Genomic DNA, 453,042 nt, shown 5'->3' on the forward strand with positions numbered 1-453,042 from the left:
CAGTCTGGAAGTAGCGCTTAAGATCCACTTCGTCATAGACGATTTCCATCGCCCGGCCGCCCAGCACATAAGAAGGACGCACCACCAGCGGATAGCCAATCCCTGCGGCTTTCTCGACCGCCTGTTCCAGCGTCGCCACCGTGGCGTTAGCCGGCTGTTTCAGTTTCAGGCGATCCACCGCCTGCTGGAAACGCTCACGGTCTTCGGCGCGGTCAATGGCATCCGGGCTGGTACCAATCACCGGCACGCCAGCCGCTTCCAGCGCGCGCGCCAGCTTCAGCGGCGTCTGACCACCGTACTGCACGATAACGCCTTTTGGCTGCTCGATGCGCACGATCTCCAGCACGTCTTCCAGCGTTACCGGCTCGAAGTAGAGACGGTCTGAGGTGTCGTAATCGGTTGACACGGTTTCCGGGTTACAGTTGACCATAATGGTTTCGTAACCGTCTTCACGCAGCGCCAGCGCCGCATGCACGCAGCAGTAATCGAACTCAATGCCCTGGCCGATACGGTTTGGCCCGCCGCCCAGGATCATGATTTTGTCGCGATCCTGATTAGGATTGGCTTCGCACTCTTCTTCATAGGTGGAGTACATGTAGGCGGTGTCCGTGGCGAACTCTGCCGCACAGGTGTCCACGCGCTTGTAAACCGGATGCAGGTTGAACTGATGACGCAGCTTGCGGATTTCACTCTCCGCCACGCCCGCCAGCGTTGCCAGACGCACATCGGCAAAGCCTTTACGCTTCAGCGCACGCAGGAAATCCGCGCTCAGCGAGTTGACACCTTCGCGCGCCACCTGCTCTTCCAGGCGCACCAGTTCTTCAATCTGCACCAGGAACCAGCGGTCAACGTTGGTCAGGTTGAACACGCCGTCCACTGACATGCCGGCACGGAACGCATCAGCGATATACCAGATGCGGTCAGAGCCGGCATCTTTCAGCTCGCGGCGGATACGGGTCAGGGCTTCACCATCATCCAGATCCACTTTCGGGTCGAAGCCGCTGGCGCCCACTTCCAGACCGCGCAGCGCTTTCTGCATCGACTCCTGGAACGTGCGGCCAATCGCCATCACTTCACCGACTGATTTCATCTGCGTGGTCAGACGGTCATTGGCACCGGCAAACTTCTCGAAGTTGAAGCGGGGAATCTTGGTGACGACGTAGTCGATGGACGGCTCGAACGAGGCCGGCGTACGGCCACCGGTGATGTCGTTCATCAGTTCATCGAGGGTGAAGCCCACCGCCAGCTTGGCCGCGACTTTGGCAATCGGGAAGCCGGTCGCTTTCGAGGCCAGCGCTGAGGAGCGCGACACACGCGGGTTCATCTCAATGACGATCAGGCGGCCATCTTTCGGGTTCACCGAGAACTGGACGTTGGAACCGCCGGTTTCGACACCGATTTCACGCAGTACCGCCAGCGAGGCGTTACGCATGATTTGATACTCTTTATCGGTCAGCGTTTGGGCTGGCGCCACGGTGATGGAGTCACCGGTGTGAATCCCCATGGCGTCAAAGTTTTCGATCGAGCAGACGATGATGCAGTTGTCGTTTTTATCACGCACTACTTCCATCTCGTACTCTTTCCAGCCAATCAGCGACTCATCAATCAGCAGCTCATTGGTTGGCGACAGATCGAGGCCGCGCTCGCAAATCTCTTCAAACTCTTCGCGGTTGTAAGCGATACCGCCACCGGTGCCGCCCATGGTAAACGACGGACGAATGATGCACGGGAAACCGACCTCTTCCGCTACTGCCAGCGCTTCTTCCATGGTGTGCGCGATACCGGAACGTGCGGTATCCAGGCCGATGCTCTTCATCGCTACGTCGAAGCGGCGACGGTCTTCGGCTTTATCAATCGCATCGGCGGTGGCACCAATCATGGTCACGCCAAACTCAGCCAGCACACCCTGGCGCTCCAGCTCCAGCGCACAGTTCAGCGCGGTCTGGCCACCCATGGTCGGCAGCACCGCATCCGGGCGCTCTTTTTCAATGATTTTACGCACCACTTCCCAGTGGATGGGCTCGATGTAGGTCGCATCCGCCATTTCCGGGTCGGTCATGATGGTGGCCGGGTTAGAGTTCACCAGAATGACGCGGTATCCCTCTTCACGCAGCGCTTTACACGCCTGCGCACCTGAATAGTCGAATTCACATGCCTGGCCAATCACAATCGGGCCAGCGCCAAGGATCAGGATAGATTTTATGTCAGTACGTTTTGGCATCGTGGGCTCCTGATTACTTCGCGTTAGAACGGTAAGCTTCGATCAGTTCGATAAAGTGATCGAACAGCGGCGCCGCATCGTGCGGGCCTGGGCTGGCTTCCGGATGTCCCTGGAAGCTGAACGCCGGTTTGTCGGTGCGGTGAATGCCCTGTACGGTCTGGTCAAACAGGGAAACATGGGTCACACGCAGGTTAGCCGGCAGGTTGGTTTCATCGACGGCAAAACCGTGGTTCTGCGCGGTGATCATCACGGTGTTGTTATCGAGATCTTTCACCGGATGGTTGCCACCGTGATGGCCAAGCTTCATCTTCACGGTTTTCGCACCGCTGGCCAGTGCCAGCAGCTGATGGCCAAGACAGATACCAAACACCGGAATGTCGGTTTTCAGGAAAGCCTGAATCGCGCTGATGGCGTAGTCGCACGGCTCCGGGTCGCCAGGGCCATTTGACAGGAAAATCCCGTCCGGATTCAGCGCCAGCACCTCATCTGCCGGCGTTTGCGCCGGGACAACCGTCAGGCGGCAGCCGCGATCCACCAGCATGCGCAGAATGTTGCGCTTGGCGCCGTAGTCATAAGCCACCACGTGGAACGGCAGCGCGTCAGCGCTTTGCTGCTCGGGCAGGCCGCCTTTTAGCGCCCAGCTCCCCTGCTGCCACGCATAGGTTTCCGCCGTGGTCACTTCTTTCGCCAGGTCCATGCCTTTCAGGCCCGGGAACGCCTGGGCTTTCTGCAGCGCCAGCGCCGCATCCGGACTGTCGCCGGCGATGATGCAGCCGTTCAGCGCCCCTTTCTCACGCAGCAGGCGCGTCAGTTTGCGCGTATCGATATCGGCGATACCGACAATATTGTTGCGCTGCAGATAGGCTGACAGGCTCTCTTCGCTGCGGAAGTTGCTGGTAATCAGCGGCAGATCGCGGATGACGAGTCCCTGAGCATGGATTTGACTGGATTCTTCATCAGCGGCATTGGCACCAACGTTGCCGATATGAGGATAAGTGAGGGTGACGATCTGGCGGGAATAGGAAGGATCAGTGAGGATTTCTTGATAACCGGTCATTGACGTATTGAAAACGACCTCCCCCACTGCCGATCCCGTTGCCCCGATGGCCCGACCGTGGAATTGGGTTCCGTCTTCCAGAACCAAGAGCGCTGACTTAATCAAAACATCCTCCAGGGAATAAACAGTCACAATATCTGCATATTAATTCAAAATGATGCGCTGAATCAATGCAAAAACCGCCTGACCGCTCGATTTTTGGCAAATTGCGCGCATTCTAATGATCGACCTGGTGATTGTCTACCCTGAGCGGTTATTTTTTTGTATATTTCGGGCTACTGAATGTTAAAAGTGAAGCAAGGCGACAAAATAGTGAGAGATCTCCGATAAATAATCGGTTGCCTGACGCAATTAATGGCAAAACACCGTCTGACTGCGTAAATTTTTGACCAAATGGTCAAAAAAAGCCACTCAACATGAAAAAACGTGCAGATAAATCACAAAAATAACCATCATAAACAAAAATGACACTCAGCTTGCCATTTTACAGACAAAATAAAGGGCAATGAAAACATTGCCCTATTCAATCAATATCTTACCGATTGAAATAACCACATCACGATGGTTCACAACACTCACAACATCGATAAATCCAGCACATCACGCATATCATAAAGGCCGGATTTTTTATCTTTCAACCATGCGGCGGCTTTAACGGCCCCATTGGCGAAGGTCATGCGGCTGGAAGCCTTGTGCGTAATCTCTACGCGCTCGCCGATATCCGCAAACATCGCGGTGTGCTCACCGACAATATCGCCCGCGCGCACGGTGGCAAAGCCGATAGTTTGCGCCTTGCGCTCGCCGGTATGGCCTTCGCGCGCGTAAACCGCGTGCTCATCCAGCTTCCAGTGCATGGCGTCAGCAATCGCCTCTCCCATCGCCAGCGCCGTGCCTGATGGCGCATCCACTTTATGGCGGTGATGCGCTTCCACAATCTCGATATCCGCATAGTCGCCCATCACTTTTGCCGCCTGCTGTAACAGGTTAAGCACCAGATTGACGCCGACGCTGAAGTTCGCGGCAAACACGATGCCAATCTCTTCAGCCGCTTCACGGATGGCTGCCTTACCGGCTTCATCAAAACCGGTGGTGCCAATCACCATCGCTTTTTGATGCTGACGGCAGAACGCCAGATATTCCAGCGTGCCTTCCGGACGGGTGAAATCGATCAGCACATCGAAATCATTCACCACCTGCCGCAGATCGTCGGTCACCCGTACGCCGGTTTTGCCGATTCCCGCCAGTTCACCGGCATCCGCGCCCAGCAGCGAGGAACCGCTGCGCACCAGCGCCGCGCCTAACACCACGCCTTCCGCCTGCTGTGCGGCCTGAATCAGATTGCGTCCCATGCGACCCGGCGCACCAACAATAGCAATGCGGATTTCACTCATATTTATTCATTCCTGATACAAAACTATGCATGCAAAGCGTAAACAGGTTAACGGTCAGATAACAGTCACGCCACAATAATAACGGGATAATAAGAATTTTAGGCCAGCCGCGATAGATTATCAGTAAAAGCAATCCCGCCCGCTGGAAGTCACGGCTGAGGTGACAAAGGATAAAGAAAAGGCCGAACATTGTCGGCCTGTTTCTGTCAGCAAATTGAAGTGCTTACTGCACGTTGCGTACGTCGACGCGCAGCTCTTTCGGCACTTCAAACACGATATTCTCTTCACGGCCAATCAGCTCGATCGCCGCTTCGCCGCCCAGCTCACGCAGGCGCTGAATCACCTGCTGCACCAGAATATCCGGAGCCGAAGCGCCGGCGGTAACGCCGATACACTGCACGCCTTTGACCCACTCTTCCTGAATATCATCGGCAGAATCAATCAGCTTCGCCAGCTTGCCGGCACGCTGCGCCAGCTCCGCCAGACGATTCGAGTTGGAGGAGTTTTTCGAGCCCACCACCAGAACCACCTCGGCATCCTGCGCCAGCACGCGCACCGCTTCCTGGCGGTTGGTGGTGGCGTAGCAGATATCATCCTTACGCGGTCCGATGATTGCCGGGAAGCGCTGACGCAGCGCATCGATCACGTCCGAGGTATCATCCACCGACAGCGTAGTCTGCGTCATAAAGCACAGGTTGTTTTCATCTTTTACCTGCAGCTTAAACACATCCTCTGGCGACTCCACCAGATACATACCGCCGTTCGGGTTGCTGTACTGGCCCATGGTACCTTCCACTTCCGGATGGCCGGCGTGGCCGATGAGAATCGCTTCCACGCCTTTACGGCTGGCACGCGCCACTTCCATATGCACCTTGGTCACCAGCGGACAGGTGGCGTCAAACAGCATAGTGAGGCTGCGCGCTTTCGCTTCGGCCCGCACGGCCTGGGAAACGCCATGTGCCGAGAAAATCAGGATGGCGTTGTCCGGAACTTCACTGATCTCTTCAATGAAGATCGCACCGCGCTCGCGCAGACTGCTGACCACATAGCGGTTATGCACCACTTCATGACGCACGTAGATCGGCGCGCCATACATCTCCAGCGCCCGCTCGACAATGCTGATGGCGCGGTCGACGCCTGCACAGAAACCGCGTGGGTTAGCTAACAGGATTTGCATCGCTGGCCTCCAGCACCGGATCGATCTCCAGCACTTCAATCTCGAATTTAATGCGCTGACCCGCCAGCGGATGGTTGAAATCAACGGTAATCGAGTCACCGGAAATTTCACGAATCACGCCCGGCATTTCGCTGCCGCCCATGCCGCTGAACAGCATGATGGCACCGACTTCCGGCTCGCCCGCGTCGATGAAATCACGGCGCGAGAAGTACTGGATCAGATCCGGGCTGGCAGCGCCAAAGGCGTCTTCCGGCTCCAGCGTAAAGGCGTGCTGATCGCCCACTTTACGTCCGACCAGCTCCTGCTCCAGCGCCGCCGACAGGCTGCCATCTCCCAGACGGAACAGCGCAGGCTTGCCGTTGGCGCGCGTGGATTCAGCCGTCGAGCCATCCTCCAGCTTCAGTGTAAAATGCACCAGCAGCGCGCTGTCGCGCTGAACGATGTCTGTCATCTGTTACCCTTATTTATTCGTGACCTGTTTGCCTTTCGGGCTGAGAAAGCCCTCCAGCACCACCAGCGCCGCACCGATGCAGATACCGCAATCGGCAATGTTAAACGTGGCGAAGTGCCAGTCACCGACATAGAAGTCGATAAAGTCGACCACAAAGCCGTGCCAGGCACGATCAAACAGGTTACCCAGCGCCCCGCCGATAATCAGCGCGTAGGCAATGTTGGTTAATTTATTGCTGGCGCGATTGCGATACATCATCACCAGCAGCGACACCACAATGGCGATGGCGATACCGGCAAAGAACCAGCGCTGCCAGCCACCTTTGTCTGCCAGGAAGCTGAACGCCGCGCCGTAGTTGTGCGCGTAGAACAGGTTCAGGAACGGCATTAGCGGCTGGGTTTCATGCAGCATCATGTTGTTCATGACCCACTGCTTGCTGGCAAAATCGACCACGATCACCACCAGCACCAGCCATACCCAGCGCAGTCCGGTTGAGCACAGTTTACTCATCAGGCAAATTTCCGCACTTCACCGTTTCCGGCTACGTTGGTGTAGCAACGTCCACACACCGCAGCATGCTCCGGATTCTGGCCGACGTCAGTAGTGTAATGCCAGCAGCGCGGGCATTTCTCGCCTTCTGCTTTATGCAGCGCGATTTTCAGACCTTTTAACAGTTCGCTCTGCTGCGCTTCGTCGCTGGCCGTCACGTAATCCGCCACGGTCGCGCCCGAAGTCAGCAGCACGAAACGCAGCTCATCGCCCAGCGCCTGCAGCTTCGCCGCCAGTTCCGGATCGGCGTACAGCGTGACGGTGGCTTCGAGTGCGCCGCCGATGCGCTTGTCGCTGCGCGCCTGCTCGATCACCTTGTTCACTTCACCGCGCACTTTCAGCAGTTCTGCCCAGTAAGCATCATTCAGCGCTTCATCCTGCGCCAGACCAAACAGGCCCTGATACCACTCTTCGGTGAACACGTACTGTGGACGCTCGCCAGGCAGATAGCCCCAGATCTCATCCGCGGTGAACGACATGATCGGCGCCATCCAGCGCACCAGCGCTTCAGCGATATGCCACAGCGCGGTCTGGCAGCTGCGACGCGCCAGACTGTCGCCCTTCGCGGTGTACTGACGATCTTTGATCACGTCGAGGTAGAACGAGCCCATCTCGATGGAGCAGAAGTGCATCAGACGCTGCACCACTTCGTGGAAATCGTAGTTCTCGTACGACTGCACAATATCCTGCTGTGCCGCCAGCGCACGGCCTACGGCCCAGCGATCCACCACTACCATCTCTTCCGGGCTGACGCAGTCGGTCGCCGGGTTGAAGCCTGCAAGGTTGGCCAGCAGGAAGCGCGCAGTGTTACGGATACGGCGATAGCTGTCGGCGGCCCGTTTCAGGATTTCGTCGGATACTGCCATCTCACCGGAGTAGTCGGTTGAGGCCACCCACAGACGCAGAATATCCGCGCCCAGCTTGTCCATCACATCCTGCGGTGCCACGGTGTTGCCGATTGATTTCGACATTTTGCGGCCCTGACCGTCGACGGTGAAGCCGTGGGTCAGTACCTGACGGTAAGGCGCTTTGCCTTTCATCGCCGTGGAGATCATCAGCGACGACATGAACCAGCCGCGATGCTGATCCGATCCTTCCAGATACATATCCGGTGCGTGCCCGTCAAATTCCGGACGCGCATCCACCACCGAGAAGCTGGTCGATCCGGAGTCAAACCAGACGTCGAGAGTATCCGGCACTTTGACGTAGTGATCGGCGTCATCGCCCATCAGATCGCGCGGATCGAGATCCCACCACGCCTGAATACCGTCCTGCTCGACGCGCTGCGCCACTTTCTCCATCAGCTCCAGCGTATCCGGGTGCAGCTGCTCGCTCTCTTTATGGACGAACAGCGCCATCGGCACGCCCCAGGTGCGCTGACGCGAGATGCACCAGTCCGGACGGTTAGCGACCATCGCTTCGATACGCGCCTGGCCCCAGTCCGGGATCCACTGCACGCCTTTGATCTCTTTCAGCGACTGCGCACGCAGGCCTTTCTGATCCATACTGATAAACCACTGCGGCGTAGCCCGGAAGATGATCGGCGTTTTATGACGCCAGCAGTGCGGATAGCTGTGCAGCAGTTTTTCCACGTGCAGCAGCGCGCCTTTCTCCTGCAGCAGCGCAACGATCATGTCGTTGGCTTTAAATACGTTAACGCCATCCAGGGTTGGATAGGTGCCCGGCAGATACGCGCCGTCCGGCCCGACCGGGTTAGCGGTTTCGATGCCGTACTTCTGGCCGATCACATAGTCATCCGGACCGTGGCCTGGCGCGGTGTGCACCGCACCGGTACCGGCGTCCAGCGTGACGTGCTCGCCCAGCACCACTTTCGACTGGATCTGCTCAAGGAACGGATGCTGGAACAGCTGCAGCTCCAGCGCGGCGCCTTTGCACTCGCCCAGCACCTGCCACTCACTGATGCCTGCGCGTTTCAACACCGATTCCACCAGATCTTTCGCGAGGATCAGGCTGCGGCCGGCAATCTGCACCAGCTGGTAGTCGAATTCCGGATGCAGCGAGATGGCGCGGTTTGCCGGCATGGTCCACGGCGTGGTGGTCCAGATAACCAGTGAAACCGGGCCTTCTGACGTTGCAACGCCAAACTTCGCGCGTACCGCATCGGCATCCAGCGCGTTAAACATCACGTCGATAGAAGGTGAAGTTTTGTCGTAATACTCCACTTCCGCTTCCGCCAGCGCGGAACGGCAGTCCATGCACCAGTGCACCGGCTTGGCGCCTTTGTGCAGATGACCATTACCGATGATCTTGCCCAGCGCGCGAATGATGTTGGCTTCGGTCTGGAAATTCATGGTCAGATAAGGACGATCCCAGTCGCCGAGCACGCCAAGGCGGATGAAGTCCTTCTTCTGGCCTTTAACCTGCTCCGCCGCGTAGTTGCGGCAGGCTGCGCGGAATTCAGCTGCGCTGACTTTCTCGCCCGGCTTGCCAATCATCTGCTCAACTTTGTGCTCAATCGGTAAGCCGTGGCAGTCCCAGCCGGGAACATACGGCGAGTCAAAGCCCGCCATGCCTTTCGACTTAACGATAATATCTTTCAGAATCTTGTTAACTGAGTGACCAATATGAATGCTGCCGTTCGCATACGGAGGGCCATCATGCAGGATAAAGGTTTTTTTCCCTTTTTTGGCTGCGCGGATGATGCCGTACAGGTTGTCATCATACCAACGTTGCAGCATTCCCGGTTCGCGTTTGGCCAGATCGCCACGCATCGGGAACCCCGTTTCCGGCAAATTCAGGGTAGATTTATAGTCACTCATCAGATTCTCGGTTCCGTATTTCGGTCATTAAACCGGTGTTTTTAGCCCAAAAAATTGGCGGGCCGTCACCACATCTTTCGCAATTTGTTCTTTCAGCGCGTCCAGCGAAGCGAAACGCTGTTCGTCGCGAATCTTCTGCTTCAGCACCACCTCAATGTGGCGCCCATAAAGATTCATATGTGTGTCGAGCAGGTGAACTTCAAGCTGCTGACGCAGACCTTTTACCGTCGGGCGCGTACCAATGTTTGCCACGCCGGGAATCGGCTGCTCGCCCAGCCCCAGCACTTCTACCGCAAAGACACCTTTTACCGGCGTCACGGTGCGACGAAGCGGGAGATTGGCGGTCGGGAAACCAATGGTGCGTCCCAGTGCATCACCGTGCACTACGCGGCCAGAAATACTGAACGGATGACCGAGCAGCTGCTGCGCCTGAGCAAAATCGTCCTGCGCCAGCGCCTGACGTACCGCCGTACTGCTGATACGTTTGCCGCCATCACAATAGGTCTGGGTGCTGATGACCTCAAAGCCATACTCCGCACCGGCTTTCTGTAATAACAGGAAATCCCCCTGGCGACCAGCGCCAAAGCGGAAATCATCCCCCACTGCGAGGAATTTCACATTGAGCTTGTCGACCAGCAGTTCGCTGATAAAGCTTTGTGCTGAGTGTGCCGCAAAACGACGATCGAAGCGCACGCACACCACGGCGTCAACGCCCGCCAGTGCGAGGTATTTGAGCTTTTCACGCAGACGCGTCAGGCGCGCCGGCGCTTTGTCGCCGGCAAACAGCTCCAGCGGCTGTGGCTCAAACAGCATCACCACCACCGGCAGGTTGCGTTTACGTCCTTCGGCAATTAACTCCGCCATCAGCGCCTGGTGGCCGCGATGCACGCCGTCAAAATTACCAATGGTCAGGACGCAGCCGCGATGCTGCTCTTTCAGATTGTAAATACCGCGGATAAACTTCATGGCTGACTCAAACCGGTGGAAATCGGCGGATTATACCCTTGAATAGCGTTCAGGTTAACCCGTCTGCGTGCCTTTCCTGCGCCTGATTCAGCGTCAGGCGCCCGCTGGCTGGCGGCTCCGGCCCCATCACAACAATTTTGTTGCGAAATACTGTATTCAGCGCGGTGTTGCTGGTAGAATCTTGCGCCATCAATTACGTAAGCGGGTGTCGTGGTTAAAACGACGCTTTATTGCACAAATCCATTGACAAAAGAAGGCGCAAAAGGCATAGTCCTCGGCCTTTGATTTGTCCATATAGAACACATTTGGGAGTTGGACCTTGGCTAATATCAAATCAGCTAAGAAACGCGCCGTAACATCTGAGAAACGTCGCAAGCATAACGCGAGCAATCGTTCTATGATGCGTACTTTCATCAAGAAAGTATACGCGGCTATCGCAACCGGCGACAAAGCTGCTGCGCAGAACGCATTCAACGAAATGCAACCAATCGTGGACCGTCAGGCTGCTAAAGGTCTGATCCACAAAAACAAAGCTGCACGTCATAAAGCAAACCTGACTGCTCAGATCAACAAACTGGCTTAATCGCCGTCTGTTTATCGCTTTGTTAAAAGAACCGGCGCTTCGCCGGTTTTTTTATGCCTGCGATCCGTGGCTGAACAGCGCGCTGAAGTCGCGATGGCAAATGCTCTGCACCGCCGGATGCTGAATCATGCGCCCGGCAAAAATAACGTGATACTCCTCCATCACCGTCTCCAGCCTGCCGATCTCGCGCACGCTATCGTCACGATAGACATCATCCCCGTACAGCGTCGGTGCGACAAAGATCGCATTGTTCTGCGCGCCAAACGCCTTCATCAGCGCCGCATCATCAAATTCACCGAGAATATCAACCTGTAATCCCTGGCTGTGGATCCAGTTCAGCAGCTTGCGCCCCAGCATCGAGCGCCGGCCGGGCAACAGCAGGCGCCGCTGCTCCAGACAGTCCGGAAACGGCAGCTCAGGCAGTGGCGCATTACACCAGAAGCTAACCGGACATTCGCCGAGCTTGACCGAAAACAGCCCGGCCTGCTGGGTTGAATCTATCGGGCAGTCGGAGAGGATCATATCCAGCTTGTGCTGGCTGAGCTGCTCCAGCAGCATTTCATGCGTTGATTCAAAGCAGCGCAGCTGAATTTTCTCGCCGGCCATCACCACCGTTTCCAGCACCTTGCTCACCAGCTGTTTTGACAGCGCATCCGCCACGCCAACATCAAACAGCAGATGCGACTCCTTGCGGTAGTTAACGATATCGAGCATTTCCTGGCTGAGCATAAACATGCGATCGGCATAGCGGAACACCAGCTGCCCCAGCTCGGTGGGCACCAGGCCGCGCCCCTGACGGCGAAACAGCACGCCATCCAGCTGCTCTTCCAGCGCTTTGATCTGGCCGGTTACGGTCTGCGGCGTGAGGCACAGCACTTCAGCGGCGCGCACCACCGAACCGGTTTTGCACACCTGCCAGAAGTAGTAGAGATGATTAAAATTGAGCTGATTCATACCATAAAGGAGGCTTGCGCCTCTCCTTATTAGCGCAGTTTGATGCGCAGCAGCGTATAACCTATCACCGCCGACAGCAGTGAACCGCTAAGAATGCCCAGCTTCGAGAACGTCACCAGCTGTTCATGCGCGGCGTCAAACGCCAGCGAACTGATGAAGATCGACATGGTAAAGCCGATACCGCACAGCACGCCGATTGCCATAATGTCGCGAATGGTGGTGCTGCCTGGCAACGCCGCCAGCCGCAGCTTCACCGCCAGCCAGCAGAACAGCGTGATACCTAACGGTTTACCAATCAGCAGACCGAGGATAATACCAAGCGGCTCCGGCGACAGCACATCGCCAAAGGTAATGCCGCTGAGCGAGATGCCGGCATTGGCGAACGCGAACAGCGGCAGGATCAGCCAGTTCACCCACGGCATCAGGCCGTGCGCCAGGTGCTCAGCCGGTGAGTGTCCCTCTTTCTCCTCCAGCGGCACAAAGAAGCCCACCACCACGCCCGCCAGCGTGGCATGCACGCCGGACTTCAGTACCGCGGTCCACAGCACCACGCCCACCAGCATATACACCGCGATGTTGCGCACGCCGCAACGATTGAGGATCGCCAGCAGCACGATAGCGCCGCCCGCCACGCTCAGCGACAACACTGACAGATCGCTGGTATAGAACAGCGCAATAATCACGATGGCACCGAGGTCATCAATGATCGCCAGCGCCATCAGGAACACTTTCAGCGCCGCCGGTACCCGGCTGCCGAGCAGCGCCAGCACGCCGAGCGCAAAGGCGATATCGGTGGCCGTGGGAATTGCCCAGCCGTTGCGGGCAACCTCGTTATCATGATTGAACAGCAGGAAAATGAGCGCCGGCGCAACCATGCCGCCCAGCGCAGCAATCACCGGGAAGATCGCGCGATCGCGACTGGCCAGCTCGCCGCTGATCAGTTCGCGCTTCACTTCGAGGCCTATCAGCAGAAAGAACAGCGCCATCAGCGCATCGTTAATCCACAGCAGCAGGTTTTTGCTGATATCCAGCGCGCCGAAGCGAATCTGTACCGGCTCCGCCAGCAGGTTTTGATAGCCCTGCGCGGTGGCGGCATTATTGGCCAGCACCATCGCCGCCACCGCCGCCAGAATCAGCACCATGCCGTTGCTGGCGTCACTTTCGATAAAGCTTTTCAGCAAGCTTCGAATACTACGGGGTTTGTTCACAACTCCTCCTGAGCAGAGACATTTGGTGGAGAAGTTTAGCCGCTGTAACACCTCGTTAAAAGCAGCTTATGTCTCGTTTATTGCTCGGGATTTTCGAGTTATTCGCCAGGCCGGGCGTATTGCAGCGGAGGGAGAGGCTGAAAGCGGACGGACGCAATACGGCGCTGGTCACTAAGCCAGGCGCGCCATCAGGCCTGATGGTTGGTGCAGGTCAGCAGCGTCACGTCATCGCTATGCTGCTGGGGCAGCGCATTGTCGCCGGCAATCTCGTGCTGGGCGCAATGCGGCTGATGCGGATGCAGGCCGCCTGGCGGTGAGAAAGGCTCAGCCATCTGGGCACTTGCCAGCGCGGAAAACGCCACAAGCGCTGTAGAAAGTAACAACGGTAGAAGTCGCATAATTTTTTGTCTTTTCACTATAACGATCCGGAATGGACCAGGCATGCAGGTGATGATCCAGCCTGAGAGGTGGCAAACAGTGTTTTCCACGGTCAGTCAGGTTTCAGTGAAGGATTTTACGCCACTCAGACGCAGGAATTTATAAAATCGTGCGGTTTATCACAGTTTACCGCACGAAATATGCATTATCCGACCTTAACCGGAATGTAGAACGTGCCCTGCAGCAGATCTGGCGTGCTATAACGCAGGTCCAGCTTGATCAGATCTTTACCCGGACGTCTTGCCACGCCGAGCGCAGGCAGATGGTTGTAATACACCTCTGCGGTAAAGGCATTGATCTCTTCCGGCGCACCGTGCCAGTCGATCTCCGCATACAGTCCGCTTTCACCAGTCCAGTTCTGTACATTGCCGGTCAGCACGTCGGCATACTGGCTCTCCAGCGCCTGAAACAGGCTGATATGCTGCTGATCGCTGGAGTTAACCCCCGGGCTGAACTGGAAACCCAGCCAGCCGCGCTGCACGTGCTGGCCGGCGAAGGCGATGAAATCACGCGTATGCTGCGCCACCACGTGATTGTGATGATCAATGTATTCGCCGAAGCGGCACTCCCACTCAATCACTTCTCCGCACAGCTTCAGCTCCGGCTTCTCTGCCAGGCGCGCACTTACCCACTGCCGCTGGGTTGAGATGCGGCTGTGGAAGTCTTTCATCTGCATCTCAGGGATGCGGCGATAAGCGCCTGGCGTCATGGCGAAGTGGCTTTTAAACACCCGGGTAAAGTTTTGCTGATTATCAAAGCCAAACCGCACGGCGATATCAATAAGCGGCATGCTGGTCAGGCGCAGCGCCATGGCAGCGAGCGTCAGGCGACGTTTGCGCGTGTACGAGGCCAGCGTCTGGCCGGTCATCTCTTTGAACATGCGCTGCATGTGCCACTTGGAGTAACCGGATTTCAGGGTAATCAGATCGATGTTGAGCTCGTCGGTCAGATTGGCCTCGATCCAGTCCACCAGATCGTTGATGTACTGTTTTTTCAGATTCAGGCTGAGCATTTTTTTTAATTGAATGGGTTGGGAAAGGCGGTGCTTTTGCGTAATCCGTCACATAAATATAACAAAATCGTATGGATAACGTAAGGAAGAGTAAAGACAGCGAGACGGGAAAAGCATTAATTGCTTAGGTAACTAACCTTTTATCGTCTTAACGGCATCGCATCATTGAGCAGTGATTTGCCTGCGCATAGCGGTGCGCATTAATGCGCCCCCTGTAAATCGTATCCGCAGGGGCGCTATTAATGGCGACCAAATGCTGGTCAATCTGATGGGCCGACACATGATCGGTGCGCATCAATGCGCACCCTGTGAAAATCGTGCATCACCTTGTCAGGTCGCCATTGAGGGCGACCGATAATACCGGGCAGGCGTGCCTGCCCTCATCGACCACTCAGTGCGAACGCATGCCCGCTGCCGTCATCATCATACGAAACAGTGATGCCACCACGCCCAGTGCCAGCACGCTTGCGCCGTAGATGATTACTAACCACAGCACGCGCTTCCACCAGGGGGCTTTCGTTTCAGTGGGGTTGTTCATATTGCTGACCTCGGTTTGCATCTCAGTGGTATCCTTCGTCGGCTTTGATTTTTCCGCGGAACACGTAGTAACTCCAGAAGGTATAACCCAGAATCACCGGAATAATCAGTAAGCTACCGACCAGCATAAAGGCCTGACTCTGCGGCGGTGACGCGGCGTCCCAGATGGTGATCGACGGCGGTATAATGTGCGGCCACACGCTAATACCAAGGCCGGAGAAGCCGAGAAACACCAGCGCCAGCGTCAGCAGGAATGGCGAGTAGTGCGCCTCACGCTTAATGGCGCGCACGATGCCCCACGAACACAGCAGCACCAGCACCGGCACCGGCAGGAACCAGAACAGGTTAGGACGGCTGAACCAGCGGTGCGCAATCGCATCGTGGGTGAACGGCGTCCACAGGCTGATAATGCCGACAATCAGCAGCAGCGCGATCACCAGCGGCGTCGCCAGCGCGGACATCTTACGGTGCAGCTCATGCTCGGTTTTCATGATCAGCCAGGTACAGCCCAGTAGCGCATATGCCACCACCAGACCGACGCCGCAGAACAGCGGGAACGGCGCCAGCCAGTCCAGCGCCGAGCCGGCAAACTCGCGCCCTTTCACCGGGAAGCCGTCGATAATCGCACCGACCGCAACGCCCTGACTGAAGGTCGCCAGCAGTGAACCGGCGATAAATGATTTATCCCAGAAAGCGCGGTGTTCTTCCGTGGCCTTAAAGCGGAACTCAAACGCCACGCCACGGAAAATCAGGCCAATCAGCATCGCGGTGAGCGGAATGGCCAGCGCATCGGCAATCACCGAATAGGCCAGCGGGAACGCACCATACAGACCGGCACCGCCCAGCACCAGCCAGGTTTCGTTACCATCCCAGACCGGCGCAACGGTATTCACCATCATGTCGCGCTCAACTGCATCTTTATTGAACGGGAACAGGATACCGATGCCAAGATCGAAGCCATCCATCACGATATACATCAGGGTGGCGAACACGATAATGGCGAACCAGATAATGGAGAAATCGATCATTTATTTACCCTCCTGCGGTTCGTTCAGACTCTCATGGGCCGCAGAAAGCGGACGCGCAGGTGTTTTATCCTGCCCCGGACCACCGTGGCGCACATCTTTACCCTCGCCGGTCAGCGGACCTTTCTTGATCAGGCGCATCATGTAAACGTAGCCGACACCAAACACCGACGAATAGACGAGGATGAAGGCCAGCAGGCTGATGCTCATATGCAAATCACCATGCGCCGACACCGCATCAATGGTGCGCTGCACGCCGTACACCACCCATGGCTGACGACCAATTTCCGTGGTAAACCAGCCGGCAAGAATCGCGATCAGGCCGGACGGGCCCATCAGCAGGGCGAACCACAGGAACGGCCGGGAGTTATACAGCCGCTTTTTGTAACGCAGCCACAGGCTCAGCACGCCGAGGGTGATCATCAGCAGGCCCATCGCCACCATGACTCGGAACGACCAGAAAATCACCAGCGAATTCGGGCGGTCCTCTTTCGGGAAGCTTTTCAGCGCCGGGACCTGTTTGTCCAGGCTGTGGGTCAAAATCAGGCTGCCGAGGTACGGCACTTCCAGCGCATATTTGGTGCGCTCTTCATCCATATCCGGAATACCGAACAGAATCAGCGGCGTCGCTTCCCCCGGCGGGTTTTCCCAGTGGCCTTCAATCGCCGCAATTTTTGCTGGCTGATGCTCCAGGGTATTCAGGCCGTGCGCATCGCCGATCATCGCCTGAATCGGCGCCACGATCAGTGCCATCCACAGTGCCATCGAGAACATTTTGCGGATTGCCGGGTTATCGTTACCGCGCAGCAGATGCCACGCGCCAGACGCGCCAACAAAGAAGGCGCTGGCGAGGAAGGCCGCCACCGACATATGGAACAGGCGGTACGGGAACGACGGGTTGAAGACAATCTTAAACCAGTCCTGCGGCACCACGATGCCATTCTCTATGATGTAGCCCTGCGGGGTATGCATCCAGCTGTTGGACGCGAGGATCCAGAAGGTCGAGATGATAGTGCCGAGCGCAACCATGCAGGTGGCAAAGAAGTGCAGGCCCGGTCCAACACGGTTCCAGCCAAACAGCATCACGCCGAGGAAGCCCGCTTCAAGGAAGAAGGCGGTGAGCACTTCATACGTCAGCAGCGGACCGGTAATACTGCCGGCAAACTGCGAGAAGCCACTCCAGTTGGTACCAAACTGATACGCCATCACCAGCCCGGACACCACGCCCATACCGAAGTTAACGGCAAAGACTTTGGACCAGAAGTGGTAGAGATCGCGATAGGTCTCGTTACGGGTTTTCAGCCACATGCCTTCGAGCACCGCCAGGAAACTGGCGAGACCGATGGTGATGGCCGGGAAAATAATATGGAAGGAAACAGTAAAGGCGAACTGAATCCTGGCCAGGTGGAAGGCATCTAATCCAAACATTGCTTACCTCTTTGCCACAAGATTACACCGAATTTTTACTTATAATTAACAAGTTTGACGCACAAAATTATTATTTCGTGACGTCGGAAGAGATTCACGCCAATTGTAAGGCAAGCGGCGAGAACAAAAAGAAACAGTGGGAATGGCTAAAACTATAACAGTATTTTTTGATTTCGATCATTGTTTTCACCAGAAACTATTTGTTTAAAATCACTAAGTTAAGGTTAAAGCCCGTGATTTATTGTGACAATCTTGTTATTAAGCAGAGCGAGAGGAAAAGGCGGCAATCTGGTAACTGGCTAATTTAGCTGTTAATTACAGCGCAAAACAAAACGGCAGAGGATCGCACCGTTACGTTACGCTGTAAAATTTCCTTCACAGTCGCCAGAAAGAAAGTTTGTTAATTAAAAGATAATTTTTATAGACCAAAAAGAAATTAATTTGCTGCCTTTCGGTAACATTCTGTGAGCCATCGCGCATTAACCCGCTGGGGCATGGCATTTGCCAGCGGCGTCAGGCTGTGCTTTGTTAAAGCGGCACAGTCCGGTTAATCAGCGAAGGAGAGGTTATGACCCGTCTTACCGCCCAGGATTTTCCCCAGGAACTGCTTGAGCTTTATGACTACTATGCGCACGGTCGCATCAGCAAGCGCGAGTTTCTCTCGCTGGCCGCGAAGTTCACCATCGCCGGCATGACCGGAGCCACCCTGCTCAGCGCCATGAGCCCCAATTATGCGCTGGCAGAGCAGGTGTCGTTTACCGACCCTGATATCAACGCCGAATACATTCACTACCCGTCGCCCCAGGGACATGGCGAGGTACGCGCTTATCGGGTGCGCCCGACTCACGCCAGCGGCAAGGTGGGTGCCGTGGTGGTGGTACACGAGAATCGCGGCCTGAATCCTTACATTGAAGACGTGGCGAGACGGGTCGCCAAAGCGGGCTATGTCGCGCTGGCGCCGGATGGCTTAAGTTCGCTGGGCGGCTATCCGGGCAATGATGAAGAGGGCCGCGCGATGCAGGCCAAAGTCGACCCGGCCAAACTGATGAACGATTTCTTCGCGGCGGTCGATTTCCTGATGCAGCATCCCGAGGGGAACGGCAAGGTCGGCATCACCGGCTTCTGTTATGGCGGCGGCGTAGCAAATGCGGCGGCAGTGGCGTTTCCTGAGCTGGCCTGCGCCGTGCCGTTCTACGGCCGCCAGCCAAAAGCGGAAGATGTGGCGCGCATTCAGGCGCCGCTGCTGCTGCACTATGCCGCGCTGGATAAAGGCATCAACGAAGGCTGGCCAGCCTATGAAGCCGCTCTGCAAGCCAGCCACAAAACCTATGAGGCGTATATTTATCCCGGCGTGAATCACGGCTTTCACAACGACTCAACGCCACGCTATGACAAAGCTGCCGCCGAACTGGCATGGGGTCGCACACTCGGCTGGTTTGGGAAATATTTGCACGCCTGAGCCTGGCGCGCCGCGACGGCACTCACGCTGTCTGCGGCGCTTTAATGATGCGGTGGACATTGCTTTCCAGCCAGTCGGCGAGGCCGATGACCTGCCCTTCCACCTCATGGCCCAGCGCCGTCAGCCGGTACTCCACGTGCGGCGGCACCACTTCATAAGCGATACGCTCAATGAAGCCATCCTCTTCCATGTAGCGCAGCGTCTGCGCCAGCATGCGTTCACTGATGCCACCAATCCGGCGGCGCAGTTCGCTGAAGCGCAGCGTCTCAGCACGCAGCGCCAGTAACACCAGCACACTCCAGCGGCTGGTAATCCGTTTTAACACTTCACGTGACGGGCAGTTCACATTGAGCAATTCACCACGGGAAAATTTATCACTCAGGTTTTCAGCCATTTACATCACTCCGCTCAAACTAACAAATCTGTAAGTACTTACTAAAAGTTAGTTTATCTCGTAGGCTGTTTCCATACCAGTTCAACCTGAGGAAAAACACCATGATTGCGATTACCGGAGCCACTGGCCAACTGGGCCGTTTAGTGATTAATGCCTTGCTGAAGAAAGTACCGGCCAGCGAGATCATCGCGGTAGTACGTTCACCGGAAAAGGCGCAGGACCTGCAGGCGCTCGGCGTCGCGCTGCGTACCGCAGATTACAACCAGCCACAGACGCTGCAAGGCGCCTTTGCCGGCGTGCAGAAAGTGCTGCTGATCTCCTCCAGCGAAGTGGGCCAGCGCGAAGCCCAGCACCGGGCGGTGATTGATGCCGCCAAAGCGGCAGGCGTGTCATTTATCGCGTATACCAGTCTGCTGCATGCCGATACCTCGCCGCTGGGTCTGGGCGTCGAACACCGCGCCACCGAAGCGCTGCTGCAGGCTTCAGGCATCCCTTATGCCCTGCTGCGTAACGGCTGGTACAGCGAAAACTATGCGGCCAGCATCGCACCGGCGTTAGCGCATCATGCCTTTATCGGCGCGGCGGGCAACGGGCGCATCGCGTCGGCGGCGCGCGAGGATTATGCTGCCGCGGCGGCAGAGGTGATCAGCCGTGACGATCAGGCCGGCAAAGTGTACGAACTGGCCGGCGATGACAGCTATACGCTGGCAGAATTCAGTGCGGAGATCGCCCGCCAGTCCGGCGAACAGGTGGAGTACGTTAACCTGCCGCCTGCGGAATTCAGCGCGGCGCTGATCGGAGCCGGTTTACCCGCGCCGCTGGCCGAACTGCTGGCGGATTCAGACGCCGGTGCCGCTCAGGGTGCCCTGTTCGACGACAGCCACACGCTCAGCAAACTCATTGGCCGCCCGACCACACCGTTCGCCGCGGTAATTAAGGCCATGCTGGCAAAGTAAGGCGCTGATGGCGCCCTCACCCGCGGTGAAATCCGGGGTGAGGGCGACGAAAAGCCCTCTTTTCCCCGTCTCGTTTGCCATCAAATGATCAACCTCTTCCCGCTTTTTTGCCGTCATCACTGACGATTTTCTTATTTACAGATAATTCTGCTCATTTATTTAAAGCTTCATCTGAAACACTGCTTTCAATTCCTGAAATATAGGGCGTTGTATTCGCTGAAAAAAGCCTTAAATAGCCGATCAATCGACAAGATTTATTACGTTCATAGATATTTCGCATTGTTGTCTCATCGGGTCAGAGATCTATAATTTGTCCTTTGAGCAACCAGGCAATTTCAGGAGGCCGCTATTAATACTAACCACCAGCAACGTCAAGCTTTCGGAGAACACGAAGCCCATGCTGATCTGGGGTATCAATACGATCCTCACGAGTTTATCCGCGAAGGTATGCAGGATTCGGAGCCGGAACCCGAGCTGATCGAAGGCCTGCCTGCGCCTGATGCGCTGACGCCTGCCGATCGCTATCTGGAGCTGTTTGAGCACGTGCAGACGTCACGTATTTTTGCCGACAGTAAAACGTTTCCGGACTGCGCGCCTAAATTCGATCCTCTGGATATTCTAATCCGCTATCGCCGCCGCAAACGCTCGGCGGAGTTCGACCTGGAAAAATTTGTCCACGAGCATTTTTATTTACCGCAGGTCAATGAGAGTTTTTATGTTTCCAATCCGGATAAAACCCTGACGGAACATATTGACGATCTGTGGCCAGTGTTAACCAAAATGCCGCAGCAGCATTTACCGCATTCGTCGCTGCTGCCGCTGCCGAAGCCTTACGTGGTGCCCGGCGGACGTTTTGGTGAAACGTATTACTGGGACTCCTACTTCAGCATGCTGGGACTGGCCGAAGCGGGCCGCGACGATCTGCTGCGTCATATGGCGGATAACTTCGCCTGGCTGATTGATAACTACGGTCATGTGCCAAATGGCAACCGTACCTATTACCTCAGCCGCTCGCAGCCGCCGGTGTTCGCGCTGATGGTCGAGTTGTTTGAAGAGGACGGCATTCGCGGCGCGAAGCGCTACCTTGACCAGCTGATGAAAGAGTATCAGTTCTGGATGGACGGAGCCGGCGAGCTGATGCCGCATCAGGCCTATCGTCACGTGGTGCGTATGCCGGATGGTTCGCTGCTCAACCGCTACTGGGACGATCGCGACACGCCGCGCGATGAATCGTGGATGGAAGATGTGGAAACCGCCAGCAAATCGCGTCGTCCGGCCAGCGAGGTTTATCGCGATCTGCGCGCCGGTGCCGCTTCCGGCTGGGATTACTCTTCGCGCTGGTTGCGCGATCCACAGCGTCTGGCCAGCATTCGCACCACCCAGTTTATTCCGGTGGATCTGAATGCGTTTCTCTACAAGCTGGAGCTGATGATCTCAACGCTGGCGCACGCGAAGGGCGAAGAACTCACCGGCCTGGCGTGGCAGAAGAAGGCGGATGCGCGCAAGCAGGCGATTCATCGCTATCTGTGGGACAACACCGCTGGCGTGTACCGCGACTACGACTGGCGACGTGAACGCTTTGGTGCCTTTACCGCAGCGGCGGTGGTACCGCTGTTCCTGGGGCTGGCTTCACCGGAACAGGCGCATCTGCAGGCGGTGGCGCTGCGCCAGCTGCTGCTAACGCAGGGCGGCCTGGTGACCTCCATGGTGGAGAGCGGCGAGCAGTGGGATAAACCCAACGGCTGGGCACCACTGCAGTGGATGGCGGTGGTCGGACTGAATAACTACGGTGAAGAGACGCTGGCAACCGAGATTGCGGTTAACTGGCTGACCACGGTGAAGAACTTCTATTCGCTGCACCATAAGCTGGTAGAGAAGTACGATATCAGCGGCGATCGCGCCCGCCCGGGCGGCGGCGGTGAGTATCCGCTACAGGACGGCTTCGGCTGGACCAACGGCGTCACCCGTCGCCTGCTGGCGATGTACGGGCATTTGCTGGCGGACTGACGCGGAGTACTGCGGTCTGATGCGGGATGCTGCGGCCTGATGCCCTCACCCTGGCCCTCTCCCACCGGGAGAGGGAAACGCTGCCACATGTGATTAACGAATTAATTGTTCACTCGATCGGTTCCCTCTCCCGCAGGCGGGAGAGGGTTAGGGTGAGGGGGAAAAACGCACTTCCCCCCTTAATTCCCCTGCAAAAACGCCAGCAGATCCGCATTCAGCTGGTCCTGATGCGTCACCGCAAAACCGTGCGGGCCATTCTCATACACTTTCAGCTGCGAACCCGCAATCATCTCGTGCACCAGCTTGCCGGTGGCTTCAAACGGCACCACCTGGTCGTTACTGCCGTGGATCACCAGCGTCGGCACATCCACTTTGGCAATATCCGCACGGAAATCCGTCTCAGAGAACGCGGTCACACAATCCAGTGTACCTTTTAGCGACGCCAGCAGCGCAATGTTCAGCGTCTGCGTCAGTACCCCATCGGAAACCGTCTGGCCCGCATTGGTGCCGTAAAACGGCGTGGCGAACTCTTTGATAAACTGCGCACGATCCTTCAGCAAACCCGCTTTGATCCCGTCAAACACCGCTGATTCCACCCCTTCCGGGTGATCGTCGGTTTTACCAAAAATCGGGGTGACGGCGCCCAGCAGCACCAGTCCTTTCACTTTCGCGGTACCATAACGACCGATGTAGCGCGACACATCCCCGCCGCCCATCGAGAAGCCCACCAGCGTCACCTCATCCAGCTGCAGGTGCTCGATCAGGCCATGAATATCGTCGGCAAAAGTGTCGTAATCGTAGCCTTCCCACGGCTGATCGGAGCGACCAAAGCCGCGGCGGTCAAACGCGATGACGCGGTAGCCGCGCTCGGCAAGAAAGTTGAGCTGGCTGTCCCACATATCGGCATCCAGCGGCCAGCCGTGGCTGAACAGCACCGGCTGCCCCTTGCCCCAGTCTTTGAAGTACAGGTTTACGCCGTCTTTAGTCTTGAATGTGCTCATGTTTTTTCTCCGTTAGTCAGTGATGTTGTGTCTGGCAATCAAACTAGCGCGGGATGCTGGAAAAACCTAAAGCAGAGATTTTGACAACTTGTGCAAAGATTTTTGCTAAGCCCTGCCGTCAAAAATCCTTGTACAAGTTGGCCGATTTTTTCCGCTATCTCCTGACGGGCGAGCTTCGTATCGTGCTCTCATCGCACACTGACAGGAACAGCCTGATGAACCAGCCAAATCCACAAACAGCGCGCAGCGGCGCGTTTTCCCCTTTCGCCTACGGGCTTTTCGCCGTGATCTGGACCGCTTCGGTGCTCGGCAATACCGGTAGCTTTATCCGTGACGTCGCCAGCGCCTGGCTGATTACCGGACTGTCGGATAACCCAACCGCCGTCGCGCTGATGCAAACCGCCGCCACCCTGCCAGTGTTCCTGCTGGCGCTGCCGGCCGGCGTGCTGTCAGATATTGTTGACCGCCGCCGCCTGCTAATTGTGGTGCAGCTGCTGATGGCCAGCGTCAGCGGCACGCTACTGCTGCTGTCGCACAACCACTGGCTCACCGTTGAATGGCTGATCGGCCTGACCTTTGTCGGCGGCGTCGGCGCGGCGCTGTTCGGTCCGGCATGGCAGGCCATCGTGCCGGAGCTGGTACCCCGCCATGAGCTGAAAAATGCCGTGGCGCTCAACTCGCTGGGCATCAATATCGCCCGGGCGATTGGACCGGCTACCGGTGGCCTGCTGCTGGCAAGTTTAGGTGCTATGGCCGCTTACGGTGCCGATGTCGCCAGTTATTTTTTCGTCATCGCCGCGCTGCTGTGGTGGAAACGTCCGGCGAAGGCCGCTACCGCGCTGAATGAGCACTTCTTTGGCGCTTTCCGCGCCGGACTGCGCTATGTGAAAGCCAGCCGCGAACTGCACCGCGTGCTGTTGCGCGCCGCGCTGTATTTTGCCTTCGCCAGTGCCATCTGGGCGCTGCTGCCGCTGGTGGCGCGCACCATGCTGCACGGCAGCGCGGGCTTTTACGGCTTGCTGCTCGGGGCCGTCGGTGCCGGTGCTATTGCCGGCGCGCTGCTGCTGCCGCGCCTGCGTGCCCGGCTGAGCCATGATGGACTGATGCTGCTCTCCGCCGTGCTCAGCGCGCTGGTCATGGTAGCGCTGGCGCTCAGTCCGCCGCAGTGGCTGGCGCTGCTGCTGATGCTGGTACTGGGCACCGGCTGGATCATCGCACTGACGACCCTCAACGGCGTGGCGCAGGCGGTGCTGCCCGACTGGGTGCGCGGTCGCGGGCTGGCGGTCTATCTGATGGTGTTCAACGGCACGCTGGCGGGTGGCAGTCTGGCCTGGGGTCTGATCGCCCAGCACATGGGTCTGGCGCCAACGCTGATGCTGGCCGGTGCGGCGCTGCTCATCACGGCGCTGCTGGCAAAACGGCTGGCACTGCCGGCGGGCGAAGCGGATCTGCAGCCGGCGCAGCACTGGGCTGAACCGGTGGTGAGCGATGCGGTGGATATCCGCCGTGGCGCCGTACTGATCCAGATTCGCTACCGTGTTCCCCAGGCCGATCGCGCCGCTTTCCAGCACGCCATGCACAAACTGGCGCAGGCGCGACGCCGTGACGGTGCCTATGCGTGGGGATTAATGGAGCAGACCGACGATGCCGGAGCGCTGCTGGAGTGGTTTATGGTGGAGTCATGGCAGGAGCATTTACGTCAGCACCAGCGCGTCTCGCGCGCCGATGCTGAGTTACAGCAGGCGGTACTGCAGTACCATCAGGGTGATGAACCCCCGCAGGTCAGCCATCATATTGCGCTGTGATCAGGCTGGCGCGTAGATGTCACTCAGACCGGGTAGCGTCGGCAGGCGCTCGCGCCACCAGATAGCCGCGTTGCCGCAGGCGCTCTCATTCCACGCCAGATAGGCGATATCGCGCCGGCACTCGCTGTCCAGCTGGCGCGCCACCAGCGCACCGCTCGCCAGGTGCGGGCGCGCCAGGTAAAGCGGCAGATAACCACAGCCGAGCCCGGCGAGATGCGCCTGCAGTTTGGCCGGGAAATCATGCACGCTCAGCGTCTTCTGCTCATCCAGCACGCGTAAATCCATCCCGGCACCGTGGCGGGATGAATCATGCACCGTGACCGCGCGATACTGGCGAATCTGTTCACGCAGCAGCGGTTCGGGCTCCGCCGCCAGCGGATGGTCAGGAGCGACAGCGAACACATACTCCAGCCAGCCCAGCGGCTGGCAGACAATCTCTTTGCGCGTGGCGGGTTCCTGAACCGCGCCAAAGACAATGTCCGCTTCGCCATAGTGCAGCGCTTCCCAGCAGCCAGCCAGTACGTCCTGACGGAACTGCAGCTGGGTGTGCGGGTGCTGCTGATAAAATTCGTCAATCAGCGGTGTGAGGATGCTGAACGGCAGCGAAGCATCCACGCTGATGGTCAGCAGACTCTCCCAGCCGCTCTCCACGTAGCGCGCCTGCTGCTCCAGCTCGTTCACCGCACGCAGCAGCGTCCGCCCTTTTTCCAGCATCAGACGGCCGGTCGGCGTGAATGTGGCGCGATGGCCGGAGCGATCGAGCAGCGTGATTTTTAAATCGCTCTCCATCTTCTGCACGGTATAGCTTAACGCCGACGCGGTTTTGAACAGTCGCGCGGCCGCAGCGGCAAAGGTGCCATGACGATCGAGCGCATCCAGAATCAGCAGCGCCTCCAGATTTAAACGCATTCCCTACCCTCCGTAAAAAAAGTTGAACGACAACGTAAAAACAATCCGTTATCAATAACTGCTGTCATTTCGTATTTTTTTCCTCATCGGCGCAAGCATTTTTAACCGCGCATTAACACGGTGGCTGAGGGCCGCTACGCTTAATTTAACGGAGAGAACAGAATGACGACCGCATCCCTGATTTTTACCAACGGTAAGTTTCACACCGTCGACCGCGCAAACCCGCTGGCCACCGCCGTAGCCATCAAAGACGGCAAGTTCCTCGCCGTAGGTAGCGAAGCGGACGTCATGCGCTTTGCCGGCAGCGACACGCAAATCATCGACGCCAAAGGGCACACCGGCATTCCCGGCCTGAACGACTCCCACCAGCATCTGATTCGCGGTGGCCTCAACTACAACCTTGAGCTGCGCTGGGAAGGCGTGCCGTCGCTGGCCGATGCGCTGCGTATGCTGCGCGAACAGGCACTGCGTACGCCGTCACCGCAGTGGGTGCGCGTGGTCGGGGGCTGGAGCGAGTTCCAGTTTGCTGAGCGCCGCATGCCGACGCTGGACGAAATCAACGCCGCCGCGCCCGATACGCCGGTCTTCATTCTGCATCTGTATGACCGCGCGCTGCTCAATCGCGCCGCGCTGAAAGTGGTGGGCTATACCAAAGAGACCCCCAACCCGCCGGGCGGCGAAATCCAGCGCGACAGCAATGGCAATCCGACCGGCATGCTGATCGCCCGTCCTAATGCCATGCTGCTGTACGCCACGCTGGCGAAAGGGCCCAAACTGCCGCTGGAACAGCAGGTTAACTCGACGCGTCAGTTTATGCGTGAACTGAACCGCCTCGGTCTGACCAGCGCCATTGACGCCGGCGGCGGCTTCCAGAATTACCCGGACGATTACGACGTGATCGCCGAACTGCACGCGAAAAAGCAGCTGACGGTACGCATCGCCTATAACCTGTTCACCCAGCGTCCCGGCCACGAGCTGGAAGACTTTGAGAAGTGGACCGATATGCTGAAGCCGGGCCAGGGCACCAATTTCCTGCGCCACAACGGTGCCGGTGAAATGCTGGTGTTCTCGGCGGCGGACTTCGAAGATTTCCTCGAACCGCGCCCGGATCTGGCACCCGGCATGGAAGATGAGCTGGAGCGCGTGGTGCGCCACCTGGTGGAGCATCGCTGGCCATTCCGCCTGCACGCCACCTATAACGAATCGATCAGCCGCATGCTGGATGTGTTTGAGAAGGTGAATCGCGACATTCCGTTCAATGGCCTGCACTGGTTCTTTGACCATGCGGAAACCATCACTGAAGCCAATATTGAGCGGGTAAAAGCGCTCGGCGGCGGCCTGGCGGTGCAGCATCGCATGGCTTTCCAGGGAGAATACTTTGTCGATCGCTACGGTAAAGAGGCCGCGAAGCAGACGCCGCCAGTGGCGCGCATGCTGGAGGCCGGCGTGCCGGTCGGCCTCGGTACCGATGCCACCCGCGTTGCCAGCTATAACCCGTGGACCGCACTGTACTGGCTGGTTTCAGGCCGTACCGTCGGCGGGATGCAGCTGTACGATGACAACGCCCGCATCGACCGTGAAACCGCGCTGATGCTGTGGACCAAAGGCAGTGCCTGGTTCTCCAGCGAGCAGAGCGCCAAAGGTGAGATCAAAGTCGGCCAGCTGGCGGATCTGGTGCTGCTGTCGAAAGACTTCTTCAGCGTACCGGAAGAGGAGATCAAAGGCATTGAATCGGTGCTGACGCTGGTGGATGGCAATGTGGTGTATGCCGCTGGCAGCTTCACGCCGCTGGCACCGCCGCCGGTGCCGGTGTTGCCGGAGTGGTCGCCGGTGGTTACCGTGCCTGGCCACTACCGCAGCGCCCCGCCGCAGACCAGCGGCCGCGCCGCGCGGATGCCGCAGGTACACCAGTGCAGCGGCCCCTGTGGCGTGCACAGCCACGCCCATGATGTCGCGCGCCAGTCATCGGTGCCGGTGTCAGACAATAACGCGTTCTGGGGTGCGCTGGGCTGTTCCTGTTTTGCGTTTTAAGTGATCAAGGGGTGCGGGCACTGGCCCTCACCCCGCCGATATATTGCCTGCCAGGCCAAAGCCCTGCTTACCGTTTCTCTTAATCTGGTACATCGCGCCATCCGCCCGGGTCAGCGCGTCATCGAAGCTGTCGCGCCGGTGTACCGGGGCGATACCGATTGAGGCGCCAATCTGCGCATGACCATTGTCGACATCAAACGGCGTCAGCGCCGCATCCAGCACCGCCTGCGCCAGAATGCGCACCTTCGGGTAGTCAATCAAAAACGGCAGCAGCAGCACGAACTCATCGCCGCCAAGCCGCCCGACGATGGCCTCTGACGGCAGCAAATCGCGGATGCGCTGGCTGAGCTGAATCAGCACCTCGTCACCGCTGCGATGGCCGAGCGTGTCATTAACGTGCTTGAAGTTGTCGAGGTCGATAAACGCCACGCACAGCGGCCCGGCGCGTTGCAGCTGACGGAAATGCGCCTGCAGCGCGTGGCGGTTGGGCAACGCGGTTAACGGGTCGTGATGCGCCAGCAGGGAGAGCTGGGCTTCGTAATTCTTCTCTTTGGTCATGTCGATGTGGGTGCCGGTCACTTTGAGCGGATTCCCCTGCTCATCCCACTCGCTGACGCGGCCGCGATCCAGCACCCAGGTGATTTTGCCGTTCTTGCCGATCATACGGTGCAGCGCCTCGTAATAGGGCGCGCGTCCTTCAATATGATCGTAAAAGGCGCGCAGCACCTCATCGGCATCTTCCGGATGCAGGCACTCGCGCCAGGCATCAAAGCGCGCTTTGGTCTCTTTCGCCTGAAAGCCGAGCATCGCGCCCCAGCGCCGGTTAAAAATCACCAGCTTGCCGCTGGGAATATCCAGCTGCCACAGGCACAAGCCGGTGCCGTCCAGCGCCGCGTTCAGCTTATTACGCGCGTCGTGCGCCAGGCGCTTGAGGCGCGCATTGTGCTTTTTCAGGTTCTGAATCTGCTGGCGCAGCGCTTCTTCGGACATAGTTGATCGCTGGAGAGAAAATAAGGGCTATTTTGCCTGCACGATAGATTCTGTAAATAAAACAAATGAAAAGGCGATTAGCGTCGGAAAATTGCGCCGGGTTCAGCAGGAATGGCGAAGCAACGCGGTAATTTCAGCAAACAAAACTTACACTTACTAAAAATAGCAGCGCGCTTCGCTTCGGCGCGCCGGCGGGACCTGGCTTTCACCAGGAATTTTCTCTCCTGTTTTTAAGAAATTTCTTAAGCGCGATTTAAGTCCACTTGTATTAAGTCGCTGTTGAAGGATGCCTGACGCGAAACGTGCCGTCAGAGAAGAAGCGCAGTCATGGTGGCGGCGCGCGCAACCGGTCCAGCGAGTGAAATCATCCGTGAGTAAACGCATCCTCAGCCTCCTTCTGTTACTGGGCTTTTGCCTGTCTGCCTGGGGTGCAACCACGTTAAATTTCTCGCCGCGCTATGGTCTGGTAGCACCGGAAGTCACGCTGTCGCCGCAGAGCCAGCAGTGGCTGAAACAGCACTCTGTACTGCGCGTCGGCGTGTGGAACAATCCGCTGCCGCCCTATTCCGTGTCGTTTGAAGCCAATACCTACGAAGGACTCTCGGCCGATTATCTGGCCATTGTGGCGAAGGCGTTAAATCTGCCGGTGAAAATCAAGGTGTATAAAACCCGGCTGGAGCTGGTGGATGCGCTCAACGACGGTGAAGTCGATCTGATTCCTTACTACACGCTGGCCGCCAATCAGGATACGCATCTGGCGCTAAGCCTGCCGTATTCACTGGCGCGCAGCGTGTTAATCAGCAAACGTAACGCGACCTTCGACAGTGAGCTGAAAAATAGCCGCTATCGTCTGCTCTATTACGGTGATGCGGAACTCAAAGCACTGCTGCACAAGCGCTATCCGCGCGCCACGCTGGCGCCGGCCGCGCCGCCGCTGTGGGCCTACACCGACACCGCGTTCAGCGAAAACACCCTGTTCTGGAGCAACAGCGCCACTCAGCGCTTTCTTTCGCATCGCGGCCTGCAGAACGTGATTGAAGCGCACAGCACGCCGTACACCAACGATGTCGACGCGCGCTTTGCCAGCAACCACGCCAATCTGCCGCTGATCAACGCCATTAATGAAATCCTGAAAAACATTCCGCTGCGCAACGCGGTACAGATTGCCGAAGCCTGGAGCCTGGATTATCAGTCGGTGGTGAAAAATTATCCCCTCGATCTGAGCGAACAAGAGGCGGCGTGGCTGGCAGAGCACCGGGAAATCACCGTCAACTACGATCCCTCGCACACGCCGTTTACCTTCGTTGATAACCGGCAGCGCGTAGTCGGCCTGAGCGTGGACCTGCTGAAAATGATTTCCCAGCGCACCGGCATTCGCTTCCGCTATAACCCGATTCAGGGGTTGAGCAACATGCGCGATACGCTCAACCGCCAGCGCGATGCGATTATCGCCGTCAGCGATGCCACTGCGCAGCAGGACGACAAAATCCGCTACAGCCGTTCGTACATTTACTCGTCGTGGGTGGTCGTCACGCGCAAAGACAGTACCTGGAAAAGCTTTGATGAGATGGCGGGCAAGCGCATCGGCATCTATGAGCGCGCCTATTATCGCTACGATTTACGCGAACGCTGGCCGGGCATCAACTTTGTCGAAAATGGCGTGTCGATCGATTCACTCGGTCAGTTGCTGGATAAGCAGCTGGATGGCTTTATCGTGCCGTACGAGTCGTCGCTGTTCCTGCTCAATAACCATTTCAGTGACAGCTTTAAAGTGGCGTTTGTCGCGCCGCTGCCGATGTTCCGTATGGCGATGGCGGTCAATGGGCAGGATCAGGTGCTGCTGTCGATCCTTAACAAAGCGCTGTCCGATATTCCGCAGCCGACCATGCAGTCGCTGATGGAGCGCTGGATCAAATACACGCCCCCCGCCACCAGCACTTCGTGGCAAAGCTATCGCAGCTACATACTGCGCATCGTCGCTGTGGCCGGGCTGGGTCTGCTGTTTTTCCTGTGGCGCAACCATCTGCTGAAAGCCTCGCTGGCGAAACAGCGCGAGCACGAGCGTGAAATCAGCGAGCAGCTGGCGCATATCGAAGCGCTGATGGCCGACCTGCGCAAAGCCAACGAAGTCGCGGTGCGCGCCAGCGAAGCGAAAAGCACCTTCCTGTCGCACATGAGTCATGAAATCCGCACGCCGCTGGCGGCGCTGATTGGCCTGCTGGAAATCGAGCATCTCGGCCAGAGTAATGAACAGCAGCGGCAGAAGAACATTGATGTTGCCTGGGAGTCGTCGCGATCGCTGCTGTCGCTGGTGGGCGATATTCTCGACCTGGCAAAAATCGAGTCCGGTCATTTCAGTATTCAGCTGCAGCCAATGTCGCTCAGCGAAGTGGTGCATGACTGCGAAGCGCTGTTCCGCCAGGTGGCGCTGAATAAAGGCCTTGAGCTGAATATTGTGCTGGAGCTGACGCAGGATCAGGTGCTGTTTGACCCGGTAGCACTGAAGCAAATCCTCTCCAATCTGGTGAGCAACGCCATCAAGTTTACCTCGCAGGGCGCAGTGGAAGTGGCGCTGTATCAGGCGGATAGCGCGCTGCCGGAGTATGTGCTGGAGGTGAGCGACAGCGGAGTTGGCCTGTCAGAAGAGCAGCAGCAGGCGATCTTCGAACCGTTTATCCAGGTCGGTCAGGGCAGCAATCGCGCCAGCGGCACCGGTCTGGGCCTGAATATCTGCCGCCGGCTGGCGGTAATGCTCGGCACCGAGCTGCACGTCGAGAGCGAACCGGGTGACGGCAGCGTGTTTATGCTGCGCTTCCGCGCGGAAGCGGCGAGCATTGAACATGAGCAGCCCGCCCTGCCACAGCCGGTGGAGCCCGCTAAGCAGGCTGCACTGCGCATTCTGATTGTCGATGACAATGCCACTAACCGTCTGCTGCTGGCCCAGCAGCTGCGCTACGCCGGGCATCATGTGCTGGTGGCCGACAGCGGTGCAGCCGCGCTGGCGCTGTGGCGCGAGAATCAGCCCGATCGCGTGATTACCGACTGCAACATGCCGGAGATGGACGGCTTCGAATTCACCCGCCAGCTGCGCGCCGAAGAGAAACGTCTGGTGCGACGCGCGGTGCCGGTTTACGGCCTGACAGCCATGGCGGAGGAGCGCGTGGCGCAGCTGGCGCAGGACGCCGGCATGAACGGTTGTTTGTTTAAACCGCTGGAGCGCGCGCAGCTGCTGCAGGTGATCACCGGCGCGCCGATGAACCCGACGCGCGACGATACCCTGCTGACGCTGGAAAATCTGGCGGCGAATAATCCGCAGGCGTGGCGCGATCTGGTCACCACCGCGCGCCAGCAGAACAGCTACGATCTCGCCCAGCTGACGCAGGCGGTCGCCGCCCACAACTTTGCTTCGGCGCGTCACGCCGCGCATCAGCTACTCGGCAGTGCCCGAATGCTGCGCGCCGAGGCTTTACAACATCGCTGCCGCGCCGCCGAACAGGCAGCGGAGCATCAAGATAGTGCGCTATTACAGCAGCTGCTGCCGGAGGTCGCCGGGGCGGTGGCCGAGCTGGATGCGCTGTTCCTGCGTGCCCTGGAAACGCCCATTCCTGAAGAGGTGATTTAATGAAAGAGAGCGCAATCTGGCAGATTGCCGTGCTGGACGATCATCCGCTGATCGGTAAAGCCATGCAGTACCGTTTAGCGCAGGAGCCGCAGCTCGATCTGGCCGGGGCCTTTGCCCAGCGCCAGCAGCTGATGACCTTCCTGCAGCGCCAGCCGATCGATATCCTGGTGCTGGATTACATGCTGGGTGAAGACCAGCTCGATGGGCTGCAAATGGTAAAACAGCTGCGCCTGCACTACCCGCAGCTGAAGATTCTGGTGTCGTCCGCGGTGGAGAAGCCGGCAATTGTTCAGCTATTGCTGAAAGCCGGCGTGCAGGGATTTGTCGGCAAAAGCCACGATCAGGAGGTGCTAATCGACGCCATTCATCAGATCTGTCGCGGCAAGCGTTTCCTGACGCCGGACATGATGCTGGAGCTGGATAAATTCCAGGAGAGCGACCGTGAAATGCACGACTACCTGACGCCGCGCCAGGCGGGCGACGACATTACCCTGATGCTGCGCGAGCTGAGTCCGCGCGAGATCGAGGTGATTCGCTGCTATCTGGATGGGTTGAGCATTACGCAGATCGCCGGTAAATACGCGCGCAGCCGCAAAACCATCAGCGGTCAGAAGCAAACCGCGCTGCGCAAACTGGGGCTGCGTTCGGACCTGGAACTGTTCAAGTACAAGCAATACTTCAACCAGCTGGTGACGGCGCAGTGATAAGCCGCAGCGCGGATAAACCCGGTTCTGTGACGCGGATCAAGACTTAGTCGCTGCGTAATGCTGCCTCTTTGAATTCTAGTATGGTAGTTTAACGCTTATCATACAGACACGATGACGGTGGATGACATAATGCAGCTGACAATGCGGTGGTTTGGGCCGAAGGAAGACAAGGTTTCGCTGGAATATATTCGCCAGGTGCCGGGCGTACGCGGCGTGGTGGGCGCACTCTACGATGTGCCGGTGGGCGAAACCTGGCCGCAGGAGAAGATCCAGGCGCTGGTCGATCAGGTGCACGCAGCCGGACTGACGGTTGAAGTGATTGAGAGTGTTAATATTCACGACGACATCAAGATCGGCCTGCCGAGCCGCGATCGCTACATCGCCAATTATCAGCAAAGTATCCGCAACCTGGCGGCCGCCGGGGTAAAAGTGATCTGCTACAACTTCATGCCGGTGTTTGACTGGATGAAGACGGATATGCATTACGTGCTGCCGGATGGCTCCATCACCATGGCCTTCGAGAAGCAGGGCATTGATAAAAGCCTCGACGAGGTGGTGAAAGAGGTGCTGGGCAGCGCCAACGGCTTCGCGCTGCCGGGCTGGGAGCCGGAACGGCTGGCAAAAGTTCAGGAGCTGTTTGCCAAATATCAGGACGTTGATGACGCGAAGCTGCGGGAAAACCTCGCCTATTTCCTCAAAGCGGTGATCCCGGTGTGCGAAGAGGTGGGCGTGAAGATGGCGATCCACCCGGACGATCCGCCGTATTCGATCTTCGGTCTGCCGCGCGTGGTGAAGAACCGCGACGATCTCGACTGGATCTGTAACGTCGTCGATTCTGAAGCCAACGGCATCACGCTGTGCACCGGATCGATTGCCGAGGATCCGCAGAACGATGTCTATGCCATTCTGGCCGAATTCTCGCGCCGCAAGCGCATCCCGTTTGCCCACGTGCGCAACATCAAGATCATCCGCGATAAAGATTTCTACGAGTGCGCGCATCCGACGGAGTATGGCTCGCTGGATATGTATAAAGTGCTGCAGTCGATGTATGACAACGGCTTTGACGGCTATATCCGTTCGGATCACGGCCGCTTTATCTGGGGTGAAACCGGGCGCCCAGGCTACGGTTTGTACGACCGCGCGCTGGGCACCACTTATCTGCTGGGCCTGTGGGAAGCGCTGGGTAAACGTTAATGGGCTGCGATCTGGCCCTCATCCCTGTGGCTTTTTCAATAACGGTACCAGCAGCGCCGCGACGAAAAAGCCTGTCATGATCAGCCAGAACGCGTCGGAAAAAGCCTGGGTGCGCGCTTCACGCAGCGTCAGCGCCGCCAGCGACTGCAGCGCGGCCGTATGCGCGGCATCCGGGCTCAGGCCGCTGGTCATCAGCGCCTGAGCGCGCCCCTGCAGAAAATCACCCAGCGTCAGGCTGGCGCTGTTGAGATGATCCGCCAGCCGGCTAAAGTGCAGGTTGGTGCGGTCGTTGAGCACCGTACCGCACAGGGCAATACCAATCGCACCGCCAAGGTTGCGCATCAGATTAAACAGGCCAGACGCGAGCTTCAGGCGTGCCGGTGGCAAACTGCCCAGCGTCAGCGTCACCGTCGGTGCTACGGCAAACTGCTGCGCCATACCGCGAAACGCCTGCGGGAACAGCAACTCCTTCGCCCCCCAGTCATGGGTAATCGGCACGAAGAAATGCATCGACAGCGCAAAACAGAGCAGCCCCGCCGCCAGCAAAATACGCAGATCGACGCGGTTCGCCAGCCAGGCATACAGCGGGATCGACAGAATCTGAAACACCCCGGTGGAGAAGATCGCCAGTCCAGTCTCCAGTGCGCTGAAGCCGCGCACCTGGCTGAGAAACAGTGGCGTAAGGTAAATGGTGGCGAAGATCCCCACGCCCGCCATAAACGAGAAGTAGCAGCCGAGGCTAAAGTCGCGGTCCCTGAGCGCGCGTAAATCGACGATCGGTTTGGCATGCCGCAGCGTGCGGATCACAAACAACACGCCGGCCGCCAGCGCAATCCAGCCGGTGGTGGCAATGGTGTCATCATCAAACCAGCCCCAGCGCGGCCCCTCTTCCAGTGTATATTCCAGACAGCCGAGCGACAGCGCCAGCAGCACGATGCTGAGATAATCCGCGCCGCGCAGCAGTTCGCGGTTGGGCACGTCGATGTTCACCAGCAGCGGAACCGCAATGGTGATGTAAATACCGGGAATGATGTTGATAAAAAACAGCCAGTGCCAGCTGAAGTTATCGGTGATCCAGCCGCCAACGGTCGGGCCGAGCGTCGGCGCCAGCGATGCCAGCGCGCCGACGGTCGCGGCAGCAATCACCCGCTGCCGGCCCTGGAAAAAGGCGAAGGCGGTGGTGAACACCAGCGGGATCATTGAGCCGCCCGCCAGCCCCTGCAGCGCACGGAACGCGATCATGCTCTGAATGTTCCACGCCCAGCCGCACAGCAGGCTCATCAGCGTAAAGCCGCAGGCCGAAGCGGCGAACAGCCAGCGCGTAGACAGCACGCTGGCCAGCCAGCCGGAGAGCGGAATAATGATGATTTCGGCGATCAGATAGCTGGTCTGCACCCACACGGTTTCATCATCGCCCGCCGACAGGCCACCGCCAATGTCGCGCAGCGAAGCTGAGACAATCTGGATATCCAGCAGCGCGATAAACATGCCGATGCACAGGGTGGCAAAGGCGAAAACTTTCCGGCTGACCGGCATCTGCGCGGGCGCGATCGGCGCGGCGACCACGCGGCTCATTGCGCGCTGCACTCATCGACGGTAACAGTCACCGACAGTCCCGGACGCAACAGCCCGAGCGTGGCCGCATCGCCGTCCAGCGCAATGCGCACCGGCACGCGCTGGACAATTTTGGTGAAGTTACCGGTGGCGTTTTCCGCCGGCAGAATGCTAAAGCGCGAACCGGTCGCAGGCGACAGGCTGGCGACATGCCCGCTGAAGGTGCGGCCTGGCAGCACGTCCGCCACAATCGTTGCCACCTGGCCTGGCCGCATGTGCGCCAGCTGGCTCTCTTTAAAGTTGGCGTCAATCCACAGCCCCTGCGCCGGCACCAGCGACAGCAGCTGCGTGCCGCTGCTGACATACGAACCGGCCCAGGCGCGGCGATTGCCGATCACGCCATCAAACGGCGCGCGGATAGCGGTGTATTCCAGATTGAGCTGTGCCAGCGCCAGGTCGGCCTGCGCCTGTGCCAGCGCGGCGTGCGTCTGCTGCTCGCGCGCATCCAGCACCTGCAGCTGACGTTCGGCGACCGCGCGATCGGCACGGGTTTTGCCCTCCTGCGCCAGCGCCTGATGGTAATCGGCCTGCGCATGATCGCGAATCTGCTGCGACACCGCAGCGCTGCTCACCAGCGCGTCATAGCGGCGCTGGTCGGCGGTGGTTTTCTGCGTTACCGCCTGCGCCGCCAGCAGCGCAGCACGCGCGCCGTCGATGGTGGCCAGCTGGAGCTGGCGCGTGGCGGCGATATCCTGCAGCGCCGCCTGCTGCGCGGCGACTTCGCCCGCCGCACGGTCAACCGCTGCCCGATAGTCGCGGTTATCCAGTTGCACCAGCAGGTCGCCCTTTTTAACCGCCGCATTATCCTGCACCGCAAGCGTCTGGACATAGCCGGACACTTTGGCCGAAATCGCACTGATATCCGCGCCGACGTAGGCATCATCGGTCGCAGGCATAAAGCGCGCGCTGTGCCACCAGTAATAGCCATAGCCGGCCAGCGCCACGCCGCCGCAGGCCAGCATCAGCAGCAGTGCCGCTTTTTTCCGCGTCAGGCTCATGGTTCGTTCCCGGCCACCGTCTGCGGGGCGAATTTTTGCGCCGTATCGCCTGCGCGCTTTCTCGCCAGATATTGCTGGCGGTAGTGCATCATCGGGCTGGCCGCCGGGCCAGGCACCATCTGGTATTTGTCACTGGAGAGCGGCTGGCCGGTGGCGCTGTCGACCATTTGCGGCGTCACCGGGCGCTGGGTGGCGCTTTCAACCAGCTGCATCTGCCGCCCTTCCGGTGAAAAGTGGGTGCTGCCCCACTCGGCCAGCGCCAGTATTACCGTGCGAAAATCGCGGCCCGCCGCAGTGAGGTGGTACTCGTAGCGTGCCGGAGCGTCGCTGTAACACACCTTTTCCAGCAATCCATCCTCCACCAGCTCTTTTAGCCGGCGCGACAGAATATTGGGCGCCACGCCGCTGCTTTTCTGAAATTCATCAAAGCGGGTAAAGCCGGCCAGCGCATCGCGCATGATCAGCATGCTCCAGCCGTCGCCGACGCGTCCAAGACTGCGTGCGATAGGGCACGGCATATTACACAGAGGTTGGTTTTTCATGGGCCAGTTCCCGATGTGAAGTCGATGCGGGATACTGTGGCAGGGTAACTTTCATTTTGCAAGTTACTTGCAAAATGAAAGTAACAAACACATTGTCAGCGCGCGTTCCGGCGCAGCCTCACAGCCTGTCGATCAATTCCTGCCGGTGGTCATGCAGCAGACGCAGCATTTCACGCAACAGCGGATCTTGGTTGCCCTTCTGCCACGCAATACTCAGCGGCAAGCCTTTGATCTGCTCAGGTAACGTCAGCGCGATATAGCGGACGCTGTCGCTGTTCATGGTGCGATAAGAGGCTGGTACCACCGCCAGACCGAGGCCGGCGGACACCAGGCTGAGAATGGTTTGCTTCTCTTCGGCATATTGCGCGATATGTGGCGTCAGGCCGGCCTGCTTAAACAGGCTGATGGTGAGATCGTGGCTGTGCGGTCGGGTGCGGCGGTCGGGAATGATCATGGCTTCATGCTGAAAATCTGCCACCGTCACCTGCGCTTTATCCGCCAGCGGATGCGTCAGCGGCACTGCCAGCACGCAACTTTCGCGGGTAATAAAACGCAGCGCCAGTGACGCATCCATGCGCTGCGGCGCGCGGATAATAATCATATCCAGCCAGCCGGATTTTAATTTAGGAATCAGGTTAAGGGTTTTATCTTCGATAATATGGATATCGCTCAGCGGATGACGCGGCACAAATAAATTCAGCAGTGCAGGAACTAAACCGCGCGCGGCGCTATCGATAGCGCCAATGCGTAATGTCCGGCGTTCATCTTTTAATCCGCCTTTAAAACGCAGCGCCAGCGCATCAAACTGATCGATCAGTTTTCCCGCTTCGTCAAAAAACAGGGCTCCCTCGGCGGTTAATGAAACATTGCGCGTTGAGCGGTTTAACAGGCGCACGCCCAGATCCTCTTCCAGCAGGCGGATAAAGCGGGAAAGTGATGCAGGCATCATTTCCATACTTTGTGCCGCCCGACCGAAATGCAGTTCTTTACCCACCGCGACAAAACAACGCAATTGATTTATATCCACATTTCCCTCACCGCACGATTATTCAAATAGTTTATATAATCCACGCCTGATGATCGCGCAATACAAACCTGCATACTGCATTCGACAACCAGAAAATAATACTACCCTACACAATCTGGAGCACTTTAATATGAACTCTCACCTCGAAAAAAGGGTGATGCGTAAAGTGACGTTGCGCATTGTGCCCTTCATCATGCTGCTCTATTTCATCGCGTTTCTCGATCGCGTCAATATTGGTTTTGCCGCGTTAACCATGAATCAGGATTTAGGTTTCTCGCCCACGGTATTTGGTTTTGGCGCCGGGATCTTTTTCCTCGGCTATTTTCTGTTTGAAGTCCCGTCGAATTTAATTTTGCATAAAGTGGGCGCACGCATCTGGATCGCCCGCGTGATGATCAGCTGGGGATTGGTCTCCGGCTGCATGGCGCTGGTGCAGGGCACCACCAGCTTCTACGTCCTGCGCTTTCTGCTCGGCGTGGCGGAAGCCGGCTTCTTCCCGGGCATCATTCTCTACCTCAGCTACTGGTTCCCGGCGGCGAAGCGCGCGCAGGTTACCGCCATCTTCATGGCCGCCGCCCCGCTCTCTACCGCGCTCGGCTCGCCGGTCTCTGCGGCGCTGCTGGAGATGCACGGTCTGCTGGGCTACGCCGGCTGGCAGTGGATGTTCGTGTTAGAGGCAATTCCGGCGTTACTGCTGGGCATCGTGGTGCTGTTTTTCCTCACCGACCGTCCGGCGCAGGCTAAATGGCTGAACGCAGAGGAGCGGCGCTGGCTGCAGGAGACCATGCAGGCTGAAGAGCAGGCGCGGTCGACGCAGCACGGCCACAGCAGCGCCTGGCGCGGGCTGGCGGACAAGCGCGTACTGGCCCTGGCGCTGGTGTACTTCGGCACCTCGGCCGGGCTGTACACGCTGGGGATCTGGTCACCGCAAATTATTCGCAGCTTCGGCGCCTCCTCGCTGGAAATCGGCTTCCTCAATGCTTTCCCGGCGGTGATCGGCGTGATCGGCATGATCCTGTGGGCACGTCACTCCGATCGTCGCGGCGAGCGCAGCTGGCACGTCATTGGCGCCTGTTTACTGGCTGCCGCCGGGCTGATTTACGCCGGCAACGTCAGCACGCTGCTGGCGGTGATTATTGCGCTGACGCTGGTCACGGTCGGCATCAGCGCCTCCAAGCCGCCGCTGTGGAGCATGCCGACGCTGTTTCTCAGCGGGCCGGCCGCAGCCGCCGGCATCGCCACCATTAATTCCATCGGCAACCTCGGCGGTTTTGTCGGCCCGATGATGATTGGCGTGATCCGCCAGCAAACCGGCAGCTACACCTGGGGACTCTATTTCGTCGCCGCGCTGCTGGCGTTGTCCGCGCTCATCGTGCTGATTCTCGCCGCGCACACGCCAAAACCGCAAAGCGCCGATCTGCCTCATCCTCATACCCATTAATTGACTGGAGAACATGATGCGTAACTACAAAATTGCCGCGATTCCGGCAGACGGTATTGGCCCGGAAGTGATTTCGGCTGGCGTTGAGGTGCTGCAGGCGCTGACGCGGCACGATGAACAGCTGACGTTTGACGTGCAGACCTTTGACTGGGGCTCGGATTACTACAAACAGCACGGCGTGATGATGCCGGAAGATGGCCTGCAGACGCTGAAGCAGTTTGATGCCATCTACTTTGGCGCGGTGGGCGCGCCGGACGTGCCGGATCACATCACGCTGTGGGGGCTGCGCCTGCCGATTTGTCAGGGCTTCGATCAGTACGCCAACGTGCGGCCTACCAAAATTCTGCCGGGCGTGACCTCGCCGCTACGCAACCGTGGACCGGGCGATCTTGACTGGGTCATCGTGCGCGAGAACTCGGAAGGGGAATACTCCGGCAACGGTGGCCGTGCGCACCGCGGCCTGCCAGAAGAGGTGGGCACTGAAGTGGCAATTTTCACCCGCGTCGGGGTAACGCGCATCATGCGCTACGCCTTTAAACTGGCGCAGTCGCGGCCGCGCAAACTGCTGACGGTGGTGACCAAATCCAATGCCCAGCGGCACGGCATGGTGATGTGGGATGAAATTGCGGCGGAAGTGGCGCAGGAGTTTCCGGATGTGCAGTGGGACAAGATGCTGGTGGATGCCATGACGCACCGCATGACGCTGCACCCGCAATCGCTGGATACCATTGTCGCCACGAACCTGCATGCGGATATTCTCTCCGACCTTGCCGGCGCGCTGGCCGGCAGTCTCGGCGTCGCGCCAACCGCCAACATCGATCCGGAGCGGCGTTTTCCGTCGATGTTCGAACCGATTCACGGCTCGGCGTTCGATATCACCGGTAAAGGCATCGCTAACCCGATCGCCACCTTCTGGACGGCGGTGCAGATGCTGGAACATCTGGGCGAACGCAACGCGGCCGCGCTGATAATGCAGGGCATTGAGCACGTGTGCGCGGCGGGCATTCTGACGCCGGACGTCGGCGGCAGCGCCACCACCGCTGACGTGACGCGCGCGCTGGTGCAGTTTATTGAGGCCAAATCTCAGGTGGCAGCAACCGCCTGAGTCAAAAGCCGGGGTGTTACAGCGCCGCCGCCAGCCGGTCCAGCGCCAGCAGGATGCCATAGCGCCGCGCCGGTGCTGCATCCGGCAGCGGCAGCCAGTAGTTGGCCTGGCTGGCGAGATCCAGCGTCGCCGGGCACAGCGCCATCACTGGGGTCTGCTGGATGTGAGCGTGATGCACCGCGCTGAGCACGCTGCTGTTGATGGTGTCCGGCGCGAGGATCAGCAGCAGATCGTCCGGCTGCAAACGGCTGAGCGTCAGGCGCAGCAGGTTGTCGTCCTGGATCCACGCCAGCGCCAGCCCGGCCTCACTCAGCCGCTGCTGCACTTCCGCCACCAGCGGCGTGTGCTGGCCGGCGGCACCGATCAGCAACACGCTGCGTGCCTGACGCAGCGCCTGCGCCGCCTGCTGCCAGCGGCTGTCATCCAGCTGCTGCCACTGTTGGGTCAGCGCCTGATGCAGACTCACCAGCTGCGGCACCGCACCGTGGCTGGAAGTAGCCGGTTCGGCGCTGGCGCGTGCCAGCCGCATACGCAGATCGCGAATATCGTCGCAGCCGACCGAACGGGCAAAGCGGGTAATGGTCGCCGCACTGACTTCCGCCCGGCTGGCCAGTTGTTCAATGGTGGCCGAGGCCGCGAACGCGGCGTCACGCAGGATGGCGCGCGCCACCCGCTGCTCCTGCTGGCTGAGGGAAGCCTGCCGCTGACGAATCACCGTCATAAACGCACTTTCCTGCTGGCCGGCCTGGCGCACCTGGTGCAGAAAATCATCCAGATCGCGGTAGCCCGCCGAGGCAGCAAAGCGCTGGAGTACAGCCGGGCTGACACCCGCCTGCGCCGCCAGACTCTCCATGGTGGCCTGCGCGCTGGCGTGCAGGTTATCCAGAATAAATCGCGCCAGCTTTGATTCCTGCGCATCAAAACGCGCCGACTGCTGCTGCAGTTGCCAGACAATATCCATTAGCTCATCACATCCTCAGTAACGAACCCTCATGATGCATGAAAATATTTTTCATGGTGAGATTTTTTTCAGCTGAGCGCACTGAATTTTCCTGGGATTAAAGCACTCGCAACAGAAAATCATCGTGCCGATCACACCATTGAAAATTATTTTCATGATAGTTTAATGTTTAAGATATTGATAAGTAATAGTTTAAATAACTTTCATCACAAAATCATCTGGCTGCAGGGTATTTACAGTGCGACTGCGACAGGTCTTAAATGCCGGAGTCAATTCACAGGAGGATAAATTATGCGCATTGTTCTTTGCTGTGCCGCCGGCATGTCTACCAGCATGCTGGTGAATAAAATGCAGCACGCCGCACAAGCGCGCGGGCTGGCGATCAACATTCAGGCCGTCCCGGTGGCCGATTTCGAACGTATCCTGCCGGACGCAGACGTGGTGCTGCTCGGCCCGCAGGTGCAGTTTGAAGCTGCCCGCCTCACCGCCATCGCGGCCCCGCAGGGCAAGGCGGTCGCCGTTATCGACATGATGGATTACGGCATGATGCGCGGCGAACAGGTGCTGGATAAAGCGCTGGCGCTGCACGCTTCCTGATTCTTCGTTTCCCCCAATCTGACTGATAACACACGGCGTTGCGCTGTGGGAGATTCTGCATGCCTGAAGATGACGTAATGGTGGTTCCGGAAGAGGAGATCATGCTGCTGCTGGTGCAGGCCGGTGCTGCGCGCAGCGCCGCTCTCAGCGCCCTGCGGCTGGCGCGCGCCGGCCAGTTTGATGCGGCACAGCAGCAGCTGGCGGCGGCGCGGGAAAACGTGAGCAGCGCGCACCAGCAGCAGACGGCGCTAATTAGCCTGGACGAAGGCAGCGGCCGGCTGCCGGTTACCCTGATTCTGGTTCATGCCCAGGATCACCTGATGAACGCCATGCTGATACAGGATTTAGCGGGCGAAATCATTGAACTCTATCGCCGTACCACGGCAGGAGAAAACGATGCTTAAGATAGCAATCATTGGCGGCGGCAGCAGCTATTCGCCGGAGCTGGTGGAGGGAATCATCAACCGTTATGCGCAGCTGCCGGTAACCGAACTGGCGCTGGTGGATGTGGCGGCAGGACGCGAAAAGGTGCAGATCATCGCCGACCTCACGCGCCGCATGCTGCAAAAAAACGGGCTGGAGCAGGTTAAGGTCAGCGTGCACTTTGCGCTGGATGAGGCGATTCGCGGCGCGCGCTTTGTGCTGACACAGCTGCGCGTTGGCCAGCTGGCGGCACGCGCCGCCGATGAACGGCTGGGCCTGAAGTATGGCCGTCTCGGCCAGGAAACCACCGGTGTCGGCGGCTTCGCCAAAGCGCTGCGCACCATTCCGGTGATGCTGGAGATTGCGCGCAAAGTGGAACAGCTGTCACCCGACGCCTTCATCATCAACTTTACCAATCCGGCAGGCATCGTTACCGAAGCCGTGGCGCGCTACAGCAACGCGAAGATCATCGGCCTGTGTAACGTGCCGGTGAATATGCACCATATGATCGCCGGCATGTTACAGGCGCCGTTTGACGAGGTGGCGCTGCGCTTTGCCGGGCTGAATCATCTGGTGTGGGTGCATCAGGTGCTGTGCCGCGGCGAGGACGTGACCGCCGGGGTGATCGAACAGCTGTGCGAAGGCCAGTCGCTGACCATGAATAACATCAAAGAGATGCCGTGGTCGCCGGCGTTTCTGCGCGCGCTGCAGGCGATTCCCTGCCCTTATCACCGCTACTACTGGCAAACACCGCAGATGCTGGCCGAAGAGCAGGAGAAAGCGCAGCACGGCCAGGCCGGAACGCGCGCCGAACAAGTGATGAAGGTGGAGGCCGAGCTGTTCGCGCTGTATGCCGATCCGCAGCTGGCGCACAAGCCGGAGCAGCTGAGTTTTCGCGGCGGCGCATATTACTCCGAAGTGGCCGTTGAGCTCATCAGCGCCATCCATAACAATAGCGGGCAAAATCTGGTGGTGAACTGCCAGAACCGTGGGGCGATTTACGGTCTGCCGGACGACGCAGTGGTGGAAGTGAACTGTGTGGTCGATGCGCAGGGCGCGCACCCGCTGGTGTTTGGCGCGCTGCCACCGCTGATGCACGGGCTGACGCAGCAGATCAAAGCCTTCGAGCGATTAACCATCGACGCGGCGGTGCACGGCGATCGCGGTGCCGCGCTGCTGGCGCTGGTCGGCAACCCGCTGGTCGGCGATGTCGCCAGCGCCGAAGCGCTGCTGGACGAAGTGCTGACGCTGAATCAGCCGTGGCTGCCGCAGTTTGCGTGATATCCCTGTCGCAAACCGCACCCAGGCCGTCGCGGCGCGCTTCATCGCGCTATAAATTGCGCCGCGACGGCCGGGTGCAGGTATCCGCTGCCGCGCCGAAGTGACACGCATTGACCTGTTAATTTGTTGCGCCATTGTGCCCGAGGAGGCCCTATGTCCAACCGTAATATCATCGAACGTTATGTGCTGCCCGCCGCGCTCAAGGTGGCCGGGCAGAAGCATGTGCTGTCCGTGCGGGACGGCATCATTCTCAACATGCCGTTCATGCTGATCGGCAGCTTTTTTCTGATCTTCGCCTACCTGCCGATCCCGGCGTGGGGCCATCTGATGGCCGACCTGTTCGGCGACAGCTGGCGCAATAAACTGCTCTATCCGGTGCGTGCCACCTACGACATCATGGCGCTGATCTCCAGCTTCGGCATCGCTTACCGGCTGGCGGAGAAATACCGCACGCTCGACCCGCTAACCAGCGGCGCGATGGCACTGGTGGCGTTTGTGATGACCATTCCGCAGCAGACGCTGTTCGCCCCGGTTGAAGGCGCGCCCGCACAGCTGGTCACCGGCGTGCTGCCAATTTCGCTGATCGGCAGTCAGGGCCTGTTCGTGGCGATTGTGATTGCGCTGCTCTCCACCGAAATCTACCGCTTTGTGCACAGCCGTAACCTGGTGATTAAGATGCCGGAAGGCGTGCCGCCGGCGGTGGCGAAATCGTTTCTCGCGCTGGTTCCCGGCTTCTGCGTGCTGGCCGTGGTGCTGCTGCTGCGCCTGGCAGTTGAAGCCTCACCATTCCATGACATCAACAACCTGATTGCCACGGTGATTGGTTTGCCGATGCACCACGTCGGCGGCACGCTGCCGGGGATGATTTTCTCGGTGCTGCTGATTGGCATTCTGTGGACGCTCGGCCTGCACGGCGATGCCATCGTGCTGGTGTTTATTCAGCCGGTATGGCTGTCGAACATGAGTGAAAACCTCGAAGCCTTTCAGCATAACCAGCCGATTCCGCACATCTTTACCCAGCAGTTTTACGATTTATGGATTGCGCCTGGCGGCACCGGCGCGCTGCTTGGGCTGGTGATCTTTATGCTGATCCGCGCGCGCAGCCGCCAGATGAAACAGCTGGGGAAAATCGCCGCGCCGGCGGCGCTGTTCAACATCAGCGAGCCACTGGTGTTCGGTATTCCGCTGGTGATGAACCCCTACCTGTTCCTGCCGTTTATCCTGACGCCGGTGCTGCTGGTGATTGTTTCGTGGGCGGCAATGAGCAGCGGTCTGGTGGCGCCGCCAGCCGGCATCGCCCTGCCCTTCACCACGCCAATTTTCGTCAGCGGCTATCTCGCCACCGGCGGCCATATCTCCGGCGCGGTGTTGCAGGTGGTCAACCTGACGATTTCGCTGGTGGTCTACTATCCGTTTTTCCGCGTGTGGGATCGCCTGAAACTGCGCGAAGAGCAGCAGAACGAACAGCAGGCGCAGGCCGCCAGCGGCAGTGCCGTCGTGCCTTCCTGAACCACTCCCTCTGCCGGGTGCGCCCTGCTGCGCACCCGGCCGCATCCTTCCACTTTTTGCAATAATGACTTCGCAGATCTGGCTATTCTGCCAGCAATACGGCTGTGCGAACCTTAGGCCACGGCTCGGGATCACCCCGGCCACAACCTGAGGAACCGCATGATGAAACTGTACAATTTAGCGCTCTCCGGCCACGCTCACCGCGCACTGCTGGCGCTGTCACTGCTCGGCATAGCGCATGAAACGGTCGAAGTTGACCTGCCTGGCGGCGAACATAAAACCCCGGCGTTTCTCGCCATCAACCCGTTCGGTCAGGTGCCGGTGCTGGAAGACGATGGCGTTTACATCGCGGATTCCAATGCCATTCTGGTGTACCTGGCGAAGAAATTTAACCGCAGCGACTGGCTGCCGGAAGATGCGCTGGGCGCCGCCCAGGTGCAGCGCTGGCTGTCGGTGGCGGCCGGTGAACTGGCTTACGGTCCGGCGGCGGCGCGCCTGATTACCGTGTTTGGTGCCAAATTTAATGCTGAAGAGGTGCTGGCGCGCGCGCATCTGATTCTTTCCCGGCTGGAAAGCCATCTCAGCCAGCGTGAGTGGCTGGTGGGCGACCATCCCACCATTGCTGACATTGCTTTATATAGCTACCTGGCCGGTGCCCCGGAAGGCAATGTCGAGATGTCCGGTTACCCTGCGGTGAATCAGCTGCTGCGCCGGATTGAAGCGCTGCCCGGCTTTGTGCCTTTTCCGCAGACCGCCGCCGGCCTGCGCGCCTGACAGGAGCCAGCATCATGGGCGAGAAACTGATTACGCTGCCGGTATGGCATGACGGTGAAATTGCGCTGCAGCAGCAGGCGGGAGTGGCGGAACGTATGGCCGATGTCGGGCAGCGCGTGATCCGCGATTACATGCCCGATCAGCATCGTGACTTTTACGCGCAGCTGCCGTTTATCGTTGCCGGCAGCATTGATGCACAGGGTGATGCCTGGGCCACGCTGCTGGAAGGCCAGCCCGGTTTTATCTTCTCGCCCAACGCCACCACGCTGGATATCGCAGCCCGTCCTGACGCCAGCGATCCGGCCGCCGCCGGGATGACCGATGGCGCACCGGTGGGCCTGCTCGGCATCGAGCTGCACACGCGGCGGCGCAACCGCATGAACGGCGTGCTGACGGCGATTGGCGGCGGCCTGCGCGTGCAGGTTGACCAGAGCTTTGGCAACTGCCCGCGCTATATTCAGCTGCGCGACTTCCGCTTCGACCATGCGCCCGGCAGGGCTTATCAGGGCGAAGTTGAGACGCTCAGCGCGCTGGATGACGCCGCGCGCGCCGCCATCCGGCAGGCAGATACGTTTTATGTCACCACTTATGCCGACCAGGCGCGCCGGCAGGTGGACGTTTCGCATCGCGGCGGCAAAGCCGGTTTTGTGCGCATCGCTGCCGATGATGTACTGACCATTCCGGACTTCAACGGCAACCTGTTCTTTTCCACCCTCGGTAATATCGTGCTCAACGGCAAGGCCGGGCTGCTGTTTATCGACTACGCCAGCGGCGATGTATTGCAGATGAGCGGCGATGCCACGGTGATAACCGATTCCGCCGAAATCGCGGCCTTTCAGGGTGCCGAGCGGCTGTGGTGCTTTAGCGCGCGCCGCATCGTGCGCCGGCGCGCTGCCCTCGCCCTGCGCTGGACCGATCAACCAGACGGCGTATCGCCCGCCTCGCTAATGACCGGCGACTGGCCGTCCGCCAGCGAACGCCTGCAGGCGCAGCAGCTGGCGGCGCAGTGGCGACCATTCCGCATCACGCAGATCGTCGATGAGAGCGCGCAGATTCGCTCGTTTCATCTTATGCCGGATGATGGCGCTGGCGTGCTGCCGCATCTGGCAGGCCAGCATCTGCCGATCCGCCTGACGCTGCCGGGCAGCACTAAGCCACTGTTTCGGCAATATACGTTGTCAGTTGCGCCGTCGGATGGTTATTACCGCATCAGCGTGAAGCGTGAAGGCGCCGTGTCGCAGTATCTGCACGATGCCCTGCGCGTCGGCGATCGGCTGGAGGTGCGCGCACCGGCCGGTGATTTCACTATTGATGCACACGAAACGCGGCCAGCGGTGCTGCTGGCGGCGGGCGTCGGCATCACGCCGCTGCTGGCGATGCTGCGTCACCTGATTTATGAAGGCCGACGCAAACGCCGGATGCGTCCGGTGTATCTGCTGCAGTCGGCGCGTAACCTGGCCGAACGCCCGTTTGTGCGTGAGATCGATGCGCTGCTGGCAGCCAGCGAAGGCGCGTTGAAACTGGTGCGGGTGCTCAGCCAGCTGGGCGAAGCCGAAGCCGAAGCCGGCGTGGATTACGACGTTGCCGGACGCATCGATATGGCGCTGCTGTCGCAGGTGCTGCCGTTCAACGATTACGATTTCTATCTGTGCGGTCCGCCGTCATTTACTCAGGCGATGTATGACGGACTGCGCGGCCTGAATATTGCCGACGCGCGTATTCACGCCGAAGCGTTTGGTCCGTCGTCGCTGCAGCGTCAGCAGGAGAATGTGCCAGAGCCCGCCGCGCTGCCGCTGGTGGCGACCGAAGCGGTGCCGGTGGTGTTTACAGAGTCGCTGAAAGAAGCGCGCTGGACACCACAGTCCGGCACGCTGCTGGAGCTGGCCGAAGCGCGCGGCCTGAGCCCGGCCTACAGCTGTCGCGCCGGACATTGCGGCAGCTGTAAGACCAGACTGGTGCAAGGTGCGGTGACTTACCCTACCCGGCCAGGCATCACGCTGGCTAAGGATGAGGTGCTGATCTGCTGCGCAGTGCCGGCGCAGGTCGAAGACGGGGACACGGCGGTGCAGCTGGCGTTGTGAGGTGAGTGCCCGTCTATGCAATCGAACCAGCAGGCTGCAGGGCGGGCGGCATCTTACCCGCGCTCAGTTGGTCAGAATCGATTCGATTCCCTTTATCAACGCAGGGAAATAGGATTGATCAATAGCGATCCCGCCGGTCAGTTGCCAGCTATCATATATAGCGGGAGTCGCAGTGAAGTTGAAACCGATTAAATCACTTCCCTCGACAGCATTGAATTCGCAGGTGAACGCTTTCATTCTTGGTGCGAAATTTACCGGCTTAGGCCGTCCATTTTTATACAGGGATGCATAAAACTCCGATAACATTTCCTTCAGGCTTTCAAGGTCGAAAATCGTCAGTTCGCACTGACATTGCAGTTTTATACTGCAACCAGCAATTTCCAGCCAGCACATGATCAAATCCAGCCTGCGATCTTCAGGCTCCTCAATTCTTTCGATAAATGAGAAGCGAAATAACGTATCTTCATTTTTGATCTCAAACATTTCTGCCCCGCCACTCAGTCGATATGGAAGTGTGAAATTGTCCAGTCCCGTTCCCTGACCACAACATGTAACGTGTACTCTTTGTGGACATACCTGATTTTATCATGCTCCACGATCTTTTTCAGACGGGTCATTTTTATACGATATAAAAACATGCCGGGCATTTTTTGAGCATCAGGGCTTCGTGAACCATAGCGGATAGCTTTTTCCAGTATATTGACCGGAATATATCTGCCTGATTCGGTCATATGCGCGGCCGTGGTACGCGTAAATTTAAGATTTCGCACGGACAGGCCAACCTTCAGGCGACCCCGCAGCATATTCAGCGTTGCTTCGCTTAACACACTGCTTATGCTTTTACCTGCAGCGACATCCAGCACCGCCCGACCACTGCTTAACAGGCGAAAAACACCAAATGCAATCAGCGCAATATCTAGCGGATCAATGAGCGGGGTTTGCAACGGGGCTTCTTCAAGCGTGGTAAAACGCCCATCCGCATCATAAACCTGCCACAGTCCAGGAGCCTGCGCGACCGTGTAACCAATACACAGCCCTGTAGCATCATCCACAATTGGACGCGCACCATGTGGAGGCATGAACTGAGGTTTTACAGCATAATACTCATTATGAGGCAGGGGGTTCCTGAAGTTGAAAAAGTACCCCGGCTCATCGGGATCCAGCATCCGTATATCCATCACACCTTCTCCACTCTTCCATAAATCAAATTCCCACATACAAGAATCTCGAATTATTTAATTAAGTCAAGAGCCGAATTATACTTATAACTAATTTTTCTCAATGAATTAGCTTTGTAACTTATGCATGAGGCCGGTTTTTTAGTTCACTATTAGCCATATGCTACCTGTTCCCCTGGCAAGTTGCTGAACTCACTGTTGTCCTGTCTTTTAAGGGATTCACTAATAGTTTCTGGTAATTTTCAGGTTATTCGTTTTCTGAATGTCTGACTAACAAACACTTCCCGCGAGGTTAAAAAAAAGAGAAGTTGGTGGGCGATATTTTAAATGATCGCAACAGGTGGCGAGAATTATGGATGAATGAAGGCGAACATTAATCAATGCCAATAAAAAAAGGGTATCAGCGCTAACTGATACCCTTTCAGAAGGTTGGCTTAAAACCAAGCCGGTGCATTTACTCTGCACTGAATGTTGCTGGAACGCCACCTTCTTTCAGTCACCCGTCAGAAAATCTCTTTCTGACCAGTGCCTTATTGTTAGTGGTGCCCGGACGCGGAATCGAACCACGGACACGGGGATTTTCAATCCCCGTGTGTAAGTGTTAATTTTTTCCGCTTTGATTGTTGTGAAATTGCTTATCTCACCTGAATAAACTTCAGGTGTTATAAATGCATTTAAAATCAGATAATTACAAATCACTTGGTACTAGGCCGAAAGTGATTCCAGTTGTTTCAACTAAAGGTGGCGAGGGTAAATCAACCCAGGCCGCAAATCTCGGCGGTTTTCTCGCCGATGCGGGCATCAAAACCCTCATTATCGACGGGGATCACGCTCAACCAACTGCCAGCAGTATCTACCCCTTAGCATATGAAGCGCCTTGCGGTCTCTATGAGCTGCTCATGCAGACTGCAGACCTCTCACGGCCAGAAAACATAATTTCCCGCACCGAGATCGATAATCTGGATGTCATTGTCTCCAATGATCCCCGCAACCTTTTACCTACCTACATGCTCAATGTTGCTGACGGACGCGTGCGCCTGCGGAATGCGCTGGCAAATCCAGTATTCAGCCAGTATGACGTCATCCTGATAGATTCACAGGGTTCACGTTCGGTGATGTCGGAACTGATTATTCTTGCCGCTACCGGTGAAATGATCGGCATGGTAAAGCCCGTTCTGCCCGATGTCCGCGAATTCATGCGCGGCACAGTTGCTCTTATGGAAGAGCTCCTTCCTTATCTGGCCTTTGGTATCAAACTCCCGCAGATACGCATGCTGGTTAACTGTATGGATTATACGGTGCTGGCAAAAACCACCGTTGAGCATGCTGAAGCCATCATTTCAGGCGGGGATTACAGTCAGCATTCGGACAAAATAGTTATTGAGATGCTTCAGACCAGGATCTATGACCTGGATATCTATAAACATGGTCATGCAGCAGGGCAGCCAGTTCACAGGCTCGAGAAGAAAACCAGCCGTAAAAGTGATTCGGCCTTTGATTCCATGCACAACCTTGCATGCGAACTTTTCCCCGAATGGAAAGAGAAGTTTGACGAGCTTGCTGCAGAAGGGGAGCGTAAAGATGACCTCTAATCGCAGAAATATCCCCGGTCTGTTTTCTCTTGATGCTGAACAGTCTGTCATCGGTGGCCTGATGCTGGATAACGATCGCTGGGATGAAGTGGCAATCCGCCTCAGCGCCAATGATTTCTTCCATAAGGTTCATAAAGCCATCTTTCAGGAAATGACGCGTCTGGTGGCGGCCGGCAGGCCCATAGACCTCGTGACGCTGGCTGAAAGTATTGAAAGCCGTGGTAAAGATGCCCTTGACCAGCTCGGTGGCTTTGCCTACCTGGCAGAGCTCGCTAAGAATACGCCCAGCGCGGCAAACATCGTTGCGTACTGTGAAATAGTGGAAAAATACAGTCAGGGTCGTCAGTTAGCCGCAATTGGTACAGAAATCACTGAATCGGTAAAAAAACCGGGTGCTGATATTGAAAGGGTAATGGAAATTGCCGAGCAGAAAATCACCCGACTTGCCGAGCGAACTGAACCTGAACAGGCAGTCACTCTCATTGATGGTATGGAAAAGCTGCTGGTTGAGCTGGAGCGCCGATGCAATGTCCCTGACGGTATTACCGGTACGCCTACAGGTTTTGAAGACTTCGATGCCATGACCAGCGGTCTTCAGGCTGGCGACTTAGTGCTTATAGCGGCACGTCCATCGATGGGTAAAACGGCGTTGCTGATAAGTTTGCTGATTAATTCCTTGATGAAAAAAAAGGAGTCAAACGGGCAGTTTTACAGTCTTGAACAGCCAACAGAACAGATCCTGATGCGCATGGTTGCTTCACTGGGCAGCATAGACCTGACCCACCTCAAGAGTGGGTTGATGGATGATGAAGACTGGGCGCGCGCGTCAAACGCTTATGGGCTGTTAACAGGGGACCTCAAAGATCGCCTCATCATTGATGACACCGGTTCACTGACGCCCGCGATGCTTCGTATTCGCGCCAGACGCAACGCACGGCGCTATGGTCATCCATCGATTATCGGACTTGATTACCTGCAGCTGATGCGCTGCCCGGATCAGGAAAACCGCACGCAGGAAATTGCAGAAATATCGCGTTCCCTGAAAGCGCTGGCCAAAGAAATGGACTGCCCTGTTGTTGCGCTGTCACAACTTAACCGACAGCTTGAGAGCCGCGCAGATAAACGTCCGAATAATGGTGATCTTCGCGATTCCGGGGCTCTTGAACAGGACGCTGACGTCATCGTTTTTATCTACCGCGATGAGGTCTACCACGAAAACACGGATGATAAAGGCGTCGCTGAAATCATCATCAGCAAACAACGCCAGGGGCCTACAGGCACAATTCGCCTGCAATATGAAGGTCGTTTCACCCGATTTTCTGACCTGACGGCCAGCGCAGGGAGGACAGCAGCATGAGTAACGTTCGTAACCTGAACATCGGTGCTGCCATGCTGCAACGGGGTAAATCGCCTTCTCAGGTCACTGACCCAATGGATGCCGCTACATTGCCGGTCAGCGAAATGGCAATGGTACTGACACTGGACCAGCTGCGCCCGAATCCGGACAACCCCCGTAAAGGCCGCAATCCACGTTATGAAGAAATCAAAGCCTCCGTGCGTGCTCGCGGGCTGGATTCCATTCCTAAAGTGACCCGCGACCCTCAGGGGGAAGAAGTTTACATCTTCAGCGACGGCGGCAACACCCGATATCAGATTCTCTGTGAGTTATGGCAGGAAAGCGGCGATGAACGTTTCTATCGCATACACACTATTTTCAAGCCGTGGCCAGGCAGGCTTAAATGCCTGGTTGGTCACCTTGCAGAAAATGAAGTCAGGGGAGATCTGACTTACATCGAAAAAGCCTTTGGTGTGCATAAGGCCCGCGTGATTTACGAAGAGCAACTAGGGCGTGCTGTTACGCTGCGGGAACTTTCTGACCTGCTCGGACAGGAAGGTTACCCTATTGATTATTCGAGCGTGAGCCGGATGGAGGATACCCTCAATTATCTGTATCCCCATATGCCAAACCTCCTTGAAAGCGGGATGAGCCGTGGTCAGGTAACGCCGCTCCTGAGCCTCCGCTCTTCTGCCATGAAAGTTTGGAAATCATTTAGCGGTGACGTTAAACCTGCCGCTACTCTGGATGAAGTATTTGGCTCAACATGCAGGGTTTTTGACGAACCAGACAGCTATGCGCTTGATGTATTCAGAGATGAATTTATCGGCCAGTTGATTAAGGCTCTTCCGCATCCAAGCCTGAATTATGATCGCTGGCTGATTGAGCTTGACCCCCGCGAGCAGAAGCGCCGTGAGCAGTTTGGTGAGCCGCCACCGCTGCCGGCAATGACGCCTCCGCCGGAAAGAGCGGCAGGCCGGGAATCCACGGCATCTCAGGTCACTGTCCTGCCTCCGGATACCAGCTCCGAAACGCCGGTCACGGGGCTGCGCAGTGGCACCCTGACCACACCAGGTCGTCCCGAGCCGGCTCCGGAACTGCCCGCGGGCGCTGAACTGCCTGTGAACGCACTGGTAACCGCCGGCAGTGAACCGCGTCGCGAAGTACAGGATGATCTGTTCGGCGGACGACCAGTCATTACCGGCGAAACGGCTGGCTCGGACAGCATTTCTCTTCCTGATTTCAGCCCGGGCACGCTGATGTCCGCATTTGGCGAGGAGAGTGAGTCCCAGGCCGCGCCCGTCAGTTCGGTCGCCTTCGCTGCAACCGGGCTTGAGCCCGTCAGCGATATCTGGCACATCCCGGCACTCCAGGATGATATTGAGCATCTGCAGGATATGGCCTACCGGCTTGTCTTCGAGATTGCCGAGGCGATGGGCTGTGCGGACAACGTGCGGGAGGATAAACACCCTCAGTCAGCAGGCTTTGCCGTCTCCGAAACCGGCAGCGAATTTGTCCTCTTCCTGGCAGGCCTGTCCGGCGCGCTCCCCAACAGGCAGTTCAATATGTTCCTGTTCTGCCTGAATTTCTTCGGCTCTCAGTCACCATCTGACACGGCCGTATTCGACGATATTACGGTGGTAAAAACCCTGCGCCTTATCCGCGTTCTCCGCCGTCTGCGTGAGCTGCAGCGACAGTCTGCAAAAGGAGGGGAAAATGTCTGATGACCTGAACGATGAAATGGCGCAGGCCAGTACGGCTCTGTTCACCCAGCGCGGCATCGATGCAATCCGGGCGCAGGTGCACTCAGTGAAACCGTCAAAAGTGTTCTGCGAATGCTGCGGAGCGGACATGCCGGTCGCTCGCCAGCAGGCTGTGCCGGGCGTGGAGCTCTGTGCCGGCTGTCAGGATGTGAAAGAGAAACAGGACCGTCACCGTGCTGCCGGGAGCAGGGGGATGCGCTATGTCGGATAACGCAAAAGTCACAGCCCGTATCCGCCGCCTGATGGCGCTGGGCACGCGCAACAGTAACCCTCATGAAGCCGCCCGTGCGGTGGCACTGGCCCAGCGGCTTATGCAGCGTCATGGTATGACGCCAGACATGCTTTCTCTCAGTGGCATCACCGAGTCAGTCTGCCTGAGCCTGACCAGTAATGCAGATAAGGTGCCAGCCTGGCTGAGCTCTCTGGCAACAGTGGTCTGCATGGCCACAGGATGTCGCTGCTGGTTTGGCTGGCATGTTCATGTCAGTTCACAGGGAACCAGCAGCGTTCGCCGTTCACTTCACTTTTATGGCTTCAGCGAACGACCCGAGGTGGCGCTCTACATCTATACAGTTCTGCAGCGCCAGCTGCGCGTCGCGTCTGAAACGCACATGGAACAGTATCGTACCCGTCGGATGCTGCTGCGTACGCGCCGTCGTCGTGCAGACCAGTTCAGGGAGGGCTGGGTATCCGGCGTCTGGCAGGTACTGCGTTCATTTGCGCCCTCTGAGGAGGAAAATACCGTACTTCAGCGCTGGCTGACAAAGCGACATGCCGGAGACGCACTGGCCGACGTGACTGTTCGTGAGGCGGGAAGCTGTCGCGGTGACAGCGCGGCCCGGATGGCCGGTTTTCTCGCCGGCCGGGATGCCGACCTTCATCATGGCCTCGGTGGCGCACAGGCACCCCGGCAGATTTCAGCAGGGGGAGGCTCTCATGACTGATGTTCTTTTATGGTGTGCCTGCCTGTCGGGCTGGATCTTTGATGTTCTGCTTGTTGCTGATCAGACGTTATCAGGAGGTGGCCTGTGAGCCAGATTAATCTTTCCCAGGCCACCACGGCCATTCTCTCATCCCTTCTTATGGACATTAAGAATGGAAATATACGTCGCTGCGAGTCGCTTGGTATGTCAGTAGAGGAGATACGTGCACTGAGTCAGCTCAGCCTTGATGAACTGCACTACCTCAGCCAGTCGCACGTTTCCGTTCTTGATATCCGTCTGAACCACGAAAATTTCTGGCTGATGCTGAATCAGGCTCGGAATGAACTCAAGCGCATGCTGATGATCGATCGCGCGCTTGAACTGGGCGGCTCTATGGAGCTGATAGACAAATATTTCGGTCTTTCACCTGCGGAGGTCAGTGCCCGGCGCCGACTCATGGGTATTGAGTCGCGTCAGGGGCGTACTCAGGGCCTGACGGAGCCGCAGGATGCAGCGCTCTGGACCGAGTGGAAAGCCTCAGGCCTGACTTCACCAGATTCCCATCAGGCGCTGGAAGCGATGATGCTCACTGCCGAGCAACATGGCCTGTCTCTTACCGCCGTTTGGAGTCGGGTTTGTCAGTGGTGCCGCGAGGCAAACACGTCATTACGTCGGACCGAGTCAATCGCTCGCAAGGAGGCGTGATGGAACTGGAAGATTTTTCTCCTCGTCAGCAGGTTTCCCCGGCGGTACGCCGCCGGGCGCAAAAGTTATTTCATGCACTTTGCTGCGGCCAGAAAGTGTTCCGCCGGCTGACCATGAACGGATATCTCAAGATAGATGTAGGACCGTTCTGGCGCATCCTGAGCAAGGACGGTGGCCGGCAGTGGTGGCTGATGGATCATGAGACATACAACCGTGAAATACGCCGGTAAAGGATTGCCGCTGATGACCACACTGTGCCGGGTTTATCCCGGCACAGTGCTGTCTCAGGCAGAAGAGGAGAGCATAAAATGACCATTCCCGCCGACAGTATCGTGGCGCATACGCTTGGCAGAATGCAGCAGAATCTTGAGCGGCGCGCTGATAACGGCGATGTAAGCCAGGAGCGCAGCGGGCTGCTGTTTATGGGAAACGTGCACGATGCGTTCCCGCGCAGGCTGTTTCTTGATACGCGCCTGTCACCGCTGGATAAAACCGCCTGGGTGATGATCAGGCTTTATGCGCAGCAGAATGAGGGAGCCATCTTTCCGACCTATGACGAGCTGCAGGTTCAGCTGGCCTCCGCGCATTCCGAAAAAGCCTCACGCGATACGGTGAGCCGCGTTCTGCTGATGCTGCGCCTGACCGGCTGGCTCAGTCTGTGTAAGCGGGTGCGCGATGACCGTGGCCGTGTGAGGGGCAATATCTATGCGCAGCATGATGAGCCGCTGGGTTACCGTGACGCCGAAACCTTTGACCCGGGCTGGCTGACGCTTGTTGAAGAGAGCTGCCAGAATCGTAATAAAGCGGTCCGGATGACCGCGCTGGCCGTGGTGAATGACATTCTGCAGGACCCCGGGATGCGTCACCGTCACAGTCGCCTTGCCCTTATCGAAAGCCGCCTGAGCGCGCCGTCCACGCCTCAGCAGATGGTCCGCCATCGCCAGGCTGTGACCCGCAGTCCGGATTCCGGACTCAGTCAGAAAAGCGCAAAAAACCATTCAGATCCACTGAGTCCGGAAAACGGACTCAGTAACTCATTAATGGATAAAACACTGAGTCCGGAATCCGGACTCAGGCTGAAATCAAGCACTTACACCGGAGTCCGAAATCCGGACTGTAACGTACGTTCTTTCACACAGAGTGTGAATAAAAAAACGTACGTACCGGGTGGAGAGCATTTCCTGCCTGACGATTTTGTTAACGGGCTGAACAGCGAGGATCGGCAGATGCTCACCACCCAGATGGCCTCACTGCCGGAAGCGGTAGCAAAGGCGCTGGCTGACATGCTGCGCGAACAACTGCGACTTGGCAGGCTTAATAACCCTGTTGGCTGGTTGTTCACGATGCTGCGACGTGCCCGTTGCGGTGAGCTGAATTTGCAGGAAGCCGCAGTACATGGCAGTTCCGGCAGCAACAATCCCCGGACAACCAGCACGCGTACTGTACCCGCAGCCAGCCTGCCTGTTCAGCCTGCCAACCGCCCGTCGCAAGAGGAAGTCAGGGAAATGATTGCCGCCATTCGTAGAAACGTAAACAGCAAAACGTAATTACCGTACCCAAATCACTGAGCGCGCTCGAAGCGCCGCAACAAATAACAGGAGCCAATCATGACTAATCACATCATGACGATGCTGACTGATGAGCGTGGAGATTCTCTGATTGACTGGGCTAAAGGATACATCTATGCCGCAGAAATATATGTGGCTAGCAACCCCGCTGACCGTTCCGGCAAAGCATACCTGGAATTGTTGCAAATAGCCCTCGCGGCGCTGACAACAGCACCGGAGGCCAGCACTCAGCAATGAAAGCTGCAACGAGCGGCTGGAACAAATCGCTCAATGCAGCGATGTGGCAAAACTATTCGCCAATGGACGTGGTCAATGCAGGGTTGATTAAAAAGCGACCTTGTTGCGGGGCGCAACAAGGCTAAAAAATATACACTGCGCTGTAGTAGAACTTGTGAACGGTAAAAACCTGCAACAGGAACAGATAAAGTGAGTGAGTGGTTAAAAAATAACCTTGTTGCGGGGCGCAACAAGAACAAAAAACAACCAGATGTTAATTTCTTCATTGGCGTTATGAGTTTCACATTGTTGGTGAGGCATCTGATTCAGGATTATGCCAGCTCTTCTTAACTGAATGCAGGTGACGACAACGATGGCAGAGAAACACAAAAGGGCTGGTGCTCTCCAGTCAGAACTTCATATAGAGCTGCATACTAATTACGCTATCGGCCTATGGGAAGGTCGCAAAAGAGAAAAGCCTGAGGATGGTAAAAAAGGCAAACAACCTATTATGGGAATGCCTCAGTTCCTTCATCGCGCAACTCTGATTAACAGAGATTCATTAATGAATGACCCCTGGGCGGATGCAGCAATGCTGGAACTGGAAGAAAAAATCGAATACGCCAGTAATGAAATGAGCAAACTGATTGATGCGCTGGACAAACAAATGAGCTTTGTTCCTGCAGGTGTCACGATCAGTGATGCACAGGCCGCAGAAACTCTCGACCTGACGGTATTCAGCGGGACACCGCTGGGCTATCGCTGTGTTTTCCTGTTAATGGGTTTCGATCAGTTTGCCAAAAAAGTCCTGCAGGCGGCTCACTATGGTGTCATATCGCGTAAGCAGCGTTATGAACTTCTGGGTGATGGCAGCAGACTGTTACGTGAAATTTATGGATGTGTTCTGCGGTATCGTAAAAAAGGAGCAAACCGTCTTGATGCTGTTGAAAATAATGAAGTCTGGCAGAAGGCCTGTGAGGAAGCTGGAGAGCCCGATCGCGCTGTTTTGCTGGGGGTGAAGCGTTCTGCCTTTTCACCGCCGGTGAATGAAGCGAGCGTAAATTTGCTGCGCATGCGTTATCAGGCAGTCTGACTCACAGGAGGCTGGCTATGCGCCTTTATATCTGTGAAAAGCCCTCTCAGGGGCGCGACCTGGCAGAGGTTGTAGGGGCCACCCGTCGCGGCGATGGTTTTCTGTCAGGCAGTGGCGTCACCGTCACCTGGGCCGTAGGCCACCTGCTGGAAACCGCCCCGCCGGAGGCCTATGGTCAGCAGTATGGTAAGCCCTGGTCGCTCTCTGCGCTTCCCATCCTGCCGGCCCCATGGCAGGTCGTTGTTAAGAAGGAGACGCAGGATCAGTTTAAAGTCATTGAGCGGCTGCTGCGTCAGGTTGACGACGTGGTGATTGCCACTGATGCTGATCGTGAGGGTGAAGTCATCGCGCGCGAGCTGCTGGATTACTGCCGCTGGGAAGGCCCGGTGCAGCGGCTCTGGCTCTCCGCTCTGGATGAAATCAGCATCCGCGCAGCACTTAAGGACCTTCGCCCCGGGCTCGCCACGCTCGGGATGTATCACGCCGGTCTCGGGCGAGCCCGGGCCGACTGGCTGATAGGCATGAACCTCTCCCGTCTTTATACCCTGCGTGCAGCCGAGGCAGGCTTCGATGGCGTTGTCTCTGTAGGTCGTGTGCAGACGCCGACGCTGGCGCTGGTTGTTCGCCGGGACCGGGAAATCGCCTCTTTCGTGCCCAGGCCTTACTGGCAGGTTAAAGCGATTATTTCGGCCGGCGGCATCACCTTTCCGGCGCAGTGGGTGCCGGCGAAGGTGTATACCGACGAAGAAAAGCGCTGTGTTCACCAGGACATCGCGCAGCAGGTGGCTCAGCTCTGCCGTCAGACGGGGCACGCAGTGGTGACAGAATGTGACACTAAGCGCGAAAAATCCGCCGCGCCGCTGGCTTTTTCGCTAGGCACCCTGCAGCAGGCCTGTGGCAGGATGTGGGATATGTCACCCCAGCAGGTGCTTGATACCGCGCAGAGCCTGTATGAAAAGCACAAGGCCACCACTTACCCCCGCACCGACTGCGGTTACCTGCCAGAATCCATGCGGGAAGAGATTTCCGGTGTGCTTGATGCCATTGGCCGTACCGACCCGGAATGTGCACCGGTGCTGGCAGGCCTCGACAGGGAATTTGTCTCGCGCATCTGGAACGACAAAAAAATAACGGCACACCACGGCATTATCCCCACGCGCAATGCGTTTCAGTTGTCCGCGCTGTCGGAGGTGGAGCGTAACGTCTATCTGCTCATTCGCCGTAACTACCTGGCGCAGTTCCTGCCACTGCATGAGTCCGATATCACACGGCTGCAGTTCGACATTGGCGGGCAGCTGTTCCGCAGCTCCGGACGAACGGAGGTGATAAAGGGCTGGAAGGTCCTGTTTGAAAAAGATCAGGACAGTAATATTGATGAGGACGATGAAGCAGCTGCTACCCTGCCGCCGCTCAGCCGCAATGACCGCTGCGCGGTGACCGGTGCTGAGGTGGCGCAGCTGATGACCCGCCCGCCGGCACACTATACGTTTGCCACCCTGATTGGCGCCATGATGAATGCGGCCGCTTTTGTTACGGACGTTGCGCTGCGTAAAGTGCTTAAAGACAATGCGGGGCTCGGCACCGAAGCCACCCGCGCAGGCATCGTTGAGCAGCTGCTGAACCGGCGTTTTATTGTGCGCAAAGGCAGCAAAATCATGGCGACCGAACTGGGAACCGACGTGATCGATGCCCTGCCTCCCCAACTGACCGAGCCGGGCATGACCGCGCTCTGGGAGCAGGCGCTGGATGAAGTTGCCGCCGGCCGTATGTCGCTGGACGACTTTCTGCAGCGCCAGGCCGGCTGGACGCGCAACCTGGTCAGCCACGGGGCTCAGCAGCAGGTCCGTATCCGGGTTCCGCCCACGCCTGTCTGCCCGATGTGCGGAGGGAAAACCCGCCTGCGCAAAGGAGAGAAGGGGGAGTTCTGGAGCTGCCAGCGCTATCCCGGGTGCAAAGGCGTCATAAACATCAGCGGCAGCAAAAAGAAGCGTTCCCGGAAACCTAAGTCTGCTGAATCAAAGAAGAATTAATCCGTCGTCTCCGATTGCGGGCCGTCAGGGGCTTTGCTATTGTGGCACCGGCTCTGAAGCCGCACCCCGTGACTGCGGGTTTCGTCAGCATCTAATGCATGTGCTGACGGAATACAGTCTGACCGGCCCTGTCCACACCTGAACGGGAGCCGGTAAGGCACGAAAACTCCGTGAAACCCGTGCCGGGCCCTTTCAGCCTGCGGAGCGACTGCGAAAGCAGGTTAACCTCAGGTCGATGGTGCAGACCTCAGAAGGCGGTGCCGCAGGGTGCCGCTTTTTTAATTTTATGTGCTGATGATTTTTTGCATGCTGCGACGTTGACATCCGCGGCGTCTGAATGAATGATAAAGAGGCTAATCGTTGTCGTTCCGACAACTGCCAATGTTCCGGTGATTTGAGAGGAACGCCTTCGGGTAATCACGTGCCAATGCCATCACAACCTGAGAGATGGCGCTTTCGGGCGGTTTTAAACCTGTTAACCTCTGAGAACAGGAACTCTTTATGAGTTGAGGTCCATTTCACCAATTCAGCCAGTCGGCAATCCTTGCTGACATCCCTGCGGGAAACACTTCCCGTAAGGGACAGATGTTTCTCCGCAACCTGTTTAGTTTTTACTCCGGAGAAACCATCATGACTGCAACTACCAATACCCCTGCTTCAAACAGCTCTGCTTCTGCTAATCAGAAAAAAGAGTTTTTCAACCTCAACGTCAGCGGCATCGGATATCTCAATTCGATACGTCGTGTTCAGGGACCCAACGGCGAATTCACCTGCGCCGTTATTAATGCCCTGACCGGCCCTACTGATAATGCGTCCTATACCCGCTTCGATGTTACGGTCGCTGGCGCGGACACCACCAAACTCATTAATCGCTGTCAAAAAGCCGTTGATGAAGAAGAAAAAGTGCTGATTGGCTTCGTGCTAAGCGGACTCAAAGCCGATGTGTTTACCCTTCAGTCGGGTGATCATGCCGGTGAAAGCCGTCCTTCCCTGAAGGCCCGCCTGATCAAGGTGGAGTTCATCAAGAAAGGTCAGGACGTAGTCTATCAGGCACCCAATGCTTCCCAGACGCCAGAATCCGGCTCATCGGCTCAGAAAGAGTACGATCCGAATTCGTTCTAAGCGTTACGGACACACCACCGGAACATCCCGGTGGTCGTGTTTCTCACCCCACATTCCTGAGAGGAAAACATTATGTCCGCACGCGGCGTCAACAAAGTTATTCTGGTCGGTCATCTCGGTCAGGACCCTGAAGTTCGTTACATGCCAGATGGCAAAGCGGTGACCGGCTTAAGCCTGGCCACTTCTGAAACCTGGCGTGATAAACAGACCGGTGAAAACCGGGAAATTACCGAATGGCATCGCGTCGTGCTGTTTGGCAAGCTGGCTGAAGTTGCCGGTGAATACCTGCGTAAGGGTTCACAGGTGTATATCGAAGGTCAGTTACGCACCCGCAAATGGACGGATAACAGCGGCACCGATCGCTGGACAACCGAAGTCGTTGTGGGAATGAACGGAACGATGCAGATGGTGGGCGGAGGCCGTAACAATGGTACCAACACCAGTGGAAACAATGCGCAGTCAGGTCAGCAGAGTGCATGGGGCCAGCCTCAGCAACCTCAGCAGCCTCAGTCTGCGCCACAGAATCCGGCGAATGAGCCACCAATGGATTTTGACGATGACATACCGTTCCTCGGACACGGTTATGGCATATGCCGCAAAACCATTTACGCCATTTCTTAACGGAATCACAGAATTATACCCTCTTATGCGCCAGCTCAGTCTGGCGCTTTCTTTTCATCATCTACTGAATGGTTATGTATAGCAATTTGCTACCATTCGGGATACCATATGCGTATAGCAATTTGTTACCAACAGGAGGAGTTATGCAAACAACTTTCCGTAAATCCGTTCGTGATAAGCAAATCAATATCCGTGCCACGGATGAAGAGCGCGCAGTGATTGATTATGCTGCGAGTCTGGTGAATAAAAACCGTACTGATTTCATCATTGAAAGGGCTGTGCATGAGGCACAGAACATTATTCTGGATCAACGCGTGTTCATACTTGATGACGAACGTTATCAGGAGTTCATCAGGCAGCTCGAAGCCCCTGTACAAAATGTTGAAGGTCGTCAGCGACTGATGGATGTAAAACCTGAATGGAAATAAAAGTCACTGCGCCTGCTTTACTGACAGAGGGGCATGATCTTGAGCTGTTCGATAGCGGAAATGTGGTTCTTGATGACTGGCTTCGCCGGCGAGCATTGAAAAATCAGCATCTCAATGCCTCCCGTACCTTCGTCATCTGTCTTGAAGGAACCATGCGTGTAGTGGGTTATTATTCCATCGCGACCGGCTCGGTAAGTCATGTCGATTTGAGTCGTAGTCTCAGACAGAATATGCCCGATCCCGTACCGGTTGTTTTACTGGGCCGTCTTGCAGTCGATGTAACTACTCAGGGCAATAAATTCGGGAAATGGTTGTTGAATGATGCCGTGATACGCGTTTCAAACCTGGCGGATCAAGTCGGCATTAAGGCTATCATGGTACATGCAATTGACGAGCAGGCTAAAGCGTTCTACGACTACTTTGGCTTTGTGCAGTCACCGGTTGCCGCTAACACGTTATTCTACAAAATATGATGGTTTCATGTTGTTATCCAACAGCTGAACTCATGGACTTCAAATTACTTTCAACGCCGGTTCTCCGGCGTTTTCTTTTCTGATTAAAGTTAATGGCCAGGTCCGTTGATTAACCCGTACCGGCTCTGCAGTATTTTTCTTCAGTTTCAGGAAAGGGTTCCGCATTGCCCGCTTTTTCATCACCGCGAGAATAGCACTCCAGGCTAAGACTATTCATGGGGTGAATCCTGATGGCAGTACTTTCAAGTCGCGTAGCAACGGTAATCAGACTGGCTGAGGGCTGGGTTATGCTGGTCAGCTGCAATAACTCAGATTCTGATAATGTATGATTAAAAAATGGGCGTTATCATGAACAATGCTAAGTGCAGCGGATTAAAAAGAGCTGTTAACAGTGTCACAGATATTTTTTATTTCGGTACCGCTGAAGCCATTATTTTGTACCTGCTGATTTACATGCTGGCTGCGGGGGGCTCATACCTGATGCTGAAACCCCACGGTGGCTGGCCTGCAATCATTGCCGTCAACATCGGAGTTTATACGCTCAATCAAATCATCTCTCGCGTGTATAAAAACGATGAAGCTGGGATTTTGGTTGGGCTGGCTTATCTTCTGGTGACGTTGCTTCCGCTGTTTCATCTCTTTTTCTGGGTGAAATGTTAAACCGCTTTTTTTGACGACGACATACCGTTCCTCGGACACGGTTATGGCATGTGCCGGAAAGCCATTTACGATATTTCATTATGGATTCATGTAATTACGACCTGAATTGCGCCGGTTCATTCTGGCGATATTTACTTCTATATTGATGTTCATTAATCAGAAATGTCACTGGAGATCTACCATGAATACACGATACGAAGCTGATGTTGTTGCCTGGGCTCAGGAGCAGGCAGCTTTACTGCGTGCCGGTCGGTTCTCTGAGATTGATGTTGCTAATATCGCCGAGGAGATCGAGGACGTGGGCAAAAGCGAGAAACGGGAACTTGCAAGGCGTATGGCCGTTCTGCTGGCGCATCTTCTCATATGGAAGTTTCAGCCGGGCCGCCGCGGTTCCAGCTGGCAGCGAACCATCAAAGAACACAGAAAAGCACTGGCATTACACATCAAAGGCACACCCAGCCTGAAAACTGCGCTCTCTGATCGTGACTGGATAGCTGCTGTATGGGCCGATGCTGTATCTTCTGCAACTCAGGAAACACAACTTGACGTCTTTCCCGAGGACTGTATCTGGGATATGGGACAAATTCTGTCTCAGAAATTTTATCCTGTATGAGTTACCACCATGCCAGACAATAAAGCACCTGCGGGCGCTTTTTTTATACCATGCAACCTGAAACAGCGGGGAAATCGAGAACCCCTTCTGTCCGTAAAACTTGCTTTTATGGACAGAAGGGGTTGCCCCGGAGGGGATTATTTCTGTAAAGCCGTTATCGGTTTGCAAAACTTAATTCTTTAATCCGCAGACATAGTTTCGCATTGTCCGTTTTTCCTCCACCGCGAGAATAGCACTCCTGACTAAGACTATTCCTGGGGTGAATCCTGATGGCAGTACCTTCAAGACGCGCGGCAACGGGAGCCGGACTGCTTGCCTGCTCTGTCATGCTGGCCAGCTGCAGCAACCCGGCCTCTGACGCAGCGCCATTAATCAATGGCCGTTATCAGCAGCCTGCCCGCTTCGATGACATTTACCGAAATCGTTCCCCTGAAGTGGTGCGCTACGATCGTTACACGCTCGTCAGCACACGCCCAGATGATGCGCAGCGCGATCCGCTTAATCAGATAATCGATATCACTATGCCTGCTCAGCTGGTTAACTCAGTGGGAGAAGGATTTCGTTATCTCCTGCTGGAATCCGGCTATTCACTATGCTCAGCCACTTCTTCAGCATTTTCAGAACTGCTCAGCCGCCCCCTTCCTGCCGTGCAGCGCGATATCGGTCCCGTGAAACTGAGCGAAGCCCTGCAGGTGCTGGCCGGTCCAGCCTGGCGCCTGAAAGTGGATGAGGTGAACCGTGAAATCTGCTTTGAGCTGCGTGACCAGTTTCGTAGTTTTGCTCTCCCCCAGACGGTGCCGATCTCGCGCGCACCACAGGCTGTAAATGTTAATCGTCCGGTTGTGACGCAGCCTGTTCAGCCCCCGGTGGTGACAGGAAAAGGCAATACCGTCTCACGCAATCCTTTTACCGGTGACACCATCAGCGTCAATGCACCGGCCACCCCCCCGGAAACGTCGCTCAAACCGCAGAATCCTGCAGTTCCGTCTCCGGTGCTGACGGCGGCGAACCTGTCGGCACCACAGAAAACCCCTTCGTTGGCCCCGGTAAAAAGCAAACCGGTGTCTTCCCCTGCTGCGACTAACGCACCTGACCAAAGAACAGCGCTGTCGCAGAAACCCACTGTTGCCGCAGCGCGCCCGGTGGCCGCGCTGCAGACTACAGTGAACGGCACCTCACCGTCGGCACCGGTTCGCCCCGTTACAACGCTGCCGCCGGCCCCTCCCGTCAGCAGCCAGGCCTCATCTCCTTATGCGCCGGGTACGCCAGTTGCTGCGCTTCCCGTCGGGCAGACCTGGCGGGCGGAACCGGGTTCGACCCTGAAAGAGACGCTGACCAGCTGGGCTTCGAAAGCACAGTGCAGTAATGGCGGCAACTGGGTCGTTATCTGGCCCGTGACGCTTGATTACCGCATCGATGCGCCACTGGTTTTCCACGGCAACTTTGAGTCGGTCATGGTTCAGGTTTTTGACCTCTACCGCAAAGCCGAAAAACCCCTTTTCGCTGAAGCCAATCGTATTCAGTGCCTGATTTCCGTGAGCGATACGCCAGCGGGAGGAGGTCACTGAGATGGGGTTTGCGCTGCCCATACTCGTGTTCTGTCTGGTCATTTCGCTGATGGCGGGTGATGCGCAGCGCCATTCTGCTGAACACATCCGGCTTGCAATGCAGCAGACCCTGCCGTATCGGCTTGCCGGCGACATGCTTCGCACCGCTGACGCGGTAAATAACTGGCGCTACGGTAAAACGGTGGCTGATGGTCCGGTATCACTTGCTCAGACAGGTATTGTGCCGCTCCCGGACAATCGCATTAAGACCGTTATCCAGGGGGGGCGCCTCTGGATATGGGTGCCTGAAACTGCCGGTGTTTTTGCCGCGCTGCGTGCGAGGTCCATGACCTCGGCGCTGGCCCTGACCGTCAGCGGTGGCCGTCTGCGCATGGCGGATGGCACCGATATGAATCTCTCTCTGCCGTACGGCGTATCGGAGGGCAGCATTGTTTACCTTAACTAACAACACCAGGGGGCTGCGGATGCGCCGTTTACCTTTCTGCCTGACAGCGCTGGCCGCCGCGTTTGTGCTGTCATCATGTTCGCTGAGTGAAATCAGCAAAATGGATGAGGAGGCCACAGGTCAGGCTGAAACGGCACAGCGGGTGCTGCAGAGCCGCCAGGCTTTGTCTCAGCCTACCGTTGTCTGGTCTGATAAACCCTGGGTGAACCTGCAGCCGGTTGCACCGGTCGTGTCCACGCCGGATGAAAAAAAACTGCCTTCCTGTCAGATAACGATTAACCGGCCGGAAGGGATTTCACTGCCGGAGCTGGGTCAGCGCATCACCGCGCTGTGTGGCATCCGGGTGTCGATCACCCCCGATGCTTATGCAGCGCTTAGCAGTGTCACAACCGGAGGTGTGGTCACATCCCCGATGAGCGGTCCGTTACCTGCACCCGATGATAACGGTCGTGTGCCGCTTTCACAGATCGGCGCTTCTGCAGGGCAGGCCGCGCCTGTTCAGCAAAGCACCATGATCGCGCGTGGCCTTAAGTTCCAGGGCGACGTCCGCGATCTCCTTGATATTGAAGCCAGCGGATACGGCCTGTCCTGGCGAAGTGACAGCAGCGGCGTGTATTTCTATCTTCAGGATACCCGCACTTTTCAGCTGGTTATCTTGAATACAAAGGTTAACAGCAGCGCCTCGATTAATTCCGGTTCAGGCAATCAGCTGGGCAGCGGCGGCGGGACGACCGGCGGGACGACGGGCGATATCAGCTCTAATCAGAAAACTGATTACGGCATGAACAGCGACCTTTACGATGATATTCGTAAAACGGTTGAGCAGATGCTGACCCCGAAATCCGGGCGATTCTGGCTTTCGGCCGCCACCGGCACGCTGAGCGTGACCGATACGCCTGACGTGCTTAACCGCGTCGGTCGCTATATCGAATATCAGAACAAGGTCCTGAGCCGTCAGGTACAGCTCAATATTCAGATTGTCAGCGTCAGCCAGACACGCAACGAGCAGCTGGGCCTTGACTGGGGGCTGGTTTATAAATCCCTGCATAACTTTGGCGCCAGCCTGACAGGGTCAATGGCCAATGCCTCCACGTCAGCCGCCAGCGCCGGTATCTCTATCCTCGATACGGCCACAGGTAATGCGGCTAAATTCTCCGGATCAAGCCTGCTTATCAAAGCCCTTTCCGAGCAGGGTAATGTCAGCATGGCGCTGAACCAGACTGACCCTACCGCCAACCTGACGCCGGTGGCCTATCAGCTCTCGGGCCAGAAAGGCATCCTGTCCAGTTCCAGCACAACCGCAACGGCAAACGTGGGCGTCACCTCATCAATGACGACGTCGACCATTACCACCGGCCTGTTCATGACCATGCTGCCGTTCATTCAGGAAAACGGTGACGTGCAGCTGCAGTTCGCCTTCAGCTATACCAGCCCGCCGCAGATTGAGAAATTCGTCAGCGCTGACGGCAATACCCGTAACGATCTGCCCACAACGTCAACCGAAGCGCTGGCCCGCAAGGTCAATCTGCGCTCTGGTCAGACGCTGGTGCTGACCGGTTCGGAACAGCAGAACCTTTCTGCAGACAAACAGGGCACCCTTACGCCAAACAACTTCATTCTGGGCGGCGGCCAGACAGGCTCCCGCGGCCGCACGACGCTCGTCATCATGATCACCCCTGTTCTGCTGAGGTAAACCATGTCAGTACTGAAAAAAATGAGCCTCCGGGCCGGCATCCGTTTGACGCATCAGCGGCGGGACTGGATGGCAGGTCTGCACTGGGAGCCGCAGCGTAATGCGTTAAGTACCCGGTTTCGCAGTAAAGCGTCGCCTGATACGCATTATGCCGCTGCCGGAAGAGGAAATGCTTCTATGCGCGGTCTGGTTTCCCCGGGGCGCGTGCGCCGCAGCCAGCACGCGCTGGCCGTGGCATTCCTGCTGGCCGAGGGCGGAAATGCCTGGGGTATTTACCGCCTGAGTCACACTGAGGATTCTTGGGTCTTTTTCGCGGCTATCGGCGGGCAGTTATCAGTCATGGGCGACGTGACCGGCTCCCGCGCCATCATTGAACAGTCGGCGGCAAACTTCCTGCGTTTTAATGATGTTGATTCGCCGCGTTTACGCTGTGCAGCAATGGCAGACGACAACCTGCACGCCGGCACACTGACTGACAGGCTCAGCCGGGCGCAGATAAAACGCTGCCGGCTTCATAAGCGCGTGACCGCCCTGTCGGTCATTATCCCGGTAGCCGCAGTCACCCTCGCGGTGGCCTGTGGCGTTTACTGGTTCGATGCCGCATCAGAGAAGGCTGAACAGGCCGCTGCAATGGCAGCGTTTCGCGCCCGCATGGCATTGACGAAAGAAAAGCCGGCTGAACCCGCACGCGCACCGCACCCGTGGGCCTCACTGCCTCCAGTTACAGTGCTGCTAAGCAACTGCTGGCTCACGCGTGAGCCCGTATTCGCATCCGTTGCCGGCTGGCGCTTTACCGACGGGGAATGTGTCCCCGAGGGCCTGCGCCTGCGCTTTGTTGCCACTCCGGGTGCAACGGTCGAGGATTTCTCCCGCCGCGCCCGCGAGCTGTTCGGTCACTCAGCCGTCTTTAATCTTCAGGAAGGCGGTAAAAACGGTGATGTTTTCATTCCCTTTAACCATACCCCCCCGACCGGGTTCACTGACGAAGCACTGCCCGGTGCTGATGCTCAGCTTATGCGCTTTATATCCCATCTGCAGCGCCGCAACCTCGACGTCAGATTTACCGAGGTGAAGCCGCCGCCGGTCGCGCCGGGTGAGGAAAAAATTACTCCTGTACAGGACTGGCGGGAATTTAACTTTTCTGTCAGCTCACGTCTGCAGCCCGAGCGACTGCTGCAGGATTTTGATGCCACGGGGCTTCGCCTCAGCAGCCTTTCGATCACCATGAGCCCGCAGGGGCAGTTCGACTACACCATGAAGGGGAGCATCTATGCGCAGAATTAATCCCGCCCTGCCTGGGCTGCTTCTGTCCGCTTTGCTCTGCGGACCCGCGCCCGCGGCCGCTGCCGGCGATGTGCTGCCGCCGAATGTCACCCTCGGGGAGCTGGAAGCTGCGCAGGCCCGCAATCTGATTCTGGAGCAGAAAGTGCAGACGGCGCGGCTGGAGCAGCAGCTGCGGGAAAGTCAGTCCGGACTGGGTGCCGACCGGAATTATCTGACCACCGCCAGCCAGCCGGCCATGCCGGTTATGGCGCAGCCTGCCCCCTCTCAGCAGACTGCGTCTGCCGGCACGGAGAAGCGCGCCGGCAGCGTTCGACTGCAGGAAATTTACGGGCGGGGTAATCAGTTACGCGCGCGCATTGTCCTGCCTGACGGCGGGGTCACGGAGGTGGTAAAAGGCGATCAAATCCCGGGCACGGCTAAACGCGTCACTGAGGTAACGTCAACGCTTGTGCGCCTCAGCGACAATTCTGAACTCTCCTTCTGAGGCCACGATGACACCTGATAAAGAGATAATGGATTTTGTGTTCGCCGAGCTGCATGCCACCGGTGGCGTAACACTGTTAATCGACGGCAACCGCCGTAAAGAAGCGGCCATACAACGCTGGGTGATGGACGTCACCCGGACGCATCCCACGGCAAAAACCGAGTTTGTGACGCTGAGCGAGCTGAACCGCCGGCGTGAAGTGGCAGAGCAGCGCGGCCTGAGCCTGTCACAGAGCGTCAGCGAAGGCGATCTGGACAAGCTCGACATCAGCGTATCGCAGGATAAGGTCATCAGCTATATGAGGCTCGGTCACGAGTTCAATGCCTCTGATATTCATATTGAAATCAGCAGTGATCGCAGGATTTCCATCGTCCAGCTGCGTATTCACGGCGAGCTGGAGGTGGTGGATGAAGTGAAAGATGTGGAGGGGATGACGCTGGCCTCTACCTCATATCTTTCCATGTGCGACGTGCGCGAACAGTCATTTTTTGCCGGTCGCGAGCAGTCAGGGCGCATAGATGCAAAGTTTGCCCGCCGCGCCGGTCTTTATGGCGCGCGATACGAGCATCGTCCAACGCCCGACGGGTTGATAGTTGTCATGCGTCTTATTCCGGACGACGGTGACAACATACCGACGCTGCCGCAGCTGGGTTTTCTGCCGGAGCAGATAAAGCTCATTATGCAGATCCTTCGCCTTCCGGAAGGCATGGTTCTGCTCACCGGCCCAACCGGCTCGGGCAAAAGCGCCACGCTGCGCGTGTTCAGTGACATCTGGCTTGATCTGACGGGCGGTAAAAAGCGCCTGCTGACGCTGGAAAATCCGCCTGAGGGTCGGATTCCGGGTGCCATACAGACGGCCGTCATGCCTGCCGATAACTCGCCGGAGGCCATCAGCCGCGCCTGGACTAACGCCAATGCCTCCGCGCTGCGTCTCGATCCGGATGCCATTCTGAACGGCGAGATGCGTGACCTGCACTCCCTTATCGCCGGCATTTACGCCAGTGAAACCGGGCACGCGCTGTTCTCCACCCTGCACACGCAGAGCCCCATTGGCTCCCTGCGTCGTATGGAGCACTTCGGTATTGACCGCCACCTTCTGGCAGATGCCGCACTCATCACCGGCTTAATAGGCCAGCGTCTCGTGCCGCTGCTGTGCGAACACTGCCGGGTGCCGTGGGAGAAAAAAGCCCCTGAGCTGGACGCTGATACGCGGGAACGTCTTGAACGGTACTGCACTGTTGAGGGCTTCTGCGATACCAGCAAACTCTTTTTCCGCAATCACGAAGGCTGCCCCCACTGTCAGAAAACGGTGCCGCTGACCGGACGCATCATCAGCCGGGGTGTGACCGGGCGCACGGCCATTGCCGAAGTGATACGGACCGATGCCCGCCTGATGCAGCTCTGGCTGTCACACGGCCCGGCCGTTGCCCGTCAGTACTGGGTGAATCAGGGCGGTATTACCCGCCGCATGCACCTGATGAGATACCTGGCTGAGGGGCGTGTTGACCCGCTGGAAGGCGATCTTATCTGTCCGCTGGATGAAGATTCGGTGATGGAGTGCGAGGTACCCGATGGCATCCGCTGATCGCTTCACGCCTGACCGGCATATGTCGATAGCAGAAAACCTGCGCTACCGCCTGGTCAGGGCAACATTCACCGGCCAGTACCGCCAGCCGTTTTACGAGACCCTGCGCTTTCTGCTGGAAAACCGCAAACAGCTCAAAGAGGCCCTGACCATGATTGGCGAGGTGCACACCGACTTTGGCAGCCGCTGGCATCCTTACCACGAGCTGGTCCAGGACTGTCTTGAAGGGGTGAACGATAACCGCCCCGGTCGCGCGCTGCAGGACGTGCTGGCCGCCTGGGCACCTTACGAAGAGGCCGCACTTATCAGCGCCGGCATGGAAACCGGCAATATTCCCGGTGCCCTGATGCAGGCGGATAAACTCATTGTGGCCCGTCGTCGCATTCTCGGCCAGGTGGTATTCGCCTCAGTATTCCCGATCGTGCTGGTATTGCTGGGGACGGGGTTGCTGCTGGCCAACAACCTGGCGCTGGTCCCCACCCTGAGCAAAATGTCCGATCCGGCAGGCTGGACTGGCGCACTCGGATTTATGAATGGCGTTGCGCAGTGGAGCAGCCGCTGGGGACTGACTGCTGCCGGCGCGGTCGCGGTACTTGTGACGCTGGCGTTCTGGTCCCTGCCCCGATGGCGGGGGCGACTGCGTCGCTTCGCTGATTACCTTATGCCCTGGTCGGTTTACAAAGACCTGCAGGGGGCTGTGTTTCTGATGAATATCGGGGCGCTGCTGGGTGCTGGCGTGCAGGAGCTTAAGTCGCTGCAGATCCTTAACGGATTCGCTCCGCCCTGGCTGCAGGAGCGCATCGAGGGCGCAATAGACTGCATGAGCGAGGGCGATTCTCTGGGCCATGCAATGCGCAACAGCGGTTATGACTTCCCCAGCCGTGAGGCGGTGAACTACCTCTCTCTTCTCGATAAAGGTAACAGCGCAGCATCGCTGATCACCAACTATGCCGACCGCTGGCTGGAGCAGGCTCTGGCACGCGTTGCCCGCCGCGCGAACGTCACCAAGTTCTTTTCTCTCGTCCTGATTATGAGTTTCTTCTTACTCATACTGCTGATGGTGATGCAGATTCAGGATATGAACACCTTCAGCACACATTAAGGAAACATCATGTCATCAAAGGCATTCCCGCAACATCATCGCCAGCCCGATCGCGGCTGGGGCATTATGGAACATGGCGCCATTGCACTGGGCACCATCATTGTTATCTGTCTCGTCGGTGCATGGATCTGGAGCCTCTGGGGTAAAAAGTCTGTAGGCGTGGAGGTATCCAATCTCCAGTTTATCGTGACCAATGCTCAGCAGCTTAAGCAGACTCAGGGAGGGTACAACTTTACCAGCAGCACCACGATGACCGGCACCCTGATCCAGCAGGGTGGCGCGCCGAAAGCCGGCTGGACCATTCAGGGAACGGCAAGCTCCGGCACGGCGACGATGTGGAACAGCTATGGTGGTCAGGTCGTGATGGCACCGGTGGCAACCAACGGGTTCAACAACGGATTTTCTGTTACGACGCAGAAAGTACCGCAGGCAGACTGCATCTCAATTGCCACCCAGCTCGGTTCCGGCGGTGCATTCAGCGCAATCAGCATTAACAGCACGGATTTCAGCGACGGCGTTGTCAGCGCGGAAGCGGCAGGAAAGTCCTGCACGGCTGACAGCGGCATGACCGGGAATAACACGCTCGTCTTTACGCATAACGGCTGATGACATGCTGCGCCTGTCCACGGTTCTGTTCCTGATATTGCTTTGCCCCCGTGCGGGGGCGTTTTGCTTTGACGCAGCGGGAGCGAAGTACCATCTCGATCCGCTCCTGCTTAAAGCCATCGCTACGGGCGAGAGCAGCCTCCGGCCGGCAATAACGAATATTAACCGGGATAAAAAAACCGGGCGGGCGCTCAGCACGGACTATGGGCTGATGCAGATCAATTCCTCACATATTCCTGGGCTGATCGCGCAGGGGGTCATCAGCGGTCCACAGGATTTGCTGACGCGCCCCTGCCTTAATGTACAAATCGGCACCTGGATACTTGCCAGACATTTTCAGGTCTGTGGCTACAGCTGGAACTGTCTCGGCTCGTATAACGCCGGGTTCAGAAAAGACCGCCATGAAACGCGCGAATCCTATGCCAACCGCATATATGCCATTTATCGCCAGCTTTTACTAAAAGAACGGGGAATTAAACTGTGACGCTGCTGACGCTGAGCATGCCGTGGCCAATGCTTATCATCATTTTTCCGCTTGGCTTGTGCCTGTTCTGTTTTATGGCAAACCTGGTACGCCTCAGCTATCTGACCACCAATGATGAAAAAGAATGGCTGGCCATTTTTTTAAATCCCGCCCCCGCCGGCATTACCTGGCTTTTTGCGGCATCTGCAACCTGCATCGTACTGTCGCCGGCGCCGGCTCTGGAAAGGCTGATGGCGCTGTTGCTCAGCCTTTTTCTCTTCAGGATGACGCTCATCGATGCGCTCACCGGATTTCTGCCCCGTTATATGACGGTGAGCTGCCTGATTGCAGGTCTGGCTGCTGCTCTGTCAGCCCCCGGATTCTGGGGGCATGCATTCTCTGCCGCGACGGCGCTGGGGTTATTCGGGCTCTGGCGCTACGTGACTGGAAAAGTCTCTGCGCGCGAATGCCTGGGGCTTGGCGACGTCTGGCTGGCCGGCGCTGTTGCGGCCTGGCTCGGTGGTTGTGAGGGTCTTTATGCACTGCTCACAGGCGTCTTTTTATTTGTGCTCTGGCAGCTTCTGGTGCGCCGCGTCCAGCAGGGAGGACCTATGGGACCCTGGCTGTGCGCCGGCGCGATGCTGGTCGCGCTTATCAAACTTTATCATCCACTCATTACATGGTGATGCCTGTGAAATCGAATGAAAAAAACGACAGGGGCTGGGCGATCATCAGCACCGGTGCCGCACTGATTATTCTCTTACTCGTCAGCGTCTGGGGGTATTCGCTTATCAGTGACTGGATGGATAAGCGGACCTGGATGAACACCGCTGCGCAGGTTTCCCGTTTTACGCAGGCCGTCAAAAGCTATACGGGACGTTATTACGATACGCTGCTCTCCAGCGCCACGACAACGTCCCCTGTTATCGTGACGCCGGTCATGTTGAAAAACACCGGTTTTCTGGAGCAGGGTTTCAGTGAGAACACTATCGATGGCCAGGTATATCGCGCTGCGCTTGTCCGGAATGCAACTAACACGAACCAGCTGCAGGGGCTGATTTTTACACAGAACGGTTCCGCACTGCCCTTTCTGGCACTGCGACAGATATCAATGGATATTACCTCTGGCATGGGGGGCTATATCTGGACGTCAGGGATCGCGACCGGCGCGATGAGCAGCTGGAGCATGCCGCTCGCACAATTTGGCGTCAGCACCACGCAGGGCCATATCGCCGTTCTGCTGACCACGGATGAACTGGGTGCCGCGCAGGGTGAGAGCGATCGTCTGTATCGTTTTTCCGTTACCGGTAAGCCAGACCTGAACACGATGCATACCAGCATTGATATGGGGGGAAACAACCTGAACAATGCTGCTACGGTTAACGCTGTAAACGGTGCATTCACCAATAACGTTACTGTACGCGGCAACGTCACTGCTAACGGAACCGTGACAGGCCAGAACGTCACAGCAGGGGCCGGCGTATCAGCAGGCGCTAACGTCACTGCAGGCAATGCGATTACCGCGAATAACGATATCAGGTCTAATAATGGCTGGATGATTACGCGGGGTTCTAAGGGTTGGCTTAACGAGACGTATGGCGGTGGATTTTATATGTCGGATAATGACTGGGTTCGCGCAGTTAATAATAAAAACATCTATACCGGTGGTCAGGTTCGTGGCGGAAGCGTGCGGGCTGAGGGGGATATGTCTGCAGGAGGACTGCTACACCAGGATCAGGTCAACTCGCCAGGTGCAGGTTGCAGCATTATTGGCGCGATCAGTCATGATTCGAGCGGTGCCACACTCTCCTGTAAGGACTGGGTGTGGCAGAGCGGCTCTTCATCTCCCGTGCGCGTCTGTGCTAACCGCTGCGGCGGGCGCTGGCCGCTTGAAATTGGCCGCGTAAACCATGACGGCGACTGGTCTTCATGGAATACGCTTGGCGAGGGATGCGGTGGCTCGTATACCCAAAACTGGCTCGTGCCTGTTTTCTGCAGCATAAACTGACGGCCAGACTGGTGTGTGGCGTGTCAGTTAACATTCAGGGCGCAGTGCTTGACGCCTGAACGCGTTTTATAGATCCTGTTAATGCACCTATAACAACGAACCTCTAATGACATTTTGATGCCGCGCACCGGGACACTGGCCGCGGTTTTTTTTTACCGTCTGAAACAGAGACTTCTAGGCCCTGTTTAATTTACCGATGTATCCGCCGCCCGGAAATTTTCACAAACGACTAATGAGTTAATCATCGTTATTCGTCGCGCGTTTTTGCACCTTATGGCCGTTCTGCTGTGCAGCCATAAGGAATCCCAGTATGTCACTCAGTCATGCCTCGCCCGAGGAACTGCTCCCTGACGCTCCTGAGCATCAGGCCGGAGCGTCAGAGGTGCAGCCCGCCGCGGCGGATAAGCCCCGAATCCGGCTTCCGTTTAACCCCCGAAAAATCCTCAAAGGCGGCAGCATCGTTTTGCTTACGGTCAGTCTGACGGGTTCCCTGATCGCGCTGATTGTCATGGGGCGTCAGGTATCAGACCTGACTATACGCGTTAACACACTCGATGCGGCGTTTCGCAGCGGCCAGATTGGTCAGCTCGCCTCCAATGTCTCATCAATGGAAGCGCGCCTGAAAACACTTGAGCATCAGACAGCCGCCTTAGCCTCAATCCCTGCGGAACTGCAGTCGGCCGGTGATGAACAGGCCAGCCTGAAAAACGCAGTCAGTCAGCTGCAGGATGCCGGCAGCAGCAACGGCCAGGTGATTGCTCAGCTGCATACGCGCTTAAGTTCTCTTGAGCACGATGTTCAGCAGTCATCCTCCGCACTGAAAGAGCTCAACCGGCAGCTGGCGCAGAAAGCGGCTGAGCCTGAGAAGAGCCGGACTGCCACTGAAGCAGCGAAAACCCGCGCGGCGACACCTGCAAAAAAGATTAACCGGTCAGCCAGGCGCACGGTGACGCTGGCTGCACCGTTTGTGCTGACCGGCATTGAACGCCGTGGCGGGCAGACCTTCGCCGTTGTCATTCCGCGCGGTGCTTCACAGATATCCGCCATGCGCCTGCTTTCACCAGGTGATTCCCTGCTTGGCTGGACGCTGCGGTCAACAGAGGGAAGTCGCACCGCGCTCTTTACGGTTAACGGCAGCCAGCAACGGCTGCATGTTGAATGAACGGAGATAGATCAGTGATTAAAAAAAGCTTACCTGCCGTGCTGATTCTGATGTCATTTCTTTCAGATGCGGCAACGGTTCAGACGCCGTCAGGGCAGAGCAGCGTATCCCCGCTGCAGGAGTCCTCCTCGGGCACGCTGAGTTCACAGCAGCAGGCGCAGCAGTGGGGGCTTTCTGACAGTGACTGGAGCCGTTATCAGACGCTCATGCGGGGCGAGCGCGGCATTATGTCTCCCGGTCTCGATCCTCTTACTGCTCTGGGTGTAGAAACCAGCAACAGCGCTGAGCGTCGTCGCCTGGCCGAACTCTGGGTCAGGCATGAATACCAGCGAACTGAAAAAGAACTGGCCTTCCAGCGCGAAATCAATGCCGCCTGGCTCCGCCTGTATCCCGAGACGCTGGCCGTAAATATGGGCAGCAATGCTGCCGGGATAGCACACGATACGCAGGGACGACTTGCACTGTTTGTTAAAGAGAACTGCTCCCGCTGCGATGCGCGTCTTGCGGCTGTGCTTGCAGACGATCGCCCGGTTGATATTTATCTGGTCGGAGGAAACAGCGATGAGGCCATCCGCGCCTGGGCTATCCGGCATAACATTCCGGTGGAAAAGGTTCGCAGTCGCCAGATAACACTTAACCACGACGGCGGCCTGTGGCTGCGTTACGGACAGGGGCAGATGCCTGTGATTCTGCAGCAGGGGGAAAACGGATGGCAGCTCGCCGCGTTCTGATGGTTGTATCTGGTCTGCTGCTGGCATCGGCAGCGCACAGTGCGCCGACACTCCAGGTCATTCCGGATGCTTACCGGGAAATTGCTGCAGCCGAGCGGGTACCTGCTGAATCGCTGTACTCGCTCGCTATGGCTGAAAGTACTCGCAGTACCGCATGGGGAGCAAAGCCCTGGCCTTGGACGATCAACGTGGCAGGCAAGGGATATCACTATGATACCCGGGAGGAAGCCTTCACGGCGTTGCTCGGATTTATGCAGCGCTGGCCACTGAAAAATATCGATGTCGGGCTGGTACAGGTGAATCTGGGATGGAATGGCCATTTCTTTGCCACCTATCGTGATGCTTTTGACCCTTACACCAATCTTCGCGCTGCTGCCCGTATTCTGCGGGCCTGTTATGACACCCGTCCCGGAAGCTGGCTGCAGGCTGCAGGTTGCTACCATCACCCTGCGGGCGGGCGCCACGCCGCAACCTATATGGCGATAGTGCGCCGCAAGCTCAGCCAGATTGCGCCAGCCGATATGCCCGCCCACAGTGAGCAGCCTGTCATCCTTGCGCGTTCAACACTTACCTGGATTGAACCTCAATGAAAATTCAAATCCGTAATATCCTGCCTGTGACGCTCCTCCCTGTCATGCTGATGGCAACCTTCAGTGCGTTTGCAGCGCTCACCGTTGTCGGGGATCTTGGCGGTGAAAGTACCGCACCTTTCTTCGACGCAATTAACACGGCTCCTGTGGCCGATTCGGCCGAAACAGCGCTTCCTCCGCCCCCTGTGTCGCTTTCCATTTCAGATATGCTGCCCGTCAGCACACCAGAAATGTCACCTGGCACCGTGACTGCCAGACCAGTAAACCTGCCAGGGATGCCACCGGTATTTGTGCTGGGTGACGATCCCTCATCCCGTCGCTGGCTGCAGCAGAATGCCGCTGAGCTCATGCGTATGCAGGCAACCGGCATGATTATCAACGTGCAGGATGAAAGCAGCCTGAAATCGCTGCGTCAGATAGCCCCGGCGGTTGAAATGGTGCCTGTCAGCGGCGGAGATCTGGCCCGCCGGCTGGCGCTGACACATTATCCGGCGCTGATCACCGCAACAGGAATTTCACAGTGATGCCGGTAACCCTTATCCCGGAGCTGTTCAGCCAGCATCGCGGGCTGGTTGTCCTGTTAATCGCTTTTGCGACTTCACTGGCCCTTCTGATATCAGCGCGCCGTTCTGTCACCCAGCGCCGGCATCGCCGCTATCAGAAACAGGCTGCCCGGGCGCTGCTTCGCCTGTCCCGGCTGCGCGACGAGCCAGCGCGGATAAGCTGGCTTCGCAAGATGAATCCGTATGTGTTTGAAGAGATGTTGCTGACAGCGCTGTCACGGCAGGGGCTGCGTATACAGCGCAATGTCCGTTACAGCGGTGATGGGGGGGGGGGGCCGATGGGACCGTCTGGATCAATGGTCGCCGCTTTCTGATTCAGGCCAAGCGGTACAGTGCAACCATCAGTGCGGCACACGTTTCTGCATTCGGGTTGCTGACAGAGTGCGAACGCTGCTCTGGTCTGTTTATTCATACCGGGCGTACGGGTGAGGTGAGCCGGGATGCCTTACGACATTACAGCGGCATCACGCTCATCAGCGGCCAGCGGCTACTCTGGCTGCTGGCTGGCGATCGGCGCTGGATGGACTACCTGAACACCCAGTCACATTGTCAGGCCCCGCGACAACACTCCCCAGAAAAACACGCTTCTTCCACAACTGTTCATGATTAAGAGGGAGATAACAATGTCTGATTTTATGGCGAGTAAGAATGACAATCTGCTGCAAAGCTCGGCAGAGGTTGACCGCAAAATGAATGCTGCAGCAAAGCTTACCGGCTCTTCTGGCTGGCAGACCCGCAGGGAGTTTTCATGAGCGATCGTTATGTTATGGAGTCCCTGCTGCGCCCGGCGGTAGAGCTCTATTCCGCTACGGTTGCGGCCAGTGCGACCTGCATATGCCTGACCGCCCCCTGGGCGGTGGCACTCGCGCCTTCCGTAAGCTGGGTTACGGCTGCCGGCTTCGGCGTCATTGCCCTGAAGCGGACCCGTCAGGGCATGAAAATTTTGCGCTACCGGCAGAATATCCGCCGTCTCCCCCGTTACGTGCTGACCAGCGATCAGATCCCGGTCAGCCGGCGCCATCTTTTTCTGGGCAAAGGGTTCCAGTGGTCGGCACGTCATACCCAGCGACTGATGGAGGCGCGTCGTCCTGAATGCGAAATCTACGTGCAGCCCTCCGTGCTCTACCGCATGGCACGCGAAATGGAAAAAAGGATGGAATACAGCCTCCCCTGGCTGTGCCGGCTGACCCGTGCAGATATGGCGCTCAACCCTTTTCGACCATTGCCGCCGGTCGGCGGCAGCCCTATCTATCACGGCGTTGAGCCTGATGAGACGACGGTCACCTACGATCTCGGCGAACGCGTCGGACACATGCTCGTTATCGGTACCACCCGCGTGGGCAAGACCCGTCTGGCGGAGTTGCTCATCACCCAGGACATCCGACGTAAAAATGCCGCCGGCGATCATGAGGTGGTCATTGTGTTTGACCCCAAAGGGGACGCTGACCTGCTGCGTCGGATGTACGCGGAGTCGCACCGAGCGGGGCGTCAGGATAACTTCTGGGTGTTTCATCTTGGCTGGCCCGATATCAGCGCACGGTACAACGCCGTCGGACGCTTCAGCCGTATTTCAGAGGTGGCGTCACGCGTTGCCGGACAGCTCTCCGGTGAAGGTAATTCCGCCGCCTTCCGGGAGTTTGCCTGGCGCTTCGTCAATATCATCACGCGCGCGCTGGTCGCCCTCGGTCAGCGACCGGATTACGGCCTCATTCTCCGCTATGTCACTAATATCGGCGAGCTGTACGAAACCTACGTGGATAACCTGCTGAGTGAAAAAGCGCCGCAGCTGCTGAATACCGCAGAGGCCATGATGCAGAGCGGGATCATCGACAAGGACCTGCCGCGTCATCTTCAGGGCAGGCCTAACGGCGCGAAAATCTGGGTATCGGAGCAGGTGCTGGGCAGTCCGGAGGGGAAGAAGCTCTGGGACCCGGTGCTTGATGGTCTGCGCAGCGCAGTCCAGTACGATCGCACCTACTTCGATAAAATTGTGGCCTCCCTGTTGCCGCTGCTGGAGAAACTCACTACCGGTAAGACGGCTGCGCTTCTTGCGCCTGATTACACAGACCTTGACGATCCGCGCCCCATTCTCGACTGGCACAATATTATCAAGTCACGCGGCGTGGTGTATGTCGGCCTCGATGCGCTCTCTGATCCGGTGGTGGCCGCGGCCGTTGGCAACAGCATGTTTGCCGATCTGGTCTCTGAGGGCGGTCACATCTACAAGTTCGGTCTTGGCGATGAGGAGGAAGGTAAATCCGCAAAGGTGGCCATCAACCTGCACTGCGATGAGTTCAACGAGCTGATGGGGGATGAGTTCATTCCGCTCATCAACAAAGGGGGCGGCGCCGGCTTTCAGGTGACCGCGTACACCCAGACCCTGTCCGATATTGAGGCACGGATCGGCAGCACGGCTAAAGCGAATCAGGTGGTGGGGAACTTCAACACGCTGGTCATGCTCCGCGTGCGCGAGAAGAACACCGCCATGCTGCTCACCGATCAGCTCCCTGAAGTGGATGTTTACCAGAAAACGCTGACTTCCGGCGTCACGGATGTTTCCCGTCCCGGGGAAGGAACAGACTTTAACAGCAACGTTAATGACCAGGTGAGTCTGGTAAAAGTCCCGATGATAAGCCCTGCAGATATCATCAACCTGCCAAAGGGTCAGGCCTTTGCGTTACTTGAAGGGGGGCGGTTGTGGAAAATTCGCATGCCGCTGCCGGCAGATAATGACGATCCACATATGCCAGCCAGTCTGAAGCAACTGGCTGACAATATGGAAAAAAACTACCACACCGGTGAGACATGGTGGACGGGTGGTGACATGCCGTTGGCAGGAGGTCCGGATGTCCCAGCATGACGGTGACAGCGGACAGCGCAGCGCCCCTGCGCGCCAGCGGCAGTCAGGACCGATTGGGCTGCTTCTGTGGGATTTTCCTGTGGGCCTTATCGGCGTGCTGCTCGGATCACTGCTCGTCAGCCTGCTGATTGAATATGCCTGTATCGCGCTGATGTGGCCGGAGGAAGGCGCCTCTCACAGCTACCGGGTGATGGTGGCTGAAAGTCACTGGCTGTCGGAGGGGTATACACGAAGCCTGCTAATGGCTGCTCCTGTTGAGACAGTCAGCCGCTGGGTCCATGTTGCGTGGCAGTGGCTGTTCGTGGACAGCGGATTCAGCGGCTGGCTGCAGTCATTTAAATCCCTGAGTGAAAAAGGCAGCGGGCTCATTCCGGCGCTCAATGGGCTGGGTGCTTCACTGGTTAGCTGGCTGGGTGTGTACCTTCAGGCCACGGTCTGGGTCACGCTGATTTTCTTCATCCGGGTCATGATCCTTTTTCTCAGCCTGCCGTTGTTTGCGCTGGTTGTCATCATGGGCGTGGTGGACGGGCTGGTCAGGCGTGACTTACGGCGATACGGTGCCGGCTATGAATCAAGCTTTGTCTATCACCACGCCAAGCGCTTTATTAAACCCGCTCTGTATGGTCCCTGCATGCTCTACCTGGCATGGCCCACGGCGGTATGGCCAAATCTGTTGTTACTGCCTTCAGCACTGCTGGTTGGTGGCGTGCTGGCCGTAGTAACGGGGTCATTCAAGAAATACCTTTGAAGATAGAGCGCGTTATACCATTTTCGGGATGCTCCCCGGGGGCCCGCAGCTGGTGCGGGCTTTTTTTATGTTGTTTAAGTGGCATGAGAGATCGAAACTTGCCGGGGCACTGCAATTTTTTTGTCGGGTTCATGATTCTGATGCTGATTGTGGAAGGCATCTAACAAGGCATTTCAAGCCGGCAAGTAAATATTAATATATTCAGTGCGTTATAATAGGGCCCAGCAAGTAAACCCTCCGGGCTGAGCTGATGAAGTCATCATTCCTGAGGCGGTTAAGTACCAAAAGCGGAAGTTGAAGTGCCAGAGGCTCTCTTAAAAAGGATTGTCCGTTTTGCAGGGATACTTACACCAGCAACTAGACCCGAAACAATGCTTATGGCGGTTCGGCGGAGTCTGCCCGCTTTACCGGCTAGCGCAGTTGGACTGACTGTCCGGTCTGACGGGGATTAGGAGACGTTCTAAACCTAGCAGTGGCTGAAGTTTATGCGTATCAGCAGCAGGCATTTCCTAAAGCGTGCTACATTAATCTTTAGGAAAAATTCAAAGGTTATAATCCAGTCTGGAGGGCATAAAGATATGTCAGAAATCTTTATGATTAATAATAAGAGAGTCCCGCTTAAATCCCTGCAATACAACAGCAAAGCGAATCAGCTGGAAGTGATGCGCAACTGGTTTTATGAGCACTACGAAGACCCAGTTAATGCCTGCCCTTATAACTCTCGGGAAGGTGGATACGCCTATATTTATGGCGGTCCATACGACGCTGATGAGGAGCTTCAGGGGTACTTTGGCGGATTCGTTAAGGACGATTACATTCAGGAGTTAGTAGACGAACTCCAAGAGGATTGCTTCGAATGGTCAGGAAATTCAAATAACACCGACTGGTACGTTGATGATTTGTACAACGCGGTCACGTCATCCGAAGCCCCTTTCGCTAAATTCGTCGGAAATATTAAAGGCATAAAATCCCTAGCTAATGGAGAGTTTGAAGGTGAAAGGAAGGATCATCTTCTCAGTCTTCTGTACACCAATGTCATTACAACGCTGGAAACACTTTATGTTGAGTTGTTCATTAGCGCCATTAATGAAAATGATTCTTATATTGCTGAATTCATTGAAAAGGGAAAGTCAGAGTTCAAAGTAAGTAAAGAGATTGCCGCTTTACCTTTCAAAGGTGAACCTATTGAGAAAGTAAGAGATGAGCTTCTCAAAGCAGTAAAGGAACATTTGATCAGCGCAAGCTGGCATAACACAGATCGCGTTTTGAAGCGATTCAAAGCTACGTTTGATATTGACGTACAGAAGGACTGGCCAATCGATGTGATTGAAATAGCCACACTGAAGCGTAACCATTTGGTGCACCGGGGCGGTAAAGATAAAGACGGATACCCTGTAGTGATTACAGAACAGGATTTGGATGAGCTGCTAGGTCATACCATGTCGATTGGAGAAAAACTATACCATAGTCTGGAAATCGCGGTACTGACTAAAAGCGCTGGCGGGGAAACTGAATTATGAACGGACCTTGCTGATCGACCGGAACACACAGTTAGAAAAATAAGTCTGAAAGGATGAAAGCCGGCATTACCTGTGAGCGTCCTATCACCCTCCTTTCTGCTGCTAGTGAAAGTCGTCAGATCCAGTCTGTGCTAATACATGTAACGGATTTAGTTAGCCGTTCCCCTTACCAATGCGGCTACTACCCCGAAATTGACGGGCCGTATTAAGGCCCGACTCGCTAATGGTTATGCCCCGCCGTCGCGGGGCTTTTCTCCGCTGGTGCTTCATGTCCTTCAGGGGTAAATGAACTTACATCCCTGTTCTCGCTAACTACCTTTTCCCCAGGCACAGTTAAATCAATTGTTTTATAAAGTCCTTTTCGCAGACCTGTAACAGCGTCTCCATTAATTAACCCATATAAAGAAAATAGAAGGCCTATCGAAAATGCAGTGGCAAAAAGTTTGGGCACGCCAGAAAAAAGAAACTTAATCAGCGTCCAGCCCCATGCTTTAGATATTTCAAATAAACCTACCGGCTTTTTGATTTGCTTGCTGTATTGTTCCGCTCCGGAAATAAGTTTTTTTAAGGCGGCTTTTTCAGCATCCTTTGCTTTCCTTTCGAGAGCCACGATGCTTTTCTTTTTATCAGCTTCAAATTTAGCAAATTCTGCATCTGCACGCGCCTGTAGCCCGCTGTTTGCCGCTGTAACATAGCCGCCAACGATTTGTGACGCTTTTTCCCGGAATACATCCAGCTGCTTTGGCGAAGTGAGGCAATGATCGTGGTATTTGACTAACTCATCCTCAATTTCAGCTTCGCTTTTATTCTCCTTTCGAAGACTCTGCGCCTTTTCGTCTTTGAATCCTTTATAGATGGCATACGAAATTAGTTGCTCTATATTATTTGGATCTTTTACCAGCTCGGTAAATACCCATTTTTTGTTTTCTTGGGCCATGCTTCACCAAAAAAAAAGCCCCAGCAGGGGCATTTCAAAATATGAAAAATTATGACTTGATCGTTTTACGGACCGAGTTAAACGAATCTTGCAGATACTCGCGACTTTTGCTTTGAGATAAAGCACTGGAAGCAAGGACCTTACGGGCTTTGTCAACGAGGGAGTCTTCCCCTCTCACTACATAGCCTGATGAATCCTTAGAATTGCGTACATGAGTCTGTTTGCTCATGACTTTCCCAGACATTGACGCCTTAACAAAAGTGCTGCCAGTAGGGGCATTAGTTACTATTTTTTGCGCAGCGACATTCGCCACGGCAGTTGCTGAAATTTTGCGGATTTCTTCCGGGCTAAGAGCTGGCATGCGACGACTGCTCATTTTTTTCGCTCCTCTTATTGCTTTCGGTAAGTTTATCACGCGCTAAAAAATTTGCCTATTTTTAGTGCTGGGTACAACGATGAGCGTAATTCAGGTCCGATTAACCACTTTTTCGGACATTAGCCCTTATCCACTGTGACTTGCGCAGCCTTGATAGCCATATCGCCGACAGCCGAAATGAACGCACCACCCTGAGAGATAGCATACAACTCACCCGCCTCGTTAAACCCGATCGTCGTGCCGCAGCACAAGTGCGTGACCGCCTCCTCCACCGCACCCTACTGAAATTGTACATTTACGGACATCTCAACCGAATTCAGTCCTTCCGTAGAGCAGCTTACTGTAAAGGCGTGCACGTTGAGTAAATTAATCATCCCGGGCAGTTACACCTAAATTTTTGACAGCACATAAAGAATTTCCTGCTGTAAGCACCGCTGCTTTGCGTCACTCTCCCGACGACAAGAAAACCGGGAGAGCCTCATGCGTCACACTATAAACCTCATTGCCCTGCTGATAACCACACTTCCCGTCCTGCAGTGTCACGCCTCCGAGAAAGACGAGCTGGCGCTTGTCATGCGTCAGCTGGATCAGGTGCAGGCCGGGCTTGACCGGGCCCGTGTCGCGGCAAACCAGACTCAGGATGCCCGCTTTTATTTCGACTATCTGCAGGCGACACGCGATATCACCACCATGAAGCAGGGTATTTCAGCCTATCTGGAACCCTCCAGGGCACAACCCGCGTCCCGGCAGTCCGCTGTTACCGGCCAGTATCGTGCTGAGGAACCCGCATGGCGATGAACGGCGCGCAACTGAACGGGTGGAGCGCCGGCACCGGCAGCAGCCTAACGCCCGTACAACTTAACACCCTCATTCTGGGGTTGCTGGCCGTCGTCATTCTTCTGTTCTGCGCCTGGGCGCTGGTTCAGGCCTATCGCGGTATTGCCTCCAAATCCGTGACGTTTCGTCAGTTCAATGAACTTGCGGTAAGGCTAATCGTGCTTTACCTGGCAACGCTGTTTCTGTTTTTCCACTAAAAGGACACCTCAATGAAATCCACATTACTCAGGCTTTACCACTCTGCATTCGCACGCGCCGGGCTGTTGCTGACGGGTTTTATCAGTGGACAGGCGCTTGCTGATCTGCCGCCAATTGAGCAGCCCACGACCGGCGGTGGTGGCGGCACCTATAACACCTTTATGGGGTACGCCAAAATGGGTGGGCTGGCGCTCGGGCTGTTGATTAGCGTTGCGGCTTTCCTCGCGGTCGCCCATGCCGTCATTACCTCTTTCCACGACATCCGTAAGGGGAAAGGTTCCTGGACGGAGTTCCTGCTTTACGGGGTGGTTGGCATCATTCTCATCCTCGCCGTCATCTATCTGGCCACTAAAGCCTCTGACATTTTGTAAGGAGCCAGCATGGCCGTCATCGACTTCCTTCCTGATCGTCTGAACAATCCGCCCGTGGTGTGGAAAGGCTTCACGTCTGGCGAGTTTCTTCTGGCGGCCATCATTGGCCTCGTCGCCGGTATTCCCCTGGCGGTGCCGCTGGCGCTGGTGCCCTTTATCGGCTTGCTGGCTTTTCCCACCTGCATGCTGCTGATGCCACTCATTGTCATCTTCCTGGGTGGCGGCTGGATTGCTGGCTATAAACGTGGCAAGCCGGAAAATTACATCTGGCAGCGGCTGGAGGAAATTCGATGCCGTGCCCGCCTTTCCCGTTCACTGGTACTCGACAGCCGGGCGTGGGAGCTGAAGCGAACCCGGGCCATGCCGCAGAGAGGTGAGCGATGAGCCGGTTTCGTAACGGTATGACCGCGCGTGATAATCACATCATTTCTCTTCGCATCGCCTGTGTTCTGCTGTTCGCCGGCCTGCTGGTCACAGGGATTGGCTGGATGCGCGCGCCTTCCGAACTTACCATCCATAACCCACCGGACCTTCGATCGGGTAGTACGCGAAAATGGTGGGAGGTTCCGCCATCCACCGTATACAGCTTTGCGTTCTATATCTTTCAGCAGCTGAACTCATGGCCCAAAAATGGTGAGGTGGATTATCCGGCCAAAATTGCCCAGATGAGCCCTTACCTGACGCCGTCCTGCCAGGACTTTATGAATAAAGATGCAGAGATGCGTAAAAACAGTGATGAACTCCGGGACCGCGTGCGGGTGGTATATGAAATTCCCCGCCGTGGCTACAGCAGCCGCAGCGTCACCATTCTCGATCAGGACAACTGGATCGCACGGCTGGACTTGGTGGCAGACGAGTATTACCACACCGAGTCGGTCAAGCGAGCGCTGGTCCGGTATCCCCTGAAAGTGGTGCGCTGGGAAGGCGATCCAGAGCGCAATCCCTTTGGGCTGGCGCTGGATTGCTATGCGGCTACGCCTCAGCGGCTTGAAGCTGTCACCCTGCCTGAGCCGGAGAAAAAGTGATGGGAAAACGGATGAAAAAGTATTCACTCATTTTTCTCGTCAGCCTGTGTTTTCCCTGGGTGGCGAACGCCGTTGAGCTGATGAAATGGGAGCGTATCCCGCTGCAGGTCCCCCTGACGGTGGGCCAGGAGCGTATCGTTTTTGTGAATAAAAACGTACGCGTTGGCTTTCCGCCCTCGCTCAACAACAAGCTGCGTATACAGAGCAATAGCGGCGTGGTCTATCTCAATGCCAGCGAAGCGTTTCCGGTGACGCGACTTGAGCTGCAGAACAAAGAGAACGGGGAGATTATCCTGCTGGATGTCTCTGCAGCATCCGGTAAAACCACGCGTGAACCCGTGAAAATTGTTTATGACGGTGAAGTGGCCACCGTATCAGCCAGTGACAGGCAGTCCGTCAGCAGCGATGGGGACAGCACCGGGCGTCAGGCGAAGCAATCGGATGTGGATGCTCCTCAGCAGGATCGTAAGCCCGCTAAACTCAATGCCCCTCTGCCTGTCGTGCTGACCCGCTATGCGGCTCAGAACATGTATGGCCCGCTGCGTACGGTTGAGCCGGTGCCGGGTATCAGTCCGGTTTCACTGAAGCTGCCGTCCGCTGTTACCACACTGATGCCCTCAGAACCCGTCAGCGTTACACCAATGGCAGCATGGAGCCTGCAGGGCAGCAGCGTGGTTGCGCTGCAGGTCCGTAACCGTTCAGCCGGCAAAGTGATTCTCGATCCGCGCGCGCTGGAGGGGCAGTTTATTACGGCCACCTTCCAGCACCGCTGGCTCGGCCGTGCAGGTACGCCTGAGGATACAACGGTTCTTTATCTGGTTACGTCCGGGCGCCCGGAGGGGGCATTCATTGCCGAACCGCCGTCTCAGCAGCCTGCTGACAGCCGTAAGCGGAGAGTAAAATAATGAAAGCACCTGCCTCTAATCTCATCGTTAAAATTGCCGTGCCGGTGGTGCTGGCCGGTGCCATTGTCGTCGGCGTGAAATCCTGCTCAGGGGGCGGAAATCATCCGGCGATGACAGGCAACGCAGCCAGTTCTGCGCTGAAAGACCTGTCGCCGGAAGACCTCAAGGCCGCGGGGATCGAGGGTGACACGCCGCAGGACACGCTTCGCACGGTGGTGGGAAATTTCCGCAAAGTTCAGGACCGTCTCGATTCGCTCGCGGACGACAACAAAAAACTCACTGACGAAAATAAAGTCCTGAAAACCACCAACAGCAACGTGGACGCACAGATCAGCCAGGCGGTGAGCAATGCCCGCAATGAGGAAGCGCAGAAACGCCAGCAGCTCAGCGCTCAGGTCACGGATCTCAGCTCACAGGTCAAACGGCTGATGGATCAGCTGCAGAATGGCGGTGCCGGCACGGAATCCGGAAAAAGCAGCAGTCCTGGCAGTGATATTCCGATTGGGCTGGGCTACGACAGCGGACTGAATAGCGGCGCTTCCGGCGTATCGTCTTCTTCTGATGGCCTGCAGTGGGTTGAGCCCAGAGACGGGGTATCCGTTGATGCCAGCGGCCGGCCGGTGACCGACAGCAATAAAAACAACGCGACCGGTTTCTCCTTTGCCACTTCGTTTTCCGAAGCGGGTGAAGCAGGAAAACAGGCGGCAGGAAAAGCAACCGCAATGGTTCAGACTCAGCTTACGGATGCGCAGAAGGCGACCATTCCGGTATTTACGCTTCCGGAAAACTCCACGCTCGTAGGCAGTCAGGCGATGACCGCCTTACTGGGGCGTATTCCCATCGATGGTAAAGTCACTGATCCCTATCCTTTCAAGGTCATGATCGGCAGGGATAACCTGACGGCGAACGGCATCGAGCTTCCCGATGTTCAGGGGGCAATCGTGTCCGGTACCGCGACGGGGGACTGGACGCTGTCGTGCGTGCGCGGGTCAATTACCAGCATCACGTTTGTCTTTACCGACGGCACCGTCAGGACGCTGCCTTCTCCGGATGGCCAGAACAGTGGCGGCAATCAGAACAGCGGCAACGCGAACGGTAATAACAGCAGCATTGGCTGGCTGTCAGACGACAACGGCATTCCCTGCATTTCAGGCACACGTAAAAGCAACGCCTCAACCTATCTGCCGACCATCACCACACTTGCGGCCGCCGGTGCGGCGGGTGATGCCGTGGCGGAAAATCAGAATACCGGCCAGACCAACGCCTACGGTGGCGTGACTTCAACTCTCACGGGTGATGCCGGTCAGGCCGTGCTGGGCAAGGCGCTTTCCGGCGGCATGCGGGAAACGATCGACTGGGTGAAAGCCCGCTACGGACAAACATTTGATGCCATTTATGTACCGCCGGGTCAGAAGGTGGCGCTGCATATCACACGACAGCTGGCCATTGATTACGAAGAAAAAGGCCGCAAGGTTAAATATGACTTCAGCCTGGCCGGCAATGGCACAGGCATGGACTAACGGGGATTTCAATGCAAAACACCAACCTTGAGTATCGGGTGGGGTATACCCCACTCAGTGGACGCCTGTATGCCGGTTATGTCCGGAAAGATAATGGAAAGTGGGAGGGATCACCCCATGAGGTTACCGACTGGGCCATGTTTGCGGTTGGCCAGAAACTGGCCCGGGAAGAGACCGATATGCTGTTTCCCCTGCCTGACGGTCGGGTGATGCGTGTGTCTGCAGTCATTACAGACCCTGAAACAATGGAGGACGCGAATGCACGGCGCTAAACCCCGCCTGGTGTTGCCTCTGACACTGATGCTTTCATTATCCCTGGCCGGCTGCAGCACGTCCAAAGACGAGATGCTGCCGCCCGGAGACAGCAGCATGCTTGAGCTCTGGAATGATGGCGCCTCTGCGACACATGCAACCGGCGAAAGCCGCACGACACTGCGCCGTCCGGTTACGGACAGCGAACGCGTGATTTCTCAACAGACGCGCGAAAGCTACAGCCGCACGCAGGAAAATGAAATACAGCAGACGTTTCCGCGCCTGCCTAATCCCGACATGGTCATGTACGTGTTCCCGCACCTGGCCGACGGCAATACGCCGGTGCCCGGCTACAGCACCGTTTTCCCGTTTTACAGCCAGGTGCAGTATGCGCTGCCTGGTGAGCGCACGGAGGATCTGTAATGGCTTTTTCTCTTTTTCACCGTCGGGCCGACGCGCAGGCGCCGCATCAGTTTGGAGATGGCCCGTTTTCCATTAACGGGCATGAACCGCTGACGCGGGAGGGGCGGCTTACCCGCCGTGATGAAGCCAAGCTGTATGATACTGCGCCTTCCATTATCGACCACATCCCGTGGGGCGAGTATCTACCTGAGCACCAGTGCATTCTGCTTGATGATGGCGTGTCGGTCGGCGCCGTTTACGAAGTGATCCCGGTTGGGACCGAGGGACGACCTGACACACGGCTCGATGAAATTCGTGACGTGGTGGAAAACGCCCTGCAGGACAGCCTCCCGGAGCTGGATGCTCACCAGTGGGTGGTGCAGTTTTACTGCCAGGACGAGTCAGATCTGACCGTCTACATGGACGGAATCAGGGGGTATGTGAAGCCCACTGCTCAGGGAACGGCTTTTACGGAAGCCTGGCTGACAGAGCAGGAGCGGCATCTGCAGAACGTGGCCAGCGAAAAGGGTCTGTTTCTGGATGAGGCTGTCACCGGTGCGCCCTGGCGCGGCCAGATCAGGCGTACACGTATGGTGATTTACCGCTGGGTTGAATCACCGTATCGCGACCCGATGGCGCCCGAGGTGTTGCTCAAACAGGTTTGCGATCGTCTGACCTCTGCAATGAGTGGTGCGGGTATCCAGTGCCGGCGTCAGAACGGAGAGCAGATCCACAGCTGGCTGCTGCGCTGGTTCAATCCCGATCCGAAATGGGTTGATAAAGCGACACTTTATCGTTGTGCAAAACACACTGACGATGCGCCGGGTGATTTACCTCTGCTGAACGATTTCAGTGAAAGCCTGTGGTTTACTCGCCCGCGCAGCGACGGGGATAAAGGTGTATGGTGGTTTGATGATGTGGCGCATAAAGCTGTTCCCGTGGCGCGTCTGCGCAATGCGCCCTCAACAGGTCACCTGACGGGTGAGGTGAAACGCGGTGAACATATTAATGCCATTATGGACCTGCTGCCTGAGGGCACCGTGCTTGCCCTGACGCTGGTCATTCACCCTCAGGATAAGCTGGAAGAAAACTTTGCCCGCCTGAGCCGTGATTCAATGGGTGAAAACGTGGACTCCCTGCGCGCGCGCGAGGATGCCGCCACAGCCCGCACTTACCTGGGTAATAAACATAAACTGTATCGGGCTGCCATTACCCTGCTGATTAAAGCCCGGGACCTTCCATCGCTGGATAAGCGCTATCTTGATCTCAGCAGCAAGCTGCTCAACTGCGGCCTTGAGCCGGTTAACCCGGAGCATGATATCGGTCCGCTCAGCACCTATATGCGCGCATTACCCATGTGCTTTAATCCGGCACAGGACCGGCATAACTGGTATACGCGCCTGATGTTCGTGCAGCATTTTGCCTGCCTGGCACCGGTCTACGGTCGTGATACCGGCACCGGCAACCCGGGCTTCACCTTCTTTAACCGGGGCGGTGGCCCGCTCTCGGTCGATCCGCTTAACAAAAATGACCGCACGCAGAACGCGCATCTAATGCTGTTTGGGCCAACCGGTGCCGGCAAGTCCGCCACCGCGCTGGTCAAGCTTGCCCAGATGATGGCCATCTATCGCCCCCGTATTTTCCTGATAGAAGCAGGTAACAGCTTCGGCCTGTTTGGTGATTACTGCGCCTCCCTGGGCCTGAGCGTACATCGGGTCAGTATCAAGCCCGGTAAAGTTGTTTCTCTCGCACCTTTCGGTGACTCACATCTGCTGATGCAGGCAAAACCGGATGAACTGATCATCAGTGAAGACGCTCTTCCGGATATTGATGACGATGAAGATAAGGATGAAGAGCGTGACGTACTCGGTGAAATGGAAATTGCCGCCCGCCTGATGATCACTGGCGGAGAAGCTGCAGAAGAATCACGATTAACACGCGCAGACCGTGGCATGATCCGTGAGGCCATCATGATCGCCGCCCGCACGGCTTTTGAGGAAAGCCGGCAGATGTTGCCTGAAGACCTGATGTTTGCGTTGCAGAATATTGCCCGGGACAGCAGCCAGGGAGAAGATGGCCGGGAAAAGCGAACTGCGGCACGTCGTTCCCGTGCGGAAGAAATGTCCGAGGCGCTACGGATGTTCACTGAAGGCTTCGAAGGCGAACTCTTCAACCGTCCAGGCACACCGTGGCCAGAGGCGGATGTCACGATCGTTGATCTGGGTACGCTGGCCCGTGAGGGCTATGAGGCGCAGATGGCCGTTGCGGTCATTTCGCTGCTTAACTCAATCAATAATATCGCTGAGCGAGATCAGTACAGCGACAGGAATATTATTGTGCCCATCGATGAAGGACATATCGTAACGACGAACCCGCTGCTCGGGCCCTACGCGACAAAAATTGCCAAAATGTGGCGTAAGCTCGGCACCTGGCTCTGGATTTTCACCCAGAACCTCGAGGATTTCCCTGATACCGCAAAAAAAATGCTGAACATGGCGGAGTGGTGGATCTGTCTGGTAATGCCTCCGCAGGAGGTCGAGCAGATTGCCCGCTTCAAGACGCTGACAGCTGAACAACGGGAAATGCTGCTTTCAGCGACGAAGGTCCCCCGGAAATATACGGAAGGCGTCATTATTTCAGAGAAGGTGCAGGCGCTCTTTCGTGCGGTTCCCCCCAGTCTCTACCTGGCGCTGGGGATGACTGAAAAACCAGAGAAAGCCGAGAGACGACAAATCATGAACGAATTAAATTGCAGTGAGCTTGAGGCTGCGTTTCACGTTGCGCGCCAGCTTGATGAAAATCGCGGACTGAGTATCTGACAGGGGAACCCATGAAAAAACTGACTATGGCACCGCCAGTGGTCGTAGCGGACAAGGCGCTGATTGCGTCTGTCATTTTTACCGTGCCACCGCAGGGGACGGCATCAATTGGTCAGTCCGACAGTGTCTCACTGGAAATACTGCAGCGCCAGATCACAAGTCGGCTTGATAAGCCGGTTCTGATTTCAGTATTCCCTCACCGCGTTGGGCGCCGCAGCTGCGTGGCGGTACATCTGACGGATGCCGGCGGGAAAAAACTGGATATTCTCATCACGGTAACCGGTAACACGCTGTGGCCTGGTGAAGCTGAGTTCGAAAGCAGCCTGCGCTGGAATATCTGCGTGCCGGATGCCACCGATATGTTATGGGTGCTGAAGGAGATCGACAGAGTTACAGACGGCGAGGTGTTCAGTTAAATCGGCCCTGCCTGTTTGTCAGGCAGCGGTTTCAGGCTATCTGACAAACAGGCAGGCTGCGGGTGCGGGCGGCATAGAGCCCGCGTTTATTTTGACTCATTCGGGTTGAGCCTTTTCAAACTTACTTTATTGACTGCGTAATTACACCTGACTTGACTACCCATTTGCATTTTACTTGGCGACCGTTTGCAGATTACCTGACCATCGCCAACTAAAATTGGCGTATGGCTCACATCTTATGACGAAGCCCGAACTAAACGGCAGCAGTGTGCCAAAAGCGGAAGTAGCATATGAACTCGTATGTTAAAACCGACCGTATATGCTCCTGAAGTTTGGGATACAAGACTCTCAAACCGGCATGTCAGACCGTTGTCAGGTTACTGTCGGGTTATGATCGTGGGCGTGCAGGATTGTCTGAGCAACACTGTGCGCTGACCACTTTCCATTTGGAGACATAATATGAGTAATACAAACAAATTTAGATCGCGGCGTCTTGCGCGAGCATGGTCCCAGGAACAGCTTGCCGAACTGTCCGGACTGAGTGTGCGCACGGTGCAGCGTATTGAGAATGGCGATCAACCCAGCCTGGAAACACTGAGCGCCCTTGCAGCTGTATTTGAGGTGAGCGTTGCGGATCTTTCTGGCTCTGACGCGCATGGCGATAACGCGCTCGACCAGAGAATTGCCGAAGCGAAGAGCAACCTCGCAGAGGAAGGCCGTTTTTACCGGTCGGTTATTACCGCTGTCGTTGTTTGTGCGCTACTGCTTGTTCTTAACCACTTTACGGCCCCGGCCAGAGTATGGTCATTGTGGGTATCGGGGATCTGGTTTGCACTGCTGGTTATTCGTGGTATGAGAACGTTTGTTTTTCGCGGGCTGATTAGCCGCTGGCAACAGAAGCGGTTGCGGCAGATGCTGCGGCGATAAGCGCGATTCGCAACAGTAGTCTTATGTTAAATCGAGTGCTGTAGTGTGCTTGGTTGGTTGTTTATCAAAAATGACTAAGAGAGTCTATTTGGTAATAACAATCAGGGAGGCGGCTGTGAAGATAACGAAGATTGACCACATACACGTATACGTGGAGAACATCAAACTGGCAGAACGCTGGTACCAGGAGGTTCTTGGTTTTTCCCGCGATGACTCGCTGTATTTCTGGTTTGAGCAGGGAGGGCCGCTGGTTATCAGAAATCACGGCGCATCACTTTCCCTGTTTCCCAGGAAAAATCAGCATCCCGGCCATACGGTGGCTTTCGTTGTAGAAGCGGCTGAGTTTCTCAGTTTTGTGCCTGCTCTCAACGCAAAAAATATCCCGTTTACCGTATGCGATCACGATGTATCTTTATCCGTGTACTTTAACGATCTTAGCGATAACAAGATTGAGCTGACCAGCTACGAATACCTTCAGGCAAAGCAGCTACTGGAGAGCGTTGTATAGCTTTCTCCCTTGGCTGCAGTCGGAGCGCAAAACTTTTATGCTAAAAGAGAGTGTCAGGGCTGTTGTGCCTGAAACCTGACGGAGCAGAAATGAGAACGCAAAAGCGATGTATAGGATACGTGGCGATCGTGGTCGATGACTACGACCGCGCGATTGAATACTACACCGACAAGCTGGGTTTTACTCTGGTTGAGGATACGCCGCAGCCTGGCAAGCGCTGGGTTGTGGTGACGCCGCACCCGGAAAGCGACTGTAATATTCTCCTGGCCCGCGCTTCAAACGAGCGGCAGGAAGGCTTTATCGGCAACCAGTGTGGCGGACGGGTTTTCCTGTTCCTGCAGACCGATGACTTCTGGCGCGATTACAACGCCATGAAGGAGAAAGGCGTCCACTTCTGCCAGGAGCCGCGGGAGGAGGAGTACGGGATGGTGGTGGTGTTTGAGGACATCTACGGCAACCGATGGGATCTTTACCAGAACGCGCAGCCCTGAAAGCCCTGAGGCTGCGCACGTCCAGTGCGTGGCCGGGACTGTATGTCTGATATTTATTTGTCATCATTAAATGTCCACTCTTCGCTCATAGCGGACCATGCTCCGCGTCTGTCCGCTTTGTGCCAAAAGCGGAACTTGCTTACATCGTGCTATGTTAGTTTACGGAGTGCAGATCATCGTTCTGGTTAAGCGAATGATATCGGGTATAGTTTAAAAGTAAAATATAGCTAAATCAGTAAGATACGAAGATTATGAATGCTTAACATCGTATGATGTCTGTATAGAAGAAAAAGTTAGACATTTTTGGGTTATATGCAATACTCAGCCCGGATGAACAAAAAAATGTCTAAGTAGGCCGAGTTATGATCAAGTGGTATAGTTTTAAGAATTTCTATTCTTTTTTAGATAAAACAACTGTCGACCTAACACTGCATGCAAACTCAAGTGAATCTCACTATGAGGTAGAAATAGGAAATACTCGAATCAGTAAAGTCATTGCAATCCTAGGAGCAAATGGAGCAGGAAAGTCTAATTTATTGAAGCCACTGGCTTTTCTCCGTTGGTTTTGTGACCATTCTTTTACTAAACTTGAAAGCAAGCAAAGTCTACCTTTTTATGCTCACTTCAGTAATGAAGATGAACCATCAGAGCTAGAGGTTTGCTTTATTGATCAAGTTGGTAGCGGATATATAGAGTTCAAGTATTATGTTAAGCTTTCTAAGCATAAAGTATATCATGAAGAGTTAAAGTGGAAGACAAGTAGGCAGTTTTCATCGGTTTTTTATAGAATTTATGATGAAAAATTAGATAAGTACAAAGTAAAAAGCACGAAAAAGATTGATAAGGAATTATCTTTTCCTGAATTTGAGTTGATGACTGTTCCTGCAAACTCATCAGCATTGTCATATTTCAAGAGAAAAGAAAATAAATTTGCTGAATTAATAATTCATAATTTCAAAACAATAGATAACAATCTCACTATTCATGGAAAAAATAGTTTCGATTACTCAAGGGTAATAAATGCAACTGAATTCTATAAAGAAAATGATTATATATTCCAACTGGCATTGAAGTATCTAAGGAGAATGGATTTTGGTTTGAGTTCAATTGTTCTTAAGGAGGAAGATATTATAAACAAAACTACCGGAGAAAAGAGCAGCATTGTCAACCCTTATGGAGTTCATCAATGCAAAGAGAATGAGTATGAGATTCCATTCTATCTTGAGTCTACAGGTACACAAGCTTGCTTCGATATAATGTCAGACTTGGTATGTGCTTTTGAATGGGGTGGTGTTGCACTTATAGATGAGCTAGACAGTGATCTTCACCCATTAATGGTTAATGAGATTATCGACATGTTTGCAAACGAAAGTATTAATAAAAAGAATGCGCAGTTGATATTTAGCTGTCACTCTCCGGAGGTATTGAAGGCCTTAAAGAAGCATAATGTTTATGTTGTTGAGAAAGATGATGCAGTAAGTGATTGTTGGAGGCTCGACCAAGTTGAGGGCTTGAGGGCGCAGGACAATCTTTACAGCAAGTATATAACAGGTGCCATTGGTGGTGTGCCGGAAATTTCACTCTAGAGTTTATATGATGGCCCCCAAAAAAAGAAAGATATTTGCTAAAGAAACGCTTCTTGCTGTCGGCGAGGGGCATAGTGAAAAGGCTTTTTTACATCATATTAAAAGTCTTTATTGTAAGGGCAAAAAAATAACTATTATTACAGCAAATGGCAAAGGTCCTGCTAATGTAATAGATCAGGCTTTAGGGACTAACCGATGTACTCCCTTTGATGAGGTATTGGTCCTAATGGATTGCGATCTAGCTTGGCCCCCCAAAAAGGTCAAAGAATCCACCGAAAAGGGCTTTATTCTTATTGGTTCTACCCCTTGCTTGGAGGGATTGCTTTTAGATATCCTCCAAAAAAAGAAATGTAATTCTAATAAAGGATGCAAGGAACTACTCCAACCTCAACTTAATGGTTCTACTACTGAAAAAGACAGTTATGTAGAAAAGTTCAATAAAGCTGTTCTTGATGAAATGAGGAAAGTGATAAAAGAACTAGACTCGATAATATCCGTTATAGAAGGTTGATAAATGTGTAAGGTATTACCATTGACCTGCTTCCCGTTAATTCATACAGGATGCTGTTAGTAATGTCTGCTGATCGCTCATAGCGGACATTGGCCTGAGCGTCTGTCCGCTTTGTGCCAAGAGCGGACGTGGGTTTTTCTGATCATCTTATCGATGGACTGCAATATTTTTCGTTCATTCAAAGTGGTGGCTATAGGCCGAAAAAGAAAGAATCTTTGTCTGGATATTGGCTCGAATGTTATAGTAAAAGTTACAGGAACGACAGAAATTCACTGACGGTATAAAGTTAAGCCATGAAAAAATCCATTAAAACAATGTCAAATCGAAGCAATAGAAGATAATTTAGCAAATAAAGTAAAGCACGAGATATAACTAAATATTAGAGTGGAAAGATAACAACTTTCAATGTTAAAGCTAAGAGGCTGATATGAAAAAAAACACTGGAAAGGAGTATGAGGAATTTGTTGGTGCCATACAGCAAAGTTTGATTAATGCTGAAGGGATGTCACATTTAAAAAATATAAAAGTGGAAGTAAACAAAAAAATTGAAGATAGAAACGGGATTTTAAGGCAGTTTGATGTGTATTGGGAGTTTAATTTAGGTGGTTATGATTATAAGACTGTAATCGAATGCAAAGACTATGCATCTTCAGTGACCATAGATAAAATTGACGCATTTATTGGCAAGACACAAGACATACCAGGACTTAGGCTCATCTACGCTACGAAAACAGGCTACCAGAGCGGAGCACAAAGAAAAGCAGATCAGCATAAAGTAGATCTTCTTATTATACGAGAAGGAGTTGATGAGGACTGGACTGCACCTGATGGAACGCCACTAATAAAAATCATCAATTTGAACATCATCGCCATATCCCCTCCAAATATTACGTCTTTTTCTCCTTTTGTGGATGCTTCTTGGTTGGAATCTCAGCCGGAGCTTGATATTGAAAAAATAAATAATAAATTCAGTATGACGCTAAATAATGAAGTTTTTATATGTAACGAAGTGACTGGCGTTAGATTTTCACTGTATGACTTGGCTAACTCACTGACTGGTAAAATCCCTGACATGCAGTATGGGGAGGGAACATATAGTGAGGAGCTACATAATTCTTATTTAGAGTCTGACGATGGAGATCTGAGAGTTAAGCTTAGAGGATACAAATTGAGCTATGAGTACCGCAAGCCCGCAAAAGTTACATCAATAATTGATTACTCCAAAGAACTTCTAGGTATCGTTCAAAACTATTCATCAGGAGATAAGCAAATGGTCTTTAGGGATGGGCGTGTAAAGTGAACACACTTTAGGAAAAAAAAGCCTAAATAAGAGAATTGCCCTCCAACAGAGGGCTCTTTTTATCATTAGAAACTTCCGAAATGCTCTCCCCTTCTTGAAGCCTGTGTGGCCTGCCCCCTATAAAACAATACGTGACTTCTTAGCAAGTTCTCTATCAACTGTAAGGTAGCTGCTAACTTCCGTTCCTCGCTCTTAGCTGCCAGTTAATCTGGCCGGGTTTTGACTGCTTTTTTGTTTGAGATGACCAAGTGAAATGCAAATACGCGGTCAAGTAAAATGCAAACGGGTTGTCAAGTGAATGCAAAAAAACAATTGACAAAACAAACATGTTTTTGTATTTAAATACTTGCCTGGTGTGATCTATATACCCGTCCAATCATTCCTCTCACACCGGGTCAAAGCCTTATCCAAACGGATGAGGCTTTTGTTTTGTCGTTACGGCAGCTCCACTTTTCCTGCATCAATATCCATCACTGAAACGGCTCTGAATCTTATACAGACGCCGTGTTTCGCTTCTGCGACCATCAGGCGTGAGATTGGCCGCCATATCCAGACATCGCTCTCTGCGGCGGGCTATGGCCTCGCGTTCGGCATCTTCCGTAATCTGATCCATCACGGTCAGCCAGCGGCGTGCAGCGCGTCGCCATAAGCCCCTTCTTTCCAGTGATTCTGCTACAGTGTCTTTCAGTTCCATAGGCCTCCACCGGGGTCACTCTTGCCTCATCTGTGCCATCTATTCTTTCATAATGGTAATCACAGTTGTTTATTTCACCCAGAGCGCATTCACAGAAAATGGACTTCCGTCTACAAACAGGAGCCTGTTGATGCGCTATCCCTTTGAACTCGATCCGCAGATTATTCACCACATCATATACAGTCAGGCCGGTTCTGTCGGCAAGGCCGTCATTGAACTCATCATGAACAGCGTCGACGCCGGTGCCGGCGCGGTGATAATCGATATAACCCCGGAGGGCTTCTCCTGCCGGGATGATGGACGCGGTTTTACCTCATACGATGACGTAAAGCGCTATTTCGGGCGTTTCGGCACGCCACATCAGGAAGGTGATGCAACCTACGGGCGCTTTCGTCTGGGCCGGGGCCAGATCATGGCGCACGCCCGTACACTCTGGCGCTCGCAGCGCTGGCAGATGTCGGTTGATACGCGTGAAATGGGTTATCACTATGACCTGGAAGAAATTGCGGAGGCTGAGCCAGGCTGCCATATCACTGGTGAGTGGTATGAGCCGCTGACCAGTCAGGAGCGCATGTCATGCATTCAGGAAATCCGCGATTTGGTGCGCTATACGCCCGTCACGGTGCACCTCAACGGCACCATCATTACCCGCCAGCCGGCACTGGAGAAGTGGGATGCGGAGGACGATGAGGCCTGGTATCGGCTCCGGGAAGACGGTGCCGTGTCGGTTTACAATCAGGGCGTTCTGGTGCGTCATGATCCGGGTCACATCTGGGGTGTGGGTGGCCTTATCGTCAGTAAAAAACCCATCGCGCTTAACGTCTCGCGTACTGAAATCCTTCGCAAGACCTGCCCTGTCTGGAAAACAATTGCCGCCCGGTTTGGCCAGCTTGCCACCGCCTTCTCTGACAATCAGGGGAAACATCGTAAAACTGAAGCGCGTCGGGAGAAAACCGCCCGCGCTTTGCTTTCCGGAGAGGGCGACCTGCAGAAGCTGATGCACGATGAAGAGGTCATAACGCTCCTGCCCGGCAAACGTCACGTCACGCTTGAGCACTTCATCCGTAAGTGCCGCTATTACCCGGCGGCAACCGACAAAAACTGCTTCACCCTCGCGCGGTATGCTCGCGATGTTCCGCGCGGGGAAATCATTGCCCGGGCCGGTATCGCGCCAGTGTTGCATCCTGTCACGCTGCCCCGCTTCGGCTGTTACGAGCCGGAAGAGTTTATGGAATGTCTGAGCCGCGTACGCGCAAACCTGATGGCATACCGTGAACAGTTACCCCGGCACCGGCGATGGGGTTCCGGCTGGCAGTCTGAGCTGGTACTTATTGATTTCGACACCCTCAGCGCAAACTTTATCGACCGCACGCAGATGGTCAGCGAGAAACAGCTTGATAAGGAAACGCGACGGGCTTGGACAGCGCTGCGCTGGTGCCTTACCCAGTATGCTGCTGTCTGCTCGGGTGGCGAAGCGGGTTATCAGTCACGTTCTTACGGGGGGAAGCGCTTTCAAATTTTGCTGGGTGAGTCCACGTCGGCGGATGCCTGGACGGACGGAGAGACCTACATTGCCTTCAACATCGATATCGTCCGCCGGCTAAAATCCGATGCGCTGCAGACTGCCAGTCAGCTGTTCAGCCTGACGGAGCACGAGGTGGCACACCAGGGTGACAGCCTGGACTGTGGCCACGACGAGACTTTTTATCAGCGTTTCCATGATATCAGCACCCTGTGCGCACCCGTTCGCCAGCGTTACATGCACGTCTGGCTGATGAAATACACGACTAGCCTGGAGGCAGAGGGTAAACGCGCAACCGGAACAGCCTGGAAAGAGCGTTATCTGACTGAGCGTGCCAGCACCGGCCGGGAGAAAAAAGGACTCCCCGGCGTTATCAGTGATGCCGGAATTCGTGATGCTGTAAGTGCACAGCCGGACCCGGAAGATATGTCACGGCTTGATTTTCTTAACCAGCAACTGACGGGCGCCGGTGCAGCGGCGCCTGTAAGGTCCGACTGGGATAGCGCGGTGGCCGCCGGCATTGAGCAGGCCCGTAAGAATCAGGCAGAACGGTTACAGGAACAGCAGGCCACGGAGGACTGGTACGCTGCTGAGGATGATGTATCCGACATTCTGACCGATGAGCAACGGGCGGCTGAAGCCGAAGCTGAAGAGCAGATGTGGCTAGCGTCCTGTAAATTGCATTACCTGTCTATTTTACCCGGTGCAACGGAGGAAAACCTGAATGACAGGGTTGTCGCGTTTCTTGCTTATATGACCGTTTCAGAAGAGGAAGAACTGGCGGCCTGGGCCATGCGGGCCAGGGATAACAGTGACCAGTGGTATGCCAGAAATGCCCCGTCGTACAGTGAGGCTGATGAACTGTATGAACAGGACCTGGAGCAACCACCCGGAAAAAGCATCCCTGCTGACTGGCTGCCCTTTATGCAGGAAGGCGAAACGCGATGGAGCATAGAGCGGAATGCGGCGGCGGCCGGATTTATGCATGAGCTGGATTATCTGGAATGGCGGCGCGACAGCGACACCGGTGAGCCAGCCTGACGGTGCAGAATACCGGATTTGTCAACCGGCCGGAGGGTGCAAATTCTGCATCCTGTCAACCAGGACACCCGGTTAATAAATTATCAGCACCGGGCTCAGAGTTAATTACTGACCGGCCTTGTTATTGAACGCACCCTGAGCAGGTTACTCACTCAGGGAGTGTTCTCCATGAAATTTTCATTTTGCTGCCTCGCAGCACTGTTCCTAACCGCCGGCGCCCATGCCGGCACCGTCATTTATACCGACAGCGCCCACCCGGTAACGGGTAACCCCGGGCCTGACGTGACTGTCATTATGCTGGATGCGCCTGACCGGCTGCAGGCGGATCTCTTCGGCCCGCTGCCGGCAGACCCGGCGCAGGCTGAACAGCAGGCGCGGGCTGTCATCAGTTCGCCTGCGTTTAAGCAGCGTCAGCAGGACCTTGCCGGAACCTATGCTGGCCTCACGCACGCCTGGTCGCTGGGTCTTGAGAAATACCCCGCAGTGGTGTTTGACGATAAGTGGGTGGTCTACGGCACCACGGACGTCGGCGTGGCCACGCAGCAGCTGAACGCCCGGAAGGAGTCTGCACAGTGAAAATGTCTTTCTCCCGCCCGCGCCGGCTGGCACTCGCCACGTTAATGGCCTGCACCGGCACGATGGCCAGCGTCAATACCGCGAGTCTGCTCTCAAGCGCCGCCAGTCCTGACTGTATCAGCTGGCGCATCAGCGGTATCTGTTACTGGCTGTTCTGCACGCCTTTCGGCTGCTCCGTTAAAACCTCCGTGAAGGTCACCCATTTCATTCCGGAAGCCGTGGTTTCAGCCTACCTGAGCCCTGGAGCCAATCCCTGGACGGAGATGTCGGCCGTCAGCAGCCTGGCTGATGGCACCGAGAGTGCGCTCCTGGGAGGCGCTGCAGGTGTGGCGACCGGTGGCGGACGGCAGGAAATGAAGGCGCCCGGCGATCGTAAGCAGAACCTGCACTTTTACTACGGCGATGCGTATGGCCATCCAGCTACCAGACTCATCGGCGGAATGGTGCCGGGGTATTCCTGTGACAGTGCCGCCACGCCTTTTATGCCGTACTTCACAAGCAGCCTCGATGCGCTTGCCTGGCGCACCGGCGTACCGGAATCGCTCTACCCGGAGGCGTTAATCCCGGGACAGCGTGAGATTGGCAGCACGGCCAGCGGCAACATGTGGGGGAATGTCTACCCCCGCAGCGGCTTTGTCACTCAGACCGACAGCTACAAGTCGGCGGCCGTTGTGGTGCAGCGCGTGGCTGACATTATCACCCGCCAGGGACAGCTGCATGTCTACAGCCCACTCACCGGGCAGCGTTCGCCGGGCTACTGGCCACCCGACCCCGTTCAGGAAAATACCGGCACAAAAAATCACAAATGGCAGCGTCTCTCTCCCCAGCTCTCGCAGAGCTGCGCAGTGTTCCCCGACACCGGCGGGCAGATAGCTGAAAACGGCAACTATGCCTGGGCGCTGTGGCAGCCCTACAGCTGCTGCAAACGACGTGGCCAGACCTTCCTTTACAGCACCGATTTCTCCTGAGGACTAAGCAGATGAAACAGCAGTATTCTCAGCGGCTCTACCGCCCTCTGGCGGCATTAGCCTTCTCCGCCTTTCTCTCCCTGCCGGCACTGGCTGTGGACACGTCACTTTCGTCCGGCGGTGCGTCAGTGAGCGGCGCGATTAATGACGGACTTTTTTACTCTATTGGTGGCGGCTCAGTGATCTCACCGCCACCGAGCCGCAGCAATATGTCCCGGCTGGGGCTGAACGGTGGGTGGAGCAGTGACCTCATGTGCGGCAACTTTGACCTGAAAACGACCGTAGGCAATCAGCTCAACGGCATCACCAGCGGATTCAAGGACCTTATGGGCAACGTGATTCAGGGCGCGACCGGCGCGGTCATGAGCATGCCGGCAATGGCCATTCAGCGTGCTAATCCTGGACTGTATGAAATGCTCACCAACGGGGTGCTGCAGGCAGGGCTCAACTTCGATAAAGCGCAACTCAATTGCCAGAATATGTCGAAAAAGCTTGCTGACTATACTCTGGGCAGCAAGTGGCAGCAGGCTGCTGTATCCGAAGAATATAAGGATATTGTGGCGTCCAGCGGCGGAGACGCCGTCTCCAGCGACCAGCAGCTGCAGAAGGCCACCGGTGAAGAAGGCGTAACATGGGTTGGCGGTCAGAAGCGCGGAGGCAAAGGCCAGCAGGCCATTCAGCCGACCCGTGACCTGGCTAAAGCCGGTTATAACATGATGAACAGCCTGCCGGTGACCAGCAACAGCAGCGTGGGCTCCGCCAGCTGCAACGGCACGGTCTGCCAGCGCTGGAAAACCTCGGATGATGCGGCAGCGGCGGTGGTTAAGGTGCTTGGCGATCGTTCGATCCGGACCTGCAGAGAAACCAGCGAATGCACAAGCGGCGGGGCTGAAAACCAGCCCGGCAGTTCTGTCGCCGGCACGGGATTCTCGCCCGTGCTTGAAGATGCTACCAAAGCCAATCTGGAACAGCTGGGTAAACTGGTCGGCGGTGAACTGCAGCCAACGGCCGATAACCTGGCGGCGCTTAAAACCGGCAGCCTGGTTGTAACGCGCGGCGTTATTCAGTCACTACGCGATGACCCGGACAAGGTCGCGCTGGTTCAGCGCCTGGCCGGCGAGCTGGCGATGGCTGACACCGTGGAAACAGCACTGACCATGCGGCGCATGCTGACCACCGGAGAATCCGAGCCAAACGCCGCTGAGCAACCCGAGGCGCTTGCTGAAGGCGACCGCCGCATTGATGCGCTTGACCGCGAGCTCAGCGCCCTGCGTAACGAGATGGAGTTGCGCAAATCCATCAGCAACAACAGCCTGCTGACCACGCTGGCGCGTCAGGGAGAGCGTAACCAGGATAACCAGCTGCAGCAGAAAGCCGGCAATCAGGATCAGGGCTTCAGCCAGATGAACCAGACGCAGTCTTCCGGAGCAAACTGATATGACACTCTCCTCTGTTCGCGGCCGTGCGGGCCGCATATTACTCATGCTTCTCCCCTTACTGCTGGTAACCGTGGCCATGTTTGCGCTGGCTTCGGTCTTTATTGCGTATGACCCGGACGGCCAGCTGACACGCCGCTGGCTGCATGAGAGCCGGTGGGGGCTGTTTGCCTGGCGACTTGTGATGTATGCCGGCATCGCTGCAGCCTGGGGCCTGAAGATCCGCCCGCAGCTTCTGAAGCGGTGGCCGGAGGCTCGTGCCCGCCTGCCGCGCACCGAGCTGCTCGGGGTGCTGTTTATTCTGGCCACGGAGTGTGTGGCCTGGACCGGCACGGCATAAGGGGAAGATCATGACAGCAAACAGTTACCTGGAATATTTTCTGGTCCTCTTTGGCTGGGTGATGAACAATGCCATGTGGACCATTCTCAGCAGCACAGGGCTCTTCGCGCTGCCGCTGGTTTTTAAGGTCATGGGCGTGTGGCTCAAGGTGCGTGAGGAAGGTGCAGACGAAGGGAATAAAGGATTACTGGCGCTCCCGCGCATTGAGCATGCCATTTATGTTTCATTTGTGGTGATGCTTTTTTGCTGCATCCCGCTGCTGCCAGTAGATATCAGCACCATCAAATTCGACAGTTCCCGGGCAAAGCAGTGTGGCATCAGCGTACCCACGCCGCAGAACTCGGGCTACAGCGGTTTAGTCAATGACTTTGACGGTCGTACCGCCCAGGTGCCCATCTGGTGGTATCTGCTGCATATGATGTCTAAGGGCACCACCCAGGCCATGATTGCGTCCATTCCCTGCGGCACGCAACTGCGCCAGATGCGCTTTGATGTGCAGAACACGAAGCTGCGTGACCCGGTATTGCTGCAGGAGGTCCAGGACTTTGCAGATCAGTGTTATTCAAGGGCCTATTTCCGGCTCAAGAACAGCAACAGTCAGCTCAGCGATGCCACCATTAACTCGGTAGGCTGGATTGGCAGCGACTACTTCCTGAATACGTTGGGCTATTACGATTACTACACCGCCACCACCCCGAGGAGCCAGTGGCCCTATAACAGCTCCCGCGACAGCGGCTATCCGGACACCGGACAGGGCGGCTATCCCACCTGTAAAACGTGGTGGTCTGACGGCTCGTCCGGGTTGCGTAAACGGGTGCTGGCAAGCTTTGGAGACAACACGCGAAAGGAGATGCAGCGTTCATTTCCGGGGGCTCAGTGGGAGGAAGTTGCACTGCGATGGCTGGTCAGTCCCCGAAATGCAGGTCTGTCAGGTGACGGAACGACTTATGCTGTGGGTAGTGCTGATAACGTAACCGGCGTAGTAGGTAACATAACTCGTCTGACTTCGACAATAGGTGTTGGCCTTAAGCAGGCAGAAGCACTTCCTGGCTTCGATGCGCTAAAACAGGCACTTCCGATGATTCAGACGCTTCTGCAGATGATGATTATCACTGTGATACCGGTGCTGATGATGTTCAGTGCTTACGAGCCCAAAACAGTGGTTACCATATCATTTGCATTATTTGCACTGCAGTTCATCACCTTCTGGTGGGAGCTGGCCGGCTGGCTCGATGACCGTATGATCACCATCCTTTACGATAATATGGCACAACAGGGGCTCGCCAGCAGTTCTGTCCCATTTGCGAATTTCATCAGCTCAACTAACGACGGCTGGATCATGAATTTGGTACTGGGGATGATGTATGTAGTGTTTCCAGCTTTCTGGGTGGGAATGCTGGGATGGGCTGGTGCTCGAATAGGTTCGATGGCAAGTCATTTAAGCGATGCTGCTAAGATGCCAATGGATGCAGGATCGGAAGCAGGCAAGACAGCACAAAAAACGGCTATTAGCGGGGCTAAAGGGGCTTTAAAGTAGGCAATTTTAATCAATTGCGCACCTCAAAAGCGGTGGTAAGAATTACCCACCGCTTAATTAAAACCATCTTTGTGCCTGAAAAATCCTTCTTTTTCCCAACTATACTTCAATGAAGATTTGTATTCTTCTTGGTTTTTTTCTGAATTAGTCGCCACACTTTTTAGAATGGTTGTTCCACAATCGTGCGTTGCACTAGAGAGCGCGACAGGTTCTGGCGCTTTATGTTTCAGCTTTGCTTCATCATAAACGATGTTACGACGACGTTTACTCGCAAAACGAGCCAGTGTGGTGCTTAAGTCTTCAGCATCGAACCCATTTTTACCACTCATGATGATGGTTCCTCTGACTTTGTTAATCCTGGCAGTAGAGTTTAAAACAGCCTTTCAACAGCATGGTACCAGGTTACTAAATTTCAGTAGGGCTGGCAAATTTTTGAACATCAAGAGACTGATTCTATGGTTGACTATGACCGCTCAGTATAAAGTCAAAAAGGTTTGGCTCAACCTGTAGTGCGGCGTGAAGTTGACATGAAGGGGAGTATGCCTGTAGACCTCTCTTTGCCAAGACAGTCTTCTTACCGAACGTGAATATGTGAGATGCATCTGAAATAATGACATATTCACCTGTAAGCGGTGAAGTTTTCGCTTTTTCATCCTACCTGAGGTTATTTAGTTCTTCTTAATTTACAAGAAAACCAACTCCTCATTTGCGCAGGTTCTTTCATAATGTGGCGACACATCTGAAATAATAACCCTGTTAATTTGATTGCATTATTATGCCCTGCGTTTGATCAGGTAGGATATATAACCGTATCTGCTGGCGAGAGTGTGAGTACACGCCCATCATCTTCAAAGATTATAGGTCAAAAATTCCAAACTGATAAAAATGAGCGCATCGATTAAGAGCTTCATTAAATGACTTCAAACGATTCAGGGCAGCCTTACTATTTTTACCTGTGTTGCTGTCGGGACCTGCAATGGATGATATGTATTTGTCAAACACATCAGGAATGAATTTCATTTAATGCAATTTTATAAACATTAAGTGTTTTTTTTGCTTTCATTACACAAAAACACTTTTATTCTCCTTTGAGGAAATAACTTTGTTAGATGACGGACAAGGAATTACCCTTCTGTTATTTTTTTTATTAAAATACCGCACAAACTTCTGATTCTGATTCTGATTCTGATTCTGATTCTGATTAAAGTGATTTCACCAGTTACCTAGAGAAGAATTCCTTAAGGAAGGGATGTGCTACGATTACTATCAATTAACTTGAAAAGCCCTCAGCGCATCCTATTTCTGAGATTTCCTTCGGTCATACCAATCAGACGCATCATTTTTTACCGCAACGTTTTCATTCTGGCTGTGAATTACATGCAATTTCGAGGCATCTTTAAAGATTCATTCTATTGCAATTAATAAGCCGCATATAGGCATTGTCGTTTATATGTAATATAGTGCTAACCGGTGGTATCCTGAATATATTAATCATCTATATAAACATGAACATAACATGGTTCTATTCAGGAGGGAAAAGGCTACATATATATTCTGGTGACAGAAGTTACTTGAAAAAGGATCACGCTTCGATCTAACATCTCCCTCGTTGTACCGTTGCGTAAAGCAACATGCCAATGTCCCGCCAATCTGAGAGGGACGCCTTCGGGTGATTGCATGCCAAAACCGTTATGACCTGAGAGACGGTGCCTTCGGGCGGTAAACCCGTTAGCCTTTGAAAATGGGGATCGCCTTGACAGCGATAAAGGATATTCCTTCACAAACAAGCCGTCCCTGACAGCCTTCTTTCAGACTCATCTGTCTGTTTTCTTCGTTTCGTCTCGATTTTTTGACGACTGCATCCGTTGCAAACTTTGCGACGTGGGTATGACCATTTGGAACATTTGGGCATCTTCCACGGCAGCATTGAGAGCAGAGGAGCGCGGCGTCACTTGCGTTCGAGTGAAACGAGTACCAAGTGACGCGCGCAGCGCATAACTGGCAGCGCTGACGCACTGCCGTTTAAACAACTTCTTTACCAACTGACCAACACGTACTCAAAGGTTTTAAGCGCCTTAAAGACGTACTTCATTCACCGTTTGTTCATTTATCAATCAAACGTCTTAGCCGTGAAAACGGCCCGGGACTTCATTAAAAGAGGAGAAAATCGACACGATATCGATGGCGACACCAGTCAGCATACTGGTGTGTGGAAGCAGACTGATTCATTTCAGCCCGGTGCAAACCGCGAACAGGTCAGAGACCTGGGGAGCTTCGCAATAACTCAACATTTCGCCGCCCCGATGCACAGATATCTGTCGAGACGCAGGAAGCGCAACCACAAACCGTGCCGTCGGGGTGAAATTCATCGTCTGTAGCTGTGGCGCAGCCGGTGTCAGTGCTTTTCCGTTTACGCAGACGGAAAAGCACTGACACCTGTTTAAATGGAGGGGGATTATGGCAAAACTGAATAAAAATCTTAAAACGCTTGCCAGACAGGCGGGCGGAAGTTTTAAAACTGTTTCTGACCGAATGAAAATTGCTGACAGGTTTGCCGAGCGTTTATTAAGGCTTAATGTTCAAATCAGAGATATAAGGAACATTAAAACGTCGCATATCGAACTGTATATGAAAAGTCGCCTTTCAGAAGAAATTTCCAGGCGCACACTTCAAAATGAAATGGCGGCGATCCGCGCTTTACTGCGGGTTGCAGGAAAGACATTCATGGCTAATCCTTCTCATGAAAAACTGAGCAACCAGGCCCTGGGCATTTCGGAAACGAGCCGGGACGGAACGAAGGTTGCCATTCCCGATAATTATTTTCGGCAGGTATTAACGAGTGTAGAGCAAAAGGATGAGGGCATTGCCTGCGCAATGAGGCTATCCCGATTACTCGGTTTAAGAACGGAAGAAACAGTTCAGTCTGCTAAATCATTGCGTACCTGGCAAAAAGCGTTACTGAATGGGGACGAAAAAATACGCATTGTATTCGGTACAAAAGGAGGGCGCCCAAGAGATACCACGGTATTAGATCGTGATGCGACTCTGGCTGCAATCAATGCGTCTCTTAAACATCTGAGTGAAAATAATGGCAAGTTAATCGATAAACCATCATTACACACGGCTATTGAACGCTATCGCAATGTCGTCCGTGAATCAGGATTAACCGGCAAATATGCACCCCATAGTTTACGTTATGCGTACTCTGTTGATGTTATGAATCTCCATATGAAAAATGGTTTTACTAAAGAAGAGGCGCAGGCTCTTGCATCAATGGATCTGGGACATGGCGATGGCAGGGGACATTACGTGGCGCGTGTTTATAACAAGGTTGAGCTTCATGAATAAGCATGGTTTTATTTCTGGTAAAGTTTCGATTATTTGTCGTGTGCTTTTAGGATTTAAAGTAAACGTTTCACGCATTATCGACAGGGGACATTACGAGGTGGCCTGTCTACAGGAGGCTTATGCACATTATGGTGACAGGCTCACCCGTACTGATGCCTGTCTGTATTTCACTCAGGGCGCACTGATTGAAACTTTCAGGATTGTGCTGAGTGCAAAAATTAAAGCGGTAAGATCTTTGCGTTGATACTCTTGCCTGAGGTGCGGGAATTGTGTACGCTTATTTTGCTAACGTTGTCTCTGACAACTGCCAATGTTCCGGTGATTTGAGAGGAACGCCTTCGGGTAATCACATGCCAATGCCATCACAACCTGAGAGATGGCGCTTTCGGGCGGTACAAACCTGTTAACCTTTGAAAACAGGGACCCCTGCGGTTAAGGTCCTTTTTACTTCGCTTCACTCTCCTGAACACCTGATTTACTCATCCGGCATTTCTGGCCTGATTCTCACCCTGAGGGATACTTTCCCTTTGGGACGGTTCCCTTTTTTTATAAGGAATCGTACCCATGCATTACACCAAAATGATCAATCCGCTCACGTTACTGAATTGTGATTCATCCGCTTCTGCAAGAATCATGGTGGATTACGTTAAAACTCAGCTTAACGTACGTCTTGGTTACAAACTCATGGTTGACGCCGATCCTCAGGTTCCTGCTGACGGCCTTCCAGACTACCTGACTTTTCTCAGATATGTCGCACATACCGTTGGTTTTGCAACTGAGCATTGCTTCATAAGACACACCTTTGTCGAAGAAGCCGTGAACGAGCTGACGCTCCTGGGGGCAAATGTTCACAGTCGTCACTGGAATACGGCTTTTCACCAGGGCGTTACCCTGTCTCGCCAGGAAAAAGAGCTGGACGACGCTACAGAAGAAGCGCGCAAAATGTTTTATCAGAGCGCCGGTTTTTCTGACATCGCCTGACTGCCTTATCAAACGGACAGTCTTTCACCCTCACGGGACTTCTGTCCCCGTCAGGGACAGATTTCCCCGACGCTTCAGGGAATCCTCAATGAACGATTTAACTCTCACTTCAGATTTTTATCATCGTGCCAGCGAGCGTACCGCTCACAAAGTCGCACTGGCCAAAGCAGAGGGCGAGCTGCTGAGTATCGCAGCGCTTCGCCGTTTTGGCCTGAATACCGGGACAGATGACGACGGCTTTCCGTTTTACGTCTGGGAAATGGCTGCGGTCGCCAGGGACCTGGCTGAACTGCATGTCCGGAAGCTTATACCTGAATCATGGGAGGCATTCTTTAACGGCCTTTGCCGCATGGCAGAAGGTATTGATAAAGAGGCCTGGACATATTTCTACAAAAGCGCAGTCAAAGACGAAAAATGCTTTCTGGCTATGGAAAATAGCGAAGCAGATTTCTGAGGTGATGCACTTAACCCGTATGGGGATTTTCTCCATACGGAGACAAATCCTCTTATTTTTACTGAAGAGGATTTACCTGTGAATACACTGGCATTTAATACGTTATTACTCGTTAAACATAACAGCAGCGAATGGCACCGGATGTGGAGCAGGCTGGCAAAGCACAGATCTAACCGCGCCCTGCAGGACCCGGCTGTTGCTGATAATGACGGTGAAGTCTGGCAGTACATGGAGACAGTGGAAAAACGCGTTCTGTGGTTTGGAAAACGCTACATCCATCGTTTCCGTCATCGTTATCACCCAGCCTGCGGTTGCGCCATGACAGTTCACATTCCTGCCAGCCGAACCTTTAACCCGGACGATCCGGATAACGCTTTATATCATCACTTCGGTTAGTCATTAACCAGACGCCGGCGTCATTTATGACAAAGGCTTTAACCCATGCGGGGACAACCTCCCTGCATCTGCGGTGATGGTTTTCTCCGCATTCATTAAGGAGAAAACCATGAGCAGTATAATGCTGTTACTTATCACCCGCACATCGCGCGCCCTCAGCTGCCTTGCAGAGGCAATGCGTCAGCAGCAGGCTGAATGGTTCACCAACCGCAGCGGACACAGCAGTTTCCGCGCCGAGGTCGTTCAGTCTGAAGGAGGGTTTACCGCCATCATTTCACGCAGAACGGGCTACAGTTCGCGTGACTGGCAGTATCAGCAACTTGGCAGCGCAGGTAAGTTTGCCTCCGCACGTAAGGCTTTACGGGCGGGCCGGCAGATGGCGCAGCAAATGGCCGGATTGCGTTACCGTTTCGACTGAATCTGTTTTTACTGATTAACACTTCCCGGAGGGGCCTTCCCTCCCGGGGAGGTTTCCTCCTTCTTTTATACGGAGGAAATATGATCCGTTTTACTTCTGCTGAACTTCGTCCGCTTTTCACACAGAACCTGGGTATGCAGCGCCCGCTGATACTTGAAAAGAACCTGGGGATTTATCTTCGTGTACCTGATGACAATCATCCCGGAGAGTGGCTGAAAGCCTGGGCTGCAGGGTGTAATCCGTCGGAGGATGCAGACTGGTCAGAACTTGCTGACTCACTGATACCCGAACGGGAATTCTCCTTTCAGACCTTTATTGCGCAGAGCATGTTTGATGCTGTGCTGAATGACCAACATGATCTGCTCATCAAACCCGTTATTAGTAACCTGAACAATGCGCTGACGCTTCATGTGGAAACGCATCCACCGCTGAAGGTGTATGTACCGGTGAGCGAATATCGTGACCGGACCCGCTGGCTTTACGATCAGTCGCTGCGCCATTTTCATGCCTGTGTAGGTAATGCTGAACGTCTCAGCTGGCGTTCGCAGGCATTACATGTTCTCGACCAGGTCATTCGCCTTGATTCAAAGCGGGCGAAACCCGCCGATCGGGAGATGTTTGACAGTGCGGTCGCGAGCGTACGTGACCGTATTCGTTTGGTTATGGCCGACGGCTCCTTACGTTTTTACTGATTTTTCCACTCACCGGTGGCGCATCGTCCGCCACCGGCCGGGATGCGCCCCGTTTTCAAAGGATGCATCCCATGAAAAAGACAACAGCCCGATCCAAAGCGTCAGCAGTACAGACTACTGACCTGTATCAGCAGGTCACCGATAAAATCATTGTGGCGCTGGAAAATGGCGTGCCGCCCTGGCGGCGCCCGTGGCGTTCGGCTCAGAACGTGCACGGCAGCTGCCTGCCGGTCAATGCCGTAACCGGCCGTGCCTACAGCGGGGTTAACGTTCCCCTGCTCTGGATGGCCGCAGAAGAACACGGTTATACGTCCGATCGCTGGCTGACTTTCCTGCAGGCTAAAACTGCGGGAGGTCACGTCAGGAAGAATGAAACCAGCGCGCTGGCCATTATCTACAAACTGTTTGAGAAACAGGCCAGGGACAGCAGTGATAATCTGCTGTTCCGGGACGGAGAGCCGGTTATGGAGCAACTGACCATGCTGAAGCAACTGCAGCTGTTCAACGTTGAACAGTGTGAGGGCCTGCCTGAATTCGTTAGCGGTGAAGGTGTGGTTTCTGTTCCGGCAGAATCCCCGTCTGAACTCAGCGCGGTACAGCTGAATCAGGTACAGCAGATATTCAGCTCCACGGGAGTCGGGTGCGATCACCGCCGGCAGGACCGCGCTTATTACCGGCCGGGCGCTGACCGCATAGTCATGCCGACGGTATCGCAGTTCCGGACGGAGGCGGACTACTGGTCCACCCTGCTGCATGAACTGGTGCATGCCACCGGGCACGGCAGTCGCCTGAACCGGGAAGGCATTACCTCATCGTCACGGCAGTTTGGTGACCCGGTTTATGCGTTCGAAGAGCTGATAGCGGAAACCGGCAGCGCCTTTCTCTGTGCGGAGCTCGGTATTACCGGCGACGTGCAGCACGAAAGCTATCTTGCCGGCTGGCTGAGAGCACTTCGGGAAGACAAACGGGCAATTTTCCGTGCCTGCCGGTTCGCCCGTGAAGCCTCGGAATATTTACTTGCGCCCCTGAACCGTAATACGGAACAGGCGGCATAATCTGACCCGGCGGCTGCGGCCGCCATCATCCCCCTGAGGGCATCTTCCTCAGGAAGATGCCCTCTTTTCGTTTCAACCGACAAGAGGAGTTTCACAATGTTTTCATGGTGCCAGAACCGCCTGGAAATCACCGGTAAGTCAGTCTGCCTTGATGTTATGCAGCCCTGGATTGCCGGCACGGAAAAACCGCTATACCGCCATGCCGTCCGGCAGGCGATAAAACTGTTTCTCGCTGGCTGTGCCGGCATACTCAAGCCTATCAGGGCCATGGACTATGCGCCGTATCCGATGCTGACCGCTTCAGGTACGGGAGCGCAGACTTCACCTAACCAGGCATTCCAGCACTTTATCGAGCTGCTGGAGCAGGATGCGTGGCTGGACACGAAGACACTCTCCCGCATGGAGAAAATCACGCTGCAGTCCGGCATCGATGCGCTGAAATGGGAAGCCATTCCGTTTTCAGCCCGGCAGATAATGGCGCAGCTGATGGCCGTGCATTATGCCGACTGGTTTGGTGTAGCCGGTGCCGGTGGCCAGTTCGATCCGCAGGAGCGCTGGGAATGGCTCAGCAGTATGCCGGAGACAACCTGCCCCTGTGACATGCTGATGGTGATGCCGTCACGTCTTGCTACCGAACTCAACGGCGATACGGGTCTGTTCAGGGGGCTCAATACATCGTTAGAACTTTACATGCAGCTTTTTGGCATGGAGTTCCCGGCAGGCCATCAGGCCAGCTGGAGCCGTGATGATGTGGGTTCGCTCACGCTGCACTTTGCGTCTCCCTGGTATCCGCCGTCAGGTGAGATCATGGGAGAAATGTCACAGTTGTTTGACTGCGAGATCAGGCACTACTGGATTTCACCGGATGCCGGCACGTCAGGTTACAACTGCTTTGACCGGGGCGATCATGTTGACAGCGGTCCGTACCCGGCTGAGGAGCTACGCCAGTCTGCATCGGGTGATGGTGCCCGTATGTACCTGGTTACGCCTGAACCTGCTTTAGTGCCCGCTGTAACCACAGCGCACTACGGCAGTATCCGCGCATAGCGACAATCCAGAACCGGTAATCCGGCTCTGTCGTCCGGCCACAGCGAAACCTGTGGCCGTTTTTTCACCCCGAAGGGAACACCGTTTCCCTTCAGGAAGCGTGTTCCCTTTTCTGAGGAAGCACGCATGAAACAAGTCATTAATCACGAAAAAGCCTTTCTTAAACTCTTTAATCAGACCGCCCGTTATCACCGCCGGCATCAGGTGTTTGAGGATTTCATCAGCTGTAGCGTCATCGCACTGGAAAATCGCCTGCAGTTCTGTGAAAAGCGTGAACAGAAGTACCTGCGCATCGTGTCCCGTTATGAAAAACCTGACGTCAAAAATTTGGCGCAACTGTTTGCCCATGTGGTGAACGGGCTTGAAGAGGAGCTAGGTGATTTTCTGGGGCGGGTTTTTATGCAGCTCGAGATGGGTGATAAATACCGGGGACAGTTTTTTACCCCGTGGAGCATTGCCCGTATGATGGCTCAGCTTCAGCTTGGGAATATTGAAGAACAGCTGAAGGTTAAACCTTTCATTACCCTCTGGGAACCAGCCTGCGGTGCCGGTTGTATGGTGCTGGCGTACGCCAGCGTGATGATGGAGGCCGGTTATCCACCACACCGTCATCTGTGGTTTTCAGCAACGGACATCGATCCGCTGGCCGCAGGTATGGCTTACATTCAGCTCTCACTGTGCGGCGTAGCCGGAGAGGTCGTGATTGGAAATGCCCTGAGCGATGAGCGGCGAAGGGTTTTACGAACGCCGGTTCATTACTGGGAGCGCTGGCCGGAAAGGTTGCGGAATGTCACTAAAGGGCAAAAACAACTTTTTCACGTAGCTTAAAACTCAGCAGGCAGACCTGAATACAGGTCTGCTTTCTTTTGGAAATTTTATGCCCGCTTCTCCCTGAGAAGCCGATTGCGAACACCTTTATGCTCCTTTGTTTTTCGGTGCATATAAAGCATGACAGCTTCATCAGAAGTTAGCTTGCCAATGCTGTATCCGAAATAACAATCTTTCGCTACGTGTTCAGATTCGGCTAGCTGCTTTAATTTTTCAATCGGCGTCGTCATTTCTGCTCCTCCTTCTGATAAATCGGGTCAGTACCGCGCGGGAACTTCTGCGCTTCTTGCCGATAGAATTGCAGACGCTCCCGGAATATTCACGCATTTCTTCTGGCTGCTGCCGCTCCACTTCTGCAGGTATTACCGGCAGGTTCATGCGTTCTTTGTAGGCCGCGCCTGACGCAGCTAAATCCACGTTAACTCTGTCGCGTTCTTCCCGCGACCGGGCTGCAAGGTTATGAGACATGATGACTCCTCCGGATGACAGTATACCGCCTATGCTGAATAGCAGGAGGTAATTATGTGTGGACGGTTTGCGCAGTACAGCAGCAGGGATGAATACTTTGAGGCGCTTGGCGCCAGCCCTGAAGAATTAATCCGGGACCCGGAGCCTATCGGGCGGTACAACGTGGCGCCGGGCACAAAGGTCCTGTTACTCAGTGAACGCGATGGGGATCTGGCGTTCGATCCGGTCTACTGGGGCTATGGTCCCGAGTGGTGGGATAAGGCGCCGCTCATAAATGCCCGCAGTGAAACAGCTGCATCAGGGCGCATGTTTAAGCCGTTGTGGGTGCACGGGCGTGCCGTCGTGCCTGCAAACGGCTGGTTTGAGTGGCAAAAAAGTGGTGCCGGAAAACAACCCTACTTCATTCACCACCGTGACAGGCAGCCGCTGTTTTTTGCGGCCATCGGAAAGGCGCCCTTCAATCGGGAGCACGGGCGGGAAGGCTTCGTTATCGTCACCGCGGCCAGCAATCAGGGCATGGTAGACATACATGACCGCCGTCCACTTGTGCTGACTGCAGACGCGGTTCGGGAATGGCTGAGTCATGATACTTCTCCGGCGCGCGCTGCGGAGATCGCGCGGACCAGCGCTCTGCCTGAATCCGCCTTTTCGTGGCATCCGGGCGTACAGGCATCAGTCCGATGAGCATGCAGCATGATCTTATGCGTCAACGTGATTAAATATATTTAATTTATGACCAGGAATTTTGCCATCAAAATTCCTGTTTATTTAATACAAATATAATCAGATATTTTAAGCGGCTTTTCAGGGGTGATTTTTTTAAGCGAACATAACGAAAATAAATAACGCACCGTGAGAAAACAGAGCTATTATGACCGTGTTATTAAAATAATATGAAATCACAGTAGTTTTTCACCCGGGGGTTATATGGTTCACATTTATTTGCGCACACGTGAAGGCGTGATGAAGGCTTATGCTTTCAGGACGCCTGAACAGGCTTTAAGTATGATTGAGAAAATAAAGGACGATGATTTTCAGTGGTTTAATCTGGACTGGGAGGGCAGGAAATTCACCTGCCCGAAAAAGTTTATTAAAAGAATGACAAGCTGGTCTTATATTAAAATGATGCGGGGATTTCTGTAACCCACCTGCCGTTAACAATCTGGGAATAAATATAATCACGCAGGGATGCGTGTTTTCTTAATATCCGAATCGTTTCGGGCACTGAAAAAAACACTGAGCGGCAGACGTCACTTTCCCGCCGCGAGGTCAGCGCCCGGCCGTCCGGATATGACGGTAACGGCGCAATAAGAAAAAGACGCCCCTCAGCACATACATCGGGGACTTTACGGGTATGTGTGCCTCACCCGCCTGATGCCGGATGTCCGTGTCGCAGGTCTCACAGTGGCTGATAAAATAATAACGATCCTCCGTGGTCAGAGGTGCACAGCAGCGCCGGCAGCGTACGGAACCCATGGCGTTTGTTTCTCCGCTTAACCTGCTGTATCTCTGCAGTCGTTTAAGCAAAGACCGCCGCTGCCGTTAAGGCAACCGGGCGCGCGTGAATAAGATGATTCCTGGCAGCGCGGGTCGCGGTCACGGAAGGGCAGGGCTCAGTGGCAGCGTGCCGGCAGGGCGTCAGCCCAGTGTCGCAGGCTGGCGGCAGAAAAATTCAGGAGGCGTCCTTCCGGCAGTGCGCCGGCCAGCCGGACTCCTCGGCCTGCACGCCCGGACAGCATGTCCAGCATGGCGCCGGGCACCCGGGCGTAGAGAATGTTGCAGTGGCCACGCAGGGCCTCGCCGGCACACGTCCATCCGCCGCCGTCCTGTCCTGCGCTGTTTTGTATGTCATCGCCCGAAAGCCTGCCGTGCGGCGCCTCCAGCGAAATCAGAAGCGCTCCGTCGTCATCGCAGGTCGCGTGCAGAAACACGTTTTTATCCTCCGAAGCCGTGATGCAGGTGCCGGAGCCGGGCGTGCAGGCTGCCGGCTGCGCCCATAAGGGGGACGCCATGAGCACAAACAGCAGCAGCATCTTGTTCATAAACGGCCCGCCTGTCTGTATGAAATTTGTACGCCACCCGCCATCGGGCATGGTGCGCTCCCTGGCCGATGGTGTATGCACCCTGCCCACAGGGTTATCCACCGCACGGGTGCATAAGTTCGCCTGTACGCCGGCGGAGAAAAAAACCGCGCGGGTGCGCGGTCAGGACGTTCCGTAAATACCGGACAATACGCCACCGGTCGTCCGGACCTGAGTCAGGTGCGGAAGGGCGGAGACGCCAGCTCTCTTCGTTTGCTGTGCAGACGCGTTGTGTGTGCAGCGCAGGGAGTATATCCCTTTTATCTGTATGGTACCGGCCCGCCTTCATGAAATAAAACGTCCGGCACGATAAAAAAATGCCCGCAAGCCTTCACGGGCTAATCGTTGATTTATGCCGTGGTGAGACGGCACCGCTTTATTAAGCATTTTCCATGATATTTATCCACGAAAATTGTGTGAAAGCAGAGGATTATCAGATTAAGTTGCATTAAGAAGAATGAAATGCGCTAAGCTGGCGTGGGCCGGCCCCCGCAATCCTGTCGCGCGGCGCATAAAAGGCGCGCTGTTCTGCCATTTAACCCGGTCCGTGACCGTTACACTCTGATGACACCTCAACCGGGCCCCTGACGCCATGCCGCTGAAAAAACTCCGCCTCCGTACACTGCTCCTGTCGCTCTCCGTCGGCGGGGTGATCCTCACCTCCTGCCTGCTGCTCGGGGCGCTGCTGATTTTTCAGAAGGGCAACATCGAGGACAGCCTGCTGGAGAGCAACATCGCCTACGCGAGGAAGCTCGCCGACACCACCGATCGCTATCTCGGCACGGCGCAGCGCGAGCTAGCCTGGAGCGCCACGCAGATTAAGGGCCTCACCGACCCCGCGCTGCTGAGAGGGGAGACCGACCGCCTCCGGCTGCAGTCCGGCTTTTTTAACACGGTGGTGGTGGTAAACCGCGACGCCGTTATCGCCGCCACCTCCCCGGAAAGCCTGAGCCTGGTCGGCGTGAAGCTGCACTCCGATGCGAGCCGGCAGGCCATCGCCACGCAGAAGCCGTTTATCTCGGCCCCCTTTACCTCGGCCTCCGGTAATTACGTCGTGTTCCTGTCACAGCCGCTGTTTGCGCCGGACGGTGGCTATCTGGGCTACATCGGCGGCACCATTTACCTCAGGAAGCAGAGCATGCTGAGCGATATCCTGAGTCAGCATTTCTACGCCCGCGGCTCTACCGTCAGCATCGTCAGCAATGACGGCCTCATCGTGTTCAGCCACGACCCGTCTCTCGTGGGAACCAGAATGACGCTGAGTGCCGCCCTGATGAAGCGACTCGCCACGATGGACAGCGGACGATTCAGCATGGAGGCGGGCGGACAGGCGTTTCTGACGGGGTTCGCCAGCCTGCACAAAACGGACTGGAACATTTTTATCGCGGGCACTTCTGAAACGGTCCGGCATATTCTCGTGCGCACGGCGGAAAACGCGCTGTGGTTCCTGCTGGGGATCATCGTGCTCACGGCCGCCGTCGTTGCCCTGATGGCCGGGCGCATCGCTTACCCGCTTGAAAAGCTGGCCGGCATGGTGCGGGACGACGACAGCGAGGCGTCGCTGGCCTCGGTGCCCGCCTGGTATTATGAGGCCGATCGCCTTAAGGAGGCGGTACAGGATCACCGCCTGGCGGTCGCCGGCCGCATGGCTGCGCTCAGCGATGAGGCCATGACCGATCCGCTCACCGGAATCTGCAACCGCCGCGGCTTTACCCTCATGGCGGACAGGTTCAGCGATGACGCCGCGCAGTGCGTGATTGCCATCGACATTGACCACTTCAAAAAAATCAATGACTGGTACGGCCATGATGCAGGCGATGCGGTGCTGGTCAGCCTCGCCGGTCTGCTGCGGCAGGCGTGCCGGACGGGGGACGTCGTCAGCCGTTTTGGCGGTGAGGAGTTTATTCTTCTGCTGCCGCAGACCTCCGTGGAGGATGCGGCCCGCACAGCGGAGCGCATCCGCGACGTGGTCAGCACCACAACGTTCCCGTACGTCGGCGCCATGACGGTCTCTGCCGGGGTGGCCGCGCTGTCAGACTGTGGCAGCCGCGATGCGCTTCTGCGCCGCGCCGATGAGGCCCTTTATGAGGCCAAAGGCGCCGGACGTAACGTGGTCATCGTCGCCGGACCGGAGGGGTTCAGGCGCTACAGGACGCCAGCCTGAGGGCTGTGAACCCGCGGCGGCGGGTCAGCACTGCCCGCGCAGCTTCCAGCCCAGCCACTCGTCGAGCTCCCCTTCCGGCAGCGGCCGGGAGTAGAAGAAGCCCTGCGCCTGGTCGCAGCCGTACTGGGTGAGTGCGGTCACCGTTTCTGCATCCTCGACCCCCTCGGCGAGCACCGTATAGTCCAGCTCCTTCAGCATGGCGATGATGCTGCGCGCGATGATGCGCGAGGCGGTGTCTGACGAGATTTCGCTGATGAGCGTGCGGTCCAGCTTGATGACGTCCAGCGGCATGCGCCGCAGGTAGCTGATGTTGCTGTAGCCGGTGCCGAAGTCGTCCAGCGAGATGCCAAAGCCCCTGAGCTTCAGCATCTCCAGCCCCTGCATTGCCGCCGGGCTTTCAAGGATGCGCTCGGTCTCCAGGCACTCAATGCCCAGCAGCGAAGTGGGCAGCTTTGCCTTCAGCATCTTTGCCTCCAGCGCGTCGGCAAAGCCCTCGCGGGAAAAATCCCTGCTGCTGATATTGATGGTTACCGGGAGCTGGATGCAGCTGTTGCGCAGGCGGGCAAGGCGCGCGATAGTGCGGTCGGTCACCCAGGTCGTCAGCGCGCTGAGCAGTTCGGTCTGCTCTGCCAGCGGCACGAACAGGGCGGGAGAAAGTTCGCCGCGCTGAGGGTGACGCCAGCGCACCAGCGCCTCCAGGCCCACGGGCCGGCCGCTCTGCAGGCAGATTTTTGGCTGGAAGGCGAGCCACAGGCCTTTGTCTTCCTGCAGCGCGGCCGCCAGGTCATTCATCAGGGTAAAGTCCTGAGTGTGGCGGGCATCGCTGGTCTCGCTGAAGCGCATGGCGGGCACGCCGCGCCCGATGGCCTCGTGCAGGGCGCTGACCGCGCGGCGCAGCACCTCCTGCGCCGTAATACTGCCCGTGATAAAGGCCACCTCGCCGGTGTGGGTGCTGAGCGCAACGGCGATGCCGTCACCCAGGTCGGCGCTGATCCCCTCCAGACGCCCCGCCACCCAGTCCGCGCTGAGCCGGCTGTCCGCCCGCGTCAGCACCGCAAAGCGGCCGGTGGCAACGGTATAAAGCATCTCGCCGGTGGCAGGGCGCAGCCGCAGCGGCAGCAGCGTGGCCACGTCCTTCAGCAGGCTCTCCACCGGGCCCATGCCCATTGAGCGCGCGAGTTCATAGGCGCGCGGCATGTCGATGCAGTCAATCAGCACCAGCCGGCGCGGCGTATTATCCCCCGCTGCCGCCAGATACTGCAGGTCGCGGATGAGGCGCTGCCGGTTAGGCAGTCCGGTGACCGGGTCAGTGAATCCCGCGGAGTGCCAGGCCTCGAGAAACGACATCACCAGCGCGGCCAGCAGCTTCAGGGTGGTAACCTGCCCGGCGCCAAACGGGTGCGGGGCAGTGTCCGTGACGCACAGTGTGCCGAGCACGATGCCTTCGCGGTTCTTCAGCGGTACGCCGGCATAGAAGCGGATGTAGGGTGCGCCCGTGATGAGCGGGTGCGTGACGAAGCGGGCGTCCAGCCAGGTGTCGGGCACCACCACCGGGCTGTCGCTGTCCACCGCGTGACGGCAGAGTGAGTCCTGCCGCGAGGACTGCGTGAGGGCGAAATTGTGGGCGGCCCGCACGTGCTGGTGCTCGTCGTCCAGCACGGAGATAAAGCTGCCGGGGATACCCAGCGCCTGGCTCGCCAGCCGCACAAACTTGCGCAGCACGTCGTCGCGGCTTTCGTCGGGGCTGCGCAGCGCTTTCAGCGCCCGCGCGCGGCGATCGCTGTCGCCGTTAATATTCATCAGCATGGGTTCCTCCGCACCGGCCTGGTTCCGGTGCGAAATTATAAAGAGAAAGTGGACGGTAACGGACCGGTGTAAAAGGCAATAACTGCGAAAGGGAAAAGCGATTAAAACTTTTTTATGGCGCTTATTATAGGCGTTGTCTGGCCTGATGTCATGTTTATTTTCTTTATCAAATTATTTAGCGCAGCGCGATTCTTTTATTTTATCGTCGGGAAGTTCCCTTTTTTAATATTCCTGCCAGACTCCTGTTTAATAAATGCAGCGCGCAACTTAATCACGCGCCCAATAAAATGAACGATAATGCTTCTTATTATTTTAAAATAATAGCAACACCGGGGATACCTTTTGCACTTACTCAGACACTTTACCATCCGCCGCGTCGTGCTGTGGATGATGATTGTTTCATTTAGCATGGTTGCGGTCGCCGGCGCCTGGAGCGCGCTGACGCTGCGCGAAATGTACCGCCACGCCGACCACGCCGGTGCGCTGACCCGGCAGCTGACCTTTCTGGCCCGCGCCGGCCTCGTCATGCAGGGCGGGACCGCAGCCGAGAAGACGGCCCTGCTGGCCGCCGTTCCGCCGGAGGCGGCGTGGGACGGCTACCGCGCGGCGTTGAGTGAGCCGGACCGTTATCCGGCCGCCGGCCGCGAGCGGCTCGGAAGCCTGACGCAGCAGCTCGCGGCCGACGACGCGCCGGTGATGGCCGGGCGCCACCGGCTGGAGGTGATTCTCAGCAGCGCGCTGCTGGCCGCTGCCGCGCTGCTGGCGTTCTGTGACCGCTATCTGGTGGTGCGCCTGGTGCGCCCGGTAGCGAAAATCCGCGCGCACCTGAAGACCATCGCAGGGGGTGACCTCACGCGCGAGCCGGAAGACCTGGGCCGCAACTGCGTCGGGCAGCTGGTGCCGCTGGTCCGTGAGATGCAGCACAGCCTGCTGGACGCGGTGGCGGCCATCCGCGACAACGCGGCGATCCTGCACCGCGAGGCTGGCGAGATTGCGGCCGGCAACGCCGACCTGTCCGACCGGACCGCCACTCAGGCCGCCGCGCTGGAGCAGACCGCGGCGAGCATGGAGGAAATTACCGCCACTGTGGCACACAACGCGGAAAACGCCTGCGAGGCGCGCGAGCTGGCAGAACGCACCGCCGGCACCACGCAGCAGGGCGCGGAGCAGGTGCAGACCGTGGTTGATGCCATGAGCGGCATCGCGGAGGGCTCAGAAAAAATCCGCCAGTTCACCGCTACCATCAACGGCATTGCCTTCCAGACCAACATCCTGGCGCTCAACGCCGCCGTTGAGGCCGCCCGCGCCGGGGAGCAGGGGCGGGGCTTTGCCGTGGTGGCGGCCGAAGTGCGGTCGCTGGCACAGCGCAGCGCGGCCGCCTCAAAAGAGATTGAGGGCCTGATTGCCGACACCGTGGCGCGCGTCAGCGACGGGCGACGGGCTGCCGGCAGCGCCGGTGCCACCATGAGCGAGGTGCTGCACGGCGTCGGTGAGGTCAACGCGCTGATCGGACAGATTGCCCTGGCTTCGGAAGAACAGAGCAAAGGGATTGCGCAGGTCACGCTGGCGGTTGCGGAGCTTGACCGCGTCACGCAGCAGAACGCCACCCTGGTGCAGGAGGTTTCTGCCACCGCGGGCAACCTGAACGGGCAGACGATCGCGCTGGGCGGCGCCATCACCCGCTTTACACTGCCTGCAGAAGAAGGCAACGTGGCTGTTGCCGCGTCCGCTTCACCGGTCAGCCCGCGCCGGGCGACCCCGCCACCTGAAGGCGACTTGGTGGCCTTCAGGCATCATTAACGCGTCGTGCGGGGGGGCGGATTTTTCTCCAGCCACGCCCGCACGCGGTCGGCTTCCGGGCCCGCCTCGCGCACGGCCCGGGTCAGACGCTCCTGGGTCGTGCGCAGTTCCAGCGTCCAGAACGTGATCTGCCACTGCTCCCGGATGTCTATGCGGCTCAGGTCGGCGGGTACCCGCCGCTGAATATAATCGCGGTTTTTCATCAGGTTATCCTTTTCATCAGTACAGGGGGGGGCGGCACAATAAATACGGCCGCCGGCAAGCCCTGCCTATCCTGGCGAATAATAATCAGGAAAACACCGGATTAATCCCTCTGTCAGGATTTCGTAAAAAAAGGAGAGGATTCCTGGGTGTATGGATATTATGCCTGTCGCGCTGAGCGGCTGATTTGGTTTAGCGTTATAGAAATAAATCAGGTAATTGCGGTTGACTATCCCGCGATCGATTAAGGGCGCATTGCATTACGGAATAAATATTAAGATAATGTGATGTATCAGGGGCGTGTTCCGTATTTTTTATCCTGACGGCCCGTTGTGGTCCGCCTGCCCGCGAAAGGAGTGTCTTCTGGGAAATCAGCTTTTATACCGGCCCGTCGCGGTCGGTTCCGACGTCCGCGAGCTCCGGCTTGCGGCCGGCCTGTCGCAGGAGGCCGCCGCCGAGCGGTTTGAGCTCAGCCTGCGCGTCTGGCAGATGAAGGAGGCGGCGAAAAATCCCGCCCCCCTGAGCCAGGGAGAGTACGAGCTCCTGCTGCTGCTCGCCGGGCGTCACCCGCACTATGCCCTTGTGCCGCAAAAGAAAAAGTAGCAGGCTCTGTTCCCTGAGCCCCCTGAAGTTCAGGCGGGCCCGGCCGATAAAAGGATAAGGACATGAGCGGAAAGTACTACTATGCAGTTCGATGCGGGCGCCCCGCGATTGAAGAGGTGCACTGCGCGGGCTGTGGCGAGCTGGCGCAGGCCGGCGGGGGCCGCTTTCTCGGCACGTTTTACTCGCTCAGGCACGCGCTCCAGTCCGCGCGCCTGCGGCATCCCGACTGCGTAATCTGCCTGCGGTGCGCCTCCCTGCAGCGCTGAAACGCGGCCAGGAGTGGTCCTGAAGTAACGTTTTCGTGATGCCCGGACAGCCGGGCGTCACTGTTATCCCTGACTCCGCCCGCGGCGGGGTCAGCTGACGGGCCTTTCTTCCGGCGGCGGGGCGGCAGGGATTTCTGCGGCCCCGTCTGATTGAACGTGTCCCCTTTTTGCTGTGTCATGCCGGCCACAGCTCATTCGACCCGGGGGGGACAGACCCTGAAACGCTCGACATCAGACCACGAAGCGACCCGTCTTGCGGCGCTGGCACCCTATCAGCAGGCGGATGCGCTGCCGGAAAACGCGCTGGACCGGCTCACCACGCTCGCCGCGCGCCTTTTCCGCGTGCCCACCGCCTTCGTTTCGCTGATTGACGAACAGCGGCAGCTTTTTGCGTCCCGCTACGGGCTGAACATCACCGGCACCGCCCGCAGCGTCGCCTTCTGCGACCACACGCTGGCGCAGGGGGAGATCCTCTGCGTGCCGGATACCCTCGACGATCCGCGTTTTCGCGACAGCCCGCTGGTGCACGGCTACCCGCACATCCGCTTCTACGCGGGGATCCCGCTTGCCACCCCGGACGGCCACCATATCGGCACCGTGTGCCTGACCGACACGCAGCCGCGCCCGCCGCTCACGGACGCGGACCGGCAGCACCTGGCCGACATCGCCGCGCTGGTGATGGACCGGATGGAGGTCCACCGGCTCGAGGTGCTGCGCCACGCCAGCCAGCAGCGGCTGGAGTCCATCTCGGCCACCTCCCCGGACGCCATCATCTGCACCGACCTGCGCCGGGGCATCACCTTCTGGAACCCGGCTGCCACCGCGATGTTCGGTTACGGCCCGGAGGAGATGGCGGGCCAGTATGTGGCCGGGCTTATTCCCGAGCGCTGCCAGACCGACTACCGCAACGAGCTGGAGCGCCTGACGGCCGACGAGGCGGCGATTTCGCAGCCGCGCACGCTGCAGATATGGGGGCTCAGGCGCGACGGCCGGGAGTTTCCGGCCGAGGTGTCATTCTCGGGCTGGCGGGAGGGCGGCGAACGCCTGGTGGGGATGATTGTGCGCGACGTCACCGCCCGGCACGAGAGCGAGGCCCGCCTCTGCGAGCTCGCCTCGCTGGACATGCTGACGCGTCTGGCCAGCCGCGGTGCCTTTATGCAGCAGCTGGGGCAGCTGACCGAGGCCGGCGTGCCCTACACCCTGCTGATGACCGACCTGGACGGCTTCAAGGAGGTCAATGACACGCTCGGGCACGCCGCCGGCGACGCGCTGCTGTGTCACGTGGCGGAGCAGATCCGGCTGGTGTGCGCGGAGGCGGTCACTGCGGCCCGGCTCGGCGGCGACGAGTTTATCATCCTGCTGCCGGGCGGAAGTACCGGTGCCGGCCTGACGGCGGAGCGCCTGATTGCCGCCGTGCAGACGCCATTCAGCTACCACGGCTCCCCCGTGATTGTCGGGGCCAGCACTGGCATTGCCGCCTATCCCGAACACGGAGAAGACGCCTCGTCGGTGATGTCGGCGGCGGACCTGGCGCTCTACCGGGCCAAGGCGTCGGGCAAGGGCTGCAGCGTCCTGTTCCGGCCCGAATTCCTGGCGGCGGAGCAGCGGCGCCGGCGCTTTGAACGCGAGCTGGAAACCGCGGTACGCCAGCAGCAGTTCATCCTGCACTACCAGCCGCGCTATGACGCCGGCAGCGGCCGCCTGCTCGGCTGCGAGGCGCTGGTGCGCTGGCAGCATCCGGCCCGCGGCCTGCTGCTGCCAGCCGAGTTTATGGATATGCTGGTGAAAAGCCCGCTGTCTGTGACGCTCGGCGACTGGGTCATCCGCACCGCGCTGGCGCAGGTCCGGCAGTGGCAGGTCCGCTGCCCGCGGCTGCGGGTCAGCGTTAACCTGTTCCCGCGCCAGCTTTCCGGTCCCGGGCTGGAAAGCGTGCTGCGCGAGTCCGCGGGCGGCGACGCCGCCTTTGTGGACCTGGAGGTGGACGAGCCGCTGCTGACGGGACTCGTTGAGGAAATGCCGGCACAGTTTGCGGCCATCCGGCGCACGGGGGCCGCGTTCGTCATCGATCACTACGGCCGCAAGCTGGGCGCCATCAGCCTGCTTCGGCACGGCTTCGTCAGCGGCTTCAAGATTGACAAGTCGCTGACGCTTGAGCTCGGCACCAGCATGTGCGTGCGGATGATGTTCCGGGCCATCGCGGCGCTGGGGAAAAGCCTCGGGCTCAGCGTGGCGGCCGAGGGTGTGGAAGACGCGGAGCAGCGGGCGTACGTAACAGGCGCCCGGTGCGACATCATGCAGGGGAACGGGCTGTGCAGACCCCTGACGGCGGTGGCGTTTGAGGCGCTGCTCAGCGCGGAGGGTGACAGTAAGACGCTGAAGCACAGCTGATAAAACGGCGCCCTCAGCGGCCCATCAGCCGGTGCGCCAGCTTATCGGGCAGAAGTAAGGGCAGCGAGCCCGGAAACAGCAGACCCCGGCCGGTCCTGTGCAGCGGGTCAGACGCTCATAGTTCGCCAGCTCGAAGTTGGTGGCGGGCACCTCTGCCAGAAGTCCCGCAGGACCGCTTCCGGGCTTTCGACTATCAGGCTGGCGTTTCCACCGACGCTGCAGGCGCAGCCAGGCTACTTTGTAATCCAGACCGCCCTTTCCCGCAACTGCCTTACTTAACCGCATCTGCTCCACTGATGAAGTCGGTTCAGCCGGGGCAAACCCGGAAGCCTCAACACGTGTAGCCGCCGCCAGCGTGACGGCCCATGCGCAAGCTTGCTGCGCAAGCCAGGTGCCGATACCGCTTCCGCGCAGCGGCGGGGCCAGCACCAGACCGCCGGGTGCCAGCGCCACACGTCCCGGCCGGCCGTGCGTGAAAACGGCGCTGACGGTGCCCGAAAGGTCGCCCTGCGGCAGAGCTGATAGCACGTGCCAGGCCAGTATCAGCGAACACATCGGGCTCCGTGACCTCCGGCAGGGAAAGTGCCCCTCCCGGACAGACACCAGGAAGCTGACCGGCGTGTCAGGCAGAATGTCTGTGGATAAACGGCGGACCGTCAGGAAATATTCCGTAAAGGGCCCACCCTGTGGCGGCTGACATAAAACGGCTCCTGATGGTATTCAGGGTACCGTGATGTGAGCGGAGCGCGCTTTACAGCAATGCGCGCTCAGCGGGCCATAATTCAGGATAAACTGTACCGGCTGAAACGATAGTGGCGCAGTCAGTGTAAAAAAATCAGTGAATCAGACACTTCCTGGCATCACTTTCTCGACAGCGTAATATATTCATATAATGTTTTCCCGTATCATGGATGGCGGCTTTCCGCAATATCAGTAAGCACTTTGTGGACTCTGGTCCGCCCTTTACACAGCCAGCGTAAGACCGGTTATGTGAAATCCAGCCTTGATCCCGGGTCTGAACATCCCGGGTTACTTTTTGCCATGTGTCCCGCCACATCGTTTCCGGCTGTACTCGCTGCTGCCCCACGTTGTTCTGTGACACCGTGCACGTTTATCTATTCCGCCGCCGTCACCTGCTTTACGCCTGCGTGACAGAGTCAGGTTGGGAGTGATAAAACCCAAAAGGTTGAGTTGACAGGAGGCATCCCGATGAAAAATGCTGCCACACCTTACCGCGAAGCGCTGATACGTCTTTGTGCGCTCAGGTTGCGCTACCGGCGTGCGAGCCGTAATCCGGCCGCCGGAGTGGTTGACCTTGCGGCGTTGATGTCCGAGCTCGAAGAGGCCGAACAGGACGTTGAGCGACATGAAAAGCAGTAAATGCTTCCGGCAGATCGGGCTTTAAAGTTTTACGCCAGCAGGCCTATACGAATAAGGTGATTAATCCGATGGCCACACTCCACGAGTAAGTCCGTTTATCTCATTGACGTTTTCAGGGGCTGACCGGCCCTGACCGTAACGCGCTCCACAACGTCTTCCGTAACTGCAGATGCAGGCATGACACCGCGCCTCTGCCGTGATTACTGCCACCGGTTCATGCCTGACATTTTCTGTCTGGTCAGTTTGATAAAACCGGCTTCCGGGAGGAAGCCATCAGCACAATCAGTCGCAGTATCTGTTATTTGTCCCCTGATAAGGCACACTAAAGATGTCGGTACGCGCAGGCCAGACATATGCGCAGCGACGATGTACTTTTTCTGGCCGGCAGGCACCACGCCAATAACGTAAAAACGCTGAAAGGCTGAGGAAGGGTCCCTGCCCCGTGTTTCAGTCTAAGAAACCGTAACTGCTGCCTCAGAAGCTCTTCCAGTTATCATCTCCCGCTGCCGCAACGGCAGGGGTGGGACGTAATGCAGCAGCCGTCCTTATCGGCCGTGTTGCCTGAGCGCGCACAGTGTCTGACTGTCCCGAATCGGGAACCAGCGTAAAGGCACTGACCAGCTGATTCAGCGCCGCCGCCTGCTCCATCAGCGAGCGTGACGCGGCCGAAGCCTCTTCAACCAGCGCGGCGTTCTGCTGCGTCACGTCATCCATCTGGTTTACGGCAATATGGACCTGCCCGATACCCTGAGATTGTTCACTGGCGGCAACGGATATCTCATCGACAAGGTCGGTGACCTGCCGCACGGCGTCGTTCATGCGGGACATATTCTCTCCTACACCCTCGGCCTGCGTCGCTCCGGCTTCGACAAAGCCCATGGATGACTCAATCAGCTCCTTGATTTCGCGGGCGGAAGAGGAGGAGCGCTGCGCGAGGTTGCGGACTTCGCCGGCGACCACAGCGAAACCACGGCCCTGCTCCCCGGCACGCGCGGCCTCGACGGCGGCGTTCAGGGCCAGAATGTTGGTCTGAAACGCAATCCCTTCAATGAGCCCGATAATATCCGTAATTTTTGCAGAGCTCCCCCTGATGTCACCCATTGTGCCCAACAGCGTGCGCACCCGGCCGGCGCTGTCTTCAGAAATATCGCGGGCATTTTTCGCCAGCTGACTGGCAAGCTGTGTGTTTTCTGCGGTCTGACGTACGGTCTCACTCAGCTCTGACATGCTTGCCGCCGTCTGCTCCAGCGAGGCAGCCTGCTCCTCGGTTCGTGAAGAGAGGTCCTCATTACCGGCTGCTATCTGCGCAGAGGCTGAGCTGACCGACTGTGCAGAAGCCTCGACCTTCGACAGCGAGGCTGAGACGTTTTCAATAAGATGATTAAACGCTTTTGCGGTCAGGCCGATTTCATCCCGACGCGACTCGTCCACCCTCAGAGTCAGGTCAAGCTGCTGGCTGGCGATTTCCATAGTCTGCCGCATGCCGTTGAGCTGTCCGCGGATAGCGAAAATAGTTTTCAGCGCAAAAAAGGCCAGAATGGAAATGGCCAGCATTGAGCCACCCACAAGGCTCCAGACTGTCATCTGATAAGTCCGGTCATTTTCTTTACGCAGAGTACTACCGATGTTCACATTCAGTTTGAGCTGTTTCTGGTAGCCAGCAATCAGCTGGCGGGCAGCTTCTCCAATGCCGTCATTGCTCTGAAGCGCCCCCAGTGCAACGGCGTCATTCTGTGCGCGTGAGCCAGCAAGAAATGCAGGAAGCGACGATTCAACCTGTTTGATGGTGGAGAACGCCTTCTCTGTCAGTTGCCGGTCCTCCTCGTTCGATATGTCGTTATTTAGGTAATACTGGTTCAGTGATTTGATATTACTGATAGCTTCATCGATTTTCTTTTCAACTTCAGCCTGCCGCCGCGGGTCTGTTGCGCTCTGGTGGCGGTAAAGCCAGATAATAAGGGAGTTACTGCCGTCTACCAGCTTGCCCAGGTCCAGCAGTGAGGCAACGGTATTTTCCTGCACATACTGAAAGCGGGACTGAAATCCGCCGGCAACCATGACGGCCACGATGACCATCGCGACCAGCGCGGCTGAGAGAAGTGAAAAGGTGAGCAATAATCGCTGTGTAATCGTCATCTGTAATTCCTGCCATTGTAAGTGACTGATACTTTATGAAATCTGAAAATAATAAAAACTTTCAGCATATATATCGGCAGAAAAGCAGGAAACGTTATTTCAGGAAAGGCGCACCCGGCGAAATAAATTCTGTTTGTGGCAATCCCATTGCCTGATCCTGTTCGATGAGGATATCCATACAGCATCTCTCAGCAGCACTGTGGCGGATGAGCATCAGCGCCCCCGAGCTCTGAAAGAAAAAAGCCTGTCTGGCCGCTATCGGCCTGCTGGCAGAGCGCCTTCACTGACTCAGAATCGTAATGTTCAGGAATAAACCAGCGGGTCGTTGGCTCTTCCTGAGATACAGGTGCTCATTAACCCGTCCGCTTAAGCAGATAAGGCCTGCGAAGCAGGCCTCATACAATCAGTGTTGTGGCTTCATTGCCGAACCGGACTAAGCGTCCTCTTCCTCTCGCGAATACCCCACAACCATCTCCAGCGCGCCGCGCAGTACATCGAGCCTGACGACGTCAGAGGTGCTCTCCAGCTCTGCTATCAGGCTGAGTATCACGTCCTTTCGCAGCACGCGTCCGCCCTGAGCCTTCAGGCGTGCAAATACCGCGCTGATGATTTCTGATTCAGCGGCCAGCTGATCGCCGCGCTGATTAATTACACTGAGAATTTCTTCTTCGGTTTTGTTCTGCTGCATAACCCATCATCCGGGACAGATAAAGAGAAGGGCGCCGCCGGCGCCCGGGCTGTCTTCAGACTCCGTTCTGCCTCCGCCCGTGGCGGAGATACGTTACCGGTCAGTGCCGGCGCGTGCCTGGCGGAGGCGTATCCTCTGTCATAAACAGCGACTCCGGACTCTGTACGAGCCGGGCGCCAGGAAGCGCCGCACTGACCTCATCAAGCGCCAGTTTCAGGGCCTCAGCCCTGTCGGGATGCGTTTCACGCGCGGCCATTTCGATCAGCCTGACGGCAACCGTTGCACCCGATACCGGTGCATTCTCGCTGAGCAGACCGAGGACGGCCTCACCGATAACGTGGTCCATAAGCATTTCAGTTTTGTTTCTGTACATACCACTTCCCGGGTGTCAGTAAAGGGACGCTTTCCTGTACCTGCCGCCGCTGACGCGGCTGGCTGACGTTACATCCGCATGCATGACCGGATGTGATATCCACGCCGGAGAAGGCACTGCTGTGGGCAGATACCTGATTCAGAGAGGCTCTTCCCGGCCAAACAGCAGGCCAATCAGCGTGCGGCAGAGCTGCTCCTCTTCTGCGCTGCCCGCGAGCTCCAGGCGACGTACGAGCTTTGCGCAGATGGCCGGCCGGTTGAGGGCGGCGCCGCTGCGCAGGATTTCCACCACGATCTGCCCCAGCATGGCCTGCTGCGAAGGGAGTTGGGCGTCAGTGAAATAACGGGCAATGTCTCCCGCATTATCAGGTTGCATGCTGTTCTGGCGCATAGTCATTTCTCTCGAGATAATGGTTAAAATGTCATCGGGTGATGATGCGCGGAAAGTTATACAAAAAATAAAAACCTGTACAGAAATATTTTTGACGGTGAAATGAATTTTTTAGCAAAAAATGCTAATCATTATAAATCATGAGGATAAATAACTTATCTTACGAAGGGCGGAGGGGGGGCATCCCTGACAGTTTCTCCGGCCGGCACGCGCACAGCGCGCCCGATGCGAGGCTGGCTTTTCATCGTCGTGTCCCGGCCAGAGCCGTTCTGCGTTCCAGGTCGTTCTAACCGTCGTTTTCCTGACCCGTCATCGTCATCCAGTGCAGCTCAGCCTGCTCGCGACTGCCGTACTGACGGAAACCCTGCAGCCAGCGTCTGGCATCAAAGATTTCCGCAAGCTTCTCGTCGCTGACGTCAGCTTCGGCCATCACGGCGAGCTCCTTTCTCAGGGACCCTACCGTACTGTCCTGGCCGGCGCTCGCCAGGCTGACCGCTGCCTCTCCGATAATGAGATGGCCTTTCTCATCGTCGTGATAGAACACAGCAAATCCTCCTTCTCGGGAAAATAACAACCTCAGGACTGAATGTAGACGGAGAAGGCGCCTTCCCCAGAAGAAAAATCTGTCATATGGATAAGAAATAAAGTATTGGTTTTGTGTGGCGGAGTCGCCGGGTGTAGAACAGAATATAAATGCGTGAGAAAAACTGATGTGTTCAGTACCAGGGGAATATGCGGTCAATACAATAACGCTTTAAAAATTAGCCGCGGCATAACAGCCGCGGCGTTTCGTTACACAGCCTGCCACTCACTTTCAACTTCATCTTTAGATTTGGAAAGAATGACTTTATTGTCGTCCACTTCATTAACCCAGCTGAAGGGGATGATGTGATGCTGACCGCCGGCTTCCGGGTCGCTTTTCGCCAGCTTAATTTTGTCATCACCCTCGAAGTGGTCAACAACACCCACGTGCTCGCCGTTAACGTCCACTACCTGAGCATGGTCCAGAACTTCTGCTTTATCAACCATAATTAATCCTTAATAACGTCTGGTAAATGATAAATTAACCCAGTCATCATGCTGGGTATGCTTTTAAAGCGTGGGTTATTAATGTGTCTGGCGTCAAGAAATTAACATAATGAAACATCTTCCTCATCGCAGTGTATGGCGCATACCTCTGTCCCGCCTTTCAGCCGCGAGGCTGCAGAGGCCGGTCTGACAACTGTTTACCCGGTGCCATGATGAAAGCGCCGGCTGGATTAGATCCAGACTCAGTTAAGGAAAATCGTTGAATTATTCCCCTGGCACTTCCCGGACTCTTTATGAATACGGTTAATCTGCCCTGTGCCACTCTTCCACAGACAACCATACTTTTTCTGGCCAGAATTACTGCCGGTGGATGGATTAGGTAACCTGATTTCCAGCGTTCTGAACGCTGCAAAAATGATTAAAGGTGTCGCACTGTATTTTCGGCTCTGTTGCAAAGATCAGCGGCGCTGATAAACTTTCTTCCCATTTTCACCAGTGACGCACCCCATGAATGTATTTAAAGGCGGGCATTTTCAGCGCGACATCATCTTCTGGGTGAAATGCGCCTGGTAGCCAGAGTGTTTGAAATGCGGGCCTTTATCATCGGCCAGAAGGCATATCAACTTTAATATTTGCAACAGTGCCTAAATGCGCACCTTACGAAAACTTCGCACGATCTTCGTAGTGTTGTGACCAAAAAGCGCTTAACAGCAAGCATCAGGGCAGCTTTCGCCGCCCTTTTCATAACTGTTACTTCAACGCAATACGCGCGATGCCGTCAGCGCCTTTTGTAGAAGAGTCTTTATTAAATTCCGCTTTCAGGGTCACATACAGGGTGTTGTCGTCTGGGCCAATCAGCAGACTGTTAGGATTCTGATCAAACGACCAGCTGTTTTTCACCGCGTAAGTGGTGGCATCCAGCTGCAGCACTTTCTTCGATTCACGCTGGCTGATGTAGATTTCGTTGCGCTTCGCGTTGAATTTGATGCCCAGCGAGTCACCTTCAATACGTTTGACCACTTTGCCGGTGTGCTCGTCGAGTACCAGTGTCGCTTTTCCTTTGGAATCGTCAGTGATGAACAGACGGCCAGTGGCAGGATCTTCTGCCATGTTCAGGAACAGATACTCTTTACCGTCACCCGCCGTCCAACGCTTCTCGATTTTGTGGGTGCGCGGGTTAATCACCAAAATTTCGCCAGAACCATTGGCGGCATAAATGCGCTCAGTGACCGGGGAATAGATCAGGCCCGTTACCCATTTACCGGCATTTTTGATCTCGGTTTTTAGCTTGAAGGTTTTCGTATCAACCACCGAGATGTAACCTGGATCGGCAACGCGGCCCACGTACAATTCGTTGCCGTGCCACAGCACTTCACGGGCGCCCGCCGGATAACCTTCTTTACTGATTTTGCCTGGGAACACCAGACGTGCCAGCACTTTGCCACTCTGGGCATCAACCTTAGAGATTGCGCCATCCAATGAGTTAGTGGTGTAGAACACACTGCCTTGTTCATCGATTGCCGCACCAAAGTTTTTCAGATCGGTGTGAGTCTCGCCTTCAGTCGCCAGGGTTGCTGGGTCCAGACGATAGATAACACCGCCATTCACATCCTTAAAGCTCTGCGCGCTGGCGACAAACAGCCCTTTTGAGTCCTGTGAGTAAACCATCTCATACAGGCCATCACCCAGGACACGCTGTGTCACGGCGGTATCAACCGGTTTAGCGGTTTCAGCAACAGGGGCTTCGGCTTTTTTAGCAGGCGCCTGACAAGCAGTCAGACTAAATGCAGCAGCAACCGCCATGGCAACAGCGGCTTTGCGCGGACTAAACAACGATTTCATGCAGTACTCCATCAATGGATGAACGGCTCCGACCGTATCTAACGAGCGGAAAATATAAGAAGAATGAGAATCATACGCATTAAGATGAAGGAGGCAAATATTCACGTGGATTTCTCTGCTCTCCCGCTTTCAAACAGAAAAAATGTTCACTGCATCTGCCGCACCATTTACCGCAAAGTTCCTGTTTATTCCCGTAACAAAAATGAAAACGCCAGCAACTAACGGGTTATGAACGCATCCATCACACTGATTTCGTTGTTATTTACACATTATTACACTTCAGGTTGAATCATTGCGAGATTCTATAAAGCAAATGATTATCATTGGCGTTCGTAAACAGGAATACGCCGCACCTGCCCCTTTTCTATGGGGGGTAAATTCAGGCGCAAACATAACAACTGAAGCCTGATGGCTTTACATAACAATCATTGACCACGGAAATAATTATGTCTTCGAAAGGCAGGGATTCAGGCATCCGAAAAACGTATAGCGTGTCGCTTTTGGCGATGGCAGTACATACCCTTCTCAATCCAGGCATAGTACAGGCGGCAGATAACACGCAGCAGGATTTGGTGGTTAATGCCATCACCAGCGACAACAGCGGAGATAATGAGAAGCAGGATTATGCGGTGAAAACCACGCGTGCTGGCACCAAGTTGTTACTGACGCCGCGCGATGTGCCGCAATCGGTCAGTGTGGTGACTCAGCAGCGTATGCAGGACCAGCAATTACAAACCGTCACCGATGTTTTGAATAACACCACCGGCATCACCAGTAACCTGGTCGACTCAGAACGTTCAGAATATTATTCACGCGGTTTTAAAATCACCAACTTCACCTTTGACGGCATCCCCACGTCGGTGGGTGACAGCTGGAACTACGGTGATGCCGCCTCTGATACCGCGATTTATGATCGTATCGAAGTGGTACGTGGTGCGACCGGACTGATGACTGGTGCGGGCAGCCCATCAGCGTCGGTGAATATGGTGCGTAAGCACGCCGACAGCAAAGAATTCACCGGTAGCGTCAGTGCCAGTTACGGCAGTTGGAATAAGCAGCGCTATGTGGCTGACATTGCGGGCCCGCTGAACAGTAACGGCTCGTTGCGCGGACGTGTTGTAACGGGTTATCAGGACCAGGACAGCTGGTTAGACCGTTACCATAAAAACAAGAAGTTCCTGTATGGCGTCGTTGATGCCGACCTTACCGAACACACCACGCTTTCACTGGGTTATGACTATGAGAAAGCCGACACGCGTGATCCTACCTGGGGCGGCTTACCAGTGTTCTACAGCAATGGATCACTGACGCATTACAACCGCAGTCTCAACTCCGCCGCCGACTGGACTTATTACCACACTGAAGTGCAGAAGTTGTATGCCGACCTGGTGCATAACTTCAACAATGGCTGGAGCATTCATGTTAACGGCACGCATGCGAAAAATACCTTTAGCGATAAACTGCTCAATATCTACAGCGCCTTCCCGGATGAAACCACGGGTGAAGGGGTGACCGGTTACGGCAGCCTCGATCGCGGTAAACGTGAACAAACTTCCGTTGATGGCTATGCCAGCGGTCCGTTTGAGTTGTTTGGACGTCAACATCAGCTCATGGCGGGTGTAAGCTACAGCCGTCAGCATAACCAAACCTACAGTCAGGATGGCGTCACCGATCTGGATGAATACGACATTACGTCAGCCGACATGGGGGCTTTTAATAACAACTGGACCGGCAATATCGCTGAACCGCAGTGGCAAGGCTGGTATCTCAACGCCAATGACGTGATCCGTCAGAAATCCGCCTACACCGCCGCGCGCTTCTCGCTGGCTGATCCACTGTCACTGATTATTGGGGCGCGCTACACCGAGTGGAGTACCAACGGCAGCAGTGGCAATATGACCAAGAGCAATACGACGCCGTATGCCGGTTTGGTGTATGACATCAACGATACCTGGTCAGCCTATGCCAGCTACACCTCGATCTTCCAGCCCCAGACTTACCGCGACGCCTCAGGTCATTACCTGTCGCCAGTTACCGGGAAAAGTTACGAAACGGGCCTGAAATCAGCGTGGTTTGATGGTCGCCTGACGGCTACCGTCGCGGTATTCCGCATCCAGCAAGAGAATGTCGGTACGGCTATTGACGGCGTTTATGTTAATAACAGTAGCGAGCAAGCGTACTACGCCACTAAGGGCGCGCGCAGTAAGGGGGCAGAGTTTGAGCTAAACGGGGCCTTGACCGATAACCTGCAACTGACCTTCGGTGCCACACGTTACATGGCACGCGACAGTGATGGGCGATATAACCCGGATCAGCCGCAAACCGACTTCAAACTGTTTACGCGCTACCAGGTACCGAGGTTGCCAGACCTGACCATTGGCGGCGGCATCAACTGGCAGAACCGTACCTTTGAAGATGTCAGCGCACCAGAAGGCAGTACGCAGCGTGTGTATCAGGGCAGCTATCCGCTGGCCAACCTGTTTGCGCGTTATCAGGTCACCAAACAAGTTGCGGTGCAGGCCAACGTCGATAATTTATTTGACCGCGAGTACTACACCTATATGAACAACTATGTTTACGGTGAACCGCGTAACTTCTCGGTGAGTGTCTCTTATCAGTTTTGATTGAAAAATCCCCGGTGCTAAGCCGGGGATTTTTGACATCAGACCTTGTTTTTATAATTAAAACTGATCTGCGAATTCTGCTCACGCGGTGAACGCCACGCTTCTAAATAAACCGATTTCCAGTACGGATTATTCAGGGATGAGCGCATCACGCCCCGGCTAACCGAAGCGTGAAGGAATTGATGATCGGTGTCATAAAAGCCGACGTATAACTCATGTTTGATACTAAAGAACACTAAATCAGCGGGTTGCAGGTGTGACTGATCAACCGGCTGACCCATGGCGATTAATTCTTTGGTGGTGACACGATCCATCGGAATATTAAAACGATCTTTTAACGTGCGCCAGACGAATCCCGAGCAATCACCCCCGTTAATTGCGTTCGACCCCACTGGTATTTGGTGCCTTCCCATGAGTGCATCTGATCGTGTAATGGGGATTAAATGGCACTGTTGCAAATATTAAAGTTGATATGCCTTCTGGCCGATGATAAAGGCCCACATTTCAAACACTCTGGCTACTAAGTGCATTTCACCCAGAGGATGGCCGAAGTAGAATGACTCAGCCTGGCCTTTGCACAGCGCGCGCATCACTTCAATCCCTTTTATCGTGGCGTGAGCTGTCTTAATCGATTTAAACCCCAGCGTGGCGCTGATTATCCGTTTCAGCTTGCCATGACCGCATTCGATAACGTTGTTCCGGTATTTGATCTGCCGGTGCTCCACCTCCGGCGGGCATTTCCCTTGACGTTTCAGTAACGCCAGTGCCCGGGGGAGTCGGTGCTTTGTCTGTACTGATGATGCGCGGGATCTTCCACTGTTTTACGTTGTTTAAAATCTTACCCAGAAACCGGTAAGCGGCATTCGTATTGCGATGCGGCGAAAAGTAAAAATCGACAGTGCGGCCCCTGCTGTCAACGGCCCGGTACGGATAAGCCCACCGGCCATTCACTTTGATATAAGTTTCATCCAGATGCCATGAACAGAAGCCGGAATGCTGTCCCGTAAAGAAAGACCCAGTGGAAGTCCGCCCGCTTTCGCGTGGGGTAATGTCGCCCGGAAGCTCAACCCCTTTCTGCCCGGTTACAGGGCAGCATTCGCTTTCTCCACCTTCCTGTACCCGCACCTCCATCAGCCTCCCTTGCGGTCGGCTTGCCAGCGTGGGCAGAAGTACGGGCTTACCGTGTTTCACTTCAGTAACAGAATGGGTCAGACCCTGCCTCTTCATCGGCAATCGTGATGTCCGTGTGCTCTCACTCGACAAAAGAGCAGCCGATTGCGTACCTTTTGGTTCAAGCCTGTCAGCATCTTTGGCTTGTCAATGTTAACGGCGATTCACAGTAGTTCACTTATGTTGGTCATGCCATTCACCCTCGATAATGTCGCGGGCCAGCGACGGGTTCAGCGGGCCGTCAACGGACCACATCTGCGCCTCGGCCATGGTGTCCATCAGCACCTGCGCGGTGCGGGTGTAGCATTCAAACGCAAACAGCGGATCGTCGCTCAGGCAGCGGGAACCCCAGAAGCGGTAGCCGTCTTTGCGGATAAGCGTGGTGACGTCGTTCTGGTTAAGCAGGCCCGCGTCGGTAGCCGGATCCTGTAAATCCCAGAATACGTCCTTTGAAATACCGGTCACGCCGTTCACGCCGACGTTAGAGAGCGACTTATGCCAGCCGGTTTGTTCGTCGATTTTGGCGCGCAGGCCCAGCGCGCGGGCGGTGGCGTAGGCCGTGGCGTCCTGCTTCAGTACGGTGTCAAAGCTGATGAAGTCCGACCAGATCAGCATCCCTTCGCGCTGGCTGAAGTTGGCGCGGTAAGCGATCGCCTCCTCCACGCTTTTGCAGCCGTAGGCGGACAGGTACGCAAACCCGCGCAGGCTCTGCGCCACACTCAGCAACTCGGTTGCAACGGCCTGCGTATCGTGCCCAGGCGCGCCGAGGATGCGCGGCTTTACGTCGCACACCGACTGCGCGGCCAGCAACGCTTTCATACCGGTGCGCTGGCCGTCGGTGACGCCGCCGATGATGTTCGCGGAGGTTTCCGCCTCAGTCTCGCCCTGCGGCACGCGCACCACGACGGTGACGGGTTTGGACTGGTCGGCGATAGCGTCCAGCGATCGGGCCAGCGTGCCGGATTCGCCCGCCTTGCCGCTGGCGGTGAGTACGCCGGTCAGCAGCACCGGTCGGTTAAGCGGGAACGTTGCCGGGTCGGCGTCGTCGCCGGTGCAGACCAGCCCGACGATCGCTGTACTGACGGTGGTAATGGTTCGGGTGCCCTCGTTGATTTCCTCAACGCGCACGCCGTGATGATAATCCTGTGCCGTTTGGCGGTTCTCCTGTTAAGGGGTTCCGCTATGGTCGTGCCTCATTGCAGATGGCGCATCTGAGTAGTGTTGTGTGAGGGCTCACACAATTATCCGCGACTCCGGAGTAACTGCCGTACCCGCTGGTACAAATTAAGAATGGACCGAATCAGGGATTATTCCCCCTGAATCCGATTGATAACCCTCTTCAATACTTTAACTATGAGGGAAATGTTAAACGGGAGAATAACGATGAAACTGGCCCCGAAACATTACCGCCTGTTGTCCCTACTGCAGGAAAGAGGCTCGGTTCCCGCGCGTATCAGGCCTGTTATAAGGGAAGAACTGGTGGCAATGGGCCTCGCTGAATATTTTCACTGTGAGGAGTGGCTCAGGGAAAAGGAACGCTACAGGCTGACGAAGCAGGGCCGGGAATTACTTGAGAAACACGATAAAGAGATTGAGCAGGAAAAGCAGCGTGCCGCCGGTGAGTCACGGCCATTTCGTCCTGGAAGGCCGCGAAAGGACAGCAACCGCTTCCCTTGACGCTTCCAGTCTACAGACTAGCCTTGGTAGGCATTCTAATAAAATCGACGTTTTCGTTACCCCATATTATCCGCGCGCTGGCGCGGTTTTTTTTGCCCAGTAAATCAGTTCGACAGTGTTTAGTCTTGTCATATCAACTCGCCCGCAAATCATGCAATGGGGTATTTGTCAGCGAGACATCTCACCTGCCGTAACCCGATATCCTGCGTAGTGTACCCTCTCAAAACATTGCATCACCTTGACGATGCCGTTAAACCGGTTATATTTACCTACCTGAATAAGAAATTGTGTTTTCATTTTAGTTTGCTGCCGCGCCCTCCAGCGCGGTTTTTTTTGCCCCTGAAATAATCACATTACTGACAGTTAAGTTCTTTATCTTCGCGATTCAAACAAATCATTATCCATTTGTGCAGTAATGGTATTCTCTCACAGCGATTTATCCTGTCGCGAATTTCACTTCTTTATTTTTCCGCCCGACATACCTGGTCAGGTTGCGGCGTTTTTTTATCTGTAATGCTTTCGTCCTTAAGCTCTCTTAGTCTTGCCGCCGGAATATAGCGGTATAGTGTTTTGACTGACACTTCCAGCATCAGTGAAACCTGCAGCATTGTTGCCCCCTGAACCAGCATCCGCTCAGCCCTGGCTGTCACGTCCGCTTTCATCACCCGCCGGCGGCCCCCAACGCGCCCTTTTTCCCGCGCAGCTGCCAGCCCAGCGCGGGTTCGCTCTACGATCAGCTCGCGTTCCATTTCCGCAAGCGCCCCCATCAAGTGAAAGAAAAAGCGCCCCATCGGCGTGCTGGTATCAATGCTGTCGGTCAGGCTGCGGAAATTAACGCCGCGTTCACGCAGTTCTTCCGTCAGCATGACCAGATGACGCATGCTGCGCCCGAGCCTGTCCAGCTTCCAAACAACCAGCGTGTCCCCGGCCTGCAGGCAACGCAGCGCCTTTTTCAGTCCGGGGCGAACACGGGTTTTTCCGCTGATCCTGTCCTCGAAAATCAGCTCACAATCTGCGCTCTGAAGCGCAATCCGCTGTAAATCCGTGTTCTGGTCATTTGTTGATACCCTGATGTAGCCAATCAGCACGCTGCAATCTCCGCAAATGGGCGTGAGTGTGCCAGTCCAGGCCATCACGGGCCAGGCCATTGATTCGCCTAAACCTCGGTTTGGACGATATCGCAAAAGCGGGGGTTGCGACCGGCGTAATGGCATGGCCGGGTTATGCGATACTGCCGCTTATCATCAATGGTGCAAAGGTCACCATGGTTGAGCCGCAGGCGTTGCCGGTGCCGACGTTGAACGCCAGCGACACCAGCGCGTCGTAAACCTGCTGCGCGCCACGCAGCGCGCCAGTGCCGCCTCGACGCGTAACACGTTGGTGGTGAAGTTGCCCGCCGCCTGCCGCTCGGTGATCGTCTTGCCGGGAATGACGCCCAACCTGGCGTCCCACCCGTATTGATGCTCACAGGTAACGCTTCACCTCACGGTATCCGCGCGGCCTAAGTCCGGACTACCTTGTTCTGGCAGCTTCACACAGGCCCGTTGCCGATCCTGCATGTGCCAGTAGGCTACTGATGACGGAACATCAGGTTCCTCTCTGATTTCTCAGCGGAACAATTACTGAAGCGACTTTTTACGTCGCACGTCCAGAAACATTTCGTCGGTTGACTGAATTTTCGTCATCACACGCCGATATAGCGCCTGAAGCATATTTTGTGCCTCATTACGCTGACCAGGAGAAATGATGTTCCGGAAATTATTAAAAAAAGCGCCTGCCGTAAAAAGGGCTGATACAATCACATCTGCAATACCGGCTGTTGAAACGGTTTGCGCAGATAACAGCGACACTCTGCTGCTGAAATGTCTGATGAATATCAATCAGACGTGCGTGTGGTACACTGAGGCACCTGACCTGCGGACTGATTCGCCCGCTTTCTTCTCACCTTCGGCCCGTCGTCTTTTAGGATTGTCTTCTCAGAAGGAATTTGGACTCGCCTCGCTGGTGCAGAGGGTTCATCCGGATCACAGAGACGCTTTCAGAAGTTTCATTCATTATGCTGTCAGCCACAGTGTCGTCGGTAATCCCCTACGATGCCGTATTAAAACAGATGCAAATAATTCTCAATGGTTCCTTCTCCGGGCTCAGTACAGCGCAGACTTTACGCCGCCCCGGCTGGTTGGCACTATTGAAAATATCGGGGAAGAAATCGAGCAGGCCCGCCTTTTCGATATCGTATCCACACGCTTTGACCTGTCCCGGGAAATGCTTAACGACGGACTCTGGGACCTCGATATTATCGGTGGAAATCCGCTCAACCCGGACAACGTATTCTGGTGGTCACCGCAATTCAGAAAGCTGCTTGGCTTTGAAACGACTGAAGAGTTTCCGGACGTAATGGAAAGCTGGGCATCACGCCTTCATCCGGAAGATAAACAGGCTGCGCTTGACGCGTTTGTCAGCCATCTCATGGACTTCAGCGGTAAAACCGGTTTTGATATCGAGTATCGCCTTAAACTGCGCAGCGGGGAATACCGGTGGTTTCAGGCCCGGGGCCAGACAAAGCGCGCGGCAGACGGGACGCCACTGCGTGCTGTCGGTGCGCTTATTGACATTCAGGGGCGTAAAGACCGGCTGCAGCACGAAGAAAGTGAAATCAGGCGGAATATCCAGACAGCTGAAACCGCTAAAGAAATTGCGGAACTGGTATCTGAAAACGGAAGCATTGCAGCGCAAATTAAACTCATTTCGCTCAACGCAAGTATTGAAGCCGCAAGGGCCGGAATACACGGCAGGGGATTTTCTGTTATCGCCAGCGCTATCAGGGGGCTGGCCGAAAGAACAGCTGACATCACCGGGCAGATTTCCCGCCTGCAGATGCGCATAAAAAGTTTTGCTGCGGACACTGACAAATCAGACATACGCTGATCGTCCGGCATTATGTGTGTTCATATCAGCCAGCCGCCTGCTCTGCCCTGTTAGTAGGTGCGGGATCCCATTAATGACCCGAGAGGCTGCTTTTGCAGATGCAGTGAGGTAAGTCCTACTACGAACGGGGCGGGGCTCAGGCGATGTGTTGCCGGCAGACAGGTCATGGTTACCTCTTCAGCCAGCCGGTTTCCGCAGAGCGTGCAACCGATCTGACTGCATCCGGTCCGGTTACGGTTTTCGGTGCCAGCAGCACTTTACCGGCAAGAAAGGCTGCATAGCCTTTAGCCGGGCGGGCTGAACGAGCCCTGCCGGTGCGTCACGGCACGCCCGGCTAAGCAGGGTCTATGGAACATTTACCCGGTGTCGGCCTGACCGGCTCAGGCATGCCGGGACCATCCGCTGACGGGTGTTATTACCGTGCGCAGCAGGATATTCAGGTGATGTGGTTGCCTGCCACGACAGTGAAAAACTATATTGCGTGCAATTTTGTTGCGCTCAATCCTACTGAATCAACGCTTTCTGCCGATACCCCCTTCACCAAACAAATGTTTCCCGGAGAACTGATGAAAATTTCAACACGCCTCAGCGCAGGATTTGGTTTGCTTATCCTGCTTTTTATCCTGTGCACAGCTATCGCCGTTCACGCACTGTGGCAGGCCAGGGAGGGGATGAACGACACCGTCGACGTGAAGATGAAGCGCTTTGCACTGGTCGTGGACATACGGAACGGCGTGCGCGACATGGCGATTGCCGCGCGCAACCTGGCCCTGCTGTCTGACCCGGCACAGATGCAGCCCGAGTGGCAGCGCCTGACTGCTCAGCGTGATGCGTATATCCGTAATCGTGAGCAACTGCAAAGAAGCATGTCCGGCAACGTTACCGCTCAGGGGAAGGCTGCCCTGGAGAAAGTGCTTTCAGCGGAGGGAGCCGCACTTTCCACCCTGATGACGGCCGGAAAGCTGGGGCTGGATAACCGCCAGCAGGAGGCTACCGCGTTTCTGATGGCCACCGCCCGGCCGGCGCAGAAGGCTTTACTGACACCCCTTGATGACCTGACGGACATTGAGATGCAGCTGAGCCGGGATACGGTATCTGAAAATAGTGCCCGCACCGCCCGGACGGCCGCTATCCTGTCGGGCCTGGCCCTGCTGTCCGTTCTGCTGTCGGTGGCAACCTGTTATCTGCTCGTCCGCATGCTGATGCGCCAGCTGGGCGGTGAACCTGCTCAGGCCCGCGCGCTGGCCGCCGCCATCGCCGCCGGTGACCTGACCTCTCCGGTCACGCTGCGCCGCGGCGATACTTCCAGCCTGCTTGCCTCGCTGGAAGGCATGCAGGCTAACCTGCGCGGACTGGTGTCGCAGATTAAGGATGCGTCCGCCTCGGTGGCGCTCGCCGCAGACGAAATTTCGCAGGGAAATACCGAGCTTTCCTCGCGCACTGAGCAGCAGGCTGCCGCCCTGCAGGAGACGGCAGCCAGCATGGAGCAGCTGACCGCCACGGTGAAAAGCAACGCGGCCGGTGCGCACCAGACTGCGGGCACGGCGCGCGAAACCGCCTCGCTGGCCCGCGCGGGTGAGGCTGACGTGCAGCGCATGTCGGAGACCATGAACGAGATCTCGCTGAGCGCGGTCAGGGTCCGGGACATCACCTCGGTCATTGAGGGCATTGCTTTCCAGACCAACATTCTGGCGCTCAATGCGGCCGTAGAGGCCGCACGCGCCGGCGAGGAGGGCCGGGGGTTTGCCGTAGTGGCGGGGGAGGTCAGGTCACTTGCCCAGCGCAGCGCCAGCGCGGCGCGGGACATCAAGCTGCTGATTGAACAGGCCGTTTCCCAGGTCGAAGGCGGCGTGGCCGCGGCCGCCGGCACGGGAGAGAGTATCCTGAGGGTTGTCAGCATGGTGGGCGAGCTGGCAGACGCCATGGACAGCCTTTCCCTCTCCTCCGGCGAGCAGATGCAGGGTATCTCTCAGGTCAGCATCGCCGTCAGTCAGATGGACGGAGTGACGCAGAATAACGCCGCCCTGGTGGAAGAGTCCTCTTCGGCATCGCAGTCGCTGTCAGAGCAGGCCCGTGCCCTGCTCGGCATGGTGGAGACCTTCCGCGTATGACGTACGATAGCGATACTGTATTCGCCGGCCCGGACCGGATCACCTCTCTTAAGGCCGACGTGGACGCGCTGTTACGGCAGCTCAGCGAGGGGGAATACCTTAGCATAGACACGTTTGCCAACAACTGGGTGCACCTGACAGCCCTCTATGCCAGAATCCAGGCACAGATGAACGACCGGGTCCTGATGGACCGGATGGTCCGCACGGATCTGCTGCTGACCGCAGACCTGATAGCAGTAGGCCGGATGATTATGGTGATAAACAACTTTATGCGCTGTGCGGCCGCCACGCGCTGAACCGGCCAGCCGCTTCACGTTGACATCAATTTAATCTGACCCAATACTGTGCGCGCCCTGATGGGGCGCAGAATCGCTGCTGTCCGGCCGGTGAGGCAGACTGACTGACAGAAGCGTGTCCGGCGCCCTGAACCGCTGGCCGGTGCATGCTGTCACGCCGCACCCGGCCCCATCCGGAAAACGTGATGATATGAAAGATGACATTCCAGCAAACTGCGATGCGGTTCCTGCCGCAGCGGCACCTGAAACCATTGACCAGTTTCTGTGCTTTGCGCTTTACTCGGCATCCCTTGCCATGACGAAACTCTATCAGCCCCGGCTGAAGCCGCTGGGCCTGACCTATCCGCAGTACCTGGTGCTGCTGGTGCTGTGGGAAAAGGATGGCCTGACGGTCTCCGAGGTCGGCGCGCGCGTACGGCTGGACTCCGGCACGCTCAGCCAGCTCCTGAAGCGTCTGGAGAAGATCGGCGTTATCTGCCGGCAGCGCGACATGCAGCATGATGAGCGGCGCGTGCTGGTTTTCCTGACGGAGCAGGGCCGCCGGCTGAAGATAACGGCCGCCGGCGTGCCCGCGGATATGGTGTCGGTGATGGATACGGCCTGTGATGAGCTGGGTGAGCTGACCAGCCGGGTCGCCGCGCTGCGGGAAAAGCTGGCGCGTGCCCGCACATGATACCGCTTCTCGCCGGGTGCGGGAAACATCATAACCCCGCCGGGTGACCCGAATGACGTCGTTCCCGGCGATATAAGCACGACACCAGTTGTGCGTCAGGAGTATGAATTGGGTAGCGACAGTCCGGATAATACGGAAAGCATTGCGTCAGTAATAGGTCAGGCCGTCTCGGCCCTGCTGAAGTCAGGAAAAGAGGTGGGCATGCAGCAGATCCTGACCGTCCTGGAGCAGGAGGCCGCGCGGTCGGTGGACGGGCGTAAAAAGCTTTACGATCGAGCGATCCGCGTCGTCGCCGGAGACACGGATGGATGATGCGGACTCAGCAGGCCACCGGCTGACACACAGCCGGATGGCCGGTGAATCAGTGCCTGAACGCTGCACCCGGGACGGTTACGTCAGCCCGTTCCGGGTCATCTGTCCGGTTCAGGACGCGGCCGGCGGCACCGTCCTGATGCTGCCTGCGTAATGCCCCTTCGGCTTCGCGGATGGCGGAAAAGGTTGCCTTTCTGCAGCCGGCATCCTTTTCCGTCATCAGCATCTGCTGCAGCCGGAGGAGCAGCGTTATCTCATTAACCGGTTCTTTCTCTCTGAGTAAAAAAAGCACCGCCTCACCGAGCTTCGTGTCGGCCCGTTTTTCATCTTCTGTTCTGTACATTACGTTGCACCACATTCCTGGTTTCAGTCAGGGCAGATGCCGGCCTTGCCGGTATCTGCCGGAGAACTCTGCCACCAATGGTAGCCTCTGCCACGGTATGTTCAACCTGAAATTAATGCACCGTCCGGCAGGGCGTATCATCCCTCCGCATGCGCAACCGTTCCGCTGGTTGCCTCCCTGAACTGTCAGTATATAATACTAACCTTATGATGAAATTGATTTTTTTCAGATGTCAGAATTATATGAGATGTTTCCCGTAACGAATTTTCCCGCCGCCGGCGGTTTTTTTTCCTGATGTAATGTAATACCCGGCCGGCTCTATCATTTCTGCTGGTTCGCTTGCGTAACCTTCAGGCCGGAGTGCCCGTCGTTATGCGAGCGGCACCACAGCTGCCCCCGGAGAGAGCAAACCATACGCTGATCATGCGCAGCAGGGCGTTGGCGGCAACCGCCCCCTGCCCGAACATGCTCTGGTTGACGTAGCTGATGGCTTCAAAGGAGATCAGTCAGCCTACCGGACGTGCTCCGGTCGATGATTGCGTTAAGCGGTCGCCTGCGGGCTTCCGGCACTGCGGCGTAAACGCTAGCCCCCCTTGCCTCGGCATAGAGTTGCTCCTGCCCGATGATATGACGCATGAGCAGAGCCTGTCCGCGATGTTAATTGCGGAGCCGCTGGCAGGCGCCTGAAGATACTGTTTATTCTCATGTTCAGCAGGCGTCATAGCGGGTCCATGGCACCTGCTGAATAACTGAAATTGTTGTTACGTTGTGTGACATCCACGTACTGGTCTGGCGGTCTCTCCTGTGGCATCTATACTTTTCCACCCAGGATTAATCTCAGTCACCGTAGCATTTATGCCCGGGACCCGCGATGGACTGCCTTTCACACACCAGAAAGAGGTAAGACATGTATATTCGACTGGATCTCTTTGCCGAGATGCTCGGCATCCGGCCGGGCGACCTGCTACAGGCGACGCGCACGGACGGGGTGCTGGCAGGCTTTACTCTCCCCCGACGTCGTCAGGTGCGCGGCGCTGCCGTGATGTTCCTGCAGGAGGAGGCTGTAGCCTTCTTAAAGCAGTGGCAGACGCGTTCATCTGTACCCTCTGCTCCGGATGCCGATGAGCCGCTGGTATCACTGGACGCATTCGCTCGCCAGGCCGGTATCGCGCCGCTGGCACTCTGGCAGGCTGCCAGTGCCGGAAAACCGCTCCGGGGCATTGCCCTGCCCGTGGCTATCAAATCTTACGGCAGCCAGCTGATGTTTTCCGCTGCGGCCGTTGAGTTATTTACCGCCGAGTACCGATGCTGTTTATCGAAAAAGTAAGGTAAATCAGCTTATTGCCAGTTTTTATTTTTGCCGGATAGTCTCATTATCCGGCTCCTTCGCTGACTCTTAATTAACATGTGGAATATGGATGAACCGTACCGAATGGCTGCTAAAGTTCCGGCGATACCAGAATCTGGAAACGCTGGAGAGGGTTTATGAGCACCTGAGCTATACCGGCGACCCTGATGAAGAATTTGCGATGACGTCGGCTTATGACCATCGAAAGGCCGAGCTTGCCGCTGGCAAGCTGTTTGACCGGGTACCCAGGCACATCTGGCAGTACGTAAAGTAATCTCCTTCTGGCGCCGTTCTCATAGTGCGGCTCTCTCTCGGCCGTTTAGCTGGCGATGGTTGATAAGTAGCGGCAATTTCCGAAGGAGCTGGCCAGCGATATCAACAGGCTGCTGCGGGAGGGCCGTGAGAAAGGGCTGCACGCCGACCTTCCCGGCCAGCCGGACTACCCCTGGCGGGCCGGTAACGGCAACCTGAAGGCTCAGAACGACCTGTTCCGGCGGCAGCACGCGCTGCACGTGGTCAAGCTTACCTGCTGGATATATCAGATGTTGGCAGAGAGCGGGTGGAGCGACCGCAGGCAGCTACGCCTGAGCCTAGCCATGTCCGGCATCTACCTTAACCGTAACGGGCTTGTTTCAGGCTTTGATGAGCATGGCCAGCAGCCTATGGCCATACCCGGCTGTGCCTGCCAACTGGTGCCTTCAGCGATCGCCGATGCTGACCAGCCTGCATTACCCTGACAGCTGTTACGTGCGCAGAGAGATAGATTTCCGATACAAACCCGTAATGCTGTTTAAGGTTCATAGCAGCCGTATCAACAGGAACCGGGCCAGACTTTCACACCATATTATTGCGTGTTGCCGACTCTTCGTCGCCTGTTACCGGTTGCTGACTGACAGGGTTGAGATAGCTTGTGAGGTTATTGCCGCTGCAGCAGGTTAGCGTTATTAAAAGGGTCATAATGGAGAGAATTTTTTTCATATTAACAGCCTATGGAATGAAGGACTGCACATGATCGTTCAATTCGAATGCATGTGTGTAGTCAGTGTGTACATTCCCTAAATGCCCTAACACCCGAAATTATTTTTCCGACTAGGAAGATTTACGCCGTAGTATCAGCACGGGCCATTCCCTACGGAATTCCGTGCGCCAGCGCCACTGCCGGAAGAGAATTTCCAGCTGCATCAGCGCCCTCATCGCTGGTGTAAAAGGGATACGGTAAGTGCGGTGATGGACGGTAAGCCCACCTTCAGCGATACAGGCCAGCATCCGGCGAGCACGAATGTCGGTCAGAAGGTGCGAGGAGATGATAACGATGTGGTACTTTTCCAGAGCCTGTCGGGTTGACGCCTTCACGCATTGCCAGAACTGATGGACCCGCTCTGGCGTCAGATCTGTGGTGGGCTGCCAAGGGGCGAGGTGCACCCACGCCCGACTGCGACGATGGCGGATCAGCGTCAGCGCCGGTCTTAACTGCCGCTCTGCCCATGCGAGCGGGCGAAGGAGAAAGGGAAGAAGGAACAGCAGCACCCATACCAGATAAAACCCGGTGGATGTGCCCTGGAGGGTGAAACTCAGGCTCATCGCCCCGCACAGTGCCAGCCAGATCATAAAAAAAAACAAAACAAAGAATTGCTGCATACGATGGTTCGCGATACCGGTGTAATCAGAGGTATGCAGGAAAGCATCACGGTGTTACCAGATCACCCTGAAAATCTGAAACCACTTCTGAACATTTTAACAAGCAGGATTTCTGTCAGAGACGGTTACGGGTTTCCGGTTGAAATTGTCCGGAGAGCTTTTAGCTTAGCGTCATATTCAGCAGGCATATTACGGCGGAGGTGACGGTGATTGGACTTAACTGGTTAACAGGCAGGGGCAGACAGGAAAACCAGCACGTAGAGGGACTATCTAAGGGCGACACATCCCCCCGGCCTGTTGCTGATGGTAGTTGGCACCCAGCTCTGACGGGCAGTGCGCAGCTTCAGACAAACGAGTACCGTCGTCTTATCCGGGTGCTGACAGAAAACAGTCCGCTTTCAAAGGAAGTCACTGAAGCCTGGTGGCTCAGGCCTCTGGAGGAGATGGCGGCACGGGTGCAGGCCTGCCCGGCTGCCTGGTCCGGCCCGTACTCTGGTCCCGGAGGTTTTAATGAACTAAGCCTGAACGTGGCCGCGCGTGCGGTCAGGCTGGTGCGCGGCATGATGCTTCCAGCAGGCGCCACGCCTGAAGAACAGGCTGAGCAAACGCCCGGCTGGGTCTGTGCGGCATACTGGGCCGGGCTGTTCCATCATCTGCCCTGGCTTATGCAGGTGGAGGGGGCTCTGAAGAACGGTCGGGTCTGGTATCCCGGCCTGAGCGTGCCCGGAGATCAGTGGCGGGTCAGGCAGACCACTGAACCCTCAGGCGAGATGAACTGCGTATTTGTAGCGCTAAGACTATTGCCTGAGACGGCCCTGTTGTGGCTTCAGCGCTGGCCCGCTCTGTCTGATACACTCCTGCTCTTTCTGTCGGGACGCCGTGCCGAAGCCGGGACACTAACCAGTATTGTGAACGATGCCCTGAGCAGCTGCTGTCTTTCAAATGAGACCGTAATGTCCGGGCAAAAACCGCAGCAGGCCCTTCTGGTTAATATAACATCTGTAACAGACCATACCCCCCCGAAATTATATGAAGTAAAACCTAACTCATTGTCCAGTCTCGATAATGCTGAAGGTATTTTAGTGCCAATCAAAAATGTATTTTTGGACTACAGTTCTGCTCAGGAAAGTGAGTTGTCGCCTGAGAAGATTGTCCCGCCTGCTCCTTCACTGGTGCTGGAATCCGCACTCACAGCAGAGGAAGCCCTGCTTTCTGCAGAAAACGCCATCAGTAAGGGAGAAGAAGAGCAGACGCAGGGCTATACGGAGAATCTCCTGTCATTGCTTGATTTAATGGCTGAAGGGAAAACTGCTACGGCATTGGATAATTCTTCTTCGGATAATCGTCCAGCCACGCCAATTACAACTGAGGTGTTTCATTCCGATGAAAACAGGAAAGATAAGGGAGAACAATCCGGTGTGCTCTTTCTTGAGTGGATCAGGGACAGCATTGAGGACGGCAGGCTGAGCGTAAATCAAAAGGACAGTCTGCTTCACGTTCTGGCGCAGTTTGTTTTTGTGGTCTCACCGGCCTGTTTTTACCGTTACACCACGACTGCAGGAGTAAGTGATACGGATAAGGCCAGACTACAAAAAAGTTTTGAGGCACTGAACGTACACCATTCACGAAATGGTAAGGGGTTATTCCATTACCATCAATACGATACGCCGGATAAGAGCGGTCGTTTTACAAAAGTGTCAGGCTATATGATTAATGCCGACATTTTATTTAAAAAAGGGAGCTGTCCTTCGGACAGCACATGGCTTTCTGCCAGGAAATGACTGGCTGGGGAGCATTTATAAAACTGAGGTCAAAATGAAAGATTCATGTTCATTTGATGAACTTATTGAAGGATATTTTTTTAGTAAAACTCTTCGAGTTGCAACTGAATGGAGTTACAGAAAAGTATTAAAGACTTTCCTGAACTTTGCTGGAGCAGCCATATCTCCTGCTGATGTTGATGACGGGTTGGTTTTAAACTGGCGCAGACATGTAATTAATGTTGAGGGTCTAACAAAAACCACATGGAACAATAAGCTCACACACATGAGAGCATTGTTCAATTTTGCGATAGAGGAAGGTTATATTTCGACAGCCAAAAATCCCTTTAATGGCAAGATTGCACGGCCAGATGTAAAGCGAAAGAAAACCCTGACTGATATCCAGATTAATAAAATATATCTTTTAATGGAGGCCAGGGAGGCGGATGAACAGTATGGTAAAAACTATAACCACAGGTCGGCATTGAGGCCTGCATGGTTCTGGCTTACCGTGTTGGATGCTTTACGAAGGACAGGGATGAGGCAGAATCAGCTTCTGCATATACGATTATGTGACGTTAATTTTATGCATAACTGGATAAGCCTTCGACCGGAAGGAGCAAAAAACCATCGCGAACATCTTGTTCCGATCACACGTCATCTGAGACCAAGATTAGAAATGCTTTATAACCGTTCTCTGGAAAGAGGAGCAAAGATGGAGGATCAGCTTTTCAATTTATCCCGATTTGATGGTCGCAGGAATGAGACAAGTGAAAACATGGATAATCCACCATTGCGTGCATTTTTTCGCCGGCTTTCAAACGAATGTGGCTTTGTTGTAAGTCCTCATCGATTCCGGCACACCATAGCTACAAATCTGATGAGTATGCCTGACCGAAACCTAAAAATGGCTCAGGATCTTCTGGGCCATTCATCGCCTGCAGTCACTCTGCAATACGTTGAAAGCGACATTAACAAGGTTAGGAGCGTTCTCGAACAGCTGGAGGTGGCCTAAGAGTAATCTTAAGTCAAATCTTAACGATATGATTCTTGAAGAGGAAAAAAAGGGAGGCAAACCTTTACAAAAGATTGACAGAAAACATTTCTAAAGGTAAATACGATGCTGAAGTATTTTTTAAGGATGTGAGAAGTCCAGAGGATGCTACAACATCCTCCGGACTTTAAGTCCCGTGTTCAACAATGGTGCGGTAAGCAAACTACCAACATCATGCTGGGGACCACTGTCATGCCCGTTAAGGATCTCAACCCCTAACGAACAGGCTCTGAAGAGTGGTGCCCGGAGGCGGAATCGAACCACCGACACGGGGATTTTCAATCCCCTGCTCTACCGACTGAGCTATCCGGGCAACGGGGCGCATTAAACCTTACTCGCGCCGTACCGTCAAACGCTTTTCGGTAAAAATCAGCTGACTGCTGCCTTTTGCAGCAACCGCCGGACCCGATGGTAAAAACCTGCGCAACCGCGTCATTTAGCGGTGAATTTTTAGCCACTCACGCCGATAACCGTGCTGACATCCCATAACCATAATAAGGTCCACCATGTTCAGCACTATTACATCGGGAATCCTGTCGCGCCTCGCGTGGCAGAAACGCAGTCACAGCAGCGCAACGCTCAGTTCGCTGCAGGAGGCCATCGCCATGGTTGAGTTTACGCCTGATGGTCACATCCTTACCGCCAACGCGCTGTTTCTGGAGCGCATGGGCTACACGCTGGCAGAAATTGTCGGCCAGCATCACAGCCTGTTCTGCACGCCAGATATGGTGCAGTCACCGCAGTATCGCGAGTTCTGGCAGCGTCTGAATCGCGGCGAAGGCTTCAGCGATAAGTTTTTGCGCGTGGCGAAGCACAGCCGTCCGATCTGGCTGGAAGCCAACTACGTACCGGTGCAGGATCGCCACGGTCGGGTGATTAAAATCGTTAAGCTGGCGAGTGATATCACCGCACGCATCATGGATGCGCAGGAGCAGCGCGCCATGACCACCGCCATTGAGCGCTCGATGGCGGTGATTGCTTTCAACCTCAAAGGTGAAGTGCTGATGGCCAACGATAACTTCTTTAATACCATGGGCTATCGCGCTGATGAGATCATCGGTCGCCATCACAGCCTGTTCTGTCCGCCCGAAATGCGCACCAGCGAGGCCTATCGCCGCTTCTGGCACAAGCTCAATCAGGGTGAATATATCTCCGGCCAGTTCGAGCGCGTCAATAAGCAGGGCAACACCGTCTGGCTGCGCGCCACCTATAATCCGGTGTTTAACAGCGCCGGCGAGCTGTACAAAGTGGTGAAGTTCGCCACCGACGTTACCGCGCAGGTTGAAAAAAACCAGCTGGAGCGCGAAGCCGCGCAGCAGGCCTGGCAAACCGCGCTGCATACCAGCGAAAGCACACAACAGGGTGCAGCCGTCATTGAGAACAGCGTGCAGAATATCAATGCGCTGGCCAGCGAACTGCACGGTATTTCTGGTAATATTAATGACCTAAGCGACTCTTCCGATCGCATCGGCGCCATCGTGGAGAGTATTCGCCGTATTGCCGACCAAACCAATCTGCTGGCGCTCAATGCGGCGGTGGAAGCCGCGCGCGCCGGTCAGCATGGCCGCAGCTTCGCCGTGGTTGCCAGTGAAGTGCGCACCCTCGCGGCGAACATCAATCGCGCCACCAGCGAAATCGAGAATCGGGTGAGGCATAACCACCTGCTGGCGGATAAGGCGCAGAAAGGCATCGCTTCGAACCTGAAACGTGCCGATCAGGGCGTAGTGCTCGCGCAGCAGGCGGGCGGTGTGATTGCCGAAATTCGCGGCAGCTCCAGTGAGGTGGTGCGCGCCATCAGCAACGTCGCCGATGCGCTAAAAGCCCCGCAGTAAGCGCAGCAGCGTGCGCTGGCCGGCGGTGACATAAAAGTGTCATCGCCGTGCCGTAACCTAAGATTATTCCTAATCAACGCCAGACTTTTTCTCATGCAGCAGCCTGATTTCCGCACCGGGCTTAGCGCCCTGACGGGTCGTGCCCGCGCGCGTTCGCTGTGTATTGCGGTGCCGTTCGTCACGCCAGCGATGGACAACACGGCGGTAATGGCGCTGTTTAGCGAACACAAAGATTTGATTGGCCTGCCGGTGGTGGAAAACGGCACGCCGTTCGGCATGATTAACCGCCACATCTTTCTGTCGCAAATGACGCGCCCGTTCTTCCGCGAGCTGTACGATCGTAAAAGCTGTATCGCCTTTATGGATAAACAACCGCTGGTGATCGATGCCGAAACCGAACTCGATCGGGTCGCGCAGCAGGTGGTCGCCAGCGGGGATAAATCAGTGACTGATGGTTTTATCGTGACTGAACAGGGCCGCTATATTGGCATCGGTCTGGGTATCGACCTGATTCGTACCGTCTCCGATTTGCAGGCGCAGCAGCATCAGCAAATTTTACAGAGCATCGATTACGCGCGGGTGATTCAGGACGCGATGCTGGACCGCTCGCGGCAGCAGATGGCGCAGCAGCTGAGCGACTGGTGCCTGCACTGGCAGCCGCGCGACGGCGTGGGCGGCGACTATTACGCCTTTCACCGCGACGAGCACGGCTGGCTGGCGCTGATTGCCGACTGCACCGGTCACGGCATTCCCGGCGCGTTTATGACGGTGATTCTGCATGCAGCGCTGGAGCGTGCGCTGCAGCACAACCATCGTACGCCGTCTGCCCTGCTGCAGGCGCTTAACCGCCATATCAAACAAACCCTGGGCCAGCTTAATGCCTCGCAGCAGACTTCGCTGTCCAACGACGGCTGCGATGCGATTGCGCTGCGGCTGGAGACGGCCAGCCATCAACTGAGCTGGGCCAGCGCGCGCATGCACGCGGTGCTGCAGCCGATTCAGGGTGAAGCAGCCGCGCTGCAGGCCGATCGCGTCGGCGTTGGCTACACCGATACGCCGCACGACTATTGCTGGCCGCAGCAGCAGCGCACACTGCAGCCCGGCGATGTGCTGCTGGTGATGAGCGACGGCGTGACCGATCAACCCGGCGGCGCGCGGCAGATTATGTTCGGTAAAAAGCGGATTCAGACGGTCATTGCACAACATAAAACCCTGCCGATGGCCGAGCTCTCCACGGCGTTTGCGCAGGCATTTCTTCACTGGCAGGGCAACCAGCCGCGACGCGATGACGTCACCTGGTTTGGCCTGCGTTATTAACGAGCCTCTTATGCCTCCAGCTTCCACCGGCACGCACCTGCCGCCCGACAGCGTTGCGCTGCACTATACCGGCTTCTTTTCGCCGCAGAACATCACCGCGATGGGTGAAGTGATCAAAGTGTTTCTGGAAAACCAGCAGGCCCCGCTGAAAGTGCGCCGCCGGCTGTTCTCCAGCTTTGTCGAGATTGTGCAGAATATCCTGCGCTATTCGCAGGACAGCCGTACCCTGAGCCACGCCGAACAGCACTTTCGCTTTGGCACCGTAACGCTGCACGTGGATGGCGATAACTACGTGCTGGAGAGCAGTAATCAGGTCGAACAGGCCGCCTGCGAGCAGCTGCGCGACTGGCTCGATCTGCTGCGTACCATGAGTAACGACGAAATTAAGCAGGCCTACCGTGTCGGTCTGCGCACCGAGAGCCCCGCCACCAGCAAAGGGGCCAATATCGGTTTGCTGACGCTTGCCCGTGATGTCAGTGAGCCGCTGGAGTATGAACTGCGTCCGCTGCCCGCCAGCGGCTACGCCACGTTTTGGCTTAAAGCCACCATTCACCAGGATTGAGGTTGTATGCAAAACCTGATTATCGCTGCCACTGAGAGCACGCCCGAAGTGAGTTTTGATTTTGCCACCCGCCAGTTTGCGCTGCGCGGCGAGTCGTGGCCGGAGAACGCGGCGGCGTTTTATCGCCCGCTGCTGGATGCCCTTGAGCAGTGGCAACCCACCGACAACGACGCGGTGGTCGTCACTATCGCGCTGCGCTACTTCAACAGCTCCAGCACTAAAATGCTGTTCAGCCTGTTCGATCTGTTCAACCAGCTGGCGCAGCGCGGTCAGCGCGTCACGCTGAACTGGCTGTTTGATGCGGAAGATGACATCGCGGAAGAGTTTGGTCAGGAACTGGCGCTGGATTTTACCGATCTGCAGGTTAATCTGCAGGCGGAACTGGCGTCATGATGGACCTCAATGAGCTGTTCCGTGAAGAGAGCGAGGTGCTGAATCGCTCACAGCATGTGGCGGCGCAAAACACGCTGAGCGCGCAGGATTACCGCGAGGCGCTGCTGCACCTGAATCGCCACTATCAGCGCCTGATGCGCGAAACCTGGCGGCTGATCTCCCGCAGCGATCGCGCGGAGCGCGAGCTGAACCGCGTAAATGAGCAGTTAAACCAGCTGGCGCAGGAGCTGGAGTACAAAGCCAGCCACGATCCGCTAACGGCGGTGTGGAATCGCGGCGCGATTATTCAGCGCATCAGCCAGACGCTGGAGAGCGGCCCGGCGGCGCTGATCATTCTGGATATCGACCACTTCAAGAAGATCAATGACGAATACGGCCATCCGATGGGCGATAAGGTGATTTGCGGGCTGGTGACGCGCATTCAGGCGCACTGCCCGGCCGGCGCCAGCATTGGCCGCATCGGCGGCGAAGAGTTTACCGTGCTGCTGCCGCACTATCGTCTGTCCGACGCGGTGATTGTCGCCGGTGCGATCCACGCCTCGCTTAACGCCTCGCCGCTGGCGGTGCTGCCGCAGCAACTGGTGACCGCCAGCCTCGGCGTGAGCTACGGCAAGCCGGGCTCCGATTTCGACACGCTGTACAGCAATGCCGATGCTGCGCTCTACGATGCCAAACACCACGGCCGCAACCGGGTATTTTTCCGCTGATCAGCGCGCCTGCGCGGTGCTGGCCGTCTGCATCGGCACGCTGCTATCCGGCGGCGGCAGGAAGATGTGGTCGAGGATATTGCGCATCACCGGCGCGGCCGTAATGCCTTCGTTACCGCCGTTTTCCAGAATCAGCGCCACCGCCACCTGCGGGTTGTTAAACGGCGCAAAGGCGGTATAGAAAATGTGGTCGCGCAGGCGCACCGGAATCATCTTCGCGTTGTAAGTCTGGTTCTGCTTCAGGCTAAACACCTGCGACGTACCGGACTTGGCGGCGATGCCGTACGGCGCGGTATGGAAATATTTATAACCGGTGCCGTTAGGCGCGTTGGCCATACCAAACATGGCGTGGCGCACCAGCGACCAGTACGGTGATTTCGCATCGCCAATCTGCGGCTGCGGCGCGGTCGGCTGGTAAACCTGCTGCCAGGTGCCGCGCTGTGCTTTGGCCAGCAGGTGCGGATTAATCACCCGGCCGTTATTGATCAGCGCCACCATGGCTTTCACCATCTGAATCGGCGTGGCAATCCAGTAGCCCTGGCCGATGCCCACCGATACCGTATCGCCCTGATACCACGTATGTTTATGCACTTTCTGCTTCCATTCGCGGCTTGGCAGCAGCCCGGCGTACTCTTCATTCAAATCGATACCGGTAGGTTTGCCGTAGCCGAACTGGCTGAGCATGCTGTGGATGCGGTCGATGCCCATCATGAACGCCACCTGATAGAAGAAGGTATCGGCGGACTCTTCAATCGCTTTGGTGACGTCGAGCATGCCGTGGCCGGACTTTTTCCAGTCGCGGTATTTGCGATCGGTGCCCGGCAGCGTCCAGGTCGGCGCACCAAAGAAGGTGGTGCCCGGCGTAATCACTTTGCTCAGCAGCGCCGACATCGCCATGTAGGGTTTTACCGTGGATGCCGGTGGATACAGCCCCTGGGTGACGCGATTGATCAGCGGCAGGTTTTTATCCTGCAGCAGCGTTTTATAGGCTTTGTAGCTGATGCCCTTCACGAACGGGTTGGGATCGTAGCTCGGGCTGGAGACCATCGCCAGCACGCCGCCATCGTGCGGGTCCTCAATCAGCACCGCCGCACGCTGCCCGGCCAGCTGGCTCTCCACATACTGCTGCAGATGCAGATCCAGCGTCAGCCAGATGTTTTTGCCCGCTACCGGCGGCACCTCTTTCAGCACGCGCACGATGCGGCCGTGGTTATCCACTTCCACTTCCTGATAGCCGGTTTTGCCGTGCAGCAGAGATTCGTAGTAGCCCTCAATGCCCTGCTTACCGATGTTGTGGTCGGCGGCGTAATTCTCCCCGACGCCCTCGGCATTGAGCCGCTTGTAATCGTTATCGTTAATCTTCGACACGTAGCCGACCACGTGCGCCAGATCGGCGCCGTACGGGTATTCCCGATCCTGATAGGTATCAATGGTGACGCCGGTGAAGCGGAACTGATTGACCGAGAAGCGCGCCACCTCTTCGTCGGTGAGCTCGGCCTTCAGCTCCACCGGTTTATAGCGGCTGCTCTGCTTCAGTTCATGCTCAAAGGTTTCGATATCATCCGGTGTCAGATCGACGATAGGCGTCAGCGCCTTCAGCGTCGCCTGCATGTTGTCGATTTTGTACGGCGTGACGAGGATGTCGTACCAGGTAACGTTGCGCACCAGCGGGATGCCGTTGCGATCGAAAATCAGCCCGCGCGTTGGCGCGATGGGGATCATTTTGATGTCGTTCTCGTTGGAACGTGTCTGGTAATAGCTGTGCTGCTCCACCTGTAAGCGATACAGGTTGATGCCAAGAATGGTGAAGCAGATAACAACCAGGGCAAACGCCACCAGCGCGCGGCGCACAAACAGTTTCTCTTCAGCTTCGAAATTGCGGAAATTCATCAGGGGCTTAGTCTCTTCATTATCACGCTAATGATAGGGAGAGATCGCCGCAGAGCCAGCAGGAAGATGCACAAGCCTGGGTAAAAGTGTGTCAGATGTTTACGGTGGAGCGGCTGCGTCAGGAATGCGGGACGGGGCGTTGACCGGCTAATAAACGTTGCCCGATCGGTCCCCTCTCCCGCGCGCAGGCATTAACCGTTGCTCGATCGGTCCCCTCTCCCGCGGGCGGGAGAGGGTTAGGGTGAGGGCGAAGAAAAACCCAGGAAAATCAATCCCCCAGCAGCACCGACTCCAGCGCGATCTTAATCATATCGTTGAACGTCGTCTGACGCTCTGCTGCGGTGGTTTGCTCGTGCGTACGGATGTGATCCGACACGGTACAGATAGTCAGCGCTTTGGCACCGAACTCTGCCGCCACACCGTAGATGCCGGCCGCTTCCATCTCCACACCGAGGATGCCGTACTTCTCCATCACGTCGAACATCTGCGGGTCCGGCGTATAGAACAAATCAGCGGAAAAGATGTTACCGACGCGCGCGTCCACGCCCAGCGCTTTAGCCGCGTCAACCGCGTTACGCACCATGTCGAAATCCGCGATGGCGGCAAAATCGTGATCCTTGAAACGCATGCGGTTAACTTTTGAATCGGTGCAGGCACCCATACCAATCACCACATCACGCAGTTTCACGTCTGCACGCACGGCACCGCAGGAACCGACACGAATGATCTTCTTCACGCCGAAATCGGTGATCAGCTCTTTGGTGTAGATCGAGCAGGATGGAATACCCATACCGTGGCCCATCACGGAGATTTTGCGGCCTTTGTAAGTCCCGGTGAAGCCCAGCATGCCGCGTACGTTATTCACTTCGACCACATCGTCGAGGAAAGTCTCGGCAATGTGTTTTGCACGCAGCGGATCGCCTGGCATCAGCACCACGTCCGCGAAATCGCCCATTTCGGCATTAATATGAGGAGTTGCCATTGTTGTTCTTCCTTATGAAAAAGTGGTGGCTGTTTTACAGCAAGCTTTTGCCGTAGTCCATGCTGGACAGGCCAAAATAGCTGGCGATAGTCTGGCCGATATCGGCGAAGGTATCGCGGTAACCCAGCGAGCCCGGTTTTACTTTTGGACCGTAGATCAGAATCGGGATGTGCTCGCGCGTGTGCTCGGTACCGTGCCAGCTCGGATCGCAGCCGTGGTCAGCGGTGAGGATCAGGATATCGCCCTCTTTCACCAGCGCCATCAGCTCCGGCAGACGGCGGTCAAACAGCTCCAGCCCCCCGGCATAACCGGCGATATCGCGGCGATGGCCCCAGGTCGAGTCAAAATCGACGAAGTTGGTGAACACTATCGAGTTGTCCGGCGCCTTCTTCATCTGCTCAATGGTGGCGTCAAACAGCGCATCCAGACCGGTGGCTTTAACTTTTTGCGTGATGCCCTGCTCCGCGTAGATATCAGCGATTTTACCCACTGAAATCACTTCGCCACCCTTCTCATCCACCAGCTTTTTCAGCATGGTTGGTGCCGGTGGTTCGACCGCCAGATCGTGACGGTTACCGGTGCGCTGGAAGTTACCGGCTTTATCGCCGACAAACGGACGCGCGATTACGCGGCCAATGTTATAGCCGCCGTTGGTCAACTCTTCACGGGCAATTTCACACAGCGCGTACAGGCGATCGAGGCCAAAGGTCTCTTCATGACAGGCAATCTGGAACACCGAATCTGCCGAGGTATAGAAAATCGGCTTGCCGCTTTTCATGTGCTCCTCGCCCAGCTGGTCAAGAATTACCGTGCCGGAGGAGTGGCAGTTGCCGAGGTAGCCCGGCAGATCGGCGCGTTTTACCAGCGTATCCAGCAGCTCCTGCGGGAAGCTGTTCTCTTTGTCGCTGAAGTAGCCCCAGTCAAACAGCACCGGCACCCCGGCGATTTCCCAGTGGCCGGACGGCGTATCTTTGCCCGAAGAGAGTTCGCTGGCGTAGGCGTACGCGCCGATAATTTCCGCCTGCGGATCCAGTCCCGGCGGAAAGCGGCCGGTTGAGAGTTCCGCCGCTTTGCCAAGGCCGAGCGCGGTCATGTTGGGCAGATGCAGCGGACCTTCGCGGCCTTCATTGGCGCGGCCTTCAAAGCACGCTTCGGCGATATGGCCGAGCGTATCCGATCCTTCATCACCGAATTTATCGGCGTCTTTGCTGGAACCAATCCCGAAGGAGTCGAGAACCATAATAAAAGCACGTTTCATGCAAGTCTCCTGCGCCATAGCGCGATGACAAGTCAAAAAAAAGCGATCAGATCAGTATACCCGAACGGCCGCTGCCTGGCACGCAGTTACGCCACTATTCGCTGATGCGGCGATACACCACCGGCGTGGCCTCCGGAGCGTGGTCGCTGAGCGTTATCGCCGCTTTCACTGCCGCAGCGGCCTGCTGCCACTGCGCTTCCGATGCGGCATGAATCACCGCCAGCGGCTGCTGCGCATTGACCTCACTGCCCAGCGTGATCATGTCGCTGAGGCCCACGCTGTAATCAATGCTGTCGCTGGCGCGCTGACGGCCACCGCCCAGCGCCACCACCGCCATGCCCAGCGCCCGCGTATCCATGGCGCTGACGATACCGGGACGATCGGCGTACACCGCTTTGCTCAGCATCGGTGCCGGCAGGTAGCGGTCCATCTGCTCGATGAAATCCGTCGGGCCGTTCTGCGCCGCCACCATACGGGCAAACACCTCAGCCGCTTTACCGTTATCCAGCACCTGCTGCAGTTTTTGCCGCGCTTCGGCTTCGTTCGCCGCCAGTTTGCCGGAGATCAGCATCTCAGCGCACAGCGCCAGCGTGACCTCCAGCAGCCGCGGATTGCGCGCCTCGCCGGTGAGGAAATGCACCGCTTCACGCACTTCCAGCGCATTACCGGCGCTCGACGCCAGCACCTGGTTCATGTCGGTGAGCAGCGCGGTGGTTTTGCATCCCGCACCGTTAGCGACGCCGACAATCGCCTGCGCCAGCTGCTGCGAGGCCTCAGAGGTTGGCATAAACGCCCCGGATCCGACTTTGACATCCATCACCAGCGCGTCTAATCCTTCGGCTAATTTTTTGGCGAGGATCGAGGCGGTGATCAGCGGAATAGAATCCACAGTGGCGGTGATATCGCGCGTGGCGTAGAACCGCTTATCCGCCGGCGCCAGCGAATTGGTCTGACCGATAATGGCAACGCCGACCTGTTTGATGATCTGACGGAAGCGATCGTCGCTGGGGAAGATATCGAAGCCGGGAATGGCTTCCAGCTTATCCAGCGTGCCGCCGGTGTGGCCGAGGCCGCGCCCGGAAATCATAGGCACGTAGCCGCCGCAGGCCGCCACCATCGGACCCAGCATCAGCGAAGTGACATCGCCCACGCCGCCGGTCGAATGTTTATCAACAATCGGTCCGTTGAGATTCAGCGCCTGCCAGTTGAGCACCGTGCCGGAATCGCGCATCGCCATGGTCAGCGCCACGCGCTCTTCCAGGTTCATGTCATGAAAATAAATCGTCATCGCCAGCGCGGCGATTTGCCCTTCAGACACGCTGTTATCACGCACGCCATTGATGAAAAAGCGGATTTCCGCTTCGCTCAGCGGCTGGCCGTCGCGTTTTTTACGAATAATTTCTTGTGGCAGGAACAAGGTTGCCTCCCCGGAAAAGCGATGTATCGCTGAATGACAGCCGCCAGCTGCGCAGCAATGCGCACCTGACGGCAGTAACACCGTGGGCCGCCATTTTGGCGACCGCGTGGATCAATAACCGGCTTTGCTGGTCGCCGTAGCGTGGCCCAGGGTATTCAGCAGGCTGGCTAACAGGCTGGAAGCGCCGAAGCGGAAATGACGCGCATCCGCCCAGCCGCTGCCGAGGATATCGTCGGCCAGCTGCAGGTAGATAGCGGCATCTTCCGCCGTGCGCACGCCGCCAGCCGGTTTGAAGCCCACCTGCTGCTGCACGCCTTTGTCACGGATTACCTGCATCATGATCGCCGCCACCTCTGGCGTGGCGTTGACCGGCACTTTACCGGTAGAGGTTTTGATGAAATCCGCGCCGGCATCGATCGCGATTTCGGACGCCGCACGAATCAGCGCTTCCTCTTTCAGCTCGCCGGTTTCGATGATCACTTTCAGCAGCACGTTCGCCGCCGCGCAGGCCTCTTTACAGGCTTTTACCAGCGCAAAGCCGACGTCACGATTACCGGCAATCAGCGCACGGTACGGGAACACCACGTCAACTTCATCCGCGCCATAGGCGATTGCCGCACGGGTTTCCGCCAGCGCGATGTCGATGTCGTCGTTACCGTGCGGGAAGTTAGTGACGGTCGCGATACGAATTTCCGGCGTGCCCTGCTCGCGCAGCGTCTTACGTGCAATCGGGATAAAGCGCGGATAGATACAGATCGCCGCCGTGTTACCGGCCGGTGATTTCGCCTGATGGCACAGCGCGATCACTTTTTCATCGGTGTCGTCTTCGTTCAGGGTGGTCAGGTCCATCAGTTGCAGCGCGCGCTGCGCGGCCGCGTTCAGATCGGTCATGGTGCTCTCCAAAGTCAGGCCGGTGAAATCTGCTCACCGGAGAATGTGATAATTATAACAAACCACGCCGCGTGGAATTGCGAGGTTTGTCACAAGGAAAAGGAAACCGCGCTCTGATATACATGCATTTAGCGATTTTAATCACATTAAATCGCTATTTTGCCGAACAGCGCGGCATGATGCGATTGTGATTATTATCACAAACGTTGCCGCAAAAAGGTATCGGATATCGTTAAAGCGTAGTTAATTTGCGACAGAGCGGGAGTTGTCAGCAGATCATCAGAAGTGGCAGAGGCGTTGCAGCGACGCGATTCATCGCGCAAGAAATTGCGCCGCTGGCACAATTGCAACGGCCATTAACCGTGATGGCGCTATTAGATAAAGTGAGAGGGCGGCAGGCGCAGGATCAATACTCAATCCGGCAGGGCGAACAAACGCAGGCTGTTGTGCCACAGCGCATCGGCGATCTCATCGGGCGGTTCCGGGCGCAGCTGGCACAATACTTCGAACACATTACGCGCGCGCTCCGGGCGATTTGGCTGGCCCTGAAAACCGTGCAGCGGCATATCCGGCGCATCGGTTTCCAGCAGCAGCGCCTGCAATGGCAGGCTGGCGATGGTGTGGCGGGTTTTGCTGGCGCGCGTATAGGTAATGGTGCCGCCGACACCAATCGCGTAGCCAAGGGCGATGAAACGCTCCGCCTGCTGCTGGCTACCGGCAAAGCCGTGCACCACGCCGCGTCGCGGCACGTCGTGACGGCGCAGATGCTGCGCCAGCTGATCGTGCGTACGTCGCGAATGCAGGATCACCGGCAAATCATAGCGCCTTGCCAGCTTCAGCTGCGCCTCCAGCAGCCGGGTTTGCCGCGCAAAATCCGGCGCTTCCATATACAGATCCAGCCCGATTTCCCCCATCGCCACGCGTTTTGCATCCGGCGTTTGCAGGTACTGCTCAAGGCGATCGAGATCGTCATCCTGATGTTGCGCAATATTGATCGGGTGCAGCCCGAGCGCGCTATACAGCGCCGGATGCTGCTGCGCCAGCTGGCTCACCACGGCAAAACGGCTGGCATCCACGCACGGCACGATGATGCGTTCCACACCCGCCTGCGCCGCCTGCGCGATACTGTGTTCGGCAGCGGTGACAAATGGCGGAAAATCAAAGTGGCAGTGGGTGTCGATAAATCTCATGCCAGCGATCCTGCATCGTAATCGGCGTCATTACCCGCCAGCGGCGGCGTGCTGACCGGCCGGTTATCCGGCGCGTTGGCGACGGCGGCTGGCGGCGTCACGGCAATCGGTCGCGCCAGCGGTTCAGCATCGCTCAGCCACTGGCCCAGCGTCGCCAGGAAATAGCGCCCGCTGCGGCGGCCCAGATGATAATCCTGATTCAGTGACGCCAGACGACTGCCCAGCGCCATGCTGGCCAGCGGCTTTGGCGGAAAGATTTCAATGATGCGCAGATTATCCGGCGGCTGTTCAATAAACTGCTGAATCTGGCGGTAGCTCTCTTCGTGCTGATGCAGAATATTGATCATTGGCTGCAGGGCGCTGTCGCTCAGCCAGCGCTCCATGCGTTTAAACCACTTCGGCGTATACGCCATCTGTGACGGCACGGTACGGATCACCACAATGGTATCGGCGCCACGCCGCGCCGCTTCGCGCACCGGAATGGCGTCGCTGATGCCGCCGTCGAGATAGCTCACGCCATCCATCAACACGCCGCTGCGGTAGAAACCGGGGATCGCGCTGGAAGCCTTAATGATGTCATGCCAGGTCAGGTTGGTGGGATTGAAATACTGCGCGCTGTAATCATCGCTGCGGCAGGCGCACATGTAAAATTCGCTGCCTTTGGCAAACAGGCTTTCGGCGCTGCTCAGCGCCAGCGGGAACTCCTGTTTAGTGATATCCACTAACCAGTCAAGATCGATCAGGTGGCCACCGCGTACAAAACGCAGCGGATCGAAAAACAGTTTACTGGTGGTGTAACGGGTAATCACGCGCCGCGCATAACCGGGCTGAGCACAGACAAAGGCTGAAAGGTTTTGTGCACCGGCTGAGGTGCCGAGCATTAACTGAAAGGGGTTAAAGCCTGCGCGCTGAAATTCATCCAGTACGCCCGCCGTGAAGATGCCGCGTTGCCCGCCGCCTTCGCAGACCAGTGCGATCTTTTTGGATTTGAATGGCGTGAGTGCCAGTGGCTCAAAGGTGTCCAGCGACACCGGGATGCGTATTCCCAATGGATGTCCCTCAGTGTTTGCTGCTCTGAGGGAGGCGCTCAATCAGCATCCCGGAGAACCAGTCATTGTCGTTCCCTGACCAACCGCATCCTGCAATCGTCGCGGCGCACCTTCAATGGTGGCAATGACTGGCCTCCGCTTTATGTGACTAGCGGGTTAACATGGTTAACGCAGTGGGTCAGGGTCGTTTGCGCCCGGTAAACAGGCTCACGAGGAACAGAATAATACCGACAATAAAGACAATTTTAGCTGCCCATGCTGCCGTACCCGCCAGACCGCCAAAACCTAATGCTGCAGCAATCAGAGCGATGACCAGAAAGATAATACCCCAACGAAACATAAGCCTCTCCTTTACCATAGTGAAAATCGAACTGCTTATTCTTCACATCACTGTTTTTAATACGAAACGGCACCGTTGGTGATGCCGTTCCGGTTGCGTTAAGATTTCACCTTGAGGTCATTCTTCACGCTTTTCACGCCTTCAATGGCTTTGGCGATCTTCTCAGCCCGATCGGACTGGGCCTGATTCGCCACTTCCCCGGACAGCTGTACCACGCCATCGGTGGTTTCCACCTTCACGTTGCGCGATGGCACAATGTCATCTGCTAAAAGTTTAGCTTTTATTTCACTGGTGGTTGCTGCATCACCTGCATAACCTTTCAATGAACTCTGTTTGCTGTCTCTGACGTGTAGTTTGTCGCTGACGGATTTAACCCCTTCCACCTTCTGCACCAGCGCCACAGCCTTCTCGGCCTGGTCCTGCGAGGTGACAAAACCGCTCAGCGTAACCACGCCTTGCTGCGTTTTGACGGAGATATCCGTACTTTTAATTGCTTCATCGTCCACCAGCGCGGCTTTGGCTTTGGCGGTGATGCCGCTGTCATCCATAAAGCCATCGACTTTTTTCATAGAACTATCGATTTTGGAACCCGCGCTGCTGCTGGTATCAGCCGCCATTGCCGCGCCGCTTAACAGCGCAGTACCGGCCAGTGCAGCAATCAGGGTTTTAGCAATCTTAGTCTTATTCATCGATATCATCCTTCTATCAGTTAACCCACTCGCAACCGCGAATGCGCCAGCAACACACCACGTTGCTGCGTGATGGACGTAATCAGACCCACAGGTCCGTTTTCTCGTCCGACAGAATAATCATAGTAGGGATTACAGCTTTTGCTGGCTTTTGTGGTTGATATCTCGCCAAAAAGCGATAACCGCAGCGCAATTAAGAGGAGTCTGTATCGGAGAAAACCGGGCGGCACAAAGCAGCAGCCCGGTGAAGACGGCGAACTTAGTGTTCGCGCGTTTTACGGAAGGTCACGTCAGGATAGCGCTCCTGCGTGATGTTGAGGTTGACCATGGTCGGGGCGATATAGGTGAGGTTGTCACCGCCATCGAGCGCCAGGTTGATCTCGTTTTTGCGCTGGAAATCGTCAAACTTCTTCGCGTCGCTGCATTCAACCCAGCGGGCGGTCGACACGTTGATGGCCTCGTAAATCGCCTCAACGTTGTACTCGCTCTTGAGACGCGCCACGACCACATCAAACTGCAGCACGCCCACCGCACCCACGATCAGATCGTTGTTGTGCACCGGACGGAACACCTGCACGGCGCCCTCTTCCGACAGCTGGACCAGCCCTTTCAGCAGCTGTTTCTGCTTCAGCGGATCGCGCAGGCGAATGCGACGGAACAGTTCCGGGGCGAAGTTCGGAATACCGGTGAACTTCATGGTTTCGCCCTGGGTGAAGGTGTCGCCAATCTGGATGGTGCCGTGGTTATGCAGGCCGATGATATCGCCCGGATAAGCTTCCTCAACGTGCGAACGGTCGCCCGCCATGAAGGTAAGCGCGTCGGAAATCACCACATCTTTACCGGTACGCACCTGACGCAGCTTCATGCCCTTCTCATATTTGCCGGACACCACGCGCATAAAGGCCACGCGGTCACGGTGTTTCGGGTCCATGTTGGCCTGAATCTTAAACACGAAGCCGCTGAACTTCTCCTCTTTGGCTTCGACTTTGCGGGTATCGGTCTGGCGCGGCATTGGCGCCGGCGCCCAGGCAACCAGACCATCCAGCATGTGATCGACACCAAAGTTGCCCAGCGCGGTACCAAAGAACACCGGCGTAATTTCGCCGCTCAGGAACAGCTCTTTGTCGAACTCGTGCGATGCGCCCTGCACCAGCTCCAGCTCGTCGCGCAGCTGCTGCGCCAGCTCTTCGCCGACGGCCGCGTCCAGTTCCGGGTTCGCCAGCCCTTTTACCACGCGCACTTCCTGAATCGTGTGGCCTTTGCCGCTCTGATACAGGTAAGTTTCGTCGTTGTAGAGGTGATACACGCCTTTGAACAGCTTGCCGCAGCCAATCGGCCAGGTGATCGGCGCACAGGCGATTTTCAGCTCGCTCTCAACCTCATCCAGCAGCTCCATCGGATCGCGAATGTCGCGGTCCAGTTTGTTCATGAAGGTGATGATCGGCGTGTCGCGCAGACGGGTCACTTCCATCAGCTTGCGGGTACGATCTTCAACCCCTTTCGCGGCGTCGATCACCATCAGGCAGCAGTCCACCGCCGTCAGCGTACGGTAGGTATCTTCCGAGAAGTCTTCGTGCCCGGGGGTATCCAGCAGGTTAACCAGGCTGTCGCGATACGGGAACTGCATCACCGAGGTGGTGATGGAGATACCGCGCTGCTTCTCCATCTCCATCCAGTCTGATTTGGCATGCTGGCTGGAGCCGCGACCTTTAACGGTACCGGCGGTCTGGATCGCCTGTCCGAACAACAGGACTTTTTCGGTGATTGTGGTTTTACCGGCGTCCGGGTGCGAGATAATCGCAAAGGTACGACGGCGCGCCACTTCTTCTAAAAAGGGAGCAATAGACATGAGTGAATTCTTCTTCAGGGCAACGTGCGGGCGGCGCGCTGCGAATAAATCATTCCGGAGCCAGTCCGGCGGATAACGGTGCCAATGGCGACGCATGCGCGTCGGGTCACAGCAGGGTGTGTGCGATCTACATTGGCGGCAGTCCGGTTATCCCATCAGCATTGAGGCGGCATAGCATACAATATTTCAGCAGGCGGGGGAATCTGCGGCAGGATGAGACGATGCTCGCGCAGTTCAGGACATGTCTTGTAAACACTAAGCGATGTCTGGCTGAGAATGCCTGTCCGGAACCGTCACCCCGGCAAGGACCGCAAAATGACTCTACAGCTCAACCCACATACCTACAGCCCGTCGCACCGAAACGCCGCCCTGTCGTCGCCCGCGCAGATGTACCGCAAACCCGGCGAGATGCTGCTGATCAACGCGCCGGATAACGCCGCCGTGCCAGCCACCGGCCGCGCTGATTTTTCCCGCAGCAGCCTGCCAGCGCACCTGCATTATCTGCTCACGCCGCGCCCCGGTTTTTCTGCCGGTCAGCATTTTGTCCCGGAGTATCCGTACATGCTGGACGCCGCGCTGTCGGTCACTGCCCGCCGGGGCGCGGTGTCGTTAGCACCGTATCACGCCGACAGTGACAAGTGCGCGCTGGTGATTGAGCGGCAGACGCTGGTGAAGTTTGATTTGCCGCCACTGCACGATTTGGTGCTGAGCTACATCGGTCTCAACACCTACTTTAGCGAAGTGCGCTTCTACAACTGTGCCGGACGCATCGTGGCGTTTCGTCGCCTGAACGCCAGCAAAAAGCGCCACGAAGTGTTCTGCTTCGCCGGCATGAAGCCGGTCTCACTGGTGATTGAGACCAGCCAGCACAGCTCGATTTTGCTCGATGAGATGGTGTGGAATCAGACCGTGGGCGCGGGCTAACGCTGAGGCGCGTTACCCCAGCATGCGCACCACGGCCGCCTTGAAGATTTTCACGCCGATCTCCAGCGAACTCAGCTCAAAGCGCATCTGCGGATGGTGCAGTCCCGGCACCAGATTGGTTCCCAGCCCCCAGAAACCGGCTTTCACCTGCGGATTTTTCACCGGATAGTAGAAGAAATCCTCGCTGCCCGGCGTGGTTTTCGCCGCCAGTAATCCCTGCTCGCCGAGCACATCGACAATCGCGGCGCTCAGCAGCGCGGTGGCATCGGCATCAATTTCCGCCGCCGGCATCTCTTTCAGCACCACCACTTCAGCGGTTGCGCCCAGCGCGGCCACGCTGTGCTGAATCGCCTGGCTGACTTTCTCTTTGAGCAGTTCCATCGGCGCGTTCTCCTGCGAACGCAGATCCCACACCACGCGCGCCTCGTCCGGCACCGAGTTGGTCACGCCTGCGTCGCACAGGAAGCGCGTCGCTTTTACGCTCCAGGTGAGGCCCGGTGCCAGATGAATGCTGTTCACCGCCTGCACCGCCTGGACTGCCGCATCAAGCGCATTGATGCCCAGATGCGGTCGTGCGGCATGGGCCGGAACACCTTTAATGGTGGCCTCCAGCGTGCTGCACGCTGAATAGATCACCGCAGGCGTCGCCTGCCCGACCTGACACTCCTCCAGCGGGCGCAAATGGAAGCCGAGGATCATCTCCACGTCATCCAGCGCGCCGCCCTCAATCATCGCCAGCGCGCCGGCCCCCAGCTCTTCAGCCGGCTGGAACAGCAGCTTCAGCCGTCCTTTTTTGATGGCCCCTTCCTGCAGCAGCTCCTGCGCGGCGGTCAGCACCACCGACGAGTGGCCGTCATGGCCGCAGGTATGGCGGGCGCAGGCAACGCCGTCGATCACGTGCCCGAGCGCATCCATGTCGGCGCGCAATGCCAGCACCGGGCCCGGCACGCCGCTGTCGATTTCTGCCACGATGCCAGTGGTCTGGTTGATGCCGCGCGTGACCTTAATGCCAGCCTGTTCCAGCTGGCCGGCGATGTAGGCCGAGGTTTTAACTTCCTGAAACCCCAGCTCGGGGATTTCATGCAGAAAATGGTAGTGATCGAGAACTCTGGACACCGTTTCGCTCCTAAACAAAAAAACGCATCACGAACATAGCGATAACCGCATTGATAATGCTGGTGAGCATCAGTAGCGGCCAGTATTTTTTCGGCACATCGGCGACGCCCAGCAGGCGGCCCATGTACTGCAACTGCGAACCCATAAGAAAAATCGCCGGTGCGAGGATAGTGATGTCGGTACCGCTCAGCAGGCCTTTCGCCATCAGGCTTACCGCCACCCCGACGCTGGCCGAGGATGACAGCCACGCGGTCAGCAGCACGGTGATCGCCTCGCCGGGCAAACCGAAAATCCCCATCAGCGGTGCAAACGCGTGGCCAAGAAACTGCATGATGCCGAGCAGATTCAGCACTTCCGCCAGTACGTAGGCCATCACCACATTGGGCATCAGATTGTGAATAGCAATATGGAAGCCTTTACGCGCGCCGACAATAAAAATATCAAACGGATTATTATTGACCCGCGTCTGTACGTTATTTGACATCAGCAAAATCCTTCTTATAAACACTGTTTAACACAAAACGGACAAATGCCGCACCGACGAATTTCAGCACAAACATTAGCAGCAGCGGAATAATGATTGGTGCACTCATGGACGCAAATAGCGCCGAGCCAATGGCAAAATAATTATTGATCAGTCCGGCACCGGAATATTGCCAGGCGCTCATCACCACCAGCTCTTTTTTACCGATTTGCTGCTGATCCGCCATCTCTTTGGTGAGCGCCGCACCGGCATCGGTACTTTGCAGATCGGTAATCAGCGCCAGGCCGCAGCGTCCCGGCAACCCCATCAGCGGTTTCAGCAGTGGCGTCAGCAGCGTGTGGGCGGCACGAATCGCGCCGTAGTGGGTGAAAATCTCCAGCACGCCCAGCGCCAGCATTACAGTAGGTGCCAGCGACAGCGCGAACAGAAAGCCGGCTTTGGCGCTGATGCCGCCGGCACCGAGAAAGGTGGAACCTGACTCTTTGATGGTGCCAAAGCTGCCACCCAGCGTGGTGAAATCAAACGCGCCCAGCCAGCTAAAGCCTTCGACCTTATAAAGCAAACCGGAAAAAAACAGTATTGCCAGTATCAGCGCGAGATAATTTCCGGCGCTTGCCGTGACCGTTTGTGGCGCGGCCATGATTTTTTCTTCAGACATCTTTTCTCCTGCTGGCCCTATTTCTGCCAGACGTGGTTGCAATATACGGAACTATTAACCAAGCAGGATTTATGCCAATGCGTACTTTCTTTAATTTCGCTATGGCTAATTTTGTTCAGTAACAAGCAGCAGCCAGAATAAGCGTTTAAATCGCCGTGTCAGGTTTATTGCTGGTTGCGCCAGTGCTTATTTTATCGGCGGGGTGACTGGCGAAGAAGTGATCGGTGCAGTTGTGCGCTGCACCGCCAGCAGGCAACGCAGCTGCACTAAAACAGTGCTGCGGACTGTGAATGAAAATTAGTCAAAATTGAGAATTCTTCGCATTCAACTAGCGGAATAATTCCATTTATAATCAATAAGATAAATTCAACTTTTTTACGAAAAAACCTTCACAAAAAAGTATAGATTGATGCATAATTCGCCGTACTTCACCTGACAAATTAAAAAGGACTCAGCCATGTTAACCGCTGAAATGACCTCACGCCTGAACGACCAGCTCAATCTCGAATTCTTCTCCGCCAACCTCTATCTGCAGATGAGCGCCTGGTGCAGCGACAAAGGCTTCGAAGGTGCCGCCTCGTTCCTGAAAATGCACTCGCGCGAAGAGATGCAGCATATGCAGAAGCTGTTTGACTACGTCAGCGATGCCGGTTCACTGCCGGTGCTGGGCAGCATCGCCGCGCCGGCGGTAAGCTGGACCTCGCTGAATGACGTACTGGAAGAAGCGCTGAAGCACGAGCAGCTGATCACCAGCAAAATCAACGAGCTGGTGCACGCCGCGCTGACTTCGCAGGATTACTCCACCTTTAACTTCCTGCAGTGGTACGTTGCCGAGCAGCACGAAGAAGAGAAGCTGTTCAAAACCGTGCTGGACAAGCTGGCGCTGGTGGGCAACAAAGGCGAAGGTCTGTTCCTGGTGGACAAAGATCTGGGCCGCATGAACGTCGAAGGCCACGGCCAGTAAAAATAATAAAGATTATGCACAGCAGCATGCACAACGCCCGACTCTGTCGGGCGTTTTTTTGTGCTTACTCCAGCGCTTTTAGCCTAAGCTCCGACGGCTGTGGCCGGCCAAACAGGTAGCCCTGGAACAGCGTACAGCCCTCTTCGCGCAGGCGGACAAACTGCTCATTACTCTCCACGCCCTCTGCGGTGATCTGAATATCCAGGCTGCGGCTCATGCCGGTAATCGCGCGGATGATCGCCAGCGCCTCGCGGCTGTCGCCCATATCATTGATAAATGACTTGTCGATTTTGATCTTATCGAACGGGAACGAACGCAGATAGCTGAGCGACGAGTAGCCGGTGCCGAAGTCGTCGAGCGCAATCTGCACGCCCAGCATTTTCAGGCTCTGCAGCGTACGGATATTGCCGAGCGTATCATCCAGCAGCACCGATTCGGTAATCTCCACCTCCAGCCGATGCGGCGCCAGGCCGGATTCCCGCAGCGCGCCCTCCACCACCGACACCAGCGAGCTGTTCTTAAACTGCAGCGGCGACAGATTGACCGACACCGACTGTTCGGTTTCCCAGCTCTGCGCCTCGCGGCAGGCTTCGTACAGCGCATAGGCGCCGAGCATATGGATCAGTCCGGTCTCTTCGGCAATCGGAATGAAGTCATTCGGCATGATCAATCCTTTGATCGGATGATGCCAGCGCATCAGCGCCTCATAGCCAATGATGCCGGTTTCGTTGGTGATCGGCTGATAGTAGAGCTTGAGCTGCCGTCCGGTAATTGCCTCGCGCAGATCGTTCTCGATCACCCGGCGGCTGCGCGCCACATTATCCATCTCCAGCGTAAAGTGCTCATAACGGTTACGGCCGTTACGCTTGGCTTCATACAGCGCCATGTCGGCGCAGCGCAGCATGTGTTCCGGCGTATTGGTGGCCTGCGAGGTCAGCGCGATGCCGACGCTCAGCCCGACCGATAGGTTGTGGCCTTCAACATTCACCGGCGGGCGGATCGCCTCGATCAGGCGCTGCGCCACAATCGCAGCCTCATCGGCATTCCGCACGTTGGGCAGCACGATGGCAAACTCATCGCCGCCGATGCGCGCCAGCGTGTCCTGATCGCGCAGTACGCTGCGCAGCCGCTTCGCCACCACCCGCAGCAGATCGTCACCGATTTGATGCCCCAGTGCATCGTTCACGTTCTTGAAGTTATCCAGATCGAGACACAGCGTGGCGCTGGTCTGGCCCTGCTGCTGATCGACGCGCAGCGCCTCGCTCAGCTTCTGGCGAAACAGGATGCGGTTTGGCAGGCTGGTAAGATTATCGTGATGCGCCATGTGACGAATGCGCGCATCGGCTTCGCGCTGGTCGGTGACATCTTCCACAATTAGCATCACGTAATTCTGCCGCATGTCTTTGCCGCTGATGGTGGTGGCGCGCGTGTGCAGCACCCGCTCACCGCCAGCGGTCAGCAAGAGCTGCTCGCGCGTGTGGATGCCTTCGCTGCGCAGCGCGATATCCGCCAGGCTGTTGAAGTAATCACTCAGTTCCGCCGACATACATTCGTGCGGCCGCTTATGCATAATCAGCGACTTACTGAAGCCAAACAGCTGCTCGGCTTTGTCATTGACCATCAGGATTTCGCGGCTGATGGCGTCTTCAACGATCACGCAGGAGGGAATGTTGCTGATGATGGTGTCGAGGAAGCCGGAAAGCTCCGACATTTTGGCGCTCTGCGCCTGCGCCAGATCGCGCGCACGCAGCAGCTGCTGCTCGTGCTCACGCCGCTCGGTGACGTCGCGGGTGATCTTGGCGAAGCCGATCATTTTGCCCTCTTCATCATGAATCGCGTCAATCACCACATGCGCCCAGAAGGCGGAGCCGTCTTTGCGGTAGCGCCAGCCCTCGTCCTCAAAGCGACCGGTTTTCAGCGCGATGCCCAGATTGGCATCCGGCGTACGCGCCTGACGTTCCGGTGAGCCGTAGAACACGGAGAAGTGCTGGCCCACGATCTCGTCAGCCATATAGCCTTTGGCGCGCTGCGCGCCGGCGTTCCAGTTCACCACCCGGCCCTGTAAATCCAGCATGTAGATGGCGTAATCCGTCACGCCTTCAACTAACAGGCGGAAGGTTTTCTCGTATTCACGCTGCTTGCGCAGCAGCGCCTGCTGTTCGGTGCAGTCGCGGGTGATTTTGGCATAGCCGATCAGTTTGCCGGCGTCATCGCGAATCGCGTCGATGATCACATGCGCCCAGAAGGCGCTGCCATCTTTGCGATAGCGCCAGCCTTCGTCTTCAAAGCGACCGGTTTTAAACGCGGTGGTCAGGTTGCGTTCCGGGATATGGTTCAGGCGATCCTGTGCGCTGTAGAAGCGCGAGAAGTGCTGGCCGACAATCTCTTCAGCCACATAGCCTTTGGCGCGCTGCGCGCCGGCGTTCCAGTTTTCGACGTTGCCGTCAAGGTCGAGCATGTAGATGGCGTAGTCCGTTACGCCTTCAACCAATAAACGGAAACGCTGCTCCTGTTCCTGTTGTTTACGCTGCTGCGCCTGCTGTTCAGTGCAGTCGCGGGTGATTTTGGCAAAGCCCAGCAGTTCGCCGTACTCATCGCGGATGGCGTCGATCACCACGTGCGCCCAGAAGGCGCTGCCGTCCTTGCGATAGCGCCAGCCTTCGGTTTCATAGCGCCCGGTGGCGGTGGCGATGGCCAGACCGCGCTGCGGCGCGCCGTTGCGCCGATCCTCTTCACTGTAAAACAGCGCAAAATTCTTCCCGATGATCTCTTCGGGGGTATAGCCTTTGGCGCGTTGCGCCCCGGTGTTCCAGTTAGCCACCGTGCCATCCGGCTTAATCATGTAGATGGCGTAATCCACCACGCTCTGCACCAGTAGCCGGTACATTACGTCAGAGTTATTGTTCATTGTTGTTCGCCTATGCTGGCCTGGTCTCGATGCGCAGTTAAGATAATTCTTAATCTTCAGGCAGACTTAAACGCAAAAGCGCATCGCTTACAAGCGCAAATCATCCGCAGACAAAAGTTGGTAGTGTGGTTATCGGCAGTGGCGAGAAAATGTTCAGTGGGATAGTGGATTTATTGCGCAAAGTTGACAGCACGCCGCGCGGAGATTCTCCGGCGGCGTGCTGTCAGGTGGCATTAACTGACGTCATCTGGCGCGTTCAGGTTAAATGCATGCCGATATAGCGTTCATAACGCGCGGGTTTTACGCGTGACAGATCGACCAGCACCAGACCATCAATACAGTGATTGAAATCCGGATCGCTGCCGAAATCGATAAACTGCACGCCGCCCGGCTCACACACTTCCGAATACTGTTTGTACAGCGTCGGAATCGCGGTACCGAGATTAGCCAGCAAATGCTTGAGACGACGCAAATCGTCGGCATAGTTATCGCCGGTGAACTGCGCCAGCACCTCCGGCAGCGACGCCGGATAAGGGCGGCGCGATTTCGCCAGCGGCAGGTCGGTCGGAAAGTAGAGACGGTAAAACGCCACCAGCAGATCGCGCGCCGCCAGCGGCATGGTGCCGGAGATTGATACCGGGCCAAACAGGTAGCGCGTCTGCGGATAGCGCGCAATGTAAGCGCCGATGCCCATCCATAAATAATCCAGCCCGCGCTTGCCCCAGTAGGCCGGCTGAATGAAGCTGCGTCCCAGCTCCAGCCCCTGCTGAATAATCGGCAGCATGCGCTCGTCATAGTGGAACAGGCTGTCGCTGTAGATGCCCTGCAGCCCGCGCCGCGCCAGCTGCTCGGCGCCGGGAATAAAGCGGTAGGCACCGACAATCTCCAGCGCCTCGTCATCCCACAAAATCAGGTGATAGTAATCATCGTCATACTTGTCGAGATCGCGCCGCCGGCCGCTGCCCTCGCCCACCGCGCGGAAGGCGATTTCGCGCAGCCGGCCCAGTTCACGCAGCAGCGGTACCCAGCTGGCCCCGTTGCGCCGCCACAAATAGATCTGTTTGCCGTCCGGCAGCGTCCCGAGCCGTTCACTCTCCAGCAACGCTTTTTTCAGCTCAGCGCGATCTTCCGGGCGGGCGATGGCGGCTTCGGTGAGAAACAGACCGCGTCGTCCCTGGCCGATGCGGTACAGATGCTTGCGCAGCCGCTTCGCCAGCTCTTTGCCCGGCGTATGGCCATCGTGCCAGTTGGCGAAGGGAATCTGTTCGCCGATATGCAGTTTGATGCGCGTGCCGCGCTGGCGGAACATTTCGCGCACCAGCATCAGCAGCGCCAGCGGTGCCGCCACCTTCGCCGCGGCGTAAAACGCCAGGCTGTTACGTCCGACTACGTGCACCGGCACCAGCGGCGCGCGGGCGCGGGCGGCGAGGCGCAGAAAACTGTGGTGCCAGTGACGGTCACGCACGCCGCGGCTGGACAGGCGCGAGACTTCACCGGCCGGAAAGATGATCAGCGCGCCCTGGTTGTCGAGATGCTGCTGCATGCGCGTCAGCTGCTCGCGGCTGGTGCGGTTGCCCATGTTATCCACCGGCAGCATCAGGTTGTTGATGGGTTCCAGCATCATCAGCATGCGGTTGGCAACGATTTTCACGTCGCGCCGCACCTGCGATACCGCCGCCAGCAGCGCCAGGCCGTCCAGCGCGCCAAGCGGATGGTTGGCGACGATCACCACCGGCCCATGCGTCGGGATCTGTTCAAGGTCGCGTTCGCTGAGCTCACAGCGCACATCCAGGTGTTCCAGCACCTGCTCCACCATATCCACCCCTTTCAGATGCGGATAGCGCTGGGCAAAGTCCTGAAACTCCTGTTCACGCACCGCCCACTTCAGCAGGCTTTTCTGCCAGTGCGCTGGCTGCTGGCCTGGCCAGTAAGTATTGAGAAGCTGATCAACGGAAAACATGGTGCACCTTTTTATACGCAGCGGTTTATTCCCCTGACGTTAAAACGGCTTGTTTTCAGATTTATGACCACGGCAGATGCGGACAGGAAAAAGTATCGGCGCGCTTTGTGCTGGCGCATAAAAAAGTCAATTTTACCTTAAATGAGAATTTTCCAGACAGGACTTAAATCTTATTCTTAAGACCCGTGAATTAATCTGGTCACACCTCTGCTAATGAATTTTCATCGGTGTTTATTCCTTGCATTCTTTTTTTGTTTATTTTTGGACTACACATATGATTCATTCGGTATTTATAGTTGATGACCACCCATTAATCTGTGCGGGTATTCAGGCACTGCTGCACGCTTATGACTATTCGGTTGCGGGCATTGCCAACAAAGGCGATTTATTGATTAGCGAATTACATCATGCGCAGCCAGACGTGGTGCTGCTGGACCTGACCATGCCCGGCCGCGCGGGCATTCCGCTGATTGCCGACATTAAGCGTATTTTGCCGCAGCAAAAAATCATTGTTTTTACCGCCTCAGAAAGCCTGTTTTATCAACGCTGTTGCCTGCAGTTAGGGGTAGAAGGCTATGTGTGTAAACGCGGCGATTTGGAAACTTTATTGACAGCAATAAAAGAAGTCGAGCGCGGAAAACGTTTTTATCCGGTCACGCACAGCGCGGCGGATGCCGCCGAACTGATTGAAAGCGAGAAATTGATGAGTTTAACGCGTCGCGAATTGATTGTGCTGGTGAAACTGGCCTCCGGGATGAGTAATAAAGAGATCGCCTCGCAATTACAGCTGAGCAGTAAAACCATCAGCACTTATAAAATTAAAATTCTGCGTAAGCTCGGCCTGAAAGGGATTAGCGGAATTAATACGGCGGCGCGCGCCAATGAGCTGGTGTGAGTCAAACCCGGCCCGGTCCGCCAGCGTGACGACCGGGCAGCAGGTCAGAGCTTGAGCGGCGGCAGCTGAGAAAATACGCTCAGCAACCCTTTGCTCCACAGCTGGCGGATCTGGGAAAAGTAGGGATGCTGTTCGGTGATGTGGTACTGCTCGCTGTCGCTGAAGCTGTCGCTGTGGTAAACCATCGCGTCGAGCGGCAGGCCGACGGAGATGTTACTCGCCAGCGTCGAATCCATGGAGATCAGCGCACACTGCATCGCCTGGCTGAGCGAGGTCTCATAGCGCAGCACGCGGTCAATAATTGGCTTACCGTATTTGCTCTCACCAATCTGGAAGTACGGCGTGTCGACGCTGGCTTCAATAAAGTTGCCCTGCGGATAGATCTGGAACAGCCGCGGCTCTTCGCCGCGAATCTGCCCGCCCAGCAGCAGCGTGCCGCCAAACTCCTCGCCGTCGCGCGCAATCACTTCACGCAGCGTGGCGCCTACCAGCAGCGCAATGTCGTACAGCGAACGCCCGTTAAGCAGATTGGGTTGTTCGCTGTCGTTGCAGTTGCGCCGCAGCAGGCTCATCACGCTCTGCGTCGTCGCCAGATTGCCAGCGCTTTGCAGCACCAGCGTGCGCTCATCATCCACCTGAAACACATGCAGTTTGCGAAACGAGGAGATATGATCCACGCCCGCATTGGTGCGTGAATCCGAGACAAAAATCATCCCGGCCGATAAACGCATTGCCACACAATAAGTCATAGTTACGCCTGTTCCGATTACTGCTGCCCGTGCACCTGTTGCACCGCAGCCACCGCCAGCATATCTTCACCGCCGCCGCCCAGACGAATGCCGCGCACCGGACAGGCATCGAGATAGTCGACACCCACCGCCAGCCGCAAATGCTGCCGCGTACTGCGCGTGTTATTGGTGATATCAAAGCTGTGCCAACTGCCATCCAGCCAGGCTTCAACCCAGGCGTGGGTAGCAACGTGTTCAACGTTGTCAGTATACAGATAGCCACTGACGTAGCGCGCCGGGATGCCCAGGCTGCGACAGCAGGCGAGAAACACGTGGCTGTGATCCTGGCAAACGCCGCTGCCGGCAGCAAACACTTTCGCCGCGCTGTCGCTTACCTGCGTGCTGCCGGGCTGGTACGGCATTTTCAGCAGCAGCTCGTCCATCAGTTTTTCCAGGCTGGCGAGCGGTTTTTCCGCCTGCCAGTAGCGCCGGGCGAAGTCGCGGATTGCCCCGTCCGGCTGGGTCAGCGGCGTAGCGCGCAGAAAAACCAGCGGCGACAGCGTCGACTGCGGATCCGGCGCCAGCTCGCTGGCATCCAGAATCTCGACCACGCCGCGCGCGGCAATCTCCAGCAGCTGATGCGGCCTGTCCAGCGTCAGCACGTGCAGCACGTTGCCGTAAGCATCCAGCGTGCGCGTCGCCTCACACGGCAGATCGAGCTGCCACGACAGCACCTGCTGGTGCACCGAATTCTGCGGCGTCAGGCGCAGATACTGGGTGCTGAGTTTTACCTGCTGCTCATAGGCGTACCAGGTTTTGTGCTCAATGTTCAGTCTCATTTCGCCTCCAGATAGGTGTGATTGATGCTCTCCGCCAGCGCGTTGATGCGGCTGAGAAAATGGTCCAGCCACGGCTGCAGGCCGTCGCGCGTCAGGCTTTCCCAGGTGCTGAAGCGCATCTCCGCCAGCAGGACCGTACTGAGATAGCGCGGACGATCCTCGCCGCTGCTGCCAATCTGCTCCAGCTGGCTGGCGATCTCTTCAATGCAGGAGTGCAGCGAGCGCGGACTTTCGCTGCGCAGGATCAGCATTTCGTTGACCAGCGGCGGCATCAGCTGCTGCTTAAAGATGGCGTTGTAGGCCTCGCGCGCCGACACCGCGCGCAGCAGGCTATCGAGGCAGTAATATTCCCGTACCGTGTCGGGATGCTGCTCCAGCAGTTGCTGGTTAACGCTCAGCAGCCGCGCGGTGCCGTCGCTGCGCTCCATCAGCGTGCCAAGCCGGATAAAACGCAGCGCATCGCCGCGCAGCAGCGTGCCGGACATCGCGCCGCGAAACAGATGCGAACGCTCTTTCACCCAGTCGAAGAAGCTGTCGGCACCGGCCGGCGAGATGCCGCGGCGGCGCGTGTTGCGCATCTCAATCCACGTCGAGTTAATGCTCTCCCACACTTCGGATGACAGGCTGCCGCGCACCGCGTGCGCGTTGTTCCACGCCGCCTGCCAGCAGCTGAAAATACTGCTCGGGTTACGCTCATCCAGCGCGAAGAAGTTGAACAGCTGCGGCATGGTGCAGCGCCCGTTGAGGGTTTCAAACAGCTGACGCGTACCGGTCAGGTTGAGCGGCAACAGCAGTTCGTCGCCCTGACGATTGCGCACCGGCATCAGCGACAGGCGATGGGTCACATCCAGCACCCGGGCAAGTTGTTCTGCGCGCTCCAGATAGCGCGCCATCCAGTAAAGGCCACTGGCCGTCCGGCTTAGCATGATGTGTCATCCTCCAGCACCCAGGTGTCCTTGGTGCCGCCGCCCTGCGACGAGTTCACCACCAGCGAGCCTTCGGTCAGCGCCACGCGCGTCAGGCCGCCCGGCACCAGCCGGATATCCGCGCCGTACAGCGCAAAAGGCCGCAGATCGATATGGCGCGGCGCCAGACCGTTGTCGATAAAGGTCGGGCAGGTGGAGAGCGACAGCGTATCCTGCGCGATGTAATTGTCCGGCCGCGCCAGCAGCCGCTCACGGAACTCGCTCAGCTGCTGCTGGCTGGCGACCGGGCCAATCAACATGCCGTAACCGCCGGCACCGTGCACCTCTTTCACCACCATCTGCGCCAGATTGGCCAGCACATAGCTCAGATCCTGCGGCTTGCGGCACTGCCAGGTGGGCACATTGTTGAGGATCGGATCTTCATCAAGGTAGTAGCGGATCATCTCCGGCACGTAGGGGTAGATCGACTTGTCATCGGCGACGCCGGTGCCGATCGCATTCGCCAGCACCACATTGCCGGATCGGTATACCGACAGTAATCCCGGCACGCCGAGCATCGAATCCGGCCGGAAGGCGAGCGGATCGAGGAAGGCGTCATCCACGCGGCGATAGATCACATCCACTTTGCACGGCCCGGCGGTGGTACGCATCAGCACCGCACCGTCTTTGACGAACAGATCGGCGCTCTCCACCAGCTCCACGCCCATCTGCTGAGCGAGAAAGCTGTGTTCGAAGTAGGCGCTGTTGAAACGTCCCGGCGTCAGCACCACCACCACCGGATCGTTAACCGGTGAGCTTTCGCGTAGCGTCTGCAACAGGTGCGACGGATAACGCTCCACCGGCGCGATATGCTGCGCGGCAAACAGCTCCGGATAGAGGCGCATCATCATTTTGCGGTTTTCCAACATGTAGGAGACGCCGGACGGCGTGCGCAGATTATCCTCCAGCACGTAATAGTCGCCGTCGCTGTTGCGTACCATATCGACACCGGTAATGTGCGCGTAGATCTGGCGATGCAGATCGACATCCTGCATACAGGGCTGATACTGATCGTTAACCAGCACCTGCTCGGCCGGCACGATGCCGGCTTTGAGAATATATTGCTGATGGTAGATATCGTGCAGGAAGGCGTTGAGCGCCTGAACGCGCTGGCGAATGCCGCGTTCCAGCATCGCCCACTCGCTGGCAGGAATGATGCGCGGCACGCTGTCGAACGGGATCAGCCGCTCGGCACCGCCATCGTCACCGTAGACGTTGAAGGTGATGCCAACGCGATGAAACAGCAGTTCTGCCTCTTCACGTTTGCGCGCCACCGCCTCTTTGTCCGCCTGTTGTAACCATTCCCAGTAATGCTGGTAGTGAGCGCGGTGCTGACCGTCGCTCTGCAACATCTCATCGTAGAAGGTTGATGCTATCTGGTCGCGTGCTTTCATGATTTACCCGGCGCTTGTCAGAGGACCTGACTTCTCTCCTGCACAAAGTGTGCCAGAGGCCCGCCGCCGCAACGGCACGCGCGCCCCGAAAGCGGAGCCGCGCCGGATAATCCTTGCCTTGCACCTTACTGGTGCATCAGCTGCTGCGCCACTGGCAGCCAGATTTCGGTCATTGCTCCTTCGCCGCCGGTAAACGGGTCGCGATCCGGCAGCGGCACGCGCTGGATCTGCTCTTTCGACGCGCGCAGCCGGGAAGGTTCGTCGCGCACGGTTTCCGGTGACATCCCTTCAGGATAGGCGCCAACGGTGAAAAAGTCGTCGGAGGCAAACACCTGTTTATGGCCCACGCCGGCCGGGATCAGCACCGCATCCCCCTCACGCAGCGTCACCATGCGGCCGCTGTCGCCGCCAAACAGCACTTCCGCCCAGCCCGCGCCGACGCCCAGTACCTCATGGGTGTTGGGATGATAGTGGGTGTAAGGAAAAATCGGCGCGCGCCACGCCGCAGGCCAGCCGCTGGCGCTAAAGGTTTTTTCAAACCAGGCCGCGCTGTCCTCCTCCTCTTCCGGCACCACGCACGGCCAGATGATCAGCGGCAGCGGATTATTGGGTACACCGCCGGACGGCAGCGATAACATTAAATGCTGCGGGTTACCTGACGATCCCGCGGAAAAGGTACCGGCGGCGAAAGACATCAGTAACAGCAGACTGGAAGATTGGGCAGACATACTCTTTCTCCGGATAGCCACGTTGCCTAATTGTGGCAAAGCCACCGGGCATTGCAATGTGCGCACACCGGCAAAATTCACATAAAAGAATGATTTAGCTTACTAAAGCCAAATTACTTATTAACATATTTAACATTTCGTGGCATGCCATGGCGCGCCTCGTTTACCCGGCGTCTGCCGCAGCTAAAAACAGGCAAAAAAAACCGGTGGATTTCGCCACCGGTAGAATCAACAGTTGATTCAAAGGCACTGACAGGTTATCGCAGGCGGTCAGCGATGGGTTTCACCACGTTCTCCCCTTCGCGACCATAAAACTGAAACAGCGTCTCGGCTGCCGCCTCGGTGAGCACCATGATTTCAATGCGGCGGTTACGTGCGCTGAGCGGATCGGCTTTGTCGAGCGGCATACGGGACGACATGGCATTCACCTGCAGCACGCGCGTGCTTTCCAGCCCGCCGCGCTCCAGCGCACGCCGCGCCGCCAGCGCACGGTCACCGGAGAGATTCCAGTTGTTGTTCGCCGCGTTGCCGCTGTACTGTGCGGCGTCGGTGTGGCCGCTGATCATGATTTTGTTGTCGATGCGGTTAAACACCGGACCAAGTTCGGTCAGCAGGCGCTGATAAAACGGCGTCAGCACCGCGCTGCCGCGCGGAAACATCATGCGATCCTGGTCATCCTGAATCAGGATACGCAGCCCCTGCGGCAGGGTTTCCAGCGTCAGCAGGTTCTGGGCGTGATAGCTGTTGATGATGCTCTGGATCTGCTGACGCAGCTGCGCCAGCTCGGCGTCAGAGCGCGACAGCACGCTATCCAGATCTTCCTGCGGCTGGCTGGCGTTACTGTTGCTGTCGCTGTTTTCCGCGCTGGTGTCACTGACGGTGGCGCCCTCGGTCGGCGGCGCAATCGCCAGCGTTTCACCAATGATGGCGGAGCCGCGTCCGGTTTCGACATCGAACGGATTAAAGCCGGAACCGTTAAACACCGAGGTGCCGTTAAGCTGCGCGACAATCTCCTTACGCTCGTCTTCGGTGACGGCGCCCATGATCCACAGCACCATAAACAGCGCCATCATCGCCAGCGTGAAGTCGGCAAAGGCCACCTTCCATGCGCCGCCGTGAGCCCCGTGATGCGCTTTCCTGCCGCCGCGTTTAATGATCAACTTTGTGGTGGTGACCAAAGGGGCCGAGCGTATTTCTGAAGTATCGGCGCGCTTTACCCTCGACGCGCTGCCGGGCAAACAGATGGCGATCGACGCCGATCTCAACGCCGGGCTGATCAATCAGGAACAGGCGCGGGTGCGGCGTCAGGATGTGGCCAACGAAGCGGACTTCTACGGCGCGATGGACGGTGCCTCCAAGTTTGTGCGCGGTGACGCCGTCGCCGGCATCATGATCCTGCTGATCAACGTGCTGGGCGGCATCCTGATCGGCGTGTTCAAACACGGTTTACCGGCCGGCCAGGCGTTCGAACAGTATGTGCTGCTGACCATCGGTGACGGTCTGGTGGCGCAGATTCCGTCGCTGCTGCTGTCGACGGCGGCGGCGATCATCGTGACGCGTATCAGCGACGGCGCTGACATGGGCGAGGAAGTGAAGTCGCAGCTGCTGGCGAAACCGGCCACGCTGTATACCGCTGCGGGCGTGATGTTTGTGCTGGCGATTGTGCCGGGCATGCCGCACATGGTGTTCCTCGTCTTCACCGCCCTGCTGCTGTTCGCCGCGTGGCGCCAGAGCCGCGTGGTGCAGAAGCCGACGCAAAGCCATGTCGACATGGAGGCGATCAATCAGGCGCTGGCGCAGCCGGAGGAACAGCCGACCATCAGCTGGGACAATATTCCGCTGGTCGAGCCCATCGGCCTTAACCTGGGCTACAAGCTGGTCACGCTGGTGGACAAAGGCAAAGGCGCGCCGCTGACCCAGCGTATGCGCGGCGTGCGCCAGGTGGTGTCGGAAACCAGCGGCGTGCTGCTGCCGGAGATCGCCCTGCGTGAAGATTTCCACTTAAAGCCGTCGCAGTACGCGATTAAGATCAACGGCGTCCGCACTGCCGTGGGCGAAGTGCACGCCGACCGCCTGATGGCGCTGCCGACGCCGGATCAGTACGGTGAGATCGACGGCCTGCTGGATACCGATCCCGCGTACGGTATGGCGGTGACCTGGATCCTGCCAGAGCAGAAAGCCAAAGCGCTGAATCTGGGTTATCAGGTAGTCGACTGCGCCAGCGTGGTGGCCACGCACGTCAACAAAGTGGTGCGCGAAAACCTGCCAGAGCTGTTCAACTACGATGATATTACTCAGCTGCATCAGCGGCTGGCGAGCGTGGCGCCGAAGCTGTCAGAGGATCTCAACGCCGCGGTGAACTACAGTCTGCAGCTCAAGGTGTATCGTCTGCTGCTCAACGATCAGGTATCGCTCAAGGACATCACCACCATTGCCACCACGCTGCTGGAGAGCGTGGCGATCACTAAAGATCCGATCCTGCTGACCTCCGACGTGCGTTATGCGCTGCGCCGCGCCATGGTGGCGGCGATTGCGCCGGACAACAAACCGCTGTCGGCCTATACGCTGGATAACAGCCTGGAAAACCTGCTGCTGGCAGCGCTCAATCAGGCGCAGCAGGGCGGCAAAGTGGCGCTGGACAGTTTCCCGGTCGACCCTAACATTCTCACCCAGCTGCAGAGCACGCTGCCGGTGATGATGGAGCAGCTGAAAGCGCAGAACCTGACGCAGGTGCTGCTGGTGACGCCGCAGCTGCGGCCGCTGATTGCGCGCTACGCCCGGCTGTTCGCCAGCGGGCTGAATGTGCTGTCGTATAACGAGGTGCCGGACGATGCCAATCTGCAGATTGTCGGGCAGGTGAGCTGATGCGTTGCGGAAAACTGTTATAAAAAAACACCTCTGATCTGTCTCTGCCGCCCTTCACTGTTATGTGGTTTACTGGCAGGCAGTGATATTCAGAGGTGAATAATGGACGCGATTAAACAAATTCTGATCGATGAAATCGACACGCTCAACCGCGAGGAGCGGCGCGATAATCTGCCGCGTTTCAGCTTTAACTTCCTGAAAACCCATCCGGGGCTGTGGGGCGTGATGTACCTGTGCTACGGCCTGTGCGTGGCGCTGATTTTCTCGACTGAGATGCTCGGCTGGCCGGCCTTCTGGTTCGCCACGGTGTTCGTGCTGGTGATGAGTTTTCTGATGTTGCTGGACATCAACCCGAAATACCGCTTCGAGGACATCGATACGCTGGATTTGCGCGTGTGCTATAACGGCGAGTGGTATTACGTGCAGCCGGTCTCACAGCAGGCGCTGGACAAGATCCTGGAGAATCCGGGCACGCCCGAGCGCGTGCGCAGCGGCATCGATCGCCTGATGCAGCAGAAAGGAGAAGTGGATTTTTATGATGTCTACTACCTGACCTGGGGCCATCAGCGCGCCGCGAAGATCTGATCGGGCAAATTCATTCCTGCTTCCATGGTATTTATAAGCCCTTAATGACTCACTGCTTAATTACTACCCCCTGCGTCTTTACACAGAAGGTATGCGAAGCTAAAGAGGGTAGTAAGACAACGCCTGAAGGCTGGGTCAGGAAGTTTCGCCGCGCGCACCAAATCAAAACGCCGGCACGCCGCTGTGAAAGCGCAGCTCAGTGTCCGGTTCGCTGATCAAGCGCGCTTCCGCTGCCCCAATCGCCCGCACGCGCGGTGCGATATCCTTCGGTGAAATCTGTGCCGCCAGCGTCAGGTAATCCTGATAGTGGCGCGCTTCGGAACGCAGCAGTGAGATGTAAAACTTCTCCAGCTGCGCATCCAGGTACGGCGCCAGGCTGGCGAAGCGCTCGCAGGAACGCGCTTCGATATACGCCCCGCAAATCAGTTTATCCACCAGCGTATCCGGTTCATGGGTGGTCACTTCACGCAGCAGCCCTTTGGCGTAGCGGCTGGCGGTGATCTTGCGATAGGGCAAACCGCGCGCCTGCATGATTTCCCACACCTGATAAAAGTGGTGCAGCTCCTCTTTGATCAGCAGCACCATCTTTTCCACCATCTCATCAGCCCACGGCAGTTCATTGCGCACAATGATGCTTTTGCTGAGATTCTTGTGGGCATTGATAAAATCGCTGTCGTGATTCTCGCCGAAAATAAAATCTTCGTACGGCTGCAGCCACGCCAGAATCGCGTTACCACTGGGTTTATCCGCGACGTATTTGCGGATCAGCCACACCGCGGTTTGCGCCGCTTTCAACTCGCATACCATATGATCGGTAAGCAGCAGCGTGAGATTTTCCGGCTTGCGCGCTTCATCAATCCACGCCTGCGGCGTGCGGCACTGTAAAAACTGGTGAATGGGGTCTAATAGCGAAGCGTAATTCATCGGAGGTTCTTTGCTGGCAGGAAAATTACCGGGCGGCGCGTGCCGCCCGTCAGGGCTTAGTGACGCACACCGTCATCGTCTTCGTCGTCGATCTCTTCGCCGTCGTCTTCATCTTCGGCATCCGGATCTTCAAAGTAGGTGCCCCAGCCGTCGTAATCGACGTTGTATTTCCCGACCAGATTCACCAGCTGCTCGACCTGCGCGTCAATCAGTTCCGGCTTCAGCGCCGATTCGCTCAGGATGTCGACGCACATCACGGTGCTACCGTCTTCCAGCTCCAGCTCTTCCGGCTCGGTGACTTCATAGCCCAGCTTGAACGCGTCAACCGCGGCTTTCTCCAGCGAGTCGAAGTTGTTGCAGGAGAGATGATGCTCGATGGTGTAAAGCGCATCCGGATCGCTGCCGTCTTCCAGCAACTCTTCAATGATCAGGCGCGTCTCTTCGCGCTGTTCTTCCAGCAATGCTTCGTATGCCATGGGCGTGTCCTCAAAATGGTGGCAGTGAATGCAATTATTTTCCCACACTGCCTCGCGCGCCACTACACAAAACAGAAAGTTTCTTATCGCTGGGGTTGAAAATGCATATTCATACGATTAGATTGAATTTTAATTCATTATTGATGTAATGCGGAGCGCAGTATGAGTCAGCTGTATTCGAGACATTTCCTGAGATTGCTGGATTTCACCCCAGCCGAAATCACCGGTTTGTTATCACTCGCCAGTGAATTAAAACAGGCAAAGAAAAACGCCAGCGAAACCCAGTACCTGAAAGGCAAAAACATCGCGCTCATCTTCGAAAAAGACTCGACCCGTACCCGATGCTCTTTCGAAGTTGCCGCCTACGATCAGGGCGCTAACGTCACCTATCTCGGCCCGAGCGGCAGCCAGATCGGCCATAAAGAGTCGATGAAAGACACCGCGCGCGTACTGGGACGCATGTATGACGGCATTCAGTATCGCGGCTACGGTCAGGCGCTGGTAGAGACGCTGGCCGAACATGCCGGCGTGCCGGTGTGGAATGGCCTGACCACCGAGTTCCATCCGACGCAGCTGCTGGCTGACCTGCTGACTATGCAGGAGCATCTGCCGGGCAAAGCGCTGAGCGAGATGACGCTGGTGTACGTTGGCGATGCGCGCAACAACATGGGCAACAGCATGCTGGAAGCGGCGGCGCTGGTGGGGCTGGATCTGCGGCTGGTGGCGCCGAAAGGCTGCTGGCCAGAAGAGGAGCTGGTGGCGCAGTGCCGCGCGGCAGCGCAGCACACCGGCGGCAAAATCACCCTGACAGAAGAGATTGCCGAAGGCGTGCAGGGTGCTGATTTCATCTATACCGACGTCTGGGTATCGATGGGTGAAGCGAAATCGGTGTGGGGAGAGCGCATCGCCCTGCTGCGTCCCTATCAGGTGAACAGCGCGATGCTGGCGCTGACCGGCAATCCGCAGGTGAAATTCCTGCACTGCCTGCCCGCGTTTCATGATGACCAAACCACGCTCGGACGGCAGATGGCCGAACAGTATGGTCTGCACGACGGCATGGAAGTCAGCAACGAGGTGTTTGAATCCGACCATAGCGTGGTGTTTGACCAGGCGGAAAACCGCATGCACACCATCAAAGCGGTGATGGTGGCGACGCTGAGCCAGCGCTAAGCCTGCACGGCGCAAACGTTTACCTCGCGCGTGATTTCTGCTTGATGCGGCTCTGTGAATGCGTATAATGCGCCACAATTTGCCGGAGGAAACATGCAACAGCGCAGCGCACAATTTGCCGCTCCCGTACGCCTGAATGCAGGCGGCGCACCTGTTTCTTTCCGTCATTCATCGATCGCCAGAAAGCCCCTGTAAAGGGGCTTTTTTTTGTCCGCAATCCGGCAGCGCAGAGGAGAGAGCTATGGCCAACCCGCTATATCGCAAGCACATTATTTCCATCAACGACCTCAACCGCGATGAGCTGGAGCTGGTGCTGCATACCGCCGCCCAGCTGAAAGCCCATCCGCAGCCGGAGCTGCTGAAACACAACGTTATCGCCAGCTGCTTCTTTGAGGCTTCAACGCGCACTCGTTTGTCGTTTGAAACCGCGATGCACCGGCTGGGCGCATCGGTGGTGGGGTTTGCCGACGGCAGCAACACCTCGCTGGGCAAGAAAGGGGAAACTCTCGCCGATACTATCTCGGTGATTGGCACCTATGTGGATGCCATCGTGATGCGCCATCCACAGGAAGGGGCGGCGCGCCTGGCCACGGAGTTTTCGGGCGGCGTGCCGATCCTTAACGCCGGCGACGGCGCCAACCAGCACCCGACACAGACGCTGCTCGATCTGTTCACCATCCGGGAAACCCAGAGCCGCCTCGATAACCTCAACGTGGCGATGGTCGGCGACCTGAAATATGGCCGCACCGTGCATTCGCTGACCCAGGCGCTGGCGAAGTTCAGCGGCAACCGCTTCTACTTCATCGCACCGGATGCGCTGGCGATGCCGTCCTACATCACCGATATGCTGGATGAACAGAACATTGCCTGGTCGCGCCACGACAGCATCGAAGAAGTGATGCCGGAGCTGGATATTCTCTACATGACGCGCGTACAGAAAGAGCGTCTCGATCCTTCAGAGTATGCCAACGTGAAAGCGCAGTTCATCCTGCGGGCGGCCGACCTGGCCGGTGCGCGCGATAACATGAAGGTGCTGCATCCGCTGCCGCGCATTGATGAGATCACCACCGATGTCGACAGCACGCCGCACGCCTGGTATTTCCAGCAGGCCGGCAACGGCATCTATGCCCGCCAGGCCCTGCTGGCGCTGGTACTGAATAGCGAACTGGCACTGTAAGGAGCAGAACGATGACCCACGATAACAAACTGCAGGTTGAAGCCATCAAACGCGGCACGGTGATCGACCATATTCCGGCGCAGGTCGGCTTTAAGCTACTGTCACTGTTCCGCCTCACCGAAACCGATCAGCGCATCACCATCGGCCTTAATCTGCCGTCGGGCGAGATGGGACGTAAGGATCTGATCAAAATCGAAAATACTTTTCTGACCGATGATCAGATCAATCAGCTGGCGGTGTACGCGCCGCACGCCACGGTGAATCGCATTGATGAGTATGAAGTGGTGGCGAAGATCGCACCAACGCTGCCGGAACGCATCGAGCGCGTGCTGACCTGCCCCAACGGCAACTGCATCAGCCGCAGCGAGCCGGTGTTCTCCAGCTTTGCGGTGAAGCAGCGCGATGACGATGTGCACCTGAAGTGTAAATACTGCGAGAAAGAGTTCGCGCGCCACGTGGTGCTCGGTCACTGGTAATCGCCCGTTTCCTCCCTATAATGGGGCGAACATTTTCGCGGCGGGCAAGGGTTCGCCGCGCATGCCTAAGGAGAAACAATGTCTCGCGAAATCAGTACTGAAAAAGCCCCGGCAGCGATTGGCCCGTACGTCCAGGGCGTGGATCTCGGCAGCATGATCATCACCTCCGGCCAGATCCCGGTCGATCCGGCCACCGGTGCGGTTCCGGACGATATCGCCGCGCAGGCGCGTCAATCGCTGGAGAATGTGAAGGCGATTGTGCTGGCCGCTGGCCTGCAGGTGGGCGACATTGTGAAGACCACCGTGTTCGTCAAAGACCTGAACGATTTCGCCACGGTCAACGCCACCTATGAAGCGTTTTTCACCGAGCATCAGGCCAGCTTCCCGGCGCGCTCCTGCGTGGAAGTGGCGCGTCTGCCGAAAGACGTGAAGATTGAGATCGAAGCCATCGCGGTACGTCGCTGATTTAGCTGTCATCATTCACACAGCATGCAGGGGGCGTATCCGTGCGCACCTGGCGTGATCGCCTGGTCGTCATCAATGATGCCCCTGCATAGTTCGTGACTTCCGATCTTCCCTATCTCGACGATCGCAGCAGTTTCTCCAGCGGTCGCACCAGCGCCAGCACCGTTTCATCCTGCACCTGCGCCGCCGCATCCAGCTGGGCGTGCATCTGCGCCACCTCGCCTGCGCCGTAGGCCTGGTTACGCTCCAGTGCGTTCACCAGATCCAGCCCCATCCGGCTCAGCTCTGCGACCTGGCGCACCTGCGGCTGCAGTGCTTTCAGTTGATAATTGCCCAGCACCAGCGGCATCACCGCATCGCTGTTGCGCTGCCAGCGCTGTAGCTGATGGCGCAGGGCGCTGGCGGCAGCATGATCGCCGCGATTGGCAATCAGCGCATCCACCTGCTTATCCAGCAGCCGCACCGGCTCGCTCTCAGCCGGCAGCACGTCCGCCAGCCGGTTCAGCGGCTCAAAATAGTCATAATGCCCGGCCTGAAACTTCAGGTGCTGGCGGGTGTAATACTGCGCCGGTTCCAGCACTTCCGCTAGCACGCGCAGCGGAGTGATATCGCTGCTGTTGGCCAGCCGCATCATCTGCACCTCGGCCTGCTGATGCTGCTGCAGGCCGACCGACACCGTCCCCCAGCGATCAATCGCGCTGAGCCGCTGGTACATATTCTCGCTGTCGGTCACATCCTGCGCCGACCACAGCCGCTCCGCCACCACAAAGGCGCGCGGCCACAGCCGTGTATCAATCACCCGGCTATTCACGTTCTCCGCCCACAGCGCCGCTTCACCGCCCAGCAAATCACGCTGCAGCTGAGCGGGCGTGGGCAGTACCGGAGCAATACCGGCCGGTATCTGCGCCAGCCTGCTGCCTGTGGTCGGATAGCGCACGTTGCCCACCAGCACGTAGCCGGTCAGGCTGTCACGCGTCAGCGTCACCACCGGCTGAAACGGCCCCATCCAGCTGTCGACGCTGAAGGTCAGCTGCGTCGGTGATAGCCAGCGAATGTCGCTGACCTGGCGTCGCGCCTTGCCGCTGAAATCGATAAAACCGCGCCAGCCGTTTTTGCTCTCAATCAGGGTGAAACTGCCCTGCACCGCGCTGCCTTTCAGACGCGGCATAGTGAACTGCCAGCTTTGCGCCTGATCGTCGGCGCGCAGTTGATCGATGCCGTTCAGCCCCTGCGGCCAGGGATCATTGCGATAGTGATACGCGGCGCTCTGCGGCTGGTCGAGATAAAAACCGGTGGATAGAATGCCGCGATACCCCTGTTTTACCACTTCGCTGAGCGCATCCTGCCCCTGCCACGACTGAATCACAATACTTTTCGGCAGGTCGGGATGGTACACCTCATCCCAGCCAAGCATGCGCCGCTGATGCGCGGCGAGAATCTTTTCAACCCGCTGGTTGAACCACGCCTGCAGCGCATGGGCGTCCTGCAGGCCGTGGTCGCGCATAAACTGCTGAATCTTCGGTGAGGCGTTCCACTGACTGGGATCGACTTCATCCCCGCCGATGTGAATGTAGGGATCGGGAAAGATCGCCGCGACTTCGCCAATCAGCGTATCGATAAAGCGAAACACCGCTTCATTGCTGGGATCGAGCAAGGGTTTAAACACCCCCCAGCCGCGTTCCATGGCATATGGACCCGGCGCGCTCATCAGCTCTGGCATCGCCACGGCCAGGGCGGAAGCATGACCGGGCAGATCGATTTCCGGCACCACGCGCACGCCGCGCAGAGTGGCATAGTGCACCAGCTCGCGCATTTGCTGCTGGCTGTAGAACAGGCCATCACTGGCCTGCTGCTGCAGCTGCGGATAGTGACTGGAAGCAAAGCGCCAGCCCTGATCGTCGGTCAGGTGCCAGTGAAACACGTTCATGCGCGCCGCGGCGATACCATCAATCTGCCGCTTGAGGGTTTCCAGCGGCAGGAAGTGGCGTACCGGGTCGATCAGCACGCCGCGCCACGGGAAGCGCGGCCGATCGTCAATGGTGACAAAGGGAATTTGCGTGCCGCTGGCGGTGTTGGCGATCAGCTGCAGCAGGGTTTCCATGCCGCGCATCGCGCCAAAACGGGTAGGTGCCTGCAGCAGTACGCCACTGCTGCTGACCTCCAGATGGTAGCTTTCGTCGCTGTCCGGTTGCGGTAGCGGATCGACCGCGTCGGCAATCCGGACCTGAATGGCGGGACGATCGCTGGCCGGGCTGGCGGGCAGCAGCGCCCAGCCGGTTTGCCGCGCAATGCGGGCGCGCCAGCGCGCTTCGGCCCCTTCCAGGTGATCGCCGGTGATGTGCAGCGAAAATTGCGGCGTCAGGGTAAACGCACCACCGCCTGCGGGCTGCGTCACCTGCTGTGGCCACGGCATCAGCGGCAGATCGCCTGCCGGTGCGGCCTGCGTGGAAAACGTCAGGGAACACAAAACGGCCAGCAGCGTACTGGGCAGAAGCATGGTGGGCATCCTTGTAAGGCAAAAAGATGGGCCGGAAATGGCGCAAAACGCTCATTAAACCTGTTTCGCAACGCAAAGCAAGTTGCAGCCGGCTGAAGTTTGTGCGGCTTAAAACTTTTCAGTGTAGCGGCTGTTGACCACTGCACGGCTTTCAGGCGCTGGCCGCGCTTCTTTGCGACAGGTCAAAAACAGTGCGATTAATTCCCTCTGAAACACCACATGTTGCGATTACACTCCTTAAAATTATCTACATGTAGTTTCCAGCGGAGAAAGGGAAGATGGCAACGGTAGTGATTAAGCGTGACGGCTGCAGGGTGCCGTTTGATGCCCGGCGCATTGAAGCTGCAGTGCGGGCCGCCGCGCAGGCTGCCCAGGTTGACGACCTGGCCTGGTGCACGACGGTCGCTCAGCAGGTCAGCGCGCAGCTGGCAACCCAGACTGAAGTCGATATTCGTGACATCCAGTGTGCCGTGGAAGAGGCGCTGATGAGCGGACGCTGGCCACAGCTGGCGCGCGCCTATATCGAATACCGTCACGACCGGGATCTGGCGCGCGAGCAGCGCGGCAAGCTGCATCATGCCATTCGCGGCCTGGTGGAACAGACCAACGCGGCGCTGCTCAACGAAAACGCCAACAAAGACAGCAAAGTGATCCCGACGCAGCGCGACCTGCTGGCCGGCATCGTGGCCAAACATTATGCCCAGCAGCAGTTGCTGCCGCGCGATGTGGTGCTGGCGCATGAGCGTGGGGAAATCCACTATCACGACCTCGACTACTCTCCCTTCTTCCCGATGTTTAACTGCATGCTGATCGATCTGCACGGCATGCTGACGCACGGCTTCAAAATGGGTAACGCCGAGATTGAACCGCCAAAATCCATCGCCACCGCCACTGCGGTGACGGCGCAGATTATTGCGCAGGTCGCCAGCCATATTTACGGCGGCACCACCATTAACCGCATTGACGAAGTGCTGGCGCCGTTTGTCACCCTCAGTCTCGACAAGCATCGCCAGATTGCCCGCGAATGGCAGATTGCTGACGTGGAAGCTTACGCGCGCGCACGCACGGAAAAAGAGTGCTACGACGCGTTTCAGTCGCTGGAGTACGAAGTCAATACGCTGCACACCGCCAACGGCCAGACGCCGTTCGTCACTTTTGGCTTTGGCCTCGGCACCGACTGGGCAGCGCGCCTGATTCAGCAATCGATTCTGCGCAACCGCATTGCCGGGCTGGGCAAAAACCATAAAACTGCGGTGTTTCCTAAGCTGGTGCTCGCCATTCGTGAAGGCGTCAACCGCCGCGCCGGCGACATCAATTACGACATCAAACAGCTGGCGCTGGAGTGTGCCAGCAAGCGCATGTATCCGGATATCCTCAACTACGACAAAGTGGTCGAAGTCACCGGTTCGTTCAAAACGCCGATGGGCTGCCGCAGCTTTCTCGGCGTTTACGAGGAAAACGGCGAGCAGATTCATGAGGGCCGTAACAACATCGGCGTGATCAGCCTCAACCTGCCGCGCGTTGCGTTAGAAGCCGAGGGAGACGAAGCCCGCTTCTGGACGTTGCTGGATGCGCGCCTGGCGCTGGCGAAGCGGGCGCTGATGACCCGCATTGCCCGGCTGGAAAAAACCAAAGCGCGCGTCGCACCGATTCTTTACATGGAAGGTGCCTGCGGCGTGCGGCTCAACGCGGACGATGAGGTGGGCAAGATCTTCCGCAACGGCCGCGCCTCGATCTCGCTGGGCTATATCGGTCTGCATGAAACACTCAACGCGCTAAGCGGCAACGCCGTGCATCCGTATGATGCCGCGCATCTGCGCGCAACCGGCGTGGCGATTGTGACGCATCTGCGCCAGGCGGTGGATGCATGGAAAGCGGAAACCGGCTACGGCTTTAGCCTGTACAGTACGCCCAGTGAAAACCTGTGCGATCGCTTCTGTCGCCTTGATGCCGCCGAATTTGGCGTAGTGCCGGGCGTGACCGACAAGGGCTATTACACCAACAGCTTCCATCTCGACGTAGAGAAAAAGGTCAATCCGTACGACAAAATCGACTTTGAAGCGCCCTACCCGGCCATCGCTAACGGCGGCTTCATCTGTTACGGCGAATACCCCAACATTCAGCACAACCTGCGGGCGCTGGAAGATGTGTGGGATTACAGCTACGACCGCGTGCCCTATTACGGCACCAACACGCCGATCGATGAGTGCTACGAGTGCGGCTTCAGCGGCGAGTTCAGCTGTACCAGCAAAGGCTTTACCTGTCCGTGCTGCGGCAATCACGATCCGGCGCGCGTTTCGGTCACGCGCCGCGTCTGCGGCTATCTTGGCAGCCCGGATGCGCGGCCGTTCAACGCCGGCAAGCAGGAAGAGGTGCAGCGCCGCGTCAAACACCTTGATACCGGACAGCTGGGATGATGCACATTCATCGCTACTACGATGTGGATATCGTGAATGGTCCCGGCACGCGCTGCACGCTGTTCGTCGCGGGCTGTGAACATCAGTGTCGCGGCTGCTACAACCAGAGCACCTGGCGGCCTGACTCCGGCGTGCCGTTTACGCTGGCCATGGAGGAGCAGCTGATCGCCGATCTGCAGGATCAACGCATTCCGCGTCAGGGGCTGTCGCTGAGCGGCGGCGATCCGCTGCATCCGCACAATGTGCCGCATATTCGCCGGCTGGTGAAGCGCGTGCGACGCGACTGTCCGGATAAAGATATCTGGCTGTGGACCGGCTACACCCTGGCGGAGCTGACGGCGGCGCAGCGTGAAGTGATTGCGGAAATCGACGTGCTGATTGATGGACGTTTCATCGAAGCGGAAAAAGATGCGCGGCTGCTGTGGCGCGGCAGCCGCAATCAGACTATCTGGTATCTACGCCAGCCACAGTGCGAGGATGCCGAGCAGCATGCCGCTGACGGCCACGCCGCAGAAGGCGATCCACAGCGCGCGCGGCGGGAACGCGCGATGCAGCATCAGTAGCGACGGCACGCTGACCGCGGGCAGCGTCACCAGCAGCGCCAGCGCCGGTGCGATGCCCATGCCCGCCAGCATCATGGTTTGCACGATGGGGATCTCGGCGGCGGTCGGGATCACAAACAGGCAGCCGGCGATGGCCATCAGCATCACCCAGAACAGCGTATTGCCCACCGCGCCGTCCGCGTGAGGAAACAGCCAGACGCGTGCGGCGCCGAGCAGCAGCACCGCCATGATGTAGAGCGGAATGGTGTTACAGAACAGCCGCCACATCACGCGCAGCCAGCGCGTCACAAACCGTTCATGGCTTTCTTGCGGCAACAGCGGCGCGGCAACGGCGGTTTCCGGCACGCTGCGCTGCACCAGCATGGCAATGCCCAGCACCATCACCCCACCCGCCACCAGCCGAATGGCGGCAAACTGCCAGCCGAGCACAAAGCCCATAAACACCAGCGTTGCCGGATTGAGCAGCGGATTTGCCAGCCAGAACGCCATCGCCGCACCGCTTGAAACCTGTGCCTGGCGCAGGCCGACGGTCACCGGCGCGGCACAGCAGCTGCACATCATGCCCGGCAGGCCAAAACCGGTGCCGACCAGCGTGGCCCCCAGCCGGTTGCTGCCCATCAGGCGCAGCAGCCAGCGGCGCGGAATCAGCATCTGTATCAGCGAGCCCAGCACCACACCGAGCACCGCGGCTTTCCACACCGCGAGAAAATAGACCATGGCGTAATCCAGCGCGGCGCGCCACGGCGAATCTGCGGCATTGGCAAGGATCGAGCGGCCGATGGAATGGGTTTCTGCGGCCGTGAAGGCTTTGCCATAGTAAGGCTGCCATTTTACGTACCACAGGCCGATAAGCACCACGGCGAGGAACAGCAGCGGTTTCCACCAGGCGAAGCGGGCCGCTGGTGCAGGTGAGGCGAATTGGGTCATGACCGGTTCCGTATTCAACTGAATAACGTATGCCGCGCGGAGGGCGCGACGCAGATCCCACAGTGTTATTCAGGTTATGCCCGTGTGCCAGCGTCGTCACGCTTAAACTTGATCTGTCTCCGGAATTTAACCAATCCCGCCTGCGCCGGCTGGCTTGCGTTTCCGCGCTCAGGGTCCAGACTTGTCTGTTGAAACGTGTCACGCACAGCAGGTGCGTGACCAGCAAGGAGGAGAAAGATGAGCAAGAAAATAGCGGTTCTGATTACCGATGAATTTGAAGACTCAGAGTTTACCTCACCGGCCGAGGCATTCACCAAAGCGGGCCATGAAGTGGTCACTATTGAGATGCAGGCGGGCAAAACCGTGAAGGGAAAACAGGGCAAGGCCGAAGTCAAAATCGACAAGGATATTGACCATGTCAGCCCGGCCGAGTTCGACGCGCTGCTGCTGCCCGGCGGTCATTCGCCTGACGCGCTGCGCGGTGACGATCGCTTTGTCACCTTTACCAAAGAGTTTGTCGCCAGCGGCAAACCGATTTTCGCCATCTGTCACGGTCCGCAGCTGCTGATCAGCGCGAACGGCGTGCGCGGTCGCAAAATGACCTGTGTGAAAGCTATCGCCATCGATCTGCGTAATGCCGGCGCGGACTTTTACGATAAAGAGGTGGTGGTTGATGATGACAAGCTGGTTACCAGCCGCACGCCTGAAGACCTGCCCGCGTTTAACCGCGAATCCCTGCGCATTCTGAACGCAGCGTAAGGCGGTCGCCCGGTGCGCCTGCGCGCGTGCCGGGCTAACGCTGCCAGACAATCTTTTTGCCAAACCCCAGCGCGTTATCGGTCATTTTCAGCTCATCCAGCATAATTTCCCACAGCGGCGCGGTGACTTTTTTTGCCACCGGGAAGCGCGACTGATAGGCCTTCAGCGCCTGCGCCTCATCGGTCAGTTGTATACGCCCGCGATACTGCACGCCTTTAATCAGCAGCACCGTTTTCGGCTGGCCGTTAACCGTGCCGGCGACGCGTGGATGACGCGCCATCAGCGCGCCGTGGCGCGTATCGGCTTCGGTCATCAGCCAGAACGCCATACGCGCTTCATCGAATACGTAGAAACAGTTGGCGCACCATAGCGCATCGCCGTCGCTGGCACACAGCGACAGCACGTGCTGCTTTTTCAGATAGCGAATCAGATGAGAATGGTCAGACAAGAGCAACTCCGTGCGTTGATAGCGATGCGGCCGCAGGCGCGTTACACTGCCCGCCAGCACATGAACGAGGTTTGTAAATGGAACAGGGCTGGCAGCTATATATGCTGCAAACCGCCGCCGGGATGCTTTATACCGGCATCACCACTGACGTCAACCGTCGCCTGCAGCAGCACCAGCAGGGGCGCGGTGCCCGTGCGCTGCGCGGCAAAGGTCCGCTGACGCTGGTGTTTCACTGCGCGGCTGGCGATCGCGCGGCGGCTTCCCGGCTGGAGTATCAGGTAAAACAGCTGAGCCGGGCGCAGAAACTGCTGCTGGTTGCCCAGCAGCCGGCCTGCTTAACGGCGTGGTTTAGTCGATACGATTGAAAGGTGCCGAGAAGGCGATCAGCCCTTCTGCCCCATCGAATGCATCGTCCGCCAGTTTATACACCTGAAACGCCGCTTCGCTGCCGGGCCAGCGACAGTGCAGGCCATGACGCGCCGCCGGTTCAAAGCCGAGCGGATTGTAGAACTGCGGATCGCCCAGCACCACCACGGCGCTGTAGCTGAACTCATTGAGCGAATCGAGCCCTTCATACACCAGCTGTTTAGCAATGCCCTGATTGCGCACCGAGGCATCAACCGCCAGCGGCGCCAGCGCCACCCAGTTACGATCCTCGCCCTGCAACGTCACCGGACTGAAGGCGGCATAACCCAGCACCTGGCCTTCGTCATCGGTGGCCACCACGCCCAGCGTGAGTAAACCATCTTCACGCAGCTGCTGTACCAGTTCCGCTTCGGCTGCGGTGGCAAAACTGCGCTTTAACAGGCTGTCGATGCCTGCCGCGTCCACACCAATTTCAGTACGAATCAACATGAGATCCCCGCGCGCGCCTCAGCGGCCTTCGCGTCCTGTGTCATTCCTGCCTCAACAAAAGCAGCCAGCTGCAGCAACCCCGTGCGCAATGGCGTGGGCATGGCGTCCAGTTCTATGGCATCCATCAGATTCTTCACCTCCAGTCCCAGCTCCGTGTCGCCCTCAATCACCAGACGGCGCTGAAAGAACAACATATCGGGGTCGGCTTTGCGTGCTGCTACCAGCAGCAGATCGTTGGCTTCGCCACGAAACCAGACATCTGCTTCGGCGTCGCGCGAAACGGTCAGGCGCCCGTCCTGCAGCGTGGTGATCCAGCGCAGATTGACGTCCGCGATCTCAATGCCGAGATAGCGCCCTTGCAGAAAGTCTAACTCACCTTCAGCCAAAGCATGACGAAATTGCCAGTTTAGGAGTTGTTGCAAAACCGTTTTTTTCACGGCGAATGGTGTTAGCGACACCGGTAAAGCGAGGAATTCCGGCCCTTTTTCAATTAACAGGCCGCGTAAGCGTGCGAACATGCGCTGCACTCCCTTGAGAAAATTTTATCTATATTGCCACATCCGTCGGTTTTCGCCTCAACCGGGATCAAGGAAATCGCCCCGCGTCTGTGCGAAAATTCTCCATTCCGCCCTGGCAATCCCGCTTTCACTGCCTTAAATCAACATTGCTGCACCTGCGCTTCCTTACACTCAACGGCGTTCAGAATCCGGGGGAGGAAATTGTATGGAACTGCTGTGTCCGGCGGGGAATTTACCTGCGCTGAAATCGGCGGTGGAGCACGGCGCTGACGCGGTGTACGTCGGCCTGAAAGATGACACCAACGCCCGCCACTTTGCTGGCCTCAATTTTACCGATAAGAAACTGGCAGAAGCCACGCGCTTCCTGCATCAGCACCGGCGTAAACTGCACGTGGCGATCAACACCTTCGCCCATCCTGACGGCCTTAACCGCTGGCAAAGCGCCATTGACGTCGCCGCACAGAACGGTGCCGATGCGCTGATTCTGGCCGATATCGCCACGCTGGAGTACGCCGCCAGCCGCTATCCGCAGGTTGAACGTCACCTGTCAGTGCAGGCATCCGCCACCAATCTGCAGGCCATTCAGTTTTATCACCGCCACTTTGCGCTGAGCCGCGTGGTGCTGCCGCGCGTGCTGTCGATGCACCAGGTGAAGCAGCTGGCGCGCGAAACGCCGGTGCCGCTCGAGGTGTTCGCCTTTGGCAGCCTGTGCATCATGGCCGAAGGCCGCTGCTATCTCTCGTCGTGGCTGACCGGCGAGTCGCCGAACAGCGCGGGTGCCTGTTCACCGGCCAAATTTGTGCGCTGGCAGCAGACGGCACAGGGCATGGAGTCGCGCCTGAACGAAGTGCTGATTGACCGTTACGCCGCCGATGAGAGCGCGGGCTATCCGACGCTGTGTAAAGGGCGCTACGAGGTGGATAACCAGCGCTATCACGTGCTGGAGGAGCCCACCAGCCTCAATACCCTGGCGCTGCTGCCAGAACTGCTGCGCGCCAATATCGCGTCGGTGAAAATTGAGGGACGCCAGCGCAGCCCGGCCTATGTGGCGCAGGTGGCTAAAGTGTGGCGTCAGGCGATTGATCGCTGTATGGCCGATCCGCAACAGTTCACAGTGCAGGATCCGTGGATGCGCGCGCTCGGTGAGCTTTCTGAAGGCAGCCAGACCACGCTTGGCGCCTATCACCGCGACTGGCAATAAGGAGACCGTATGAAATACGCCATCGGCCCGGTGCTGTGGTACTGGCCAGCCGCCACGCTGGAGCAGTTTTACCAGCGCGCCGCAGAGAGCAGCGCAGAGATTGTCTACCTCGGCGAAGCGGTGTGCAGCAAACGCCGCGCCACTGCGTTCAGTCAGTGGATGGAGATGGGCCGCACGCTGGCGGCCAGCGGCAAACAGGTGGTGCTGAGCACGCTGGCGCTGCTGCAGTCCCCTTCGGAAGTCAAAGAGCTGCGCCGCTATGTTGAAAACGGTGAGTTCTTACTGGAAGCCAACGATATCGGCACCGTGAACATGGCGGCAGAGCGCAAACTGCCGTTTGTCGCCGGTCCCACCCTGAATGTCTATAACGCGCAGACACTCCAGCTGCTGCTGCAGGAGGGCATGACGCGCTGGTGCATGCCGGTGGAGATGTCACGCGACTGGCTGATTCAGCTGTTGCAGCAGTGCCATGACGCTGGCCTGCGCGATCGGTTTGAGGTTGAAGTGCTCGGCTATGGCCATCTGCCGCTGGCGCTGTCGGCGCGCTGCTTTACCGCGCGGTCTGAAAACCGCGCCAAAGATGATTGCCAGACCTGCTGTATTGATTATCCCACCGGGCGCCGCGTGCTGTCGCAGGAGGGCCAGCAGGTATTTGTCCTGAACGGCATTCAGACCATGAGCGGCTACTGTTACAACCTTGGCAACGATCTCGCCGGTATGCATGGCTGGATCGATATTGTGCGCCTGTCGCCGCAGGATGAGAGCACGCTGGCACAGGTTGATCGCTTCCGCGCTAACGAAGCGGGTGAAGCACCGCTGATGATGGCGCGCGGCAGCGACAGCAATGGTTACTGGCGCCGCCTGGCCGGAATGGCGCTGGATAGCGGCGGTTAAAGGCACATTCCGGCTATATTCCTGCCGTTATTAGCAGTTTTAATATGGGTAATGATGCGTAATACTGACTGGTGCAGGTTTACTTATCACCTGCGCCATCCTTTGCTGGAGTACCCATGTCTGAGAAGAAAACTGTTCGCCTGTCCGTGCTGGATCTGGCCCCCATTCCGCAAGGCTCGTCTGCGCGTGATGCCTTCCATAATTCGCTGGCGCTGGCGCGTCAGGCTGAAGCCCTTGGCTTTCATCGCTACTGGCTGGCCGAACACCACAACATGACCGGCATCGCCAGCGCCGCAACGTCGGTGCTGATTGGCTATCTCGCCGCTAACACCGAAACGCTGCGCCTCGGCTCCGGCGGGATCATGCTGCCCAACCACGCACCGCTGGTGATTGCCGAACAGTTTGGCACCCTGGAATCCCTCTACCCTGGCCGTATCGATCTCGGACTGGGCCGCGCGCCCGGCTCCGATCAGCGCACCATGCTGGCGCTGCGCCGTCATCTTTCGAGCGCCCAGGCCGACAGCTTCCCGGAAGATGTGGCCGATCTGATCCGCTGGTTTGATGCCGAAGAGGGCGAACATCCGCCGGTGCAGCCGGTGCCTGGCCTCGGGCTGAAAATTCCGGTGTGGCTGCTGGGTTCCAGCCTGTATAGCGCGCAGCTGGCGGCGCAGCTTGGTCTGCCGTTTGCCTTTGCTTCGCACTTCGCGCCAGACCTGCTGTTGCAGGCGCTGCACCTGTATCGCGAAAAATTCCAGCCCTCTGCGCGCCTGGCAAAACCTTACGCTATGGTGTGTGTCAACGTGGTGGCGGCAGACAGCGATCGTGATGCGCGCTTCCTGTTCACCTCGATGCAGCAGCAGTTCATTAATCTGCGCCGCGGCAAGCCCGGCCCGCTGCCGGCGCCGGTGGAGAACATGGATAACCTGTGGTCGCCGTCCGAACAGTATGGCGTGCAGCAGGCGCTGAGCATGTCGGTGGTGGGCGATAAAGATAAAGTGCGCCACGGCCTTGCCGCGCTGCTGCGCGAAACCCAGGCGGATGAGATCATGGTCAACGGCCAGATTTACGATCCGCAGGCGCGCCTGCGTTCGTTCGCGCTGGCGATGGAAGCCGCACGCACGCTGTAAGCCTTACTGCGGTGGGGAGAGTCCTTCCGGCCCCACCGCCATCTTGCGCACATCGCGCGCCGGAGACTGGCCATAAAAACGGCTGTACTCCCGGCTGAACTGCGACGCACTCTGATAGCCCACCCGATAGCCCGCCGTCCCGGCATCCAGCTTCTCAATCATCATCAGTCGGCGCGCTTCGTTGAGCCGCAGCTGCTTCTGATACTGCATCGGCGTCATTGCCGTAACCGCTTTAAAGTGATGGTGCAGCGATGAAATGCTCATGCCAACGCTGCTGGCCAGCTGATCCACCTTCAGCGGCTGATGAAAGTTTTCGCGCAGCCAGCGCGCCGCGCGCGCCACTTTGTTGCCCGGGCGCTCGGTCAGCGCCATGTTCAGAATGCGCGGCCCTTCCGGCCCGGTCAGCAGGCGATAGAAAATCTCCTGCTCAATCAGCGGTGCCAGCGCGGCGATATCCTGCGGCTGATCCAGCAGCGCCACCAGCCGTATCACCGCATCCACCAGCGGTGGCGCGACTTTATGGACGGTAATGCTGCGTTCGGGGGCGGCGCTGCCAATCTGCTGCGGCGGGAAATGCTCCAGATAGCGCAGCAGGCGCGCTTCGTTGATGGTGATGCCGACGCCAAGACAGGGTTTCTCTGGCGTCGCCAGCACCACGCAGGACTGCACCGGCATGTCCATGGTGACCAGCAGCAGATCGCCCGGCCCGTAATGCATCACATCATCGCCCATGCGCAGTGCTTTCTGGCCCTGGGCCATCAGCGCAAATCCCGCCCAGCTGGCAATATGCGCCAGGCTGGAGGGGTGCGAGCTGCGGCCAAAAGAGAGAAAATCAATCGCGCTGGCGGTGCGCCCATCCTGCTGCGCGTGACGGGCAATCATCGCCACCAGCTGCTGCCACTGTTCCTGATGAATCATGCGTTATGCACTCCGCGATGAAAAATCACTGAATCCCCATTCTTACCTGCCGATGCGGTTGCGCCTAGTCCCTGCGCCACAGATTTGCAGGATCGTGCAAAAAGCTTGCAGGATTGCGCTACCGCACAAAGCGGCAACAGCGCATGCTTTACTCACCCGAAATCTCAGGTGGAGAGACACAATGCAAGCACTTGAAGGCAAAATTGCGCTGGTGACGGGCGCGTCGAAAGGCATTGGCGCCGCCATCGCCATGACTTTCGCCGCGGCCGGCGCCCGGGTGGTGGTGAATTATCGTCAGGATGAAGCGGGCGCGGCGGATGTGGTGACCGATATCTGCGCGCTGGGAAGCGACGCCATCGCCGTACAGGCCGATATATCCCGTGAAGCTGACGTGCAGCGCCTGTTCGCCAGCAGTATCGCGCAGTTTGGCGCGCCAGACATCGTGGTCAACAACGCCGGCATGTTCCACCATGGCGACTTCGCCAGCCTCAGCGTCAGCGACATGCAGCAGCAGATCAACGTCAATCTGCTCGGTACGCTGCTGGTGTGCCAGCAGGCGGCGCAGCATTTTCCGGCGCGCGGCGGCTGCATCATTAACCTCAGCGCGCTGAACAGCCAGCGCAGCCTGCCCGGCTCGGTGCTGTGGTCAGCGACTAAAGGCGCAATCGATACCTTAACGCAGGGGCTGGCACGTGAGCTGGGCCCACGCAACATTCGCGTCAACGCGCTTGCACCGGGGATCATTCTGACCGAAGGGCTGCTTGCAGCGAAAAAAATGAATGCAGAATTTAAAGCGCAGCTGATCGCGGCTACGCCGCTGGGACGCTTTGGCCTGCCGGAGGATGTGGCGCAGGTGGCGCTGTTTCTGGCGTCGGAAGAGTCGGCTTATGTTACCGGTGAGCGGGTGCTGATTGCCGGCGGCGTGTAAAGCCCGCGTTACAGACATAAAAAAAGGACGCTTGCGCGTCCTTTTTATTTTTAAGCGATTAACGCTTATGCATCACGGCGACGTGGTGCAGCTGCGCCTTCGTCGCGACGTGGGCCACGGCCACCTTCACGGCTGAAACGTCCGCCTTCACGACCGCCTTCGCGACGCTCAGAGAAACGACGCGGTGCGCCACCTTCACGGTTGCCACCTTCGCGGTTACCACGACGCTCACCACCGAAGTCACGACCGCCGCTACGACGCTCGGTGCGCTCGTGTGGCTGTGCATCGCCCAGCAGCTGCATATTCATCGGCTTGTTGAGAATACGCGTACGCGTGAAGTGCTGCAGGACTTCACCCGGCATGCCTTTTGGCAGCTCGATAGTGGAGTGAGTACCAAACAGCTTGATGTTACCGATGTAACGGCTGCTGATGTCGCCTTCGTTAGCAATCGCGCCCACGATATGACGCACTTCAACACCGTCGTCACGGCCCACTTCAATGCGGTACAGCTGCATTTCGCCAACGTCACGACGTTCGCGACGTGGACGATCGCCACCTTCGCGGCTGTCACGGCTGTCACGACGTGGACGGTCGCCGCCACGCTCATCGCGATCGCGGAATTCACGACGCTGTGGACGTGGTGCATCCGGTGGCAGAATCAGTGGACGTTCGCCCTGCGCCATTTTCAGCAGTGCAGCGGCCAGCGTTTCCATATCCAGCTCTTCTTCTGGCTGCATTTTAGCCAGCAGCGCACGGTACTGATCCAGATCGCTGCTTTCCAGCTGCTGCTGAACTTTGGCAGCGAACTGCGCCAGACGACGCTGACTCAGCAGCTCGGCGTTAGGCAGCTCAACTTCCGGAATAGTCAGCTTCATGGTGCGTTCGATGTTGCGCAGCAGACGACGCTCGCGGTTCTCAACGAACAGCAGCGCACGGCCAGCACGACCCGCACGACCGGTACGGCCGATACGGTGTACATACGATTCGGCATCCATCGGGATGTCGTAGTTAACCACCAGGCTAATACGCTCAACGTCCAGACCACGGGCCGCAACGTCAGTCGCGATCAGGATATCCAGACGACCGTCTTTCAGACGCTCCAGCGTCTGCTCACGCAGCGCCTGGTTCATGTCACCGTTCAGCGCGGCGCTGTTGTAGCCGTTACGCTCCAGCGTTTCTGCAACTTCCAGCGTGGCATTTTTGGTGCGCACGAAGATGATGGCAGCATCGAAGTCTTCCGCTTCGAGGAAGCGCACCAGCGCGTCAGACTTACGGCCGTAAGCGGTCCAGTAAGACTGAGAAATGTCCGGGCGTGTAGTGATGCTGGACTGGATGCGCACTTCCTGCGGATCCTTCATGAAACGCTTAGTGATACGGCGAATCGCTTCCGGCATGGTTGCAGAGAACAGTGCGGTCTGATGACCTTCCGGGATCTGCGCCATGATGGTTTCAACGTCTTCGATGAAGCCCATACGCAGCATTTCATCGGCTTCGTCCAGTACCAGACCACGCAGGCTGGACAGGTCCAGGGTACCGCGTTTCAGGTGATCCAGCAGACGGCCCGGGGTACCAACCACGATCTGTGGACCCTGGCGCAGTGCGCGCAGCTGCACGTCATAACGCTGGCCACCGTACAGGGCCACGACGTTAATACCGCGCATGTGTTTAGAGAATTCTGTCATCGCTTCAGCCACCTGAACCGCCAGTTCGCGGGTCGGCGCCAGCACCAGGATTTGCGGTGCGCGGACAGAAGGATCAACGTTGTTCAGCAGAGGCAGCGAGAACGCTGCTGTTTTACCACTACCGGTCTGCGCCATACCCAGCACATCACGGCCCGCCAGCAGGTGAGGAATACACTCAGCCTGGATTGGCGATGGCTTAACGTAGCCCATACCGTTCAGTGATTCGAGGATGTCGGCGTTCAGGCCCAGATCAGCAAAAGTGGTTTGAATATCAGTCATGTAGTACACGTGCCTCTTAGATTGCGGCGGCCAGTCTACATAACTCGTCGTGAAAACTTTCAGTCATTTTCATCAAAAAGTGTGAACCGGCTCAAATTAGAAGTTTTGACGAACAGAAAAGCCCTCACCTGTTCAGGCGATGACTTTACGGGTAAATCAGGCAATAAAAGTTCGTCAGCTATTGCTGGTCAGATTCTGATAAATCGTCTTGTGTCTGGCCGAGTTGCGCCAGTTCCAACAATGCGTATCGGTGTTCAACAAAGTTATTGACGTTGTTGGCCACCGCCAGTTTGAACAACGCTTTCGCGTCGTCCTTCTCCCCCAGACTTAGGTAGTACTTACCTAAATAGAAGTTGGTTTCACTGAGATGTTCAGCGAGCGAGGTGTTATCCGTTGCGTCCGCCTTGAGACGTTCCATCAATGTTTTTTCACTGATGTCGCCCAGGTAGAACTCGACAATATTCCATCCCCATTGGTCCTTAGCCGCCTTGTCGTAACGCTGTTGTAGCGTCACTTTTGCCTTGTCGGCATCCATCTCGCGTTCAACGAGGTAGAGCCACAGGCTGCGGAACGGATCGTTAGGATCGTCTTGATAAAACGCCAGCAGATCATCTTGCGCTAACTTGTATCGACCGCCGTAATAGAGGGCGATACCACGGTTTAAATGCGCATAGTTGTAAGTTGGATCAAGCTCAAGTACAGAATCAAACGCTTCATAGGCAGCATCAAAATTGCCTGCCTGCGTTAAGTAAATGCCGAGATAGTTAAACACTTCCGGCATATCCGGTCTGATAGACAGCGCTTGCGAGAAATCGTTCCGCGCTAGTGCCCTCAGACCCAAACTATCATACAACACTCCGCGCTCATATAACAGCTGTGCGCGTTCATCATCGGTCAGGGCCCGACTGGCAAGAATTTGTTCCATTCGCGCCAGAATAACCTCTTGCTGCAGTGTGGGCTGCAAAGGTACTGCCAGAACTTCGTTCTTACGCCAATTGGAGTTGCTGCATCCTGCCAGCGTGATAGCTGTCGCAACAAAACACCAGCGCAAAAAAGGCTTCATTTCCCACTCCCGAATACAAACATTGGGATAACCATCCTGTCATCCGCCTGCTATGCACAAGGGTTCCCGCCCTCGCGATGATACCCGTCCTGCTTCAGCTGCACTGACACGCTGACCAGCGCGCCACACATTCCGGGTATACAAACACCGCTCCCCGCCAGCAGGCAGGGAGCGGTTGATCAGGAAAAACGCTTACCCGGCGTCAGGCGTCGTCACCGCAGCGGTTTCTTCTGCTGGCTTCTGCTCTGTCGCTTCTTTGATGCTGAGACGAACGCGGCCCTGACGATCCACTTCCATCACTTTAACTGGCACTTCCTGACCCATCTGCAGGTAATCGGTCACTTTCTCTACGCGCTTGTCGGCGATCTGAGAAATGTGTACCAGACCTTCTTTACCGCCGCCGATCGCCACGAAGGCACCGAAATCAACGATACGGGTCACTTTACCGGCGTAGATACGGCCCACTTCGATCTCAGCGGTGATCTCTTCGATGCGACGAATCGCTTCTTTGGCTTTCAGGCCGTCGGTCGCTGCGATCTTCACGGTGCCATCATCTTCGATTTCGATGGTGGTGCCGGTCTCTTCGGTCAGCGCACGGATAACTGAACCGCCTTTACCGATGACGTCTTTGATCTTGTCTGAGTTGATCTTGATGGTGTAGATGCGCGGCGCGAACTCGGAGATCTCCTGACGCGGCGTGCTGATCGCCTGTTCCATCACGCTCAGAATGTGCAGACGCGCACCCTTAGCCTGGTTCAGTGCCACCTGCATGATTTCGCGGGTGATACCTTCAATTTTGATGTCCATCTGCAGCGCGGTGATACCTTCACGGCTACCGGCTACTTTGAAGTCCATATCGCCGAGGTGATCTTCGTCGCCGAGGATGTCAGACAGCACCACGAACTTCTCGTCTTCTTTCACCAGACCCATCGCGATACCGGCAACGGCCGCTTTGATTGGTACGCCAGCGTCCATCAGTGCCAGTGATGCACCGCACACGGAAGCCATAGAAGAAGAGCCGTTCGATTCGGTGATTTCAGACACGACGCGCACGGTGTACGGGAACGCATCCTGTTTAGGCATCACTGCCAGCACGCCACGCTTCGCCAGACGGCCATGACCAATTTCACGACGCTTCGGTGAGCCAACCATACCGGTTTCGCCCACGGAGTACGGAGGGAAGTTGTAGTGGAACAGGAAGCTGTCAGTACGCTCGCCCATCAGCTCATCGAGATTCTGTGCGTCACGCGCGGTACCGAGGGTAGCAGCGACCAGCGCCTGCGTTTCACCACGGGTAAACAGCGCAGAACCGTGGGTACGCGGCAGTACGCCAGTGCGCACGTCCAGACCACGGATCATATCTTTTTCACGGCCATCGATACGCGGTTCGCCGTTCAGGATACGGGTACGCACCACGTTCTTTTCCAGGCTGTGTACGATGTCACCGATTTCGGCATCATCCAGCGTTTCGTCTTCAGCCAGCAGTGCGGCGATGGTTTCGTCTTTGATGACGCCAACCTGCGCATAGCGCTCCTGCTTGTCAGTGATGCGGTACGCATCGCTGATGCGCGCTTCGGCCAGGGCGGCAACGCGTGCGATCAGCGCATCGTTCGCCGGCTCTGGCTGCCAGTCCCAGCGTGGTTTGCCCGCTTCGGCCACCAGCGCATTGATGTTTTCAATCACAACCTGCTGCTGGTCGTGGCCGAACACCACAGCACCCAGCATCTGATCTTCGGTCAGGATGTCCGCTTCAGATTCCACCATCAGCACTGCATTCTGCGTACCGGCAACCACCAGATCCAGACGAGACTGTTTGATCTCATCCGCGGTTGGGTTCAGCACGTACTGATCGTTGATGTAACCAACGCGTGCCGCACCGATTGGGCCGTTGAACGGAATGCCAGACAGTGACAGCGCAGCAGAAGCACCGATCATTGCAACGATGTCCGGGTTAACCTGCGGGTTCACGGATACCACAGTCGCGATAACCTGTACTTCGTTAACAAAACCTTCCGGGAACAGCGGACGCACCGGGCGGTCAATCAGACGCGCAATCAGGGTTTCGCCTTCGCTTGGACGGCCTTCACGACGGAAGAAGCTGCCCGGAATACGGCCAGCAGCGTAAGTACGCTCCTGATAGTTCACTGTCAGAGGGAAGAAGTCCTGACCGGCTTTGGCTTTTTTCTGGCCCACGACGGTAACGAATACCGCGGTGTCGTCCATGCTTACCATTACTGCTGCGGTGGCCTGGCGCGCCATCATGCCGGTTTCCAGCGTGACGGTATGCTGACCATATTGGAATTTGCGTACGATCGGGTTCAGCAAAATTTAAGTCCTTAAATTCGTGGCAAAGCCTGCTCGGCCCGCCGGGGATTACCGATCTTTAGTTGCATCCTCGCGACTAATGACAACCCTTAACCGCCCCTGCGGTAAAGCCTCTCATTAGCCGCGCGAACCTCTGCAAGCAAAGATCACTCTCAGCAACAATACATGAGTTTGGTCCGGATTGCTGCCGATTGCTCGAAAAAAGGGGCCATAAAGGCCCCCTTTTCGCGAAACTCGCACAAATCTGATCGCCAGATGCGGTTTTTTGCATACTGCATGCGCTACATCGTTGATCAGATTCTTCAGACTTAGCGACGCAGACCCAGGCTTTCGATCAGGCTGGTGTAACGTGCAACGTCTTTACGCTTCAGGTAGTCCAGCAGCTTACGACGCTGGGATACCATGCGCAGCAGACCGCGACGGCTGTGGTGGTCTTTCTTGTGCTCAGAGAAGTGACCCTGCAGGTGGTTAATCTGAGCAGTCAGCAGAGCAACCTGAACTTCAGTTGAACCGCTGTCGTTAGCGCCACGACCGTATTTAGCAACGATCTCTGCTTTAGCTTCTACGCTTAGAGACATAATAAACTCCAGTAAAAAATGAATGTATGGGTGCCGATCTCTAATTCAGCAGCCCGCTTTTAAAGCCGCGCTATTCTACTCTTCGCCCGGTAGCAACGCAAATGCGCTGTAACGCCCAGCGGTAATATGCGGTCAGTCGGCAAACTCTACTACCAGACGACGCGGTGCCACGCGACCATCGTCGGCGATTTCCGCCATGCCGATAAATTTCTGCTCATCGCCTTCGGTCACCCGCACCAGCCCGCTGGCCGGCGCGTTTTCCGCCTGGACCGGCATGCCCTGTTTGAACCAGGCCGCGACCGGCGTGGGCAGATTGACCGCTGGAAAATCTTCCGCCGGGCTGTCCATCGGCAACAGCAACGCGTCCAGCGGTGCGTAATCCGGCGTTTCCGCCGCATTAACCTGCGCCGCCAGCGTCTGCAGCTGTTCCAGCGTCATCATGCGCGCAATCGGGTAGCGAGCCACCTGCAGACGGCGCAGCATGATCACGTGTGCGCCGCAGCCGAGCTTCTCACCTAAATCGTCAATGATGGTGCGAATGTAGGTGCCTTTGGAAACATGGATTTCCAGCTCCAGCTCGTCGCCCTGCCAGCGAATAAACTGCAGTTCAAACACGGTAATCGGTCGCGCTTCACGCGGCACGGTGATGCCTTCGCGCGCATATTCGTACAGCTTGCGGCCCTGATACTTGAGCGCCGAGAACATGGTGGGCACCTGCAGCGTCTCGCCGCGAAAGCTCTCCAGCGCCGCATCCAGCTCAGCCTGGCTGAAGGTCACCGGCCGCGTTTCGACGATATTGCCGTCCGCATCAGAGGTATCGGTGCGCTGGCCCAGACGGGCAATCACGCGGTAACGCTTGTCCGAATCCAGCAGATAGCGGGAAAACTTGGTGGCTTCGCCGAGACAAATCGGCAGCATACCGGTGGCCAGCGGATCGAGCGCGCCGGTATGGCCCGCCTTGTTAGCATTAAACAGGCGTTTTACTTTTTGCAGCACATCGTTGGAGGATGCGCCCTGGTGTTTATCCAGCAGGAAAACACCGTGGACATCACGACCACGGCGACGAGGACGACTCATCAGTCCTCCTTGTCGTCTTCCGCCGGGCTTTCACCCCGTCGCTCAGCATCGTTTCTGATCACGTTAGACACCAGATTCGACATGCGCATCCCTTCAATCAGCGAGTTATCGTAAAAGAAGGTCAGCTCCGGCACGATGCGCAGACGCATCGCTTTACCGAGCAGAATACGGATGTAGCCAGACGCTTCTTTCAGCGCTTTGAGGCCGTTTTTCACCGCTTCTTCATCCTGGTCGTTCAGGAAGGTCACGAACACTTTGGCATACGCCAGATCGCGTGACACCTCAACGCCAGACACGGTGACCATCATACCCAGACGCGGGTCTTTGATTTCGCGCTGCAGGATGATCGCAATCTCTTTCTGCAACTCCTGCGCCACGCGCTGTGGGCGACCAAACTCTTTCGCCATACTATTTCTCCCAAATAATTCGGGAGGCCAGAGGCCTCCCAAATTGCATCACATCGACCAGCAATTACTCGATGGTGCGTTTAACTTCAATCACTTCGAACACTTCGATCATATCGCCAACGCGAACGTCGTTGTAGTTCTTCACGCCGATACCACACTCCATGCCGTTACGCACTTCGTTGACATCATCTTTGAAGCGACGCAGAGATTCCAGCTCGCCTTCGTAGATAACCACGTTGTCGCGCAGTACGCGGATCGGGTTGTGACGTTTGATGTTGCCTTCGGTGACCATACAGCCGGCAATCGCGCCAAATTTCGGTGACTTGAACACGTCACGGACTTCGGCCAGACCGATAATCTGCTGTTTGAACTCCGGTGCCAGCATGCCGCTCATGGCTGCTTTCACTTCGTCAATCAGGTTATAGATGACGGAGTAGTAGCGCAGGTCAACGTTTTCAGCGTCAATCACGCGACGCGCAGAGGCATCAGCACGCACGTTGAAGCCGAGGATGATCGCGTTGGACGCAGCGGCCAGGGTGGCGTCGGTTTCGGTGATACCGCCCACGCCAGAACCGATAATCTTCACCTTCACTTCGTCGGTGGAGAGTTTCAGCAGCGAGTCGGAGATCGCTTCCACAGAACCCTGTACGTCGGACTTCAGGACGATGTTCAGCTCGGACACTTCGCCTTCGGTCATGTTGGCAAACATGTTTTCCAGCTTGGACTTCTGCTGACGCGCCAGTTTGACTTCGCGGAATTTGCCCTGACGATACAGCGCCACTTCACGCGCTTTCTTCTCGTCACGCACCACGGTCGCTTCGTCACCCGCTGCCGGCACGCCGGACAGGCCGAGGATTTCCACCGGAATCGATGGACCCGCTTCCAGCACTTCACGACCCAGTTCGTCACGCATCGCACGCACACGGCCGTATTCGAAGCCGCACAGTACGATATCGCCCTTGTTCAGCGTACCTTCACGCACCAGCACGGTGGCTACCGGACCACGACCTTTGTCGAGGAACGATTCGATCACCACGCCGCTCGCCATACCCTGACGAATTGCAGTCAGCTCCAGTACTTCCGCCTGCAGCAGAATCGCGTTCAGCAGGTCGTCGATGCCGGTGCCGGCTTTCGCCGAGACGTTAACGAACATGTTCTCGCCGCCCCACTCTTCCGGAATGATACCGTACTGGGTCAGCTCGTTCTTCACGCGATCCGGATCGGCTTCTGGCTTGTCGATCTTGTTCACGGCCACGACCACCGGCACACCGGCCGCTTTCGCGTGCTGGATAGCTTCGACGGTCTGCGGCATCACGCCATCGTCCGCCGCCACCACCAGGATAACGATATCCGTGGCCTGCGCACCACGTGCACGCATTGCGGTAAACGCAGCGTGGCCCGGGGTGTCGAGGAAGGTGATCATGCCGTTATCGGTTTCAACGTGATACGCACCGATATGCTGGGTAATCCCGCCCGCTTCGCCGGAGGCGACTTTGGTGGAGCGGATGTAGTCCAGCAGCGAGGTTTTACCGTGGTCAACGTGACCCATGATGGTCACGACCGGCGCACGGCTTTCCTGCGCAGCATCGGTATCACGATCGTCCATTACCGCTTCTTCCAGCTCGTTCTCGCGGCGCAGGATCACTTTGTGACCCATCTCTTCGGCCACCAGCTGGGCGGTTTCCTGGTCGATAACCTGGTTGATGGTTGCCATGGCACCCATCTTCATCATCGCTTTAATAACCAGCGAGCCTTTCACCGCCATTTTGTTGGCCAGTTCGGCAACGGTGATGGTTTCGCCAATGATGACGTCACGGTTCACCGCCTGAGCAGGTTTGTTGAAGCCCTGCTGCAGCGTGCTTGGTTTACGATGTTTGCCGCCTTTACCGCCGCGTACCTGAGCACGCGCTTCTTCACGGTCAGTTTTGGCTTCAGAGTGCTTGTTGCCTTTTTTGGCCGGACGCGCTGCCTTGGTGGTGCGGGTGCGACCACGACCACCTTCGACTTCGCGATCGTTTTCGTCTTCTGCCTGACGGGCATGAGTTGAAGTAGTGACGTGATAGTCGCCCTTATCTTCTTCCTCTGGTTTTTCCCATTCAGCGGCTTTCTCTTCGGCCAGACGACGGGCTTCTTCCGCCGCGCGGCGCGCATTCTCTTCCAGCTTACGGCGCGCTTCTTCTTCCGCTTTACGCTTCAGTTCGGCGGCTTCAGCTTCACGACGGGCTTTGTCAGATTGCGCAGCCTTGGTCATTTCGTCGGTAGGTTGATTAGTCACTTTCTCATTTTCCGCTGCTTCACGCTTAGCCTTGTCAGCGGCTTCGCGCTTGGCTTTCTCTTCGGCTTCACGTTGCGCTTTTTGTTCAGCTTCGCGACGGGCTTGTTCTTCAGCCTCGCGACGCGCCTGCTCTTCCGCTTCACGCTGCGCCTCGGCTTCTGCTTCCGCCTGAGCTTGCTCAGCGTCGGCATCACCTTTCACGTATGTGCGCTTTTTGCGGACTTCGATTTGCACCGACTTACTTTTACCCCCGGTGCCTGGAATATTCAAGGTGCTGCGCGTTTTGCGCTGCAACGTCAGTTTGCCTGAACCGGTCTGACCGTGCTCACGATTCAGGTGGGACAGTAAGGTCTCTTTCTCTTGCTGGGATACGGCGTCGTTTTCAGACTTACGGATCCCTGCATCAGCAAATTGCTGTACCAGGCGATCGACCGGAGTCTGAATTTCGGCGGCCAGCGATTTTACGGTTACATCTGTCATGCTGTTCCTTCCTGTTATTACGCGTCATCGCCGAACCAGCAGATATTACGTGCAGCCATAATCAGCGCACCGGCTTTCTCATCATCCAGCCCTTCAATATCTGTCAGATCGTCAACACCTTGCTCAGCGAGATCTTCCAGCGTGCAAACGCCTTTTGACGCCAGGCGATACGCCAGCGCACGATCCAGGCCTTCAAGATTCAGCAGGTCCTCAGCAGGTTCCTGATTACCAAGGCTCTCTTCTTTCGCTAATGCCAGGGTGGTTAACGCATTTTTTGCTCGTTCACGCAGGGCTTCAATGGTCTCTTCGTCGAGGCCGTCGATTTCCAGCAGCTCGTTGATTGGCACGTAAGCCAATTCTTCCAGCGAAGAGAAGCCCTCTTCCACCAGAACGGTGGCGAACTCTTCGTCGATGTCGAGATGTTTAGTGAACATATCGATCGCTGCATGGGCTTCGGCCTGATGCTTCGCCTGCAGATCATCGACGGTCATCACGTTCAGCTCCCAGCCGCTCAGCTGGGATGCCAGACGCACGTTTTGGCCATTACGGCCAATCGCCTGAGCCAGATTGCCGGCTTCAACAGCGATATCCATGGTGTGATTGTCTTCATCCACCACAATTGACGCCACATCGGCAGGTGCCATGGCGTTAATCACGAACTGTGCCGGGTTGTCGTCCCACAGCACGATATCAATACGCTCGCCGCCCAGCTCGCTGGACACCGCCTGCACGCGCGCACCGCGCATACCGACGCAGGCACCGACCGGATCGATACGTTTGTCGTTAGTTTTTACCGCAATTTTGGCGCGTGAACCCGGATCGCGCGCTGCCGCTTTGATCTCGATAACTTCTTCGCCAATCTCCGGCACTTCGATGCGGAACAGTTCGATCAGCATCTCCGGTTTGGAGCGGGTAACGAACAGTTGCGCACCACGCGCTTCCGGACGCACGGCATACAGCACGCCGCGAATACGGTCACCCGGGCGGAAGTTTTCACGCGGCAGCATGTCTTCACGCACAATCACCGCTTCGGCGTTGTTGCCGAGATCCAGTGAAATGTTGTCGCGATTCACTTTCTTCACCACGCCGGTGATGATTTCGCCTTCCTGCTCGCGGAACTGATCGACCACCATCGCGCGCTCGGCTTCTCGCACTTTCTGGACGATAACCTGTTTCGCGGTCTGCGTGGTGATACGGTCGAAGGTGACAGATTCGATCTGATCTTCAACATAATCGCCCAGATTGAAGGCTTCATCTTCAAAGCGTGCTGCTTCCAGCGTGATCTCGCGCGTTGGCTGCGTGACTTCTTCTACAACCACCCAGCGACGGAAGGTGTCGAAATCGCCGCTGCGACGGTCAATGCTGACGCGCACGTCGATTTCCTGCTCATACTTCTTCTTGGTCGCAGTGGCCAAAGCGCTCTCCAGCGCTTCGAAGATTTTCTCACGCGGCAGGGCTTTTTCGTTAGAAACGGCTTCTACTACAGCTAAGATCTCTTTGTTCATCCTGGTTAGCCTCAATCCGGACTTTTAAAAGTGGGGGACCAGGTTCGCTTTCTGAATGTTGCTCAGCGCGAACACTTCATCGTTACCCTCAACGGTTACCGTGATCATCTCGCCTTCGACAGACTTGATGATGCCCTGCCATTTACGGCGGTTCTGCACGGCCATACGCAGTACCAGGCTCACCTCTTCGCCAGCGAAACGCGCATAGTGCTCCGCGGTGAACAGAGGGCGATCGAGACCCGGTGAGGAAACTTCAAGGTTGTAAGCCACCGTAATAGGATCTTCCACATCCATTACAGCGCTGACCTGGTGGCTAACATCGGCGCAATCATCAACATTGATACCCTCTTCACTATCAATATAGATGCGCAAGGTTGATGTGCGACCACGAATGAACTCGATACCGACCAATTCGTAGCCAAGCGCTTCTACCGGAGCAGAGATCAACTCTGTCAACTTTTGCTCTAATGTGGACAAGCCCACCCCCAAGACATAAAAAAAGGGCCTAAAGCCCAGTGTTACGATTTCCTGATAACAAAAAACCCCGAAAATTCGGGGCTTTTTGTGACTGGACCCTGTATGCCGCGATGCGGCTTCGGCACACCATCCAGCAGAATTTTTTTCAAAACTGACTGCGGATGCGTCCGTCGATGCATACAGTATATTTGAAAAAGAACTCTAAGGGAAAGTGGTTGCGGGGGCCGGATTTGAACCGACGACCTTCGGGTTATGAGCCCGACGAGCTACCAGGCTGCTCCACCCCGCGTCCGAAAACGTGGCGAATATTACGCCGATCTTGCGAAAAATGCAAGTTATACTGAGATTTGGTACCGAGGACGGGACTTGAACCCGTAAGCCCAATCGGGCACTACCACCTCAAGGTAGCGTGTCTACCAATTCCACCACCTCGGCACTTCACTGACTGCGACGATACGATGTCGCTTTAGCGCTGACGATCTTACTGCGGGATATCATTGCCCGGCGTGGCCGGTTTAGCTGGCTGAGTCTGCTGTTGAGACTGAGCCGGCGCGCTGAGGTTTTCCCACTCGCTTCCTTTGGAAGTCTTGTTACTGTTCAGATTGCCCAGAATCAGACTGATAATGAAGAACAGCGTAGCCAGTACTGCGGTCATGCGAGTCATGAAGTTACCAGACCCGGTTGAACCGAACAGCGTACCAGAAGCGCCTGCACCGAATGAGGCTCCCATATCAGCGCCTTTGCCTTGCTGCAGCATGATCAGACCAACGAGGCCAATCGCTACAATAAGGAAAACAACCAACAGAGCTTCGTACATAATCAACCTGTTTCCTTGCGCGTTATCCGCACAGTTAAAGCTTCAACCAATATTGACGGGGAGTCTCGTCATCACCCATCAGAAGCGGGTGTGAATACTAACCAAAGGCGCATACCTCTGCAAGCGCAATTTACACGAAGTTTTGCGATTGCGGAAAAAAGCGCCATCCCGGTGATTTTACAGGCGGAAAGCAGCAAACTGACCGCCCGTAACGCGGTTAAACCGCTTTTACCGCATCGGCAATTTTGTGCGCCAGCTCGGTTACCTGCGCCTCATCCTCGCCTTCCACCATCACGCGAATCAGCGGCTCGGTGCCGGATTTACGCAACAGCACACGCCCGCGCCCGGCCAGCGTTTTTTCCACCTCTGCGGCAGCCGCTTTGACGCTGTCGCTCTCCAGCGGATCGTGGCTGCCGCTGAAACGCACATTCACCAGCACCTGTGGCAGCATCTTCATGCCGCTGCACAGATCGTGCAGACTCATGTGGTTGCGCACAATTGCAGTGAGTACTTGCAAACTTGCTACAATGCCGTCACCGGTGCTGATTTTATCCAGCAGAATCACGTGGCCGGAGTTCTCCGCGCCCATGCGCCAGCCCTTCTCCTGCATTTTTTCCAGCACATAGCGGTCGCCCACTTTGGCGCGGGTAAACGGAATCCCCAGCTGTTTCAGCGCCAGCTCCAGTCCCATGTTGCTCATCAGCGTGCCGACCACGCCGCCACGCAGCTGGCCCTGACGCAGCGCTTCACGCGCAATGATGTAGAGAATCTGGTCGCCATCCACCTTCTGTCCAAGGTGATCCACCATCATGATGCGGTCGCCGTCGCCGTCATAGGCCAGGCCGAGATCGGCTTTTTCATCCAGCACGCGCTGCTGCAGCTGACGCAAATCGGTAGCGCCGCACTCTTTGTTGATGTTCATGCCGTCCGGCTGCACGCCAATCGCAATTACCTTCGCACCCAGTTCACGCAGCACATTCGGCGCAATGTGATAGGTCGCGCCGTTGGCGCAGTCCACCACGATCTTCAGCCCGTTCAGGCTCAACTCGCTGGGAAAAGTGCCTTTGCAGAACTCAATGTAACGCCCGGCGGCATCGACGATGCGGCTGGCACGGCCCAGCTCAGCGGACTCGACGCAGGTCAGCGGCTTCTCCAGCTCCAGCTCAATGGCGGCTTCTACGTCGTCCGGCAGTTTGGTGCCTTCGGCAGAGAAAAATTTGATGCCGTTGTCGTCAAACGGGTTGTGCGACGCGGAAATCACGATGCCCGCCTCGGCGCGGAAGGTGCGCGTCAGGTAGGCAATGGCTGGCGTGGGCATCGGGCCGGTGAAAGCCGCAGACAGCCCGGCAGCCGCCAGACCGGCTTCCAGCGCCGATTCCAGCATGTAGCCGGAAATCCGTGTATCTTTGCCAATCAATACCTTGCGCGAGCCGGAACGGGCCAGCACTTTGCCGGCAGCAAAACCCAGCTTCAACACAAAGTCCGGGGTAATGGGCGCTTCACCCACTTTGCCGCGAATCCCATCCGTACCGAAATATTTACGATCGCTCATGCCTTTATCCTTTTGCTCTCCGTGTCGCCTCGACGATGCGCATCGCTTCGACAGTTTCTTTAACGTCATGCACGCGAATAATCTGCGCGCCCTGCATGGCGGCGATCACCGCACAGCTCAGGCTGCCGGTCAGGCGCTGTGCCGGGCCGACGTTTAACAGCTGGCCAATCATCGACTTACGCGACATGCCCACCAGCAGCGGCAGACCGTGATGGTGAAAATCACTGAGATGCGCCAGCAGCTCATAATTGTGGCTGAGATTCTTACCGAAACCGAAGCCCGGGTCGAGCAGCAGACGCTCTTTTTTAATGCCGGCCGCTTCACAGCGGGCAATCTGCGCAGCGAAGTAAGCGTCCACTTCACTTACGATGTGCTGATATTCCGGTGCCTGCTGCATGGTGCGCGGTTCGCCCTGCATGTGCATCAGGCATACCGGCAGACCGCTATCTGCGGCGGCCTGTAACGCACCCGGCTCGGACAGCGAGCGGATATCGTTAATGATGTGAGCGCCCACTCGCGCGGCTTCACGGATCACTTCTGCTTTTGAGGTATCAACTGAAATCCACACTTCAAAGCGCTGCGCAATAGCTTCCACCACCGGGATCACCCGCGCCAGTTCCTCTTCCACTGAGACTTCATCAGCACCGGGACGGGTTGATTCGCCGCCCACATCGATAATCGTGGCACCGGCATTCACCATCTCGTTGGTGTGCGTGAGCGCGTCGACCAGCGTGTTGTGCGTTCCGCCATCAGAAAAGGAGTCCGGCGTGACATTTAATATTCCCATCACATGGGGAAACGACAGATCGAGATGGGTATCACGGGCGTACAACTTCATGGCGAAAATCTCCCTGGGGAATCACTGGATTGTGGAATGTAAAAAACCCCGGACCAGCCGGGGTTTTTGCTTAGGAACAGGCCTGTTACTTGTCGAACTGTTCTGACATGGTGTTGCCTGGGTTTGGCGTACGCGGTTCATCAACCGGACGTGGCGCCTTTGGCGTACCGTTGCTGTCAGAGTTGTTGCTGCCTGGATCTTCCCAGCCTGCTGGCGGACGCACTTCGCGGCGTGCCATCAGGTCGTCGATCTGCGGTGCGTCGATGGTTTCATACTTCATCAGCGCGTCTTTCATCGCGTGAAGGATGTCCATGTTCTCACCCAGAATACGGCGTGCACGCTGGTAGTTGCTGTCGATCAGGTGCTTAACTTCCTGGTCGATGATGCGTGCCGTTTCGTCCGACATGTGTTTGGCTTTCGCCACTGAACGGCCGAGGAACACTTCACCGTCCTCTTCCGCATACAGCAGCGGACCGAGTTTTTCCGAGAAGCCCCACTGCGTCACCATGTTGCGCGCCAGGTTGGTCGCCACTTTGATGTCGTTTGAAGCACCGGTAGAAACGTGTTCCGCCCCGTAGATGATCTCTTCTGCCAGACGACCGCCGTACAGCGTTGAAATCTGGCTCTCCAGCTTCTGACGGCTGGCGCTGATCGCGTCGCCTTCAGGCAGGAAGAAGGTCACACCCAGCGCACGGCCGCGCGGGATAATCGTCACTTTATGCACCGGATCGTGTTCCGGCACCAGGCGACCAATAATCGCATGGCCCGCTTCGTGATACGCGGTGGATTCTTTCTGCGCTTCCGTCATCACCATGGAGCGACGTTCCGCACCCATCATGATTTTGTCTTTCGCTTTCTCGAACTCGACCATCGACACTACGCGCTTGTTGCCACGCGCAGCGAACAGCGCCGCTTCGTTGACCAGGTTCGCCAGGTCCGCACCGGAGAAGCCCGGCGTACCACGTGCGATAATCGCGGCATCAATGTCGGTGGCCAGCGGCACGCGACGCATATGCACTTTCAGAATCTGTTCACGGCCGCGCACGTCTGGCAGACCTACCACCACCTGGCGGTCAAAACGGCCTGGACGCAGCAGCGCCGGGTCCAGTACGTCCGGACGGTTAGTCGCGGCGATAACGATGATGCCTTCATTGCCTTCGAAGCCATCCATCTCCACCAGCATCTGGTTCAGCGTCTGCTCACGTTCGTCGTGACCACCGCCTAAACCGGCACCACGCTGACGACCCACCGCATCGATCTCATCGATAAAGATGATGCACGGTGCCGCTTTCTTCGCCTGCTCGAACATGTCGCGCACACGAGATGCACCGACACCGACGAACATTTCTACGAAGTCAGAACCGGAAATCGTGAAGAACGGTACTTTCGCTTCGCCGGCGATCGCTTTCGCCAGCAGCGTTTTACCGGTACCCGGAGGGCCCACCATCAGCACGCCTTTCGGGATTTTACCGCCCAGCTTCTGGAAGCGGCTCGGCTCACGCAGGTATTCTACCAGCTCACCCACCTCTTCTTTTGCTTCGTCGCAACCCGCAACGTCAGCAAAGGTGGTTTTGATCTGGTCTTCGGTCAGCATACGGGCTTTGCTCTTGCCGAAGGACATCGCGCCCTTGCCGCCGCCGCCCTGCATCTGCCGCATAAAGAAGATCCACACGCCAATCAGTAGCAGCATCGGGAACCAGGAGATGAAGATGGAAGCCAGCAGACTCGGCTCTTCCGGTGGTTCACCCACAACTTTGACGTTTTTGGTCAACAGGTTATCGAGTAACTTGGGATCGTTGACAGGAATGTAGGTCGTGTATTTATTACTGTCTTTTTTGGTTACGTTGATCTCACGCCCGTTAATACGTGCCTCGCGGACCTGATCCTGGTTCACTTCCGACAGGAAGGTTGAATAATCAACCCTACGGCCATTCGACTCGCTGGGCCCAAAGCTCTGGAATACTGACATCAGCACGACCGCGATGACTAACCAGAGAATCAGGTTTTTCGCCATGTCACTCAAGGGATTAACCTCATATTACAACGGTGTTAACAGACAGCGTAGGGTACTATATATCCTTCATACCTGGAATCGCGGCGCTGATGATTTTGCCTGTTTAGCCTGAAACTCAGAATTACGCATCAGAATAAACGCCGTTTCGCCTTGCTTTGATTCCGGTATGGAGGGCTACAGTTTGCGCCCTGTCGCCACAATGTACACTTCGCGCGAACGTGATCGCGAAGCGTCCGGCTTACGAATTTTCACTTTCGTAAACAGGGAGCGAATTTCCCGCAGGTATTCATCGAAGCCATCTCCCTGAAACACTTTCACTACAAAACTGCCGCCAGGTGCCAGTACATCCCGACACATTTCTAACGCCAGTTCAACTAAATACATGGAACGCGGGATATCGACCGCAGGCGTACCGCTCATGTTCGGCGCCATGTCCGACATCACCACCTGCACTTTCTGGTCGCCCACGCGCTCCAGTAACGCTTTCAACACCGCTTCGTCGCGAAAATCGCCCTGCAGGAAGTCAACGCCAACGATGGGATCCATCGGCAGCAGATCGCAGGCAATAATACGGCCACCCGAACCAATCTGTTGTACCACATATTGCGACCAGCCGCCGGGCGCAGCGCCCAGGTCAACCACGGTCATACCGGGTTTGAACAGCTTGTCACCCTGCTGAATTTCATCCAGTTTAAACCAGGCGCGCGAGCGCAACCCTTTTTTCTGTGCCTGTTGCACATATTTATCGCTAAAGTGTTCCTGAAGCCAGCGACTGGAACTGGCCGAACGCTTTTTACCCGTCATAATATTTCCAGTTAAATCGTCATCGTAGCGATAAATCAGCACGCAATGGGTCGCGTTGATTTGGCGATATACCCGAGATGGCGGTAGAATGAACCGTTTTCAATCCCTGAGTAAGCAAAAAATACGATGAATCTGAGTACCAAACAAAAACAGCACCTGAAAGGCCTTGCCCATCCACTGAAGCCAGTGGTCATGCTGGGCGGCAATGGCCTGACTGAAGGCGTGCTCGCCGAGATCGAACAGGCGCTCGAACATCACGAATTGATCAAGGTAAAAATTGCCTCGGAAGATCGTGAAACCAAGCAGCTGATCGTGGACGCTATCGTGCGTGAAACTAAGGCAAACAACGTTCAGGTCATCGGCAACGTGCTGGTGCTGTATCGCCCTGCCAAAGAGCGCAAAATTACTCTGCCACGTTAAGCGTACCGTTACGGCTCGTCCGACGGGCAGAGAAAGTGCCATGCTCCTGCATGGGATAAAAGGCCGCAGCGCGGCCTTTTTCCTTTCTTTACAATATGCAGCTGCGCATTTCAAAGCGTAGCAATATCTTAGATGTATTCCACTTTCAGCACTTCATATTCCACATCGCCGCCTGGGGTTTTAACAATAGCCACGTCATCGGCCTCTTTGCCCACCAGACCGCGCGCCATCGGCGAATTCACGGAAATCAGGTTCTGTTTAAAGTCCGCTTCGTCGTCGCCGACAATCCGGTAAGTAAACTCTTCATCGGTATCGACATTCAGCACGGTGACGGTGGCGCCAAAAATCACGCGGCCGGTTTTCGGCATGGCGGTCACGTCAATCACCTGTGCATTGGAGAGCTTGGCTTCGATCTCCTGAATACGCCCTTCGCAGAACCCCTGTTCTTCGCGCGCGGCGTGGTATTCGGCATTCTCTTTCAGATCGCCGTGCTCACGGGCTTCGGCGATAGAGGCGATGATGCGCGGACGCTTAACGGTTTTCAGTTCGTTCAGCTCTTCACGCAGCTTCTCAGCGCCTTTCAACGTCATCGGAATCTGATTCATTTTGGCTCCTCGTCATCTATCCTGGTTAACGGCGTCATCCTGACCGGTGACAGCAGAAGATCGGCTTCTGCGGCGCGTAACCTCTTTTCACAAGCAAAAGAAGCCTGACCCGGAAAGCTTTCCGGGTCAGGTATCGGTTTTGCATTTTGATACGTATTTTACCCCAGAGTTCCCTGTGGGTCATTGTTTACTTTGCACCGTCCGGGGACATAGTATTGACGCCTTCACCCGTCAGTTACCGCGAGATTATGCGATTTTCACGACTTGTTACCGGATTAACCTGTGCGTTTATGCTGCAGGCACAAGCAGCACCCGTTGAAGAATACATGCAGTATTTGCCAGACGGCGCAAACCTGGCGCTGATGGTACAAAAAGTGGGCGCATCCACCCCGATAATCGACTATCACGGCAAACAGATGGCGTTGCCGGCCAGTACCATGAAAGTGATCACCGCGCTGGCGGCACTGCTGGAGCTGGGCCCGGACTTCCGTTTTCAGACCACGCTGGAGACTAAAGGCGCGGTCAGCGATGGCACCTTAAATGGCGACCTGGTAGCGCGCTTTGCCGGCGATCCGACGCTCAGTCGCCAGGATCTGCGCAATATGGTGGCGGCGCTGAAAAAGCAGGGCATCAACCATATCAAAGGCAATCTGGTGATCGACACCTCGGTGTTCGCCAGTCACGATATGGCGCCAGGCTGGCCGTGGAACGATCTGACACAGTGCTTCAGCGCCCCGCCAGGTGCGGCGATTGTTGATAAAAACTGCTTCTCGGTTTCGCTCTACAGTGCCAATACGCCCGGCGAAAACGCCTTTGTGCGCATCGCCTCTTACTATCCGGCGCACATGTTCAGCCAGGTGCGCACGATCGGACGCAACAGCGGTGACGGGCAGTATTGCGAACTGGACGTGGTGCCCGGCGAGCTCAATCGCTACACGCTGACCGGCTGTATGCGCCAGCGTGCGGAACCGCTGCCCCTGGCGTTTGCCGTGCAGGATGGCGCCGCATGGGCCGGCGAGATCCTTAAAGCGCAGCTGCGCGACGCCGATATTGATTACAGCGGCCATTTAGTGCGCCAGACGCAGGTGACGTCACCGGGTACGGTGCTCGCCTCGACGCAGTCCGCACCGCTGCACAACCTGCTGCACACCATGCTGAAAAAGTCAGACAACATGATCGCCGATACCGTGTTCCGCACCATCGGCCATCACTACTTTAACGTGCCGGGCACCTTCCGCGCCGGTTCGGATGCGGTCAGGCGTGTGCTGCGCGAAAAAGCCGGCGTTGACCTCGGCAACAGCATTCAGGTGGATGGTTCCGGCCTGTCGCGTCACGACCTGATCGCGCCGGATACCATGATGCAGGTGCTGCAGTTCATCGCCAAAAATGACGCCACGCTGAATTATATTTCGATGCTGCCGCTGGCAGGTTATGACGGCACGCTGCAGTATCGCGGCGGTCTGCACGAAGCGGGGCTGGATGGCAAAGTGTCGGCAAAAACCGGTTCGCTGCAGGGCGTCTATAATCTGGCTGGGTTCATCACCACGTCGAGCGGTGCACGCGTGGCCTTTGTCCAGTTCCTCTCTGGCTATGCGGTACCGCCGGAAGACCAGAAAACGCGGCGGATTCCGCTGGTGCGCTTTGAGAGCCGGCTCTATACCGACATTAACAAGAACAACTAATGAAACTGTTGATCGTTGAAGATGATGCGTTGTTACAATCGGGCCTGGCGCAGGCGCTGAGCAGCGAGGGCTACGCCGTGGATTGCGCTGGCAGCGCGGCGGAAAGCAACGCCCTGCTGCGCAGCAGCCAGTACAGCCTGATCGTGCTGGATCTCGGCCTGCCGGATCGCGATGGCGCCACGCTGCTGCGCCAGTGGCGGCGCGACGGCATCGCGGTGCCGGTGCTGATCCTGACCGCGCGCGATGCGCTGGAGGATCGCGTCGACGGGCTGGACGCCGGTGCCGATGATTACCTGGTCAAGCCGTTTGCGCTGGCAGAACTGCAGGCGCGGGTGCGCGCGCTGATCCGCCGTTATCAGGGGCACAGCGACAACCTGCTGCAGCAGGGCGATCTGACGCTCAATCTCAGCTCGCAGCAGGTGCTGCTGGAGAATCTGCCGCTGGAGATCACCCCCAAAGAGTTCGCCCTGCTCACCCGCCTGCTGATGCGCGTGGGGCAAAATGTGCATCGCGAAACGCTGCAGCAGGATCTCTACAGCTGGAACGACGATCCCGGCTCCAACACCTTAGAAGTTCACATTCATAATCTGCGCCGCAAGCTGGGGAAAGATCGCATCAAAACCGTGCGCGGCGTTGGCTACCGGCTGGAACTGCGCGAATGAGCAGCATGCGTCAGCGGTTACTGATCATGCTGGCGCTGATTCTCCTCACCTGCCAGGTGATGAGCGCCATCTGGCTGTGGCATGAAAGCCGCGAACAGATCAGTTTCCTCGTCAATGAAACCCTGTCGGCCCAGGCGCGTAACGATCGCGTGGAGAATGAGATCCGTGAGGCCATCGCTTCGCTGTTGCTGCCTTCGCTGGTGATGGTAAGCCTGACGCTGCTGCTGTCGTTCTGGGCCATCAACTGGATTATCCGTCCGCTCAAATCACTACAGGACAGCCTTGCCCACCGCTCTGCCGACAACCTGACGCCGCTGCCGATTTACTCCGAGATGGATGAGATCGTTGCGGTCACCTCCTCCATCAACCAGCTGTTTTCCCGTCTCGACCACACGCTGCAGCAGGAGCGATTATTCACCGCCGACGCCGCGCACGAGCTGCGTACGCCGCTGGCCGGGCTGCGCCTGCATCTTGAGCTTCTGCATCAGCAGCAGGTGCCGCAAAGCGCCATGCTGATTGAGCGTATCGACCAGCTGATGCACACCGTCGAACAGCTGCTGATGCTGTCGCGCGCCGGTCAGGCGCTGGCGGGCGGCCACTATCAGCAGCTGCAGTGGCAGCGTGACATCATGCAGCCGCTGATGCCGGAGATGGCTGAACTGTATGCGCAGCGTCAGCAGACGCTGCACTGGCCCGACGGCGACGATGTGCCGCAGCAGGGTGAAGCGGTGCTGCTGCGCCTGATGCTGCGCAATTTGCTGGAGAACGCATCGCGCTACAGTCCGGAAGGCAGCAGCGTGCAGGTGAAGCTGCGTCAGGTGCAACAGCAGGTCTGGGTTGAAGTGTGGGATCAGGGGCCGGGTATTGATGCCGATGCGGCAGAAGAGCTGACGCAGGCGTTCCGGCGGCGCGATCAACGCTATGGCGGCAGCGGCCTGGGCCTGAACATTGTGCTGCGTATTGTGCAGATGCATCGCGGCAAACTGGAACTGGTCAACCGCGAAGACAGCAGCGGACTGGTCGCCCGCTGCTGTTTGCCAACGCAACTGATTGGCTGAACGCCATCAGAAGTGGGTGTTGAGGCTCATATAGTAAGTACGGCCTGATTCGTTATAGGTATTGGCACCGGCACCGTAGAGATAAGCGCCGGTGGTAGCATTACCGGTGGTTTGCGCATTGCCCTCACGGAAGTGGCGCTTATCGAACAGGTTATCGATGCCCAGCGTCACGCTGGCGTACTTATTGATATCGTAAGTACCGCTCAGGCCGACAATCGAGTACGGGCTCACTTTGTCGGTGGCGCTGCCGGTGACCGGCTGTCCTTTGTAGTCGTACTTCTTCGGCGTCTGGGTGCCGTACCACGTCAGGGTGGTTTGCAGCGACAGATCCTGCGTTGCCTGCCAGCTCAGCGTCGAGTTCAGCGTATACTCCGGAATGATCGACAGACGATCGCCGGTCTCCTTGTTCTTGCTCTGCAGCATGTAGGTAAAGTTGTTATTCCACATCACGCTGTCAGAGAAAGGAACATTGACCGTACCTTCCAGCCCTTCCACCACTGCTTTCGGCACGTTCTCCCAGCGATAGATATCCGTGGTGCCGTTAGAGGCTTTACCTGAAGGCGCATAGCCGGCTTCAATCTTGTTGCGGTAGTCGTTACGGAACCAGGTCAGACCGGCCTGATAACCTTCATGCTTCCACTCCAGCCCAACTTCTTTATTGATGCTGTTTTCCGCTTTCAGATTCGGATTACCCTGCAAATAGCAGGCGCCGGTGCTGGCGGCGCAGCCCTGGCCGTTGCTGTACAGCAGGTAGTTCGGGTTCGTCTGGTAGAGACTCGGCGCTTTGTAGGCCCGGCCAATCCCCATCTTCAGCGTGAAGTCATCGCCCAGCCCCTGTGACAGGTTAAGCGATGGGCTCCAGTTGTTGCCAACGATGGAGTGATGATCGAAGCGCAGCGCCGGCGTCAGCATGGTGCTGTCGGTCAGCTCCATGTTGTCTTCGGCAAACAGGGAGAAAATCTCCGCCTGGGCATAAGGACTGCGGCCGGTGCTGGCGATGCCTGGCACGGCACCGTTGCTGGCGGCCTGGGTGGTCGACGAAGGATCTTTCATGCGCTGCTGGTTCCACTCGGTGCCCAGCGTCGCGGTCTGATTGACGCCCAGCTCAAACGGCAGGCTGATTTCACTGTGCAGCAGCACATCGTCCAGCTGGATGGTATTGAACCCGCTGTTGGAGAAGATCCCTTCCGTGCCACCCGCCAGACCTTCATTAATGCGCGTATTGCGGGTTTTCTCGTAGCGCGCCCAGCTGCTGGTGCTGATGCCGTTGTCCCACGCGCCGGTCCATTTCAGTGAAATATTCTGGCGATACAGACGGTTGGTTTCGTCGCCGTACAGGCTCTTCACCAGCGCGTTAGTGTTGGTGTTCTGCGTATCGCCCGCGTACAGGTTGCCCTGACGACTGTAACCGGCCTGCAGCTCCAGCGTCTGCATGGGGGCAAACGCCCAGCTTAGCAACGCATTGATGTCTTTGTTTACCGAGCCTTCGCGGCCTGCCGGGTAACTGCCGGCATAGCTGCCGGTGCGCGCTGCCGCGTGCCCTTCATTGATGTCGTACGCGTCGGCCTGGGTTTTGGCTAAGCCGCCATACAGCCGGAAGTTGAAGTCGTCGCCCAGCGGCCCTTCAAGGCTGAAGTTGGTGCGTTTGGTCGCCCCTTCCGATTTGTGTTCCGGCGCGTTGAAGTAGGTATTCCACGAACCGTGCCACTGCTGATCGCTGTACTTTTTGGTGATGATGTTCACTACACCGCCCGCCGCACCGTTACCGTAGCGCACCGCGGCCGGCCCGCGAATCACGTCGATGTGATCAATCATCTCCGGCGGCACCCAGTTGGTATCGCCGCGCGTATCACGCTCACCGCGCCAGCCGAGACGCACTGAGTTACGGCTGGTGATCGGCATGCCGTCCACCATGATCAGGGTATTTTCCGGTCCCATGCCGCGAATATCGATCTGACGGTTGTTGCCGCGCTGGCCGCTGGTCGAGTTACCGGTCAGGTTAACCCCCGGCATGGTACGGATAATTTCTGAGACATCGCGCGCCGGCGGATGCTTTTTGATCTCATCGGCGGTGATGGTGGAAACCCCCGGTGCCTGCAGCGTCTGCTGCTGGGCCGTCACCATTAAGGTGCCACCGTCCATTGCGCTGGCGTCGGGAGAAGAGGCGTTGCTGGAAGTCGTCTTGCTGGAAGTCTCTGCTGCCCAGGCGCTGCCGGAAAGCAGTGAGGCGCTGAGCCCCAGTTCAATCAAAATAGCGAAGGTTAACCGCGAGTAATGCTTCATTTTTTTCATTCCTGGAAGGCCAGTTCTGCGCCACAGCGGAGTGACTGGCGAGCCGGTGAGAAGATCCCTGTCTTTATCGCGCAGCCGTTCACACCTGGCAGGGCCATCCTTTGCTGAATCCCATGACTTACCGGGTGCCAGACGGAACGTGCGTGCTCATTTTGAGCGCAGTCACCCTATTGCAAATGCAAATAATTATCAATAGTATTATTTATCAATCCTATGTAAACCTCCCCGTACAGACGGCGACTGGCAGCCCCTATGACCTGGCGAAATGATGGAATTGGTAGCGAAGCCTGGTGGCAGGAGCAACAGACTCAGGGCATTCCGCGCATTGAGCCGCAGCAGGATGGCACCTGTCTGGTGACCTTCTTCTGGCGCGATCCGCAAGGCAGTGAAACCACCTCCCACACCCAGCGCGTGTGGATCAACATCACCGGCGTGACCGATCACCACCAGCGGCGCCCGCCGCAATCGCTGATGCGCGTCGCCAGTAGCGATGTCTGGTACTGGCAAACCGTGCTGCCGTCACACTGGCGCGGCAGCTACTGCCTGATGCCGGATCGGCAGGCCAGCGATTTCAGCGGCGAGCCTGACATGCATGCGCTGCGCCACTGGTGGCGCGAAAAATTCCCTGCCGCGCAGGCCGATGCGCTCAATCCGCTGCGCAGCTGGTCCGGCGGACGCGGCATGGGCGTGTCACCGCTGCACCTGCCTGACGCGCCCGACCAGCAGGTGTGGCGTGCGGTGGATGAGGGCCGCGCCCCGGCGCTGACGCTGCAGGAGCAGCAGTGGGACAGCGCGCTGCTCGGCAATCATCGCCGGGTGTGGCTGTACGCCACAGGCGAGGCGCAGCACGGCCCGCGTCCGCTGGCGATACTGCTCGATGGTCAGTTCTGGGCGCAGCAGATGCCGATCGCCGGCCCGCTGCAGCAGCTGACCGCCGCGGGCAAGCTGCCGCCGGCGGTCTACCTGTTTATCGACATCATCGATCGCGAACACCGCAGCCGCGAGCTGCCATGCAATCCGCAATTCTGGCAGGCAGTGCAGCAGGAGCTGTTGCCGCAGGTGGCACGCTGGATGCCGTACGATGCGCAGCCGGCGCGCACGCTGGTCGCCGGACAAAGCTTCGGCGGTCTGGCCGCGGTGTTTGCCGCGCTGCACTTTCCTCACACCTTTGGTAATGCGCTTAGCCTGTCCGGCTCCTTCTGGTGGCCGGAGCGCGGTAACCCGCATGGCTGGCTGCTGCAGGCGCTGGACCATGGCCTGGCACCTCGCCAGCCGCTGCGTTTCTGGCTGGAGGCAGGCCAGCGTGAAGGCCTGATTCTGCAAGCCAATCAACAATTACAACAACAACTTACCGCTGCCGGCTATCAGGTTCATTACCAGCCGGTAGAGGGCGGCCATGACGCGCTGTGCTGGCGCGGTGGCCTGCTCGACGGTCTGCAAGCTTTGTGGCGCAATCCAAATTCATTCATCACGCCAGACGTGAACCGGAGCGACAGTAAATTCTCTGATGAACGACACTATGATTGACCAACAAACTCTGCCGCTGGTGGCGGCGCAGCCTGGCATCTGGATCGCCGACCAGCTCAGCCGCCATCACAACGCCTATGCAGTGGCGCACTTTATCGAACTGCGCGGCGACATCAACAGCGCGCTGCTGGCGCAGGCCATCGTCGACGGGATGCAGGAAGCCGATACCCTGAATATGGCGTTCGGCGAAATCGACGGCGAGCCGCTGCAGTGGCCGCAGCCGCAGACTTTCAGCCTGCCAGACATCGTTGATCTGCGCGGCGAAGCGGATGCCGCTGCCGCCGCGCGCGCCCTGATGCGTGCCGATATGCAGGGTGACCTGCGCGTGCTGAGCGGCGCGCCGCTGTGGCACCATCGCCTGTTCCGCCTCGGCGAGCAGCACTGGTTCTGGTATCAGCGCTATCACCATCTGGTGGTGGATGGCTTCAGTTTTACCGCGCTGACGCGCCGCATCGCCAATCTGTACAGCGCCGCCGTACAGCAGCAGCCGCCTGAGCCGACACCGTTTATTCCGTTCAGCGCCGTGGTTGACGAGTATCAGCGCTATCAGCAATCGGCGTCTTACACCCGTGACGGCGAATTCTGGCGCGAAAAAGGCCGCGCCCTGCCCGCGCCCGCCTCGCTGTCGCCGCTGCCGCTGGCCGGTCAGAGCGCCAGCACCGATCTGCTGCGCCACAGCGTTACGCTGGATCGTCACCGCTTCCAGACGCTGACCAGCCAGCATCCACAGCACAGCGCCGCCGATCTAGCCTTTGCGCTGGTAGCGCTGTGGCTGGCTCGCCTCAGCGGACAAAATGATTTTGCTGCCGGCTTCATCTTCATGCGCCGCATCGGCTCCGCCGCGCTGTGCGCCACCGGTCCGGTGATTAACGTGCTGCCGATGGCGGTGCATTACCAGCCGGGACAAACGCTCGGCGATCTCGCCGCTCAGCTGGCCGCGGAAGTGAAAAAAATGCGCCGTCATCAGCGCTACGATGCTGAACAGGTGCAGCGCGATCTCGGCCGCCTCGGCGATAGCGATCCGCTGTATGGCCCGGTGATCAACCTGAAGATGTTTGACTACCAGCTCGATTTCGCCGGCATTGAAGGCATCACGCATCAGCTGGCCTCCGGCCCGGTGCGCGATCTGGAAATCGCGATTTACCTCAGCGAGCACGGCGATCTGACGCTGGAGCTTCTCGCGAACGCGCAGCGCTATGCTGCCGAGACGCTGCAGCGCCATGCCAGCCGCTTTGCCCTGCTGCTCAGCCAGCTGGCCGCGCAGCCGCAGCGCGCGCTGGGCGAGCTCGATCTGCTGACGCCAGCGGAGCAGCAGCAGATTGCGGCCATCAATCAGACCGCCCATCCGCTGCCGGCGGAAACCCTGGCGTCGCTGCTGGCGCAGCAGGCGCAGCGCACGCCGGACGCACCGGCGCTGGCCGATGCGCAGCACCAGCTGAACTATCGCCAGATGCAGCAGCAGGTATTCGCGCTGGCGGCCGATCTCAGTGCGGCTGGCGTGCAGCGGGGTGATATCGTCGCCGTGGCGCTGCCGCGTTCAGTGCAGCTGTCGCTGGCGCTGCAGGCGATTGTGACGCTCGGGGCCGCTTATCTGCCGCTGGATACCGGCTATCCTGACGAGCGGCTACAGCTGATGCTGGAAGACGCCGCGCCCAAAACGCTGATTACCGCTGCCGCACTCAGTGCCCGCTTCCGCGCCATCGCGCCGGTCAGTCAGCTGCACTTTGACACCCTGTATAATGCCGAACATGCACCGACCCCGGCCAGCGCGCCGACGCCGCAGGATGGCGCGTACATCATCTATACCTCCGGCTCTACCGGCCGGCCGAAAGGCGTGCTGGTCGGCCATCAGGCGATCGTTAATCGCCTGCTGTGGATGCAGGATCGTTATCCGCTGCAGGCGGATGACGTGGTGCTGCAGAAAACGCCGAGCAGCTTTGATGTCTCGGTGTGGGAGTTCTTCTGGCCGCTGCTGGTCGGCGCGCAGCTGGTGATGGCGCCGCCGGATGCACACCGCGATCCGGAAGCCTTACAGCAACTGTTTGCCCGCTACAAAGTCACCACCACGCATTTCGTACCCTCGATGCTGGCGGCCTTTGTCGCGGCGCTCGACCACCCGGCCGCGATAGCCTGCTGCGCCAGCCTGCGCAATGTGTTCTGCAGCGGTGAAGCATTGCCCACCGATCTGTCGCGCAGCTGGGAAACATTGACCCGCGTGCCGCTGCACAATCTGTATGGGCCGACCGAAGCGGCCGTTGATGTCAGCTGGTATCCGGCGTATGGCGCGGCGCTCGCAGCCGTCGATGGCCCGAGCGTACCGATCGGCTTCCCGGTGTGGAACACCGGCCTGCGCATTCTTGATGCGCAAATGCAGCCGGTGCCGCCGGGCGTGGCCGGCGATCTCTACCTTACCGGCATTCAGCTGGCGCACGGCTATCTCAACCGGCCGGAGCTGACCGCCAGCCGCTTTATCGCCGACCCGTACGCCGCTGGTGAGCGTATGTACCTGACCGGCGACGTTGCGCGCTGGCTGGACAACGGTGCGGTGGAGTATCTCGGGCGCAGCGATGACCAGCTGAAGATCCGCGGTCAGCGCATTGAGCTGAACGAAATCGATCATGCGCTGTGCGCCCAACCCGGCATTGAACAGGCGGTGACGCATGCGGTGGTGCTGGGCAGTGCGGCGGCACAGGGCGATGCGCGTCAGCTGGTGGGCTACGTGGTGGCGCCTCAGCCGGTGGATGGCGACGCACTGCGTCACGCGCTGGCACAGCAGCTACCGGCGCACATGGTGCCGGTGGCCATCGTCCAGCTGGAGGCGCTGCCGCTCAGCAGCAACGGCAAACTGGATCGCAAAGCGCTGCCGCTGCCGCAGAGCATCGCGCAGCGCCAGGGGCGCGCGCCACTGCCCGGTTTAGAGAGCACGCTGGCCGCAGCGTTCTGCCGCTTGCTGGCCTGCGACACGATCGGTGCGCAGGATGATTTCTTTGCGCTCGGTGGCCATTCGCTGCTGGCGATGCGCCTGGCTGCGCAGCTGCGCCGCGAGCTCCAGCTGCCGGTTTCGGTTGGGCAGATCATGATCGCCCCGACGGTGGAAAAACTGGCGGCGCTACTGAGCGATGGACAATCCCATCAGCAGGCGGGCTTTGAAGCGGTGCTGCCGCTGCGTAAAGGCAGCGGACCGACGCTGTTCTGCTTCCACCCGGCGTCCGGCTTCGCCTGGCAGTTCAGCGTGCTGCAGCGTTACCTTGACCCACGCTGGTCACTGGTCGGCATTCAGTCGCCTGACACGCAGGGACCGCTGAATCAGAGCGCGCACCTCGATGAGGTCTGTGAGGCGCATTTGCGCACGCTGCGCGAGGTACAACCGCACGGGCCATACTATTTCCTCGGCTACTCGCTGGGCGGTACGCTGGCGCAGGGCATTGCTGCCCGGCTGGAAGCGGCGGGTGAAGAGGTCGCCTTCCTTGGCCTGCTCGACACCTGGCCGCCGGAAACGCAGAACTGGGATGAGAAGCGCGGCGAGAATGTGCTGGATCCGGCGGTGCTGGAGGAGGTGAATCGCGAGCGCGAACAGTTTATCGCCGCGCAGCGCCATCAGGCCGGTGAAGAGATGCAGGCCATGTTCGATACCATCGAAGCCAACTACGCCAGCTCGGTGCGTCTGCTGGCCACGGCGCGCAGCGCACGCTTCGGCGGCCGCGCTACGCTGTTCCTCGCCGAACAGACGCAGCAGCCAGGCCAGGATGCGCGCCGCGCCTGGGCGCCCTATGTCGGTGAGCTGACGGTGTGGCCGATGGATTGCGCCCACGTCGAGATTATCTCGCCTCGCATGTTTGAGCAGATCGGGCCGCTGTTGCAGCAGTTGCTGGCGTAGCGGTTTTGCCCTCACCCTCTCCCGGCGGGAGAGGGAACCGCATGGCAGAAAACGTTTAAACAACAGCCCTTTCTTCCGCCTTAGCGCCCGCGCCCCAGCGGCACAATCATTGGCGTATGCGCCACCGGATCCTCAACAATCACACAGCGTAACCCGTATACCTGCTCAATCAGCGCCGGCGTCACAATCTCGCCAGGCTTGCCCTCGGCAATGATCTTCCCGTGACGCATGGCGATCAGATGGGTGGCGTAGCGGCAGGCGTGATTAAGGTCGTGCAGCACCACCACCAGCGTACGGCCATGCTGCTGATTGAGCGTCTGCATCAGCTCAAGCAACTCAATCTGGTGGGTTATATCCAGCCAGGTGGTGGGCTCATCCAGCAGCAGCAGCGGCGTCTGCTGCGCCAGTACCATGGCAATCCATACGCGCTGACGCTGCCCGCCGGACAGGGTATCGACCGCCTGTTGCGCCAGATCCGCCACGCCGGTGGCCAGCATCGCCTGCTGCACCGCCGCTTCATCCTCTGCGCGCCAGCGGCCAAACAGCGACTGATGCGGATAACGCCCGCGTGCCACCAGTTCGCTCACGCTGATGCCCGCCGGTGCGTTCGAACTCTGCGGCAGCAGGCCAAGACGGCGCGCCACCTCTTTGGTGGGATAACGTGCAATCGCCTCGCCGTCCAGCAGTACGTCACCTTTCAGCGGTGCCTGCAGGCGGCTGAGAGTACGCAGCAGAGTGGATTTACCGCAGGCGTTAGGGCCGATAATCACGGTCAGCTCCCCTTGCGGAATCGCCACCGAGAGATTTTCCGCCACCACTTTTTTGTCATAACCCAGCGTCAGGCCTTCGCCATACAGCCGTGAAGGAATATCGATCATTGGCGTCGCGCCTCCCGCACCAGTAACGCAATCAGATAGAGTCCGCCCAGGCTGACGGTAATCACGCCAACCGGCAGTTGATAAGGCAGGAACAGATGCTGCGCGGCATAATCGGCGGCGCACAACAGCAGCGCGCCGCACAGCGCCGCCAGCCATAATGCGCCTTTTTCCCCGCCGCTCAGCCGGCGCGCAATCTGCGGGGCCAGCAGCGCCACGAACGAGATCGGCCCCGCCAGCGCGGTGGAGGCCGCGGTCAGCAGCACGCCCAGCAGCATCAGCCACAGGCGGCTGCGCTCCACCGGCACGCCGAGCGCGCAGGCGGTGTCGTCGCCCATCTCCAGCAGACGCATGCGGCGCGTTAACAGCGCCACCAGCAGCAGCGACAGCAGCAGCACCGTCACCACCGGCGGCGTTTTCGCCCAGGTGATGCCGTTAAGCGAGCCGGCGCTCCACAGCCCGGCGCTGAGCGCCGACTCCAGCGAAGCGCTGATAATCAGCCAGGCATTGAGCGCCATCAGCAGCGCGCGCACGCTAATGCCCACGATGATTAACCGAAACGTTTCCACCCCGTTGCGCCAGGCAAACAGATACACCAGCGCAGCCGTCGCGATACCGCCGATCAGCGCGGCCCCGGTCATCGCGGTGATGCTCTGATTAAACAGCACCAGCGCCACCAGCACGCCGCTGTAAGCGCCGGTATTGAAGCCGAGGATATCCGGGCTGCCGAGCGGGTTACGCAGCAGCGACTGAAAAATCGCCCCGCTGACACCCAGCGCCGCACCGATCAGCAGCGCCATCAGCACGCGCGGCAGCCGCCACTCCACCACAATCAGCTGCACATTAGCCGCTCCCTGCCCGCGCAGCGCCTGCCACACCTGCTCCGCCGTAATCGGCAGCGCACCGCGCGTCAGCGCCAGCCACGTCAGCAGCGCACACGCTACTAGCAGCCAGCCGCCATGCAACCAGGCACGCCGCGTCATAATCCACCTCGCCCGCGCTGGCGCCGCACCAGCAAAATCAGCATCGGCGCGCCAAGGATGGCGGTCACAATTGAGACGCGCAGTTCGCCCGCCACCATTATCCGCCCCAGAATATCCGCCGCCAGCAGCAGCGCCGGGGTGATCAGCGCCGTCGCTGGCAGCAGCCAGCGGTGATCGTTGCCCACCAGCCAGCGGGCAAAATGCGGCGTCATCAGGCCGATAAAAGCGATCGGCCCGACGGCGGCGGTCGCCGCGCCGCTCAGTAAGGCAATCGCCAGCAGGCCCAGCAGTTGGGTGCGCACCACGCGCGTGCCCAGCGCCGCCGCCATATCACCGCCCATGCTCAGGCTGTTCAGCGACTGCGCCAGCCCCAGCGCCAGCGCCGCACCGGCCAGCACCGCCGGGCTCAGGGTGCGCAACACGCTGAAATCGCGGATATCCAGCGAGCCGCTCTGCCAGAAGCGCAGGTGATCGTAAATGTCCGGATTGAGCAGCGACAGGCCGGAGGTTAAGCCCTCCAGCACCGCCGCCAGCGCCACGCCTGCCAGCGTCAGACGCACCGGATTGACGCGCCCGCCGCCCATCGCGCCAATCACCGTCATCAGCAGCGCCGCCAGCAGTGCACCGCTGAAGGCCAGCGTCAGCCACTGCAGCGGGGAGTCCGCCCCCAGCAGCGCGATGCCGAGCACGATGGCAAAACCGGCACCGGCGTTCACGCCCAGAATGCCCGGCTCGGCCAGCGGATTACGCGTCAGGCTCTGCATCAGCGCGCCAGCCAGCCCCAGCGCCACACCCGCCAGCAGACCGGCCAGCGTGCGCGGCAGGCGCGCATCGCGCACGATGATGCACTCCGCGCTGGAGCAGGAAGCGGTGAGAGCGTGATACACATCGGAAAGCGGTATTGATTTGGCACCCAGCATCAGACTGAGCGCCATGAGGAGCAAAAGCAGAATCCCTGAGCCTGCTAATGCACGGATCTGGCGCATAGCGTTCTAAACCTTCACTGTTCGACGTCGTTGCGGTGCAACGTAATGTGATAATGATATTTGTTATCGTTATTACTCGCGTTTGCCTATGTTACCATGAGTCGCCTCGCGGATGATGAGGAAAATTGGTGCAAAAAGGCGAAACAATGAACAAACCCTCTCACTTTATCGATCTCTCATTGCTGAAAACCCACGCGGCGTTTCGCGCGGTGTTTATTGCGCGTTTTATCTCGATTGTGGCGCTCGGTATGCTGGCCGTTGCCGTGCCGGTGCAGATTCAGCAGATGACCCATTCCCCGCTGCTGGTGGGCCTCGCCGTCACACTGTCCGCTGCCGGCATGTTTACTGGCCTGCTGACCGGCGGCGTGCTGGCCGATCGCTATGAGCGTAAGACGTTGATCCTGCTTGCCCGCACCACCTGCGGGCTGGGCTTTGTCGCGCTGGCGATAAATGCCGCGCTGCCCGCGCCTTCGCTGCTGGCGGTCTATCTGCTGGGCTTGTGGGACGGCTTTTTTGGTGCGATTGGCGTCACGGCGCTGCTGGCCGCTACGCCAGCGCTGGTGGGGCGCGAAAACATCATGCAGGCCGGTGCCATTACCATGCTGACGGTGCGCTTCGGCTCGATTTTATCGCCGGCAATTGCTGGTGTGGTGATCGCGCACGGCGGCGTGCTGTGGAATTACGGACTGACCGCCTTCGGCACGCTGCTGACGGTACTGACGCTGCTAAAGCTGCCTGCGCTGCCCCCGCCTCCGCAGCCGCGCGAGCATCCGTTGCGGGCGCTGGCAACCGGCGTGCAATTCCTGTTCGCCAGCCCGCTGGTCGGCATGGTGGCGCTGACCGGTGCGCTGGTAACGCTGGCCAGCGCCATCCGCGTGCTGTACCCGGCGCTGGCACCGCACTGGTCAGTCAGCGCCGACCAGCTCGGTATGCTGTACGCCGCCGTGCCGCTCGGTGCCGCCGTGGGTGCATTTACCAGCGGCAGGCTGAAACAGGCGGCGCGCCCTGGGCGGCTGGTGCTGGGCAGTGCCGTGGCCGGTTTCGTCGCCCTGGGCCTGTTCAGCCTGATGCCGACGCTGTGGCTGGCGCTGCTGTGTCTGGCGGGCTTCGGCTATTTCAGTGCCATCAACAGCCTGGTGCAATACGCGATGATTCAGCTGCTGACGCCGGATCATCTGCTGGGCCGCATCAACAGCCTGTGGACGGCGCAGAACGTGTGCGGCGATGCCCTCGGCGCCGCGCTGATTGGTGCCCTCGGTTCGTGGCTGTTACCGGCGCAGGCTGCCGCGGCGTTTGGCTGTGCCGCGACACTGCTTGGCGTCATGATGTGGCTGGTGATGAAAGGATTGCGGCGCTATCAGGCGCCCGCGCCCGTGCTGGCGCAGCAAACATCATGATTTGACGAACAGCTGATGCAGACGCGTCAGCAGATTGCTGGCGCTGTAGTAATCCAGGCGGAAGGTGTCGATGCCCAGCGCATAGACCTGCTTATCGCGCACCGCCGCGTTTTGTGCCAGGAACGGGTTGCTCAGCACTGACTGCGCGGTTTTGTCATCGCCGGCAAACAGCAGGAAGCTGTGACCGGTCAGGCTGGCGGCGAGATTCTCGCCCGAGAGCTGAATAATGTCTTTGCGCTGGCCCATGCTGTGCCCCTGTTGCGTGCCGGCCGGCGGCTGCGCCAGGGTAAAACCGAGCTGCTGCAGCAGTTTGCCCTGCGCCGATGCGGCGGTCCACAGATTCACTGCCCGGCCATCACCGTTCCATACCATCGCGGAGACCGGCTGCGGCGGCAGCGTAATGGCCTGCTTCAGCGCCGCTTCGCGATCATCGAACTCTTTTACGCGCTGCGCCGCCTGTGCTTCATGGCCGGTGGCCTGCCCCAGCAGCGTAACCACATCCTGCCAGCTCTTATCGTCGTAGTTGACCACCAGCGTGGGGGCAATGGCGGACAGCTGACTGACCAGCTTCAGGGCGGAGTCATTACCGGTGGCGCTGACGATGATCAGATCCGGGGCTTGCGCCGCAATCGCCTCGGCGCTCGGCTCACCAATGTACAGCCGCTTAACGTGGCGCTGTTTTGCCACCTCGCCCCACTGACGGAAGAAGCCCTGATCGTCGGCCAGGCGGCTTTTCGGTGCGGTCGCGCCTGAGGCGATGACCGGCGCGTCAATCGCCAGCAGCGAGCCGGTCAGCGTGACGCTGGTGGAGACAATGCGCTGCGGTGCCTGGTTAAGCGTTACCGTTCTGGTCGCGCCCTGTACGCTGCGCGGCCATCCCTGGTCGGCCCGCGCTGTCCATGACAGTGACTGGAAAATGAACAACAGGACAGCCATGCCCCATAAACCGCATTTATTCATAAGTTTTGATCCACCTTTTAGCTTAATGCCTGGCCCGGCGTCAGCCGCCGCTTACGTCTGACAGCACGGTAAATCCCGCGAATGGATTGACTCTTTGCCCCTTTCGACGTAGGTTACAGAGCCATAATAAAAATGATAATCATTCTTAATAATCTTATCATTTATAGGTGAAAATTATGGTGGAAAGCTCCACGTTTGAAAATGCCTGGCTGAAGGATTTTTCCGCGCTGTGCCGCGGTTTCCTTTTCACCTCGCCATGGCGCAGCCTGGCCACCCAGGGCTGCTATACCACGATCAACACGCCGGTGGGCGATGCCGCGCTGCTGCAGGGCGACTTTCAACAGCAGCTGCGCCAGCACTTTGCCGCGGCGAAAAAGCAGGGGATTGCCAATCCGCTGCTGGTGGGCGCGATTCCGTTTGACGTCAGCCAGCCAGCGTCGCTGTTCATACCCGAATCCTGGCAGAGCTTTAATCGCGCCGACCTGCAACAGGCGCTGCCGGTGCAGCAGAGCGATCTGCCGGCAGTGCGGCGGCGGACGGCAGTGCCGGATCACGCGGTATTTACCCGCATGGTGGCCGACGCCGTTGCCACCATCCAGCGCGGCGATCCGGACAAAGTGGTGCTGTCGCGCCTGATGGATATCGTCACGGAGCAGCCGGTGGATACCGCCGCGCTGATGCAGCGCGTGATCGCGCAAAATCCCAATAGCTACCATTTCCATCTGCCGCTGGCGGAAGGCGGTGCGCTGGTGGGCGCCAGCCCGGAACTGATGCTGCGTAAACAGGGGCGCGATTTCTCCTCCTGCCCGCTGGCCGGCTCGGCACGCCGCCATCATGACGACGTCAGCGCCGATCGCGCGGCAGGTAACACCCTGATGGCGTCAGCCAAAGATCGCCACGAACATCAGCTGGTGACCGACGCGATGCGCAGCACGCTGCAGCCGCGTAGCCGCCTGCTGTCAGTGCCTACCGTGCCGTCGCTGATCACCACCGCCACGCTGTGGCATCTGGCGACGCAAATCGATGGCGAAGTGCAGGATGAGCGCGAAAACGCGCTGTCGCTGGCTGCGCTGCTGCACCCAACCCCTGCCCTGAGCGGCTTCCCGCACGCCCGCGCGCAGCAGCTGATTCAGCAGCTCGAACCCTTTGATCGCCAGCTGTTTGGCGGCATCGTCGGCTGGTGCGACAGCGAAGGCAACGGCGAATGGGTGGTGACCATTCGCTGCGGAACGGTAAACGGCACGCGCGTGCGGCTGTTTGCCGGCGCTGGCATCGTCGCCGACTCGCAACCGGAATCAGAATGGCGTGAAACGGGTGTGAAGCTGGACACCATGTTGCGCGCTTTTGGACTGCAATAAAGGAACAAGCATGAGCATTCCCTTCAGCCGCTGGCCGGCACATCTGGCCGCGCGCTACCGCGAAAAAGGCTACTGGATCGACGTGCCGCTGACCGACATCATCGACCGCCATCGCGAAAACGACGCTATCGCCGTGATCGATGGCCCTTTACAGCTCAGCTACCGCCAGCTGGCGCAGCGCAGTGATAATCTGGCGGCGGCGCTGCAGCGGCGCGGTTTACAGCGCGGTGACACGGCGCTGGTGCAGCTCGGCAACGTGGCCGATTTTTACGTTACGCTGTTTGCCCTGTTTAAGCTGGGCGTGGTCCCGGTGTACGCGCTGTTCAGCCATCAGCGCACTGAACTGCTGGCCTATGCGCAGCAGATTGCACCGAAACTGCTGATCGCCGATCGCCAGCACGCGCTGTTTGCCAGCGACGACTTCATCGCCACGCTGTGCGAGGCGCAGCCCACGCTGCAGCAGGTGATCCTGCGTAACGACGCGCAGGCGGAAAATACGCTGGCGTCGCTGCAGGATGAAGCGGCTGGCGATTTTGTCGCGACACCGACGGCCGCCGATGAAGTGGCGTTTTTCCAGCTCTCCGGCGGCAGCACCGGCACGCCGAAGCTGATTCCGCGCACCCACAACGACTACTACTACAGCATTCGCGCCAGTGACGAGATTTGCCACATCAACGCCGACACGCGCTATCTGATCGCCCTGCCCGCGCCGCATAACTTCGCCATGAGTTCCCCGGGTTCGCTCGGGGTGTTCTATGCCGGTGGCCAGGTGATTCTCGCCGCGGATCCCAGCGCCACGCTCTGCTTCCCGCTGATTGAGCAGCACCAGGTGACCGATACCGGACTGGTGCCACCGGCGGTCAGCCTGTGGTTGCAGGCGATTCAGGAGTGGGGCAGCAATTCAGCGCTGGCCTCGCTGCAGCGCATTCAGGTGGGCGGGGCCAAACTGGGCGAAACGCTGGCCGCACGCATTCAGCGTGAAATCGGCTGCCAGCTGCAGCAGGTGTTTGGCATGGCGGAAGGGCTGGTTAACTACACGCGCTTCGGCGATGACGAGCAAACCATTCTGACTACTCAGGGGCGGCCGATTTCGGACGATGACGAAGTGTGGGTGGCCGACGAGAACGGCAATCCGCTGCCGCCGGGCCAGGTGGGTCGCCTGATGACGCGCGGCCCTTACACCTTCCGGGGCTACTACAACAGCCCGGAGCACAATGCCGCCAGCTTCGACGCCAACGGTTTTTACTGCTCAGGCGATCTGATTGAGATCAACGCTCAGGGTTACATCACCGTACAGGGACGCGAAAAGGATCAGATCAACCGCGGTGGCGAGAAGATCGCCGCCGAAGAGATCGAAAATCTGCTGCTGCGCCATCCGGATGTGATCCACGCCGCGCTGGTGTCCATGCACGACGAGCTGATGGGTGAAAAGAGCTGTGCCTTCATTGTGGCGCGCCAGCCGGTGAAACCGGTCGCGCTGCGCCGCCATCTGCGCGAGCTGGGCATTGCCGAATTCAAACTTCCCGACCGCATTACCTGCGTCGACGCCCTGCCGCTTACCCCGGTGGGCAAAGTGGATAAAAAACGTTTACGCCAACAGCTTGCTGAGCAGACGCAAGCCTGATTTTTTCCGGAGATTGTAATGGCTATTCCAAAACTGACGTCTTATGCGCTACCCGCCGCCACTGAGCTGCCGGCGAATAAAGTACAATGGGCGCTAGAGCCGCAGCGCACGGCGCTGCTGATTCACGATATGCAGGCCTATTTCCTCAATTTCTGGGGCGAAGACAGCCCGCTGGTGAATCAGGTGGTGGAGAACATTGCCCGCCTGCGCGCTTACTGCAAAGCGCAGGGCATTCCGGTGTTCTATACCGCCCAGCCCAACCAGCAAAGCGATGAGGATCGCGCGCTGCTGAATGATATGTGGGGACCGGGGCTGAACAAACATCCGGATCAGCAGAAGATCGTCGACGCGCTGGCGCCGGATCAGGACGATCAGGTGCTGACTAAATGGCGTTACAGCGCGTTCGTGCGCTCGCCGCTGGAGTCTATCCTGCAGGAGATGGGCCGCGATCAGCTGATCATTACTGGCGTGTATGCTCACATCGGCTGCCTGACCACCGCCACCGACGCCTTCATGCGTAACATCCAGCCGTTCATGGTGGCCGATGCGCTGGCCGACTTCTCGCGCGACGAGCATATGATGGCGCTGACCTACACCGCAGGCCGCAGTGGCAAAGTGGTGATGACCGCCGACCTGATGCCGCTGCCACAGAGCAAGGACGTGCTGCGCGCGCTGATTCTGCCGCTGCTGGAAGATGATGACGTGCCGGAAGATGATGAAAACCTGATCGATTATGGGCTGGATTCGGTGCGCGTGATGGCGCTGGCGGCGCGCTGGCGTCAGGTGCACAGCGATATCGACTTCATCAGCCTGGCGAAAAACCCCAGCATTGATGGCTGGTGGGCGCTGCTGTCACGGGTGCCAGCCCAATGAGCGCCTGTTTTGATTTCAGCGGAAAAATTGTCTGGGTAACCGGTGCCGGCAAAGGCATCGGCTACCACACCGCGCTGGCGTTCCATCAGGCCGGTGCGGAGGTGACCGGTTTTGATTTGCACTTTGGCCAGGATGACTATCCGTTTACCACCTGCCAGCTGGACGTCGCCGATAGTGCTGCGGTGCGCGATTGCTGTCAGTCACTGCTGGCCAGCCAGCCGCGGCTGGATATCCTGGTGAACGGCGCGGGCATTCTGCGCATCGGCAGCACCGATGCGCTGTCGTTTGCTGACTGGCAGGCGTGTCTCGCCGTCAACGCCGGCGGCGCGTTTAACCTGTTCCAGCAGACGCTTCCGGTCTTCCGCCAGCAGCGCGCTGGCGCGATTGTCACCATCGCCTCTAACGCCGCGCACGCCCCGCGCCTCGGCATGTCAGCCTATGGCGCGTCCAAAGCAGCACTGCGCAGCCTGTGCCAGACGGTTGGGCTGGAGATGGCACCGTATGGCGTGCGCTGTAATATTGTCTCACCGGGATCAACCGATACCGATATGCAGCGCAGCCTGTGGCATACGCCGGAAGCCGAGCAGGAGATGATCAACGGTTTCCCGGATCAGTACAAACTGGGGATCCCGCTGCGTAAGATCGCCCAGCCGCAGGAGATCGTGAACAATATCCTGTTCCTGGCCTCGGATCTTGCCAGCCACGTGGTGCTGCAGGATATTGTGGTAGACGGTGGCGCAACGCTGGGAGCCTGAGGCATGGCAATCTGGAAACGTACGGTGGATCTCGCCACGCTGAATCAGCTGGGCGATAACTCGCTGGTGGCGCATCTGGGCATCGTGTTTACCGCGATCGGTGACGATTATCTGGAGGCCACCATGCCGGTAGACAGCCGCACGCAGCAGCCGTTTGGCCTGCTGCACGGCGGCGCGTCGGTGGTGCTGGCGGAGTCGATGGGCTCCATTGCCGGTTACCTGAGCGTGGAAGAAGGTAAAAGCGTGGTGGGCATTGAGGTGAGCGCCAGCCATCATCGGGCGGTGAGCAGCGGCGAGGTGCGCGGTGTTTGTCGTCCGCTGCATCTTGGCGCGCGCAATCAGAGCTGGCAGATTGAGATACGCAATGGTCGCGATCAGCTGTGTTGCAGTTCGCGGCTGACGGTGGCGGTGCTGGGGTAGGTTTGGCTCCGCTGCGGCCTGATGCCCTCTCTCACGGGGAGAGGGAATGATGGTGCGGCCTGGTGCTCTCTCCCGCGGGGAGAGGGATGATGGTGCGGGCTGTTGCCCTCTCCCACGGGGAGAGGGAATGATTGTGCGGCCTGATGCTCTCTCCTACGGGGAGAGGGAATGATTGTGCGGGCTGGTGCTCTCTCCCGCGGGGAGAGGGATGATGGTGCGGGCTGGTACTCTGTGCTAAACAGCTATAAAAAAAGCGGCCATCTGGCCGCTTTTTTCGCTGACATCAACGCTGATAAATGATCTCGACGCCTTCGTCGTCGTCTTCATCCCAGTCGTCATCCCAGTCTTCGTCTTCTTCCACTTCCTGAGCATTTTCCAGCGCTTCACGGTGGTAATCATCCCACATGAAGGCCACTTTCTCTGGCTGCTTCGCTTCTTCTTCCGCTTCTTTTGGATTTGCGATGATAAAGCTCATCACATCCCAGCACAGCTCATTGACACCGTCACGGCTGGCGGCGGAGATCAGATAGTATTTCTCATCCCAGCCCAGCGCTTCGGCAATCGCTTTAGCGCGGCTTTCCGCCTCTTCACGGCTCAGCAGGTCGGTTTTATTGAACACCAGCCAGCGCGGTTTCTGGTACAGCTTGTCGCTGTATTTCTCCAGCTCGCCGAGAATGATGCGGGCGTTCTCTACCGGATCGGATTCGTCGATTGGCGCGATGTCGATAAGGTGCAGCAGCACACGGCAGCGCTCCAGATGCTTGAGGAAGCGAATTCCGAGGCCTGCGCCTTCCGCTGCGCCTTCAATCAGGCCGGGAATGTCGGCGACCACGAAGCTCTTTTCGCTGTCCATACGCACCACGCCGAGGCTTGGCACTAAGGTAGTGAACGGATAATCCGCCACTTTTGGCTTCGCCGCTGATACTGCGCGGATAAAGGTCGATTTACCGGCGTTTGGCAGACCCAGCATACCCACGTCTGCCAGCAACATCAGTTCCAGCTGCAGGTCGCGCTTCTCGCCCGGCGTGCCCATGGTTTTCTGACGCGGCGTACGGTTCACGGACGATTTGAAGCGGGTGTTGCCCAGACCGTGCCAGCCACCCTTCGCCACCATCAGCTTCTGCTCATGGCGCGTCATGTCGCCCAGCGTTTCGCCCGTGCCCTGATCGATCACGCGCGTACCCACCGGCACTTTAACAATGATGTCTTTACCGCGTTTACCGGTACAGTCACGGCTCTGGCCATTCTGGCCACGTTCGGCGCGGAAAGATTTTTCGAAACGATAATCGATCAGGGTGTTGAGGTTTTCATCCGCCAGCAGGTAAACATCGCCGCCGTCACCGCCGTCCCCTCCGTCCGGTCCCCCTTTCGGAATGTACTTCTCGCGGCGGAAGCTGACGCAACCGTTGCCACCATCACCCGCGACCACCAGGATCGTCGCTTCATCAACAAACTTCATTTTTTATCTCCGTCACACTGTCGTTTGCGCCACGCTGCGGGCGACAAACGGGTCCGCCAGGGTCTTCTGCGCTGACCGGCGGCGGATAAAACAGGATTGGCAAAGCCATGTGTACATAAAGTGTACAGCAAACTGAGGCGCAAGGTCAGCGTGATTGCCGTAACCTGCGGCAGAATGTAAAAAGCCCCGCAAAGCTGCGGGGCCTTCCATTCGTGTGTTCAGACGTTAATCGTCTGCGGCACAACAACCTTACTCAGCAACGATGCTGATGTATTTACGGTTGTTAGGACCTTTAACTTCGAATTTAACTTTGCCGTCTGCGGTAGCAAACAGAGTGTGGTCACGACCACAACCTACGTTGTTACCGGCGTGGAATTTGGTACCACGCTGACGAACGATGATGCTACCTGCCAGAACAGATTCACCACCGAAACGCTTAACACCCAGACGTTTTGCATTGGAGTCGCGACCGTTACGAGTCGAGCCACCAGCCTTTTTATGTGCCATTTGTCAGATCTCCTCTTACGCGCTGATCACAGTGATTTTCACATCAGTGAACCACTGACGGTGACCAGCTTGCTTACGGTAGTGTTTACGACGACGAAACTTAACGATTTTAATTTTCTCGCCACGACCGTGAGCAACAACTTCTGCCTTGATCACACCGCCTGAAACCAGTGGCGCGCCGATTTTCACGTCTTCGCCATTTGCAATCATCAGAACCTGGTCGAACTCGATGGTTTCACCGGTTGCGATGTCCAGCTTTTCCAGGCGAACGGTCTGACCTTCGCTTACTCGGTGTTGTTTACCACCACTTTGGAAAACCGCGTACATATAAAACTCCGCTTCTGCGCATGCCTTTCTGTTCATCAGGCGGCGCGATAAATATTCACAATAGGGCGCGAATTCTACGCAAAACTCCAGCAGAAGACAAGTGCACTTTGCACTCTCTTGCAGAAAAAAAGCGCAGGACGAATGCAAACGTTTCTCAACCCGATTTTTCAAGTACAATCAGTAACAGATTACCTGAACTCACGCTGGGTAAAAGCGCTTACCATGCAGAAAACGAGTCAAAGCTGAACAGACGAATGAACTTAGAACAGATTAACGAATTAACCGCGCAGGACATGGCGGCCGTCAACCAGACCATCCTCGACCAGCTGAATTCAGATGTCTCACTGATTAACCAGTTGGGCTATTACATCATCAGCGGGGGAGGCAAACGCATCCGTCCGATGATCGCGGTGCTGTCAGCACGCGCGCTGAATTATCAGGGATCGCTGCATGTGACCAATGCGGCGCTGATCGAATTTATCCACACGGCGACGCTGCTGCACGATGATGTGGTGGATGAATCCGATATGCGCCGTGGCAAAGCCACCGCTAACGCCGCGTTCGGCAATGCGGCGAGCGTGCTGGTCGGGGATTTTATCTATACCCGCGCCTTCCAGATGATGACCAGCATGGGATCGCTGAAGATCCTCGCACTGATGTCCGAAGCGGTGAACGTGATCGCCGAAGGGGAAGTGCTGCAGCTGATGAACTGCAACGATCCGGATATCACCGAAGAGAGCTACATGCGGGTGATCTACAGCAAAACCGCCCGCCTGTTTGAAGCCGCTTCGCAGGCTTCGGCGATTCTCGCGGAGGCCACGCCAGCGCAGGAGAAAGCGCTGCAGGATTATGGCCGCTATCTCGGTACGGCGTTTCAGCTGATCGACGATCTGCTGGACTACAGCGCCGACGGCGAGACGCTGGGCAAAAATACCGGTGACGATCTGAGCGAAGGTAAGCCGACGCTGCCGCTGCTGCACGCCATGCACAACGGCACGCCAGAGCAGGCGCAGATGATCCGCAAGGCGATCGAGGAAGGTAATGGCCGTCATCTGCTGGAGCCGGTGCTGGCGGCAATGCAACAAACCGGTTCGCTGGAATGGACGCGCAAACGCGCCGAAGAAGAGGCGGATAAAGCCATCGCCGCGCTACAGGCACTGCCAGAAACGCCGTGGCGCAGCGCGCTGGAAGCGCTGGCGCATATGTCGGTGCAGCGCGATTTCTGACCTGCTACGGGGCCGTCCGGCCCCGTTTTTATTTCTCCCCCCTGCTCTGCCGGTCTGATTACATTCCCTTGCAGCATTTTTGCGAAAAACTGCGCAGTTTCGTGCACAGGCAAAACAATTACTGGAAACATATGGAAATTATTTGCTATAAAAATCCGGATTTTTCCAGTTATCTCTGCGCAGGAGAGCCACAGCGCTGCAGAGATGGAGCACTAACACGGACACGGAGAAGAGAGTTATGCATGCAAGGAGAGAAGACTGGCATCCGGCAGATATCATTGCGGCCCTGCGCAAGCGCGGTACGTCACTGGCCGCCCTGTCACGTCAATCTGGCCTCAGTTCATCGACGCTGGCCAACGCGCTGTCACGCCCCTGGCCTAAAGGTGAATGGCTGATCGCCACGGCGCTGAAGGTCCATCCTTCCGAGATCTGGCCCAGCCGCTATTTTGATCCGGTCACACAGCGTCTGCTGGATCGTAAAAAGCGCATTCGATCGCCCCAGGATCTGAAAAAGATCGTCTCACGCGGGTAAAGCAAAAAAAACCAGCCACGCTGTCGTGACTGGTTTTCATGCCTGGCAATCAGGACAAAGGATTACTCGCCGCTGACGCGCTCGATGTTGGCGCCTAACGCTTTCAGCTTGTCTTCAATGTGCTCGTAGCCACGATCGATGTGGTAGATACGATCCACCAGCGTCGCACCTTCTGCAATGCACCCTGCCAGTACCAGACTGGCTGACGCACGCAGATCGGTCGCCATCACCTGCGCGCCGGACAAGGTTTCGACACCGTGACAGATAGCGGTGTTGCTTTCGATTTCGGCGTGCGCACCCATACGAATCAGCTCCGGGATGTGCATGAAGCGGTTTTCGAAGATGGTCTCGGTAATGACGCCGGTGCCTTCAGCCACCAGGTTGAGCAGCGTAAACTGCGCCTGCATGTCGGTCGGGAAACCCGGGTGCGGTGCGGTACGGATGTTAACCGCTTTCGGACGCTTGCCGTGCATATCCAGGCTCACCCAGTCTTCGCCGACTTCAATCTCCGCACCCGCGTCACGCAGCTTCGCCAGCACGGCGTCCAGCGTGTCTGGCTGCGCATTGCGGCACACCACTTTGCCGCGCGAGATGGCGCCGGCCACGAGGAAGGTGCCGGTTTCGATACGGTCCGGCAGCACACGATAGACGCCGCCGCCGAGGCGCTCAACGCCCTCGATGGTGATCTTGTCGGTGCCGGCGCCGCTGATTTTCGCGCCCAGCGTGTTAAGGAAGTTCGCCGTGTCGACAATCTCCGGTTCACGCGCCGCGTTTTCAATGATAGTGGTGCCTGTCGCCAGCGTTGCGGCGCTCATGATGGTCACGGTCGCGCCCACGCTGACCTTATCCATCACAATGTGCGCGCCCTTCAGGCGGCCATCCACAGAGGCTTTAACATAGCCCTCTTCCAGTTTGATCTCGGCACCCAGCTGCTCCAGGCCGGTAATGTGCAGATCGACCGGACGCGCACCAATCGCACAGCCGCCCGGCAGAGAAACCTGGCCCTGGCCAAAACGCGCCACCAGCGGCCCCAGCGCCCAGATGGAGGCGCGCATGGTTTTCACCAGATCGTACGGCGCACTGAAGACATTAACTTCGCGCGCATCAACGTGGACCGAACCATTGCGTTCCACGCGCGCACCGAGCAGGCTCAGCAGCTTCATGGTGGTATCGATGTCACGCAGCTTCGGCACGTTCTGAATCTCTACCGGCTCTTCAGCCAGCAGCGCAGCAAACAGAATCGGCAGCGCAGCATTCTTCGCCCCGGAAATGGTCACTTCACCGCTTAAACGGGTGGGGCCTTGCACACGAAATTTGTCCATTAACACGGCTCTCAATTATCTATCAACAAAACAGCCAGAGTGGCGCTTAGAAACCGTTGAGTTTACGGTCGCGCGCCCACTCGGCTGGGGTATAAGTCTTGATGGACACCGCATGAATACGGTTATCCGCAATGTATTCCATCAGCGGCGCGTACACAGCCTGCTGTTTCTTTACGCGGCTCAGCTCGCCAAACATTTCGCCCACGGCAATGACCTGGAAATGGCTGCCATCGTTGCTGAGAACATGTACTTCTTCTAACGGCAGCGCCTGCATTAGCACGGCCTGAACTTCACTATTTTCCATCGCTCATTGCTTCACTTGATAATAATAAGGCGGATATCTTAGAGGAAAGCGCCTGACTCTTAAATACGCAAAAGCCCCTGAAAAAATCAGGGGCTTTGTCAGCAGCGCCGTTAATCAGGCGATTTGTTCCGCAGAAACAATAATCTGCTGCAGGTTATACAGCTTGATTAACGAGTCGAGCTTATCGGTGATACCACTGAAAAGCGGCGTCGTGCCCTGCGCCCGCGCGATTTCGCGCAGATGCACCAGCAGCGCCAGCCCGGCAGAATCAACCCGATCCAGCGCCGCCACGTCAATCGTGGTGATACCGGCCATGGCGCTGTCACGCGCCTGCCACAGCGCCAGCAGCGTATCGCGATCCAGTTTGCCGCTCAGGGCCAGCGTGCTGGCAGTGCGCTGCCAGCGTAACGGTTCGCTCATTATTGCTGCTTGTCCAGGGTGATAGGCTGCGCGGCATAGGTTTTCAGCTGCGCAGTCAGGCCGTCGATGCCTTTGGTGCGCAGCAGATCGCTCCACTCATTCTGTTTGGTGGTGATCATGCTGATGCCTTCGGCAATCATGTCATAAGCCTGCCAGTTGCCGGTCTGGCTGTTCTTGCGCCACTGGAAATCAAGGCGCACCGGCGGACGACCGTTGGGATCGATGATGGTGACGCGAATCGCCACGATATTGGCATCGCCAATCGGCTGCTCAGGCTGAATCTGGTAAGTCTGGCCGTGGTACAACGCCAGCGCCTGACCATAAGCCTGCGCCAGATAATCCCCGAACGCGGCAAAGTAGGCGTCGCGCTGCGCCGGCGTGGCTTCGCGGTAGTAACGGCCCAGTACCAGCGCCCCCGCGTATTTAATCTGCACGTACGGCAGCAGCTCCTGGCGCACGATTTCGCGCAGGTAATTCGGATCCTGCTTAATCTTCGGCTGTTCGTTCTTCAGGCGGGTAAAGGTCTTCTCCGCCGCTTCGTTCATCATCTTGTACGGATTGCTCTGGTTGGCGTCCGCTGCGTTTGCCGCCAGCGGCGCGATGGCCAGCAGGGCCACCATCAGGAAACGTTTTAACATCGTGTTGTACCTCTCTGGGTTATTCCGTTGTAGCAGGTGCTGCCGGGGCGCTCGCGCTGGCGGCGCCCGACGATTTCTCATTGTCCTTGTTGTCGCCGCTCTTGTAGAGGAACTGGCCGATCAGGTCTTCCAGCACCAGCGCCGATTTGGTATCCCGCAGCGTGCCGCCATCTTTCAGCATCGCCGAGCCAAGCTCCGGATCGTCAAAACCTAAGTTGAGCGCGAGGAACTGCTCACCCAGCAGACCCTGGGTGCGAATCGCCAGCGAGCTGGTGTCAGGAATTTTATTGGCATACTGCTCGCTGATGTCCATGGTGACGCGCGGCGACAGCGTTTTGTCATCCAGTGAAATGTCGGTGACGCGGCCAATCACCACGCCGCCAATTTTCACCGGCGAGCTGACTTTCAGGCCGCCGATATTATCGAAGGTGGCGTACAGCTTCCACGTTGGCTCGGTGCCCAGCGATTTAAGATCGGCGACGCGCAGGCTGAGGAACAGTAGCGCCAGCAGCGCCGCCAGCATAAACACGCCAACCCAGATTTCGTTTTTTTTGCTTTGCATTGCATTAATTCCCAAACATCAGTGCCGTCAGCACAAAATCCAGTCCAAGCACCGCCAGCGAAGCATGGACTACGGTACGCGTCGTCGCGCGACTGATCCCTTCCGAAGTCGGAATGGCGTCATACCCATTGAACAGCGCGATCCAGGTCACCGTAATGGCAAACACCGCGCTCTTGATCAGGCAGTTGATCACATCGGTACGAAAATCCACCGCGTTCTGCATCGCCGACCAGAAAAAGCCCGGGTCGATGCCTTTCCAGGCCACCCCGACCAGCGCGCCACCGGCAATGCCCACCGCAGTAAAGATCAGCGCCAGCAGCGGCATACTGATAAAGCCGGCCCAGAAGCGCGGCGACACTACGCGGCGCAGCGGATCGACCGCCATCATCTCCATGCTGGAGAGCTGCTCGGTGGCTTTCATCAGGCCAATTTCCGCAGTGAGCGCCGAACCGGCGCGCCCGGCAAACAGCAGCGCGGTGACCACCGGCCCCAGTTCGCGCAGCAGCGACAGCGCCACCAGCATACCCAGGCTGGTTTCCGCGCTGTAAGTGGTGAGTACCAGATAGCCCTGCAGCCCCAGCACCATGCCAATGAACAGGCCGGAGACCACAATGATCAGCAATGACAGCACGCCCACGCTGTACAGCTGCTTCACCAGCAGCGGCGCATGCTTACGAAACGCCGGTTTACCCACCAGCGCATGGAAGAGCATTAAGCCCGCCCGGCCAAAGGCCGCACAGGTGTTAATTCCCTGACGCCCAAATGACGCCAGTGCCTGTAACCACATCAGTTTAGCTTCTCCCTGTGCGGGTCAGATCGCTGAGGTAATCCCCGGCAGCGAAGCGGAACGGCACCGGACCATCCGCATGACCCTCAATAAACTGGCGCACGCGCGGATCGGGATTCTCCCTCAGCTGCGGCGCACTACCCTGAGCAATAATCTTTTGCCCGGCAACAATATAGGCATGGTCGGCAATGCTCAAGACCTCCGGCACGTCGTGTGAAACCACAATGCAGGTGACGCCCAGCGAATGGTTGAGCTCATCGATCAGCTTGACCAGCACGCCCATGGTAATGGGATCCTGGCCGACAAAGGGTTCGTCGAACATGATCAGCTCCGGCTCCAGCGCAATTGCACGCGCCAGCGCCGCCCGGCGCGCCATGCCGCCGGAGAGTTCGGCCGGCATCAGCTGTGCTGCGCCGCGCAGTCCGACGGCTTCCAGCTTCATCATCACCGTGCTGTGCAGTAATTCCGCTGGCAGCCGGGTGTGTTCGCGCAGCGGCCAGGCAACGTTTTCATAGACGTTAAGGTCGGTGAACAGCGCACCGGACTGGAACAGCATGCTCATTTTTTTACGCACGTCATACAGCTTACGGCGCGACAGCGTCGGAATGTTCTGGTCACGAAACCAGATCTCACCTTTGTCCGGCTGCAGCTGCCCGCCAATCAGGCGCAGCAGGGTGGTTTTACCGATGCCGGAAGGGCCCATAATCGCCGTGACTTTGCCCGCCGGAACGGTCAGCGAAATGTCGTCGAAGATGGTGCGATTGCCGCGCGTAAAACTGACGCCACGAACCTCAACCAGATTCGTTTGCTGCTGGATCATCATTACCTCTTTAAACGGATCGGGCGTAATTAACGTGGTGGATGGTAGCCTGGTAAACCACAATGCACGATAGTTTTACAGAAACTTACCCGTCCGGTGTGGCGAAAACGGCCTTAAAATTTACTTTTGCCTCTCAGACAGTCAAAATCAGCGCCTGATTCCGCACGCGCACTGCTTTTACCTGTCGGACAAGGTTTGCCGGCACCGTTATCCATCAAGGATTTTTCATGTTCGTAGCCACTGCCCTGCTGTTTATCGGATTGATTTTACTGGCTTACGGAGCTGACCGCCTGGTGTTCAGCGCCGCGATCCTGTGTCGATCCCTTGGCATTCCCCCGTTGATCATTGGCATGACGGTGGTGAGCATTGGCACTTCACTGCCGGAACTGATCGTCTCGTTCTCTGCCGCGCAGCACGGCCAGATGGATTTAGCCGTGGGTACCGCGCTGGGCTCGAACATCACCAATATTCTGCTGATTCTGGGTGGCGCTGCGCTGCTGCACCCTTTAACCGTACACTCCAATCTGATTCGCCGCGAACTCCCTCTGCTGCTGCTGGTCTCACTGCTCAGCGGCATCATGCTGTTTGATAACCAGCTCAGCCGGCTGGATGGCGTGGCACTGCTGCTGCTGGCGCTGGGTTATCTGCTGGTGGCGATCCGCATCGCCCGGCGGGCCGAGCGCGATAATAATGACACCCTGACGCGTGAACAACTGGCGGAGCTACCGCGCGACGAAAGCGGCAACACGGTGGCGTTTCTCTGGCTGGCGGTGGCGCTGATTATTCTGCCGATGTCGACGCGCATGGTGATCGACAACGCCACGGTGTTTGCGGATTACTTCGGCGTTAGCGAACTGGTGATGGGACTGACGCTGATTGCTGTCGGGACCAGCCTGCCGGAACTGGCCACGGTGCTGGCCGGCGCGCTGAAAGGCGAAGACGATATCGCCATCGGCAACCTGATTGGCGCCAATATCTTCAATCTGGCAATTGTACTGGGCCTGCCGGCGCTGGTGCATCCCGGCGCGATCGATGCACACGCCTTTGCACGGGATTACTGGATTATGCTGGGCGTCAGCGTGCTGTTCGCCCTGCTGTGCCTGCTGCGCAAGCGCCGCATCGGCCGCATAGCGGGCACGCTGCTGTTAGGTGGATTTATCGTGTGGGTGCTGTGGCTGTGGCTCAGCCCCACGCTTATCGCAAGCTATTAAGGATGACTGACCATGTCACATCAGCAACCGGATTTCGACTTCCAGCAGGCAGGTAAAGCGGTACTGCGCATTGAACGCGAAGGGCTGGAACAGCTCGACCAGTATATTAACGCCGACTTCAGCCGCGCCTGCGAAATGATCTTTGCCTGCCGTGGCAAAGTGGTGGTGATGGGCATGGGCAAATCCGGCCATATCGGCAAGAAGATGGCCGCCACCTTCGCCAGCACCGGCACGCCGGCGTTCTTCGTCCACCCGGGTGAAGCCAGCCACGGCGATCTCGGCATGGTCAGCACCAACGATGTGGTGATCGCCATCTCGAACAGCGGCGAGTCCGGCGAAATCCTCGCGCTGATCCCGGTGCTCAAACGGCAGAAAGTGCAGCTGATTTGCCTGACCAGCCGTCCGGAGAGCGCCATGGGCCGGGCTGCCGATGTGCATTTATGCGTGAAAGTACCGCAGGAAGCCTGTCCGCTCGGGCTGGCACCGACCTCCAGCACCACCGCCACGCTGGTGATGGGCGATGCGCTGGCGGTGGCGCTGCTGGAAGCGCGCGGCTTCACGCAGGAAGATTTCGCGCTGTCGCACCCGGGCGGCGCGCTGGGGCGCAAACTGCTGCTGCACGTCAGCGACATTATGCACAGCGGCGATGAAATTCCCCACGTCACCCGTGACGCCTCACTGCGCGACGCGCTGCTGGAAATCACGCGCAAAAACCTCGGCCTGACGGTGATTGTCGACGACCTGATGAAAATCGAAGGGATTTTCACGGACGGTGACCTGCGCCGCATCTTCGATATGGGCATCGATTTCCAGTCGGCCCGCATCCAGGATGTGATGACGCGCGGCGGGATTCGCGTGCGCCCTAACCTGCTGGCGGTGGACGCGCTTAATCTGATGCAAAACAAAAACATCACTGCGCTGCTGGTGGCCGATGACGATCGCCTGCTCGGTGTGGTACATATGCATGACATGCTGCGCGCTGGCGTGGTCTGAACGGGAAACAACAATGAGTGCTGAAACCACGATGGTCGACACCTGCTACGGCCCGGTGAGCGCCGACGTGATGGCGCGGGCGGCCAACATCCGCCTGCTGATTTGCGATGTCGACGGCGTGATGTCCGATGGCCTGATTTACATGGGCAACAGCGGTGAAGAGCTAAAGGCCTTTAACGTGCGCGACGGTTACGGCGTGCGCTGCCTGCTGACCTCGGACATCGAAGTGGCTATTATTACCGGCCGCCGCGCTAAACTGCTGGAAGATCGCTGTAAAACGCTCGGCATTACGCATCTTTACCAGGGACAGTCGGATAAGCTTTTGGCCTGGCGCGAACTCCTGGATAAACTGTCACTATCGGCAGACCAGGTCGCGTATATTGGTGACGACCTGATCGACTGGCCGGTAATGGCACAGGCGGGTCTGAGCGTGGCCGTCGCCGATGCGCATCCGGTGTTACTGCCGCGCGCGCATTACGTGACGCGCATTGCTGGCGGTCGCGGTGCAGTACGTGAGCTATGCGACCTGATTTTGCTGGCGCAGAACAAATTTGAGGATGCCAAAGGGCAATCAGTATGAGTAAAAGCAGGCGTTGGATAACGCTGATTCTGGCGCTGATCGCCCTGGTGCTGATCGGCTGGAATCTTACCAACCAGGACGACAGCGCCACGCCGGTGGCGACCAACGATCAGGCGCCGACCTACACCAGCGCCAACTCCAGCACCGTGGTGTATAACCCGACGGGTGCGCTGGCCTATAAGCTGGTCTCGGATAAAGTGACCTACTTTTCGGCCGAAGAAGTGAGCTGGTTCGATAATCCGGTGATGACCACTTACGACGAAAACAAAGTGCCCACGTGGTCGGTTCGTGCTGACAAGGCAAAGCTGACGAAAGATCGTATGCTGTATCTTTATGGCCACGTTGAAGTACACACATTGACGCAGGATTCCCAGCTTGAGCGCATCATCACGGATAATGCTCAGGTTAATCTGGTCAGCCAGGATGTGACGTCTGACGATCAGGTCACCCTATTTGGCCGCAGTTTTAACTCCACTGGCATGAAGATGCGCGGCAACCTACGGACAAAGAATGCCGAGCTGCTTGAAAAGGTCAAAACCTCCTATGAAATTCAAAATGAACAAAAATAGCCTTAAGTTGCTGCTGGTGAGTGCGCTGCTGGCAACCAGCCTGCCGGCGCTGGCGTTAACGGGCGATTCGGACAAGCCGGTTAACATCGACTCGGTGAACCAGGCGCTCGATTTGCAGGGTAACGTCGCCACCTTTACCGGCAACGTGATCGTGACCCAGGGCACCATCAAAATTACCGCCGATAAAGTGGTGGTAACCCGTCCGGGCGGCGACAGCAACAAAACCATCGTTGATGCCTACGGCAATCCGGCCACCTTTTATCAGATGCAGGACAACGGCAAACCGGTGCAGGGTCACGCCGCCAAACTGCACTATGAACTGGCCAACGATTTCGTCGAGCTGACCGGCAACGCCTTTATCGAGCAGCAGGACAGCAACATCAAAGGCGATCGCATCACCTATCTGGTGAAAGAGCAGAAAATGCAGGCCTACAGTCAGGGCCAGAGCAAGCGTGTCACCACCGTGCTGGTGCCGTCGCAGCTGCAGGATAAAAACGGTTCGTCTGCGAGCCCCAAAAAGAGTAACTGATCGCTATGGCCACATTAGTCGCTGAAAACCTGGCGAAAGCCTACAAAGGCCGTCGCGTAGTAGAAGATGTCAGCCTGCAGGTGAAATCCGGCGAGATTGTCGGCCTGCTGGGCCCCAACGGGGCCGGTAAAACCACCACTTTCTACATGGTGGTAGGCATCGTGCCGCGTGATGCCGGCCGCATTATTATTGATGAAGAAGATATCAGTATTCTGCCGCTGCATGCGCGCGCGCGGCGCGGCATCGGTTATCTGCCGCAGGAAGCGTCGATCTTTCGCCGTCTGAGCGTCTACGACAACCTGATGGCGGTACTGCAGGTGCGTGACGACCTGACGGAAGAGCAGCGTCAGGATCGCGCCAATGAGCTGATGGACGAGTTCCACATCGGTCATCTGCGCGACAGCATGGGCCAGGCGCTGTCGGGCGGTGAACGTCGCCGCGTCGAGATTGCCCGTGCGCTGGCCGCCAATCCAAAGTTTATCCTGCTGGATGAACCTTTTGCCGGCGTTGACCCCATCTCCGTTATCGATATCAAAAAGATCATCGAACACCTGCGTGACAGCGGCCTCGGCGTGCTGATCACCGACCACAACGTGCGTGAAACGCTCGCGGTGTGTGAGCGCGCATATATCGTCAGCCAGGGCCATCTGATTGCCCACGGCACGCCAGATGAAATTCTTGCAGATGAGCAGGTTAAGCGGGTTTATTTGGGCGAAGAGTTCAGACTCTGATAAGGTGTCGGCATACCCGACATTTGCTTAGGAAATTCTAGCCGGATTATGAAGCAAGGTTTGCAACTCAGGCTCAGCCAACAGCTGGCGATGACCCCCCAGTTGCAGCAGGCAATCCGCTTGCTGCAACTCTCTACGCTTGAACTCCAGCAGGAACTGCAACTGGCGCTGGAAAGCAATCCGCTGCTTGAACAAACCGATCTGCACGATGAAGTCGACGCCCGCGAATTTCAGGAGAACGAGGCGTTAGATACCCGTGAGGCACTCGAACAGAAAGAGATGCCGGAAGAGCTGCCGCTCGATGCCACCTGGGACGAGATCTACACGGCCGGCACGCCCTCCGGCACCGGCACCGATTACCAGGACGACGAGCTGCCGGTGTATCAGGGTGAAACCACGCAGTCGCTGCAGGACTATCTGATGTGGCAGGTAGAACTGACGCCGTTCACCGACACCGACCGCGCCATCGCCACCTCCATCGTCGATGCCATTGACGATACCGGTTATCTCACCGTCAGCTTACAGGACATTTGTGACAGTATTGGTGACGAAGAGCTGACGCTGGAAGAGGTGGAAGCGGTGCTGAAGCGCGTACAGCGTTTCGATCCGGTGGGCGTCGGCGCACGCGATCTGCGTGACTGCCTGCTGGTGCAGCTGTCGCAGTATGCGGCCGATATGCCGATGCTGAACGAAGCACGGCTGATTGTCAGCGAGCACCTCGACCTGCTGGCTAACCACGATTTCCGCAGCCTGATGCGCGTGACGCGGCTGAAAGAAGAGGTGCTGAAGGAAGCGATGCTGCTGATTCAGTCGCTCGATCCGCGCCCCGGGCAGTCCATCAATACCAGCGAGCCCGAGTATGTAATTCCCGATGTGCTGGTGCGCAAGACTGGCACGCGCTGGACGGTGGAGCTGAACGCTGACAGCCTGCCGCGCCTGAAGATTAATCAGCATTACGCCGCGATGGGCGGTTCTGCGCGTAATGACAGTGACAGTCAGTTTATTCGCAGCAACTTACAGGAAGCCCGCTGGCTGATTAAGAGCCTGGAGAGCCGCAACGACACGCTGCTGAAAGTGACGCGCTGTATTGTCGAACAGCAGCAGGCGTTTTTTGAACAGGGTGAAGAGTATATGCGTCCGATGGTGCTGGCGGATATCGCCCAGGCCGTGGATATGCATGAATCCACCATTTCCCGCGTCACCACGCAAAAGTATTTGCACAGCCCGCGTGGCATTTTTGAACTGAAGTATTTTTTCTCCAGTCACGTCAGCACCGAAGGCGGTGGCGAAGCCTCGTCGACGGCGATCCGTGCACTGGTGAAAAAATTAATCTCTGCGGAAAATCCCGCAAAACCCTTGAGCGACAGCAAACTGACCTCCATGTTATCTGAACAGGGCATCATGGTGGCGCGACGTACGGTTGCTAAGTATCGCGAGTCTTTATCTATACCGCCATCAAACCAGCGCAAGCAGCTGGTTTGACCGAAACAAGAAGGAAGACCTATGCAGCTAAACCTTACCGGACTGAATGTTGAGATAACCGACCCACTGCGCGAATTTGTAAATAACAAATTTGCCAAACTGGAACACTATTTTGATCGTATCAATCAGGTTTATATTGTTCTGAAAGTGGAGAAGGTGACGCAGATTGCGGAAGCAACCCTGCACGTCAACGGCGGGGAGCTGCACGCCACATCGGAAGCGGAAGACATGTACGCGGCCATCGACGGGTTAATTGACAAGCTGGCCCGTCAGCTGACCAAACACAAAGACAAACTGAAAAAACACTAACCTTCACGCTTGCAGAGTGCTGACGGGTTCAGCACTCAGAGGAGAAATGGGGCGGGTCACCGCCCCGTTTTGTCATCTGCGCAAGCGCCTGCAGTCACCTGCCCTGCCCGTTCGCGGTGTCCCGGTACGTGCCTTACGGCTATGTGAACACGCAAGTGAAACGATGATGAACAACGATCTGACACTGGAATTGAGCGCGGTCCTTTCGCTGGACTGCACCCGCAGCGGCGTACACTGCCAGAGTAAAAAGCGCGCGCTGGAAATTATCAGCGAGCTGGCCGCTAAGCAGCTCAATCTGCCGCACCAGACGCTTTTTGAAGCCATCCTGACCCGTGAACGCATGGGCAGTACCGGCATTGGCAACGGCATCGCCATCCCGCACGGCAAGCTGGAGGAGGATACGCTGCGCGCCGTTGGCGTGTTTATCAGCCTCGACCAGCCTATCGCCTTTGACGCCGTCGACAACCAGCCGGTTGACCTGCTGTTTGCCCTGCTGGTGCCCGCAGACCAGTGCAAAACCCATCTGCACACCCTGTCGCTGGTGGCGAAACGCCTGGCGGATAAAACCGTCTGCCGCCGTTTGCGCGCGGCACAGAGCGATGAAGAGCTCTACGCCATCATTACAGAAGCTCAGGAAGATCACGCTTAAGCGACAGACACTTTTACCGGCCTGCGTGCCGGTTTAACACGGGAGAAATGTGATGGTGCTGATGATCGTTAGCGGTCGGTCAGGCTCAGGAAAATCAGTCGCGCTGCGCGCCCTTGAGGACATGGGCTTCTACTGTGTCGATAACCTGCCGGTGGTGCTGCTGCCGGAGCTGGCGAACACCTTAACCGAGCGCAATATCTCAGCGGCGGTCAGCATTGACGTGCGCAACATGCCGGAATCACCGGAGGTGTTTGAGCAGGCACTGAACAATCTGCCGGAAGCGTTCTCGCCACAGCTGCTGTTTCTGGACGCCGATCGCAACACGCTGATCCGCCGCTACAGCGACACGCGCCGCCTGCATCCGCTCTCCAGCAAAAATCTGTCGCTGGAAAGCGCCATTGATGAGGAGAACGATCTGCTGGAGCCGCTGCGCTCGCGTGCCGATCTGATCATCGATACCTCAGAGATGTCGGTGCATGAGCTGGCAGAAATGCTGCGCACGCGCCTGCTGGGCAAGCGTGAGCGTGAACTCACCATGGTGTTTGAATCCTTCGGCTTCAAGCACGGCATCCCGATCGACGCCGATTACGTGTTTGACGTGCGGTTCCTGCCTAACCCGCACTGGGATCCGAAGCTGCGTCCGATGACCGGGCTCGATCGTCCGGTGGCGGCCTTCCTCGATCGCCACACCGAAGTGCATAACTTTATCTACCAGACGCGCAGCTATCTCGAGCTGTGGCTGCCGATGCTGGAAACCAATAACCGCAGCTATCTGACTGTGGCGATTGGCTGTACCGGCGGTAAGCACCGTTCGGTCTACATTGCCGAACAGCTGGCAGACTATTTCCGTTCGCGCGGTAAAAATGTGCAGTCCCGTCATCGCACCCTGGAAAAACGCAAATCATGACCGTGAAGCAAACCGTTGAGATTCGAAATAAGCTGGGTATGCATGCGCGCCCGGCGATGAAGCTGTTTGAGCTGGTGCAGAGTTTTGATGCGGAAGTGCTGCTGCGTAACGAGGCCGGTACCGAAGCCGAAGCCAGCAGCGTGATTGCGCTACTGATGCTCGACTCCGCTAAAGGCGGTCATATCGAAATCGAGGCCAGTGGCCCGCAGGAAACCCAGGCGCTGGCCGCGGTCATTGAGCTGTTTGAAGCCGGTTTTGACGAAGATTAACCGCGTCAGTGCAGCTGGTAACGGTTGAGGAAGCCCTCGCCGCCCAGCTGGCGCATCTGGCGCATAATCCACTGCTGGCGCTGACGAATGTAGCCGGACGGTGCATCCGCGCGGAAGCGAATCGGATTCGGCAGCACCGCCGCCAGCAAAGCGGCTTCCGCCATGCTCAGCCGACTGGCAGGCTTGTGGAAATAGCGCTGCGATGCCTCTTCCACGCCAAACACCCCGTTCCCGAATTCCGCAATATTCAGGTACACCGTCAGAATGCGGCGTTTGGTCCATACTGTTTCCAGCCCCACCGTCAGCCCGGCCTCCAGCCCTTTGCGCACCCAACTGCGGCCATCCCACAAGAACAGATTCTTCGCCGTCTGCTGAGACAGCGTTGATGCGCCGCGCATCCGTTCGCTGCCGTCATTGTCCAGCACCTGCTGAATGGCATGCACGTCAAAGCCCCAGTGCTCGGGAAACTTTTGATCTTCCGAGGCGATCACCGCCAGCGCCATCCACGGTGAAATCTCATCCATTCCCACCCAGTCTGAATGGGCGACATAATCGAAGCGTCCGCTGAACCACGCGCCAAGCTGCCGCTCCACCATTACCGCCGAAAACGGCACCGGCAAAAATGCGAACAGCACAATACCGGCCAGCCACAGACCCAGCCATGCCAGAAGCACCCTGCCAGCCAGCCGCTTCAGGCGCTGGACCATCTTCCCTTTACTCTTACTCATGCAATCGTCTCTTACCGGTTCCCTGGATTAATCAATTACTCAGGTCATGATTTCAAATAGCGGTGATGCAAGCCGGAATTTTATCTCTGCGGCATCGCGACCACCAGCCAAACTCATTGCGCGGGCAACCATCGTTCCTCTATTAGAGCCAGTCGCATCAAGCACTTCCGGCAAAAAGGAATCGGTTCCATGCAGAAAAATCGCGCAGCGCGCACGGGCATAAATACTTAACCGATTGTGATACCGCTCACGTTAAACCTTTCACAATGTTTAACTATCATCTTTAGTAGTCAGTGAAGATGTTCATTGACAACCGAGACCATTCTGAAAAACACGGCGCAAATAGCGACAATTACGCTTCAGACCAGGGCGCAACCTGTAAAACCTTTTACCGCCCATCCGGTTTACGCTAACCGTTCAATGCCCGAACTGGAACTTTCAGCCGGGGGTTTCCAAAACGTTTTGGATAACCGCCACAAAATCTGGTTATTCATTATTAAAATCAATAATATGAGCATAAAAACGGCCGTTGCGCTGCGCTTTTTGCCGTTTCCCTTCGCCGTGCAGCGCTTTCCGGACCGCGACTGTGGGAAAACCAGGCAAAAAACCGAACATTTGCTCAAAAATAGTGCAATACGCCAAAGAAATTGATTCCTTGCTTGACTGTGTCAGCAAATTAATGTTTTCTGTATTTAAACGCTGCTCAACATCACACAATTTAATGAATCTTGTCACAAGCTGTGGCGAATTTGCTAAGGTGATTTTGAAGCGTTAACCAATACCACGCTGTTGCTTTTGTATTCGATTTCTAATAATAGCAGCAGCGCCCATTTCCCTGGTGTTGGCGCAGTATTCGCGCACCCCGGTTTCGACTGGGGTCATTTTTTTCTGGCCCGCGCTATTTTTCCCGCTCTGCAACCCAGTTCCGTAATACTTCAACATCGTGCCGCCACTCGTGCTTCAGCTCGTCAACCCACTCCTGCACGTTATCCCACCAGGCCGGCAATTCCGGTGACTGAATCTGTTTCGCCAGTTTCTGCAGATGCAGCAGGCCGACCGAGCCCGCCGCGCCTTTGATCTTGTGCCCCTCTTCGGCGATGCCCTTCTGGTCACGCGCCATCATATTGGAGTCCAGCACCTCAAGATAACCCGGCATCATCTGCTCGAACATCGTCAGGCTTTGGGTGATCAGCCCCGGACCAACCAGCTCGATATACTGCTCCAGCATGTCGACATCCAGCAGCGTGCGTGACTGTTCCGCGTCGGCGTCACTCACCACCGCTTCCGCTTCAGCCTGGTAATCCCAGAATTTCTTGATCATCGCGGTCAGCGCTGGCACCGCCAGCGGTTTGCTCAGCACATCGTCCATGCCGGCATCGAGATACTCTTTTTTATCCTTCAGCACGTTGGCAGTCAGCGCGACCAGCGGCGGCAGCGTCACGCCGGCATGCTGCTGATGAATGGCGCGCGACACATCGAGGCCGGTCATGTCCGGCAGCTGGATATCCAGCAGCACCAGGTCGAACTCCTGCGGATCGAACATCGCCAGCGCCTCACCGCCGGTCATCGCCACCTCCACGCTGCAACCCAGCTTCTCCAGTACCGAGCGCGCCACAATCACGTTGAGTTCGATGTCTTCTACCAGCAGCACGTGCAGCGCCGGCAGCGGCATGCTGTCGTCCTGATCCTCATCTTCCACTTCATCCGCCACGCGCGGCGCGTGGATTTCCACGGTAAAGCACGAGCCCTGACCCGGTGCGCTGCTAACAGTAATGTCGCCGCCCATCGCCTGCGCCAGCCGGCGTGACACCGCCAGGCCAATCCCGGTGCCGGTGGCCGGTTTACCGCCGTGCTGATCTTTTACCTGGTAATACATGGCGAAGATTTTGTCCTGCTCTTCCTGCGGAATGCCCATCCCGGAGTCCTGCACCTCAAAGTGCAGCGTTTCGTCCTGGCGATAGGCGACGCGCACCACGATTTCGCCCTGCCGGGTAAACTTCACGGCATTGCCGATCAGGTTCCACAGAATCTGGCGCAGGCGCGTGCCGTCGGCGGAGATCTTGTGCGGCAGCGGCAACTCCGGTGCCATGACAAACTTCAGCCCTTTCGGCTGCGCCAGCAGGCCGGAGAGGTTTTCCAGGTCGGCGAGGAAGCCGGTGAAATCCAGCGGCTGGTTATCCAGCTGCACTTTGCGCCGCTCAATCTTGTCGACTTCAATCACATCATTAAAGATGTTACCGAGGGTGATGGCCGAGACGTGAATGGTTTTAAGGTACTTCAGCTGTTCCTGGTTGAGATCGGTGTCCAGCAGAATGCGGCTCAGTCCGACGATGCCGTTAAGCGGCGTACGCAGCTCGTGGCTGATGGTAGAGATAAAGGTGGTCTTTTCACGGCTGGCGTTCTCCAGCGCGTCCTGATAGCGCTTACGCTCGGTAATATCGCGTCCGAAGCCCATCAGGCCGCTGCGCTTACCGACGCGGTCGTAATACGGCACTTTGCGGATTTCAAAGCAGGCTTTGCGCCCGTCCGGATACTGCAGCCACTGTTCATAGGTGAGCGACACATTGTGGCGAAACACCTTCTCATCGGTCTCCAGCACCTTAGTGGCGGCATCTTCGTCATAAATGTCGCGCGGCGTCAGGCCAATCAGCTGCTTCTCGCTCAGGCCGGTGAGCAGTTCCATGGCGCGGTTACAGCCGGAGAACTGTTTGTCGATGTTGCGATAGAACACCAGATCGGGCGAGGCATCAAGGAACGAGCGCAGGAAGGAAGATTGCTGCTCCAGCTCAATCTGCGCCTGCTCGCGCCGCGCCATCTCTTCACGCAGCTTGTCCATCACCTGTTCGCGCGCCTGCTCTGCTTTAATACGGTCGCTGATTTCCTGGTTCAGCTGGCTGATGGTCTCTTTCATCTGCTGATTCAGTTCCAGATCGCGCGTGCGCATCTCCTCCAGCTTGTCGACCAGCTTCGACAGCCGCTGGCGCGACTCCTCCAGCTGATCGACCACCACGGAGAGAAAGTAGACCGCCCACGGCGTGATCAGCAGGCCAAAGAACACCGAACGCACCACGTCGATACTCTCAACGTGGCCACGCAGCACCATGGTGACCGCCATCTGCACCACCATTGCCAGCACCACCAGCGCCGAAGCCAGCAGCAGCGAAAACCGCACCAGCCCCAGCTTGACCATTAAATCCACGTAGTACTGAGCTAAAAGACGAATCTGTTTCATTACGCGCTCCCTGAACGAATCTGGCTCATCATAGCGTAATTATCCGCGCGCTGCGCCGCCGCGCTCGCCGCACTGACGGCCTTTACGCCCTGTTATGGTGCAGCAGCGCGGCATTTCGCCGACGTTCACGCCGTTATGCCTAAAGCGCTTGACTAATTCTGCTAACTGAATAATCTGGAGGGCCGCGCTTTTGCGGGTCCCCGTGCCGCGTGCCCGGCGCATCCGCTTTCTGCAGCCATCCCTCCTGATGGTTGCCTTCCGTTATTGCATATCCATTCAGCTTAAGTGCTGTTTTAATCACACCCTGGTTAATTAATTTTACTAATGGCAACCGCGTTTTGATTCAAATGTTCCGCCATAAGAAAAACAGATACATGCTGTGCACGAAACGGTCCAAACAGAATTTTGTGCTGGCATCCGCACATTCAACAGCATGGTCTGGAAATATGAGGCCGATCACACAGTGAGACGGCTCACACTTCATAAGGGAATCAGAAAGGTCAGATTGACATATATTTACGTAATAAAAACATAATAATCATACAGTTAAATCGCAAAAAGGCTAATTAACCGTAATAAAGCTGGCTATTTGACCTGAGTTCGCTTTCCCGATAAGTTGGAATTCCGCTGGATGCTTTCCAGTCGGGACTGTGTCTCGGCATATCTATGCAGCAAGAAGACTCCCTCTGGATGCAAGTTATCTCCCTTAGAGACCGGATTTTATGGACAGCCAATCAAGGACGTGAATCAGTGCCTTGATTGTCGTTGTCCGGTGTTGCGACGTCCGCGTAAAAGCGCGCGAAAACAAATTGATACAGCACGCAGCAGCGCTCTGTGCCTGAAATAATGCAGGTAATGTCTAAAGCAGTTTAAGGAGACCCTCAATGTCCACTCAACAACCTAACCCCTGGGGTTTGTATGATCCATCAGCAGGAAGCGACAGCTGTGGTGTAGGTTTCATTACCCGCAAGGACGGCGAGCAGACCCATGAAATCCTGCAGATGGCGCATAGCGCCCTGTGCACGGTACCGCACCGTGGCGGGATGTCTGCAGAGGGTGTGGGCGATGGTGCAGGCGTTAACGTTGACCTCTCCCTGAACTTCTTCCGTAAGCTGACCGGTCAGGCGCTGGAAGCGGGCCGCTTTGGCGTGGGCAACTTCTTTGTGCCAAAAGATGCGGCGCTGCGCGCGAACGCAGAGCGTCTGGTTGAAGAGACGCTGGCCGCTTACAACTTCCCGGTGCTGCTGAAGCGTGATATGCCGCTGGACAACAGCGTCACGCGCCCGGCCGCACAGCAGTTCCAGCTGCCGATCGTGCAGTGGGTGTTTGCCGCACCGCAGGACGTTACCGAGCAGAGCGAATTCGAACGCCACATTTACCGTGCGCTGCTGGACATCGAAGCACGCGCCTTTACCGAAAGCGAATTCGGCGGCCTTTATCCGCTGTCGCTGTCGTCGCGCACTCAGGTGTTCAAAGCCCGCCTGAACTCCAATGAAGTGATTCCCTACTTCAAAGATCTGACCGATCCCGATCATCAGGTACGCGGACTGTTTTTCCATACCCGCTTCTCCACCAATACCGATCCGCATACCACGATGGCGCAGCCGTTCCGCCTGATGGCGCACAACGGTGAGCTGAACACGGACCGTAAAAACCGCATCGCGGAAGCGGCACTGATGCTGGCGCGCGGCAAAAAGATCGTGCGGCCAAAAGGCCAGTCTGACAGTTCGCGTCTCGATCAGAGCATCCACAGCCGTCTGATGGAAGATAACCTCGATCTGATCAACGCCGTGGTTTCAATGATGCCGCCGGCGTGGGAAAACGACACCTCGCTGTCGGCTGAAGTACGCGCCATGCTGGAATACTTCTCGCTGTATGAAGAGAAGAACGACGGCCCTGCCGCGCTGATCTTCGGTAACGGCGAAGTGATTGGCGCACGGCTGGACCGTCTTGGCCTGCGTCCGCTGCGCTCCGTAGAAACCGCTGAATACATCGGTGCGATGTCAGAAGCCGGCCAGATCGCCTTCCCACCGGAGAGCGTGCTGCGCCGTGGCCGTATCGAAGCTGGCGGCATGCTCTATTACGATCACAAAGAGAAACGCTCTTACACCACCGTGCAGGCGCTGGAAAAGCTGGCGGCGGAAAAAGATTATCTGTCCCTGGTGCAGGCGGCACGCGTTGAACTGCAGCAGCTGCCGGAAGTGCCGGCAGAGAAACTCGGCTCACCGCTGCGCTATCGCGGCGACCTGAAAACCTATCAGCGCTTTGTGGCTTACTACTACAACCAGGAAAGCTTCAAATTCATGATGGACCCGATGCTGCAAACCGGCGCTGAGAAGATCTCCGCGATGGGTTACGGCAACGCCATCAATGGCCTGTCCGATCATGAAGGCGGCATGGCGCACTACTTCTCGCAGCGCTTTGCACAGGTCACTAACCCGCCGCTCGACTCCATCCGTGAAGCGGACGGCATGACGCTGCGCGTGGCCCTTGGCGCTAAACCGCACCTCGGCCGCAGTAAAGGTCAGCAGATCATCGTGCCAAGCCCAATCCTGACGCACCTGGACATGCTGCGTCTGCGCGAGCAGAAAGTGGCGCCGTATGCGCGCTTCGAGATGCTGTATGAGCCGGTGATCGGTAAAGACATCGTCAGCCGCGCCGCCAACGCCAAAGCGCTGGAAAACGCTATCGATAACCTGGCGCAGCAGGTGGTGGATTTTGCCCGTCAGCAGGGCGGCATCGCGGTGATCACCGATCGCCATATCTCTTCAACTCATGCGGCCATTCCGATGCTGCTGATGGTGTCGGCCATCAACCAGCGTCTGGTGCAGGAAGGCCTGCGTCTGGATGTGTCACTGGTGGTCGAGAGCGGCCAGAGCATCTCCTCGCACCATATCGCCGCCACGCTCGGCTTTGGCGCCTCTGCCGTGTATCCGCTGGGCGTACAGATGCGTGCAGAAGAGAAGTTTGGCGAAGGTGAAGAAGGCAACAAAGCGTTCAAACGCTATGCCAAAGCGGCAGAAAAAGCGCTGATGAAAACCATGGGCAAAGTGGGCCTGTGTACCGTTGAGAGCTACAGCTGCGGTGAGTTCTTCGAGCCGAACTTCCTCGATACCGAAGATCCGGTGCTTAAGAAATATTTCCCGAATATCAAAACTCCGGTGGGCGGCGCGGGCTTCCCGGCCATCGCGCAAATGGCGGTGGACTGGCACCAGAGCGCACTGAAAATTCAGGGCGAAGCCGAAGTGCCACTGCTGGGTCTGTTCAAAGAACGTTCTGAGGGTGCGGGCCACTCGTATGGCACCATCGCAGTACGTACCTTTATTGATATGACAGAGCAGCCGATTCGTTTCGCCGACAAAGCGCGCGAAGAGGACAACTTTATCCGTCTGATGACGCTGGCCAGGCTGGATAACGCGTTCAGCATCAAAGCCGAGTCGTTTAAAGACAGCAGCTTCGAGCGCATCCCGAATGCGGTGATCGACAGCTTTGCTATCACGCCGGATTACCGTCAGTTCTCCAGCCTGATGCACGCTGAGCGTAAGCGTCGTCCGGCGGCGCTGCGCGACATCCTCGCGCTGCCGTGCGATCTGACCCACGTGGACAGCGAAGCCGAATTTGGCCGCAAGCTGGGCCGCTACTCGCTGGTTAACAACGGCTTCGCCATTCGCGGCCTGCGCTGCGAAGCGGTGAACGGCAGCCTCAACCAGTTTGAGCTGCGTCTGATTGATGCCATTGCCGGCCTGAAGCCGGAGAGCGAGCGTCTGGCCGCGCTGTCACGCGCGCTGAAAACCCGCTTTAACGATGAGATCGAAAGCAGCAGCATCACTGAAGGCGTGTTGCACATTACCGCTTACGGTCAGGCAGCAGATTATCTGGCAAAAATCTTTACCGCGCTGCCCTCGCTGCCGCTGGAAGAGATCCAGCCGGCGCACGAAATCACCCGTACCTTCGCCTCAGGCGCCATGAGCCACGGCGCGCTGGTCGCGCCGGCGCACGAAGCGGTAGCGCACGGCACCAATATGGTGGGCGGAATGAGTAACTGTGGTGAAGGTGGCGAACACTATTCACGTCACGGCACCATTCGCGCATCGCGCATCAAACAGCTGGCGTCCGGTCGTTTCGGCGTATGGGCGGCTTATCTGGCCGACCCGATGCTGGAAGAGCTGGAGATCAAAATTGGCCAGGGCGCTAAACCGGGCGAAGGCGGTCAGCTGCCAGCACCGAAAGTGACGGTGGAGATTGCGGCCGCGCGTGGCGGTACGCCGGGCGTTGAGCTGGTATCACCGCCGCCGCATCACGATACTTATTCTATCGAGGATTTGGCGCAGCTGATCCACGACTGTAAAGCGGCACGCGTGCGCGTTATCGTCAAACTGGTGTCGTCTGAAGGCATCGGTACTATCGCAGTCGGCGTGGCAAAAGCCGGCGCAGACGTCATCAACGTCGCCGGTAACACCGGCGGCACCGGCGCGGCGTCGGTCACCAGCCTGAAATACACCGGGCGCGTGGCGGAAATCGGTATCGCCGAAGTACACCAGGCGCTGTGCGCGAACGGGCTGCGTGACAAAGTGCAGCTGCGCTGCTCCGGCGCACAGCAGACCGGCAGCGACGTGATCAAATCGGCCCTGCTCGGCGGCGACAGCTTCGAGTTCGGCACCACCGCGCTGATGATGCTGAAATGCGTGATGGCGAAAAACTGTAATGTCAAATGCCCGGCTGGCCTCACCACTAACGCTGAAGCCTTCGATGGCGATCCGCGTCAGCTGGCGCAGTACTTCATCAACGTGGCGCAGGAAGTGCGTGAGTTCCTCGCACGCCTCGGTCTGCGTTCGCTGCGTGAAGCACGCGGCCGCTCTGACCTGCTGCACCTGATGGATCATCCGCTGGAAGTGGGCAAACTCGATCTGCGCGCCATGCTGACCGTGGTGCCGGAGCAGAAGATCGCTCAGCCGGTGTATCTGGAAAAAGATTTCGAGCTGGACGATGGCTGGGTAGAAGAGCTGAAAGCGCAGCTGGTTGATGCCGCCCGCCGCGAGATTACGCTCGGTAACGGCGTAACGCTGAACAACCGTAACAAGAGCGTTGGCGGTCAGCTGGCGATCGATATTGAGCGCATGCTGAACCACGAGCTGTCGGCGCAGCAGCTGGCCGCGCTGCCGGCGGTACTGCAGGATGACCGTGGCCGGAAATATCTGGCACCGCGCACAGTGCAGATTGATACCCGCGGGTCAGCCGGTCAGTCATTTGGCGCGTTCTGCAACGACGGCATGCAGATGAAGCATTACGGCACCTGTAACGATGGCGTCGGTAAAGGTCAGTGTGGCGGCGAACTGGTGGTGATGTCACCGGGCGGCGGCGCACAGGACAGCGACGGCAACGTGCTGATTGGTAACTTTGCGCTGTTCGGCGCGACCGGCGGTCGTCTGTTTGTTCAGGGCCAGGCCGGTGACCGTTTCGCCGTGCGTAACTCGGGCGCCACCGCGGTGGTGGAAGGCGTCGGCGACTTCTGCTGTGAATACATGACCAACGGCGCGATTCTTAACCTCGGCACCTTTGGTAAAGGTTTCGGTAACGGCATGAGCGGCGGCTTCGCCTATCAGTACGATCCGTACCGTTCGCTGGCCGCGCACGCCGCAGGAGATTCGGTGCTGTTCGGCTCCATCGCTGACGAAGACGAAATGGCGCAGGTGCACAAGCAGGCAGTGCTGACCATGCTGCACTGGCACCTCGAAGCCACCCAGTCGCCGCGCGCGGCGTGGCTGCTGGAGAACTGGGAAACCGAGTGTCAGCACTTCGTTTACGTGATGCCGCGCTCGCTGCTGCTGTATCAGGACGGCGGCGAGATCCTGAAAGCGAAAACGCGTAAGGATTTGCTGGAAGAGCTGTCCACGTCGCTGGCCGCGCATCAGGTTGCCAAGTTCAAATCAGCCTGGCGTGCGGGCAAAACCATCGCCGACGGTGCGGTACCGGCCTACGGCGCGACCGATACGCAGGAGATGTTTGTTCTGCTGAATAACTACACCGTTCTGAGCTTCGCGCAGCAGCTGGCGCTGGGCAAACTGCCGAAAGGCACAGCGGTGGAAGACGCGGCAGTCGAGAAAGCGGTTCGCAACCTGCTGATGACCGAAGATTTCGCGCTGGTCAGCAAGCTGCAGCGTCATGCCCGTGCGGCCATTGAGAACTACAGCGATGATGAGCTGGCAAGCCTGATCGCCGCCAAGCGTATGTCGGATTACAAAGCCGCGCTGACGCAGCGCAACATTCGCTCCATGGACAGCCTGGCAACTTATGGCTGGATCATTTATCAGGACGCCTGCAACCGAGAGGTGCTGGGCCATCTACCTGATTTTGAAGAGCTGTTTGCACGCGCCGCACTGCCAGAGATTGCCGCCGCGGTCGGGAAACTCTCCTGATTGTGCTGCGAAAGAAGATTGATGACGATAAAACGGTTTGAGTACTGATATCCATGAAGATTCCTTACATTCCTGAAGACGCGCCGTTTAACGGCGAACAGAAATACTGGCTGGCGGGGTTTCTCGCCGGTCTCCACTCGCGCCTGCTGGTATTAGAAGACAAGCAGACCGCACCGGCAGCGGGTGCCAGCGCCACCACCCAGCTGCATATTCTGTTTGGTTCCCAGACCGGTAACGCCGAAGCGCTGGCGCAGACCGCAGCCAAAGCGGCGCGCGCTAAAGGCCTGGTGCCGGTAGTGCAGGCGCTGGGTGAAGTGGATCTGGATGTGTTCGCCACCATGCGTCATGTACTGATCGTCACCTCCACCTACGGCGAAGGCGAAATGCCAGACAACGCACAGCTGTTCTGGCAGGCCATCTCAGCCAGCACCGCGCCGCGTCTGGAGCAGATGCACTTTGCCGTGCTGGCAATCGGCGATACCGGCTACGACGGTTTCTGCCAGGCCGGTAAGTTCATTGATATGCGCCTGGAGCAGCTGGGGGCGAAACGCGTAGTGGATCGCATCGACTGCGATATCGATTACGAAGAGCCTTCCAGCGAGTGGATTGGCAGTGCCATGCCACAGTTTGCCGCCAGCGCGGGCAGCAGCGGCACGGTGCTGGAGAGCGCGCCGGAAGCGCCGGTGATCCCGGGCAGCAACAAGCAAAACCCGTACGCGGCGGCGCTGGTGACCAATAAGCGTCTGTCCGGCGAGCAGTCCGCCAAAGATATCCGTCACTTCGAATTTGACCTGAGCGACAGCGGCCTGAAATACGAAGCCGGTGATGCGCTGGGCGTGATCCCGGTGAACGATGCCGGTCTGGTGAGCCTGCTGCTGAGCGAGCTGAAAGCCGACTACGAAACCCCGGTGCCGGGCTTTGACCGTAACCTCGGCGATCTGCTGACCTATCAGTTCGAGATTTCTGAGCCGTCGCGCAAGCTGATTGAGTGGGTCGGACAGCACACCACCAACCAGGAACTGCTGCACGTCCTGCAGCACGACGATAAAGACACGCTGGCCAACTGGCTGTGGGGCAAAGATACGCTGGATCTGCTGCAGCTCGAGCTGAAGCGCAGCCTGTCGGTGCCGGAGCTGGTGGCGATGCTGCGTCCGCTGCAGCACCGTGCTTACTCCATTTCGTCCAGCTCGAAGGCGCACCCTAACCAGGTGCATCTGACCATCGCTTCCGTGCGCTATCACAGCGGTGGCCGCGAGCGTAAAGGCGTGTGCTCCACCTATCTGGCTGAACGCGTGCGTCGCGGAGAGAAGCCGGCGATCTTTATTTCGCCGAACAAAGCGTTTCGCGTGCCGGCGAACAATAACGCCCCGCTGATCATGGTCGGTCCGGGTACCGGCATCGCGCCGTTCCGCGCCTTCCTGCAGGAGCGCCAGGCGACCGGTGCTGAAGGTAAAAACTGGCTGTTCTTCGGCGACCAGCATCAGGAACATGATTACATTTACGCGGATGAGCTGGCGGGCTGGCAGCAGAGCGGTCTGCTGACGCATCTCGACCTGGCCTTCTCCCGCGATCAGGAAGAGAAGATTTACGTGCAGAACCGCATGCTGGAGAAAGGCGCTGAGCTGTACGCCTGGCTGCAGGAAGGCGCCTACTTCTATGTCTGTGGCGATGCCTCACGCATGGCGAAGGATGTCGATGCCGCGCTGTATGAAGTGGTGCGTCAGTTCGGTGGTCTTTCCAGCGAACGTGCCGCAGCCTATATCGATCAGCTGAAGAAAGATAAGCGTTATCTGCGCGACGTTTATTAAGATCGGTACAAAGGGAGCGCTACGCTCCCTTTGGTCTGCCGCGCGCTAAGCCGCGCTGCGACACAGGCATAAAAAAACGGGCTAATCAGCCCGTTTTTTATTTTCCGCGATTTACTTCACTACGCGCAGTGAAGGACGTCCACCGCGCGGCGGCGGTTCGTCATCCGGTGAAGAGTCGTCATCCGTCGCATCGTCCGGACGGTCACCATCAATCACCGACATCAGCGTCTCTTCCTGGCCGCCTTCCTGCTCGTCGCCGGACAGCTCATAAGCCGGCTCCGGTTCGAACATGGTGCCGGCGCCGTTTTCGCGCGCGTAAATCGCCAGCACCGCAGCCATCGGCACGGATACCTGGCGCGGCACGCCGCCGAAACGCGCATTGAAGCGCACCTGATCGTTGGCAAGCTCAAGGTTACCCACCGCGCGCGGTGCGATGTTCAGGACAATCTGTCCGTCACGAGCGTACTCCAGCGGCACCTGTACGCCAGGCAGATTGATATCCACCACCAGATGCGGCGTCAGCTGGTTGTCGAGCAGCCATTCATAAAAGGCCCGCAGCAGATAGGGACGGCGGGCAGTAAGTTGCGACATTTCCATAGATTAGCCCCGGGCTTGCAGGCGCATTTCACGTTCGGCTTCCGTCAAAGAAGCGAGGAAGGAGTCACGTTCAAATACGCGCGTCATGTAGCCTTTCAGCTCTTTCGAACCTGCGCCAGCCAGATCCACACCCAGCTGCGGCAGACGCCACAACAGCGGCGCCAGATAGCAGTCAACCAGGCTGAACTCTTCGCTCATAAAGAACGGCGTACGTGAGAACAGCGGCGCAATGGCCAGCAGCTCTTCGCGCAGTTGCTTGCGCGCGGCATCGGCTTCGGCACCGCTGCTGGTTTCAATGGTACGCATCAGGCTGTACCAGTCCTGCTCAATGCGGTGCATCATCAGACGGCTTTCACCGCGCGCGACCGGATAAACCGGCATCAGTGGCGGATGCGGGAAACGCTCATCGAGGTATTCCATGATGATGCGGGATTCATACAGCGTCAGTTCACGGTCGACCAGCGTTGGCACAGTGCGATACGGGTTGAGGTCAATCAGATCCTGCGGCAGATTATCCGTTTCAACCTGCTCGATCTCCACGCTGACGCCCTTCTCAGCCAGCACGATACGTACCTGATGGCTGAAAATGTCAGTCGGACCAGAAAACAGCGTCATTACCGAACGTTTGTTGGCAGCGACAGCCATGAAAACCTCCAAGTTTGTTCACAAAAAAATACTGCGAATAGCCAACCACGCGGCGACTCACCTGCTCATCAGATTCGCACACAGCCGGGCGTTACGGGCATTGTCCGGTCGTCCCGACAGGAGCAGTATGCACAACGCCGCGACTCGCGGGCGCAAAGTGTCAGTCAGTTTACCAGATTTTAAGCAGCTTGTGGGGCGGGGATAATCATTTGCGGGCAAAATGCGGGGAAAGCTCGCGTTTTTGCGCTGAAAAAGCCGCGATTCAGGCAATAAAAAACCCGCCGAAGCGGGTTTTTTGAGCCAATTGTAACTGCCGAAGCAGCCAGCAATTAACGCTTGGAGAACTGTGGACGACGGCGTGCTTTACGCAGACCGACTTTCTTACGTTCAACCTGACGCGCGTCACGGGTAACGAAGCCCGCTTTACGCAGTTCAGAACGCAGAGACTCGTCGTATTCCATCAGAGCGCGGGTGATACCGTGACGGATCGCACCAGCCTGACCAGAAATACCACCACCTTTAACGGTGATGTACAGGTCCAGTTTACCAACCATATCAACCAGCTCCAGCGGCTGACGCACGACCATGCGTGCAGTCTCACGACCGAAGTACTGCTCCAGAGAGCGCTGGTTAATGACGATGTTACCGCTACCCGGCTTGATAAAGACGCGAGCGGCAGAGCTTTTGCGGCGACCAGTGCCGTAGTTTTGAGTTTCAGCCATTGCCTATAATCCCGATTAAATGTCAAGAACTTGCGGTTGCTGCGCCGCGTGGTTGTGCTCGTTACCTGCGTAAACTTTCAGTTTACGGTACATAGCACGACCCAGTGGGCCTTTTGGCAGCATGCCTTTAACCGCGATTTCAATCACACGCTCAGGACGGCGTTCGATCATCTCTGCAAAGGTCGCTTGCTTGATACCACCGATGTGGCCAGTGTGGTGATAGTAAATCTTGTCGTTACGCTTGTTGCCGGTTACAGCAACTTTGTCAGCGTTCAGAACGATGATGTAATCACCGGTATCAACGTGCGGAGTGTATTCCGCTTTGTGCTTACCACGCAGACGGCGCGCCAGTTCAGTCGCCAGGCGACCCAGGGTTTTGCCAGTTGCGTCAACAACATACCAGTCACGCTGTACGGTTTCTGGTTTAGCTGTAAAAGTTTTCATTGAAAAGCTTACCCAAATAAAAGTTACACGTTGGTGAAATCCCAAACGCTAAGTTAACGATTGAGGCTCACACGACCAATTCGCCCAGCAAGCCCACCCCCTCAGGTAGAGTTACCGGATCACACAGTTTTCCGGGAAAAGAAAGCCTGTGCTGTAACGTGGGGTCGCAAGATTATAGAGAAGTCGAATCTAAAGATCGACTCTTTTTGCGCCCGAAGCGGTGATTTCTGTTTGCCCCTCAGGGCAGGTGCGGCAGGCGAAGATACTCCTCGCTCTGCATCTCCTGCAGGCGCGACAGACAGCGCTGATATTCGAATTTCAGCCGCGTGCCCTGATAGATTTCAAACAGCGAGGTTTCTGCCGCCACCACCAGCTTGACGTGGCGCTCATAGAACTCATCCACCAGCGCGAGGAACCGCCGCGCCTGGTCTTCCGTTTTGTAAATCATCACCGGCACATCGTACAGCAGCACGCTGTGGAAGCGGCGCGACAGCTCAATGTAATCGTGCTGGCTGCGCCCTTCACCGCACAACGCGAGGAAGTTGATGGCCAGTACGCCTTCGTGAACGCCGAGCGTCGGCAGCTGGCGATGGTTAATCTCCAGCACCGGCGCGTCGCCGCGCGGTTTACCGGACAGCGCGCTGAACATGCGCTCCATCTCCGCGTGCGTCGCGTCGTTAAGCGGGAAATTCCACAGATGGGCCGATGTCAGGGTGCGCAGGCGATAATCAATGCCGGCATCGACATTCATCACATCGCAGTGGCGCTTGATCTGCTCGATAGCCGGCAGAAAACGCGCCCGCTGCAGGCCGTTGCGGTACAGCTCATCCGGCGGAATGTTGGAGGTCGCCACCAGCGTGATGCCGCGGGCAAACAGCGCTTCCATCAGCGTACCAAGCAGCATTGCGTCGGTGATGTCGGAGACGAAAAACTCGTCGAAACAGAGAATATCGGTTTCCGCTTTGAAACGGTCAGCGACAATCAGCAGCGGGTCGCTGTGGCCCTGCAGCTGCGTTAACTCTTCGTGCACGCGCAGCATGAAGCGATGGAAATGCAGACGCAGTTTGCGATCGCCAGGAATAGACTGAAAAAACAGATCCATTACCCAGGTTTTACCGCGTCCGACGCCGCCCCACATATACAGGCCACGCACCGGCGCTTCATGGCTCTCCGGCGCTTTATTCATCAGCTTTGATAAGCGGCCAAACAGCCCTTTAGCTGCCGGCTGCGGCTGCTGCTGGCGGGCAATCAGGCCTTGCTGAATGCGATCTAAACGGGTGATGGCGTCACGTTGTACATCGTCCGGACGAAACTCGCCCTGCGACAGCGCCTGCTCATAGCGCGCAAGCGGAGATGAGGTTTGCATGGTTCTCTCAGAATCCCTGAAAAAGTCCGATTCACGTGTCGGTTGTCGAAAATTAGGCCGCTCTACACTAAGCGATACAGCCCGAGGATTCCACTTCCGATGGATTAACGGGTATAGTGGCTACTATTGAAGTTGAAACAGAAGCAATGCCCTACGAAGCAACGGAAATTACACGGGAGTCATTATGACCTGGGAATACGGGCTGATTGGTTTAGTGATTGGCATTATTGTCGGCGCGGTAGCGATGCGTTTTGGCAACAAAAAGCTGCGTGAGCAGCGCAGCATGCAGTACGAACTGGAAAAATCCAAAGCGGAGCTGGCGGATTACCGCGAAGAGCTCACCAACCACTTTGCGCGCAGCGCAGAGTTGCTGGACAACATGGCGCGCGACTATCGGCAGTTGTATCAGCACATGGCGAAAGGGTCGAATGACCTGCTGCCAAATCTGCCCGGCGAGAAAAACCCGTTTGCTTACCAGCTGACGGAAGCCGAGGCCGATAACGACCAGGCGCCGGTGCAGATCCCGCGCGACTACTCTGAAGGCGCATCGGGCCTGCTGCGCAGCGGCGAACGCACCACCCGCAGTTAATCCTTTTGGGGCACAGCATGGCTGTGCCCTTTTTGTTTTCCGAACGCTTATTACCAATAACTGTCACACTTCTTTTATCCCCCTTTTCGCAGCGAGAGCGTCATAGCAATGAAAAAACCAGCACGACTGTTAAGCGCATTAGCCTTGAGCATTGGGATGAGTCTGGCGGCGACGCCGGGTGCCATGGCCACGTTGCCGGCACAGATTCAGGGACAAGCACTGCCAAGCCTGGCACCGATGCTGGAAAAAGTGCTGCCGGCGGTGGTCAGCGTGCATGTCGAGGGCACCGACAGCGGTCAGCAGGGCCAGGATATTCCCGAGCCGCTGAAGCGCTTCTTTGGCCAGGCGCCCGGGCAGTCTCAGCCACAGCCGTTTGAAGGACTGGGTTCCGGCGTCATCATCGACGCAGCTAAAGGCTACATTCTGACCAACAATCACGTGGTAAACGGTGCGGATAAAATCAGCGTGCAGCTGAGTGATGGCAACGAATATGACGCAAAGCTGATTGGTCATGACGAGCAAACCGACATCGCGCTGATTCAGGTAGAAGGCGCAAAAAACCTCACGCAGGTGAAAATTGCTGATTCTGACGCGCTGAAAGTGGGTGATTTCGCCGTGGCGATCGGCAACCCGTTCGGCCTCGGCCAGACGGCGACGTCCGGCATTATCTCGGCGCTGGGCCGCAGCGGGCTGAATCTGGAAGGGCTGGAAAACTTTATTCAGACCGATGCCGCCATCAACCGTGGTAACTCTGGCGGCGCGCTGGTGAACCTCAACGGCGAGCTGATCGGCATTAACACCGCCATTCTGGCGTCGAGCGGCGGCAACATTGGTATTGGCTTTGCCATCCCCAGCAACATGGCGATGAACCTGGCGCAGCAGCTGATTCAGTTCGGCGAAGTGAAGCGCGGTCAGCTCGGGATCAAAGGGACAGAAATGACCGCCGATATCGCGAAAGCGTTTAACGTCGATGCGCAGCGCGGAGCATTTGTCTCTGAAGTGCTGCCGAAGTCGGCGGCGGAACAGGCGGGCATCAAAGCGGGCGACATCATTACCGCCATTAACGATAAGCCAATCACCAGCTTTGCCGAGCTGCGGGTGAAAGTCGGCACCACGCCGCCAGGCCAGCAGGTGAAAATCGGTCTGCTGCGCGATGGCAAACCGCTGACGGTGACCGTAACGCTGGAACAGAGCGCGCAGAGCACCGCCAGCGCCCAGCTGATGTCGCCAGCGCTACAGGGCGCCACGCTCAGTGACGGCAATACCAAAGCCGGCGATAAAGGGGTCAAAGTCGATACCATCGAAAAAGGCACGCCGGCAGAACAGGTTGGCCTGCAGAAAGACGATGTGATTGTCGGCGTCAACCGTACGCGGGTGCAGAGCCTCGCCGAGATGCGCAAAGTGCTGGAGGGCAAACCGCCGGTACTGGCGCTGAACGTGGTGCGCGGCGACGAGAGTATTTACCTGCTTCTGCGATAATCCTCGCAACGGGCGGACAAGCAGGTGTTTGTCCGCCCTTCTCGTGCTATTCTGCCCTGCGATCAACTCTTGCCTGAAATAACACCATGTTTCTTAAACTTTTACGTTCTGTGGTGATGGGCCTGATCGTGGCAGGTTTACTGCTTGTCGCGATCCCGGCGCTGCGAATGGGCAGCAACGTCACCTTTGATCACGACAGCAGCGCCGATGAAGCGCCCTTCAGTTTCAATCAGGGCGTGCGCCGTGCTGTGCCGGCGGTGGTCAACGTCTATAACCGCAGCGCGCACGGTAACAATAATCGCGGCATTACCACGCTCGGTTCCGGCGTCATCATGAACGCGAAAGGCTACATCCTCACCAACAAACATGTCATCAATAACGCTGACCAGATTATCGTCGCGCTGCAGGACGGACGCTTTTTTGAAGCGACGCTGGTGGGCTCCGACGCCATGACCGATCTGGCGGTGTTAAAAATCAGCGCCTCTAATCTGCCGGTAATCCCGATCAACGCCAAACGTGTCGCGCATATTGGTGATGTGGTGATGGCGATTGGCAACCCGTACAACCTCGGCCAGACGGTCACCCAGGGCATCATCAGCGCCACCGGCCGCATCGGTCTGAGCTCCTCCGGTCGGCAGAACTTCCTGCAAACCGATGCCTCGATCAACCAGGGGAACTCCGGCGGCGCGCTGATTAACTCGCTGGGCGAGCTGATGGGCATCAACACGCTGACTTTCGACAAAAGCAACGACGGCGAAACCCCGGAAGGCATTGGTTTTGCCATTCCGACCGCGCTGGCGACCAAAATCATGGATAAGCTGATCCGCGATGGCCGGGTGATCCGTGGTTATATCGGCATTACCGGGCGCGAACTGCCGCCGCTGCACGGTCAGGGCAGCAACCTCGATCGGGTGCAGGGCATTATTGTCAGCGAAGTGACGCCGGGCGGTCCGGCGGATCGCGCCGGCATTCAGGCCAATGATGTCCTGCTGCAGGTGAACGGTAAGCCGGCGCTGTCCGCGCAGGAGACCATGGACCAGGTGGCAGAAATCCGCCCGGGATCGGTGATTGATGTGCAGGTGCTGCGCAATGAGCAGAAGATGACGCTGCCGGTTACCATCCAGGAGTTTCCGGAAGCGGCCAATAATACCTCGCCGTAAACGCACCCGGCCGCGGACAGCGCCATCGCTGAGCCGCGGCCGGGTGTGCAGAACCGCGGCGTAACTAGCTGCGATCGACCGGGAAAGCGATCACCTCACTGAGCGCATCGGCCTTCAGCGCCAGCATAATCAGGCGATCGACGCCCAGCGCCACGCCGGAACAGGCCGGCATGCCGTGCGCCAGCGCATCCAGCAGGTAAGTATCAATCGGATGCTGTGGCAAACCGCGCGCAGCGCGACGGCGATTATCCTGCTCAAAGCGCTGACGCTGTTCGCGGCTGTCGGTCAGTTCGCGGAAACCGTTGGCCAGCTCAACGCCTTTGTAATAGACCTCAAAACGCTCTGCCACGCGGTGATCTTCGGTACTGATCTCCGCCAGCGCCGCCTGACTGGCCGGGAAGTGATAGACGAAGCACGGCTTATCGAGACCAATTTTCGGTTCCACGCCCAGCATAAACAGCAGCTGCAGCAGCGTGTCGCGATCGTCTTCGCGATTCGCCAGCTCGCCCTCACCCAGCTTTTCCGCCGCTTCGCGCAGCTGCGCCTTGTCCGCCGACAGCGGATCGATCTCCAGATGACGGATAAACGCCTGCTGATACGATAGCGATTCGGCGCTGTCGCACTCCAGCACCTGCTGCAGCAGGTCGTCGACTTCGTTCATCAGCCGATACATGTCGTAGTGCGGCCGATACCACTCCAGCATGGTGAATTCCGGATTATGGTGGCGCCCGGCCTCTTCATTACGGAAGCAGCGCCCCATCTGATAAATCGGGCCGCTGCCCGCTGCCAGCAGGCGCTTCATGTGATATTCCGGACTGGTCATCAGCCACAGATCGCGCCCGTCTGCCGCGCCAGGTCCGACAAAGCGCGTCTGGAATGGCACCAGGTGGATGTCGGTGATCGTCGCCTGGCTCATGGCAGGCGTATCCACTTCCAGTACGCCGCGATCGGCAAAGAAACGCCGGATTTCCGCCAGGATGGCGGCGCGTTTCAACAAATTGGCAATGGGTGCGCTCGGCTGCCAGCTTGCCGTTTCGCTCATGGTGATGACTCCTTATACAGACAAGGGGAGGAAGTCTACCCGTATTGCTGACGGCAAACAACGGCACCGCCGTCGCGGCAGGCAGTTTCAGAAATCACAGGCGCTGGCAGGACAACAGGAGGAAGAGAAAGCCGGTACGAAAGCAGGTTTCGCACCGGTTTTAGTTACTGCGCGCTGCGCTGAATTGCCTGACCGCCCGCTTCAACATCTTCGCCTACGCCACGCGTGGTGTTACAGGCAGAAAGCAGCGAGGAAAGCACCAGTACCGAGAAAATCGCGACAATACTTTTCTTTAACATAGCCATATCCTTGTTGGTTGCAGTAAAAGTACAGCTTTTAAAGCATAGACCGGATACGCCATGATGGCGGTTAAGCTGCTGAAAAAAGACGCGGTGCGGGGAAGAGCGCGGAAATAAAAAAGGCGCATCGATGATGCGCCTGATTTGACGATTATTTTACGCGGGAAACGTATTCGCCAGAGCGGGTGTCTACTTTTACCACTTCGCCAATCTGTACGAACAGTGGCACTTTGATCACGGCGCCGGTAGACAGCGTCGCTGGCTTGCCGCCGGTACCGGCAGTATCACCTTTCAGACCTGGGTCAGTTTCGGTGATTTCTGCTTCGATGAAGTTCGGTGGCTGAACGGCGATCGGTTTATCGTTCCACAGGGTTACGATACACTCGGCGTTGTCCTGCAGCCATTTGGTCACGTCGTCCAGTACCTTGGCTTCAACCTGATACTGTTCGAATGTTTCCGGGTGCATGAAGTAGAAGAAATCACCGTCGTTGTAAGAGTACTGCAGCGTCATGTCACGCACGTCTGCGCCTTCGGCGGAGTCGGTAGACTTGAAGGTTTTCTCAACGCGTGAACCGGTCAGCAGACGACGCATTTTAACACGTGCAAACGCCTGGCCTTTACCCGGCTTAACGAATTCACTGGATTCGATGGCATACGGTTCGCCTTCGAACATGATTTTAAGACCGGCACGAAAATCGTTGCTAAGATAAGTCGCCATAAAGGCCCTCTGTAGATATTAACTGGTAATAGCCAAAAAAATGGCACACATTGTAACCCTAAATCCCCCCGTCAGAGAAGATTGGTTGCAGCAACTTGCTGATGTTGTCACCGATCCTGCTGAATTACTGCAACTTTTAGCCCTCGAAAACCACGCGGATCTGGCAGCCGGGAGCGAGGCACGCCGTCTGTTCGCCCTGCGCGTACCGCGCGCCTTTATTCAGCGCATGCAGCGCGGCAATGCGCAGGACCCGCTGCTGCTGCAGGTGCTGACCAGCCGTCAGGAGTTTACCGATGCGCCAGGTTACAGCACCGATCCGCTCGATGAGCAGAGCAGCGTGGTGCCGGGCTTACTGCATAAGTATAGAAACCGCGCGCTGCTGCTGGTCAAGGGCGGCTGCGCGGTGAACTGCCGCTACTGCTTCCGCCGGCATTTCCCCTATCAGGATAATCAGGGCAACAAGCGCAACTGGCAGGCGGCGATTGATTACATTGCCGCCCATCCCGAGCTGGACGAGATCATCTTCTCCGGCGGCGATCCGCTGATGGCGAAAGATCAGGAGCTGGCGTGGCTGATTGGCGCGCTGGAAAACATTCCGCACCTGAAACGCCTGCGCATTCACAGCCGGTTGCCGGTAGTGATTCCGGCGCGCATTACTGAAGGGCTATGCCAGCTGCTGGCGGATACGCGTCTGCAGGTGCTGCTGGTCAGCCACATCAACCACGCGCAGGAGATTGACGAGGCGCTGCGCGAACGCATGCAGAGGCTTAAACGCGCCGGCGTCACCCTGCTGAACCAGAGCGTGCTGCTGCGCGGCGTTAATGACGATGCGCAGACTCTGGCACAGCTCAGCAATGCGCTGTTTGATGCCGGCATCCTGCCCTACTATTTACATGTGCTGGATAAGGTGCAGGGGGCGGCGCACTTCTTTGTGCCGGATGAGCAGGCACGGGCGCTGGTGCGGCAGCTGCTGACCATGGTGTCGGGCTATATGGTGCCGAAGCTGGCGCGGGAAATTGGTGGTGAGCCGAGCAAAACGCCGCTGGATCTGCAGCTGCGTCAGGAGTGACGTTCCCTGCCAGCTGCCCGGTGCGCATGAATGCGCACCCTACAGTCGGCGCCATCACCGTAGTGTCGCCATTGATGGCGACCGTGCTGGAACTGTACTCAAAAACAAAAAAGCCGCTCTCGCGGCTTTTTTATTGCTGCTCTGCCATTACGGGCACTTATACACCTGACCCGACATTTTGCTGTCGAGCGGGGCAAAGGCAGACAGCAGATTCTGCGTCGGGCTGGTGGCACCATAAATCACGTTGCCGCCCATCTCCGCTGCGCGGTTACGCAGGTCGTTGGCCGCACCACGCAGTGAACTGCCTTCACCGCCTGAGCCGGTCAGCCAGTTGCTCTGCGAGCCGGTAACATTGCCCAGCAGCTGACATTGGCTGCCTGGCTGTTGATCAACAAAGGTGACACGTTCGCCGGCGGCACTCAGTTGGTTGGAGGTGCTACAGCCCGCCAGCAGTAAGGTACCGACTGCCAGTCCGAGCGAGAGGTTAATCCGCATTATAATCCCCATTTATTATCATCAGTGTCGGGCGGCAGCGTAGCAGAAAAGCGCACATTTTTTCTGAACATTCATTGCCCTAAACCCGCAAAGCCGAAGTATTGCGCCCTTACTTATACCTTGTTCGCCGGCAAAAGAAAAACCCCCGACCGTTTCCGATCGGGGGTTTCTCAACAGCTCAGACGTTCAGGGCAATTACATCATGCCGCCCATACCGCCCATGCCACCCATGCCGCCAGCGCCAGCACCTAAGTCAGGTGCGTCGCCTTTCGGCAGGTCGGTGACCATCGCTTCGGTGGTAATCATCAGACCGGCCACAGAAGATGCGTACTGCAGCGCAGAACGGGTCACTTTGGTTGGATCCAGGATACCGAAGTCGATCATGTTGCCGTACTCTTCGGTCTGCGCGTTGTAACCGTAGTTACCGTCGCCCGCTTTCACGTTGTTAGCAACCACAGATGGCTCTTCACCGGCGTTAGAAACGATCTGACGCAGTGGCGCTTCCATCGCACGCAGAGCAACCTTGATACCGACGTTCTGGTCTTCGTTCTGACCTTTCAGGCCAGATGCTGCGATTTTCGCCGCAACACGCACCAGCGCAACACCACCACCGGCAACCACGCCTTCTTCAACCGCAGCACGGGTAGCGTGCAGGGCATCTTCAACGCGTGCTTTCTTCTCTTTCATTTCAACTTCAGTCGCTGCGCCTACTTTCAGTACGGCTACACCGCCTGCCAGTTTTGCAACGCGCTCCTGCAGTTTCTCTTTGTCGTAGTCAGACGTCGCTTCTTCGATCTGCTGACGGATCTGCGTCACGCGGCCAGAGATGGCGCCCTGATCGCCCACACCATCGATGATGGTGGTGGTGTCTTTGTTGATCACCACGCGTTTTGCCTGACCCAGGTCTTCCAGCGTCGCTTTTTCCAGCTCCATACCGATCTCTTCAGAGATCACGGTACCGCCGGTCAGGATAGCAATATCCTGCAGCATCGCTTTACGACGGTCGCCGAAGCCCGGCGCTTTCACCGCAGCCACTTTCACGATACCGCGCATGGTGTTAACCACCAGCGTAGCCAGCGCTTCGCCTTCCACGTCTTCTGCGATGATCAGCAGTGGTTTGCCGGCTTTCGCCACAGCTTCCAGCACTGGCAGCATTTCGCGGATGTTAGAGATTTTCTTGTCAGCCAGCAGGATGAATGGGCTTTCCAGCTCCACTGCACCGGTTTCTGGCTTGTTGATGAAGTACGGAGACAGGTAGCCACGGTCGAACTGCATACCTTCAACCACGTCCAGCTCGTCCTGCAGACCGGTGCCTTCTTCAACGGTGATCACGCCTTCTTTACCCACTTTGTCCATCGCCTGAGCGATCAGGGTACCGACGCTTTCATCGGAGTTGGCAGAAATGGTACCTACCTGCGCGATAGCGCGGGAATCCTGGCATGGTACAGACAGGGTTTTCAGCTCTTCAACGGCTGCGGCAACGGCTTTATCGATACCGCGCTTCAGATCCATTGGGTTCATGCCCGCCGCGACGGCTTTCAGGCCTTCGTTGACGATAGCCTGTGCCAGAACGGTAGCGGTGGTGGTGCCGTCGCCTGCTGCGTCGTTGGCTTTAGAAGCGACTTCTTTCACCATCTGCGCACCCATGTTCTCGAACTTGTCTTCCAGCTCGATTTCACGTGCCACAGAAACACCATCTTTAGTGATGGTCGGTGCACCAAAAGATTTATCCAGAACCACGTTACGGCCTTTCGGGCCCAGGGTAACTTTTACTGCATCTGCCAGTACGTTCACGCCACGCAGCATTTTTACGCGTGCGTCATTACCGAATTTTACGTCTTTAGCTGCCATTTCAAATATCCCTTAAATTCGTTTCGTTCAGTGAATTACGCGTAAATTACGCTTCAACAATCGCCAGAATGTCGCTTTCAGAGATGATCAGAACTTCTTCGTTGTCGATTTTCTCAGTCTTGGCACCGTAGCCTTCGCTGAAAATCACCAGATCACCCACTTTCACGTCCAGCGGCTTCACGTCGCCGTTTTCCAGGATGCGGCCATTGCCAACAGCCAGTACTTCACCGCGGGTTGATTTGCCTGCTGCAGAGCCGGTCAGAACGATACCGCCAGCAGATTTGGCTTCAACTTCTTTACGCTTGACGATAACGCGATCGTGCAACGGACGAATTTTCATTTGATAGCTCTCCTTTGAGAAGTCCAATCATTCATTTTTGGGTTGAACGCCGGGCTTGAGGGTTCCGGCCTCGTGGAGAGAGAGATAGGGGCAGAAAAGGGGCTTTCAAGGGCAAAAAAATAAAAAATTTTCGTTTGCGTAACAGATGACGAAAAAGACAGCAAAAAGGGCGGCTTACGCCGCTCCGCTTACATTCAGCGATCTTTATCGTGACCGATACGATCCTGATCTTTGCGCTCAAACTCGCCGTCCATGGTGACGCCGCTGTCCGGGCCCTGCCCCGGGCCGCGCCATACGCGCAGGTGCGGCATCAGCTTCAGCGTCAGGTGTTTCTGCACCGGCGGCAGCAACAGCAGCAGGCCGAGGAAATCGGTGAAGAAGCCCGGCAGCAGCAGCAGAAAACCGGCGATGATCAGCGACACGCTTTTGATCATCTCCGCCGCCGGGCTCTCGTTACGCGCCAGCTTCTCCTGCATCAGCATAAAGTTCTTCATGCCCTGGTTTTTCACCAGCGACACACCAATGCACGAGGTAAAAATCACCAGCAGCATGGTCAGCAGCACGCCGAGCGCGTGCGCCACCTGGATGAAAATCGAGATCTCAATCCAGGCCAGAACAAAAAAAATCACTAACGGTAACCAGCGCACCGATATCTCCTGTGAGTCACGCCGCCACGCAGCGTGCGGGGCAGCAAAATTGAAGGGTCAGCATGACCATAACGTATGAGATGGGCACGCGGCCGGGGAAATTCAACCGCCGCTGTTAAATTTATGCCACTGACTTAAAATTGCGAAGTACATCACATATCGTTATTACCGCTGGGCCAGCAAATGTCCGTAAAGTGATCTGTGCACAAGCATTTCTGCAGTGACAGAATATGATCGTGCTCGCCAGCCCGAAGATGGATAAAATGTCGGCACTGGTATTCCACGACAATATAATTGCTTCACCTGCACGTTATTCGCCGCCCATCCATTCCGGATGCCCGGCAGTAACACAGCAGCAATAATAAGAAGGTAATCATGGCGAACAACATTCGTATCGAAGAAGACCTGTTAGGCATGCGTGAAGTTCCGGCAGATGCCTATTACGGTGTTCATACTCTGCGTGCGATTGAGAACTTCTATATCAGTAACAGTAAAATCAGCGACATCCCTGAGTTTGTTCGCGGCATGGTGATGGTGAAAAAAGCCGCCGCGCTCGCCAACAAAGAGCTGCAAACCATCCCCCGCCACATCGCCAACACCATCATTCAGGCCTGTGATGAAGTGCTGAACAACGGTAAGTGCATGGACCAGTTCCCGGTTGATGTCTATCAGGGCGGCGCGGGTACCTCGGTCAACATGAACACCAACGAGGTGCTGGCTAACATCGGTCTGGAGCTGATGGGTCACCAGAAAGGTGAATATCAGTACCTCAACCCGAACGATCACGTGAATAAGTGTCAGTCCACTAACGACGCTTATCCTACCGGCTTCCGCATTGCGGTTTACGCCTCGATCCTCAAACTGCTCGACGCGATTGGCCAGCTGAGCGAAGGTTTTCAGCGCAAAGCGGTGGAGTTTGAAAACATCCTGAAGATGGGCCGCACCCAGCTGCAGGACGCGGTGCCGATGTCGCTCGGTCAGGAGTTCCACGCGTTCAACGTACTGCTGAACGAAGAGACGCGCAGCATTCTGCGTACCGCCGAACTGCTGCTGGAGGTTAACCTCGGCGCCACGGCGATCGGCACCCGCCTCAACACACCGGACGGCTACCAGCAGCTGGCGGTACAGCGCCTGGCGGAAGTCAGCAACCTGCCGGTGGTGCCCGCCGAAGATCTGATTGAAGCCACCTCAGACTGCGGCGCTTACGTCATGGTGCATTCAGCGCTGAAGCGCCTGGCGGTGAAACTGTCGAAAATCTGTAACGACCTGCGCCTGCTGTCATCCGGTCCGCGCGCCGGCCTGAACGAAATCAACCTGCCGGAACTGCAGGCCGGTTCTTCGATCATGCCTGCGAAAGTTAACCCGGTGGTACCGGAAGTGGTCAATCAGGTGTGCTTTAAAGTGATTGGCAACGACACCACGGTGACCATGGCTTCTGAAGCCGGTCAGCTGCAGCTCAACGTGATGGAACCGGTGATTGGCCAGGCGCTGTTTGAGTCGATCAGCATCCTGACCAACGCCTGCTACAACCTGCTGGAAAAATGCGTTAATGGCATCACCGCCAACAAAGCGGTCTGTGAAGCCTACGTGTTCAACTCCATCGGTATCGTCACTTACCTCAACCCGTACATCGGCCATCACAACGGCGATATCGTCGGGAAAATCTGTGCTGAAACCGGTAAGAGCGTACGCGAAGTGGTGCTGGAACGCGGTCTGCTGACCGAAGCCGAGCTGGACGATATTTTCTCCATCCAGAACCTGATGCACCCGGAATACAAAGCCAAACGCTACACCGACGAAAACGAACAGTAATCCGTTCCGGATCAAGTCGTCTGAAGCACGCCTGTATACAATACGGCGTGCTTTTTTATTTTGACGTCTATAACTAAAGTGGCTGCGTGTGGCGGCACTTCAGGGAGTGAAACTATGGTAGTGGTGGAATTGCTCATCGTCCTGCTGGCGATCTGGCTGGGTGCGCGCCTCGGCGGCATCGGCATTGGCTTTGCCGGCGGTTTAGGCGTGCTGGTGCTGACGCTGGTTTGCGGCATGAAACCCGGCGCGATCCCGTTCGATGTCATCGAGATCATTATGGCGGTGATTGCGGCCATCGCCGCGATGCAGGTTGCTGGCGGCATGGATTATCTGGTCGGGCTGGCGGAACGCCTGCTGCGCCGCCATCCGCGCTATGTCACTTTCCTTGCGCCGCTGGTGACCTATGCGATGACGCTGCTGGCGGGTACCGGGCACACCGCTTTTTCAACTCTGCCGGTGATTGCGGAAGTGGCCAAAGAGCAAGGCGTACGTCCTTCGCGCCCGCTGTCGATAGCCGTAGTGGCGTCGCAAATCGCCATCACCGCCTCGCCGCTTTCGGCCGCGGTGGTATTTTTTGCCTCGATTCTTGAACCGCGCGGCGTCAGTTATCTGGCGCTGCTCGGCGTCGCGCTGCCTGCCACCATGCTGGCCATTTTCTGTGCCGCCGTGATCACCAACTTCCTCGGCAAAGAGCTCAAAGAAGATGACGTCTATCAGGCGCGCCTGGCGAAAGGTGAAGTAACGCTGCGCGGTGAGCAGGTTTATCACATCAAGCCGGGTGCCAGACGCGCGGTGCTGCTGTTCCTGATCGGTATTGCGGCGGTGGTGCTGTACGCGACGGCAATCAGCGACAGCGTGGGCCTGATCAGCAATCCGGTGCTGCCGCGTAACGAAGCCATTGTGGTGTTTATGCTGACGGTTGCTACGCTGATTTGCCTGACCTGCAAAGTGGAAACCGGTGAAATCCTCAGCGCCAGCACGTTTAAATCCGGCATGAGCGCCTGTATCTGCGTGATGGGCGTCGCCTGGCTGGGCGATACCTTTGTCAAGGCGCACCTCAGCGACATCCAGACGCTGGCCGGCGACATGCTGCAGGGCTATCCGTGGATGCTGGCGCTGGTGCTGTTCTTTGCTGCCACGTTGCTCTATTCGCAGGCGGCCACCACCAAAGCGCTGATGCCGGCCGCACTGATGCTCGGCGTGTCGCCGCTGGCGGCGGTCGCCTCCTTCGCCGCGGTGTCCGCGCTGTTCGTGCTGCCCACCTACCCGACGCTGCTGGCCGCGGTGGAGATGGACGACACCGGCTCGACCCGCATTGGTAAATACGTGTTCAACCACTCGTTTATCATTCCCGGCGTGCTGGCGATTACCTTCTCGGTGGCGTTTGGCTTCCTGTTCGGCAGCCTGATCCTGTAGCGTCGTGGTTACATCCTGAAAACCTCGTGGCGCAGCGGCCGTGTTATTATCGCGGCTCATTCGCCACTGGAGCTGATTAATTCGTCATGGCTGCTCGATTTTCCCGCCTGCTAAGCCTGTGCCTGGCGCTGCTGTTTTGCCTGTCGGCGCAGGCCAGCCTGTTCTCGCCCACCACCAACAACCGCTTTGTGCCGGTCGATCAGGCCTTTGGCTTTGATTTCAGCCTGCAGGGCCATCAGCTGACGCTGAGCTGGAAAGTGAAAGACGGCTATTACCTCTATCGCCAGCAATTCCACATCAGCGCGCAACACGCGCAGCTGGCGCCGGTCACGCTGCCGCCGGGCCAGCCGCACGAAGATGAGTTTTACGGCAAGAGCGAAATCTATCCGCAGGACGTACAGCTGCCGATCACCCTGCGCCAGGCCGATGCCGGTGCAACGCTCAGCGTGACCTATCAGGGCTGCGCCGCGGCCGGTTTCTGCTATCCGCCGGAGACCCGCTCGGTGCCGCTGACGGCGATTGCTGCCGATAGCGCCGCGCCGGTAATCGCGGCATCACCGGCCGCTCACCGCACGCCGCTGCCGTTTTCGCCGCTGTGGGCGCTGCTGATTGGCATCGGCGTGGCCTTTACGCCTTGCGTGCTGCCGATGTATCCGCTGATCTCCGGCATCATTCTTGGTGGCCAGCGCCGCTACTCGCTGGGCCGGCTGTTCGCCCTCGCACTGGTTTACGTGCAGGGCATGGCGCTGACTTACACCCTGCTCGGTATGGTGGTGGCAGCGGCGGGGCTGCGTTTCCAGGCTGCGCTGCAGCATCCTTACGTGTTAATCGGCCTCTCCGTGCTGTTTGTGCTGCTGGCGCTGTCGATGTTTGGCCTGTTCACGCTGCAGCTGCCTGCCAGCCTCCAGACGCGTCTGACGCTATGGAGCAACCGTCAGCAAGGCGGGTCGCTGGCGGGCGTGTTTATGATGGGCGCACTGGCTGGGCTAATCTGCTCACCCTGCACCACCGCGCCGCTCAGCGCCATCCTGCTGTATATCGCGCAGAGCGGTAATCTGTGGGCCGGAGCCGGCACGCTGTGGCTGTACGCCTTCGGCATGGGACTGCCGCTGATTGCTGTAACGATGTTCGGCAACCGGCTGCTGCCGAAAAGCGGTCCGTGGATGCAGAGCGTAAAAGAGGGTTTTGGCTTTGTGATTTTGGCGCTGCCGGTGTTTCTGCTGGAGCGCGTGCTGGGCGATATCTGGGGACTGCGGCTGTGGAGTCTGCTCGGCGTGGCATTTTTTGCCTGGGCGTTCAGCCTGAGTCTCAGCGCGCGCGGCACAGCGCGCGTGCTGCCGATCATCATGCTGGCGGCCGCGCTGGTGGTGGCGCGCCCGCTGCAGGACTGGGCATTTGGCAGCAGCAGTACGCAAAGCGTCGCGCACCTGCCGTTCCAGCGCATCAGCAACAGCCAGCAGCTGGATAGCGCATTACAGCAGGCGCAGGGCCGTATCACCATGGTCGATCTCTATGCCGACTGGTGCGTGGCCTGCAAAGAGTTTGAAAAATACACCTTCAGCGATGACGGCGTGCGCAGCGCCCTGAGCAACGTGCAGCTGCTGCAGGCTAACGTAACAGCCAACAATGCGCAGGATAACGCGCTGCTGCAGCATCTGCAGGTGCTTGGCCTGCCGACCATCCTGTTCTTCGATGCGCAGGGCAAAGAGATTGCCGATTCACGCGTCACCGGCTTCCTTAACGCCGCGGATTTCCGCGCCCATTTGCACAATCTGCCGCGTTAAACGAAACTGGTTGCACGACACTGTCCGGGCGTACGCGCCCGGGCCCGCATTCCGGAGGAGAGTCTTTTGCAACGCGAACAGATCCTTGAGCATGCGCTGAATGTGCTCGAACAGAGCGGCCTTGCCGCGACCACCTCGCTGCAGCAGCTGGCTGGCGAAAGCGGCCTCGCCAGCGATCAGCTGGAGCGCTACTGGCCCGATCGCGATGCCCTGCTGTATGACGCGCTGCGCTTTCACGGCCAGCAGATTGACAGCTGGCGCCGCCAGGTGCAGCTGGATGAGCGCCTCAGTGCAGCACAAAAGCTGCTGGCGCGTTACGACGTGCTGGCAGAGCACGTCAGTAAAGGCCGCTTTCCCGGCTGCCTGTTTATTGCCGCCTGCAGTTTCTATCCCCAGCCGGATCAGCCGGTGCACCAGCTCGCCGAACAGCAGAAGCGCAGTTCCTGGCAGTTCACCCATGAAATCCTCGTCGACCTGGCGCTGGACAACCCCAGCATGGTGGCCGATCAGATGGAGCTGATCCTCGAAGGCTGTCTGAGTAAGCTGCTGGTGAAGCGCAACGTGCAGGATGTCGCTACCGCGCGGCGTCTGGCTGAAGATGTGCTGAGCATCGCGCTGTGCCGGCAAAACGGTGCGCTGGCGTAGGCTTTTTGTTCACCCTGCCTGAAAAGCAGGCAATCAGTCACGATTGCTACGCTTTTTTTACGAAACCCGTTGACGGCTGTGAGCCATTAGGGTTTAATGCGCCCCGTTGCCCGGATAGCTCAGTCGGTAGAGCAGGGGATTGAAAATCCCCGTGTCGGTGGTTCGATTCCGCCTCCGGGCACCACTCTTCAGAGCCTGTTCGTTAGGGGTTGAGATCCTTAACGGGCATGACAGTGGTCCCCAGCATGATGTTGGTAGTTTGCTTACCGCACCATTGTTGAACACGGGACTTAAAGTCCGGAGGATGTTGTAGCATCCTCTGGACTTCTCACATCCTTAAAAAATACTTCAGCATCGTATTTACCTTTAGAAATGTTTTCTGTCAATCTTTTGTAAAGGTTTGCCTCCCTTTTTTTCCTCTTCAAGAATCATATCGTTAAGATTTGACTTAAGATTACTCTTAGGCCACCTCCAGCTGTTCGAGAACGCTCCTAACCTTGTTAATGTCGCTTTCAACGTATTGCAGAGTGACTGCAGGCGATGAATGGCCCAGAAGATCCTGAGCCATTTTTAGGTTTCGGTCAGGCATACTCATCAGATTTGTAGCTATGGTGTGCCGGAATCGATGAGGACTTACAACAAAGCCACATTCGTTTGAAAGCCGGCGAAAAAATGCACGCAATGGTGGATTATCCATGTTTTCACTTGTCTCATTCCTGCGACCATCAAATCGGGATAAATTGAAAAGCTGATCCTCCATCTTTGCTCCTCTTTCCAGAGAACGGTTATAAAGCATTTCTAATCTTGGTCTCAGATGACGTGTGATCGGAACAAGATGTTCGCGATGGTTTTTTGCTCCTTCCGGTCGAAGGCTTATCCAGTTATGCATAAAATTAACGTCACATAATCGTATATGCAGAAGCTGATTCTGCCTCATCCCTGTCCTTCGTAAAGCATCCAACACGGTAAGCCAGAACCATGCAGGCCTCAATGCCGACCTGTGGTTATAGTTTTTACCATACTGTTCATCCGCCTCCCTGGCCTCCATTAAAAGATATATTTTATTAATCTGGATATCAGTCAGGGTTTTCTTTCGCTTTACATCTGGCCGTGCAATCTTGCCATTAAAGGGATTTTTGGCTGTCGAAATATAACCTTCCTCTATCGCAAAATTGAACAATGCTCTCATGTGTGTGAGCTTATTGTTCCATGTGGTTTTTGTTAGACCCTCAACATTAATTACATGTCTGCGCCAGTTTAAAACCAACCCGTCATCAACATCAGCAGGAGATATGGCTGCTCCAGCAAAGTTCAGGAAAGTCTTTAATACTTTTCTGTAACTCCATTCAGTTGCAACTCGAAGAGTTTTACTAAAAAAATATCCTTCAATAAGTTCATCAAATGAACATGAATCTTTCATTTTGACCTCAGTTTTATAAATGCTCCCCAGCCAGTCATTTCCTGGCAGAAAGCCATGTGCTGTCCGAAGGACAGCTCCCTTTTTTAAATAAAATGTCGGCATTAATCATATAGCCTGACACTTTTGTAAAACGACCGCTCTTATCCGGCGTATCGTATTGATGGTAATGGAATAACCCCTTACCATTTCGTGAATGGTGTACGTTCAGTGCCTCAAAACTTTTTTGTAGTCTGGCCTTATCCGTATCACTTACTCCTGCAGTCGTGGTGTAACGGTAAAAACAGGCCGGTGAGACCACAAAAACAAACTGCGCCAGAACGTGAAGCAGACTGTCCTTTTGATTTACGCTCAGCCTGCCGTCCTCAATGCTGTCCCTGATCCACTCAAGAAAGAGCACACCGGATTGTTCTCCCTTATCTTTCCTGTTTTCATCGGAATGAAACACCTCAGTTGTAATTGGCGTGGCTGGACGATTATCCGAAGAAGAATTATCCAATGCCGTAGCAGTTTTCCCTTCAGCCATTAAATCAAGCAATGACAGGAGATTCTCCGTATAGCCCTGCGTCTGCTCTTCTTCTCCCTTACTGATGGCGTTTTCTGCAGAAAGCAGGGCTTCCTCTGCTGTGAGTGCGGATTCCAGCACCAGTGAAGGAGCAGGCGGGACAATCTTCTCAGGCGACAACTCACTTTCCTGAGCAGAACTGTAGTCCAAAAATACATTTTTGATTGGCACTAAAATACCTTCAGCATTATCGAGACTGGACAATGAGTTAGGTTTTACTTCATATAATTTCGGGGGGGTATGGTCTGTTACAGATGTTATATTAACCAGAAGGGCCTGCTGCGGTTTTTGCCCGGACATTACGGTCTCATTTGAAAGACAGCAGCTGCTCAGGGCATCGTTCACAATACTGGTTAGTGTCCCGGCTTCGGCACGGCGTCCCGACAGAAAGAGCAGGAGTGTATCAGACAGAGCGGGCCAGCGCTGAAGCCACAACAGGGCCGTCTCAGGCAATAGTCTTAGCGCTACAAATACGCAGTTCATCTCGCCTGAGGGTTCAGTGGTCTGCCTGACCCGCCACTGATCTCCGGGCACGCTCAGGCCGGGATACCAGACCCGACCGTTCTTCAGAGCCCCCTCCACCTGCATAAGCCAGGGCAGATGATGGAACAGCCCGGCCCAGTATGCCGCACAGACCCAGCCGGGCGTTTGCTCAGCCTGTTCTTCAGGCGTGGCGCCTGCTGGAAGCATCATGCCGCGCACCAGCCTGACCGCACGCGCGGCCACGTTCAGGCTTAGTTCATTAAAACCTCCGGGACCAGAGTACGGGCCGGACCAGGCAGCCGGGCAGGCCTGCACCCGTGCCGCCATCTCCTCCAGAGGCCTGAGCCACCAGGCTTCAGTGACTTCCTTTGAAAGCGGACTGTTTTCTGTCAGCACCCGGATAAGACGACGGTACTCGTTTGTCTGAAGCTGCGCACTGCCCGTCAGAGCTGGGTGCCAACTACCATCAGCAACAGGCCGGGGGGATGTGTCGCCCTTAGATAGTCCCTCTACGTGCTGGTTTTCCTGTCTGCCCCTGCCTGTTAACCAGTTAAGTCCAATCACCGTCACCTCCGCCGTAATATGCCTGCTGAATATGACGCTAAGCTAAAAGCTCTCCGGACAATTTCAACCGGAAACCCGTAACCGTCTCTGACAGAAATCCTGCTTGTTAAAATGTTCAGAAGTGGTTTCAGATTTTCAGGGTGATCTGGTAACACCGTGATGCTTTCCTGCATACCTCTGATTACACCGGTATCGCGAACCATCGTATGCAGCAATTCTTTGTTTTGTTTTTTTTTATGATCTGGCTGGCACTGTGCGGGGCGATGAGCCTGAGTTTCACCCTCCAGGGCACATCCACCGGGTTTTATCTGGTATGGGTGCTGCTGTTCCTTCTTCCCTTTCTCCTTCGCCCGCTCGCATGGGCAGAGCGGCAGTTAAGACCGGCGCTGACGCTGATCCGCCATCGTCGCAGTCGGGCGTGGGTGCACCTCGCCCCTTGGCAGCCCACCACAGATCTGACGCCAGAGCGGGTCCATCAGTTCTGGCAATGCGTGAAGGCGTCAACCCGACAGGCTCTGGAAAAGTACCACATCGTTATCATCTCCTCGCACCTTCTGACCGACATTCGTGCTCGCCGGATGCTGGCCTGTATCGCTGAAGGTGGGCTTACCGTCCATCACCGCACTTACCGTATCCCTTTTACACCAGCGATGAGGGCGCTGATGCAGCTGGAAATTCTCTTCCGGCAGTGGCGCTGGCGCACGGAATTCCGTAGGGAATGGCCCGTGCTGATACTACGGCGTAAATCTTCCTAGTCGGAAAAATAATTTCGGGTGTTAGGGCATTTAGGGAATGTACACACTGACTACACACATGCATTCGAATTGAACGATCATGTGCAGTCCTTCATTCCATAGGCTGTTAATATGAAAAAAATTCTCTCCATTATGACCCTTTTAATAACGCTAACCTGCTGCAGCGGCAATAACCTCACAAGCTATCTCAACCCTGTCAGTCAGCAACCGGTAACAGGCGACGAAGAGTCGGCAACACGCAATAATATGGTGTGAAAGTCTGGCCCGGTTCCTGTTGATACGGCTGCTATGAACCTTAAACAGCATTACGGGTTTGTATCGGAAATCTATCTCTCTGCGCACGTAACAGCTGTCAGGGTAATGCAGGCTGGTCAGCATCGGCGATCGCTGAAGGCACCAGTTGGCAGGCACAGCCGGGTATGGCCATAGGCTGCTGGCCATGCTCATCAAAGCCTGAAACAAGCCCGTTACGGTTAAGGTAGATGCCGGACATGGCTAGGCTCAGGCGTAGCTGCCTGCGGTCGCTCCACCCGCTCTCTGCCAACATCTGATATATCCAGCAGGTAAGCTTGACCACGTGCAGCGCGTGCTGCCGCCGGAACAGGTCGTTCTGAGCCTTCAGGTTGCCGTTACCGGCCCGCCAGGGGTAGTCCGGCTGGCCGGGAAGGTCGGCGTGCAGCCCTTTCTCACGGCCCTCCCGCAGCAGCCTGTTGATATCGCTGGCCAGCTCCTTCGGAAATTGCCGCTACTTATCAACCATCGCCAGCTAAACGGCCGAGAGAGAGCCGCACTATGAGAACGGCGCCAGAAGGAGATTACTTTACGTACTGCCAGATGTGCCTGGGTACCCGGTCAAACAGCTTGCCAGCGGCAAGCTCGGCCTTTCGATGGTCATAAGCCGACGTCATCGCAAATTCTTCATCAGGGTCGCCGGTATAGCTCAGGTGCTCATAAACCCTCTCCAGCGTTTCCAGATTCTGGTATCGCCGGAACTTTAGCAGCCATTCGGTACGGTTCATCCATATTCCACATGTTAATTAAGAGTCAGCGAAGGAGCCGGATAATGAGACTATCCGGCAAAAATAAAAACTGGCAATAAGCTGATTTACCTTACTTTTTCGATAAACAGCATCGGTACTCGGCGGTAAATAACTCAACGGCCGCAGCGGAAAACATCAGCTGGCTGCCGTAAGATTTGATAGCCACGGGCAGGGCAATGCCCCGGAGCGGTTTTCCGGCACTGGCAGCCTGCCAGAGTGCCAGCGGCGCGATACCGGCCTGGCGAGCGAATGCGTCCAGTGATACCAGCGGCTCATCGGCATCCGGAGCAGAGGGTACAGATGAACGCGTCTGCCACTGCTTTAAGAAGGCTACAGCCTCCTCCTGCAGGAACATCACGGCAGCGCCGCGCACCTGACGACGTCGGGGGAGAGTAAAGCCTGCCAGCACCCCGTCCGTGCGCGTCGCCTGTAGCAGGTCGCCCGGCCGGATGCCGAGCATCTCGGCAAAGAGATCCAGTCGAATATACATGTCTTACCTCTTTCTGGTGTGTGAAAGGCAGTCCATCGCGGGTCCCGGGCATAAATGCTACGGTGACTGAGATTAATCCTGGGTGGAAAAGTATAGATGCCACAGGAGAGACCGCCAGACCAGTACGTGGATGTCACACAACGTAACAACAATTTCAGTTATTCAGCAGGTGCCATGGACCCGCTATGACGCCTGCTGAACATGAGAATAAACAGTATCTTCAGGCGCCTGCCAGCGGCTCCGCAATTAACATCGCGGACAGGCTCTGCTCATGCGTCATATCATCGGGCAGGAGCAACTCTATGCCGAGGCAAGGGGGGCTAGCGTTTACGCCGCAGTGCCGGAAGCCCGCAGGCGACCGCTTAACGCAATCATCGACCGGAGCACGTCCGGTAGGCTGACTGATCTCCTTTGAAGCCATCAGCTACGTCAACCAGAGCATGTTCGGGCAGGGGGCGGTTGCCGCCAACGCCCTGCTGCGCATGATCAGCGTATGGTTTGCTCTCTCCGGGGGCAGCTGTGGTGCCGCTCGCATAACGACGGGCACTCCGGCCTGAAGGTTACGCAAGCGAACCAGCAGAAATGATAGAGCCGGCCGGGTATTACATTACATCAGGAAAAAAAACCGCCGGCGGCGGGAAAATTCGTTACGGGAAACATCTCATATAATTCTGACATCTGAAAAAAATCAATTTCATCATAAGGTTAGTATTATATACTGACAGTTCAGGGAGGCAACCAGCGGAACGGTTGCGCATGCGGAGGGATGATACGCCCTGCCGGACGGTGCATTAATTTCAGGTTGAACATACCGTGGCAGAGGCTACCATTGGTGGCAGAGTTCTCCGGCAGATACCGGCAAGGCCGGCATCTGCCCTGACTGAAACCAGGAATGTGGTGCAACGTAATGTACAGAACAGAAGATGAAAAACGGGCCGACACGAAGCTCGGTGAGGCGGTGCTTTTTTTACTCAGAGAGAAAGAACCGGTTAATGAGATAACGCTGCTCCTCCGGCTGCAGCAGATGCTGATGACGGAAAAGGATGCCGGCTGCAGAAAGGCAACCTTTTCCGCCATCCGCGAAGCCGAAGGGGCATTACGCAGGCAGCATCAGGACGGTGCCGCCGGCCGCGTCCTGAACCGGACAGATGACCCGGAACGGGCTGACGTAACCGTCCCGGGTGCAGCGTTCAGGCACTGATTCACCGGCCATCCGGCTGTGTGTCAGCCGGTGGCCTGCTGAGTCCGCATCATCCATCCGTGTCTCCGGCGACGACGCGGATCGCTCGATCGTAAAGCTTTTTACGCCCGTCCACCGACCGCGCGGCCTCCTGCTCCAGGACGGTCAGGATCTGCTGCATGCCCACCTCTTTTCCTGACTTCAGCAGGGCCGAGACGGCCTGACCTATTACTGACGCAATGCTTTCCGTATTATCCGGACTGTCGCTACCCAATTCATACTCCTGACGCACAACTGGTGTCGTGCTTATATCGCCGGGAACGACGTCATTCGGGTCACCCGGCGGGGTTATGATGTTTCCCGCACCCGGCGAGAAGCGGTATCATGTGCGGGCACGCGCCAGCTTTTCCCGCAGCGCGGCGACCCGGCTGGTCAGCTCACCCAGCTCATCACAGGCCGTATCCATCACCGACACCATATCCGCGGGCACGCCGGCGGCCGTTATCTTCAGCCGGCGGCCCTGCTCCGTCAGGAAAACCAGCACGCGCCGCTCATCATGCTGCATGTCGCGCTGCCGGCAGATAACGCCGATCTTCTCCAGACGCTTCAGGAGCTGGCTGAGCGTGCCGGAGTCCAGCCGTACGCGCGCGCCGACCTCGGAGACCGTCAGGCCATCCTTTTCCCACAGCACCAGCAGCACCAGGTACTGCGGATAGGTCAGGCCCAGCGGCTTCAGCCGGGGCTGATAGAGTTTCGTCATGGCAAGGGATGCCGAGTAAAGCGCAAAGCACAGAAACTGGTCAATGGTTTCAGGTGCCGCTGCGGCAGGAACCGCATCGCAGTTTGCTGGAATGTCATCTTTCATATCATCACGTTTTCCGGATGGGGCCGGGTGCGGCGTGACAGCATGCACCGGCCAGCGGTTCAGGGCGCCGGACACGCTTCTGTCAGTCAGTCTGCCTCACCGGCCGGACAGCAGCGATTCTGCGCCCCATCAGGGCGCGCACAGTATTGGGTCAGATTAAATTGATGTCAACGTGAAGCGGCTGGCCGGTTCAGCGCGTGGCGGCCGCACAGCGCATAAAGTTGTTTATCACCATAATCATCCGGCCTACTGCTATCAGGTCTGCGGTCAGCAGCAGATCCGTGCGGACCATCCGGTCCATCAGGACCCGGTCGTTCATCTGTGCCTGGATTCTGGCATAGAGGGCTGTCAGGTGCACCCAGTTGTTGGCAAACGTGTCTATGCTAAGGTATTCCCCCTCGCTGAGCTGCCGTAACAGCGCGTCCACGTCGGCCTTAAGAGAGGTGATCCGGTCCGGGCCGGCGAATACAGTATCGCTATCGTACGTCATACGCGGAAGGTCTCCACCATGCCGAGCAGGGCACGGGCCTGCTCTGACAGCGACTGCGATGCCGAAGAGGACTCTTCCACCAGGGCGGCGTTATTCTGCGTCACTCCGTCCATCTGACTGACGGCGATGCTGACCTGAGAGATACCCTGCATCTGCTCGCCGGAGGAGAGGGAAAGGCTGTCCATGGCGTCTGCCAGCTCGCCCACCATGCTGACAACCCTCAGGATACTCTCTCCCGTGCCGGCGGCCGCGGCCACGCCGCCTTCGACCTGGGAAACGGCCTGTTCAATCAGCAGCTTGATGTCCCGCGCCGCGCTGGCGCTGCGCTGGGCAAGTGACCTGACCTCCCCCGCCACTACGGCAAACCCCCGGCCCTCCTCGCCGGCGCGTGCGGCCTCTACGGCCGCATTGAGCGCCAGAATGTTGGTCTGGAAAGCAATGCCCTCAATGACCGAGGTGATGTCCCGGACCCTGACCGCGCTCAGCGAGATCTCGTTCATGGTCTCCGACATGCGCTGCACGTCAGCCTCACCCGCGCGGGCCAGCGAGGCGGTTTCGCGCGCCGTGCCCGCAGTCTGGTGCGCACCGGCCGCGTTGCTTTTCACCGTGGCGGTCAGCTGCTCCATGCTGGCTGCCGTCTCCTGCAGGGCGGCAGCCTGCTGCTCAGTGCGCGAGGAAAGCTCGGTATTTCCCTGCGAAATTTCGTCTGCGGCGAGCGCCACCGAGGCGGACGCATCCTTAATCTGCGACACCAGTCCGCGCAGGTTAGCCTGCATGCCTTCCAGCGAGGCAAGCAGGCTGGAAGTATCGCCGCGGCGCAGCGTGACCGGAGAGGTCAGGTCACCGGCGGCGATGGCGGCGGCCAGCGCGCGGGCCTGAGCAGGTTCACCGCCCAGCTGGCGCATCAGCATGCGGACGAGCAGATAACAGGTTGCCACCGACAGCAGAACGGACAGCAGGGCCAGGCCCGACAGGATAGCGGCCGTCCGGGCGGTGCGGGCACTATTTTCAGATACCGTATCCCGGCTCAGCTGCATCTCAATGTCCGTCAGGTCATCAAGGGGTGTCAGTAAAGCCTTCTGCGCCGGCCGGGCGGTGGCCATCAGAAACGCGGTAGCCTCCTGCTGGCGGTTATCCAGCCCCAGCTTTCCGGCCGTCATCAGGGTGGAAAGTGCGGCTCCCTCCGCTGAAAGCACTTTCTCCAGGGCAGCCTTCCCCTGAGCGGTAACGTTGCCGGACATGCTTCTTTGCAGTTGCTCACGATTACGGATATACGCATCACGCTGAGCAGTCAGGCGCTGCCACTCGGGCTGCATCTGTGCCGGGTCAGACAGCAGGGCCAGGTTGCGCGCGGCAATCGCCATGTCGCGCACGCCGTTCCGTATGTCCACGACCAGTGCAAAGCGCTTCATCTTCACGTCGACGGTGTCGTTCATCCCCTCCCTGGCCTGCCACAGTGCGTGAACGGCGATAGCTGTGCACAGGATAAAAAGCAGGATAAGCAAACCAAATCCTGCGCTGAGGCGTGTTGAAATTTTCATCAGTTCTCCGGGAAACATTTGTTTGGTGAAGGGGGTATCGGCAGAAAGCGTTGATTCAGTAGGATTGAGCGCAACAAAATTGCACGCAATATAGTTTTTCACTGTCGTGGCAGGCAACCACATCACCTGAATATCCTGCTGCGCACGGTAATAACACCCGTCAGCGGATGGTCCCGGCATGCCTGAGCCGGTCAGGCCGACACCGGGTAAATGTTCCATAGACCCTGCTTAGCCGGGCGTGCCGTGACGCACCGGCAGGGCTCGTTCAGCCCGCCCGGCTAAAGGCTATGCAGCCTTTCTTGCCGGTAAAGTGCTGCTGGCACCGAAAACCGTAACCGGACCGGATGCAGTCAGATCGGTTGCACGCTCTGCGGAAACCGGCTGGCTGAAGAGGTAACCATGACCTGTCTGCCGGCAACACATCGCCTGAGCCCCGCCCCGTTCGTAGTAGGACTTACCTCACTGCATCTGCAAAAGCAGCCTCTCGGGTCATTAATGGGATCCCGCACCTACTAACAGGGCAGAGCAGGCGGCTGGCTGATATGAACACACATAATGCCGGACGATCAGCGTATGTCTGATTTGTCAGTGTCCGCAGCAAAACTTTTTATGCGCATCTGCAGGCGGGAAATCTGCCCGGTGATGTCAGCTGTTCTTTCGGCCAGCCCCCTGATAGCGCTGGCGATAACAGAAAATCCCCTGCCGTGTATTCCGGCCCTTGCGGCTTCAATACTTGCGTTGAGCGAAATGAGTTTAATTTGCGCTGCAATGCTTCCGTTTTCAGATACCAGTTCCGCAATTTCTTTAGCGGTTTCAGCTGTCTGGATATTCCGCCTGATTTCACTTTCTTCGTGCTGCAGCCGGTCTTTACGCCCCTGAATGTCAATAAGCGCACCGACAGCACGCAGTGGCGTCCCGTCTGCCGCGCGCTTTGTCTGGCCCCGGGCCTGAAACCACCGGTATTCCCCGCTGCGCAGTTTAAGGCGATACTCGATATCAAAACCGGTTTTACCGCTGAAGTCCATGAGATGGCTGACAAACGCGTCAAGCGCAGCCTGTTTATCTTCCGGATGAAGGCGTGATGCCCAGCTTTCCATTACGTCCGGAAACTCTTCAGTCGTTTCAAAGCCAAGCAGCTTTCTGAATTGCGGTGACCACCAGAATACGTTGTCCGGGTTGAGCGGATTTCCACCGATAATATCGAGGTCCCAGAGTCCGTCGTTAAGCATTTCCCGGGACAGGTCAAAGCGTGTGGATACGATATCGAAAAGGCGGGCCTGCTCGATTTCTTCCCCGATATTTTCAATAGTGCCAACCAGCCGGGGCGGCGTAAAGTCTGCGCTGTACTGAGCCCGGAGAAGGAACCATTGAGAATTATTTGCATCTGTTTTAATACGGCATCGTAGGGGATTACCGACGACACTGTGGCTGACAGCATAATGAATGAAACTTCTGAAAGCGTCTCTGTGATCCGGATGAACCCTCTGCACCAGCGAGGCGAGTCCAAATTCCTTCTGAGAAGACAATCCTAAAAGACGACGGGCCGAAGGTGAGAAGAAAGCGGGCGAATCAGTCCGCAGGTCAGGTGCCTCAGTGTACCACACGCACGTCTGATTGATATTCATCAGACATTTCAGCAGCAGAGTGTCGCTGTTATCTGCGCAAACCGTTTCAACAGCCGGTATTGCAGATGTGATTGTATCAGCCCTTTTTACGGCAGGCGCTTTTTTTAATAATTTCCGGAACATCATTTCTCCTGGTCAGCGTAATGAGGCACAAAATATGCTTCAGGCGCTATATCGGCGTGTGATGACGAAAATTCAGTCAACCGACGAAATGTTTCTGGACGTGCGACGTAAAAAGTCGCTTCAGTAATTGTTCCGCTGAGAAATCAGAGAGGAACCTGATGTTCCGTCATCAGTAGCCTACTGGCACATGCAGGATCGGCAACGGGCCTGTGTGAAGCTGCCAGAACAAGGTAGTCCGGACTTAGGCCGCGCGGATACCGTGAGGTGAAGCGTTACCTGTGAGCATCAATACGGGTGGGACGCCAGGTTGGGCGTCATTCCCGGCAAGACGATCACCGAGCGGCAGGCGGCGGGCAACTTCACCACCAACGTGTTACGCGTCGAGGCGGCACTGGCGCGCTGCGTGGCGCGCAGCAGGTTTACGACGCGCTGGTGTCGCTGGCGTTCAACGTCGGCACCGGCAACGCCTGCGGCTCAACCATGGTGACCTTTGCACCATTGATGATAAGCGGCAGTATCGCATAACCCGGCCATGCCATTACGCCGGTCGCAACCCCCGCTTTTGCGATATCGTCCAAACCGAGGTTTAGGCGAATCAATGGCCTGGCCCGTGATGGCCTGGACTGGCACACTCACGCCCATTTGCGGAGATTGCAGCGTGCTGATTGGCTACATCAGGGTATCAACAAATGACCAGAACACGGATTTACAGCGGATTGCGCTTCAGAGCGCAGATTGTGAGCTGATTTTCGAGGACAGGATCAGCGGAAAAACCCGTGTTCGCCCCGGACTGAAAAAGGCGCTGCGTTGCCTGCAGGCCGGGGACACGCTGGTTGTTTGGAAGCTGGACAGGCTCGGGCGCAGCATGCGTCATCTGGTCATGCTGACGGAAGAACTGCGTGAACGCGGCGTTAATTTCCGCAGCCTGACCGACAGCATTGATACCAGCACGCCGATGGGGCGCTTTTTCTTTCACTTGATGGGGGCGCTTGCGGAAATGGAACGCGAGCTGATCGTAGAGCGAACCCGCGCTGGGCTGGCAGCTGCGCGGGAAAAAGGGCGCGTTGGGGGCCGCCGGCGGGTGATGAAAGCGGACGTGACAGCCAGGGCTGAGCGGATGCTGGTTCAGGGGGCAACAATGCTGCAGGTTTCACTGATGCTGGAAGTGTCAGTCAAAACACTATACCGCTATATTCCGGCGGCAAGACTAAGAGAGCTTAAGGACGAAAGCATTACAGATAAAAAAACGCCGCAACCTGACCAGGTATGTCGGGCGGAAAAATAAAGAAGTGAAATTCGCGACAGGATAAATCGCTGTGAGAGAATACCATTACTGCACAAATGGATAATGATTTGTTTGAATCGCGAAGATAAAGAACTTAACTGTCAGTAATGTGATTATTTCAGGGGCAAAAAAAACCGCGCTGGAGGGCGCGGCAGCAAACTAAAATGAAAACACAATTTCTTATTCAGGTAGGTAAATATAACCGGTTTAACGGCATCGTCAAGGTGATGCAATGTTTTGAGAGGGTACACTACGCAGGATATCGGGTTACGGCAGGTGAGATGTCTCGCTGACAAATACCCCATTGCATGATTTGCGGGCGAGTTGATATGACAAGACTAAACACTGTCGAACTGATTTACTGGGCAAAAAAAACCGCGCCAGCGCGCGGATAATATGGGGTAACGAAAACGTCGATTTTATTAGAATGCCTACCAAGGCTAGTCTGTAGACTGGAAGCGTCAAGGGAAGCGGTTGCTGTCCTTTCGCGGCCTTCCAGGACGAAATGGCCGTGACTCACCGGCGGCACGCTGCTTTTCCTGCTCAATCTCTTTATCGTGTTTCTCAAGTAATTCCCGGCCCTGCTTCGTCAGCCTGTAGCGTTCCTTTTCCCTGAGCCACTCCTCACAGTGAAAATATTCAGCGAGGCCCATTGCCACCAGTTCTTCCCTTATAACAGGCCTGATACGCGCGGGAACCGAGCCTCTTTCCTGCAGTAGGGACAACAGGCGGTAATGTTTCGGGGCCAGTTTCATCGTTATTCTCCCGTTTAACATTTCCCTCATAGTTAAAGTATTGAAGAGGGTTATCAATCGGATTCAGGGGGAATAATCCCTGATTCGGTCCATTCTTAATTTGTACCAGCGGGTACGGCAGTTACTCCGGAGTCGCGGATAATTGTGTGAGCCCTCACACAACACTACTCAGATGCGCCATCTGCAATGAGGCACGACCATAGCGGAACCCCTTAACAGGAGAACCGCCAAACGGCACAGGATTATCATCACGGCGTGCGCGTTGAGGAAATCAACGAGGGCACCCGAACCATTACCACCGTCAGTACAGCGATCGTCGGGCTGGTCTGCACCGGCGACGACGCCGACCCGGCAACGTTCCCGCTTAACCGACCGGTGCTGCTGACCGGCGTACTCACCGCCAGCGGCAAGGCGGGCGAATCCGGCACGCTGGCCCGATCGCTGGACGCTATCGCCGACCAGTCCAAACCCGTCACCGTCGTGGTGCGCGTGCCGCAGGGCGAGACTGAGGCGGAAACCTCCGCGAACATCATCGGCGGCGTCACCGACGGCCAGCGCACCGGTATGAAAGCGTTGCTGGCCGCGCAGTCGGTGTGCGACGTAAAGCCGCGCATCCTCGGCGCGCCTGGGCACGATACGCAGGCCGTTGCAACCGAGTTGCTGAGTGTGGCGCAGAGCCTGCGCGGGTTTGCGTACCTGTCCGCCTACGGCTGCAAAAGCGTGGAGGAGGCGATCGCTTACCGCGCCAACTTCAGCCAGCGCGAAGGGATGCTGATCTGGTCGGACTTCATCAGCTTTGACACCGTACTGAAGCAGGACGCCACGGCCTACGCCACCGCCCGCGCGCTGGGCCTGCGCGCCAAAATCGACGAACAAACCGGCTGGCATAAGTCGCTCTCTAACGTCGGCGTGAACGGCGTGACCGGTATTTCAAAGGACGTATTCTGGGATTTACAGGATCCGGCTACCGACGCGGGCCTGCTTAACCAGAACGACGTCACCACGCTTATCCGCAAAGACGGCTACCGCTTCTGGGGTTCCCGCTGCCTGAGCGACGATCCGCTGTTTGCGTTTGAATGCTACACCCGCACCGCGCAGGTGCTGATGGACACCATGGCCGAGGCGCAGATGTGGTCCGTTGACGGCCCGCTGAACCCGTCGCTGGCCCGCGACATTATCGAGGGTGAATGGCATGACCAACATAAGTGAACTACTGTGAATCGCCGTTAACATTGACAAGCCAAAGATGCTGACAGGCTTGAACCAAAAGGTACGCAATCGGCTGCTCTTTTGTCGAGTGAGAGCACACGGACATCACGATTGCCGATGAAGAGGCAGGGTCTGACCCATTCTGTTACTGAAGTGAAACACGGTAAGCCCGTACTTCTGCCCACGCTGGCAAGCCGACCGCAAGGGAGGCTGATGGAGGTGCGGGTACAGGAAGGTGGAGAAAGCGAATGCTGCCCTGTAACCGGGCAGAAAGGGGTTGAGCTTCCGGGCGACATTACCCCACGCGAAAGCGGGCGGACTTCCACTGGGTCTTTCTTTACGGGACAGCATTCCGGCTTCTGTTCATGGCATCTGGATGAAACTTATATCAAAGTGAATGGCCGGTGGGCTTATCCGTACCGGGCCGTTGACAGCAGGGGCCGCACTGTCGATTTTTACTTTTCGCCGCATCGCAATACGAATGCCGCTTACCGGTTTCTGGGTAAGATTTTAAACAACGTAAAACAGTGGAAGATCCCGCGCATCATCAGTACAGACAAAGCACCGACTCCCCCGGGCACTGGCGTTACTGAAACGTCAAGGGAAATGCCCGCCGGAGGTGGAGCACCGGCAGATCAAATACCGGAACAACGTTATCGAATGCGGTCATGGCAAGCTGAAACGGATAATCAGCGCCACGCTGGGGTTTAAATCGATTAAGACAGCTCACGCCACGATAAAAGGGATTGAAGTGATGCGCGCGCTGTGCAAAGGCCAGGCTGAGTCATTCTACTTCGGCCATCCTCTGGGTGAAATGCACTTAGTAGCCAGAGTGTTTGAAATGTGGGCCTTTATCATCGGCCAGAAGGCATATCAACTTTAATATTTGCAACAGTGCCATTTAATCCCCATTACACGATCAGATGCACTCATGGGAAGGCACCAAATACCAGTGGGGTCGAACGCAATTAACGGGGGTGATTGCTCGGGATTCGTCTGGCGCACGTTAAAAGATCGTTTTAATATTCCGATGGATCGTGTCACCACCAAAGAATTAATCGCCATGGGTCAGCCGGTTGATCAGTCACACCTGCAACCCGCTGATTTAGTGTTCTTTAGTATCAAACATGAGTTATACGTCGGCTTTTATGACACCGATCATCAATTCCTTCACGCTTCGGTTAGCCGGGGCGTGATGCGCTCATCCCTGAATAATCCGTACTGGAAATCGGTTTATTTAGAAGCGTGGCGTTCACCGCGTGAGCAGAATTCGCAGATCAGTTTTAATTATAAAAACAAGGTCTGATGTCAAAAATCCCCGGCTTAGCACCGGGGATTTTTCAATCAAAACTGATAAGAGACACTCACCGAGAAGTTACGCGGTTCACCGTAAACATAGTTGTTCATATAGGTGTAGTACTCGCGGTCAAATAAATTATCGACGTTGGCCTGCACCGCAACTTGTTTGGTGACCTGATAACGCGCAAACAGGTTGGCCAGCGGATAGCTGCCCTGATACACACGCTGCGTACTGCCTTCTGGTGCGCTGACATCTTCAAAGGTACGGTTCTGCCAGTTGATGCCGCCGCCAATGGTCAGGTCTGGCAACCTCGGTACCTGGTAGCGCGTAAACAGTTTGAAGTCGGTTTGCGGCTGATCCGGGTTATATCGCCCATCACTGTCGCGTGCCATGTAACGTGTGGCACCGAAGGTCAGTTGCAGGTTATCGGTCAAGGCCCCGTTTAGCTCAAACTCTGCCCCCTTACTGCGCGCGCCCTTAGTGGCGTAGTACGCTTGCTCGCTACTGTTATTAACATAAACGCCGTCAATAGCCGTACCGACATTCTCTTGCTGGATGCGGAATACCGCGACGGTAGCCGTCAGGCGACCATCAAACCACGCTGATTTCAGGCCCGTTTCGTAACTTTTCCCGGTAACTGGCGACAGGTAATGACCTGAGGCGTCGCGGTAAGTCTGGGGCTGGAAGATCGAGGTGTAGCTGGCATAGGCTGACCAGGTATCGTTGATGTCATACACCAAACCGGCATACGGCGTCGTATTGCTCTTGGTCATATTGCCACTGCTGCCGTTGGTACTCCACTCGGTGTAGCGCGCCCCAATAATCAGTGACAGTGGATCAGCCAGCGAGAAGCGCGCGGCGGTGTAGGCGGATTTCTGACGGATCACGTCATTGGCGTTGAGATACCAGCCTTGCCACTGCGGTTCAGCGATATTGCCGGTCCAGTTGTTATTAAAAGCCCCCATGTCGGCTGACGTAATGTCGTATTCATCCAGATCGGTGACGCCATCCTGACTGTAGGTTTGGTTATGCTGACGGCTGTAGCTTACACCCGCCATGAGCTGATGTTGACGTCCAAACAACTCAAACGGACCGCTGGCATAGCCATCAACGGAAGTTTGTTCACGTTTACCGCGATCGAGGCTGCCGTAACCGGTCACCCCTTCACCCGTGGTTTCATCCGGGAAGGCGCTGTAGATATTGAGCAGTTTATCGCTAAAGGTATTTTTCGCATGCGTGCCGTTAACATGAATGCTCCAGCCATTGTTGAAGTTATGCACCAGGTCGGCATACAACTTCTGCACTTCAGTGTGGTAATAAGTCCAGTCGGCGGCGGAGTTGAGACTGCGGTTGTAATGCGTCAGTGATCCATTGCTGTAGAACACTGGTAAGCCGCCCCAGGTAGGATCACGCGTGTCGGCTTTCTCATAGTCATAACCCAGTGAAAGCGTGGTGTGTTCGGTAAGGTCGGCATCAACGACGCCATACAGGAACTTCTTGTTTTTATGGTAACGGTCTAACCAGCTGTCCTGGTCCTGATAACCCGTTACAACACGTCCGCGCAACGAGCCGTTACTGTTCAGCGGGCCCGCAATGTCAGCCACATAGCGCTGCTTATTCCAACTGCCGTAACTGGCACTGACGCTACCGGTGAATTCTTTGCTGTCGGCGTGCTTACGCACCATATTCACCGACGCTGATGGGCTGCCCGCACCAGTCATCAGTCCGGTCGCACCACGTACCACTTCGATACGATCATAAATCGCGGTATCAGAGGCGGCATCACCGTAGTTCCAGCTGTCACCCACCGACGTGGGGATGCCGTCAAAGGTGAAGTTGGTGATTTTAAAACCGCGTGAATAATATTCTGAACGTTCTGAGTCGACCAGGTTACTGGTGATGCCGGTGGTGTTATTCAAAACATCGGTGACGGTTTGTAATTGCTGGTCCTGCATACGCTGCTGAGTCACCACACTGACCGATTGCGGCACATCGCGCGGCGTCAGTAACAACTTGGTGCCAGCACGCGTGGTTTTCACCGCATAATCCTGCTTCTCATTATCTCCGCTGTTGTCGCTGGTGATGGCATTAACCACCAAATCCTGCTGCGTGTTATCTGCCGCCTGTACTATGCCTGGATTGAGAAGGGTATGTACTGCCATCGCCAAAAGCGACACGCTATACGTTTTTCGGATGCCTGAATCCCTGCCTTTCGAAGACATAATTATTTCCGTGGTCAATGATTGTTATGTAAAGCCATCAGGCTTCAGTTGTTATGTTTGCGCCTGAATTTACCCCCCATAGAAAAGGGGCAGGTGCGGCGTATTCCTGTTTACGAACGCCAATGATAATCATTTGCTTTATAGAATCTCGCAATGATTCAACCTGAAGTGTAATAATGTGTAAATAACAACGAAATCAGTGTGATGGATGCGTTCATAACCCGTTAGTTGCTGGCGTTTTCATTTTTGTTACGGGAATAAACAGGAACTTTGCGGTAAATGGTGCGGCAGATGCAGTGAACATTTTTTCTGTTTGAAAGCGGGAGAGCAGAGAAATCCACGTGAATATTTGCCTCCTTCATCTTAATGCGTATGATTCTCATTCTTCTTATATTTTCCGCTCGTTAGATACGGTCGGAGCCGTTCATCCATTGATGGAGTACTGCATGAAATCGTTGTTTAGTCCGCGCAAAGCCGCTGTTGCCATGGCGGTTGCTGCTGCATTTAGTCTGACTGCTTGTCAGGCGCCTGCTAAAAAAGCCGAAGCCCCTGTTGCTGAAACCGCTAAACCGGTTGATACCGCCGTGACACAGCGTGTCCTGGGTGATGGCCTGTATGAGATGGTTTACTCACAGGACTCAAAAGGGCTGTTTGTCGCCAGCGCGCAGAGCTTTAAGGATGTGAATGGCGGTGTTATCTATCGTCTGGACCCAGCAACCCTGGCGACTGAAGGCGAGACTCACACCGATCTGAAAAACTTTGGTGCGGCAATCGATGAACAAGGCAGTGTGTTCTACACCACTAACTCATTGGATGGCGCAATCTCTAAGGTTGATGCCCAGAGTGGCAAAGTGCTGGCACGTCTGGTGTTCCCAGGCAAAATCAGTAAAGAAGGTTATCCGGCGGGCGCCCGTGAAGTGCTGTGGCACGGCAACGAATTGTACGTGGGCCGCGTTGCCGATCCAGGTTACATCTCGGTGGTTGATACGAAAACCTTCAAGCTAAAAACCGAGATCAAAAATGCCGGTAAATGGGTAACGGGCCTGATCTATTCCCCGGTCACTGAGCGCATTTATGCCGCCAATGGTTCTGGCGAAATTTTGGTGATTAACCCGCGCACCCACAAAATCGAGAAGCGTTGGACGGCGGGTGACGGTAAAGAGTATCTGTTCCTGAACATGGCAGAAGATCCTGCCACTGGCCGTCTGTTCATCACTGACGATTCCAAAGGAAAAGCGACACTGGTACTCGACGAGCACACCGGCAAAGTGGTCAAACGTATTGAAGGTGACTCGCTGGGCATCAAATTCAACGCGAAGCGCAACGAAATCTACATCAGCCAGCGTGAATCGAAGAAAGTGCTGCAGCTGGATGCCACCACTTACGCGGTGAAAAACAGCTGGTCGTTTGATCAGAATCCTAACAGTCTGCTGATTGGCCCAGACGACAACACCCTGTATGTGACCCTGAAAGCGGAATTTAATAAAGACTCTTCTACAAAAGGCGCTGACGGCATCGCGCGTATTGCGTTGAAGTAACAGTTATGAAAAGGGCGGCGAAAGCTGCCCTGATGCTTGCTGTTAAGCGCTTTTTGGTCACAACACTACGAAGATCGTGCGAAGTTTTCGTAAGGTGCGCATTTAGGCACTGTTGCAAATATTAAAGTTGATATGCCTTCTGGCCGATGATAAAGGCCCGCATTTCAAACACTCTGGCTACCAGGCGCATTTCACCCAGAAGATGATGTCGCGCTGAAAATGCCCGCCTTTAAATACATTCATGGGGTGCGTCACTGGTGAAAATGGGAAGAAAGTTTATCAGCGCCGCTGATCTTTGCAACAGAGCCGAAAATACAGTGCGACACCTTTAATCATTTTTGCAGCGTTCAGAACGCTGGAAATCAGGTTACCTAATCCATCCACCGGCAGTAATTCTGGCCAGAAAAAGTATGGTTGTCTGTGGAAGAGTGGCACAGGGCAGATTAACCGTATTCATAAAGAGTCCGGGAAGTGCCAGGGGAATAATTCAACGATTTTCCTTAACTGAGTCTGGATCTAATCCAGCCGGCGCTTTCATCATGGCACCGGGTAAACAGTTGTCAGACCGGCCTCTGCAGCCTCGCGGCTGAAAGGCGGGACAGAGGTATGCGCCATACACTGCGATGAGGAAGATGTTTCATTATGTTAATTTCTTGACGCCAGACACATTAATAACCCACGCTTTAAAAGCATACCCAGCATGATGACTGGGTTAATTTATCATTTACCAGACGTTATTAAGGATTAATTATGGTTGATAAAGCAGAAGTTCTGGACCATGCTCAGGTAGTGGACGTTAACGGCGAGCACGTGGGTGTTGTTGACCACTTCGAGGGTGATGACAAAATTAAGCTGGCGAAAAGCGACCCGGAAGCCGGCGGTCAGCATCACATCATCCCCTTCAGCTGGGTTAATGAAGTGGACGACAATAAAGTCATTCTTTCCAAATCTAAAGATGAAGTTGAAAGTGAGTGGCAGGCTGTGTAACGAAACGCCGCGGCTGTTATGCCGCGGCTAATTTTTAAAGCGTTATTGTATTGACCGCATATTCCCCTGGTACTGAACACATCAGTTTTTCTCACGCATTTATATTCTGTTCTACACCCGGCGACTCCGCCACACAAAACCAATACTTTATTTCTTATCCATATGACAGATTTTTCTTCTGGGGAAGGCGCCTTCTCCGTCTACATTCAGTCCTGAGGTTGTTATTTTCCCGAGAAGGAGGATTTGCTGTGTTCTATCACGACGATGAGAAAGGCCATCTCATTATCGGAGAGGCAGCGGTCAGCCTGGCGAGCGCCGGCCAGGACAGTACGGTAGGGTCCCTGAGAAAGGAGCTCGCCGTGATGGCCGAAGCTGACGTCAGCGACGAGAAGCTTGCGGAAATCTTTGATGCCAGACGCTGGCTGCAGGGTTTCCGTCAGTACGGCAGTCGCGAGCAGGCTGAGCTGCACTGGATGACGATGACGGGTCAGGAAAACGACGGTTAGAACGACCTGGAACGCAGAACGGCTCTGGCCGGGACACGACGATGAAAAGCCAGCCTCGCATCGGGCGCGCTGTGCGCGTGCCGGCCGGAGAAACTGTCAGGGATGCCCCCCCTCCGCCCTTCGTAAGATAAGTTATTTATCCTCATGATTTATAATGATTAGCATTTTTTGCTAAAAAATTCATTTCACCGTCAAAAATATTTCTGTACAGGTTTTTATTTTTTGTATAACTTTCCGCGCATCATCACCCGATGACATTTTAACCATTATCTCGAGAGAAATGACTATGCGCCAGAACAGCATGCAACCTGATAATGCGGGAGACATTGCCCGTTATTTCACTGACGCCCAACTCCCTTCGCAGCAGGCCATGCTGGGGCAGATCGTGGTGGAAATCCTGCGCAGCGGCGCCGCCCTCAACCGGCCGGCCATCTGCGCAAAGCTCGTACGTCGCCTGGAGCTCGCGGGCAGCGCAGAAGAGGAGCAGCTCTGCCGCACGCTGATTGGCCTGCTGTTTGGCCGGGAAGAGCCTCTCTGAATCAGGTATCTGCCCACAGCAGTGCCTTCTCCGGCGTGGATATCACATCCGGTCATGCATGCGGATGTAACGTCAGCCAGCCGCGTCAGCGGCGGCAGGTACAGGAAAGCGTCCCTTTACTGACACCCGGGAAGTGGTATGTACAGAAACAAAACTGAAATGCTTATGGACCACGTTATCGGTGAGGCCGTCCTCGGTCTGCTCAGCGAGAATGCACCGGTATCGGGTGCAACGGTTGCCGTCAGGCTGATCGAAATGGCCGCGCGTGAAACGCATCCCGACAGGGCTGAGGCCCTGAAACTGGCGCTTGATGAGGTCAGTGCGGCGCTTCCTGGCGCCCGGCTCGTACAGAGTCCGGAGTCGCTGTTTATGACAGAGGATACGCCTCCGCCAGGCACGCGCCGGCACTGACCGGTAACGTATCTCCGCCACGGGCGGAGGCAGAACGGAGTCTGAAGACAGCCCGGGCGCCGGCGGCGCCCTTCTCTTTATCTGTCCCGGATGATGGGTTATGCAGCAGAACAAAACCGAAGAAGAAATTCTCAGTGTAATTAATCAGCGCGGCGATCAGCTGGCCGCTGAATCAGAAATCATCAGCGCGGTATTTGCACGCCTGAAGGCTCAGGGCGGACGCGTGCTGCGAAAGGACGTGATACTCAGCCTGATAGCAGAGCTGGAGAGCACCTCTGACGTCGTCAGGCTCGATGTACTGCGCGGCGCGCTGGAGATGGTTGTGGGGTATTCGCGAGAGGAAGAGGACGCTTAGTCCGGTTCGGCAATGAAGCCACAACACTGATTGTATGAGGCCTGCTTCGCAGGCCTTATCTGCTTAAGCGGACGGGTTAATGAGCACCTGTATCTCAGGAAGAGCCAACGACCCGCTGGTTTATTCCTGAACATTACGATTCTGAGTCAGTGAAGGCGCTCTGCCAGCAGGCCGATAGCGGCCAGACAGGCTTTTTTCTTTCAGAGCTCGGGGGCGCTGATGCTCATCCGCCACAGTGCTGCTGAGAGATGCTGTATGGATATCCTCATCGAACAGGATCAGGCAATGGGATTGCCACAAACAGAATTTATTTCGCCGGGTGCGCCTTTCCTGAAATAACGTTTCCTGCTTTTCTGCCGATATATATGCTGAAAGTTTTTATTATTTTCAGATTTCATAAAGTATCAGTCACTTACAATGGCAGGAATTACAGATGACGATTACACAGCGATTATTGCTCACCTTTTCACTTCTCTCAGCCGCGCTGGTCGCGATGGTCATCGTGGCCGTCATGGTTGCCGGCGGATTTCAGTCCCGCTTTCAGTATGTGCAGGAAAATACCGTTGCCTCACTGCTGGACCTGGGCAAGCTGGTAGACGGCAGTAACTCCCTTATTATCTGGCTTTACCGCCACCAGAGCGCAACAGACCCGCGGCGGCAGGCTGAAGTTGAAAAGAAAATCGATGAAGCTATCAGTAATATCAAATCACTGAACCAGTATTACCTAAATAACGACATATCGAACGAGGAGGACCGGCAACTGACAGAGAAGGCGTTCTCCACCATCAAACAGGTTGAATCGTCGCTTCCTGCATTTCTTGCTGGCTCACGCGCACAGAATGACGCCGTTGCACTGGGGGCGCTTCAGAGCAATGACGGCATTGGAGAAGCTGCCCGCCAGCTGATTGCTGGCTACCAGAAACAGCTCAAACTGAATGTGAACATCGGTAGTACTCTGCGTAAAGAAAATGACCGGACTTATCAGATGACAGTCTGGAGCCTTGTGGGTGGCTCAATGCTGGCCATTTCCATTCTGGCCTTTTTTGCGCTGAAAACTATTTTCGCTATCCGCGGACAGCTCAACGGCATGCGGCAGACTATGGAAATCGCCAGCCAGCAGCTTGACCTGACTCTGAGGGTGGACGAGTCGCGTCGGGATGAAATCGGCCTGACCGCAAAAGCGTTTAATCATCTTATTGAAAACGTCTCAGCCTCGCTGTCGAAGGTCGAGGCTTCTGCACAGTCGGTCAGCTCAGCCTCTGCGCAGATAGCAGCCGGTAATGAGGACCTCTCTTCACGAACCGAGGAGCAGGCTGCCTCGCTGGAGCAGACGGCGGCAAGCATGTCAGAGCTGAGTGAGACCGTACGTCAGACCGCAGAAAACACACAGCTTGCCAGTCAGCTGGCGAAAAATGCCCGCGATATTTCTGAAGACAGCGCCGGCCGGGTGCGCACGCTGTTGGGCACAATGGGTGACATCAGGGGGAGCTCTGCAAAAATTACGGATATTATCGGGCTCATTGAAGGGATTGCGTTTCAGACCAACATTCTGGCCCTGAACGCCGCCGTCGAGGCCGCGCGTGCCGGGGAGCAGGGCCGTGGTTTCGCTGTGGTCGCCGGCGAAGTCCGCAACCTCGCGCAGCGCTCCTCCTCTTCCGCCCGCGAAATCAAGGAGCTGATTGAGTCATCCATGGGCTTTGTCGAAGCCGGAGCGACGCAGGCCGAGGGTGTAGGAGAGAATATGTCCCGCATGAACGACGCCGTGCGGCAGGTCACCGACCTTGTCGATGAGATATCCGTTGCCGCCAGTGAACAATCTCAGGGTATCGGGCAGGTCCATATTGCCGTAAACCAGATGGATGACGTGACGCAGCAGAACGCCGCGCTGGTTGAAGAGGCTTCGGCCGCGTCACGCTCGCTGATGGAGCAGGCGGCGGCGCTGAATCAGCTGGTCAGTGCCTTTACGCTGGTTCCCGATTCGGGACAGTCAGACACTGTGCGCGCTCAGGCAACACGGCCGATAAGGACGGCTGCTGCATTACGTCCCACCCCTGCCGTTGCGGCAGCGGGAGATGATAACTGGAAGAGCTTCTGAGGCAGCAGTTACGGTTTCTTAGACTGAAACACGGGGCAGGGACCCTTCCTCAGCCTTTCAGCGTTTTTACGTTATTGGCGTGGTGCCTGCCGGCCAGAAAAAGTACATCGTCGCTGCGCATATGTCTGGCCTGCGCGTACCGACATCTTTAGTGTGCCTTATCAGGGGACAAATAACAGATACTGCGACTGATTGTGCTGATGGCTTCCTCCCGGAAGCCGGTTTTATCAAACTGACCAGACAGAAAATGTCAGGCATGAACCGGTGGCAGTAATCACGGCAGAGGCGCGGTGTCATGCCTGCATCTGCAGTTACGGAAGACGTTGTGGAGCGCGTTACGGTCAGGGCCGGTCAGCCCCTGAAAACGTCAATGAGATAAACGGACTTACTCGTGGAGTGTGGCCATCGGATTAATCACCTTATTCGTATAGGCCTGCTGGCGTAAAACTTTAAAGCCCGATCTGCCGGAAGCATTTACTGCTTTTCATGTCGCTCAACGTCCTGTTCGGCCTCTTCGAGCTCGGACATCAACGCCGCAAGGTCAACCACTCCGGCGGCCGGATTACGGCTCGCACGCCGGTAGCGCAACCTGAGCGCACAAAGACGTATCAGCGCTTCGCGGTAAGGTGTGGCAGCATTTTTCATCGGGATGCCTCCTGTCAACTCAACCTTTTGGGTTTTATCACTCCCAACCTGACTCTGTCACGCAGGCGTAAAGCAGGTGACGGCGGCGGAATAGATAAACGTGCACGGTGTCACAGAACAACGTGGGGCAGCAGCGAGTACAGCCGGAAACGATGTGGCGGGACACATGGCAAAAAGTAACCCGGGATGTTCAGACCCGGGATCAAGGCTGGATTTCACATAACCGGTCTTACGCTGGCTGTGTAAAGGGCGGACCAGAGTCCACAAAGTGCTTACTGATATTGCGGAAAGCCGCCATCCATGATACGGGAAAACATTATATGAATATATTACGCTGTCGAGAAAGTGATGCCAGGAAGTGTCTGATTCACTGATTTTTTTACACTGACTGCGCCACTATCGTTTCAGCCGGTACAGTTTATCCTGAATTATGGCCCGCTGAGCGCGCATTGCTGTAAAGCGCGCTCCGCTCACATCACGGTACCCTGAATACCATCAGGAGCCGTTTTATGTCAGCCGCCACAGGGTGGGCCCTTTACGGAATATTTCCTGACGGTCCGCCGTTTATCCACAGACATTCTGCCTGACACGCCGGTCAGCTTCCTGGTGTCTGTCCGGGAGGGGCACTTTCCCTGCCGGAGGTCACGGAGCCCGATGTGTTCGCTGATACTGGCCTGGCACGTGCTATCAGCTCTGCCGCAGGGCGACCTTTCGGGCACCGTCAGCGCCGTTTTCACGCACGGCCGGCCGGGACGTGTGGCGCTGGCACCCGGCGGTCTGGTGCTGGCCCCGCCGCTGCGCGGAAGCGGTATCGGCACCTGGCTTGCGCAGCAAGCTTGCGCATGGGCCGTCACGCTGGCGGCGGCTACACGTGTTGAGGCTTCCGGGTTTGCCCCGGCTGAACCGACTTCATCAGTGGAGCAGATGCGGTTAAGTAAGGCAGTTGCGGGAAAGGGCGGTCTGGATTACAAAGTAGCCTGGCTGCGCCTGCAGCGTCGGTGGAAACGCCAGCCTGATAGTCGAAAGCCCGGAAGCGGTCCTGCGGGACTTCTGGCAGAGGTGCCCGCCACCAACTTCGAGCTGGCGAACTATGAGCGTCTGACCCGCTGCACAGGACCGGCCGGGGTCTGCTGTTTCCGGGCTCGCTGCCCTTACTTCTGCCCGATAAGCTGGCGCACCGGCTGATGGGCCGCTGAGGGCGCCGTTTTATCAGCTGTGCTTCAGCGTCTTACTGTCACCCTCCGCGCTGAGCAGCGCCTCAAACGCCACCGCCGTCAGGGGTCTGCACAGCCCGTTCCCCTGCATGATGTCGCACCGGGCGCCTGTTACGTACGCCCGCTGCTCCGCGTCTTCCACACCCTCGGCCGCCACGCTGAGCCCGAGGCTTTTCCCCAGCGCCGCGATGGCCCGGAACATCATCCGCACGCACATGCTGGTGCCGAGCTCAAGCGTCAGCGACTTGTCAATCTTGAAGCCGCTGACGAAGCCGTGCCGAAGCAGGCTGATGGCGCCCAGCTTGCGGCCGTAGTGATCGATGACGAACGCGGCCCCCGTGCGCCGGATGGCCGCAAACTGTGCCGGCATTTCCTCAACGAGTCCCGTCAGCAGCGGCTCGTCCACCTCCAGGTCCACAAAGGCGGCGTCGCCGCCCGCGGACTCGCGCAGCACGCTTTCCAGCCCGGGACCGGAAAGCTGGCGCGGGAACAGGTTAACGCTGACCCGCAGCCGCGGGCAGCGGACCTGCCACTGCCGGACCTGCGCCAGCGCGGTGCGGATGACCCAGTCGCCGAGCGTCACAGACAGCGGGCTTTTCACCAGCATATCCATAAACTCGGCTGGCAGCAGCAGGCCGCGGGCCGGATGCTGCCAGCGCACCAGCGCCTCGCAGCCGAGCAGGCGGCCGCTGCCGGCGTCATAGCGCGGCTGGTAGTGCAGGATGAACTGCTGCTGGCGTACCGCGGTTTCCAGCTCGCGTTCAAAGCGCCGGCGCCGCTGCTCCGCCGCCAGGAATTCGGGCCGGAACAGGACGCTGCAGCCCTTGCCCGACGCCTTGGCCCGGTAGAGCGCCAGGTCCGCCGCCGACATCACCGACGAGGCGTCTTCTCCGTGTTCGGGATAGGCGGCAATGCCAGTGCTGGCCCCGACAATCACGGGGGAGCCGTGGTAGCTGAATGGCGTCTGCACGGCGGCAATCAGGCGCTCCGCCGTCAGGCCGGCACCGGTACTTCCGCCCGGCAGCAGGATGATAAACTCGTCGCCGCCGAGCCGGGCCGCAGTGACCGCCTCCGCGCACACCAGCCGGATCTGCTCCGCCACGTGACACAGCAGCGCGTCGCCGGCGGCGTGCCCGAGCGTGTCATTGACCTCCTTGAAGCCGTCCAGGTCGGTCATCAGCAGGGTGTAGGGCACGCCGGCCTCGGTCAGCTGCCCCAGCTGCTGCATAAAGGCACCGCGGCTGGCCAGACGCGTCAGCATGTCCAGCGAGGCGAGCTCGCAGAGGCGGGCCTCGCTCTCGTGCCGGGCGGTGACGTCGCGCACAATCATCCCCACCAGGCGTTCGCCGCCCTCCCGCCAGCCCGAGAATGACACCTCGGCCGGAAACTCCCGGCCGTCGCGCCTGAGCCCCCATATCTGCAGCGTGCGCGGCTGCGAAATCGCCGCCTCGTCGGCCGTCAGGCGCTCCAGCTCGTTGCGGTAGTCGGTCTGGCAGCGCTCGGGAATAAGCCCGGCCACATACTGGCCCGCCATCTCCTCCGGGCCGTAACCGAACATCGCGGTGGCAGCCGGGTTCCAGAAGGTGATGCCCCGGCGCAGGTCGGTGCAGATGATGGCGTCCGGGGAGGTGGCCGAGATGGACTCCAGCCGCTGCTGGCTGGCGTGGCGCAGCACCTCGAGCCGGTGGACCTCCATCCGGTCCATCACCAGCGCGGCGATGTCGGCCAGGTGCTGCCGGTCCGCGTCCGTGAGCGGCGGGCGCGGCTGCGTGTCGGTCAGGCACACGGTGCCGATATGGTGGCCGTCCGGGGTGGCAAGCGGGATCCCCGCGTAGAAGCGGATGTGCGGGTAGCCGTGCACCAGCGGGCTGTCGCGAAAACGCGGATCGTCGAGGGTATCCGGCACGCAGAGGATCTCCCCCTGCGCCAGCGTGTGGTCGCAGAAGGCGACGCTGCGGGCGGTGCCGGTGATGTTCAGCCCGTAGCGGGACGCAAAAAGCTGCCGCTGTTCGTCAATCAGCGAAACGAAGGCGGTGGGCACGCGGAAAAGGCGCGCGGCGAGCGTGGTGAGCCGGTCCAGCGCGTTTTCCGGCAGCGCATCCGCCTGCTGATAGGGTGCCAGCGCCGCAAGACGGGTCGCTTCGTGGTCTGATGTCGAGCGTTTCAGGGTCTGTCCCCCCCGGGTCGAATGAGCTGTGGCCGGCATGACACAGCAAAAAGGGGACACGTTCAATCAGACGGGGCCGCAGAAATCCCTGCCGCCCCGCCGCCGGAAGAAAGGCCCGTCAGCTGACCCCGCCGCGGGCGGAGTCAGGGATAACAGTGACGCCCGGCTGTCCGGGCATCACGAAAACGTTACTTCAGGACCACTCCTGGCCGCGTTTCAGCGCTGCAGGGAGGCGCACCGCAGGCAGATTACGCAGTCGGGATGCCGCAGGCGCGCGGACTGGAGCGCGTGCCTGAGCGAGTAAAACGTGCCGAGAAAGCGGCCCCCGCCGGCCTGCGCCAGCTCGCCACAGCCCGCGCAGTGCACCTCTTCAATCGCGGGGCGCCCGCATCGAACTGCATAGTAGTACTTTCCGCTCATGTCCTTATCCTTTTATCGGCCGGGCCCGCCTGAACTTCAGGGGGCTCAGGGAACAGAGCCTGCTACTTTTTCTTTTGCGGCACAAGGGCATAGTGCGGGTGACGCCCGGCGAGCAGCAGCAGGAGCTCGTACTCTCCCTGGCTCAGGGGGGCGGGATTTTTCGCCGCCTCCTTCATCTGCCAGACGCGCAGGCTGAGCTCAAACCGCTCGGCGGCGGCCTCCTGCGACAGGCCGGCCGCAAGCCGGAGCTCGCGGACGTCGGAACCGACCGCGACGGGCCGGTATAAAAGCTGATTTCCCAGAAGACACTCCTTTCGCGGGCAGGCGGACCACAACGGGCCGTCAGGATAAAAAATACGGAACACGCCCCTGATACATCACATTATCTTAATATTTATTCCGTAATGCAATGCGCCCTTAATCGATCGCGGGATAGTCAACCGCAATTACCTGATTTATTTCTATAACGCTAAACCAAATCAGCCGCTCAGCGCGACAGGCATAATATCCATACACCCAGGAATCCTCTCCTTTTTTTACGAAATCCTGACAGAGGGATTAATCCGGTGTTTTCCTGATTATTATTCGCCAGGATAGGCAGGGCTTGCCGGCGGCCGTATTTATTGTGCCGCCCCCCCCTGTACTGATGAAAAGGATAACCTGATGAAAAACCGCGATTATATTCAGCGGCGGGTACCCGCCGACCTGAGCCGCATAGACATCCGGGAGCAGTGGCAGATCACGTTCTGGACGCTGGAACTGCGCACGACCCAGGAGCGTCTGACCCGGGCCGTGCGCGAGGCGGGCCCGGAAGCCGACCGCGTGCGGGCGTGGCTGGAGAAAAATCCGCCCCCCCGCACGACGCGTTAATGATGCCTGAAGGCCACCAAGTCGCCTTCAGGTGGCGGGGTCGCCCGGCGCGGGCTGACCGGTGAAGCGGACGCGGCAACAGCCACGTTGCCTTCTTCTGCAGGCAGTGTAAAGCGGGTGATGGCGCCGCCCAGCGCGATCGTCTGCCCGTTCAGGTTGCCCGCGGTGGCAGAAACCTCCTGCACCAGGGTGGCGTTCTGCTGCGTGACGCGGTCAAGCTCCGCAACCGCCAGCGTGACCTGCGCAATCCCTTTGCTCTGTTCTTCCGAAGCCAGGGCAATCTGTCCGATCAGCGCGTTGACCTCACCGACGCCGTGCAGCACCTCGCTCATGGTGGCACCGGCGCTGCCGGCAGCCCGTCGCCCGTCGCTGACGCGCGCCACGGTGTCGGCAATCAGGCCCTCAATCTCTTTTGAGGCGGCCGCGCTGCGCTGTGCCAGCGACCGCACTTCGGCCGCCACCACGGCAAAGCCCCGCCCCTGCTCCCCGGCGCGGGCGGCCTCAACGGCGGCGTTGAGCGCCAGGATGTTGGTCTGGAAGGCAATGCCGTTGATGGTAGCGGTGAACTGGCGGATTTTTTCTGAGCCCTCCGCGATGCCGCTCATGGCATCAACCACGGTCTGCACCTGCTCCGCGCCCTGCTGCGTGGTGCCGGCGGTGCGTTCTGCCAGCTCGCGCGCCTCGCAGGCGTTTTCCGCGTTGTGTGCCACAGTGGCGGTAATTTCCTCCATGCTCGCCGCGGTCTGCTCCAGCGCGGCGGCCTGAGTGGCGGTCCGGTCGGACAGGTCGGCGTTGCCGGCCGCAATCTCGCCAGCCTCGCGGTGCAGGATCGCCGCGTTGTCGCGGATGGCCGCCACCGCGTCCAGCAGGCTGTGCTGCATCTCACGGACCAGCGGCACCAGCTGCCCGACGCAGTTGCGGCCCAGGTCTTCCGGCTCGCGCGTGAGGTCACCCCCTGCGATGGTCTTCAGGTGCGCGCGGATTTTCGCTACCGGGCGCACCAGGCGCACCACCAGATAGCGGTCACAGAACGCCAGCAGCGCGGCAGCGGCCAGCAGCGCGCTGCTGAGAATCACCTCCAGCCGGTGGCGCCCGGCCATCACCGGCGCGTCGTCGGCCGCGAGCTGCTGCGTCAGGCTTCCGAGCCGCTCGCGGCCGGCGGCCGGATAACGGTCCGGCTCACTCAACGCCGCGCGGTAGCCGTCCCACGCCGCCTCCGGCGGAACGGCGGCCAGCAGGGCCGTCTTCTCGGCTGCGGTCCCGCCCTGCATGACGAGGCCGGCGCGGGCCAGAAAGGTCAGCTGCCGGGTCAGCGCACCGGCGTGGTCGGCGTGGCGGTACATTTCGCGCAGCGTCAGCGCGCTCCAGGCGCCGGCGACCGCAACCATGCTAAATGAAACAATCATCATCCACAGCACGACGCGGCGGATGGTAAAGTGTCTGAGTAAGTGCAAAAGGTATCCCCGGTGTTGCTATTATTTTAAAATAATAAGAAGCATTATCGTTCATTTTATTGGGCGCGTGATTAAGTTGCGCGCTGCATTTATTAAACAGGAGTCTGGCAGGAATATTAAAAAAGGGAACTTCCCGACGATAAAATAAAAGAATCGCGCTGCGCTAAATAATTTGATAAAGAAAATAAACATGACATCAGGCCAGACAACGCCTATAATAAGCGCCATAAAAAAGTTTTAATCGCTTTTCCCTTTCGCAGTTATTGCCTTTTACACCGGTCCGTTACCGTCCACTTTCTCTTTATAATTTCGCACCGGAACCAGGCCGGTGCGGAGGAACCCATGCTGATGAATATTAACGGCGACAGCGATCGCCGCGCGCGGGCGCTGAAAGCGCTGCGCAGCCCCGACGAAAGCCGCGACGACGTGCTGCGCAAGTTTGTGCGGCTGGCGAGCCAGGCGCTGGGTATCCCCGGCAGCTTTATCTCCGTGCTGGACGACGAGCACCAGCACGTGCGGGCCGCCCACAATTTCGCCCTCACGCAGTCCTCGCGGCAGGACTCACTCTGCCGTCACGCGGTGGACAGCGACAGCCCGGTGGTGGTGCCCGACACCTGGCTGGACGCCCGCTTCGTCACGCACCCGCTCATCACGGGCGCACCCTACATCCGCTTCTATGCCGGCGTACCGCTGAAGAACCGCGAAGGCATCGTGCTCGGCACACTGTGCGTCACGGACACTGCCCCGCACCCGTTTGGCGCCGGGCAGGTTACCACCCTGAAGCTGCTGGCCGCGCTGGTGATGTCGTTTCTCGAGGCCTGGCACTCCGCGGGATTCACTGACCCGGTCACCGGACTGCCTAACCGGCAGCGCCTCATCCGCGACCTGCAGTATCTGGCGGCAGCGGGGGATAATACGCCGCGCCGGCTGGTGCTGATTGACTGCATCGACATGCCGCGCGCCTATGAACTCGCGCGCTCAATGGGCATGGGCCCGGTGGAGAGCCTGCTGAAGGACGTGGCCACGCTGCTGCCGCTGCGGCTGCGCCCTGCCACCGGCGAGATGCTTTATACCGTTGCCACCGGCCGCTTTGCGGTGCTGACGCGGGCGGACAGCCGGCTCAGCGCGGACTGGGTGGCGGGGCGTCTGGAGGGGATCAGCGCCGACCTGGGTGACGGCATCGCCGTTGCGCTCAGCACCCACACCGGCGAGGTGGCCTTTATCACGGGCAGTATTACGGCGCAGGAGGTGCTGCGCCGCGCGGTCAGCGCCCTGCACGAGGCCATCGGGCGCGGCGTGCCCGCCATGCGCTTCAGCGAGACCAGCGATGCCCGCCACACTCAGGACTTTACCCTGATGAATGACCTGGCGGCCGCGCTGCAGGAAGACAAAGGCCTGTGGCTCGCCTTCCAGCCAAAAATCTGCCTGCAGAGCGGCCGGCCCGTGGGCCTGGAGGCGCTGGTGCGCTGGCGTCACCCTCAGCGCGGCGAACTTTCTCCCGCCCTGTTCGTGCCGCTGGCAGAGCAGACCGAACTGCTCAGCGCGCTGACGACCTGGGTGACCGACCGCACTATCGCGCGCCTTGCCCGCCTGCGCAACAGCTGCATCCAGCTCCCGGTAACCATCAATATCAGCAGCAGGGATTTTTCCCGCGAGGGCTTTGCCGACGCGCTGGAGGCAAAGATGCTGAAGGCAAAGCTGCCCACTTCGCTGCTGGGCATTGAGTGCCTGGAGACCGAGCGCATCCTTGAAAGCCCGGCGGCAATGCAGGGGCTGGAGATGCTGAAGCTCAGGGGCTTTGGCATCTCGCTGGACGACTTCGGCACCGGCTACAGCAACATCAGCTACCTGCGGCGCATGCCGCTGGACGTCATCAAGCTGGACCGCACGCTCATCAGCGAAATCTCGTCAGACACCGCCTCGCGCATCATCGCGCGCAGCATCATCGCCATGCTGAAGGAGCTGGACTATACGGTGCTCGCCGAGGGGGTCGAGGATGCAGAAACGGTGACCGCACTCACCCAGTACGGCTGCGACCAGGCGCAGGGCTTCTTCTACTCCCGGCCGCTGCCGGAAGGGGAGCTCGACGAGTGGCTGGGCTGGAAGCTGCGCGGGCAGTGCTGACCCGCCGCCGCGGGTTCACAGCCCTCAGGCTGGCGTCCTGTAGCGCCTGAACCCCTCCGGTCCGGCGACGATGACCACGTTACGTCCGGCGCCTTTGGCCTCATAAAGGGCCTCATCGGCGCGGCGCAGAAGCGCATCGCGGCTGCCACAGTCTGACAGCGCGGCCACCCCGGCAGAGACCGTCATGGCGCCGACGTACGGGAACGTTGTGGTGCTGACCACGTCGCGGATGCGCTCCGCTGTGCGGGCCGCATCCTCCACGGAGGTCTGCGGCAGCAGAAGAATAAACTCCTCACCGCCAAAACGGCTGACGACGTCCCCCGTCCGGCACGCCTGCCGCAGCAGACCGGCGAGGCTGACCAGCACCGCATCGCCTGCATCATGGCCGTACCAGTCATTGATTTTTTTGAAGTGGTCAATGTCGATGGCAATCACGCACTGCGCGGCGTCATCGCTGAACCTGTCCGCCATGAGGGTAAAGCCGCGGCGGTTGCAGATTCCGGTGAGCGGATCGGTCATGGCCTCATCGCTGAGCGCAGCCATGCGGCCGGCGACCGCCAGGCGGTGATCCTGTACCGCCTCCTTAAGGCGATCGGCCTCATAATACCAGGCGGGCACCGAGGCCAGCGACGCCTCGCTGTCGTCGTCCCGCACCATGCCGGCCAGCTTTTCAAGCGGGTAAGCGATGCGCCCGGCCATCAGGGCAACGACGGCGGCCGTGAGCACGATGATCCCCAGCAGGAACCACAGCGCGTTTTCCGCCGTGCGCACGAGAATATGCCGGACCGTTTCAGAAGTGCCCGCGATAAAAATGTTCCAGTCCGTTTTGTGCAGGCTGGCGAACCCCGTCAGAAACGCCTGTCCGCCCGCCTCCATGCTGAATCGTCCGCTGTCCATCGTGGCGAGTCGCTTCATCAGGGCGGCACTCAGCGTCATTCTGGTTCCCACGAGAGACGGGTCGTGGCTGAACACGATGAGGCCGTCATTGCTGACGATGCTGACGGTAGAGCCGCGGGCGTAGAAATGCTGACTCAGGATATCGCTCAGCATGCTCTGCTTCCTGAGGTAAATGGTGCCGCCGATGTAGCCCAGATAGCCACCGTCCGGCGCAAACAGCGGCTGTGACAGGAACACGACGTAATTACCGGAGGCCGAGGTAAAGGGGGCCGAGATAAACGGCTTCTGCGTGGCGATGGCCTGCCGGCTCGCATCGGAGTGCAGCTTCACGCCGACCAGGCTCAGGCTTTCCGGGGAGGTGGCGGCGATAACGGCGTCGCGGTTTACCACCACCACCGTGTTAAAAAAGCCGGACTGCAGCCGGAGGCGGTCGGTCTCCCCTCTCAGCAGCGCGGGGTCGGTGAGGCCCTTAATCTGCGTGGCGCTCCAGGCTAGCTCGCGCTGCGCCGTGCCGAGATAGCGATCGGTGGTGTCGGCGAGCTTCCTCGCGTAGGCGATGTTGCTCTCCAGCAGGCTGTCCTCGATGTTGCCCTTCTGAAAAATCAGCAGCGCCCCGAGCAGCAGGCAGGAGGTGAGGATCACCCCGCCGACGGAGAGCGACAGGAGCAGTGTACGGAGGCGGAGTTTTTTCAGCGGCATGGCGTCAGGGGCCCGGTTGAGGTGTCATCAGAGTGTAACGGTCACGGACCGGGTTAAATGGCAGAACAGCGCGCCTTTTATGCGCCGCGCGACAGGATTGCGGGGGCCGGCCCACGCCAGCTTAGCGCATTTCATTCTTCTTAATGCAACTTAATCTGATAATCCTCTGCTTTCACACAATTTTCGTGGATAAATATCATGGAAAATGCTTAATAAAGCGGTGCCGTCTCACCACGGCATAAATCAACGATTAGCCCGTGAAGGCTTGCGGGCATTTTTTTATCGTGCCGGACGTTTTATTTCATGAAGGCGGGCCGGTACCATACAGATAAAAGGGATATACTCCCTGCGCTGCACACACAACGCGTCTGCACAGCAAACGAAGAGAGCTGGCGTCTCCGCCCTTCCGCACCTGACTCAGGTCCGGACGACCGGTGGCGTATTGTCCGGTATTTACGGAACGTCCTGACCGCGCACCCGCGCGGTTTTTTTCTCCGCCGGCGTACAGGCGAACTTATGCACCCGTGCGGTGGATAACCCTGTGGGCAGGGTGCATACACCATCGGCCAGGGAGCGCACCATGCCCGATGGCGGGTGGCGTACAAATTTCATACAGACAGGCGGGCCGTTTATGAACAAGATGCTGCTGCTGTTTGTGCTCATGGCGTCCCCCTTATGGGCGCAGCCGGCAGCCTGCACGCCCGGCTCCGGCACCTGCATCACGGCTTCGGAGGATAAAAACGTGTTTCTGCACGCGACCTGCGATGACGACGGAGCGCTTCTGATTTCGCTGGAGGCGCCGCACGGCAGGCTTTCGGGCGATGACATACAAAACAGCGCAGGACAGGACGGCGGCGGATGGACGTGTGCCGGCGAGGCCCTGCGTGGCCACTGCAACATTCTCTACGCCCGGGTGCCCGGCGCCATGCTGGACATGCTGTCCGGGCGTGCAGGCCGAGGAGTCCGGCTGGCCGGCGCACTGCCGGAAGGACGCCTCCTGAATTTTTCTGCCGCCAGCCTGCGACACTGGGCTGACGCCCTGCCGGCACGCTGCCACTGAGCCCTGCCCTTCCGTGACCGCGACCCGCGCTGCCAGGAATCATCTTATTCACGCGCGCCCGGTTGCCTTAACGGCAGCGGCGGTCTTTGCTTAAACGACTGCAGAGATACAGCAGGTTAAGCGGAGAAACAAACGCCATGGGTTCCGTACGCTGCCGGCGCTGCTGTGCACCTCTGACCACGGAGGATCGTTATTATTTTATCAGCCACTGTGAGACCTGCGACACGGACATCCGGCATCAGGCGGGTGAGGCACACATACCCGTAAAGTCCCCGATGTATGTGCTGAGGGGCGTCTTTTTCTTATTGCGCCGTTACCGTCATATCCGGACGGCCGGGCGCTGACCTCGCGGCGGGAAAGTGACGTCTGCCGCTCAGTGTTTTTTTCAGTGCCCGAAACGATTCGGATATTAAGAAAACACGCATCCCTGCGTGATTATATTTATTCCCAGATTGTTAACGGCAGGTGGGTTACAGAAATCCCCGCATCATTTTAATATAAGACCAGCTTGTCATTCTTTTAATAAACTTTTTCGGGCAGGTGAATTTCCTGCCCTCCCAGTCCAGATTAAACCACTGAAAATCATCGTCCTTTATTTTCTCAATCATACTTAAAGCCTGTTCAGGCGTCCTGAAAGCATAAGCCTTCATCACGCCTTCACGTGTGCGCAAATAAATGTGAACCATATAACCCCCGGGTGAAAAACTACTGTGATTTCATATTATTTTAATAACACGGTCATAATAGCTCTGTTTTCTCACGGTGCGTTATTTATTTTCGTTATGTTCGCTTAAAAAAATCACCCCTGAAAAGCCGCTTAAAATATCTGATTATATTTGTATTAAATAAACAGGAATTTTGATGGCAAAATTCCTGGTCATAAATTAAATATATTTAATCACGTTGACGCATAAGATCATGCTGCATGCTCATCGGACTGATGCCTGTACGCCCGGATGCCACGAAAAGGCGGATTCAGGCAGAGCGCTGGTCCGCGCGATCTCCGCAGCGCGCGCCGGAGAAGTATCATGACTCAGCCATTCCCGAACCGCGTCTGCAGTCAGCACAAGTGGACGGCGGTCATGTATGTCTACCATGCCCTGATTGCTGGCCGCGGTGACGATAACGAAGCCTTCCCGCCCGTGCTCCCGATTGAAGGGCGCCTTTCCGATGGCCGCAAAAAACAGCGGCTGCCTGTCACGGTGGTGAATGAAGTAGGGTTGTTTTCCGGCACCACTTTTTTGCCACTCAAACCAGCCGTTTGCAGGCACGACGGCACGCCCGTGCACCCACAACGGCTTAAACATGCGCCCTGATGCAGCTGTTTCACTGCGGGCATTTATGAGCGGCGCCTTATCCCACCACTCGGGACCATAGCCCCAGTAGACCGGATCGAACGCCAGATCCCCATCGCGTTCACTGAGTAACAGGACCTTTGTGCCCGGCGCCACGTTGTACCGCCCGATAGGCTCCGGGTCCCGGATTAATTCTTCAGGGCTGGCGCCAAGCGCCTCAAAGTATTCATCCCTGCTGCTGTACTGCGCAAACCGTCCACACATAATTACCTCCTGCTATTCAGCATAGGCGGTATACTGTCATCCGGAGGAGTCATCATGTCTCATAACCTTGCAGCCCGGTCGCGGGAAGAACGCGACAGAGTTAACGTGGATTTAGCTGCGTCAGGCGCGGCCTACAAAGAACGCATGAACCTGCCGGTAATACCTGCAGAAGTGGAGCGGCAGCAGCCAGAAGAAATGCGTGAATATTCCGGGAGCGTCTGCAATTCTATCGGCAAGAAGCGCAGAAGTTCCCGCGCGGTACTGACCCGATTTATCAGAAGGAGGAGCAGAAATGACGACGCCGATTGAAAAATTAAAGCAGCTAGCCGAATCTGAACACGTAGCGAAAGATTGTTATTTCGGATACAGCATTGGCAAGCTAACTTCTGATGAAGCTGTCATGCTTTATATGCACCGAAAAACAAAGGAGCATAAAGGTGTTCGCAATCGGCTTCTCAGGGAGAAGCGGGCATAAAATTTCCAAAAGAAAGCAGACCTGTATTCAGGTCTGCCTGCTGAGTTTTAAGCTACGTGAAAAAGTTGTTTTTGCCCTTTAGTGACATTCCGCAACCTTTCCGGCCAGCGCTCCCAGTAATGAACCGGCGTTCGTAAAACCCTTCGCCGCTCATCGCTCAGGGCATTTCCAATCACGACCTCTCCGGCTACGCCGCACAGTGAGAGCTGAATGTAAGCCATACCTGCGGCCAGCGGATCGATGTCCGTTGCTGAAAACCACAGATGACGGTGTGGTGGATAACCGGCCTCCATCATCACGCTGGCGTACGCCAGCACCATACAACCGGCACCGCAGGCTGGTTCCCAGAGGGTAATGAAAGGTTTAACCTTCAGCTGTTCTTCAATATTCCCAAGCTGAAGCTGAGCCATCATACGGGCAATGCTCCACGGGGTAAAAAACTGTCCCCGGTATTTATCACCCATCTCGAGCTGCATAAAAACCCGCCCCAGAAAATCACCTAGCTCCTCTTCAAGCCCGTTCACCACATGGGCAAACAGTTGCGCCAAATTTTTGACGTCAGGTTTTTCATAACGGGACACGATGCGCAGGTACTTCTGTTCACGCTTTTCACAGAACTGCAGGCGATTTTCCAGTGCGATGACGCTACAGCTGATGAAATCCTCAAACACCTGATGCCGGCGGTGATAACGGGCGGTCTGATTAAAGAGTTTAAGAAAGGCTTTTTCGTGATTAATGACTTGTTTCATGCGTGCTTCCTCAGAAAAGGGAACACGCTTCCTGAAGGGAAACGGTGTTCCCTTCGGGGTGAAAAAACGGCCACAGGTTTCGCTGTGGCCGGACGACAGAGCCGGATTACCGGTTCTGGATTGTCGCTATGCGCGGATACTGCCGTAGTGCGCTGTGGTTACAGCGGGCACTAAAGCAGGTTCAGGCGTAACCAGGTACATACGGGCACCATCACCCGATGCAGACTGGCGTAGCTCCTCAGCCGGGTACGGACCGCTGTCAACATGATCGCCCCGGTCAAAGCAGTTGTAACCTGACGTGCCGGCATCCGGTGAAATCCAGTAGTGCCTGATCTCGCAGTCAAACAACTGTGACATTTCTCCCATGATCTCACCTGACGGCGGATACCAGGGAGACGCAAAGTGCAGCGTGAGCGAACCCACATCATCACGGCTCCAGCTGGCCTGATGGCCTGCCGGGAACTCCATGCCAAAAAGCTGCATGTAAAGTTCTAACGATGTATTGAGCCCCCTGAACAGACCCGTATCGCCGTTGAGTTCGGTAGCAAGACGTGACGGCATCACCATCAGCATGTCACAGGGGCAGGTTGTCTCCGGCATACTGCTGAGCCATTCCCAGCGCTCCTGCGGATCGAACTGGCCACCGGCACCGGCTACACCAAACCAGTCGGCATAATGCACGGCCATCAGCTGCGCCATTATCTGCCGGGCTGAAAACGGAATGGCTTCCCATTTCAGCGCATCGATGCCGGACTGCAGCGTGATTTTCTCCATGCGGGAGAGTGTCTTCGTGTCCAGCCACGCATCCTGCTCCAGCAGCTCGATAAAGTGCTGGAATGCCTGGTTAGGTGAAGTCTGCGCTCCCGTACCTGAAGCGGTCAGCATCGGATACGGCGCATAGTCCATGGCCCTGATAGGCTTGAGTATGCCGGCACAGCCAGCGAGAAACAGTTTTATCGCCTGCCGGACGGCATGGCGGTATAGCGGTTTTTCCGTGCCGGCAATCCAGGGCTGCATAACATCAAGGCAGACTGACTTACCGGTGATTTCCAGGCGGTTCTGGCACCATGAAAACATTGTGAAACTCCTCTTGTCGGTTGAAACGAAAAGAGGGCATCTTCCTGAGGAAGATGCCCTCAGGGGGATGATGGCGGCCGCAGCCGCCGGGTCAGATTATGCCGCCTGTTCCGTATTACGGTTCAGGGGCGCAAGTAAATATTCCGAGGCTTCACGGGCGAACCGGCAGGCACGGAAAATTGCCCGTTTGTCTTCCCGAAGTGCTCTCAGCCAGCCGGCAAGATAGCTTTCGTGCTGCACGTCGCCGGTAATACCGAGCTCCGCACAGAGAAAGGCGCTGCCGGTTTCCGCTATCAGCTCTTCGAACGCATAAACCGGGTCACCAAACTGCCGTGACGATGAGGTAATGCCTTCCCGGTTCAGGCGACTGCCGTGCCCGGTGGCATGCACCAGTTCATGCAGCAGGGTGGACCAGTAGTCCGCCTCCGTCCGGAACTGCGATACCGTCGGCATGACTATGCGGTCAGCGCCCGGCCGGTAATAAGCGCGGTCCTGCCGGCGGTGATCGCACCCGACTCCCGTGGAGCTGAATATCTGCTGTACCTGATTCAGCTGTACCGCGCTGAGTTCAGACGGGGATTCTGCCGGAACAGAAACCACACCTTCACCGCTAACGAATTCAGGCAGGCCCTCACACTGTTCAACGTTGAACAGCTGCAGTTGCTTCAGCATGGTCAGTTGCTCCATAACCGGCTCTCCGTCCCGGAACAGCAGATTATCACTGCTGTCCCTGGCCTGTTTCTCAAACAGTTTGTAGATAATGGCCAGCGCGCTGGTTTCATTCTTCCTGACGTGACCTCCCGCAGTTTTAGCCTGCAGGAAAGTCAGCCAGCGATCGGACGTATAACCGTGTTCTTCTGCGGCCATCCAGAGCAGGGGAACGTTAACCCCGCTGTAGGCACGGCCGGTTACGGCATTGACCGGCAGGCAGCTGCCGTGCACGTTCTGAGCCGAACGCCACGGGCGCCGCCAGGGCGGCACGCCATTTTCCAGCGCCACAATGATTTTATCGGTGACCTGCTGATACAGGTCAGTAGTCTGTACTGCTGACGCTTTGGATCGGGCTGTTGTCTTTTTCATGGGATGCATCCTTTGAAAACGGGGCGCATCCCGGCCGGTGGCGGACGATGCGCCACCGGTGAGTGGAAAAATCAGTAAAAACGTAAGGAGCCGTCGGCCATAACCAAACGAATACGGTCACGTACGCTCGCGACCGCACTGTCAAACATCTCCCGATCGGCGGGTTTCGCCCGCTTTGAATCAAGGCGAATGACCTGGTCGAGAACATGTAATGCCTGCGAACGCCAGCTGAGACGTTCAGCATTACCTACACAGGCATGAAAATGGCGCAGCGACTGATCGTAAAGCCAGCGGGTCCGGTCACGATATTCGCTCACCGGTACATACACCTTCAGCGGTGGATGCGTTTCCACATGAAGCGTCAGCGCATTGTTCAGGTTACTAATAACGGGTTTGATGAGCAGATCATGTTGGTCATTCAGCACAGCATCAAACATGCTCTGCGCAATAAAGGTCTGAAAGGAGAATTCCCGTTCGGGTATCAGTGAGTCAGCAAGTTCTGACCAGTCTGCATCCTCCGACGGATTACACCCTGCAGCCCAGGCTTTCAGCCACTCTCCGGGATGATTGTCATCAGGTACACGAAGATAAATCCCCAGGTTCTTTTCAAGTATCAGCGGGCGCTGCATACCCAGGTTCTGTGTGAAAAGCGGACGAAGTTCAGCAGAAGTAAAACGGATCATATTTCCTCCGTATAAAAGAAGGAGGAAACCTCCCCGGGAGGGAAGGCCCCTCCGGGAAGTGTTAATCAGTAAAAACAGATTCAGTCGAAACGGTAACGCAATCCGGCCATTTGCTGCGCCATCTGCCGGCCCGCCCGTAAAGCCTTACGTGCGGAGGCAAACTTACCTGCGCTGCCAAGTTGCTGATACTGCCAGTCACGCGAACTGTAGCCCGTTCTGCGTGAAATGATGGCGGTAAACCCTCCTTCAGACTGAACGACCTCGGCGCGGAAACTGCTGTGTCCGCTGCGGTTGGTGAACCATTCAGCCTGCTGCTGACGCATTGCCTCTGCAAGGCAGCTGAGGGCGCGCGATGTGCGGGTGATAAGTAACAGCATTATACTGCTCATGGTTTTCTCCTTAATGAATGCGGAGAAAACCATCACCGCAGATGCAGGGAGGTTGTCCCCGCATGGGTTAAAGCCTTTGTCATAAATGACGCCGGCGTCTGGTTAATGACTAACCGAAGTGATGATATAAAGCGTTATCCGGATCGTCCGGGTTAAAGGTTCGGCTGGCAGGAATGTGAACTGTCATGGCGCAACCGCAGGCTGGGTGATAACGATGACGGAAACGATGGATGTAGCGTTTTCCAAACCACAGAACGCGTTTTTCCACTGTCTCCATGTACTGCCAGACTTCACCGTCATTATCAGCAACAGCCGGGTCCTGCAGGGCGCGGTTAGATCTGTGCTTTGCCAGCCTGCTCCACATCCGGTGCCATTCGCTGCTGTTATGTTTAACGAGTAATAACGTATTAAATGCCAGTGTATTCACAGGTAAATCCTCTTCAGTAAAAATAAGAGGATTTGTCTCCGTATGGAGAAAATCCCCATACGGGTTAAGTGCATCACCTCAGAAATCTGCTTCGCTATTTTCCATAGCCAGAAAGCATTTTTCGTCTTTGACTGCGCTTTTGTAGAAATATGTCCAGGCCTCTTTATCAATACCTTCTGCCATGCGGCAAAGGCCGTTAAAGAATGCCTCCCATGATTCAGGTATAAGCTTCCGGACATGCAGTTCAGCCAGGTCCCTGGCGACCGCAGCCATTTCCCAGACGTAAAACGGAAAGCCGTCGTCATCTGTCCCGGTATTCAGGCCAAAACGGCGAAGCGCTGCGATACTCAGCAGCTCGCCCTCTGCTTTGGCCAGTGCGACTTTGTGAGCGGTACGCTCGCTGGCACGATGATAAAAATCTGAAGTGAGAGTTAAATCGTTCATTGAGGATTCCCTGAAGCGTCGGGGAAATCTGTCCCTGACGGGGACAGAAGTCCCGTGAGGGTGAAAGACTGTCCGTTTGATAAGGCAGTCAGGCGATGTCAGAAAAACCGGCGCTCTGATAAAACATTTTGCGCGCTTCTTCTGTAGCGTCGTCCAGCTCTTTTTCCTGGCGAGACAGGGTAACGCCCTGGTGAAAAGCCGTATTCCAGTGACGACTGTGAACATTTGCCCCCAGGAGCGTCAGCTCGTTCACGGCTTCTTCGACAAAGGTGTGTCTTATGAAGCAATGCTCAGTTGCAAAACCAACGGTATGTGCGACATATCTGAGAAAAGTCAGGTAGTCTGGAAGGCCGTCAGCAGGAACCTGAGGATCGGCGTCAACCATGAGTTTGTAACCAAGACGTACGTTAAGCTGAGTTTTAACGTAATCCACCATGATTCTTGCAGAAGCGGATGAATCACAATTCAGTAACGTGAGCGGATTGATCATTTTGGTGTAATGCATGGGTACGATTCCTTATAAAAAAAGGGAACCGTCCCAAAGGGAAAGTATCCCTCAGGGTGAGAATCAGGCCAGAAATGCCGGATGAGTAAATCAGGTGTTCAGGAGAGTGAAGCGAAGTAAAAAGGACCTTAACCGCAGGGGTCCCTGTTTTCAAAGGTTAACAGGTTTGTACCGCCCGAAAGCGCCATCTCTCAGGTTGTGATGGCATTGGCATGTGATTACCCGAAGGCGTTCCTCTCAAATCACCGGAACATTGGCAGTTGTCAGAGACAACGTTAGCAAAATAAGCGTACACAATTCCCGCACCTCAGGCAAGAGTATCAACGCAAAGATCTTACCGCTTTAATTTTTGCACTCAGCACAATCCTGAAAGTTTCAATCAGTGCGCCCTGAGTGAAATACAGACAGGCATCAGTACGGGTGAGCCTGTCACCATAATGTGCATAAGCCTCCTGTAGACAGGCCACCTCGTAATGTCCCCTGTCGATAATGCGTGAAACGTTTACTTTAAATCCTAAAAGCACACGACAAATAATCGAAACTTTACCAGAAATAAAACCATGCTTATTCATGAAGCTCAACCTTGTTATAAACACGCGCCACGTAATGTCCCCTGCCATCGCCATGTCCCAGATCCATTGATGCAAGAGCCTGCGCCTCTTCTTTAGTAAAACCATTTTTCATATGGAGATTCATAACATCAACAGAGTACGCATAACGTAAACTATGGGGTGCATATTTGCCGGTTAATCCTGATTCACGGACGACATTGCGATAGCGTTCAATAGCCGTGTGTAATGATGGTTTATCGATTAACTTGCCATTATTTTCACTCAGATGTTTAAGAGACGCATTGATTGCAGCCAGAGTCGCATCACGATCTAATACCGTGGTATCTCTTGGGCGCCCTCCTTTTGTACCGAATACAATGCGTATTTTTTCGTCCCCATTCAGTAACGCTTTTTGCCAGGTACGCAATGATTTAGCAGACTGAACTGTTTCTTCCGTTCTTAAACCGAGTAATCGGGATAGCCTCATTGCGCAGGCAATGCCCTCATCCTTTTGCTCTACACTCGTTAATACCTGCCGAAAATAATTATCGGGAATGGCAACCTTCGTTCCGTCCCGGCTCGTTTCCGAAATGCCCAGGGCCTGGTTGCTCAGTTTTTCATGAGAAGGATTAGCCATGAATGTCTTTCCTGCAACCCGCAGTAAAGCGCGGATCGCCGCCATTTCATTTTGAAGTGTGCGCCTGGAAATTTCTTCTGAAAGGCGACTTTTCATATACAGTTCGATATGCGACGTTTTAATGTTCCTTATATCTCTGATTTGAACATTAAGCCTTAATAAACGCTCGGCAAACCTGTCAGCAATTTTCATTCGGTCAGAAACAGTTTTAAAACTTCCGCCCGCCTGTCTGGCAAGCGTTTTAAGATTTTTATTCAGTTTTGCCATAATCCCCCTCCATTTAAACAGGTGTCAGTGCTTTTCCGTCTGCGTAAACGGAAAAGCACTGACACCGGCTGCGCCACAGCTACAGACGATGAATTTCACCCCGACGGCACGGTTTGTGGTTGCGCTTCCTGCGTCTCGACAGATATCTGTGCATCGGGGCGGCGAAATGTTGAGTTATTGCGAAGCTCCCCAGGTCTCTGACCTGTTCGCGGTTTGCACCGGGCTGAAATGAATCAGTCTGCTTCCACACACCAGTATGCTGACTGGTGTCGCCATCGATATCGTGTCGATTTTCTCCTCTTTTAATGAAGTCCCGGGCCGTTTTCACGGCTAAGACGTTTGATTGATAAATGAACAAACGGTGAATGAAGTACGTCTTTAAGGCGCTTAAAACCTTTGAGTACGTGTTGGTCAGTTGGTAAAGAAGTTGTTTAAACGGCAGTGCGTCAGCGCTGCCAGTTATGCGCTGCGCGCGTCACTTGGTACTCGTTTCACTCGAACGCAAGTGACGCCGCGCTCCTCTGCTCTCAATGCTGCCGTGGAAGATGCCCAAATGTTCCAAATGGTCATACCCACGTCGCAAAGTTTGCAACGGATGCAGTCGTCAAAAAATCGAGACGAAACGAAGAAAACAGACAGATGAGTCTGAAAGAAGGCTGTCAGGGACGGCTTGTTTGTGAAGGAATATCCTTTATCGCTGTCAAGGCGATCCCCATTTTCAAAGGCTAACGGGTTTACCGCCCGAAGGCACCGTCTCTCAGGTCATAACGGTTTTGGCATGCAATCACCCGAAGGCGTCCCTCTCAGATTGGCGGGACATTGGCATGTTGCTTTACGCAACGGTACAACGAGGGAGATGTTAGATCGAAGCGTGATCCTTTTTCAAGTAACTTCTGTCACCAGAATATATATGTAGCCTTTTCCCTCCTGAATAGAACCATGTTATGTTCATGTTTATATAGATGATTAATATATTCAGGATACCACCGGTTAGCACTATATTACATATAAACGACAATGCCTATATGCGGCTTATTAATTGCAATAGAATGAATCTTTAAAGATGCCTCGAAATTGCATGTAATTCACAGCCAGAATGAAAACGTTGCGGTAAAAAATGATGCGTCTGATTGGTATGACCGAAGGAAATCTCAGAAATAGGATGCGCTGAGGGCTTTTCAAGTTAATTGATAGTAATCGTAGCACATCCCTTCCTTAAGGAATTCTTCTCTAGGTAACTGGTGAAATCACTTTAATCAGAATCAGAATCAGAATCAGAATCAGAATCAGAAGTTTGTGCGGTATTTTAATAAAAAAAATAACAGAAGGGTAATTCCTTGTCCGTCATCTAACAAAGTTATTTCCTCAAAGGAGAATAAAAGTGTTTTTGTGTAATGAAAGCAAAAAAAACACTTAATGTTTATAAAATTGCATTAAATGAAATTCATTCCTGATGTGTTTGACAAATACATATCATCCATTGCAGGTCCCGACAGCAACACAGGTAAAAATAGTAAGGCTGCCCTGAATCGTTTGAAGTCATTTAATGAAGCTCTTAATCGATGCGCTCATTTTTATCAGTTTGGAATTTTTGACCTATAATCTTTGAAGATGATGGGCGTGTACTCACACTCTCGCCAGCAGATACGGTTATATATCCTACCTGATCAAACGCAGGGCATAATAATGCAATCAAATTAACAGGGTTATTATTTCAGATGTGTCGCCACATTATGAAAGAACCTGCGCAAATGAGGAGTTGGTTTTCTTGTAAATTAAGAAGAACTAAATAACCTCAGGTAGGATGAAAAAGCGAAAACTTCACCGCTTACAGGTGAATATGTCATTATTTCAGATGCATCTCACATATTCACGTTCGGTAAGAAGACTGTCTTGGCAAAGAGAGGTCTACAGGCATACTCCCCTTCATGTCAACTTCACGCCGCACTACAGGTTGAGCCAAACCTTTTTGACTTTATACTGAGCGGTCATAGTCAACCATAGAATCAGTCTCTTGATGTTCAAAAATTTGCCAGCCCTACTGAAATTTAGTAACCTGGTACCATGCTGTTGAAAGGCTGTTTTAAACTCTACTGCCAGGATTAACAAAGTCAGAGGAACCATCATCATGAGTGGTAAAAATGGGTTCGATGCTGAAGACTTAAGCACCACACTGGCTCGTTTTGCGAGTAAACGTCGTCGTAACATCGTTTATGATGAAGCAAAGCTGAAACATAAAGCGCCAGAACCTGTCGCGCTCTCTAGTGCAACGCACGATTGTGGAACAACCATTCTAAAAAGTGTGGCGACTAATTCAGAAAAAAACCAAGAAGAATACAAATCTTCATTGAAGTATAGTTGGGAAAAAGAAGGATTTTTCAGGCACAAAGATGGTTTTAATTAAGCGGTGGGTAATTCTTACCACCGCTTTTGAGGTGCGCAATTGATTAAAATTGCCTACTTTAAAGCCCCTTTAGCCCCGCTAATAGCCGTTTTTTGTGCTGTCTTGCCTGCTTCCGATCCTGCATCCATTGGCATCTTAGCAGCATCGCTTAAATGACTTGCCATCGAACCTATTCGAGCACCAGCCCATCCCAGCATTCCCACCCAGAAAGCTGGAAACACTACATACATCATCCCCAGTACCAAATTCATGATCCAGCCGTCGTTAGTTGAGCTGATGAAATTCGCAAATGGGACAGAACTGCTGGCGAGCCCCTGTTGTGCCATATTATCGTAAAGGATGGTGATCATACGGTCATCGAGCCAGCCGGCCAGCTCCCACCAGAAGGTGATGAACTGCAGTGCAAATAATGCAAATGATATGGTAACCACTGTTTTGGGCTCGTAAGCACTGAACATCATCAGCACCGGTATCACAGTGATAATCATCATCTGCAGAAGCGTCTGAATCATCGGAAGTGCCTGTTTTAGCGCATCGAAGCCAGGAAGTGCTTCTGCCTGCTTAAGGCCAACACCTATTGTCGAAGTCAGACGAGTTATGTTACCTACTACGCCGGTTACGTTATCAGCACTACCCACAGCATAAGTCGTTCCGTCACCTGACAGACCTGCATTTCGGGGACTGACCAGCCATCGCAGTGCAACTTCCTCCCACTGAGCCCCCGGAAATGAACGCTGCATCTCCTTTCGCGTGTTGTCTCCAAAGCTTGCCAGCACCCGTTTACGCAACCCGGACGAGCCGTCAGACCACCACGTTTTACAGGTGGGATAGCCGCCCTGTCCGGTGTCCGGATAGCCGCTGTCGCGGGAGCTGTTATAGGGCCACTGGCTCCTCGGGGTGGTGGCGGTGTAGTAATCGTAATAGCCCAACGTATTCAGGAAGTAGTCGCTGCCAATCCAGCCTACCGAGTTAATGGTGGCATCGCTGAGCTGACTGTTGCTGTTCTTGAGCCGGAAATAGGCCCTTGAATAACACTGATCTGCAAAGTCCTGGACCTCCTGCAGCAATACCGGGTCACGCAGCTTCGTGTTCTGCACATCAAAGCGCATCTGGCGCAGTTGCGTGCCGCAGGGAATGGACGCAATCATGGCCTGGGTGGTGCCCTTAGACATCATATGCAGCAGATACCACCAGATGGGCACCTGGGCGGTACGACCGTCAAAGTCATTGACTAAACCGCTGTAGCCCGAGTTCTGCGGCGTGGGTACGCTGATGCCACACTGCTTTGCCCGGGAACTGTCGAATTTGATGGTGCTGATATCTACTGGCAGCAGCGGGATGCAGCAAAAAAGCATCACCACAAATGAAACATAAATGGCATGCTCAATGCGCGGGAGCGCCAGTAATCCTTTATTCCCTTCGTCTGCACCTTCCTCACGCACCTTGAGCCACACGCCCATGACCTTAAAAACCAGCGGCAGCGCGAAGAGCCCTGTGCTGCTGAGAATGGTCCACATGGCATTGTTCATCACCCAGCCAAAGAGGACCAGAAAATATTCCAGGTAACTGTTTGCTGTCATGATCTTCCCCTTATGCCGTGCCGGTCCAGGCCACACACTCCGTGGCCAGAATAAACAGCACCCCGAGCAGCTCGGTGCGCGGCAGGCGGGCACGAGCCTCCGGCCACCGCTTCAGAAGCTGCGGGCGGATCTTCAGGCCCCAGGCTGCAGCGATGCCGGCATACATCACAAGTCGCCAGGCAAACAGCCCCCACCGGCTCTCATGCAGCCAGCGGCGTGTCAGCTGGCCGTCCGGGTCATACGCAATAAAGACCGAAGCCAGCGCAAACATGGCCACGGTTACCAGCAGTAAGGGGAGAAGCATGAGTAATATGCGGCCCGCACGGCCGCGAACAGAGGAGAGTGTCATATCAGTTTGCTCCGGAAGACTGCGTCTGGTTCATCTGGCTGAAGCCCTGATCCTGATTGCCGGCTTTCTGCTGCAGCTGGTTATCCTGGTTACGCTCTCCCTGACGCGCCAGCGTGGTCAGCAGGCTGTTGTTGCTGATGGATTTGCGCAACTCCATCTCGTTACGCAGGGCGCTGAGCTCGCGGTCAAGCGCATCAATGCGGCGGTCGCCTTCAGCAAGCGCCTCGGGTTGCTCAGCGGCGTTTGGCTCGGATTCTCCGGTGGTCAGCATGCGCCGCATGGTCAGTGCTGTTTCCACGGTGTCAGCCATCGCCAGCTCGCCGGCCAGGCGCTGAACCAGCGCGACCTTGTCCGGGTCATCGCGTAGTGACTGAATAACGCCGCGCGTTACAACCAGGCTGCCGGTTTTAAGCGCCGCCAGGTTATCGGCCGTTGGCTGCAGTTCACCGCCGACCAGTTTACCCAGCTGTTCCAGATTGGCTTTGGTAGCATCTTCAAGCACGGGCGAGAATCCCGTGCCGGCGACAGAACTGCCGGGCTGGTTTTCAGCCCCGCCGCTTGTGCATTCGCTGGTTTCTCTGCAGGTCCGGATCGAACGATCGCCAAGCACCTTAACCACCGCCGCTGCCGCATCATCCGAGGTTTTCCAGCGCTGGCAGACCGTGCCGTTGCAGCTGGCGGAGCCCACGCTGCTGTTGCTGGTCACCGGCAGGCTGTTCATCATGTTATAACCGGCTTTAGCCAGGTCACGGGTCGGCTGAATGGCCTGCTGGCCTTTGCCTCCGCGCTTCTGACCGCCAACCCATGTTACGCCTTCTTCACCGGTGGCCTTCTGCAGCTGCTGGTCGCTGGAGACGGCGTCTCCGCCGCTGGACGCCACAATATCCTTATATTCTTCGGATACAGCAGCCTGCTGCCACTTGCTGCCCAGAGTATAGTCAGCAAGCTTTTTCGACATATTCTGGCAATTGAGTTGCGCTTTATCGAAGTTGAGCCCTGCCTGCAGCACCCCGTTGGTGAGCATTTCATACAGTCCAGGATTAGCACGCTGAATGGCCATTGCCGGCATGCTCATGACCGCGCCGGTCGCGCCCTGAATCACGTTGCCCATAAGGTCCTTGAATCCGCTGGTGATGCCGTTGAGCTGATTGCCTACGGTCGTTTTCAGGTCAAAGTTGCCGCACATGAGGTCACTGCTCCACCCACCGTTCAGCCCCAGCCGGGACATATTGCTGCGGCTCGGTGGCGGTGAGATCACTGAGCCGCCACCAATAGAGTAAAAAAGTCCGTCATTAATCGCGCCGCTCACTGACGCACCGCCGGACGAAAGTGACGTGTCCACAGCCAGTGCCGGCAGGGAGAGAAAGGCGGAGAAGGCTAATGCCGCCAGAGGGCGGTAGAGCCGCTGAGAATACTGCTGTTTCATCTGCTTAGTCCTCAGGAGAAATCGGTGCTGTAAAGGAAGGTCTGGCCACGTCGTTTGCAGCAGCTGTAGGGCTGCCACAGCGCCCAGGCATAGTTGCCGTTTTCAGCTATCTGCCCGCCGGTGTCGGGGAACACTGCGCAGCTCTGCGAGAGCTGGGGAGAGAGACGCTGCCATTTGTGATTTTTTGTGCCGGTATTTTCCTGAACGGGGTCGGGTGGCCAGTAGCCCGGCGAACGCTGCCCGGTGAGTGGGCTGTAGACATGCAGCTGTCCCTGGCGGGTGATAATGTCAGCCACGCGCTGCACCACAACGGCCGCCGACTTGTAGCTGTCGGTCTGAGTGACAAAGCCGCTGCGGGGGTAGACATTCCCCCACATGTTGCCGCTGGCCGTGCTGCCAATCTCACGCTGTCCCGGGATTAACGCCTCCGGGTAGAGCGATTCCGGTACGCCGGTGCGCCAGGCAAGCGCATCGAGGCTGCTTGTGAAGTACGGCATAAAAGGCGTGGCGGCACTGTCACAGGAATACCCCGGCACCATTCCGCCGATGAGTCTGGTAGCTGGATGGCCATACGCATCGCCGTAGTAAAAGTGCAGGTTCTGCTTACGATCGCCGGGCGCCTTCATTTCCTGCCGTCCGCCACCGGTCGCCACACCTGCAGCGCCTCCCAGGAGCGCACTCTCGGTGCCATCAGCCAGGCTGCTGACGGCCGACATCTCCGTCCAGGGATTGGCTCCAGGGCTCAGGTAGGCTGAAACCACGGCTTCCGGAATGAAATGGGTGACCTTCACGGAGGTTTTAACGGAGCAGCCGAAAGGCGTGCAGAACAGCCAGTAACAGATACCGCTGATGCGCCAGCTGATACAGTCAGGACTGGCGGCGCTTGAGAGCAGACTCGCGGTATTGACGCTGGCCATCGTGCCGGTGCAGGCCATTAACGTGGCGAGTGCCAGCCGGCGCGGGCGGGAGAAAGACATTTTCACTGTGCAGACTCCTTCCGGGCGTTCAGCTGCTGCGTGGCCACGCCGACGTCCGTGGTGCCGTAGACCACCCACTTATCGTCAAACACCACTGCGGGGTATTTCTCAAGACCCAGCGACCAGGCGTGCGTGAGGCCAGCATAGGTTCCGGCAAGGTCCTGCTGACGCTGCTTAAACGCAGGCGAACTGATGACAGCCCGCGCCTGCTGTTCAGCCTGCGCCGGGTCTGCCGGCAGCGGGCCGAAGAGATCCGCCTGCAGCCGGTCAGGCGCATCCAGCATAATGACAGTCACGTCAGGCCCGGGGTTACCCGTTACCGGGTGGGCGCTGTCGGTATAAATGACGGTGCCGGCATGGGCGCCGGCGGTTAGGAACAGTGCTGCGAGGCAGCAAAATGAAAATTTCATGGAGAACACTCCCTGAGTGAGTAACCTGCTCAGGGTGCGTTCAATAACAAGGCCGGTCAGTAATTAACTCTGAGCCCGGTGCTGATAATTTATTAACCGGGTGTCCTGGTTGACAGGATGCAGAATTTGCACCCTCCGGCCGGTTGACAAATCCGGTATTCTGCACCGTCAGGCTGGCTCACCGGTGTCGCTGTCGCGCCGCCATTCCAGATAATCCAGCTCATGCATAAATCCGGCCGCCGCCGCATTCCGCTCTATGCTCCATCGCGTTTCGCCTTCCTGCATAAAGGGCAGCCAGTCAGCAGGGATGCTTTTTCCGGGTGGTTGCTCCAGGTCCTGTTCATACAGTTCATCAGCCTCACTGTACGACGGGGCATTTCTGGCATACCACTGGTCACTGTTATCCCTGGCCCGCATGGCCCAGGCCGCCAGTTCTTCCTCTTCTGAAACGGTCATATAAGCAAGAAACGCGACAACCCTGTCATTCAGGTTTTCCTCCGTTGCACCGGGTAAAATAGACAGGTAATGCAATTTACAGGACGCTAGCCACATCTGCTCTTCAGCTTCGGCTTCAGCCGCCCGTTGCTCATCGGTCAGAATGTCGGATACATCATCCTCAGCAGCGTACCAGTCCTCCGTGGCCTGCTGTTCCTGTAACCGTTCTGCCTGATTCTTACGGGCCTGCTCAATGCCGGCGGCCACCGCGCTATCCCAGTCGGACCTTACAGGCGCCGCTGCACCGGCGCCCGTCAGTTGCTGGTTAAGAAAATCAAGCCGTGACATATCTTCCGGGTCCGGCTGTGCACTTACAGCATCACGAATTCCGGCATCACTGATAACGCCGGGGAGTCCTTTTTTCTCCCGGCCGGTGCTGGCACGCTCAGTCAGATAACGCTCTTTCCAGGCTGTTCCGGTTGCGCGTTTACCCTCTGCCTCCAGGCTAGTCGTGTATTTCATCAGCCAGACGTGCATGTAACGCTGGCGAACGGGTGCGCACAGGGTGCTGATATCATGGAAACGCTGATAAAAAGTCTCGTCGTGGCCACAGTCCAGGCTGTCACCCTGGTGTGCCACCTCGTGCTCCGTCAGGCTGAACAGCTGACTGGCAGTCTGCAGCGCATCGGATTTTAGCCGGCGGACGATATCGATGTTGAAGGCAATGTAGGTCTCTCCGTCCGTCCAGGCATCCGCCGACGTGGACTCACCCAGCAAAATTTGAAAGCGCTTCCCCCCGTAAGAACGTGACTGATAACCCGCTTCGCCACCCGAGCAGACAGCAGCATACTGGGTAAGGCACCAGCGCAGCGCTGTCCAAGCCCGTCGCGTTTCCTTATCAAGCTGTTTCTCGCTGACCATCTGCGTGCGGTCGATAAAGTTTGCGCTGAGGGTGTCGAAATCAATAAGTACCAGCTCAGACTGCCAGCCGGAACCCCATCGCCGGTGCCGGGGTAACTGTTCACGGTATGCCATCAGGTTTGCGCGTACGCGGCTCAGACATTCCATAAACTCTTCCGGCTCGTAACAGCCGAAGCGGGGCAGCGTGACAGGATGCAACACTGGCGCGATACCGGCCCGGGCAATGATTTCCCCGCGCGGAACATCGCGAGCATACCGCGCGAGGGTGAAGCAGTTTTTGTCGGTTGCCGCCGGGTAATAGCGGCACTTACGGATGAAGTGCTCAAGCGTGACGTGACGTTTGCCGGGCAGGAGCGTTATGACCTCTTCATCGTGCATCAGCTTCTGCAGGTCGCCCTCTCCGGAAAGCAAAGCGCGGGCGGTTTTCTCCCGACGCGCTTCAGTTTTACGATGTTTCCCCTGATTGTCAGAGAAGGCGGTGGCAAGCTGGCCAAACCGGGCGGCAATTGTTTTCCAGACAGGGCAGGTCTTGCGAAGGATTTCAGTACGCGAGACGTTAAGCGCGATGGGTTTTTTACTGACGATAAGGCCACCCACACCCCAGATGTGACCCGGATCATGACGCACCAGAACGCCCTGATTGTAAACCGACACGGCACCGTCTTCCCGGAGCCGATACCAGGCCTCATCGTCCTCCGCATCCCACTTCTCCAGTGCCGGCTGGCGGGTAATGATGGTGCCGTTGAGGTGCACCGTGACGGGCGTATAGCGCACCAAATCGCGGATTTCCTGAATGCATGACATGCGCTCCTGACTGGTCAGCGGCTCATACCACTCACCAGTGATATGGCAGCCTGGCTCAGCCTCCGCAATTTCTTCCAGGTCATAGTGATAACCCATTTCACGCGTATCAACCGACATCTGCCAGCGCTGCGAGCGCCAGAGTGTACGGGCGTGCGCCATGATCTGGCCCCGGCCCAGACGAAAGCGCCCGTAGGTTGCATCACCTTCCTGATGTGGCGTGCCGAAACGCCCGAAATAGCGCTTTACGTCATCGTATGAGGTAAAACCGCGTCCATCATCCCGGCAGGAGAAGCCCTCCGGGGTTATATCGATTATCACCGCGCCGGCACCGGCGTCGACGCTGTTCATGATGAGTTCAATGACGGCCTTGCCGACAGAACCGGCCTGACTGTATATGATGTGGTGAATAATCTGCGGATCGAGTTCAAAGGGATAGCGCATCAACAGGCTCCTGTTTGTAGACGGAAGTCCATTTTCTGTGAATGCGCTCTGGGTGAAATAAACAACTGTGATTACCATTATGAAAGAATAGATGGCACAGATGAGGCAAGAGTGACCCCGGTGGAGGCCTATGGAACTGAAAGACACTGTAGCAGAATCACTGGAAAGAAGGGGCTTATGGCGACGCGCTGCACGCCGCTGGCTGACCGTGATGGATCAGATTACGGAAGATGCCGAACGCGAGGCCATAGCCCGCCGCAGAGAGCGATGTCTGGATATGGCGGCCAATCTCACGCCTGATGGTCGCAGAAGCGAAACACGGCGTCTGTATAAGATTCAGAGCCGTTTCAGTGATGGATATTGATGCAGGAAAAGTGGAGCTGCCGTAACGACAAAACAAAAGCCTCATCCGTTTGGATAAGGCTTTGACCCGGTGTGAGAGGAATGATTGGACGGGTATATAGATCACACCAGGCAAGTATTTAAATACAAAAACATGTTTGTTTTGTCAATTGTTTTTTTGCATTCACTTGACAACCCGTTTGCATTTTACTTGACCGCGTATTTGCATTTCACTTGGTCATCTCAAACAAAAAAGCAGTCAAAACCCGGCCAGATTAACTGGCAGCTAAGAGCGAGGAACGGAAGTTAGCAGCTACCTTACAGTTGATAGAGAACTTGCTAAGAAGTCACGTATTGTTTTATAGGGGGCAGGCCACACAGGCTTCAAGAAGGGGAGAGCATTTCGGAAGTTTCTAATGATAAAAAGAGCCCTCTGTTGGAGGGCAATTCTCTTATTTAGGCTTTTTTTTCCTAAAGTGTGTTCACTTTACACGCCCATCCCTAAAGACCATTTGCTTATCTCCTGATGAATAGTTTTGAACGATACCTAGAAGTTCTTTGGAGTAATCAATTATTGATGTAACTTTTGCGGGCTTGCGGTACTCATAGCTCAATTTGTATCCTCTAAGCTTAACTCTCAGATCTCCATCGTCAGACTCTAAATAAGAATTATGTAGCTCCTCACTATATGTTCCCTCCCCATACTGCATGTCAGGGATTTTACCAGTCAGTGAGTTAGCCAAGTCATACAGTGAAAATCTAACGCCAGTCACTTCGTTACATATAAAAACTTCATTATTTAGCGTCATACTGAATTTATTATTTATTTTTTCAATATCAAGCTCCGGCTGAGATTCCAACCAAGAAGCATCCACAAAAGGAGAAAAAGACGTAATATTTGGAGGGGATATGGCGATGATGTTCAAATTGATGATTTTTATTAGTGGCGTTCCATCAGGTGCAGTCCAGTCCTCATCAACTCCTTCTCGTATAATAAGAAGATCTACTTTATGCTGATCTGCTTTTCTTTGTGCTCCGCTCTGGTAGCCTGTTTTCGTAGCGTAGATGAGCCTAAGTCCTGGTATGTCTTGTGTCTTGCCAATAAATGCGTCAATTTTATCTATGGTCACTGAAGATGCATAGTCTTTGCATTCGATTACAGTCTTATAATCATAACCACCTAAATTAAACTCCCAATACACATCAAACTGCCTTAAAATCCCGTTTCTATCTTCAATTTTTTTGTTTACTTCCACTTTTATATTTTTTAAATGTGACATCCCTTCAGCATTAATCAAACTTTGCTGTATGGCACCAACAAATTCCTCATACTCCTTTCCAGTGTTTTTTTTCATATCAGCCTCTTAGCTTTAACATTGAAAGTTGTTATCTTTCCACTCTAATATTTAGTTATATCTCGTGCTTTACTTTATTTGCTAAATTATCTTCTATTGCTTCGATTTGACATTGTTTTAATGGATTTTTTCATGGCTTAACTTTATACCGTCAGTGAATTTCTGTCGTTCCTGTAACTTTTACTATAACATTCGAGCCAATATCCAGACAAAGATTCTTTCTTTTTCGGCCTATAGCCACCACTTTGAATGAACGAAAAATATTGCAGTCCATCGATAAGATGATCAGAAAAACCCACGTCCGCTCTTGGCACAAAGCGGACAGACGCTCAGGCCAATGTCCGCTATGAGCGATCAGCAGACATTACTAACAGCATCCTGTATGAATTAACGGGAAGCAGGTCAATGGTAATACCTTACACATTTATCAACCTTCTATAACGGATATTATCGAGTCTAGTTCTTTTATCACTTTCCTCATTTCATCAAGAACAGCTTTATTGAACTTTTCTACATAACTGTCTTTTTCAGTAGTAGAACCATTAAGTTGAGGTTGGAGTAGTTCCTTGCATCCTTTATTAGAATTACATTTCTTTTTTTGGAGGATATCTAAAAGCAATCCCTCCAAGCAAGGGGTAGAACCAATAAGAATAAAGCCCTTTTCGGTGGATTCTTTGACCTTTTTGGGGGGCCAAGCTAGATCGCAATCCATTAGGACCAATACCTCATCAAAGGGAGTACATCGGTTAGTCCCTAAAGCCTGATCTATTACATTAGCAGGACCTTTGCCATTTGCTGTAATAATAGTTATTTTTTTGCCCTTACAATAAAGACTTTTAATATGATGTAAAAAAGCCTTTTCACTATGCCCCTCGCCGACAGCAAGAAGCGTTTCTTTAGCAAATATCTTTCTTTTTTTGGGGGCCATCATATAAACTCTAGAGTGAAATTTCCGGCACACCACCAATGGCACCTGTTATATACTTGCTGTAAAGATTGTCCTGCGCCCTCAAGCCCTCAACTTGGTCGAGCCTCCAACAATCACTTACTGCATCATCTTTCTCAACAACATAAACATTATGCTTCTTTAAGGCCTTCAATACCTCCGGAGAGTGACAGCTAAATATCAACTGCGCATTCTTTTTATTAATACTTTCGTTTGCAAACATGTCGATAATCTCATTAACCATTAATGGGTGAAGATCACTGTCTAGCTCATCTATAAGTGCAACACCACCCCATTCAAAAGCACATACCAAGTCTGACATTATATCGAAGCAAGCTTGTGTACCTGTAGACTCAAGATAGAATGGAATCTCATACTCATTCTCTTTGCATTGATGAACTCCATAAGGGTTGACAATGCTGCTCTTTTCTCCGGTAGTTTTGTTTATAATATCTTCCTCCTTAAGAACAATTGAACTCAAACCAAAATCCATTCTCCTTAGATACTTCAATGCCAGTTGGAATATATAATCATTTTCTTTATAGAATTCAGTTGCATTTATTACCCTTGAGTAATCGAAACTATTTTTTCCATGAATAGTGAGATTGTTATCTATTGTTTTGAAATTATGAATTATTAATTCAGCAAATTTATTTTCTTTTCTCTTGAAATATGACAATGCTGATGAGTTTGCAGGAACAGTCATCAACTCAAATTCAGGAAAAGATAATTCCTTATCAATCTTTTTCGTGCTTTTTACTTTGTACTTATCTAATTTTTCATCATAAATTCTATAAAAAACCGATGAAAACTGCCTACTTGTCTTCCACTTTAACTCTTCATGATATACTTTATGCTTAGAAAGCTTAACATAATACTTGAACTCTATATATCCGCTACCAACTTGATCAATAAAGCAAACCTCTAGCTCTGATGGTTCATCTTCATTACTGAAGTGAGCATAAAAAGGTAGACTTTGCTTGCTTTCAAGTTTAGTAAAAGAATGGTCACAAAACCAACGGAGAAAAGCCAGTGGCTTCAATAAATTAGACTTTCCTGCTCCATTTGCTCCTAGGATTGCAATGACTTTACTGATTCGAGTATTTCCTATTTCTACCTCATAGTGAGATTCACTTGAGTTTGCATGCAGTGTTAGGTCGACAGTTGTTTTATCTAAAAAAGAATAGAAATTCTTAAAACTATACCACTTGATCATAACTCGGCCTACTTAGACATTTTTTTGTTCATCCGGGCTGAGTATTGCATATAACCCAAAAATGTCTAACTTTTTCTTCTATACAGACATCATACGATGTTAAGCATTCATAATCTTCGTATCTTACTGATTTAGCTATATTTTACTTTTAAACTATACCCGATATCATTCGCTTAACCAGAACGATGATCTGCACTCCGTAAACTAACATAGCACGATGTAAGCAAGTTCCGCTTTTGGCACAAAGCGGACAGACGCGGAGCATGGTCCGCTATGAGCGAAGAGTGGACATTTAATGATGACAAATAAATATCAGACATACAGTCCCGGCCACGCACTGGACGTGCGCAGCCTCAGGGCTTTCAGGGCTGCGCGTTCTGGTAAAGATCCCATCGGTTGCCGTAGATGTCCTCAAACACCACCACCATCCCGTACTCCTCCTCCCGCGGCTCCTGGCAGAAGTGGACGCCTTTCTCCTTCATGGCGTTGTAATCGCGCCAGAAGTCATCGGTCTGCAGGAACAGGAAAACCCGTCCGCCACACTGGTTGCCGATAAAGCCTTCCTGCCGCTCGTTTGAAGCGCGGGCCAGGAGAATATTACAGTCGCTTTCCGGGTGCGGCGTCACCACAACCCAGCGCTTGCCAGGCTGCGGCGTATCCTCAACCAGAGTAAAACCCAGCTTGTCGGTGTAGTATTCAATCGCGCGGTCGTAGTCATCGACCACGATCGCCACGTATCCTATACATCGCTTTTGCGTTCTCATTTCTGCTCCGTCAGGTTTCAGGCACAACAGCCCTGACACTCTCTTTTAGCATAAAAGTTTTGCGCTCCGACTGCAGCCAAGGGAGAAAGCTATACAACGCTCTCCAGTAGCTGCTTTGCCTGAAGGTATTCGTAGCTGGTCAGCTCAATCTTGTTATCGCTAAGATCGTTAAAGTACACGGATAAAGATACATCGTGATCGCATACGGTAAACGGGATATTTTTTGCGTTGAGAGCAGGCACAAAACTGAGAAACTCAGCCGCTTCTACAACGAAAGCCACCGTATGGCCGGGATGCTGATTTTTCCTGGGAAACAGGGAAAGTGATGCGCCGTGATTTCTGATAACCAGCGGCCCTCCCTGCTCAAACCAGAAATACAGCGAGTCATCGCGGGAAAAACCAAGAACCTCCTGGTACCAGCGTTCTGCCAGTTTGATGTTCTCCACGTATACGTGTATGTGGTCAATCTTCGTTATCTTCACAGCCGCCTCCCTGATTGTTATTACCAAATAGACTCTCTTAGTCATTTTTGATAAACAACCAACCAAGCACACTACAGCACTCGATTTAACATAAGACTACTGTTGCGAATCGCGCTTATCGCCGCAGCATCTGCCGCAACCGCTTCTGTTGCCAGCGGCTAATCAGCCCGCGAAAAACAAACGTTCTCATACCACGAATAACCAGCAGTGCAAACCAGATCCCCGATACCCACAATGACCATACTCTGGCCGGGGCCGTAAAGTGGTTAAGAACAAGCAGTAGCGCACAAACAACGACAGCGGTAATAACCGACCGGTAAAAACGGCCTTCCTCTGCGAGGTTGCTCTTCGCTTCGGCAATTCTCTGGTCGAGCGCGTTATCGCCATGCGCGTCAGAGCCAGAAAGATCCGCAACGCTCACCTCAAATACAGCTGCAAGGGCGCTCAGTGTTTCCAGGCTGGGTTGATCGCCATTCTCAATACGCTGCACCGTGCGCACACTCAGTCCGGACAGTTCGGCAAGCTGTTCCTGGGACCATGCTCGCGCAAGACGCCGCGATCTAAATTTGTTTGTATTACTCATATTATGTCTCCAAATGGAAAGTGGTCAGCGCACAGTGTTGCTCAGACAATCCTGCACGCCCACGATCATAACCCGACAGTAACCTGACAACGGTCTGACATGCCGGTTTGAGAGTCTTGTATCCCAAACTTCAGGAGCATATACGGTCGGTTTTAACATACGAGTTCATATGCTACTTCCGCTTTTGGCACACTGCTGCCGTTTAGTTCGGGCTTCGTCATAAGATGTGAGCCATACGCCAATTTTAGTTGGCGATGGTCAGGTAATCTGCAAACGGTCGCCAAGTAAAATGCAAATGGGTAGTCAAGTCAGGTGTAATTACGCAGTCAATAAAGTAAGTTTGAAAAGGCTCAACCCGAATGAGTCAAAATAAACGCGGGCTCTATGCCGCCCGCACCCGCAGCCTGCCTGTTTGTCAGATAGCCTGAAACCGCTGCCTGACAAACAGGCAGGGCCGATTTAACTGAACACCTCGCCGTCTGTAACTCTGTCGATCTCCTTCAGCACCCATAACATATCGGTGGCATCCGGCACGCAGATATTCCAGCGCAGGCTGCTTTCGAACTCAGCTTCACCAGGCCACAGCGTGTTACCGGTTACCGTGATGAGAATATCCAGTTTTTTCCCGCCGGCATCCGTCAGATGTACCGCCACGCAGCTGCGGCGCCCAACGCGGTGAGGGAATACTGAAATCAGAACCGGCTTATCAAGCCGACTTGTGATCTGGCGCTGCAGTATTTCCAGTGAGACACTGTCGGACTGACCAATTGATGCCGTCCCCTGCGGTGGCACGGTAAAAATGACAGACGCAATCAGCGCCTTGTCCGCTACGACCACTGGCGGTGCCATAGTCAGTTTTTTCATGGGTTCCCCTGTCAGATACTCAGTCCGCGATTTTCATCAAGCTGGCGCGCAACGTGAAACGCAGCCTCAAGCTCACTGCAATTTAATTCGTTCATGATTTGTCGTCTCTCGGCTTTCTCTGGTTTTTCAGTCATCCCCAGCGCCAGGTAGAGACTGGGGGGAACCGCACGAAAGAGCGCCTGCACCTTCTCTGAAATAATGACGCCTTCCGTATATTTCCGGGGGACCTTCGTCGCTGAAAGCAGCATTTCCCGTTGTTCAGCTGTCAGCGTCTTGAAGCGGGCAATCTGCTCGACCTCCTGCGGAGGCATTACCAGACAGATCCACCACTCCGCCATGTTCAGCATTTTTTTTGCGGTATCAGGGAAATCCTCGAGGTTCTGGGTGAAAATCCAGAGCCAGGTGCCGAGCTTACGCCACATTTTGGCAATTTTTGTCGCGTAGGGCCCGAGCAGCGGGTTCGTCGTTACGATATGTCCTTCATCGATGGGCACAATAATATTCCTGTCGCTGTACTGATCTCGCTCAGCGATATTATTGATTGAGTTAAGCAGCGAAATGACCGCAACGGCCATCTGCGCCTCATAGCCCTCACGGGCCAGCGTACCCAGATCAACGATCGTGACATCCGCCTCTGGCCACGGTGTGCCTGGACGGTTGAAGAGTTCGCCTTCGAAGCCTTCAGTGAACATCCGTAGCGCCTCGGACATTTCTTCCGCACGGGAACGACGTGCCGCAGTTCGCTTTTCCCGGCCATCTTCTCCCTGGCTGCTGTCCCGGGCAATATTCTGCAACGCAAACATCAGGTCTTCAGGCAACATCTGCCGGCTTTCCTCAAAAGCCGTGCGGGCGGCGATCATGATGGCCTCACGGATCATGCCACGGTCTGCGCGTGTTAATCGTGATTCTTCTGCAGCTTCTCCGCCAGTGATCATCAGGCGGGCGGCAATTTCCATTTCACCGAGTACGTCACGCTCTTCATCCTTATCTTCATCGTCATCAATATCCGGAAGAGCGTCTTCACTGATGATCAGTTCATCCGGTTTTGCCTGCATCAGCAGATGTGAGTCACCGAAAGGTGCGAGAGAAACAACTTTACCGGGCTTGATACTGACCCGATGTACGCTCAGGCCCAGGGAGGCGCAGTAATCACCAAACAGGCCGAAGCTGTTACCTGCTTCTATCAGGAAAATACGGGGGCGATAGATGGCCATCATCTGGGCAAGCTTGACCAGCGCGGTGGCGGACTTGCCGGCACCGGTTGGCCCAAACAGCATTAGATGCGCGTTCTGCGTGCGGTCATTTTTGTTAAGCGGATCGACCGAGAGCGGGCCACCGCCCCGGTTAAAGAAGGTGAAGCCCGGGTTGCCGGTGCCGGTATCACGACCGTAGACCGGTGCCAGGCAGGCAAAATGCTGCACGAACATCAGGCGCGTATACCAGTTATGCCGGTCCTGTGCCGGATTAAAGCACATGGGTAATGCGCGCATATAGGTGCTGAGCGGACCGATATCATGCTCCGGGTTAACCGGCTCAAGGCCGCAGTTGAGCAGCTTGCTGCTGAGATCAAGATAGCGCTTATCCAGCGATGGAAGGTCCCGGGCTTTAATCAGCAGGGTAATGGCAGCCCGATACAGTTTATGTTTATTACCCAGGTAAGTGCGGGCTGTGGCGGCATCCTCGCGCGCGCGCAGGGAGTCCACGTTTTCACCCATTGAATCACGGCTCAGGCGGGCAAAGTTTTCTTCCAGCTTATCCTGAGGGTGAATGACCAGCGTCAGGGCAAGCACGGTGCCCTCAGGCAGCAGGTCCATAATGGCATTAATATGTTCACCGCGTTTCACCTCACCCGTCAGGTGACCTGTTGAGGGCGCATTGCGCAGACGCGCCACGGGAACAGCTTTATGCGCCACATCATCAAACCACCATACACCTTTATCCCCGTCGCTGCGCGGGCGAGTAAACCACAGGCTTTCACTGAAATCGTTCAGCAGAGGTAAATCACCCGGCGCATCGTCAGTGTGTTTTGCACAACGATAAAGTGTCGCTTTATCAACCCATTTCGGATCGGGATTGAACCAGCGCAGCAGCCAGCTGTGGATCTGCTCTCCGTTCTGACGCCGGCACTGGATACCCGCACCACTCATTGCAGAGGTCAGACGATCGCAAACCTGTTTGAGCAACACCTCGGGCGCCATCGGGTCGCGATACGGTGATTCAACCCAGCGGTAAATCACCATACGTGTACGCCTGATCTGGCCGCGCCAGGGCGCACCGGTGACAGCCTCATCCAGAAACAGACCCTTTTCGCTGGCCACGTTCTGCAGATGCCGCTCCTGCTCTGTCAGCCAGGCTTCCGTAAAAGCCGTTCCCTGAGCAGTGGGCTTCACATACCCCCTGATTCCGTCCATGTAGACGGTCAGATCTGACTCGTCCTGGCAGTAAAACTGCACCACCCACTGGTGAGCATCCAGCTCCGGGAGGCTGTCCTGCAGGGCGTTTTCCACCACGTCACGAATTTCATCGAGCCGTGTGTCAGGTCGTCCCTCGGTCCCAACCGGGATCACTTCGTAAACGGCGCCGACCGACACGCCATCATCAAGCAGAATGCACTGGTGCTCAGGTAGATACTCGCCCCACGGGATGTGGTCGATAATGGAAGGCGCAGTATCATACAGCTTGGCTTCATCACGGCGGGTAAGCCGCCCCTCCCGCGTCAGCGGTTCATGCCCGTTAATGGAAAACGGGCCATCTCCAAACTGATGCGGCGCCTGCGCGTCGGCCCGACGGTGAAAAAGAGAAAAAGCCATTACAGATCCTCCGTGCGCTCACCAGGCAGCGCATACTGCACCTGGCTGTAAAACGGGAAAACGGTGCTGTAGCCGGGCACCGGCGTATTGCCGTCGGCCAGGTGCGGGAACACGTACATGACCATGTCGGGATTAGGCAGGCGCGGAAACGTCTGCTGTATTTCATTTTCCTGCGTGCGGCTGTAGCTTTCGCGCGTCTGTTGAGAAATCACGCGTTCGCTGTCCGTAACCGGACGGCGCAGTGTCGTGCGGCTTTCGCCGGTTGCATGTGTCGCAGAGGCGCCATCATTCCAGAGCTCAAGCATGCTGCTGTCTCCGGGCGGCAGCATCTCGTCTTTGGACGTGCTGCAGCCGGCCAGGGATAATGAAAGCATCAGTGTCAGAGGCAACACCAGGCGGGGTTTAGCGCCGTGCATTCGCGTCCTCCATTGTTTCAGGGTCTGTAATGACTGCAGACACACGCATCACCCGACCGTCAGGCAGGGGAAACAGCATATCGGTCTCTTCCCGGGCCAGTTTCTGGCCAACCGCAAACATGGCCCAGTCGGTAACCTCATGGGGTGATCCCTCCCACTTTCCATTATCTTTCCGGACATAACCGGCATACAGGCGTCCACTGAGTGGGGTATACCCCACCCGATACTCAAGGTTGGTGTTTTGCATTGAAATCCCCGTTAGTCCATGCCTGTGCCATTGCCGGCCAGGCTGAAGTCATATTTAACCTTGCGGCCTTTTTCTTCGTAATCAATGGCCAGCTGTCGTGTGATATGCAGCGCCACCTTCTGACCCGGCGGTACATAAATGGCATCAAATGTTTGTCCGTAGCGGGCTTTCACCCAGTCGATCGTTTCCCGCATGCCGCCGGAAAGCGCCTTGCCCAGCACGGCCTGACCGGCATCACCCGTGAGAGTTGAAGTCACGCCACCGTAGGCGTTGGTCTGGCCGGTATTCTGATTTTCCGCCACGGCATCACCCGCCGCACCGGCGGCCGCAAGTGTGGTGATGGTCGGCAGATAGGTTGAGGCGTTGCTTTTACGTGTGCCTGAAATGCAGGGAATGCCGTTGTCGTCTGACAGCCAGCCAATGCTGCTGTTATTACCGTTCGCGTTGCCGCTGTTCTGATTGCCGCCACTGTTCTGGCCATCCGGAGAAGGCAGCGTCCTGACGGTGCCGTCGGTAAAGACAAACGTGATGCTGGTAATTGACCCGCGCACGCACGACAGCGTCCAGTCCCCCGTCGCGGTACCGGACACGATTGCCCCCTGAACATCGGGAAGCTCGATGCCGTTCGCCGTCAGGTTATCCCTGCCGATCATGACCTTGAAAGGATAGGGATCAGTGACTTTACCATCGATGGGAATACGCCCCAGTAAGGCGGTCATCGCCTGACTGCCTACGAGCGTGGAGTTTTCCGGAAGCGTAAATACCGGAATGGTCGCCTTCTGCGCATCCGTAAGCTGAGTCTGAACCATTGCGGTTGCTTTTCCTGCCGCCTGTTTTCCTGCTTCACCCGCTTCGGAAAACGAAGTGGCAAAGGAGAAACCGGTCGCGTTGTTTTTATTGCTGTCGGTCACCGGCCGGCCGCTGGCATCAACGGATACCCCGTCTCTGGGCTCAACCCACTGCAGGCCATCAGAAGAAGACGATACGCCGGAAGCGCCGCTATTCAGTCCGCTGTCGTAGCCCAGCCCAATCGGAATATCACTGCCAGGACTGCTGCTTTTTCCGGATTCCGTGCCGGCACCGCCATTCTGCAGCTGATCCATCAGCCGTTTGACCTGTGAGCTGAGATCCGTGACCTGAGCGCTGAGCTGCTGGCGTTTCTGCGCTTCCTCATTGCGGGCATTGCTCACCGCCTGGCTGATCTGTGCGTCCACGTTGCTGTTGGTGGTTTTCAGGACTTTATTTTCGTCAGTGAGTTTTTTGTTGTCGTCCGCGAGCGAATCGAGACGGTCCTGAACTTTGCGGAAATTTCCCACCACCGTGCGAAGCGTGTCCTGCGGCGTGTCACCCTCGATCCCCGCGGCCTTGAGGTCTTCCGGCGACAGGTCTTTCAGCGCAGAACTGGCTGCGTTGCCTGTCATCGCCGGATGATTTCCGCCCCCTGAGCAGGATTTCACGCCGACGACAATGGCACCGGCCAGCACCACCGGCACGGCAATTTTAACGATGAGATTAGAGGCAGGTGCTTTCATTATTTTACTCTCCGCTTACGGCTGTCAGCAGGCTGCTGAGACGGCGGTTCGGCAATGAATGCCCCCTCCGGGCGCCCGGACGTAACCAGATAAAGAACCGTTGTATCCTCAGGCGTACCTGCACGGCCGAGCCAGCGGTGCTGGAAGGTGGCCGTAATAAACTGCCCCTCCAGCGCGCGCGGATCGAGAATCACTTTGCCGGCTGAACGGTTACGGACCTGCAGCGCAACCACGCTGCTGCCCTGCAGGCTCCATGCTGCCATTGGTGTAACGCTGACGGGTTCTGAGGGCATCAGTGTGGTAACAGCGGACGGCAGCTTCAGTGAAACCGGACTGATACCCGGCACCGGCTCAACCGTACGCAGCGGGCCATACATGTTCTGAGCCGCATAGCGGGTCAGCACGACAGGCAGAGGGGCATTGAGTTTAGCGGGCTTACGATCCTGCTGAGGAGCATCCACATCCGATTGCTTCGCCTGACGCCCGGTGCTGTCCCCATCGCTGCTGACGGACTGCCTGTCACTGGCTGATACGGTGGCCACTTCACCGTCATAAACAATTTTCACGGGTTCACGCGTGGTTTTACCGGATGCTGCAGAGACATCCAGCAGGATAATCTCCCCGTTCTCTTTGTTCTGCAGCTCAAGTCGCGTCACCGGAAACGCTTCGCTGGCATTGAGATAGACCACGCCGCTATTGCTCTGTATACGCAGCTTGTTGTTGAGCGAGGGCGGAAAGCCAACGCGTACGTTTTTATTCACAAAAACGATACGCTCCTGGCCCACCGTCAGGGGGACCTGCAGCGGGATACGCTCCCATTTCATCAGCTCAACGGCGTTCGCCACCCAGGGAAAACACAGGCTGACGAGAAAAATGAGTGAATACTTTTTCATCCGTTTTCCCATCACTTTTTCTCCGGCTCAGGCAGGGTGACAGCTTCAAGCCGCTGAGGCGTAGCCGCATAGCAATCCAGCGCCAGCCCAAAGGGATTGCGCTCTGGATCGCCTTCCCAGCGCACCACTTTCAGGGGATACCGGACCAGCGCTCGCTTGACCGACTCGGTGTGGTAATACTCGTCTGCCACCAAGTCCAGCCGTGCGATCCAGTTGTCCTGATCGAGAATGGTGACGCTGCGGCTGCTGTAGCCACGGCGGGGAATTTCATATACCACCCGCACGCGGTCCCGGAGTTCATCACTGTTTTTACGCATCTCTGCATCTTTATTCATAAAGTCCTGGCAGGACGGCGTCAGGTAAGGGCTCATCTGGGCAATTTTGGCCGGATAATCCACCTCACCATTTTTGGGCCATGAGTTCAGCTGCTGAAAGATATAGAACGCAAAGCTGTATACGGTGGATGGCGGAACCTCCCACCATTTTCGCGTACTACCCGATCGAAGGTCCGGTGGGTTATGGATGGTAAGTTCGGAAGGCGCGCGCATCCAGCCAATCCCTGTGACCAGCAGGCCGGCGAACAGCAGAACACAGGCGATGCGAAGAGAAATGATGTGATTATCACGCGCGGTCATACCGTTACGAAACCGGCTCATCGCTCACCTCTCTGCGGCATGGCCCGGGTTCGCTTCAGCTCCCACGCCCGGCTGTCGAGTACCAGTGAACGGGAAAGGCGGGCACGGCATCGAATTTCCTCCAGCCGCTGCCAGATGTAATTTTCCGGCTTGCCACGTTTATAGCCAGCAATCCAGCCGCCACCCAGGAAGATGACAATGAGTGGCATCAGCAGCATGCAGGTGGGAAAAGCCAGCAAGCCGATAAAGGGCACCAGCGCCAGCGGCACCGCCAGGGGAATACCGGCGACGAGGCCAATGATGGCCGCCAGAAGAAACTCGCCAGACGTGAAGCCTTTCCACACCACGGGCGGATTGTTCAGACGATCAGGAAGGAAGTCGATGACGGCCATGCTGGCTCCTTACAAAATGTCAGAGGCTTTAGTGGCCAGATAGATGACGGCGAGGATGAGAATGATGCCAACCACCCCGTAAAGCAGGAACTCCGTCCAGGAACCTTTCCCCTTACGGATGTCGTGGAAAGAGGTAATGACGGCATGGGCGACCGCGAGGAAAGCCGCAACGCTAATCAACAGCCCGAGCGCCAGCCCACCCATTTTGGCGTACCCCATAAAGGTGTTATAGGTGCCGCCACCACCGCCGGTCGTGGGCTGCTCAATTGGCGGCAGATCAGCAAGCGCCTGTCCACTGATAAAACCCGTCAGCAACAGCCCGGCGCGTGCGAATGCAGAGTGGTAAAGCCTGAGTAATGTGGATTTCATTGAGGTGTCCTTTTAGTGGAAAAACAGAAACAGCGTTGCCAGGTAAAGCACGATTAGCCTTACCGCAAGTTCATTGAACTGACGAAACGTCACGGATTTGGAGGCAATACCGCGATAGGCCTGAACCAGCGCCCAGGCGCAGAACAGAAGAATGACGACGGCCAGCAACCCCAGAATGAGGGTGTTAAGTTGTACGGGCGTTAGGCTGCTGCCGGTGCCGGCGCTCCACCCGTTCAGTTGCGCGCCGTTCATCGCCATGCGGGTTCCTCAGCACGATACTGGCCGGTAACAGCGGACTGCCGGGACGCGGGTTGTGCCCTGGAGGGTTCCAGATAGGCTGAAATACCCTGCTTCATGGTGGTGATATCGCGTGTCGCCTGCAGATAGTCGAAATAAAAGCGGGCATCCTGAGTCTGGTTTGCCGCGACACGGGCCCGGTCAAGCCCGGCCTGCACCTGATCCAGCTGACGCATGACAAGCGCCAGCTCGTCTTTCTCGGAGGCGTGACACTGCAGGACGGGAAGTGTGGTTATCAGCAGGGCAATGAGGTTTATAGTGTGACGCATGAGGCTCTCCCGGTTTTCTTGTCGTCGGGAGAGTGACGCAAAGCAGCGGTGCTTACAGCAGGAAATTCTTTATGTGCTGTCAAAAATTTAGGTGTAACTGCCCGGGATGATTAATTTACTCAACGTGCACGCCTTTACAGTAAGCTGCTCTACGGAAGGACTGAATTCGGTTGAGATGTCCGTAAATGTACAATTTCAGTAGGGTGCGGTGGAGGAGGCGGTCACGCACTTGTGCTGCGGCACGACGATCGGGTTTAACGAGGCGGGTGAGTTGTATGCTATCTCTCAGGGTGGTGCGTTCATTTCGGCTGTCGGCGATATGGCTATCAAGGCTGCGCAAGTCACAGTGGATAAGGGCTAATGTCCGAAAAAGTGGTTAATCGGACCTGAATTACGCTCATCGTTGTACCCAGCACTAAAAATAGGCAAATTTTTTAGCGCGTGATAAACTTACCGAAAGCAATAAGAGGAGCGAAAAAAATGAGCAGTCGTCGCATGCCAGCTCTTAGCCCGGAAGAAATCCGCAAAATTTCAGCAACTGCCGTGGCGAATGTCGCTGCGCAAAAAATAGTAACTAATGCCCCTACTGGCAGCACTTTTGTTAAGGCGTCAATGTCTGGGAAAGTCATGAGCAAACAGACTCATGTACGCAATTCTAAGGATTCATCAGGCTATGTAGTGAGAGGGGAAGACTCCCTCGTTGACAAAGCCCGTAAGGTCCTTGCTTCCAGTGCTTTATCTCAAAGCAAAAGTCGCGAGTATCTGCAAGATTCGTTTAACTCGGTCCGTAAAACGATCAAGTCATAATTTTTCATATTTTGAAATGCCCCTGCTGGGGCTTTTTTTTTGGTGAAGCATGGCCCAAGAAAACAAAAAATGGGTATTTACCGAGCTGGTAAAAGATCCAAATAATATAGAGCAACTAATTTCGTATGCCATCTATAAAGGATTCAAAGACGAAAAGGCGCAGAGTCTTCGAAAGGAGAATAAAAGCGAAGCTGAAATTGAGGATGAGTTAGTCAAATACCACGATCATTGCCTCACTTCGCCAAAGCAGCTGGATGTATTCCGGGAAAAAGCGTCACAAATCGTTGGCGGCTATGTTACAGCGGCAAACAGCGGGCTACAGGCGCGTGCAGATGCAGAATTTGCTAAATTTGAAGCTGATAAAAAGAAAAGCATCGTGGCTCTCGAAAGGAAAGCAAAGGATGCTGAAAAAGCCGCCTTAAAAAAACTTATTTCCGGAGCGGAACAATACAGCAAGCAAATCAAAAAGCCGGTAGGTTTATTTGAAATATCTAAAGCATGGGGCTGGACGCTGATTAAGTTTCTTTTTTCTGGCGTGCCCAAACTTTTTGCCACTGCATTTTCGATAGGCCTTCTATTTTCTTTATATGGGTTAATTAATGGAGACGCTGTTACAGGTCTGCGAAAAGGACTTTATAAAACAATTGATTTAACTGTGCCTGGGGAAAAGGTAGTTAGCGAGAACAGGGATGTAAGTTCATTTACCCCTGAAGGACATGAAGCACCAGCGGAGAAAAGCCCCGCGACGGCGGGGCATAACCATTAGCGAGTCGGGCCTTAATACGGCCCGTCAATTTCGGGGTAGTAGCCGCATTGGTAAGGGGAACGGCTAACTAAATCCGTTACATGTATTAGCACAGACTGGATCTGACGACTTTCACTAGCAGCAGAAAGGAGGGTGATAGGACGCTCACAGGTAATGCCGGCTTTCATCCTTTCAGACTTATTTTTCTAACTGTGTGTTCCGGTCGATCAGCAAGGTCCGTTCATAATTCAGTTTCCCCGCCAGCGCTTTTAGTCAGTACCGCGATTTCCAGACTATGGTATAGTTTTTCTCCAATCGACATGGTATGACCTAGCAGCTCATCCAAATCCTGTTCTGTAATCACTACAGGGTATCCGTCTTTATCTTTACCGCCCCGGTGCACCAAATGGTTACGCTTCAGTGTGGCTATTTCAATCACATCGATTGGCCAGTCCTTCTGTACGTCAATATCAAACGTAGCTTTGAATCGCTTCAAAACGCGATCTGTGTTATGCCAGCTTGCGCTGATCAAATGTTCCTTTACTGCTTTGAGAAGCTCATCTCTTACTTTCTCAATAGGTTCACCTTTGAAAGGTAAAGCGGCAATCTCTTTACTTACTTTGAACTCTGACTTTCCCTTTTCAATGAATTCAGCAATATAAGAATCATTTTCATTAATGGCGCTAATGAACAACTCAACATAAAGTGTTTCCAGCGTTGTAATGACATTGGTGTACAGAAGACTGAGAAGATGATCCTTCCTTTCACCTTCAAACTCTCCATTAGCTAGGGATTTTATGCCTTTAATATTTCCGACGAATTTAGCGAAAGGGGCTTCGGATGACGTGACCGCGTTGTACAAATCATCAACGTACCAGTCGGTGTTATTTGAATTTCCTGACCATTCGAAGCAATCCTCTTGGAGTTCGTCTACTAACTCCTGAATGTAATCGTCCTTAACGAATCCGCCAAAGTACCCCTGAAGCTCCTCATCAGCGTCGTATGGACCGCCATAAATATAGGCGTATCCACCTTCCCGAGAGTTATAAGGGCAGGCATTAACTGGGTCTTCGTAGTGCTCATAAAACCAGTTGCGCATCACTTCCAGCTGATTCGCTTTGCTGTTGTATTGCAGGGATTTAAGCGGGACTCTCTTATTATTAATCATAAAGATTTCTGACATATCTTTATGCCCTCCAGACTGGATTATAACCTTTGAATTTTTCCTAAAGATTAATGTAGCACGCTTTAGGAAATGCCTGCTGCTGATACGCATAAACTTCAGCCACTGCTAGGTTTAGAACGTCTCCTAATCCCCGTCAGACCGGACAGTCAGTCCAACTGCGCTAGCCGGTAAAGCGGGCAGACTCCGCCGAACCGCCATAAGCATTGTTTCGGGTCTAGTTGCTGGTGTAAGTATCCCTGCAAAACGGACAATCCTTTTTAAGAGAGCCTCTGGCACTTCAACTTCCGCTTTTGGTACTTAACCGCCTCAGGAATGATGACTTCATCAGCTCAGCCCGGAGGGTTTACTTGCTGGGCCCTATTATAACGCACTGAATATATTAATATTTACTTGCCGGCTTGAAATGCCTTGTTAGATGCCTTCCACAATCAGCATCAGAATCATGAACCCGACAAAAAAATTGCAGTGCCCCGGCAAGTTTCGATCTCTCATGCCACTTAAACAACATAAAAAAAGCCCGCACCAGCTGCGGGCCCCCGGGGAGCATCCCGAAAATGGTATAACGCGCTCTATCTTCAAAGGTATTTCTTGAATGACCCCGTTACTACGGCCAGCACGCCACCAACCAGCAGTGCTGAAGGCAGTAACAACAGATTTGGCCATACCGCCGTGGGCCATGCCAGGTAGAGCATGCAGGGACCATACAGAGCGGGTTTAATAAAGCGCTTGGCGTGGTGATAGACAAAGCTTGATTCATAGCCGGCACCGTATCGCCGTAAGTCACGCCTGACCAGCCCGTCCACCACGCCCATGATGACAACCAGCGCAAACAACGGCAGGCTGAGAAAAAGGATCATGACCCGGATGAAGAAAATCAGCGTGACCCAGACCGTGGCCTGAAGGTACACACCCAGCCAGCTAACCAGTGAAGCACCCAGCCCATTGAGCGCCGGAATGAGCCCGCTGCCTTTTTCACTCAGGGATTTAAATGACTGCAGCCAGCCGCTGAATCCGCTGTCCACGAACAGCCACTGCCACGCAACATGGACCCAGCGGCTGACTGTCTCAACAGGAGCAGCCATTAGCAGGCTTCGTGTATACCCCTCCGACAGCCAGTGACTTTCAGCCACCATCACCCGGTAGCTGTGAGAGGCGCCTTCCTCCGGCCACATCAGCGCGATACAGGCATATTCAATCAGCAGGCTGACGAGCAGTGATCCGAGCAGCACGCCGATAAGGCCCACAGGAAAATCCCACAGAAGCAGCCCAATCGGTCCTGACTGCCGCTGGCGCGCAGGGGCGCTGCGCTGTCCGCTGTCACCGTCATGCTGGGACATCCGGACCTCCTGCCAACGGCATGTCACCACCCGTCCACCATGTCTCACCGGTGTGGTAGTTTTTTTCCATATTGTCAGCCAGTTGCTTCAGACTGGCTGGCATATGTGGATCGTCATTATCTGCCGGCAGCGGCATGCGAATTTTCCACAACCGCCCCCCTTCAAGTAACGCAAAGGCCTGACCCTTTGGCAGGTTGATGATATCTGCAGGGCTTATCATCGGGACTTTTACCAGACTCACCTGGTCATTAACGTTGCTGTTAAAGTCTGTTCCTTCCCCGGGACGGGAAACATCCGTGACGCCGGAAGTCAGCGTTTTCTGGTAAACATCCACTTCAGGGAGCTGATCGGTGAGCAGCATGGCGGTGTTCTTCTCGCGCACGCGGAGCATGACCAGCGTGTTGAAGTTCCCCACCACCTGATTCGCTTTAGCCGTGCTGCCGATCCGTGCCTCAATATCGGACAGGGTCTGGGTGTACGCGGTCACCTGAAAGCCGGCGCCGCCCCCTTTGTTGATGAGCGGAATGAACTCATCCCCCATCAGCTCGTTGAACTCATCGCAGTGCAGGTTGATGGCCACCTTTGCGGATTTACCTTCCTCCTCATCGCCAAGACCGAACTTGTAGATGTGACCGCCCTCAGAGACCAGATCGGCAAACATGCTGTTGCCAACGGCCGCGGCCACCACCGGATCAGAGAGCGCATCGAGGCCGACATACACCACGCCGCGTGACTTGATAATATTGTGCCAGTCGAGAATGGGGCGCGGATCGTCAAGGTCTGTGTAATCAGGCGCAAGAAGCGCAGCCGTCTTACCGGTAGTGAGTTTCTCCAGCAGCGGCAACAGGGAGGCCACAATTTTATCGAAGTAGGTGCGATCGTACTGGACTGCGCTGCGCAGACCATCAAGCACCGGGTCCCAGAGCTTCTTCCCCTCCGGACTGCCCAGCACCTGCTCCGATACCCAGATTTTCGCGCCGTTAGGCCTGCCCTGAAGATGACGCGGCAGGTCCTTGTCGATGATCCCGCTCTGCATCATGGCCTCTGCGGTATTCAGCAGCTGCGGCGCTTTTTCACTCAGCAGGTTATCCACGTAGGTTTCGTACAGCTCGCCGATATTAGTGACATAGCGGAGAATGAGGCCGTAATCCGGTCGCTGACCGAGGGCGACCAGCGCGCGCGTGATGATATTGACGAAGCGCCAGGCAAACTCCCGGAAGGCGGCGGAATTACCTTCACCGGAGAGCTGTCCGGCAACGCGTGACGCCACCTCTGAAATACGGCTGAAGCGTCCGACGGCGTTGTACCGTGCGCTGATATCGGGCCAGCCAAGATGAAACACCCAGAAGTTATCCTGACGCCCCGCTCGGTGCGACTCCGCGTACATCCGACGCAGCAGGTCAGCGTCCCCTTTGGGGTCAAACACAATGACCACCTCATGATCGCCGGCGGCATTTTTACGTCGGATGTCCTGGGTGATGAGCAACTCCGCCAGACGGGTCTTGCCCACGCGGGTGGTACCGATAACGAGCATGTGTCCGACGCGTTCGCCGAGATCGTAGGTGACCGTCGTCTCATCAGGCTCAACGCCGTGATAGATAGGGCTGCCGCCGACCGGCGGCAATGGTCGAAAAGGGTTGAGCGCCATATCTGCACGGGTCAGCCGGCACAGCCAGGGGAGGCTGTATTCCATCCTTTTTTCCATTTCGCGTGCCATGCGGTAGAGCACGGAGGGCTGCACGTAGATTTCGCATTCAGGACGACGCGCCTCCATCAGTCGCTGGGTATGACGTGCCGACCACTGGAACCCTTTGCCCAGAAAAAGATGGCGCCGGCTGACCGGGATCTGATCGCTGGTCAGCACGTAACGGGGGAGACGGCGGATATTCTGCCGGTAGCGCAAAATTTTCATGCCCTGACGGGTCCGCTTCAGGGCAATGACGCCGAAGCCGGCAGCCGTAACCCAGCTTACGGAAGGCGCGAGTGCCACCGCCCAGGGGGCGGTCAGGCATATGCAGGTCGCACTGGCCGCAACCGTAGCGGAATAGAGCTCTACCGCCGGGCGCAGCAGGGACTCCATAACATAACGATCGCTCATGAAAACTCCCTGCGGGTCTGCCAGCCAGAAGAGCCGGTAAGCTTTGCTGCAGCATTCATTTTGCGGTCAACCTCTGCCGAGCTTTGCAGCAGATTGTCATTCTTACTCGCCATAAAATCAGACATTGTTATCTCCCTCTTAATCATGAACAGTTGTGGAAGAAGCGTGTTTTTCTGGGGAGTGTTGTCGCGGGGCCTGACAATGTGACTGGGTGTTCAGGTAGTCCATCCAGCGCCGATCGCCAGCCAGCAGCCAGAGTAGCCGCTGGCCGCTGATGAGCGTGATGCCGCTGTAATGTCGTAAGGCATCCCGGCTCACCTCACCCGTACGCCCGGTATGAATAAACAGACCAGAGCAGCGTTCGCACTCTGTCAGCAACCCGAATGCAGAAACGTGTGCCGCACTGATGGTTGCACTGTACCGCTTGGCCTGAATCAGAAAGCGGCGACCATTGATCCAGACGGTCCCATCGGCCCCCCCCCCCCATCACCGCTGTAACGGACATTGCGCTGTATACGCAGCCCCTGCCGTGACAGCGCTGTCAGCAACATCTCTTCAAACACATACGGATTCATCTTGCGAAGCCAGCTTATCCGCGCTGGCTCGTCGCGCAGCCGGGACAGGCGAAGCAGCGCCCGGGCAGCCTGTTTCTGATAGCGGCGATGCCGGCGCTGGGTGACAGAACGGCGCGCTGATATCAGAAGGGCCAGTGAAGTCGCAAAAGCGATTAACAGGACAACCAGCCCGCGATGCTGGCTGAACAGCTCCGGGATAAGGGTTACCGGCATCACTGTGAAATTCCTGTTGCGGTGATCAGCGCCGGATAATGTGTCAGCGCCAGCCGGCGGGCCAGATCTCCGCCGCTGACAGGCACCATTTCAACCGCCGGGGCTATCTGACGCAGCGATTTCAGGCTGCTTTCATCCTGCACGTTGATAATCATGCCGGTTGCCTGCATACGCATGAGCTCAGCGGCATTCTGCTGCAGCCAGCGACGGGATGAGGGATCGTCACCCAGCACAAATACCGGTGGCATCCCTGGCAGGTTTACTGGTCTGGCAGTCACGGTGCCAGGTGACATTTCTGGTGTGCTGACGGGCAGCATATCTGAAATGGAAAGCGACACAGGGGGCGGAGGAAGCGCTGTTTCGGCCGAATCGGCCACAGGAGCCGTGTTAATTGCGTCGAAGAAAGGTGCGGTACTTTCACCGCCAAGATCCCCGACAACGGTGAGCGCTGCAAACGCACTGAAGGTTGCCATCAGCATGACAGGGAGGAGCGTCACAGGCAGGATATTACGGATTTGAATTTTCATTGAGGTTCAATCCAGGTAAGTGTTGAACGCGCAAGGATGACAGGCTGCTCACTGTGGGCGGGCATATCGGCTGGCGCAATCTGGCTGAGCTTGCGGCGCACTATCGCCATATAGGTTGCGGCGTGGCGCCCGCCCGCAGGGTGATGGTAGCAACCTGCAGCCTGCAGCCAGCTTCCGGGACGGGTGTCATAACAGGCCCGCAGAATACGGGCAGCAGCGCGAAGATTGGTGTAAGGGTCAAAAGCATCACGATAGGTGGCAAAGAAATGGCCATTCCATCCCAGATTCACCTGTACCAGCCCGACATCGATATTTTTCAGTGGCCAGCGCTGCATAAATCCGAGCAACGCCGTGAAGGCTTCCTCCCGGGTATCATAGTGATATCCCTTGCCTGCCACGTTGATCGTCCAAGGCCAGGGCTTTGCTCCCCATGCGGTACTGCGAGTACTTTCAGCCATAGCGAGCGAGTACAGCGATTCAGCAGGTACCCGCTCGGCTGCAGCAATTTCCCGGTAAGCATCCGGAATGACCTGGAGTGTCGGCGCACTGTGCGCTGCCGATGCCAGCAGCAGACCAGATACAACCATCAGAACGCGGCGAGCTGCCATCCGTTTTCCCCCTGCTGCAGAATCACAGGCATCTGCCCCTGTCCGTAACGCAGCCACAGGCCGCCGTCGTGGTTAAGTGTTATCTGGCGACTGCGAACCTTTTCCACCGGAATGTTATGCCGGATAGCCCAGGCGCGGATGGCCTCATCGCTGTTTCCTCCGACCAGATAAATATCAACCGGGCGATCGTCTGCAAGCACAGCCGCAAGACGCGCATCGCAGCGGGAGCAGTTCTCTTTAACAAACAGTGCAAGTCGTCCCTGCGTATCGTGTGCTATCCCGGCAGCATTGCTGCCCATATTTACGGCCAGCGTCTCGGGATACAGGCGGAGCCAGGCGGCATTGATTTCGCGCTGGAAGGCCAGTTCTTTTTCAGTTCGCTGGTATTCATGCCTGACCCAGAGTTCGGCCAGGCGACGACGCTCAGCGCTGTTGCTGGTTTCTACACCCAGAGCAGTAAGAGGATCGAGACCGGGAGACATAATGCCGCGCTCGCCCCGCATGAGCGTCTGATAACGGCTCCAGTCACTGTCAGAAAGCCCCCACTGCTGCGCCTGCTGCTGTGAACTCAGCGTGCCCGAGGAGGACTCCTGCAGCGGGGATACGCTGCTCTGCCCTGACGGCGTCTGAACCGTTGCCGCATCTGAAAGAAATGACATCAGAATCAGCACGGCAGGTAAGCTTTTTTTAATCACTGATCTATCTCCGTTCATTCAACATGCAGCCGTTGCTGGCTGCCGTTAACCGTAAAGAGCGCGGTGCGACTTCCCTCTGTTGACCGCAGCGTCCAGCCAAGCAGGGAATCACCTGGTGAAAGCAGGCGCATGGCGGATATCTGTGAAGCACCGCGCGGAATGACAACGGCGAAGGTCTGCCCGCCACGGCGTTCAATGCCGGTCAGCACAAACGGTGCAGCCAGCGTCACCGTGCGCCTGGCTGACCGGTTAATCTTTTTTGCAGGTGTCGCCGCGCGGGTTTTCGCTGCTTCAGTGGCAGTCCGGCTCTTCTCAGGCTCAGCCGCTTTCTGCGCCAGCTGCCGGTTGAGCTCTTTCAGTGCGGAGGATGACTGCTGAACATCGTGCTCAAGAGAACTTAAGCGCGTATGCAGCTGAGCAATCACCTGGCCGTTGCTGCTGCCGGCATCCTGCAGCTGACTGACTGCGTTTTTCAGGCTGGCCTGTTCATCACCGGCCGACTGCAGTTCCGCAGGGATTGAGGCTAAGGCGGCTGTCTGATGCTCAAGTGTTTTCAGGCGCGCTTCCATTGATGAGACATTGGAGGCGAGCTGACCAATCTGGCCGCTGCGAAACGCCGCATCGAGTGTGTTAACGCGTATAGTCAGGTCTGATACCTGACGCCCCATGACAATCAGCGCGATCAGGGAACCCGTCAGACTGACCGTAAGCAAAACGATGCTGCCGCCTTTGAGGATTTTTCGGGGGTTAAACGGAAGCCGGATTCGGGGCTTATCCGCCGCGGCGGGCTGCACCTCTGACGCTCCGGCCTGATGCTCAGGAGCGTCAGGGAGCAGTTCCTCGGGCGAGGCATGACTGAGTGACATACTGGGATTCCTTATGGCTGCACAGCAGAACGGCCATAAGGTGCAAAAACGCGCGACGAATAACGATGATTAACTCATTAGTCGTTTGTGAAAATTTCCGGGCGGCGGATACATCGGTAAATTAAACAGGGCCTAGAAGTCTCTGTTTCAGACGGTAAAAAAAAACCGCGGCCAGTGTCCCGGTGCGCGGCATCAAAATGTCATTAGAGGTTCGTTGTTATAGGTGCATTAACAGGATCTATAAAACGCGTTCAGGCGTCAAGCACTGCGCCCTGAATGTTAACTGACACGCCACACACCAGTCTGGCCGTCAGTTTATGCTGCAGAAAACAGGCACGAGCCAGTTTTGGGTATACGAGCCACCGCATCCCTCGCCAAGCGTATTCCATGAAGACCAGTCGCCGTCATGGTTTACGCGGCCAATTTCAAGCGGCCAGCGCCCGCCGCAGCGGTTAGCACAGACGCGCACGGGAGATGAAGAGCCGCTCTGCCACACCCAGTCCTTACAGGAGAGTGTGGCACCGCTCGAATCATGACTGATCGCGCCAATAATGCTGCAACCTGCACCTGGCGAGTTGACCTGATCCTGGTGTAGCAGTCCTCCTGCAGACATATCCCCCTCAGCCCGCACGCTTCCGCCACGAACCTGACCACCGGTATAGATGTTTTTATTATTAACTGCGCGAACCCAGTCATTATCCGACATATAAAATCCACCGCCATACGTCTCGTTAAGCCAACCCTTAGAACCCCGCGTAATCATCCAGCCATTATTAGACCTGATATCGTTATTCGCGGTAATCGCATTGCCTGCAGTGACGTTAGCGCCTGCTGATACGCCGGCCCCTGCTGTGACGTTCTGGCCTGTCACGGTTCCGTTAGCAGTGACGTTGCCGCGTACAGTAACGTTATTGGTGAATGCACCGTTTACAGCGTTAACCGTAGCAGCATTGTTCAGGTTGTTTCCCCCCATATCAATGCTGGTATGCATCGTGTTCAGGTCTGGCTTACCGGTAACGGAAAAACGATACAGACGATCGCTCTCACCCTGCGCGGCACCCAGTTCATCCGTGGTCAGCAGAACGGCGATATGGCCCTGCGTGGTGCTGACGCCAAATTGTGCGAGCGGCATGCTCCAGCTGCTCATCGCGCCGGTCGCGATCCCTGACGTCCAGATATAGCCCCCCATGCCAGAGGTAATATCCATTGATATCTGTCGCAGTGCCAGAAAGGGCAGTGCGGAACCGTTCTGTGTAAAAATCAGCCCCTGCAGCTGGTTCGTGTTAGTTGCATTCCGGACAAGCGCAGCGCGATATACCTGGCCATCGATAGTGTTCTCACTGAAACCCTGCTCCAGAAAACCGGTGTTTTTCAACATGACCGGCGTCACGATAACAGGGGACGTTGTCGTGGCGCTGGAGAGCAGCGTATCGTAATAACGTCCCGTATAGCTTTTGACGGCCTGCGTAAAACGGGAAACCTGCGCAGCGGTGTTCATCCAGGTCCGCTTATCCATCCAGTCACTGATAAGCGAATACCCCCAGACGCTGACGAGTAAGAGAATAATCAGTGCGGCACCGGTGCTGATGATCGCCCAGCCCCTGTCGTTTTTTTCATTCGATTTCACAGGCATCACCATGTAATGAGTGGATGATAAAGTTTGATAAGCGCGACCAGCATCGCGCCGGCGCACAGCCAGGGTCCCATAGGTCCTCCCTGCTGGACGCGGCGCACCAGAAGCTGCCAGAGCACAAATAAAAAGACGCCTGTGAGCAGTGCATAAAGACCCTCACAACCACCGAGCCAGGCCGCAACAGCGCCGGCCAGCCAGACGTCGCCAAGCCCCAGGCATTCGCGCGCAGAGACTTTTCCAGTCACGTAGCGCCAGAGCCCGAATAACCCCAGCGCCGTCGCGGCAGAGAATGCATGCCCCCAGAATCCGGGGGCTGACAGAGCAGCAGCCAGACCTGCAATCAGGCAGCTCACCGTCATATAACGGGGCAGAAATCCGGTGAGCGCATCGATGAGCGTCATCCTGAAGAGAAAAAGGCTGAGCAACAGCGCCATCAGCCTTTCCAGAGCCGGCGCCGGCGACAGTACGATGCAGGTTGCAGATGCCGCAAAAAGCCAGGTAATGCCGGCGGGGGCGGGATTTAAAAAAATGGCCAGCCATTCTTTTTCATCATTGGTGGTCAGATAGCTGAGGCGTACCAGGTTTGCCATAAAACAGAACAGGCACAAGCCAAGCGGAAAAATGATGATAAGCATTGGCCACGGCATGCTCAGCGTCAGCAGCGTCACAGTTTAATTCCCCGTTCTTTTAGTAAAAGCTGGCGATAAATGGCATATATGCGGTTGGCATAGGATTCGCGCGTTTCATGGCGGTCTTTTCTGAACCCGGCGTTATACGAGCCGAGACAGTTCCAGCTGTAGCCACAGACCTGAAAATGTCTGGCAAGTATCCAGGTGCCGATTTGTACATTAAGGCAGGGGCGCGTCAGCAAATCCTGTGGACCGCTGATGACCCCCTGCGCGATCAGCCCAGGAATATGTGAGGAATTGATCTGCATCAGCCCATAGTCCGTGCTGAGCGCCCGCCCGGTTTTTTTATCCCGGTTAATATTCGTTATTGCCGGCCGGAGGCTGCTCTCGCCCGTAGCGATGGCTTTAAGCAGGAGCGGATCGAGATGGTACTTCGCTCCCGCTGCGTCAAAGCAAAACGCCCCCGCACGGGGGCAAAGCAATATCAGGAACAGAACCGTGGACAGGCGCAGCATGTCATCAGCCGTTATGCGTAAAGACGAGCGTGTTATTCCCGGTCATGCCGCTGTCAGCCGTGCAGGACTTTCCTGCCGCTTCCGCGCTGACAACGCCGTCGCTGAAATCCGTGCTGTTAATGCTGATTGCGCTGAATGCACCGCCGGAACCGAGCTGGGTGGCAATTGAGATGCAGTCTGCCTGCGGTACTTTCTGCGTCGTAACAGAAAATCCGTTGTTGAACCCGTTGGTTGCCACCGGTGCCATCACGACCTGACCACCATAGCTGTTCCACATCGTCGCCGTGCCGGAGCTTGCCGTTCCCTGAATGGTCCAGCCGGCTTTCGGCGCGCCACCCTGCTGGATCAGGGTGCCGGTCATCGTGGTGCTGCTGGTAAAGTTGTACCCTCCCTGAGTCTGCTTAAGCTGCTGAGCATTGGTCACGATAAACTGGAGATTGGATACCTCCACGCCTACAGACTTTTTACCCCAGAGGCTCCAGATCCATGCACCGACGAGACAGATAACAATGATGGTGCCCAGTGCAATGGCGCCATGTTCCATAATGCCCCAGCCGCGATCGGGCTGGCGATGATGTTGCGGGAATGCCTTTGATGACATGATGTTTCCTTAATGTGTGCTGAAGGTGTTCATATCCTGAATCTGCATCACCATCAGCAGTATGAGTAAGAAGAAACTCATAATCAGGACGAGAGAAAAGAACTTGGTGACGTTCGCGCGGCGGGCAACGCGTGCCAGAGCCTGCTCCAGCCAGCGGTCGGCATAGTTGGTGATCAGCGATGCTGCGCTGTTACCTTTATCGAGAAGAGAGAGGTAGTTCACCGCCTCACGGCTGGGGAAGTCATAACCGCTGTTGCGCATTGCATGGCCCAGAGAATCGCCCTCGCTCATGCAGTCTATTGCGCCCTCGATGCGCTCCTGCAGCCAGGGCGGAGCGAATCCGTTAAGGATCTGCAGCGACTTAAGCTCCTGCACGCCAGCACCCAGCAGCGCCCCGATATTCATCAGAAACACAGCCCCCTGCAGGTCTTTGTAAACCGACCAGGGCATAAGGTAATCAGCGAAGCGACGCAGTCGCCCCCGCCATCGGGGCAGGGACCAGAACGCCAGCGTCACAAGTACCGCGACCGCGCCGGCAGCAGTCAGTCCCCAGCGGCTGCTCCACTGCGCAACGCCATTCATAAATCCGAGTGCGCCAGTCCAGCCTGCCGGATCGGACATTTTGCTCAGGGTGGGGACCAGCGCCAGGTTGTTGGCCAGCAGCAACCCCGTCCCCAGCAATACCAGCACGATCGGGAATACTGAGGCGAATACCACCTGGCCGAGAATGCGACGACGGGCCACAATGAGTTTATCCGCCTGCATCAGGGCACCGGGAATATTGCCGGTTTCCATGCCGGCGCTGATAAGTGCGGCCTCTTCGTAAGGTGCCCAGGCGGCCAGCACGTCCTGCAGCGCGCGACCGGGGCGGTTATCGTTCACCCCTTCAAGACAGTCCTGGACCAGCTCGTGGTAAGGATGCCAGCGGCTGCCAAAGTCGGTGTGCACCTCGCCAATCATGGTCAGGGCCTCTTTGAGCTGTTTGCGGTTTTCCAGCAGAAAGCGCAGGGTCTCGTAAAACGGCTGGCGGTACTGGCCGGTGAATGTTGCCCTGACCAGGCGGTAGCGCAGGTTTTCTGCTATCGACATATGCCGGTCAGGCGTGAAGCGATCAGCGGATGCCATCGGGTACCTCGCACTCCATCACCGAATCTTCATCCAGCGGACAGATAAGATCGCCTTCCAGCGGGTCAACACGCCCCTCAGCCAGGTATCTCATCAGGTGCATGCGGCGGGTAATACCGCCCTGATTCACCCAGTACTGACGGGCAACGGCCGGGCCGTGTGACAGCCAGAGCTGCATCAGGCGGGCATCGGTCCGTATCACTTCGGCAATGGCCGTGCGCCCGGTCACACCCCGGCTGATGATGCGTCCGGTCAGCGGCACCGTTTTCTGACAGTGGGGGCAGCCTTCGTGATTGCGGAAAAAGAGTTTGCTGGTATCGCAGAAGCCCTCAACAGTGCAGTACCGTTCAAGACGTTCCCGCGTATCAGCGTCCAGCTCAGGGGCTTTTTTCTCCCACGGCACCCGGCAGTGTTCGCACAGCAGCGGCACGAGACGCTGGCCTATTAAGCCGGTGATGAGTGCGGCATCTGCCAGAAGGTGGCGGTCAATACCGAAGTGCTCCATACGACGCAGGGAGCCAATGGGGCTCTGCGTGTGCAGGGTGGAGAACAGCGCGTGCCCGGTTTCACTGGCGTAAATGCCGGCGATAAGGGAGTGCAGGTCACGCATCTCGCCGTTCAGAATGGCATCCGGATCGAGACGCAGCGCGGAGGCATTGGCGTTAGTCCAGGCGCGGCTGATGGCCTCCGGCGAGTTATCGGCAGGCATGACGGCCGTCTGTATGGCACCCGGAATCCGACCCTCAGGCGGATTTTCCAGCGTCAGCAGGCGCTTTTTACCGCCCGTCAGATCAAGCCAGATGTCACTGAACACGCGCAGCGTGGCGCTTTTGCCCGAGCCGGTTGGGCCGGTGAGCAGAACCATGCCTTCCGGAAGGCGAAGGATCTGCATAATGAGCTTTATCTGCTCCGGCAGAAAACCCAGCTGCGGCAGCGTCGGTATGTTGTCACCGTCGTCCGGAATAAGACGCATGACAACTATCAACCCGTCGGGCGTTGGACGATGCTCGTATCGCGCGCCATAAAGACCGGCGCGGCGGGCAAACTTTGCATCTATGCGCCCTGACTGCTCGCGACCGGCAAAAAATGACTGTTCGCGCACGTCGCACATGGAAAGATATGAGGTAGAGGCCAGCGTCATCCCCTCCACATCTTTCACTTCATCCACCACCTCCAGCTCGCCGTGAATACGCAGCTGGACGATGGAAATCCTGCGATCACTGCTGATTTCAATATGAATATCAGAGGCATTGAACTCGTGACCGAGCCTCATATAGCTGATGACCTTATCCTGCGATACGCTGATGTCGAGCTTGTCCAGATCGCCTTCGCTGACGCTCTGTGACAGGCTCAGGCCGCGCTGCTCTGCCACTTCACGCCGGCGGTTCAGCTCGCTCAGCGTCACAAACTCGGTTTTTGCCGTGGGATGCGTCCGGGTGACGTCCATCACCCAGCGTTGTATGGCCGCTTCTTTACGGCGGTTGCCGTCGATTAACAGTGTTACGCCACCGGTGGCATGCAGCTCGGCGAACACAAAATCCATTATCTCTTTATCAGGTGTCATCGTGGCCTCAGAAGGAGAGTTCAGAATTGTCGCTGAGGCGCACAAGCGTTGACGTTACCTCAGTGACGCGTTTAGCCGTGCCCGGGATTTGATCGCCTTTTACCACCTCCGTGACCCCGCCGTCAGGCAGGACAATGCGCGCGCGTAACTGATTACCCCGCCCGTAAATTTCCTGCAGTCGAACGCTGCCGGCGCGCTTCTCCGTGCCGGCAGACGCAGTCTGCTGAGAGGGGGCAGGCTGCGCCATAACCGGCATGGCCGGCTGGCTGGCGGTGGTCAGATAATTCCGGTCGGCACCCAGTCCGGACTGACTTTCCCGCAGCTGCTGCTCCAGCCGCGCCGTCTGCACTTTCTGCTCCAGAATCAGATTGCGGGCCTGCGCAGCTTCCAGCTCCCCGAGGGTGACATTCGGCGGCAGCACATCGCCGGCAGCGGCCGCGGGCGCGGGTCCGCAGAGCAAAGCGGACAGAAGCAGCCCAGGCAGGGCGGGATTAATTCTGCGCATAGATGCTCCCCTTCATGGTGTAGTCGAACTGCCCCTGCGGGCTCATGGTGATCGAAAGGCTGCTGAGGCGAAGCCCCGTGGCATCAAAATCCTGCAGCAGTCGCTCGGGCTGCAGACGTGAGCTGACAGAAAAGTTAAATTCCCGCCAGTCCTGTACAGGAGTAATTTTTTCCTCACCCGGCGCGACCGGCGGCGGCTTCACCTCGGTAAATCTGACGTCGAGGTTGCGGCGCTGCAGATGGGATATAAAGCGCATAAGCTGAGCATCAGCACCGGGCAGTGCTTCGTCAGTGAACCCGGTCGGGGGGGTATGGTTAAAGGGAATGAAAACATCACCGTTTTTACCGCCTTCCTGAAGATTAAAGACGGCTGAGTGACCGAACAGCTCGCGGGCGCGGCGGGAGAAATCCTCGACCGTTGCACCCGGAGTGGCAACAAAGCGCAGGCGCAGGCCCTCGGGGACACATTCCCCGTCGGTAAAGCGCCAGCCGGCAACGGATGCGAATACGGGCTCACGCGTGAGCCAGCAGTTGCTTAGCAGCACTGTAACTGGAGGCAGTGAGGCCCACGGGTGCGGTGCGCGTGCGGGTTCAGCCGGCTTTTCTTTCGTCAATGCCATGCGGGCGCGAAACGCTGCCATTGCAGCGGCCTGTTCAGCCTTCTCTGATGCGGCATCGAACCAGTAAACGCCACAGGCCACCGCGAGGGTGACTGCGGCTACCGGGATAATGACCGACAGGGCGGTCACGCGCTTATGAAGCCGGCAGCGTTTTATCTGCGCCCGGCTGAGCCTGTCAGTCAGTGTGCCGGCGTGCAGGTTGTCGTCTGCCATTGCTGCACAGCGTAAACGCGGCGAATCAACATCATTAAAACGCAGGAAGTTTGCCGCCGACTGTTCAATGATGGCGCGGGAGCCGGTCACGTCGCCCATGACTGATAACTGCCCGCCGATAGCCGCGAAAAAGACCCAAGAATCCTCAGTGTGACTCAGGCGGTAAATACCCCAGGCATTTCCGCCCTCGGCCAGCAGGAATGCCACGGCCAGCGCGTGCTGGCTGCGGCGCACGCGCCCCGGGGAAACCAGACCGCGCATAGAAGCATTTCCTCTTCCGGCAGCGGCATAATGCGTATCAGGCGACGCTTTACTGCGAAACCGGGTACTTAACGCATTACGCTGCGGCTCCCAGTGCAGACCTGCCATCCAGTCCCGCCGCTGATGCGTCAAACGGATGCCGGCCCGGAGGCTCATTTTTTTCAGTACTGACATGGTTTACCTCAGCAGAACAGGGGTGATCATGATGACGAGCGTCGTGCGGCCGCGGGAGCCTGTCTGGCCGCCGCCCAGAATGAAGTTGTTTGGCGTAAGGGTGCCCTGTTTGTCTGCAGAAAGGTTCTGCTGTTCCGAACCGGTCAGCACCAGCGTCTGACCAGAGCGCAGATTGACCTTGCGGGCCAGCGCTTCGGTTGACGTTGTGGGCAGATCGTTACGGGTATTGCCGTCAGCGCTGACGAATTTCTCAATCTGCGGCGGGCTGGTATAGCTGAAGGCGAACTGCAGCTGCACGTCACCGTTTTCCTGAATGAACGGCAGCATGGTCATGAACAGGCCGGTGGTAATGGTCGACGTCGTCATTGATGAGGTGACGCCCACGTTTGCCGTTGCGGTTGTGCTGGAACTGGACAGGATGCCTTTCTGGCCCGAGAGCTGATAGGCCACCGGCGTCAGGTTGGCGGTAGGGTCAGTCTGGTTCAGCGCCATGCTGACATTACCCTGCTCGGAAAGGGCTTTGATAAGCAGGCTTGATCCGGAGAATTTAGCCGCATTACCTGTGGCCGTATCGAGGATAGAGATACCGGCGCTGGCGGCTGACGTGGAGGCATTGGCCATTGACCCTGTCAGGCTGGCGCCAAAGTTATGCAGGGATTTATAAACCAGCCCCCAGTCAAGGCCCAGCTGCTCGTTGCGTGTCTGGCTGACGCTGACAATCTGAATATTGAGCTGTACCTGACGGCTCAGGACCTTGTTCTGATATTCGATATAGCGACCGACGCGGTTAAGCACGTCAGGCGTATCGGTCACGCTCAGCGTGCCGGTGGCGGCCGAAAGCCAGAATCGCCCGGATTTCGGGGTCAGCATCTGCTCAACCGTTTTACGAATATCATCGTAAAGGTCGCTGTTCATGCCGTAATCAGTTTTCTGATTAGAGCTGATATCGCCCGTCGTCCCGCCGGTCGTCCCGCCGCCGCTGCCCAGCTGATTGCCTGAACCGGAATTAATCGAGGCGCTGCTGTTAACCTTTGTATTCAAGATAACCAGCTGAAAAGTGCGGGTATCCTGAAGATAGAAATACACGCCGCTGCTGTCACTTCGCCAGGACAGGCCGTATCCGCTGGCTTCAATATCAAGGAGATCGCGGACGTCGCCCTGGAACTTAAGGCCACGCGCGATCATGGTGCTTTGCTGAACAGGCGCGGCCTGCCCTGCAGAAGCGCCGATCTGTGAAAGCGGCACACGACCGTTATCATCGGGTGCAGGTAACGGACCGCTCATCGGGGATGTGACCACACCTCCGGTTGTGACACTGCTAAGCGCTGCATAAGCATCGGGGGTGATCGACACCCGGATGCCACACAGCGCGGTGATGCGCTGACCCAGCTCCGGCAGTGAAATCCCTTCCGGCCGGTTAATCGTTATCTGACAGGAAGGCAGTTTTTTTTCATCCGGCGTGGACACGACCGGTGCAACCGGCTGCAGGTTCACCCAGGGTTTATCAGACCAGACAACGGTAGGCTGAGACAAAGCCTGGCGGCTCTGCAGCACCCGCTGTGCCGTTTCAGCCTGACCTGTGGCCTCCTCATCCATTTTGCTGATTTCACTCAGCGAACATGATGACAGCACAAACGCGGCGGCCAGCGCTGTCAGGCAGAAAGGTAAACGGCGCATCCGCAGCCCCCTGGTGTTGTTAGTTAAGGTAAACAATGCTGCCCTCCGATACGCCGTACGGCAGAGAGAGATTCATATCGGTGCCATCCGCCATGCGCAGACGGCCACCGCTGACGGTCAGGGCCAGCGCCGAGGTCATGGACCTCGCACGCAGCGCGGCAAAAACACCGGCAGTTTCAGGCACCCATATCCAGAGGCGCCCCCCCTGGATAACGGTCTTAATGCGATTGTCCGGGAGCGGCACAATACCTGTCTGAGCAAGTGATACCGGACCATCAGCCACCGTTTTACCGTAGCGCCAGTTATTTACCGCGTCAGCGGTGCGAAGCATGTCGCCGGCAAGCCGATACGGCAGGGTCTGCTGCATTGCAAGCCGGATGTGTTCAGCAGAATGGCGCTGCGCATCACCCGCCATCAGCGAAATGACCAGACAGAACACGAGTATGGGCAGCGCAAACCCCATCTCAGTGACCTCCTCCCGCTGGCGTATCGCTCACGGAAATCAGGCACTGAATACGATTGGCTTCAGCGAAAAGGGGTTTTTCGGCTTTGCGGTAGAGGTCAAAAACCTGAACCATGACCGACTCAAAGTTGCCGTGGAAAACCAGTGGCGCATCGATGCGGTAATCAAGCGTCACGGGCCAGATAACGACCCAGTTGCCGCCATTACTGCACTGTGCTTTCGAAGCCCAGCTGGTCAGCGTCTCTTTCAGGGTCGAACCCGGTTCCGCCCGCCAGGTCTGCCCGACGGGAAGCGCAGCAACTGGCGTACCCGGCGCATAAGGAGATGAGGCCTGGCTGCTGACGGGAGGGGCCGGCGGCAGCGTTGTAACGGGGCGAACCGGTGCCGACGGTGAGGTGCCGTTCACTGTAGTCTGCAGCGCGGCCACCGGGCGCGCTGCGGCAACAGTGGGTTTCTGCGACAGCGCTGTTCTTTGGTCAGGTGCGTTAGTCGCAGCAGGGGAAGACACCGGTTTGCTTTTTACCGGGGCCAACGAAGGGGTTTTCTGTGGTGCCGACAGGTTCGCCGCCGTCAGCACCGGAGACGGAACTGCAGGATTCTGCGGTTTGAGCGACGTTTCCGGGGGGGTGGCCGGTGCATTGACGCTGATGGTGTCACCGGTAAAAGGATTGCGTGAGACGGTATTGCCTTTTCCTGTCACCACCGGGGGCTGAACAGGCTGCGTCACAACCGGACGATTAACATTTACAGCCTGTGGTGCGCGCGAGATCGGCACCGTCTGGGGGAGAGCAAAACTACGAAACTGGTCACGCAGCTCAAAGCAGATTTCACGGTTCACCTCATCCACTTTCAGGCGCCAGGCTGGACCGGCCAGCACCTGCAGGGCTTCGCTCAGTTTCACGGGACCGATATCGCGCTGCACGGCAGGAAGGGGGCGGCTGAGCAGTTCTGAAAATGCTGAAGAAGTGGCTGAGCATAGTGAATAGCCGGATTCCAGCAGGAGATAACGAAATCCTTCTCCCACTGAGTTAACCAGCTGAGCAGGCATAGTGATATCGATTATCTGATTAAGCGGATCGCGCTGCGCATCATCTGGGCGTGTGCTGACGAGCGTGTAACGATCGTAGCGCACCACTTCAGGGGAACGATTTCGGTAAATGTCATCGAAGCGGGCAGGCTGCTGATAACGGCCATTGATTAATGGCGCTGCGTCAGAGGCCGGGTTGCTGCAGCTGGCCAGCATGACAGAGCAGGCAAGCAGTCCGGCTCCCGTTGCCGCGCGTCTTGAAGGTACTGCCATCAGGATTCACCCCAGGAATAGTCTTAGTCAGGAGTGCTATTCTCGCGGTGGAGGAAAAACGGACAATGCGAAACTATGTCTGCGGATTAAAGAATTAAGTTTTGCAAACCGATAACGGCTTTACAGAAATAATCCCCTCCGGGGCAACCCCTTCTGTCCATAAAAGCAAGTTTTACGGACAGAAGGGGTTCTCGATTTCCCCGCTGTTTCAGGTTGCATGGTATAAAAAAAGCGCCCGCAGGTGCTTTATTGTCTGGCATGGTGGTAACTCATACAGGATAAAATTTCTGAGACAGAATTTGTCCCATATCCCAGATACAGTCCTCGGGAAAGACGTCAAGTTGTGTTTCCTGAGTTGCAGAAGATACAGCATCGGCCCATACAGCAGCTATCCAGTCACGATCAGAGAGCGCAGTTTTCAGGCTGGGTGTGCCTTTGATGTGTAATGCCAGTGCTTTTCTGTGTTCTTTGATGGTTCGCTGCCAGCTGGAACCGCGGCGGCCCGGCTGAAACTTCCATATGAGAAGATGCGCCAGCAGAACGGCCATACGCCTTGCAAGTTCCCGTTTCTCGCTTTTGCCCACGTCCTCGATCTCCTCGGCGATATTAGCAACATCAATCTCAGAGAACCGACCGGCACGCAGTAAAGCTGCCTGCTCCTGAGCCCAGGCAACAACATCAGCTTCGTATCGTGTATTCATGGTAGATCTCCAGTGACATTTCTGATTAATGAACATCAATATAGAAGTAAATATCGCCAGAATGAACCGGCGCAATTCAGGTCGTAATTACATGAATCCATAATGAAATATCGTAAATGGCTTTCCGGCACATGCCATAACCGTGTCCGAGGAACGGTATGTCGTCGTCAAAAAAAGCGGTTTAACATTTCACCCAGAAAAAGAGATGAAACAGCGGAAGCAACGTCACCAGAAGATAAGCCAGCCCAACCAAAATCCCAGCTTCATCGTTTTTATACACGCGAGAGATGATTTGATTGAGCGTATAAACTCCGATGTTGACGGCAATGATTGCAGGCCAGCCACCGTGGGGTTTCAGCATCAGGTATGAGCCCCCCGCAGCCAGCATGTAAATCAGCAGGTACAAAATAATGGCTTCAGCGGTACCGAAATAAAAAATATCTGTGACACTGTTAACAGCTCTTTTTAATCCGCTGCACTTAGCATTGTTCATGATAACGCCCATTTTTTAATCATACATTATCAGAATCTGAGTTATTGCAGCTGACCAGCATAACCCAGCCCTCAGCCAGTCTGATTACCGTTGCTACGCGACTTGAAAGTACTGCCATCAGGATTCACCCCATGAATAGTCTTAGCCTGGAGTGCTATTCTCGCGGTGATGAAAAAGCGGGCAATGCGGAACCCTTTCCTGAAACTGAAGAAAAATACTGCAGAGCCGGTACGGGTTAATCAACGGACCTGGCCATTAACTTTAATCAGAAAAGAAAACGCCGGAGAACCGGCGTTGAAAGTAATTTGAAGTCCATGAGTTCAGCTGTTGGATAACAACATGAAACCATCATATTTTGTAGAATAACGTGTTAGCGGCAACCGGTGACTGCACAAAGCCAAAGTAGTCGTAGAACGCTTTAGCCTGCTCGTCAATTGCATGTACCATGATAGCCTTAATGCCGACTTGATCCGCCAGGTTTGAAACGCGTATCACGGCATCATTCAACAACCATTTCCCGAATTTATTGCCCTGAGTAGTTACATCGACTGCAAGACGGCCCAGTAAAACAACCGGTACGGGATCGGGCATATTCTGTCTGAGACTACGACTCAAATCGACATGACTTACCGAGCCGGTCGCGATGGAATAATAACCCACTACACGCATGGTTCCTTCAAGACAGATGACGAAGGTACGGGAGGCATTGAGATGCTGATTTTTCAATGCTCGCCGGCGAAGCCAGTCATCAAGAACCACATTTCCGCTATCGAACAGCTCAAGATCATGCCCCTCTGTCAGTAAAGCAGGCGCAGTGACTTTTATTTCCATTCAGGTTTTACATCCATCAGTCGCTGACGACCTTCAACATTTTGTACAGGGGCTTCGAGCTGCCTGATGAACTCCTGATAACGTTCGTCATCAAGTATGAACACGCGTTGATCCAGAATAATGTTCTGTGCCTCATGCACAGCCCTTTCAATGATGAAATCAGTACGGTTTTTATTCACCAGACTCGCAGCATAATCAATCACTGCGCGCTCTTCATCCGTGGCACGGATATTGATTTGCTTATCACGAACGGATTTACGGAAAGTTGTTTGCATAACTCCTCCTGTTGGTAACAAATTGCTATACGCATATGGTATCCCGAATGGTAGCAAATTGCTATACATAACCATTCAGTAGATGATGAAAAGAAAGCGCCAGACTGAGCTGGCGCATAAGAGGGTATAATTCTGTGATTCCGTTAAGAAATGGCGTAAATGGTTTTGCGGCATATGCCATAACCGTGTCCGAGGAACGGTATGTCATCGTCAAAATCCATTGGTGGCTCATTCGCCGGATTCTGTGGCGCAGACTGAGGCTGCTGAGGTTGCTGAGGCTGGCCCCATGCACTCTGCTGACCTGACTGCGCATTGTTTCCACTGGTGTTGGTACCATTGTTACGGCCTCCGCCCACCATCTGCATCGTTCCGTTCATTCCCACAACGACTTCGGTTGTCCAGCGATCGGTGCCGCTGTTATCCGTCCATTTGCGGGTGCGTAACTGACCTTCGATATACACCTGTGAACCCTTACGCAGGTATTCACCGGCAACTTCAGCCAGCTTGCCAAACAGCACGACGCGATGCCATTCGGTAATTTCCCGGTTTTCACCGGTCTGTTTATCACGCCAGGTTTCAGAAGTGGCCAGGCTTAAGCCGGTCACCGCTTTGCCATCTGGCATGTAACGAACTTCAGGGTCCTGACCGAGATGACCGACCAGAATAACTTTGTTGACGCCGCGTGCGGACATAATGTTTTCCTCTCAGGAATGTGGGGTGAGAAACACGACCACCGGGATGTTCCGGTGGTGTGTCCGTAACGCTTAGAACGAATTCGGATCGTACTCTTTCTGAGCCGATGAGCCGGATTCTGGCGTCTGGGAAGCATTGGGTGCCTGATAGACTACGTCCTGACCTTTCTTGATGAACTCCACCTTGATCAGGCGGGCCTTCAGGGAAGGACGGCTTTCACCGGCATGATCACCCGACTGAAGGGTAAACACATCGGCTTTGAGTCCGCTTAGCACGAAGCCAATCAGCACTTTTTCTTCTTCATCAACGGCTTTTTGACAGCGATTAATGAGTTTGGTGGTGTCCGCGCCAGCGACCGTAACATCGAAGCGGGTATAGGACGCATTATCAGTAGGGCCGGTCAGGGCATTAATAACGGCGCAGGTGAATTCGCCGTTGGGTCCCTGAACACGACGTATCGAATTGAGATATCCGATGCCGCTGACGTTGAGGTTGAAAAACTCTTTTTTCTGATTAGCAGAAGCAGAGCTGTTTGAAGCAGGGGTATTGGTAGTTGCAGTCATGATGGTTTCTCCGGAGTAAAAACTAAACAGGTTGCGGAGAAACATCTGTCCCTTACGGGAAGTGTTTCCCGCAGGGATGTCAGCAAGGATTGCCGACTGGCTGAATTGGTGAAATGGACCTCAACTCATAAAGAGTTCCTGTTCTCAGAGGTTAACAGGTTTAAAACCGCCCGAAAGCGCCATCTCTCAGGTTGTGATGGCATTGGCACGTGATTACCCGAAGGCGTTCCTCTCAAATCACCGGAACATTGGCAGTTGTCGGAACGACAACGATTAGCCTCTTTATCATTCATTCAGACGCCGCGGATGTCAACGTCGCAGCATGCAAAAAATCATCAGCACATAAAATTAAAAAAGCGGCACCCTGCGGCACCGCCTTCTGAGGTCTGCACCATCGACCTGAGGTTAACCTGCTTTCGCAGTCGCTCCGCAGGCTGAAAGGGCCCGGCACGGGTTTCACGGAGTTTTCGTGCCTTACCGGCTCCCGTTCAGGTGTGGACAGGGCCGGTCAGACTGTATTCCGTCAGCACATGCATTAGATGCTGACGAAACCCGCAGTCACGGGGTGCGGCTTCAGAGCCGGTGCCACAATAGCAAAGCCCCTGACGGCCCGCAATCGGAGACGACGGATTAATTCTTCTTTGATTCAGCAGACTTAGGTTTCCGGGAACGCTTCTTTTTGCTGCCGCTGATGTTTATGACGCCTTTGCACCCGGGATAGCGCTGGCAGCTCCAGAACTCCCCCTTCTCTCCTTTGCGCAGGCGGGTTTTCCCTCCGCACATCGGGCAGACAGGCGTGGGCGGAACCCGGATACGGACCTGCTGCTGAGCCCCGTGGCTGACCAGGTTGCGCGTCCAGCCGGCCTGGCGCTGCAGAAAGTCGTCCAGCGACATACGGCCGGCGGCAACTTCATCCAGCGCCTGCTCCCAGAGCGCGGTCATGCCCGGCTCGGTCAGTTGGGGAGGCAGGGCATCGATCACGTCGGTTCCCAGTTCGGTCGCCATGATTTTGCTGCCTTTGCGCACAATAAAACGCCGGTTCAGCAGCTGCTCAACGATGCCTGCGCGGGTGGCTTCGGTGCCGAGCCCCGCATTGTCTTTAAGCACTTTACGCAGCGCAACGTCCGTAACAAAAGCGGCCGCATTCATCATGGCGCCAATCAGGGTGGCAAACGTATAGTGTGCCGGCGGGCGGGTCATCAGCTGCGCCACCTCAGCACCGGTCACCGCGCAGCGGTCATTGCGGCTGAGCGGCGGCAGGGTAGCAGCTGCTTCATCGTCCTCATCAATATTACTGTCCTGATCTTTTTCAAACAGGACCTTCCAGCCCTTTATCACCTCCGTTCGTCCGGAGCTGCGGAACAGCTGCCCGCCAATGTCGAACTGCAGCCGTGTGATATCGGACTCATGCAGTGGCAGGAACTGCGCCAGGTAGTTACGGCGAATGAGCAGATAGACGTTACGCTCCACCTCCGACAGCGCGGACAACTGAAACGCATTGCGCGTGGGGATAATGCCGTGGTGTGCCGTTATTTTTTTGTCGTTCCAGATGCGCGAGACAAATTCCCTGTCGAGGCCTGCCAGCACCGGTGCACATTCCGGGTCGGTACGGCCAATGGCATCAAGCACACCGGAAATCTCTTCCCGCATGGATTCTGGCAGGTAACCGCAGTCGGTGCGGGGGTAAGTGGTGGCCTTGTGCTTTTCATACAGGCTCTGCGCGGTATCAAGCACCTGCTGGGGTGACATATCCCACATCCTGCCACAGGCCTGCTGCAGGGTGCCTAGCGAAAAAGCCAGCGGCGCGGCGGATTTTTCGCGCTTAGTGTCACATTCTGTCACCACTGCGTGCCCCGTCTGACGGCAGAGCTGAGCCACCTGCTGCGCGATGTCCTGGTGAACACAGCGCTTTTCTTCGTCGGTATACACCTTCGCCGGCACCCACTGCGCCGGAAAGGTGATGCCGCCGGCCGAAATAATCGCTTTAACCTGCCAGTAAGGCCTGGGCACGAAAGAGGCGATTTCCCGGTCCCGGCGAACAACCAGCGCCAGCGTCGGCGTCTGCACACGACCTACAGAGACAACGCCATCGAAGCCTGCCTCGGCTGCACGCAGGGTATAAAGACGGGAGAGGTTCATGCCTATCAGCCAGTCGGCCCGGGCTCGCCCGAGACCGGCGTGATACATCCCGAGCGTGGCGAGCCCGGGGCGAAGGTCCTTAAGTGCTGCGCGGATGCTGATTTCATCCAGAGCGGAGAGCCAGAGCCGCTGCACCGGGCCTTCCCAGCGGCAGTAATCCAGCAGCTCGCGCGCGATGACTTCACCCTCACGATCAGCATCAGTGGCAATCACCACGTCGTCAACCTGACGCAGCAGCCGCTCAATGACTTTAAACTGATCCTGCGTCTCCTTCTTAACAACGACCTGCCATGGGGCCGGCAGGATGGGAAGCGCAGAGAGCGACCAGGGCTTACCATACTGCTGACCATAGGCCTCCGGCGGGGCGGTTTCCAGCAGGTGGCCTACGGCCCAGGTGACGGTGACGCCACTGCCTGACAGAAAACCATCGCCGCGACGGGTGGCCCCTACAACCTCTGCCAGGTCGCGCCCCTGAGAGGGCTTTTCACAGATATAAAGGCGCATAGCCAGCCTCCTGTGAGTCAGACTGCCTGATAACGCATGCGCAGCAAATTTACGCTCGCTTCATTCACCGGCGGTGAAAAGGCAGAACGCTTCACCCCCAGCAAAACAGCGCGATCGGGCTCTCCAGCTTCCTCACAGGCCTTCTGCCAGACTTCATTATTTTCAACAGCATCAAGACGGTTTGCTCCTTTTTTACGATACCGCAGAACACATCCATAAATTTCACGTAACAGTCTGCTGCCATCACCCAGAAGTTCATAACGCTGCTTACGCGATATGACACCATAGTGAGCCGCCTGCAGGACTTTTTTGGCAAACTGATCGAAACCCATTAACAGGAAAACACAGCGATAGCCCAGCGGTGTCCCGCTGAATACCGTCAGGTCGAGAGTTTCTGCGGCCTGTGCATCACTGATCGTGACACCTGCAGGAACAAAGCTCATTTGTTTGTCCAGCGCATCAATCAGTTTGCTCATTTCATTACTGGCGTATTCGATTTTTTCTTCCAGTTCCAGCATTGCTGCATCCGCCCAGGGGTCATTCATTAATGAATCTCTGTTAATCAGAGTTGCGCGATGAAGGAACTGAGGCATTCCCATAATAGGTTGTTTGCCTTTTTTACCATCCTCAGGCTTTTCTCTTTTGCGACCTTCCCATAGGCCGATAGCGTAATTAGTATGCAGCTCTATATGAAGTTCTGACTGGAGAGCACCAGCCCTTTTGTGTTTCTCTGCCATCGTTGTCGTCACCTGCATTCAGTTAAGAAGAGCTGGCATAATCCTGAATCAGATGCCTCACCAACAATGTGAAACTCATAACGCCAATGAAGAAATTAACATCTGGTTGTTTTTTGTTCTTGTTGCGCCCCGCAACAAGGTTATTTTTTAACCACTCACTCACTTTATCTGTTCCTGTTGCAGGTTTTTACCGTTCACAAGTTCTACTACAGCGCAGTGTATATTTTTTAGCCTTGTTGCGCCCCGCAACAAGGTCGCTTTTTAATCAACCCTGCATTGACCACGTCCATTGGCGAATAGTTTTGCCACATCGCTGCATTGAGCGATTTGTTCCAGCCGCTCGTTGCAGCTTTCATTGCTGAGTGCTGGCCTCCGGTGCTGTTGTCAGCGCCGCGAGGGCTATTTGCAACAATTCCAGGTATGCTTTGCCGGAACGGTCAGCGGGGTTGCTAGCCACATATATTTCTGCGGCATAGATGTATCCTTTAGCCCAGTCAATCAGAGAATCTCCACGCTCATCAGTCAGCATCGTCATGATGTGATTAGTCATGATTGGCTCCTGTTATTTGTTGCGGCGCTTCGAGCGCGCTCAGTGATTTGGGTACGGTAATTACGTTTTGCTGTTTACGTTTCTACGAATGGCGGCAATCATTTCCCTGACTTCCTCTTGCGACGGGCGGTTGGCAGGCTGAACAGGCAGGCTGGCTGCGGGTACAGTACGCGTGCTGGTTGTCCGGGGATTGTTGCTGCCGGAACTGCCATGTACTGCGGCTTCCTGCAAATTCAGCTCACCGCAACGGGCACGTCGCAGCATCGTGAACAACCAGCCAACAGGGTTATTAAGCCTGCCAAGTCGCAGTTGTTCGCGCAGCATGTCAGCCAGCGCCTTTGCTACCGCTTCCGGCAGTGAGGCCATCTGGGTGGTGAGCATCTGCCGATCCTCGCTGTTCAGCCCGTTAACAAAATCGTCAGGCAGGAAATGCTCTCCACCCGGTACGTACGTTTTTTTATTCACACTCTGTGTGAAAGAACGTACGTTACAGTCCGGATTTCGGACTCCGGTGTAAGTGCTTGATTTCAGCCTGAGTCCGGATTCCGGACTCAGTGTTTTATCCATTAATGAGTTACTGAGTCCGTTTTCCGGACTCAGTGGATCTGAATGGTTTTTTGCGCTTTTCTGACTGAGTCCGGAATCCGGACTGCGGGTCACAGCCTGGCGATGGCGGACCATCTGCTGAGGCGTGGACGGCGCGCTCAGGCGGCTTTCGATAAGGGCAAGGCGACTGTGACGGTGACGCATCCCGGGGTCCTGCAGAATGTCATTCACCACGGCCAGCGCGGTCATCCGGACCGCTTTATTACGATTCTGGCAGCTCTCTTCAACAAGCGTCAGCCAGCCCGGGTCAAAGGTTTCGGCGTCACGGTAACCCAGCGGCTCATCATGCTGCGCATAGATATTGCCCCTCACACGGCCACGGTCATCGCGCACCCGCTTACACAGACTGAGCCAGCCGGTCAGGCGCAGCATCAGCAGAACGCGGCTCACCGTATCGCGTGAGGCTTTTTCGGAATGCGCGGAGGCCAGCTGAACCTGCAGCTCGTCATAGGTCGGAAAGATGGCTCCCTCATTCTGCTGCGCATAAAGCCTGATCATCACCCAGGCGGTTTTATCCAGCGGTGACAGGCGCGTATCAAGAAACAGCCTGCGCGGGAACGCATCGTGCACGTTTCCCATAAACAGCAGCCCGCTGCGCTCCTGGCTTACATCGCCGTTATCAGCGCGCCGCTCAAGATTCTGCTGCATTCTGCCAAGCGTATGCGCCACGATACTGTCGGCGGGAATGGTCATTTTATGCTCTCCTCTTCTGCCTGAGACAGCACTGTGCCGGGATAAACCCGGCACAGTGTGGTCATCAGCGGCAATCCTTTACCGGCGTATTTCACGGTTGTATGTCTCATGATCCATCAGCCACCACTGCCGGCCACCGTCCTTGCTCAGGATGCGCCAGAACGGTCCTACATCTATCTTGAGATATCCGTTCATGGTCAGCCGGCGGAACACTTTCTGGCCGCAGCAAAGTGCATGAAATAACTTTTGCGCCCGGCGGCGTACCGCCGGGGAAACCTGCTGACGAGGAGAAAAATCTTCCAGTTCCATCACGCCTCCTTGCGAGCGATTGACTCGGTCCGACGTAATGACGTGTTTGCCTCGCGGCACCACTGACAAACCCGACTCCAAACGGCGGTAAGAGACAGGCCATGTTGCTCGGCAGTGAGCATCATCGCTTCCAGCGCCTGATGGGAATCTGGTGAAGTCAGGCCTGAGGCTTTCCACTCGGTCCAGAGCGCTGCATCCTGCGGCTCCGTCAGGCCCTGAGTACGCCCCTGACGCGACTCAATACCCATGAGTCGGCGCCGGGCACTGACCTCCGCAGGTGAAAGACCGAAATATTTGTCTATCAGCTCCATAGAGCCGCCCAGTTCAAGCGCGCGATCGATCATCAGCATGCGCTTGAGTTCATTCCGAGCCTGATTCAGCATCAGCCAGAAATTTTCGTGGTTCAGACGGATATCAAGAACGGAAACGTGCGACTGGCTGAGGTAGTGCAGTTCATCAAGGCTGAGCTGACTCAGTGCACGTATCTCCTCTACTGACATACCAAGCGACTCGCAGCGACGTATATTTCCATTCTTAATGTCCATAAGAAGGGATGAGAGAATGGCCGTGGTGGCCTGGGAAAGATTAATCTGGCTCACAGGCCACCTCCTGATAACGTCTGATCAGCAACAAGCAGAACATCAAAGATCCAGCCCGACAGGCAGGCACACCATAAAAGAACATCAGTCATGAGAGCCTCCCCCTGCTGAAATCTGCCGGGGTGCCTGTGCGCCACCGAGGCCATGATGAAGGTCGGCATCCCGGCCGGCGAGAAAACCGGCCATCCGGGCCGCGCTGTCACCGCGACAGCTTCCCGCCTCACGAACAGTCACGTCGGCCAGTGCGTCTCCGGCATGTCGCTTTGTCAGCCAGCGCTGAAGTACGGTATTTTCCTCCTCAGAGGGCGCAAATGAACGCAGTACCTGCCAGACGCCGGATACCCAGCCCTCCCTGAACTGGTCTGCACGACGACGGCGCGTACGCAGCAGCATCCGACGGGTACGATACTGTTCCATGTGCGTTTCAGACGCGACGCGCAGCTGGCGCTGCAGAACTGTATAGATGTAGAGCGCCACCTCGGGTCGTTCGCTGAAGCCATAAAAGTGAAGTGAACGGCGAACGCTGCTGGTTCCCTGTGAACTGACATGAACATGCCAGCCAAACCAGCAGCGACATCCTGTGGCCATGCAGACCACTGTTGCCAGAGAGCTCAGCCAGGCTGGCACCTTATCTGCATTACTGGTCAGGCTCAGGCAGACTGACTCGGTGATGCCACTGAGAGAAAGCATGTCTGGCGTCATACCATGACGCTGCATAAGCCGCTGGGCCAGTGCCACCGCACGGGCGGCTTCATGAGGGTTACTGTTGCGCGTGCCCAGCGCCATCAGGCGGCGGATACGGGCTGTGACTTTTGCGTTATCCGACATAGCGCATCCCCCTGCTCCCGGCAGCACGGTGACGGTCCTGTTTCTCTTTCACATCCTGACAGCCGGCACAGAGCTCCACGCCCGGCACAGCCTGCTGGCGAGCGACCGGCATGTCCGCTCCGCAGCATTCGCAGAACACTTTTGACGGTTTCACTGAGTGCACCTGCGCCCGGATTGCATCGATGCCGCGCTGGGTGAACAGAGCCGTACTGGCCTGCGCCATTTCATCGTTCAGGTCATCAGACATTTTCCCCTCCTTTTGCAGACTGTCGCTGCAGCTCACGCAGACGGCGGAGAACGCGGATAAGGCGCAGGGTTTTTACCACCGTAATATCGTCGAATACGGCCGTGTCAGATGGTGACTGAGAGCCGAAGAAATTCAGGCAGAACAGGAACATATTGAACTGCCTGTTGGGGAGCGCGCCGGACAGGCCTGCCAGGAAGAGGACAAATTCGCTGCCGGTTTCGGAGACGGCAAAGCCTGCTGACTGAGGGTGTTTATCCTCCCGCACGTTGTCCGCACAGCCCATCGCCTCGGCAATCTCGAAGACAAGCCGGTAGGCCATATCCTGCAGATGCTCAATATCATCCTGGAGTGCCGGGATGTGCCAGATATCGCTGACGGGCTCAAGCCCGGTTGCAGCGAAGGCGACCGAACTGACGGGCGCGGCCTGGGACTCACTCTCCTCGCCAAATGCGGACATCAGCGTGCCCGGGCTGAAATCAGGAAGAGAAATGCTGTCCGAGCCAGCCGTTTCGCCGGTAATGACTGGTCGTCCGCCGAACAGATCATCCTGTACTTCGCGACGCGGTTCACTGCCGGCGGTTACCAGTGCGTTCACAGGCAGTTCAGCGCCCGCGGGCAGTTCCGGAGCCGGCTCGGGACGACCTGGTGTGGTCAGGGTGCCACTGCGCAGCCCCGTGACCGGCGTTTCGGAGCTGGTATCCGGAGGCAGGACAGTGACCTGAGATGCCGTGGATTCCCGGCCTGCCGCTCTTTCCGGCGGAGGCGTCATTGCCGGCAGCGGTGGCGGCTCACCAAACTGCTCACGGCGCTTCTGCTCGCGGGGGTCAAGCTCAATCAGCCAGCGATCATAATTCAGGCTTGGATGCGGAAGAGCCTTAATCAACTGGCCGATAAATTCATCTCTGAATACATCAAGCGCATAGCTGTCTGGTTCGTCAAAAACCCTGCATGTTGAGCCAAATACTTCATCCAGAGTAGCGGCAGGTTTAACGTCACCGCTAAATGATTTCCAAACTTTCATGGCAGAAGAGCGGAGGCTCAGGAGCGGCGTTACCTGACCACGGCTCATCCCGCTTTCAAGGAGGTTTGGCATATGGGGATACAGATAATTGAGGGTATCCTCCATCCGGCTCACGCTCGAATAATCAATAGGGTAACCTTCCTGTCCGAGCAGGTCAGAAAGTTCCCGCAGCGTAACAGCACGCCCTAGTTGCTCTTCGTAAATCACGCGGGCCTTATGCACACCAAAGGCTTTTTCGATGTAAGTCAGATCTCCCCTGACTTCATTTTCTGCAAGGTGACCAACCAGGCATTTAAGCCTGCCTGGCCACGGCTTGAAAATAGTGTGTATGCGATAGAAACGTTCATCGCCGCTTTCCTGCCATAACTCACAGAGAATCTGATATCGGGTGTTGCCGCCGTCGCTGAAGATGTAAACTTCTTCCCCCTGAGGGTCGCGGGTCACTTTAGGAATGGAATCCAGCCCGCGAGCACGCACGGAGGCTTTGATTTCTTCATAACGTGGATTGCGGCCTTTACGGGGGTTGTCCGGATTCGGGCGCAGCTGGTCCAGTGTCAGTACCATTGCCATTTCGCTGACCGGCAATGTAGCGGCATCCATTGGGTCAGTGACCTGAGAAGGCGATTTACCCCGTTGCAGCATGGCAGCACCGATGTTCAGGTTACGAACGTTACTCATGCTGCTGTCCTCCCTGCGCTGGCCGTCAGGTCAGAAAATCGGGTGAAACGACCTTCATATTGCAGGCGAATTGTGCCTGTAGGCCCCTGGCGTTGTTTGCTGATGATGATTTCAGCGACGCCTTTATCATCCGTGTTTTCGTGGTAGACCTCATCGCGGTAGATAAAAACGATGACGTCAGCGTCCTGTTCAAGAGCCCCGGAATCGCGAAGATCACCATTATTCGGACGTTTATCTGCGCGGCTCTCAAGCTGTCGGTTAAGTTGTGACAGCGCAACAACAGGGCAGTCCATTTCTTTGGCCAGCGCTTTCAGGGAACGCGATATTTCTGCAATTTCCTGCGTGCGGTTTTCCTGATCCGGGCAGCGCATCAGCTGCAGGTAATCAAGTCCGATAATCGATGGATGACCATAGCGCCGTGCGTTGCGTCTGGCGCGAATACGAAGCATCGCGGGCGTCAGTGAACCGGTGTCATCAATGATGAGGCGATCTTTGAGGTCCCCTGTTAACAGCCCATAAGCGTTTGACGCGCGCGCCCAGTCTTCATCATCCATCAACCCACTCTTGAGGTGGGTCAGGTCTATGCTGCCCAGTGAAGCAACCATGCGCATCAGGATCTGTTCTGTTGGCTGTTCAAGACTGTAAAACTGCCCGTTTGACTCCTTTTTTTTCATCAAGGAATTAATCAGCAAACTTATCAGCAACGCCGTTTTACCCATCGATGGACGTGCCGCTATAAGCACTAAGTCGCCAGCCTGAAGACCGCTGGTCATGGCATCGAAGTCTTCAAAACCTGTAGGCGTACCGGTAATACCGTCAGGGACATTGCATCGGCGCTCCAGCTCAACCAGCAGCTTTTCCATACCATCAATGAGAGTGACTGCCTGTTCAGGTTCAGTTCGCTCGGCAAGTCGGGTGATTTTCTGCTCGGCAATTTCCATTACCCTTTCAATATCAGCACCCGGTTTTTTTACCGATTCAGTGATTTCTGTACCAATTGCGGCTAACTGACGACCCTGACTGTATTTTTCCACTATTTCACAGTACGCAACGATGTTTGCCGCGCTGGGCGTATTCTTAGCGAGCTCTGCCAGGTAGGCAAAGCCACCGAGCTGGTCAAGGGCATCTTTACCACGGCTTTCAATACTTTCAGCCAGCGTCACGAGGTCTATGGGCCTGCCGGCCGCCACCAGACGCGTCATTTCCTGAAAGATGGCTTTATGAACCTTATGGAAGAAATCATTGGCGCTGAGGCGGATTGCCACTTCATCCCAGCGATCGTTATCCAGCATCAGGCCACCGATGACAGACTGTTCAGCATCAAGAGAAAACAGACCGGGGATATTTCTGCGATTAGAGGTCATCTTTACGCTCCCCTTCTGCAGCAAGCTCGTCAAACTTCTCTTTCCATTCGGGGAAAAGTTCGCATGCAAGGTTGTGCATGGAATCAAAGGCCGAATCACTTTTACGGCTGGTTTTCTTCTCGAGCCTGTGAACTGGCTGCCCTGCTGCATGACCATGTTTATAGATATCCAGGTCATAGATCCTGGTCTGAAGCATCTCAATAACTATTTTGTCCGAATGCTGACTGTAATCCCCGCCTGAAATGATGGCTTCAGCATGCTCAACGGTGGTTTTTGCCAGCACCGTATAATCCATACAGTTAACCAGCATGCGTATCTGCGGGAGTTTGATACCAAAGGCCAGATAAGGAAGGAGCTCTTCCATAAGAGCAACTGTGCCGCGCATGAATTCGCGGACATCGGGCAGAACGGGCTTTACCATGCCGATCATTTCACCGGTAGCGGCAAGAATAATCAGTTCCGACATCACCGAACGTGAACCCTGTGAATCTATCAGGATGACGTCATACTGGCTGAATACTGGATTTGCCAGCGCATTCCGCAGGCGCACGCGTCCGTCAGCAACATTGAGCATGTAGGTAGGTAAAAGGTTGCGGGGATCATTGGAGACAATGACATCCAGATTATCGATCTCGGTGCGGGAAATTATGTTTTCTGGCCGTGAGAGGTCTGCAGTCTGCATGAGCAGCTCATAGAGACCGCAAGGCGCTTCATATGCTAAGGGGTAGATACTGCTGGCAGTTGGTTGAGCGTGATCCCCGTCGATAATGAGGGTTTTGATGCCCGCATCGGCGAGAAAACCGCCGAGATTTGCGGCCTGGGTTGATTTACCCTCGCCACCTTTAGTTGAAACAACTGGAATCACTTTCGGCCTAGTACCAAGTGATTTGTAATTATCTGATTTTAAATGCATTTATAACACCTGAAGTTTATTCAGGTGAGATAAGCAATTTCACAACAATCAAAGCGGAAAAAATTAACACTTACACACGGGGATTGAAAATCCCCGTGTCCGTGGTTCGATTCCGCGTCCGGGCACCACTATTCAGAAAACCCAGCCTTATGGCTGGGTTTTTGCTTTTCTGCGCCAGCAGAATCGCTCACCCTGCGGCCTGGCAGAAACTCTTAAAGCTGGAAAATCCGCCCGTCACCGGCTGGCAGTTCAACGGTTACACTCAATTTTCCGCCTAACGCCTCAACGTATTTTTTCAGGCTGGAGAGTTTCAGTTCGTCACCACGCGCCTCGATGGCTGCAATAGCAGGTTGCGAAACACCCATCTTTTCAGCCAGTTGTACCTGTGAAAGCGCCAGTTCTTCCCGCAGCTGGCGCAAACGAATCTCGAGGATTTTTTCCGCCGCCTTATTTCTGATGCGCGCCTGTGATTCAGGCGAACGCTGAGCAATCAGGTCTTCAAGTTTTGGCATGATTCATCTCCTCCAGATGCTGTTGATACTCGCGGTCAGCCAGTTTAATCATCGCCTGATAAAAGCGCCGCTGATGCGTTCCGGTTTTGTTTCCCGCGCAGAGCACAATGGCCCGTCTGACCGGATCGAAGGCAAAAAACGCACGAATCGCCCGGCCATTACTCTGAACACGGAGTTCTTTCATATTGGAAAAACGCGACCCGACGAGGGTATCAACATCAGGCCGCCCTAACGTGGGCCCGAACTCCCTGAGAACCGCCAGGCTGGCCAACACATCCTCAATCATCGCGTCATCCTGCGCCTGCAGCCATGTGGCAAAGCGCACGGTGGTTTCTACCTTCCAGCTGTTCAAAATCACCTCATATAACCTGTAGTTTATAGCGCTCTGATATAAACCGGAAGTTATATTGAAAAGATGACCTGTATCATGCCGGACGCCAGCATCGCTGTGGGCGTGCTCAGCTTGTGCGGAGTACCTGAAAAAACTGCAATCCCATGCAATATCGATTAGCTCTATTACAACCCTGACTGCTCCGCCCCATTTGCGCGACGCGTCGCACACTTTTGCGATTGCGCCCAAACCTTTCCAGCGAATTGCGCCACCGGTCACGCCGCGTGGCGCATGTCGATGTTAAAAAACTGTTAATCGTAGTGCCTGCCTGCCGTCGTGGCTTTTGTCCTTAACTCAGTGTCTGCTGCATCTCATCGTGCCGGACGCATTTGATACACCGAATCGTGTCGCCAGAGGGAGTAATCGTGAACCTTCGTCGCCTTAAATATTTCATCAAAATCGTCGACGCGGGCAGCCTGACGCAGGCCGCTGAAAGTTTGCATATTGCGCAACCGGCGCTAAGCCAGCAGCTTGCCACGCTGGAGGGAGAAGTGAATCAGCAGTTACTGATCCGCACCAAACGCGGCGTAACGCCTACCGAAGCGGGGAAAATGCTTTACCATCATGCCTTCACTATTTTGCATCAGTGCGAACAGGCACAGCGCGCCATTGACCAGATCGCCGCAGCGACTGCAGAAGGCATGCGCAGCGGCTCCCAATAAAGCACGGATGCCGCCCCGCTGCCTCGCACTCCGGTTAAATTTCGTCAGCCAGTCAGCACTCAACCCACACCGCACCGGCATCCGCCGATTTGACACACTGTTCCACCCAGCGTACCCCCATCAGCCCGGCGTGCACGTCCGGATACCAGAAGTCCTGCAGGAAGGCGTGATCGCCGCGGTCGGTGGCGTCCATCGCCAGCGCAAAACGGCGATAGAGATTCGACCAGGCTTCAAATAATCCTTCGGGATGGCCGCCACCAATACGGTCATCGGCCAGCGCGCTGGCGTGCAGATAACCCATGCCGCGCTCAAGAATCTGCACCGGCTCGCCCTGCACTTCATAGCGCAGCTGGTTTGGCTGTTCGTCCCACCACTCCAGACTGGCTCGGGCCCCCACCACGCGAATTCTCTGGCCGTGCATCGATCCGCAGTTCACCGCTGACGCCCACAGCGTACCGACCGCACCGTTGTCGTATTCCATCATCACGAAGGCGTTATCTTCCAGCGGCGCACGCGAGGCCACAAAGCTCTGGCGGCTGCACAGCAGACGTTTTATTTGCAACTGCGGCAACAGAGTTTCAGCGATAAACAGCGGATGGGTGGCCAGATCGCCCAGCACATAGCTCGGGCCGACAAAACGCGGATCGACGCGCCAGCGGGTGCTGGCGTTCTGTAGCTCCACCGCTTCGTGATGAAAGCCATGAGCAAACTGCATGTTCACAATACGGATCTCACCCAGCAGCCCGTCAGCAATCATGGTGCGCGCCTGCTGAATCAGCTGATGGCCGGCATAACCGTAGGTCACGCCGATGATCTTCTGCTGCGCTTTACACAGTTGCTGCAGTTCCTCAGCTTCAGCGGAGGTGAAACACAGCGGTTTTTCACACACCACGTGCAGCCCGGCGCTGAGCGCGGCGCGGCAGATAGTAAAGTGCGTATTGTTCGGCGTGGCGATGGAGACGGCTTCAATGCCATCAGCGCGCGCGGCTTCTGCTTTAAACAGGGTTTCGTAATCGCTATAGCAGCGCTCGGCCGCCACGCCCAGCGCGCGACCAAACGCTTGTCCGCGCTCCGCATCAATATCAAACGCACCCGCCACTAAGGTGAAGTTGCCGTCGCGTAAAGCAGCGGAACGGTGGATGTAACCGATCTGGCTGGTGCCGCCGCCGCCCACCATGCCCCAGCGCAGCGCGCGATCCAGTACTTTGCTCCCGTTAATCATGCTGTTCTCCTCAGAATCCGATGGAATGCAGGTAGTGCAGGCTGGCCGTGACGTCCTGCAGACTGGTGGCGGCATTGCGCGGATCGCGCTCCTGCTCGATGGTGATCCAGCCCTGATAGTGACGTTCAGCGAGAAACGCCCGCAGCGCCGGGTAATCAATCGCGCCCTGGCCAAGCGGGCACATCACGCCCTCGGCACAGGCAGTGAAAAAGTCGACGCCGCGCGCAATCACATCGCGCCAGACGGCCGCATTAATGTCTTTGAAATGCAGATAGTCGATGCGCGACCAGTAGCGTTGCAGCCAGGTCTGCGGATCCATGCCGGAATAAAAAAGATGGCCGGTATCGAGACACAGTCCGGCGACCTCGTGCGGGATGTCCTGCACCAGCTGCTCCAGTTCATCGGCAAACTCAATGCAGCCACCGGCATGAGGATGAATCACCGGTCGCACGCCGTAGTCGTGCCAGGCGATGTGACTGAGCTGAGTGATGTGCTGCATCATGCGCTGCCAGTCTGCGGGTGCCAGGCGCGGCGCTTTCTCTGTCTGACCAGCAAATTGCGCCCGCTGCGGGTTACCGAAATCGATAATCACCAGATAGGGAGCGGGCCGGTTATCACCGTGCGTGCGTGCCGCGCACGGCACCTGCGACAGGTTGCGGCAGATGTTGTGCGTCAGCTCAACCATCGCCGGGAAATTCGCCTCGCTGACCAAATCATCAAAAATGGTGCCGGCCACCAGCGACAGCTGATGCGCTTCCAGCTGCTGGCGCAGTTCGGCGGCATCGGTCGGCAGATAGCGCCACGGCCCGAGTTCAATGCTGCGGTAACCGGCCTGGGCCGCCTCGCGCAGCACCGTTTGCCATGGTGGCAGGAAAGGATTGTCAGGATCGTCCACGCCCCAGCTGCAGGGCGCATTGGCAATGTGTAGGGTCATGATGGTTCCTTATGATGAGGGCTGGCGTCAGTATCAAATAGATATTTCACCAACCTCAATCATGGAACTTTCATTCTTTGATAGCGATCATAAATTTAATTATCAAATTTTTGATATTTTTTTATCAAATGCTGTCGTCATGCGCGCGGGCGCGGCTGTCGCCCGGTGAGCGATAACAAAGGGTGACTGCGCAACGCCTCAGACATTTTCCCGCATGACGATCTCAAACGGCAGGGTGACCTGAGAAAAATGATCGCTGCGCTCAGCGTGACGTTGCTGCACGGTTTGCGCCAGCTGTCGTGCCATGTCAGCGATCTGGTGGCGCAGCATCACCGTGATGGTGCCATCTATCAGCGCCAGGTCGCCATCATTGACCGGGCCGTGACAAATCAGCGCCACCTTACGCTGCGGCTGCTCACGCAGCGCCTGAACGACCCCTTCTATACCGCCGCACGGCGCGTAAATCAGCGCCAGATCGGCATGCTGCTCCAGCAGCTGGCGGGTCGCCTGATAACCACCGGCAATCGATTCGTGGGTTTTGAGCGGTTCCAGCACGCGCCGCGCACTGTCCTGCTCGCGCAGATACGAGCGAAAACCACTCTCGCAGTTCTCCTGACAGATAAAGCGGTGATCCCCCAGCAGCACGCCCGCCGGACCCGGCTGATGCAGCAGATGGCTGGCGATCCAGCCCGCGCTGCGCCCGGCTTTCTGATTATCCAGGCCGAAATAGCCAGCATGCCCACAGGGCGAGAAGTCAGAAAACAGCGCGTAGACGCGCACGCCCTGACGCGAAACGTGCGCTATCGCGTGGCGGATCAGCGGATGATCCAGCGCCACCACGCCGATAGCCTCCACCTGCTCAGCCAGCCGGTAGAGCGAATCCACCACCGCTGCCACCTCATCAATCTCGTGCCAGACAAACAGCGGCGCGCTGCCGGCCGGATGAAATGGCTGAGTCTGCTGGCGCAGCGCATCGGTTAGCGTTTGATAAAAAGAGTACGAAGCCGACAGCAGGATAAACCCCATGCGCAGCGTCACGCCGTCGCTGTGCGCACTGGGCGGGGCGTGGCTACTGCGGTAACCCAGCCGATGCGCCGCTGCCAGTACTTTCTGTTCGGTCTGCGCCCGCACCGGCGCGCGGCGATTGAGCACCCGGTCCACGGTGGCGATCCCCACCCCGGCAGCGGCGGCAATCGCGCTCATGGTAATTTTGCTCATCGTTAAGCCCCTTAATGATAATAAACTATCAAAAATAATGCCTGACGTTATGCTTTCACGCCATATAAGCCAGTGTTTATCCCTCAATAAATGAGTAGATCCTCTCATTCTTTTGATCGCTGTCGCACAAAGACCATCATTCGTTTCATTTCTCACGCAAATAGAATAATTATTTGGCAAACGATCGCCGCAGCGGGCCGCCGGCACTGATGGAAATGCATCAGCAAAGCATTAGAGCCGGTGCCGGGCTGTTTTTATAGTTGACGCGACACCAGCCGCCGATTGCGGTGGTGGGTAACGTAACGCGCAGGAGAACAACAATGAAAATCGCTTTTGATGTGGATGTTATCCGCGATCTCGGCATCACGCGTATGGTGCATCAGGTCGCGGAGTGGGGTTATAAATACATTGAACAGTCGCCGCATCCGCAGATCAATCCGTTCTATAAACACCCAAAAGCCAGCCGGGAGATCATGCGCGAGTACAAAAATGCGCTCAACGCTACCGGACTGGAAATCTCCTCGTTTATCACCGTCTATCGCTGGTCGGGACCGGATGAGCTGCGGCGCCAGGCGGCGGTGAAAAACTGGAAGCGCATGATTGAGATTGCCGTGGAGATGGGCGTGCAGGTGATCAATACCGAACTTTCCGGTAACCCGAACGAGCCCGAAATCTGCGAAGAGATGTTCTATCGCTCTATGGATGAACTGCTGCCGATTTTCGAGCGTGAGGGGATTCGCGTGGAAATTCAGGCGCATCCGTGGGATTTCTGCGAAGAAAGCAATGAAACGGCCGATATCGTCAAGTCGTTCCGCAGCGACAACGTCAAATACATCTATAGCGCACCGCATACGTTCTACTATGACAAGGGCAAAGGCGACGTGAAGAGTATGCTGCATTACGCTGGCGACGATCTGTCGCATATGCTGATTGCCGATACCATGAACCACACCAAACACTGTCGCTACATCGTTAACCCACCGGGCGTCGATGCCACCATCCACCAGCACGTAGCCGTTGGCGAAGGTGAGGTGAATTTCGACGCGCTGTTCGAAGCGCTGCGCGAGATGGATTTCGCTAACCGCCACTATAAAGTGGGCGGCGAGTCGATTATCTCCGCCGCGCTGTTTGGCTATCCGGAGAAGATGAAGTATCAGGCGGTGGAAACCCGCGAGCTGATTGAGCGCGAGCTGCTGAATCTGTAAATCGCCCGCCCTTAGCCCCCTTTCCCGCCAATGACCGGTGGGCGCACAATCAGCCCCCTCTCCCGCCTGCGGGAGAGGGTTGGGGTGAGGGCAAACGCCATCGCCCACTCCCCATCACACCGTCACCCACTCCACCTCAACAAACTCGCCGCGCGTCAGAGACAGCTGCGCCGCTTCCGCGATGGCCTGCGCGCGCAGCCCGTCAATCAACCCCGGCAGACCGGCCACTTTCTCGCCGTCAAGATGGCGTACAAACGCATCGAGATGGCTGTAATAGGTCTCCTGTACCCGGCTGAACCAGTCCGCATACAGCCCCGGCTGGCGGATGTGCTGCCCCTGATACAGCGTTGCACCGCGCACCGCCTGGCTTTCCGACGCCAGCATGCCCAGACTGCCCATCACGCTGATGCGCTCGTCATAACCGTAAGCGGTACGACGGGCATTATCGAGCTGCGCCAGCGCGCCCTGCTGCAGGCGCATAATCAGCACTGAGGTATCGACGTCAATGTCGCGGATCGCCGGCATCGCCAGCGCGGCACCGAGCGCGCCCACGGTGACCACTTCATCCTCAGTTAACCAGCGCAGCAGATCGAAAAAGTGGATGGCCTGGTCGCGCATCTGTCCGCCGGACGCCTGCAGATAGCTCAGCGGCGGCAGTTCAGAGGCGCGGCACACCATCTGGATGAGCTCGCTGCGTCCAATCACGCCCTGCTGCAGCTGGGCTTTCAGTTGTGCATGGCTGCGATCAAAACGCCGATTGAATCCTACCGTCACCGGCACCTGCAGCGGGGAAATGCTGGCTACCACTTCCCGGGCGCGTGACAGCGACAAATCGATCGGTTTTTCACAGTACACCGCTTTGCCCGCCAGTACCGCCTGCTCCAGTAGCGGAGCGTGGGTCGGCGTCGCACTGGCAATCAGCACCGCATCAATGGCCTCACTGCTCAGCGCCTGCGGCACGCTGGCGGCCCGCGCCCCAAACTGCTCTGCCAGCACAGCGGCGCGCGCGGTGTCTATATCGCACACCAGCGCCAGCTCAACGCCGGGATGGCGCGCCAGGTTTGCGGCATGCACCTGGCCAATAAATCCACAGCCAATTAAGGCAAAACGTTGCGCACTGCGCATGATAACGCTCCTGTTGCTCACACTTCGGCATCGTCGGTCTTGTCAAAATATCGCTTTCTGGCAGGCTGTCTGAACGCGGTTTTTGATGGAATTCACTCAGATGAAAACAATGACGCTGGCCGAACTGGCTAAGCGGGTGGGCGTGGGCGTCGCCACGGTGGATCGGGTGCTGAACGACCGGGGCGGCGTGTCGCCCGCGATGACGAAAAAGATTTTACTGGCGGCGCGCGAAGCGGGTTTGAAACGCATCCTGCCGGAGGAGCACCGCCACGCGTGGCAGATAGAGGTGCTGCTGAGCGGTAACGGCTCCTTCTTCTTTCAACAGCTGGCGCAGGATTTTGCCCGGCTGGCGGATGAGCTCGGCTATCGTCGCCTGCGGCTGCACCGCACGCTGATTCCGGAGCATGCGCCCGAAAAGCTGGCGGCGCATATCGAAGCCAGCAGCAAAAAGATGGACGGGCTGATTGTTTTCGCCCATGAAAATCCGCTGATTTACGCGGCGCTTGAGGCCTGTAAAGCGCGTGGCGTACCGGTCATCACGCTGGTGGCCGATCTGCCTGATGCGCCGCGCCTGTGCCATGTCGGTATTGACCAGCTGAAGGCGGGACGCACCGCCGCGCTGATGCTCGGCAGCATGCTGCCCGTGGCGGGAGATGTGGTGCTGGTTAGCGGTCGCGCTGATTACGCCGCGCACCGTCTGCGCATCGAAGGGTTTCAGGCAGTGCTGGCGGAGCGCTTCCCGCATCTGCGGCTGCGGGAGATCATCGCAGGCCAGGACGAGCGCGAGCGCATCAGCCGGCTGCTGGAGAAAACGCTGGCCGCATCGCAGCACATTGTCGGCTTGTACAATACCGGCATGGGCAACACGCAGATTCACGAAGCGCTGGCGCGCCACCGGCTGTGCGGCAAGGTGATATATGTTACGCACGAACTTTACCAAACCACGCGTGAGCTGCTGGCCAAACGCGTGCTGACGCTGACGCTCGATCAAAACACCCTGCGTCACGCACAGCTGGCGCTGACGCTGCTGCTGCGACATCTGGAAGAGGGTGAGCAACCAGAGACCTATCAGCCCGGTAAAGTCGACTTTATGCTGTTTACGCAAGAGAATTTTGCCTGATTCGACTTTGTCTTTTATCGCCAGCGCGGTTAAATCGGCGTGATAGCGTGCTGCTACACTCAGTAGCAGCAAAAATCTTCTCACAACAAGGCGAACGCATTATGTCGGAAAATCAGTATCAGCCCGCGAAAGTCTGGACCTGGGACCCGGAAGCCAAAGGTAACGGGGCGAAGACTAACCGTCCAACCGCCGGGCCGACGCATGAGCAAACGCTGCCGGTCGGTAAGCATCCGCTGCAGCTCTATTCGCTGGGGACGCCAAACGGCCAGAAAGTGACCATTCTGCTGGAAGAGCTGCTGGCGCTCGGCGTGCAGGAAGCGGAGTATGACGCCTGGCTGATCCGCATCGGCGATGGCGATCAGTTCTCCAGCGGCTTCGTTGAGGTTAACCCCAACTCAAAAATTCCGGCGCTGCGCGACCACTCGATCACGCCGCCACTGCGCGTGTTTGAATCCGGCAATATCCTGCTCTATCTGGCAGATAAATTCGGCCACTTTATTCCCTCTGACGTGGCGGGCCGCACTGAAACCCTGAACTGGCTGTTCTGGCTGCAGGGATCCGCGCCGTACCTTGGCGGCGGTTTCGGCCACTTCTATCACTACGCACCAGAGAAAATTGAATACGCCATTAACCGCTTCACGCTGGAAGCCAAACGTCAGCTTGATGTGCTGGATCGCCAGCTGGCGGACCACCGTTTCCTCGCCGGCGACGAATATACCATTGCCGATATCGCAACCTGGCCGTGGTACGGCAATCTGGTGCTGAACAACCAGTACGGTGGCGGCGAATTCCTCGATGTGCAGTCGTACAAAAATGTGGTGCGCTGGGCAAAAGAGATTGCCGACCGTCCGGCGGTGATCCGCGGGCGTAAAGTGAACCGGGCATTTGGCGCCGAGCCGCAGGATCAGCTGCTGGAACGGCACGATGCGAGCGATTTTGATACCAATACTGAAGACAAGCGTCAGGCGCGAGGCGAACAATAATGGCCGCATATGTCGTTATGATTAAAGACGAAACGCTGGATAAAGATGAGCTGGCCACCTATTCGCAGAAAGCCGGCGCGGCGCGTGGCGATCACCACATCACGCCACTGGCTTTTTACGGCGATCTGGAGGTACTGGAAGGGCGCGATGCTGAAGGCGTGGTGGTGCTGCAGTTTGAAGATGCCGAGGCCGCCAAAGCCTGGTACTTCAGCCCGGCCTACCAGGAAGCCAAAGCGCATCGCCTGAAAGGCGCCAACTACCGCGTACTTCTGGTGAACGGCGTGGCGTAATGGATGACGTAACCCGTGGCTAAGCACGGGTTATCTGCGGCGCGATCCCTCGCGCCGCGATTAAACCCAGCGCGGTTAATCCAGCGTAATCCGCACCACGCTATCCGGCCCTTGCGGCGAGCGATCTTTATTGAGTCCCTGCTTCACCGTCACGTACAGCGTCTGACCATCTGGCGACACCAGCAGGCTGTTAGGGTGGGTCGGCAGCGTCCAGCTATTTTTCACTGCGTAGGTCGTCGCGTCCAGCTGCAGCACTTTGCCGCCGAGTCGCTGGCTGATGTAAATCTCGTTGCGCTTCGCATTGAATTTGATGCCAAGCGAATCGCCGACATCCAGGCGCTTGATCACCTTACCGCTGCGCTCATCGAACACCAGCGTGGTTTTGCCCTTAGAATTGTCAGTGACGTACAGGCGGCCATTGGCGGCATCTTCCGCCAGATTTAACAGCAGATACTCTTTGCCATCGCCTGGCGTCCAGCGCTGCTCAATTTTGTGACTGCGCGGATTGATCACCAGCACTTCGCCACTGCCGTTCGCCGCGTAAATACGGTCGGTTGACGCCGAATAGAGCAAGCCGGTCACCCACTTACCGGCGTTTTTGATGGTGGTTTTCAGCCGCAGCGTATTCGCATCAACCACCCAAATCATCGCCGGATTCTCAATCGCACCGATGTACAGCAGGCCGTCATGCAGCAGGATTTCACGCGCACCAACCGGATTGCCTTTGTCGTTTTTCAGGCCAAACAGCAGACGCTGCAGCACTTTACCGCTTCTGGCGTCCACTTTCGTCACGCCACCGTCCAGCGTGTTGGTAATGTACAGCACGCTGCCGTCCGGTGAAGCCGTCATGCCAAAGTTTTTCAGATCGGTGTGGGTTTCGCCCAGCGTCGCCAGCGTGCGGGCATCCAGGCGATACAGCACGCCACCGTTGACGGTTTTAAATGCCTGCGCGCTGGCCACATACAGCGCAGCCGGATCGCCCGGCACATAGGCCATTTCATACAGGCCGTCGCCCAGTTCACGCTGCTGTACCTTCTCCGCTGCCGCTGGCTTAGCCGCGGCGGCAGGCGCTACTGATTTTTTAGCCGGCGCCTGACAGGCGCTCAGGCTCATGGCTGCCAGCAGCGCCAGAACCAGCGCGGTGGCGCGCGGGCGTAATGATGAAGTCATTGCTGTCTCCGGTAAGGACCGATGGGTTACCTGCGCGAGCAGGAAGTATAAAAAGGAATGAGAATCATACGCATTATTGTATCAGTCGTAAATGTGCCTGATCGGCGACAGCAGGCGCAGGGCTGCGCTGCGTCAATGCCCTCCCCTCAAATTGCCACTTGTAGTATGCTTGACGGCATTCCTGCCTCAGATGTTGACTTAAAAAATGATGGTTCCTGACTATTTAATCAGTGTGTTGCTAACGGCCCATAACAGTGAAAAATTTCTGCCTGACACGCTGGCGAGTTTAGAAAAGGCCTGTCATGGTGTTGAGCAGTATATTGAATTTATTCTTATCAATGACGCATCCGTCGACAACACAGCAGCGTTACTCGATGATTTTTCCCGGCGGCATCCGCAGGCGAAAGTATTTAATATTGATTACCGCAACATTGGCCGGGTGCGTAATTTTGGCGTTCAGCAGTGCAGCGGTGAATATATTACGATGCTGGATGGCGACGATCAGTTGCTGGCCGACGCCCTCGCCGATATTGTCCGCTACCTGAAAAGCCATCGTCCGGACGCACTGTTCACGGCGCTTAATGAGGTATACGAATCCCGGCCTCAGCACATCACGTGGCAGGGCCTGCAGGCGGAAACACTGTCACGGCATCAGGCTATTGAAAAATTCCTGATCCATCGCGATTTGCAGGCGCACTTTATTGGTCAGTTTATTAAGCGCACCATGCTGCTGGCACATCCCTTCCCGGATTATACCTGCTACGAGGACGCCTGGCTTTTCCCGGAAATCCTGGTCAGCAGTGATGCAATCGTTTATAGCCGCCAGAGCCCTTATCTCTATTTTAAACGCGGCAGCAGCTTATCCAGCCAGCTGGATAAACACAAAATTTCACTCTTAGTGAGCGCAACGCAGCATATGGATGAGGTGTTGCAGGAGCGCTATCGCAATCTGCTATCCTGCCACTGGATTAATATTGCACATAAACATCGACAAGCCCTGGATAATCCTGACGACAGAAGGCAGGTTATTGAGGCGATCACTAAAATCAGGCCGCTGTCTTTTCTTTTCGATAGTAAAATCAGAACCAGCTTTAAAAAGAAATATCTGGCTCTGAAGTTAAACAAACCGCTGTAACTACCGGGCGCTATGCCAGCGCCGGTTTATCAGGACGATGCTTTCTCAGGCGGATGAATCATGGCATAGCTGATGATAATCGCCATCACCAGGATCAGCACCGAACCACTCTGAATTAACACCGTGTCGGTCAGCCCAAAGATGATAATTGACAGCGGCAGCAGCGTTAATCCGGCGACGCCGCGGCGTGCGGCTACTATCAGCAGCACCAGGTAAAAAATCAGCAGGGAAAGTGCGCCAGCGATCCCCTGCAGCGAAAGCGTTTCAAGGAAATCATCGTGCAGGTGATACATGACGTTTTTATACGCTTCGGGATTGTGGCGCTCATGCTGCGTGATGTATTCCCGCGCTTTTGCCGTGCGCTGATCCGGACTTTGCCCCAGCAGCGACCACGAAACGCTGTGCCAGCCGCCTTTCCAGATAGAGAAACGGGCGCCAATCGAGGTGTTATTGTTGGTCTGATAAGTATCAACTTCATTGTGGATGCTGTCTAAGCGCTGCCAGACGCTGCCCGGCATAAATAAAGCGCCCACGATAATAAACAGCGCTAACACCACCAGCGAAATTTTACCCGCCCAGCGATGGGTAAAATAAAACCAGGCCAGATAAATCAGTGGCAGGGTTAATACGCCGGCGCGTGACTCGGTCAGAATCATCAGCATCATATTCACGACAAAAACCGCGCTGAATAAGATCATTTGTCCGCCGCGATGGGAGATTACCCGGTGGCCGGTGTACAAAGTACAGAGCGCCAGCGCGGTAATCAGATAAGAGACGGTACCGGCGGAATCGGTCAGCAATCTGATGCGGGTCAGCGTTTTTGCGTGTTCACTGATAGCGAAACCTAACGTCACCAGCAGCCCGACAAATAAGATGGCGCTGCAGGTTATCAGGAGTGGACGACTAAGATAGTGGCGCCACGCGACGATAAAATAGCTGAGAAAAGCCGCGATAATAAACAGCTTACCGCCCTGGAAGTAGTTATTCACCACATCACTGAATTCAGCGTGGGAAAACATCTTTGCCCAGATGAGCCTGACCAGCCCAATGAACAGCAGCGGAAGTGCTACCGTTATGGCCGTTTTATCTGTTAGCCACTGTTTTTTCACCGCCAGAATTACTAAATACAGAGCCACCAGATAACTGGAAAAATAGAATATTTTGCGCGGTAAGGCTTCAACCACCAGTGACGACGCCAGCGCGATACTCAGCAGCACAAAACAGAGCTGGTAAATATTTTTTCCCGTCATCAGCTGGCGAAAAGCGTGAGCTTGCACTTAACAATACCTCATCTTGATATGTTTCAGGCGCCACAGCATGGCCTGCCACCATCTTTTTTGACGAAAAAGCGACTTATACATTCTTTTTGCCTGCTGCGCATTGGCTGGCTGGTCAAACGCCATGGTGGACAGCGGTGAATCCTGATAAATATCGCGATAATGGTGAACCACAAACTGTTGATTCCATACCTGCCAGGGCTTATCCGCACCGGCATAATGAATCAGGCAGGTTTCCGCCGGCACGTCGAGCGTATAGCCACGATCGTCATGGGCCAGCATGGTCAGAGTATTGAAGCGAGGAGAAACAAAGGTCACTTTATCTTCCAGTAAAATATTCAACGCATCCTGGTCGAGATACTGGAAGTTTCGCCCGTGTTCGGACAGTAAAGTAAACGCGCGTTCGCTGATATTGTCAGCGCGCCATTGCGCCACATCAATCAGCATCATGCCGGCGTTAAAATAGCGCTCGCCGCGCAAGCCGGCATTCTTGGCCAGCACCGGCTGCAGCGAGGCAATTTCACCGACCACCAGCGCAACCGCCTTAGGGCCGGTCGGGATCTGCCACAGTTCATTGAGCGGATTAATGCACACCATATCGGCATCAAGATAGAGCAGTTTTTCCGCCTGCGGCAAAATCAGCGGTGCCAGAAAGCGGTAGTAGGTCGCACGGGTAAAAAGTTCGGTGACCGGCAGCGTGGCAAACAGCTGGTCCGGCAGATGATGCAGCGTCACGCCGTGGCGCGATCCCTGAAAAAGCCTGGCGAGCCGGTGGTTATCGGCCGGTGTCAGTTCTGAAGAGATCAGATGGAAATGATACACGCGGTCTCCGGCGTGTTTCATGATGGACAGAATCGTGATTAGCGCATGCGCTTTAAACTTTCCGTCAACGCCAAAAACAATATGTTGATCGCTCTGTACCGGAAAAAGTGGTTCGGCGTTTATTTCCTGAAGAACATCATGATTCATTGCGCGCTTCTCTGCTGCGGAGCGCTACACTCCGTAACCACTTAATATGTAGACAATAAAATTGGATTTAGCATAAAACGGTAAAAGATTACCACTTTGGTAAACCCAAAGAAAGCGTAGCACGGTAAGCCAGGAGTTTTCGCAGACGAGACAAAAGCAGCCTCTCCCATCCTGTTATTTACGATGGGAGAAGCACGCTGGAGAATAAAACTACAGCGACGCGCCGCCGCAAATTACCAGCTCCTGTCCGGTAATGGCAGCGGCAGCCGGCGATAGCACAAAACCAGCCAGCGCAGCCACCTCTTCGGGATGGATATAGCGTCCGATAGGCGGCAGTTTCGGCGGCGAGCTGGCGCGGTCCGACTGCAGCAGCATCGGCGTGGCGGTGGCACCGGGAGCGATCACGTTGACCGTAATGCCCTGCGGAGCCAGTTCGGCGGCCCAGCTGCGCGCCATGCCCACCATCGCCGCCTTGGTGCTGACATACTGGCTGCGATTCGCCGCGCCGCGTGACGTGCGGCTACCGAGCAGCAGAATACGATCGCCGTGGCCCATCTGCGGCAGCAAGGTGTTGGCCATGATTTGCGCCACCTGCACGTGCAGATACCACAGCCGCGCCCCCTGCTCTTCCTCCAGCTCACCCAGCGGTGCAGCCAGCATCATGCCTGCCGCGTGCACCAGCGCATCGACTTTCGTCAGCGCCGCCAGCGCCTGCTTCAGCTGAGCAGCGTCAAACAGATCGACGCTGACGGAGGTAAACGCCGGATGAGCTTTCTCCACCGGCGTACGGCTAAAGCCGGTGACCTGCCAGCCCTGTGCCAGCAGCAGATCGGCAATCGCCGCGCCAATGCCGGAGCTGACACCGGTCACCAGCGCGTGGCGGCTCATGCTTCACCCCTCACCCAGCGTTCGTCGACGCGCACGTATTTGATGGCCTGACGGAAATAGGTGTAGGCAATGTGCAGCGCGCCGTCCGCGCTCTGTTTAATGCTGGGATAGGAGAATTCACGGTTCAGTTTCTGCTGTGAATTGTTGGTCATGCAGTAGCCGTCGCCCTCATCCAGATTGCGCTGCCACGGCCAGCTCACACCGCCATCGGCAGAGATGGCCAGCGTCATCGGCGCGCGTGGTGCGCCCCAGAACGCCGTACGTGCGCCGTGAACCACCGGCTGCGCCGCCACAGCCACCGCATCGTCATCCTCGTCTTCAATTTCGTCATACAGTGACAGGCGACGCTCGCTGGCATCGCGCGCACTCATGGCGTTAAACACCAGCGCCAGATGGCCGTTGTGCAGCGTGGTCACCTGAATCGATGAGTTATTATTTGGCAAGTCGGTCGCCTGCGGCGCGCTCCAGCTTTCACCGCCGTCGTCAGAACGGCTTTGGTAGATGAAATCGGCCCAGCGGCTGCGATACAGCGCCAGCAGGCTGCCATCCTGCAGCAGCGTAATGTTCATGTGCACGCAGCCGAGACTGTCCGGCACCGCCACATCGCGCCAGCTCTGGCCTTTGTCGCTGGAAATTTTCACCGCGCTGATATCATCGTTGCCCACCCATTTCACTCCCGGCTGGGTGCGACAATAGAACACCGGCAGCAGCCAGTTGCCGTTTGGCAGCACCACCAGCGGCTGGCGGATAAACGTGCCCGGCTGGTCGAGCAGCGTATCAATGGCGCTCCAGCTGCGCCCCAAATCGTGTGACTGGCGATAACGTACGATGGCCGTGTCCTGATTGCCGGACTTCTGCGCGGTCCACAACAGCCACAGCACGTTATCCGGATCGAGAAACAGCACCGGATTCTGCTCCGATCGCGTTGGATCGTCGGATAACTGTTGAGGATCGCTCCACTGCGCGCTGCCCTGCGCCAGCCGTGAGCACCACACTGAAATATCGGCGATGCCTTCCTGCGTGCCGCCAAACCATACGCACAGCAGATCACCGTTGGGTAACGGCAGCAGGTTGGCGGCGTGGTTCTGCGGACAGACCGAAGGCAGCATCGCCGTGAGCTGCTGCGCGTCCTGCGCGTGCGGATGAAGCGTACCGTTACGTTCGACGGTAATAGTTGAGTCGGTCATGTCAGGCTCCACTTTTTTGCATAGACGAGTCAGGTGCATTTTTGCGCTGCGGCTGGCGCGACGGGATCAGGCGGTCAATCAGCATGATCACCGCCGGCGTGACCAGCGCGACGTACATATTGTTGATGCCGAACGGATCGCCCAGCAGATACCACAGCGAGGTCATGACGCAGGCGCCAATCAGGCCGGCATTCGCACCGCGCGTGCTTTTGTAAAACGGCAGGTAAAAGGCGATGATCGCCACCACCGAAATCGACAGACGGATGGCGCGGGTAAAGAAAGATAGCTTCAGCACTTCCGGTACGAACAGCACGAAGATCAGCGGCAGGAAACCGATCAGCAGTGACAGCCAGCGCGTCATGCGAAATTCACGTTCCGGCGTCGGATTACGGTATGGCACATAAAAGTCTTTCACCACCAGCGAAGCGATGGCCAGCGCCACGGTGCTGACGCTGACAAAAATCGATGCCACCAGCGAGGTGGTGACAATCCCTGCCAGCCACGGGCTCATGTCCTGCAGGAACACCGGCAGCGCGTACAGGCTGTTGATCTCCGGATGCAGATATTTTGCCGCCACGCCAATCAGCGCAATGGCGATGGCAATCGGCATACAGAAGAAGAAGGCGACCCAGGTGGCGCGCTTCGCAGACGCCGCACTTTTGGTCGAGGCGATAGCCTGAATCACAAACTGGGTGCAGAAGATCGATCCGATGGTGCCAATCATCCAGGCAAAAATGGTGCTGGGCCCGACGTTACCGTCCCAGGTCCAGTAAAAGTGCGGCATCTCTTTGATCATCGGACTGACGCCGCCGGTCATGTGCAGCGCCACGCCGAGAATGACCAGAATACCGATATATTTCAGGCCGCTGTGCAGCAGCGTCACCCAGGCGATGCCTTTCATGCCGCCGAACATAAAATAGAAGGTGCTGACCAGCGCGGTGATCACCGCCGCCGTGGTGAGGTCAAGGTTCAGCACCGTAGAGATCGCCGCCGCACCGCTGACATAGTTGCCGACGTTCACCAGCAGCAGCGCGTAGATCATGATGATAGAAATAATATTTTTGGTGGAGTTGCCATAGCGCTCGGCAATCGCGCCGGAAATGGTAATTTTGCCGGTGTTGTAGATGCGTTTGACCAGCAGAATACCAAACAGCGGAAAGCCGATAGCGGCACCGATCACCGACCAGGACGCGGCAAAGCCATCCTCAAAAGCCGCCTGCGCCGTACCGATGGTTGACTTGGCACCAATGTATTCAGACATCAGCATCACGCCGACCACAAACGCTGGCATCACGTTTGAACCCGCCATAAAGTCGCCGCTGTTTTTACTGCGCAACCGCCAGGTCAGCCAGGTAGTGAACAGGATGTAGGCAATGACAATCCCGACAATAATCACCATCCCTTCTGCAGAGAACTGTTTCATGTTCGCCTCATTGATAACGTAGGGTCGTAGTGCGTGCCGGGCTTCACACGCACCGTTAATGAGGCGGCCATGATTATTGTTGTTGCGTCGCTGCGCTGGCTACCCCGCACCGTGCAAAATGATTTACTTCACTCAAAAATGAATAAATTTACGCACAGGCAGGGCAATTTATAGATTAACTGGCGTTTAATTAGTTTGATCATGCTCACAAACAGTCAAATGTGATTAATAATAATCAAATTTAACTGTGCGAGATAACGAGGCAGACTGCGTACCTGGCCACGGCCACCGCGCCGGGCAGCCGCGAACGTCAGGCGAGACTGTCGTTTTCCAGTTTCTGCCGTTTGCGCAGATGAGGGAACAGCGCCATCCACAGCGCCACGACCACCAGGGTGCCGACACCACCAATCGCGGCTGCAGGCACCGCACCGAACCATGCGGCCAACAGGCCGGATTCGAACTCCCCCAGCTGGTTAGAGGTATTAATAAAGATGGCGTTGACCGCATTGACGCGCCCGCGCATCTCATCCGGCGTGTCCAGCTGCACCAGCGCGCCGCGAATCACCATGCTCACCATATCGAAGCCGCCGAGTGCCGCCAGCGCCAGCAGCGAGAGCCACAGCTGCGTCGATAGCGCAAATACCAGCGTAGCCAGACCAAAACCGGCTACCGAGCCAAACATGATCATGCCCACGTGCTTTTCCAGCTTGTGACGGCTGAGCCACACCCCGACCAGCAGCGCCCCGACCGACGGGGCACCGCGCAGCATGCCCAGCCCCCACGGACCGGTATGCAGAATATCCTGGGCGAAGATCGGCAGCAGCGCCGTGGCGCCGCCCAGCAGCACGGCAAACAGATCGAGCGAGATCACCCCAAGCACATCTTTGCGCTCGCGGATGAAGCGGACACCGGCAAACATGGTGCTGAGGCTGGCCGGAATACGTGCCTGCGGCGGTCGTTCGTAGCGCAAACGGCTGACCAGCACAATCGACAGCAGATAGAACAGCGCCGAAACACCGTACACCACCTCCGGCCCGGCCACGTACAGTAAGCCGCCCAGCGTCGGACCGACAATCACCGCCGCCTGACCGCCCACCGAGCTGGCCGCCATGGCGCGCGCGAGGATGGGCGGCGGTACCAACGCTGGCAGCATTGAGGTGATTGCCGGCCACTCCAGCGCTTTGGCCAGCGAAATCAGGAATACCAGTCCCCAGATTTCAATCCGGCCCGCCCAGTGCAGCAGCGTCAGCGCCACCAGCCCGAGCAGCGCCAGCCACTCAATCAGCTGCCCCAGCAGCACGATGCGGCGACGGTCATACTGGTCCGCAAGGTGACCCGCCGGCAGCGCCAGCAATACCGAAGGTAAAAATTGCATCAGACCGATCATGCCCAGCGCCATAGCACTGTGGGTAAGCGCATAGATTTGCCAGCTGACGGCCACGGAGAACATCTGAAAACCAAACGATGAACAGGTACGCGCCAGCCAGAAGGCGACGAACGACCTGTGTCGCAGCAGCGAATCTTCCGCTGCGGTGACCGGTGAACCCATAGTTTTATCCCATCCTGAAGCAGAACCGGCCGGCGTCATGGCACCGGCCTGGTGAAAAGCCACCATCGGCTTTCCTTATGTTTTTCACGCCATAGAGTGCGATAACTGACCGGGGCAGGCAATGGCTGGATGTGCGCTGTAAAAACAGGTGTTTATCCGGATTGACAGTTAAACATGGCGTTCTGAATATTAGCAGACTGATTGTTTTACTTTGAAAATAGCCGAATCATTCCAGATAATTCAGTAAAGCGTTAATTAATGCCTGGCGAATCCTTTTTATCTCTTTATCAGAAACAGCTAAAAAAGGTGATCTTTGCCGGCGAATCGATCTATATTGCCCCCTGTGATAATCACAGCAGTCTTCCCGTCCTTATAATAATTAAGACGCTATCGTTCATTAATTTATTCATAGAGATAAATGGAAAACAATTCATACCATCCTTATGTCACTGAGCGTGTCTGTCGCTTCGACGGCACACCTATCGGCGCATGTTATTCAGCGTCCTTAATGCATTGCGTGCCGGAACGTGATGCATTACTTCATGAAGGCGAGATAATTACTCAACATTATCAGTCAGCGGATGCTGCGGGATTAATAATTATTCCACTGGCGGGAAATAGTGTGATGTCCTTTTTGCATGACGTGGATAATTATTCCAGCCTGCAACATGAGAATGTAAGGCTGGCGATCAACTATGCCACTTTACGTCAGGCAGGATCCGCCTTACGCGCTGTGGCGTCTCGTTTTTCCTTCTGGCTTTACGATCTCGCGCCGCCGGGAACCGAGTGGAAAAATATTACCGATTTTCCCTTCAGCGGTATTGTTCTGAGCGATGACTTCTTCCGCGAAAATTATCTCAAGTTCAGCTTTCCTTTTCTGCTCGCTTCGCTGCGGGAAACACAAGCAGAGGTAATATTACGTACGCCTCAGCTCCAATTACCGGCCGAAGATTACCTGCATTTACAGCTAAGCGGCTGGCAAACGCAGCGGAGCTGTCATCCGCTCTTCCCGGGGTAAACGTTTACACAAAATTCTGCGCGTCGGCGTTATCACCCGATTACGCCGGACAGGATGGCGCAATATCCTCATAAAATGTCGTGTCACTGCCTGATAAAAAGAGCAAAGCGCTAAAAAAATCAAACCTGTTAACGTTTTTAAGATAAAATTTAACGCAAAGGGATCATCCTGCTTAACGGAAAAGCACTGACAGAACACCTTAAGTCACTTCGTACTCTATGTCGGGATACAGCCTAATCGGTTGTTTCCTTTGATTTTATGGCAAAGAAAGAGGTCAATATTATGGGGAAAGCTTCCTCATCTTTTGGCGTAATTCGCTTCCTGACGGTGCTGTTTGCACTGCTGACGGGCGCATTTATGCTGATTGGCGGCGTTTGGTTAGCCGCCATTGGAGGTTCCTGGTACTACGTTATTGGCGGTGTGATTATGCTGATCACCGCTGTTCTGCTGTGGCGCCGTAGCGGTTCCGCACTGCTGCTGTATGCCCTGTTGCTGCTGGCAACTCTGGTATGGGGCGTATGGGAAGTCGGCTTCGACTTCTGGGCGCTGGCCCCACGTACCGACGTGCTGGTGATCTTCGGTATCTGGCTGATTCTGCCGTTTGTGTATCGCGGCCTGAATCATGCGGGTAAAGGTGCGCTGGGTGCGATGGCCGTTGCGCTGGTAGCCAGCGTACTGGTGCTGGCGTGGGCAGTATTCCACGATCCGCAGGAGCTGAATGGCAATCTGCCGGAAGCCGCTAACGTTCCGCAGGCCCAGCCGCTGAGTAACATCAACGATGCTGACTGGCCAGCCTATGCGCGTGACCAGCAGGGCACTCGCTTCTCGCCGCTGAAGCAGATCAACACCAGCAACGTGAAAGAGTTGCAGGTTGCCTGGCAGTTCCAGACCGGCGATCTCAAAACCGCCAACGATCCGGGTGAAATCACTGACGAAGTGACGCCGATTAAAATTCGCGACACGCTGTACCTTTGCTCGCCACACCAGATTCTGTTTGCGCTGGATGCGACGACCGGTAAGCAGAAGTGGAAATTCGATCCGGGCCTGAAGCCGAATCCTACCTTCCAGCACGTGACCTGCCGCGGTGTTTCATACCATGAAGTGCCTGCCGCTGCCGATGCCGCCAACAGCCAGCCTGCGCTGTGCTCACGCCGCATCTACCTGCCAGTGAACGACGGTCGTCTGTTCGCGCTGGATGCCGATACCGGTGCCCGTTGCCCATCCTTTGGCAACAACGGTGAGCTGGATCTGCAGCACAAGCAGCCGGTACAGACGCCAGGCCAGTATGAGCCTACATCACCGCCGGTTATCACTGACACCACCATCGTCATTGCTGGTGCGGTCACCGATAACTACTCTACCCGTGAGCCGTCTGGTGCCATTCGTGGCTTCGACGTCAACACCGGTAAACTGCTGTGGGTGTTCGACCCGGGCGCGAAAGATCCTAACGCGATTCCGGCCGATGAACACACCTTCACCATGAACTCGCCGAACTCGTGGGCGCCGGCGGTATACGATCCAAAACTGGATACTGTTTACCTGCCAATGGGCGTTTCCACCCCGGATATCTGGGGCGGTAACCGCACACCAGAGCAGGAGCGCTACGCGAGCAGCGTTCTGGCGCTGAACGCCACCACCGGTAAGCTGGTGTGGTCGTATCAGACCGTGCACCACGATCTGTGGGATATGGACCTGCCGTCACAGCCGACGCTGGCCGATATCACGGACAAAGATGGCAACACCGTACCGGTGATTTATGCCCCGGCGAAAACCGGTAACATCTTTGTGCTGGATCGTCGTACCGGTAAGCCGGTCGTGCCTGCACCGGAGACGCCGGTACCGCAGGGCGCGGCGAAAGGTGACCACGTGGCACCGACCCAGCCGTACTCCGAACTGACCTTCCGTCCGAAACAGAATCTGACGGACAAGGACATGTGGGGCGCGACGATGTATGACCAGCTGGTGTGCCGCGTGATCTTCAAGCGTCTGCGCTACGAAGGTCCGTTCACGCCGCCGTCTGAGCAGGGTACGCTGGTGTTCCCGGGCAACCTCGGTATGTTCGAGTGGGGCGGCATCGCGGTTGATCCACATCGTCAGATCGCGATTGCTAACCCAATGGCGCTGCCGTTTGTGTCTAAGCTGATTCCGCGCGGTCCGGGCAACCCGATTGAGCCACCGCAGGGCGCAGAAGGCGGTTCCGGTACCGAAACCGGCATTCAGCCGCAGTACGGTGTGCCGTTTGGCGTCGAGCTGAACCCGTTCCTGTCGCCGTTTGGTCTGCCGTGTAAACAGCCGGCCTGGGGTTACGTTTCAGCGATCGACCTGAAGACCAACGAAACCGTGTGGAAGAAACGTATCGGTACCGTTCGCGATAGCGCACCGGTTCCGCTGCCGTTCAAAATGGGTATGCCAATGCTGGGTGGCCCAATCACCACCGCCGGTAACGTGTTCTTCATCGGCGCGACCGCAGATAACTACCTGCGCGCGTTCGATACCAACACCGGTGAGATGCTGTGGCAGGCGCGTCTGCCAGCGGGTGGCCAGGCTACGCCGATGACCTATGAAGTGAATGGCAAACAGTACGTTGTCATCGCGGCCGGTGGTCACGGTTCGTTTGGTACCAAGCTGGGCGATTACGTGATTGCCTATGCGCTGCCAGATGCGAAGTAATTTTTCGCACTGAAGTAAAAAAGCGGGCAATGCCCGCTTTTTTTTCACGCCGGTCAGGCATTACGCTCGATCCTGCGGTTAAGCTTTACGCAGCACCCGCGCATTCAATAGCGCGCACAGCGCCATAATCACGCAGGTGGCGAGAAACACCGGTCGCATACCAAACGCGCCGCCGATAAAACCACCGAACAGTGGGCCGCTCACCTGGCCGACATACTGGGCTGAGGTCGCATAGCCCAGCATTTTCCCGACCTGCCGCTGCGGCACATTATGACGAATCAACGCCGTCACGCAGGGCATCAGGCCGCCCAGCGCCATCCCCATCAGGAAACGCAGCACCACCAGCTGCCACGCCGCGCTAATAAATGCCTGCGGAATCAGCAGCAGCGCGCAGACCAGCAGACCAAAAATCAGCACGCGCGCATGTCCGATGCGATCGGCCACCCGGCCAAGGCGCGGCGCGGAGAGAATGCTGCCCAGCGCGGCGGCCGCCATCACCAGCCCGGCCGTTACCGTCACCGCGTGATCGCCATGAACAAACTGCGCGATATACAGCGTGATAATCGGCTCAATCGACATATTGGCAAAAATCAGCAGCATGCCCGACAGCCACATCAGCCGCACCACTGGCCGGTTGATCGACGCCTCCGGCTCATCCCCCTCCCCGGCTGCGGCTTTCATCGTCGCACGTGGCGCTTCTTTCAGCAGAAAAGTGGTGGCGAGAAACGCGAGAAAAATCACTGCGCCGGTGAGCCAGAAAGTGTGGCGGATACCGATCAGCGGTGGCAGCACACCGCCCAGCAGCGGGCCGACCACGTTACCGGCCATGATGCCGGAGGACAGCACGCCCAGCGCCCAGCCGGTCTGCGCTTTCGGCGTTTGCGCCGCCACCAGAATAGTGGAACCCGACGCATAGCCGCCGAGCAGACCGGCCAGCAGGCGCAGCGCTACCAGCTGCCACGGCGCGGTGGCCATACCAATCAGCGACATGGCGACGGCCATTCCGAGGCTGGCGCGGATCAGCATCAGCTTGCGGCCATAGCGATCCGCCAGTTTGCCCCACAGCGGTGCCGTCAGCGCCGCGCTAAGAAAGGTGGCACCGTAGGCGGCGCCTGACCAGCGCGCAATCGCTGCCGGTTCCTGCACGCCCAGCTGCTGCACGTAGAGGGGCAGAAAGGGCAGCAGCAGGGTCATGGCGACGATAGTGCTGAACGAGCCCAGCACGCAAACCCACAAATTGCGCCGCCAGTGTTGCTGCTCAGGCGCTAACGTGATAGAAGAGTGCGACATAGTGATATCCCTGTTTTTGGCTTTTTAGCAGGCTATCAGCGGTAGCACACAGAAAACAGGGAGAAGCGGATATTTGCCAGCCAGCGCGCTATTGTTGCCAGAAAACAACAATCATGACGCACCCAGCGCGGTGATCAGCGCGTCGCAGAGTAAGGTGATCGGTGACGAGGGCTGCGGCTGCTCTTTCAGCAGCAGGTAACTGTGCAGGCGATCCATCTGCCATTCCGGCAGCACCTGCTGAATCTCGCCGCGCGCCAGCGCCTCCTGCGTCATATAAGCGGGCAGATACGCCACGCCGGTTCCGGCCAGTGCCGCATTAAGCAGCGCCATGCTGTTATTCGCGCGAAAGCGGCTGTGCACATCCAGCGCCAGGCGCTGCTTATCACGGCGAAACGGCAACGCCGCGGTGTGTGCCGGGCCGTGAAACAGCAGCAGATCGTGGCGCATCAGACGTTCAGGATGATCGATGGCCGGATGCGCGGCCAGATACGCTGGCGACGCATATAGTCCCCAGTCAATGCTGCTCAGCTCGCGGTAGTTCGCCACCTCCGGCGCACGCGCGCGGATTACAATCGCCACGTCCGCACTGGGCTGCGGATCGTCGCTGGTGGTCAGTTCGAGATCGACGTTGATGTGAATATGACGGCGGATAAAGGTGTTCAGCGTCGGCACCACGCACTGACAGCCGAAGGTGATCGGCGCCTGCAGCCGCACGTTGCCGGCAGGCTGCTGATGCACCTGCTGTACAAACGCGTCGGCGCGATGCATCTCTTCCAGCATGCGGGTGCAGAACGGATAGTAAGCCTGACCCAGCTCGGTCAGCGCCACTTTGCGCGTGGTGCGCTGCAGCAGTTTAATACCCAGCCGCACCTCCAGCCGGGCAATTTCGCGGCTGACGTGCGATTTTGATATCCCCAGCGTACGGGCCGCTTCGCTGAAGCTTTGCCGCTCAACGACGCGTGCAAACAGCATCATGGCGGTGAGATTATCGCTGTTGTCCATGTTCTCTGGCTGATTCGAAAGAGTGAGAACCGCAGCTTAAAAGCAAAAACGCGAATGCGCACCCGATTTCCCGTTACGCAGCGGCCACGGGAAATCGGGCGAGGAATGTCACACCGCCACCGCTAACGGAAACAGCAGGCGGTCCGGCTCGACGCGACGCTGACGCCGCAGCTGACCTGGCGTGACGCGGAAATAATTTTTAAAGGTGCGGGTGTAAGCCTGCTGGGTATCAAAGCCGTAGCTCATCGCTACCTGCAGAATCGCCTCATCACTGTTGATCAGCGTGAGCGCTGACTCAGTCAGCCGGCGCTGGCGAATGTATTCTGCCAGAGAAAAACCGGTGTGCTGACGGAACAGACGTTGCAGATGCCAGCGGGAATATCCCGAGCGGCGTGCTACTTCATCCAGATGCAGATCGTGCCCTAAATTTTTTTCAATCCACTCCAGCAAACTACGGATAAATTCGCGCTGATTCATGACTTCCTCCGGCGTCGGTAAAATGTCCAGTGACGTCACTGTAGCGCGTTAAATTTATCCCTTAATTAGCAGAAAATTAGCGCAGAATTAGCAAGCAAAAAAACGGCTTTCCCGACGAAACAGCGCACCAGGTTAATTCTGCGCTAATTATCGGGCGCTACACTGCGACAAGTTATTCAGGAGGGCATCATGCGTGTGCTGCTGGTAGAAGATGATGAAATGATCGGCGCCAACCTGCAGCAGGCGCTGGAGGCCGCCGGCTGGTCGGTGGACTGGGTGCGTGACGGCGTATTTGCCAGCAACGCCTGGCAGGAAGGCGGTTACACCTGCGTCCTGCTCGATCTCGGTTTACCGCGTGAAGATGGCATCAATGTGCTGCGCCGTGCGCGCACGCGCGGTGACATGACGCCGGTGCTGGTGCTGACCGCACGTGATACCGTGCAGCAGCGCATTCAGGGTCTGGACAGCGGCGCCGATGACTACTTACTCAAACCCTTTGATCTGCAAGAGGTTCTGGCGCGTATGCGAGCCATCACCCGACGCCGCCACGGTGCGGCGGACTCCCTGCTGGGCAACGGCGACGTGCAGCTCGATATGATGACGCGTGAAGTGCTGTACAAAGGCCAGCGCGAGCAGCTAACCGCACGTGAATACGCCCTGCTCTATGCGCTGCTGGAACGCCCAGGGGCGATCCTGTCGCGTGAGCAGTTAGAAAACCGCATCTACGGCTGGGGCGAAGAGGTCACCAGCAACGCCGTGGACGTGCTGATTCACGGCATGCGGCGCAAACTCGATAACGAAGTGATTCGCAACGTACGCGGTCTGGGCTGGCGGGTGCCAGCAATATGAGATCCTTTACGTTTATGCGGTCGCTGCGCAACAAACTGCTGGTCACGCTGGTGCTGCTGCATCTGGCGATGATCGGCGGCGTCACCTGGTATTTCTACCACTGCTATGGCGACATGATGGGCACCATGAAGGACGACCAGCTCGCTAAAATTGCCGATGCCTGGTCAAGCAGCCAGCGCATGCCGGCACTGATGCCGATGGTGATGCAGCAGGAGAAGCTGAAAAGTACCTATATCGTTCAGCTCTGGGACACCAATAATCACCTGCGCGCCAGTTCCTGGCCGGCGCTGCACGCGCCCCTGCAGAGCAAAAAAGGCTGGTCAGATTTAAAAGTTGGCGACTGCGGCGATGACTGTCAGTGGCGCGTTTACACCCGACCCGGCGAGCTGGGCAGCGAGATCGGCAATATTCAGGTGCTGCACAACGTCGGCTACATGAAGAGCCTGATGGTGAAACGCGTACTCTCCGCCATCATTCCGCTCATCCTGATGATGCCGCTGTCGCTGCTGGTGATTTGGCTGGTGGTACGGGCCATTACGCGCGATCTGCGCGTGGCGTCGCGCCAGATTGCGGCGCAGGAAACCCTGCATCCGCACAGCGTGTCGCCGGACGGTCTGCCGGACGAAGTGCTGCCGCTGGTCGATGCTTATAACTCGCTACTGGATAAACTACGCGCGGCCTGGTCGTCACAGCGCCAGTTCCTTGAGGATGCCGCGCATGAACTGCGCACGCCGGTCACCGCCGTCACGTTACAGCTGGAGAACCTGCGTCAGCACATCCTGCCGGGCGAAGCCAGCCGCCAGTTTGATCAGCTGGAAGCGGGCGTCACGCGCACGCGCCATCTGGTGACGCAGTTGCTGAATATCTCACGCCAGGAGGATCAGTCCGTGGTCGCCAGCGTCGAGACCATTGAGCTTGATGACCTGTTGAAGGAGAGCATTGAGCAGCTGATGGTGGTGGCGGACAAGCGCGGCATTGATATCGGCTTCAACGGCACGACGCACTATCGTCTGCACGCCAGCCGATCCGATCTGCGCAGCCTGTTCGATAACCTGATCGGCAACGCCATGCTGCACACGCCGGAGGGCAGCCTGGTGGATGTGCTGCTGCATCGCGTCGGTCATCATACGGTGGTGGATATTGTCGATAACGGTCCCGGCATGCCGGAGTCGTTTATTGAGCGCGCCTTCGATCGCTTTACCCGCTCGCCGGATGTCCAGGCGCAGGGCAGCGGCTTAGGATTATCGATCGTGCGCAGCGTGGCGCAGAAGCATCAGATGCAGGTGGCTCTGTCGAATTGCCTTAACCCGCAGGGTGAAGTGTGTGGCCTGCAGGTACGCGTAACCCTTCCCTGACGTCTTTCCTCCTCCGGCGCGATAATCCGCGCCGGCTATTTTCTTATCCTGCCAGTTCTCTGCGTATCCCGACAACGTAAACGGTTGCGGGGTTCCGTTCGTTACACGGCCTTTATGTGATCAAGTTCACATATTTACTGAATCGAAATGCAACACTTTTTGACAAACGTGATCAAAATCTATTTTCTATCGCTCTGTTACAGGCACATTACGCGGGCCTGAAAATCCGGCGCGTCAGACCGGCGACAACAGCACACTGCCCATCCCCTGGGATCGATTTCACCCGATCGCAGCATTTGCGCGGCGATCACGAGCAAGTGGTTAAAAAATAATGAAATTTAAAACGTTGATAGCAGGGGCCTTACTGGCCAGTAGCTGGACCGGCGCCGCACAGGCGGCGGAAAGCGATCCGCAGTACCTTTCTGACTGGTGGCATCAGAGCGTGAACGTGGTAGGCAGTTATCACACCCGCTTCGGACCCCAGTTCAACAATGATGTGTACCTCGAATACGAAGCCTTTACTAAAAAGGACTGGTTTGATTTCTACGGCTACCTTGACCTGACCAACTTCTTTGGCGTGGGTAACAGCAATGCCAACGGTATTTTTGACCACGGTTCGCCGATGTTCATGGAAATTGAGCCACGCTTCTCCATTGATAAGCTGACCGGCACCAGCCTGGCGTTTGGACCGTTTAAAGAGTGGTACTTCGCCAACAACTACATCTACGACATGGGTCGCAACAGCGACAGCCGTCAGAACACCTGGTACATGGGTCTGGGTACTGACATCGATACCCATAGCGATATCGGCCTGTCTCTGAACGTGTACGCGAAATACCAGTGGGAAAACTACGGTGCGGCGAACGAAAACAGCTGGGATGGTTATCGCTTCAAGGTGAAATACTTTGTGCCGATCACTGATCTGTGGGGCGGCAAGCTGAGCTACATCGGTTTCACCAACTTTGACTGGGGCTCCGATCTGCGTGACAAATCTGACCGCTCACGCACCAGCAACTCAATTGCCTCCAGCCACATTCTGTCGCTGAACTACGATCACTGGCATGTCTCTACCGTGGCGCGTTACTTCCACAACGGCGGCCAGTGGGCTGATGGCCAGGAGCTGAACTTCGGCAACGGTCCGTTTGAAGTGAAATCAACCGGCTGGGGTTACTACCTGGTGGTGGGTTACAACTTCTAAACCGCTTCCGGCGTGGCCGCTCACCATCGCGGCCACGCCAGTCTGTTACGCCTGTGGCTTCACCACGTTGATGCGCCATGGGATGCCAAACTTATCGATAAACATCCCGAAGCCGTTCGACCAGAAGGTTTTCTGCCATTCAGTGGTCACTTTGCCGCCCGCAGAGAGCTTATCAAACCAGGCTTTACCCTCCGCTTCATCTGGCGTGGCCAGGCTCACCGCATAACCGGCATGTTCGGACGCCGGTGGCTGGGCGGTATTGCCATCACTCAGCATCAGCTCGCCCTGACCAATGCGCAGATGCGCATGCATAATCTTTTCCGGCGGCAGCGGCGGCGCCGACTGATCGCCCACCTGCTCGCCCTGCTCCGGCATATCGCCAAACGTCATTTTTTGCAGAATTTCGCCGCCGGTGGCCTCCAGATAGAAGGCAATGGCTTCTTCACAGCGGCCGTAGAGAAATAAATAAGGACTCACCTGCATCGTAACCTCCGTTGAGAGTGCGTTAACGCGTGTCGTACACTTAAAGTGTAGACGATGCAGTTTTTCGCCCGTCACGGCTGGCAGTAGCGGCGGAACAGCTGCGCCATGTAAGCGCTCATCGGCGTCAGCGCGGTGTCTTTACGCTGAATCAGATAGAAGGTGGCTTTCGGCAGGGGATCGTCGAGATCCAGCGCGATCAGCTGCCCGCCGTGCGTAGGGTCTTCAATCACGTCGCGCGCAATGATGCTGACAAAATCACTCTTCGCCACCAGGCTGGTGCAGGCCATAAAGGTCTCGCAGGTCACCGCGATTTTGGGTGCCATGCCGCGCTCACCGAACAGGTCATGCAGCAGTCGGTAATAACTGCCCTGCGGCGTCGGCATGGTCCAGTCGCAGTGTTGCAACTCGGCCAGCGAGCGCGCATGCGCCATCGGATGCCCTTTACGCATCACCACCTGATACTCGCGCTGCATCAGCCGCTCGAAAATCAGCTCCTGATCGAAGTGATGCCGGTCGTAGGTATTGATGGTGAAATCCAGCGCGCCCTGCCGCAGTTCATGCACCATCGACACCAGCTGGCCCTCGACGATACGCACTTTCACCAGTGGATATTCACGATGAAACTGGGTTATCACCTGCGGCATCACGGTACGCGCAATGCTGCCGCCCACCCCAATATTCACTTTGCCACCGGCCAGACCGAGCCGCTGCTGGATATCCTCCTGCGCCACGCGCAGTTCCTCCAGCACCAGACAGGCATGACGAAAAAAGGTTTCACCGACATCGGTCAGCATCACACCCTGCTGACGACGCTCGAACAGGCGCGCGCCCAGCGCCAGCTCCAGTTCCTGAATCGCTTTGGTTAACGCCGGCTGTGACAGGCCCGACAGCCGGCTGGCGGCGCGAATACTGCCCTGGCGCGCCACGTCAACAAAGGCGCGCAGCTGATGAAGTTTGAGATTGGCCGCCATGATCAGGTGATAACCGTTGTCTATCGGTCACAAGATATTCGCATCTTATGCGCCCTAATACCATTGTGTAGATTCGGTTGAATGCATAAAAAACCAACACTAAGGAACAGCCGATGAACACCCTTTCCGACCTCGTCAACGCGCGGATACCGCAGATGCAGACATGGCGCCGCGACCTGCACCAGTATGCTGAATCCGGCTGGCTGGAGTTCCGCACCGCCACGCTGGTGGCGGAAGAGCTGCATCGTCTTGGTTATCAGCTGCAGCTGGGCCGTGAGGTGATTGATGCCGATGCGCGCATGGGTCTGCCGTCTGCTGAAGTGCTGGCGCAGCAGGAAGCGCGGGCGCTGCAGCAGGGCGCGCTGCCACAGTGGCTGCCCCACTTCTCCGGCGGTTTCTGCGGCGTGGTGGCGACACTGGACACCGGACGTCCCGGTCCGGTGATGGGCTTTCGTGTTGATATGGACGCGCTCGACCAGACGGAAAGCGCCGCCGCCGATCACCTGCCGACGCGCGAAGGCTTCGCCTCGTGCAATCCCGGCATGATGCACGCCTGCGGCCACGACGGTCACACCACCATAGGTCTGGCGCTGGCGGGCGTGCTGATGGCGATGAAGCACCAGCTGAGCGGTCGCATAAAACTCATTTTTCAGCCGGCGGAAGAAGGCGTACGCGGTGCCAAAGCCATGGTGGCCGCGGGCGTACTTGATGATGTCGATCTGTTCACCGCCATTCACCTCGGCACCGGCGTGCCGCCCGGCGAGATCGTCTGCGGCAGCGACAGCTTTCTCGCCACGACCAAACTGGACGTGCGTTTTACCGGGGTCGGCGCGCATGCCGGAGGCAAACCGGAAGAGGGACGCAACGCACTGCTGGCGGCGGCGCAGGCCACGCTGGCGCTGCACACTCTGCCGCAGCACAGCGGCGGCGTGGCGCGCGTTAACGTTGGTGTCTTACAGGCCGGCAGCGGACGCAACGTAGTGCCGGATGTTGCGCTGATGAAGGTGGAAACGCGCGGCGCGAGTAATCAGGTCAACGACGATATCTATCAGCAGGCGCTGCGCGTGATTGCCGGTGCAGCGGCGATGTACGGCGTTGAGCACGAGGTCACGCTGATGGGCGGTGCACGCAGCTGCACGCCAAGCCCGGCATGGGTCAGTTTTATCCATCAGCAGGCCGAGGCGACCGGCCTGTTCAGTTCGGTGATAGACAGCAAACAGCAGGCGGCCGGTTCCGAAGATGCTACCTATATGATGGAACGCGTGCAGCAGCGCGGCGGCCAGGCGTCTTACGTCATCTTCGGCTGCGAGCTGGCGGCGGGCCATCACAATGCGCGGTTCGACTTTGATGAAGCGGTGATGGCCACCGCCGTGCAGATGCTGGCTACGCTGGCGCTTAATCAGACGCAGTTCGGCGGTGCCCGATGAGCGCGCACGACTTCATCGATCGCTACATCGACCAGCATCAGGCGCGCTTCAGTGCCCTCAGCGATGCGATCTGGGACGTACCGGAAACCCGTTTCGAAGAGACGCAATCGTCTGCGCTGCTGGCCGATGCGCTGGCGCAGGAGGGGTTTGAGGTCGAGCGCGGCGTCGGCGGTCTCGACACCGCGTTTATCGCCTCAATCGGCCACGGCCAGCCGGTGATCGCCATCCTCGGCGAGTTTGATGCGTTGGCCGGTCTGAGCCAGCAGGCGGGCTGCGCCACGCCTGACCCGTTGGTGGAAAACGGCAACGGTCACGGCTGCGGCCATAACCTGCTCGGCACCGCTGGCCTGGCCGCCGCTTTCGCCATCAAAGCTTGGTGGGCAGAACAGGGCGGACGCGGCACGCTGCGCTTTTACGGCTGCCCTGGCGAGGAGGGCGGCTCGGGTAAAACCTTTATGGTGCGCGAGGGGCTGTTTGATGATGTCGATGCTGCCGTGACCTGGCACCCGGAAGGCTTCAGCGGCATGTTCAACCTCAGCACCCTCGCCAATATTCAGGCGGCGTTTCACTTCAAAGGCGTGGCGGCGCATGCCGCTAACTCGCCGCATCTCGGGCGCAGCGCGCTGGACGCGGTGACGCTGATGAATACCGGCGCAAATTTCCTGCGCGAGCACATCGTGCAGGAGGCGCGCCTGCACTATGCGGTCACCCAAACCGGCGGCGTATCGCCCAACGTGGTGCAGGCCGATGCCGAAGTGCTGTACCTGATTCGCGCGCCGCAGCTCGACCAGGCCCAGGATATCTACCAGCGCGTGATCAACATCGCCAAAGGCGCAGCGCTGATGACCGATACGCAGATGACGGTACGTTTTGATAAAGCCTGCTCCAACTATGTGCCCAACCGCGCGCTGGAAGCGGTGATGGAACGTAATTTGCACCATTTTGGTCTGCCGCACTACAGCGCGCAGGAACAGGCGTTTGCGGCAGAGATCCGCGCCACGCTGAGCAAAGACGATCTGCGTAACGCGCGACTGAATGCGGCGCGCACCGGTGGCGAAGCGGGTATCGCCTGGGCTGAGGCGCTGGGGGATAAAGTGCTGATGGATGAGGTAGCGCCGTATGCGGTCACGCGCGAGTTGCTGTACGGCTCAACCGACGTTGGCGATGTGAGCTGGGTAACGCCGACGGCGCAGTGTTTTGCCCCCTGTTTTGCCTTCGGCACGCCGCTGCACACCTGGCAGCTGGTGGCGCAGGGCCGCACGCCGATTGCCCACAAAGGGATGTGCCTCGCCGCCAAAGTGCTGGCCGCCACCGCACTGACGCTGTTGCACGATGATGCCGCGCTGGCGCGTTGTCGTGAAGAGTTTGACCGCGTGCGCCGCGAGCAGCCGTACGTGTGCCCGATTCCGGCCGGCGTGCAGCCGTCGACATTATAAAGCGAAGCGCACTGGCCCGTAGCGGCGCGATTTATCGCGCGGGTTTAACAAGACGCGCAATAAATTGCGCCGCTACAGGCTGGTGTGAAAGGTCACTCCGCAACACATGCGGAAGCAGTAAATAAAAAAATAAAAAATAACAGCCCTTCCGGGCAAGCAAATACAACATGACGAGGATCTACCGATGGAAGTGATGACCGAAAATCGCAGCCCCGGCAAGCTGTTCAGCTGGATTGAGCGGGTCGGCAACAAAGTGCCGAACCCGTTCTTACTGTTTGTCTACCTGATCGTGGTGCTGATGATCGCCACCGCGCTTCTCAGCAGCCTCGATGTGACTGTTAAAAATCCGGCCAATGGCGAACTGGTGCGGGTCAATAACCTGCTGAGCGTGGCGGGCATTCAGTGGATCCTGCCCAACATCATCAAAAACTTCAGCGGTTTCACCCCACTGGGCTCCATTCTGGCGCTGGTGATCGGGGCCGGGCTGGCGGAAAAAGTCGGGCTACTGCAGTCGCTGATGGTGAAAATGGCGTCGCGCGTCAGCCGTCGCTACGCCAGCTATATGGTGCTGTTTATCGCGTTCTTCAGCCATATCTCTTCCGATGCGGCACTGGTGGTGATGCCGCCGCTCGGCGCGCTGATCTTCCTTGCCGTCGGGCGTCATCCGGTGGCGGGTCTGCTGGCGGCGATTGCCGGCGTCGCGTCGGGTTTTACCGCGAATCTTCTGATCGTCACCACCGACGTACTGCTCTCCGGCATCAGTACAGAGGCCGCCAAAGCGGTCAGCGACACGGTCCACGTCAGCGTGATCGATAACTGGTTCTTTATGGCCAGCTCGGTCATCGTGCTGACCGTGGCCGGCGCGCTGCTGACCGATAAATTTGTCGAACCGCGCCTGCCCGTCTGGAACAGCGGCCATCACGATCGCCTGCCACCGCTGACGGCGCAGGAGAATCGCGGCCTGAAGGCGGCCGGTCTCGCCGCACTGGTGTTCATCGGCGTGATGGCACTGCTGGTGGTGCCGGAGCATGCGCCGCTGCGCAACCCGAAAACCGGCGGCATTATCCCTTCGCCGTTTATTCAGGGCATCGTGCCGATCATCATCCTGTTCTTCTTTGTGGTGGCGATTGCCTATGGCGCGGTGACGCAGCAGATTCGCCGCGCTGACGACATCCCCCGACTGCTGGTGGATCCGATGAAGAGCATGGCCGGTTTTATCGTCATGGTGTTTCCGCTGTCGCAGTTCGTGGCGTTCTTCAACTGGAGCAACATGGGCAAGTTTATGGCCATCGGCCTGACCGATATGCTGGAGAGCGCCGGCATCAGCGGTGCGCCGGCCTTTCTCGGCCTGATGTTCCTCTCGGCGTTTCTGTGCATGTTTATCGCCAGCGGCTCGGCGATCTGGTCGATCCTCGCGCCGGTATTTGTGCCGATGTTTATGCTGCTCGGCTTTCACCCGGCGTTTGCCCAGATGATCTTCCGCATCGCCGATTCCGCCGTGCTGCCGCTGGCGCCGATGTCGCCGTTTCTGCCGCTGTTCCTCGGTTTCCTGCAGCGCTATCAAAAAGACGCGCAGCTCGGCACCTACTACGTGCTGATCTTCCCGTATCCGCTGGTGTTCTTTGTGACGTGGATCGCGCTGCTGCTGGTGTGGTATTTGCTGGGCCTGCCCATCGGTCCGGGCGTTTATCCGCATCTGCCCTGACCTGGCGCCATGGACGGCGTACCGCTTTCTGTGAACTGCAACGCACGTTGCCAAAATGTCACCGCTGCGCCTCTCGGCAACCCCGGACGAATTGATTATTCTGCTATTTCTTCGCTTGCTAACGGTTAATGATTTCTGACAAACCACCACCGGGCGGATCCTGCAAACACCGAGGTAACAATCATAATGACAACCACCTATTCGACAGGGGTGGCGACCGATCGCATCGCGACCGAACGCCAGACGCTGGCCGGGCGCATCGACGCTCTGCCCTCTTCCGCCGGGCTGTGGCGCTTTATTACGCTGCTGGCGCTCGGCGGCTTCTTTGAGCTGTACGATCTGTTTGAAACCGGCTACATCAGCGCCGGGCTGGTCGCCGCTGGCGTGTTCCACACCGGCACCGCTGGCGTGTTTGGTATCGCCGATCAGGCGGCGTTCGCCTCGGCGACCTTTCTCGGCCTGTTTGTCGGTGCCAGCCTGCTGACGCCCTATGCCGACCGCTTCGGCCGTCGCCTGACCTTTATGTGCGCGCTGGCGTGGTACGGTGCGTTCTCACTGCTGATGGCGTTCCAGCACAGCGCGGAGATGATTATTCTGTGCCGCTTCCTGGTCGGCATCGGTCTGGGCGTCGAGCTGGTGACCATCGATACCTATCTGTCGGAGTGGGTGCCGGCCCATCTGCGCAGCCGCGCGTTTGCCTTCTCTTTTTTCATTCAGTTCCTGTCGGTGCCGACGGTGGCGCTGATGTCATGGTGGCTGGTACCGCAAACCCTGCTCGGCCTCGAAGGCTGGCGCTGGGTCGTGATCGCCGGTGCGCTGTGCTCGCTGGTGATCTGGTTTATCCGGAAAAACCTGCCGGAGTCGGCGCGCTGGCTGGCGCAGCAGGGGCGGCATCAGGACGCGCACCGGGTGCTGAGCGAGATGGAAAAACGCTGCGGCATTGCGCCGGGAGACGATTTCTCTCAGCGCGATGCGGCGACACAGCTGCCGAAAAAAGGGCGCTTTAGCGAAATCTGGGCACCGGCTTATCGCCAGCGTACGCTGATGCTGGTGGTGATGAACTTCTTCCAGGCGATTGGTTTCTTCGGCTTCGGTAACTGGCTGCCGGCGCTGCTGTCCGGCAAGGGCGCCACCGTTACCCACAGCCTGCTGTACGCCTTTTTCATCACGCTGGCCTATCCGCTCGGCTCGCTGATCTGCAGCCGCTACGCCGACCGGCTGGAAAACAAATGGCAGATCGTTTTTTCATCGCTGATGACGGTTGTGTTCGGCACGCTGTTCGCGCTGACCAGCAACCCGCTGCTGATGGTGGTGTGCGGTTTCCTGATCACCTACAGCAACGCCTGGCTGACCTTCAGCTATCACGCTTATCAGACTGAGATCTTCCCGACGCACATTCGTGCGCGCGCCGTTGGCTTCTGCTATTCGTTCAGCCGGCTGTCGACCGCTTTCAGCAGTATTCTGATTGGCCTGATTCTGCAGTATGCCGGCAGCCAGGGCGTGATCGTGTTTATCGTGCTGAGCATGCTGATGGTGATGCTGTCGGTCGGGATTTACGGGCCGAAGACGCGGGGACTGGATCTGGAAAACATTTAAACCGGACGGGCACAAGGTGGGCGGCGGCCGGTTCAGCCCGGCAATGCGCACCCTTTGGAGCGGCACGATTCATCGCGCGATAAATCGCGCCGCTACGTCCTGGTGCAAACCTTTGGGGGGCGTTTCCGCCCCCACCGGATTTACACCAGTTCGGTTTTCACCCCTTCCTGGATCAGCACGTCGGCATCGACGCCGCTGTGGCTGTAAACCTGATACTTCACGCCAGCCACCGTGGTGCTGCCCTGCTGTTTCACCCAATCGCCCACGTCACCGCCGTCGCCGAGGATGTCATCCAGTTTCACCACGTCCTGCGCATCGCCTTTGATCAGCAACTGGGTTTTGCCGTCTTTCACGAACAGATCCTGACTTCCAACCTGCAGGATATCGTCAACCGCTACGCTCAGGACGTTTTTGCCGTGACCCGTCATATCGATGGTGCTGCCCTGCTTGCCCTGCGCCAGCACATCGCTCAGGGAAACGGCGAATTCATCGCCCAGGGTGATGACGGCAGGAACATCAAAGGCAGTGATACCGACATGATCATCATGCATGCCCCATTCAACGTCACTGATGCGCACGCCGCCCGGATTGTTCACCGAATCCACTTCAGCCGGATTGACGCGCACCACGGCTGAACCGATCAGCTTACCGGCCGGGGCGTGGTACTCGACAATGTCGCTTCGCAGGGTGCCAGGATGCGCCTTCAGCTCATAGCTGTGCAGCAATTTACCTTGCGTGTCATAGAAATCGATGTAATTGCCTTTGCTGTGCACATAATCCGATTTCAGCACCACTTTCTCCGCCACGCCGTCGAAATCCAGCTTCATCTGGCCGCCACGGCCAACAATGATTTCGCCATGCTTCAGCGTTTTTTGCTCGCCGCCGATATTCGGTCCTTTAATCAGCGTCATTTTCAGACTGTCATCGATGGTATAACTGACCCCGGTTTTAAAATCGATATAGCGCGGATGACCGTTAGCGTCTTTCACCAGATCAGGTTGTCCACGAACCCGGCTGATTTCTTTAACCCCGATGTTATCGATAGCGAAATCGTTGCCGTTACCGTTATTAACCTCATTGGTTACCGCCACGCGAACCACTTCTGTTTTGCTGGCGGTATACAGTCCGCTGAAATGATTCCAGGCAGCATCCAGCCCCATGTTGGGAATCACTTTCTGTCCATTAACATCCAGACCGATTTTTGGTTTCAGGCTACCGCCAGGAATACGGTAGCCATCAAAATCGAACTGGTAGGTTTTACCCGCTTCGACCTGAATATAGCGATAAACCACTTCTCCTTTGAACCCGTTGGTGTTTGAACCGTTGGTCATGGAACCCAACTCATAAGAGGAATTGCCTCCGCTCCAGCGCTTAACCCCGATGTTGTCATTTTTGTGATACAGACCGCTGGCGATCCAGCCCTGCTGGGTGCCGTCGTTGAAATTCCACACTAGCCCCTTGTGATCGACCTTCGGCGGATCGACATTGATCTCCAGCAGAAAGGTTGGCGCATTCACATCACGAATGGCGCTATTACTGACCTGAAATTGCGTCAGTCCTTTCCACGGCGAGCGATCGTAAGACTGGTAGCTCCAGTTACCCGTTGCATCCGCTGTAACCGAGTCCATTAATACCCAGTGGCCCTCAATATGGCAGCCGAAGATATACACCACCTTATTGGGTGCAGACGTGCCTTTCAGGGTTGGCGTCATATCATCGGTGATATCACCGCTTTTCAGCTGGCCCTGCTTTGGTCCGCTATCATCCCACGCAGAAATAATCTCCGTCTTGCCGGAGATAATCGTCAGGTCGAAAACGTCGGCGGCGGCGTCACGCACCGGGCTGTCTGAGACCTGGAACTCATATTTGCCAAAGCCGCCGCGTAACGCGCGCACTTCGCTTTGCCAGTGACCATGAGCATCCGCAACGGCGCTGCCGAGCGTCACCCATACCCCGTTCACGTGGCGGGCATAGATATAAACCACGCTGTTTGCTGCAGCATGGCCTTTCAGCGTTGGCGTCAGGTCATCAGTGACATCGCCCTGATGCAGCACGCCGGTCTGCGCGCCAAAATTATCCCAGGCAGAAACGATACCGGGTTTTTCCGGCACCATGTTGAGACTGAACACCTCGGCGCTGGTGTCGCGATCAAAAGTTTTGGCAGCCTGAAACTCATAAGTGCCGTATCCCCCGCGCAGCGCACGCACTTCCGTTATCCAGTTGCCCCAGGCATCGGCCTTAACGCTACCTAACACTACCCAGTGGCCATCAATATGCCGCGCATGGATATACACCATGCTGTTGGCTTCGGCTTTGCCCTGCAGCGTCGGCGCCATGTCATCGGTGGTGGCGCCGTTGATTAATTTGCCCTGCTCGGGCCCGACATTATCGTGTGCCGCGTCAATGGTGGGCTTCAGGCGGGTGCCGTTATCTGACACATACAGGTCGAACAGCGGCGCAGCGGGATCGCGCGTCGGGCTGTTACTGGCCTGGAAGTGATACGGGCCGGCCCCGCCATCCAGTCGGGCAATTTCCACCTGCCAGTGGCCAAAGGCATCCGCCTGGGTGCTGCCTTTCAGCCACCAGCTGCCGTTTTCGCGTGTGGCATACACGTAGACGATACTGTTGGCTTCCGCCGTGCCTTTGAGCGTGGGGGTGAAGTCATCAGTCAGCGCGCCGTTTTCCAGTTTGCCCTGTGCCGGGCCAAAATTATCCAGCGCATACTCAATCTTCACCGGCGCGGTGGGCACCACCGTATAGGTAAACGGCTCGCTCGCATGGCTCAATTCACCACGGTTATTTTGCGCGCGGGTAGTAATCGTGTTTTCACCGTAGCCCAGCAAATCAACGTTGCTCTCCCAGCGCCACTGCCCGTCAATCACCGGTGCCACGCCGACGCGTACTCCGTTGACGTAGATGATGACGTTTTCTGCATCCAGCGGCGCGTTGCCGCTCAGGCGCGGGCTGCGATCGTCGCTTTCGCTACCGGCTTTAATCACGCCGGTGTTCACCCCTTCATTATCAAATACTTCCAGCAGCTGCGGCTTATCGATGCGCGGTGCATTGACGAACAGCGTATAGACCGGGGAATCGACACTCACCTGACCAAATTTATCGGTGGCGGTGACCGACAGGCGCTGTTCACCGTCGTTCAGTTCCGGTGTAATGGTCCACTGACCGTTTTTCGCCGCCTGCACGCTGCCAATCAGCACGCCGTTGCTGTACAGGCGGACAATGCTGTCCGGCTCGGCATAACCGGAAATGGCTGGCGTTTTATCATCGGTAAAGCCTTTGTTGCCAACCGGGCCCTGCACCGGTCCAAAATCATCCAGTACGCGCATAATCGCCGGCATATCGGGCGGGCTGAGATCGACTTCCAGCCGCGTCTGGAACGGAATCCCGGCGTTGCCGGCCCGGTCGAAAAAGCGCACGGTGAGATTGTGGCTCCCCTCTTCCAGCCGCAGCGGCAGCTGATACTCCCAGCTGCCATCGGCCTGAACCTGGGTGGTAAACAGCTGGCCGTTAATGGCAAATTCGATATAGCTGACGCTCTTATCCTCAATCACCCCTTTCCAGTACTGATAAGGTGAATTGACGTAGTTCTCCTGCCCCGGTTTGGTCGGGTCGTAATAGCCTACAGACATATGGTCATCCTTTTCGCCAGAGTTAATATCGTTAAAGTAACGCTTAATAAGCGGCAGGGATTTTTAAACGTGGGGGGAGAAATCTCTTACAAGAAACGTCTGAAAGGAAAATATAAGATAATGAATTTTAGTGGGATTTTTCGCACCCTTCAGGCCATGAACCGCGCCATGACCTGAAGGGAATGCTTAAGACAGACTTACTGCTTTTCCAGCACCCGGATATCCGCGCTGCCCTGTTTTGGCTGCACGCTGTCATCCTGGCGCAGTTTCGCCACCTGTTTGGCCGTGACTTTGGTCTGCACGCCATTGCCCCAGCTGCTGCGGATAAAGTTCACCACATCAGCCACCTGGCTGTCGTTCAGACGCCAGCCAAACGCCGGCATAGTGATCGCGGTCGGTGCGCCTTTCACGCCCGGCAGCGTGCCGCCAACCAGTACGATGTGAATCAGCGACGTCGGATCCTCTGCCATCACCACCGGATTCCCGCGCAGTGCCGGATAGAAGCGTTGATAGCCGCTGCCGTCGGTTTTATGACACGCCGCACAGCTGTCGACATACACGCCGGCACCCGGCTGGCTGTCGTCACCTTTCCACAGCGCACGGGCCACTGCGTCATCCTCACGGAACACCGCCTGAGACGGATCTTTCGCGCCGAGCGATTTCAGGTAACGGGCAATCGCGCTGATATCCGCATCGCTGAGATACTGCAGGCTGTGCTGCACTACCTCGGTCATGCCACCAAACGCCGCGGTGTGATCGTTACGGCCATAGCGCAGGAACTGCTGCAGATCCGCTTCGCTCCAGCGCCCCAGGCCATCGCGGTTGTCACCGCGCAGGTTGCTGGCGGTCCAGCCGTCAATCGGCGCGCTGCTGCCGGCAAGGTAATCGTTGCCCTGACCGTTATTCAGCGCTTTCTCCTGCATAGTGATGCTGCGCGGCGTGTGGCAGGCACCGCAGTGGCCCAATCCTTCCACCAGATAGCGACCGCGTGCCAGCGCCGGATCTTCCTGCGCTGCCGGCTGGAACGCCTTCACATCTGGCGCAAACAGGCCGCGCCAGATCGCCAGCGGCCAGCGCATCGACAGCGGCCACGGAATGTCGCTCTCTTTGTTAGCCTGCGCCACCGGCGCCACGCCGTGCATGAAGTAGGCATACAGCGCCTTCATGTCGTCATCGCTGACCACCGCATAAGACGGATAGGGCATCGCCGGATAGAGCGTGTCGCCGTTTTTCGCCACGCCATGACGCACCGCTTTCTGGAAGTCGTCATAGCTGTAGTCACCAATGCCGGTTGCCTTATCCGGCGTGATATTGGTGGAGTAGATGGTGCCAATCGGCGTCGCCATCGCCAGGCCGCCGGCAAACGGTTTACCGCCTGCGGTGCTGTGGCAGGCGACGCAGTCACCGGCGCGCGCCAGATACTCACCGCGCTGCACCAGCGCATCGGCGGCGGTGTCCTCCGCCAGCGCGGCGAACGACAGGGTGCCCAGCAACAGGGCTGTTAAACTTTTGATCATCGCCATGTTCCTTATGCCTGTACCAGCGGGCCGGGGTTTTTCAGATACTGTTCACGAATCGCTTTGGCGGACCAGTAGCTCAGCGCCGCCACCATGCCGGTCGGGTTGTAGCCCAGTCCCTGCGGGAAGGCAGAAGCGCCGGCGACAAACACGTTCGGCACATCCCAGCTTTGCAGATAGCGGTTCACCGCGCTGGTTTTAGGATCTTCGCCCATGATGGCGCCGCCGCTCATGTGCGTGGTCTGGTACACGGTGGTATCGAAATGGGCACCCGGCCCTTTCGCGCCGCCAATGATCATCTTCGGATTCATCGCTTCGGTGATTTTGCGCATCTTGCCGATCATGAACTGCGCCATTTTGATGTCGTTGTCCTGCCAGTCAAAGGTCATACGCAGCAGCGGCTGGCCGTAAGCATCTTTGTAGTTGGGATCGAGATCGAGGTAGTTAGCGCGATACGACTGGTGCGCGCCGTGCGCATCCATCGACACGTGATGGTTATAGGTATCCGCCACCGCCGCTTTCCACTGGCTGCCCCAGTTCGGCGTGCCTGTTGGCGTCGGCAGGCCGGAGATCGGCTTGGTGCCCGCCTGGTTGACCCAGAACGGTGAACCGCCGACAAAGCCGTACGGACCATGGTCAAAGTTATCGGCGTTGTAATCATCCACCGCCACACCGGCGCCACCGGCACCGATAAACGGATTGGTGGTGGTGTTTTTATCAAACAGCGCCTTCAGCGTGGAGATGTTCTGGTAGGCAAAGTTACGGCCGACCACACCCTCGTTGCTGATGGGGTTGTACGGCTTGCCGATGCCGGACAGCAGCATCAGGTGCACGTTGTGGAACTGGAAGGCGGAGAGGATCACCAGATCCGCCGGCTGCTCCACTTCACGTCCCTGACCGTCCAGATAGGTGACGCCGGTCGCGCGTTTTTTATCGTCGGTCAGGTTGACGCGCAGCACATACGCGTTGTTGCGCAGCTCAAACTTCGGCTCCTGGCGCAGCGCGGGCAGAATGTTAACGTTCGGCGACGCTTTGGAGTACATGTAGCAGGCGTAGCCGCTGCAGTAGCCGCAGAAGTTGCACGGCCCCATCTGCGCGCCGTAGGTATTGGTGTAAGGACCGGAGGTGTTGGCCGACGGCATATCGTAAGGGTGATAGCCCACCGATTCCGCCGCCTGGGCAAACAGCTGGGCCGACCAGGTGCGCTTCTGCGCGGGCAGCGGGAAGTCGCTGGAGCGATCCGGCGCATACGGGTTGCCGCCTTTCTCTTTGCCCACCACTTTACCCTTGATTGACCAGGCGCTGCCGGAGGTACCGAACACTTTTTCCGCCTGATCGAAGAACGGTTCCAGCTCGTCATAGCTGACGCCGAAATCCTGAATGGTCATGCCTTCCGGGATAAAGTTTTTGCCGTAACGCTGCTCGTAGTGACTGCGCAGGTTCAGCTCGACCGGGTCGACGCGGAAGTGCACGCCCGACCAGTGCAGGCCGGCGCCGCCGGTGCCGGTGCCCGGCAGGAATGCCGCCAGCTGACGATACGGTACGGCGGTTTGTGAGGCATCGTGACGGATAGTCACAGTGCTTTTTGACAGATCCTGGAACAGCTTTTTGCGGATGTTATAAGTCAGTTCATCAATGGACTGTGGATAGGATCCATCCGGATAGGTATCGCGATGCGGCCCGCGCTCCAGCGCCACCACATGCAGACCTGCCTCGGTCAGCTCTTTCGCCATGATCGCCCCGGCCCAGCCGAAACCGACGATCGCCACATCCACTTTTTTTAACGCATTTGCCACGGTTACGCCCTCTCGCCGCGAATATCAACTGACGGGAACGGATAACGTTCGCCGCGCTCTACCCAATCCATAAAGTCGGCGCGTGCGCCAGGGAAGCCGATCAGCTTCCAGCCCACCATGCCCTGATTGCCGCCGTGGATCGGATCGCTGAAGTAGCCCTCGCGGGTGTTTTGCAACAGAAAGGCGAAGAAGGTTTTGGCCGGCACCTGCGGGAATTGCGCGCTGCCGTTTTCGAAGGCGCTCAGCAGCGCATCCTGCTGCGTGGGCGTCAGCTCAGCAAATACCTTGCCGTGCTGCTGTTTGCTCCAGCCATCGGCATCGGCCAGGCCGAGACGGTAGATCTGCTGCGGCACCAGCGGCAGCTGATAGCCGAGCTCTTTTGGCAGATCCGGATTGAACGGTCCCTGCATATACCAGTTGCTGCCGGTGGCATACGGCGTATTCATCTGGCGATCGATAAACTCCGGTACGCCGGCTTCCAGCGCGCCAGGACCACGTTCATCGTTGGGGATCAGGCGCGCCACGGCGGCTTTGATGAAGGCAAACTCTTCGGCGGTAAACCACACCGGTTGATATTCGCGCGCCTGCTGCGGCGCCGCGGCCGACGACGCTGCCGCACCGGCAGCCATTGGCGCGACCAGTGCGCCCATCGCTGTACTGCCTACCGCCATTGCCGGCGCCAGGGTGATGGTTCTCAGCAGGAAATCCCGGCGAGTGTGACCCTTTTTTTCTTCTGACATGACATTGCCTCATTACCGCATATAATGCGGCATGAAAGTTAAGTAGTTGCGTTGTAATGATTTTTATTGGCGTTTTAAGGGATACAGCAAGACTGTTACCGGTAACAGTTGACGTAGTGTAACACCATCGCCGTTAATAATTTAGTTTCCCGAAACAAATGAGCACAAAAAACTTAACAACTAACTCTGCCGCTTTACATAAATGCGGCGATGCTGTCATCGTCGGATACAACCGACAACAGACAGATAAATGCCGGAAGCGGTATAAAGAGTACACACAACAGCGGAGTGCCTATGTTTAAGTCCTATTTTCCGCGGCCGGCGCTGTTTTTCAGCTCGGCCGCGATTTGGAGCCTGATTGCCATTTTTGCCTGGTTTGGCTTTTTCAATGATTTTCCGGCGCGCTTTCCCGCTTTGCAGGCGGCGATGCAGCAGCCGCTGCCGACCAACGCCAGCCGCTTTATCCACGCCAGCCAGCTGTGGTTTTATGCCTATTACTGGATCATGGGCGGCGCCTTTGCGCTGGTGTGGCGCATCATCGACAACCATCCGTGGCAGCGCTGGTCGGTATGGGGATCGTTACTGATTATCTTTGTCACCTGGTTTGGCGTGCAGGTTGGCGTCGGCGTTAACGCCTGGTATGGTCCGTTTTACGACATGATTCAACAGGCGCTGACCAAAGCTGGCTCGGTGAGCATCAATCAGTTCTATGTGCAGGTACTGGCGTTTCTCGGCATTGCGCTGATCGCGGTAGTGATCGGCGTGATGAACTCGTTTTTCGTCAGCCACTGGGTATTCCGCTGGCGTACCGCGATGAACAACTACTACATGCATAACTGGCAGCGCCTGCGTCTGGTAGAAGGTGCCGCACAGCGTGTGCAGGAAGACACCATGCGCTTCGCCAGTACGCTGCAGGACTGGGGCATCAGCTTTATTCAGGCCATCATGACGCTGGTGGCGTTTCTGCCGGTGCTGGTGACGCTATCGCATCACGTGAAAGAAGTGCCGATCCTCGGCAATATCCCTTATGCGCTGGTGATCGCCGCGCTGCTGTGGTCGCTGTTTGGTACCGCGCTGCTGGCGCTGGTGGGGATTAAACTGCCGGGGCTGGAGTTCCGCAATCAGCGGGTGGAAGCCGCGTACCGTAAAGAACTGGTGTACGGCGAGGACGATCCGCAGCGCGCCGCGCCGCCTACGGTGCAGGAGCTGTTCAGCCGCGTGCGTCACAACTATTTCCGCCTCTATTTCCACTATCTCTATTTCAACATCACGCGCATTCTCTATCTGCAGGTGGACAATGTGTTCGGGCTGTTCGTGCTGTTCCCTTCGATTGTTGCGGGCACCATCACGCTGGGGCTACTTAACCAGATCACCAACGTGTTCGATCAGGTGCGCTCCTCCTTCCAGTATCTGATCACCTCGTGGTCCACGCTGATTACGCTGATGTCGATCTACAAACGTCTGCGCAGCTTCGAGCAGATTCTGCAGGATATTCCGCACGACGAGATGCTGCGCGAAGCCTCGGAGTAAGCGGAAAAGGCTCGGGCGCAGGACCGCACTGTACTCCGGCATCGCTCCGGACAGTCCCCTCTCCCGCCCGCGGGAGAGGGTTAGGGTGAGGGCCGGGTGCAGAACCGCGCTGTACTCCGACATCGCTCCGGACAGTCCCCTCTCCCGCCCGCGGGAGAGGATTAGGGTGAGGGCCGGGTGCAGAACCGCGCTGTACTCCGACATCGTTCCGGACAGTCCCCTCTCCCGCCTGCGGGAGAGGGTTAGGGTGAGGGCGAACCCCGCACCCATCCGCCCCATCTTCAGCCCGCCAGCACCGCAAACACCCTCTCGATGGCGTACGCGCCCGGATCTTTCACGCCATCCAGACTCTGCTGATTGAGATAAGCCGAACGGCCCGCCTTCGCACTCTGCATCTGCGCCGTCGCGTCGGCGCCCCGTTGCGCAGCGGCTGCCGCCGCGGCCAGCGACTCTCCGGCCGCTAACGCCTCCAGTGCCGGCTGCAGCGCATCCACCAGGGTGCGATGTCCCGGCTGCGCGCCGCCGTAGTGCTTCATCCGTTCCAGCCCGTGCATCAGCGCCTGCGGCAGCGTGCTGCCCTCCTCCAGCTGCTGTCCGGCCGAAGTAAACAGAATCGACATCAGCACGCCGCTCGATCCGCCCATCACCGTCGCCAGCTGTTCGCCCACCAGCGCCAGCAGCGTAGGCAGCTCATCCAGCGGTAGCTGCTGTTCACGCAGGCCGCGCTGGATTTTCTTCGCGCCGGCGGCAAAGGTCGAGCCGGTATCGCCGTCGCCGACTTTGGCATCCAGCGCATTCAGCTCGCTCTCCAGATCGATCAGCGTCTGCGTCACGCGCTCAACCACCTGCGCCACTTCAGCGTTATTAGAAGGATCGAAATCCAGCACGCTGCCGATGCGTTCAGCGCGCTGCAGGCTGATGGGCGCAAAGTCATACATCGGCGTCCAGCCCAGCACCTGCACCGGCGCATGCAGCGCCTCGAAAAACGCCTCTTCCAGCGCCAGCAGCGTCAGCGAAAACCCTTTCATATCCAGCGCGCTGACCAGGGTTGCCGGGCCAATTAAATGGGTGATGCGTGCCGCCAGCGGCGACTGCAGTACCTCGCGCGTGAGCAGCGCCAGCTCCAGCTGGGAAAAGCCGCCGAGATTGTTGATCATCAACAGCGCCTGTTTGCCGTCGGGCAGCGCCTGCGCCAGCTGATCGGTCATGATGCTGGTAATTTTGCGGCTGTTTTGCGTATCGAGCGTGATCACGCCCGGCTCACCGTGAATGCCCATCCCCAGCTCGCTATGACCAGCTGCCACGCGATCGTCGCGCTTTTCACCCGGAATGTGACAGGTGGCAAACGCCAGGCCGATGGAGGACGTGGCGTCGATGGTGCGCTGCGCCAGGGTTTTGACCTCGTCGAGCGAGTGCCCCTGCTCCGCGGCAAAGCCGGCGATTTTGTGCACCAGCACGGTGCCGGCAATGCCGCGCGGCTGTGGATTTTCCGGCAGCGCGATATCGTCCTGCACCATCACCAGCTCCACCTTGTAACCAAGATTTTTCGCCTTTTCCGCTGCGAGGCCAAAGTTGAGCCGGTCACCGGTGTAATTTTTCACAATCAGCAGACAGCCCGCCTCACCGGTGACGTTAACAATGGCGTTCAGCACCGCATCAACGCTCGGCGAGGCGAAGATATCGCCGCACACCGCAGCGGTCAGCATCCCTTTGCCGACAAAGCCCGCGTGCGCCGGTTCGTGGCCGGAGCCACCGCCGGAAATCAGTGTGACTTTGCTTTTATCCCAGTCCGAACGCACCACCACGCGAATCTCATCGCCCAGATCGAGACGGGTCAGGTTGTGCCACGGTGTGCTGAGTAACACGCCTTCGATCGCTTCGTTCACCAGATCGTTTTTTTCATGCATAAAAAACTGGCTCATTGCACTCTCCCCTTAGGTGTTGTCGTCCTAAAGGTAGCGTAAGCCGGGCGGGAAAGGGGGGATCAAAGCCGGAAATGCAAAGGGCGACACACGTCGCCCCTGAGTTTCGGATAATTACGCCCTACAGCGCGATGCGTAACACGCTGTCCGGGTTTTTTGGCGGTTCCTTGCGTGAGCCCGGCTGCTTGATGCTGACGAACAGCGTGTTGCCATCGGCGGAGAGCGCCAGGCTGTTCGGCAGGCCCGGCGCTTTCACCGTGCGTTTCACTTTATAGCTGCTGGCATCGATGATGCTGATCTCACCGGCTTTACGGTGCGTGACATAAAACTCGTCACGGTCAGCATTGAACAGCACCGCCAGCGATTCCGGTACCTCAATACGCTGAATCACCTGCTGTGTCCGGGTATCCAGCACCAGCACCTGCGGCTGCTTCGCATCGCTGAGGAAAGCGCGGTGGCCTTTGCTATCCAGCGCAATGTTCAGGAAAAAGTGCTCTTTATCACCGTCAATTTTCTGGCGCTTTTCAATCGCGTTCAGGCGGGTATTGATAGTGACCAGTTCACCATCGGCATTGGTGACATACAGTTTCTGCGCGGCGGCATCCAGCGCCAGCCCGGTGCCCATTTTGCCGGTATTCGGGATAGTGCTGATGAGCTGGAGTGTTTTGCCATCCACCACCCACACCACGCTTTGCGCGCCGAGACCGGTGATGTACACGCGATTGGTTAGCGCATCCGCGACCAGTTCACGCGGCTGCAGCGGACGAACCGTGTCACCGCGCTTGCGGCCATCCAGCACCAGCGTGTTGATCACCTTACCGCTGCTGGCATCCACTGCCGTCAGCGCACCGTTGACCGTGTTGCCAAAGTACAGCACGTTGGTGTGCTGATTGATGGCGGCACCAAAGGTCTTCAGCTCAGTGCTGATGGTTTGTTTCACCGCCAGATTCTGCGGATCGAGACGGTACACGGTACCGCCCTGCGGATTGCCGGCGTTTTGCGCCGTGGCGAGGAACAGCGCGTTGTTGCTGTTGCTGAAGGCCAGTTCGTAGGCGCCTTTGGCGATCGGCTGATTGAGCGGCTGCGTTTCCGCCGCCTGCAGCGCGCTGCAGGACAGCAGCGCCGTGGCCACCAGTAGCGGACGCAGCGCCCACTGCATTGTTTTATTCGCTTTCATAACTTCTCCATAGCAAAACCACCGCCGTGCGGCAGTGAAATGAAAGCCCGACATTGCAACCAATAGGAAATTCAGCCCGAGGCGAGCCGATAAGGATGTTAGTTTTTGCGAATAATAATCATTTATGCGGAAAAGGGACAGGATTTTATGGCGTTAGCAACGCCGCCAGGGCGCCCGAAGGCACCCTGTCAGCACAGAGGGTAAGGCAAACTTATTGGGTCAGTTCTGCGGTCATGTGAACGCCGTTGTTGAAGTTGGCTTCAGTCACTTTGTAGGAAGCACCAAGTTCCTGCGCTTTAGCAGCGATTTGCGCTTCAGCACCGTCAAGCGTAGAGGCGGTAGCGGTCACGCTTTGCGCGAAGCTGGCAAATGGCAGAACAGAGAGAGCAATAGCAGCAGCAAAAGTTTTGATGGTTTTCATGGTCATTTCCTTAATGATGTTTGATTGAATAAGGCGACATCGCCTTGATGAGAGATATAGTAGGCCGGCAACCGATCAAAAAAAAAGCGCAGAGATTTGCCTAAGTCATTCGAATATTTTGACTATCAAAAGCACGTTTAGCGCAACCTGTGCGCAAAGGGTTAAAAAAACCACGATTTGATTAAAAGGCAGGATTTATTGCTGTGATTGGTGAGACCAGGCATACGCGGCAAAAGCGGCGCCGCGACACACCCTGAAGCGTGTCGCGGCGCGCCTGATGGCGGTAAACGGTTTTAACCGTGATGCCGCACGCGGGTAAAGATGGTGATGGCGGCCAGCAGCATCAGCACGCCGCTGGCAAGAAATACGCCGCCCGCGCCCTGCAGATCGAACATCCAGCCACCGGCTGCCGCACCGGCGGTGATCGCCAGCTGAATAGTGGCCACCAGCAGCCCGCCGCCCGATTCGGCGTCGTCCGGCACCGCGCGCGACAGCCAGGTTGACCAGCCAGTCGGCATTGAGCCAAACGCCAGCCCCCACAGCGCGACGCCGCTCGCCACCAGCCAGGAGACGTGGCCAAAGCTCACCAGCAGCACCGCCGTCACGCTCATCACCAGCGCCATGCCGGTCAGCGTCAGCGACACGCTGCGCGTCACCAGCCACGCAGCCAGCGAGGTGCCGAAGAAGTTCGCCACGCCGAACGCCAGCAGCACCAGCGACAGCTGATTCACATTCAGCTGCGCGCTGGTTTCCAGGAACGGACGCAGGTAGGTAAAGAAGGCGAAATGGCCGGTGAACATCATGATCACCGCCAGCATGCCCCAGCGCATCACGCTCTGACGCAGCAGGTCCAGCACGCCGCCGCTGCGCGTTTTGTTCTCCGGCGGCATCGACGGCAGGGTGAAGAACTGCCAGAACAGCGCCAGCACGCCCAAAACACCGGTCAGCAGGAAGATGTTACGCCAGCCAATCAGCCCGCCAAGATAGCTGCCCAGCGGCGCGGCAATGATGGTGGCCAGCGAAATACCGCTGAACACAATCGACAACGCGCGCGGCACCTGATCGGCGGGCACCAGTCGCATGGTAATGGCGGTCGACAGTGTCCAGAAGCCGCCAATCGCCATGCCGAGCAGCACGCGCGCCAGTAAAATCATCGGCAGATTTTCGGCAAACGCCACCAGCAGCGCCGAGGCGATGAGCAGCAACGTGAACGCCAGCATCACCAGGCGGCGGTCGAGGCGGCGCGTGACGTTACCAATCACCAGGCTGGTCAGCAGCGCCACCAGCGCGGTAACCGTGACCGTCTGGCCCGCCTGCCCTTCGCTGACGCGCAGCGAGTCGGCAATTGGTGTCAGCAAGCTCACCGGCAGAAATTCTGCGGTGATCAGGCCGAAGACGCCAAACGCCATGGCGAACACCGCGCCCCATGCGGGTTTCTCTACCGCAATGCTTGTTTCCACTACTTCAGTATCCAGACTCATCTGCGATCCCCATCACAAAATATCAGGCTGTAAGCATAGAGAGACGACGCAAGACGATCTATGATACAGAAACTTTGTTTTTTGATAATTCGTCTGGATTGTATGAGCCGCTATGAAGATTTGACCAGCGAACTGCTGATGGGCATGCGCCTGTACGGCGTCAAATATCAGCGCATCGCGCTGCATGCGCCGTTTGGCCTGCAATATGATGACGCGCCGGGC

General features: G+C 56.7%; 434 protein-coding genes, 4 tRNA genes and 17 pseudogenes (2 of these 455 cut by a window edge). 210 read left to right on the forward strand and 245 right to left on the reverse strand.

All coding sequences use genetic code 11. The annotated features are described in order from the left end of the window. From carB to ribF, 8 genes are all read right to left on the reverse strand, one after another. Positions 1-2,221 carry the 5' portion of a carbamoyl-phosphate synthase large subunit gene (gene carB / locus AC6I79_RS15890; protein ID WP_021507592.1) on the reverse strand. The gene continues 1,004 nt to the left of window position 1, outside the view, so the window shows 2,221 of its 3,225 coding nt (coding positions 1-2,221); the start codon lies at positions 2,219-2,221; its stop codon lies beyond the left edge, outside the window. Positions 2,222-2,234: 13 nt separating this feature from the next. After that, positions 2,235-3,383 carry a glutamine-hydrolyzing carbamoyl-phosphate synthase small subunit gene (gene carA, locus AC6I79_RS15895; RefSeq protein ID WP_031279710.1) on the reverse strand — a complete coding sequence of 383 codons (1,149 nt, stop codon included), beginning with the start codon at positions 3,381-3,383 and terminating at the stop codon, positions 2,235-2,237. Positions 3,384-3,853: 470 nt separating this feature from the next. Then, on the reverse strand, positions 3,854-4,669 hold the full coding sequence (gene dapB / locus AC6I79_RS15900) for a 4-hydroxy-tetrahydrodipicolinate reductase (protein ID WP_498027375.1): 816 nt from the start codon (positions 4,667-4,669) through the stop codon (positions 3,854-3,856). Between the two features lie 223 nt (positions 4,670-4,892). Then, positions 4,893-5,846 carry a 4-hydroxy-3-methylbut-2-enyl diphosphate reductase gene (ispH, locus tag AC6I79_RS15905; RefSeq protein ID WP_021507596.1) on the reverse strand — a complete coding sequence of 318 codons (954 nt, stop codon included), beginning with the start codon at positions 5,844-5,846 and terminating at the stop codon, positions 4,893-4,895. Then, entirely contained in the window at positions 5,827-6,297 is a 471-nt protein-coding gene (fkpB, locus tag AC6I79_RS15910) for an FKBP-type peptidyl-prolyl cis-trans isomerase (RefSeq protein WP_021507597.1), read from the reverse strand. The genes ispH and fkpB overlap by 20 nt, the downstream gene beginning before the upstream one ends. Before the next feature lie 9 nt (positions 6,298-6,306). After that, entirely contained in the window at positions 6,307-6,807 is a 501-nt protein-coding gene (gene lspA, locus AC6I79_RS15915) for a signal peptidase II (RefSeq protein WP_021507598.1), read from the reverse strand. Then, positions 6,807-9,626 (reverse strand): isoleucine--tRNA ligase, encoded by a 2,820-nt coding sequence (gene ileS / locus AC6I79_RS15920; RefSeq protein WP_498027376.1) that lies wholly within the window; start codon positions 9,624-9,626, stop codon positions 6,807-6,809. Before ileS ends, lspA begins: the two co-directional genes overlap by 1 nt. 27 nt (positions 9,627-9,653) lie before the next feature. Next, the gene (ribF, locus tag AC6I79_RS15925; RefSeq protein WP_058774845.1) at positions 9,654-10,592 is read right to left on the reverse strand and encodes a bifunctional riboflavin kinase/FAD synthetase; all 939 of its coding nucleotides are present in this window, start codon (positions 10,590-10,592) and stop codon (positions 9,654-9,656) included. Positions 10,593-10,911: 319 nt separating this feature from the next. Between ribF and rpsT the strand changes: the two genes are divergently transcribed. Beyond that, positions 10,912-11,175 carry a 30S ribosomal protein S20 gene (gene rpsT / locus AC6I79_RS15930; RefSeq protein WP_013507813.1) on the forward strand — a complete coding sequence of 88 codons (264 nt, stop codon included), beginning with the start codon at positions 10,912-10,914 and terminating at the stop codon, positions 11,173-11,175. A gap of 51 nt (positions 11,176-11,226) precedes the next feature. Here the strand turns inward: rpsT and nhaR are convergent, their stop codons facing one another. The 7 genes from nhaR to AC6I79_RS15965 all read right to left on the reverse strand — a co-directional run bounded on the left by nhaR (position 11,227) and on the right by AC6I79_RS15965 (position 17,777). After that, complete coding sequence (nhaR, locus tag AC6I79_RS15935) at positions 11,227-12,129, reverse strand: transcriptional activator NhaR (RefSeq protein WP_498027377.1); 903 nt, start codon at positions 12,127-12,129, stop codon at positions 11,227-11,229. A 29-nt stretch (positions 12,130-12,158) separates the two neighbouring features. Beyond that, the gene (gene nhaA, locus AC6I79_RS15940) at positions 12,159-13,337 is read right to left on the reverse strand and encodes a Na+/H+ antiporter NhaA (protein ID WP_031279712.1); all 1,179 of its coding nucleotides are present in this window, start codon (positions 13,335-13,337) and stop codon (positions 12,159-12,161) included. A 188-nt stretch (positions 13,338-13,525) separates the two neighbouring features. Next, the gene (locus AC6I79_RS15945) at positions 13,526-13,669 is read right to left on the reverse strand and encodes a hypothetical protein (protein ID WP_021507604.1); all 144 of its coding nucleotides are present in this window, start codon (positions 13,667-13,669) and stop codon (positions 13,526-13,528) included. A 251-nt stretch (positions 13,670-13,920) separates the two neighbouring features. Beyond that, the gene (locus tag AC6I79_RS15950) at positions 13,921-14,787 is read right to left on the reverse strand and encodes a helix-turn-helix domain-containing protein (protein WP_058759653.1); all 867 of its coding nucleotides are present in this window, start codon (positions 14,785-14,787) and stop codon (positions 13,921-13,923) included. 391 nt (positions 14,788-15,178) lie between these two features. Next, positions 15,179-15,346 carry a DUF2474 domain-containing protein gene (locus AC6I79_RS15955; RefSeq protein ID WP_021507606.1) on the reverse strand — a complete coding sequence of 56 codons (168 nt, stop codon included), beginning with the start codon at positions 15,344-15,346 and terminating at the stop codon, positions 15,179-15,181. A 1-nt stretch (position 15,347) separates the two neighbouring features. Further along, positions 15,348-16,352 (reverse strand): cytochrome d ubiquinol oxidase subunit II, encoded by a 1,005-nt coding sequence (gene cydB / locus AC6I79_RS15960; RefSeq protein WP_021507607.1) that lies wholly within the window; start codon positions 16,350-16,352, stop codon positions 15,348-15,350. After that, the gene (locus tag AC6I79_RS15965) at positions 16,353-17,777 is read right to left on the reverse strand and encodes a cytochrome ubiquinol oxidase subunit I (RefSeq protein WP_021507608.1); all 1,425 of its coding nucleotides are present in this window, start codon (positions 17,775-17,777) and stop codon (positions 16,353-16,355) included. A gap of 568 nt (positions 17,778-18,345) precedes the next feature. On the opposite strand from AC6I79_RS15965, the gene yghX reads away from it, so the two are divergent. Then, a complete protein-coding gene (yghX, locus tag AC6I79_RS15970) occupies positions 18,346-19,236 on the forward strand; it encodes a YghX family hydrolase (protein WP_498027378.1) in 891 nt (296 codons plus the stop codon). A gap of 22 nt (positions 19,237-19,258) precedes the next feature. Here yghX and AC6I79_RS15975 read toward each other — a convergent pair whose 3' ends face one another. Beyond that, entirely contained in the window at positions 19,259-19,630 is a 372-nt protein-coding gene (locus AC6I79_RS15975) for a winged helix-turn-helix transcriptional regulator (RefSeq protein WP_021507610.1), read from the reverse strand. Positions 19,631-19,731: 101 nt separating this feature from the next. On the opposite strand from AC6I79_RS15975, the gene AC6I79_RS15980 reads away from it, so the two are divergent. Both AC6I79_RS15980 and treF read left to right on the forward strand, forming a co-directional pair. Beyond that, positions 19,732-20,586, forward strand: coding sequence for an SDR family oxidoreductase (locus AC6I79_RS15980; RefSeq protein WP_104093988.1), 855 nt, complete (start codon positions 19,732-19,734; stop codon positions 20,584-20,586). A gap of 348 nt (positions 20,587-20,934) precedes the next feature. Next, the gene (gene treF, locus AC6I79_RS15985; protein ID WP_058759659.1) at positions 20,935-22,593 is read left to right on the forward strand and encodes an alpha,alpha-trehalase TreF; all 1,659 of its coding nucleotides are present in this window, start codon (positions 20,935-20,937) and stop codon (positions 22,591-22,593) included. A 179-nt stretch (positions 22,594-22,772) separates the two neighbouring features. Here treF and AC6I79_RS15990 read toward each other — a convergent pair whose 3' ends face one another. Continuing rightward, positions 22,773-23,594 carry an alpha/beta fold hydrolase gene (locus AC6I79_RS15990; protein ID WP_010616452.1) on the reverse strand — a complete coding sequence of 274 codons (822 nt, stop codon included), beginning with the start codon at positions 23,592-23,594 and terminating at the stop codon, positions 22,773-22,775. A gap of 215 nt (positions 23,595-23,809) precedes the next feature. On the opposite strand from AC6I79_RS15990, the gene AC6I79_RS15995 reads away from it, so the two are divergent. After that, positions 23,810-25,399: an MFS transporter gene (locus AC6I79_RS15995; RefSeq protein WP_088516066.1), complete on the forward strand. Its 1,590-nt coding sequence runs from the start codon at positions 23,810-23,812 to the stop codon at positions 25,397-25,399. On the opposite strand, the gene AC6I79_RS16000 is transcribed toward AC6I79_RS15995, so the two are convergent. Further along, positions 25,400-26,308, reverse strand: a complete 909-nt coding sequence (locus AC6I79_RS16000) for a LysR family transcriptional regulator (RefSeq protein ID WP_021507614.1) — start codon at positions 26,306-26,308, stop codon at positions 25,400-25,402. Positions 26,309-26,470: 162 nt separating this feature from the next. Here AC6I79_RS16000 and AC6I79_RS16005 point away from each other — a divergent pair, with 162 nt between their 5' ends. Beyond that, complete coding sequence (locus AC6I79_RS16005; protein ID WP_498027379.1) at positions 26,471-28,339, forward strand: amidohydrolase; 1,869 nt, start codon at positions 26,471-26,473, stop codon at positions 28,337-28,339. A gap of 27 nt (positions 28,340-28,366) precedes the next feature. On the opposite strand, the gene AC6I79_RS16010 is transcribed toward AC6I79_RS16005, so the two are convergent. Continuing rightward, a complete protein-coding gene (locus AC6I79_RS16010; RefSeq protein WP_498027380.1) occupies positions 28,367-29,329 on the reverse strand; it encodes a diguanylate cyclase domain-containing protein in 963 nt (320 codons plus the stop codon). 370 nt (positions 29,330-29,699) lie between these two features. Here AC6I79_RS16010 and AC6I79_RS16015 point away from each other — a divergent pair, with 370 nt between their 5' ends. From AC6I79_RS16015 to uxuA, 3 genes are all read left to right on the forward strand, one after another. After that, positions 29,700-32,951, forward strand: a complete 3,252-nt coding sequence (locus tag AC6I79_RS16015) for a transporter substrate-binding domain-containing protein (protein WP_498027381.1) — start codon at positions 29,700-29,702, stop codon at positions 32,949-32,951. Further along, positions 32,951-33,655: a response regulator gene (locus AC6I79_RS16020; protein ID WP_104093986.1), complete on the forward strand. Its 705-nt coding sequence runs from the start codon at positions 32,951-32,953 to the stop codon at positions 33,653-33,655. The genes AC6I79_RS16015 and AC6I79_RS16020 overlap by 1 nt, the downstream gene beginning before the upstream one ends. Positions 33,656-33,787: 132 nt before the next feature. Then, complete coding sequence (uxuA, locus tag AC6I79_RS16025) at positions 33,788-34,852, forward strand: mannonate dehydratase (protein WP_498027382.1); 1,065 nt, start codon at positions 33,788-33,790, stop codon at positions 34,850-34,852. A gap of 18 nt (positions 34,853-34,870) precedes the next feature. Here the strand turns inward: uxuA and AC6I79_RS16030 are convergent, their stop codons facing one another. The 4 genes from AC6I79_RS16030 to AC6I79_RS16045 form a co-directional block, all read right to left on the reverse strand. After that, positions 34,871-36,427, reverse strand: coding sequence for a DHA2 family efflux MFS transporter permease subunit (locus tag AC6I79_RS16030; RefSeq protein WP_498027383.1), 1,557 nt, complete (start codon positions 36,425-36,427; stop codon positions 34,871-34,873). After that, the gene (locus AC6I79_RS16035; RefSeq protein WP_498027384.1) at positions 36,424-37,464 is read right to left on the reverse strand and encodes an HlyD family secretion protein; all 1,041 of its coding nucleotides are present in this window, start codon (positions 37,462-37,464) and stop codon (positions 36,424-36,426) included. The genes AC6I79_RS16030 and AC6I79_RS16035 overlap by 4 nt, the downstream gene beginning before the upstream one ends. Continuing rightward, positions 37,461-38,006 carry a winged helix-turn-helix transcriptional regulator gene (locus tag AC6I79_RS16040; RefSeq protein ID WP_104188066.1) on the reverse strand — a complete coding sequence of 182 codons (546 nt, stop codon included), beginning with the start codon at positions 38,004-38,006 and terminating at the stop codon, positions 37,461-37,463. The genes AC6I79_RS16035 and AC6I79_RS16040 overlap by 4 nt, the downstream gene beginning before the upstream one ends. A gap of 118 nt (positions 38,007-38,124) precedes the next feature. Beyond that, positions 38,125-39,033: a LysR family transcriptional regulator gene (locus AC6I79_RS16045; RefSeq protein WP_498027385.1), complete on the reverse strand. Its 909-nt coding sequence runs from the start codon at positions 39,031-39,033 to the stop codon at positions 38,125-38,127. Between the two features lie 130 nt (positions 39,034-39,163). On the opposite strand from AC6I79_RS16045, the gene AC6I79_RS16050 reads away from it, so the two are divergent. Together AC6I79_RS16050 and AC6I79_RS16055 are read left to right on the forward strand one after the other, a co-directional pair. Beyond that, positions 39,164-40,474, forward strand: a complete 1,311-nt coding sequence (locus tag AC6I79_RS16050) for an MFS transporter (protein WP_136547046.1) — start codon at positions 39,164-39,166, stop codon at positions 40,472-40,474. Positions 40,475-40,490: 16 nt separating this feature from the next. Next, the gene (locus AC6I79_RS16055; protein ID WP_058774858.1) at positions 40,491-41,579 is read left to right on the forward strand and encodes a tartrate dehydrogenase; all 1,089 of its coding nucleotides are present in this window, start codon (positions 40,491-40,493) and stop codon (positions 41,577-41,579) included. A 16-nt stretch (positions 41,580-41,595) separates the two neighbouring features. Here the strand turns inward: AC6I79_RS16055 and AC6I79_RS16060 are convergent, their stop codons facing one another. Continuing rightward, positions 41,596-42,540, reverse strand: coding sequence for a MurR/RpiR family transcriptional regulator (locus AC6I79_RS16060; RefSeq protein WP_125311514.1), 945 nt, complete (start codon positions 42,538-42,540; stop codon positions 41,596-41,598). A 288-nt stretch (positions 42,541-42,828) separates the two neighbouring features. On the opposite strand from AC6I79_RS16060, the gene AC6I79_RS16065 reads away from it, so the two are divergent. From AC6I79_RS16065 to AC6I79_RS16090, 6 genes are all read left to right on the forward strand, one after another. After that, a complete protein-coding gene (locus AC6I79_RS16065; RefSeq protein ID WP_058759671.1) occupies positions 42,829-43,137 on the forward strand; it encodes a PTS sugar transporter subunit IIB in 309 nt (102 codons plus the stop codon). 59 nt (positions 43,138-43,196) lie between these two features. Further along, positions 43,197-43,541 (forward strand): PTS lactose/cellobiose transporter subunit IIA, encoded by a 345-nt coding sequence (locus tag AC6I79_RS16070; protein WP_230201125.1) that lies wholly within the window; start codon positions 43,197-43,199, stop codon positions 43,539-43,541. Next, complete coding sequence (locus AC6I79_RS16075) at positions 43,534-44,841, forward strand: 6-phospho-beta-glucosidase (protein WP_498027386.1); 1,308 nt, start codon at positions 43,534-43,536, stop codon at positions 44,839-44,841. The genes AC6I79_RS16070 and AC6I79_RS16075 overlap by 8 nt, the downstream gene beginning before the upstream one ends. Positions 44,842-44,994: 153 nt before the next feature. Next, positions 44,995-46,350 carry a PTS cellobiose transporter subunit IIC gene (celB, locus tag AC6I79_RS16080; protein WP_498027387.1) on the forward strand — a complete coding sequence of 452 codons (1,356 nt, stop codon included), beginning with the start codon at positions 44,995-44,997 and terminating at the stop codon, positions 46,348-46,350. Between the two features lie 162 nt (positions 46,351-46,512). Continuing rightward, complete coding sequence (locus AC6I79_RS16085; protein ID WP_088516056.1) at positions 46,513-47,124, forward strand: glutathione S-transferase family protein; 612 nt, start codon at positions 46,513-46,515, stop codon at positions 47,122-47,124. 14 nt (positions 47,125-47,138) lie between these two features. After that, positions 47,139-49,205, forward strand: a complete 2,067-nt coding sequence (locus AC6I79_RS16090; protein ID WP_498027388.1) for an FAD-binding oxidoreductase — start codon at positions 47,139-47,141, stop codon at positions 49,203-49,205. Positions 49,206-49,268: 63 nt separating this feature from the next. Here the strand turns inward: AC6I79_RS16090 and AC6I79_RS16095 are convergent, their stop codons facing one another. Then, on the reverse strand, positions 49,269-49,688 hold the full coding sequence (locus AC6I79_RS16095; RefSeq protein WP_159377333.1) for a hypothetical protein: 420 nt from the start codon (positions 49,686-49,688) through the stop codon (positions 49,269-49,271). Between the two features lie 14 nt (positions 49,689-49,702). Next, positions 49,703-50,422 (reverse strand): hypothetical protein, encoded by a 720-nt coding sequence (locus tag AC6I79_RS16100; protein ID WP_236569443.1) that lies wholly within the window; start codon positions 50,420-50,422, stop codon positions 49,703-49,705. Positions 50,423-51,051: 629 nt separating this feature from the next. On the opposite strand from AC6I79_RS16100, the gene AC6I79_RS16105 reads away from it, so the two are divergent. The 39 genes and pseudogenes from AC6I79_RS16105 (at position 51,052) to AC6I79_RS16295 (ending at position 84,938) form a co-directional block, all read left to right on the forward strand. Further along, on the forward strand, positions 51,052-51,975 hold the full coding sequence (locus AC6I79_RS16105) for a ParA family protein (RefSeq protein ID WP_498027389.1): 924 nt from the start codon (positions 51,052-51,054) through the stop codon (positions 51,973-51,975). Continuing rightward, the gene (gene dnaB-PI, locus AC6I79_RS16110) at positions 51,965-53,332 is read left to right on the forward strand and encodes an SPI-7-type island replicative DNA helicase (protein WP_498027390.1); all 1,368 of its coding nucleotides are present in this window, start codon (positions 51,965-51,967) and stop codon (positions 53,330-53,332) included. Before AC6I79_RS16105 ends, dnaB-PI (AC6I79_RS16110) begins: the two co-directional genes overlap by 11 nt. After that, positions 53,329-55,035 carry a ParB family protein gene (locus tag AC6I79_RS16115; protein WP_498027391.1) on the forward strand — a complete coding sequence of 569 codons (1,707 nt, stop codon included), beginning with the start codon at positions 53,329-53,331 and terminating at the stop codon, positions 55,033-55,035. Before dnaB-PI (AC6I79_RS16110) ends, AC6I79_RS16115 begins: the two co-directional genes overlap by 4 nt. Then, entirely contained in the window at positions 55,028-55,285 is a 258-nt protein-coding gene (locus AC6I79_RS16120; protein WP_498027392.1) for a TraR/DksA C4-type zinc finger protein, read from the forward strand. Before AC6I79_RS16115 ends, AC6I79_RS16120 begins: the two co-directional genes overlap by 8 nt. Next, the gene (locus AC6I79_RS16125) at positions 55,275-56,018 is read left to right on the forward strand and encodes a DUF2786 domain-containing protein (protein WP_222985780.1); all 744 of its coding nucleotides are present in this window, start codon (positions 55,275-55,277) and stop codon (positions 56,016-56,018) included. The genes AC6I79_RS16120 and AC6I79_RS16125 overlap by 11 nt, the downstream gene beginning before the upstream one ends. A gap of 84 nt (positions 56,019-56,102) precedes the next feature. Then, complete coding sequence (locus tag AC6I79_RS16130; protein WP_498027393.1) at positions 56,103-56,702, forward strand: DUF2857 domain-containing protein; 600 nt, start codon at positions 56,103-56,105, stop codon at positions 56,700-56,702. Further along, complete coding sequence (locus AC6I79_RS16135; RefSeq protein WP_059012802.1) at positions 56,702-56,932, forward strand: ParE family toxin-like protein; 231 nt, start codon at positions 56,702-56,704, stop codon at positions 56,930-56,932. Before AC6I79_RS16130 ends, AC6I79_RS16135 begins: the two co-directional genes overlap by 1 nt. Before the next feature lie 78 nt (positions 56,933-57,010). After that, complete coding sequence (locus AC6I79_RS16140) at positions 57,011-58,249, forward strand: STY4528 family pathogenicity island replication protein (protein ID WP_498027394.1); 1,239 nt, start codon at positions 57,011-57,013, stop codon at positions 58,247-58,249. A gap of 60 nt (positions 58,250-58,309) precedes the next feature. Beyond that, entirely contained in the window at positions 58,310-58,507 is a 198-nt protein-coding gene (locus AC6I79_RS16145) for a hypothetical protein (RefSeq protein WP_471808115.1), read from the forward strand. Beyond that, positions 58,504-58,632, forward strand: a complete 129-nt coding sequence (locus tag AC6I79_RS16150) for a hypothetical protein (protein ID WP_498027395.1) — start codon at positions 58,504-58,506, stop codon at positions 58,630-58,632. The genes AC6I79_RS16145 and AC6I79_RS16150 overlap by 4 nt, the downstream gene beginning before the upstream one ends. Before the next feature lie 64 nt (positions 58,633-58,696). Next, positions 58,697-58,837 (forward strand): hypothetical protein, encoded by a 141-nt coding sequence (locus AC6I79_RS16155; protein ID WP_498027396.1) that lies wholly within the window; start codon positions 58,697-58,699, stop codon positions 58,835-58,837. A gap of 22 nt (positions 58,838-58,859) precedes the next feature. Further along, positions 58,860-59,579: a PFL_4669 family integrating conjugative element protein gene (locus AC6I79_RS16160; protein WP_498027397.1), complete on the forward strand. Its 720-nt coding sequence runs from the start codon at positions 58,860-58,862 to the stop codon at positions 59,577-59,579. A gap of 17 nt (positions 59,580-59,596) precedes the next feature. Then, positions 59,597-61,609, forward strand: a complete 2,013-nt coding sequence (locus tag AC6I79_RS16165) for a DNA topoisomerase III (RefSeq protein ID WP_498027398.1) — start codon at positions 59,597-59,599, stop codon at positions 61,607-61,609. A 630-nt stretch (positions 61,610-62,239) separates the two neighbouring features. Next, the gene (locus AC6I79_RS16170; RefSeq protein ID WP_058770118.1) at positions 62,240-62,731 is read left to right on the forward strand and encodes an STY4534 family ICE replication protein; all 492 of its coding nucleotides are present in this window, start codon (positions 62,240-62,242) and stop codon (positions 62,729-62,731) included. Between the two features lie 72 nt (positions 62,732-62,803). Then, a complete protein-coding gene (locus AC6I79_RS16175; RefSeq protein WP_498027399.1) occupies positions 62,804-63,352 on the forward strand; it encodes a single-stranded DNA-binding protein in 549 nt (182 codons plus the stop codon). A 143-nt stretch (positions 63,353-63,495) separates the two neighbouring features. Beyond that, on the forward strand, positions 63,496-63,780 hold the full coding sequence (locus tag AC6I79_RS16180; RefSeq protein WP_088515933.1) for a type II toxin-antitoxin system TacA family antitoxin: 285 nt from the start codon (positions 63,496-63,498) through the stop codon (positions 63,778-63,780). Further along, positions 63,771-64,253 carry a GNAT family N-acetyltransferase gene (locus tag AC6I79_RS16185; protein WP_498027400.1) on the forward strand — a complete coding sequence of 161 codons (483 nt, stop codon included), beginning with the start codon at positions 63,771-63,773 and terminating at the stop codon, positions 64,251-64,253. Before AC6I79_RS16180 ends, AC6I79_RS16185 begins: the two co-directional genes overlap by 10 nt. A 348-nt stretch (positions 64,254-64,601) precedes the next feature. Then, a complete protein-coding gene (locus AC6I79_RS16190; RefSeq protein ID WP_498012725.1) occupies positions 64,602-64,913 on the forward strand; it encodes a hypothetical protein in 312 nt (103 codons plus the stop codon). 181 nt (positions 64,914-65,094) lie between these two features. Next, positions 65,095-65,526, forward strand: coding sequence for a DUF29 domain-containing protein (locus AC6I79_RS16195; RefSeq protein WP_498027401.1), 432 nt, complete (start codon positions 65,095-65,097; stop codon positions 65,524-65,526). 269 nt (positions 65,527-65,795) lie between these two features. Beyond that, positions 65,796-67,094 (forward strand): PFGI-1 class ICE element type IV pilus protein PilL2, encoded by a 1,299-nt coding sequence (gene pilL2, locus AC6I79_RS16200; protein WP_498027402.1) that lies wholly within the window; start codon positions 65,796-65,798, stop codon positions 67,092-67,094. A gap of 1 nt (position 67,095) precedes the next feature. After that, entirely contained in the window at positions 67,096-67,539 is a 444-nt protein-coding gene (gene pilM, locus AC6I79_RS16205) for a type IV pilus biogenesis protein PilM (RefSeq protein ID WP_498027403.1), read from the forward strand. Between the two features lie 19 nt (positions 67,540-67,558). Further along, positions 67,559-69,232, forward strand: coding sequence for a PilN family type IVB pilus formation outer membrane protein (gene pilN, locus AC6I79_RS16210; RefSeq protein ID WP_498027404.1), 1,674 nt, complete (start codon positions 67,559-67,561; stop codon positions 69,230-69,232). Between the two features lie 3 nt (positions 69,233-69,235). Then, the gene (gene pilO2 / locus AC6I79_RS16215) at positions 69,236-70,516 is read left to right on the forward strand and encodes a type 4b pilus protein PilO2 (RefSeq protein WP_498027405.1); all 1,281 of its coding nucleotides are present in this window, start codon (positions 69,236-69,238) and stop codon (positions 70,514-70,516) included. Then, positions 70,503-71,000 carry a type IV pilus biogenesis protein PilP gene (gene pilP, locus AC6I79_RS16220; RefSeq protein ID WP_498027406.1) on the forward strand — a complete coding sequence of 166 codons (498 nt, stop codon included), beginning with the start codon at positions 70,503-70,505 and terminating at the stop codon, positions 70,998-71,000. The genes pilO2 (AC6I79_RS16215) and pilP (AC6I79_RS16220) overlap by 14 nt, the downstream gene beginning before the upstream one ends. Before the next feature lie 7 nt (positions 71,001-71,007). After that, positions 71,008-72,585, forward strand: a complete 1,578-nt coding sequence (locus AC6I79_RS16225) for a GspE/PulE family protein (protein ID WP_498027407.1) — start codon at positions 71,008-71,010, stop codon at positions 72,583-72,585. After that, complete coding sequence (locus AC6I79_RS16230) at positions 72,572-73,687, forward strand: type II secretion system F family protein (RefSeq protein ID WP_498027408.1); 1,116 nt, start codon at positions 72,572-72,574, stop codon at positions 73,685-73,687. Before AC6I79_RS16225 ends, AC6I79_RS16230 begins: the two co-directional genes overlap by 14 nt. 9 nt (positions 73,688-73,696) lie before the next feature. Beyond that, a complete protein-coding gene (locus AC6I79_RS16235; RefSeq protein WP_058770080.1) occupies positions 73,697-74,293 on the forward strand; it encodes a type 4 pilus major pilin in 597 nt (198 codons plus the stop codon). Between the two features lie 4 nt (positions 74,294-74,297). Then, complete coding sequence (locus tag AC6I79_RS16240; RefSeq protein WP_058770081.1) at positions 74,298-74,777, forward strand: lytic transglycosylase domain-containing protein; 480 nt, start codon at positions 74,298-74,300, stop codon at positions 74,775-74,777. Beyond that, a complete protein-coding gene (locus AC6I79_RS16245) occupies positions 74,774-75,442 on the forward strand; it encodes a prepilin peptidase (protein WP_166712295.1) in 669 nt (222 codons plus the stop codon). Before AC6I79_RS16240 ends, AC6I79_RS16245 begins: the two co-directional genes overlap by 4 nt. Before the next feature lie 5 nt (positions 75,443-75,447). Next, positions 75,448-76,764 carry a shufflon system plasmid conjugative transfer pilus tip adhesin PilV gene (gene pilV, locus AC6I79_RS16250; RefSeq protein WP_498027409.1) on the forward strand — a complete coding sequence of 439 codons (1,317 nt, stop codon included), beginning with the start codon at positions 75,448-75,450 and terminating at the stop codon, positions 76,762-76,764. Positions 76,765-77,074: 310 nt separating this feature from the next. Then, the gene (locus AC6I79_RS16255; protein ID WP_498027410.1) at positions 77,075-77,926 is read left to right on the forward strand and encodes a plasmid transfer protein; all 852 of its coding nucleotides are present in this window, start codon (positions 77,075-77,077) and stop codon (positions 77,924-77,926) included. Positions 77,927-77,943: 17 nt separating this feature from the next. Then, the gene (locus AC6I79_RS16260) at positions 77,944-78,657 is read left to right on the forward strand and encodes a TIGR03759 family integrating conjugative element protein (protein ID WP_498027745.1); all 714 of its coding nucleotides are present in this window, start codon (positions 77,944-77,946) and stop codon (positions 78,655-78,657) included. Next, positions 78,636-79,247: a transglycosylase SLT domain-containing protein gene (locus AC6I79_RS16265; protein WP_498027411.1), complete on the forward strand. Its 612-nt coding sequence runs from the start codon at positions 78,636-78,638 to the stop codon at positions 79,245-79,247. The genes AC6I79_RS16260 and AC6I79_RS16265 overlap by 22 nt, the downstream gene beginning before the upstream one ends. Further along, complete coding sequence (locus tag AC6I79_RS16270; RefSeq protein WP_498027412.1) at positions 79,244-79,771, forward strand: integrating conjugative element protein; 528 nt, start codon at positions 79,244-79,246, stop codon at positions 79,769-79,771. Before AC6I79_RS16265 ends, AC6I79_RS16270 begins: the two co-directional genes overlap by 4 nt. Then, a pseudogene (locus AC6I79_RS16275) lies at positions 79,771-80,420 on the forward strand (restriction endonuclease). Before AC6I79_RS16270 ends, AC6I79_RS16275 begins: the two are co-directional and overlap by 1 nt. 13 nt (positions 80,421-80,433) lie before the next feature. Then, positions 80,434-80,562, forward strand: coding sequence for a hypothetical protein (locus tag AC6I79_RS16280; RefSeq protein ID WP_498012735.1), 129 nt, complete (start codon positions 80,434-80,436; stop codon positions 80,560-80,562). Next, positions 80,559-82,670, forward strand: a complete 2,112-nt coding sequence (traD, locus tag AC6I79_RS16285; RefSeq protein WP_498027413.1) for a type IV conjugative transfer system coupling protein TraD — start codon at positions 80,559-80,561, stop codon at positions 82,668-82,670. The genes AC6I79_RS16280 and traD (AC6I79_RS16285) overlap by 4 nt, the downstream gene beginning before the upstream one ends. Then, the gene (locus AC6I79_RS16290) at positions 82,657-83,418 is read left to right on the forward strand and encodes a TIGR03747 family integrating conjugative element membrane protein (RefSeq protein WP_498012737.1); all 762 of its coding nucleotides are present in this window, start codon (positions 82,657-82,659) and stop codon (positions 83,416-83,418) included. The genes traD (AC6I79_RS16285) and AC6I79_RS16290 overlap by 14 nt, the downstream gene beginning before the upstream one ends. 578 nt (positions 83,419-83,996) lie before the next feature. Further along, a complete protein-coding gene (locus tag AC6I79_RS16295) occupies positions 83,997-84,938 on the forward strand; it encodes a hypothetical protein (protein ID WP_498012738.1) in 942 nt (313 codons plus the stop codon). A 220-nt stretch (positions 84,939-85,158) separates the two neighbouring features. Here the strand turns inward: AC6I79_RS16295 and AC6I79_RS16300 are convergent, their stop codons facing one another. From AC6I79_RS16300 to AC6I79_RS16310, 3 genes and pseudogenes are all read right to left on the reverse strand, one after another. Beyond that, complete coding sequence (locus tag AC6I79_RS16300) at positions 85,159-85,875, reverse strand: hypothetical protein (protein WP_498027414.1); 717 nt, start codon at positions 85,873-85,875, stop codon at positions 85,159-85,161. 49 nt (positions 85,876-85,924) lie between these two features. Then, the gene (locus tag AC6I79_RS16305; protein WP_498012740.1) at positions 85,925-86,251 is read right to left on the reverse strand and encodes a hypothetical protein; all 327 of its coding nucleotides are present in this window, start codon (positions 86,249-86,251) and stop codon (positions 85,925-85,927) included. A gap of 119 nt (positions 86,252-86,370) precedes the next feature. Further along, positions 86,371-86,514: pseudogene (locus AC6I79_RS16310) on the reverse strand (baseplate protein); the annotation flags it as partial. Between the two features lie 217 nt (positions 86,515-86,731). Here AC6I79_RS16310 and AC6I79_RS16315 point away from each other — a divergent pair. The 17 genes from AC6I79_RS16315 (at position 86,732) to AC6I79_RS16395 (ending at position 100,319) form a co-directional block, all read left to right on the forward strand. Then, positions 86,732-87,049: an integrative conjugative element protein, RAQPRD family gene (locus AC6I79_RS16315; protein ID WP_498027415.1), complete on the forward strand. Its 318-nt coding sequence runs from the start codon at positions 86,732-86,734 to the stop codon at positions 87,047-87,049. Next, positions 87,040-87,285: a TIGR03758 family integrating conjugative element protein gene (locus tag AC6I79_RS16320; protein ID WP_498027416.1), complete on the forward strand. Its 246-nt coding sequence runs from the start codon at positions 87,040-87,042 to the stop codon at positions 87,283-87,285. The genes AC6I79_RS16315 and AC6I79_RS16320 overlap by 10 nt, the downstream gene beginning before the upstream one ends. Before the next feature lie 12 nt (positions 87,286-87,297). Further along, positions 87,298-87,657, forward strand: a complete 360-nt coding sequence (locus AC6I79_RS16325) for a TIGR03745 family integrating conjugative element membrane protein (RefSeq protein ID WP_498027417.1) — start codon at positions 87,298-87,300, stop codon at positions 87,655-87,657. A gap of 9 nt (positions 87,658-87,666) precedes the next feature. Beyond that, entirely contained in the window at positions 87,667-88,041 is a 375-nt protein-coding gene (locus AC6I79_RS16330) for a TIGR03750 family conjugal transfer protein (protein WP_471808092.1), read from the forward strand. Next, positions 88,038-88,682 carry a PFL_4703 family integrating conjugative element protein gene (locus AC6I79_RS16335; protein WP_498027418.1) on the forward strand — a complete coding sequence of 215 codons (645 nt, stop codon included), beginning with the start codon at positions 88,038-88,040 and terminating at the stop codon, positions 88,680-88,682. The genes AC6I79_RS16330 and AC6I79_RS16335 overlap by 4 nt, the downstream gene beginning before the upstream one ends. 11 nt (positions 88,683-88,693) lie before the next feature. Next, a complete protein-coding gene (locus AC6I79_RS16340; protein ID WP_498027419.1) occupies positions 88,694-89,587 on the forward strand; it encodes a TIGR03749 family integrating conjugative element protein in 894 nt (297 codons plus the stop codon). After that, positions 89,587-91,107: a TIGR03752 family integrating conjugative element protein gene (locus tag AC6I79_RS16345; protein ID WP_498027420.1), complete on the forward strand. Its 1,521-nt coding sequence runs from the start codon at positions 89,587-89,589 to the stop codon at positions 91,105-91,107. Before AC6I79_RS16340 ends, AC6I79_RS16345 begins: the two co-directional genes overlap by 1 nt. A gap of 11 nt (positions 91,108-91,118) precedes the next feature. Further along, the gene (locus AC6I79_RS16350; RefSeq protein ID WP_498027421.1) at positions 91,119-91,379 is read left to right on the forward strand and encodes a DUF7446 family protein; all 261 of its coding nucleotides are present in this window, start codon (positions 91,119-91,121) and stop codon (positions 91,377-91,379) included. Next, the gene (locus AC6I79_RS16355; protein ID WP_498027422.1) at positions 91,366-91,782 is read left to right on the forward strand and encodes a TIGR03751 family conjugal transfer lipoprotein; all 417 of its coding nucleotides are present in this window, start codon (positions 91,366-91,368) and stop codon (positions 91,780-91,782) included. The genes AC6I79_RS16350 and AC6I79_RS16355 overlap by 14 nt, the downstream gene beginning before the upstream one ends. Then, the gene (locus AC6I79_RS16360; RefSeq protein WP_498027423.1) at positions 91,782-94,580 is read left to right on the forward strand and encodes a conjugative transfer ATPase; all 2,799 of its coding nucleotides are present in this window, start codon (positions 91,782-91,784) and stop codon (positions 94,578-94,580) included. The genes AC6I79_RS16355 and AC6I79_RS16360 overlap by 1 nt, the downstream gene beginning before the upstream one ends. An 11-nt stretch (positions 94,581-94,591) precedes the next feature. Continuing rightward, entirely contained in the window at positions 94,592-94,996 is a 405-nt protein-coding gene (locus AC6I79_RS16365; protein WP_166711456.1) for a hypothetical protein, read from the forward strand. Positions 94,997-95,455: 459 nt separating this feature from the next. Beyond that, positions 95,456-95,923, forward strand: a complete 468-nt coding sequence (locus tag AC6I79_RS16370; RefSeq protein WP_498027424.1) for a helix-turn-helix domain-containing protein — start codon at positions 95,456-95,458, stop codon at positions 95,921-95,923. A 115-nt stretch (positions 95,924-96,038) separates the two neighbouring features. Next, positions 96,039-96,431 (forward strand): VOC family protein, encoded by a 393-nt coding sequence (locus tag AC6I79_RS16375; protein ID WP_166711452.1) that lies wholly within the window; start codon positions 96,039-96,041, stop codon positions 96,429-96,431. Positions 96,432-96,520: 89 nt separating this feature from the next. Continuing rightward, positions 96,521-96,922, forward strand: coding sequence for a VOC family protein (locus AC6I79_RS16380; protein WP_278427175.1), 402 nt, complete (start codon positions 96,521-96,523; stop codon positions 96,920-96,922). Between the two features lie 362 nt (positions 96,923-97,284). Then, positions 97,285-98,508 carry an AAA family ATPase gene (locus tag AC6I79_RS16385; protein ID WP_264240820.1) on the forward strand — a complete coding sequence of 408 codons (1,224 nt, stop codon included), beginning with the start codon at positions 97,285-97,287 and terminating at the stop codon, positions 98,506-98,508. 7 nt (positions 98,509-98,515) lie between these two features. Continuing rightward, positions 98,516-99,019 carry an RloB domain-containing protein gene (locus AC6I79_RS16390; protein WP_264240821.1) on the forward strand — a complete coding sequence of 168 codons (504 nt, stop codon included), beginning with the start codon at positions 98,516-98,518 and terminating at the stop codon, positions 99,017-99,019. A gap of 427 nt (positions 99,020-99,446) precedes the next feature. Further along, positions 99,447-100,319 (forward strand): restriction endonuclease, encoded by an 873-nt coding sequence (locus AC6I79_RS16395; RefSeq protein ID WP_166711448.1) that lies wholly within the window; start codon positions 99,447-99,449, stop codon positions 100,317-100,319. Between the two features lie 460 nt (positions 100,320-100,779). On the opposite strand, the gene AC6I79_RS16400 is transcribed toward AC6I79_RS16395, so the two are convergent. Continuing rightward, entirely contained in the window at positions 100,780-101,013 is a 234-nt protein-coding gene (locus AC6I79_RS16400; protein ID WP_104187964.1) for a PerC family transcriptional regulator, read from the reverse strand. A gap of 130 nt (positions 101,014-101,143) precedes the next feature. On the opposite strand from AC6I79_RS16400, the gene AC6I79_RS16405 reads away from it, so the two are divergent. The 6 genes from AC6I79_RS16405 (at position 101,144) to AC6I79_RS16430 (ending at position 108,433) form a co-directional block, all read left to right on the forward strand. Beyond that, entirely contained in the window at positions 101,144-103,576 is a 2,433-nt protein-coding gene (locus AC6I79_RS16405; RefSeq protein ID WP_498027425.1) for an ATP-binding protein, read from the forward strand. A gap of 168 nt (positions 103,577-103,744) precedes the next feature. After that, positions 103,745-104,152 carry a TIGR03757 family integrating conjugative element protein gene (locus AC6I79_RS16410; protein ID WP_166711441.1) on the forward strand — a complete coding sequence of 136 codons (408 nt, stop codon included), beginning with the start codon at positions 103,745-103,747 and terminating at the stop codon, positions 104,150-104,152. A gap of 2 nt (positions 104,153-104,154) precedes the next feature. After that, on the forward strand, positions 104,155-105,120 hold the full coding sequence (locus AC6I79_RS16415) for a TIGR03756 family integrating conjugative element protein (protein WP_498027746.1): 966 nt from the start codon (positions 104,155-104,157) through the stop codon (positions 105,118-105,120). An 11-nt stretch (positions 105,121-105,131) separates the two neighbouring features. Beyond that, a complete protein-coding gene (locus tag AC6I79_RS16420) occupies positions 105,132-106,556 on the forward strand; it encodes an integrating conjugative element protein (protein ID WP_233209822.1) in 1,425 nt (474 codons plus the stop codon). Position 106,557: 1 nt separating this feature from the next. Further along, positions 106,558-106,896, forward strand: coding sequence for a hypothetical protein (locus AC6I79_RS16425; RefSeq protein ID WP_498027426.1), 339 nt, complete (start codon positions 106,558-106,560; stop codon positions 106,894-106,896). A gap of 10 nt (positions 106,897-106,906) precedes the next feature. Beyond that, a complete protein-coding gene (locus AC6I79_RS16430; RefSeq protein ID WP_498027427.1) occupies positions 106,907-108,433 on the forward strand; it encodes a conjugal transfer protein TraG N-terminal domain-containing protein in 1,527 nt (508 codons plus the stop codon). A gap of 53 nt (positions 108,434-108,486) precedes the next feature. On the opposite strand, the gene AC6I79_RS16435 is transcribed toward AC6I79_RS16430, so the two are convergent. Then, positions 108,487-108,762 (reverse strand): hypothetical protein, encoded by a 276-nt coding sequence (locus AC6I79_RS16435; protein ID WP_498027428.1) that lies wholly within the window; start codon positions 108,760-108,762, stop codon positions 108,487-108,489. 2,128 nt (positions 108,763-110,890) lie between these two features. On the opposite strand from AC6I79_RS16435, the gene AC6I79_RS16440 reads away from it, so the two are divergent. The 10 genes from AC6I79_RS16440 (at position 110,891) to AC6I79_RS16485 (ending at position 117,652) form a co-directional block, all read left to right on the forward strand. Further along, positions 110,891-111,781 carry an integrase domain-containing protein gene (locus tag AC6I79_RS16440; RefSeq protein WP_498027429.1) on the forward strand — a complete coding sequence of 297 codons (891 nt, stop codon included), beginning with the start codon at positions 110,891-110,893 and terminating at the stop codon, positions 111,779-111,781. After that, positions 111,774-112,025: a hypothetical protein gene (locus AC6I79_RS16445; protein ID WP_141097286.1), complete on the forward strand. Its 252-nt coding sequence runs from the start codon at positions 111,774-111,776 to the stop codon at positions 112,023-112,025. The genes AC6I79_RS16440 and AC6I79_RS16445 overlap by 8 nt, the downstream gene beginning before the upstream one ends. A 320-nt stretch (positions 112,026-112,345) precedes the next feature. Next, positions 112,346-112,762, forward strand: coding sequence for a hypothetical protein (locus AC6I79_RS16450; RefSeq protein ID WP_088515970.1), 417 nt, complete (start codon positions 112,346-112,348; stop codon positions 112,760-112,762). Positions 112,763-112,850: 88 nt separating this feature from the next. Further along, complete coding sequence (locus AC6I79_RS16455; protein WP_088515971.1) at positions 112,851-113,216, forward strand: hypothetical protein; 366 nt, start codon at positions 112,851-112,853, stop codon at positions 113,214-113,216. 78 nt (positions 113,217-113,294) lie between these two features. Beyond that, positions 113,295-113,612, forward strand: a complete 318-nt coding sequence (locus AC6I79_RS16460) for a hypothetical protein (protein ID WP_088515972.1) — start codon at positions 113,295-113,297, stop codon at positions 113,610-113,612. A gap of 109 nt (positions 113,613-113,721) precedes the next feature. Then, positions 113,722-114,030: a hypothetical protein gene (locus AC6I79_RS16465; RefSeq protein ID WP_059009494.1), complete on the forward strand. Its 309-nt coding sequence runs from the start codon at positions 113,722-113,724 to the stop codon at positions 114,028-114,030. An 80-nt stretch (positions 114,031-114,110) separates the two neighbouring features. Next, positions 114,111-114,722, forward strand: a complete 612-nt coding sequence (locus tag AC6I79_RS16470) for a hypothetical protein (RefSeq protein WP_059009492.1) — start codon at positions 114,111-114,113, stop codon at positions 114,720-114,722. A 71-nt stretch (positions 114,723-114,793) separates the two neighbouring features. Then, a complete protein-coding gene (locus AC6I79_RS16475) occupies positions 114,794-115,777 on the forward strand; it encodes an ArdC family protein (protein WP_498027430.1) in 984 nt (327 codons plus the stop codon). Between the two features lie 96 nt (positions 115,778-115,873). Further along, positions 115,874-116,824, forward strand: a complete 951-nt coding sequence (locus tag AC6I79_RS16480; protein ID WP_088515975.1) for a DUF1281 domain-containing protein — start codon at positions 115,874-115,876, stop codon at positions 116,822-116,824. Positions 116,825-116,950: 126 nt separating this feature from the next. Beyond that, positions 116,951-117,652 (forward strand): N-6 DNA methylase, encoded by a 702-nt coding sequence (locus AC6I79_RS16485; RefSeq protein WP_059009485.1) that lies wholly within the window; start codon positions 116,951-116,953, stop codon positions 117,650-117,652. 47 nt (positions 117,653-117,699) lie between these two features. On the opposite strand, the gene AC6I79_RS16490 is transcribed toward AC6I79_RS16485, so the two are convergent. Both AC6I79_RS16490 and AC6I79_RS16495 read right to left on the reverse strand, forming a co-directional pair. Further along, positions 117,700-117,882 (reverse strand): hypothetical protein, encoded by a 183-nt coding sequence (locus tag AC6I79_RS16490; protein ID WP_059009483.1) that lies wholly within the window; start codon positions 117,880-117,882, stop codon positions 117,700-117,702. Next, positions 117,879-118,120: pseudogene (locus AC6I79_RS16495) on the reverse strand (DNA polymerase III subunit theta). Before AC6I79_RS16495 ends, AC6I79_RS16490 begins: the two are co-directional and overlap by 4 nt. 54 nt (positions 118,121-118,174) lie before the next feature. On the opposite strand from AC6I79_RS16495, the gene AC6I79_RS16500 reads away from it, so the two are divergent. Further along, on the forward strand, positions 118,175-118,804 hold the full coding sequence (locus AC6I79_RS16500) for an SOS response-associated peptidase family protein (protein WP_088515977.1): 630 nt from the start codon (positions 118,175-118,177) through the stop codon (positions 118,802-118,804). Between the two features lie 243 nt (positions 118,805-119,047). Next, positions 119,048-119,263, forward strand: a complete 216-nt coding sequence (locus AC6I79_RS16505; protein ID WP_498027431.1) for a hypothetical protein — start codon at positions 119,048-119,050, stop codon at positions 119,261-119,263. Between the two features lie 470 nt (positions 119,264-119,733). On the opposite strand, the gene AC6I79_RS16510 is transcribed toward AC6I79_RS16505, so the two are convergent. Further along, entirely contained in the window at positions 119,734-120,162 is a 429-nt protein-coding gene (locus tag AC6I79_RS16510; RefSeq protein ID WP_059009477.1) for a hypothetical protein, read from the reverse strand. Between the two features lie 631 nt (positions 120,163-120,793). Here AC6I79_RS16510 and AC6I79_RS16515 point away from each other — a divergent pair. After that, on the forward strand, positions 120,794-122,365 hold the full coding sequence (locus tag AC6I79_RS16515; RefSeq protein WP_498027432.1) for a sensor domain-containing diguanylate cyclase: 1,572 nt from the start codon (positions 120,794-120,796) through the stop codon (positions 122,363-122,365). A 24-nt stretch (positions 122,366-122,389) separates the two neighbouring features. Here the strand turns inward: AC6I79_RS16515 and AC6I79_RS16520 are convergent, their stop codons facing one another. Next, complete coding sequence (locus AC6I79_RS16520) at positions 122,390-124,171, reverse strand: putative bifunctional diguanylate cyclase/phosphodiesterase (RefSeq protein WP_481657890.1); 1,782 nt, start codon at positions 124,169-124,171, stop codon at positions 122,390-122,392. A 342-nt stretch (positions 124,172-124,513) separates the two neighbouring features. Here AC6I79_RS16520 and AC6I79_RS16525 point away from each other — a divergent pair, with 342 nt between their 5' ends. Beyond that, complete coding sequence (locus AC6I79_RS16525) at positions 124,514-125,971, forward strand: methyl-accepting chemotaxis protein (protein WP_498027433.1); 1,458 nt, start codon at positions 124,514-124,516, stop codon at positions 125,969-125,971. Here AC6I79_RS16525 and AC6I79_RS16530 read toward each other — a convergent pair. Next, positions 125,968-126,174: a DUF3606 domain-containing protein gene (locus AC6I79_RS16530; RefSeq protein WP_045814937.1), complete on the reverse strand. Its 207-nt coding sequence runs from the start codon at positions 126,172-126,174 to the stop codon at positions 125,968-125,970. The two genes, AC6I79_RS16525 and AC6I79_RS16530, sit on opposite strands and share 4 nt — an antisense overlap. A gap of 361 nt (positions 126,175-126,535) precedes the next feature. Here AC6I79_RS16530 and AC6I79_RS16535 point away from each other — a divergent pair, with 361 nt between their 5' ends. Together AC6I79_RS16535 and AC6I79_RS16540 are read left to right on the forward strand one after the other, a co-directional pair. Then, positions 126,536-126,775 carry a hypothetical protein gene (locus AC6I79_RS16535; protein WP_039328794.1) on the forward strand — a complete coding sequence of 80 codons (240 nt, stop codon included), beginning with the start codon at positions 126,536-126,538 and terminating at the stop codon, positions 126,773-126,775. A gap of 443 nt (positions 126,776-127,218) precedes the next feature. Beyond that, positions 127,219-129,429: a putative bifunctional diguanylate cyclase/phosphodiesterase gene (locus tag AC6I79_RS16540; protein ID WP_498027434.1), complete on the forward strand. Its 2,211-nt coding sequence runs from the start codon at positions 127,219-127,221 to the stop codon at positions 129,427-129,429. A gap of 24 nt (positions 129,430-129,453) precedes the next feature. Here AC6I79_RS16540 and AC6I79_RS16545 read toward each other — a convergent pair whose 3' ends face one another. Beyond that, positions 129,454-129,984, reverse strand: a complete 531-nt coding sequence (locus AC6I79_RS16545; RefSeq protein WP_498027435.1) for a GNAT family N-acetyltransferase — start codon at positions 129,982-129,984, stop codon at positions 129,454-129,456. Positions 129,985-130,638: 654 nt separating this feature from the next. Here AC6I79_RS16545 and AC6I79_RS16550 point away from each other — a divergent pair. Next, complete coding sequence (locus AC6I79_RS16550; protein WP_176428074.1) at positions 130,639-130,809, forward strand: hypothetical protein; 171 nt, start codon at positions 130,639-130,641, stop codon at positions 130,807-130,809. Between the two features lie 474 nt (positions 130,810-131,283). On the opposite strand, the gene AC6I79_RS16555 is transcribed toward AC6I79_RS16550, so the two are convergent. The 7 genes from AC6I79_RS16555 to AC6I79_RS16585 form a co-directional block, all read right to left on the reverse strand. Beyond that, positions 131,284-132,945, reverse strand: a complete 1,662-nt coding sequence (locus tag AC6I79_RS16555; protein ID WP_059009463.1) for a methyl-accepting chemotaxis protein — start codon at positions 132,943-132,945, stop codon at positions 131,284-131,286. 433 nt (positions 132,946-133,378) lie between these two features. Next, the gene (locus AC6I79_RS16560; protein WP_222985823.1) at positions 133,379-133,633 is read right to left on the reverse strand and encodes a biofilm development regulator YmgB/AriR family protein; all 255 of its coding nucleotides are present in this window, start codon (positions 133,631-133,633) and stop codon (positions 133,379-133,381) included. 100 nt (positions 133,634-133,733) lie between these two features. Further along, positions 133,734-133,979, reverse strand: a complete 246-nt coding sequence (locus AC6I79_RS16565) for a hypothetical protein (protein WP_498027436.1) — start codon at positions 133,977-133,979, stop codon at positions 133,734-133,736. Positions 133,980-134,144: 165 nt separating this feature from the next. Beyond that, positions 134,145-134,396 carry a regulatory protein YcgZ gene (ycgZ, locus tag AC6I79_RS16570; protein WP_059009457.1) on the reverse strand — a complete coding sequence of 84 codons (252 nt, stop codon included), beginning with the start codon at positions 134,394-134,396 and terminating at the stop codon, positions 134,145-134,147. 286 nt (positions 134,397-134,682) lie between these two features. Further along, positions 134,683-134,940, reverse strand: a complete 258-nt coding sequence (locus AC6I79_RS16575; RefSeq protein ID WP_059009454.1) for a hypothetical protein — start codon at positions 134,938-134,940, stop codon at positions 134,683-134,685. Between the two features lie 248 nt (positions 134,941-135,188). Then, positions 135,189-135,425 carry a DUF2171 domain-containing protein gene (locus AC6I79_RS16580; RefSeq protein WP_059009452.1) on the reverse strand — a complete coding sequence of 79 codons (237 nt, stop codon included), beginning with the start codon at positions 135,423-135,425 and terminating at the stop codon, positions 135,189-135,191. A gap of 750 nt (positions 135,426-136,175) precedes the next feature. Continuing rightward, a complete protein-coding gene (locus tag AC6I79_RS16585) occupies positions 136,176-137,267 on the reverse strand; it encodes a YncE family protein (protein ID WP_059009451.1) in 1,092 nt (363 codons plus the stop codon). 446 nt (positions 137,268-137,713) lie between these two features. On the opposite strand from AC6I79_RS16585, the gene fhuE (AC6I79_RS16590) reads away from it, so the two are divergent. Next, positions 137,714-139,891 carry a ferric-rhodotorulic acid/ferric-coprogen receptor FhuE gene (fhuE, locus tag AC6I79_RS16590; RefSeq protein WP_498027437.1) on the forward strand — a complete coding sequence of 726 codons (2,178 nt, stop codon included), beginning with the start codon at positions 137,714-137,716 and terminating at the stop codon, positions 139,889-139,891. Positions 139,892-139,929: 38 nt separating this feature from the next. Here the strand turns inward: fhuE (AC6I79_RS16590) and AC6I79_RS16595 are convergent. From AC6I79_RS16595 to AC6I79_RS16605, 3 pseudogenes are all read right to left on the reverse strand, one after another. Continuing rightward, positions 139,930-140,324: pseudogene (locus tag AC6I79_RS16595) on the reverse strand (C40 family peptidase); the annotation flags it as partial. 28 nt (positions 140,325-140,352) lie between these two features. Beyond that, a pseudogene (locus AC6I79_RS16600) lies at positions 140,353-140,884 on the reverse strand (IS6 family transposase); the annotation flags it as partial. A 375-nt stretch (positions 140,885-141,259) separates the two neighbouring features. Further along, a pseudogene (locus AC6I79_RS16605) lies at positions 141,260-142,189 on the reverse strand (phage tail sheath protein); the annotation flags it as partial. A gap of 255 nt (positions 142,190-142,444) precedes the next feature. On the opposite strand from AC6I79_RS16605, the gene AC6I79_RS16610 reads away from it, so the two are divergent. Next, positions 142,445-142,738 carry a hypothetical protein gene (locus AC6I79_RS16610; RefSeq protein WP_153010132.1) on the forward strand — a complete coding sequence of 98 codons (294 nt, stop codon included), beginning with the start codon at positions 142,445-142,447 and terminating at the stop codon, positions 142,736-142,738. 461 nt (positions 142,739-143,199) lie between these two features. On the opposite strand, the gene AC6I79_RS16615 is transcribed toward AC6I79_RS16610, so the two are convergent. Then, on the reverse strand, positions 143,200-143,826 hold the full coding sequence (locus tag AC6I79_RS16615; protein ID WP_498027438.1) for a recombinase family protein: 627 nt from the start codon (positions 143,824-143,826) through the stop codon (positions 143,200-143,202). A gap of 80 nt (positions 143,827-143,906) precedes the next feature. Between AC6I79_RS16615 and AC6I79_RS16620 the strand changes: the two genes are divergently transcribed. Then, on the forward strand, positions 143,907-144,065 hold the full coding sequence (locus tag AC6I79_RS16620) for a hypothetical protein (RefSeq protein ID WP_222986723.1): 159 nt from the start codon (positions 143,907-143,909) through the stop codon (positions 144,063-144,065). On the opposite strand, the pseudogene AC6I79_RS16625 reads toward AC6I79_RS16620, so the two are convergent. Beyond that, a pseudogene (locus tag AC6I79_RS16625) lies at positions 143,993-144,174 on the reverse strand (glycoside hydrolase family protein); the annotation flags it as partial. The gene AC6I79_RS16620 and the pseudogene AC6I79_RS16625 overlap by 73 nt on opposite strands. A gap of 307 nt (positions 144,175-144,481) precedes the next feature. On the opposite strand from AC6I79_RS16625, the gene AC6I79_RS16630 reads away from it, so the two are divergent. The 5 genes from AC6I79_RS16630 to AC6I79_RS16650 all read left to right on the forward strand — a co-directional run bounded on the left by AC6I79_RS16630 (position 144,482) and on the right by AC6I79_RS16650 (position 149,058). Further along, positions 144,482-145,666, forward strand: a complete 1,185-nt coding sequence (locus AC6I79_RS16630; protein WP_498027439.1) for a methyl-accepting chemotaxis protein — start codon at positions 144,482-144,484, stop codon at positions 145,664-145,666. Positions 145,667-146,232: 566 nt separating this feature from the next. Next, positions 146,233-147,777, forward strand: coding sequence for a methyl-accepting chemotaxis protein (locus tag AC6I79_RS16635; RefSeq protein WP_498027747.1), 1,545 nt, complete (start codon positions 146,233-146,235; stop codon positions 147,775-147,777). Then, positions 147,774-148,073: a hypothetical protein gene (locus AC6I79_RS16640; protein ID WP_088515988.1), complete on the forward strand. Its 300-nt coding sequence runs from the start codon at positions 147,774-147,776 to the stop codon at positions 148,071-148,073. Before AC6I79_RS16635 ends, AC6I79_RS16640 begins: the two co-directional genes overlap by 4 nt. Before the next feature lie 190 nt (positions 148,074-148,263). Then, on the forward strand, positions 148,264-148,746 hold the full coding sequence (locus AC6I79_RS16645; protein WP_498012775.1) for a MarR family winged helix-turn-helix transcriptional regulator: 483 nt from the start codon (positions 148,264-148,266) through the stop codon (positions 148,744-148,746). A gap of 108 nt (positions 148,747-148,854) precedes the next feature. Continuing rightward, positions 148,855-149,058: a hypothetical protein gene (locus tag AC6I79_RS16650; protein WP_254919464.1), complete on the forward strand. Its 204-nt coding sequence runs from the start codon at positions 148,855-148,857 to the stop codon at positions 149,056-149,058. 49 nt (positions 149,059-149,107) lie between these two features. Here the strand turns inward: AC6I79_RS16650 and AC6I79_RS16655 are convergent, their stop codons facing one another. Beyond that, on the reverse strand, positions 149,108-149,401 hold the full coding sequence (locus tag AC6I79_RS16655; protein WP_059009438.1) for a hypothetical protein: 294 nt from the start codon (positions 149,399-149,401) through the stop codon (positions 149,108-149,110). A 907-nt stretch (positions 149,402-150,308) separates the two neighbouring features. On the opposite strand from AC6I79_RS16655, the gene AC6I79_RS16660 reads away from it, so the two are divergent. Both AC6I79_RS16660 and AC6I79_RS16665 read left to right on the forward strand, forming a co-directional pair. Next, a complete protein-coding gene (locus tag AC6I79_RS16660; RefSeq protein ID WP_059009436.1) occupies positions 150,309-150,728 on the forward strand; it encodes a hypothetical protein in 420 nt (139 codons plus the stop codon). A 91-nt stretch (positions 150,729-150,819) separates the two neighbouring features. Next, a complete protein-coding gene (locus tag AC6I79_RS16665) occupies positions 150,820-151,023 on the forward strand; it encodes an Hha/YmoA family nucleoid-associated regulatory protein (RefSeq protein ID WP_059009433.1) in 204 nt (67 codons plus the stop codon). A gap of 815 nt (positions 151,024-151,838) precedes the next feature. On the opposite strand, the gene AC6I79_RS16670 is transcribed toward AC6I79_RS16665, so the two are convergent. Further along, the gene (locus AC6I79_RS16670) at positions 151,839-152,387 is read right to left on the reverse strand and encodes a hypothetical protein (protein ID WP_498027440.1); all 549 of its coding nucleotides are present in this window, start codon (positions 152,385-152,387) and stop codon (positions 151,839-151,841) included. A gap of 206 nt (positions 152,388-152,593) precedes the next feature. Here AC6I79_RS16670 and AC6I79_RS16675 point away from each other — a divergent pair, with 206 nt between their 5' ends. Then, on the forward strand, positions 152,594-154,168 hold the full coding sequence (locus tag AC6I79_RS16675) for a TraI domain-containing protein (RefSeq protein WP_498027441.1): 1,575 nt from the start codon (positions 152,594-152,596) through the stop codon (positions 154,166-154,168). Positions 154,169-154,202: 34 nt separating this feature from the next. Next, positions 154,203-155,162, forward strand: a complete 960-nt coding sequence (locus tag AC6I79_RS16680; RefSeq protein WP_498027442.1) for a tyrosine-type recombinase/integrase — start codon at positions 154,203-154,205, stop codon at positions 155,160-155,162. Between the two features lie 276 nt (positions 155,163-155,438). Here AC6I79_RS16680 and AC6I79_RS16685 read toward each other — a convergent pair. Next, a tRNA-Phe gene (locus AC6I79_RS16685) sits at positions 155,439-155,514 on the reverse strand. 193 nt (positions 155,515-155,707) lie between these two features. Between AC6I79_RS16685 and AC6I79_RS16690 the strand changes: the two genes are divergently transcribed. The 5 genes from AC6I79_RS16690 (at position 155,708) to AC6I79_RS16710 (ending at position 160,012) form a co-directional block, all read left to right on the forward strand. After that, complete coding sequence (locus tag AC6I79_RS16690; protein WP_159377334.1) at positions 155,708-157,033, forward strand: methyl-accepting chemotaxis protein; 1,326 nt, start codon at positions 155,708-155,710, stop codon at positions 157,031-157,033. 93 nt (positions 157,034-157,126) lie between these two features. After that, a complete protein-coding gene (locus AC6I79_RS16695) occupies positions 157,127-158,350 on the forward strand; it encodes a SpoIIE family protein phosphatase (protein ID WP_159377335.1) in 1,224 nt (407 codons plus the stop codon). Positions 158,351-158,360: 10 nt separating this feature from the next. After that, positions 158,361-158,912 carry a SiaB family protein kinase gene (locus tag AC6I79_RS16700; protein ID WP_159377336.1) on the forward strand — a complete coding sequence of 184 codons (552 nt, stop codon included), beginning with the start codon at positions 158,361-158,363 and terminating at the stop codon, positions 158,910-158,912. Between the two features lie 6 nt (positions 158,913-158,918). Beyond that, positions 158,919-159,305: a DUF1987 domain-containing protein gene (locus tag AC6I79_RS16705; protein ID WP_021507651.1), complete on the forward strand. Its 387-nt coding sequence runs from the start codon at positions 158,919-158,921 to the stop codon at positions 159,303-159,305. Next, complete coding sequence (locus AC6I79_RS16710) at positions 159,302-160,012, forward strand: GGDEF domain-containing protein (protein ID WP_021507652.1); 711 nt, start codon at positions 159,302-159,304, stop codon at positions 160,010-160,012. The genes AC6I79_RS16705 and AC6I79_RS16710 overlap by 4 nt, the downstream gene beginning before the upstream one ends. Here AC6I79_RS16710 and mrdA read toward each other — a convergent pair whose 3' ends face one another. From mrdA to prfC, 10 genes are all read right to left on the reverse strand, one after another. Beyond that, positions 160,013-161,902 (reverse strand): penicillin-binding protein 2, encoded by a 1,890-nt coding sequence (gene mrdA, locus AC6I79_RS16715; RefSeq protein WP_159377337.1) that lies wholly within the window; start codon positions 161,900-161,902, stop codon positions 160,013-160,015. 268 nt (positions 161,903-162,170) lie between these two features. Further along, entirely contained in the window at positions 162,171-162,884 is a 714-nt protein-coding gene (gene deoD / locus AC6I79_RS16720; protein ID WP_021507654.1) for a purine-nucleoside phosphorylase, read from the reverse strand. A gap of 34 nt (positions 162,885-162,918) precedes the next feature. Next, entirely contained in the window at positions 162,919-164,142 is a 1,224-nt protein-coding gene (gene deoB, locus AC6I79_RS16725) for a phosphopentomutase (RefSeq protein WP_159377338.1), read from the reverse strand. A gap of 94 nt (positions 164,143-164,236) precedes the next feature. Beyond that, positions 164,237-165,559: a thymidine phosphorylase gene (deoA, locus tag AC6I79_RS16730; RefSeq protein ID WP_159377339.1), complete on the reverse strand. Its 1,323-nt coding sequence runs from the start codon at positions 165,557-165,559 to the stop codon at positions 164,237-164,239. Positions 165,560-165,670: 111 nt separating this feature from the next. Further along, on the reverse strand, positions 165,671-166,450 hold the full coding sequence (gene deoC / locus AC6I79_RS16735) for a deoxyribose-phosphate aldolase (RefSeq protein ID WP_058770662.1): 780 nt from the start codon (positions 166,448-166,450) through the stop codon (positions 165,671-165,673). Between the two features lie 413 nt (positions 166,451-166,863). Beyond that, positions 166,864-167,640 carry a TatD family hydrolase gene (locus tag AC6I79_RS16740; protein ID WP_059009415.1) on the reverse strand — a complete coding sequence of 259 codons (777 nt, stop codon included), beginning with the start codon at positions 167,638-167,640 and terminating at the stop codon, positions 166,864-166,866. Beyond that, positions 167,637-168,689: a patatin-like phospholipase family protein gene (locus AC6I79_RS16745; protein ID WP_031279725.1), complete on the reverse strand. Its 1,053-nt coding sequence runs from the start codon at positions 168,687-168,689 to the stop codon at positions 167,637-167,639. Before AC6I79_RS16745 ends, AC6I79_RS16740 begins: the two co-directional genes overlap by 4 nt. A 178-nt stretch (positions 168,690-168,867) precedes the next feature. Beyond that, the gene (locus AC6I79_RS16750) at positions 168,868-169,029 is read right to left on the reverse strand and encodes a DUF1328 domain-containing protein (protein WP_007893192.1); all 162 of its coding nucleotides are present in this window, start codon (positions 169,027-169,029) and stop codon (positions 168,868-168,870) included. 98 nt (positions 169,030-169,127) lie between these two features. Then, complete coding sequence (gene osmY / locus AC6I79_RS16755) at positions 169,128-169,718, reverse strand: molecular chaperone OsmY (protein WP_021507660.1); 591 nt, start codon at positions 169,716-169,718, stop codon at positions 169,128-169,130. A gap of 259 nt (positions 169,719-169,977) precedes the next feature. After that, a complete protein-coding gene (gene prfC / locus AC6I79_RS16760; protein ID WP_021507661.1) occupies positions 169,978-171,567 on the reverse strand; it encodes a peptide chain release factor 3 in 1,590 nt (529 codons plus the stop codon). 315 nt (positions 171,568-171,882) lie between these two features. Here prfC and AC6I79_RS16765 point away from each other — a divergent pair, with 315 nt between their 5' ends. Next, positions 171,883-172,491: a hypothetical protein gene (locus AC6I79_RS16765; RefSeq protein ID WP_159377340.1), complete on the forward strand. Its 609-nt coding sequence runs from the start codon at positions 171,883-171,885 to the stop codon at positions 172,489-172,491. A 12-nt stretch (positions 172,492-172,503) separates the two neighbouring features. On the opposite strand, the gene AC6I79_RS16770 is transcribed toward AC6I79_RS16765, so the two are convergent. The 3 genes from AC6I79_RS16770 to AC6I79_RS16780 are packed head-to-tail and all read right to left on the reverse strand — an operon-like array spanning position 172,504 to position 174,749. Beyond that, a complete protein-coding gene (locus AC6I79_RS16770) occupies positions 172,504-173,607 on the reverse strand; it encodes a M20 peptidase aminoacylase family protein (protein WP_159377341.1) in 1,104 nt (367 codons plus the stop codon). A gap of 10 nt (positions 173,608-173,617) precedes the next feature. Further along, the gene (locus AC6I79_RS16775) at positions 173,618-174,091 is read right to left on the reverse strand and encodes a YjiG family protein (protein WP_021507664.1); all 474 of its coding nucleotides are present in this window, start codon (positions 174,089-174,091) and stop codon (positions 173,618-173,620) included. Beyond that, entirely contained in the window at positions 174,081-174,749 is a 669-nt protein-coding gene (locus tag AC6I79_RS16780) for a nucleoside recognition domain-containing protein (protein WP_021507665.1), read from the reverse strand. The genes AC6I79_RS16775 and AC6I79_RS16780 overlap by 11 nt, the downstream gene beginning before the upstream one ends. A gap of 457 nt (positions 174,750-175,206) precedes the next feature. On the opposite strand from AC6I79_RS16780, the gene ftnA reads away from it, so the two are divergent. After that, positions 175,207-175,713, forward strand: coding sequence for a non-heme ferritin (gene ftnA / locus AC6I79_RS16785; RefSeq protein WP_058759556.1), 507 nt, complete (start codon positions 175,207-175,209; stop codon positions 175,711-175,713). 64 nt (positions 175,714-175,777) lie between these two features. Here ftnA and AC6I79_RS16790 read toward each other — a convergent pair whose 3' ends face one another. After that, complete coding sequence (locus tag AC6I79_RS16790) at positions 175,778-178,621, reverse strand: sensor domain-containing protein (protein WP_159377342.1); 2,844 nt, start codon at positions 178,619-178,621, stop codon at positions 175,778-175,780. A gap of 256 nt (positions 178,622-178,877) precedes the next feature. Continuing rightward, the gene (gene olsF, locus AC6I79_RS16795; protein ID WP_021507668.1) at positions 178,878-180,581 is read right to left on the reverse strand and encodes a bifunctional ornithine lipid synthase OlsF; all 1,704 of its coding nucleotides are present in this window, start codon (positions 180,579-180,581) and stop codon (positions 178,878-178,880) included. A gap of 274 nt (positions 180,582-180,855) precedes the next feature. On the opposite strand from olsF, the gene AC6I79_RS16800 reads away from it, so the two are divergent. Beyond that, positions 180,856-181,476 (forward strand): response regulator transcription factor, encoded by a 621-nt coding sequence (locus tag AC6I79_RS16800; protein WP_021507669.1) that lies wholly within the window; start codon positions 180,856-180,858, stop codon positions 181,474-181,476. Positions 181,477-181,520: 44 nt separating this feature from the next. On the opposite strand, the gene AC6I79_RS16805 is transcribed toward AC6I79_RS16800, so the two are convergent. The 6 genes from AC6I79_RS16805 to AC6I79_RS16830 form a co-directional block, all read right to left on the reverse strand. Then, positions 181,521-182,225: a proteasome-type protease gene (locus AC6I79_RS16805; protein WP_031279727.1), complete on the reverse strand. Its 705-nt coding sequence runs from the start codon at positions 182,223-182,225 to the stop codon at positions 181,521-181,523. Positions 182,226-182,242: 17 nt separating this feature from the next. Further along, positions 182,243-183,043: a transglutaminase family protein gene (locus AC6I79_RS16810; RefSeq protein WP_058759558.1), complete on the reverse strand. Its 801-nt coding sequence runs from the start codon at positions 183,041-183,043 to the stop codon at positions 182,243-182,245. Next, positions 183,040-183,969: an alpha-E domain-containing protein gene (locus AC6I79_RS16815; protein ID WP_021507672.1), complete on the reverse strand. Its 930-nt coding sequence runs from the start codon at positions 183,967-183,969 to the stop codon at positions 183,040-183,042. Before AC6I79_RS16815 ends, AC6I79_RS16810 begins: the two co-directional genes overlap by 4 nt. Continuing rightward, positions 183,963-185,402, reverse strand: coding sequence for a circularly permuted type 2 ATP-grasp protein (locus AC6I79_RS16820; protein ID WP_058770669.1), 1,440 nt, complete (start codon positions 185,400-185,402; stop codon positions 183,963-183,965). The genes AC6I79_RS16815 and AC6I79_RS16820 overlap by 7 nt, the downstream gene beginning before the upstream one ends. A gap of 125 nt (positions 185,403-185,527) precedes the next feature. Further along, positions 185,528-186,130: a hypothetical protein gene (locus AC6I79_RS16825; protein ID WP_021507674.1), complete on the reverse strand. Its 603-nt coding sequence runs from the start codon at positions 186,128-186,130 to the stop codon at positions 185,528-185,530. 257 nt (positions 186,131-186,387) lie between these two features. Further along, positions 186,388-187,308 carry a flagellar motor protein MotB gene (locus tag AC6I79_RS16830; protein ID WP_498027443.1) on the reverse strand — a complete coding sequence of 307 codons (921 nt, stop codon included), beginning with the start codon at positions 187,306-187,308 and terminating at the stop codon, positions 186,388-186,390. Between AC6I79_RS16830 and AC6I79_RS16835 the strand changes: the two are divergent. Beyond that, a pseudogene (locus tag AC6I79_RS16835) lies at positions 187,280-188,995 on the forward strand (flagellar biosynthesis protein FlhA); the annotation flags it as partial. The gene AC6I79_RS16830 and the pseudogene AC6I79_RS16835 sit on opposite strands and share 29 nt — an antisense overlap. Positions 188,996-189,097: 102 nt before the next feature. Then, positions 189,098-189,580, forward strand: a complete 483-nt coding sequence (locus tag AC6I79_RS16840) for a YlaC family protein (protein ID WP_021507677.1) — start codon at positions 189,098-189,100, stop codon at positions 189,578-189,580. 162 nt (positions 189,581-189,742) lie between these two features. Here AC6I79_RS16840 and miaE read toward each other — a convergent pair whose 3' ends face one another. Together miaE and rraB are read right to left on the reverse strand one after the other, a co-directional pair. After that, positions 189,743-190,504, reverse strand: a complete 762-nt coding sequence (miaE, locus tag AC6I79_RS16845) for a tRNA isopentenyl-2-thiomethyl-A-37 hydroxylase MiaE (RefSeq protein WP_498027444.1) — start codon at positions 190,502-190,504, stop codon at positions 189,743-189,745. Between the two features lie 56 nt (positions 190,505-190,560). Further along, positions 190,561-190,980 carry a ribonuclease E inhibitor RraB gene (rraB, locus tag AC6I79_RS16850; protein WP_010615961.1) on the reverse strand — a complete coding sequence of 140 codons (420 nt, stop codon included), beginning with the start codon at positions 190,978-190,980 and terminating at the stop codon, positions 190,561-190,563. A 162-nt stretch (positions 190,981-191,142) separates the two neighbouring features. Between rraB and argF the strand changes: the two genes are divergently transcribed. The 4 genes from argF to ridA all read left to right on the forward strand — a co-directional run bounded on the left by argF (position 191,143) and on the right by ridA (position 194,268). Further along, a complete protein-coding gene (gene argF / locus AC6I79_RS16855) occupies positions 191,143-192,150 on the forward strand; it encodes an ornithine carbamoyltransferase (RefSeq protein WP_498027445.1) in 1,008 nt (335 codons plus the stop codon). 241 nt (positions 192,151-192,391) lie between these two features. Further along, positions 192,392-193,327, forward strand: coding sequence for an aspartate carbamoyltransferase (gene pyrB / locus AC6I79_RS16860; protein WP_058770675.1), 936 nt, complete (start codon positions 192,392-192,394; stop codon positions 193,325-193,327). Between the two features lie 11 nt (positions 193,328-193,338). Then, entirely contained in the window at positions 193,339-193,803 is a 465-nt protein-coding gene (pyrI, locus tag AC6I79_RS16865) for an aspartate carbamoyltransferase regulatory subunit (RefSeq protein WP_010615964.1), read from the forward strand. 78 nt (positions 193,804-193,881) lie between these two features. Further along, positions 193,882-194,268 carry a 2-iminobutanoate/2-iminopropanoate deaminase gene (ridA, locus tag AC6I79_RS16870; RefSeq protein ID WP_010615965.1) on the forward strand — a complete coding sequence of 129 codons (387 nt, stop codon included), beginning with the start codon at positions 193,882-193,884 and terminating at the stop codon, positions 194,266-194,268. A gap of 112 nt (positions 194,269-194,380) precedes the next feature. Here the strand turns inward: ridA and AC6I79_RS16875 are convergent, their stop codons facing one another. Beyond that, on the reverse strand, positions 194,381-196,765 hold the full coding sequence (locus tag AC6I79_RS16875; RefSeq protein WP_498027446.1) for a beta-N-acetylhexosaminidase: 2,385 nt from the start codon (positions 196,763-196,765) through the stop codon (positions 194,381-194,383). Between the two features lie 278 nt (positions 196,766-197,043). On the opposite strand from AC6I79_RS16875, the gene nrdD reads away from it, so the two are divergent. Both nrdD and nrdG read left to right on the forward strand, forming a co-directional pair. Next, a complete protein-coding gene (gene nrdD / locus AC6I79_RS16880; RefSeq protein ID WP_498027447.1) occupies positions 197,044-199,182 on the forward strand; it encodes an anaerobic ribonucleoside-triphosphate reductase in 2,139 nt (712 codons plus the stop codon). Continuing rightward, positions 199,179-199,643 (forward strand): annotated as a pseudogene (gene nrdG, locus AC6I79_RS16885) (anaerobic ribonucleoside-triphosphate reductase-activating protein); the annotation flags it as partial. The gene nrdD and the pseudogene nrdG, both read left to right, overlap by 4 nt. On the opposite strand, the gene AC6I79_RS16890 reads toward nrdG, so the two are convergent. Beyond that, positions 199,638-200,672 (reverse strand): permease, encoded by a 1,035-nt coding sequence (locus AC6I79_RS16890; RefSeq protein WP_498027448.1) that lies wholly within the window; start codon positions 200,670-200,672, stop codon positions 199,638-199,640. The pseudogene nrdG and the gene AC6I79_RS16890 overlap by 6 nt on opposite strands. Positions 200,673-200,909: 237 nt before the next feature. On the opposite strand from AC6I79_RS16890, the gene AC6I79_RS16895 reads away from it, so the two are divergent. After that, on the forward strand, positions 200,910-201,431 hold the full coding sequence (locus AC6I79_RS16895; RefSeq protein ID WP_021507686.1) for a type 1 glutamine amidotransferase domain-containing protein: 522 nt from the start codon (positions 200,910-200,912) through the stop codon (positions 201,429-201,431). A 34-nt stretch (positions 201,432-201,465) separates the two neighbouring features. Here the strand turns inward: AC6I79_RS16895 and AC6I79_RS16900 are convergent, their stop codons facing one another. Further along, complete coding sequence (locus AC6I79_RS16900; RefSeq protein WP_058774879.1) at positions 201,466-201,879, reverse strand: YhbP family protein; 414 nt, start codon at positions 201,877-201,879, stop codon at positions 201,466-201,468. Between the two features lie 77 nt (positions 201,880-201,956). Between AC6I79_RS16900 and AC6I79_RS16905 the strand changes: the two genes are divergently transcribed. Further along, positions 201,957-202,244 (forward strand): GIY-YIG nuclease family protein, encoded by a 288-nt coding sequence (locus AC6I79_RS16905; RefSeq protein ID WP_021507688.1) that lies wholly within the window; start codon positions 201,957-201,959, stop codon positions 202,242-202,244. Here the strand turns inward: AC6I79_RS16905 and AC6I79_RS16910 are convergent. Together AC6I79_RS16910 and ubiT are read right to left on the reverse strand one after the other, a co-directional pair. Beyond that, positions 202,228-202,734, reverse strand: coding sequence for a GNAT family N-acetyltransferase (locus AC6I79_RS16910; RefSeq protein WP_498027449.1), 507 nt, complete (start codon positions 202,732-202,734; stop codon positions 202,228-202,230). The two genes, AC6I79_RS16905 and AC6I79_RS16910, sit on opposite strands and share 17 nt — an antisense overlap. Beyond that, positions 202,728-203,252 (reverse strand): ubiquinone anaerobic biosynthesis accessory factor UbiT, encoded by a 525-nt coding sequence (gene ubiT / locus AC6I79_RS16915; protein WP_058759570.1) that lies wholly within the window; start codon positions 203,250-203,252, stop codon positions 202,728-202,730. Before ubiT ends, AC6I79_RS16910 begins: the two co-directional genes overlap by 7 nt. A 205-nt stretch (positions 203,253-203,457) precedes the next feature. On the opposite strand from ubiT, the gene ubiU reads away from it, so the two are divergent. From ubiU to AC6I79_RS16930, 3 genes are all read left to right on the forward strand, one after another. Further along, positions 203,458-204,453, forward strand: a complete 996-nt coding sequence (ubiU, locus tag AC6I79_RS16920; RefSeq protein ID WP_498027450.1) for a ubiquinone anaerobic biosynthesis protein UbiU — start codon at positions 203,458-203,460, stop codon at positions 204,451-204,453. 9 nt (positions 204,454-204,462) lie between these two features. Beyond that, positions 204,463-205,347: a U32 family peptidase gene (locus AC6I79_RS16925; protein ID WP_058759572.1), complete on the forward strand. Its 885-nt coding sequence runs from the start codon at positions 204,463-204,465 to the stop codon at positions 205,345-205,347. A 116-nt stretch (positions 205,348-205,463) separates the two neighbouring features. Continuing rightward, entirely contained in the window at positions 205,464-206,474 is a 1,011-nt protein-coding gene (locus AC6I79_RS16930; RefSeq protein WP_021507693.1) for a luciferase-like monooxygenase, read from the forward strand. A gap of 3 nt (positions 206,475-206,477) precedes the next feature. Here the strand turns inward: AC6I79_RS16930 and AC6I79_RS16935 are convergent, their stop codons facing one another. Continuing rightward, entirely contained in the window at positions 206,478-207,392 is a 915-nt protein-coding gene (locus tag AC6I79_RS16935) for an AraC family transcriptional regulator (protein WP_058770683.1), read from the reverse strand. Between the two features lie 181 nt (positions 207,393-207,573). Here AC6I79_RS16935 and AC6I79_RS16940 point away from each other — a divergent pair, with 181 nt between their 5' ends. Continuing rightward, positions 207,574-208,320: an SDR family NAD(P)-dependent oxidoreductase gene (locus AC6I79_RS16940; protein ID WP_498008750.1), complete on the forward strand. Its 747-nt coding sequence runs from the start codon at positions 207,574-207,576 to the stop codon at positions 208,318-208,320. A gap of 65 nt (positions 208,321-208,385) precedes the next feature. Here AC6I79_RS16940 and AC6I79_RS16945 read toward each other — a convergent pair whose 3' ends face one another. The 17 genes from AC6I79_RS16945 to rlmE all read right to left on the reverse strand — a co-directional run bounded on the left by AC6I79_RS16945 (position 208,386) and on the right by rlmE (position 226,493). Continuing rightward, complete coding sequence (locus AC6I79_RS16945; protein WP_058759574.1) at positions 208,386-210,281, reverse strand: DEAD/DEAH family ATP-dependent RNA helicase; 1,896 nt, start codon at positions 210,279-210,281, stop codon at positions 208,386-208,388. A 16-nt stretch (positions 210,282-210,297) separates the two neighbouring features. Continuing rightward, positions 210,298-210,354, reverse strand: a complete 57-nt coding sequence (gene yrbN / locus AC6I79_RS16950; protein WP_098053093.1) for a protein YrbN — start codon at positions 210,352-210,354, stop codon at positions 210,298-210,300. A 105-nt stretch (positions 210,355-210,459) separates the two neighbouring features. Continuing rightward, complete coding sequence (gene nlpI / locus AC6I79_RS16955; protein ID WP_021507697.1) at positions 210,460-211,344, reverse strand: lipoprotein NlpI; 885 nt, start codon at positions 211,342-211,344, stop codon at positions 210,460-210,462. A gap of 192 nt (positions 211,345-211,536) precedes the next feature. Continuing rightward, on the reverse strand, positions 211,537-213,669 hold the full coding sequence (gene pnp / locus AC6I79_RS16960; protein ID WP_498027451.1) for a polyribonucleotide nucleotidyltransferase: 2,133 nt from the start codon (positions 213,667-213,669) through the stop codon (positions 211,537-211,539). Between the two features lie 308 nt (positions 213,670-213,977). Next, entirely contained in the window at positions 213,978-214,247 is a 270-nt protein-coding gene (gene rpsO, locus AC6I79_RS16965) for a 30S ribosomal protein S15 (RefSeq protein ID WP_010615981.1), read from the reverse strand. A 132-nt stretch (positions 214,248-214,379) separates the two neighbouring features. Then, complete coding sequence (truB, locus tag AC6I79_RS16970) at positions 214,380-215,324, reverse strand: tRNA pseudouridine(55) synthase TruB (protein WP_283342231.1); 945 nt, start codon at positions 215,322-215,324, stop codon at positions 214,380-214,382. Then, positions 215,324-215,731 (reverse strand): 30S ribosome-binding factor RbfA, encoded by a 408-nt coding sequence (gene rbfA, locus AC6I79_RS16975; RefSeq protein ID WP_021507701.1) that lies wholly within the window; start codon positions 215,729-215,731, stop codon positions 215,324-215,326. The genes truB and rbfA overlap by 1 nt, the downstream gene beginning before the upstream one ends. Positions 215,732-215,795: 64 nt before the next feature. Further along, positions 215,796-218,486 carry a translation initiation factor IF-2 gene (infB, locus tag AC6I79_RS16980; protein WP_021507702.1) on the reverse strand — a complete coding sequence of 897 codons (2,691 nt, stop codon included), beginning with the start codon at positions 218,484-218,486 and terminating at the stop codon, positions 215,796-215,798. A 17-nt stretch (positions 218,487-218,503) separates the two neighbouring features. Continuing rightward, positions 218,504-219,991 (reverse strand): transcription termination factor NusA, encoded by a 1,488-nt coding sequence (nusA, locus tag AC6I79_RS16985; RefSeq protein WP_021507703.1) that lies wholly within the window; start codon positions 219,989-219,991, stop codon positions 218,504-218,506. Positions 219,992-220,015: 24 nt separating this feature from the next. Beyond that, the gene (gene rimP / locus AC6I79_RS16990; protein WP_031279732.1) at positions 220,016-220,468 is read right to left on the reverse strand and encodes a ribosome maturation factor RimP; all 453 of its coding nucleotides are present in this window, start codon (positions 220,466-220,468) and stop codon (positions 220,016-220,018) included. A gap of 212 nt (positions 220,469-220,680) precedes the next feature. Then, positions 220,681-220,757 (reverse strand) — tRNA-Met (locus AC6I79_RS16995). Between the two features lie 59 nt (positions 220,758-220,816). Then, a tRNA-Leu gene (locus tag AC6I79_RS17000) sits at positions 220,817-220,903 on the reverse strand. A gap of 46 nt (positions 220,904-220,949) precedes the next feature. Next, a complete protein-coding gene (gene secG, locus AC6I79_RS17005) occupies positions 220,950-221,285 on the reverse strand; it encodes a preprotein translocase subunit SecG (protein ID WP_010617340.1) in 336 nt (111 codons plus the stop codon). Positions 221,286-221,502: 217 nt separating this feature from the next. Further along, positions 221,503-222,837, reverse strand: coding sequence for a phosphoglucosamine mutase (gene glmM, locus AC6I79_RS17010; protein WP_021507705.1), 1,335 nt, complete (start codon positions 222,835-222,837; stop codon positions 221,503-221,505). 4 nt (positions 222,838-222,841) lie between these two features. Next, a complete protein-coding gene (gene folP / locus AC6I79_RS17015) occupies positions 222,842-223,675 on the reverse strand; it encodes a dihydropteroate synthase (RefSeq protein ID WP_150059187.1) in 834 nt (277 codons plus the stop codon). An 85-nt stretch (positions 223,676-223,760) separates the two neighbouring features. Then, complete coding sequence (gene ftsH, locus AC6I79_RS17020) at positions 223,761-225,689, reverse strand: ATP-dependent zinc metalloprotease FtsH (protein WP_021507707.1); 1,929 nt, start codon at positions 225,687-225,689, stop codon at positions 223,761-223,763. A gap of 174 nt (positions 225,690-225,863) precedes the next feature. After that, on the reverse strand, positions 225,864-226,493 hold the full coding sequence (rlmE, locus tag AC6I79_RS17025; RefSeq protein ID WP_021507708.1) for a 23S rRNA (uridine(2552)-2'-O)-methyltransferase RlmE: 630 nt from the start codon (positions 226,491-226,493) through the stop codon (positions 225,864-225,866). A gap of 126 nt (positions 226,494-226,619) precedes the next feature. On the opposite strand from rlmE, the gene yhbY reads away from it, so the two are divergent. Continuing rightward, positions 226,620-226,913 carry a ribosome assembly RNA-binding protein YhbY gene (yhbY, locus tag AC6I79_RS17030; RefSeq protein ID WP_010617345.1) on the forward strand — a complete coding sequence of 98 codons (294 nt, stop codon included), beginning with the start codon at positions 226,620-226,622 and terminating at the stop codon, positions 226,911-226,913. Positions 226,914-227,041: 128 nt separating this feature from the next. Here the strand turns inward: yhbY and greA are convergent, their stop codons facing one another. Continuing rightward, the gene (gene greA / locus AC6I79_RS17035) at positions 227,042-227,518 is read right to left on the reverse strand and encodes a transcription elongation factor GreA (protein ID WP_021507709.1); all 477 of its coding nucleotides are present in this window, start codon (positions 227,516-227,518) and stop codon (positions 227,042-227,044) included. A 248-nt stretch (positions 227,519-227,766) separates the two neighbouring features. Here greA and dacB point away from each other — a divergent pair, with 248 nt between their 5' ends. From dacB to pmrB, 3 genes are read left to right on the forward strand one after another with little or no spacing between them, the layout of a single operon-like run. Next, positions 227,767-229,200 (forward strand): serine-type D-Ala-D-Ala carboxypeptidase, encoded by a 1,434-nt coding sequence (gene dacB / locus AC6I79_RS17040; RefSeq protein ID WP_031279733.1) that lies wholly within the window; start codon positions 227,767-227,769, stop codon positions 229,198-229,200. After that, positions 229,200-229,862, forward strand: a complete 663-nt coding sequence (gene pmrA, locus AC6I79_RS17045; RefSeq protein ID WP_021507711.1) for a two-component system response regulator PmrA — start codon at positions 229,200-229,202, stop codon at positions 229,860-229,862. The genes dacB and pmrA overlap by 1 nt, the downstream gene beginning before the upstream one ends. Then, complete coding sequence (gene pmrB / locus AC6I79_RS17050; protein WP_477530308.1) at positions 229,859-230,920, forward strand: two-component system sensor histidine kinase PmrB; 1,062 nt, start codon at positions 229,859-229,861, stop codon at positions 230,918-230,920. The genes pmrA and pmrB overlap by 4 nt, the downstream gene beginning before the upstream one ends. A 6-nt stretch (positions 230,921-230,926) precedes the next feature. On the opposite strand, the gene AC6I79_RS17055 is transcribed toward pmrB, so the two are convergent. Next, a complete protein-coding gene (locus AC6I79_RS17055; protein ID WP_058770686.1) occupies positions 230,927-233,203 on the reverse strand; it encodes a TonB-dependent siderophore receptor in 2,277 nt (758 codons plus the stop codon). Positions 233,204-233,464: 261 nt separating this feature from the next. On the opposite strand from AC6I79_RS17055, the gene fes reads away from it, so the two are divergent. Both fes and AC6I79_RS17065 read left to right on the forward strand, forming a co-directional pair. Then, a complete protein-coding gene (gene fes, locus AC6I79_RS17060) occupies positions 233,465-234,739 on the forward strand; it encodes an enterochelin esterase (RefSeq protein ID WP_058770687.1) in 1,275 nt (424 codons plus the stop codon). After that, the gene (locus AC6I79_RS17065; protein WP_498027452.1) at positions 234,732-238,616 is read left to right on the forward strand and encodes an enterobactin synthase subunit F; all 3,885 of its coding nucleotides are present in this window, start codon (positions 234,732-234,734) and stop codon (positions 238,614-238,616) included. The genes fes and AC6I79_RS17065 overlap by 8 nt, the downstream gene beginning before the upstream one ends. A gap of 80 nt (positions 238,617-238,696) precedes the next feature. On the opposite strand, the gene AC6I79_RS17070 is transcribed toward AC6I79_RS17065, so the two are convergent. From AC6I79_RS17070 to fepD, 3 genes are read right to left on the reverse strand one after another with little or no spacing between them, the layout of a single operon-like run. Continuing rightward, positions 238,697-239,494: an ATP-binding cassette domain-containing protein gene (locus AC6I79_RS17070; protein WP_058780378.1), complete on the reverse strand. Its 798-nt coding sequence runs from the start codon at positions 239,492-239,494 to the stop codon at positions 238,697-238,699. After that, a complete protein-coding gene (gene fepG, locus AC6I79_RS17075) occupies positions 239,491-240,474 on the reverse strand; it encodes an iron-enterobactin ABC transporter permease (RefSeq protein ID WP_264441688.1) in 984 nt (327 codons plus the stop codon). Before fepG ends, AC6I79_RS17070 begins: the two co-directional genes overlap by 4 nt. Beyond that, positions 240,471-241,460 (reverse strand): Fe(3+)-siderophore ABC transporter permease, encoded by a 990-nt coding sequence (fepD, locus tag AC6I79_RS17080; protein WP_264441689.1) that lies wholly within the window; start codon positions 241,458-241,460, stop codon positions 240,471-240,473. The genes fepG and fepD overlap by 4 nt, the downstream gene beginning before the upstream one ends. Before the next feature lie 146 nt (positions 241,461-241,606). Here fepD and entS point away from each other — a divergent pair, with 146 nt between their 5' ends. Further along, positions 241,607-242,857: an enterobactin transporter EntS gene (gene entS / locus AC6I79_RS17085; RefSeq protein WP_125309464.1), complete on the forward strand. Its 1,251-nt coding sequence runs from the start codon at positions 241,607-241,609 to the stop codon at positions 242,855-242,857. Here the strand turns inward: entS and fepB are convergent. After that, complete coding sequence (fepB, locus tag AC6I79_RS17090) at positions 242,852-243,817, reverse strand: Fe2+-enterobactin ABC transporter substrate-binding protein (protein WP_125309466.1); 966 nt, start codon at positions 243,815-243,817, stop codon at positions 242,852-242,854. The genes entS and fepB overlap by 6 nt on opposite strands. A 176-nt stretch (positions 243,818-243,993) precedes the next feature. Here fepB and AC6I79_RS17095 point away from each other — a divergent pair, with 176 nt between their 5' ends. The 5 genes from AC6I79_RS17095 to AC6I79_RS17115 are packed head-to-tail and all read left to right on the forward strand — an operon-like array spanning position 243,994 to position 248,847. Continuing rightward, entirely contained in the window at positions 243,994-245,175 is a 1,182-nt protein-coding gene (locus tag AC6I79_RS17095) for an isochorismate synthase (protein WP_211726559.1), read from the forward strand. 10 nt (positions 245,176-245,185) lie between these two features. Further along, entirely contained in the window at positions 245,186-246,799 is a 1,614-nt protein-coding gene (locus AC6I79_RS17100; protein ID WP_058759588.1) for a (2,3-dihydroxybenzoyl)adenylate synthase, read from the forward strand. Positions 246,800-246,817: 18 nt separating this feature from the next. Continuing rightward, on the forward strand, positions 246,818-247,672 hold the full coding sequence (locus AC6I79_RS17105) for an isochorismatase family protein (protein WP_498027453.1): 855 nt from the start codon (positions 246,818-246,820) through the stop codon (positions 247,670-247,672). Further along, positions 247,669-248,427 carry a 2,3-dihydro-2,3-dihydroxybenzoate dehydrogenase gene (gene dhbA, locus AC6I79_RS17110; RefSeq protein ID WP_498027454.1) on the forward strand — a complete coding sequence of 253 codons (759 nt, stop codon included), beginning with the start codon at positions 247,669-247,671 and terminating at the stop codon, positions 248,425-248,427. The genes AC6I79_RS17105 and dhbA overlap by 4 nt, the downstream gene beginning before the upstream one ends. Before the next feature lie 3 nt (positions 248,428-248,430). Then, on the forward strand, positions 248,431-248,847 hold the full coding sequence (locus AC6I79_RS17115; protein WP_021507726.1) for a hotdog fold thioesterase: 417 nt from the start codon (positions 248,431-248,433) through the stop codon (positions 248,845-248,847). Between the two features lie 283 nt (positions 248,848-249,130). Here the strand turns inward: AC6I79_RS17115 and cgtA are convergent, their stop codons facing one another. The 3 genes from cgtA to rplU all read right to left on the reverse strand — a co-directional run bounded on the left by cgtA (position 249,131) and on the right by rplU (position 251,140). After that, on the reverse strand, positions 249,131-250,306 hold the full coding sequence (cgtA, locus tag AC6I79_RS17120) for an Obg family GTPase CgtA (protein WP_058759590.1): 1,176 nt from the start codon (positions 250,304-250,306) through the stop codon (positions 249,131-249,133). A gap of 249 nt (positions 250,307-250,555) precedes the next feature. Next, the gene (gene rpmA, locus AC6I79_RS17125; protein ID WP_006121751.1) at positions 250,556-250,813 is read right to left on the reverse strand and encodes a 50S ribosomal protein L27; all 258 of its coding nucleotides are present in this window, start codon (positions 250,811-250,813) and stop codon (positions 250,556-250,558) included. Positions 250,814-250,828: 15 nt separating this feature from the next. Further along, entirely contained in the window at positions 250,829-251,140 is a 312-nt protein-coding gene (gene rplU / locus AC6I79_RS17130) for a 50S ribosomal protein L21 (protein WP_021507728.1), read from the reverse strand. 254 nt (positions 251,141-251,394) lie between these two features. Between rplU and ispB the strand changes: the two genes are divergently transcribed. Both ispB and AC6I79_RS17140 read left to right on the forward strand, forming a co-directional pair. After that, a complete protein-coding gene (gene ispB / locus AC6I79_RS17135; protein ID WP_021507729.1) occupies positions 251,395-252,366 on the forward strand; it encodes an octaprenyl diphosphate synthase in 972 nt (323 codons plus the stop codon). Positions 252,367-252,604: 238 nt separating this feature from the next. Then, the gene (locus AC6I79_RS17140; RefSeq protein ID WP_021507730.1) at positions 252,605-252,898 is read left to right on the forward strand and encodes a helix-turn-helix domain-containing protein; all 294 of its coding nucleotides are present in this window, start codon (positions 252,605-252,607) and stop codon (positions 252,896-252,898) included. Positions 252,899-252,960: 62 nt separating this feature from the next. Here the strand turns inward: AC6I79_RS17140 and murA are convergent, their stop codons facing one another. From murA to mlaF, 7 genes are all read right to left on the reverse strand, one after another. Beyond that, a complete protein-coding gene (murA, locus tag AC6I79_RS17145) occupies positions 252,961-254,220 on the reverse strand; it encodes a UDP-N-acetylglucosamine 1-carboxyvinyltransferase (protein ID WP_021507731.1) in 1,260 nt (419 codons plus the stop codon). Positions 254,221-254,266: 46 nt separating this feature from the next. Beyond that, on the reverse strand, positions 254,267-254,524 hold the full coding sequence (gene ibaG, locus AC6I79_RS17150; protein WP_007886637.1) for a BolA family iron metabolism protein IbaG: 258 nt from the start codon (positions 254,522-254,524) through the stop codon (positions 254,267-254,269). Between the two features lie 114 nt (positions 254,525-254,638). Further along, positions 254,639-254,944 carry a lipid asymmetry maintenance protein MlaB gene (mlaB, locus tag AC6I79_RS17155; RefSeq protein WP_021507732.1) on the reverse strand — a complete coding sequence of 102 codons (306 nt, stop codon included), beginning with the start codon at positions 254,942-254,944 and terminating at the stop codon, positions 254,639-254,641. After that, entirely contained in the window at positions 254,944-255,582 is a 639-nt protein-coding gene (gene mlaC, locus AC6I79_RS17160) for a phospholipid-binding protein MlaC (protein WP_021507733.1), read from the reverse strand. The genes mlaB and mlaC overlap by 1 nt, the downstream gene beginning before the upstream one ends. Before the next feature lie 19 nt (positions 255,583-255,601). Beyond that, positions 255,602-256,144 carry an outer membrane lipid asymmetry maintenance protein MlaD gene (mlaD, locus tag AC6I79_RS17165; protein WP_021507734.1) on the reverse strand — a complete coding sequence of 181 codons (543 nt, stop codon included), beginning with the start codon at positions 256,142-256,144 and terminating at the stop codon, positions 255,602-255,604. A 4-nt stretch (positions 256,145-256,148) separates the two neighbouring features. After that, a complete protein-coding gene (gene mlaE, locus AC6I79_RS17170; RefSeq protein WP_021507735.1) occupies positions 256,149-256,931 on the reverse strand; it encodes a lipid asymmetry maintenance ABC transporter permease subunit MlaE in 783 nt (260 codons plus the stop codon). A gap of 4 nt (positions 256,932-256,935) precedes the next feature. Next, positions 256,936-257,751: a phospholipid ABC transporter ATP-binding protein MlaF gene (gene mlaF, locus AC6I79_RS17175; RefSeq protein WP_021507736.1), complete on the reverse strand. Its 816-nt coding sequence runs from the start codon at positions 257,749-257,751 to the stop codon at positions 256,936-256,938. A gap of 227 nt (positions 257,752-257,978) precedes the next feature. Here mlaF and AC6I79_RS17180 point away from each other — a divergent pair, with 227 nt between their 5' ends. From AC6I79_RS17180 to npr, 11 genes are all read left to right on the forward strand, one after another. After that, on the forward strand, positions 257,979-258,962 hold the full coding sequence (locus AC6I79_RS17180; RefSeq protein WP_021507737.1) for a calcium/sodium antiporter: 984 nt from the start codon (positions 257,979-257,981) through the stop codon (positions 258,960-258,962). Between the two features lie 12 nt (positions 258,963-258,974). Beyond that, positions 258,975-259,955, forward strand: a complete 981-nt coding sequence (gene kdsD, locus AC6I79_RS17185; protein ID WP_021507738.1) for an arabinose-5-phosphate isomerase KdsD — start codon at positions 258,975-258,977, stop codon at positions 259,953-259,955. 13 nt (positions 259,956-259,968) lie between these two features. Continuing rightward, positions 259,969-260,535, forward strand: a complete 567-nt coding sequence (gene kdsC / locus AC6I79_RS17190) for a 3-deoxy-manno-octulosonate-8-phosphatase KdsC (protein ID WP_021507739.1) — start codon at positions 259,969-259,971, stop codon at positions 260,533-260,535. Beyond that, complete coding sequence (lptC, locus tag AC6I79_RS17195) at positions 260,532-261,104, forward strand: LPS export ABC transporter periplasmic protein LptC (protein WP_021507740.1); 573 nt, start codon at positions 260,532-260,534, stop codon at positions 261,102-261,104. Before kdsC ends, lptC begins: the two co-directional genes overlap by 4 nt. Beyond that, on the forward strand, positions 261,079-261,633 hold the full coding sequence (lptA, locus tag AC6I79_RS17200) for a lipopolysaccharide ABC transporter substrate-binding protein LptA (RefSeq protein ID WP_031279739.1): 555 nt from the start codon (positions 261,079-261,081) through the stop codon (positions 261,631-261,633). Before lptC ends, lptA begins: the two co-directional genes overlap by 26 nt. A 5-nt stretch (positions 261,634-261,638) precedes the next feature. Further along, positions 261,639-262,364, forward strand: a complete 726-nt coding sequence (gene lptB, locus AC6I79_RS17205) for an LPS export ABC transporter ATP-binding protein (RefSeq protein ID WP_010618248.1) — start codon at positions 261,639-261,641, stop codon at positions 262,362-262,364. A gap of 48 nt (positions 262,365-262,412) precedes the next feature. After that, a complete protein-coding gene (rpoN, locus tag AC6I79_RS17210; RefSeq protein ID WP_031279740.1) occupies positions 262,413-263,846 on the forward strand; it encodes an RNA polymerase factor sigma-54 in 1,434 nt (477 codons plus the stop codon). A 21-nt stretch (positions 263,847-263,867) separates the two neighbouring features. Next, positions 263,868-264,155 carry a ribosome hibernation promoting factor gene (gene hpf, locus AC6I79_RS17215; RefSeq protein WP_010618250.1) on the forward strand — a complete coding sequence of 96 codons (288 nt, stop codon included), beginning with the start codon at positions 263,868-263,870 and terminating at the stop codon, positions 264,153-264,155. A 166-nt stretch (positions 264,156-264,321) separates the two neighbouring features. Then, positions 264,322-264,804 (forward strand): PTS IIA-like nitrogen regulatory protein PtsN, encoded by a 483-nt coding sequence (ptsN, locus tag AC6I79_RS17220; protein WP_031279741.1) that lies wholly within the window; start codon positions 264,322-264,324, stop codon positions 264,802-264,804. Positions 264,805-264,856: 52 nt separating this feature from the next. Further along, entirely contained in the window at positions 264,857-265,711 is an 855-nt protein-coding gene (gene rapZ, locus AC6I79_RS17225) for an RNase adapter RapZ (protein ID WP_021507744.1), read from the forward strand. After that, positions 265,708-265,980: a PTS phosphocarrier protein NPr gene (npr, locus tag AC6I79_RS17230; protein ID WP_058759594.1), complete on the forward strand. Its 273-nt coding sequence runs from the start codon at positions 265,708-265,710 to the stop codon at positions 265,978-265,980. Before rapZ ends, npr begins: the two co-directional genes overlap by 4 nt. A gap of 5 nt (positions 265,981-265,985) precedes the next feature. Here the strand turns inward: npr and mtgA are convergent, their stop codons facing one another. Next, a complete protein-coding gene (mtgA, locus tag AC6I79_RS17235) occupies positions 265,986-266,708 on the reverse strand; it encodes a monofunctional biosynthetic peptidoglycan transglycosylase (RefSeq protein WP_031279742.1) in 723 nt (240 codons plus the stop codon). Positions 266,709-267,014: 306 nt separating this feature from the next. Here mtgA and AC6I79_RS17240 point away from each other — a divergent pair, with 306 nt between their 5' ends. Beyond that, a complete protein-coding gene (locus AC6I79_RS17240; RefSeq protein ID WP_159377353.1) occupies positions 267,015-267,359 on the forward strand; it encodes a hypothetical protein in 345 nt (114 codons plus the stop codon). 247 nt (positions 267,360-267,606) lie between these two features. Here the strand turns inward: AC6I79_RS17240 and arcB are convergent, their stop codons facing one another. After that, complete coding sequence (arcB, locus tag AC6I79_RS17245) at positions 267,607-269,940, reverse strand: aerobic respiration two-component sensor histidine kinase ArcB (protein ID WP_159377354.1); 2,334 nt, start codon at positions 269,938-269,940, stop codon at positions 267,607-267,609. 884 nt (positions 269,941-270,824) lie between these two features. Here arcB and AC6I79_RS17250 point away from each other — a divergent pair. Together AC6I79_RS17250 and AC6I79_RS17255 are read left to right on the forward strand one after the other, a co-directional pair. Next, positions 270,825-276,356: a glutamate synthase-related protein gene (locus tag AC6I79_RS17250; protein ID WP_498027455.1), complete on the forward strand. Its 5,532-nt coding sequence runs from the start codon at positions 270,825-270,827 to the stop codon at positions 276,354-276,356. A 53-nt stretch (positions 276,357-276,409) separates the two neighbouring features. Then, complete coding sequence (locus AC6I79_RS17255; RefSeq protein ID WP_021507751.1) at positions 276,410-278,164, forward strand: sulfite reductase subunit alpha; 1,755 nt, start codon at positions 276,410-276,412, stop codon at positions 278,162-278,164. Between the two features lie 111 nt (positions 278,165-278,275). On the opposite strand, the gene sspB is transcribed toward AC6I79_RS17255, so the two are convergent. The 5 genes from sspB to zapE form a co-directional block, all read right to left on the reverse strand. Continuing rightward, on the reverse strand, positions 278,276-278,761 hold the full coding sequence (gene sspB / locus AC6I79_RS17260; protein ID WP_021507752.1) for a ClpXP protease specificity-enhancing factor: 486 nt from the start codon (positions 278,759-278,761) through the stop codon (positions 278,276-278,278). Between the two features lie 3 nt (positions 278,762-278,764). Beyond that, positions 278,765-279,406 (reverse strand): stringent starvation protein SspA, encoded by a 642-nt coding sequence (gene sspA / locus AC6I79_RS17265; protein ID WP_021507753.1) that lies wholly within the window; start codon positions 279,404-279,406, stop codon positions 278,765-278,767. Positions 279,407-279,735: 329 nt separating this feature from the next. Then, positions 279,736-280,128: a 30S ribosomal protein S9 gene (gene rpsI, locus AC6I79_RS17270; RefSeq protein ID WP_021507754.1), complete on the reverse strand. Its 393-nt coding sequence runs from the start codon at positions 280,126-280,128 to the stop codon at positions 279,736-279,738. 15 nt (positions 280,129-280,143) lie between these two features. Beyond that, positions 280,144-280,572 (reverse strand): 50S ribosomal protein L13, encoded by a 429-nt coding sequence (gene rplM / locus AC6I79_RS17275; protein WP_021507755.1) that lies wholly within the window; start codon positions 280,570-280,572, stop codon positions 280,144-280,146. A gap of 238 nt (positions 280,573-280,810) precedes the next feature. Beyond that, a complete protein-coding gene (gene zapE / locus AC6I79_RS17280) occupies positions 280,811-281,938 on the reverse strand; it encodes a cell division protein ZapE (RefSeq protein ID WP_058759600.1) in 1,128 nt (375 codons plus the stop codon). Positions 281,939-282,122: 184 nt separating this feature from the next. Between zapE and zapG the strand changes: the two genes are divergently transcribed. The 3 genes from zapG (at position 282,123) to degS (ending at position 285,166) form a co-directional block, all read left to right on the forward strand. Further along, positions 282,123-282,527 (forward strand): Z-ring associated protein ZapG, encoded by a 405-nt coding sequence (gene zapG / locus AC6I79_RS17285; protein WP_021507757.1) that lies wholly within the window; start codon positions 282,123-282,125, stop codon positions 282,525-282,527. Positions 282,528-282,635: 108 nt separating this feature from the next. After that, positions 282,636-284,006 (forward strand): serine endoprotease DegQ, encoded by a 1,371-nt coding sequence (degQ, locus tag AC6I79_RS17290; RefSeq protein WP_031279744.1) that lies wholly within the window; start codon positions 282,636-282,638, stop codon positions 284,004-284,006. Positions 284,007-284,092: 86 nt separating this feature from the next. Next, positions 284,093-285,166, forward strand: coding sequence for an outer membrane-stress sensor serine endopeptidase DegS (gene degS, locus AC6I79_RS17295; protein ID WP_021507759.1), 1,074 nt, complete (start codon positions 284,093-284,095; stop codon positions 285,164-285,166). Between the two features lie 64 nt (positions 285,167-285,230). Here the strand turns inward: degS and epmA are convergent, their stop codons facing one another. The 3 genes from epmA to efp form a co-directional block, all read right to left on the reverse strand. Further along, positions 285,231-286,208 carry an elongation factor P--(R)-beta-lysine ligase gene (gene epmA, locus AC6I79_RS17300; RefSeq protein ID WP_021507760.1) on the reverse strand — a complete coding sequence of 326 codons (978 nt, stop codon included), beginning with the start codon at positions 286,206-286,208 and terminating at the stop codon, positions 285,231-285,233. Between the two features lie 164 nt (positions 286,209-286,372). Next, on the reverse strand, positions 286,373-286,507 hold the full coding sequence (locus tag AC6I79_RS17305; RefSeq protein ID WP_031279745.1) for an entericidin A/B family lipoprotein: 135 nt from the start codon (positions 286,505-286,507) through the stop codon (positions 286,373-286,375). Between the two features lie 151 nt (positions 286,508-286,658). Beyond that, positions 286,659-287,225: an elongation factor P gene (gene efp, locus AC6I79_RS17310; RefSeq protein WP_021507762.1), complete on the reverse strand. Its 567-nt coding sequence runs from the start codon at positions 287,223-287,225 to the stop codon at positions 286,659-286,661. Positions 287,226-287,265: 40 nt separating this feature from the next. Here efp and epmB point away from each other — a divergent pair, with 40 nt between their 5' ends. Further along, on the forward strand, positions 287,266-288,294 hold the full coding sequence (gene epmB / locus AC6I79_RS17315; protein ID WP_058759602.1) for an EF-P beta-lysylation protein EpmB: 1,029 nt from the start codon (positions 287,266-287,268) through the stop codon (positions 288,292-288,294). A 147-nt stretch (positions 288,295-288,441) separates the two neighbouring features. Here the strand turns inward: epmB and AC6I79_RS17320 are convergent, their stop codons facing one another. The 4 genes from AC6I79_RS17320 to AC6I79_RS17335 all read right to left on the reverse strand — a co-directional run bounded on the left by AC6I79_RS17320 (position 288,442) and on the right by AC6I79_RS17335 (position 291,627). Then, complete coding sequence (locus AC6I79_RS17320; RefSeq protein WP_021507764.1) at positions 288,442-288,789, reverse strand: DUF4156 domain-containing protein; 348 nt, start codon at positions 288,787-288,789, stop codon at positions 288,442-288,444. A gap of 195 nt (positions 288,790-288,984) precedes the next feature. After that, positions 288,985-290,640, reverse strand: coding sequence for a chaperonin GroEL (gene groL, locus AC6I79_RS17325; protein ID WP_021507765.1), 1,656 nt, complete (start codon positions 290,638-290,640; stop codon positions 288,985-288,987). 46 nt (positions 290,641-290,686) lie between these two features. Continuing rightward, positions 290,687-290,980, reverse strand: coding sequence for a co-chaperone GroES (locus AC6I79_RS17330; protein ID WP_021507766.1), 294 nt, complete (start codon positions 290,978-290,980; stop codon positions 290,687-290,689). A 194-nt stretch (positions 290,981-291,174) separates the two neighbouring features. Continuing rightward, positions 291,175-291,627 (reverse strand): FxsA family protein, encoded by a 453-nt coding sequence (locus tag AC6I79_RS17335; RefSeq protein WP_021507767.1) that lies wholly within the window; start codon positions 291,625-291,627, stop codon positions 291,175-291,177. A 375-nt stretch (positions 291,628-292,002) separates the two neighbouring features. On the opposite strand from AC6I79_RS17335, the gene aspA reads away from it, so the two are divergent. The 5 genes from aspA to AC6I79_RS17360 all read left to right on the forward strand — a co-directional run bounded on the left by aspA (position 292,003) and on the right by AC6I79_RS17360 (position 297,468). Next, on the forward strand, positions 292,003-293,439 hold the full coding sequence (gene aspA / locus AC6I79_RS17340) for an aspartate ammonia-lyase (protein ID WP_021507768.1): 1,437 nt from the start codon (positions 292,003-292,005) through the stop codon (positions 293,437-293,439). 114 nt (positions 293,440-293,553) lie between these two features. After that, the gene (locus tag AC6I79_RS17345; RefSeq protein ID WP_021507769.1) at positions 293,554-294,855 is read left to right on the forward strand and encodes an anaerobic C4-dicarboxylate transporter; all 1,302 of its coding nucleotides are present in this window, start codon (positions 293,554-293,556) and stop codon (positions 294,853-294,855) included. An 86-nt stretch (positions 294,856-294,941) separates the two neighbouring features. Beyond that, positions 294,942-296,639 (forward strand): protein-disulfide reductase DsbD, encoded by a 1,698-nt coding sequence (locus AC6I79_RS17350; protein WP_021507770.1) that lies wholly within the window; start codon positions 294,942-294,944, stop codon positions 296,637-296,639. A 66-nt stretch (positions 296,640-296,705) separates the two neighbouring features. Further along, positions 296,706-297,284: a division control transcriptional repressor DicD gene (dicD, locus tag AC6I79_RS17355; protein WP_021507771.1), complete on the forward strand. Its 579-nt coding sequence runs from the start codon at positions 296,706-296,708 to the stop codon at positions 297,282-297,284. A 108-nt stretch (positions 297,285-297,392) separates the two neighbouring features. After that, positions 297,393-297,468, forward strand: a tRNA-Phe gene (locus AC6I79_RS17360). Between the two features lie 276 nt (positions 297,469-297,744). On the opposite strand, the gene AC6I79_RS17365 is transcribed toward AC6I79_RS17360, so the two are convergent. Together AC6I79_RS17365 and AC6I79_RS17370 are read right to left on the reverse strand one after the other, a co-directional pair. Further along, on the reverse strand, positions 297,745-298,704 hold the full coding sequence (locus AC6I79_RS17365) for a tyrosine-type recombinase/integrase (RefSeq protein ID WP_498027442.1): 960 nt from the start codon (positions 298,702-298,704) through the stop codon (positions 297,745-297,747). A 34-nt stretch (positions 298,705-298,738) separates the two neighbouring features. Further along, on the reverse strand, positions 298,739-300,313 hold the full coding sequence (locus AC6I79_RS17370) for a TraI domain-containing protein (RefSeq protein ID WP_498027441.1): 1,575 nt from the start codon (positions 300,311-300,313) through the stop codon (positions 298,739-298,741). Positions 300,314-300,519: 206 nt separating this feature from the next. Here AC6I79_RS17370 and AC6I79_RS17375 point away from each other — a divergent pair, with 206 nt between their 5' ends. Continuing rightward, positions 300,520-301,068 carry a hypothetical protein gene (locus tag AC6I79_RS17375; RefSeq protein WP_498027440.1) on the forward strand — a complete coding sequence of 183 codons (549 nt, stop codon included), beginning with the start codon at positions 300,520-300,522 and terminating at the stop codon, positions 301,066-301,068. Positions 301,069-301,883: 815 nt separating this feature from the next. Here AC6I79_RS17375 and AC6I79_RS17380 read toward each other — a convergent pair. Both AC6I79_RS17380 and AC6I79_RS17385 read right to left on the reverse strand, forming a co-directional pair. Then, positions 301,884-302,087 carry an Hha/YmoA family nucleoid-associated regulatory protein gene (locus tag AC6I79_RS17380; RefSeq protein ID WP_059009433.1) on the reverse strand — a complete coding sequence of 68 codons (204 nt, stop codon included), beginning with the start codon at positions 302,085-302,087 and terminating at the stop codon, positions 301,884-301,886. 91 nt (positions 302,088-302,178) lie between these two features. Then, on the reverse strand, positions 302,179-302,598 hold the full coding sequence (locus AC6I79_RS17385) for a hypothetical protein (RefSeq protein WP_059009436.1): 420 nt from the start codon (positions 302,596-302,598) through the stop codon (positions 302,179-302,181). Positions 302,599-303,505: 907 nt separating this feature from the next. On the opposite strand from AC6I79_RS17385, the gene AC6I79_RS17390 reads away from it, so the two are divergent. Continuing rightward, entirely contained in the window at positions 303,506-303,799 is a 294-nt protein-coding gene (locus AC6I79_RS17390; RefSeq protein ID WP_059009438.1) for a hypothetical protein, read from the forward strand. 49 nt (positions 303,800-303,848) lie between these two features. On the opposite strand, the gene AC6I79_RS17395 is transcribed toward AC6I79_RS17390, so the two are convergent. The 5 genes from AC6I79_RS17395 to AC6I79_RS17415 all read right to left on the reverse strand — a co-directional run bounded on the left by AC6I79_RS17395 (position 303,849) and on the right by AC6I79_RS17415 (position 308,425). Beyond that, positions 303,849-304,052: a hypothetical protein gene (locus AC6I79_RS17395; protein WP_254919464.1), complete on the reverse strand. Its 204-nt coding sequence runs from the start codon at positions 304,050-304,052 to the stop codon at positions 303,849-303,851. A 108-nt stretch (positions 304,053-304,160) separates the two neighbouring features. After that, positions 304,161-304,643, reverse strand: coding sequence for a MarR family winged helix-turn-helix transcriptional regulator (locus AC6I79_RS17400; RefSeq protein WP_498012775.1), 483 nt, complete (start codon positions 304,641-304,643; stop codon positions 304,161-304,163). A 190-nt stretch (positions 304,644-304,833) separates the two neighbouring features. Next, a complete protein-coding gene (locus AC6I79_RS17405) occupies positions 304,834-305,133 on the reverse strand; it encodes a hypothetical protein (protein ID WP_088515988.1) in 300 nt (99 codons plus the stop codon). Then, on the reverse strand, positions 305,130-306,674 hold the full coding sequence (locus tag AC6I79_RS17410) for a methyl-accepting chemotaxis protein (RefSeq protein ID WP_498027747.1): 1,545 nt from the start codon (positions 306,672-306,674) through the stop codon (positions 305,130-305,132). Before AC6I79_RS17410 ends, AC6I79_RS17405 begins: the two co-directional genes overlap by 4 nt. A gap of 566 nt (positions 306,675-307,240) precedes the next feature. Next, positions 307,241-308,425: a methyl-accepting chemotaxis protein gene (locus tag AC6I79_RS17415; RefSeq protein WP_498027439.1), complete on the reverse strand. Its 1,185-nt coding sequence runs from the start codon at positions 308,423-308,425 to the stop codon at positions 307,241-307,243. Positions 308,426-308,732: 307 nt separating this feature from the next. Between AC6I79_RS17415 and AC6I79_RS17420 the strand changes: the two are divergent. Further along, positions 308,733-308,914: pseudogene (locus AC6I79_RS17420) on the forward strand (glycoside hydrolase family protein); the annotation flags it as partial. Here AC6I79_RS17420 and AC6I79_RS17425 read toward each other — a convergent pair. After that, on the reverse strand, positions 308,842-309,000 hold the full coding sequence (locus tag AC6I79_RS17425; protein ID WP_222986723.1) for a hypothetical protein: 159 nt from the start codon (positions 308,998-309,000) through the stop codon (positions 308,842-308,844). The pseudogene AC6I79_RS17420 and the gene AC6I79_RS17425 sit on opposite strands and share 73 nt — an antisense overlap. An 80-nt stretch (positions 309,001-309,080) precedes the next feature. On the opposite strand from AC6I79_RS17425, the gene AC6I79_RS17430 reads away from it, so the two are divergent. Beyond that, positions 309,081-309,707 (forward strand): recombinase family protein, encoded by a 627-nt coding sequence (locus AC6I79_RS17430; RefSeq protein ID WP_498027438.1) that lies wholly within the window; start codon positions 309,081-309,083, stop codon positions 309,705-309,707. Between the two features lie 461 nt (positions 309,708-310,168). Here AC6I79_RS17430 and AC6I79_RS17435 read toward each other — a convergent pair whose 3' ends face one another. Continuing rightward, positions 310,169-310,462, reverse strand: coding sequence for a hypothetical protein (locus tag AC6I79_RS17435; protein ID WP_153010132.1), 294 nt, complete (start codon positions 310,460-310,462; stop codon positions 310,169-310,171). A 255-nt stretch (positions 310,463-310,717) separates the two neighbouring features. Here AC6I79_RS17435 and AC6I79_RS17440 point away from each other — a divergent pair. The 3 pseudogenes from AC6I79_RS17440 to AC6I79_RS17450 all read left to right on the forward strand — a co-directional run. Further along, a pseudogene (locus tag AC6I79_RS17440) lies at positions 310,718-311,647 on the forward strand (phage tail sheath protein); the annotation flags it as partial. A gap of 375 nt (positions 311,648-312,022) precedes the next feature. Next, positions 312,023-312,554 (forward strand): annotated as a pseudogene (locus AC6I79_RS17445) (IS6 family transposase); the annotation flags it as partial. 28 nt (positions 312,555-312,582) lie between these two features. After that, positions 312,583-312,977: pseudogene (locus AC6I79_RS17450) on the forward strand (C40 family peptidase); the annotation flags it as partial. 38 nt (positions 312,978-313,015) lie between these two features. On the opposite strand, the gene fhuE (AC6I79_RS17455) reads toward AC6I79_RS17450, so the two are convergent. Continuing rightward, the gene (gene fhuE / locus AC6I79_RS17455) at positions 313,016-315,193 is read right to left on the reverse strand and encodes a ferric-rhodotorulic acid/ferric-coprogen receptor FhuE (protein WP_498027437.1); all 2,178 of its coding nucleotides are present in this window, start codon (positions 315,191-315,193) and stop codon (positions 313,016-313,018) included. Between the two features lie 446 nt (positions 315,194-315,639). Here fhuE (AC6I79_RS17455) and AC6I79_RS17460 point away from each other — a divergent pair, with 446 nt between their 5' ends. From AC6I79_RS17460 to AC6I79_RS17490, 7 genes are all read left to right on the forward strand, one after another. Beyond that, positions 315,640-316,731, forward strand: a complete 1,092-nt coding sequence (locus AC6I79_RS17460) for a YncE family protein (protein WP_059009451.1) — start codon at positions 315,640-315,642, stop codon at positions 316,729-316,731. 750 nt (positions 316,732-317,481) lie between these two features. Further along, on the forward strand, positions 317,482-317,718 hold the full coding sequence (locus AC6I79_RS17465; RefSeq protein WP_059009452.1) for a DUF2171 domain-containing protein: 237 nt from the start codon (positions 317,482-317,484) through the stop codon (positions 317,716-317,718). Between the two features lie 248 nt (positions 317,719-317,966). Next, positions 317,967-318,224 carry a hypothetical protein gene (locus AC6I79_RS17470; protein ID WP_059009454.1) on the forward strand — a complete coding sequence of 86 codons (258 nt, stop codon included), beginning with the start codon at positions 317,967-317,969 and terminating at the stop codon, positions 318,222-318,224. A gap of 286 nt (positions 318,225-318,510) precedes the next feature. Further along, a complete protein-coding gene (ycgZ, locus tag AC6I79_RS17475) occupies positions 318,511-318,762 on the forward strand; it encodes a regulatory protein YcgZ (protein ID WP_059009457.1) in 252 nt (83 codons plus the stop codon). A 165-nt stretch (positions 318,763-318,927) separates the two neighbouring features. After that, positions 318,928-319,173, forward strand: coding sequence for a hypothetical protein (locus tag AC6I79_RS17480; protein ID WP_498027436.1), 246 nt, complete (start codon positions 318,928-318,930; stop codon positions 319,171-319,173). 100 nt (positions 319,174-319,273) lie between these two features. Beyond that, on the forward strand, positions 319,274-319,528 hold the full coding sequence (locus AC6I79_RS17485; protein ID WP_222985823.1) for a biofilm development regulator YmgB/AriR family protein: 255 nt from the start codon (positions 319,274-319,276) through the stop codon (positions 319,526-319,528). Positions 319,529-319,961: 433 nt separating this feature from the next. Next, a complete protein-coding gene (locus AC6I79_RS17490) occupies positions 319,962-321,623 on the forward strand; it encodes a methyl-accepting chemotaxis protein (RefSeq protein ID WP_059009463.1) in 1,662 nt (553 codons plus the stop codon). A gap of 474 nt (positions 321,624-322,097) precedes the next feature. On the opposite strand, the gene AC6I79_RS17495 is transcribed toward AC6I79_RS17490, so the two are convergent. Further along, positions 322,098-322,268: a hypothetical protein gene (locus AC6I79_RS17495; RefSeq protein WP_176428074.1), complete on the reverse strand. Its 171-nt coding sequence runs from the start codon at positions 322,266-322,268 to the stop codon at positions 322,098-322,100. A gap of 654 nt (positions 322,269-322,922) precedes the next feature. On the opposite strand from AC6I79_RS17495, the gene AC6I79_RS17500 reads away from it, so the two are divergent. Then, the gene (locus tag AC6I79_RS17500) at positions 322,923-323,453 is read left to right on the forward strand and encodes a GNAT family N-acetyltransferase (protein ID WP_498027435.1); all 531 of its coding nucleotides are present in this window, start codon (positions 322,923-322,925) and stop codon (positions 323,451-323,453) included. A 24-nt stretch (positions 323,454-323,477) separates the two neighbouring features. On the opposite strand, the gene AC6I79_RS17505 is transcribed toward AC6I79_RS17500, so the two are convergent. Both AC6I79_RS17505 and AC6I79_RS17510 read right to left on the reverse strand, forming a co-directional pair. Continuing rightward, positions 323,478-325,688, reverse strand: coding sequence for a putative bifunctional diguanylate cyclase/phosphodiesterase (locus AC6I79_RS17505; protein WP_498027434.1), 2,211 nt, complete (start codon positions 325,686-325,688; stop codon positions 323,478-323,480). Positions 325,689-326,131: 443 nt separating this feature from the next. Next, on the reverse strand, positions 326,132-326,371 hold the full coding sequence (locus AC6I79_RS17510) for a hypothetical protein (RefSeq protein WP_039328794.1): 240 nt from the start codon (positions 326,369-326,371) through the stop codon (positions 326,132-326,134). A gap of 361 nt (positions 326,372-326,732) precedes the next feature. On the opposite strand from AC6I79_RS17510, the gene AC6I79_RS17515 reads away from it, so the two are divergent. Then, positions 326,733-326,939, forward strand: coding sequence for a DUF3606 domain-containing protein (locus tag AC6I79_RS17515; protein WP_045814937.1), 207 nt, complete (start codon positions 326,733-326,735; stop codon positions 326,937-326,939). Here AC6I79_RS17515 and AC6I79_RS17520 read toward each other — a convergent pair. Beyond that, positions 326,936-328,393, reverse strand: coding sequence for a methyl-accepting chemotaxis protein (locus AC6I79_RS17520; protein ID WP_498027433.1), 1,458 nt, complete (start codon positions 328,391-328,393; stop codon positions 326,936-326,938). The two genes, AC6I79_RS17515 and AC6I79_RS17520, sit on opposite strands and share 4 nt — an antisense overlap. Positions 328,394-328,735: 342 nt before the next feature. On the opposite strand from AC6I79_RS17520, the gene AC6I79_RS17525 reads away from it, so the two are divergent. Beyond that, positions 328,736-330,517, forward strand: coding sequence for a putative bifunctional diguanylate cyclase/phosphodiesterase (locus AC6I79_RS17525; protein ID WP_481657890.1), 1,782 nt, complete (start codon positions 328,736-328,738; stop codon positions 330,515-330,517). A 24-nt stretch (positions 330,518-330,541) separates the two neighbouring features. Here AC6I79_RS17525 and AC6I79_RS17530 read toward each other — a convergent pair whose 3' ends face one another. Then, on the reverse strand, positions 330,542-332,113 hold the full coding sequence (locus tag AC6I79_RS17530; protein WP_498027432.1) for a sensor domain-containing diguanylate cyclase: 1,572 nt from the start codon (positions 332,111-332,113) through the stop codon (positions 330,542-330,544). A 631-nt stretch (positions 332,114-332,744) separates the two neighbouring features. Between AC6I79_RS17530 and AC6I79_RS17535 the strand changes: the two genes are divergently transcribed. Continuing rightward, on the forward strand, positions 332,745-333,173 hold the full coding sequence (locus tag AC6I79_RS17535) for a hypothetical protein (protein WP_059009477.1): 429 nt from the start codon (positions 332,745-332,747) through the stop codon (positions 333,171-333,173). A 470-nt stretch (positions 333,174-333,643) separates the two neighbouring features. On the opposite strand, the gene AC6I79_RS17540 is transcribed toward AC6I79_RS17535, so the two are convergent. Beyond that, positions 333,644-333,859, reverse strand: coding sequence for a hypothetical protein (locus tag AC6I79_RS17540; RefSeq protein ID WP_498027431.1), 216 nt, complete (start codon positions 333,857-333,859; stop codon positions 333,644-333,646). Positions 333,860-334,102: 243 nt separating this feature from the next. Next, positions 334,103-334,732 carry an SOS response-associated peptidase family protein gene (locus AC6I79_RS17545; protein ID WP_088515977.1) on the reverse strand — a complete coding sequence of 210 codons (630 nt, stop codon included), beginning with the start codon at positions 334,730-334,732 and terminating at the stop codon, positions 334,103-334,105. Positions 334,733-334,786: 54 nt separating this feature from the next. Here AC6I79_RS17545 and AC6I79_RS17550 point away from each other — a divergent pair. After that, positions 334,787-335,028: pseudogene (locus AC6I79_RS17550) on the forward strand (DNA polymerase III subunit theta). Further along, a complete protein-coding gene (locus AC6I79_RS17555) occupies positions 335,025-335,207 on the forward strand; it encodes a hypothetical protein (protein WP_059009483.1) in 183 nt (60 codons plus the stop codon). Before AC6I79_RS17550 ends, AC6I79_RS17555 begins: the two are co-directional and overlap by 4 nt. Positions 335,208-335,254: 47 nt before the next feature. On the opposite strand, the gene AC6I79_RS17560 is transcribed toward AC6I79_RS17555, so the two are convergent. The 10 genes from AC6I79_RS17560 to AC6I79_RS17605 form a co-directional block, all read right to left on the reverse strand. Next, the gene (locus AC6I79_RS17560) at positions 335,255-335,956 is read right to left on the reverse strand and encodes an N-6 DNA methylase (RefSeq protein WP_059009485.1); all 702 of its coding nucleotides are present in this window, start codon (positions 335,954-335,956) and stop codon (positions 335,255-335,257) included. 126 nt (positions 335,957-336,082) lie between these two features. Then, positions 336,083-337,033: a DUF1281 domain-containing protein gene (locus tag AC6I79_RS17565; protein WP_088515975.1), complete on the reverse strand. Its 951-nt coding sequence runs from the start codon at positions 337,031-337,033 to the stop codon at positions 336,083-336,085. A gap of 96 nt (positions 337,034-337,129) precedes the next feature. Continuing rightward, entirely contained in the window at positions 337,130-338,113 is a 984-nt protein-coding gene (locus AC6I79_RS17570) for an ArdC family protein (protein WP_498027430.1), read from the reverse strand. A 71-nt stretch (positions 338,114-338,184) separates the two neighbouring features. Further along, a complete protein-coding gene (locus AC6I79_RS17575) occupies positions 338,185-338,796 on the reverse strand; it encodes a hypothetical protein (RefSeq protein WP_059009492.1) in 612 nt (203 codons plus the stop codon). 80 nt (positions 338,797-338,876) lie between these two features. Continuing rightward, positions 338,877-339,185, reverse strand: a complete 309-nt coding sequence (locus tag AC6I79_RS17580; protein WP_059009494.1) for a hypothetical protein — start codon at positions 339,183-339,185, stop codon at positions 338,877-338,879. A gap of 109 nt (positions 339,186-339,294) precedes the next feature. Continuing rightward, positions 339,295-339,612, reverse strand: a complete 318-nt coding sequence (locus tag AC6I79_RS17585) for a hypothetical protein (protein ID WP_088515972.1) — start codon at positions 339,610-339,612, stop codon at positions 339,295-339,297. 78 nt (positions 339,613-339,690) lie between these two features. Continuing rightward, positions 339,691-340,056, reverse strand: coding sequence for a hypothetical protein (locus tag AC6I79_RS17590; RefSeq protein ID WP_088515971.1), 366 nt, complete (start codon positions 340,054-340,056; stop codon positions 339,691-339,693). Between the two features lie 88 nt (positions 340,057-340,144). Then, positions 340,145-340,561, reverse strand: coding sequence for a hypothetical protein (locus AC6I79_RS17595; protein WP_088515970.1), 417 nt, complete (start codon positions 340,559-340,561; stop codon positions 340,145-340,147). Positions 340,562-340,881: 320 nt separating this feature from the next. Further along, on the reverse strand, positions 340,882-341,133 hold the full coding sequence (locus AC6I79_RS17600; protein ID WP_141097286.1) for a hypothetical protein: 252 nt from the start codon (positions 341,131-341,133) through the stop codon (positions 340,882-340,884). Beyond that, the gene (locus AC6I79_RS17605; RefSeq protein ID WP_498027429.1) at positions 341,126-342,016 is read right to left on the reverse strand and encodes an integrase domain-containing protein; all 891 of its coding nucleotides are present in this window, start codon (positions 342,014-342,016) and stop codon (positions 341,126-341,128) included. Before AC6I79_RS17605 ends, AC6I79_RS17600 begins: the two co-directional genes overlap by 8 nt. Before the next feature lie 2,128 nt (positions 342,017-344,144). On the opposite strand from AC6I79_RS17605, the gene AC6I79_RS17610 reads away from it, so the two are divergent. Next, positions 344,145-344,420 (forward strand): hypothetical protein, encoded by a 276-nt coding sequence (locus AC6I79_RS17610; RefSeq protein WP_498027428.1) that lies wholly within the window; start codon positions 344,145-344,147, stop codon positions 344,418-344,420. A 53-nt stretch (positions 344,421-344,473) separates the two neighbouring features. On the opposite strand, the gene AC6I79_RS17615 is transcribed toward AC6I79_RS17610, so the two are convergent. From AC6I79_RS17615 to AC6I79_RS17640, 6 genes are all read right to left on the reverse strand, one after another. Next, entirely contained in the window at positions 344,474-346,000 is a 1,527-nt protein-coding gene (locus AC6I79_RS17615) for a conjugal transfer protein TraG N-terminal domain-containing protein (RefSeq protein ID WP_498027427.1), read from the reverse strand. Positions 346,001-346,010: 10 nt separating this feature from the next. Then, complete coding sequence (locus tag AC6I79_RS17620) at positions 346,011-346,349, reverse strand: hypothetical protein (RefSeq protein WP_498027426.1); 339 nt, start codon at positions 346,347-346,349, stop codon at positions 346,011-346,013. 1 nt (position 346,350) lies between these two features. After that, a complete protein-coding gene (locus tag AC6I79_RS17625; protein WP_233209822.1) occupies positions 346,351-347,775 on the reverse strand; it encodes an integrating conjugative element protein in 1,425 nt (474 codons plus the stop codon). Between the two features lie 11 nt (positions 347,776-347,786). Beyond that, positions 347,787-348,752, reverse strand: coding sequence for a TIGR03756 family integrating conjugative element protein (locus AC6I79_RS17630; protein ID WP_498027746.1), 966 nt, complete (start codon positions 348,750-348,752; stop codon positions 347,787-347,789). 2 nt (positions 348,753-348,754) lie between these two features. Then, positions 348,755-349,162, reverse strand: a complete 408-nt coding sequence (locus AC6I79_RS17635) for a TIGR03757 family integrating conjugative element protein (RefSeq protein ID WP_166711441.1) — start codon at positions 349,160-349,162, stop codon at positions 348,755-348,757. Positions 349,163-349,330: 168 nt separating this feature from the next. Beyond that, a complete protein-coding gene (locus tag AC6I79_RS17640; RefSeq protein WP_498027425.1) occupies positions 349,331-351,763 on the reverse strand; it encodes an ATP-binding protein in 2,433 nt (810 codons plus the stop codon). A 130-nt stretch (positions 351,764-351,893) separates the two neighbouring features. On the opposite strand from AC6I79_RS17640, the gene AC6I79_RS17645 reads away from it, so the two are divergent. Next, positions 351,894-352,127, forward strand: coding sequence for a PerC family transcriptional regulator (locus AC6I79_RS17645; RefSeq protein ID WP_104187964.1), 234 nt, complete (start codon positions 351,894-351,896; stop codon positions 352,125-352,127). A gap of 460 nt (positions 352,128-352,587) precedes the next feature. Here the strand turns inward: AC6I79_RS17645 and AC6I79_RS17650 are convergent, their stop codons facing one another. The 17 genes from AC6I79_RS17650 to AC6I79_RS17730 all read right to left on the reverse strand — a co-directional run bounded on the left by AC6I79_RS17650 (position 352,588) and on the right by AC6I79_RS17730 (position 366,175). Beyond that, on the reverse strand, positions 352,588-353,460 hold the full coding sequence (locus AC6I79_RS17650; RefSeq protein ID WP_166711448.1) for a restriction endonuclease: 873 nt from the start codon (positions 353,458-353,460) through the stop codon (positions 352,588-352,590). A 427-nt stretch (positions 353,461-353,887) separates the two neighbouring features. Continuing rightward, the gene (locus AC6I79_RS17655; RefSeq protein WP_264240821.1) at positions 353,888-354,391 is read right to left on the reverse strand and encodes an RloB domain-containing protein; all 504 of its coding nucleotides are present in this window, start codon (positions 354,389-354,391) and stop codon (positions 353,888-353,890) included. 7 nt (positions 354,392-354,398) lie between these two features. Beyond that, positions 354,399-355,622: an AAA family ATPase gene (locus AC6I79_RS17660; protein ID WP_264240820.1), complete on the reverse strand. Its 1,224-nt coding sequence runs from the start codon at positions 355,620-355,622 to the stop codon at positions 354,399-354,401. A 362-nt stretch (positions 355,623-355,984) separates the two neighbouring features. Next, positions 355,985-356,386 carry a VOC family protein gene (locus tag AC6I79_RS17665; RefSeq protein WP_278427175.1) on the reverse strand — a complete coding sequence of 134 codons (402 nt, stop codon included), beginning with the start codon at positions 356,384-356,386 and terminating at the stop codon, positions 355,985-355,987. An 89-nt stretch (positions 356,387-356,475) separates the two neighbouring features. Then, on the reverse strand, positions 356,476-356,868 hold the full coding sequence (locus tag AC6I79_RS17670) for a VOC family protein (RefSeq protein WP_166711452.1): 393 nt from the start codon (positions 356,866-356,868) through the stop codon (positions 356,476-356,478). A 115-nt stretch (positions 356,869-356,983) separates the two neighbouring features. Further along, entirely contained in the window at positions 356,984-357,451 is a 468-nt protein-coding gene (locus AC6I79_RS17675; RefSeq protein WP_498027424.1) for a helix-turn-helix domain-containing protein, read from the reverse strand. 459 nt (positions 357,452-357,910) lie between these two features. Beyond that, positions 357,911-358,315: a hypothetical protein gene (locus tag AC6I79_RS17680; RefSeq protein WP_166711456.1), complete on the reverse strand. Its 405-nt coding sequence runs from the start codon at positions 358,313-358,315 to the stop codon at positions 357,911-357,913. Positions 358,316-358,326: 11 nt separating this feature from the next. Beyond that, positions 358,327-361,125, reverse strand: a complete 2,799-nt coding sequence (locus tag AC6I79_RS17685) for a conjugative transfer ATPase (protein ID WP_498027423.1) — start codon at positions 361,123-361,125, stop codon at positions 358,327-358,329. Further along, positions 361,125-361,541, reverse strand: coding sequence for a TIGR03751 family conjugal transfer lipoprotein (locus AC6I79_RS17690; protein WP_498027422.1), 417 nt, complete (start codon positions 361,539-361,541; stop codon positions 361,125-361,127). The genes AC6I79_RS17685 and AC6I79_RS17690 overlap by 1 nt, the downstream gene beginning before the upstream one ends. Beyond that, positions 361,528-361,788, reverse strand: a complete 261-nt coding sequence (locus AC6I79_RS17695; RefSeq protein ID WP_498027421.1) for a DUF7446 family protein — start codon at positions 361,786-361,788, stop codon at positions 361,528-361,530. Before AC6I79_RS17695 ends, AC6I79_RS17690 begins: the two co-directional genes overlap by 14 nt. A gap of 11 nt (positions 361,789-361,799) precedes the next feature. Then, on the reverse strand, positions 361,800-363,320 hold the full coding sequence (locus AC6I79_RS17700; RefSeq protein ID WP_498027420.1) for a TIGR03752 family integrating conjugative element protein: 1,521 nt from the start codon (positions 363,318-363,320) through the stop codon (positions 361,800-361,802). Then, positions 363,320-364,213: a TIGR03749 family integrating conjugative element protein gene (locus AC6I79_RS17705; RefSeq protein ID WP_498027419.1), complete on the reverse strand. Its 894-nt coding sequence runs from the start codon at positions 364,211-364,213 to the stop codon at positions 363,320-363,322. Before AC6I79_RS17705 ends, AC6I79_RS17700 begins: the two co-directional genes overlap by 1 nt. A gap of 11 nt (positions 364,214-364,224) precedes the next feature. Next, entirely contained in the window at positions 364,225-364,869 is a 645-nt protein-coding gene (locus AC6I79_RS17710; RefSeq protein ID WP_498027418.1) for a PFL_4703 family integrating conjugative element protein, read from the reverse strand. Then, on the reverse strand, positions 364,866-365,240 hold the full coding sequence (locus AC6I79_RS17715; RefSeq protein WP_471808092.1) for a TIGR03750 family conjugal transfer protein: 375 nt from the start codon (positions 365,238-365,240) through the stop codon (positions 364,866-364,868). The genes AC6I79_RS17710 and AC6I79_RS17715 overlap by 4 nt, the downstream gene beginning before the upstream one ends. 9 nt (positions 365,241-365,249) lie before the next feature. Continuing rightward, entirely contained in the window at positions 365,250-365,609 is a 360-nt protein-coding gene (locus AC6I79_RS17720) for a TIGR03745 family integrating conjugative element membrane protein (protein ID WP_498027417.1), read from the reverse strand. A 12-nt stretch (positions 365,610-365,621) separates the two neighbouring features. Continuing rightward, a complete protein-coding gene (locus AC6I79_RS17725; protein ID WP_498027416.1) occupies positions 365,622-365,867 on the reverse strand; it encodes a TIGR03758 family integrating conjugative element protein in 246 nt (81 codons plus the stop codon). Continuing rightward, the gene (locus AC6I79_RS17730; RefSeq protein ID WP_498027415.1) at positions 365,858-366,175 is read right to left on the reverse strand and encodes an integrative conjugative element protein, RAQPRD family; all 318 of its coding nucleotides are present in this window, start codon (positions 366,173-366,175) and stop codon (positions 365,858-365,860) included. The genes AC6I79_RS17725 and AC6I79_RS17730 overlap by 10 nt, the downstream gene beginning before the upstream one ends. A gap of 217 nt (positions 366,176-366,392) precedes the next feature. On the opposite strand from AC6I79_RS17730, the pseudogene AC6I79_RS17735 reads away from it, so the two are divergent. The 3 genes and pseudogenes from AC6I79_RS17735 to AC6I79_RS17745 all read left to right on the forward strand — a co-directional run. Next, a pseudogene (locus AC6I79_RS17735) lies at positions 366,393-366,536 on the forward strand (baseplate protein); the annotation flags it as partial. A 119-nt stretch (positions 366,537-366,655) separates the two neighbouring features. Beyond that, positions 366,656-366,982 (forward strand): hypothetical protein, encoded by a 327-nt coding sequence (locus AC6I79_RS17740; RefSeq protein WP_498012740.1) that lies wholly within the window; start codon positions 366,656-366,658, stop codon positions 366,980-366,982. Positions 366,983-367,031: 49 nt separating this feature from the next. Then, on the forward strand, positions 367,032-367,748 hold the full coding sequence (locus tag AC6I79_RS17745; protein WP_498027414.1) for a hypothetical protein: 717 nt from the start codon (positions 367,032-367,034) through the stop codon (positions 367,746-367,748). A gap of 220 nt (positions 367,749-367,968) precedes the next feature. Here the strand turns inward: AC6I79_RS17745 and AC6I79_RS17750 are convergent, their stop codons facing one another. The 41 genes and pseudogenes from AC6I79_RS17750 to AC6I79_RS17950 form a co-directional block, all read right to left on the reverse strand. Further along, a complete protein-coding gene (locus tag AC6I79_RS17750; RefSeq protein ID WP_498012738.1) occupies positions 367,969-368,910 on the reverse strand; it encodes a hypothetical protein in 942 nt (313 codons plus the stop codon). Between the two features lie 578 nt (positions 368,911-369,488). Beyond that, on the reverse strand, positions 369,489-370,250 hold the full coding sequence (locus AC6I79_RS17755) for a TIGR03747 family integrating conjugative element membrane protein (RefSeq protein ID WP_498012737.1): 762 nt from the start codon (positions 370,248-370,250) through the stop codon (positions 369,489-369,491). Then, positions 370,237-372,348 carry a type IV conjugative transfer system coupling protein TraD gene (gene traD, locus AC6I79_RS17760; protein WP_498027413.1) on the reverse strand — a complete coding sequence of 704 codons (2,112 nt, stop codon included), beginning with the start codon at positions 372,346-372,348 and terminating at the stop codon, positions 370,237-370,239. The genes AC6I79_RS17755 and traD (AC6I79_RS17760) overlap by 14 nt, the downstream gene beginning before the upstream one ends. Further along, on the reverse strand, positions 372,345-372,473 hold the full coding sequence (locus AC6I79_RS17765; protein WP_498012735.1) for a hypothetical protein: 129 nt from the start codon (positions 372,471-372,473) through the stop codon (positions 372,345-372,347). Before AC6I79_RS17765 ends, traD (AC6I79_RS17760) begins: the two co-directional genes overlap by 4 nt. A 13-nt stretch (positions 372,474-372,486) precedes the next feature. Further along, positions 372,487-373,136 (reverse strand): annotated as a pseudogene (locus tag AC6I79_RS17770) (restriction endonuclease). After that, positions 373,136-373,663 (reverse strand): integrating conjugative element protein, encoded by a 528-nt coding sequence (locus AC6I79_RS17775; RefSeq protein ID WP_498027412.1) that lies wholly within the window; start codon positions 373,661-373,663, stop codon positions 373,136-373,138. Before AC6I79_RS17775 ends, AC6I79_RS17770 begins: the two are co-directional and overlap by 1 nt. Then, positions 373,660-374,271, reverse strand: coding sequence for a transglycosylase SLT domain-containing protein (locus tag AC6I79_RS17780; RefSeq protein ID WP_498027411.1), 612 nt, complete (start codon positions 374,269-374,271; stop codon positions 373,660-373,662). Before AC6I79_RS17780 ends, AC6I79_RS17775 begins: the two co-directional genes overlap by 4 nt. Beyond that, complete coding sequence (locus AC6I79_RS17785; protein WP_498027745.1) at positions 374,250-374,963, reverse strand: TIGR03759 family integrating conjugative element protein; 714 nt, start codon at positions 374,961-374,963, stop codon at positions 374,250-374,252. The genes AC6I79_RS17780 and AC6I79_RS17785 overlap by 22 nt, the downstream gene beginning before the upstream one ends. A gap of 17 nt (positions 374,964-374,980) precedes the next feature. Further along, entirely contained in the window at positions 374,981-375,832 is an 852-nt protein-coding gene (locus AC6I79_RS17790) for a plasmid transfer protein (RefSeq protein ID WP_498027410.1), read from the reverse strand. 310 nt (positions 375,833-376,142) lie between these two features. Further along, positions 376,143-377,459, reverse strand: a complete 1,317-nt coding sequence (gene pilV, locus AC6I79_RS17795) for a shufflon system plasmid conjugative transfer pilus tip adhesin PilV (RefSeq protein WP_498027409.1) — start codon at positions 377,457-377,459, stop codon at positions 376,143-376,145. A gap of 5 nt (positions 377,460-377,464) precedes the next feature. After that, positions 377,465-378,133 (reverse strand): prepilin peptidase, encoded by a 669-nt coding sequence (locus AC6I79_RS17800; RefSeq protein ID WP_166712295.1) that lies wholly within the window; start codon positions 378,131-378,133, stop codon positions 377,465-377,467. Further along, entirely contained in the window at positions 378,130-378,609 is a 480-nt protein-coding gene (locus AC6I79_RS17805) for a lytic transglycosylase domain-containing protein (protein WP_058770081.1), read from the reverse strand. The genes AC6I79_RS17800 and AC6I79_RS17805 overlap by 4 nt, the downstream gene beginning before the upstream one ends. Positions 378,610-378,613: 4 nt before the next feature. Beyond that, entirely contained in the window at positions 378,614-379,210 is a 597-nt protein-coding gene (locus AC6I79_RS17810) for a type 4 pilus major pilin (RefSeq protein WP_058770080.1), read from the reverse strand. Positions 379,211-379,219: 9 nt separating this feature from the next. Next, positions 379,220-380,335 (reverse strand): type II secretion system F family protein, encoded by a 1,116-nt coding sequence (locus tag AC6I79_RS17815; protein ID WP_498027408.1) that lies wholly within the window; start codon positions 380,333-380,335, stop codon positions 379,220-379,222. Beyond that, positions 380,322-381,899, reverse strand: coding sequence for a GspE/PulE family protein (locus AC6I79_RS17820; RefSeq protein WP_498027407.1), 1,578 nt, complete (start codon positions 381,897-381,899; stop codon positions 380,322-380,324). The genes AC6I79_RS17815 and AC6I79_RS17820 overlap by 14 nt, the downstream gene beginning before the upstream one ends. A gap of 7 nt (positions 381,900-381,906) precedes the next feature. Continuing rightward, positions 381,907-382,404 carry a type IV pilus biogenesis protein PilP gene (gene pilP, locus AC6I79_RS17825; protein ID WP_498027406.1) on the reverse strand — a complete coding sequence of 166 codons (498 nt, stop codon included), beginning with the start codon at positions 382,402-382,404 and terminating at the stop codon, positions 381,907-381,909. Continuing rightward, entirely contained in the window at positions 382,391-383,671 is a 1,281-nt protein-coding gene (pilO2, locus tag AC6I79_RS17830) for a type 4b pilus protein PilO2 (RefSeq protein ID WP_498027405.1), read from the reverse strand. Before pilO2 (AC6I79_RS17830) ends, pilP (AC6I79_RS17825) begins: the two co-directional genes overlap by 14 nt. Before the next feature lie 3 nt (positions 383,672-383,674). Beyond that, a complete protein-coding gene (gene pilN / locus AC6I79_RS17835; RefSeq protein ID WP_498027404.1) occupies positions 383,675-385,348 on the reverse strand; it encodes a PilN family type IVB pilus formation outer membrane protein in 1,674 nt (557 codons plus the stop codon). Positions 385,349-385,367: 19 nt separating this feature from the next. After that, positions 385,368-385,811: a type IV pilus biogenesis protein PilM gene (gene pilM, locus AC6I79_RS17840; protein WP_498027403.1), complete on the reverse strand. Its 444-nt coding sequence runs from the start codon at positions 385,809-385,811 to the stop codon at positions 385,368-385,370. 1 nt (position 385,812) lies between these two features. Then, on the reverse strand, positions 385,813-387,111 hold the full coding sequence (gene pilL2 / locus AC6I79_RS17845) for a PFGI-1 class ICE element type IV pilus protein PilL2 (RefSeq protein WP_498027402.1): 1,299 nt from the start codon (positions 387,109-387,111) through the stop codon (positions 385,813-385,815). Between the two features lie 269 nt (positions 387,112-387,380). Then, positions 387,381-387,812 (reverse strand): DUF29 domain-containing protein, encoded by a 432-nt coding sequence (locus AC6I79_RS17850; protein ID WP_498027401.1) that lies wholly within the window; start codon positions 387,810-387,812, stop codon positions 387,381-387,383. Between the two features lie 181 nt (positions 387,813-387,993). Continuing rightward, positions 387,994-388,305, reverse strand: a complete 312-nt coding sequence (locus tag AC6I79_RS17855) for a hypothetical protein (RefSeq protein ID WP_498012725.1) — start codon at positions 388,303-388,305, stop codon at positions 387,994-387,996. A gap of 348 nt (positions 388,306-388,653) precedes the next feature. After that, the gene (locus AC6I79_RS17860) at positions 388,654-389,136 is read right to left on the reverse strand and encodes a GNAT family N-acetyltransferase (protein ID WP_498027400.1); all 483 of its coding nucleotides are present in this window, start codon (positions 389,134-389,136) and stop codon (positions 388,654-388,656) included. Then, entirely contained in the window at positions 389,127-389,411 is a 285-nt protein-coding gene (locus AC6I79_RS17865) for a type II toxin-antitoxin system TacA family antitoxin (RefSeq protein ID WP_088515933.1), read from the reverse strand. Before AC6I79_RS17865 ends, AC6I79_RS17860 begins: the two co-directional genes overlap by 10 nt. Positions 389,412-389,554: 143 nt before the next feature. Next, positions 389,555-390,103, reverse strand: a complete 549-nt coding sequence (locus tag AC6I79_RS17870; RefSeq protein ID WP_498027399.1) for a single-stranded DNA-binding protein — start codon at positions 390,101-390,103, stop codon at positions 389,555-389,557. A 72-nt stretch (positions 390,104-390,175) separates the two neighbouring features. Continuing rightward, a complete protein-coding gene (locus AC6I79_RS17875) occupies positions 390,176-390,667 on the reverse strand; it encodes an STY4534 family ICE replication protein (RefSeq protein ID WP_058770118.1) in 492 nt (163 codons plus the stop codon). A 630-nt stretch (positions 390,668-391,297) separates the two neighbouring features. Further along, positions 391,298-393,310 carry a DNA topoisomerase III gene (locus AC6I79_RS17880; RefSeq protein ID WP_498027398.1) on the reverse strand — a complete coding sequence of 671 codons (2,013 nt, stop codon included), beginning with the start codon at positions 393,308-393,310 and terminating at the stop codon, positions 391,298-391,300. 17 nt (positions 393,311-393,327) lie between these two features. After that, entirely contained in the window at positions 393,328-394,047 is a 720-nt protein-coding gene (locus AC6I79_RS17885; RefSeq protein WP_498027397.1) for a PFL_4669 family integrating conjugative element protein, read from the reverse strand. 22 nt (positions 394,048-394,069) lie between these two features. After that, positions 394,070-394,210, reverse strand: a complete 141-nt coding sequence (locus AC6I79_RS17890; protein ID WP_498027396.1) for a hypothetical protein — start codon at positions 394,208-394,210, stop codon at positions 394,070-394,072. Between the two features lie 64 nt (positions 394,211-394,274). Further along, on the reverse strand, positions 394,275-394,403 hold the full coding sequence (locus AC6I79_RS17895; RefSeq protein WP_498027395.1) for a hypothetical protein: 129 nt from the start codon (positions 394,401-394,403) through the stop codon (positions 394,275-394,277). Further along, complete coding sequence (locus tag AC6I79_RS17900; RefSeq protein ID WP_471808115.1) at positions 394,400-394,597, reverse strand: hypothetical protein; 198 nt, start codon at positions 394,595-394,597, stop codon at positions 394,400-394,402. The genes AC6I79_RS17895 and AC6I79_RS17900 overlap by 4 nt, the downstream gene beginning before the upstream one ends. 60 nt (positions 394,598-394,657) lie before the next feature. Then, a complete protein-coding gene (locus AC6I79_RS17905; RefSeq protein WP_498027394.1) occupies positions 394,658-395,896 on the reverse strand; it encodes an STY4528 family pathogenicity island replication protein in 1,239 nt (412 codons plus the stop codon). Positions 395,897-395,974: 78 nt separating this feature from the next. Continuing rightward, complete coding sequence (locus AC6I79_RS17910) at positions 395,975-396,205, reverse strand: ParE family toxin-like protein (protein WP_059012802.1); 231 nt, start codon at positions 396,203-396,205, stop codon at positions 395,975-395,977. After that, positions 396,205-396,804, reverse strand: a complete 600-nt coding sequence (locus AC6I79_RS17915; RefSeq protein WP_498027393.1) for a DUF2857 domain-containing protein — start codon at positions 396,802-396,804, stop codon at positions 396,205-396,207. The genes AC6I79_RS17910 and AC6I79_RS17915 overlap by 1 nt, the downstream gene beginning before the upstream one ends. Before the next feature lie 84 nt (positions 396,805-396,888). Continuing rightward, positions 396,889-397,632 (reverse strand): DUF2786 domain-containing protein, encoded by a 744-nt coding sequence (locus tag AC6I79_RS17920; protein WP_222985780.1) that lies wholly within the window; start codon positions 397,630-397,632, stop codon positions 396,889-396,891. Beyond that, entirely contained in the window at positions 397,622-397,879 is a 258-nt protein-coding gene (locus AC6I79_RS17925) for a TraR/DksA C4-type zinc finger protein (protein WP_498027392.1), read from the reverse strand. The genes AC6I79_RS17920 and AC6I79_RS17925 overlap by 11 nt, the downstream gene beginning before the upstream one ends. Then, positions 397,872-399,578: a ParB family protein gene (locus tag AC6I79_RS17930; RefSeq protein ID WP_498027391.1), complete on the reverse strand. Its 1,707-nt coding sequence runs from the start codon at positions 399,576-399,578 to the stop codon at positions 397,872-397,874. The genes AC6I79_RS17925 and AC6I79_RS17930 overlap by 8 nt, the downstream gene beginning before the upstream one ends. Beyond that, positions 399,575-400,942: an SPI-7-type island replicative DNA helicase gene (gene dnaB-PI / locus AC6I79_RS17935; protein WP_498027390.1), complete on the reverse strand. Its 1,368-nt coding sequence runs from the start codon at positions 400,940-400,942 to the stop codon at positions 399,575-399,577. Before dnaB-PI (AC6I79_RS17935) ends, AC6I79_RS17930 begins: the two co-directional genes overlap by 4 nt. Continuing rightward, positions 400,932-401,855, reverse strand: a complete 924-nt coding sequence (locus AC6I79_RS17940) for a ParA family protein (protein ID WP_498027389.1) — start codon at positions 401,853-401,855, stop codon at positions 400,932-400,934. The genes dnaB-PI (AC6I79_RS17935) and AC6I79_RS17940 overlap by 11 nt, the downstream gene beginning before the upstream one ends. A 212-nt stretch (positions 401,856-402,067) precedes the next feature. Continuing rightward, the gene (locus tag AC6I79_RS17945; RefSeq protein ID WP_010615565.1) at positions 402,068-402,367 is read right to left on the reverse strand and encodes a helix-turn-helix domain-containing protein; all 300 of its coding nucleotides are present in this window, start codon (positions 402,365-402,367) and stop codon (positions 402,068-402,070) included. Beyond that, complete coding sequence (locus AC6I79_RS17950; RefSeq protein ID WP_072208530.1) at positions 402,354-402,719, reverse strand: type II toxin-antitoxin system RelE/ParE family toxin; 366 nt, start codon at positions 402,717-402,719, stop codon at positions 402,354-402,356. The genes AC6I79_RS17945 and AC6I79_RS17950 overlap by 14 nt, the downstream gene beginning before the upstream one ends. Positions 402,720-403,123: 404 nt before the next feature. Here AC6I79_RS17950 and AC6I79_RS17955 point away from each other — a divergent pair. Continuing rightward, a pseudogene (locus AC6I79_RS17955) lies at positions 403,124-403,378 on the forward strand (LysR family transcriptional regulator); the annotation flags it as partial. Positions 403,379-403,472: 94 nt separating this feature from the next. On the opposite strand, the gene AC6I79_RS17960 reads toward AC6I79_RS17955, so the two are convergent. Together AC6I79_RS17960 and AC6I79_RS17965 are read right to left on the reverse strand one after the other, a co-directional pair. Beyond that, positions 403,473-404,642, reverse strand: coding sequence for a Gfo/Idh/MocA family protein (locus tag AC6I79_RS17960; RefSeq protein WP_159377356.1), 1,170 nt, complete (start codon positions 404,640-404,642; stop codon positions 403,473-403,475). Between the two features lie 10 nt (positions 404,643-404,652). Continuing rightward, the gene (locus AC6I79_RS17965; protein ID WP_021507774.1) at positions 404,653-405,576 is read right to left on the reverse strand and encodes a TIM barrel protein; all 924 of its coding nucleotides are present in this window, start codon (positions 405,574-405,576) and stop codon (positions 404,653-404,655) included. On the opposite strand from AC6I79_RS17965, the gene AC6I79_RS17970 reads away from it, so the two are divergent. After that, on the forward strand, positions 405,575-405,745 hold the full coding sequence (locus AC6I79_RS17970) for a hypothetical protein (protein WP_159377357.1): 171 nt from the start codon (positions 405,575-405,577) through the stop codon (positions 405,743-405,745). The genes AC6I79_RS17965 and AC6I79_RS17970 overlap by 2 nt on opposite strands. A gap of 29 nt (positions 405,746-405,774) precedes the next feature. Here AC6I79_RS17970 and AC6I79_RS17975 read toward each other — a convergent pair whose 3' ends face one another. Next, complete coding sequence (locus AC6I79_RS17975; protein ID WP_498027456.1) at positions 405,775-406,794, reverse strand: LacI family DNA-binding transcriptional regulator; 1,020 nt, start codon at positions 406,792-406,794, stop codon at positions 405,775-405,777. Between the two features lie 320 nt (positions 406,795-407,114). Here AC6I79_RS17975 and AC6I79_RS17980 point away from each other — a divergent pair, with 320 nt between their 5' ends. Next, positions 407,115-407,999, forward strand: a complete 885-nt coding sequence (locus tag AC6I79_RS17980; RefSeq protein WP_021507777.1) for a sugar phosphate isomerase/epimerase family protein — start codon at positions 407,115-407,117, stop codon at positions 407,997-407,999. A 114-nt stretch (positions 408,000-408,113) separates the two neighbouring features. Here AC6I79_RS17980 and AC6I79_RS17985 read toward each other — a convergent pair whose 3' ends face one another. Then, positions 408,114-409,124 (reverse strand): Gfo/Idh/MocA family oxidoreductase, encoded by a 1,011-nt coding sequence (locus AC6I79_RS17985; protein WP_262264500.1) that lies wholly within the window; start codon positions 409,122-409,124, stop codon positions 408,114-408,116. Between the two features lie 100 nt (positions 409,125-409,224). Between AC6I79_RS17985 and AC6I79_RS17990 the strand changes: the two genes are divergently transcribed. The 3 genes from AC6I79_RS17990 to AC6I79_RS18000 all read left to right on the forward strand — a co-directional run bounded on the left by AC6I79_RS17990 (position 409,225) and on the right by AC6I79_RS18000 (position 411,517). Then, a complete protein-coding gene (locus tag AC6I79_RS17990) occupies positions 409,225-410,244 on the forward strand; it encodes a LacI family DNA-binding transcriptional regulator (protein WP_498027457.1) in 1,020 nt (339 codons plus the stop codon). 101 nt (positions 410,245-410,345) lie between these two features. Further along, entirely contained in the window at positions 410,346-411,227 is an 882-nt protein-coding gene (gene yghU, locus AC6I79_RS17995; protein WP_021507780.1) for a glutathione-dependent disulfide-bond oxidoreductase, read from the forward strand. Continuing rightward, positions 411,227-411,517 carry a DUF1330 domain-containing protein gene (locus AC6I79_RS18000; protein WP_021507781.1) on the forward strand — a complete coding sequence of 97 codons (291 nt, stop codon included), beginning with the start codon at positions 411,227-411,229 and terminating at the stop codon, positions 411,515-411,517. The genes yghU and AC6I79_RS18000 overlap by 1 nt, the downstream gene beginning before the upstream one ends. A 75-nt stretch (positions 411,518-411,592) precedes the next feature. Here AC6I79_RS18000 and AC6I79_RS18005 read toward each other — a convergent pair whose 3' ends face one another. Continuing rightward, positions 411,593-412,687 (reverse strand): YncE family protein, encoded by a 1,095-nt coding sequence (locus AC6I79_RS18005; RefSeq protein WP_127833587.1) that lies wholly within the window; start codon positions 412,685-412,687, stop codon positions 411,593-411,595. A 205-nt stretch (positions 412,688-412,892) separates the two neighbouring features. Between AC6I79_RS18005 and AC6I79_RS18010 the strand changes: the two genes are divergently transcribed. After that, positions 412,893-413,822 carry a glycosyltransferase family 2 protein gene (locus AC6I79_RS18010; RefSeq protein ID WP_275026636.1) on the forward strand — a complete coding sequence of 310 codons (930 nt, stop codon included), beginning with the start codon at positions 412,893-412,895 and terminating at the stop codon, positions 413,820-413,822. Between the two features lie 29 nt (positions 413,823-413,851). Here the strand turns inward: AC6I79_RS18010 and AC6I79_RS18015 are convergent, their stop codons facing one another. The 6 genes from AC6I79_RS18015 to AC6I79_RS18040 form a co-directional block, all read right to left on the reverse strand. Continuing rightward, positions 413,852-415,099, reverse strand: a complete 1,248-nt coding sequence (locus AC6I79_RS18015; RefSeq protein WP_275026637.1) for an O-antigen ligase family protein — start codon at positions 415,097-415,099, stop codon at positions 413,852-413,854. Next, positions 415,100-416,068, reverse strand: coding sequence for a glycosyltransferase family 8 protein (locus tag AC6I79_RS18020; RefSeq protein WP_104093937.1), 969 nt, complete (start codon positions 416,066-416,068; stop codon positions 415,100-415,102). 210 nt (positions 416,069-416,278) lie between these two features. Beyond that, on the reverse strand, positions 416,279-416,956 hold the full coding sequence (locus AC6I79_RS18025; protein ID WP_498027458.1) for an SDR family NAD(P)-dependent oxidoreductase: 678 nt from the start codon (positions 416,954-416,956) through the stop codon (positions 416,279-416,281). After that, positions 416,953-418,143 carry a sialidase family protein gene (locus tag AC6I79_RS18030; protein ID WP_498027459.1) on the reverse strand — a complete coding sequence of 397 codons (1,191 nt, stop codon included), beginning with the start codon at positions 418,141-418,143 and terminating at the stop codon, positions 416,953-416,955. The genes AC6I79_RS18025 and AC6I79_RS18030 overlap by 4 nt, the downstream gene beginning before the upstream one ends. A 1-nt stretch (position 418,144) precedes the next feature. Further along, positions 418,145-419,566: a sodium:solute symporter family protein gene (locus AC6I79_RS18035; RefSeq protein WP_498027460.1), complete on the reverse strand. Its 1,422-nt coding sequence runs from the start codon at positions 419,564-419,566 to the stop codon at positions 418,145-418,147. 310 nt (positions 419,567-419,876) lie between these two features. After that, complete coding sequence (locus AC6I79_RS18040; RefSeq protein ID WP_031279748.1) at positions 419,877-421,115, reverse strand: MFS transporter; 1,239 nt, start codon at positions 421,113-421,115, stop codon at positions 419,877-419,879. Positions 421,116-421,533: 418 nt separating this feature from the next. On the opposite strand from AC6I79_RS18040, the gene AC6I79_RS18045 reads away from it, so the two are divergent. Further along, positions 421,534-422,133, forward strand: a complete 600-nt coding sequence (locus AC6I79_RS18045; protein ID WP_058774908.1) for a hypothetical protein — start codon at positions 421,534-421,536, stop codon at positions 422,131-422,133. A 282-nt stretch (positions 422,134-422,415) separates the two neighbouring features. Further along, complete coding sequence (locus AC6I79_RS18050) at positions 422,416-424,803, forward strand: glucose/quinate/shikimate family membrane-bound PQQ-dependent dehydrogenase (protein ID WP_058770114.1); 2,388 nt, start codon at positions 422,416-422,418, stop codon at positions 424,801-424,803. Positions 424,804-424,881: 78 nt separating this feature from the next. Here the strand turns inward: AC6I79_RS18050 and AC6I79_RS18055 are convergent, their stop codons facing one another. The 3 genes from AC6I79_RS18055 to AC6I79_RS18065 form a co-directional block, all read right to left on the reverse strand. Further along, on the reverse strand, positions 424,882-426,093 hold the full coding sequence (locus AC6I79_RS18055; RefSeq protein WP_159377364.1) for an MFS transporter: 1,212 nt from the start codon (positions 426,091-426,093) through the stop codon (positions 424,882-424,884). A gap of 111 nt (positions 426,094-426,204) precedes the next feature. After that, a complete protein-coding gene (locus AC6I79_RS18060) occupies positions 426,205-427,095 on the reverse strand; it encodes a LysR family transcriptional regulator (protein ID WP_159377365.1) in 891 nt (296 codons plus the stop codon). A gap of 108 nt (positions 427,096-427,203) precedes the next feature. Next, the gene (locus AC6I79_RS18065) at positions 427,204-427,572 is read right to left on the reverse strand and encodes a helix-turn-helix domain-containing protein (protein ID WP_021507794.1); all 369 of its coding nucleotides are present in this window, start codon (positions 427,570-427,572) and stop codon (positions 427,204-427,206) included. A gap of 189 nt (positions 427,573-427,761) precedes the next feature. Here AC6I79_RS18065 and AC6I79_RS18070 point away from each other — a divergent pair, with 189 nt between their 5' ends. The 3 genes from AC6I79_RS18070 to AC6I79_RS18080 all read left to right on the forward strand — a co-directional run bounded on the left by AC6I79_RS18070 (position 427,762) and on the right by AC6I79_RS18080 (position 430,974). Continuing rightward, positions 427,762-428,421 carry a response regulator gene (locus tag AC6I79_RS18070; protein ID WP_021507795.1) on the forward strand — a complete coding sequence of 220 codons (660 nt, stop codon included), beginning with the start codon at positions 427,762-427,764 and terminating at the stop codon, positions 428,419-428,421. Beyond that, entirely contained in the window at positions 428,418-429,776 is a 1,359-nt protein-coding gene (locus AC6I79_RS18075; RefSeq protein ID WP_159377366.1) for a sensor histidine kinase, read from the forward strand. The genes AC6I79_RS18070 and AC6I79_RS18075 overlap by 4 nt, the downstream gene beginning before the upstream one ends. Positions 429,777-430,107: 331 nt before the next feature. Further along, positions 430,108-430,974 carry a nucleoside-specific channel-forming protein Tsx gene (locus AC6I79_RS18080; RefSeq protein WP_021507798.1) on the forward strand — a complete coding sequence of 289 codons (867 nt, stop codon included), beginning with the start codon at positions 430,108-430,110 and terminating at the stop codon, positions 430,972-430,974. A 45-nt stretch (positions 430,975-431,019) separates the two neighbouring features. Here AC6I79_RS18080 and yjdN read toward each other — a convergent pair whose 3' ends face one another. Beyond that, positions 431,020-431,457 (reverse strand): VOC family metalloprotein YjdN, encoded by a 438-nt coding sequence (gene yjdN, locus AC6I79_RS18085; RefSeq protein WP_058770044.1) that lies wholly within the window; start codon positions 431,455-431,457, stop codon positions 431,020-431,022. Between the two features lie 71 nt (positions 431,458-431,528). Beyond that, positions 431,529-432,428 (reverse strand): LysR family transcriptional regulator, encoded by a 900-nt coding sequence (locus AC6I79_RS18090; protein ID WP_021507800.1) that lies wholly within the window; start codon positions 432,426-432,428, stop codon positions 431,529-431,531. A 113-nt stretch (positions 432,429-432,541) separates the two neighbouring features. On the opposite strand from AC6I79_RS18090, the gene AC6I79_RS18095 reads away from it, so the two are divergent. The 4 genes from AC6I79_RS18095 to AC6I79_RS18110 all read left to right on the forward strand — a co-directional run bounded on the left by AC6I79_RS18095 (position 432,542) and on the right by AC6I79_RS18110 (position 438,592). Then, entirely contained in the window at positions 432,542-433,855 is a 1,314-nt protein-coding gene (locus tag AC6I79_RS18095; protein WP_058780868.1) for an amidohydrolase, read from the forward strand. After that, the gene (locus AC6I79_RS18100) at positions 433,852-435,291 is read left to right on the forward strand and encodes a M20 family metallopeptidase (protein ID WP_498027461.1); all 1,440 of its coding nucleotides are present in this window, start codon (positions 433,852-433,854) and stop codon (positions 435,289-435,291) included. Before AC6I79_RS18095 ends, AC6I79_RS18100 begins: the two co-directional genes overlap by 4 nt. 184 nt (positions 435,292-435,475) lie before the next feature. Then, a complete protein-coding gene (abgT, locus tag AC6I79_RS18105) occupies positions 435,476-436,996 on the forward strand; it encodes a p-aminobenzoyl-glutamate transporter (protein WP_021507803.1) in 1,521 nt (506 codons plus the stop codon). A gap of 186 nt (positions 436,997-437,182) precedes the next feature. Then, entirely contained in the window at positions 437,183-438,592 is a 1,410-nt protein-coding gene (locus tag AC6I79_RS18110) for an MFS transporter (protein ID WP_104187870.1), read from the forward strand. Between the two features lie 140 nt (positions 438,593-438,732). On the opposite strand, the gene AC6I79_RS18115 is transcribed toward AC6I79_RS18110, so the two are convergent. The 4 genes from AC6I79_RS18115 to AC6I79_RS18130 all read right to left on the reverse strand — a co-directional run bounded on the left by AC6I79_RS18115 (position 438,733) and on the right by AC6I79_RS18130 (position 446,289). Then, positions 438,733-442,236 (reverse strand): Ig-like domain-containing protein, encoded by a 3,504-nt coding sequence (locus tag AC6I79_RS18115; RefSeq protein WP_498027462.1) that lies wholly within the window; start codon positions 442,234-442,236, stop codon positions 438,733-438,735. A gap of 197 nt (positions 442,237-442,433) precedes the next feature. Next, a complete protein-coding gene (locus AC6I79_RS18120) occupies positions 442,434-443,753 on the reverse strand; it encodes a c-type cytochrome (RefSeq protein ID WP_104093923.1) in 1,320 nt (439 codons plus the stop codon). Positions 443,754-443,764: 11 nt separating this feature from the next. After that, complete coding sequence (locus AC6I79_RS18125) at positions 443,765-445,549, reverse strand: GMC family oxidoreductase (protein WP_021507807.1); 1,785 nt, start codon at positions 445,547-445,549, stop codon at positions 443,765-443,767. 2 nt (positions 445,550-445,551) lie between these two features. After that, on the reverse strand, positions 445,552-446,289 hold the full coding sequence (locus AC6I79_RS18130; RefSeq protein WP_058780874.1) for a gluconate 2-dehydrogenase subunit 3 family protein: 738 nt from the start codon (positions 446,287-446,289) through the stop codon (positions 445,552-445,554). A 294-nt stretch (positions 446,290-446,583) separates the two neighbouring features. Between AC6I79_RS18130 and sbmA the strand changes: the two genes are divergently transcribed. Beyond that, positions 446,584-447,819, forward strand: a complete 1,236-nt coding sequence (gene sbmA / locus AC6I79_RS18135) for a peptide antibiotic transporter SbmA (protein WP_021507809.1) — start codon at positions 446,584-446,586, stop codon at positions 447,817-447,819. Positions 447,820-448,100: 281 nt separating this feature from the next. Here sbmA and AC6I79_RS18140 read toward each other — a convergent pair whose 3' ends face one another. The 4 genes from AC6I79_RS18140 to AC6I79_RS18155 all read right to left on the reverse strand — a co-directional run bounded on the left by AC6I79_RS18140 (position 448,101) and on the right by AC6I79_RS18155 (position 452,820). Next, positions 448,101-449,741 (reverse strand): dihydroxyacetone kinase subunit DhaK, encoded by a 1,641-nt coding sequence (locus tag AC6I79_RS18140; protein ID WP_159377372.1) that lies wholly within the window; start codon positions 449,739-449,741, stop codon positions 448,101-448,103. A gap of 121 nt (positions 449,742-449,862) precedes the next feature. Further along, positions 449,863-450,918 carry a 7-bladed beta-propeller protein YncE gene (yncE, locus tag AC6I79_RS18145; protein ID WP_159377373.1) on the reverse strand — a complete coding sequence of 352 codons (1,056 nt, stop codon included), beginning with the start codon at positions 450,916-450,918 and terminating at the stop codon, positions 449,863-449,865. A 211-nt stretch (positions 450,919-451,129) separates the two neighbouring features. Continuing rightward, complete coding sequence (locus tag AC6I79_RS18150) at positions 451,130-451,339, reverse strand: YdgH/BhsA/McbA family protein (protein ID WP_159377374.1); 210 nt, start codon at positions 451,337-451,339, stop codon at positions 451,130-451,132. A gap of 293 nt (positions 451,340-451,632) precedes the next feature. After that, on the reverse strand, positions 451,633-452,820 hold the full coding sequence (locus AC6I79_RS18155; RefSeq protein WP_021507814.1) for an MFS transporter: 1,188 nt from the start codon (positions 452,818-452,820) through the stop codon (positions 451,633-451,635). 102 nt (positions 452,821-452,922) lie between these two features. Here AC6I79_RS18155 and AC6I79_RS18160 point away from each other — a divergent pair, with 102 nt between their 5' ends. After that, positions 452,923-453,042, forward strand: partial view of an AraC family transcriptional regulator gene (locus AC6I79_RS18160; protein WP_021507815.1) — the beginning only. The gene runs 837 nt beyond the window's last position; 120 of the gene's 957 nt are visible here — the first part of the coding sequence; the start codon lies at positions 452,923-452,925; the stop codon falls past the right edge of the window.

Source organism: gamma proteobacterium symbiont of Scutellera amethystina, assembly GCF_059730845.1.

What these genes read in the sequence shown, in the direction of transcription:
- cgtA (WP_058759590.1), bottom strand. Translation starts at nt 250,306, where the DNA reads ATGAAGTTTGTTGATGAAGCGACGATCCTGGTGGTCGCGGGTGATGGT.
- epmA (WP_021507760.1), bottom strand. Translation starts at nt 286,208, where the DNA reads ATGAGCGAAACGGCAAGCTGGCAGCCGAGCGCACCCATTGCCAATTTG.
- AC6I79_RS16485 (WP_059009485.1), top strand. Translation starts at nt 116,951, where the DNA reads ATGAAACAAGTCATTAATCACGAAAAAGCCTTTCTTAAACTCTTTAAT.
- AC6I79_RS16030 (WP_498027383.1), bottom strand. Translation starts at nt 36,427, where the DNA reads ATGAGCCGCGTGGTCGCCGCGCCGATCGCGCCCGCGCAGATGCCGGTC.
- yghX (WP_498027378.1), top strand. Translation starts at nt 18,346, where the DNA reads ATGACCCGTCTTACCGCCCAGGATTTTCCCCAGGAACTGCTTGAGCTT.
- fes (WP_058770687.1), top strand. Translation starts at nt 233,465, where the DNA reads ATGACCTGGCGAAATGATGGAATTGGTAGCGAAGCCTGGTGGCAGGAG.
- AC6I79_RS17460 (WP_059009451.1), top strand. Translation starts at nt 315,640, where the DNA reads ATGAAATCGTTGTTTAGTCCGCGCAAAGCCGCTGTTGCCATGGCGGTT.
- AC6I79_RS18030 (WP_498027459.1), bottom strand. Translation starts at nt 418,143, where the DNA reads ATGACCGACTCAACTATTACCGTCGAACGTAACGGTACGCTTCATCCG.
- AC6I79_RS18065 (WP_021507794.1), bottom strand. Translation starts at nt 427,572, where the DNA reads ATGAATCAGCGCGAATTTATCCGTAGTTTGCTGGAGTGGATTGAAAAA.
- AC6I79_RS17885 (WP_498027397.1), bottom strand. Translation starts at nt 394,047, where the DNA reads ATGGCAGAGAAACACAAAAGGGCTGGTGCTCTCCAGTCAGAACTTCAT.
- AC6I79_RS16800 (WP_021507669.1), top strand. Translation starts at nt 180,856, where the DNA reads ATGATTCATTCGGTATTTATAGTTGATGACCACCCATTAATCTGTGCG.
- AC6I79_RS18020 (WP_104093937.1), bottom strand. Translation starts at nt 416,068, where the DNA reads ATGAATCATGATGTTCTTCAGGAAATAAACGCCGAACCACTTTTTCCG.
- mlaC (WP_021507733.1), bottom strand. Translation starts at nt 255,582, where the DNA reads ATGTTAAAACGTTTCCTGATGGTGGCCCTGCTGGCCATCGCGCCGCTG.
- AC6I79_RS17535 (WP_059009477.1), top strand. Translation starts at nt 332,745, where the DNA reads ATGAACAAGATGCTGCTGCTGTTTGTGCTCATGGCGTCCCCCTTATGG.
- AC6I79_RS16300 (WP_498027414.1), bottom strand. Translation starts at nt 85,875, where the DNA reads ATGGCCCAAGAAAACAAAAAATGGGTATTTACCGAGCTGGTAAAAGAT.
- AC6I79_RS17790 (WP_498027410.1), bottom strand. Translation starts at nt 375,832, where the DNA reads ATGTCACTCAGTCATGCCTCGCCCGAGGAACTGCTCCCTGACGCTCCT.
- dnaB-PI (WP_498027390.1), bottom strand. Translation starts at nt 400,942, where the DNA reads ATGACCTCTAATCGCAGAAATATCCCCGGTCTGTTTTCTCTTGATGCT.
- AC6I79_RS16230 (WP_498027408.1), top strand. Translation starts at nt 72,572, where the DNA reads ATGGCATCCGCTGATCGCTTCACGCCTGACCGGCATATGTCGATAGCA.
- AC6I79_RS16640 (WP_088515988.1), top strand. Translation starts at nt 147,774, where the DNA reads ATGACGTACGATAGCGATACTGTATTCGCCGGCCCGGACCGGATCACC.
- dnaB-PI (WP_498027390.1), top strand. Translation starts at nt 51,965, where the DNA reads ATGACCTCTAATCGCAGAAATATCCCCGGTCTGTTTTCTCTTGATGCT.
- fepB (WP_125309466.1), bottom strand. Translation starts at nt 243,817, where the DNA reads ATGAATAAATGCGGTTTATGGGGCATGGCTGTCCTGTTGTTCATTTTC.
- AC6I79_RS17515 (WP_045814937.1), top strand. Translation starts at nt 326,733, where the DNA reads ATGAAAAACCGCGATTATATTCAGCGGCGGGTACCCGCCGACCTGAGC.
- AC6I79_RS16370 (WP_498027424.1), top strand. Translation starts at nt 95,456, where the DNA reads ATGAGTAATACAAACAAATTTAGATCGCGGCGTCTTGCGCGAGCATGG.
- AC6I79_RS18110 (WP_104187870.1), top strand. Translation starts at nt 437,183, where the DNA reads ATGACAACCACCTATTCGACAGGGGTGGCGACCGATCGCATCGCGACC.
- AC6I79_RS16090 (WP_498027388.1), top strand. Translation starts at nt 47,139, where the DNA reads ATGGGCGAGAAACTGATTACGCTGCCGGTATGGCATGACGGTGAAATT.
- fepG (WP_264441688.1), bottom strand. Translation starts at nt 240,474, where the DNA reads ATGACGCGGCGTGCCTGGTTGCATGGCGGCTGGCTGCTAGTAGCGTGT.
- ridA (WP_010615965.1), top strand. Translation starts at nt 193,882, where the DNA reads ATGTCTCGCGAAATCAGTACTGAAAAAGCCCCGGCAGCGATTGGCCCG.
- pmrB (WP_477530308.1), top strand. Translation starts at nt 229,859, where the DNA reads ATGAGCAGCATGCGTCAGCGGTTACTGATCATGCTGGCGCTGATTCTC.
- yghU (WP_021507780.1), top strand. Translation starts at nt 410,346, where the DNA reads ATGTCGGAAAATCAGTATCAGCCCGCGAAAGTCTGGACCTGGGACCCG.
- AC6I79_RS16010 (WP_498027380.1), bottom strand. Translation starts at nt 29,329, where the DNA reads ATGTCCGAAGAAGCGCTGCGCCAGCAGATTCAGAACCTGAAAAAGCAC.
- AC6I79_RS17965 (WP_021507774.1), bottom strand. Translation starts at nt 405,576, where the DNA reads ATGACCCTACACATTGCCAATGCGCCCTGCAGCTGGGGCGTGGACGAT.
- AC6I79_RS16270 (WP_498027412.1), top strand. Translation starts at nt 79,244, where the DNA reads ATGAAAATTCAAATCCGTAATATCCTGCCTGTGACGCTCCTCCCTGTC.
- prfC (WP_021507661.1), bottom strand. Translation starts at nt 171,567, where the DNA reads ATGTCTATTGCTCCCTTTTTAGAAGAAGTGGCGCGCCGTCGTACCTTT.
- AC6I79_RS17680 (WP_166711456.1), bottom strand. Translation starts at nt 358,315, where the DNA reads ATGAAAAAACTGACTATGGCACCGCCAGTGGTCGTAGCGGACAAGGCG.
- celB (WP_498027387.1), top strand. Translation starts at nt 44,995, where the DNA reads ATGTCCAACCGTAATATCATCGAACGTTATGTGCTGCCCGCCGCGCTC.
- AC6I79_RS17630 (WP_498027746.1), bottom strand. Translation starts at nt 348,752, where the DNA reads ATGTCTTTCTCCCGCCCGCGCCGGCTGGCACTCGCCACGTTAATGGCC.
- AC6I79_RS17095 (WP_211726559.1), top strand. Translation starts at nt 243,994, where the DNA reads ATGGTGGAAAGCTCCACGTTTGAAAATGCCTGGCTGAAGGATTTTTCC.
- AC6I79_RS17115 (WP_021507726.1), top strand. Translation starts at nt 248,431, where the DNA reads ATGGCAATCTGGAAACGTACGGTGGATCTCGCCACGCTGAATCAGCTG.
- AC6I79_RS16340 (WP_498027419.1), top strand. Translation starts at nt 88,694, where the DNA reads ATGAAAAAGTATTCACTCATTTTTCTCGTCAGCCTGTGTTTTCCCTGG.
- rpsI (WP_021507754.1), bottom strand. Translation starts at nt 280,128, where the DNA reads ATGGCTGAAACTCAAAACTACGGCACTGGTCGCCGCAAAAGCTCTGCC.
- AC6I79_RS17375 (WP_498027440.1), top strand. Translation starts at nt 300,520, where the DNA reads ATGCAGCAATTCTTTGTTTTGTTTTTTTTTATGATCTGGCTGGCACTG.
- AC6I79_RS17685 (WP_498027423.1), bottom strand. Translation starts at nt 361,125, where the DNA reads ATGGCTTTTTCTCTTTTTCACCGTCGGGCCGACGCGCAGGCGCCGCAT.
- AC6I79_RS18040 (WP_031279748.1), bottom strand. Translation starts at nt 421,115, where the DNA reads ATGGGTTCACCGGTCACCGCAGCGGAAGATTCGCTGCTGCGACACAGG.
- AC6I79_RS18055 (WP_159377364.1), bottom strand. Translation starts at nt 426,093, where the DNA reads ATGTCGCACTCTTCTATCACGTTAGCGCCTGAGCAGCAACACTGGCGG.
- truB (WP_283342231.1), bottom strand. Translation starts at nt 215,324, where the DNA reads ATGAGTCGTCCTCGTCGCCGTGGTCGTGATGTCCACGGTGTTTTCCTG.
- pilL2 (WP_498027402.1), top strand. Translation starts at nt 65,796, where the DNA reads ATGGCAGTACCTTCAAGACGCGCGGCAACGGGAGCCGGACTGCTTGCC.
- mrdA (WP_159377337.1), bottom strand. Translation starts at nt 161,902, where the DNA reads ATGAATTTCCGCAATTTCGAAGCTGAAGAGAAACTGTTTGTGCGCCGC.
- AC6I79_RS17975 (WP_498027456.1), bottom strand. Translation starts at nt 406,794, where the DNA reads ATGAGCAAAATTACCATGAGCGCGATTGCCGCCGCTGCCGGGGTGGGG.
- AC6I79_RS17500 (WP_498027435.1), top strand. Translation starts at nt 322,923, where the DNA reads ATGTGTTCGCTGATACTGGCCTGGCACGTGCTATCAGCTCTGCCGCAG.
- AC6I79_RS16180 (WP_088515933.1), top strand. Translation starts at nt 63,496, where the DNA reads ATGCAAACAACTTTCCGTAAATCCGTTCGTGATAAGCAAATCAATATC.
- ispH (WP_021507596.1), bottom strand. Translation starts at nt 5,846, where the DNA reads ATGCAAATCCTGTTAGCTAACCCACGCGGTTTCTGTGCAGGCGTCGAC.
- AC6I79_RS16070 (WP_230201125.1), top strand. Translation starts at nt 43,197, where the DNA reads ATGCCTGAAGATGACGTAATGGTGGTTCCGGAAGAGGAGATCATGCTG.
- AC6I79_RS16255 (WP_498027410.1), top strand. Translation starts at nt 77,075, where the DNA reads ATGTCACTCAGTCATGCCTCGCCCGAGGAACTGCTCCCTGACGCTCCT.
- AC6I79_RS17940 (WP_498027389.1), bottom strand. Translation starts at nt 401,855, where the DNA reads ATGCATTTAAAATCAGATAATTACAAATCACTTGGTACTAGGCCGAAA.
- AC6I79_RS16775 (WP_021507664.1), bottom strand. Translation starts at nt 174,091, where the DNA reads ATGTCAAATAACGTACAGACGCGGGTCAATAATAATCCGTTTGATATT.
- AC6I79_RS17320 (WP_021507764.1), bottom strand. Translation starts at nt 288,789, where the DNA reads ATGCGGATTAACCTCTCGCTCGGACTGGCAGTCGGTACCTTACTGCTG.
- ftsH (WP_021507707.1), bottom strand. Translation starts at nt 225,689, where the DNA reads ATGGCGAAAAACCTGATTCTCTGGTTAGTCATCGCGGTCGTGCTGATG.
- dacB (WP_031279733.1), top strand. Translation starts at nt 227,767, where the DNA reads ATGCGATTTTCACGACTTGTTACCGGATTAACCTGTGCGTTTATGCTG.
- AC6I79_RS16690 (WP_159377334.1), top strand. Translation starts at nt 155,708, where the DNA reads ATGTTCAGCACTATTACATCGGGAATCCTGTCGCGCCTCGCGTGGCAG.
- dhbA (WP_498027454.1), top strand. Translation starts at nt 247,669, where the DNA reads ATGAGCGCCTGTTTTGATTTCAGCGGAAAAATTGTCTGGGTAACCGGT.
- AC6I79_RS17100 (WP_058759588.1), top strand. Translation starts at nt 245,186, where the DNA reads ATGAGCATTCCCTTCAGCCGCTGGCCGGCACATCTGGCCGCGCGCTAC.
- AC6I79_RS17255 (WP_021507751.1), top strand. Translation starts at nt 276,410, where the DNA reads ATGAAGATTCCTTACATTCCTGAAGACGCGCCGTTTAACGGCGAACAG.
- AC6I79_RS17180 (WP_021507737.1), top strand. Translation starts at nt 257,979, where the DNA reads ATGTTCGTAGCCACTGCCCTGCTGTTTATCGGATTGATTTTACTGGCT.
- AC6I79_RS16280 (WP_498012735.1), top strand. Translation starts at nt 80,434, where the DNA reads ATGTCTGATTTTATGGCGAGTAAGAATGACAATCTGCTGCAAAGCTCG.
- AC6I79_RS16740 (WP_059009415.1), bottom strand. Translation starts at nt 167,640, where the DNA reads ATGAGATTTATCGACACCCACTGCCACTTTGATTTTCCGCCATTTGTC.
- AC6I79_RS15990 (WP_010616452.1), bottom strand. Translation starts at nt 23,594, where the DNA reads ATGAGCACATTCAAGACTAAAGACGGCGTAAACCTGTACTTCAAAGAC.
- AC6I79_RS17700 (WP_498027420.1), bottom strand. Translation starts at nt 363,320, where the DNA reads ATGAAAGCACCTGCCTCTAATCTCATCGTTAAAATTGCCGTGCCGGTG.
- AC6I79_RS16400 (WP_104187964.1), bottom strand. Translation starts at nt 101,013, where the DNA reads ATGGAACTGAAAGACACTGTAGCAGAATCACTGGAAAGAAGGGGCTTA.
- AC6I79_RS16455 (WP_088515971.1), top strand. Translation starts at nt 112,851, where the DNA reads ATGAACGATTTAACTCTCACTTCAGATTTTTATCATCGTGCCAGCGAG.
- AC6I79_RS16425 (WP_498027426.1), top strand. Translation starts at nt 106,558, where the DNA reads ATGACACTCTCCTCTGTTCGCGGCCGTGCGGGCCGCATATTACTCATG.
- AC6I79_RS16265 (WP_498027411.1), top strand. Translation starts at nt 78,636, where the DNA reads ATGGCAGCTCGCCGCGTTCTGATGGTTGTATCTGGTCTGCTGCTGGCA.
- AC6I79_RS18075 (WP_159377366.1), top strand. Translation starts at nt 428,418, where the DNA reads ATGAGATCCTTTACGTTTATGCGGTCGCTGCGCAACAAACTGCTGGTC.
- AC6I79_RS16140 (WP_498027394.1), top strand. Translation starts at nt 57,011, where the DNA reads ATGACCATTCCCGCCGACAGTATCGTGGCGCATACGCTTGGCAGAATG.
- AC6I79_RS17980 (WP_021507777.1), top strand. Translation starts at nt 407,115, where the DNA reads ATGAAAATCGCTTTTGATGTGGATGTTATCCGCGATCTCGGCATCACG.
- degQ (WP_031279744.1), top strand. Translation starts at nt 282,636, where the DNA reads ATGAAAAAACCAGCACGACTGTTAAGCGCATTAGCCTTGAGCATTGGG.
- AC6I79_RS16365 (WP_166711456.1), top strand. Translation starts at nt 94,592, where the DNA reads ATGAAAAAACTGACTATGGCACCGCCAGTGGTCGTAGCGGACAAGGCG.
- AC6I79_RS16515 (WP_498027432.1), top strand. Translation starts at nt 120,794, where the DNA reads ATGCCGCTGAAAAAACTCCGCCTCCGTACACTGCTCCTGTCGCTCTCC.
- AC6I79_RS17595 (WP_088515970.1), bottom strand. Translation starts at nt 340,561, where the DNA reads ATGCATTACACCAAAATGATCAATCCGCTCACGTTACTGAATTGTGAT.
- ispB (WP_021507729.1), top strand. Translation starts at nt 251,395, where the DNA reads ATGAACTTAGAACAGATTAACGAATTAACCGCGCAGGACATGGCGGCC.
- AC6I79_RS18150 (WP_159377374.1), bottom strand. Translation starts at nt 451,339, where the DNA reads ATGAAAACCATCAAAACTTTTGCTGCTGCTATTGCTCTCTCTGTTCTG.
- AC6I79_RS16630 (WP_498027439.1), top strand. Translation starts at nt 144,482, where the DNA reads ATGATGTTCCGGAAATTATTAAAAAAAGCGCCTGCCGTAAAAAGGGCT.
- AC6I79_RS16475 (WP_498027430.1), top strand. Translation starts at nt 114,794, where the DNA reads ATGAAAAAGACAACAGCCCGATCCAAAGCGTCAGCAGTACAGACTACT.
- AC6I79_RS16445 (WP_141097286.1), top strand. Translation starts at nt 111,774, where the DNA reads ATGAATAAGCATGGTTTTATTTCTGGTAAAGTTTCGATTATTTGTCGT.
- AC6I79_RS16160 (WP_498027397.1), top strand. Translation starts at nt 58,860, where the DNA reads ATGGCAGAGAAACACAAAAGGGCTGGTGCTCTCCAGTCAGAACTTCAT.
- AC6I79_RS16945 (WP_058759574.1), bottom strand. Translation starts at nt 210,281, where the DNA reads ATGACTGATATTCAAACCACTTTTGCTGATCTGGGCCTGAACGCCGAC.
- AC6I79_RS17490 (WP_059009463.1), top strand. Translation starts at nt 319,962, where the DNA reads ATGACGATTACACAGCGATTATTGCTCACCTTTTCACTTCTCTCAGCC.
- AC6I79_RS16240 (WP_058770081.1), top strand. Translation starts at nt 74,298, where the DNA reads ATGCTGCGCCTGTCCACGGTTCTGTTCCTGATATTGCTTTGCCCCCGT.
- rapZ (WP_021507744.1), top strand. Translation starts at nt 264,857, where the DNA reads ATGGTGCTGATGATCGTTAGCGGTCGGTCAGGCTCAGGAAAATCAGTC.
- cydB (WP_021507607.1), bottom strand. Translation starts at nt 16,352, where the DNA reads ATGATCGATTTCTCCATTATCTGGTTCGCCATTATCGTGTTCGCCACC.
- AC6I79_RS17960 (WP_159377356.1), bottom strand. Translation starts at nt 404,642, where the DNA reads ATGATTAACGGGAGCAAAGTACTGGATCGCGCGCTGCGCTGGGGCATG.
- pilP (WP_498027406.1), bottom strand. Translation starts at nt 382,404, where the DNA reads ATGCGCAGAATTAATCCCGCCCTGCCTGGGCTGCTTCTGTCCGCTTTG.
- nusA (WP_021507703.1), bottom strand. Translation starts at nt 219,991, where the DNA reads ATGAACAAAGAGATCTTAGCTGTAGTAGAAGCCGTTTCTAACGAAAAA.
- AC6I79_RS16530 (WP_045814937.1), bottom strand. Translation starts at nt 126,174, where the DNA reads ATGAAAAACCGCGATTATATTCAGCGGCGGGTACCCGCCGACCTGAGC.
- AC6I79_RS15955 (WP_021507606.1), bottom strand. Translation starts at nt 15,346, where the DNA reads ATGCAAACCGAGGTCAGCAATATGAACAACCCCACTGAAACGAAAGCC.
- AC6I79_RS17635 (WP_166711441.1), bottom strand. Translation starts at nt 349,162, where the DNA reads ATGAAATTTTCATTTTGCTGCCTCGCAGCACTGTTCCTAACCGCCGGC.
- AC6I79_RS16225 (WP_498027407.1), top strand. Translation starts at nt 71,008, where the DNA reads ATGACACCTGATAAAGAGATAATGGATTTTGTGTTCGCCGAGCTGCAT.
- AC6I79_RS16780 (WP_021507665.1), bottom strand. Translation starts at nt 174,749, where the DNA reads ATGTCTGAAGAAAAAATCATGGCCGCGCCACAAACGGTCACGGCAAGC.
- AC6I79_RS17435 (WP_153010132.1), bottom strand. Translation starts at nt 310,462, where the DNA reads ATGAAACTGGCCCCGAAACATTACCGCCTGTTGTCCCTACTGCAGGAA.
- AC6I79_RS18130 (WP_058780874.1), bottom strand. Translation starts at nt 446,289, where the DNA reads ATGTCAGAAGAAAAAAAGGGTCACACTCGCCGGGATTTCCTGCTGAGA.
- AC6I79_RS16290 (WP_498012737.1), top strand. Translation starts at nt 82,657, where the DNA reads ATGTCCCAGCATGACGGTGACAGCGGACAGCGCAGCGCCCCTGCGCGC.
- pilN (WP_498027404.1), bottom strand. Translation starts at nt 385,348, where the DNA reads ATGCGCCGTTTACCTTTCTGCCTGACAGCGCTGGCCGCCGCGTTTGTG.
- AC6I79_RS17570 (WP_498027430.1), bottom strand. Translation starts at nt 338,113, where the DNA reads ATGAAAAAGACAACAGCCCGATCCAAAGCGTCAGCAGTACAGACTACT.
- AC6I79_RS16930 (WP_021507693.1), top strand. Translation starts at nt 205,464, where the DNA reads ATGTCTGAGAAGAAAACTGTTCGCCTGTCCGTGCTGGATCTGGCCCCC.
- AC6I79_RS16710 (WP_021507652.1), top strand. Translation starts at nt 159,302, where the DNA reads ATGATGGACCTCAATGAGCTGTTCCGTGAAGAGAGCGAGGTGCTGAAT.
- ycgZ (WP_059009457.1), bottom strand. Translation starts at nt 134,396, where the DNA reads ATGCGCCAGAACAGCATGCAACCTGATAATGCGGGAGACATTGCCCGT.
- AC6I79_RS17070 (WP_058780378.1), bottom strand. Translation starts at nt 239,494, where the DNA reads ATGATCGATATTCCTTCACGGCTGTATGGCGAAGGCCTGACGCTGGGT.
- AC6I79_RS17740 (WP_498012740.1), top strand. Translation starts at nt 366,656, where the DNA reads ATGAGCAGTCGTCGCATGCCAGCTCTTAGCCCGGAAGAAATCCGCAAA.
- AC6I79_RS17505 (WP_498027434.1), bottom strand. Translation starts at nt 325,688, where the DNA reads ATGCCGGCCACAGCTCATTCGACCCGGGGGGGACAGACCCTGAAACGC.
- AC6I79_RS16100 (WP_236569443.1), bottom strand. Translation starts at nt 50,422, where the DNA reads ATGTGGGAATTTGATTTATGGAAGAGTGGAGAAGGTGTGATGGATATA.
- AC6I79_RS16440 (WP_498027429.1), top strand. Translation starts at nt 110,891, where the DNA reads ATGGCAAAACTGAATAAAAATCTTAAAACGCTTGCCAGACAGGCGGGC.
- AC6I79_RS17575 (WP_059009492.1), bottom strand. Translation starts at nt 338,796, where the DNA reads ATGATCCGTTTTACTTCTGCTGAACTTCGTCCGCTTTTCACACAGAAC.
- AC6I79_RS17615 (WP_498027427.1), bottom strand. Translation starts at nt 346,000, where the DNA reads ATGACAGCAAACAGTTACCTGGAATATTTTCTGGTCCTCTTTGGCTGG.
- AC6I79_RS17140 (WP_021507730.1), top strand. Translation starts at nt 252,605, where the DNA reads ATGCATGCAAGGAGAGAAGACTGGCATCCGGCAGATATCATTGCGGCC.
- pmrA (WP_021507711.1), top strand. Translation starts at nt 229,200, where the DNA reads ATGAAACTGTTGATCGTTGAAGATGATGCGTTGTTACAATCGGGCCTG.
- AC6I79_RS16150 (WP_498027395.1), top strand. Translation starts at nt 58,504, where the DNA reads ATGAAAGCTGCAACGAGCGGCTGGAACAAATCGCTCAATGCAGCGATG.
- AC6I79_RS16195 (WP_498027401.1), top strand. Translation starts at nt 65,095, where the DNA reads ATGAATACACGATACGAAGCTGATGTTGTTGCCTGGGCTCAGGAGCAG.
- AC6I79_RS17880 (WP_498027398.1), bottom strand. Translation starts at nt 393,310, where the DNA reads ATGCGCCTTTATATCTGTGAAAAGCCCTCTCAGGGGCGCGACCTGGCA.
- pyrI (WP_010615964.1), top strand. Translation starts at nt 193,339, where the DNA reads ATGACCCACGATAACAAACTGCAGGTTGAAGCCATCAAACGCGGCACG.
- AC6I79_RS16560 (WP_222985823.1), bottom strand. Translation starts at nt 133,633, where the DNA reads ATGCAGCAGAACAAAACCGAAGAAGAAATTCTCAGTGTAATTAATCAG.
- AC6I79_RS17590 (WP_088515971.1), bottom strand. Translation starts at nt 340,056, where the DNA reads ATGAACGATTTAACTCTCACTTCAGATTTTTATCATCGTGCCAGCGAG.
- pilM (WP_498027403.1), bottom strand. Translation starts at nt 385,811, where the DNA reads ATGGGGTTTGCGCTGCCCATACTCGTGTTCTGTCTGGTCATTTCGCTG.
- nrdD (WP_498027447.1), top strand. Translation starts at nt 197,044, where the DNA reads ATGGCAACGGTAGTGATTAAGCGTGACGGCTGCAGGGTGCCGTTTGAT.
- AC6I79_RS16315 (WP_498027415.1), top strand. Translation starts at nt 86,732, where the DNA reads ATGCGTCACACTATAAACCTCATTGCCCTGCTGATAACCACACTTCCC.
- AC6I79_RS17850 (WP_498027401.1), bottom strand. Translation starts at nt 387,812, where the DNA reads ATGAATACACGATACGAAGCTGATGTTGTTGCCTGGGCTCAGGAGCAG.
- AC6I79_RS17775 (WP_498027412.1), bottom strand. Translation starts at nt 373,663, where the DNA reads ATGAAAATTCAAATCCGTAATATCCTGCCTGTGACGCTCCTCCCTGTC.
- greA (WP_021507709.1), bottom strand. Translation starts at nt 227,518, where the DNA reads ATGAATCAGATTCCGATGACGTTGAAAGGCGCTGAGAAGCTGCGTGAA.
- AC6I79_RS17625 (WP_233209822.1), bottom strand. Translation starts at nt 347,775, where the DNA reads ATGAAACAGCAGTATTCTCAGCGGCTCTACCGCCCTCTGGCGGCATTA.
- pilM (WP_498027403.1), top strand. Translation starts at nt 67,096, where the DNA reads ATGGGGTTTGCGCTGCCCATACTCGTGTTCTGTCTGGTCATTTCGCTG.
- AC6I79_RS17675 (WP_498027424.1), bottom strand. Translation starts at nt 357,451, where the DNA reads ATGAGTAATACAAACAAATTTAGATCGCGGCGTCTTGCGCGAGCATGG.
- fhuE (WP_498027437.1), top strand. Translation starts at nt 137,714, where the DNA reads ATGTCTTCGAAAGGCAGGGATTCAGGCATCCGAAAAACGTATAGCGTG.
- AC6I79_RS16345 (WP_498027420.1), top strand. Translation starts at nt 89,587, where the DNA reads ATGAAAGCACCTGCCTCTAATCTCATCGTTAAAATTGCCGTGCCGGTG.
- secG (WP_010617340.1), bottom strand. Translation starts at nt 221,285, where the DNA reads ATGTACGAAGCTCTGTTGGTTGTTTTCCTTATTGTAGCGATTGGCCTC.
- AC6I79_RS16505 (WP_498027431.1), top strand. Translation starts at nt 119,048, where the DNA reads ATGGTTCACATTTATTTGCGCACACGTGAAGGCGTGATGAAGGCTTAT.
- AC6I79_RS17910 (WP_059012802.1), bottom strand. Translation starts at nt 396,205, where the DNA reads ATGGAACTGGAAGATTTTTCTCCTCGTCAGCAGGTTTCCCCGGCGGTA.
- AC6I79_RS16040 (WP_104188066.1), bottom strand. Translation starts at nt 38,006, where the DNA reads ATGAAAAACCAACCTCTGTGTAATATGCCGTGCCCTATCGCACGCAGT.
- AC6I79_RS17870 (WP_498027399.1), bottom strand. Translation starts at nt 390,103, where the DNA reads ATGTCCGCACGCGGCGTCAACAAAGTTATTCTGGTCGGTCATCTCGGT.
- AC6I79_RS17540 (WP_498027431.1), bottom strand. Translation starts at nt 333,859, where the DNA reads ATGGTTCACATTTATTTGCGCACACGTGAAGGCGTGATGAAGGCTTAT.
- AC6I79_RS16480 (WP_088515975.1), top strand. Translation starts at nt 115,874, where the DNA reads ATGTTTTCATGGTGCCAGAACCGCCTGGAAATCACCGGTAAGTCAGTC.
- AC6I79_RS17600 (WP_141097286.1), bottom strand. Translation starts at nt 341,133, where the DNA reads ATGAATAAGCATGGTTTTATTTCTGGTAAAGTTTCGATTATTTGTCGT.
- AC6I79_RS16380 (WP_278427175.1), top strand. Translation starts at nt 96,521, where the DNA reads ATGAGAACGCAAAAGCGATGTATAGGATACGTGGCGATCGTGGTCGAT.
- AC6I79_RS16450 (WP_088515970.1), top strand. Translation starts at nt 112,346, where the DNA reads ATGCATTACACCAAAATGATCAATCCGCTCACGTTACTGAATTGTGAT.
- sspB (WP_021507752.1), bottom strand. Translation starts at nt 278,761, where the DNA reads ATGGAAATGTCGCAACTTACTGCCCGCCGTCCCTATCTGCTGCGGGCC.
- AC6I79_RS16490 (WP_059009483.1), bottom strand. Translation starts at nt 117,882, where the DNA reads ATGACGACGCCGATTGAAAAATTAAAGCAGCTAGCCGAATCTGAACAC.
- AC6I79_RS16810 (WP_058759558.1), bottom strand. Translation starts at nt 183,043, where the DNA reads ATGAGACTGAACATTGAGCACAAAACCTGGTACGCCTATGAGCAGCAG.
- efp (WP_021507762.1), bottom strand. Translation starts at nt 287,225, where the DNA reads ATGGCGACTTATCTTAGCAACGATTTTCGTGCCGGTCTTAAAATCATG.
- AC6I79_RS17385 (WP_059009436.1), bottom strand. Translation starts at nt 302,598, where the DNA reads ATGTATATTCGACTGGATCTCTTTGCCGAGATGCTCGGCATCCGGCCG.
- AC6I79_RS17970 (WP_159377357.1), top strand. Translation starts at nt 405,575, where the DNA reads ATGATGGTTCCTTATGATGAGGGCTGGCGTCAGTATCAAATAGATATT.
- AC6I79_RS16005 (WP_498027379.1), top strand. Translation starts at nt 26,471, where the DNA reads ATGACGACCGCATCCCTGATTTTTACCAACGGTAAGTTTCACACCGTC.
- AC6I79_RS16075 (WP_498027386.1), top strand. Translation starts at nt 43,534, where the DNA reads ATGCTTAAGATAGCAATCATTGGCGGCGGCAGCAGCTATTCGCCGGAG.
- AC6I79_RS15950 (WP_058759653.1), bottom strand. Translation starts at nt 14,787, where the DNA reads ATGCTCAGCCTGAATCTGAAAAAACAGTACATCAACGATCTGGTGGAC.
- AC6I79_RS17905 (WP_498027394.1), bottom strand. Translation starts at nt 395,896, where the DNA reads ATGACCATTCCCGCCGACAGTATCGTGGCGCATACGCTTGGCAGAATG.
- AC6I79_RS16665 (WP_059009433.1), top strand. Translation starts at nt 150,820, where the DNA reads ATGAACCGTACCGAATGGCTGCTAAAGTTCCGGCGATACCAGAATCTG.
- AC6I79_RS17930 (WP_498027391.1), bottom strand. Translation starts at nt 399,578, where the DNA reads ATGAGTAACGTTCGTAACCTGAACATCGGTGCTGCCATGCTGCAACGG.
- AC6I79_RS16435 (WP_498027428.1), bottom strand. Translation starts at nt 108,762, where the DNA reads ATGAGTGGTAAAAATGGGTTCGATGCTGAAGACTTAAGCACCACACTG.
- ftnA (WP_058759556.1), top strand. Translation starts at nt 175,207, where the DNA reads ATGTTAACCGCTGAAATGACCTCACGCCTGAACGACCAGCTCAATCTC.
- AC6I79_RS16295 (WP_498012738.1), top strand. Translation starts at nt 83,997, where the DNA reads ATGTCAGAAATCTTTATGATTAATAATAAGAGAGTCCCGCTTAAATCC.
- ubiU (WP_498027450.1), top strand. Translation starts at nt 203,458, where the DNA reads ATGGAACTGCTGTGTCCGGCGGGGAATTTACCTGCGCTGAAATCGGCG.
- AC6I79_RS16305 (WP_498012740.1), bottom strand. Translation starts at nt 86,251, where the DNA reads ATGAGCAGTCGTCGCATGCCAGCTCTTAGCCCGGAAGAAATCCGCAAA.
- AC6I79_RS17665 (WP_278427175.1), bottom strand. Translation starts at nt 356,386, where the DNA reads ATGAGAACGCAAAAGCGATGTATAGGATACGTGGCGATCGTGGTCGAT.
- AC6I79_RS17565 (WP_088515975.1), bottom strand. Translation starts at nt 337,033, where the DNA reads ATGTTTTCATGGTGCCAGAACCGCCTGGAAATCACCGGTAAGTCAGTC.
- AC6I79_RS17655 (WP_264240821.1), bottom strand. Translation starts at nt 354,391, where the DNA reads ATGATGGCCCCCAAAAAAAGAAAGATATTTGCTAAAGAAACGCTTCTT.
- AC6I79_RS17945 (WP_010615565.1), bottom strand. Translation starts at nt 402,367, where the DNA reads ATGCCAAAACTTGAAGACCTGATTGCTCAGCGTTCGCCTGAATCACAG.
- miaE (WP_498027444.1), bottom strand. Translation starts at nt 190,504, where the DNA reads ATGAATTACGCTTCGCTATTAGACCCCATTCACCAGTTTTTACAGTGC.
- AC6I79_RS17820 (WP_498027407.1), bottom strand. Translation starts at nt 381,899, where the DNA reads ATGACACCTGATAAAGAGATAATGGATTTTGTGTTCGCCGAGCTGCAT.
- AC6I79_RS17365 (WP_498027442.1), bottom strand. Translation starts at nt 298,704, where the DNA reads ATGAAAGATTCATGTTCATTTGATGAACTTATTGAAGGATATTTTTTT.
- AC6I79_RS17810 (WP_058770080.1), bottom strand. Translation starts at nt 379,210, where the DNA reads ATGTCATCAAAGGCATTCCCGCAACATCATCGCCAGCCCGATCGCGGC.
- AC6I79_RS16790 (WP_159377342.1), bottom strand. Translation starts at nt 178,621, where the DNA reads ATGAACAATAACTCTGACGTAATGTACCGGCTACTGGTGCAGAGCGTG.
- abgT (WP_021507803.1), top strand. Translation starts at nt 435,476, where the DNA reads ATGGAAGTGATGACCGAAAATCGCAGCCCCGGCAAGCTGTTCAGCTGG.
- AC6I79_RS17480 (WP_498027436.1), top strand. Translation starts at nt 318,928, where the DNA reads ATGGACCACGTTATCGGTGAGGCCGTCCTCGGTCTGCTCAGCGAGAAT.
- AC6I79_RS16095 (WP_159377333.1), bottom strand. Translation starts at nt 49,688, where the DNA reads ATGTTTGAGATCAAAAATGAAGATACGTTATTTCGCTTCTCATTTATC.
- AC6I79_RS16940 (WP_498008750.1), top strand. Translation starts at nt 207,574, where the DNA reads ATGCAAGCACTTGAAGGCAAAATTGCGCTGGTGACGGGCGCGTCGAAA.
- pilN (WP_498027404.1), top strand. Translation starts at nt 67,559, where the DNA reads ATGCGCCGTTTACCTTTCTGCCTGACAGCGCTGGCCGCCGCGTTTGTG.
- AC6I79_RS17580 (WP_059009494.1), bottom strand. Translation starts at nt 339,185, where the DNA reads ATGAGCAGTATAATGCTGTTACTTATCACCCGCACATCGCGCGCCCTC.
- AC6I79_RS16805 (WP_031279727.1), bottom strand. Translation starts at nt 182,225, where the DNA reads ATGACTTATTGTGTGGCAATGCGTTTATCGGCCGGGATGATTTTTGTC.
- AC6I79_RS16470 (WP_059009492.1), top strand. Translation starts at nt 114,111, where the DNA reads ATGATCCGTTTTACTTCTGCTGAACTTCGTCCGCTTTTCACACAGAAC.
- ribF (WP_058774845.1), bottom strand. Translation starts at nt 10,592, where the DNA reads ATGAAGTTTATCCGCGGTATTTACAATCTGAAAGAGCAGCATCGCGGC.
- AC6I79_RS16165 (WP_498027398.1), top strand. Translation starts at nt 59,597, where the DNA reads ATGCGCCTTTATATCTGTGAAAAGCCCTCTCAGGGGCGCGACCTGGCA.
- murA (WP_021507731.1), bottom strand. Translation starts at nt 254,220, where the DNA reads ATGGACAAATTTCGTGTGCAAGGCCCCACCCGTTTAAGCGGTGAAGTG.
- hpf (WP_010618250.1), top strand. Translation starts at nt 263,868, where the DNA reads ATGCAGCTAAACCTTACCGGACTGAATGTTGAGATAACCGACCCACTG.
- ycgZ (WP_059009457.1), top strand. Translation starts at nt 318,511, where the DNA reads ATGCGCCAGAACAGCATGCAACCTGATAATGCGGGAGACATTGCCCGT.
- AC6I79_RS17305 (WP_031279745.1), bottom strand. Translation starts at nt 286,507, where the DNA reads ATGTTAAAGAAAAGTATTGTCGCGATTTTCTCGGTACTGGTGCTTTCC.
- AC6I79_RS16825 (WP_021507674.1), bottom strand. Translation starts at nt 186,130, where the DNA reads ATGTCTGCCCAATCTTCCAGTCTGCTGTTACTGATGTCTTTCGCCGCC.
- AC6I79_RS17715 (WP_471808092.1), bottom strand. Translation starts at nt 365,240, where the DNA reads ATGGCCGTCATCGACTTCCTTCCTGATCGTCTGAACAATCCGCCCGTG.
- AC6I79_RS16890 (WP_498027448.1), bottom strand. Translation starts at nt 200,672, where the DNA reads ATGACCCAATTCGCCTCACCTGCACCAGCGGCCCGCTTCGCCTGGTGG.
- AC6I79_RS16185 (WP_498027400.1), top strand. Translation starts at nt 63,771, where the DNA reads ATGGAAATAAAAGTCACTGCGCCTGCTTTACTGACAGAGGGGCATGAT.
- AC6I79_RS16330 (WP_471808092.1), top strand. Translation starts at nt 87,667, where the DNA reads ATGGCCGTCATCGACTTCCTTCCTGATCGTCTGAACAATCCGCCCGTG.
- AC6I79_RS16750 (WP_007893192.1), bottom strand. Translation starts at nt 169,029, where the DNA reads ATGTTTCGTTGGGGTATTATCTTTCTGGTCATCGCTCTGATTGCTGCA.
- AC6I79_RS16410 (WP_166711441.1), top strand. Translation starts at nt 103,745, where the DNA reads ATGAAATTTTCATTTTGCTGCCTCGCAGCACTGTTCCTAACCGCCGGC.
- AC6I79_RS15945 (WP_021507604.1), bottom strand. Translation starts at nt 13,669, where the DNA reads ATGGCTGAGCCTTTCTCACCGCCAGGCGGCCTGCATCCGCATCAGCCG.
- AC6I79_RS17560 (WP_059009485.1), bottom strand. Translation starts at nt 335,956, where the DNA reads ATGAAACAAGTCATTAATCACGAAAAAGCCTTTCTTAAACTCTTTAAT.
- rplM (WP_021507755.1), bottom strand. Translation starts at nt 280,572, where the DNA reads ATGAAAACTTTTACAGCTAAACCAGAAACCGTACAGCGTGACTGGTAT.
- AC6I79_RS17250 (WP_498027455.1), top strand. Translation starts at nt 270,825, where the DNA reads ATGTCCACTCAACAACCTAACCCCTGGGGTTTGTATGATCCATCAGCA.
- entS (WP_125309464.1), top strand. Translation starts at nt 241,607, where the DNA reads ATGAACAAACCCTCTCACTTTATCGATCTCTCATTGCTGAAAACCCAC.
- AC6I79_RS16925 (WP_058759572.1), top strand. Translation starts at nt 204,463, where the DNA reads ATGAAATACGCCATCGGCCCGGTGCTGTGGTACTGGCCAGCCGCCACG.
- pilP (WP_498027406.1), top strand. Translation starts at nt 70,503, where the DNA reads ATGCGCAGAATTAATCCCGCCCTGCCTGGGCTGCTTCTGTCCGCTTTG.
- mlaF (WP_021507736.1), bottom strand. Translation starts at nt 257,751, where the DNA reads ATGATCCAGCAGCAAACGAATCTGGTTGAGGTTCGTGGCGTCAGTTTT.
- AC6I79_RS17555 (WP_059009483.1), top strand. Translation starts at nt 335,025, where the DNA reads ATGACGACGCCGATTGAAAAATTAAAGCAGCTAGCCGAATCTGAACAC.
- AC6I79_RS17755 (WP_498012737.1), bottom strand. Translation starts at nt 370,250, where the DNA reads ATGTCCCAGCATGACGGTGACAGCGGACAGCGCAGCGCCCCTGCGCGC.
- AC6I79_RS15995 (WP_088516066.1), top strand. Translation starts at nt 23,810, where the DNA reads ATGAACCAGCCAAATCCACAAACAGCGCGCAGCGGCGCGTTTTCCCCT.
- deoC (WP_058770662.1), bottom strand. Translation starts at nt 166,450, where the DNA reads ATGACCGATCTGAACGCGGCCGCGCAGCGCGCGCTGCAACTGATGGAC.
- AC6I79_RS16355 (WP_498027422.1), top strand. Translation starts at nt 91,366, where the DNA reads ATGCACGGCGCTAAACCCCGCCTGGTGTTGCCTCTGACACTGATGCTT.
- AC6I79_RS18025 (WP_498027458.1), bottom strand. Translation starts at nt 416,956, where the DNA reads ATGAGCCGCCACGCGCTGGTGACCGGTGTCAGCTCCGGCATTGGCGCG.
- AC6I79_RS17720 (WP_498027417.1), bottom strand. Translation starts at nt 365,609, where the DNA reads ATGAAATCCACATTACTCAGGCTTTACCACTCTGCATTCGCACGCGCC.
- traD (WP_498027413.1), top strand. Translation starts at nt 80,559, where the DNA reads ATGAGCGATCGTTATGTTATGGAGTCCCTGCTGCGCCCGGCGGTAGAG.
- AC6I79_RS16035 (WP_498027384.1), bottom strand. Translation starts at nt 37,464, where the DNA reads ATGAGCCTGACGCGGAAAAAAGCGGCACTGCTGCTGATGCTGGCCTGC.
- AC6I79_RS16415 (WP_498027746.1), top strand. Translation starts at nt 104,155, where the DNA reads ATGTCTTTCTCCCGCCCGCGCCGGCTGGCACTCGCCACGTTAATGGCC.
- AC6I79_RS16135 (WP_059012802.1), top strand. Translation starts at nt 56,702, where the DNA reads ATGGAACTGGAAGATTTTTCTCCTCGTCAGCAGGTTTCCCCGGCGGTA.
- AC6I79_RS17895 (WP_498027395.1), bottom strand. Translation starts at nt 394,403, where the DNA reads ATGAAAGCTGCAACGAGCGGCTGGAACAAATCGCTCAATGCAGCGATG.
- AC6I79_RS16520 (WP_481657890.1), bottom strand. Translation starts at nt 124,171, where the DNA reads ATGCTGATGAATATTAACGGCGACAGCGATCGCCGCGCGCGGGCGCTG.
- AC6I79_RS16385 (WP_264240820.1), top strand. Translation starts at nt 97,285, where the DNA reads ATGATCAAGTGGTATAGTTTTAAGAATTTCTATTCTTTTTTAGATAAA.
- AC6I79_RS18035 (WP_498027460.1), bottom strand. Translation starts at nt 419,566, where the DNA reads ATGAAACAGTTCTCTGCAGAAGGGATGGTGATTATTGTCGGGATTGTC.
- AC6I79_RS16465 (WP_059009494.1), top strand. Translation starts at nt 113,722, where the DNA reads ATGAGCAGTATAATGCTGTTACTTATCACCCGCACATCGCGCGCCCTC.
- AC6I79_RS17865 (WP_088515933.1), bottom strand. Translation starts at nt 389,411, where the DNA reads ATGCAAACAACTTTCCGTAAATCCGTTCGTGATAAGCAAATCAATATC.
- pilO2 (WP_498027405.1), top strand. Translation starts at nt 69,236, where the DNA reads ATGTCAGTACTGAAAAAAATGAGCCTCCGGGCCGGCATCCGTTTGACG.
- AC6I79_RS16190 (WP_498012725.1), top strand. Translation starts at nt 64,602, where the DNA reads ATGAACAATGCTAAGTGCAGCGGATTAAAAAGAGCTGTTAACAGTGTC.
- AC6I79_RS16235 (WP_058770080.1), top strand. Translation starts at nt 73,697, where the DNA reads ATGTCATCAAAGGCATTCCCGCAACATCATCGCCAGCCCGATCGCGGC.
- AC6I79_RS17900 (WP_471808115.1), bottom strand. Translation starts at nt 394,597, where the DNA reads ATGACTAATCACATCATGACGATGCTGACTGATGAGCGTGGAGATTCT.
- AC6I79_RS16050 (WP_136547046.1), top strand. Translation starts at nt 39,164, where the DNA reads ATGAACTCTCACCTCGAAAAAAGGGTGATGCGTAAAGTGACGTTGCGC.
- sbmA (WP_021507809.1), top strand. Translation starts at nt 446,584, where the DNA reads ATGTTTAAGTCCTATTTTCCGCGGCCGGCGCTGTTTTTCAGCTCGGCC.
- AC6I79_RS18080 (WP_021507798.1), top strand. Translation starts at nt 430,108, where the DNA reads ATGAAATTTAAAACGTTGATAGCAGGGGCCTTACTGGCCAGTAGCTGG.
- glmM (WP_021507705.1), bottom strand. Translation starts at nt 222,837, where the DNA reads ATGAGCGATCGTAAATATTTCGGTACGGATGGGATTCGCGGCAAAGTG.
- uxuA (WP_498027382.1), top strand. Translation starts at nt 33,788, where the DNA reads ATGCAGCTGACAATGCGGTGGTTTGGGCCGAAGGAAGACAAGGTTTCG.
- AC6I79_RS16145 (WP_471808115.1), top strand. Translation starts at nt 58,310, where the DNA reads ATGACTAATCACATCATGACGATGCTGACTGATGAGCGTGGAGATTCT.
- AC6I79_RS17650 (WP_166711448.1), bottom strand. Translation starts at nt 353,460, where the DNA reads ATGAAAAAAAACACTGGAAAGGAGTATGAGGAATTTGTTGGTGCCATA.
- AC6I79_RS17860 (WP_498027400.1), bottom strand. Translation starts at nt 389,136, where the DNA reads ATGGAAATAAAAGTCACTGCGCCTGCTTTACTGACAGAGGGGCATGAT.
- ileS (WP_498027376.1), bottom strand. Translation starts at nt 9,626, where the DNA reads ATGAGTGACTATAAATCTACCCTGAATTTGCCGGAAACGGGGTTCCCG.
- AC6I79_RS16700 (WP_159377336.1), top strand. Translation starts at nt 158,361, where the DNA reads ATGCCTCCAGCTTCCACCGGCACGCACCTGCCGCCCGACAGCGTTGCG.
- folP (WP_150059187.1), bottom strand. Translation starts at nt 223,675, where the DNA reads ATGAAGTTGTACGCCCGTGATACCCATCTCGATCTGTCGTTTCCCCAT.
- AC6I79_RS18120 (WP_104093923.1), bottom strand. Translation starts at nt 443,753, where the DNA reads ATGATCAAAAGTTTAACAGCCCTGTTGCTGGGCACCCTGTCGTTCGCC.
- deoD (WP_021507654.1), bottom strand. Translation starts at nt 162,884, where the DNA reads ATGGCAACTCCTCATATTAATGCCGAAATGGGCGATTTCGCGGACGTG.
- AC6I79_RS17055 (WP_058770686.1), bottom strand. Translation starts at nt 233,203, where the DNA reads ATGAAGCATTACTCGCGGTTAACCTTCGCTATTTTGATTGAACTGGGG.
- AC6I79_RS15980 (WP_104093988.1), top strand. Translation starts at nt 19,732, where the DNA reads ATGATTGCGATTACCGGAGCCACTGGCCAACTGGGCCGTTTAGTGATT.
- AC6I79_RS16680 (WP_498027442.1), top strand. Translation starts at nt 154,203, where the DNA reads ATGAAAGATTCATGTTCATTTGATGAACTTATTGAAGGATATTTTTTT.
- AC6I79_RS16325 (WP_498027417.1), top strand. Translation starts at nt 87,298, where the DNA reads ATGAAATCCACATTACTCAGGCTTTACCACTCTGCATTCGCACGCGCC.
- AC6I79_RS17855 (WP_498012725.1), bottom strand. Translation starts at nt 388,305, where the DNA reads ATGAACAATGCTAAGTGCAGCGGATTAAAAAGAGCTGTTAACAGTGTC.
- pilO2 (WP_498027405.1), bottom strand. Translation starts at nt 383,671, where the DNA reads ATGTCAGTACTGAAAAAAATGAGCCTCCGGGCCGGCATCCGTTTGACG.
- fhuE (WP_498027437.1), bottom strand. Translation starts at nt 315,193, where the DNA reads ATGTCTTCGAAAGGCAGGGATTCAGGCATCCGAAAAACGTATAGCGTG.
- AC6I79_RS17415 (WP_498027439.1), bottom strand. Translation starts at nt 308,425, where the DNA reads ATGATGTTCCGGAAATTATTAAAAAAAGCGCCTGCCGTAAAAAGGGCT.
- olsF (WP_021507668.1), bottom strand. Translation starts at nt 180,581, where the DNA reads ATGTTTTCCGTTGATCAGCTTCTCAATACTTACTGGCCAGGCCAGCAG.
- AC6I79_RS17605 (WP_498027429.1), bottom strand. Translation starts at nt 342,016, where the DNA reads ATGGCAAAACTGAATAAAAATCTTAAAACGCTTGCCAGACAGGCGGGC.
- AC6I79_RS17495 (WP_176428074.1), bottom strand. Translation starts at nt 322,268, where the DNA reads ATGAAAAATGCTGCCACACCTTACCGCGAAGCGCTGATACGTCTTTGT.
- rpsO (WP_010615981.1), bottom strand. Translation starts at nt 214,247, where the DNA reads ATGTCTCTAAGCGTAGAAGCTAAAGCAGAGATCGTTGCTAAATACGGT.
- AC6I79_RS17875 (WP_058770118.1), bottom strand. Translation starts at nt 390,667, where the DNA reads ATGACTGCAACTACCAATACCCCTGCTTCAAACAGCTCTGCTTCTGCT.
- AC6I79_RS16055 (WP_058774858.1), top strand. Translation starts at nt 40,491, where the DNA reads ATGCGTAACTACAAAATTGCCGCGATTCCGGCAGACGGTATTGGCCCG.
- AC6I79_RS17380 (WP_059009433.1), bottom strand. Translation starts at nt 302,087, where the DNA reads ATGAACCGTACCGAATGGCTGCTAAAGTTCCGGCGATACCAGAATCTG.
- AC6I79_RS16660 (WP_059009436.1), top strand. Translation starts at nt 150,309, where the DNA reads ATGTATATTCGACTGGATCTCTTTGCCGAGATGCTCGGCATCCGGCCG.
- AC6I79_RS17920 (WP_222985780.1), bottom strand. Translation starts at nt 397,632, where the DNA reads ATGTCGGATAACGCAAAAGTCACAGCCCGTATCCGCCGCCTGATGGCG.
- rbfA (WP_021507701.1), bottom strand. Translation starts at nt 215,731, where the DNA reads ATGGCGAAAGAGTTTGGTCGCCCACAGCGCGTGGCGCAGGAGTTGCAG.
- AC6I79_RS16670 (WP_498027440.1), bottom strand. Translation starts at nt 152,387, where the DNA reads ATGCAGCAATTCTTTGTTTTGTTTTTTTTTATGATCTGGCTGGCACTG.
- AC6I79_RS16840 (WP_021507677.1), top strand. Translation starts at nt 189,098, where the DNA reads ATGGACGCGATTAAACAAATTCTGATCGATGAAATCGACACGCTCAAC.
- AC6I79_RS15975 (WP_021507610.1), bottom strand. Translation starts at nt 19,630, where the DNA reads ATGGCTGAAAACCTGAGTGATAAATTTTCCCGTGGTGAATTGCTCAAT.
- AC6I79_RS17780 (WP_498027411.1), bottom strand. Translation starts at nt 374,271, where the DNA reads ATGGCAGCTCGCCGCGTTCTGATGGTTGTATCTGGTCTGCTGCTGGCA.
- AC6I79_RS16610 (WP_153010132.1), top strand. Translation starts at nt 142,445, where the DNA reads ATGAAACTGGCCCCGAAACATTACCGCCTGTTGTCCCTACTGCAGGAA.
- AC6I79_RS18050 (WP_058770114.1), top strand. Translation starts at nt 422,416, where the DNA reads ATGGGGAAAGCTTCCTCATCTTTTGGCGTAATTCGCTTCCTGACGGTG.
- AC6I79_RS16550 (WP_176428074.1), top strand. Translation starts at nt 130,639, where the DNA reads ATGAAAAATGCTGCCACACCTTACCGCGAAGCGCTGATACGTCTTTGT.
- ptsN (WP_031279741.1), top strand. Translation starts at nt 264,322, where the DNA reads ATGAACAACGATCTGACACTGGAATTGAGCGCGGTCCTTTCGCTGGAC.
- AC6I79_RS18010 (WP_275026636.1), top strand. Translation starts at nt 412,893, where the DNA reads ATGATGGTTCCTGACTATTTAATCAGTGTGTTGCTAACGGCCCATAAC.
- AC6I79_RS18090 (WP_021507800.1), bottom strand. Translation starts at nt 432,428, where the DNA reads ATGGCGGCCAATCTCAAACTTCATCAGCTGCGCGCCTTTGTTGACGTG.
- AC6I79_RS18000 (WP_021507781.1), top strand. Translation starts at nt 411,227, where the DNA reads ATGGCCGCATATGTCGTTATGATTAAAGACGAAACGCTGGATAAAGAT.
- zapE (WP_058759600.1), bottom strand. Translation starts at nt 281,938, where the DNA reads ATGCAAACCTCATCTCCGCTTGCGCGCTATGAGCAGGCGCTGTCGCAG.
- AC6I79_RS17620 (WP_498027426.1), bottom strand. Translation starts at nt 346,349, where the DNA reads ATGACACTCTCCTCTGTTCGCGGCCGTGCGGGCCGCATATTACTCATG.
- lptB (WP_010618248.1), top strand. Translation starts at nt 261,639, where the DNA reads ATGGCCACATTAGTCGCTGAAAACCTGGCGAAAGCCTACAAAGGCCGT.
- AC6I79_RS17730 (WP_498027415.1), bottom strand. Translation starts at nt 366,175, where the DNA reads ATGCGTCACACTATAAACCTCATTGCCCTGCTGATAACCACACTTCCC.
- AC6I79_RS16320 (WP_498027416.1), top strand. Translation starts at nt 87,040, where the DNA reads ATGGCGATGAACGGCGCGCAACTGAACGGGTGGAGCGCCGGCACCGGC.
- AC6I79_RS16895 (WP_021507686.1), top strand. Translation starts at nt 200,910, where the DNA reads ATGAGCAAGAAAATAGCGGTTCTGATTACCGATGAATTTGAAGACTCA.
- AC6I79_RS16580 (WP_059009452.1), bottom strand. Translation starts at nt 135,425, where the DNA reads ATGGTTGATAAAGCAGAAGTTCTGGACCATGCTCAGGTAGTGGACGTT.
- AC6I79_RS16815 (WP_021507672.1), bottom strand. Translation starts at nt 183,969, where the DNA reads ATGCTAAGCCGGACGGCCAGTGGCCTTTACTGGATGGCGCGCTATCTG.
- fkpB (WP_021507597.1), bottom strand. Translation starts at nt 6,297, where the DNA reads ATGACAGACATCGTTCAGCGCGACAGCGCGCTGCTGGTGCATTTTACA.
- mlaB (WP_021507732.1), bottom strand. Translation starts at nt 254,944, where the DNA reads ATGAGCGAACCGTTACGCTGGCAGCGCACTGCCAGCACGCTGGCCCTG.
- AC6I79_RS17390 (WP_059009438.1), top strand. Translation starts at nt 303,506, where the DNA reads ATGTACAGAACAGAAGATGAAAAACGGGCCGACACGAAGCTCGGTGAG.
- AC6I79_RS17405 (WP_088515988.1), bottom strand. Translation starts at nt 305,133, where the DNA reads ATGACGTACGATAGCGATACTGTATTCGCCGGCCCGGACCGGATCACC.
- AC6I79_RS16705 (WP_021507651.1), top strand. Translation starts at nt 158,919, where the DNA reads ATGCAAAACCTGATTATCGCTGCCACTGAGAGCACGCCCGAAGTGAGT.
- AC6I79_RS17640 (WP_498027425.1), bottom strand. Translation starts at nt 351,763, where the DNA reads ATGCGCTATCCCTTTGAACTCGATCCGCAGATTATTCACCACATCATA.
- AC6I79_RS17400 (WP_498012775.1), bottom strand. Translation starts at nt 304,643, where the DNA reads ATGAAAGATGACATTCCAGCAAACTGCGATGCGGTTCCTGCCGCAGCG.
- AC6I79_RS16085 (WP_088516056.1), top strand. Translation starts at nt 46,513, where the DNA reads ATGAAACTGTACAATTTAGCGCTCTCCGGCCACGCTCACCGCGCACTG.
- traD (WP_498027413.1), bottom strand. Translation starts at nt 372,348, where the DNA reads ATGAGCGATCGTTATGTTATGGAGTCCCTGCTGCGCCCGGCGGTAGAG.
- AC6I79_RS16555 (WP_059009463.1), bottom strand. Translation starts at nt 132,945, where the DNA reads ATGACGATTACACAGCGATTATTGCTCACCTTTTCACTTCTCTCAGCC.
- rplU (WP_021507728.1), bottom strand. Translation starts at nt 251,140, where the DNA reads ATGTACGCGGTTTTCCAAAGTGGTGGTAAACAACACCGAGTAAGCGAA.
- AC6I79_RS17765 (WP_498012735.1), bottom strand. Translation starts at nt 372,473, where the DNA reads ATGTCTGATTTTATGGCGAGTAAGAATGACAATCTGCTGCAAAGCTCG.
- AC6I79_RS16510 (WP_059009477.1), bottom strand. Translation starts at nt 120,162, where the DNA reads ATGAACAAGATGCTGCTGCTGTTTGTGCTCATGGCGTCCCCCTTATGG.
- AC6I79_RS16020 (WP_104093986.1), top strand. Translation starts at nt 32,951, where the DNA reads ATGAAAGAGAGCGCAATCTGGCAGATTGCCGTGCTGGACGATCATCCG.
- AC6I79_RS17695 (WP_498027421.1), bottom strand. Translation starts at nt 361,788, where the DNA reads ATGCAAAACACCAACCTTGAGTATCGGGTGGGGTATACCCCACTCAGT.
- AC6I79_RS17925 (WP_498027392.1), bottom strand. Translation starts at nt 397,879, where the DNA reads ATGTCTGATGACCTGAACGATGAAATGGCGCAGGCCAGTACGGCTCTG.
- infB (WP_021507702.1), bottom strand. Translation starts at nt 218,486, where the DNA reads ATGACAGATGTAACCGTAAAATCGCTGGCCGCCGAAATTCAGACTCCG.
- AC6I79_RS16765 (WP_159377340.1), top strand. Translation starts at nt 171,883, where the DNA reads ATGACTCTACAGCTCAACCCACATACCTACAGCCCGTCGCACCGAAAC.
- rlmE (WP_021507708.1), bottom strand. Translation starts at nt 226,493, where the DNA reads ATGACGGGTAAAAAGCGTTCGGCCAGTTCCAGTCGCTGGCTTCAGGAA.
- AC6I79_RS17710 (WP_498027418.1), bottom strand. Translation starts at nt 364,869, where the DNA reads ATGAGCCGGTTTCGTAACGGTATGACCGCGCGTGATAATCACATCATT.
- mlaE (WP_021507735.1), bottom strand. Translation starts at nt 256,931, where the DNA reads ATGTGGTTACAGGCACTGGCGTCATTTGGGCGTCAGGGAATTAACACC.
- dapB (WP_498027375.1), bottom strand. Translation starts at nt 4,669, where the DNA reads ATGAGTGAAATCCGCATTGCTATTGTTGGTGCGCCGGGTCGCATGGGA.
- AC6I79_RS16585 (WP_059009451.1), bottom strand. Translation starts at nt 137,267, where the DNA reads ATGAAATCGTTGTTTAGTCCGCGCAAAGCCGCTGTTGCCATGGCGGTT.
- epmB (WP_058759602.1), top strand. Translation starts at nt 287,266, where the DNA reads ATGGCACACATTGTAACCCTAAATCCCCCCGTCAGAGAAGATTGGTTG.
- AC6I79_RS17815 (WP_498027408.1), bottom strand. Translation starts at nt 380,335, where the DNA reads ATGGCATCCGCTGATCGCTTCACGCCTGACCGGCATATGTCGATAGCA.
- AC6I79_RS16635 (WP_498027747.1), top strand. Translation starts at nt 146,233, where the DNA reads ATGAAAATTTCAACACGCCTCAGCGCAGGATTTGGTTTGCTTATCCTG.
- AC6I79_RS16820 (WP_058770669.1), bottom strand. Translation starts at nt 185,402, where the DNA reads ATGAAAGCACGCGACCAGATAGCATCAACCTTCTACGATGAGATGTTG.
- AC6I79_RS16395 (WP_166711448.1), top strand. Translation starts at nt 99,447, where the DNA reads ATGAAAAAAAACACTGGAAAGGAGTATGAGGAATTTGTTGGTGCCATA.
- AC6I79_RS15965 (WP_021507608.1), bottom strand. Translation starts at nt 17,777, where the DNA reads ATGTTTGGATTAGATGCCTTCCACCTGGCCAGGATTCAGTTCGCCTTT.
- AC6I79_RS17805 (WP_058770081.1), bottom strand. Translation starts at nt 378,609, where the DNA reads ATGCTGCGCCTGTCCACGGTTCTGTTCCTGATATTGCTTTGCCCCCGT.
- aspA (WP_021507768.1), top strand. Translation starts at nt 292,003, where the DNA reads ATGGCGAACAACATTCGTATCGAAGAAGACCTGTTAGGCATGCGTGAA.
- AC6I79_RS16540 (WP_498027434.1), top strand. Translation starts at nt 127,219, where the DNA reads ATGCCGGCCACAGCTCATTCGACCCGGGGGGGACAGACCCTGAAACGC.
- sspA (WP_021507753.1), bottom strand. Translation starts at nt 279,406, where the DNA reads ATGGCTGTCGCTGCCAACAAACGTTCGGTAATGACGCTGTTTTCTGGT.
- AC6I79_RS17465 (WP_059009452.1), top strand. Translation starts at nt 317,482, where the DNA reads ATGGTTGATAAAGCAGAAGTTCTGGACCATGCTCAGGTAGTGGACGTT.
- AC6I79_RS16935 (WP_058770683.1), bottom strand. Translation starts at nt 207,392, where the DNA reads ATGATTCATCAGGAACAGTGGCAGCAGCTGGTGGCGATGATTGCCCGT.
- AC6I79_RS17645 (WP_104187964.1), top strand. Translation starts at nt 351,894, where the DNA reads ATGGAACTGAAAGACACTGTAGCAGAATCACTGGAAAGAAGGGGCTTA.
- mtgA (WP_031279742.1), bottom strand. Translation starts at nt 266,708, where the DNA reads ATGAGTAAGAGTAAAGGGAAGATGGTCCAGCGCCTGAAGCGGCTGGCT.
- AC6I79_RS16875 (WP_498027446.1), bottom strand. Translation starts at nt 196,765, where the DNA reads ATGCTTCTGCCCAGTACGCTGCTGGCCGTTTTGTGTTCCCTGACGTTT.
- argF (WP_498027445.1), top strand. Translation starts at nt 191,143, where the DNA reads ATGAGTCAGCTGTATTCGAGACATTTCCTGAGATTGCTGGATTTCACC.
- AC6I79_RS18095 (WP_058780868.1), top strand. Translation starts at nt 432,542, where the DNA reads ATGAACACCCTTTCCGACCTCGTCAACGCGCGGATACCGCAGATGCAG.
- AC6I79_RS17105 (WP_498027453.1), top strand. Translation starts at nt 246,818, where the DNA reads ATGGCTATTCCAAAACTGACGTCTTATGCGCTACCCGCCGCCACTGAG.
- degS (WP_021507759.1), top strand. Translation starts at nt 284,093, where the DNA reads ATGTTTCTTAAACTTTTACGTTCTGTGGTGATGGGCCTGATCGTGGCA.
- AC6I79_RS18045 (WP_058774908.1), top strand. Translation starts at nt 421,534, where the DNA reads ATGGAAAACAATTCATACCATCCTTATGTCACTGAGCGTGTCTGTCGC.
- rpmA (WP_006121751.1), bottom strand. Translation starts at nt 250,813, where the DNA reads ATGGCACATAAAAAGGCTGGTGGCTCGACTCGTAACGGTCGCGACTCC.
- fepD (WP_264441689.1), bottom strand. Translation starts at nt 241,460, where the DNA reads ATGCGCCAGATCCGTGCATTAGCAGGCTCAGGGATTCTGCTTTTGCTC.
- AC6I79_RS16170 (WP_058770118.1), top strand. Translation starts at nt 62,240, where the DNA reads ATGACTGCAACTACCAATACCCCTGCTTCAAACAGCTCTGCTTCTGCT.
- ibaG (WP_007886637.1), bottom strand. Translation starts at nt 254,524, where the DNA reads ATGGAAAATAGTGAAGTTCAGGCCGTGCTAATGCAGGCGCTGCCGTTA.
- AC6I79_RS17345 (WP_021507769.1), top strand. Translation starts at nt 293,554, where the DNA reads ATGGTAGTGGTGGAATTGCTCATCGTCCTGCTGGCGATCTGGCTGGGT.
- kdsD (WP_021507738.1), top strand. Translation starts at nt 258,975, where the DNA reads ATGTCACATCAGCAACCGGATTTCGACTTCCAGCAGGCAGGTAAAGCG.
- AC6I79_RS18155 (WP_021507814.1), bottom strand. Translation starts at nt 452,820, where the DNA reads ATGAGTCTGGATACTGAAGTAGTGGAAACAAGCATTGCGGTAGAGAAA.
- AC6I79_RS17990 (WP_498027457.1), top strand. Translation starts at nt 409,225, where the DNA reads ATGAAAACAATGACGCTGGCCGAACTGGCTAAGCGGGTGGGCGTGGGC.
- AC6I79_RS16655 (WP_059009438.1), bottom strand. Translation starts at nt 149,401, where the DNA reads ATGTACAGAACAGAAGATGAAAAACGGGCCGACACGAAGCTCGGTGAG.
- AC6I79_RS17485 (WP_222985823.1), top strand. Translation starts at nt 319,274, where the DNA reads ATGCAGCAGAACAAAACCGAAGAAGAAATTCTCAGTGTAATTAATCAG.
- AC6I79_RS16905 (WP_021507688.1), top strand. Translation starts at nt 201,957, where the DNA reads ATGGAACAGGGCTGGCAGCTATATATGCTGCAAACCGCCGCCGGGATG.
- AC6I79_RS16175 (WP_498027399.1), top strand. Translation starts at nt 62,804, where the DNA reads ATGTCCGCACGCGGCGTCAACAAAGTTATTCTGGTCGGTCATCTCGGT.
- yjdN (WP_058770044.1), bottom strand. Translation starts at nt 431,457, where the DNA reads ATGCAGGTGAGTCCTTATTTATTTCTCTACGGCCGCTGTGAAGAAGCC.
- pyrB (WP_058770675.1), top strand. Translation starts at nt 192,392, where the DNA reads ATGGCCAACCCGCTATATCGCAAGCACATTATTTCCATCAACGACCTC.
- AC6I79_RS18005 (WP_127833587.1), bottom strand. Translation starts at nt 412,687, where the DNA reads ATGACTTCATCATTACGCCCGCGCGCCACCGCGCTGGTTCTGGCGCTG.
- AC6I79_RS17330 (WP_021507766.1), bottom strand. Translation starts at nt 290,980, where the DNA reads ATGAAAATTCGTCCGTTGCACGATCGCGTTATCGTCAAGCGTAAAGAA.
- AC6I79_RS16910 (WP_498027449.1), bottom strand. Translation starts at nt 202,734, where the DNA reads ATGTTGATTCGTACTGAAATTGGTGTGGACGCGGCAGGCATCGACAGC.
- AC6I79_RS17525 (WP_481657890.1), top strand. Translation starts at nt 328,736, where the DNA reads ATGCTGATGAATATTAACGGCGACAGCGATCGCCGCGCGCGGGCGCTG.
- AC6I79_RS17610 (WP_498027428.1), top strand. Translation starts at nt 344,145, where the DNA reads ATGAGTGGTAAAAATGGGTTCGATGCTGAAGACTTAAGCACCACACTG.
- deoB (WP_159377338.1), bottom strand. Translation starts at nt 164,142, where the DNA reads ATGAAACGTGCTTTTATTATGGTTCTCGACTCCTTCGGGATTGGTTCC.
- zapG (WP_021507757.1), top strand. Translation starts at nt 282,123, where the DNA reads ATGACCTGGGAATACGGGCTGATTGGTTTAGTGATTGGCATTATTGTC.
- AC6I79_RS16420 (WP_233209822.1), top strand. Translation starts at nt 105,132, where the DNA reads ATGAAACAGCAGTATTCTCAGCGGCTCTACCGCCCTCTGGCGGCATTA.
- AC6I79_RS16545 (WP_498027435.1), bottom strand. Translation starts at nt 129,984, where the DNA reads ATGTGTTCGCTGATACTGGCCTGGCACGTGCTATCAGCTCTGCCGCAG.
- AC6I79_RS17750 (WP_498012738.1), bottom strand. Translation starts at nt 368,910, where the DNA reads ATGTCAGAAATCTTTATGATTAATAATAAGAGAGTCCCGCTTAAATCC.
- lptA (WP_031279739.1), top strand. Translation starts at nt 261,079, where the DNA reads ATGAAATTCAAAATGAACAAAAATAGCCTTAAGTTGCTGCTGGTGAGT.
- pilL2 (WP_498027402.1), bottom strand. Translation starts at nt 387,111, where the DNA reads ATGGCAGTACCTTCAAGACGCGCGGCAACGGGAGCCGGACTGCTTGCC.
- AC6I79_RS18060 (WP_159377365.1), bottom strand. Translation starts at nt 427,095, where the DNA reads ATGGACAACAGCGATAATCTCACCGCCATGATGCTGTTTGCACGCGTC.
- groL (WP_021507765.1), bottom strand. Translation starts at nt 290,640, where the DNA reads ATGGCAGCTAAAGACGTAAAATTCGGTAATGACGCACGCGTAAAAATG.
- AC6I79_RS18115 (WP_498027462.1), bottom strand. Translation starts at nt 442,236, where the DNA reads ATGTCTGTAGGCTATTACGACCCGACCAAACCGGGGCAGGAGAACTAC.
- AC6I79_RS16360 (WP_498027423.1), top strand. Translation starts at nt 91,782, where the DNA reads ATGGCTTTTTCTCTTTTTCACCGTCGGGCCGACGCGCAGGCGCCGCAT.
- AC6I79_RS16405 (WP_498027425.1), top strand. Translation starts at nt 101,144, where the DNA reads ATGCGCTATCCCTTTGAACTCGATCCGCAGATTATTCACCACATCATA.
- npr (WP_058759594.1), top strand. Translation starts at nt 265,708, where the DNA reads ATGACCGTGAAGCAAACCGTTGAGATTCGAAATAAGCTGGGTATGCAT.
- ubiT (WP_058759570.1), bottom strand. Translation starts at nt 203,252, where the DNA reads ATGTTCGCACGCTTACGCGGCCTGTTAATTGAAAAAGGGCCGGAATTC.
- AC6I79_RS16430 (WP_498027427.1), top strand. Translation starts at nt 106,907, where the DNA reads ATGACAGCAAACAGTTACCTGGAATATTTTCTGGTCCTCTTTGGCTGG.
- rpoN (WP_031279740.1), top strand. Translation starts at nt 262,413, where the DNA reads ATGAAGCAAGGTTTGCAACTCAGGCTCAGCCAACAGCTGGCGATGACC.
- AC6I79_RS18070 (WP_021507795.1), top strand. Translation starts at nt 427,762, where the DNA reads ATGCGTGTGCTGCTGGTAGAAGATGATGAAATGATCGGCGCCAACCTG.
- AC6I79_RS16115 (WP_498027391.1), top strand. Translation starts at nt 53,329, where the DNA reads ATGAGTAACGTTCGTAACCTGAACATCGGTGCTGCCATGCTGCAACGG.
- arcB (WP_159377354.1), bottom strand. Translation starts at nt 269,940, where the DNA reads ATGAAACAGATTCGTCTTTTAGCTCAGTACTACGTGGATTTAATGGTC.
- mlaD (WP_021507734.1), bottom strand. Translation starts at nt 256,144, where the DNA reads ATGCAAAGCAAAAAAAACGAAATCTGGGTTGGCGTGTTTATGCTGGCG.
- AC6I79_RS16350 (WP_498027421.1), top strand. Translation starts at nt 91,119, where the DNA reads ATGCAAAACACCAACCTTGAGTATCGGGTGGGGTATACCCCACTCAGT.
- nhaR (WP_498027377.1), bottom strand. Translation starts at nt 12,129, where the DNA reads ATGAATCAGCTCAATTTTAATCATCTCTACTACTTCTGGCAGGTGTGC.
- yhbY (WP_010617345.1), top strand. Translation starts at nt 226,620, where the DNA reads ATGAATCTGAGTACCAAACAAAAACAGCACCTGAAAGGCCTTGCCCAT.
- AC6I79_RS17705 (WP_498027419.1), bottom strand. Translation starts at nt 364,213, where the DNA reads ATGAAAAAGTATTCACTCATTTTTCTCGTCAGCCTGTGTTTTCCCTGG.
- lspA (WP_021507598.1), bottom strand. Translation starts at nt 6,807, where the DNA reads ATGAGTAAACTGTGCTCAACCGGACTGCGCTGGGTATGGCTGGTGCTG.
- AC6I79_RS16695 (WP_159377335.1), top strand. Translation starts at nt 157,127, where the DNA reads ATGCAGCAGCCTGATTTCCGCACCGGGCTTAGCGCCCTGACGGGTCGT.
- AC6I79_RS16000 (WP_021507614.1), bottom strand. Translation starts at nt 26,308, where the DNA reads ATGCGTTTAAATCTGGAGGCGCTGCTGATTCTGGATGCGCTCGATCGT.
- nlpI (WP_021507697.1), bottom strand. Translation starts at nt 211,344, where the DNA reads ATGAAGCCTTTTTTGCGCTGGTGTTTTGTTGCGACAGCTATCACGCTG.
- AC6I79_RS17350 (WP_021507770.1), top strand. Translation starts at nt 294,942, where the DNA reads ATGGCTGCTCGATTTTCCCGCCTGCTAAGCCTGTGCCTGGCGCTGCTG.
- AC6I79_RS16120 (WP_498027392.1), top strand. Translation starts at nt 55,028, where the DNA reads ATGTCTGATGACCTGAACGATGAAATGGCGCAGGCCAGTACGGCTCTG.
- AC6I79_RS18140 (WP_159377372.1), bottom strand. Translation starts at nt 449,741, where the DNA reads ATGAGCCAGTTTTTTATGCATGAAAAAAACGATCTGGTGAACGAAGCG.
- AC6I79_RS16060 (WP_125311514.1), bottom strand. Translation starts at nt 42,540, where the DNA reads ATGGATATTGTCTGGCAACTGCAGCAGCAGTCGGCGCGTTTTGATGCG.
- AC6I79_RS17660 (WP_264240820.1), bottom strand. Translation starts at nt 355,622, where the DNA reads ATGATCAAGTGGTATAGTTTTAAGAATTTCTATTCTTTTTTAGATAAA.
- osmY (WP_021507660.1), bottom strand. Translation starts at nt 169,718, where the DNA reads ATGAATAAGACTAAGATTGCTAAAACCCTGATTGCTGCACTGGCCGGT.
- AC6I79_RS17545 (WP_088515977.1), bottom strand. Translation starts at nt 334,732, where the DNA reads ATGTGTGGACGGTTTGCGCAGTACAGCAGCAGGGATGAATACTTTGAG.
- rraB (WP_010615961.1), bottom strand. Translation starts at nt 190,980, where the DNA reads ATGGCATACGAAGCATTGCTGGAAGAACAGCGCGAAGAGACGCGCCTG.
- AC6I79_RS17725 (WP_498027416.1), bottom strand. Translation starts at nt 365,867, where the DNA reads ATGGCGATGAACGGCGCGCAACTGAACGGGTGGAGCGCCGGCACCGGC.
- AC6I79_RS17410 (WP_498027747.1), bottom strand. Translation starts at nt 306,674, where the DNA reads ATGAAAATTTCAACACGCCTCAGCGCAGGATTTGGTTTGCTTATCCTG.
- AC6I79_RS16105 (WP_498027389.1), top strand. Translation starts at nt 51,052, where the DNA reads ATGCATTTAAAATCAGATAATTACAAATCACTTGGTACTAGGCCGAAA.
- AC6I79_RS16565 (WP_498027436.1), bottom strand. Translation starts at nt 133,979, where the DNA reads ATGGACCACGTTATCGGTGAGGCCGTCCTCGGTCTGCTCAGCGAGAAT.
- AC6I79_RS17690 (WP_498027422.1), bottom strand. Translation starts at nt 361,541, where the DNA reads ATGCACGGCGCTAAACCCCGCCTGGTGTTGCCTCTGACACTGATGCTT.
- AC6I79_RS17530 (WP_498027432.1), bottom strand. Translation starts at nt 332,113, where the DNA reads ATGCCGCTGAAAAAACTCCGCCTCCGTACACTGCTCCTGTCGCTCTCC.
- AC6I79_RS16500 (WP_088515977.1), top strand. Translation starts at nt 118,175, where the DNA reads ATGTGTGGACGGTTTGCGCAGTACAGCAGCAGGGATGAATACTTTGAG.
- AC6I79_RS17745 (WP_498027414.1), top strand. Translation starts at nt 367,032, where the DNA reads ATGGCCCAAGAAAACAAAAAATGGGTATTTACCGAGCTGGTAAAAGAT.
- AC6I79_RS16125 (WP_222985780.1), top strand. Translation starts at nt 55,275, where the DNA reads ATGTCGGATAACGCAAAAGTCACAGCCCGTATCCGCCGCCTGATGGCG.
- AC6I79_RS16390 (WP_264240821.1), top strand. Translation starts at nt 98,516, where the DNA reads ATGATGGCCCCCAAAAAAAGAAAGATATTTGCTAAAGAAACGCTTCTT.
- AC6I79_RS17985 (WP_262264500.1), bottom strand. Translation starts at nt 409,124, where the DNA reads ATGCGCAGTGCGCAACGTTTTGCCTTAATTGGCTGTGGATTTATTGGC.
- kdsC (WP_021507739.1), top strand. Translation starts at nt 259,969, where the DNA reads ATGAGTGCTGAAACCACGATGGTCGACACCTGCTACGGCCCGGTGAGC.
- AC6I79_RS18100 (WP_498027461.1), top strand. Translation starts at nt 433,852, where the DNA reads ATGAGCGCGCACGACTTCATCGATCGCTACATCGACCAGCATCAGGCG.
- lptC (WP_021507740.1), top strand. Translation starts at nt 260,532, where the DNA reads ATGAGTAAAAGCAGGCGTTGGATAACGCTGATTCTGGCGCTGATCGCC.
- AC6I79_RS16645 (WP_498012775.1), top strand. Translation starts at nt 148,264, where the DNA reads ATGAAAGATGACATTCCAGCAAACTGCGATGCGGTTCCTGCCGCAGCG.
- yncE (WP_159377373.1), bottom strand. Translation starts at nt 450,918, where the DNA reads ATGAAAGCGAATAAAACAATGCAGTGGGCGCTGCGTCCGCTACTGGTG.
- AC6I79_RS16335 (WP_498027418.1), top strand. Translation starts at nt 88,038, where the DNA reads ATGAGCCGGTTTCGTAACGGTATGACCGCGCGTGATAATCACATCATT.
- AC6I79_RS17065 (WP_498027452.1), top strand. Translation starts at nt 234,732, where the DNA reads ATGATTGACCAACAAACTCTGCCGCTGGTGGCGGCGCAGCCTGGCATC.